This is a genomic window from Shewanella putrefaciens, from assembly GCF_016406325.1.
Lineage (GTDB): Bacteria > Pseudomonadota > Gammaproteobacteria > Enterobacterales > Shewanellaceae > Shewanella > Shewanella putrefaciens.
In genome coordinates this window covers 3,862,269-4,323,641 of record NZ_CP066370.1, presented here as the reverse complement: position 1 = coordinate 4,323,641, position 461,373 = coordinate 3,862,269, and the positions used below count along the sequence as shown (strand labels likewise).

Genomic DNA, 461,373 nt, shown 5'->3' with positions numbered 1-461,373 from the left:
CTCGACTGAGCTGGCATTTAAATAAAAGCTGCGGCGCACATCTTTGTTTAAACATTCGCCGTCGAGGTCGTTTATTGAGCCCGTACGAACTAAATCCGCCACCAATCCATTGGCACAGGATTGATAAGCGACACCGTGGGTGGCATAGGGAGCGATAAAGTGTTTGGCGTTAGTGAGTTTTTCCATGGCTAACTCGCCCCAACTAGGCGGTGTGGCGGGGTCGATTTCACCGGATAAAAGTAAGGTTGGAATATTGCTGCTAATGGGTTCGCTAAAGCTGTTATCTACCGCGGGGACTTTCCAGATTGCACAGGTTTTTTCCATTGAGTCCAACATGGTTTGACCAACATAAGAGCTTGCTGCTTTTTCTCGCATAGCAGGCGTGATGCGATGGATATCTTCACCGCAAACCACAGAGGTGTGCATGCCCATTGCTATGCCAGCGTTATCAACTGTGAGGGCATATAACCCCAGAAGTGGTTGAAAATGATTGTTTGCAGCTTGATGGATTGCGTGGGGCACAAGGGCGCGCACATTGGTTTGATACAGTGCCATACGGATGGCTCCGTAAAATTTTCCGCGTGTTATGATGAGTTGGTTTTTTTCCCCTGTGACGGGATCGAACACATTTTCTGTGATTGCTCCCTTCGCCAGAGTGTTTGCTACCTGTTCAAATTCGGCCTTAAGTTGTGGAAACTGCTGTTTGCAGGCGGTATTTTCTTGGCAATCTTTAAACAGTAATTCAAAACCACGATCAATTGCCGAGCCTATCTCTAACACGCTTTGCTGCATGGGCACTACACCATCTAAGGTGACTGTGGCTAGCTGCTCTGGATACAAACGCATATAAAGCTGCGCCATGCGAGTACCGTAGGAGATGCCGTAGATATGCAGTTTTTTATAACCTAAGTGCGCTCGCACAGCTTCAAAATCTTTGACTGCGTTAAGGCTGCCATACTGGCTAACATCGGCATCGATTTTATCTAAGCATTTTTGTGTTTCAGCACTAGGATCGATACTGTCATCATCTAAGGAGAGTGGATTAGCGCTTTCATCACAGGTCAATAGATTGGAACGGCCAGTTCCCCGTTGGTCTATCAGTAGAATATCCCGTTGTTGACGGACCTTACTCAGCATGGCATCAAAACCCGCTGCGTTATCTATGGCCGACTGTCCTGGGCCGCCAGCAATGGCTAGTAAGGCTTCTTCATGGTTGGCATTTTTCACCGCGGGCAATACCACGTAATGTACTTGGATCTGTTTGCCATCGGGTTTGTTAGGGTTTTCGGGTACGGTCACAAAGCCGCAATTTAAACGATCGGATACGCCTTCCACATAACAGGTATTGCTCTTGCTCGCCGCTTGTATATCTTGGTTTTTTACCTCATTCGCCCAAGTTGCTGTACTTGTTATTGCCAGTATGAGTGCGCTTATGCTTAAGCGCTTTTGGCTTAAGCTCCATGTGCTTAACATGGCGCTATAGCATGTAGCCTTGGTGCTATGCCATGGTCGCGTTGGCGAAAGGGGCTGAGCTGTTTTGCTTAACTTCCTGTGTGTCATGCTATCTATCATGAGCGCTTTCCTTTTTGCATTTCAGGACGAATGTGTTAATTTAAATACCAGTGTATCGGTGTATCAATGTATTAATACAGTGTGTAAAGGCTAATGTTAGAACTTTTAAATGTCAACCCCAGTAGTGGCGAACCCATCTATAAACAATTACACGAGCAAATCGTGCGCTTAATTGTGGGTGGTCAACTGCAAGTGGAAGACGTATTACCCTCTGTACGCCAAATTGCCGAGCATTTAGCCGTAAATCCCATGACCGTTTCCAGGGCGATTCAACAACTTGTCGATCAAGGTTGGCTCGAACGCCGCCGTGGTCAAGCGACAAAAGTCGCGTTGCGAACAGAAACAATGGCATCGGGTATCAGTCTGCTCGAACCCCAGCTCGATGCCTTGTTATCACAGGCAAAACAGTTAGGCGTCAGCTTGCCTGAGTTGCAGCAACTGCTGAACGAACGCTGGCAAGATTAGAAAGTAACGTATCGATAAATAGAATAAAAAGGATGAAATTCGATGGACCAAGAGCGCACGCCAATTCTTGAATTTAACCAAGTCAATAAAGTCTTTCGCGGTAAAAATGCGAGTGAAAAGTGGGCGCTTAAGGATTTATCATTAACCTTGTCAGCGGGAATGGTGGTGGGGTTACTAGGGCAAAATGGAGCGGGTAAATCGACTCTGATGCGCTGTGCATTGGGTATTTTAACGCCGGATGCTGGCAGCATTACGACCTTAGGTGAAGCACCAAACGATTTAAGCTCACAGGCAAAGGAGCGTATAGGTTATGTACCGCAGCAACCCTTTGGTTATGAAGGTTTTACCATTGAGCGAGCCCTCGACTTACACCGCAGTTTTTACCCTAATTGGGATATGCAATTAGAGCAAGATTGGTTGGTACGTTTCGAGTTAGATGTGACCCAACAGGTGCAGCGTTTATCGGTTGGGCAAAGGCAATCGCTAGCCTTGATTATGGCGATGGCCTATCGCCCCGAGTTGTTGATCCTCGATGAGCCCGTCGCCAGTCTCGACCCTATAGTTCGGCGCAAGTTTATGGTCGATTTGTTCGATCTCGCCCTCGAATCTGGTTCTGCCGTACTGTTTTCATCCCATATCACCTCAGATATAGAGCGAGTTGCTAGCCATGTGGCGCTGATTAAACAGGGCGAGTTAGTGCTGTTTAAGGAAATCGATGCTCTGCGAGAAGAAGTGCGTTTGTTAACACTCGCTCCTGAAACTATTTTGCCCGAGCCAATTACCGTGCTGAGCCGTGTAGGTGACTCTGTGCTGGTGGATTTAGGTGAGCACTGCGCGCCAATAGCGGGCGTGTTAAAGAATGAAGCCTTAAACCTTGAGCAACTATTTATGGAGCTACACAGATGAGTGCGGCGCACCATAAGCAGATACAAGTCGCGAAGGGCAAAAGAACGAGTCAGCGAATGCATCCTTTTATGGGTATATTGCGCCTTTGGTGCTTTGATATCGGCAGTATTAGTTTTTTGGGAACGGGTTTGCTGAGTCTTGTGTTGGGTGGTGTAGCGGGTTGGTTCGGTCAAAAGGACAGCTTGGAATTATTCCTATCGATGGGAGTTGTGTCAGTCTCCGCGGCAATTGCATGGCAATTTATCCGTTTAATGGCGAGTGAATGCTCACAACTGATACCAAATTACAGGCGGAATATTTTTATCCAAAGTGGGCTGATCCTAAGTAGTGTAATTGGCATCCTCTTGATTTTATGTGTTAGTTTTGGGTTTGTTGCAAGTCTGCCGATCTTAGTGTTGGCGCTGGTCATCAGTTTAGGGTTTATCGGGTTATGTTTATTGGCCGCGCAATGGTTTTATGCCGCATTTTTATTATTCATGTTAATGCCATTTATCTCCTTGATTGAACGTCATATTCCACTATGGCTAAGTTTGAGTGTATTGCTGATTATGGGCATTGTTATTATCTATCAATGTCGTACTTTACCTTGGCGTGGTAATGCGAGGGTCGTGTATCTTAATGGTCTTGAAATGGGCTGGTTTTGGCTACCCAATCTGCAATCCATGCGCATCTTGAGCCGTTTTGAGCGTTATCTGCATCCAACCAATTTTTTTATTGGCCCTATGCTCACCATTCTATTGTTATTATTGCCTATTTTTACCTTAGGGCTTGGGGCGTTATCACTGCAATTGCAGTGGGATTTTCCAATATTATTACTTTTGGCGCAGTTTAGTGTGATTAGTTGTTCGCTAGTACATTGGAGCCGCGTGCAACGCTCACGGGCAACAGAGACCCTGTTATTAATGCCGGGATTTAACGGTCGTCAAGGGCTTATCAATGCTTTTTACCATGGGCAGCAGCGGTTACTGAATGTGATTGCAGGTATGATCTTTGTCTGTAGCTTGTTGCTTGGGGGGATTAACGGCGATGTGAGTTTGCTATTGGTCGCTCACCTGACGTTGAGTACTTACTGCGCTTGCGCCTTGATACTCGGTTTTGGCTGTATGTGTCGGCGAGTTTTACATGTCACACTGACAATGATGATAGTGGCGGGGCATTCCCTGTGGGTGTCTATCAGTCTTGCCTCTTTACGGGGTGGTAGTAATCTAACTGATTGGTTGTTATGGGATATACTCTTATCGCTTGTGGCACAAGTGGTGCTGGTTTGGGGTAAGAAAACCCTCTGGAAAAGCGATATTATGGGAGCGAATTGACGTTTATAGATTAAATGTTGTTCGCTCTGATAAGCGAGTAAAACGAGGGGTGGCATACCGTAAAAGGCGATTTACAGCGTGATTTGGGCGACATTTGCATAACATTAGAGCAAAAACTCTTAGTTTTTGGCTTGCCTTCAGGTAGAATGCTGCAAAAGCGGTACACTTGTAAGCTAAAAAGGTGAGTCTCTTATGTCTCTCGAACAATATCATGTAATTCAACTTTTACGGCAGCAAAGCGCGTCCTTAAAGGATGCCATCGCGCTGGAAGGTTTTGAAATGGCTGCTCCTTGGCATCAGGTGAGCTGGCAAGCATTTGATCATACTAGTAGTAAAATTGCACAGGTGTTGATCGAGCTTGGCGTACAAGTGCAAGACCGTTGTGTCATCCTGTCGCAAAACTGCCCGCAGTGGACTTGTGCCGATATAGGTACACTTAAGAGTCGCGCCATTGTGGTGCCGATTTATCCTACCAGTACTATAGAGCAAGCGAGTTTTATCGTTAACGATGCCGCTGCCAAAGTAATTTTTGTCGACGACGCTAAGCAATACGCCATGGCGTGTGAGTTGCAGACAATTTGCCCAAGCCTTGAGCATGTGATTGTTTTCGATTCGAGCGTGACACTCGTTGCCGATAAAGACAATCAACACTGGCATTTAGATACGTTACTCGCTGGCGGCTATACGCAAGAAGCAGAGCTAAACCAGCGTTTAGAGGCTGCAAATCTCGATGATTTACTGACGTTAATTTATACCTCTGGCACCACGGGCGATCCTAAAGGCGTAATGCTGGATTACCGTAATATGGCGTCTACCATACGTCAGCATGATCAAAAACTGGCGTTTAGCTCTGGGGATGTGTCTTTGGCATTTTTGCCATTGAGCCATGTATTTGAGCGCAGTTGGAGCTTCTACGTGTTGTGTCGTGGTGGCCATAACGTGTATCTGCAAAACACGCAAAGAGTAAAAGAGGCAATCAGCGCCGTGCGCCCGCATACCTTATGTGTCGTGCCGCGTTTTCTCGAAAAAGTGTACAGTGCAGTGCAAGACAAAGTGGCTAAATCCCCCGAAAGCCGTAAAAAAATGTTTGCTTGGGCGATGCGTGTGGGTGAGCGTCAGTTCGAAGTCGGACAGCGCCGTGCGAAGGGAAGCTTATGGTTATCTCTGCAATGGCAACTGGCAAATAAGCTGGTTTACAGCAAGCTACAGGCTGTACTGGGTGGACGTTTGAAATTTATGCCCTGTGGTGGTGCCGCATTAGATCTCAATGTCGGCTCTTTCTTCCATGCTATTGGTATTCCTGTACTTTGTGGTTACGGCATGACAGAAACCAACGCGACTGTGACCTGTAATACCTTAGATAATCGTGTGCCAGGTTCTAATGGTCAACCACTGCTTGAAACCGAAATCAAGCTAGGTAAGGATGATGAGATTTTAGTTCGCGGTGCCACTGTGATGCGTGGTTATTACAATCGCCCCGAAGACACTGCCGCTGCATTTGAAGATGGTTGGTTAAAAACCGGTGATGCAGGGTGTTTTGATGCGAACGGTAATTTATTTATTACCGATCGTATTAAAGAATTGATGAAAACCTCTAACGGCAAATATATTGCGCCACAAAGAGTGGAAGGTACCGTTGGACGTTGTCCATTTATCGAACAAGTGGCGATTATTGCCGATGCTCGCAACTATGTGACGGCTTTGATTGTACCTGCGTTTGAGTCTTTGGAAGCTTGGGCGAAAGAAAAGGGACTGAAGTACGAATCATCCCTAGAATTGCTACGCCATAGCCATGTGGTTGAGCATTTTGAGCAGCGTCTTAAGCAATTGCAGCATGAATTGGCGGGGTTTGAGCAGATTAAAAAGTTCACTCTGTTGCCTGAAGCATTTTCAATGGAAGCAGGTTTAATCACCCCAACGCTCAAGCTGCGGCGCAAGATGATTTACCATAAATACGCCCATGAAATTAATGCTATGTATAGTAATTGATTGTTAAAACAATGATCTAATAAGGCCGCCTTCGCGGCCTTTTTTATCTCTGCTACTTCCTGAATAACGTATCTTAGCTTAAAATCCGCTCCGTTTACTGGTGCGCATGAGGCGCGAGGCGTCGGGATAAAAGGTGTAGTTAAATGGAACTTTCGATTCGTAGTTTATTCGCTGCAGTGAGTGCGGTGTTGTTATCTCTTTTGACTGTCATTCCTGTGGCTGACGCTGAGGATTACGACAAAATTGTCCATGGTCCAGTCGATTTACCTAACGGGCAATGGCTTAATTTCTATCAAAAAGATCATAAAGTATGGAGTGAAATGCTCTACGGTGATGCGCCCGGCGTGCGTGTTGATGATTATGGTGCTGCTGAAATCGTAGCGGTTTTTTATCTCGATTTTGATAAAGGCGGCACCAAAGAAGTGGTTGTCATGCTCAGGGATGCCGATGGTCAGCATTTACGGGGCTATGGTTTTGAAGGGGATGAGCTCACAAAACTCCCTCGCCTACAGATTGTGCTTGATGAAGTGGCACCAACCTTAACCTCGTTTACCGTGGGTAGCGTTCGTAAAGTGTTAAGCCAAATTCCTCCGCAACAATACCGTATGACCTATGATGTTGAGGCGGTTGAAGATCCCGCCATTAAAGCGATTGTCGATGGTTCTACTAAGCTCAAGCCGACCTTAGTGGGTTATCGTAATTCCGAAGGTTCACCCGTCGATGTGAAGACAGCCGTCGAATATAAATTACGTTATCCACTCACTCGTAAAGATAAAGATGCCCAAGGCAATGAGCGCCAATATAGCTTAGTGACCACCTTTGACCGCAGTGGATATAGTGAAGAAGACGCTAGCTTTGTATTAGTGAGCGTGGCCTTTGAGGCCGATGACTTTGATTGGCTTAAAAGTGGTGGTGCCGTGATCCCTAAAACAGGCCCATCCTACGATTTTATGAGCATGGGCATGGGTAGCACTTGGGCCGGGCTTGCCAGTGAAAGTCATTATGCCCAAGGTGTGCTCGATGGCCCGTATGCAGCCTACGATGGTCGCAATGGTAGCGTGGTTTACTCTGGTAACTACAAACAGGGCAAAAAAGTCGGTAAGTGGATGGAGACAGAGAACCAAGCCATTTATTGGGAAGGTGAATATCTTGACGGTAAAAAGCAAGGTAAATGGATTGCACAGTCGATGTTTGATGAGGCCGATAGCTTTGGTTTTGCCCATTACAATCAGGATGTGCTCGACGGCCCCTACGAAGTCTATGAACCCGATTATGACTCCAGTACGGAAGGCGATAAGCGATTAGTGGCAAAAGGTATTTATCTTAATGGCGTAAAAGATGGCGAGTGGCTTGAGGCTGATGGCAGCAAAGGCCAATATCAAAAGGGTGTCAAACAAGGTCCTTGGGTCGATAAAGTGACGAGCGGACATTTCCGTGATCAAGTAGGCGAAGGTGCCTATCTTGCAGGAAAACGTACTGGCCCTTGGGTATTTAAAGCCGAAGATGGGACTCGTACCGAAGTGAGCTATGTCAATGGCTTACGTCAAGGAGAGTCTAGATCATTCGACAAAAATAATCTGATGTTTAATGTCCGCCATTATGAACAAGGCCGCCTTAATGGTCAGAGTATTTGGTATTCAAGTCCGAATGTCGTGGTGGATATCGCTAACTACCGCCAAGGAGAGTTTGATGGTCAGCAAATGCGCTTTAATCCCCAGAACGGTGAACTGACTGAACTCACGAGTTATCAATTTAATGAAGCGGTGACGCTTAAGCCTTCGCACGATGAATGTATTATGCGTGAAAATCCCTACTCAGATGATTGTGAAGGGGTGATCAATGGCAAAAATGAAGCCTCTTCATCGATAAAACACGGTGAACAGCGTGAATATTATAGCAGCGGCACCTTGTATAAATTGGCTTATTACACCAATGGCGCTGTAGATAAAGAATATCAGTTTGATTCCAATGGCCGTTTATTAAATTTAAAAACGTACAAAGCGGGTAAGGAATACGGCCCAAGTATCAGTTATTCCACTGATGGTGGTTACTCACTCTCCCGATATGGTCACCAAGTGAATAACCGTGTCTCTGGCCCCCATTACAGTTTCTATCCCAATGGGCAATTAAGAAGCCTGTGGAACTACTGCCAGCAAGAAGGCGAAACCTGGAACGGTGAACCTTATTTCTGGGATAACGCCATTGCGCGCTGCGGTATACAGCGCGAGTACTTTGATAATGGTGCCGTGAGTTGTATTGAAGATCTCGATAGCAATTATGCCGTTGATAAAGTGTGTTACGACATGAATGGCAAGATAGCGAATGAAATGCTGCGTATCGATGAGCAGCATGTGATCCACAAGCGCTACATTAACGGTGTCATCTATTCCGAAGAGCCGGGTTTTGCCGATTACTCACATATCACTAAAGGCCGTAAGATTTATCACTTAGAGAACCCAAAAACTCATGGGGTGTATAAGTCTTATAAAAATGGCAAGTTAGAATACGAGAAAATATATGATATGGGTAAGGCTGGATGCCTTAAAAAGTACGATGCTAACGGCAAGCAAACCCCAGAAACGGCGAGTTGTCAGTTTTAAAATGCTAGGTTTGGGCTAGTGGCTAGAACCTGTTTGGCTTAGGATAATGGATGAGTTTGGTGGTTGGTTTCATTGCGATAATTACCACGCTCTTCCATTCATAAAATAATAAAAAGGAAGTTTGCATGTCAGCCACAGAATACAGTCTCGAAATCAATCCAAGATTTACTGAAACTGACGGCCTAGGTCATATCAACAACACTGTTATCCCCGTATGGTGCGAAGCGGCGCGCACGCCAATCTTTGAGATTTTTAATCCTGAGCTGGATTTACATCAGTGGAACTTAATCGTAGCGGGGTTTACCGTGACCTTTATCGCGCCGACTTACTATGGCAAGAGTGTCACAGTAAAAACCTATGTCAGCCGTATCGGTAATAGCAGCTTCGAGCTGACCCAAACCTGTTGGCAAGCGGGCAACAAGACCGCCGAAGTGAAAACCACACTCGTACATTACGATTACAGCAGTGAAAAAAGCCGCCCGATTCCTGAAGATATCCGCGAAATGCTCGCTAATCTGAGTGGTGAAAGCGCTTAGTCTGCTTACTCTTTCGGTCAGCGTAATTGCAATTGCGCTGCTGAAGGGTTAATTTGTCGACCCGCTAACTGTGATGCAGATCACTTATCTGTATTGCTTAATTTTTATCGGTTCGGATTAACCATGAGATTCTATTTTACCCGCATGCGATCGAAGGACATTTGTCCACCAAGACAGCCACTTAAAAAGATTGTGTGGTCATGGATTGGGGCTTTCTGTGGCATTTACTTGGTCGCGAGTCTCGCAAATTATATGAGTGAAAACCTCGTCGACACTATGTTTGTCATTGGCTCGTTTGGTGCGTCGGCTGTGCTGGTGTACGGTGCACCGCTGGCGGAGTTTTCTCAGCCGCGTAACTTGATTGGTGGCAGTGTGTTATCGGCCTTAATTGGGGTCGCAGTGTACCAAGTGTGTGGCGATTATGTGGTGCTGGCGAGCGCCTTAGCGGTATCCCTGTCTATCGCATTCATGTACCTGACTCGTACTCTTCATCCACCGGACGGTGCAACGACATTGATTGCCGTGATTGGCGGTGAAAACGTGCATCAACTCGGCTTTCTTTACGCGTTAATGCCAGTGTTCCTCGGCTCAGTATTGCTCTTACTGGTCGCGCTGGTGGTCAATAATCTCTCCACCGATCCCAAGCGCCATTACCCTGTTTATTGGATTTAGTTTTTCAAAAACTTCTGCACATACCAGCAACTGGCTTGGATAGCCAAATCTTGGCTTTTGGCCCACTTTAAGCCGTGGCGCACTAAGCGTTCGGCAAGGCCTTTACCGCGCAGCTCGTTGGGGACAAAGGTGCGGCTAAAATCGATATTCTTGCCAGATAATCGGTATTCCAAGACGGCTTCATAGCCGTCGACAGGGATAATAAAACGCTGTTTATCCTGTTGATGTTCAATGGCTATCTCGATATTTTCGTTATCTGACATACATGCTTCCCTCAAGGTATGGCCTAAAGTGTGCTGGCAATTTATCTATGGGCTCGGATAGCTTAAAGCTTAAGCGACTTCGTGCTGTTTGAGAATCGCCAGCAGTTCTGCCGGTAACTCGGCCTTTTTGCCCGTTTTAAAGTTAAACATTACGGCGACTGAAGTGCCTAACGTCGTTACTGCCTGCTGCTGTTTACTAAAAGCCTGATAATGCATGGTAAATCTATCGCTGTGAATATCGCTAATGCTGACACTTACCAATAAAGTATCGGGGAAAGTCACTGGGCGTTTATAGCGAGCCTGATTTTCACTGATTACGGGGCCAATGCCTGATTTATAAAGGCTATCTAGTGGGAAGAGGCGATTAAAAAAGTCGATACGTGCCGTTTCAAAATAGCGGAAATACACCACATTATTCACGTGTTGCAGGGCATCCATTTCGCCCCAAGCGACGGGGATTTCGGTGACTATAGGATGCTGTGCGAGAAACTTTTCCATTGCATTATCCATTGTAAAAACATTAGTTGAAACGCTCGTTTAAGAAGGCCAGACTAGCAGTATAAGGAGCGAGCGACAAGCCTAAAACTGTGGACATTCGAGCGATAACATAAGGAGTGGGGTGTGATTAAACAAGTGGGAAATACCCTTATTCAGCCAAAACACAGAGCGTCCTGCCATTGTGGTGCCGTGGTATTGGAGTTGTCATTACCTAATGGCATCGAAAATCCACGCCGTTGCGATTGTTCTATCTGCCGCCGTAAAGGTGCAATTGTTGGCTCAGTGCCGCTAGCGGGGATTAAGATCCTCAAGGGTGAGGATGCGCTGAAGCTCTATGAATTCAATACCAAAACCGCTAAGCATTACTTCTGCTCCAACTGCGGTATTTACACCCATCACCAACGGCGTTCTAATCCCCATGAATATGGCTATAACATAGGTTGCCTAGAAGGAGTAAACCCATTTGAATTGGAAAATGTGCCCACTAATGATGGTGTTAACCATCCTGCGGATCGTTAGATTATGAACATAGGTCGGTTTATGCTGGCTTTCCTGCTGCACTTAATGGCATGTTTGTCGCTAAAACCGTATTTTCCGAGCAGAAGTTAAGTGTCGTATAGTTAATCCTGAGTCAGGTTTATCGATTTGCAAAAGTGACCATAAGGCCGCTTTGATTTCCTCTCTCAAGTTCATTTTAATTGGATTTAAACTGGCGTTTGGGTGTTGCAGGGCTTTCATTCGACTCTAAACAGAACCTTCAACTTTGGCTAGCGATAGCCAAAGTTATCAATGTACCGAGATTGAGTGATGCCGTTGCCATCACAGTGGCAAATGTTGTCCGTCTTACTATTTCAATGGAATGTAAAATAATAATGAATTTAATTGGTTACATTGGGTCTACTCGCCAATACTTGCGAAAGCTCAGCTTACCATCACTGAGTGAAATCCGTTTAGGTTTGGGAAAGCTATGGCGTCATTTATCCCAAGGGTTGTCTAGGTTATCTTTTGCGCAAAAGTTGTATCTTATTGCTTTGATACTGGCTTTTAGTAGTGATGCAATGGGAGTGGTCGCTGTGATTGCCGTAATCGCTATGGCTATCGAGTTCTGGCCAGTGTTTGAGCGAGTTTGGCACAGCCTAGCGGGTAAGGCGGTTTTGTTGCTGTTTTATGCCATTATTGCCAACTTTGCTTTGGGCTGGTCTGGCGCGATAGTCAACGAAGTGGTCGGGGTATCGGCAAGCGACTTAGATTACACCCATAACTTAGCGATTTTACTCTATATGCCCGCTTGGTTTTTGATGGTGAGCGCTATTGTGCTGTTGGCATTGCAGTTAATTATACCTATCTACCTAGTCTTAATCTTTTTGCTTAAACCTTTAGGTGTCAAATCGTTACAGCTCACCTCGCATACCTCATTCCGTAAAACGACTTTTTTGATCCGTATCGTGTTGGCGTCTGTGGTGCTGTACCACTTGAGTCTGTTAATTGATTTAGAAACCCGTATTCAAACCTCATTTGGTGATTTGGTCACGACAACCCAACAGGCTTCTGAGCATGCACCCTCCGAGCCAAAATCGGTGAGGATTCCGGATGCGACCGATGTGCTGACGGTGCCGATTGCAGAGTTGACTCAAGCGGCCCTTGATACCCAAGACGATAAACAGACCAGCGAACAGATGGCAAGTAACGCCGAAGACCTTAAAGAAGAGGAGGAACGTAAGAAAGCCTATGCGTCGGTGCGCACTCAATATCAGCATTTAGTACGGCAATGGCTAGCGACATTCGCTTTTACACTTGAAGCCAATAGTCGCTCACGTTGTGAAAAGCCTGCCGGGTCGAATGTGATCGAATTAAATGATTACGAAATTTTGCAGATCACACCCGATAAAAGCGCCGACTATGGCTATCGTTTTGAAGTGAAACGGTGTATCTCAGCGGCGTTTCCGCTGGCAGGGAAGGATATTGGTTTAGGCGAATAAAAAGCGACCACAAGGTCGCTTTCATTTTATAGGCTAAATCAGCTTTGGTTGAATTAGTCGATTATTGTGTTATTAAAAATCGTGTTATTCAATCAGTAGTTCGTCGAAACTACTGATTTTATGGAACTCACCGGTGCGTTGTTTGCTGTCGCGAACCATTTGGCAGGTCATCATTCCCGCAGCGTCGGCAGCTTTTAATTCTTCAATCACATCAGAGACAAACAGTACTTGTTTAGGGCTTAAGCTGATGGTGTTGAGAATATTGCAGTAAGCTTGCTTATCTAGCTTATTGCCTGTACGGGTATCAAAATGACCGTTAAACATCTCGGTTAAATCACCGCCGTCACTGTGGCTAAATAACAACTTTTGGGCGTCGACAGAGCCTGATGAAAAGCTGTAAATACGCAGATTTTGTGCGCTAAAACGCTTCACCGCTTCAATAAAGTCAGGGAAGATATGGCCCTTAAATTCACCGTGGGCATAGCCTTGCTTCCAAATTAACCCTTGTAGGGTTTTAAGCGGTGTGGCTTTACGGTCTTCATTAACCCATTGTTGCAGGATTTCAGTTACACGCGCTAGGTCAGCCTCTGGCTCTAGGGCGATATCTTTAGTGTCACAAATACAGTTTTCAACCAATACATTGTGTTGGTTCTGTTCTAAAAAGTCTGGCAAGGCTTTGACAGAATAGGGGAATAGTACATCTTGGATAAAGTTTAGGTCTGTCGTGGTGCCTGCTGTGTCTACGACTATGGCTCTGATACCCATAATGTTTTGATACTCCACAATATGTTGGCTTGAAAATGCAACCCTGATCCTAAGCGTTATTGGTTAAGTTGGCTAGTCTATTTCGCCCAAATGGGTGGCTAGATTGTGGGTAGTATCACTAATTGATGTGTTGAGAATTTGATTAATCTAGTAATTTTAATTGCTTACTGGTTTACTTCGCTGAAAACACTAGCTTAATGCAGAGTTTGATCTTGTTTTTTCAAGCAAAGTTTGTTGTCAGCATAAGACTATGGTCTTAATAGCTAAGGGAAATTTAGACTGTTATTGTAGCTAGAGTCAGTTTTATCCCCATATCTTCTATGTTGTGATTTTTAGGGGATGTGAGAAGTGTATTTCCCTTGTAAGTAGAGAGATGTTAAATGAAATATTTACCCGCACTTGGCTTTGGCGCGCTATTGGCAGTATTGAGTTTTACGAGTTTTGCTTTAGTGGCCAGTGCTGGTTATATGCTCGATCTTCTTAAGGCGATACCCAATATTACTGATAATAATTTTGCCTACCTTTGGCTTGCGGCGCACGATGCTAGCTTATTGATTTTATTATCAGGTCTTGTGCTTTATTGTTATCATCGGTTTTTTCCTCGACTGCCTTACGATTGGTTTGCTGCCGTATTTATCCAAATGCCACTCGGCTTAGCTGTTTTAGTTTTGGATGGCATTTCCTTAAATCTACTTTCCTTTAAAGGGTTTGCGCTAACGCTGACCACCTTTACTGCCTCCTTTGGAGTATTGATCATTTTTTGGTTGCTTCAGCGTAGTGTTAAGCGCAAGCATACGAATAATGCTTAATTTAGAGAATATAGCGTAGGCGTAGTGCCGTTTGTTCTACAGGAGTGAGTGCTAACCACTGTTCCCGAATGTCCACCGCCTCCTTTGGATAATCGGTGATGAGTACATCCGCTCCCAACGCTAACATACGTAGCATTTGCCGTGGATTATTCACCGTCCAGACATGGATTTGCTTGCCGCCTTTATGTGCACGTGCAATAAATTTTTCATTAGCCATTGCCTGATTTACGGCTAAAAATTGTGTATTTGCCCTGCTAGGATCGCCGATTGATTGGGTGACAATAAGGCCCGTACGGATAGAGGGATCGAGCCGTTGCACTTCTTCTATTGCCCTCGCTTCGAGCGAAGTAATGACCACTTGCTGTGTCATTTGCTCTTGTTGTAACAGGCTAACCACAGCCTGAGCCAAGCTGGGATCCGCTTGGTTATATTTAAGCTCAATATTTAAACCAATTTTATTGCGTGCTTCATTAAGCATCTGCGCCAGTGTCGGAACGAATTCCCCCGCAAAGGCTACACTGTGCCAGCGACCGACATCTAACCTTTGCATCTCTGTTACCGTGAGGTTGGCAACTCGCCGAGGATCGCCCGCTATACGCATTAAATCAGCATCATGCAGTACCACTAATGTACCATCAGCCGCAGTTTGCACATCGATTTCAGCATAATCGGCCTTTTCTGCAATGGCTAAACGTAAAGCCGCGAGAGTATTTTCTGGCGCCCTAGCTGCGCCAGCACGGTGGGCCGTAATCAGGATTTCATCCCGTTGTGGCTCAGTGTTGAGAGCATATATCCCCAAGCCAAACATGATTAAAAAAGTGCCGACCAACACCCCGCTTATCGTATAAACCGACAGTTCGGACGTTCTTTTTACCGTTTGTCGCCCAAGGCGTTCTAACCCTGCGGGTTTTTCCCCTAGCTGGCGGTACAGCAGTAAAATGATAAAGGCTTCCCCAAACATGCCGAGTAAGGACCATGCCGCACTGAGCATTAGGATTAATGCGGAAACAAAGGCCAAAATGGCTAATTCAGCCGAAAGTGTTAATGAAACCTTGTCGAGTAAGATGTCGGCTCCCCATGAAATAAGCAATATTAAGGGATAAACTAAAGCGCCAATCCTTAGCCACCAACCCGCCGCATGCCACATAATTCTACGTTCATTTCCGGCACTTAATTGCCAACTACGCTTAAGTGCGTTGAGCACGCTAATCGTCTCACTCACAATAATGGTCAGCGAAAAAGCAGTTCTTGCCCATAAATACAGCGCAATAAGGGCATAAATTAATGCCAATACAAGGATACTTGTTAGCGCGAAATACCATTCTATCGGTTTGTAATAAAGGTAGTAGTTGATGTCATGCCCTTGTAAAAATAGGCTAAAAGCCAAATAACCACACCCGATAAAAGGTACACTCAGTAGCAGTAAACAAGCGGCGTAGGTACTCCCGAGACGGATAAAAATAGGTAAACGCCCAGCCGCAAAAATAAGCGCCCGCACAGGGCCGATGGGAATGTCGTATAAGCCTGATGCAGCAAGTATCGTGACGCCCGCCCGTTGAGTGAAAAATACCGAAAAGCTGCTAAAGAGCGTGATGACCATAAATAACAGGCCATAGGGCGACATGGCAAAAGCCATAAGGTCGTAATTGGTGATCGTAACATTGCCTGTTTGGGCGATAAGATGGCGCAATAACCAGCTAAAAGCAGGTACGATAAGCCCCGCCGAAACCAAGGTAAATAGCAGTTCAAATTCAATCAGTTTTCTACCGCGGAGCCGAATCACCGCAAGGGTGTCACGCCAGTAATTGTGCTCGGGATAAAGCATGCAGCTTCCTTATTTGCGCCAGAGAGGAGGGTAATTTAGCAGCGTTTCAGGTTTAAGGTTAGTCATCGAATTTATTACCTTGGGTAAGATGATGATTTATGCCTGTCTGTTGCTTTCGGTGGCGTGCTTTGTAAAACAGATAATTACACTCAATAGTGTATGCCATATAGGGGGGCGAACCTTTATAATCCTGATGGATGTATGGATAACAGGTTGATAGGGACAATGAGTAAGTTTTTTGGGGTACTGATGGCATTTTCATTACTGGCTGTGTTGATTGTGCTAAATTCTACGGGAGTGATAATCCATATCCCAACATCTCGAGTTTTGAATAATATTGCACATATTGTCTCCCCTTTGCTGCTGGTGATTTCTATTGTTGTTGCCAATATTGTGGGTATCGGGATCTTTATCTATTTCAAACATTGGGTATATGTGGTTGTGAGCACGCTGATGGTAATACCTTCTATTTTGTTTTTATGGTTGATTTTTAATATGTTTTAGCTAGTTGCTTTTAAAAATGTTGATAGGTAAGTCATCGATATTTGCAACCGATTGCTAAATCTCCCAAGATGAAACCGTTAATTCGGCGCGAAAAATGAGTGCTAGCTCAAAGGTTTGTGCATTCGTGGTGGATTGGGATGATATTTGCTGAACTTCGGTGGTACAGGATTATCAGAGGATTAAGCAAGCCTCTGATTTTTATGTTAGCCAAGGAGTTATTGATGAGAAATCCCGTACTTTCAAGCCTTGTTCTTGCCCTGTTTTTGGGGGCTCCACTGGCGAATGCCAATATAGAATCGATCGAAAATCTTCAGGGTATTCGTGCATTACAACAGCAAGCGCCGCAGTTATTAAGTTCAGGTTTACCAAATGAGCAGCAATTTTCACTGCTTAAACAAGCGGGTGTGGATGTGGTGATCAACTTGATGCCGGATAGCAGTAAAGATGCCCACCCTGATGAAGGTAAACTCGTGACTCAGGCCGGAATGGACTATGTGTATATTCCCGTGGATTGGCAAAATCCAAAGGTCGAAGATGTCGAAGCCTTCTTTGCTGCTATGGATCAGCATAAGGGGAAAGATGTGTTAGTGCATTGTCTCGCTAATTATCGAGCCTCAGCGTTTGCTTATTTATATCAGTTAAAACAAGGCCAAAATCCCAACATGGCACAGACCATGGCGCCATGGAATGATGAGTTAGCGATTTACCCTAAATGGCAAGCGTTACTTACGGAAGTGAGTGCTAAATACGGGCATTGATCCTTGGCTACACGCCCTATAATGTGATGGCGCTAATTCGAGGAAGAATGGAATAGCGCCAAAACATAATTTTTTGTCATCTAACAAGCATTGACATTTAAAGGAAAAATATCAGTGGATATAACACCATTTCTTGGTAGGCCTGAATCAGTAACGGGCTGGATAGATAAATGTATTTCTAATCGAGGTCTCGGATATTGGCTTGTTTATGAGGACACTTCACAGAATGATGATATTCAACTCACGACAACTTTATTACCGATAGTGGGTAATACCAATAACTTTTCGGATCAAGAATTTGATGAGTTTGAAAATAGCCTGTTTAAAAGTGGCTATTGTTACTTCTTGAATATGGATCAAATCGAAGATGTCATTGACAACTACACAATGCAAAAAGCGCAATGGACGGATAGCGAATTACTTGAAGCTATTCTTTTTTATTTTGAGCGAGATGCGTTTATTTGCCTCTAAAGCGTTAATGAGTGTATAGGTAAGGTGACGCATGAGCATTACGGAACGGAATAAAGCTCCGATTTATAATGTTGCATCGTCATAATCGTTTAACGCTAGTCGATATAGTTGACACAATCAACCAATCTCGGTATTGTTGACACTGTCAACTATGTCGAGAGTTCAATATGTCCTTATCACTCGGTGAAACTTTGCACAGGTTGGTGCATGCCTACAAAAAGCAATTACGGGCGGATATTAATGCACAAGAGATTAATTTACCTGTCACCCATATCCGTGCCTTAAAGGGCATTTGCCGTAATCCTGAATCGACGGCTCAATCTATTGCCCTACGTATGCAGCGGGATAAAGCACAAATTACCCGTGTTCTTAATGAGCTACAGCAGAGTGGGCTGATCACTAAAATCGATAATCCCAAGGATGGTCGTAGCCAGTTGCTTAGGCCAACGACAGAAGGGGAAAAGTTGATGACTCAAATAAATGCTGCAGAACGGCAAACTGTCGCACATATCACTCAAGCACTCAGCCCCGATGACATCAACACATTTATTCGGCTTGCCAACATCATTAGCGATAGTGTTGATAACCCTGAGTGTTGACCGTGCCTATGGTAGTACACAAAGCCAGAGCTACAGGGCTGAATAACAGGCGCTAGATTGGAAACTCAATTGGATAAAATGATGAATAAACCTGCACCACGTGAGCTAGAAGTGATCCGCTCGACTTATATCACTCCGCATATGTTACGCATCACCTTAGGCGGTGCGGGATTGGCTGGATTTCCTGCCGATCAAGAGAGTGCCTATATCAAGTTGTTATTCCCACAAGCGGGTGAGCGTCCATTAATGCGAACTTACACTATCCGTCAGCAACGCGATGATGAAATCGATGTGGATTTTGTGCTGCACGATACTGACGGTCCCGCATCGAGTTGGGCGAAAACGGCGCAGGTGGGCGAACTCATTCAAATTGGCGGACCCGGACTTAAAAAACTGATCAACTTTGAGGCGGATTGGTTTTTACTCGCAGGTGATATGACAGCCTTACCCGCCATTAGCGTGAATCTGGCAAAATTACCAAACAATGCAGTGGGTTACGCTGTGATTGAAGTGCTAAGTGAAGCAGATATTCAACCTTTAGTGCATCCTGAACATGTCGAGCTGCATTGGGTGATCAATCCTGAGGCCGATCCCGAAGGCCGTCCTTTGGTCGAGCGAATTGCCCAATTACCTTGGCTTGCTGGCGAGCCAGCCGTATGGATTGCCTGTGAATTTAATAGCATGCGCGCGTTAAGAAGGCACTTTAAGCAAGCGCATTCATTGCCTAAGAGTCATTTTTATACCTCGAGCTATTGGAAAATAGGCTGTAATGAGAGCGAGCATAAGCTAGTAAAACAAGAAGATGAACAGTTAGAAAATGGGGCCAGTGCTTAAATCTAGATAAGATCGCCAAGTTTGATTTAGCGACCTTATCTAACCTTTCGCTTATGCCGTTTTTGCTGCTGATGCACCTATTATTGATGCACTTATGCTACTGGTGAACTAGCTTGCCATTCTTCACTACATCTTTGCAGGGATTGACGCCATAGCTGTAGGCCAACTGCGCAGGCGTGGCGATATCCCACAGACAAAAATCGGCTTGTTTGCCAACGACTAAACTGCCGACGTTATCTTCAATTCCGAGTGCTTTGGCGGCATTTAAGGTGAGTCCTGTTAGGGCTTCTTCTGGCGTTAAACGGAACAAGGTGCAGCCCATATTCAGCATCAACAGGGTTGAGCAAATGGGGGATGAACCTGGGTTGAAATCGCTGGCGAGCACCATAGGTACGCCGTATTGGCGCAGTAAATCAATAGGCGGTTTTTGGGTTTCCCGCAAAAAGTAAAAGGCGCCCGGCAGCAGTACGGCGCAGGTGCCGCTTTCACTTAAGGCTTTTACGCCTGCCTCATCTAAATATTCGATATGATCCACAGACTTAGCACCAAGACGTGCGGCCAGTGCGCTGCCGCCCATATTGGTTAACTGCTCGGCATGGAGCTTAATCTCTAAGCCCGCCGCTTTGGCTGCGCTGAGTACCCGTTCGGTTTGCTCAAGGTTAAAGGCGATATTCTCGCAGAACACATCCACTGCATCGGCAAGATTTTCGGCGATCACTGCGGGTAGCATCTTATTGATAATTAAGTCGACATAGCCGTCGCTATTGTCTTTATATTCTGGCGGAATCGCATGGGCGCCAAGGAATGTGGTCTTTACATCTACATGGTGATGCTTGCCGAGCTCGCGGGAGACACGGAGGATTTTCAATTCAGTTTCAGTATCTAAGCCGTAACCCGATTTGATCTCAACCGTAGTCACCCCTTCTTTGGCTAGCGCGTTTAAACGCTGACGGCCGAGTTCAAATAATTCTGCTTCATCCGCTTCGCGGCAAGCTTTAACGGTTGAAATAATGCCGCCACCTGCACGAGCAATGTCTTCGTAACTGGCGCCCTGTAGGCGTAACTCAAATTCATTGGCGCGATTACCGGCAAAGATTAAGTGAGTGTGGGCGTCAATTAATCCTGGGGTGATCCAACCGCCTTTGCCCCTGTAAACGGGAATTGACAAAACATCGAAGGCGGGCAGTTCGCTGCGGGGGCCAAGCCAAGCAATTTTGCCATCTTTTACTGCGATGGCCGCGTTGGTGATCGCACCATAAGGTGCTGATACGGAAGGGTCCATTGTGGCTAAGTTAACGTCTATCCAAACCTGATCCCAAGACATGTATTCCCCTCGCTGTGCTGGCAGATGTTAACCAAGTGATTAACGGTTTATTAAATTTATGTGAGCTGGCTTGTATTTACTTGTATATACAAGCTAGGATTGTAGCCGCAATTTTGACCGTTTGAAAGTGGCATGACAGGCCAGTGCTTAGGTTGCCTTAGCAAGAGTCACTTTAACAAGAGTCGCTTTCACAATGGCCACTGTAACAAGAAGCTGAATTTAAGAGGAAATATTTTGGCTACTCCTAAGTTTGCAGAAATTAAGCAATACATTATCTCCTCTATCGAGTCGGGTGAGTGGGAAGAGCATGCTCGCGTGCCTTCTGAGAATCAGCTTGCCGATTTGTTTACCTGCAGCCGAATGACGGCGCGACGTGCGCTAACCGAGCTGACGGATAGCGGTGTGCTTGAGCGTTCTCAAGGGCTAGGCACCTTTGTCGCTGGGTGTAAATCCCAGTCGTCTATGTTGGCGATCCGCAATATTGCCGATGAGATAAAAGACCGCGGTCATGGCTATAGCGTGCAGCAATGGGTGTTAGAGCAAGTTGTGGCGAGTACGAGTATCGCTATTTCCCTTGGACTTGAGCACGGTGCGACGGTATTCCATTCGATCTTAGTGCATTGCGAGCAGGGCTTACCGTTGCAAGTCGAAGAGCGTTATGTGAATCCCGAGTTAGTGCCCGATTATTTATTGCAGGATTTTACCCTGCAGACACCCCACGAATATTTGTCCCAAGTGGCACCGCTGACCGAGGCGCATCACACGATTGAAGCGATTATCGCCAGTGAAGAATTACAGCAAAGGCTCGAAATCCCCGCCACTGAGCCCTGTTTACAGATTTTACGCCGCACTTGGTCACGCCAAGGCGTCGTGAGTTTCGCAAAATTAGTTCATCCAGGTAGCCGTTTTAAACTCGGCGGCCACTTAACCTTTAGCAAGTAACGCCAGTGGCGTTATTAACAGATGTAAATCAGTAATTTTAATAGCTGTACCCTTATAAGTTAAAAGATAAAAACGATAGTGCTAACCCATATTAGCGGCTTAGCGAATACGAGTTAGCACCACAGGTTGAAAGAGGAAAATTCAATGGATAAGCGCCACGACCCAAGCCGCCGTATTATTGCACCGCATGGCACACAATTAAGCTGTAAGAGTTGGCTCACAGAAGCGCCAATGCGCATGTTAATGAACAACTTACATCCCGATGTGGCCGAGCGCCCAGAAGACTTAGTCGTCTACGGCGGTATTGGCCGCGCCGCCCGCGATTGGGACTGTTACGACAAAATCATCGAAGTCCTACAGCGCCTCGAAGACGACGAAACCTTATTAGTGCAATCGGGCAAACCTGTGGGCGTATTTCGCACCCATGCGGATGCACCGCGCGTATTGATTGCTAACTCAAACCTAGTGCCACATTGGGCGAACTGGGAGCATTTCAACGAGTTAGATAAGCTCGGTTTGGCTATGTACGGCCAGATGACGGCCGGTTCTTGGATCTATATCGGCACTCAAGGCATAGTCCAAGGCACTTACGAGACCTTTGTGTCGGTCGCAAAACAGCACTTTGAGGGTATCTCTAAAGGCAAATGGATCCTCACCGGCGGGTTAGGCGGCATGGGCGGCGCACAAACGCTGGCAGGCACTATGGCTGGCTTCTCGGTGTTAGCCTGTGAAGTCGACGAAACCCGCATTGATTTCCGTTTGCGTACTCGCTATGTCGACAAAAAAGCCACTTCGCTCGATGAAGCATTAGCCATGATTGAAGCAGCGAACCAAGCTGGCAAGCCAGTATCAGTGGGCTTATTAGCTAACGCCGCCGATGTGTTTGCTGAATTAGTTAAACGTGGCGTTACTCCTGATGTGGTGACCGACCAAACTTCGGCCCATGATCCATTAAACGGTTATCTGCCGCAGGGCTGGACTATGGCTGAGGCTGCGGCCATGCGTAAAACCGACGAAGCTGCTGTGATTAAGGCGGCGAAAGCCTCGATGGCGGTGCAAGTACAAGCCATGCTCGACCTGCAAACCGCGGGTGCAGCCACGCTCGATTACGGTAACAACATTCGCCAAATGGCGTTTGAAATGGGCGTTGAAAATGCCTTCGATTTCCCTGGTTTTGTACCTGCTTATATTCGCCCACTGTTCTGTGAAGGCATTGGCCCGTTCCGCTGGGTGGCGTTATCTGGCGATCCCGAAGATATCTACAAAACCGACGCTAAAGTCAAAGAACTGATCCCAGATAATCCACACCTACACAATTGGTTAGACATGGCGCGCGAGCGTATCGCCTTCCAAGGTTTGCCAGCGCGTATTTGCTGGGTTGGCTTAAAAGATCGCGCTCGCTTGGCATTAGCCTTTAACGAAATGGTTAAAAACTGTGAGTTGTCGGCGCCCGTGGTAATTGGCCGTGATCACTTAGATTCTGGCTCAGTGGCCAGCCCGAACCGCGAAACCGAATCTATGCTGGACGGCTCAGATGCGGTATCCGATTGGCCATTATTGAATGCACTACTCAACACCGCCAGCGGCGCAACTTGGGTATCTTTACACCACGGCGGCGGCGTCGGTATGGGCTTTAGCCAACATTCGGGTGTGGTCATTGTGTGCGACGGCACAGATGCGGCGGCAAAACGGGTTGGCCGTGTGCTGTGGAACGACCCTGCGACAGGCGTGATGCGCCATGCCGATGCGGGCTACGAGATTGCGAAAAACTGCGCCAAGGAGCAGGGCCTCGATTTACCTATGCAAGACTAGCCGATGCTAACGACTCAATAACAATAATAACTAAAAGCTTGGAGCTAAAAATATGAAATCTGTGAACCACTTAGTGTTAACGCCGGGCAGCTTGAGCCTAGCGCAATTGCGCGAAATCAGCCGTCATAAGTTGACACTGGAACTCGCACCAGAGGCCATTACTGATATCAACACCAGTGCGCAAATCGTGCAAAAAGTGTTGGATGAAGGCCGCACCGTTTATGGCATCAACACGGGCTTTGGCTTGTTGGCCAATACCAAGATAGCGCCCGAAGATCTGCAATTGCTGCAACGTTCTATCGTGTTGTCACATGCCGCTGGCACGGGGCAATACATGCAAGATGCCACAGTGCGCTTGATGATGGTGTTAAAAATCAACTCATTAAGTCGTGGTTTTTCAGGCATTCGTTTAGAAGTGATTAACTTCTTAATCAGTTTAGTGAACGCCGAAGTGTATCCCTGCGTGCCAGAAAAAGGTTCAGTCGGCGCCTCGGGTGACTTAGCGCCACTGGCGCACATGTGTTTGCCTATGCTGGGCGAAGGCGAGATGAGCTATCGAGGAGAGTTAATTTCCGCTGCCGAAGGTTTAGAAATCGCCGGCCTTAAGCCAATCGATTTAGCGGCCAAAGAAGGGCTAGCTTTGCTTAACGGCACACAAGCCTCAACCGCGCTGGCGCTGGAAGGGTTATTCCACGCCGAAGACTTGTTCGCAGCAAGTTCAGTGATCGGTGCCATGAGCGTCGAAGCCGCTATGGGCAGCCGTAGCCCGTTCGATCCTCGCATCCATGCGGCGCGTGGTCAGAAAGGTCAAATCGATTCGGCCATGGTCTTCCGTCATCTACTGGGTGAAGAGTCTGAGATAAGCTTAAGTCATGTTAACTGTGAAAAGGTGCAAGATCCTTACTCACTGCGCTGTCAGCCACAGGTGTTGGGTGCTTGTTTGACCCAAATTCGTCACGCGGCCGAGGTGTTAGGCACAGAGGCCAATGGCGTAACCGATAATCCACTGGTGTTCCAAGACACGGGCGATATCATTTCGGGCGGTAACTTCCACGCCGAACCCGTGGCGATGGCGGCGGATAATCTGGCTATTGCGATTGCCGAACTGGGCTCCATTGCCGAGCGTCGTATTGCACTGCTAATCGATTCTAGCCTGTCGAAACTGCCGCCTTTCCTGGTGAAAAACGGTGGCGTTAACTCAGGCTTTATGATCGCCCAAGTGACGGCGGCGGCATTGGCGTCCGAGAACAAAACCTACGCTCATCCGGCATCAGTTGACAGTTTGCCAACATCGGCTAACCAAGAAGATCACGTCTCTATGGCGACCTTTGCGGCCCGCCGCTTGCGCGATATGAGCGAAAATACCCGTGGTGTACTGGCAATTGAATTGTTAGCGGCGGCTCAGGGTTTAGATTTCCGCGCTCCTTTAGCGCCAAGTACCGCAGTGGCTAAGGCTAAAGCCGAATTGCGTGAAGTCGTCGCTTATTACGATAAAGACAGATACTTCGCACCAGATATCGAAGCGGCAACGGACTTGTTGTATACCGCCAGCTTTAATGGCTATTTACCGGCTGGCACCTTACCGAGTTTATAGGATCTCTGAGCACGAGAACGAAAAGGCACAGGTTTATGACCTGTGCCTTTTTGCTGAACGCTGTATATAAAAATCAACAATAACAGCGCAATTGCGGTTGTTCGCTGAGTTTCTAAACTTGCAATTTAAGCTCTTATTTGACCCGTTCCAGAAACTAAGTATTTTTCAGCAGTTAAGGACTCGAGCCCCATAGGGCCATAGGCATGTAATTTAGTGGTAGCTATGCCGATTTCTGCGCCGAGGCCAAGTTCGCTTCCATCTGAGAAGCGGGATGAGGCATTTACCATCACCACTGATGCGTCGATTGAGCGTTGAAATTTGGCAGCGGTGACCTCATTGTTGGTACAAATCACTTCCGTATGGTGGCTACCAAATCGGGCGATATGCTTGGCGGCGGCATCAAAGTCTTCAACCTGCCTAATCGCAATTTCTAAATCCAAATACTCTTGACCAAAATCTTCCTCCGCCATAGCAGTGCATGCCTCAAAATAAGCTGCAGCTTTGGAGCAAGCATTGATTTTTACTTGATGCTCAGCCAGTGCCTTGGCTACTTTGGGTAGAAATTGTGGCGCAATATCTTGATGCACCAGCAAGGCTTCGAGTGCATTGCAAACACCAGTGCGCTGGGTTTTGCCATTGAGTAGCAAATCCAACGCCATAGTTTGATCGGCATCCTTATCGATATATAAGTGACACACGCCTTTAAAGTGTTGAATAACCGGAATACTGCTGTTTTCTGTCACATAGTTAATAAGGCCTTCACCACCGCGGGGGATGATCACATCAATAAATTCGCGCTGCTGCATAAGTTCTAGCATCAGTGCGCGATCGGGATCGGGCACCACGCTAATCAAGGCCTTGGGTAAACCGTATTGGGCTAACACATTTTGCAAAATCGTTGCGATAACCTTGCTAGTGTGCAGGGCTTCCTTTCCGCCACGCAGGATCACGGCATTGCCGGATTTAAAGCAAAGGGCACCCGCATCGGCGGTGACATTAGGGCGTGCCTCGTAAATCATGCAAACTACCCCTAATGGAACGCGCATTTTGCTGATGGATAAGCCATTGGGGCGTTGGCCTATATAACGCTCATTACCGATAGGGTCAGGCAATGCGGCAATGGTTTCAATACCTTGCGCCATAGCCTCGACTCGTGCTGGGTTGAGTGTTAAACGGTCTAGCATGGCAGGGCTGATATTGTCAGCCGTGGCTCTCTGTAGATCGATTAAATTAGCGCTTTGGATTTCATAGGATTTCTCTCGAATCGAGCGCGCCATATCCAGTAATACAGTATTTTTTAGGTGCTCATCGAGCAAGGCGAGTGTAAGTGCTGCCTTGGCGGCATCTTCAGATAAGTTTTTGATTAAAGTCATATTTACTCCAATTATGTTTACTCGGCTTATGTTTATTCGAGAATAGCGATGTTTTTCTCGGAAATGATCGGTCCAGTCTTTTGCTGAAATTCATTGGCAAACTGTCGATCTTCTTGCTCTGTAATAAAATTGAGTAGGCAACTGCTGTAATTGGATTTAGCTTTAGCCAGTTTAGTGCCATCGTCTTTGCGCACTAGAATGGTGTCACCTACTGAGAAATCCCCTTTTACTTCAACCACATCATCACTGGTAAACTGTTCGCTGTGCACATCGAGTGCGACATTAAAATGGTTTTCGACTATGACTTCACCTTGGGCTTGTGAAGTGTGTTTCATCCAATGTAAATGTTCTTGCATGGGTTTTTCGTCAGGGATGAACAAGGTGCCAGGGTTTTGGCCTTTAAGCAGTTGGCTGAAGGAATCCGCAACAAAGCCATTGATAATAAAGGTCTCAATTCCATGGGAAATGGCTTTTTCTGCCGCTTGGATTTTCGTTCGCATGCCACCAGTACCCACGTTACTGCTCGCACCACCCGCCATGGCATAGATGTCGGCATTAATCTCCGTGACCTGTTTAATCAACTCGGCATTGGGATTTTCATGGGGATTTTGAGTATACAGCCCGTTTACATCTGAACAAATAATCAGCGTATCAGCATCGGCCGCTGCGGCAACCATGGCCGAAAGATTGTCATTATCACCGACTTTGAGTTTGTCCGCGGTAACTGCATCATTTTCGTTAATAATTGGCATCAGCCCATGTTCAAGCAAACAGAAAATCGTTTCTTTAATGCTGATATAGCGCTCGCGATTACGAAGGTCGCCATGGGTGAGTAAGAGTTGTGCGGTGGGGAAGTCAAACAGTTTATTCCATGTGGCCATCATATCGGCTTGACCTGCTGCAGCCATGGCTTTTTTCACTGTGACACTCGGATTCGCTTCAACATTAAAGTGATGCCATCCCGCGGCGACTGAGCCCGAAGAGACCAAGACAACTTGGATCCCTTGGGCACGACAATAGGTAATGAATTGGGCTATACCGAGTAAGTAGTGGCTGCTACAACCTTGTTTGTGGGGCGCGATTAACGCGCTCCCCACTTTTACAACAATGCGTTTTCGAGGGGAGTTTGTCATCATGCTCCTTATCCTTCTTCGGCTAAAACACGGCCCGCCTTGTGGAACATCTTAGTGGTTTTTGCACTAGGTTCAGTATCAAGAAAGCTCACTAGCCAAATGACCGCGCTACTGACGATAAATCCGGGGATCATTTCATACACTATGCTAGTTAATGCTTTACCATCGGCAAGCACGGGGGCGTAAATCCAAAATAGTACTGTAAGTGCACCTGAAACGATTCCCGCAATGGCCGCTTTATGGGTTAGGTTCGCTTTATATAAGCTAAATAACACGAGTGGACCAAAGGCAGCGCCGAATCCTGCCCAAGCATTACTGACCAGCGAAAGAATACTGTTAGAGCGATCAAGCGCTAAAAGTGTTGCCACAATACCCACACCAGCCACGCCGTAACGGCCCATTTTCACCATGTCTTTTTCGCTTGACTCTTTTTTCGATACCACCTGATAAATATCTTCTGTCAGCGAACTCGATGACACCAATAACTGCGATGAAATCGTGCTCATAATCGCAGCAAGAATAGCCGCCAATAGGAAGCCACTGATCAGGGGATGGAATAATAATTCAGAGAACACAATAAAGATGGTTTCGGGATCGTTAAGTTTCATGCCAAATTTATTGGCATAAGCAATGCCGACCAGTCCCGTCGCCAGAGCACCAACAATGGTGACTGTCATCCAACTGATACCTATGCGTCTTGCCATTTTAATATCCGCCACTGAACGTATCGCCATAAAGCGCACGATAATATGTGGTTGGCCGAAATAACCTAACCCCCAGGATAGGCTTGATATAAGCCCTAGGAAGGTGACGTTTTGCATTGCATCGCTAAAATGCGGAATTGACTGATAGGCAAAGTTCATCATCCTATCGGCGCTGGTAAATTCTTGATAAGCAACTACAGGCACTAAGACTAAGGCAACAAACATAATGCAACCTTGCACAAAGTCGGTCAGGCTTACGGCTAAAAAGCCCCCAAGCAGAGTATAAGAAACCACTACGCTGAGTGTGACGACTAGGCCAATGTTATAATTTAGGCCGAAAGCTGATTCAAATAACTTACCTCCCGCAACTAATCCTGCGGAGGTGTATAAGGTAAAAAAGATCACTATGATCACTGCGGCGATAATACGGATACTACTGTTTGCATTACCAAAGCGTTTCGCAAAAAACTCAGGAATCGTAAGGGCATTATTTGCGACTTCAGTGTAAACCCGCAATTTAGGCGCCACCACCAAATAATTGATTAGAGCACCAATCAATAATCCGAGGGCGATGTAAATGGTTTCAAAACCCACTAGAAACATTGCACCCGGAAGACCCATAAGCATCCAGCCACTCATGTCCGATGCGCCAGCCGAGAGTGCAGTGACCTGCGGACTCACTTTACGGCCACCTAAAATATAGCCTGACACATCGCTGGTGGATTTACGGTAGGCAAATAAACCAATAGCGAGCATGGCAATAAAATAAATACCTAAGGACACGTAAGAGAGGGAATTCATCGATTATTTTCCTCCTAACGCTTTGTTATTTTGAATAAAGCTCGGTTTCAAAATGACAAAGAGATAGGTGCTTAAAATGGCGAATAAACACATAAACTGCATTAATTCCTTAAGGTGAGTGCGGGCCGAACCTATGGCCTGTGAGATGGGATTTTCATCCACTGTTTTTGTCGATGACATAATATTTCCTTGGTTTATTGGGATTAAAACAGATGGGGACAGCACTTTATTTTGTTAGTACTCTAACTATATTAAGGCATTTTGGGGTGAAAATTCAACTTAAAATGACTTTTTGCTGAGTATAGCGGTTGAGGGTTGCTTAATTTATGGTCTAAAAATAATTTGACCACTGATTAATTTTGGCTGATATTGAAATGTATAATTAAGCTTTGACCATCTGTACTCAGGTCAGGGGTATTGAAGCAAAAAACGGATTAGACTGAGTCTAATCCGTTGGTATGAAATCGATTACGTAAAGGCTCTTAAGTTTAAGGCACTAAGGTTTAAGGCTTAGCCGCGTTCCGAGTATTCCTTAGATTCCTTTGCCCTATGGCTTTTAGCGCATAGTACGGGCTTACTTACACGTGTTTGGTTAGGAAAAACTCTGCAAAGTCTTGCTACGTATGGGTGAGTGATGAAATTTAGACTTTTCCAGAAAAGTGGCAAAATACCGGCATTTTTGATGTCCTCCTTATAAATAGATAGAGTTTTTTCAGGACCTGAGAGGATTATCTTTGATGTGTAGTAAAAGATATTTATTCCCCAACTGTAACCTGTAGGAGAGTAATAAAGTCTCATACTAGACAAGCCTGTAACCCAGTTCTTACCGCTTCAGAGTTAACACTATCAGAAATAAAGATTCATACTGGCCGCAGCACTCCCCGATCCGAGCCACAACTGAGTATTAAAGCATCATACTAGCTGTAACTCAGATTGGTCGGATAGGCGACACCTGTTACCAAGTGCCGCCCTCCTAAGAACCGTACGTGCAACTTTCACTGCATACGGCTCAAGCCTCCACTAAGGCGTATTACGTTACCCAGCAATCTACATGGCAGTTAAAACAGGCTCAAACCATGAGTAACGACTTTCCTTTTTCAACCTCCTTTTCGCCAAGTAATCTTGGTATTGAGGATCAAATGGTGTCGCTTCGCTCCTGATTTTCACATGTCTTTTGATAGGCGTTTTAGCTATTTGAACCAAGTTGTAGTGGCAATCCATGTTGGCAATTTTCTGCCATCCATGAAACTGCCAACCACCAGTCCTGTTCATAAAGTATTTTCGCCTGACCCAGTCTTTTGATTTTGTCGGATGACGCCTGACTGACCATCGCCACAGCAACCAGAATATCTGGTGACTCAGATAACAAAAAGTACGCTTTGCCACGCAATGGCGATAATAATTCGCCCAGCCTTGCAGTTTGGGATTTAATAACTTTATAAGGTCATTAACTGGCAAAGTTGCATGCTGCTTAATGAGTTTGCGCAGATTGCCCACGAATGAAAGGACGTTGTCCTTGCTTGGTTTGATGAGCAGTTTTCCTTTATATTTCCTGAGATTAAAACCAAGGAAATGGAAACCATCATCAATGTGAGTGATCTGCGTTTTCTCTTCAGAAAGTGTCAATCCTCTTTCTTCCAAAAATTCAATAAGCCGTGGCTTTATTTCCTTAACGAGTACATCTTTCGATGTCGCAGTTATCACGAAGTCATCGGCATAACCAATGAAGTTGACTCTATCGCCTGTTTTGCTTGCGGATTCCTTAACAAGCTTTTCTAGGCCTGCAAGAGTAACCAGCATAAGCGTTGGAGATATGACTCCACCTTGTGGCGTACCTTCAGCTGTGCGGTAGAACACGCCCTTATCGATATAACCTGAGTTCAACCACTGCTTGAGCATTCGTTTATCTATCTGAATGTTTTGAATTAACCATTCATGCCCAATTTTGTCGAAGCACGCTTTAATATCGCCTTCCAAAACCCAGCACCCTGAGTGCTTAAAGCGCAAACATTTAAAGCATTGTGCAATCGCGTCAGCTGTGCTGCGATTAGGACGAAAACCGTAGCTGTTAGGATCTGCAACCGTTTCCGCAATCGGCGCCAAAGCAAGTAAATGTAACGCCTGTTGCGCCCTATCTACCATGCAGGGTATGCCGAGAGGCCTTAATTTACCGTTCTTTTTGGGGATATAAATGCGTCGAAGTGGTTTAGCTCGATAGCCTTTTCGACTCAGTTGTTCTACTGCGGTCATTCGACGAGCATCTGTGTTCCAGATAACACCATCGACACCAGGGGTTTTACTGCCTTTACTTAGATACACGCGCTTAACCGCAAGCAATTTGGCTGAGCGGGAGTGTGTTAGAATCCACTGTAACGCTTTGGCTTTACTGTGTTTTCCCTCTTTGACTGCTTTTGCAATGCGCATTTGAAGCTTTAAAACGTGCGCCTCAACGGACTTCCAATCTATGGATTGCCACTGGGTGCGGTTAGGAGAGGCACTAACTCCTAATGGAGTTATCATTTGCGTTTTCCCTTAATTAAGTTCTTCAAATCATCTTGCAACGGGAGACCAGCTGGAAGTGGGCTCACTTTCGTGCCAGACATAGTCTGTATCTGCATCATTACAATGCAGCCTTGGCTTTCTCCAGCCTCCTTTACCTGCATACCCATCGGTAATCTTCGCAGATTACTTTCCCCTGAGGGAGATATACAGGCTTCCCCTGTTCCGTATGTCGCGTAAAATATCAGGTTAGATGCCCACTCTAGTGCGGAGAGTACATCGATCACGAAAGAGCACTGTCCAACCTCTTTCCGACTCTCATTGCCGTTTTGGCCACAGCGTATTAACCACTTCCGCTGCTTCATCGTATAACGCACCTTACATGGATTCACATACGTTCATCATACTGATTCCCTAGCACTCACCCGATTTGTGGTTATCAGGAGGACCATCCTCTCACGATTCAGTTCCCGTCCAGCTTGATGCCAGAGCTTCGTTACATTGTCGGATTCGCTGCTTTATTCAGAATCCTAGGGTCATCTGGTGATACAGATGGTTCACTCTTGTCGTGGTGAACAACGCTTCATACGACCTCTGGTAGCACGGACATCTCCGAGTTAGATTTTTAGCTCGAATTAGTGAGTTTCGAATTAAAATTTCTATGGGTAACGCCTCTTTTGACTATAAACCAATCAACGCTCGATATAACTAGTCGCAATGGGCATAACAGGCGCATATATTGGAATGAATCAGTTCTCTGAAGATTTGATTCATCTTAAGGAAAAAACTGCCCCAGAATAGCCGCAAACGGGGCGCTAGGACGGGTTCTAGCGGTTGGCGTGAATCAGTGCTGACCTAGACTGATTCACGGGCACGATTTGTGGCTGAAAATAGCAATAAATGAGAGCATAACATTTCATATTTGGTGGCCAAATTCAGCGTGCCACAACACATTCACATTGAAAAATATGATATTTTTAGTCGTCTTTGTTTAAGGATTATTAATCCCATGGTTTGCTGATGTGAAGTAATATAAGCGCATCGTTACGTTGACCACCTAACGTCTGAATTAACCGACAGGCGCGGCTTTATTGCGCCAGTTCGTGTTGAATGATGGATTCGGTTACGAATTATTACTCATATTTCCGTACTCGAATTACCACGGTGTTGTTTTCTACCGTGGCCACGGAAATAACTCCATTTGCATGGAGTCGAATCCTTTCCGTGGCACCAATGCCTGGATAAGCCTCTGCACTTTGAAAATCACCAAACAAAGCCACCGATCTAACAAGAGGGTGTAGGGATTTTTCATTTTTATTTGCAAAGTCAAAAACAGCAGATGAATAAATGCAAATCGCCAATGATCCTGCGGCATGTCCGAAAAGTTTGGCTGATTCTTTTAAAGGGCGATGAAACGCGCCAATAATAAGACCAATAATGTATAAAATGAAAGTGAAAACACCGACGAGAATTGATACAACTATCGACCATGCAGGGATATAAAACAGAAAAGTAATGAAGCTAACCGACATTTCAAAATCTTGGGGTGGAAGACCTAATGCCGAGGCTACAACGTTTCTAGCAAGTATTGCAGAAAGCAAAATAACGAAAAGGTGAAGGATAACAATAAGCGTCCTGCCGACAGGGTGCTCCCAAACCTTTTTTACCGTTGGCCAGCACCAGATCGAAAAACCGATGGCAAATGCCAGCGACGTAAGGAATAGCAAACTCTGATGCATGCCTTTAAATGTAGGAAAGGCAATTACCACAAACATGAAGATAACGATAAAGATAAAGCCCACCAGATGAGCTTGATAGGCGGGTTGCATGTTGCTTATTCGTTGGAAAAAATTGCGCACGAGAGTTACCTAATATTTGTATGCAGCGCATGCGCACATATTTGGAAAACGCGCATGGATATTTAACATTAAGCCTTGCTAAATCAAAACTATTGATTGATAAATACTCTACCAAATTAGTGCTGTATAAACGAGCGCTAAGTCAGCGCACAGCACAATGGATGGAGTCTGCGCGTGAATCAGTCTAGCTAAGTCTGATTCACTGTAACGATGTTTGCAATCCCTCATGGTCAGGTCTTACTTTTGGGTACCCATTACTTTATGTATCTCAAATTATCAGATAACAAAGGGCTGATCTTCGAGCCGTGGCACACTTAGGGGCATAAACGTTTTAGAAAAGGCAGTGTATGAAGAGTCAATAAATAAAGACCAGAGAACGATGCTCTGGCCTATCAGTTTTTCTACAGTAAGAACGTGTGTAGGTGGGTTTTCTACATTAACCCCTCATAGTAACAAATTCCTCTGCCCCAGTTGGGTGGATAGCAACAACTGCATCAAAATCGGCTTTAGTTGCACCCATTTTGAGTGCTACACCGAAGCCTTGAAGAATTTCATCCATGCCAAAACCGATACCGTGAATACCGACGACTTTTTCATCCTTACCAGCGCAAACTAACTTCATTTTGCAGGCTTGGCGGTGGCTTGTAACTGCCGTATACATTGAGGTAAAGGTCGATGTATATACTTTGACGTTATCATCGCCGTATTGCGTACGCGCTTCGGGTTCAGTCAGGCCCATAGTACCGATTGGCGGGTGGCTGAAAACCACTGTTGGGATAAGACTGTAATCCATTTTGGCATCTGTCATACCGTTAAATAAACGCTCGGATAACAAACGCCCCGCTTTTACCGCAACAGGAGTCAACTCTACGCCGCCAGCCATAATATCGCCGACACAGTAAATTCCTTTGTGGGTGGTATTTTGCTGGGCGTCAGTGATGACGTAGCCTTTGGAATCTAATTGCACGTCGGTGTTTTCTAAGCCGATATTTGCAGTGGCTGGCGAGCGGCCAATCGCCCAAATGAGGCAATCTACTGTGATGCTTTCACCGTTTTCTAAACTTAATGTCAGGCTGTCATCGGCATTTTTAACGACGGCTTTTGGCACGCTATGGGTATGCAGTGTCGGACCGTCAGTTGCCATGGCATCGACGAGAGCATCGACCAATATAGGGTCAAAATTACGCAGCGGCGCATGTTTACGCACTAATAAGTGGGTTTCACTACCCAGAGCGTGTAAAACGCCAGCGACTTCAACAGCGATATAACCCGCACCAATTACGGCAACGCGTTTAGGTTGCTCACGTAGGGCAAAGAAACCATCGGAATCGATACCATATTCCGCGCCGGGAATATTTGGAATGGTCGGTGCGCCGCCAGTGGCGATAAGAATATGATCTGCAGTGTAATATTCACCGTTCACTTCAATGGTGTTGCCATCCACAAAGCGGCCATAGCCATTTAGTAAAGTGACTTTATTGTTCGCAAACCCACGGCCATAAGCATCGTGAATGCGACCGATATAAGCTTCGCGGTTATTAACGAGCGTGTTCCAGTCAAACTTGTTCACTGTAACGTCGAACCCGTAATCTTTAGCGTAGAGGTTCATCGCTTCTGCAATGTGGGCACCATACCACATGACTTTTTTAGGAACACAACCCACGTTGACACAAGTTCCGCCAACTTGCTTCGCTTCAATAAGTAGAACCTTTGCACCGCGCATTGCAGCACGATTTGCTGAGGCGATACCGCCACTACCTGCGCCGAGGCAAATATAGTCAAAATGTTGAGCCATGAGTTTCTCCGTCTTACTTCAAGGATGAGATGCTTTACAGCAGAAGATCATTGTAGGGTGGTTTGTGATTACAGACTAGTCTATTCACAAGGCTGAGGTATTTGCATAAAGCCCCTAAAGTGCATAAAAGTTAGCGTGTGATGGTTTCTCGGCGATATTGGCAACGTGAATAATCGTTTTGGTTAGGCCCTTCTGCTCCGCACTTGAGACACTGCCATTCCTTTTGGCGAGCGGATAGTTCATCAAGTTGATATTGTGCTGGTTTATTCTGTTTGCTACTGCTTAGTGCTTCGAGTTGTTGCATTCGCTTATCAAGCCAGCGACAGTTTGGATCATTAGCAACCTGTGCTCGGCTGGTGAGCTGTTGCTTGCGATTGAGCTTTTTACTTTTAGTTTTTTTTGACGGGGCGTTCGTTTGGCTTTTTTGCGTTTCAGCGAGCGAGACGGTTGGAGTTGAATACTCTAACGCACTTTGCCGTTGGTTCGGTATATGGATAGGTTGGCCATTATTATCGAGTAAGGTACCTAGCGGTAATTGTGGATTTTTGGGCGGTTGAGATAAAGTCTCTAAAGTTAGCTCTGGTTCACCTGTTTGGCGGGCTTGAACGGGATGGGTTACCACAAATAACATGGCTGAAGCTAAAAAAAATATTGAACGAATAATATCGAAATAATGCGCTAACATTCCCTGTTCCTCTGCTTCATCGTGATGATTGACACACGTCGCTCCGTCGACATGTTGAGTTTAGTTAGCAGATACTTTTTTGCCAAGGGATGGGCATCATATTGGGCGATATAGGTTGATAAGAACCTAAAATGTCATTGTCACATGGATACCAGCATAGGTTTGATCCTGTGAGCCAGTATCACCATTTTCCGCCATTTCTTGCTCAATATCGTTCTGGGCTATGCTGTGACTTATATGGCCACTTAGATTGATCTCGGATGTGATTTGATAGCTTGCTTCTAGGCCAAGTTGAAGATGGTTTCTTCCATTATGTTTTTCAGTTCTATATTTAAAATCAAAACCTTGAGTGATATATGGTGTGAGAGTGAATTGGTCAGTGATATTCCAATAACTGTGTAAACTCACTTCAACAAAAGAACCTTCAGCCTCCGTGGAGTAAACATAACTTACCGAAGGTATTAACCAAGGTGTCGCGGTATAGGCGAGTTCACCGAAAAGCTCATTATCTTGGCAAAGGTTGTCGCTAAACCCTTCAATTCGTTGATAACCCAAATTCGCTTCTAATTGCTCAACCACGTTGAGGGTATATTCAAAGCCAATATTCCACTCGGTATAGGTTTGGCTATCACCACGCCCCACTAAGGCGTAGGTCGTTAGATTATTATATTGGATTGAAGCATTTGCCCAATAAATGCCACCATGTTTTAAATTGTCACGCCCCTGTGAGATATATTTGCTATCCCACCCAAGGTCGAGTGTGAGCGCCAAAGGTGCAGCATCTTGATTGGGCTGTTGTTGACTTGAGATACTTTCCGTCTGGATTAGGCTTTCATTTGCCAATACCGTTTGGTTTAAGCAGAGCACCCCTAAAGTGCAAAGTATGTGAGAAAAGATCACCGTGGGTGTTGCCATATACCAGCCAGTTTAAGTTGTAGTTAGATGATAGGAGAGTTTTAACGCGTTTGAATTTGAGTGTTAATGAGAATGGATTAGGTTTGCGATCAAGTCGTCAAGTTCACTTAAGTAAATTAGATGTAAATATTAATTGAGAACTAGTTCACTTTTTTTATGTGTAATTACCGCTAGCGCCTTCGTCGAAGGAGGCAATCGATATTCTCGCCTTGATAAATAGGGTATTAGCCCTTATTTATACCCAAATAACCTCAAGATCCTGAAACTGGCATCTTGAAGATACCCTATACAGATTGTTGAGGAGTCAATATGAGCAACCCTTTGCTTAGCGGCGCAAAATTACCACTTTTTTCACAGATAAAACCGGAACATATTCAAGTCGCTGTTGAGCATGCTATTGCTCAGTGCCGCGCTAAGATTGATGAAGTGCTGCAGAATCAAGGTCCTTTTACGTGGGACAACTTGGTCGCACCATTAGAACAGGTTGACGATGAACTAAGCCAAATTTGGTCGCCCGTTTCTCATATGAATTCAGTGACTAGCACAGATGAGTGGCGTGCCGCCCATGATGCTTGTTTACCACTTTTATCGGAATACGGCACTTACGTTGGCCAACACCAAGGTTTGTATCAAGCCTATAAAGCACTGCGAGCCTCCAATGAATTTGCGCAATTGAGCCAAGCGCAGCAGATGGTGATAGAGCACAGCCTACGCGACTTTGAACTATCAGGCATTGGCTTAGATGACACGCAAAAGGTGCGTTACGGCGAAATTGTAAAACGTCTTTCTGAACTCACCAGTGGCTTTTCGAATCAATTACTGGATGCGACGCAAGCTTGGACTAAGTTGATCACAGATGAAGCCGAGCTTGCTGGTTTGCCTGAGTCTGCCAAAGCCGCCGCTAAAGCAATGGCGCAGGCACGTGAGCTAGAAGGTTGGTTATTCACCTTAGATTTCCCTTCTTATTTACCTGTCATGACTTACAGTGAAAATCGCAGTCTTCGGGAAGAATGCTATCGTGCGTTTGTCACTCGCGCTTCGGATCAAGGTCCCAATGCCGGCGAGTTTGATAACAGCCCGCTGATGGACGAAATTCTTGCTTTGCGCCACGAACTCGCATTGTTACTCGGTTTTGACAGTTTTGCTGACAAATCTCTGGCGACGAAAATGGCTGAAACGCCGGCGCAGGTGATGGCATTTTTAAATGAGTTAGCGCTGCGCTCAAAAGATCAAGCCAAGGCCGAATTAGCCGAGTTAAAAGCATTTGCCGAGGCCGAATATGGCGTGACTGAAATGGCCTCTTGGGACTTAAGCTTCTATGCCGAGAAGTTACAACAGCATAAGTATGAGATTTCACAGGAAATCCTGCGCCCATATTTCCCCGAGGATAAAGTGCTCTCGGGCTTGTTTTACACTGTATCGCGTTTGTTTGGCCTTAAGATTGTCGAGCAAAAAGATTTTGACCGTTGGCATAACGACGTGCGTTTCTTCGATATTTTCGACGAAACTGACGAACATAGAGGCAGTTTCTACCTCGATTTATATGCCCGCACGGGTAAGCGCGGCGGTGCTTGGATGGATGATTGCCGTGTGCGCCGTCAAACCGCCAATGGATTACAAAAGCCAGTGGCATATTTGACCTGTAACTTTAATGGTCCGGTCGATGGTAAACCTGCACTATTCACCCACGATGAAGTGACGACCCTGTTCCACGAATTTGGCCATGGTATCCACCATATGCTGACCAAAATCGATGTTGCAGGCGTGTCGGGTATCAATGGTGTGCCTTGGGATGCGGTCGAATTACCAAGTCAATTTATGGAGAACTGGTGCTGGCAGGAAGAAGCCCTAGCCGAAATTTCTGGTCACTTCGAAACGGGTGAACCATTACCTAAAGCCTTGTTAGATAAAATGCTCGCGGCGAAAAACTTCCAGTCTGGCATGATGATGCTGCGCCAACTCGAGTTCTCATTGTTCGATTTTAGAATGCACCACGAATACGACCCCGCTAAAGGCGCGCGTATTCAAGAAACCTTAGACGAAGTACGTCGTCAGGTGGCCGTATTAACACCACCGGACTTTAACCGTTTCCAACATGGTTTTGCCCATATTTTTGCGGGCGGTTATGCCGCAGGTTATTACAGCTATAAATGGGCTGAAGTATTATCAGCAGATGCGTTTTCCCGCTTCGAAGAGGAAGGTATTTTTAACCCTGAAACGGGTCGTCGCTTCCTGCACAATATCCTCGAAATGGGAGGTTCTGCCGAACCTATGGATTTGTTCAAACAGTTTATGGGGCGCGAACCGAATATCGATGCCCTGTTAAGACATTCAGGCATTGCTGCATAAGTAATTGTGAGTTTTGATAAATCAGCCCATTTTAATGGGATGATTATCTGAGGGTATTTAGCTTAATCGAACGATAAAAAGACGCCTTAGTGCGTCTTTTTTGTGATCTGATTCACGCTTGCCCTGTGGTATGACCTCTGTTAGCCTGTGGCTCTTATTTCAAGGGCGACTCGTTATGAATTTGTATTTTCGTTTGTTTTGGTTGTTATTTTGGCGTACGCGCCATTGTCGTAAGATCGATTTTCTAGGCACAAGTCGTATCACTTATCGTGCTTTACCGAGCGATTGTGACATCAATTTCCATCTGACTAACTCCCGCTATCCCGCATTTATGGATCTGGCGCGGACCTATATGCTCGCCGAGATGGGTCTACTGAAACGCTTCTTAAAGTTGAAGTGGATGCCGATAGTCAACGCCGCCGAATTTACCTATATTCGCGATATCAAGCCGCTAAAAACCTTTGAAATTGAAACCAAAGTTGTTGGTTGGGATGAAAAGTATTTTTATATCGAACAGCGCTTTGTGAGCGAACGTGGCCTGCATTGTATCGTGCATGTACGCGGCGTGTTTGTGTGCAAAGGTAAGCAGGTGCCGCTCGATGTATTAGTGAAAGAGGCGGGTTATACCGATCCTGCACCTGAGTTGCCGCCAGAAGTGGTGAAGTGGAAAGCGTTTTTGCAGTTAAAAAAAGAACGTAATATGTGATCCGATGGAGGCATGACTTATTTCACTAAGGTATGCCTCTGACTCCTGTTGTTTCCTCCATTTCTGCCTGTAACACTTCTTCCTGTACTAACATCCAAGCGCCGCGCAGTTGTGCCTGCTGCCAGTAGCGAACCACGTCATCTAAATCCAACAAGTTTAAATGTTGGAAGCTATAGCTTAAACAAGGAATTAGGGCGCAATCGGCTAAAGTAAAACTGTCGCCACAGACCCAATGATGTTGTGTGAGTTGCGCGTCTAAGCGTTGAAACTGTGTCAGTAGTTGCTTCTCTAATTGTTTGATTTCGAATTCATTACTGTCTTCTATATGCTTTAACTTTTCTAATTGAAATAATGGGTTGTTAATATCATTGTCTATGATGCGATCGAACAAACGTACCTGTAAGTTGCGTTGTGGTTCTGGTGGCAGAAGTTGGGTACTGTTATTAAAATGCCTATCTAAGTACTCGATAATAATGCTGGATTCAGGGATGAGTTGGCCATCTTGGGTTTTAAGCAATGGTAATTTTGCGGGTGGATAAAATTGATGAAATGCTTTGCGTGATAGTGGATCGCCTAAGTCGGTAATGCGCGGGTAAAAATTAGCTTGTTTTTCATAGAGTGCAATCAACACTTTCTGTGAATAACGAGATAAAGGATGATAAAAAAGCTCCATAGGTTTTCACCCCAACTCCAGTGTTCTACTGACGTTATGATTTAACTTTAGTCGCAATCGAGACTTTTGTTCATTAATTTCCATATAGGGCTAACGAGAAGCCATATCTTAAAACTGGAGCAAATGCTCTAAATGCAAGTGTGTTAACAATTATGGGTTACATTAACGCGTGAAAGTGAGATCAAGATGGAGTTTAAGTGTTTTAAATAGCCAATATGGCCTTGATTTATCTTGAGGTGTGTAAGCAATTGGGGGTTTTATAGAAGCATTATTTGTGGGAATCTGAGTTTCATTTAATGGAGTATAAATAATGATTTCAGATTTGCCCTGAATTAGGGTAAACACTAAAATGGCAGGTCCGAAGGTTGTTGTTTTAGTGAGAGTATCTATTTCTGCTGATCAAACCTCAGATGTTTTCTAATGTCACTGTTAAGCCGCTAGCGAATCTCTGGTTTTAACAGTGCCGTAATGTAGAACAAATTTGCAACATTCTAGATATAGAGTAGGCTGATTAAGTGTTATACCTTGTATATATCTAACAATCTTATCCATAGTTAGCATACATTTTAAATGGAATAACAACTAAGTGAATTTAGTATGGCCGCCAGTGTAAATATTTGCATTAGTTTACACTTTTGTTCGGTTATCTTCCTTGTTGATCCCTATAGGTTATGCGATAAGTAACAGCTTTTATTTTGGTTATAATTACGATCGTGTCAGCACAAATAAGTGTACTGGTGTGTAGGTCGTTAATATTTGAAGGAGTTCTCATGCGGCAGACAATTAAACTTGCCTCAGTTATAAGCGTGGCGTTATGGATGGCAGCTTGCAGCCCTCAAGAAGAGACAGCTCAAACAGGGGCTGGGCCGCAGAGCATGGAAGTGGGAATTCTCAATGTTGTCGCTAAGCCTCAGGTTATCCAAGTGGAGTTACCGGGTCGCAGTAAAGCGTTCCTCGAGGCCGAAGTTCGCCCGCAGGTAAATGGTATTATCACTAAGCGTAGCTTCGTAGAGGGCGGCAATGTGAAGCAGGGCGAGTCTTTATATCAAATAGACTCAGCGACATACAAAGCGGCACTCGTCAGTGCGAATGCAGATTTAGCCAGAGCGAATGCGAGTCTAGCATCGGCGAAAGCTAAAGCGGCTCGTTATCAGCAATTAGTGAAAACGAATGCGATCAGTAAGCAAGATTTCGACGAAGCCGAAGCTGCATACAAAGAGGCATTGGCCAGTGTCACTGTGGCTGAAGCCGCAATCAATACGGCTAAGATTAACCTGCAATATACAGAAGTATTAGCACCAATTTCTGGCCGTATCGGTAAGTCGAGTGTCACAGCAGGTGCGTTGGTGACAGCGAACCAAAGCCAAACCTTAGCAACGATTCAACAGCTTGATCCAATCAATGTGGATATCGCGCAATCGAGTGCACAACTATTGCGCCTTAAAGCTAAGCTAAAACAAGGTAAGTTACAGGCTGCGGATAATGCTGATGTACAGTTGGTATTGGAAGACGGTACAACCTATGGTCATTTAGGTAAGTTGCAATTTGCTGAAGTCAGTGTGGATGAGAACACTGGCTCCGTTATTCTGCGCGCCGAGTTTCCAAACCCTGATGGTATCTTGTTACCCGGTATGTATGTTCGCGCAGTGCTAAATGCTGGTACTGATCCTCAAGCTATTCTAGTTCCACAAAAAGCCATTAGCCGTAACTCTAAAGGTGAAGCTGTGGCTATGGTTGTGAATGATCAAGGTGTTGTTGAAGCAAAAACGGTGACAACAGCAGAGGCTATTGGTCACGAGTGGCGTATTACTGAAGGGCTTTCAGTCGGTGATAAGTTGATTGTGGAAGGCTTACAAAAAATTCGCCCCGGAGCGCCAGTCACTCCCAAAGTTATTTCTGAAACGCAAGCACAATAGGGCATAGCTATGGCACGTTTTTTTATTGATCGCCCCATCTTTGCGTGGGTGATCGCCTTAATTATTATGTTGGCGGGGATCCTATCAATCCGTTCTCTGCCAGTGTCTCAATATCCGAGCATTGCTCCTCCAACTGTGGTGATCAGTGCTAACTACCCCGGCGCTTCGGCTAAGATTGTTGAGGACTCAGTCACTCAGGTTATTGAGCAGCGGATGACGGGGATCGACCATCTGCGCTATATCACTTCAACCAGTGATAGTTTTGGTAACGCGTCTATTACCCTAACCTTTAACGCAGAAGCCGATGCCGACATTGCACAGGTTCAGGTTCAAAACAAGTTGCAAGGGGCGATGACGCTGCTGCCACAGGAAGTGCAATCACAGGGCGTTAATGTTAACAAATCCAGCTCTGGCTTCTTATTGGTTTTAGGCTTCGTGTCAACGGATGGTTCACTGGATAAGAGTGATATCGCTGACTATGTAGGTTCTAACGTACAAGATCCTATGAGCCGTGTTTCTGGTGTGGGTGAGATTCAGATATTCGGCGCTCAATACGCGATGCGTATATGGTTAGATCCGCTAAAACTAACCCAATACAATTTGACTAGCTTGGATGTTGTCGCGGCTATTCGCGCTCAAAACGCACAGGTTTCTGCGGGCCAACTGGGTGGTACGCCATCGGTTGCTGGTCAAGAGCTAAATGCGACAGTATCAGCCCAAAGCCGTTTACAAACACCAGAAGAATTCCGCAAGATTATTCTTAAATCTGATACTTCTGGCGCGAACGTTTTCTTGGGTGATGTTGCTAGAGTTGAGTTAGGTTCTGAAAGTTATTCCGTTGTGTCCCTATACAATGGTAAGCCTGCAACAGGTCTAGCGATTAAACTCGCGACGGGGGCAAATGCTCTCGATACTGCAGAAGCTGTCCGAGCTAAAATCGCTGAGATGAAACCTTTCTTCCCACAAGGGTTGGAAGTCGTTTATCCCTATGACACTACACCTTTTGTTGAAAAATCCATTGAAGGCGTTGTACACACATTGTTAGAAGCCGTTGTACTGGTGTTTCTCATCATGTACCTCTTCTTGCAAAATTTCCGTGCAACTTTGATCCCAACGATTGCTGTTCCTGTGGTATTGCTGGGTACCTTCGCTATATTGTCGGCAACGGGGTTCTCGATCAATACGCTCACTATGTTTGCTATGGTGCTGGCGATCGGTTTGCTGGTAGACGACGCGATTGTGGTGGTGGAGAACGTCGAGCGGGTGATGTCGGAGGAAGGACTCAGTCCGCTTGAGGCGACTCGTAAATCGATGGATCAAATCACCGGCGCCTTGGTTGGTATCGGTTTGACGCTATCTGCGGTATTTGTCCCTATGGCATTTATGTCTGGCTCAACAGGGGTGATTTATCGTCAGTTCTCAATCACTATCGTGTCGGCGATGGCGTTGTCTGTATTGGTGGCTTTGATTTTAACGCCAGCACTTTGTGCGACCATGCTCAAGCCACTCAAGAAGGGTCACGGCCATATTGAAACGGGATTCTTCGGTTGGTTTAACCGTGGTTTTGATCGATTAACCAACCGTTATGAGTCGAGTGTGGCGGGTATCATCAAGCGTGGCTTTAGGGTCATGATGATTTACGTTGCACTGGTTGTTGCCGTCGGTTGGATCTTCATGCGTATGCCAACCGCTTTCTTGCCAGATGAAGACCAAGGGATTTTGTTTACGCAGGCCATTTTACCGACAAACTCAACTCAAGAAAGTACCTTAAAAGTCTTAGAGAAAGTGTCTGATCACTTTATGGCTGAAGAGGGTGTGAGATCAGTATTTAGCGTGGCGGGCTTTAGTTTTGCGGGTCAAGGGCAAAATATGGGTATCGCTTTCGTGGGGCTGAAGGATTGGTCTGAGCGTACGGCTCCTGGTGCTGATGTTCAATCCATTGCGGGTCGTGCTATGGGCGTATTCAGTCAAATGAAGGACGCGTTTGTCTTCGCTTTCGTACCGCCTGCGGTGATTGAGTTAGGTACGGCTAACGGTTTTGATATGTTCTTACAGGATAAGAATGGTCAAGGCCATGAGAAATTAGTGGCTGCACGTAACCAGCTATTAGGTATGGCGGCACAGAATCCTAATCTAGTGGGCGTACGTCCTAATGGTCAGGAAGATGCGCCAATTTACCAATTGCATATAGATCACGCTAAGTTAAGCGCGCTCGGCATTGAAATCGCTAATGTTAACAGTGTGCTTGCAACGGCTTGGGGTGGTTCATATGTGAACGACTTTATTGACCGTGGCCGTGTTAAAAAGGTTTATGTACAAGGTGATGCTCAGTACCGTATGCAACCGGGTGATTTAGACACTTGGTATGTACGCAATAATAAAGGTGACATGGTGCCATTCTCTGCTTTCGCTATGGGTACGTGGGAGTATGGCTCTCCACGCCTAGAACGCTTTAATGGTTTGCCAGCGATGAATATTCAAGGTGCTACAGTTCCAGGATTTAGTACTGGTGCTGCCATGGATATTATGGAAGATCTGGTCAAGCAGTTGCCTCCTGGCTTTGGCATTGAGTGGAACGGTTTATCCTACGAAGAGCGTTTGTCGGGTAACCAAGCACCTGCGTTATATGCACTGTCAATCTTAGTGGTATTCCTCGTACTTGCTGCTCTTTATGAAAGCTGGTCGGTACCCTTTGCCGTTGTGCTGGTGGTGCCGTTGGGGATTATTGGTGCATTGTTAGCGATGAATGGTCGTGGTTTACCAAACGACGTATTCTTCCAAGTAGGTCTACTTACAACGGTTGGCTTAGCGACTAAGAACGCAATCTTGATTGTGGAGTTTGCTAAAGAGTACTACGAAAAAGGCGCTGGTTTAGTGGAGGCGACGCTTCATGCGGTTCGCGTTCGTCTGCGTCCGATTTTGATGACGTCCTTAGCCTTTGGTTTGGGTGTTGTGCCATTAGCGATCAGTACTGGCGTCGGTTCTGGTAGCCAAAACGCCATCGGTACTGGTGTTCTTGGTGGTATGATGAGCTCGACCTTCTTAGGTATCTTCTTCGTGCCCTTATTCTTCGTTATTGTTGAGCGTATCTTCAGTAAGCGAGAGAGAAAAGCGAAAGACGAAAAGCCGACATCGGCGGAGTAATCTAACGTCTTACTTAATCAAAGCCCTGTATTCGCAGGGCTTTTTTTGGGGATAAGAAAGGTTATCGTTGCAAAAATGGATAGCCGCCTTGAATTAATTTGGGCATATTGGACGAGTAAAGGAGCATGTGATGTCGGAAGTGGATAACGTAAAGCCGGATAAGTTAGCCAAATTAGAGGCTTCTCTCGCGAGGGGGAAGTGGTATTTCATCTTGGTGATTGGTGTGCTGTATTGGGGGAGTGTGACGTCACTTTTAGTGGCGGGGTTTCAATACTTCACCTCAGAGATTTCATTTTGGCAGACACTAAAAGTCGCGCTGTATATTTATCCCGTGAGTGGTGTGCTATTTGGCTGGACGCTATGGATGCAGTTAAATCACAGAAGAGATAAACTGCGCGGCAAATCTCGTCCATAATCAATGCACATCGTTGGTTTAGGAGTCAAATCGTGTCATCGGTTAGCAGCCTTATCACTAAGCAATTTGTCGTAGCCATCATTTGCCATGGTATCGCTATTGGTATTTTGGCCTATGGAGCATATGAGTTTTATCTTGAGCAGCTTGTCGTCCCCGAACTTACCCGTAGTCTCGCCGTGGCGGTATTTTTTATCGGCATGGGGCTCGAACCCAATGTGTTTTTTACTCCGTTAAGTCAGGTCATGATCCAAGTCGACGATAAATCGCCTAAGGCGAAATTACAGACGCTGGTGTTCAACCTTGGGGTTTTCTTGCTGATTTGTAGCTTTTTAATGGAATGGTTGTACGACTAATTCATTAAATCCGCCCATTAAAAGGGGCGTCGAGATCTGTTGCGACGCCCTAATAAACCTAGCGAAAGTTAAACCCGCGCTTAAGGCGTGTAGTAAGTTGCCGCGCCAGGTCCTACAGGCAGACCAAAACCAAATACCCACAGGAAGAAAAACGCCGTCCAGCCCACGAAAAACACTAAAGTGTAAGGCAGCATAGTGGCAATTAGCGTACCTATGCCTAAGTTCTTTTGATAACGACAGGCCACCGCAAGGATTAATCCAAAGTAACTCATCATAGGCGTGACTAAGTTTGTTACCGAATCGCCAATACGATATGCCGCTTGGATCGTTTCTGGCGCATAACCGACCAGCATTAACATAGGCACAAAAATTGGGGCGGTAATAGCCCACTGCGCCGAGGCGCTGCCAAGCATCAAGTTGATAAATCCACACAGCATAATAAAGAACAGGAATAGGATTGGGCCTGTTAGTCCAATGGATTGCAGTGCATCGGCACCTAATACTGCGAGTACAGCACCTAAATTACTCCAGTTAAAGAAGGCGACAAATTGCGCCGCAAAAAAGACAAGGACGATATAGAGGCCCATAGTGCTCATGCTGTGAGACATGGCATTGATCACATCCCGATCATTGTTAATGCTACCGACGACTTTACCGTAGACAAAACCCGGAATGGCAAAGCAGATAAAGATAAAGGCAACGATCCCCTTGAGAAAGGGTGAGCCTGAAACTAAACCCGTGTCAGGATGGCGCAGTGGCGCCCCTTCTGGCACAACTAAAAGTGCCAACATTATTGCCAATATCAGTACCGATAGTCCTGCCCATTTTAAGCCACGCTTCTCAATGGCACTCACCGATTCCATCGATTGCAGAACCGTTTCATCTGCATCATCATCTTGGTATTTTCCTAGCTTAGGCTCGACGATTTTTTCGGTGACGAAGGCGCCAAGGAAGGTAATCACAAACGTCGAAACAAACATAAAATACCAATTGACCTCGGGGCCAACGCTATAGTCTGGATCAATCATACGCGCTGCGGCTTCTGTTATACCTGATAGTAAAGGGTCAACGGTTCCGAGTAATAAATTAGCGCTGTAACCCCCAGAAACCCCCGCAAAGGCAGCGGCTAAACCTGCAAGGGGATGGCGCCCCAATGAATGAAAAATCATCGCGGCCATAGGGATGAGCACCACATAGCCAAGCTCGGCTGCCGTGTTAGACATAATTCCTGCAAATACGATAGTGACAGTCACCAGTCGCTTTGATGCCCCCATGACTAAGGCGCGCATTGCCGCGGATAATAAGCCCGAGCGTTCCGCAATCCCTACGCCCAGTAATGCGACAAGTACCGTGCCGAGCGGCGTAAAACCGGTGAAGTTTGTGACTAAATTCGACACTATCATACGCAAGCCTTCTGCATTCATTAGGCTTACTACATGGATCAGACCATCAGCACTGCGGCCATGGGATCCCACAGGTCTTGGGTCGGCAACCGTGAGTTCAAAGTAACCTGCAATCCCAGAAATAAGAATCACGGCAACACAGAAAAGGGCAAACAGGGTAATAGGATGGGGCAGTAAATTACCTAATCGCTCGACAATATTGAGGAAACGCACAAACCACCCGCTATGGCTAATGTCACTATTGGGTAGAGGGTTTTTGGGAGTCTTTGGGGTGAATTTATCGTCGGCGCTCAAACTATCGTCCTTCCTTTATATGAACCTTTGCCAATCGTATTCTCGTTAGCGCAAAAACAGGCCTTAAGCGCAGATAACTGAATGACATAGCTAAAATGAATATGATTGTGTATGAAAGCTAAGGCAAAAGTTAAAAAATGGTTGGGAAGTATGATTGTTAAGTTTTAATTGAAACTTAAATGGTGTAGCGAGGGTAACAGGGAAAACTCAGGATAAAAAAATGGACTCTCGAGGAGTCCAGTATTCACGAGCAAAATGGTTGCTCTAACGTTGTGCATTTTTACTATAGACCATTTTTGCTGTATTGGAGCTGAATCGTTAGTCTCTGGTGTTTATGGTTGATTTTGGGTCTTTTGAGGAAAAGTTGAACATTGAATTTGGCATATTACGATTTTTAAGACCTAACACTGTGCTTTAGATGAAATTCTTATTCATTTGTGATTAGCTGTACCCATTAGAATAAAAAAGACTAAGGATGGAAGATGGATAAATTTCTTTTAGGGTTATCGCTCGTTTTTATCGTGGCTTACCTTTGGTATGTTAGCCTAGTCAAAAAACGGAATACTGCACTTGAAGCTCTGTCGGGTATCGATGCACAGCTTATCAGCCGCAATGAATTTATATACAGGGTCCTTGAAATTGCGGGCCAACATAAACATGATGAGCTGTTATTTAAAGAAATTAATGAGTTACTGACAACCTCTGCTTCCGCTTATCGCATGTTTGATCCTCAAGAAGTGAAAGTACATTTTATTAATGCAGAGCAGTTGAATCATAAAATGGCTAAGTTAGTCGCCAATATTGATGATTATCCCGATCTGAAATCCGATAATACTATGCTGGAGGCGATACAAAACTATAGCGAAGCTGAGTCTGATATCGCGAATGCCAGCCGTTTTTACAACTTAGCAGTATCTGAATTGAATACAGCGGTTGAAATCTTCCCCGGTTCGATTATTGCCTCAATGGCGAGTATTAAGGTTATGCCTCTCTTTGAACTGATTGAGGTTCCCAAGGTTCCTATGGATGCTGTTGATTATCTATAAGGCTTTAAAGGGATGCTCAAATCGAAGCCATGTTTATACTAAAATTTGCAGTGTAAACCTTCAGAACCATAATGCTTTGCTATTATTGAGTAACTGATTCTTAAGAATGTATAGGCTCTTGATGCACCGTACTGATATACAGTTATCGGCATTGTTTAAATGGCCTAGTAACTTATGGTTGTTAGGAATATGCCTGTTGCTGCTTTCGAGTGCAGTGATGGCGAATAATGCACAGGATGCCTATTCAAAACCTCGAATCGTGGCACGTTATTCTGAGACGGGAATCCTCAGCCGCGAAGGGCAAGAGAAGTTTAAAGTATATCAATATCAACAAGCTAATGGTGTTACTGTATTTTCCGATAAGGCACCCAGTAATAACCAATACCAAATTTTATTGTACGAGTGTTTTGCCTGCCGCCCGGACTCGAACATTGATTGGAATGCCATTCGTTTATTTAGCGCAAATTATGATGCATTAATCGCTCAAGCCGCCCATAAACATCAGTTAGAACCTGCGTTAATTCGCGCCGTGATCCATGCTGAATCGGCTTTTAATTCCCGCGCTGTATCACGTAGTGGCGCTATGGGATTAATGCAATTAATGCCAGAAACAGCGAAAGAAATGGGCGTTATAAATGCATTTTTGCCTGAAGAAAATATTTTGGGTGGCAGTAAATATTTAGCACAAATGCTAAAGCAATTTAATGGCGATATTGCCTTAGCCTGTGCAGCCTATAATGCGGGACCAACAACTGTGACACAGTATAATGGCATTCCGCCCTATCCTGAGACTCAAGCCTATGTTGAGCGGGTACAAATTTTATTGAAGCGCTATCGTGAACAAAACCGAGCCTAGGAATATGACTGTGCATTTATACCAATCGTATTAAATATCTGTTCATTCAGCGGGAGTTCAACGCGCTTTAGACAAGGCGAAGGCTTGAAGGCATAGTGGTGCTCTGTCGAAAGCCTTGAACGCAGTATAAAGCGCGTTGCAACCCGCCCTTCGGGAGCCACACAGGCATCCCACTCCCGTGTTGCATTGACTTAAAAGGGAATGACCATTTCTGCGTCAATGCGCCTTGGATTGAGATGCCTGTGAGGCTCTGAACTGATTAGATATTTAATGTGATTGGTATTATTGCAGGCAGCGGACTAACGGCCATCGCTGCCATCGATTTTTACTCGCCCACTTCCCATTTTACGGTGACATTCCCGCCAGCTTGACCGAGTGTTTTACCTAAGTAATTCATTAATTCTGTTGCAATTTCATCTAATTGCCATGGTGGATTAATGATCCACAATCCTGCGGCTGTCATGCCAAACTCATTCGAATCGGGTTTAATTGCTTGCTCTATTCTCAGTTGGCGCTTAATGCCGCTGTTGGCGAGGCGCGATAACATACCTTCGGTTTGAGCACGATTCACAACTGGATACCACAGCATAAAAACTCCCGTAGCAAAGCGTTTGTGGGCTTTGATCAGCGTTTCAGCGACATCTTGGTAGTCGGTTTTCATCTCATAACTTGGGTCGATTAATACCAGTGCACGGCGCTCTAGGGGAGGAACAGCGGCAATAAGCCCTTTTAGTCCATCACCCTTAATGACTTTGACTTGCCTATCTTCACAGAAATAATCATCCAGTAAAACATAGTCCGTACTGTGTAACTCATGCAGTACCATGCGATCTTTTGGGCCAAGTGCCATATCGATAATGGCAGGGGAGCCGGGGTAAAAGTTGAGTTCTTCCGGGTTGTCTTCATTAAAGTGGCGTACAGCCTCAACATAATCTTGTAAGGCTTTAGGTAAATCGCTTTTATCCCAGAGTTTGGCTACGCCGTCGAGATACTCTCCGGTTTTCTGTGCAAACTCATCACTTAAAGCATAACCCCCCGCGCCTGCATGGGTATCGATATACACGAGTGGCTTGTCTTTCTTGTGCATCAACTGCAAGGTTTGCAGCAAGATAGCGTGCTTTAGCACATCGGCATAATTGCCTGCATGATAACCATGGCGGTAACTTAACATGGGGGGATCCTAGTAATTTGCAAATGTAGCAAAGAGAGGCAAACGGCAGTGACCAATTATACCTGCGATGATCATAACCTCAAGATTTTGATATTCTTATCTTGGTATTACTTGGCTCTAGAGAGAATTTAAGGCTTTAGTTGGCACTTTTTTTATCAGGGAACCAGTGCATGGGAGTTTGCATTTGAAAGGTTTTCAGCCAAAGATTGGCTGGGGCGGGTTTTCCAAATAAATAACCTTGAAATTGCTTACAGCCTAAAGCGGTGAGTTGCGACAGTTGGGCCTCAGTTTCAATCCCCTCGGCAATGACGTTCAATTTTAAACTCTTTGCTAATAGGATAGCCGCATTCACAATTTGGGTATGGCGCTCGCTAATCCCAAGTTGGCTGATAAAGTAGCGATCGATTTTAATCGTATCTGCGCTGATATCGATAAGTTGGCTCAATGACGCATGCCCAGTACCAAAATCATCAATTGCGATAGATACACCCATTCGTGCAAGGGTGTTAAGACGGCGCCCAGTTTCTTTATAGGTTGAAAACACAGATGTTTCGGTGATTTCAATTTCTAATAATGGGATAAGCTCAGGGTGATTCATATAGGTCTGTATCAGCACCTTAAAGAATCGATCCGACAGAATATCCTGTCCTGATAGGTTGAAAGCAATCTTCACCGGCGGCACATTTTTAGGCCAAGAACGGATCAACTGTAGTAATTGTCGGAACACTTTTATGGCAAAGATAGCCTGTAGTTGGGATGACTCAATAATGGGGATAAATGTATTGGGCATTATCATTGTGCCATCTTCGTCGAACATTCTGGCAAGAGCTTCAAAACTTATAATATGGCCGTTAGCCATCACCTGAGGTTGTAGCCACATTTCGAGGCGGTTGTATTTTAGGGCGTCTCGGATCCTTGCTTTTTGTGATGATGCTTCGAGTAAATTATTGATAAGGCCAATGTAATACACCATAACAGGGCTTGCTTGAGTCGTTTGTTTTATAGCAATTAAGCATTGTTCTGCAGCTTGCTGTGGTGAGGCTTTTGTGCCTGAACTGCAACCAACACGGCATTCGAGATGGTATTCAACTTGTTGTTCTTGTTTAAGTTGTAAGTTGGTCGGAATACGTTCACGCAATTGTTGAGCGAGATTTTCAGGGGAAATGAGCGGCAAACTGGTAAATTCAAGTGCGAAGGAGGCTCCCCTAAAGCGGTATATTTTTGCATGTTGGCCAAAACGATGTTTTAGCTCATTTGCAAAGGTTTTGAGCAGGGCATCTCCTATTTGAATGCCGAACGCGGCATTAATTTGGCTAAGGTTATCAATTTTGACAATCGCAACAGTCATTTTTTGATGGATAACACTCGGCGCAGGGTTATACCAATGATTTTCGTTTGGCAGACTGGTGACTAAGTCATAAAAATGTGTGCTGATATGGTGTTTTTTAAGTCGGCTTAATTCAATTGCATGATTTGCCTGTTCGGTAACATCATGGCAGTGAAACAGTAAAGTATCGTGATGCTGTAATGAGGCTTTTTGTAGTAAGTATTTGGCTTTAGGGTTGTTTTTTAAATGTGTAGGGAAAGATGCTGCAAACAAATTGATGGGAGTATCTTCCGCCAGTTCAAAAATATCAGATAGTCGAGTCTGGTTTACCCTGACATCGTTGGCGATATTTTTTGCTGCATCATTTAGGTTGAGAATCAGCCCATCTTCATTACAAAAGAAAGAGGCCGTGCCATTATTTTCAAATATTTCAGTGTATTGCTCTAGTGTGTGTTGCAGTGCCTCATGGTGCTTAATCATCTGCTGCGAATGAATTTTTTGAGTTTTTAATAGCCGCATTGCCGACAAAGGAATACAGATATTAAAAAACGTAAACAGCAAGCCATTTAGGTAGGCATGGGTTGCAGGCATACTGATATCAATATCGATAATCGTCGGGAGGTTACGATTTTGCAGTAGCAGTAAAAAGGGTAATACATTGAAAAACATCATTATGATGGCAGCTTTTGCCCCAAAGAGAAAAAGTGCCATCAGAGGTAGGGTATATAAAAAAATAATGCCTGCTTGCGACAAATTAAAATCAGGAACAAACAACAAGATGCATATGCAGGCTGCGACAACCATAGCCAACAGGCTGATTGAACTGAGCATCAAATATCGGCGGGTGAACCACAAAGCAGAGATCAGCACACTCAAAAAGCTGACGGTGATAATAATGACAAAGCTAAGATTTAGCTGATAGGCCATTAAAGAACTGTGCAGCACAATGCTGGTGGTTAAGATGGCACCACTGAGCAAAATAATCCGTAGTAAGCTGGTTTTTAATAATTCTCTATCAGGATTTAAGAAATCTTGCTCCCTGATAAATAAAAAACCTTTAAGCCATTGAAACAAAAAATATCCTTATCCCATACGGAAATCACACCAGCTAGTGGGACATAACATATAACATAAATCATGGTATTGTTATACAAATAGATTTATATCTTTGTAAATTAAAGTGTTACATATTAATGCTTGTTTGAGTTTGATGTTTTAACCCCTAACTTAAATCGCACATTGCGAGGAAGTGCCCTACTTGCCCAAGTGTTCATCAATCAAATTATTAGGCATAATGACGGCCATTTTATTGGTTAGAAGACAGCCTGTGACTCCGATTTTTTTTAATCAGCAATACCCAACACTGGTGGACATATGTGCGCGCTGGCAACTGATTTATGATGCCAATGCCCCTTTCGAATTGCGTTTTGAATCGGACAGCTTAACGCTACATAAGCGCGATGAGCCTAAACTCGATGGCATATTAGTCGATTTTGTCACTGGCGCCGTTGCTCATCGTCGCAAATTTGGTGGTGGCCGCGGACAATCTATCGCTAAGGCGGTTGGCTTAAAGCAAGGGGTAACACCAAGTGTGGTTGATGGTACAGCGGGTTTAGGGCGAGATGCATTTGTACTTGCCAGCTTAGGTTGTACTGTGACTATGGTCGAGCGTCATCCTGTCGTGGCTGCCTTGTTAGAGGACGGGTTACGGCGCGCCTATCAAGACGCTGAAATCGGCGATTGGATGCATGAGCGGATGCAGCTATTTCATGGTTCAAGCCTTGAAGCCTTATCAAAACTGGAACAAGAGGTGGATGTGGTTTACCTCGATCCTATGTATCCCCACCGTGATAAGTCGGCACTCGTTAAAAAGGAAATGCGGGTATTTCAATCTTTAGTGGGCGCCGATTTAGATGCCGATGGTTTGCTCGCTCCCGCTTTAGCATTAGCAACTAAACGTGTCGTCGTTAAGCGCCCTGATTATGCCGAAGATTTGGATGGGGTGAAGCCTAGTATGGTTATCGACACGAAAAAAAATCGCTTCGATGTTTATGTAAAAGCCGCAATGAAATAGATAAAAAGCTATTGCCCCAAAGTCGTGGGGCTTCATCCTCCACCCGACCAAGGAGGACTGTTTGTCCTATCAAAAACGTCCATGTTAAATAGCCAGTTCGATATCCTTATCTCGCGCTCAAAACGGCCGCAGGCCCTTCGCCCTTGGATGTTCCAAGACGCCCCTATGAAGTTGAAAGCTCCTTGTGCTCATTGACAAATTTTCTATCGCTTCCGAACTCACGCAATTTGTCTATTCGTCATTAAAAGTCTTTAAAAAGGTGCGTTCTATCCACCCATTTATCCTTCAACGTAATAGATACCAATCAAAACATAGGACTAAAATTCTGCAAATTAAGGTCAATAATCAGTCGAAAGTGAGCTTAAAAGAATGAGAAAGCTAAAACGATATCAAGTGATTACCCCTCAAACTGTATAAAAAACCGCTACCGCAAAAAAGCAAACTCCTATAGCATTATTTATACCCACTTACATGGATGTGGCAGCGGCCATATTTAAGATTGAGTCAACAAGCGATTTATGCCCTGCAAACAGCGCAGCGCATAAATACTAAGACGTTATGTTACTACGGAGTTTAATGCATGGATGTTGGTCAATTTAAGCTATCTAAGAAGTTTATGATGATTATGCTTTTCTCATTGGTAGCTTTTGGGCTTTACTCATCTCTAGATTTAGTCGTAAGGGTTGGAGACTTTAATTCTGTTATGGAGCTAAGTCGCCCACTAGATACAAGGCCAGAAAAACACACTGAAAATTTAGAAGTTCTAAAAGCGCGTATTCAGCTTCTTGAAACACAATTAGAAGCACAAAGCTCATATCAAACAATGACTCAAAAAATAGAGAGTCGAGTTTGGATTCTTTATGCCATATTTCAATTTATGTTTATCTTGCTCATTTATAATTTCTTTATATCAAAAGAAAAACTTAGTAATTCAAACGTAACCTAACAAGGATTTTAAAGTCTGACTCGTAATAGCTTGCTTGGTTCCACTTTGTTTCACATTTTAGCAAGCTATTAATCGTCGCTTAAAACGGCGTTATTTCATAGAAATTTTAATCCAATACTCACTAATTAGATCTAAAAGTCTAACTAAGAAATGTCCAATTATTTGCTACTAAATAGTCAATTAGAGAAAGCCAATGAAATTATCCGACTCGCAAGACGAACTTAAAAAAAGACTGGAACAGTCGATTGATATCATCACACCGCGCCGAGCGTTGGAGGTGATGTTGGCGTTTTATGGCGAACAGCGTTTTGATGATGTGGAGATTGATGAAGATGGTGACATGTTGTTGTACGAGTGGGGTATTTGCAACTCTCGTCAATTTTCGCTAAGTGTCACAAGACAATTTATCATCACCGATGAAGATGAGCCTTATCAGTTACACCTTAGACTGTACTTTCCCTTAACCGATGCACTGCGACAGCTTAACGGCGGTAATGAATGGTGCCATTCGCCAGATGAGTTGCCCGTATTCAGGCAATCGATTGAGTCTTCAGCCCCCTTCAGGGCACTTATCGATGATCAGCCGTTAAAGGTGGAATTGTACTTCGAGCAGTGTTGATCCTTGTGTTGTGAACATCACTCGAATGACCGTTTTTAGCCGGTTGAAAGGGCATATATATTTTAAGTATGTGCGTTTCAGTTGGTATAAAAGTGAGTGCATAATAAAAACTGATATGAGATCCATATATGCAACAAGCAGCGCTGTATTCAATGCTCAATGCGTCCGGTTTTTCGGTTCAGGTCTTTGAAGATTACCCATCGTTCTTCGGTAATTGGCGCATCATATTAAAGCGCGGGCAACACACCTATGAAGTGGTGAGTGATAACCGAGAAGGCTGGTTATCACTATGGCGATTATTAAGCGACCAAGGGCAAAAGTTGTTTGAAATTGAATCAACACGGCTTACGCAAGAGCAGCAGCTAACTCAGATTGCTCAATGGTTGGAAGCGGTTAACCATATAGATCTCAATATGTAATCGGAGGGAGATATTTCCTATCTTCTATATAGGTTTAGCAAGAGTTAGTCAGGATACCTATCCACTCCTTTTAGTAAGTCAGCTTTGTGGCGTTTCTTTGAGAGAAGATGAAAAATATTCCTCCTATTATCTCATTCCGCATTTAGAAAGTTACGTCAGAAAAGGAGCAGAATGAGATGCGGAATATTTACATTCAATAATCAACCATATTGTTTAAATTTGCTTATGGATAATAAAAGCGCTGCAATTGCAGCGCTTTTCAATCTTAACCTCGGCAATCTACTGGCAGATATTCATCGGGAATACCGTTACTGCTGCAGAGCCAAGTGATATTGTTTTGTTCATCGACTTGAGGTGAGAGGTATACCTCATAATCTTGGTAATCCCCGAGCGCTTCGCCCCCAACAAAACCCACTATGCCATCTGTGTATAGGTTAAATGTTTCCAGTTGTTCGTCCGTTAACCCAAGCACTTCTAATTCCGTTGGCCAAGCTTTATTGGTTTGATAATAGCGGGTTAAGGTGTCAGTGATGGGGATTAATGATTGATGTCTTTGCTCTATATGCGCCATTGCTAATGATGCATCGGGAACGGTGAGCATCAATGTTGGTGTATCGTTTGGCGTATCGTAGCTTATGCTCGCTCCCATTTTTTCTTGATAGTCTTTATAGGCCGGAACGGCAATCGCCGCCGCAACGCCAATAATCGCAGCCAAGATAATCAATCCACCACCCGTTGTACCTAAGCGTGGCATAAAGATGCTAAATACATAAGCCCATGCACTGCGAGAAGGCGCCACATAATCTTTGCCCTGCGCCTTGGCTTGGACTCTTGCCATACGTTTAGTTAACCAAGGATAGCTGCCATTAAGCTCGTGTAATGACATCCAAAAACCGCTCGATTCTTGGGTTTGGCGAATATATTGGTCTATATTCATACGCTTCCATTGCTCGACGCCTGCGGCTAATACAGCAACCGCATTGGTGGCAGAACGTAAGCTGTTGCAGCAACGTAACCCGTGGAGATCGCAGGTATATTCACAGGCGCGAGAATAAGCCGCACCCACTAAAGGTAACCAAGTGGCGAAGACTAAGAAGGGCGCTTTACCTATATGATTGCGGCGAATATGGCCTAGCTCGTGGCCGATATAGAAGTTGAGCGCATCTTTATCGGACTCAAGTGCATCTACAATCGATGAAAATAGCACTATATAGTTGCGGCCGAGAAAGCGAGTCGCCAGCGCATTGAGCATGCCGTCGGCGGCGAGTAGGTAGGCCCTTGGTGGTTCTTTTATTTCTAAGCGTTCGCAGCAGGCTAAATATTGTTTATGTAAATCAGGGAATTGCTCTGCGTTGATCTCAACAGCGGTGCCTTTTAAGTAGCTGATAAAGGCGGAATGGCTAAAGAGATAGATAATGAAAAACGCCAATACATAAAGCAGCGCGGCACCTAGAGTGCCTATGATCAATCCAGCCCAGACGAGTCCTGAAATAATGGCTAATATGGTGAACAGTGATTTTTCCTTCGAGTAAACAGTATCGGCCATTTGGATGGGATTATCGTTCCCTGTGGTCATAACGTGTTCCATGTTGATCCTTTTCCTAGTGAAGTGACAAGCGGCGTGAAAATAGTCAATTTCACTAGGAAATTCAACCACTATCGCGCGCAAAGCAAAAAATTAACCGTTTTGTCATTCAGTTTAATCAATCATGCATAAATTATAGTAGGTCAATTTCGTCAGGATTTTGTGGCTTTTTAGCGCTAAAGTGTCCGATTATGCAGGCGGACATCGGTTGGTAAGTGGCTCTTAGTCCTGGGCATTTTCCTCGCCGCGCACTAGAATTAGGTGTTTCCGCAACAGATCGGCTGTTGGGGTAGCTATGGCAAGCGTTGAAACAAGCCACAGAAATACAAAGGAATTGATATGGCCAAGTTAACAAATAAGATGATAAGTAATCGATTGGGTTTCAAATGGTACTGTGCCGCAGGCGTGATGGTTAGCGCGTTAAGTGCAGGAGCAATGGCGGCTAACGCGCCTTCTTTTGACTGCACGAAAGTGAATGCTGGCAGTATTGAAGACATGGTCTGTAAGGATGCGGGGCTGAACCAACTCGATAATCAGTTAGCTAAGGTTTATAGCCAAGCACTTGAAAAAGCAAAGAATGAACAGCCTCCTACTTTAAAAGCGATGCAACGTGGTTGGGTGAAAGGGCGTAATGAATGCTGGAAGAGCGACGATAAACACGCGTGTATTCAATCTAGCTATCAAACGCGCATTGCCGAGCTACAGGCACAATATCGTTTAGTTGAAATGACGGGACCTGTGTCTTATGCCTGTGACGGCAGTCCTGCTAATGAATTGGTCGTGACTTATTTTAAAACCGAGCCAGCTACCCTGATTGCCGAACGCGGCGATCAAACCTCGCTGATGTTTGTACAACCCAGTGGTAGTGGTGCTAAATATCAGGGCAGAAATGAGAGCTTATGGGAGCATCAAGGTGAGGCAAAAGTAGTTTGGGGCTACGACACGCCGGAAATGACCTGTAAACTGGTAACCAAATAGCGTTAATTGAAGGTTGGCATGAAACAAGCTCTAGTGCATATCGCCTTAGTCGTCAGAGATTACGATGAGGCAATTGATTTTTACGTGAATAAATTAAAATTTGAACTGGTGGAAGACAGTTATCAGGCCGAGCAGGATAAGCGCTGGGTGGTGGTAGCGCCGCCAGGCTCTAAGGGCGCATCTATCTTGCTCGCGCGAGCGTCTAAACCTGAGCAGTTCGATTTTATCGGTAACCAAGCGGGAGGTCGGGTATTTTTATTTTTAAATACCGATGATTTTTGGCGTGACTATCAACGTATGGTTGCCGATGGGATTCATTTTATCCGCGAGCCGCAGGAACAGGATTACGGTACGGTAGCTGTGTTTGAAGATCTCTACGGGAATCTTTGGGATTTGCTGCAACTTAATGTGCAGCATCCCATGGCGCAAAGACTCGCCTATCAGAGTTAACGTGAGTTGATTTCGGTTATTTTGAGATCGATTAACTGCTTTTGCCACAGGGCTTTATCTATACCCTTAACCCAGATAATACTGCTCTTACGCTGTTCACCTTTACGAAGATAGGTTTCTGGCATGCGGAAAATGGCTTCCCATACTTCGAGTTTATCGGTTTTGAGCAAAGTACCATTATCAGCAAAGAAACGAGCTTCGACCTCGACTAAAGTAACGTGTTCATTGCTAGTACTGGCCAGTTCGAAGGTGAGTCCAAGTTTATCACCTTTCCATTGGCTGTCAGTAAAGCTGACTTTAATACCGTCTTTAGCGGTTGTGCCTAGCAGTTCTGGTTTAGCCATTGCAGTCGCGGTCAGTGTTGTGACTGGCACGGATACCGCTGACGTTGTCGTTAGGCTCGTGGCGCTGTTAATGGTAGTCGATGCGTTGACAACGGTTTCAGTCGCCAAAACATTCGGTGCAGTTTGAGTTTCTGTGAGTACATATTCCCAAGTAAAATCATCTTTTAGTCTGACTTGAGCGCCATTTTCAAGGGTAACTCTTGCTACATCGGCCGCAATTACTGATGAGGAGAGCAGTAGCCATGAACTAAGGGCGCTAAAGCGAAGTAAAGTGTGCATTGGTTTCTGGTTCCGATATCCGTTTGAGTCAATATTGTGGACTAACATAGTTTATTTACCCCGCATCAGTCACTGACTAAGTTGTGTTTTGCTGAAGAAAATTGACTTTGCTAAGTGCTTAATGATGAAAAATCTAATGGCTTTTTAGTTTAGTCCGCCTGAACATTTTAAGTATTGATGAACTATTTTTACGATTCGCCGGTCTTATCTTCAGGTCATTGGCGAGTGATCTCAGCTTTTATTTTAATTATCAAATAATAAGGTGAAAACAATCCGGTTTTTTAAGTTATCGACTAGGCAAACAGGCAACCTATGGGGCGTGATGGTGTTTACCATTTTGACCTTGTTCTGTTTGACTCAAAACAGTGGAATACTTAATTTGCTGCTCAAGGAGTCGAGCGTGCAGGCGATGTCGGCTACGTCTTTTTCGAGTGTAGCTGCAAGCGCCAACTCAGCCGTTAACACTGGCTCAACTTCAAGCAGTATGGCTAGCAATGCTGACGCCCAATTGCTAGGTGCTGAGTTGGTCAAAAGTAAGCCTAAAAAATGTGAATTGTCTGAGAAATTGATCCGGATCTGTATCGATGCTCCAAGTACCATTCCATTACTTATCCTGTTGTTCCTACTTCCGTTACTTCCCCGCGCCTCCAGCGTGATAACTCTGCTACCTATACCCAGTTATCAAGCGAAGCCTAGGCGAATACATCTCACATTCTGCCGTTTTCAAGAATAGAAATAGCGTATTTATCCACTCTTGAATTAAGCCTGCTATCACGCTGATGTTTCTTAAGCCGTTACTCTATTTGTCACTAGAGCATGGTTAAGAAGCAAAGTAAGCCTTTACACGGCATAACAAACAGTTAATGCCTATTTTGGGAACAAAATGAGTATATTAAAATCCATATTTACCAAATTCTGGATACTCGCCTTGATAGTGACGAGTCCGTCGCTAATGGCCGCATCGACGGGCTGGTTGGTTAATGATAATCACCCGCCAGCCAAAGTACGTTTTATGCTGACGGGCGAAGTTGATCCCGCAACGAATACTTTGCCCGCTGTGCTTGAAGTACAACTTGAGGGTGATTGGAAAACCTATTGGCGCAGTCCTGGGGAAGGCGGTATCGCGCCGACGATAAAATGGGATGGCTCACACAATCTACAGCAAGTGGATTGGAGATGGCCAGCGCCAGAGGAATTCTCATTATTGGGGTTACAAACCTTTGGTTACAAAGGCAATACCACCTTTCCATTAACCCTAAAAGTCGATGATATCGCTGCCCCAACTCAGTTGCGTGGCAAAGTGACCTTGTCGACCTGTACCACTATCTGTGTTCTGACGGATTATCTGATTAGTCTTGATTTCACTCCCAATGCGCTGCAAGCAGATACCGATGCCATGTTGGCTTACAACAAGGCCGTGTCGCTTGTGCCACAAAAAGTGCTGACCCAAGAGGGCCAAAATCCTGCCATGACCATGGGTTGGGATGCCGCTAAAGGTCAACTTGAAGTCAGACTTAATGATGCCAATTGGCAGCAACCCACGGTGATTATCGATGGTGAGCCGGATACCACATTTAAGCTAGTGAGCTTAAAGCCAAGCGAAAGTGAAGCAAATGGCCAGCAGTTGATTGGTATTTTTACTGGTCAAAGCTGGTTGGGTGAGCCTGAAGTTTTGGGTAAATCGCTGAACATGACTGTCGCCGATAGCGAGCGGGCGTTGGAATACAGCGCCGAAGTTAAGCCTGTGGTGATTACCCAAGAAGGTACCTCGATATTTGGTATGATTTTGTTAGCACTTATCGGTGGTTTGATCTTAAACGTTATGCCCTGCGTGTTACCAGTACTCGGCATAAAGCTCAGCTCAGTGGTGGCCGCGCCTGATCTGAAGCGTAATCAAATTCGCCAACAGTTCATCGCATCGGCGTTGGGGATATTGGCCTCATTCTGGTTATTGGCTGGCTTTATCTTAATGCTTAAGCTCACGGGTCAAGCGATAGGCTGGGGAGTACAGTTCCAAAACCCTTGGTTTATCGGCTTTATGGCGCTGGTGACCACAGTGTTTGCCTTCAATATGTTAGGTGTATTTGAGATTAACTTACCCTCTAACGTGCAAACCAAGTTAGCGACAACGGGCGGTAATAATAACAGCGGTCATTTTTTACAGGGTATGTTTGCGACGCTGCTGGCGACACCGTGCAGTGCACCATTTTTGGGTACTGCGGTCGCCTTCGCTTTGGGCGCCGATGTACTGAGCTTGTTTGCCATCTTCACTGCGTTGGCCGTGGGTATGGCGTTCCCTTGGTTGATTGTGGCGGCATTTCCGCAGGTGGCGGGTTATTTCCCTAAACCCGGTCGCTGGATGAATACAGTCAAAGTGTTTTTCTCCGGCATGTTGCTCCTCACCAGTTTATGGCTCATTAGCTTGTTGGCTAGCTTTATCGATATGCTGTACCTGTGGCCATTAGCGGCTTTCATTACACTGATATTTATGGTGTTTATGGCTAAAAAATATGGTGCGATTGCCATTGTGAGCTGCTTAGGTATCGGTATTTTACTGTCGGCGGTTATTGCCTTTATGACGCTGAATCAGTGGGCTAAACCTTTACCTGCGGATCTTGCTTGGACGCCATTGGATCAAGCATTGATTAATCAGCAGGTCGCTCAGGGCAAGACAGTATTTGTCGATGTGACTGCCGATTGGTGTATCACTTGTAAGGCCAATAAAGTTGGTGTGATCTTGCAAGACCCTGTTTATAGCCTGTTGCAACAGCCGCATATTGTGCCGATGAAGGGCGATTGGACTACGCCTTCTGAGCCTATTACTCACTACCTGCAAAGCCATAATCGTTTCGGGGTGCCATTCAACGTGGTTTACGGCCCGGGTGCACCGCAGGGGATTGAGCTGCCGGAAATTCTATCGACTGACCTTGTGCTTGCTGCGATTGAGCAGGCATCAGCATCCCCTGAAAGTCATCCGTAGTGGCAGGGAAATAACGCTAACGACCAGCCTCACTCGGTAATCACTGGTGAGCTAGCCAAGTGAAACTTAACAAATACTCAGGTCAGGGATAACCCTGACCTAAAAATGGAAACGTATTATGAAACAGATGATTACAGTAAAAAAAGAAACGGAATCAATGCAGGGAAATCAAATTATTGGCACCACACTTATGTCGAAATTTAGCCTTTTATTCAAACATCGTCAGTTGCAGATGTTTGCCATATCGGGAGTGGCCATGGCAATGCTGGTGGTCTCTTTGCCTTCGCTGAGCACGGCTGCCCATGCCAAGGACAGCAGTTTATCGGCGGCGCAGCAGCAAGAAGTGCGAGCCATCATTAAAGATGCCTTGATTAATGATCCGGACCTAATGAGAGAAGCGATTCTTGCGTGGCAAGCTAGGGAGCAACAGGGCGCAGATGCCGCAATGCAGGCTAGCTTAGCGAGTCATCATCAAGCCATGTATGAAACCAAAAGTGACCCATGGAAGGGGGCTGCAACGCCTGAGATATCTATGGTGTATTTCACCGATCTTAACTGTCCATACTGTAAGAAAATCGAACCTTCGCTGAACAAGTTGATTGAGGAGTTTCCGCAGTTAAAGATCATAGTCAAAATGGTGCCGCTGCAGGGCGAAGGCTCCAAAATGGCGGTCGATTTTGCCCAAACGGTTTGGTTAAACGAGCCTGAAAAGTATCTCAAAGTGAAGGATATGTTGATGTCGAGTCCGCGTGGACTCGATGCCGCCGCCATCGCTAAGGTCGCTAAGCTGACGGACACCGAGCGTTGGGTGGGCAATATAGATGAACGCGTTGCTAAAATGGTCGATGACAATATTAATTTAATGAATGATTTAGGTATAGGTGGCACCCCAAGTATGATAGTGGCCGATACGCTTATTCCCGGATTAGTGCCTTACGAAGAGTTAAAAGCACAGCTTGAAGCCGCGATTGCCGCCAAAGATAAGACGCAGAAAATCCGTCAAGATGCAGCCAAAGGAAACTGAAAATATGAACGCCGAACAGGTTTCAATATCTTTACCTAAACGCATATTGGGCTGGATTAAACAGCTAGCACTTTGGCTGTTAATCGTCCTTGTATTGACCAGCGTGATGGACATCTGGCGCGGCAAAGATATCCCGCGGGATAATTTGCCGCCGTTACAAGGAATGACTTTGACCGGGGTTGAGGTTGATATCGCAAAACTTAGTCAAGATCAGGCAGTATTAGTGTACTTTTGGGGCACTTGGTGCCCTGTGTGTAATTATGTCAGCCCAGCGGTGAGTCAAATGTCGGCCTATTACCCTGTGGTCACGGTTGCCATGAGTTCGGGTGAGGATGATAAACTGAGAAAATATCTTCAACATCAGGGTTATGGCTTTGACACTATTAATGATAGTGACAGTAAGATTGCCCGTGATTGGTCATTACAGGCAACGCCAACCATTATGATCGTTAAAGAAGGTGAGTTAAAACACTACACGACAGGCTTTACTAGCCTGCCCGGTATGTGGTGGCGAATGCTCCTTGCTTAAACGGAACCAGCAAACATATCGCATTGAGTGAAAGGGGATTAAGTATGCAAATTAAGCCAGTGATTTTGGGATTAGTGACAGGTGTAGCATTCAGCTTACCAGTCTTTGCTGATGATGTACCCCAACGCGGCTGTGCCGCCAAGTTAGAGGCCATTAGCCAGCAAATTGAGCATGCTAAAACGGCGGGTAATACATATAAAGTAGCAGGGCTTGAAAAAGCCTATAAAGAAGTCATGACCCATTGTAATGACGATAAGCTATATGCTGAGCGATTGGCAAAAATACAGGCGTTGGAAGCGAAGTTAGTCGAACGTCAAAATGAACTGACTCAAACGGTAAAAGAAGGCCGGCCGATGGATAAAGTCAGTAAAAAACAGGCTAAGGTTGCTGAAGTTGAGGCTGAGCTTGCCAAGGCTAGGGAAGAATTGGAACGCTAAGTTTCTATCGCTGTGAGAGCGAAATTATTCTAAATAATGTGTTGTTAATTTTTTAAAGAGTAATGTGCTTTCACTAAGGTATTAATCGAACTGAGCTTGGAGATACCTTAGTAACGGCTATTGTGTTAACCCAGTTAGGAGTGAAACTGTGGATCAAGAAATAAGGCTCGAAATTTCTAAGTGGCTAGCGGGCTTTGGAATTGATAGCCAACCCTCTGATGGAATGTCTACCACCATCATCATTTTTGCTTGTTTACTCTTGGCGGGAATCGCCTATTTCATTGTTCGGCGTGTCGTTATTCGAGCCGTTAATATGGTGATCCAACGTTCTAAGGTGACTTGGGATGATGTTTTTATGCGTCATAAAGTGCTTGAAAAGCTGGCGATGGTAGTGCCTGCCATAGTGCTTAATTTATTGATCCCTATAGCCTTAACGGAACATCCATTATTAAGTGGTCTGGTTGACCGACTATTGAGTATTTGGTTAGTGGTACTGATGATCCGCGCCATTTATGCTGCTTTAGATGCGGTTGATGAAATATCAGATGTGAACCTAGTTGGACGACGTCTCCCTGTTAAAAGTTTTGTGCAGTTAACTAAGCTGTTTTTGTTCTTTGTTGGGATTATTGTTTCTATCTCAATCTTGGCTGATCAGTCACCTGTGTACTTCCTCAGCGGCTTAGGTGTGGCAACGGGTTTTGTGATGCTGGTGTTTCGCGACACTATTCTAGGTTTTGTGGCGGGTATTCAGTTGGCGGCAAACCGAATGGTGAGCAAGGGCGACTGGATCCAGATGGACAAGTACGGTGCCGATGGCGCAGTCGAAGAGGTCTCGTTAACCACTGTCAAAGTGCGCAACTGGGACAAAACCATCACTATGATCCCCGCATACGCGTTAGTCTCGGATGCGTTTCGTAACTGGCGTGGTATGTCTGAGTCGGGTGGCCGTAGGATTAAGCGTGCGGTAAATATCGATATCAATAGTATTAAGTTTTTGACTGAGGATGATCGGAATCGCCTCAGTAAAATCAACTGCTTGAAAGAATATTTTCCTGCAAAAATTAATGAAATCCGCGAGTCAAATGCTAAGGTTTCTGACCTTGATATGATAGTGAATGGACGGCATTTAACAAATGTCGGGACTTTCCGTGCTTATTTACAGGAATATTTGCAACGTCACGATAAAGTGCATAAGGATATGACCTTGATGGTGCGCCAGTTAGCGCCGACGACCGAGGGATTGCCTATTGAGATTTATATCTTTACTAACGATACCCGCTGGGCATTTTATGAGGCAATCCAAGCCGACATATTTGACCATATTTTTGCGGTATTGCCTGAGTTTGGTTTGCAGGCCTTCCAAGCGCCGACAGGCAATGATATCCGCAGTCTAAAATCGGTTAAGGTCGAGGGTTAGTCTCGACTGATCAGAATCACGGCGAGGGTTAAAAATACTCCGCCGCTGGTTCTGTCAAACCAATGGAGTTTGTTACTTGCCCTAAGCGTTGGTGCAAGTACGTTTGCCATACTGGCGTAAATCATCACAAATCCAAAATCCACTACGGCCCATGTAAGTGCTAATAGGGTCAGTTGTGGCACTTGCGGCGCGGAGATATCAATAAATTGCGGAAACAATGCGGCAAAAAACAGTAAATCTTTTGGATTGCTTATTCCCACAAGAAAAGCCTGTTTGTAGAGTTGTTTAGGTGTCCCTTTACCTTTTAATTGGCTGACTTCAATGGGGGCCGCATGGCTTTTCGTCAGTAGCAGTTTAATACCTAAAAATACTAAATAGGCAGCACCACACCATTTGAGTAAGGTAAAGCCATAGTCTGAAGCGCTGATAACGGCACCTAATCCTGCAGCAGAGGCCATCATCAAAATTAAAGCCGCACTCACACTGCCAAGACCTGTAGCTATACTGCGTATTTTGCCGAAATGGATCCCATGTGACATAGACAACATAGCGATAGGTCCGGGCGAAATGCCAATCAATACAATGGCAAAAAGATAGAGTAACCAAGTGTCGGGGTGCATATATGTCGCTCTAAATTGAATTAATGTTTATCGCTCGCCACAAAATCAGGGATCACCTTAGGATGGCGACCTTTAATGGTGCGGTAGAAGCTCAAAATATCCTGCATATCGGTTGTGATATCGCCACAGGGCTGCAATGGCGTCCGTATAATGACAGTGCGGCGACTAAAGTCTAGCCCTACAGGAGTAATAGGTACCCCAGCTTTGCTGGCAATATGGTAGAAACCGCACTTCCAACGCGTTACGGGGCTGCGGGTACCTTCGGGGGCGAGTGCCAGTTTGTAATCGGCTTTAGATTCAAAAAGTTGTACGGCAGTATCGACTAAATTATTATTTTTACGCCTATCTACTGGGCTGCCGCCTATGGCGCGAAAGAACCAGCCCCAAGGTGGGATAAAGAGTTGATGTTTACCGAGAAAGTGAATTCGAGTTCCTAAGGCGCCACGGGCTAAAACCCCTACTATAAAATCCCAGTTACTGGTGTGTGGCGCAACGATGACGATGTATTTAGCACAGTCAGGGAGTTGCCCTTCTATTTGCCAACCTGAAATGTTGAGTAGCCAGCGGCAAAGTATGGTAAACATAGTGAGATACTCAGAGTAGAAAAATTAATAATATCATCAGCATTTTAGCTTATGGTATGAGCGAGGCAAGATAGTCTAGACTAATTTGGCTATAGTACTTGATTGTGGGGGGACGATACGATGTTGAAAAAAGGGCGATTAAACATGCTTGTGTTGCAGCGTGTTTTGGCGACGCTTTTACTCTTAGTGACTTGCCATGTAAATGCGGTACCAACGGATGACATCACCCAAATGCTCAAAGGCCAAGAAGATGCGTGGAATCGTGGTGATCTTAACGCCTATATGCAAGGCTATTGGAAAAATGAGCAATTACGTTTTGTTTCAAATGGAAAATTTAGCTATGGCTGGGAGGCAACCCTTGCTGCTTATAAAAAGAATTATCCCAATAAAGAAGCGTTGGGCGAGCTTAAGTTCACCATCAAAGAAATCAAAATGTTAAGTAATTATGCCGCCATGGTTGTGGGACGTTGGGATCTACGCCGTGCAAAGGATGCCCCTTCAGGCGTATTTACCTTGTTGGTTGAAAAAATAGAGGATCGCTGGGTGATTACCATGGATCACAGCTCTGACTAAGTTCTGCTCTAACTGCCTGTATTCGTTGTGACGGGTAACATGAAGTGAAAATCCTGCTGCCCAAGTTGCCTACCTTTGCCATCGTATCTCACTTCGGTGAAATGCATGCTGCCTTGAACATCTTCTAGTAAAACGCTGGTGGAGCGAGTTCCATAATCGGGATGGCGAATATAAATTGCCGCTAAACGTCGCTCCCATTCGAGCCCAATTCCTGTGTTGGGTAATTCGTTATCCAATGGTTGGGAATCATCTTTCATCAGTTGGAGTAGAGCGGGTATCTCTATACTTTGCGATTGATTGATCAATGCCTCTAATGCCTGCTGTCCCTTTGCCATTTTGGGCCAAATATCATCGAGTGCTCCATTGCTAATGGCATGAAATCCATCGGATAGTTTTATAGTTTGCTTATTTAGGCTGTTAAAACAATACAGATGTACACCTTGCCCAAAAACCAAGTTGAAGGGCTGATAATTATCACTATGCTCGGCAAGCCAATTAGGACAAATCAGTGAACCAGAGCTGAGTGCCTTAGTAATCAGTTCTCCACGACTACGCATCGCTTCAGGACTCTTTTGTGGCACTCGTAAATTAGTGACTCCAGCAACTTGTCCTTGTTTATTGACGCCAAACCAAGTGCCGCCAGCCTGCATATCTTTACCTGCCAGAATATTATGGTCTGGTGACCAATAATGGGCGGGGGCCGTTGGCCTATGGTGAAACTCATCACGGTTAGCGCAGATGATGAGGGGGTACTGAGGATGGGCGTTGATAGCCACAAATAGTATGCACATAACAGGCTAAATTAATCTCAATGTTGGATTAACTTAGCCTGTCTACTCACAAATGAACAGTATTAGTGGTGGTGTGAGTCTTTATCCGCCTTGCTATGCCCATGTGAATGAGTATGAGATTGATTTTTTACTGGCGGGTGTCCATGGCTGTGCTCGTTATGTGCATGCCCATGTTGATGTGATTCTGCTTTACCCAACATAAGACGACGTAAAAACTGGCGAGGGCCTAAACGTAATAAACTCGCAGCAAAAAGCGCGGAGAGTATCAGCAGTGCCAATATGTTGATTATTTCCGGTAGCGTGACAAGCGAAAACCACACAGGTAAACGCATCGAGGCAATTAAGGCTATCGCAATAAGAGATAGCAATACGCCTCTTTGCTGCCAAGTCATCAATTTAAGCTGAGCAATATTAAGCACCGGCGCCGCAATGAGTGGCAGAATAATCGCCAGCGGACTCCAGCCACTGTAAGCAAGCGCTAAGGCTAATACGGCAGCACCTAAGTTACAGAAACGCATAGGTAAAAAAACCAATAACAGCACTATGAGTTGTAGTACAGGGTGGTTTAAGGGGACTGATGGATGACCGATAAGATTCACTAGCACTAAGCTCAGTAGGATCCATGGCGCGCTACGATCGACTAAGTGCGCAAAACCAAAATGCAGCGCACGATGGGGTAATTGAGAGTGTGGATCGGTTATTTGAACCTGAGCATAGCTTAAATACACGCTCAGAATCAAAGTGACAACTAATTGAAATAAAGCAAACCAAGGTCCGAGTAGTAGGAAAGTAATAACCAAGGCTTCAGGTCCCGCTAAGCGTTGGAACCAGCGTCGAGTTAAGCAGTTATCCTGAGGCGTTAGGCCAAATTTAAATCGAACTGCTGCCGCTGTATAACTCAGTAGAAGTATGGGGGCAAGTATTAGCAACCAAGGTATTAGCTGCTCTGTGCTGTGATCATGGTGGGCATGTTGATGGCCACCAGTATCCATCAACAGCAATGCCATTAATAAAGCTATCCCTAATAAGCTGCCAATACCTGCTTGGTATTCATATTTGCCTTGTTTATCGGTTTCATGCTGACCATGGGGTTGATGTAATACAACATGTAAAATTGAACCTGTTACAAATGCTTGTAAATAAACAGTTTTATCTATGCTTGTGTGTGATAAAAGCTGTTCGCTGGCAAAATAGCCTATGCCAGTGAATACCATAATGGCGGCAAAGATAACGAGCGTCCAACGGATACCAAGATGGGGTTTAAGTATCCACCAAACGGCAAACCCCACAGGGAGCCGATGGAGTATAACGCCCAACGCTAGCAGAATGGAGTTACCTTCCTGCTGTGCCAACACCATTGCACTACCATCAGTCATGGTATGTAGCAATAAGCCGCTAATACCAAGGAAAAGGGCGAAATTATGGGTGATTTCAGAGTAACGATGAAATAATCGTTCACTGGCTGTTGGCCCCCAAAGCCCGAGGATAACAAAGACGATCGCGAGAATGCCACCATGCTCAAGTAGTTCTGGCAAGATATGGATGAGCACCAACCCGCCCAAAGAGACAAATATAAAGCCATCGAGTCCCTTCTGTAGACCGCTACCCGATGAAAAATAGCGATAAAACAGTGGCCCGATTAAGAGTGCAAGACAACTAGCGAGAAGATAGAGCATGGAGTCCACAATATTTATTGAAAAAACGCCGTAGTATAGCAGTTGTTATGTAAATGAGCAGTGACTTGTTGGTAATTTACCAAACTGACGTACCAATGATATTTGTGTCAATGTCGTGGAGATTTTACTCGGTTTACCCATCTATAAATATCCAGGACTCTGCGGGAGTTTAAAGCGTTTTACCCTGTGGTTAAGCGCGGCGCCGGGACGGAGCATATAGCGCACCCCTTGCATCAACTCAAGAGGTGGCAGCATTCAGCCATTGATGTGTGCTGAATTGAAGTACCTAGGCGCGCTGAAACGCGTATCTTGGGATTGTTGGGTATAGGGCGTAAATTTTCATACCCGTGTCGAGAAAAGGTTATACAATATGGGCTTATGTTGGCTTGGGCATTGATAAAGTTAAATGGATATATTTTCTGCTGCGGTAATGTTATTTCTGATTATGGACCCTCTCGGGAATTTGCCGATTTTCGCCTCGATTCTACGTCATATCGAGCCTAAAAAACGTCGTAAAGTATTGATCCGCGAGCTACTCTTCGCTTTAGTTATCATGCTCGCCTTCCTCTATGCAGGCGAAGCTATCTTAAGTTTCCTCAATTTACGCTCCGAGTCCGTGAGTATTGCTGGCGGGATTATTTTGTTCCTGATTGCAATTAAAATGATTTTCCCTCAACCCGGTGGTGTTGTGGGGTTAGCTGCAGGTGAAGAGCCTTTTATTGTGCCAATGGCGATCCCCTTGATGGCGGGGCCATCTATCTTAGCCGCACTTATTTTACTCGCCCATACCGATGGCTCTCGTATGGGGGATTGGACGATTGCCTTAGTGTCGGCTTGGGCTGCAAGTGCGGTTATCTTGATGTTTTATAAGCTCTTCACCCGTATGTTGGGGGAGAAGGGTTTAACTGCCGTCGAGCGTCTTATGGGTATGGTGCTCGTGATGATATCGGTGCAAATGTTCCTCGATGGTGTTTCAAATTATATGAAAACGACGGGATAAATAGCATTCAAGTTATCTAAAATGAATAAAGCCGTATTAGCTTAAGGTTAATGCGGCTTTTTTCTTACCGAATATAGGCATTAGCTGAATATCTGCTGACAAAACAAAAAATGCTGCATACAGACAAATGTATCAAAGTTGTTACTCTTGCGGTGTCCTGATAATGTCAATCTTTCTGTATACAAACCATAACGCACCAGAATTTATACTAGATTATAAAGAAGGATGTATTTGCCATCGGATCGGTGTTTTTGTGTTAGCAAGCAGTGTGACAAGGGGCCGGTTTTTATGAGAGGTAAATTAAAAATGCGAAGCATAAAAGACATCACAGCATTTGTGCTGATGCTGGCATTGATGAGCGGCGCCAGTATTGCTGCACCAAATCATACCCCTGCTGATGCAGGGGTGATTAATAAGGAGCGAATCTTATATTGGCTAATTGAGCGCGGTGAGGTTTCTGTTGACGCGAGTAAAAGTGTCAAACAGGCTGCGGTTGAGGCTTATATTCATCGTGCTACCCTAGCTCAACCTAAGGCCCCTCGTATTGAGGTTGAAGCCGAGCATGCTCGTTTACAACAGTCCAAATCATCCAAGTTGATGCGTTCCCCTGCGCAGCGTTTAGTCGCCGATGCTGATGTCACAAAAACGGTGAAAGTATTAGCCGTTCTGATTGATTTTCCAAACCTAAAATATAATAACAATGGCTTAAAAACGGGTGATACAGAGATGTTCTACCCGAGTTATCCTGTCTCTCACTATAAGGATTTGCTCTTTTCTACCTCGGGATTTAAAGGTCCACAGGGGCAGGCTTTTGATTCGGGGTACCAGTATTATCAAGCGGTTTCAGGTAAAACCTTCTTCTTCACTGGCGATGTAAAAGGTTGGTATACCGCGAGTCAAAATGCGGAATATTATGGTGCTAATGATGCACAAACCGACAGTGATGCCAATGTAACTGACCTCATTAAGGAGGCTGTATCCCAAGCGGTTGCGGATATGTCGGCGGCTGAATTAGCCAGTTATGATGTTGAAGATCCTTACGATTTAAATAATAACGGCAACTTAGATGAACCTGATGGCATTATCGATCATGTGATGATTTTTCACTCCAGCATTGGTGAAGAAGCTGGCGGTGGAAAGCTGGGGGCCAATGCTATCTGGTCCCACCGATATTTTGTTGACCAAAGGACTCGCGGTTATGCCATTCCGAATTCAACGAAGAAATTGTTTGGCTACACTATTCAGCCAATTGATGCGGGAACTGGAGTGTGTACCCACGAGTTTGGCCATGATTTAGGTTTACCCGATGAATACGATACTTCGTCAAATACCAATAAAGATGGCTCGCCTGTAGGCTTATGGTCTTTGATGTCGGGTGGCAGTTGGGCTGGCAGTATTGCGGGTGCCCAACCGAGTGGTTTTAGCCCTTATGCTCGCTCTTACCTACAGGAAAAATACAAAGGAAAGTGGTTAAATGAGCGTGAAATAACCCTAGCGAGTATTCCTAAGTCTGGGATGGAGTTGACCTTAAATGAGGCGGTTAACCATCAAGCCGTGAATCAAATTTCTATTCCACTTCCTGCTGCGCCTATTCCTTTTAAGGCTCCCTATCAAGGCAGTTACCAGTATTATTCTGGCCAAGGAAATATGCTAAATAACAGTATGAGCTTTGCTGTTAATTTACCTACAGTAACAAGCGATAAACTCACTTTAACGATGAAAGCGAGTTGGAGCATGGAACCTGATTATGACTATATGCAGGTAAAAGTAAGAGGTACAGCAATTCCGGGTAATTATACAAAGTCGGTTAACGCGATGAATAGCGCTCGCCATATCATTACGGGCGAATCGTCAGCAATTCCTCAGGCGGAGGGTAACGATGCTTGGGTTACCTTAGAATATGATTTATCCGGCTTTTCTGGTACAGCAGTTCCTATTGAAATCAACTATGTGACCGATGAGTATGCCTCAGAGTCGGGGGTGACTATCGATAATATCAGCATTAAGCAGAACACCACTGAACTCTATGCTGATAACGCTGAAGTTGCGGGTAAAGTGACATTAAACGGTTATAGTCGTATCCAAGATGCGCGTCCTGGCGCACCATCGCGTTATCTTATGCAATTACGTAGCCATAATGGGGTCGATGCAGGCTTGAGAGTGGCGGGCTTTGATCCAGGCGTATTGTTATGGTTAGAGAACTTAAGCTATTACGACAATAATGTGTCTGCTCATCCTGGGTATAGTTTGATTGGTGTTATTGATGCCGACCAAAATATGATCGGTACTCGCTCTACCGATGAGCAAATCCGCGATGCAGCTTTTAGCACTGTGAGACAAACAGCGTTTGCGGGGGATAGCCATCTTAATGCCGTAAGCCTATTCGATGACAGTTTAGATTACAGTGCGCCCCTGCAACCTCAGTCAGGTATGGTGTTGCAGAAACTAGGCCTAACGATGGAGGTTTTATCCCAAGCCAGCAATAACAGTACTGCGGTTGTTCGCTTAGCCAATGCGAACTCCGCTGTGATAGTGCCATTAACGGTCAGTTTTACTAAAACAGTGAATCAGTTAGCCGTCAACTTTGTCAGTAATACTCAAGGTGCTGTAGGTGCAGTAACCTACGCTTGGGATTTTGGCGATGGCACCACAAGTACAGCGGCAGCGCCAACCCACACCTATACGGCGGCTGGGACTTACACAGTGACACTCACAGTAACAGATACACAAAATACAACAGCCAGTAGCAGTTCAACGGTAACAGTTACCGCGTCTGTCACGCCGCCAGTAACACCTCCGAGTAGTGAAGGTTCTGGTGGAGGTGGTGGTAGTTTAGGTTGGTTAAGTCTTGCTTTCCTTGGTTTATTTGCTTGGCGTCGTCAGTTACATGCTTACTAAGAACCAGATGAAAAATGCCTCTATTTAGAGGCATTTTTCTGCATTGTGATTAAGAATTAACGCAAGATAAAAGTGATCACTGGCAAATTGCTCGCTCGGCCGCAGGTAAAAATATTTCACTGACGATCATCTCATCCTGGCCGTGGTGAAAATAGCGACGGCGTCCCCACAGGAGATGTTCAACCCTTTGATCTAAACTTGCAGCTAAGTGTGCAAGACGACTACCTGTATCAAAGCTGGCGACTTCTATTCTGCCGGGGATAAAGTTATCTTGGCTAAAGAGTAATTCGCCAAGGGGACGAGAACCCAAACCGAGAAAATCCGCTTCTCGTTCAGACAGCAAAGAGAGTGGGATTAAGGTTCTGGCAAACACCCAAGGAACATTATCAAGGCATAGCAATACTTCACGAACCCAAACAGAGCCTTGCTGAGGATATTCATCTTTGAAGGGGGCGAGTTGGCCTTCACCGAGGACTTTGACTTCAAACTGATTGCAGCAGGTTTTGAGTTTTTTTGTCAGGCTGCCTGGGGCGAGTAACCACTCTTTTAGCGGTGACGGGGGAAGTTTATCGGTACGATCAGCACAAAACCATTGAATAGATTCACCATAGGGGAAGCTTAAGCTAGTCACATTCATTAAATACTCGTTACAATATAGGCAAACGTCGGCAGTCTACCATGTCGCGGCGCGAGCAGATAGATTGGGAAGTTTCTTCCATTGACCACACTTGTTAGGGAGCTATAAACCACGATGAAAAAATTACTAACAGCCTGCCTGATGGTGTTTGGTGTTGTTTTCAGTGTCTATGCCGCTGATGAGAAAGAAACGCCTCCCGCAACGCCGCCTGTGGCTAACTATGCTTACTATGGTTTTGATCCCGAGATTGTGACCAATTATATTTCCAATCGTAAAAAGCTCGGTTTTGTGAAGATCAGTGTTGAGTTAATGGTTAAAAATCCGGAAGACTTACTGATCCTTCAGCGCCATGATCCATTACTGCGCGCTGCGCTTGTCGAGATACTTGGAAATCAATCGGAAGAGAAAGTTAAATCCTTAATCGGTCGAGAAGAGATCCGCCGTGAGTGCTTTGATATGTTGAATAATCTCATTATTAAAGAATCGGGTAAGTCTATTATTTTAAACTTGTTATTTACTTCTTATCTCTACGATTAATCTCGTCATATTAGCGTAAGGGCCGAGTCAGTATCGGCCCTATGTATTGAGTTGTTATGCCAAAACCTCCTCGTTCTACTCAGATACTATCCTGTAATGCGCCTAACGGTAAGCCTAAAACTCAACATCCGAGTGCTCGAGCTAAGGTGAAAAGGACTCCCGTTAACACACGTTCAATCGCTGAGATAAAAAAAGCACTACATCCACGCAATGTCCATATTAATGGCTATGATTTTAACGCTCTGATCAAAGCATTTCCTCGACTTAATGCCTTTGTGCGACCAACATCATTTGGTGGATTATCCATAGATTTTGCGGATCCAGAGGCGGTTAAAACCCTGAATACTGCGCTACTTAAACATCATTATGGGATTGATTTTTGGGATATCCCTAAAGGCGCGCTATGTCCTCCTATTCCCGGTAGAGTGGATTATCTACACTATTTGGCAGATCTTTTAGCTGAAGGAGATCACCACTTAGTTATGGATCGTGTTTCTGTACTCGATATTGGTACTGGCGCGAATGGTATTTACCCTATTTTGGGCTGCCAAGTTTATGGTTGGCATTTTGTGGCATCGGATATCAATTCGATTTCTTTAGCGAATGTCCAAGGGATCATTGCACAAAATCCTGTATTACACGGCCGTTTAAATTTAAGATTGCAGGGCGATGAAAGCGCGATATTTAAGGGCGTTATTCAGCCTCAAGAACGCTTCGAGTTAACCCTCTGTAATCCACCTTTTCACGCTTCTTTAGCCGAAGCGGCAGAAGGAAGCCTGCGTAAAGTCCGTAATCTGCAACTTAATCGCGGTCGTACAGCCAAACCTGTGGCTAAACTGAATTTTGGGGGACAGGGGGCAGAACTCTGGTGCCAAGGCGGTGAGCCGCAGTTTTTAGCCACAATGATCGATGAGAGCCAAGCATTTGCCGATCAATGTTTGTGGTTTACGAGTCTGGTCTCTAAGAAGGAAAATTTGAAACCATGCTATCAAGCATTAGCGAAATTGGCCGTAGATACAGTCAAAACCATAGAAATGCAGCAAGGCAATAAAATGACGCGGATTTTAGCATGGAGCTTTCAGTCGGCAGCTAAACGTAAAATCTGGCGCAATGCGCATTTATCAGATTAATTGAATATAAAAGGTAGGTGTCATTGACGCCTACCTTGGTATTAAGCTATTGGTTTTCTTCTTTATGATCGCGGCGAAATAATGCCCATTCTTCAATAGTGTCACCGATAGGTAAGGTGCTTATTTACGACCTAATATGCGCAAAATTCGTAAGAATAGGTTGATGATATCCATATATAAAGCCGCGGCACTATCAATGGCATTATCTATGGTCTTGGGGATTTGATTCGCCCGTCCCCAGTCGTAACCGATATAACCGCAGAAAATAAGCACGACTATCCAATCTAAAATACCGTGGTGAGTATTAAAGATAAATATTTCAATCAGTTCAACCACGATAACGAGCAGTAGTGCTATGGTGAGTGCGCCAGCAATTTTTTGGAAAAAGGCGGGGAAAAGTGTACCTAAGCACATCATCGCTACGGTCACTAGCCCCGTTATTCTGATGGCTTCCGTGACTAACTCTGGATCATATTGACTCACTACCATATTGATAATTAAGCCAAAGGGGACGACTACAAAGTTATAGCCAATAAAGCTTACGACGGGGTTACTCGATTTTTGAAATAGATAAATCCCAAAGAAACAGGAGGCAAAATAGCCGATAAAGAAAATCCAAGGGTTAATACTTGCAATCGTGTTGGGATCAATATTAGTGACCATCCAATAGTTAACTGCAAATCCCCAAACGAGCGTTAGGCCTATCACTAGGTTATAAAGCCCCGCGCCTATGATAGTGTCGTTTGTCGTGCTACGGTCAAAAACGCTATTTTGTGAATCCATATGATCCTTTATATCCTTATAATTTATCGCTGTATAAAGCGAAGTTAATCTAAAACCACTACGGCTGTTATTGGCAAATCTTACAATGGGGTTGTTTGGGCAGTTTCATTTCGCGAAATTCCATGGTCATTGCATCGATCATTAAAATACGCCCTGCCAGTGTCTTACCCATTCCGGTTATGACTTTAATGGCTTCAACCGCTTGTAAGCAACCGATCATCCCCACTACAGGGGCGAGAATTCCTGATTCAACACAGCTTAATTGCTGCTCGCCAAATAGGGCGCTAAAACAATGATAACAAGGGGTTTCAACCTGATAATCAAACACAGTTACCATGCCTTCCATACGGATAGCCGCGGCAGAAATTAAGGGCACTTTATGCTTAAAACAACAGAGATTAAGCTGCTCACGCACGCTAACATTATCGGTACAATCGAGCACTATATTGTGGTCGGCGATAAGCGCATCAAATTCGTGGTCATCTAACACAGCATTGATAGTGTTGATTGCTACATGGGGATTTAACTGGCTTAGTGTTTGTTTTGCTGACGCCACTTTGGGCTGACCAATATTAGCGTCTTGATGTAACACTTGGCGTTGTAGGTTGGAGAGTTCAACCGTATCAAAATCCACAAGTGTGAGTTCGCCAATGCCCGCAACTGTCAGGTATTGGCTGGCGGCGCAGCCCAAGCCACCCGCGCCTATCATAAGTACTTTGGCCTGTTTTAAGCGTTCTTGACCGTCGATATCCATCGCTTTGATGGAGATCTGACGGCTATATCTTAAAAGTTCGCTGTCGCTGAGGATATCGACTTGATCATTCATATTACGCTAATCCTAGCAAAGCACTGTGTTAAAAGGTTCTACTGTTACTTTAGAACCTGCGGGAGTATCACCTTGGGATTGCTCTAATATTACAAAACAGTTCGCGAGGCTCATGGAGGTCAGCATGCCAGAACCTTGGCTGCCCGTAATGGCGACTTCAAGTTCTCCTTGGGTGTTACGGCTTAACACTCCCCGTTGATATTCAACTCGGCCAGGATGTTTACGCACTGGCGTTGTCAGTATTGCATCCAACATCAAAGGCGTTACAGGGGTTAATCCCTGCATCTTGTTCAGTATGGGCCACACTAACTTATAAAAAGTCACCATTGAAGAAACGGGATTACCCGGTAAACCACAGAATACGGCCTTACCTATACGCCCCATTGCAAAGGGTTTACCCGGTTTAATCGCGAGTTTCCAAAAGGTAATTTGGCCTTCTTCATCGAGAATTTGTTTAGTAAAGTCGGCTTCGCCCACGGATACGCCACCCGAGGTCAGTACCATATCGGCTTGGCTGGCTGCGGTACGAAACGCTTGGCGAATCGCTTCAGGATCATCGGCTATCACGCCTAAATCAATCCATTCCACATTTGCCCTGCTGAGCAAACCTTGAATAGAGTAACGGTTAGAGTCGTAAATTTGACCGGGAGCAAGCTCACTGCCGACGGGACGTAATTCATCTCCCGTTGAGAAAAAGGCAACCTTTAACTGGCGATAAACCCGCACTTGGCTCACGCCAATCGTGGCTAATACGCCTAACTCTGCCGCCCCAATTTGAGTTCCTGCGGTGAGTACTTTGGTGCCTTGGGTGAGTTCTTCACCTTTGCAGCGTACATTTGCCCCTTTGCCTTTGGGGTGATTAATGAGGATAAGTTCACCTTGAACTTCCGTTTCTTCCTGCATCTGTACTGTGTCATAACCCACAGGCACGGGCGCACCTGTCATAATACGCACACAAGTGTTTGCTTTGGCTTTACCTTCAAAACCATGGCCCGCAAACGCGCTACCTATGAGTCGCAATGAGGTGCGATTGGTTTGTGTATTTAAGTCGGCAAAACGAAAGGCATAACCGTCCATCGAGGAGTTATCGAAGGGGGGTAAGTCAATACAAGAGGCCAGATCTTCGGCCAATACTCTACCAAGTGCGTGGGGCAATGGTACGACTTCGGTGTCTGACACAGGACTCACTTGTTCGAGCAAAAGAGGAATGGCCTGATCGGGATGCATAAGGCTAGGTTGCGAACAAGGATCGGCTTTTACGGACATCGGGTCTTCCTTAAATGCAATGGTTGTCTAGGACAACGCGAAATGAGTTTTCACCTGAGTAGGGTTGTCTATTATGCCATGGTGATCTGCGATGGCTATGATCTGTATACCTGTTTCTGTGATAGGACTGTCAGTTTTTACTGCCGATTTAAAGGTAAATCGCAGCTTATTTGAATACCAAACCATAGGGCTGAACACGAGTCTATGAACAAATGAAAATCATTTTTATCAAAGAATCATTAACTTAGATAAGTATGAAAGGTAAATTTTGTTGCTTTTATTGGCCCCCTTAATGACAATGTGACCCTATGATTCAGTTCGAGCGCAAAAGAGGGTTTACTATGCTGTCAGCAGCCATGATCGACAAGTTGAATGAACAAATTAATATGGAGTTCTTTTCCTCAAACTTATACCTGCAAATGAGTGCATGGTGTGAGGATCAAGGGTTTGAAGGTGCAGCTAAGTTTATGCGTGAGCATGCCGATGAAGAAATGGGCCATATGCGTCGTCTGTTCACCTATGTGAGTGAAACCGGTGGTTTGCCTTTATTAGGGGCTATCGAAGCGCCACAGTCGCAATTTTCATCTTTGCTAGCCTTGTTCGAGTTGACCTATGAACATGAACAGTTGATCACTCGCCAAATCAATGCATTAGCCCATGCAGCATTTGCTAACCAAGATTACTCAACCTTTAATTTCCTACAATGGTATGTCGCTGAGCAGCACGAAGAAGAGAAACTGTTCAAGTCGATTGTCGATAAAATCCGTTTAGTAGGCGAAGATGGTAAAGCGTTGTTCTTTATTGATAAAGACTTAGCAAAGCTTGCCTCAAAGGGCGGTGAAAGCATTATGAATGGTCAGAGCCAACCACAGGCTTAACATTCTATGTAAAAAACAAAAAAGCAGCCTAGGCTGCTTTTTTGTTTTTAGGCGTTTTACGCTTAGAAATTACTGCATTCAGCTTCACCATCGGAATCGAGTCGTATCTGGTACTTTTGTTTGAGTAATGGTGTGACGTCATCGAAAGGCAGTGGCTTAGAAATTAAATAGCCTTGGGCGAAATCACAGCCTAAGTCTTTTAGGAAATTCCATTGTGCTGGGGTTTCTATCCCTTCGGCGACGAGTTTCATTTCAAGACTTTGGCCCATCATCACAATCGCTTTGACTAAGTTGGCATTTGAAGTGCTTTCGAGGGCATGTTCTACAAAACTGCGGTCAATTTTTATGACAGAAATAGGATATTTCTTCAAATAACTGAGGGATGAATAGCCTGTACCAAAATCATCGATATAAATCTGTGAGCCTAGCTGACGAATAGCATTGAGGGTACTGAGGCAGTGGCTGGCATCGCCCATCAGCATACTTTCAGTGATCTCAATATGAACATTTCTCGGATTAATATGGTGGCGATTGAAGCATTCTTGCAGCACCTGATCAAAGCTCATTCCGCGCGTATTGATGCATTGCCGGCCAGAAACATTGATAGCAACATTGATATTTAAGCCGCTTTTCTGCCATTGCCTAAGATCACTCATGGCTTGATTGAGCACCCATTCCCCCATAGGTTCAATGAGTCCTGTTTCTTCGGCAATCCCGATAAAATGATCTGGCGGTATTAATCCCAAATCGGGATCTTGCCAACGGATAAGTGCCTCAACACTGCAGACTTGGCCTGTTTTCATATCCACAATCGGTTGATAATGCAAGGCAAACTCATTTTGTGCCACTGCGCGGCGAAGGCGTTGTTCCAGTTCCATGCGGGCAAACATGGCTTGGTTCATTCCCGAGGTAAAATATTTAAAGTTATTTCGCCCTGCGTCTTTGGCTTGATACATTGCCATTTCGGTATTGCGGGTGAGGGAGCTCACATCAAGGCCATCCTCTGGGTAGACCCCAATACCAAAGCTGGCGGAGATTTGGATCTCTCGCTCGTTCAGACTAAAAGGCGTGGCTAAGGTTTCGATAATGCGCGTAGCCATATGCTCAATGGCAAGTTCATTAGTGAGGCGTGGCAGAATAAGCACAAACTCATCGCCGCCGATCCGCGCAATAAAATCGTTTTGGCCACCGATGCTTTCTAAGCGTTTGGCGACATCCTGAAGCAGCAAATCCCCCGTGGCATGACCCTGCACATCGTTGATGTATTTGAACTGATCTAAGTCAATTAGTAGGATGGCCAGTTTGCGTGAATCGTGTTGAGCCAGTTGGATTTCGTGCTGTAGTCGTTCGTTAAACAGTTTGCGATTGGGTAGGCCTGTTAAGCTATCAAAGTTGGCTTGATACCAGAGGTCCTGCTCATATTGCTTACGCTTGCTGATATCCATAAATAAACCAATATGCTGGATGATCTCTCCTTGTTCATTCTTGACAACTGTGATGGCAAGATACTCGGGATACACCTCTCCATCTTTACGCTTATTCCAGATTTCACCTTCCCATTTCCCTTCTTTTTGAAGCGATTGCCACATAGCGGTATAAAAATGTGGCTGATGGCGTTTAGCGCTTAGTATTGATGGGTTGTGGCCTTTAATTTCATTTAAGGTATAACCCGTTATCTGGGTGAAGGCGGGATTAATCAGTTCAATATGGTTTTCAGCATCTGTGACCACTATGCCTTCGGCGGAATAATTAAACACGGCTGCGGCTCGGCTTAGCGCATGGCTTGCCTTTTGACGTTCGCTAATCATGCGGTTCATGGCGCGGGCCATTCGGGCGAGTTCATCTGAACCTGAAATATTGATATTAATATTGAGTGTGGGATCCGCCGCCATTTGCTGCATCCCATTGGCAATTCTGGTTATTTTTTCCATAAAATTGCTAATAATTTTGCGGCCAAGCCAGAGCGTTATTGTCGCGGTTAAAAATGCCGAGAATAAATAGAGTCCGAGTAAGGTCAAGGCTTTCGTTTTTAAGTACTCACTCTGTAGCGCCATAGATTGAGTCATTTCTTTGCTGATGGCGTGTAATTTGTTGATGCGATCCGTTGTCAGTTTCCACCAGAGTTGACTTGTGACTGGATGAGGCGGCATTAACAGTTTACCCATTGCTTCGTTTAGCTGTGCCTTTTTGATATTCATAAGCCCGTTGATATCTTCAAGAGGGCGTTGCTGCTGTTTAAGCTCGTGCAACTTATCCATATAAAATGCGTATTGTTCTATCGTGTTTTCAACCACATTTACTGGGGTGGCTAATTCGGGTAGATGACGAATTTCATGATTCAATTCAGCTAAATTGAGTCGGATGATGGATAGCGCGGCATTAAATTTTTGTCGTGCAGCATCTGTACCTGTAAGTCGGTAATCTTGAAAGCTATCGATTAAACCACCATAACCTAAATGAGCATTGATCGTTTTGGCTAGGGTACTAATGCGTAGCTGTTGCTCAATCTGTTGGCTGATTTTTAAGATTTGCAGGCTTTCGGGAGAGGTTTGAACCTGATGAATAAGGGACTGTTTGGTTGATATGGATGCATTACTGGCGTGTAAAATTGCTTGGCCGTATTCATAGATAACAGTACTTATTGTACGGTAATCAGTGATATTGAGTTCTTTTGATAACAGCATTTGATTGATCACATTGCGCTCTTTTACTGCCAATTCCTGCACAGTGATCAGATTCAATAAATCAGTGTAAGCACGAGATTGATTAATATCGTTAGTTTGCAACTGTAACAGTTGGAGTAGTTGCAATAATTGCTTATTGAGTTGGAAATAGAGCTCAGTCAACGCTTGTGGTTGTTTATCTGATACACCTTGACGAGCCGATGCTAAGTTATGACTTGAAAGTGCAATAGCGTCTCGTTGTGCTTGTAATTGCTCTGATGCTGGTTGAGCACCCGTGAGTGCATCAATTAAGGTCGCGAATGATGTGCTAGTGAGAAGATGAGTTAAAGCCTTCTTGGTGTTAGTTTGCTGTTGCTGCAGTTCCGTTTCATCGGATGGTGTTGCCGCTTGGCTGCCATTGACGCTAAGACTATATTCGTTTTGCAATTGATATAGTAAATCAGTTACTTGTGCCGTTGTTTGTATTGCTAGATGACTATGATCCGCGGCGCGGTATTCTTTAGCCAGAACGTACATTCGGGTTAATACGAAAAAGCCCATCATCAATAGGGGAAGCAAAGAAAACAGAATCAGTTTTTGCTTCAAACTGAGATGATGTAGCGTTGATGGCATACAAGCTTACTCCTACCCATTTGCCTAGTTGGAGATATAAAAAATCAAGGCAATTGCCTTGATACTGAGTTAAATGGTGAAAAAAATGAGCCTAGGCACAGGGTGACGATTTTTAACATAGACCCGAACAGCCCGCGACCTTTAGTTTATGGATATCTAATCTAGGTCACGAAATTAAGCAAATTGTTATATATTGGTCTAAGCAATTATTTTTATTGACGTATTTCCCCTATCAAACAATTGGATTGTTTGTCTGTGATATTGAGCAGTATTTGAGCGTTAGCGATGTTAGCTGACTCACTAGGCGGTAAAGCCGAATATCAATTGCATACTTATCGTGGTGGTCCGTGACGATGTTGACCTTATGGGTAATGCTATCGAGCCCCAGTTTTGGGATATCTTATCTAGCGTATAGAAAGAAAAAGGACGCCCTTGAAAAAGGCGTCCTTAATATACGGTGACGACTGCTTAATGTGTTACTAAAACTTGATTTAGCCTACATTTGCGAGCAGCGATTTACGGTAAAGAACAATATCTTCAATCGTTAGCACAGGTATATCGTGCTGGGCACCAAAGGCAATAATTTCAGGTAAACGTGCCATTGTGCCGTCTGGATTAGTGACTTCACATAATACGCCAGCGGGCTTTAAACCCGCGAGTTGCATTAAATCAATCGTGCCTTCTGTGTGACCGCGGCGAGTCAACACACCACCGGGCTGGGCGCGCAGTGGATACACATGGCCAGGACGCGCCAAATCACTTGGCTTAGCGCCATCGGCAATCGCCGCTTTGATGGTGGTCACGCGGTCAGCAGCAGAAACGCCAGTCGTTACACCGACTTTTGCCTCAATGCTCACAGTAAACGCAGTACCATATTGGCTTGAGTTGTTTTCCACCATAGGCGGTAACTCAAGGGCTTTGACTTTTTCGTCCGGTAAACACAAACAAACGATGCCACTACATTCACGAATAAGCATGGCCATTTGAGCGTTAGTCAGCGTCTGGGCAGCGAAAATTAAGTCGCCTTCGTTTTCTCTATCTTCATCATCGACAACTAACACACCTTGGCCTTGACGCAGGGCATTAAGACCGGCTTCAACACGTTCGATAGCAGTACCAAAAGGAGCAAGTAAAGACTGATTCATGGTTAATATCCTTAAAAAATACGACATTGGAATATCCAGAATCAGGGCGTGCAGGAATACAACTTAACCAAACCTAATGGCTCAATTTTGCTGTAGCAATATCACTTCACTGGGTGAAGTTATTGCAAAACATGAGGCTAACACTGTGCGATACTGAGCATGTTTATACATGGGTGCCGCAAAGTGCCGTCTTACATTCTCTTCCATCCGGACTCAGCACTGTTGCCATTAAGGTCACAGTCCATTACCGTCGGCTCTGGAATATCAGATTTGCACTCGGCAAACACTGAGGCACCAGATCTGCTGACCCCGAAGTATTTCGGGCGCTCGCGGGCTTTGAGCCACACTAAGTCACCATCACTTAGCCGTTACTCATTTACCGCCGGTGGGGAGTTTCACCCCGCCCTGAGAATTTGCTTTTAAGCCGTTTAGGCTAAAAAACGCAGTTATGTTGCTCTTATTTAACCCGAATGGCAACTTCTGGCGTTCAATGTTTGCGCTAGTGCACACCTCACCACTATCATACTAATTTATTTGCCGTCGCACTCATCGACGGTCGTTATGGACGTCACAAGGACGTATAAATGCGATCTCTGCTACTCACTTTAGGTATTACCATGTTGCTATCTGGTTGTTCGACTCAAAAAGGGCAAATTCCTGCCCCGATTGCTGAAAAAATTCCCCATGTGATGACCTTGCATGGTGTCACGCGTACCGATGATTACTATTGGCTACGTGACGATGAACGCAAAGATCCTAAAGTGTTAGCCTATCTCAACGCTGAGAATCGCTATACCGCGGCTTATTTCAAACCCTTAAAGCCACTGCAAGATGGCCTTTATAAAGAGTTAACCGAGCGTTTAGTTGCCGATGAGTCGAGCGTGCCGTACCAATGGCACCAGCATAGCTATTACCGTCGATATCAAGAGGGCAGCGAATATCCGCTGATCAGCCGTAAGGGTGCCGATGGTGTAGAACAAGTGATGCTCGATGTTAACGAGCGAGCTAAGGGTCATGAGTTTTATGGTTTAGGTGGCGCGAGTGTCAGCCCAGATGAAACCATGCTGGCCTTTGGTGAAGATGTGCTCAGTCGCCGCGTGTACCACATTTATTTTAAAGACTTGGCCTCGGGCGATATGATCACCGATGTGCTTGAAAATACAGAAGGTCGAGTGGTTTGGGGTAACGATAATCGGCATGTGTTCTATATTGCGAAAGATCTTAAGACCTTACTCGGCTATCAAGTTTATCGCCATGAATTAGGCACGCCACAATCACGGGATATTTTGGTTTATGAAGAGCAAGACGATTCATATTACCTTTCTCTCGGTAAAACCTTAGATGAGTCGCAGATTGTACTGTTCCATGAAAATACCACTACCAGTGAAGTCTCTGTGCTGGATGCCAATGATCCTTTAGGGTTATTTAAGCCTGTACTACCAAGAGAAGAAGGCCATGAATATAGCGTGTCTAAGTTGGGGGATACCTATTACATTCTCACCAACTGGCAGGCGACTAACTTTCGTTTAATGAAAGTTGCCATCAAAGATGCGGCAGATAAATCCAAGTGGCAAGAAGTGGTAGCCCATAACCCTAATGCACGGATTGAAGATGACTTAGTGCTTAAGGATTACTTGATTATTCAAACCCGTGAAAATGGCCTAACACGCATCAAAGTGATGCCTTTCAATGGTCAAAAGCCCTTTGAACTGAGTTTTGATGAACCCGCCTATGTGCTTGGGTTAGATGTTAACGCTCAGCAAGATAGCGACAAGTTACGTGTTTTCTACTCCAGCCTTACCACGCCAGAGGCGATTTATGAGTACCATTTAACCAATCCCGATAGACGCGATCTGCTCAAGCAGGAACAAGTGCTTGGTGGTTTTGATGCCAGCCAATACCGCGCCGAGCGCTTGTTTGTGACCGTCCGTGATGGTGCCAAGGTGCCAGTGTCCTTGGTTTATCGTAAAGATAAGTTTAAGAAAGACGGTACTAACCCTCTGTATCAATATGGTTATGGATCTTATGGTTACACCGTTGAACCTGATTTTTCTTCATCGGTTATTAGTCTGCTCGACCGCGGCTTTGTGTATGCCATCGCCCATGTGCGTGGTAGCGAAATGTTAGGTCGCCCTTGGTACGATGCAGGTAAATTACTGAATAAAAAGAATACCTTTAATGATTTTATTGACGTAACAACGGCGTTAACCGAGCAAGGTTATGGCGATAAAAATAAAGTCGTTGCCTCTGGCGGCAGTGCGGGCGGGTTATTAATGGGCGCGATTGCCAATATGGCACCGGAAAAGTACTTTGCCATTGCAGCGCATGTGCCTTTTGTGGATGTGGTAACGACCATGCTCGATGAGTCGATTCCGCTCACCACTAATGAGTACGACGAGTGGGGTAATCCTAACGAGAAAACTTATTTTGATTACATGCTGAGTTACTCGCCCTATGACAACGTGGCCGACCATGAGTATCCCCATCTGCTAGTCACAACGGGTTTGCATGATTCACAAGTGCAATATTTTGAACCCGCTAAGTGGGTCGCTAAGCTGCGTGATGTGCAAAATAAATGGTACAAGTTTGACGATAAGGTGTTGTTATTGGATGTGAATATGGATGCTGGCCACGGTGGTAAGAGTGGCCGTTATCGCCAGTACCAAGACACAGCCCAAGAATATGCCTTCTTCTTAAACCTGCTGGGCATAATTAAGTAGGCGCCAACAGGTGACTGATTTAGCCATTGAGACAGCAAATCCAGATCACTTGGCTAGCTCTGAGCAAAGGGCTAGCCAAGCTCAAGCTGTTACTTCAGACCAAGGCGCTACGTCAGAGATAGTGCAAGTATCGATGTGGTATCTGTATCTGATCCGCTGCGCCAATGGACACTTGTACACCGGCATTACCACCGATGTCGCACGGCGCTTTAAGGAACATCAATCCAATGGCCCCAAGGCGGCAAAATACCTGCGCGGTAAAGGGCCATTAACCCTGATGTATCAAGAACAAGTCGGCACCCACAGCGATGCCCTAAAGCGTGAAATCGCGGTTAAAAAACTGAGTCGTACTCAGAAATTGGCGTTGATTGAAAGTGGGCGTGAAACTGCTTAACAGTCTGTTTTTTCGTCATTCCGGCAATAATGTTGAGCGGAAATCGAGATCTTATAAATGCCGATGAAATGATTAAGCAGTGCCATTCCAGTGACACGCAGCAAGTACGTCCTTGTATGCTCGACCGTTACATCCATGTCACGGACGGTCACTTCCATGCCAGTGCTTAATCCCATTAACTACAGAGTATTCTGTTAGCCTGCACATATCCCGATTCTGTCGTCAGGAGCAAAGTTTAACTGTGAGTATCTCAATAAACTAACAACCAAGCCAGTGCTACGAGGGGAACAAAGCTTAGCGCACGAACAAGTCGCGGCATTTCAAGGGCTGACACATTGGTGTTATCTATTAATAGCCAAATAGAGCAGCTAAAAGAAGAGTTGAAATAGCGTTGGATCGTTTAATGTCGTTTTTTATGATGGTGTATTTATTGAAATACTGATAAATTTGTTTTATTTCAAGTGATTAAATATGTGCACTTGTACTTGTTTAATGAGGTTAACGCGTATGCGCACTAAGACGTTATGTTTCCAAGGAAATTGTGCGCCATATATGCTTTTCAAAAAATGTGTATTTATAATTTCTCTTTCAATAATATCTGTCTCATGTGCGCCTGTAGTTCGTGATTACTACAAGCCAATATATAGCGAAGGAGTTACACACAGTAATGGCTGTGGAGGTTCTGGTCCTACGGATAACATATCAATACAGCTTAGTGGGGGAGTTGAGCTAGAAGTATCTAGCTCTAGTTCAGCAAAAAATGAGAGATTTAAGAGTTTTCATTTTGCAGCTTCAATTATTGCTCCATCTGGAACATACTTTCAATTTGAGAGCGATGAAATTGTAATTGCTGACAATACAACAAACAAAACATGGAATGTAAAGATAGCTGAATTAATTACACGGGCAGAGAACATTCCAAATGCTAATTCTGATGAGTCAACTAATAATGGGTATCTCAGTGTAATTCCTATATCAAAGATAACTGGTAATACCTTTTTTGGCTATAACACATTATTTGGTAAAAAGTATTTTAATTCTGGTGCATCAATAAGTATTTTTTCAAGCGATATTGAGTATAAATTGGAAGATTACTCTGTCCAGTTACCATCCATTATTATAAATGGTAAAAAATACATTATTGAACCTATAAGATTTTTACATGTGCGAAGCATAGGGATAGACCCGCTAAATTGTTAATGTTATATGTTTTACCAGCATCGAACCAAGTTTAAACGAGACACCCATTGTTAAATTTTCTTACAGGAATGGTAGATCTGGCAAAACTCTTGTGGGATTTACAGCCTGCACCGAGAATAAGAGCTGAGCCAACCAAAATTACAGTGTCAATTAAACAGAATAGTTGCATGATGAACCCCAGCTTCTTGGAGCAAGCCTTGGTTGCTGGATTTAAATCAAAGGCTAAATCCTAACCATTCATGCGGACTTCCTGATCTAAAAAGCAAGATAAACCTTAAGGTAATGAAGATGATAAACGCGATCCTACACCAGAAGAAAAAGAAATTATTAGGGACTTTGAAACGAGGGAGAATTGATGAAAATTAATGAATTATTTTTTGAAGGTGAAGAAGTGTTTATGTATGTTAATCATACATTTGATGCAAATGACTTGGATGATTATATGCGCGGATTTCATAACATATCGATATCTATGAGAGATGAAACTTTAAATGGTCAAGAAGTAGTAAAGGTTTGCTTTGGTGATCTCGTAGATGCTAATAAATTGAGATTGGCATTAGATGAATACTTTAGTAGCTGAAAAGAAAAGGTAGAGAAAAATAGAGGATTAAATGCAGCGGATGGCACTGTCTATCAAATCAGTCTGACCTGTGCAGGGGAGGAGTGAGAGCTTACGGAAGAGGGTAGAGTTTATTGAGATACCCATTGTTAAAGTACGTTACAGGAGTAGTCGAACAGGAAAAACTCATTTGAGATTAAAAGTTTGCACTGAGGAAACAGAAGTTCATCTCCTCCGCGAAGTTGATGAAGGGTGTCGAAAAAAATAGATTTGACTATGGGGCTACATAAACAACTATCCTAGATAGTTGCAGCACTATAAAATTTAACAAAGGATGTCTCGTTAAACTGTCGATAAACCCGTTTTAATTTAGAAAGATTTATTTGAGGAGCCACAATGAGACTAAGCCTTAAAGTTTCTTCTTGGGTGACTGTAATTATTGTGGTGCTGCCGCTAATAAGTTTTGCAATTTATGATCTTTTTTACTTTCAGCCTCACCGTGTAGAAATAACTCGACTCATCCAAGTTGCTACTCCGGAAGAATCAGTGCCTCCAGCCATAATCGTGCAGCTCGTTCGTATATCCACTGGCGAAAATCTTGATTGGCTTGCTACAAGGTTGATTATTGATAATTTAAATATCCGCCATAAAACCGAATCAATGACTTATTGGCATATTAAGTCATTTCTGTGGCTGCAGTTGGTCAGGATTCACCTTACAGAGCAAGAGCAATTAACTCTTTATTTGGCACAAGCGTATACTGGCAAAGATTCAAAAGGCTTTTCCTACGCATCCCATGCACTTTTCAATAAGCCTTTATCGGGATTAAATGTGGAAGAGGTGGCCACAATAGCTGCTCTTCCACATGCTCCTAGTATCTTTGCAAAACACCCAAATCTACTCACAAAACGCCGTGAATATCTGCTTTCTCAGTTGGATAAAAGCTTCTAGTCTGCTGTGCTGTTGAGTAGAAATATCAGTTTAAACGAGACACCCATTGTTAAATTTTATTACGGGAATGGTAGAGCTGGCAAAACTCTTGTGGGATTAACAGCCTACACAGAGTTTAACTAGACACCCACTGTTAAATTTTGTGAATGATGCAATAAAAGTCACACAAGCACAGGACTGCCACATCTTTTTGTTAGCTCGGTTTCACACAGTCTCCTTGTCCTTCGGTGCGAAGAATAACGCGCTGCATATTCGAAGTGTTATTCCAACAAATCTAAAAATTGAATCCGTATCGCTTCCGTACAATTTGCGCTGTGGTTGTTTAAGCTTTATACTCCAATTCATTACGGATCTTTTCCGTACGATAGGAGGTTTTATGGCGACTGCAAGACTTGATATCCGTTTGGATGAAGAAATCAAAGCTAAGGCTGAGAAAGCATCCGCTTTGCTCGGGTTAAAAAGCTTAACTGAATACGTTGTTCGCTTAATGGACGAAGATGCAACTCAGGTGATAGCTGAGCATGAAAGCGTTACGGTTAAAGCAGATGTATTCGACCAATTCATAATGGCTTGTGATGAGGCTAAGGTTCCGAATAAGGCATTGCGTGAAGCGGCTGCATTTACTAAAAATGGTGAGTTTAAGTGAGTTATTCCAAAATTTTCAAAGAATTGGATAAATCACTACACGATAGAGTATCATTTGACTGTGGCGAAGCAGAGTTAAACGATTTTATCCAAACTCAAGCAGCAAAACATATGCAAGCAGGTATTAGCCGTACAATGGTTTTACCTGCTGCTATGCCATTGCCCAATCAAAAATATCCAATTTGCTCATTTTATACTATCGCACCAAGTTCAATTTGCCGTGATACCTTGCCGCAAGCTATTGGCAAAAAGTTACCACGCTATCCCATTCCGGTCTTTCTGCTTGCTCAACTTGCGGTTCATAAAGAGTTTCATGGCAGTGGGTTAGGTAAAGCTAGCTTAATCAAAGCACTAGAATATCTGTGGGAAATTAACGCTCACATGAGAGCTTATGCCATTGTTGTCGATTGCTTAACTGACCAAGCTGAATCATTCTACGCAAAATATGGTTTCGAGGTTCTTTGTGAAATCAACGGTCGTGTCAGAATGTTTATTCCAATGAAAACAGTCGGTCAGTTATTCACTTAGCTACAAGCTCCCACCTTGCCTGTTGTGCAAAAGTTTAATAAGGCCCATTGTTAAATTTTGCTGCGCTAAGCTATTGATCGTGCCTAACTTGCTTAAAGAGATATACCTGCTGAGATAGTTAGCTCGGCATTGGCATTACACTTGGGCGTAGTTTCAGGCTAACAGAATACGGTTTAGCTCGCGGAATTAAGTACTACCATGGAAGTGATCGTTGGCGGCGAGTCACTGGAATGGCAGTGCTTAATAGCTTAACGATTAACTTTCACAATAAATCAAATAGTTAAGTTTTAGTCGTCACCGAAGACTGGTCTGCATTGGGGTTAGAGACGTAAGAATCGAGAGTTAAAAAATGCCACTTACACAGATCTTTTCGTGCTCTCGAACTACATGTCCGGTCTTTTTCTATGCTTAATTTACAATCCCTGGTAGAGCTTCTCTCAAAAGTTCCAACTCCTTTTTGTTTGCTTTAATCCAAATTTTTTTCAGGTTTGGCATCGAAGTCAAAATATCGATAGTTTCTTTAGTCTTAATGACATTTGTTTCAACTAGATATAACGCAAAAATATTTTTATTTCCACGCAATGCGTCAATACTGGATAACTGTGGATTCCCGCTAAGGTCTAAAATTTTTACGCTATCAAGCGTTGAAATTATAGAGAAAAAATCTAACTTTTGACATTTATTTAATGATAAGTAACTTAATCTATGGGTGTTTCCGGTAATTTCAGAGAGTTTGCTTGCATGGGACACACTTAATGATTCCACTGAATCTGAGCATAAATTAATTGACTCTAATGAACGAACTATGGAGCAGTTTAATGAAATTGCGACATCAACATTATCACTTAATTAAAATTGGGTTGTTGAATTCTGATGATTTATTCTGTCACGCTATCCCTTTACTCATGCTTATTTGAGCTGACTAAAGCTTTAAAGCGAAGGTCACTCTTGCTCAGCGGCGCGAGTGCTTCGGCTTTGGTGAGATAGTGTATTGTGATGTGGATAGCGTCTTGATGGTGACTAAACTCCCTAAAAATGCGTTTTGCAATCAGCAGATTCAATTGATGTGCAGCTAATGAAGCATGCTCATGCTTTATCTGTAAAATAACCTCTTCTAGGGAGATAGGGGGAATTTCTTCCAGGGTTATAAGAAAGGCTTTTGCGACAGTTCTGGCGTGTGAAAAATAGTCTGAGTGCGCATCTAAGGCGTAAATATGCTTGAAAATGTGTATGGCTAGGGCTTTATTGCCATTGTGATACAAAGATTCGCCATCAAAACAAATATCCCCAAGTCCTTCCATTATCTGTCGGGGATTATCCGATAGGGAAAGCAATTCAATTGCTTTTTGGTATTCCGAAAACTGATCCATATTCTCGACCTTATTGGCAATACTGTGTGGCTTTTCGACTGTAGAGGTGGAAAGGCTGACTATCTTAGCAAATCCGAGGGATTAAAGGCTAATCATCTCAAACTTCAGCTTAATTGCAGCATAAAAAAATGCCGCTACCAGGGAGTCGCGGCAAAATTGCATTAACTGCAAAGGGTGGGTAGAAGACTGACATCTTGGTTGGGAACCGTTGCAACATCAGCCTCTACGCCGGGAAGAGGGTAAAAGCTTTGGGAGTAGAAGGCTAAACTGCGCTCTATTTCATGCTTACTGGGCCATCGATTTTGTCGAAGTTAACATTGCCAGAGCCTGCGGCTAAGATAGTTAAGCCTTTAGTGTTAACGACATTAATATCACCTGAGCCATCAGTGATGGTCACCGCACCTAGCACATTTGCAACGGCTATGCTTCCTGAACCATCATCGATAACAATATTGCCTTGAATATCAGTAACCTTAATGGCGCCAGAACCATCGACAATAGCGAGATTGCCGCTAATTTGGCTGACGTCAATATCACCTGATCCATCATCAATACTGACATTGTGACCACCGTTGATAATGAGTTCGCCTGAACCGTCTTTCACATTAATATCGGCGGTCATTTTGCTGATCAATATGGCGCCTGAGCCGTCATCAATATCCAGTGTTAAATGTGCTGGCACTTGCAGTTTTATATCCATATAAGATGAGTTGTTAGTAAAACTGCTTTGCTCAAAAGTCGCTTTGAGCCTGGCTTTATTGGCCTTTTTCTCAAGGGTGAGAATGATTTTGCTGTCATCATTAGTATAAATATCGGCGATGAGTTTAATTTGGCTAAGGCCTTCTACACCGATGATCTCTAAGTTACCCGCGCCAGTTTCAGCAATCAGCCCTTGCAAGTCTTGGCTATCAAGCGTGAGTTCGCGTTGCTGGTGGTCTAAATCGGGCATGCCCGCGGCGTTGACATTAATAATGCAGCCAGTGAGTGATACACCTGCGGTAAAAACCAATATAAAGGCGAGGATGAATATAAATGGACGTAGCGGCATGTTAGCTTCCTTGTTTATCGGGCTCTCTATTTTCGGCGGAGAGTGACCTATCTTGTGATAGGCAACGCATTGCATAGCCTATGCCAATATTTATATTTACTTATAATCAATGGCTTGAGTGTAAAGTGTCCGATGTTCGCTGTGCGGACATGTCCGCCACATGAGCGAATTACTCATAGATTAGTGAAATTGCTCATTTATTAAGTTAGTTTGAGTGCTAACCTCATGCTGAGCAAAAATGCAAAAGAACATCGACATACGAGAAGGGATACAAATGGATTATTTAACGACAAATAAGACCGCTTGGGATGCGCGCACTCGGGTACATTTAACCTCTGATTTTTATGATGTTGAAGGCTTTTTGAACGGCAACACATCATTAAGGGAAATCGAGCTTAATGAGCTTGCGGTTGCAGGCAAAAGTTTGCTGCATCTGCAATGTCATTTTGGCTTAGATACCCTATCGTGGGCGCGAATGGGCGCTAAGGTTACAGGCGTTGATTTATCAGAGGTCGCGATTGTTGAAGCGCAAAAGTTGGCACAACGGACACAGTTGGCCGCCGAGTTTATTTGTAGCGATGTCTACAGTGTGGCGAGCAAGGTTGAGCCTCACGATATTGTGTTTACCTCCTATGGTGCGATTGTGTGGCTACCGGATTTAACGCTTTGGGCACAGACCATTGCACGCTGCTTAAAACCCGGCGGACAGTTTTATATGGCCGAGTTCCATCCTGCACAGCAGTTGTTTGATGGTTATAGCTATTTTAATCGGGGTGAGCCAGATATTGAGCAAGAAGGCACCTATACCGAAAATGCCGGTGACGATCAGCAAACCTTAATGTGCTGGTCACACAGTTTATCCGAAGTGATCAATGCCTTATTGCAGGCGGGCTTGGAGTTAGCGTTTTTCCACGAATTTGATTTTAGCCCCTATAACTGTTTCGCTGGATTAGAAGCACAAACCGATGGCCGTTATGTGTTAACACACCAAGGGCAGAATGTGCCCTTGGTGTATAGCATCAGTGCGCGTAAACCTGCTTAATCCTTAGCATTGTTGATGGCTAAGATTAACGGCTGCGGTAAACTGGATACTTAAGGTATTGGTTATCGTAGTAGGGGCTGCGCTCATAGAACCAACGCAGACGTGCGTCGGGATCGGCGGCAAACTCTGGATTGGTCAGTGCTTTGTCGAACTCTGCCTGCAACTTAGGATCTTCTTTCAGCATTTTTGCTGCCAATGGCTCTACCGCATAATCTTCAATATATTCAGTGCGGGTAAAGATAGGATTAAAAAAGCCCCATTGCAGTAATGAGTCAGGTGATTGAGGTTCAAGCAATAACACCGCTAAATCACCTAAAGGTTGATCTGTGCTAACTTTAATGGTGCCTTCGGGCAAAACCGTGGTGAGTTTAGTTAACTCCGACACCACTTTTACCGTTTGACGACCTTCAAAATCCTTAGCACTAAACACTGGATGACTCAGTTGGTATTGCTGTAATTTCAACTCAGTGGGCTTTTTGAGTGCCGTCATGCGAATGCCATGTAGGTTCAGTCGATCAATGACCTGTGTCCACTGGGCAGGGATATAGTAAGCACTCGGGCGGGTGACCTTAAGATCGGGCACGGTTTCTGCCATCACAGGTAAGTTAGGGTAGAGTTTAGGTTCACCCGTCCAGCGCACGACATCGGCGCCACTGATGGGGCTTTTTTCAAGCTTGTAGTCTATGCCTTTAAAATCCCAACCTTTTTCTAATGGTGCTGATTTCCATGTGAGGGTGATCAGCGGTGAAGCGCGATATTTATCTTCCTGAATCGCGCTTTTCAGTTTAGTCGCTTGTTCACCAACGGTTTTTAGGGTTTGTTCTAGCATCACATAAGTGCCTAACACCCGTTGCTTAAAGGGTTTTAGGCTATGGTTTTCAACCAGAATGGTGGGTAAATGGCGTGCATCACCATAACCATTTGAAAAGCGTGGGCTTGGATTCCACAGCGACATACCTTTAGTGATATCGGCATTATCCACAGCAAAAATTAGCTGCCCAGGAATATGCCCTTGCTCGGTTAATGCCGCTTCAATGGCTGGTCTGTAGCTGTTTTCGAGCCAGCGGTAGCTGGCGGGGCTTAAGCCTTGGGCAAGGTTATAACCAAAAGTGACATCGTACTGATAGTCGATGCCATCGGTAACATGCACGTCGATATACAAATCAGGCTGCCAGACATTGATTGCGCGCAGCATATGTTGCATTTCCAAGGTATCGGCCTTGGCATAATCGCGGTTAAGGTTGAGATTATTCGTCGTAGTTCGCCAGCCCATATTCACTGGGCCACGTTGATTTACGCGATTAAATTCACCGCTGCGCTCATGGGCATCAACACTAAATATTGGCACAAACAGCAGGTTGGCTTTTTCGAGCAGGTCGCTTTTGTTGCCTTTGACTATATCCCGCAGCAACATCATACCCGCATCTTTACCATCGATTTCTCCCGCATGAATACCGGCTTGTACGAGAATCGTTGGCTTAGTATTTTGCTTAAGGCTTGCTGATTCACTTATCCCTTCACTGCTGGCGATATACATCCAAATATCGCGCCCTTGAGGGCTTTTACCTAAGCTTACTTTTTGTAAACTAGTGGTTTCAGCCGCCAATCTGTCGAGCCAAAGGATAGTGTCATCGTAACTTGGGCTTTCAATACCATTGCTTTGTTCAAATGGGGTAGCCCATTCGTTATCAATGCTTAGCATCAGTGCTTCGCTGGCACCATGCCATGTGATACTCGGCGGCAAAATAGCATCATTGACAAAGGTCTTGGCGCGCTCAGGGATAGGTGCTGGCAGAGTTCCTTCGGTGGCTCCGGCAGTATTTGCGGCCACATTTTCCTGAGTTTCTATTGTTTGTGTATTCTCAATGGCCTTTAAAGGGACGACTTCTTGGGGAGCCGAAGTGACAATGGTTTCAGGAATGACAGTGTTAACCTCATTGGCAAAGCTGACATGATTGGCTGATAGGCAGGCAATGGCGATAACGGAGAGGGAAAATAAGCGCATGAAAAAGCCCATAAATCGAATTTTTATTAGGACGGTATCTTTTCATTAAACCCCCAGTGAATGCAAGGCCAACCAAGGGTTTATCTAAGGTTTAGCGCATTAGGAGAGTCATGCGCCAAGACCGATCCAATTTAGATTCTAATATTTAATTGTTAATTGCACAGGTTGACTCTAATTGCTTTTAGCGGGCGGCTTGTTGTAGGCGCTATCGATAATACTGATATCTTCATATAGCGCTTCTACCGCGATGGCGAGTTGGTAAATAAGCCAGCTATAACCTGTAAGTGCAAATCCTTGTGGCGCTTGGTGTGATAAAGGCGTGATATCGGGAGAAGCCATTCCACTTGCCATCGGCAATGTCAGTTGTAACCTCTGTTGTAGTTGCAACTCTAGGTGTTCAGGTAATGTGGGTAACTGCGGTGTGTTACCTGCAATAAACTCAGCTAATTGTTGTAGGTAGAGCGCGAGCTCTGCGGCAATGCTATTGATTTGGTGGTAAGCGTCTTTATCTTCTTCCTGCCAGCGGGTTAAGGGCAAGAGTTCAAGTAAAGTGATTAAACGCACTTGTTTGTTGGCTAATTGCGCCAATAACACCTTGTGTTTTTTGAGGGTTTTACTTTCCCATTCTAAGGAGAAAAATAACTTCTTTTGGGTGAGCACGGCTTTCATTGCGGCTTCGAGTTCGGTGCGAAAATCTAAGCTATGGTTGGCGGGTGCCTTTAAATGTTTGGTCAACACATTTGCCATATTTTCAATGGCATGAGTGAGTTGCGATCGCCAATCTTGCTTGGCTTGGATAGGGAAAATAAACAGAGAGACTAAAATAGCAATTACACAACCAGAGAGAATATTGGCGGTGCGCCATAGGGCTTCGGAAGTATCATGGTTGGCATCACCCACAACAATAATGATGGTAAATCCTGCCACTAAATAGGCATAGCTATAACGTCCTGCTGAGATAAAACAGATAAGACTCACCGCCAAGATAAGTAGACTCATCATTAGCCAATAGCTATCAACTGTTGCAACTAACATCACTCCATAAGCTGAGCCTAAACAGGTTCCAATGGCCCGCTGTAAGGATTTTTCTATTGCGCCGCCGACCTGCGGTAAGCTCATCATAATGATCACTATCGTGACCATGCTCCAAATAAAATGCGGTGGCGCCCAAATGGCATTAATGGTGACAGCAATCAGCAGTGCTAAGCCCAGTTTGAGGGCGTGGATAGAGCGAAAATGGCGATAGATAAAGTCGGCAAAGGGTGTGGCTGGGGCAAATACAGACATAATACAAAACTCCTTTGTCACTTTAATTTGAGCCTAGTATCGCAGAAAAGTATGGTCAACAGCGGTTATGTGGCGATAAGAAATGTAAATTGCGAGATTTAGCAGCTTGAGTTTAGTCGTGGTGATGTGAGGGATCACATTGAGGCTGAGATATTTGAATTAAGTCGTTTTGACTCGCGCCTGTTTAATCAGCATAAGAGCTTGAATAAGCACTGCTTATTCAAGCCCGTATTCTACGTTAGCTAAAGCACGTTAGCTAAAGCTGCGCCCGTTATCTGCTTCAACTTCGCCCTCAGTATATTTATCCATGACTAAGGCACATGCCGCGTCACCTGTGATATTGAGCGCGGTGCGGATCATGTCAAACACTCTGTCTAAGGCAAATAGCAAAGGTAAGCCATCGATAGGAATGCCGGCGGCTAATAGCACTGCCACCACTAAGAAGGATGGGCCCGGCACACCTGCTTGACCTATTGCGCCTAAAGTGGAGGTAAAAATAATCGCAGCATAGGCGGTTATCGACAGGTCGACGTTATACATTTGGGCGAAAAACATGGCCACTAAACCATAATAAATCGCATTACCGCTCATATTAATGGTGGCACCTAAGGGCAGTACAAAGGCTGTTGTTGCCTTAGAGACTTTAAGATCTACCTCGCAGGTTTCCATATTCACAGGCAGAGTTGCCATTGAGGAGGCGGTTGATAATGCCATTACCTGAGGTTTTTTCATGGCCGAAATAAACTGTAATGCAGACACTCTTGAGAAGAGTTGCACGACTAACGGGAAGAAGATAAAACCGTAGATCAAAATTGCTGCCACAAACACAGCGAATAACTTAAATACCACTTCTAGGGCATCGAAACCGAAGGTGCCTACAGAGTCAGCCATCAAACCAAATACACCAATAGGCGCAATGATCATCACGCAGTTAATCATCCATACAAAGGCATCAACAACGGTATTTAGCGCGGCCAAAATCGGTTTAGCTCCATCACCTTTAACCTTAGTGAGCGCAATACCGAAGAAGATACTAAAGACTAGGATTTGTAAGATGTTACCGCCGTTCAGCGACTCAAACACATTGGTTGGGATCATGCCGATAAAGGTATCCATTACCCCTGGTAATGCGCCTTGCTCCTTAGTGACTTCCATCAAACCTGTGCTGCTGTGGGCAGTAAAATCAACCCCAGCACCGGGCTTAAATAGATTACCCATCACGAGAGCGAGCACCACAGCAAAGCCTGAAGTCACAATAAAGAAACCGAATGTGCCAACGCCAATCTTACCCGCCGATGGGCTATCACCTAAACTGGCGGCGCCGCTAATGATAGAAACTAACACCAATGGGATGACGAGCATTTTGACTAAGTGGATAAAAATGGTACCCAGTGGTGCAAACACGCTCGCACTGTCGCCCATGATAAAACCCACTAGTGCGCCTAACATCATGGCAATAACCACTTGCACACCAATATTGCCCAATAAACTCTTGTTTTTCACTATGGCTAAACTCCGCTGTTGCCGTGATTTTTTGTGTCATACCCAGACGGTTGAACTTGATGATTCAACCTTAGCGATAAAGGCGCATTCTGTGTTAAAGGTTCGCTTTGTATTAAAGGCAAACCTCCCGACACTCTTTTTTTGTACGACTAAAGTACCATAACTGGAACGTTTCGGTTTGTGAAACATTACCTGTGTTGGTTTTAAAATAACCAACATTTACATCAAACCAGCCTTAAATAAATAATGTGCAATTTTTGGCGGTTAAAAATTGCAATAGTTTATTTTGAGCTAATATTTTAGCGGATGGATTACAGAATGCGAATTTTGCAGTGTTTTAAACTGCTACCTTTTAATCTTAATCAGAAACACCATAAATGGCTTCTTACTTGGTGAGCAACACTTGTTAGAGTGAAGGTCAATTGCATTAACTCACCTTAGCTTATTGAATATATTACTCTGCAAAACCAGCAATGATTTTCTTTCCTTTTTCCCCACCCCAATGATCCGCTAGAAGGTATTGGGGCGTTACGACATGAGTGGAGGGGATAAAGGTCAATTTATAAAATACCTCCTCCCCCTCACAAACTTCGTAATATACCGAATAGAGTTCATCATTAAGTGGTAAATAAATCTTAAATTTTTCAGCGGCTGATGCGACTTCCAGTTGATCTTTGTCAACGACATAAAAAGGGGCAAGGATGCAGCGTTGGCAAGCTGGGTCCATCTTGAACTCATGGCATATAGACAAAATAACATTTGCCCCAAATGCGCCCTCCACAATAGGATCAAATAATAAATAATCTCTATGCAGAAGTGCGCCTTGGGTAATATTGCCACGCCCCCATTGACTCAAATCTTCATTAAACTCCCTAGAGCGCACAATAATCTGACTATGTGAGATTAAGAGATCCACTGTCTGGGTACTATCCACTTGCATAATGAACCTCAAATTATGGTAAAGCAGGGAAAGTGAGTGAACTGCCGATACCTAACGGTAAGCCTAATGCCCAATATCCCAGCAAGAAACCGCTCCATAGCAATAGAAAACTGATTGAAAACGGTAACATGAGCGCCACTAGGGTACCTATGCCCGATTCCTTAACGTATTTTTGGCAGAACACCACAATCAATGGAAAGTAAGGCATTAGCGGTGTGATGATATTGGTTGATGAATCGCCCACTCGATAAGCGGCTTGAGTCAAATCGGGTGATACGCCTAGTTCCATTAACATTGGCACCATAATGGCACCAATAAGCGCCCATTTCGCCGATGCGGAGCCCACTAATAGATTGACTAACGCGGTGAGAAATACAATGCCGACTAGCGTAACCCCCATAGGAAGGGCTAACTCTTTTAACGCCAATGCGCCTTTAATCGCCATTAACGCCCCTAAATTGGATTGGCCGAAAGCATAAATAAATTGCGCACAGAAAAAGGCCATAACGATGTAATAACCCATGCCACTCATGGATTTGCTCATACCTTGAATAATGGCTCTGTGATTATTAGCCGTACCTGCGGCATAGCCATAAACTATGCCGGGGATGAGGAAGAACACAAAAATAATCGCCACAATTGACCGCATTAAAGGCGCTGAAGCACTGGTGAGTGCCCCGTCTTCACCACGCCAAGCGGAGTGATCTCCGTAGGCGGTTAATACTAGGGCTAAAGCACAAAACAACATGGAAGCCATGGCAAATCTCAGTCCGCGGCGCTCATGGGGCTGAAGTTCATCTAGAGTTGGGAGTGTCGCTGGATCGCCATTCACTGTAGTGTTTTTCAGGCGTGGTTCGATGATTTTATCGGTAATGAACCAGCCAACTAAGATAATTAAGAGGGCTGACGCTGAGGTAAAGAAGATGTTATTCAGTGGGTTAATGGTGAGATCTGCGGCAGCGGGATCGGCCGATAATCTTGCCGCCGCTTGCGTTAACCCCGCTAACATAGGATCAAGACTCGATGGCACACCAACCGTTGCCGAAAAACCACCTGATACGCCCGCAAACGCCGCGGCAATCCCCGCCAAGGGATGACGGCCTGCGGCATAAAAAATCACCGCACCGAGCGGGATAACGAGCACATAACCTGCATCCACTGCAACATGGCTCAGAATTCCCACGGCGATCAGTACCGGAGTCAGCAACATTTTTGGGGTAACAGATAAAATGGAACGCAGCCCAGCATTAATAAAGCCCGTATGCTCAGCAACACCAAGGCCGAGCATAGCAACCAGCACAACACCTAGCGGCGGGAAGGTCACAAAGGTCGACACCATCGTTGATGTAAAAGCGGTTAATGCCGCGCCATCTAACATATTGACAATTTGAATGGGGTTGCCACTACGGGGATCGATCTCATCAAAACTGACGCCAGATAACCACCAAGAGATCAGCCAGACCAAGCCTAAAAACATGGCAAATAATACGGCGGGATCTGGAAGTTTATTTCCTACAGTTTCTACCGTATTGAGAAATCGCTGAAATCCGGTGGCAGATTTATGATTAACCATATGGGCGCCTTATTGCTCTAAATAATGATGGTTGATATTCGTTCTAAATAAGAAACCGTGATTAGTTACTTTAGGTTTTAGGTTTCGTTAATAGTATTAATGCTTAAAGTTTAGAGTGTTACAGCATTAATGCTATTGCTAATTTAGTGCGGCTACATTATCACGATTGTATCTTCATGGTCTATGGTGGTTAGGATTGGCAATTAAGTAGGTAAATTATCTTAGAAGTTTATTTTATTGTTAGCGAATACGGCTGTCATTACCGTGTCATCCGTTCGACTTATATTCTGGCTTCGATTTGATGAATATAAAGAGGTTATTCGTGCGTAAAGTGATCAAGCTTAATATGGTTTTATTGTCTTCTCTAATGGTGTTATCTGGTTGTAATTCAGACTCAGAAGACACTCACCCGACACCTATTGAACCCACGGGGCGTTGGTTAAAGGGTGACTTGCATGTGCATACCGCTGTTTCGCAGGATGCCCGCGAAACCCAGTCTGATATTTTGAAGTGGGCGTTTGATGACTTCAATTTAGACTATGTCGCATTATCCAATCACATGCGCGATAACAGCCAAGATAATGATGATAATGATTTGGGTGGGTTACTTTTTTACGATGCACTTGTTCAGTATGAAAATCCTGGCCTTAAGGCCTCTATGTCTAAATACGCCGGCAAACTGGCCTACTCGAGTTTCGAGTGGGATATGCCTACCCATGAGCATTTTAATATCGGTATTCTCGGCGATGAGTCTGAAGTTCTTGCGGCGATTAAGACGTTCGAATATCGATTTAGTAGTAAAAATAGTATTGAAGACTTTAATGCTAAAGATGTTGCCGCTTGGGAGGCTGCGGGTGACACCCGTCAAAATCAGACTCACCAAGATGCCATCGCTGCCTTGACGTGGCTAGAGACTCACTATCCTGATAGTAGCTATGGCATGTTAAATCATCCTCGTCGCTATTTAACCAGCTATACCATTAAAGATGTCAGGGAGTTGAATGATGCAGCACCCAATGTGTTCTTTTTAGTTGAAGGTTTGGTTGGTGGACAATTTAGCGGTAATCGGGGTGATTATGCTGAGCGCAGTAGCGGTGTCTATGGCGGAGTCGATCCTGTGGTAGCGCAAGTCGGCGGTTGGTGGGATGCGTTGTTAGGTGAAGGTCGCCAGATATGGAATATGGGTAATTCTGATATCCACTTTAAAACGCGCCCACCTTATGCAAGCAGCTATTATCCCGGTGAATATGCTAAAAGTTATACTTGGGTCGATGGTAATGATACTAAAGCCCTCTTGGACGGTTTGCGTTCTGGGAATAGCTTTTCAGTATTTGGTGATCTGATCGATGCCTTGGATTTTAGGCTTGAAAGTAGTCATCATAGCGCCACTATGGGGCAAACTTTGGTGGCGAAAGCGGGAGATAAGTTAACTCTGACTATTCGCTTTAAAAGCCCCACAATGAATAATAAAGAATCAGATATCGGTAATGAAATTTATGCGGGAGTTAACCCTGGTGTGCATCATATCGACTTGATTGCGGGTAATGTGGGGCCGCGTGCTGAAGCGGGGACAACGGCATATGAAAAGGAAACTAACGATTCAACCTTAGTGGTTAAGACTTTTACCAGTGCTGATTGGCAAAAAGATGCCGATGGATACTACAGCATGAGTTACAGCTTTATTGCTGATAAGCATCAATATTTCCGTTTACGTGGTACTAATCTAGATTACAACCAAGCTAATCTCACGGAAAAAGGCAATCCCTTAAAGTCTGCTGTGATTAATAAAGAAGATGATGAATCTGTTCAGGCTTGGTATAACAAAATTAATGACCGTAACTATGATGACCTGTGGTTTTATTCCAATCCTGTGTTTGTCAATACGGGCAAATAAGCCTCTTTAACGGTGATTAAATCACCTGAGTGGGATCATAAAAATCCCCCCAAGCGATAATCACTTGGGGGATTTTTATTAGCGATATACCGTTATTAACTTATTGGTGCAGCTTCTTTCTTTAACTGACGAGAGTAAATTAATAGATAAAGTGCGGGCAGCACAAAGAGCGACAGGATTGGCGCTGTGACCATACCACCGACCATAGGTGCGGCGATTTTTTGCATCACATCGTTACCCGAACCCGCGCCCCACATAATGGGCAGTAGGCCAAAAAAGATAGTGGCGACTGTCATCGCTTTGGGGCGAATACGCATAACAGCACCTTCAATTAAAGCTTCTTTGAGATCGGTAACTGTATGGTAGTTATTCTTCTCTTGCCTGTGCTTAATCGCATTATTAAGGTAAATCAGCATGATTACCCCAAACTCCGCGGCAACGCCCGCCAACGCAATCATACCGACTGCGACGGCGACTGAGATGTTGTAATCCAGTAGATACAATAGCCAAGTGCTGCCGACCAGCGCGAATGGGAGGCTGAGCATGATAATACTCGCCTGCAAAGTAGAGCCAAATGTCATCATCAACAGGATGAATATCACACCTAAGGCCATAGGGATCACTTGCTTCAGTTTTGCATCTACCCGTTGCATATATTCATACTGGCCTGCGAAGGTATAGCTGTAGCGCGGGGGCACTTTAAGTTCGGCAGTTAATGCTTGCTTTGCGGTAGTAATGTATTCACCGATAGACGTGCCTTCAATATCGATAAACACCCAAGAGATTAAGCGACCATTTTCACTGGTGAGCATAGGGGCGCCATCGGTGATTTCGATATCCGCTAAATTTCGCAGTGGCAGGTAATTTCCCGATTTAGTGATCACCGGGAGTTCACGTAGCTTCTCGATATTATCGCGTAGCTCACGGGGATAACGTAGGTTGATGGGATAACGCTCAGCCCCTTGTACTGATTCACCAATATCCATACCGCCAATGGCGTAACGTACTACATCTTGAATATCCTGCAATGACATACCGTAACGTGCAGCCACATCGAGTTTTGGGGTGATATCGATATAACGCCCGCCGCCACTGCGTTCGGCATAGGCCGACTTAGTGTGTGGCACTCTACTGAGAATGGCCTCTATTTCTGCTCCTAGGCTTTGTAGTTCGTTCACATCGGCGCCGGTGATCTTAATGCCAACGGGGGTTTTTATCCCAGTCGAGAGCATATCGATACGGGTTTTGATGGGTTGAACCCAAGCATTCGTGATACCCGGCACTTTCACCGTTTGTTGCAGTTGAGCGATGATGCCATCTAAGGTCATACCCTCGCGCCATTCTTCATGGGGTTTAAGCATGATGGTGGTTTCGAGCATAGTTAACGGCGCGGGATCGGTCGCAGTCTCGGCGCGGCCCACCTTACCAAATACGCGGGCGACTTCGGGGACGGTTTTAATCAAACGATCGGTTTGCTGTAACACTTCGGCGGCTTTGCCCGCACTGAGTCCTGGTAACGCGGTTGGCATGTAGAGTAAATCGCCTTCTTCTAACTCGGGCATAAACTCACTGCCCATGCGCGTCATAGGATACCAAGCGCTGACTAAGGCAATCAACGCTAATGCTAAGGTGATTTTAGGGAACCTAAGTACCAGATTAAGCGATGGCTTATATAAAGCGATCAGCACGCGACTGATGGGATTTTTATGCTCACTCGGAATTTTTCCCCGAATAAAATAGCCCATTAAGACTGGCACTAATGTGATTGCTAATAATGCGGAAGCGGCCATTGCAAAGGATTTGGTATAGGCCAGAGGTGCAAATAAACGGCCTTCCTGTGCTTCGAGTGCAAACACAGGTACAAAACTTAAGGTGATAATAATTAAAGAGAAAAATAGTGCAGGGCCAACCTCAATCGAGGCTTCGGTGACGATCCGCCAGTGTTCTTTGGTATCGGGTTCTCGGTTGTGTTCTGTGTGAAACTGCTCCAAATGTTTGTGCAGGTTTTCAATCATCACAATTGCGCCGTCCACCACCGCGCCTATGGCAATCGCGATACCCCCAAGACTCATAATGTTGGCGTTAACCCCCATCTTATTCATTACGATAAAGGCAATCAGGATTGAAAGCGGCAGGGTGATGATGGCGACGAGAGTCGAGCGTGCATGCAGTAAAAACAGTAGGCAGACCAGCCCTACGACCAGCATCTCTTCGACAACTTTGCTGAACAGGTTATCAACGGAATTAAGGATTAATTGGGATCTGTCGTAGGTGGGGATGATTTCAACCCCATCGGGTAAACCAGCTTTCAGTTCTTCAAGCTTAGCTTTTACGGCATCAATCGTGGATAAAGCATTTTCGCCGTAGCGCATCACAATAATGCCGCCTACGACTTCACCTTCACCATCGAGTTCGGCTATACCGCGGCGTGAGGCCGGGCCTTTGCGCACGGTGGCGACATCCTTGAGTAATAGACCTGTGCCTGAAGGGCTGGTGATGCCTAATGGAATTTCGCGGAAATCCTCAAGGGTTTGACGATACCCTTTGGCGCGCACCATATACTCGGCTTCAGCCATTTCGATGACCGAGCCACCCGCTTCGCTATTAGATTTTTCTATCGCATCTTTAATGCTGGCGATATCCAGTTTATAGATCGCCATTTTGTCGGGTTCGAGCACAATCTGATAGGTCTGCTCCATGCCACCGACGGTTGCGACTTCAGACACGCCAGCCACGCTTTGTAGCTCTAATTTAAGATACCAGTCCTGCAGGCTTTTGAGCTGTGATAAATCTAAACTGCCGGAGCGATCGACCAACGCATATTCAAACACCCAACCCACACCTGAGGCATCGGGGCCAAGGGACGGTTGTACGCCTTGGGGTAAACGGCTACTGATCTGACTTAAGTATTCTAATACCCGTGAGCGCGCCCAGTAGATATCTGTGCCATCTTCGAAAATCACATAGACATAGGAGTCGCCGAACATGGAATAGCCACGTACCGTTTTGGCACCGGGTACAGCTAACATGGCCGTAGATAAAGGATAAGTGACTTGTTCTTCTACCAATTTAGGCGCTTGCCCAGGATAGGACGTTTTAATAATCACTTGCACATCCGACAGATCGGGCAAGGCATCGAGTGGCGTTTTACGCAACTCTTGTACGCCCCAGACAGTGATCATGATGGCAATGATCAACACCATAAGTCGTTGTCTGATGGAGGCTTCGATAATGTACTTTAACATGATGCGCTCCTAGTGCTGATGACCGCTGCTTAAACGCATTAAACTGCCCTTGAGGCTGGCTTCGGAGTCGAGTAAAAATTGCCCTGAGATCACCACGCGCTCGCCCTCGGTTAAGCCCGAGACAATCTCAGCTTTACCCTGACTCATCATGCCGACGGTCACGACTTTAGCGGCAAAACTATTGTCGTCTTGTTTGACTATCACGCGATTCTCTTTACCCGTTTGGATTAAGGCTTCCTGTGGGATTACTAGCGTGTCTTTATTGGGGCCGCCAAAAAGCGAGACCTTAGCGAGGGTTTTAGGTCTAAGGGAAACATGGGTGTTATTGAGCACAACACGCACTCGCAAGCTACGCGTGACAGGATCAAGTTCCGGATAGATATAATCTATAGTGCCTTTTATCCCGCTTAAGTTCATGGCGGGCACAGCCACTTCAGCCTGTTGGCCTTTGACTATCCAGCTTTGTTCATTTTCAAACACATCGGCTATGACCCATACCTTAGAGAGATCGACTAACGACATCACTTCGGTGGATGGCTCAATATACATACCATCGCGGATAGACAGTGTTTCGACTACACCATCCTGTTGTGCATAAAAGGGTACCCGATATTGGGTTTGGCGCGAGTCGGCTAATTGCTTGATTTGTTGCTCGGTAAATCCTAAAAATGACAGTCTTAAGCCTGCTCTACGAACAAGATCCTGATATCTCTGATTGCCTGCTGTTTTGGCGGTATCTAAGGCGAGTAAATAATCATCCTGAGCATTGACTAAATCGGGTGAATAGATTTCATAGAGTAGCTGCCCTTTTTTGACTGTGTCTCCCATGGACTTTACCATCAGTTTTTCAACCCAACCCGTTACTCGAGCATGGATATGCGTTATTTGGCTTTCATCGTAATCCACTTGTCCAACGGTTTCGACAAATTTCCACAGTGTGTCGCGTTCAACCTTGGCGACTTTGAGTGCCAGCGCTTGCTGCATACTGCCGGAAACATTGATATTGATTTCTTGGGTATTGCCGCCCGTTTCGACTTTTTCTAAATTCATACCGCAGATAGGGCACGTACCGGGCACATCGCTGATGATGTGGGCATGCATAGGGCAAATGTATTTAGTTGTTGTTTCTTCGCTGGTTTTTTTAACGAGATTGTTAGCCTTAGGGGTTGGTGTGTCGAACACTTGACTTGCCGCTTTCGTGGTCGAGGTGTGCGCATGGTCTGTCGCTAAGTGATCTGTATGTTGATGTTCAGCATGTGGATCTGCTGAATTGGTATCGGTGCCTTCCTTTTCAACTAAAAACATATTGCACTTAGGGCAGCGACCGGGTTCATGGCTGAGCACTTCCGGATGCATTGGACAAGTGTAAGTTTTTACTTGGTTTAGTTCGGTACTTTTCGGTGAATGATCTGTGGTCCCAGCTGTACCCGATGCGAAAACCTTTTCACTCGATAGTTGAGCATGGCTTAACGGTAATCCCAGCAGTAAGCTGCTTAGGATTAGTACGGCATTGGGTGCCTGCTTTTTTACGGTTTTAAATGGATTCATATGCCTCATCTCCAGCAAAGCTTAGTGGTGTTTGTGGGCGTTTTTCACCGCACCTTCAGCTGGTTTTGCTTCTGCTGCCTTTGGTTCTAAGTTCATACCACATTGAGGGCAAGTGTCCTCTTTGCCGCCTGTCACGTCAGGGTGCATAGGGCAAACATGGGTATGGGCTTGTTCCTGTGGATTGGCATTGCCGTGATGATGTTCGTGCGGCGTGGTCGTCGCAAATGAGTTTGTGCTCATTACCAATAATGCAATTAAGACAAGATTAGTTAATATTTTCATATAGTTCACTCCATCGGATTTACGGCCGAATATAAGCGCATCACATGATAATGAACGTCAGCATTCTTGGTGGTTAACATGCCAAGATTGATGATTGCTCAGTTATACAAGTTGCAGTGCTTGGATGCCTAGGTTGACGATAAGGCACCACAATAAACGGCGAAATTGGGTGTTAGCTGTGGGCTAACCGAATTCTCGTTTTAGCTTAACTTTTACTCAGGGCTGATCAGCCCATTTAGGGCAAAGTAGGGCTAGGCTATCGGTGGTTTAAAGGCCGAAGACAAAGAGATAGAGTGGAAATGAGGCATAGGAGTGGCCATTGCAGTATCGCTTATGCTCACACTTGGCCAGAGGTGTGGGCTGAATAGAGTGCCAGCAACTGAAATCGTCAAACAATGACCACAATCATTTGAGCATGATGTGGTGCCATCACAGCAATGCTGTTGTTCGCCGGGAAGCGTTTCATCGTTACAGCAATCCGCGTTGGCGATTGAATGGGCGTCAGAAGTGTTCTCTGTGTTCATTTGCATCATTGCAGCATGATCCATTCCGTGGCTTGGCATCTTATGGTTCATCGCACTCATATCCATAGTGTGTGGCACCATGGCGTGACCATTAGACACGACACTTTGCCCGACGAGTGCGAGTAAAGTGAAGATGACAAATAGATAACGACTAAGAGTTTGATGCATAAGTATTCCAAATAATGAACGGCTCGATTCTAGCACAGCGGGATTCTGCTGCAATGCGTTAACTCACATTTCAGGGAATGACAAGACCTCATATTTATCTCAATGAGATACCCATTGGCTATCAATGGAGAACAGTTTTGCCAACATTGATATTGGTTTATGTCGTATCAGGGTATCAACAAAGTGTGCCATCGATCACAATTTCACATTATGAAAATAACTTTGTAAAAAGGTAGGTTTGTTTTTGCAAATATTCGATAACTTGCGATTGTTTGATGATTGCATTAGCTTTAGTTGAAGTGCATAAATGCTCTGCTATAGGTCTGTTTTGACCAATTATTGTCCTGATAGTTAGAGCTAGGTCTCATTTTGCGCTTTTAAGTTTAATTTAATCGATAGATTTAGGCTTAGAATCAAATTTCTAATAAGTGAAATAGCATAAACTAGACTTATAAAAACTAATTTTGGCAATTTTGGAGATAGAGTAATGAACTGGCGTGCACTATTTAAACCTAGCGCAAAATATTCAATTCTGGCGCTGATGGTCGTCGGTATTGTTATCGGCGTAGTGGGTTATTTCGCAACCCAACAAACCTTACATGCGACAAGTACGGATCAGTTCTGTATGTCCTGTCACAGCAACCATTCACTTAAGGATGAAGTTCTTGCATCTGCCCATGGTGGTGGTCGTGCGGGTGTGACCGTTCAATGTCAAGACTGTCATTTACCACATGGTCCTGTAGATTATTTGATCAAAAAAATCATTGTATCTAAAGACTTATATGGTTTCTTAACGATTGATGGCTTTAACACTCAAGCTTGGTTAGATGAAAACCGTAAAGAGCAAGCCGATCTAGCACTTAAGTATTTCCGCAGTAATGACTCCGCTAACTGTCAACACTGCCATACTCGCATTTATGAAAACCAGCCAGAAACTATGAAGCCTATGGCTGTCAGAATGCACACTAATAACTTTAAGAAAGATCCAGAAGCCAGAAAAACCTGTGTTGACTGCCATAAAGGTGTAGCTCACCCATATCCAAAAGGATAATAGGTTTTTAGCGATTCATACTTGAACTAAAAAGCCCTCTTTTGAGGGCTTTTTGCTGTCTGGAGCTAATTGAGTTAACTCGCTTGAGCCATCACTCGCTGACGATAAACTAACAGGCTAAAAATCCCGAAGATAAAGACTTGCAGATAGTCTGTTTTACGAAGTGGCAGTAAGTTCTTAAACAGCATATGGAAGATGGCCACTTGAAAGCAGTGCATCATGCAGGTAATGCCAAAAATAATATTTAAAACAATGGCGACATTACCGTCAAATGGCATGATGAGGTTATAGAACATCATCAGCCAAGCCACTAATGTAATCGTTTTGCCTAAGTTAATCAGCAAGGACATGGTTTTCCTCTTTTATCTCTGCAGTGTCTGCTTGTTGGTATTGATATAAACGGTAGCTCACTTGCCCTGCATTCTTTTCTTTTAAGGCATGCCAGCGGGAAGGGATGGCGAGTTGCGTTAATTCAGACTCGATTTCGACATAAATCAAGGCACCATCATTGAGCCAACCTTGAGTATCTAGCAATTGAATCGTCTTTTCTGCCAATCCCTTACGAAAGGGGGGATCGATAAACACGACATCGAAACCTTGCGCACAGCCCTTTTGCAACACCACTAGAGTGTCAGCGTTGAGCACTTCGGCCTTATCGCATTTAAGGGTTTGGAGATTTTCTCTCAATTGTATGGCTGCGCCGCGTTGTAACTCGATAATTTTGGCAAAACTGGCATAGCGAGATAAGGCTTCAAGGGCTAAGGCGCCGCTGCCGCCGAAACAATCGAGTACACGTGCATTGACTATGTCATTGGCCAGCCAGTTAAAGAGTGTTTCGCGAACTCTGTCAGTCGTTGGGCGTAAACCTTCGAGATCTTGGATAGGTAGACGACGCGAGCGCCATTGGCCTGCAATGATCCGCACTTGTCCACTGCCGGGTTTATTTTTGGCGGTTTGACCCTTGGTCACATTATTTTTGACCGTTCGATGATTAACCAAAGTGCACCCGTGATTTTGCCTGAAGAAAGAAAGTGGTAGACTGTGCCACCTTAATAAAGGCCGCTATTTTATATCAAAGTCTCACTAAAAGGTGAGAAGGCTAAGTGAGCTTAGCTAATTGCCGACTTTTTGGGCGTAATTGCTAAGGCAATCTGGTATAACATCAGGGTCTTATTCAAAATTCAATATTGCAGTAGAGCGTTGGAATCACACATGGCAAAGAAAGGTTTTTTCTCTTGGTTTCGTAAAGATAAGTCACAAGATGAGGTCGTCGCAGAAACGCCAGTTGTTACTCCAACACAAGATGATGCAACAGAGCGTTTAGCACAGCAGGAACAAGCTGAAGTGCAACAGGCTATAGAGGTCGAAGCTCACGCTCATGCTGAAAAACAGGCTGCGGAACAATTAACTGCCGAACAAGCACAGGTAAAAGCCGAAGCAGAGCAGTTTGCCCTAGAGCACGCTCGAATTGAAGCGCTGGACTTCGCTAAACAGCAAGCCGAAGCAACACGTTTGGCCACAGAACAACTCAGGGCCGAAAAGCATGCAGCTGAGGCCTTAGCCGTCGCACAGTTAGCAGCAGAGCAACGCATCGTAGAACAATTGGCAGCACAGCAGTTAGCGGCCGAGAAAGCCGCTGCAGAGCAACTAGCTCAAGCTGAAACTGCACAAGCTGTTGAGCCCGCGGCCGAATTACAGCCAGAGCCGCAGGAAAGACCCGTTAAGGAAGGATTATTTGCTCGCCTGAAACGCGGCTTGATGCGTACCAGCGAGAATATTGGCAGTGGTTTTATCGGCCTATTTCGCGGCAAGAAAATTGACGATGATCTGTTTGAAGAACTCGAAGAACAATTATTAATCGCCGACGTTGGCGTCGAAACTACCACTCGATTAATCAATAAGTTGACTGAACATGCCTCACGTAAGCAGCTTAAAGATGCTGAGGCACTATATGATTTACTGCGTGATGAGTTGCAAAAAACACTCGATCCCGTCGCTATTCCGTTAGTGCCCAATAATGCCAATGGCCCATTTGTTATCTTAATGGTTGGCGTCAATGGTGTGGGTAAAACTACTACTATCGGTAAGTTGGCTAAACAATATCAAAGCCAAGGTAAGTCTGTGATGTTAGCCGCCGGTGATACCTTCCGCGCGGCAGCTGTTGAGCAATTACAGGTTTGGGGACAACGCAACGATATTACCGTCGTCGCCCAGCATACAGGAGCAGACAGTGCCTCTGTATTGTTCGATGCACTGCAAGCCGCTAAAGCGCGTAAAGTCGATGTGTTGATTGCCGACACAGCGGGTCGCTTACAAAATAAAGCCCATTTGATGGAAGAACTAAAGAAAGTGGTGCGGGTGATGAAGAAGCTCGATCCAGAAGCGCCGCACGAGGTCATGCTAACACTGGATGCGAGTACAGGCCAAAATGCGATAAGCCAAGCAAAGTTATTCCAAGAAGCCGTAGGTGTTACAGGGCTTACTATCAGTAAGTTAGATGGAACCGCAAAGGGTGGTGTGGTATTTGCGATTGCCGACAAGTTTAATATTCCGATCCGTTACATCGGTGTCGGTGAGCAAATTGATGATTTGCGGACTTTTAATTCAAAAGAATTTATCGATGCCTTGTTCACTCAAGAAAAAGCGGATAGCTAATTTATGATTGATTTTCAGCAGGTCAGTAAGATTTATCCTGGCGGCCAGATGGCGCTGGAAGATGTGAATTTTCATCTACAACAAGGTGAAATGGCATTTTTAACCGGCCATTCTGGTGCGGGTAAAAGTACGCTGTTGAAATTAATCACGGTTATCGAAAGGGCGACAACGGGGCGCGTAGCGATTAACGGCCATGATATTGCCAAAATTAGTGCGAAGCATGTGCCTTATTTACGTCGCAATATCGGGATGATTTTTCAAAGCCATCATCTGTTGATGGACCGTAGCGTGTTCGACAACGTGGCCTTACCGCTGGTGATAGAAGGTTTCTCCCATGGCGAAATTCGTAAGCGCGTTGCTGGAGCGCTCGACATGGTCGGTTTATATGGTAAAGAGCGGCATAACCCGATTATGTTGTCCGGCGGTGAACAGCAACGTGTAGGTATCGCCCGTGCGATTGTAAACAAGCCACCATTGCTACTTGCCGATGAACCTACAGGCAACTTAGATCCTAAATTATCGATGGATATTCTCCGTCTATTTGAAACCTTCAATGACGCGGGCACGAGCGTGTTAATCGCCACCCATGATCTGGGACTGATTGCACGAATGAAGTACCGCACTTTCACCCTAAAACAAGGTCGAATGTTAGGCTCACAGGAACTTCACCACAGCGTACATACTCGCAGTAAACCGACTGTTAAAGGTGATGGCCAATGAGCAATACAGCTAAATTAACGCGCAGTAAGTTACCGCTTTCTGGTCGGATAGTGATGTTTTTTATTCGCCATGTGCAGCAGGCAATGGCGAGTATGGGCGAACTGTGGCGTAATCCTGTATCTTCGGTAATGACCATGGCGGTGCTGGGTGTAAGCTTAAGTTTGCCCGCTGCGCTGCAGGTTTTAGTCAAGAATGCTGAAACGATTACAAGTTCATGGAACAGTGCCGCGGAGATATCATTATTTATTGATGAAAACCGCAGTGACCAAACGATTCAAAGTTTGCTGACACGTATTCGTCTTTATTCTGAGGTGGACAAAGTCCAGTACATCGATCGCAACCAAGCGTTAGAGGAGTTTCAGCGTCTATCAGGCTTTGGTGAAGCGCTGGCCTATCTTGATAAAAACCCTCTGCCAGCAGTGATAACGGTAACCCCCACACCGAGATACTCCACGCCTATAGGTGCACGTGAGCTATTAACTAAGTTAGAGCGCGAACCTGAAATTAGCTTTGGACGTTTAGATATTGAATGGCTTGAGCGTTTACAGGCGGTAGTGCGTTTGCTTGAGCGCACTGTGATGGCGATTGCGGCTTTACTGGTATTGGCTGTTGTGCTGGTCATAGGCAACACAATTCGTCTAGCGATTATGAACCGCCGTACCGAAATAGAAGTGATGAAATTAGTGGGGGCAACCGAGTCTTTTATCCAAAGACCCTTCCTTTATACTGGTATTTGGTATGGGGTGATTGGTGGAATATTAGCTTGGATTATCATTAATTTACTTGTTTTGTATCTTGACTCCGCCCTTGCTGAGTTATTGGGTTTGTACGGTAGTCAACTTGAAATGAAATCACTCACTTTATTAGAGTTACTACAATTGGTGGGGTTAGCATCCTTCCTAGGCTGGTTGGGTTCGTATTTATCCGTCAGACAACACCTACGGGCAATAGAACCCTCTTAGTTCATTAGCATTAAAGTGAATAGGTAAAACCTTTACGATGAACTTTTGTTCACTTGCAATGTCTATTCAACGGGGTTAAAAGTAACGCCTTAGATGAGCAGAAGTAACCCCCAAGACGAGCCAAGGTTGACATACTCTGTCAATTAGCCGATAGTTCGTCAGCCTATTCTTGAGGTGTTTTGCTATAATCCAAGATGGCAATCGACTTATATTTGATAAGTATTTGGTAAGAAAAGTAGGAGCGCGAATGACCTTTCAAACGCAATCAATGGCACTGACAGTCCCACAGGGCAGTAGTAGTCTAGAGGCTTATATCCATTCAGTGACTAGCATCAGTATGCTGGACGCTGAGGCTGAGTATGAGTTAGCCAAGCGTTTGCAGGAAACGGGTGATCTGCAAGCAGCGAAGCAACTGATTATGTCGCATTTACGCTTTGTTGTGCATGTTGCAAAAGGCTATTCAGGTTACGGTCTGCCACAGGCGGATTTGATCCAAGAAGGCAATATCGGTCTAATGAAAGCAGTAAAACGCTTCGACCCCGATGTTGGCGTACGTCTGGTGTCCTTTGCTGTGCACTGGATCAAAGCAGAAATTCATGAATATGTGCTGAAAAACTGGCGCATTGTTAAAGTCGCCACCACGAAAGCACAACGTAAGTTGTTCTTTAACATCCGTAAAGCGAAAAAACGCTTAGGTTGGTTTAGCGATGAAGAAGTCACTATGGTGGCTGAAAATTTAGGTGTATCTAAAGCTGATGTGACCGAAATGGAATCACGTATGGCAGCCCAAGATCCCGCGTTTGATTTGACCAGTGATAATGATGACGAACAGGATTTTGCCCCAGTTCATTATCTTGAAGATCATTCGTCAGATTTAGCCGAAAACATCGAAAACGACAACTGGGAATCCAATGCCCAAGGTCGTTTATTATCGGCCATCAAAACCTTAGACGAACGTAGCCAGCATATTCTGCGCGCCCGTTGGTTAGATGACGATAAAACCACCCTGCAAGAATTGGCAGAAACCTATCAAGTCTCGGCTGAGCGTATTCGCCAGTTAGAGAAAAACGCCATGAACAAGCTTAAGGCCTGTATGGAAGCCTAACTAGGTTGCGTTTTATTTCGATGTTAGAAACAAAAAACCTGCTTCGGCAGGTTTTTTTATGGGAAAAAGAATAGATTTAATCGCGCCATTTAAAGTGAATTTCGCTATAGCTATAAAGCTCAATTGTATTGAAACGTACGCGACTATGGCTGATTTCACCACGAGACATCGGATTTGTCCTACATTTAGAGCCGTTATAAATAGTTAATATATGGCTAACTTTTGAGCCTCAATTCGTAAAGTTATTTTCGATGTTTATTATCGAACGGTTTGTTCCTCCGCATTTTGAGTATTGCCTTAAGCAAGTTGATATAGACATTGAACATGGAAGGTTTGGCCGGGTGGCGATGGATTGTGTCTAAGGAAAGCTTCTAAGTTAGAAGGAATGCCTGCCAATTTACGATAGATACTCAATATGCGGCTTTTTATTGTTTAAAAAAGGTGGGAAGTTATGTTCTCAATGATCACTAAGTTAGCCCTATCATCAGAATCTGGTTGGGGTACTGCATTTCGTGTCAATGGGGGCGTCGAAGTATGTCAGCAGAGCTTGTTTTGGTTAGTTTGCAAGGGTATCGCTTTTGAACCCGAGGACTTAAAGCTTAGTTATGTATTGGGAACTGAGGTCATTCTATGCCAATTTGAGACGAGAGTTTTAATTGAGTTGCTTAAAAAAAATAACATTCATTATTTTCAAGACGATAGCCAAGTACGATGGTTGCTGCCCCGCAATGTCTCAACAATCTTCTATGCGCAGTGGAAGAATAGTATAGCGGTTGATCTTAACCAAACTTGTGCTGACTACTGTTTTGTTTAACGCTTATTCTTGCCATGACATTTTTATATGAATGAGTAGTGTTTTAAACTAGATAAGTGTGATTAGTTAGTTATAAATTTTTAATCTATCAATAAGTACATTTATTGCCAGTAAATATACTTCAGAACATCCATTCTTGGTCGATAGTTAGGAGGTGTCCTACAAATCGAAATGGGTGATGAGATGTTAAAGGTATCGTTATTCGGCGTAACTACAGTCATGTTGAGCGCGGTGATAAGCTGTAACGTAATAGCAAAAACTGAGTTTAGAACTCTTTCTTTTCAAGGTGAGATAGCAGAACCAAGTTGCTACTCCGATCTATCTACCATTTCTTGTTATGACCAAAATTTTAATCAATTTCTTACCCAAGTTATACAGCCTAAGATATTGCCGAACGCTATGTATAGTGGCGAAAAACGTGTTTTATCAACTCAGTTCAAACAAATTAATAATCTAGTATTTAGCCGAAAAAATGAGAATGAAGTTATTCTTGCTCTTCATTATAATTGAGGCACAATTTTGTTATAAATAATGGCGGTTTCATTTTTTGAAATCGCTTTTTCATTTTTATCTTTAGTATATTTATTGTCAGAAATTTCCTACAAGATCGCAAGCCTGGTCCTATATGTAATTCTTGGTGTTGTTGCTATTGTGTGCTCAGCTTTGATGAGCCATAACCTTAATATTTCTATATAGTGATAACAGTAGGATGTCTGATGAAAAAATTAACGCTATCTATTTTAGTTTTAGGTGCATTGTTTGGTACTAGTGTTCAAGCGAATAATACCATTACTTTTTTGGGTGAAGTATCGGACCAAACTTGTGAAGTGGCGATTAACGGAAATGCGGCTAATCCCAGTGTCTTGCTACCAACTGTTTCTACGGCTCAACTTGCCACTGCAGGCTCTGTTGCTGGTGAAACACCTTTTACCATTTCAGTCAGTGGTTGTACTGTCAATGCAACGCAAGCTTTACCTATTAAAACTGTATTTTTGGGTAACAATGTCACAACTGCAGGTAACTTAGGTAATACTGGTACAGCAACGAATGTAGCATTACAGCTTCTTGATTCAGTTGGTGGAACGGAAATCAATTTAACAGCAGGAAGTGCTGTTGATGGATTAAATGTTGCTGCAGGTGCAGACTCTGCCTCCCATGATTTTGCTGTGCAGTATATTTCTGAAACTGGCAGTGCAACAGCAGGTCGTGTGATTAGCTCTGTCCAATATGCAGTTTCTTATCTTTAATATACGATAAATTATGATTATTCGCTCACCCAGCCCATGGGTGAGCGCTGCTGCTTTTTGGGGCTTCTATGATTTTGTCTAGCTTACTTCTTCGTTTAATATTTTTGACTCTACTCATGATCGGTTTTTCAGTTAATGCGAGTGTGGTCATGACCAATACGCGAGTCATTTATCCTAGTGATGCTAAAGAGCGCAGTGTTCAGTTGACCAATAACGATGCTTTTCCAAATGTTGTTCAGGTCTGGACTGATATTAATAACCCTGAGTCGACACCTGAGTATGCTGACGGCCCATTTTTGGCCTTACCCGCTATTTTTAGAATAGAGCCTAAGCGAGGGCAGTTAATTCGCTTAATTTATAGCGGTGGTGAGCTGCCAAAAGACCGTGAGAGTGTATTTTATCTTAATTTTCTACAGATACCTCCATTATCGAAAGAAAATGCTGGTGAAAATCAGATGCTAGTGATGCTCAAAAATAGAGTGAAAATATTTTATCGGCCTGTAGAGATTGAATCTAATCCAGATGATGTGGCAAAAGAGATTGCCTTTGATGTTCAGTATGCTGATGCTGGAATTCACCTTGATGTGAAAAATAATGCGGCTTTTTTTGCCTCTTTTGTTGAGGCAAAAATTAAGTCTGGTAAACAAGAGTTAATCATCCCTATTACTATGCTTGAACCTAAGTCTAATCAATTGATAGACATTCAGAATCAGCAGTTTGTCATTACATATCCAATGACAATTGAATTCACTTTAGTAAATGATTACGGCGGATTTGTAAAAAGTGAATATGTCATTGCATCTGAACATCATTGATAAGATTGATTATGAAAAAATCCATGCGTTTGATGAGCCAAATTTACTCTTTGCTATTATTGATTGGTGTGATCTTTTGCATGTCTTCATCGTTGATGGCTGATGACTTACAGGATTTCACATTTGATGATAGCCTATTACTTGGTGGTGGTTATGGCGATAGTTATCTTTCTCGCTTTAACTCGACTGCGGAAACTATTCCAGGTCAATACCAAGTTGATATCTATATAAATGGTACTTACTTAAATAGGGAAATTATTAATTTTATTAAAGTTGACTCCCAAGGAGTTGTGCCTTGTCTCGACCTTAATTTCTGGAAGAAGTCGAATGTAACTGCAATATACATAAACGAAGATGCACTATTGCAGGCAGAATGTGCCGCCCCTGATACTGTGGTCAAGGGGGTATCGACGCAATTTGATGCCGAGAAATTAAGATTAGGTATTGCGATCCCACAAGCTTATTTACGGCAGATTCCGCGTGGCTATGTTGATCCTTCATCTTGGAGTGAGGGAGAAAATGCTGGATTTATCAGTTACAACAGTAACTACTATCAAACTAATAGCCGCAGTGCTGGCAGCGATATGCGTGCCATTTATACGGGCCTTAATTCAGGTGTCAATTTAGGATTATGGCGCCTGAGAAATCAATCGAGTTATCAGTACAACGATGTTGGCCAAAATACTCAAGAAAGTTTCAATTCTATTAGAACTTATATCACCAGAGCCTTGCCGGATATGCAGAGCGAACTCTTGCTTGGTGATGCCTACACTCGAGGAAATATTTTCGGTAATTTAGCTTTTACCGGCGTACAGTTGCTGACAGATAATCGCATGTTACCAGAATCGCAGCGTGGTTATGCACCTGTCGTCAGGGGACTCGCTAACTCAACCGCAAGCGTAGTGATTAAGCAAAATGGTGTGAGTATTTATCAAACCACAGTAGCGGCGGGGCCTTTTGTTATTAATGACTTATTTCCCACAAGTTATGAGGGGGATTTGTTAGTTGAAATTAGTGAAGCCGATGGAAAGGTCTCTAGTTTTACTGTGCCATTCAGTGCTGTGCCTGGCTCGTTGCGTGAAGGAAGTTTCCAGTACGGGTTATCATTTGGTGAAGTAGATCAAGCAGAGTCTGGTGGGTACTTTGTAGATTTAATTTCTGAATATGGTTTGAGTAATATGCTGACGCTAAATAGCGGTGGGCGTGTCGGAGATGATTATTTTGCTTTGAGTCTAGGGACTGTATTAGGTACAGAATGGGGGGCTCTGGGGTTAACCGCAGTACATTCTATGTCTCGTATTTCTCAGTCTTCAGCATTAAATGAGTGGAAAAATGGCTGGCGTGTTGGACTTAATTATAGCCATTCGTTCGATTCGGGGACATCAGTGGCACTTGCTGGATATCACTACTCTACAGAGTCATTTCGGGAGTTGAATGATGTTTTAGGTTTGAGGAGGGCATTGGAGGGTGGGAATATTTTTGAATCGGAGACCTACCGTCAGCGGTCTGAAATGAGTTTGAGTGTGAATCAGAGCTTAGATGACTTTGGCTTTGTGTATTTGAGTGGGTCTAAACGCCAATACCGTGATGGGCGCGATGATGACGATCAACTACAGTTCGGTTATACGGTGGGTATTGGTCGTGTGAATATAGGGCTCACTTTTTCACGTCAATATACCAGTCAAGTTCCGCTGCAGAATGGGTTTAGTGGTCAGCTATTAACTGAAATGAGCGGTTATTCCTCTGATAGGGTGAAGGAAGATCTTGTCAGTCTCACCGTGTCTATTCCATTTGGTCGTCGCCAGTCAAACATGCTTAGCAGTGGGTTTAGTCATTCATCTAGGGGCAATGAGCAGTATAATCTAGGACTCGCAGGCACTGTGGATGATGATAATACTTGGACATATGGCCTGAACGCTTCATTGCAGCGGCAGGATAGTTCGAGCGAAAGTGTCAGTGTCAATACGCAAAAGCGCTTTAGCCAAGCGACGTTATCGGGTAACTATTCTATTTCTGATACTTATCAGCAGGTTGGTGCTGGGTTGAGTGGTGCTGCAGTGGTGCATTCTGGCGGCATAACATTAAGCCAAAACCTCAGTGATACTTTTGCGATTGTTCAAGCAGAGGGAGCTTCTGGCGCAAAAGTGACCAATAATTGGGGCACTGAGATTGATGGCTTGGGATATGCGATTATCCCATCTTTGACGCCTTATCGTTCTAATAGTGTGACACTTGACAGTGGGTCTATGCTCAGCAGCATAGAGCTTATTGATACACAACAGCAAGTTGCGCCCTATGCTGGTTCTATCGTTAAGATAAAATTCGAGACTAGACACGGGATCGCCGTCGTCTTCATGACTCAGCAAGCCAACGGCGGCGTTATCCCTATTGGCGCCGAAGTACTGGACGAAGATGGGGTTGTATTGGGCATGGTCGGGCAGGCAGGTATGGCTTATGTCAGAGCTCCTAAACCGAGTGGTCAGTTGACCGTAAATTGGGGAAATAAGTCCGATCAACAATGTCACTTTAACTATGCTCTTGAAAACAGTCGTGATAATACTTTATTAAGAATGCCCGCGCTATGTGAGCGGGTTAATTGAGATAAAAACTATGATTGAGTTCAACCTAGGTCGGCTATTAGTCGTGTTTGTGTTTACCACTTTAGTCTGCGCTCAAGCGATGGGGACTTGTCATCGCATATCAACAGCCACAACAAATCCGGCAGATTTTTATTATGTCGCACCTGACTATGGCAAAACAGCGGTATGGCATGGTAGCTATGATGCTAATAGGGGCATGCTTAATCTACCTATTATCAATGTTACCGATGAAAGTTTTCAACCTAATGGCACCTTATTGGGATCGAGTGTTGTGCCCTTCAGTACCTATGGGCAGACTGGCGGGTATGATCCTGAACAGGTACTTTTTCGTTGTGACGCTGTGGATGAAAACCAATTGAATGAGATCTACTCAGTAAACGCTGATAATGCTTATGGTGGCATGTATGAAGATGGCACGGCTTATGGTATCGATAAGGGATATGCCACTTACCATCGAAATGTTGTGATCAGGGTTAAGAATAATTCGACTGGTCAGTATTTTTCACGTTTGTGGCAATATCGACCGCTGCGTGGATTAGACCGTGATGCACAGGGGCGGATCTTAGTGAAGGCGAAAAATTTTACAGATGTCACTATAGAGTTGTTCCAGATTGGAAAAGTGAGAGGTGTTGAGCAAACAACCGTCTATAGCTATAACCAACCAGCAGCTTATATTGCTTTTGGTGGGCCAGGCCTTGCCTATCCTACGGAAGGGGTTGACCATATTAGTCATTATCCAGGCTGGTATGCGAATTGGCCTGGGAATATCAGCTTATATCAACAGTTGTATACGCGAAGGGCTGGAGGTTGTGCGGTAATGAATGTCACGCCTTATGTGTTGTTCCCTACTGTGACTATCGCGGAATTAAACAGCGGCGTTACCCGAGAAGCTGACATTCAGATTAATTATCGTTGCCAACAGCATGCTGATATCAATGGCCCCGCAGTAAATGCGAACGCTATTGCTTTTAAAATTGAGAGTAATAATTATCAGATAGCGAGACAGTTGGGATTTGCTACTCAGGACGCCGTGACATATTTAGTCAGTAATGCCTATGGTACCAATACTGTTGCCAGTGGTGTGGGGGTAAAGCTACAACGCAATGATGGTGTGATTCAACCCTTTTTAAATTTTGATTATAGAACCAGCCTAGACTCACAATATAATGCATGGAAAGACGGTTGGCGGCCATTACAGGGCAATAGAACTGGTATTGTCGGTACGAGTTATCAATATATGGATAATTACAGAGTTGTTTTTGGCAAGTTGCCAGGAATGAGTCCAACTGCAGGAAAATTTTATGCAAAAGCGGAAGTGCTTATTCGGGTTCAGTAGTTTAGTTTTATGGCTCCTTATGTTGCAAACCGCGCTGGCTGGTGTAGTTGCCGATCGTAGTCGAATTATTTTTGCGGCTTCCGACCGGGAACAAGGGTTGTCACTGGTGAATATTAATGACTACCCAGTGATGGTGCAGCTGTGGGTGGATGACGGCGATCCAGACTCTGGCCCTGAAACGGCAAATGCGCCAATTTTGCCCTATCCTGGCTTGTTGCAAATTGCCCCAAAGGAGCGCAAGCACATAAATCTGCTTAATATTGCGGAGCAGAAACCTGAAAAACAAGAACAGTTATACTGGCTGAATGTATACGAAGTTCCACCCACCCCCGCCAAAAATATTGATGAAACTGAAGGGCAACTGTTGATTGTCGCTTTACGTACTCAAATGAAGGTTTTTGTGCGGCCCAATAAGCTAGCTATTGATGTTTTAGACTTAGCAAAGTGGCAGTCATTTATATTGAAAGACAATATGTTATCAATAGAGAATAAGTCACCTTACTATGTGACCTATCAGAACCTCAGTTTGAGTTTTAAAGGGAGGGATTATGCTATTTTTCAAGGAATGCTAGCCCCTTATTCCGCAGAAACTGTGACTATCACTGAGAGTGAGTTAATTGGTCAGCTTGGGCTGATCCTAAAGGCCGAGTACATAGACGATGAAGGAAACGCTCAGCCGCTTGCTTTGACAGTGAATTGAACATAAGGCTCTGTTTACAACAGGGCCTTATGTGTTTTATACAGCGTGACTTGAAGCTATTTATTTGAGGCTGTTTGGGTATAAGAGATCACTTCTGCCTCGAGTGAAGTAATAGCCTGAGATACGGCTTCAACATAAGCATTCAGCTGCTGATGGTTCGCATTTTCTAGCATTTCACAGGCAGACATGAGTTTCTGTGCATCGATAATTCTTGCTGCCCCCTTGATCTTATGAGCAAGATCTTTGATGGAACTGCAATCATTATTCTCTAGGGCTACAAACAGTGACTGCAAGTCACTTTGATTGCTTTTAAGGAGTTCTTTAAGCAATTTATCGACTAGCTCCGCATTATTACCAGTGAGTTTTTCTACTGCGTCAGCAGCAAAATGTGTCGCGGTTATGGTCGCTTTTTCAGGGGTAAACCGTTTAATCATACTCTCTAGCTCCATTAGGCTGATGGGTTTGAATAAACAGTCGTCCATCCCAGCAACTAAACAGGCATCCTTGGCTTCTTTTTGAGCGTTAGCGGTATAGCCAATGACGATAGCATGTGCGTGACGTTTGCGTTCGAATTGTCGAATTTTTTGGCAGAGTTCATAACCGTTCATTTCTGGCATATTACAGTCGGTGATCACCACTGGGTATTTTTTGCTTTTGAACATGTCTAAGGCCGTCAAACCATTTTCTGCCTCATCAACACTATGGCCTAAATATTTAAGCTGTTGGGCTAATAACAAGCGATTTGCAGGATGATCGTCAACAATTAAGATATCTATGGGGGTACACTCATGTGACTCTGTAAATAGTGGCGAAGAACTATTGACGATCTCGGTTTCTAGTTGGGTAAGTGTTAATTCCATTCTAACTTGAGTTCCTTGATACAATTTGCTTTTAAGGATCAAACTTCCACCCATCATTTCACACAGAGAGCGGCTAATCATGAGCCCAAGCCCCGTACCGCCATGGGTATTATGAGTGCCATGAGCTTGGCTGAAGGGGCTAAATAGCTTCTCTTGATCATCTTCCGAAATGCCAATACCTGTATCCGTGACAGTAAATAGAATGGTGTGCGTGGTATTGGTGACATTTTCTGATTGAATTTCTACTTTTACTCCGCCGCTATCAGTAAATTTAATAGCGTTGCCAATTAAATTTGACAGTATTTGCTTAATCCTCATAGGGTCAACGAGTACATCATTAGTAATAGTAGGATCAAAATCTAACTGCAAAGTGATTCCTTTTTGTCTAGCCAACCCATCAAAGACCCTCACAACAGAGGTTGTAATTGCCTTAAGATTGGTCCTAATCGGCGAAAGCGACAGTTGACCTGCTTCAATACGAGCTATATCTAAGATATCTCCAATAAGTTCAAGTAGATCATTGGCTGAATCATAGGCAACTTTGATTGAATTTAAATCAAACTGCTGTGAGTTTGTGCGTTGTAATACCAGTTCTAACATGCCGATGATGGCATTCATAGGTGTTCGAATTTCATGGCTCATAGTCGCTAAGAAAGTACTTTTGGCTTGACTTGCACTATCTGCAACTTCCTTTGCATGTTCTAATTCTTCAATAAGCTTGACTCTGTCACTCACATCTATCCAACCACCAATAATCCCTTCAACATTTCCTGCTTCATCACCATATGATTTGAACCAGTGATAAATATTATATTTATCCCCATTTATGTGAAGTTCTCTATCTTTGAAAACGGCAATACCATCTTCTAAGGCCTGTATATATTCTTTATCTACAATTGGGGCCTCTGGTGACCGACTGGCTCCTTCTATTGTGCTTTTATATAGCAAATCCTTACGTGATGCTTTAAAAGCATTAAGGTAGCTCTCGTTACACATAGTCAGTTCACGTTGCTTATTTCTTACATAAATAGGATGAGGTATGGCATCAACGATAGACTGCATGAATTGCAGTTGCTGGTTTAGTTCTTTTTTAGCCAGTAATCGTTTTCGATAATGAGTTCGGGTGTAAAAAGCCCAAATAATGGAGACTAAAATCATTATCGTTGAGGCAATTACAACAGTGTAAATTGTGTATTTATAATCTTTCCAACTTTGGCGTGCAGGTAGAGCATTACGGCGCCAGCGATTCTCTGCCATTTGCAATTCGTCAGGAGGAATAACTGCTAATGTTTTATTTAGTATGCTCTTAAGTAATGCGTTCGAGCCTGCCATTCCAAATGCTACAGACGCTCTTGGTATTTCATCTATGATCTTACTTACTTCTAACGTATCGCTGAAATAACTGTTTACATAAAAATCAGCTAAAACTAGAGGAGCAATAGTCGCTTTTGTAGCTCCAGTCGCTATATCATTCATGGCTTCAATATAATTGTCTGCAATTGTGATGTCGGCGTTAGTATTTATTTTTCTAAGTATATTGTTGTTAAATATACCATCTGGTACGACAATTGCGTTAATATCTGGAGTAAGTGTATATTTTTGTGTAACTAACACATAGGGAGAATTAGAAAACTCTTTCGTAAAAACAATATTTTTGTCAATATCTTCAGTGGGAGAGTATATTGTCATCATGGCTTTATGGTTGAGAACAGAACTAATTTGTTCTGAAAATCGATTATTAACAACATAATCAAACTTTAGTCCTGAATACATTTGTATAAGTTCTAGTACCTCAACACCAAATCCATTGGCATTATGTGTATCGTCAAGATATGTTAGTGGTGCTGCGTACTTATTAATTGCTACTGTTATGCTGGGGTTATTTTGTAACCAAGCTTTCTCTTCTGCGGTAAAAGAAGGGAGTTCCGAGGTAAAAGGAATAGTACTTCCTCCACCACTCCAGCGCTTTCTAATCAACTTTCTTTGTTCGAGTGAAATATTGTTAATAGATTTGTTAATTATATCTATTAATGCCTTATTCTGTTCTGTTGCAGCAAAAGCGCTACCATGGGAATTTAAAGATAGGTGAGTATCCAGTTTGAGTCTTCCAGGGAAGCTATTGTTTATTAGATAGTTAGCTGATACTTGATCAACTATCACGACATCAACCTGCTTAAGTGCTGCCGCAGCAACTGCAGCTTGTCTGGAGGAAAATTTGAGTAATTTTCTGTTGGGATAAATGTCTGTAATTGCCTCATCTGGTAGGTACTCATAGGCCATGGACATTGATTTAATCTGTTCATGCTCACCTAAGTTAGCATTTTTGAATATAGATGGTTTATCAATAGTATAGGGAGTACTTAAAATAAGCCCATGCATCTGCTCGAATTTATTGGCAGTAGTAATTAGATCAACCTCTCCATTGAGCGCTGCAGTAATTGCTTTCTCCCGAGAGATATAACGATGAATATTGATTTCAATATTAAGCATTTTAGCAATAATATATATATAGTCGGCACTAATTCCTTTGTAAATTTTTTGTTCACCATTAACAGTCATGTCAAATGGTGGATAATCGGGAGCAGATATTCCTATATTTAGGACTCTATATTTTTCGAGCGTACTTATCTCATCTGGTGAGAGGTTTATTAGTAGCAAAGGCTTTTCAGAATACCCAATTAGATCATAATTAGTAAATTTACTTTCATGTGCTGCTGAGTATGTTGAACTTAGGGTTAATATAAAAATGAACATAAATTTTTTCATATTAAGCTTTGCCTTTTTGCGATCTCAATTATATCAACTAAGTTTTTTTGCATTTAACTTATCAAGCAATCTGGTTTTATATGTACTAATGGTTTTGTTACTTAGCAGCATGCGTTCAGCTATCTCTTTATTGGATAAACCAATCGCTAAATGTTGCAATACCACCATTTCGCGAGTTGAAAGCTTTTTTACGAGTTCGGCCTCATCTTGATTCGATTTTGAAATCATATTGTTATTGCTTATTATCGGGAAGTAGGAATGACCAGTGATAATTGCTTTTAGAGCACCAGTAACCTCATTCATGTCTTTTTGTTTAGAGACAAATCCTGATGCTCCAGCTTGAATGCAACGAGAAATAAAATGTTCAGAAGGCTGTGCCGTTAGCACTAAAATTGGAGGACACTTAGATAGCTTTCTTGATCTTTCTATCACTTCCAAGCCATCTAATTGTGGAATGCCAATATCGAGAATCACTGCATCAGGTGAAAGAGCCTTCATAAGCTTCAAGGCATCAACACCATTATTGGTTTCAGCTATAACTTCAAAGCCACTTTGTTCTAGAATGATCTTTAGTGCCAAAACAACAACGGGATGATCATCGACTATTAATACTTTTCTTTTCATTCATGTAACTCCGTAACTATTGAGTACAGATTTTATCCTTTGTAAAGCATTCGTGTGAAATAAAACTAACTGATTAAGACTTTTCCTACATACTTTTCAGCAATTTCTTTTAAATAATAGTCGTAAAATAATGGAAGTTAGATGAATTTGAGCATAGTAATTCTCTTTTTTTTAAATTCATAAACATCTGTGTGTATTTGTATCATGGGTTCTGAACATTGAGTTGTTTAAATTATAGCGGACTATCAATATCTTGGTTTTACAGCTTTCTACCGCGAGAATATAAAAATCATTTATTTATTCAAACTTTTAATTTTAAAGGGTATTTAATGAGTAAGGTTAGAGTGATTGTCTTAGAAGACCACCCCTTTCAACGTGCAGTGCTTGAGCATAATCTTGCATCTCTTGCGAATATAGAGGTGTTTGCATTCGGTTCAGCCCAAGATGCACTAACTTGGCTTGATGTTCATAATAGTGCTGATATTGTTATATGTGACTTAATGATGGCAGGTACTGATGGCTTATCATTTTTGCGTAAAGCAAAAGCAAAATATGATATAGCTTCTGTTGCCTTATTTAGTTGTATTGATAAAGAGCTGCGACGAGCTGTATCACAAATGATAAAAATGCTTAATTTTGAGTATCTTGGCGATTTAAGCAAAAGTCCTTCTGTTGATAATCTACAAAGTATGCTGGATAAATTTGTCTATTCTCGAGCTCAAAAGAGAAAAGTGATATCGACTCCACGGGTTGAGATTAGGCCGAAAGATTTTACATTAGCTGATTTTCAGTTGGCACTTGATCAACATCAATTTGTCGGTTTTTATCAACCTAAATTCAATGTTGCTAACTTTAATTTGGCTGGTGTTGAAGTTTTAGCTCGGTGGATTCATCCAGAACTTGGTACTCTCAATCCTGCCGCGTTTATTGAGCCATTAATTACCTATGGCCTGCTCGACGAGTTGTTTTTACAATTATTTGAACAAGGTTGCCAATTACAACAAGAGTTATTGGAGCAAGAACAGCAAATCTCACTCGCTTATAATCTTGATATTTCACAACTTAATTCCACAAAATTAGTTTATCGTATTGTTGATATAGTGAAGAGGTTTAATATTCATCCAAGGTCTATCACGCTTGAGATAACTGAAACGGGCTTACTTTCGGCGCCAGCTGTTAACATGGAAAACCTAATCCGGCTCCGGATGCAAGGCTTTGAACTTGCTATAGATGATTTTGGTGCAGCCCATTCTTCTTTAGCGCGATTATGCGAATTGCCATTCTCTCAAATAAAGTTAGATAGCTGTTTTGTTAGAGAATTAGGTGTTGAGCCTAGGTGTCAAGCTGCGATTTCGAGTGTTATTGCTTTATCTCAAGCACTTAATATGGAATTAGTGATAGAAGGTATCGAAACAAACTCGCAATTAGTATTATTGCAACAGCTTGGTTGTACTATAGGGCAGGGGTTTTGTTTTTCTCGTCCCATTGATGAACAAACATTTATTCAACGTTTTTTCCCAGCAAGTTCACAGCAGAGGGAACCACAGTAGATCTATTTTGAGTTATTAGTGGTTAGATTGTTTTCCTATGCTATTAACTATAGATTTTCTATTCACCTTTAGCCCCATTTGTTCACTATCTTCAGGCCATGGGTAATAGTGGCGTGGGCGTTTGAAGCGGGCAATTTTGTCGGCGAGAAAGGGTTCGAGTTCAGTTGCGATTGTGGTCATATCTTCGGTGATTTTTCCGCGTACAATCGCAGCGGGGAGATGGCCAAATTGTGCGTCAGGCTCAGCAAAGACGATAGCATCGTCAATGAGAGGATGTTGTTTTAGTGCCGCTTCAATTTCTTCTGGCTGAATGTTCTCACCGCCACAGATAAACATATTATCGACGCGGCCAAGGATATGCAGATTACCATTGGCATCGCACTCGCCCCTGTCTTTGGTATAAAACCAACCCGCTTTATCAACGCACTTTTGTATTCCATCCGCAGTGAGATAGCCCATAAACAGGCATTCACCGCGCACCCAAATCACACCGTCTGCTATTTTAAGCTCACGTTTGGGGAGTAGTTTGCCACTGCTGCCGTCACTTAAGGCCGAGCCTGTGGTGATCTGCGAGCCCATTTCTGTCATGCCATAACTGGTAAAACTCGCAATATTGCGCAATTTAAGCTGGTTGAGTAAATCTGTCGAAATAGCGCCGCCGCCGAGTAGCAATGCTTTGATACTTTCAAGCTTCCCATTTTCGTCACTCAGTAGCTTGATAAGTTGTGCGGGCACTAAAGAAACATGGGTGAGTTTATCACGCGTTATCTGCTGATTTAGGCTGATAACGGGATCTGGCATGGCTACACTGGCACCAACTAAGGCACAGCGATTCAGGATGGCAAGGCCACCGATATGAAATAACGGTAGAGAGAGTAACCAAGCGTCTCCCTTTTCTAAAGGGATGACACAGCGCGCACCTTCGGCATTGGCAATATGATTGGCTAAGCAATGCACCGCCGCTTTAGGAAAACCACTTGAGCCAGAGGTTAAAATCACATTGCTTGGGCGCGTAAAATCTATTGATTTTGCGGACTGAGTACTCAGAAGATTAAACTGCAGTTCTAAGGGGCTACAATGTCGCAATGCGGAGTCAGGTGTTGGGCTCCAATAATAGTCCACTTGATGGGTATCAATGAGTGCTTGTACTTGCGTGGTGGGGAAGCGTGGCGAAATTGGGAAAAATATCGCACCAATATCGATACAGGCCCAATATAGGCAGATCATTTCAAGGTTATTAATAGAAATACAGGCAACGGGATTGCCTTCCTTTATACCCAATGCCGTTAATTGCTCGCCAAGGGCGATAACCTGTTGGCTTAGCGTCTGATAATTGATGCCTTGTCCAGCTAGCGTGATGGCTGTTTGTTGTGGAAAATCCCTTGCTGCTTGGTGTAAGGGGGATATGGCGGTAAGGGGAAATAACACGCTACTCCCCCTTCGCTTCTGCCAATTCATTATCGGTATTGGTTTTTGCGTGGGTAGTATGCTGCGCGATAAGTTCAAGCTGTGAGAGTGTTAGGCATTGGGTTTTACCCGATGACACGATTAAATCTTGGCTAAAGGCGTTTAAGGTATCCAGACCCGGGGTTTCATCGGGTGTGAGGATTGTCGCTAAATGTGCTAAATCACGGATACCTAAACTGCTTTCAAGGCTGGAGCTTAAAATGCAACGCACGCCATGGTTTTGTGCGATATCGATTAACTGAGATAGTTTTTCGAGGCTACCGAGTAACATTGGCTTAATAATGATTGCCGCGAGTCCCTTATACATCTCAAATTGATATTCAGGATCATTTAGCGATTCATCCAAGGCAAAGGGCAGCCCTATGGCTTGATAAAATGCAGGGTTATCCCGTGGGTTATGGCAAGGTTCTTCGATATATTCGATAGCCTCTAATGGCAAGCAGGCGGCAAATGTGATGGCTTGTTCCAAGCTAAAACCGCGGTTTGCATCCAAACGTAATTTGATGTCCGGCCGTGTACTTAAAATACCATAAATTAAACTTAGCTCATCTTCGATAGAGGTCTGTGCGACTTTGACTTTTACGGAGCGAACATCCTTGCCCAGATGGGCAATTTTTTTCGCAAGCAGAGCCTTACTCGCATCGGTTGGATGATAAATCAAAGGCACAGTGCTGTTTTGCGGCCTTACCGTCGCGAGTTTTCCCATTAATTTAGCATGCAGCAGACTTAAGCCGAATGCTAATGAGGGATAAGGCGTTTGCTCGGAAAAGTCGATAAGTTTATCGATGTGTTGCCCACAAAGCTGAGGTAATAACGCTGTTAATGCACTTCGTACTTGGGCGAGGTTTTCGCGGCTAAATCCTAAAATATCGTGCTGCTCAATATCAATACCTGAGAGCGGGGCAATGTCCACTTCAACCTGTGTATCTCTATCGTTAGCACTGGCAAAGGCTTGCAAGACTAACCCTGCTCTGTGATCGATTCGTTGCTTACCAACGGGGAGTAATACCTCAAGTGGTAGTCGATATTGATACAAGCTAAGCGAAGTTAAGATCATAGGTTTCCTACATTTTTATTCGGTAAATTACCCTAGCAAGGCCACGATTTTTGAGATTAATGCAGCGGGTGCCATTTGGTGTATGTTGTGTCCTGCGCCGTGAATGCTATGGAGGAGAATAGGCGCTTGCTGTTGCCATTTTTCGGCAATGGCCGAAAATTTACTATCTTCAGTGCCCGCAAAAAAATGGCATTCGCAGGTTAATTGTGAAGGGACATTCCACAGGGATGCTTGCTTGGCAAGTGAAGTCGCAAGATAGATCTGTTGTAGTTTTTGTTTGGGGTGTTGATCTAATGCTTTTGTGCGTAAATCAATCAGACTTTGGCGTTTGGTTGTGCTCATATCGGCGAAAACCGCCTGTTGGTACCACAAGGCCAGAAACTCTTTGCTACTTAACCTCATTAAACGATCTGCCCACAGTGCATCATTACTGGCTCTGGTGGTTTTTTCTTCCAGATCATCTAGCCCCGGATGACAGGATTCGAGGGTTAAGCTCAGTAACCTTTGTGGGTAAGTATTGGCAAGGTGAAGAGCAATACGGCCACCGAGAGAATAGCCATAAAGGTGGAATTGACCTATATGGAGCCCATCAAGGTGTGCGATCACATTTTCCACACATTGGCTAAATCCCTCCAACTCGGTTGGCGCTAACTCGTCTTGATTATCACCATGGCCTGGCAGATCCACACAAATGCAATGAAAGTGCTGACTTAGCACTGGCATTAACGGCAACCAGTCAGCCTTAGTACCTAAAAAACCGTGTAGTAATACTAAGACCGGTAGTGATGTTTCACCGTAACGGGCCATGGTTGGCATTAGCTTTGTTTCACCCACAGGTTGAGCTCAGCAATTTGGTCACTGGCTTGTGTTTGGCTGACATTGACTTCAATGATCGAAGCCCCTTGAAAATCTAGCGCTTCATTATAGCTATCTTGAAAATCAGCTAAATTATCTACTTGATTATAGGGCAGATTAAACATGGCTGCGGCGTAACCAAATTCTAAGCCGTGGCTGAGTCGATAGTAGTCATTGCGCACTTGTTCATTAGGAACAGGCAGCAGATTGAAGATATTGCCGCCATCATTATTGAGGATCACGATCACTAATGGGCTAGCTAAGCTTTTGGCAATAGCCAGCGAGTTAAGGTCATGCAATTGGGATAAATCGCCAATGATCAAACTTGTAGGTTTACCTTCATGGGCTGCAAGGCCACAAGCCGTTGCCAGTAAACCGTCAATGCCCGAGGCGCCGCGGTTAGTATAAGTGGTGGCAGTGCAGCAACTGACTGGGGCATACATGTCGTATAAGCGAACGGGCAGACTATTGCCGATAAACAGTTGTTGTTCTAGTGGACGAGTATTTGCAATAGCGCGTACAACCTGCGCCTCGCCAAATTCCCCGTGATCGATATTGCGAACAAATAAGTTATGTAGTTCATCATTATAGGTAATGAGGGTATTGGCCCAGTTCGCGGAGGAAGACCGATACCAATTTAATGCTGTAAATTGTGCGGCATTGGCATGCCAAACATGCTTGGCATTATGGCTAGGGTCGAGTCGGTTTTGCTCTGGCAACACTTGCCAGTAACTGTGCCAGTGCTGCTCTGCTAAATAACTTATTAAGCGTTTTGATAATAAACGGCCACCAAATACGAGTACACGATCCGCTTCTTGTAATAGATTACGCGCCTTTGGATGTTGTAATAGTTGGTCAATATTTCCGATGGCAGCGGGGTGCTGGCGCAATTGTGATTGGGCATCCGTGAGTAGAGGCCAACCAATTTTTTGCGATAGGGCAATGAGCTGTTGTGGATCTTGTTCAGGGGTTAATGTGCCAGCAACAATGACCCCCTTTCCATGGACGAAACGCATTATTGCATCGTCACTAGGGTTGCTTACCTGCTTATATTTACCGTATTGAGTATAAGGCCGCGACAATTGCAGCCAAGTTTGCAAGGGTTTGAGGTAGGGCGATTCGGTATCGAGAATAGGGGCGCCTAGCTCACTTGGGTACAAAGGTTCACGGTACATGCAGTTGATATGCACAGGACGAGTCTGATTTGCCACCGCTTCATCAATGGTGGTGAGTAATGCCTGTGGTGCAATGTGTGCATCGGGTGTTGGCAAGTTAATTTGCTTGGCGTAATGAGCAAAAATACCGGGCTGAACTATGGCTTGGTTTGCGCCACAGTCGAGCAATTCTGGCGGGCGATCACCACTCAAGACGATTAAAGGTACATGGGTGAGCCAAGCTTCAACGATTGCAGGATATAAGTTGGCGACAGCAGTACCTGAGGTGGTGATAATAGCGACGGGAGCTCGGCTTGCTTTAGCAAGACCTAAGGCCATAAAACCTAATCCACGTTCATCAAAATGCAGGTGGCGTTTCAGCTTTGTTTGTTGGGCAGCAGCAAGGGTTAAAGGAGTTGAACGTGAGCCCGGCGCCATACACACATGTTGCACCCCAATGCGTGCAAGTTCCTCAAGAATAAGTGCGCCCCAAATAAGATTGAGTGTGGCTGTATTTTCGGTCCGCATAACTGAATCTATTAGGATAAAGATGGGCTTAGTGTAACGCGTTTACGCCGCAAGATGTATGCTTGGTTTAACAAATCTTGGGCGCATAAATGGTGGAAGTGTGCGAAAAGCTTAGGCATAGGTAACCCTATCACCTCTGATGTCGGTGGTTTACCAATTGACAGTGTTTCATTATCGCTAGGCTAAATAATACGATCGACGATTTTTTGAATTTCTCCACTTAACCATTTTAGATCCTCATTGATGGCATTGGGCTGATTTTTTTGTACTAAAAAAATCGTTGGTGCTTCGGTATCTGCATAGAGACGTTCAGCTTCGTATTGCGATAGTTGGCAAGTATGCAGTTCAGGAATATCGCTCACCATTTCGTAGACTATCCGATAGGGCAATAAAGATACGGCATTACTTTCACCTAGATACTCAAACAAACTTGAAATACTCGTTATGGTAATTTCAGTATTGAGTTTTATACCATTAGTGATGCAAAACTCTTGGTATGGACTCAATTTGGTGCTGGGATTGCCAAGATCGGTATTGACATAGGGATATTCAGCAATGGTTTCTAAGGTGATTTCCCGTTTAAAAATAGGATGATGCCTGCTAGCAATTAGGTAGAGTTTATCCATGCGGTGCAATTCAGTCGTTAGCAGTTTATCGCCGAAGGCAGCGACATCGGCAGCGCTTTTATTACAACAAATACCTAACGTGATATCACCATTAATAATGTCCTGAGTGGTATGCATAGACCAAGGGTTAATATTAATGTGCATAGGTTTTTGCTCTTCTTTAATCGCCTGCATTAAGGCTTTAGGAAAGGCATAGGCAATTAATCCTGGCGCAGCAATTTCAACATGCGTTTTTACTTGGCGAGTATTTGCCATTCTGGCTTTTTGAAACTTATCGGTACACTCAATAGCTTCTTTTGCAATTGGATATAAATGAGTAGCAAACTCATTTGGAAATAAGCCGTATTTACGCCGAATAAAGAGTTCGTCACCAAAAATTTCCCGTAGATTTTTAAGGCTACGACTGATTTTAGGCGCTGGAATATCAAGAGCCTTCGATACATAGGTTGCTGACTTGTTCTCATATAACGAAACAAGTATTTTTAAACTCAGAATATCGAGGCCATCCATGTTACTAATATGCATTTTTTATATTCCTTAATATTGAGTAAATACTTAAAGTGCAGACTAATTATGCTGTTAATTAATAAATTTAATGTGAAACTAATCCCAAGTTTAGGATCTAGAGTTTATCTATGTGTATCAAAGGCTTTTTATTTTGTTTTTTATATTTAAAAGGCGATTTTTAATAAAATTTGAAATTTCAAAAAATGATATTCACGCAATCAAAATCTAATAATTGAATTATCAAATATCAATATCTGCATTTAAGATTTGCATAATTTTGCAATGTGATCGGTTGTGTAAATCATTGTTTATATTTAAATTGTTATTTGCAAGTGTGATACTGGTCAATAAAAGTTAAGTGTTTTCAAATAATACTGAAGTTGCTTTAAATGAGATAACAAAAATATAAATTAGTTTTTGGAGGCGTGTATGAATACTTCAGTCATTCTCAGCTATGCGTTTATGTACTTCGTACTATTCGTAGCAGTACCATTCGTGTTTGTGATGTTTGTCATGACTTGCATTAAGTTTTTTAGAGCAGATCCTGATGAAGCCGCACACCATGAAATGAAACTTAAACCAGTGCTGTTTGATAAACAAAGCTTCAATTTTTTTAAATCATTAAAAACTGTTGTTGAAGGTAAATACGATGTTTGTTGTAACGTACCATTAGACACAGTATTTGAGATGGATCACCATGATGCGGAATTAAATCATGAATGCCGACTCGATTATGTATTAATTGACCATGATTCATCTGAAGTGAAAATGGTGATCAGTGATTTTGGTAAAGAGACCAACTCACCACTGAAAAAATTGTTTAGCAAGTTCAATATCAATTTCATTGAAATGAACCCGCATAAACAGTGGGATACTCAGAGTCTTAAGCAAGCCTTAGCTGTGTGATCTTGACCGTCGGGTTCGGACCTATCCGAACCCTGACTCCTTCTTTACCTTCCTACGGATAAATGTGAGGACTTCCTATGTCCAAAAGACAATGGCTGTGGTCGTTACGCTTAGGTGCTGCGACATTGCTTTTAAGCTTTTCTGCAATGAGTGCTGAGCCAGCCAATCAAATTAACAGTGATGCTTGCATGAAGTGTCACAAGCGTAACGGTCAAATGTTAGGGCATCATGGCCAAGATGCGATGAAAATGACCTGTTCTTCCTGCCACGGCGAAAAGGGCGACCACCCTAAAAAACCAAATGATTTGGTGGTCTTCGGTATGCAAGACGCGTCGGATATGACGGTTCAACTTGGTGCGTGTCAGAAGTGCCATACCAAGAAAAAGCTCGGTGAAGCAGATTGGACACATAACGTGCACGCGAAAAAAGTGCCTTGTGCTGCCTGCCATAAATTACATAGTCCAACGGATCCAATGGCGCAGATGACGCTAAAGGTTCGCAGTGAGCTATGTAGCAGTTGCCACACTGGCAAGCAGGAGTAAAGTTATGGAAAATTCAAAAAGAAGATTTCTTAAAGGTACCTGTGCTTTATTAGCGGGTGCATCTGGCGCCTCACTTCTCGCCACTGTGAATGCATCAGGCAGTGTTAAAGCTGAAGCTGATGTGAAATATGCACTTATCCATGATGAAACTAAGTGCATTGGCTGCCAAGCATGTGAAGTGGCCTGCCGTGAAGTGAATAATGTGCCTGAAGGTGTTTCTAGGATTGAAATAAAAAGAGAAGGTCCTTTTGGCGAATACCCTAATCAGTTTTATCACTTTAGCCGCAAGTCTTGTCAACATTGTGAAGATGCACCCTGTGTGAATGTTTGCCCAACGGGAGCAGCGTTTATTGATAAAGAAACGGGCATTGTTTCTGTTGATGCTTGGAAGTGCGTAGGTTGCCAATATTGTATTGCGGCTTGTCCTTATCAAGTGCGTTTTATCCATCCTGTCACCCGTGCTGCGGATAAGTGTGATTTCTGCCGTGAAACGAACTTGGCTCAAGGTAAACAGCCTGCTTGTGTTGCTGCTTGTCCAACAAAAGCACTCGTGTTCGGTAATTTAAAAGATCCGACGTCAGAGGTTGTTCAAGTGCTGCGGTCTAATCCAACCCAACGCGCTAAGGTTGATCTCGGAACGCGACCTAAACTGTTCCGTATCGTTGCAAAATCAGGGGAGGTGACATTATGAGCGCACTGCATTTTGATACCTTAGTCTGGCATTGGCCGATTGCGATTTACTTGTTTTTAGCCGGTGTTTCAGCGGGTGCTATGTTCTTCGCTGTACTGTTAAAACATTTTGTACTTAAACATAACGCCTATCAGTCAGGTTTTGTGCAAGCTGCCTGTATTGTGGCTCCCGTTGCTGTCATGGCCGGGTTAGGTATTTTGGTCATTGATTTAACTAAACCGCTCGATTTTTGGAAGATTTTAGTGTTTTACAACCCTAAATCTGTCATGTCGATGGGTGTGCTTATTCTACTGATTTACCAAGTGTTTATGTTTATGTGGATAGGTATTACCTTCCGTAAGCCAGTGGATGCTTGGTGTGAAAAGCGTTTCCCGATAGTGCTTAAGTTGACGGCACTCTTAGCACGCTATGAGGCGACAATTACTGGCTTGTTAGTGATTTTCTCCTTGGCACTCGGGGCTTATACAGGATTTTTACTATCGGCCTTGCCTGGTTATCCAATGCTTAAAAATCCAGTGTTACCTTTGCTGTTTTTGGCATCGGGACTGTCTTCTGGTGCCGCATCTTCTTTACTGGGTGGTGTATTGCTCAATGGTAGTCCTAATGGTAAGGAAGTGCATTTTATCCATAAAGTTGAAATTCCACTGATTTTAGTCGAAATCGTGCTGATTTTTACCTTCTTTATGGGCTTAGTGTTAACGGGTGGACAGAGTAAAATTGCGGCCTTTAACGCCATTGGTTATGGCTTCTGGGGATGGATTTTCTGGCTCGGTATCATTGGTCTTGGTTTATCTGGCCCATTAGCAATGAATCTGTTTATGACGGCAACCTCTAAGCGCAAGTGGGCTTATGTGGCGGGTACAGCATGTATTAGTTTGATAGGTGTGCTGTTACTGCGAAACTTTATCCTTTACACCGGGCAAATGACCATTGCCTAACAGGGCAGAATACGTTGTTAGCAAGTATATCAATATCAGTGTTAAGGGATTCGACGGATTGCGAAAAACAGTGTCTAAGGAAAACACTGTGAGGTAACACCTCCAATAGCTATGACTGAACTATTGGGGATTGGTATCTCGCGCAATCCGTTGTCACAGGGAGGTTGCTGGGAAAGGAATCCATATTTTGTACTTAGGTATTTTGCCCTGCCTCCACAAGGGCTTCGCCACCTTTATTCCTTAGGGGTGGCGCTTCTTGCTAGGGGGCAAAACTCAATTTACTCGCCTAAATTATTGATCCATTCACTCATCACTATATGGGTTTTAATCTTGGTTATATCGGAATGAGCATCAATATATTCACGGATCTCATGTAAACGGCGCATTGATGGCGTTTGGACATAAACCAGTAAATCCATATCCCCAGAAATACCACGGCATGTAATGACTTCAGGGATGGCTTGAAAGATATGCACGACGTCTGCGCAGCGTGAGCATTTGTGTTGGATCTCAAAATAGGCCGACACACCTTCTTTTTGCGATTCGCTCAAAAGGACTTGATAACCGCGGATCACTCCAGATTGTTCTAATTTCTTAATTCGCTCTGCAATGGCGCTGCGGGAAAGGCTTACTTGTTCAGCAATATGTGACACGCTCTGGCGTGCATTTTGACGTAAACAGTTAATGATTGCAGTATCGAACTTATCCAAATTGGGCTCCAGTGCAAATAGTGATATTGAATCAGTGCGCTATTTTCCATTGGTTTTAGTCACAATGGAATGGGCAGAGTATTAGGCGCACTATTTTACCGAATATTAAGTCGGCCGTCATTTTGATGGGAATAATCCCATTTTCCGTGATTTTGCTTGTGTAGGGCGTGGATAACACAGAAATTCACGGCAGATTGTGGCGTAAAATCTCATTATACTGTCGACTCAAAAATCATTGAATATTAACTGATGAATGCACATAGCGGAACAATAGGTCGTTGGCAAGGGGCTGGCTTAATGGCGACCACTTTACTGGGTACTGGGGTATTTATTTTGCCACAGATCACCATCGAAAAAGCCCATTCTGGCGCACTTGTGGCTTGGTTGTTATTGACCTTAGCCATTATTCCCGTTGCTTTAGTGTTTGGCCGTTTGGCGAGTGTATTTCCCCATGCTGCAGGTCCTGCCTATTTTGTTGAAAAAGCCTTTGGTCGTACAACGGGACGTACTATTGGTCTGATTTTTTTGCTGGTGGTTCCCATTGGTGCCCCCGCCGCGATCTTGATGACTTTTCAATTTGTGAATGCACTTATTCCATTAGAGGGTTGGCCTAAGGTTGGTTGCGAAATTTTGGTGATATTGGGACTATTTTTACTCAATTTACGGGGCATTCAAGTGTCGGCCAAACTGCAATTTGGTTTAACCCTATGCATAGTTGCTGTGGTGGTGATGTTATTTGGTGCAAGTAGCTTACAGCCTGGGCAGCTGACTTCACTTGCTAGCCACGGAATGCCGCAAATGTCAGCCGTAATGGTTGCTGCGGGTATCGCTTTTTGGAGCTTTTTAGGTATTGAAGCTATGACTCATCTTGCCGATGATTTTCGTCGGCCACAGCAGGATATGATCCCGGCGATGATGATGGGGACTATGCTGGTGGGCGTTATTTATGTTGCTTGTACATTTTTACTGCTGCTCGTGCCTACGGATGAAAGTGTTGCCATGATAGGTGTCTTTGATCAATTGCTTGGTGGGTATGGCGCTCAAGTTATCGGGGTTTTAGGCATTGCCAGTGGCCTTGCAACGGTAAATGTTTATGCGGCGAGTGCGGCTCGTTTGATCTGGAGTTTTAGTTGCGATGGCATTTTACCGCGTTTTTTTGCGGTCAAAAATAATCACGGTGTTCCTATTCGCGCATTGGCGGCATTACTCTCGGTTATGGCAAGCGTGATGGTGTTAACCTATTTGACTGGGCAGGAATTAGAGCATCTGATTGCGTGGAGCAATGGCGTTTTTGTGGTGATTTATCTGATGGCGATGTTAGCTGCGGCTAAATTATTACCAAAGCAAAACTTGCCCTTAGTCATATTAGGGTGTGTTTTCTGTTTGGCGTTAGGAATTGCGCTGGGTGCTAGTATGGCCTATGTGTTGGTATTGGTCATAGTCGTTGCGCCTTTTCTTTGGTGGCAAAAGACGCATATAAGCCGCAAACAAAGCTTAGTTATCCCTGACTGACTTCATCGCAAGGTTGCGCATCTGGATAAGTTCACTGTGCTTGAGATACAACAAGTCAGCGGTACGGCGAATAATTTGGTCTTCGTATTGGGATAATTGTCCATCGGCATAAGCGAGTTGCCACATTGCCAATAACAGTTGTTGCTTTTGCTCTAGGCTAAATTCGGCATTGATAGCGCTCGTAAATTCAAAGAGTGATGTTGCATTACCTTGTACTTGTTTAGCATCATTGATAAGAGCGTTGGCATCGTCATCTGTCATCGACAGGGTATCGGTAAGGAGCTTAGGCAACAGTGCCATTTCTTCAGCGGCCAATGTTTCATCGGCAAAAACGACTTCTAATAACATGCTGGCTGCGGCTAATTTAAGCTGATGCGCCTTATCTTCAGGGGACACGGCTTGGGTGTGTGATTGAATAAATCGCTTTAGTTTCGCAATCATAGAAAGGCTTTTCTCATGCTAAAGAGGATATTAGGTAGAGTGATTTAAGGTGTAAAAGTTCACCCTAAACAACTGTGGTTTAGGGTGGCTACGGCCATTAGAGTAAGGAATTTAGGCCTTTCATCAGTAGATCCGATGTGCCCTCTGTGCCATTGGTTTCAAGGTATGACTTCGCAATATTGATCATTGGCATAGCGAGTTCTTGTGAGATCCCCAGTTTTTCGAAAGCATCTAATACCATAGCACCACCTTGGAGCGATGAACCGAGATTGCCAGCTTTAGATAACAAGCCTGATACGCCTGAGTTTGCATCAAGTTTAGGGGCTGCGGCCAACAGACTCTCGGCATTAGGAATGCTGGCAGCCAATGTTGAATAATCGCTCGAACCAAGGCTAGATTGTGCAAGCCCTAATAAACTGCCTAATCCACCTTCTGCTTGGGTTTGGTTTAAGCCCAGTTGAGACATCACATTACCCACCAGTTCATTGGATTGGGTTGCATTAACAGTTGCGACTGTCTGTTCGGTTTTGGCTTGAGTACCCGCTAGATTATCTAACCAACCAGCATGAACGGGTGTGGCCATAATAGAGGTGCCAAGGAGAAGAGATAGCGTGATGACGTGTTTCATATGAGGTGTCCTTTAAGGTGTTGCGCGCAATTAAAGGAGACAGTTTAGCGGCTTTGATGTCGTTGTTGCAGTAGTTTTCTGTGATTTCCTGTTCACACTGGTGATTTCTGCTGTGCATTGGTCCGGGATTTTCGGTATCCTAGCGGCAATTCTCTGTGTTAATTTATTTCAATTATTTTGGAAAGTCGCATGTCACTATCCGCAATTTTAACCGAAGCCTATAACTTTTTCCGTAATCATCTCGTGCAACTTGCCATGTTGACAGTGCCATTGCTGTTAATTCAAGTGGGTATTCAGCTATGGCTTGGGGCTGAGATGAGTAAAGCCGATCTTGAAAATCCTCAGTTTGGCGCGCCACATATGCTTGCGATGATGCTGTTACTCCTTACTTTCTCGGTATTGATCGCAGCCTTAACATTGTTTTTAGAACTCCGTTCTCAGGGGCATCATCCTTCTGCTGGTATGGTGTTGAAAGCCAGCTTACCTTTTGTGCCGCCGTTATTACTCGCAGGGGTATTCTCTGGTCTAGCGATTTTGGCGCCAGTGATGTTATTTGCTGCTTTTGGCCCAATGTGGTTGATAGGACTCGTGATCAGTTTTTATCTCTTTGCCCGTTTAGCCTATGTGAACTTTATGGTGGTGGTCGAACGCTTAACGCCACTGGAAGCCATAAAAGGAAGCTTCAGTTTTAGTGGCCCAATCGTATTAAAAACAATCGCATTATTAATGCTTTATTTGCCATTGGCAGTGATCAGTAGTCAGTTAGCGAGTATTGCAGCTATGGGCGGTTTACCTTTGCAAATGCTGGTAGATACTTTTATGTCCTTTATTGGTTTATTCGTTAATTTGGCCCTATTTCGTTTGTATATGGTATCTAAAAAACCGACAGTCGAATAAGGTAAGCGAGTACTCCCTATAGAGGTAAGCATCGATGGCGACTAAGGTTGTGATAAAGGATAGTGATTTTATCCAAGGTTTTTCCGCCAATCTTGTCGATGATTACCTCTGTGCAAAAAATTATGTTAAGGACGTACCGACTCAGTCATTACTGCATATTCGCAGTTTTACACATAAGCTGACCGAGTTGTTGGGGCAAGATAAGCGGATTGAGTTCTCAAGCCCCAATTTGTATGACCGTATCGAGCAGTTAAACCAAAAACGCCTGATTGATGTTAAAACAACCCGTGCCTTACACCGCTTACGTGCCGACGGTAACCGTGGCGCCCATCCAGAAAAATATCATCTTACCCAAGAGCAATTACTCGCTTTAGCCCAAAAAACGATTAAAGATGTACTGACATTAGTTGAGCACTTATATCCTAAGGTGGCAGGATGTGTTGCTCCTAGGTATCAATACAAAGCGAGTGATTCAGTAACGGTTAAAGACCTCTGCTATCGCGCTGTGATGGAAGATGATCCTAATGCTCAATATTTGGTAGGTATTTCGCTAAAAACAAAGGCTTTTATGCTTAAGGATCAAGCGCTTTCTTGGGCTGATCAAGCTGATGATGTTTTGGCCACGCATGCGGAGTTAACTAATAATGTGAGTGCCCAAGCGGCGGATACTTTTGCGAAGGCGGCTTATTGGTTTTCCCTTGCGGCACCCAAAAATATGGACGCTTTGTACGAACATGGCGTTGCACTGATCCACGGTTATCAAGGCGTGCCAGATATTGCTAAGGGAGAACAAGCTATTGCTGTTGCGGCAGAGGCCGGTGTTGTTAATGCGATGGCACTTTTAGGGTATTTTTATCTAGTGGGCAGTGAGTCATTGGCTCAGGATTTAGAGCTAGCGCAGCAATATTTACAGCGTGCAGCCGATGGTGAACAAGCGGAGGCCATGGCAAACCTTGGCGTATTACATTATCAGCGTGAAGATTTGACTCAAGCCTATCACTTTATTCATAAAGCGGCGCAGGCTGGCTATCCCCATGCCCAGTATCATCTGGCATTAATGCTCGCTAATGGCGAGGGTTGTTCTCGAGATCCTATCGCTAGCGAATATTGGATGGCTGAAGCCGCAGAGCAAGGACAGTTAGATGCCATGTTTATGCGGGCACAACATATGCTCAACGATGACAATGCATTCGGTAGCGATTTAACCCAAGCTGAGCATTATTTGCGTGAAGTGATCAAATATGGTCATAGCGTTCCTGCAATGATAGAGCTGAGTATGGCATTAGCCGATGGGATGTTGGGCAGAATTGATGTGGTTGGTGCAGCGGCATTACTGAATTTAGCTCGGCGTTATGCCAATGAAAAGGAGGCTGAGATTATCGAACCTCTTTGGCTTTCATTGGCATTACAAGTAGATAAGGTACTCGAAATGACAGTCGATCCCGCAGAGATCCACAGCCTTAAGCGCGCGCAGACTTTACTTGCCTAAATCCGTCAATTAACGCTCATCCTCTTGATGCTCAAAAGTGCGTCCTTGATGATGAGTCGCGTGTGGCTCACGAACAATATGGGGAGATGAATAACCCGTTGACTCAGTAGTATGAGTTGTCTGCGTGTGCGCTCGATTAAATTTTGCCAATTGGCGCGCGACATAAATACGGCTAAATAATACTAAGCACCCTAGTGTAATTGCGCCGAATAACAGCACAAAAGGAAGTAAAAACAGTGATAAGCAGATAAGGCTTACACTGAGCGCCATGGCTAACCAAGCCCGTGGGCCAGAAATTCGGGTCTGCATTGGGCTCTGTTGGAACTGTTGATAAATCATAAGAACTCCTAAATAGGCAGTGGACGTTTAGTGTGCAATAAAAAAAAGCGAGGGGTCACGTTAAACTTGGTTAATTTACGTTCTTTTACGTCCACAGAGATCCTGTTGTTGTTACTTTTTATGAAATGTAACTATTGAGCATGGAATGTGTGTTTATTTTGATTTCATTGGTTGATTTCATGTTTTATATGAATGGTAGATCATGATACTAAAAGTGATTTCTTTGTTTGTTATACAAAATATGCGAAAATTCTGGTCAATTTCTGATAGGTTTTCTGCCACCTATGTAACTTTATTACCATGGTTCAGCGATACCGATTAGTTTGCCCAGCTATCCCTTGTCACTAATAATAGACGCCAATATGAACTCATACTCGCTCAAACAGAAAATCCTCATTTCGGTGGTAATCGCCCTTTCGCTCGTGATTGGTTTATTGTCATGGCAAAGCTATTCCAGTCAAAAATCCCTACTGTTACAGAACAGCCTCGAGCAGGTTCAGCGGCTAGGCGATCAACAGGCTGAGCGTATTCAAGAATGGCTATCTGGGCGTCAAGATATTGTTGGAGCACTTGCAAGCAAGGTTGAAGGTGACACTTTAAACACATTGCAACAAGCTCAAGCATCGGGTCGGTTTCAGTTGACCTATTTTGGTGCTCAAACAGGGCAAATGTTGGATTCTGATCCCAGTATTGATCGTACAGGTTATGACCCTCGTAGCCGCGCTTGGTATCAGCAAGCGGTTAAAGAGCGTGGCCTTATTCTGACTAAACCCTATATGGATGTCGCCTATAACATCTTGGTTGTGACGATGGCGCAGGCAATTCCTACTGGTGTTGTTGGTGGGGATTTATCGATTGCCAGTCTGGTGGACAGTGTGAATCGGATGAAATTACCCGCAAATGGTTATGCCATCATGATACATAAGGATGGGACTGTTATTGCTTATAAAGATCCCACCAAGGCGATGCAACCCATCAGCAATATTGACAGTAACCTAAACCATAATCTGCCTGAACAAAGCCGTAAAGTTGGCGAGCTGCTCTCTATGCACTTTGAGCATGAAGGCAGAGATAAGTTAGTTTGGGCTGTCGATATCCCTAATACTGATTGGGAGCTAGTATTAGTGCTTGATAAGGAGACCTTAGAAGCACCGCTCACTCGTTTGCTATTGGTGCAGCTTGGATTATCGGCATTAGTTTTGTTATTGAGTGTATTAGCGATTTCGTGGCTTGTTAATGTGCTTTTAGGTCCTTTGAGTCGAGTATCTCAAGCCCTAGCTCGCATCGCCGATGGTAATGGTGATTTAACCCAGCGTATCGAAGTCGACACTCAAGATGAAGTGGGTGTACTTGCTGACAGCTTTAATCGTTTTGTGGGGAGTCAACATCAGCTTATCAGCCATATTCGCCACTTAGCTAACGAATTAGATGCGGATGCTGAACGTAGTCTAACCACTACGCAAACTTCCGTTTCTGAGTTACAACGTCAGCAGCAGGAGGTCGCTATGGTTGCCACAGCGGTGACTGAAATGGCAAGTGCCACTAATGAGATTGCAGCTAATGCTGAGAATACTGCGACTGCGGCGCAGCAATCGGCAGCGAGTAGTTTACAGGGTAAGGACTTAGTGCATAAAACCCGTAACTCGATTAACTCACTTGCTAATGAGGTTTCTCAAGCAACCGATGTGATTGGTGATTTGAGCCGTCACGCTCAGTCTATTTCGAGCATTCTGGGCACAATTCAAGGGATTGCAGAGCAAACTAACTTACTGGCGCTTAATGCCGCAATTGAAGCGGCTCGTGCGGGTGAGCAGGGACGAGGTTTTGCCGTTGTTGCGGATGAAGTGCGAGTCTTATCGCGCCGCACGCAAGATTCGACCCAAGAAGTGCATACCACCATTGAAACACTGCAACGCACTACTGCTAGGGCTGTCACTCTGATGGAAAGTAGTCAAGCCCTTGCGGGTAACAGTGTCGAGGATGCTAACGCAGCGGCGAAAGCTTTGGAAGAAATTACCCAAGCTGTGAATGTGATTTCAGATATGGCTGGGCAGATTGCCACCGCTGCGGAAGAGCAAACTCAAGTCACGGGTGAAATTACTCAAAATACCGTAGCGATTAAGGATGTAACCGATGAGATCACGGCCTCTGCTATGGCTGACTTAGCTCAGGCTAAGGCACTTAAAGCGCGCGCAAATGATCTGAATGCCCAAGTTGCAACGTTTATCCTTTAAACACGATGATTAATTGTTAGCTTGATATTAAGCCCGATAATGCTTTTGCTTTATCGGGCTTAGTTTTTGTCACCTTGAAATAACAGGAGATAATTGAAGTTGTTAGGTGATATCAAGCGGATTGAATAATGTAGCAACACTCTGACAAATCGTTTCTCTAATCCATTTATGCCCTTGATCTTCATCATTTCTTTGATGCCATAACAGCACATAGGCCATAGGCATAAATTCAAAGGGGAGGGGAATTTGTTTTAACGGATAAAGTTGGCAAGCATGGCGAGCAAAACTTGAGGGTAGCGTAAAGATTAAATCACTGTGGGCGCAGACGCTGGCTGCACCATAAAAATCTGGCACAGTAGTGCTGATTTTTCGCCTATGTCCGAGATCTGCAAGAAAGTAATCCAATGCCCACCAATCGCTCCCTTCGCAGCGTACTTGTACATGGGCCATATCGAGATAAAGTGATAAATTCCATTGCGCTGACATAAGGGCAGCCATTGATGGATGATCTTCTTGAATAAGACACACTTGCTCATCGGTAAACAATGTTTGGCAGGCAATGCCTTCGGGTAACCGGTCTATTTGTGGATCGGAAAGCGGGTGTAAGTCGCGACCAGAAATCCCAAAATCAATTTGCCCTTGCTGTAGATCATGCATGGATTTTTCAGTCCAGACATAGGAGTCTAGCTTTATATTGGGTGCAGTATTCAGCAAAGGGCCGATAAAATAAGGAATTAAGGTTTCGTAGGCACTTTCGACCATGGCGAAGGAAAATTGTCTGTTGCTGCTTGCTGGATTAAAAGTCGGTGGTTGAGTTAGTTGATACAAGTCCTGCAAAATATTCGGGAGTTTTTGCCCAAGATTCAGGGCGTGCGCCGTCGGTTTTAGGCCGTGTGCGGTACGTTGGAATAGCGGATCGTCTAAGGTTTCTCGCAGTCTATTCAAACTCTTACTTAGAGCCGATTGACTGATATGTAGTCGGCTAGCAGCTCTTGTCACACTCTGTTCCTCGAGGAGAACTTTGAGTATGACCAACAGATTAAGATCGATTCTGGCTAAGTTATCTAAGTTCATAGATATTCCTAAAAGGAAATTCACTTTGGAAATTATACCATTTCTGTTCATACCTTGATTTATTTAAAATAGCGCCCACTGAAATACCTTTACCTGATCAACTGAGATTATTTATGCGGCGCAATCTATTACCTATCCTTATGTCTATGGTGCTGCTTAGCCCATTGGCCATTGATATTTATCTACCTTCAATGCCAACTATGGCAGCAGAATTCGCCGTATCCGCCAGTGAAGTTCAATCGACTCTGGTATTGTTTTTATTTGCCATGGGTTTAGGGCAAGTGCTTATTGGCCCATTGGCGGACCGCTATGGTCGTCGGCCTGTGGCATTATTTGGTGTGTTACTTTACGGCGCAAGCAGCCTTTTAGCCGCAGCGGCTATCGAGTTTCATTGGTTGCAAATTGCTCGCGTATTACAGGGATTGGCCGCCTGTTCGACGTCAATTGTGGTGTTTAGTGCGGTCCGTGATTGTTACACGCAAAAAGAAGGCGCTAAGATTTACAGTTATTTAAATGGCGCAATTTGTGTGATTCCAGCACTCGCTCCGACATTAGGTGGACTGTTAGCGATGCAATTTGGCTGGCGTTCGACCTTCGTATTTATGACCTTATATGCGATGTTGATGATGCTCGTGGTGGGTTATCGTTTGCCCGAAACTCGCCCCGCTAATACAGTCACCACAGGGCCTTTATACCGTTGGGGTCGATATAAACCAGTATTAAGCAATACCCACTTTTTGTTTTATGCCTTTGCCTGTATGTCGGCTATGGCTGCCATTTTGAGCTATGTCTCTTATTCGCCAGTATGGTTAATAGGCCACTTAGGCGTATCTGAACTGGCTTTTAGTGGTCTGTTTGGTCTCAATGCGTTAGTTAATATCGTGGCTTGTTTTGCGGCGCCAGTCGTTATTCGTAAATTAGGTAACCGCCCAACGGTGATCTTAGCCCTATCGTTACTTGTTCTATCCGCAATCTTTATTCTTGGGGCTCAGCAATTTGGTCCAAGCGCGGGAATGGCTGGTGCCTTTGCTTTTATGCTACCTATGATGCTGTTATGTATCGGTTTTGCGCTATTGCTCGGTCCTGCTACTAGCATGGCTTTATCTGCCTTTGGCGAGCGGGCTGGTACTGCTGCTGCCATGCTTGGATTTATCCAGATGAGCGGTGCATCAGTATTAACAGGACTCGTTCAACAAACAAATTTAACGGCGCCTTACGCAGTTGCTCTAGTGATGGGCGTATTTTCTATTGGCTTATTATTGATGATGGCGTTGAGTCGCTTCGACCATTGGCATCAGGAGCAGTTACACCACTCACATTAAATACCTGAACACCCTTTGCCCGCAGCAAGTTTGACCATAAGCTGCGGGCATTTTTTATTGTGCCTGCTGATTTATCATCCTTTGATATACTCCTGCGATACACGGTTTAGTAGAGAATAAGATTTGACCCGTCACTATTGTGTTGCTTGTCGCTATCCATTAAATGCCTGCCTTTGTGGGAGTATTCAACCTATTTATCCTTCGACGCGATTGGTCGTTTTACAGCATCCCAGTGAGGTTGAGCATAAGAAAAATAGTGTACGGGTGTTAAGCCTTGCGGTACCAGAGACTCAAATCTATGTGGGTGAAGATGAACATGATTTTAGTGAGTTGCGTAATGACTTAACTAAGCATGATCAGCCCATTTATCTTGTCTATCCTTCGGATAATAGTGTGAGCGTTGAAGCGCAAGATATTAGCCCTAATTGCGTATTGTTGTTACTTGATGGTACCTGGCGTAAAGCCTTTAAAATGCTACAGCTTAATCCTTGGCTAAACGAATATCCTGCGGTGCATTTAGCTGAGGGCTATGAGTCAAGATACAAGATCCGCAAATCAAGCCGTAGCGATAGTTTATCGACCTTAGAAGCCAGTGCTTATATGCTAAGCGCACTTGACCCTTTGCTCAATGTTGCGCCTGTCATCACGGCTTTTGATGCCATGGTGGAGATGCGTATAAAGGCTATGCCACCTGAGATTCAGGTTCGCTATCGTGAATTTAGTGAATAAATCCAACGATATGAACTGGCTTGTTAGAATATTTAGATATAGATAAGTGCTTTTAAGTTATCGATTTTTTGAGCTATCGTACGAATAAAATTAGCAAAAGTCTTATTCAGATCACGCTAACTTAATGCAAAACGCGGTTTAATAGGCACGATTCATTTGCACTGCAAATGATGAGATAGCTTTGCCAGCCAATTGCTTTGCAGGGGAGTGATTCCATTTTTTTGATGGTGTGCTGGCAGGGCTATCGAGCCTACCCTAAGTGTTTTACCGCAAGCATAAATAATCCCGTTGTTTCCGATAGCCAAATAACAAGCCGTGAACTTTTTTGGGGCTGTAAGGGCGACCAACACGTTTGGGGCTGTAAGGGCGACCAACACGCCAAGTTTGATGCTAGGCGATGTGTTTTTCGACTAAAAAGGTTTGGGTGAAGTGTTCGACAGCACTGGGGTAACCGAATAAAAATCCCTGAGCAAATCCTTGTCCCATGTCGGTCATGATGTCTTTTTGTTGTTGTGTTTCAATTCCTTCTGCCACAAAATGAATATCTAGCGCCTGTGCCAATTGCACGATGGCATAGCAGAGCTTTTGCCCTGAGATATCGTTTAAACGTAGGGCAAATTCTGCATCTATTTTTACGCTATCAATCGGTAAGGTACCCAAGCGGCTAAGTGAAGATAGTCCTGTCCCAAAGTCATCAATGGCAATACTAACACCTAGTGATTTGATGCGATTAAGCGTTAATCTCGCTTGTTCAGGTTGACGCAGCAGTGCTGATTCGGTGATCTCTAAAATCAATGCATCAGCGGGTAGCGCAGCCATTTCTAAGGCATTTATCACTTGTTCAACAAAATCGACATGCTCTAGCTGTAGTGGTGAGACATTGACCGAAATTTTAAAATCAGATTGATACTGTGATCGCCAAAGTGTTGCTTGTTGGCAGGCTTGTTCGAGTACCCATTGGCCGATGTTAACAATTAACCCTGTTTCTTCGAGTAGTGGGACAAATTCTGAAGCCTCATAGTGCTCAGTGGGAGATTTTTGCCAGCGCAGTAAAGCCTCCGCCGCGATGGTTTGGTTTGTGTGTAAGTCTACGATAGCCTGATAAACTAATTTGAACTGTTTTAGGCTATGCGCATGTCTTAAACTATTAATCAGTTTCAGCTTTATTTCAGCCGCTTGACTCATTGATTTGTCATAAAACACTAAATGTGGCGGGCTCTTTTTAGCGCAGTACATGGCGGTATCTGCCAAGCTTATTAATTGCGTTGCCTGATCACTATGGGTAGGGAAAAGAGCAATACCAATACTTGTGCCAAGGAAGAATTTTTGCCCTTCGATTTCAAAAGGGCTGTCAAATAGACTCAGAATTTGTTCAGCAAAGAGTTGAATTTCTTCTTTACAGCTACAGTCTTGAAGTATAAGGGTAAATTCATCTCCTCCCATGCGGGCAATATCGGCTTTTTCGATACAACCGGCTTCTAGCCTTGCTGCAACCAATTGTAAAACCCTATCACCCATTGAGTGGCCAAAGCTGTCGTTGATATTTTTAAAACCATTGAGATCTAAAAACATCAAAGCGCCTAAGAGATTTGGGTCAGTTTGTAATTTTTCTAGCGCGCTATTAAGTAATTGTTTTAAGTGAAAACGGTTGGGTAAGCCTGTCAGCGTATCATACATGGCCCGAGTGGTGAGTTGGGTCTCCAACTGCTTTTGGGTACTGATATCACTAAAAATATTAACGTGGTAAGGGGTTTCCCCATCAACCACAATTCGGCGGCTACTTTGCCATGCAGGAAAAGTGCTGCCATTTGAACGCTTTTTAAGTGTTTCACCTTGCCAAGAACCACGTTGTTTTATCGCCAGTTGACAGTCGGTTTCTTCACCTTGGCTAAGATTGCGAGATTCTAACATTGCAGGCGTATGGCTAATCAGTTGCTCTGCGCTATACCCACAAATACGGCACATGGCTTTGTTAACGGCAAGGATGCGGTTATCGTCATCTGTGATATAAACGGCTTCGGCACTTTCCTCTAAGGTTGTTGATAGTATTTCTTTGGGAATGTGAGCAAAACCATCTGTAATGGCCTCTCGCACGTGATTGCGACGGTTAAGAGCTTGTAGTTCGACTAGTACCACGGGTTGTTGCTGGAGATAGCATCGATATAAATTAATGCGTGTTGGTAGCTCGCGACCTTGTTGGTTTAAATGTAACCAATTAAATTCGACATGATTACCCGCGATAGCTTCGAGTATCATTTCTCTAGCAAATTCAACACTATTACGCCCAGATGATTGGATTCTCGGTGAGAAATCATAGGGTGTTGCATTCACAAACGCATCGTAATGAGTGCCAAAATAATTTAACGTTGCGCGGTTGGCGCTGATAAAGCTAAAACCTTGGATAAGTGCTAGCGGTGTTTGATCGGGATGGGTTTGCCAAAGAGACAGCTTTTCTCGCAATACGGGATCGTCCGTACTGAGTTTATTGAGTAAGTGTTGCCATCTAATCATTCAGGATACTCCCTGGTAACTCTCACGAGTCACATCCCATTCCATAGGTATTTCGTTTATAAAGAAATTGCCTAAATAGTACATTATTTAAGTGGGGTTAAAAATAAACCTAATTAGTGTTTCACTCAAATAGAAAAATAAAAAACTGTAGTTTAACACTTATCTTTACCCTGATTATGGGGTAAACCATGCTGAATAACCTAATATTCATAAAATATTATGCTATGTTGGACGCTGGGTATCGAGTGCGGTGAGCGTGATAATAAAGGTCATAGGTTGGCATTTTCAATAAATGAGGTAGGGATAATGGCATTATTGAAATCACTTATTTGGTTCGTATTGAGTTTGGCTCTTTTTCTACCCACTGCAAATGCAGATGAGCAAAAACCTCAATTAATCCTAGAGCAAAAGGCGGATAAAGCACGAATCGACTTTTTGCAAGTAGAACAACTTCAATTAGATAAAGCTCGAAAAGCAGCGAAAGAAACCGTTGAGCGGGAAGAAAAAGTTAGTGGAACACTCCAAACCAATGAGTGGGAAGAGCAGCAAAAAATAAAGGCAAAGAAGCAATTTGATGAAAGGGAGAGCCGTGAGCAAAAATATTTACGTGAAGCTAAAGATGCGGTCGCAAAAGAGCGTAAAATAATCCCTAAGCCTTGATAGTTATCTCTGCCGTTATAGAAATGCCGATTAACTTGAATCGACCATCTACAATCTGTAGGAATTATTTTTGAATATCTGTCCCTTATGCCATAGCACTGAATTAGTTGCTTACCATCAAGATAAAAAACGCTGTTACGATCAATGCCAAATTTGTCAACTCGTTATTGTACCGCCTGAGTTCTATCTTTCAGCCGAGGCAGAAAAAGCGGAGTATGATAAACACGAAAACTCTCCCTATGACGTCGGCTATCAGCGTTTTTTAAACCGAACACTCGACCCATTACTCGCCCGTTTTGAACCTTCCTCCAAAGGTCTCGACTTTGGCTGCGGTGAGGGAATGGCACTTAGTTTGATGGCGAAGGACCGTGGTTATCAGGTTGCAAATTTTGATATTTATTACGCCAATGATCCTACAACATTAACTCTTCAATATGATTTTATTAGCTTAACTGAAGTTATTGAGCATGTCAGTGATGCTGCAGGCTTGCTCAATCAGCTTGACAAGCTATTAAAACCTAAAGGTATTTTGGCTGTGATGACTAAGCGGGTGTACAATCCTAGCGCTTTTTCTACATGGCATTATAAAAATGATCCTACCCATATCAATTTTTATTCCGAAGCGACCTTCAACTGGATTGCCCGCAAATATGATTGGCGGTTGGAGCTTGTCGATAAAGATGTTGTGTTCTTTCACAAGCTCTGTTGATTCTGTTATATCGCTTTTGCCTTTATATCCCCAAGTTATCTGAAGATATGAATTTAAGATAAGTTGAACACTGATTTAATGTTTTTATTTATCAGATGATTAACATTTGATAAGTCGTGGTACTCATCTATTGCCAATGACATCTCGCATACCGCTTCCCGTAACGCTAAATCTAGCGACTCAGTCGTATTCTGAATTTGATATCAATCACACCTTTTGATGACAATATAAATGATAATCCTTCTCAGTTAGTTTTAAGGTTATTTTCATTTAAACGGTTGTTATCTTAGTTAACAGCTTTCTATCACTTACAGTCATTTGAGGATTTTCATGGAACACCGGGCATTTAAGAAAAATATTATCGCCGCTATTATTTCGAGTTTGGGAGTCTCTTCTACTTATGCAGCAGTTGAAGCAGAATCAACGGAACCCATTGAAAAAATTACCGTATATGGTGAAAAAATTGAGCGTAGCTTGAAAGACACCACCTCATCTGTTTCTGTTATCGACAAGGATTCACTGGATAGCGGTCAGTATCAATCTGTGTCAGATGCATTATCTGAAATCCCTAACGTCGTCGTGCTGACTGGCTCTGTGCCTGATATTCGCGGTGTTTCCGGGAATGGCTCCGCCTCTGGATTTAACTCTTTTACTGGTGGTGCTAGGGCGCGGGTTTCTACACTTGTCGACGGTGTTGCTGAACCTTTTGTTGCCGACCTTACTGGTGATACAGGTTTATGGGATATACAGCAAGTTGAAGTATTTCGAGGTCCTCAGTCGACGATCAATGGCCGTAATAGTATTGGGGGCACTGTATTTATCAAAACAGAGGATCCGACATTTGATTGGCGTGGCGCTGCACGTTTAGGCTACCGAGATCAGAATAACTATGTCGACAGTGCTGTAATGGTATCCGGTCCTATTTTAGACGATGAGTTAGCGTTTCGGCTAAGTGGCCAAAACGTGACAGGAGAGACCTATAATAAGGGATTGGTATATGAAACCAACCCTGCCCCGTTTGATCTAAATGAGTTAATTACAAACCGTTGGCGTGGCAAATTTTTATGGCAGCCAAGCGCTATCGAGGAGCTCAAAGTTCTTTATAGCTTTTCCTATAACGACGAAAAAGGTGATTCGGGTCGTAACTATTTTTCAGGTGATGATCCATGGGCATATCGACCGATTCTCCAACGTTATATTGAAACAGAATCGACAACGCATTCAGTCAAAGTTGACTATGACTTAGGTTCGGGTAGAGCGTTAGACTTGGTTGTGGCTTATATGGACTATGACTGGGGTTCTAAGTCCTATGAGGCTTTAGTAACAGCACAGCAATATGTTGATATGAAAGACGAGAGCTATACCGTTGATGGTAAATATAGTTTTGGCTTAAATGACCGTGATTTTAACGGATTTATCGGGCTTGCGTATTATGAACGTAGCCAAGATTTTGGTAGTACAGGAAGTTCTGTTTATACGGGTGATGACAGCAGTTCCTCTTTATCCATTTATGGTGAGTTAACCTATGGTTTAGCCGAGTCGCTTTGGCTTACTGTAGGCGGTCGCGTGATGCGCGATGAGCAAAAACGGAATTTTTCGATGTTGTATCGTGGTACTCAGCTTGAGGAAAAACTCGATAATGACAGCACCATTACCTTGCCTAAGTTGGTATTGCAATACGCCATCACGGACAATACCACCTTAGCTGCCAGTGCTCGCCGTGGTTATAACTCTGGGGGTGGAGCCTTATCCTTAGCTGAAAGCGAATATTATTACTACGATGAGGAATTTGTTGATACCTATGAACTCAGTGCGCGAAGCATGTTTTTAGGTGGCAATGTTAATTTGAGCGCTAACTTATTCTATAACGATTTCGATGGTTATCAGGCATCCAATCAAGCCCGTAAAATTACTAATGTTGATAAAGCAGTAACTTACGGGATTGAAACTGAGTTAAGTGCAATGCTAACCGCTAACTGGCAGGTGATTACAGGTGTTGGTTTGCTCGACAGTGAAATCAAAAAAGTTGATTCCAGTTATGGTGATATTGTTGGCAATCAACTTAATTCCGCTCCCCATGTGACGGCGAACCTTGGGGTCAAATATTGGCTAAATGATGCCTTCTCCGTTGGCGTATCGGGTAACTATGTGGGGGAATATTTTGCAGATATTGATAATACAGAATCAAGGATTGCAGGTGATTATGTGGTTGCTCGTTTAAGTGTCGATTATCAGAAAGATAACTGGAGAATCAGTGGGTTTATCAACAATATGTTTGATGAGCAAGCAATGACAGTGAATGAGCCACCTAGTGCTAATTATGTTAATGGTTATGCCGCTATTATTGATCCACGCAATCTTGGGGTATCGGTTATGTATAGCTTTTAGGTTATCGGTGAAATAAAGGATTAAGTCTTTTCGAATAAAAACCCTCTGTGATCACTCACAGAGGGTTTCTTTTTATCGTAGAGCTAACAAGCATCACTCTTTATATTTTAACGTGCCGTTAGCTTTAATTTCGTCATACCACAGGTTGTGGTGTTGGGTTGCCCAGTTCTCATCACAGTAGCCAGACACCATACATTCCATACCGCCTTCTGACATCACTGTTGCCATAAAGATGTGCACGATAGAGAAAGCACAGATCACGATAGCACTCACTGAGTGCAGTACCAGGGCGATTAAGCTTAATGTACGGCTAGGTTCGAACAGGTTAGGGAAGAGTAACAGCATACCTGATGCAGAGATAATCAACCCGAACAGGGCAAATGCCCAGAACCACATTTTTTCACCTGCGTTAGCAAAGCCTGCGTCAGGGTGCTTACCTTTGAATGGTCCGAAGTTGATGTAACCACCAACCACCATAAACCACTTCACATCGTACATTTTAGGTAGCTGGTTTTTCGCCCATAGTGTGGTCATCAATGCCCAACCTATCATGAAGGGAATCGCCATCACATCATGGATTTGCTTAGCACCGTAGACAATGGCTTCCCAGATCCCAGCACTTAACCAAGGTTGGAAGAAGAAACGACCTGCCAGTAAGGTTAAGCCAGTTAAAATCAACAGTAAGCACGGAATCGCGCCTAACCAGTGGATTGAAACATCAAACTTAGACCAGCGATGCACTAACTTGCCTGAAAAACCATGGTGTAGCTTAGAAATGCCATTCACCTTGATAAATAAGACAAAGATAATAATCATACCGAATAGTGCTGCCATTAAGGCGGGTGCTAACCAGTCGCTACGTAACTCCAATACTCGTAAATCATAGGTATTGATTGGCTGGGCATGAAACTCACTTTGTGAGGTAGTGTATCCCGTGGCGCCATCCTTCAGTTGCGCCCAAATTTGGGCATCAGACTGTTGAACTTGAGTCGCCAGTTCATCACCACCATTGGCTATACACACAGCACTAAATAGCAGTGCTATGGCTAAGCCTATGTGTTTGAACCATTTGTTCATCATACATCCTCTCTCACTTAGTCGCGCCCACCTAAGTAGGCGCTAAGCTAAGTCTATGGACAGATCCTGTTGACCTGAATTAATTCCAAGCCGCGTTTTTAGCACCACGGTAAGCCATACGCTCACGGAAGATGCTTGAAACCACTTCAGCATCACCCGCTAACAGGGCTTTAGTGGCACACAGTTCTGCACACATAGGTAGCTTGCCTTCGGCAATACGGTTTGCACCGTATTTTTGGCGTTCAGCATCTGAGTGGTTTTCTTCTGGGCCACCGGCACAGAATGTACATTTATCCATCTTACCGCGACTACCAAAGGCACCTTTTTTCGGGAACTGTGGTGCGCCAAATGGACAAGCGTACAAGCAATAACCGCAACCAATACAAGCATCTTTATTATGTAGCACTATGCCGTCATCGGTTCTGTAGAAACAGTTTGCTGGACAAACTGCCATACAGGGTGCGTCTGAGCAATGCATACAAGCGACAGAGATGGATGCTTCACCACGTTGACCGTCATTGATTGTGACTACGCGGCGGCGTTGGATCCCCCACTCGAGAGCGGAGTCGTTTTCGTTTTTACAGGCTGTGACACAACCGTTACATTCGATGCAGCGCTTGGTATCACACAAAAATTTCATAGTAGCCATAATGGCAATTCTCCTAGCTTAAGCTGCACTTACGCTTTAACGATCTGACAGAGTGACGCTTTGGTTTCCTGCATTTGTGTCACAGGATCGTATCCATAGGTCAGCGCAGTGTTACAAGACTCACCGATAACATAAGGTACAGTGCCTTCTGGATAGTTCGGCGCTAAACTCTCACCGTGCATCACACCCGCAAAGTGGTACGGCATAAAGGTCACGCCTGGCTTAACGCGAGGCGTTACCATAGCTTGCACCTTAATACGGCCACCTTCGGCACCTTCTAACCAGACATTTTCTCCGTTACGAATACCGCGATCGGCAGCGTCGGCAGGGTTAATTTCAACAAACATTTCCTGCTGAAGTTCAGCTAGCCATGGGTTAGAACGAGATTCCTCACCACCACCTTCGTATTCAACCAAGCGACCAGAGGTCAGTACCAGTGGGTACTTACCGCTTAAATCCTTTTCTTGGATTGACTTATACAATGTGGGTAGACGGTGTACTTGCATATCGTCATAGGTTGGGTATTTCGCCACTAAGTCACGACGTGCTGTGTATAACGGTTCACGGTGTACAGGCACTTGGTCAGGGAAAGTCCAAACAATACAACGGGCTTTAGCATTACCAAAGGGGATACAGCCGTGTTTGATTGCCACGCGCACAATACCGCCTGACAGGTCAGTCTTCCAGTTTTTACCATCGGCTTCGGCTTTTTCCTCGGCGGTCAGATCATCCCACCAACCCAATTGCTTGAGCATATCGGCAGTAAATTCAGGATAACCGTCTTTGATTTCCGCACCCTTAGAGTAAGTGCCGTCGGCTAAAATGCTTTGGCCGTTGTATTCAACACCATAACGAGCACGGAAGTTACCACCGCCGTCTTTCACGTGTTTGGCTTGGTTATACAGAATTTGAGTACCCGGGTGTTTCGCTTCTGGTGTACCCCAACATGGCCAAGGTAGACCGTAGGTTTCGCCCTTCGCTGGGCCGCCTGCGGCTTCGAGCGTTTTGTTGCTGAAGGTGCCCCAGTTTTGGGTGTGCAACTTGATACGCTCAGGGCTTTGACCTGTCATACCGATAGTCCACATACCGCGGTTGATTTCGCGGGTAATGTCTTCGATCACGGGTAAGCCGTTTTCTTTGGCTATGCGTTTAGTGTACTGCTCGTCAATGCCGAGTTTTTGCGCTAAACGGTACATGATTTCGATGTCGGTTTTTGACTCGAATAACGGTTGGATAACCTGCTCACGCCATTGGATTGAACGGCCTGAGTTAGACACTGAACCTTGAGTCTCAAACTGAGTTGCTGCAGGCAGCAGATATACACCATTCTTACGACGGTGCATAACGCCCGCCATTGTTGGGAATGGGTCGACAACCACTACTGTGTCCATCTTGTCTAGGGCATCACGCACTTCACGCTGACGGGTTTCGGTGTTGACCGATTGTCCCCAGAAAAACGCCATACGGATATTGTCTTTCTGCGCTAACTTGCTCTTATCTTCTAACACGCCATCGTGCCAACGAGAACAAGGAATACCCGGTGTCGTCATTGGATCTTTGCCAAGGTAGGCGGTTTGATCGAATCGACCTTTCACCCATTCCATGTCCAGATCCCACACATGGGTCCAGTGACTCCATGCTGCAGAGGTTAAACCGTAGTAACCGGGTAAGTTATCAAATAACAAACCTAAGTCAGTGGCGCCTTGTACGTTATCGTGACCACGGAAAATGTTAGTACCGCCGCCTGACACGCCCATATTGCCCAGTGCTAATTGCAGAATACAATAAGCACGGGTGTTCGCGTTACCGACGTGATGCTGAGTACCACCCATACACCAAATTACCGTGCCAGGACGGTTATCAGCCATTAATTTAGCGGCTTGATAGACATCGGCTTCGCTCACGCCAGTGATGTTTTCGACTTCTTTAGGTGGGAACTTCTTCACTTCAGCACGGATACTTTCCATCTCGAATACGCGGTGCTTGATAAAGGTTTTATCTTCCCAACCATTTTCAAAAATGTGCCATAACATACCGTAGATAAACGGAATATCAGTGCCTGGGCGAATTGCACAATGCAAGTCTGAATGCGCAGCAGTGCGAGAGAAACGTGGGTCAACGACGATGATTTTCGCGTTGTTTCTTTCTTTCGCGATCAGAATATGTTGCATAGAAACCGGATGTGCTTCCGCAGGGTTTGCCCCGATCAGGAAGATGGCATTGGCGTTCTGGATATCGTTGAAAGAGTTAGTTTGCGCACCGTAGCCCCAAGTGTTAGCAACACCAGCTACCGTGGTAGAGTGACAAATACGAGCAGAGTGGTCGATATTGTTTGTGCCCCACATCGCCGCTAACTTGCGGTACATGTAGCAACCTTCGTTAGAAAACTTAGCGCTCCCCATGAAGTACACTGAGTCTGGGCCTGACTCTTTACGAATATTGAGCATTTGATCGCCCACTTCGTTAATGGCATCTTCCCAAGAGATTTTTTTCCACTTGCCATCAACCAATTTCATTGGGTATTTCAGGCGTTTTTCACCGTGACCATGCTCACGCAGTGCCGCACCTTTAGCGCAGTGGCCGCCGGCATTGAATGGGTGATCGAATGCGGGTTCTTGACCTGTCCAAACACCGTTTTGTACTTCGGCATACAAACCACAACCTACTGCGCAGGCACTACAAATAGTACGTTTTACTTCGATTGGCGCATCATGTGGTACTTCTTTGGCTTCGACGCGGCGCATCATGCCAGTACCCATTAGTGAGGCTGCAGCAATACCACCAGTAGCAATACCAGCTTGCTTCATAAATTGACGACGGCTAATGCCGAGTGTCGGTTTGTCTGCCACTGGGGCGATATTGGACTTGCGAGTTAACTTCATCGCTGACTTCTCCTAGATTAGCTGCGCAGGCTATCGTAATAGCTAGTGATATGCGCAGTTTCGTGGTAACCATTTGATTTCTTTTCGGTTACCGTGCTGCTTTCGTTGGCTTGTGCCACGCTTATGCCCGTTGCGGCAATAGCGGCACCCGCTACACTTCCAACGGTGAGCGCTTTAAGCAAAGAGCGGCGAGATAAATCGCTGGGTTGCTGCTTCATGCTGACTCCTGAAATTAGGGTTTATGTTTATTGGAATTGCGCGACTTTTCGTTGTCATAAAATTTGTTAGCAAAAAGTGAAGATTAGAAGTGAAAATGATAATGAAATCATCCTGTTCGCTGGTAATCATCGCGCGTGGCGGCAATATAGTGGGAACGATTGTGCGGGGAATTGATCTAGAACAGTTTGCGGACTTGAAATAGCACATGGTTATCTAAAAGCGTTAACTTGCTCATAGTTTGGAGTGTAAAGTTCACTCAAATCATAAATGAATGCTGTGTGTTACTATTATGTAAATTGTTGATTTTTTGTGGTGTATTTTGAGCGGGATAAAAAAACACCCCGTAAAAAGGGGTGTTTTTAGTGGTAAAAAAAGCTGCGTTTTACCTAGTCTTTATATTTTAAGCTGCCGTTAGCTTTGATCTCGTCATACCAGAGGTTGTGGTGCTGGATTGCCCAGTTTTCATCACAGTAACCTGACACCATACACTCCATACCGCCTTCACTGAGTACCGTCGCCATCCAAATATGCACTATGGTAAAGGCAATTAGGATGACTGCACTGATAGCGTGGATCAGTAGTGCTGCCATTGAGGCTTCACGGGGTAAGTCTAAGCCGGGTAAGACTAACATGATGCCGGAAACACTGATAAATAGACCGAATAAGGTCAGTGTCCAGAACCACATTTTTTCACCAGCGTTGGCAAAACCACTGTCAGGATGTTTACCTTTGAATGGGCCAAAGTTGATATAACCACCGACGACTAAAAACCATTTTAGATCATACATCTTAAAGGTTTGAAGCGGCATCCATTTCACCACGCAGAACGCCCAAGCCACGATAAAGACGGGACCCGCCCAATCGTGAATCGTTTTACTGCCGTAGATCAATGGCGCCCATAGGTCGGGCCCAAGCAGAGGTTGTATTACATGCCGTCCCAACATAATGGTTAAGCCTGTAAACATCAGTGCTAAGCAGCTTGTTGCCATTATCCAGTGGATCCATAGATCCGCTTTAGACCAACGAGCTACTAACTTACCCGAAAAGCCATGGCTAAGTTTTGAAGGACCATTCACCAAATAAAACACTAAGAAAGCACCAAATACTCCAGTCACAGCTAGCGCCATCACGGGAGTTAAGTATTCATTCCTCAGTTCTTTTCCTTGGTTACCGGCAACGTTAATCAACACCCCAGTTTCGACACCTTTTGCAGTGGTATAGCCGGCATCGCCCGCTTTTACCGCACGCCAAAGGTCGGCATCGCTGGTTTGCGCTTTCGCCTGTTGTTGACTCGATTGCTGATCACTTGCTTGAACTGGACTTGAGCTCATTACTGAACCCAATCCCAATCCCATGACTAGCACTAACAGAGCAAACAGACTACGCAGTGATTTGTTTAACTGTTTGTTTAACATTGTCACTCCTTGCCAGAGGTTAGGGATGACTCCCTAACCCTCGCTCTGCTTAGTTTATCTCACCGGTTTTTGGGTTATAGCCCCAAATCACGTTAGGATTGCCACGGGAGGCCATACGTTCACGGTAGATGTTAGATACCACTCCCGCATCACCAGCAAGCAGTGCTTTGGTTGCGCAAAGCTCCGCACACATAGGTAATTTGCCTTCAGCAATACGGTTTGCACCGTATTTTTTACGCTCGGCTTCGGAGAAGGTTTCTTCTGGGCCACCGGCACAGAAAGTACACTTATCCATTTTGCCGCGGCTACCAAAAGCAGTCTTTTTCGGGAATTGCGGTGCACCAAATGGGCAAGCATAGAAGCAGTAACCACAACCGATACAGGTATCTTTGTTGTGCAGTACTATGCCGTCATCGGTTCTGTAGAAGCAATCTGCTGGACACACGGCCATACATGGCGCATCGGTACAGTGCATACATGCCACTGAAATCGATGCTTCACCGGGTTGACCATCGTTAATTGTCACCACGCGGCGACGTTGAATACCCCACTCGAGAGCGGAATCGTTTTCGTTCTTACATGCAGTGACGCAACCGTTACACTCGATGCAGCGTTTGGTGTCACATAGAAATTTCATGACTGCCATAATGGCTTATCTCCTCATCAAGTAGGTTAGGCTTTGCTAATTTGGCAGAGGCTGGACTTAGTTTCTTGCATCTGAGTCACAACATCGTAGCCATAAGTTAAAATGGTGTTTGCGGATTCGCCTATCACATAAGGCACTGTGCCTTCTGGATAGTTTTTCGCGAGACTTTCACCTTCAAACACCCCTGCAAAGTGGTATGGCATAAAACATTCACCAGCAATTACGCGTGGTGTTACCATTGCCTTAACCGTGATTTTGGCGCCTTCTGGACCATGAACAAAAACATTATCACCGTCACGAATACCGCGATCCGCTGCATCAGCAGGGTTCATTTCGATGAACATTTCTTGTTGTAGTTCAGCTAACCAAGGGTTAGAACGGGATTCTTCACCACCACCTTCGTATTCCACTAGACGGCCTGATGTGAGTGCCAGTGGGAAGTCTTTAGCAAAATCCTTGTCTTGAATTGACTTATACAGCGTCGGTAGACGCGCAACCATACGGTCTTCGTAGGTTGGGTATTTAGCAACTAAGTCACGACGAGGCGTGTAAAGTGGTTCGCGGTGGCGTGGAATATCGTCAGGGAATGTCCAGACAATACAACGAGCTTTAGCGTTACCGTAAGGGATACAGCCGTGTTTGATAGCAACACGTTGGATACCGCCAGAAATATCCGTTTTCCAGTTTTTGCCTTCGGCGTGTTTTTTCTCGTCTGCTGTTAGGTCATCCCACCAACCTAATTGCTTAAGCATATCGGCGGTAAATTCAGGATAACCATCTTGGATCTCACTGCCTTTAGAGTAAGTCCCTTCAGCAAGAATATTATTGCCTTCATGCTCAACACCATAACGAGCGCGGAAGTTACCGCCGCCGTCTTTAACATGCTTGGCTTCGTTATACAGAATTTGGGTTCCAGGATGTTTCATCTCTGGTGTCCCCCAACAAGGCCAAGGTAAACCATAGGTCTCACCTTTGGCTGGACCGCCTGGAGCTTCTAAGCTGTCAGCATCAAAAGTGCCCCAGTTTTCTTGGTGCATTTTTAAACGTTCTGGGCTTTGTCCGGTGTAACCGATAGTCCACATACCTTTGTTAAATTCACGGGTAATATCTTCAATCAAAGGCTCATCACCATTGACTTTGATTTGTTTGAACAACTCTTTATCAATACCCACTTTCTTAGCGAGTTTGCACATGATCACATGATCTGGCAGTGATTCGAACAGCGGCTCTATTACCTTAGAGCGCCACTGAACTGAGCGGTTGGTTGCAGAGATAGAACCATAGGTTTCAAACTGGGTTGCAGCAGGCAGCAGATAAACACCATCTTGACGTTGGTGCATTACACCTGCCATCGTTGGGAATGGATCGACAACAACGACGGTATCCATTTTGTTCAGTGCTTCACGCACTTCGCGGCCACGGGTTTCAGTGTTGACAGATTGTCCCCAGAAGAACGCCAGACGAATATTGTCTTTCTGCGCTATCTTGGTTTTATCTTCTAACACGCCATCGTGCCAACGAGAGCATGGGATACCTGTTGAAGTTTGTGGTGTTTGACCTAAGTATTCACCTTGGTCGAAACGGCTTGAGACCCATTTAGGATCGAGATCCCATACATTGGCCCAGTGATCCCATGCGGCGGTAGTTAAACCGTAATAACCGGGTAAGTTATCAAATAACAAACCAAAGTCGGTTGCACCTTGTACGTTATCGTGGCCACGGAAAATGTTAGTACCGCCGCCAGGAACACCCATGTTACCTAAAGCGAGTTGTAACATGCAGTATGAACGGGTGTTCGAGTTACCGACGTGATGCTGCGTACCACCCATACACCAAACAATGGTGCCAGGTTTAGTTTCAGCCATCATCTTGGCAACACGATACATTTGGGCTTTAGGTACGCCCACCACATTTTCAACTTCTTCTGGGGTGTACTTTTTCACTTCTTCGCGGATGCGATCCATACCGTAAACGCGGTGCTTGATAAACTCTTTATCTTCCCAGCCGTTTTCGAATATGTGCCATAACAGACCATAAATGAAGGGAATATCTGTACCAGGACGGATATGCACGTACTCGTCAGACTTAGCTGCAGTACGGGTGAAACGTGGATCAACTACGATGATTTTGGCACCACGTTCTTTACCAATCAAAATATGCTGCATGGCAACTGGGTGTGCTTCACTGGGGTTTGCCCCAATAAACATAATGCACTTAGAGTTACGAATATCGTTGATTGAGTTGGTTTGCGCACCGTAGCCCCAAGTGTTAGCAACACCAGCTACCGTGGTAGAGTGACAAATACGGGCTGAATGGTCGACGTTGTTCGTTCCCCACAGTGCCGCAAATTTGCGATATAAATAAGCTTGTTCGTTTGAGAACTTGGCACTACCCATGAAGTAGATAGAGTCTGGGCCAGATTCTTGACGAATAGAGGCCATTTTATCGCCTACTTCATTAATGGCTTGATCCCAAGAGATCTTTTTCCATTTTCCGCCTTCTAACTTCATTGGGTATTTCAGGCGTTTTTCACCATGACCATGCTCACGCAGTGCTGCACCTTTAGCACAGTGGCCGCCGGCGTTGAATGGGTGATCGAATGCGGGTTCTTGACCTGTCCACACACCGTTTTGTACTTCAGCATAGATACCACAGCCCACAGCACAGTGAGAACAAATGGTACGTTTAACTTCGGTTGGAACGTTGTGAGGGATATCTTTGGCTTCTGCTTTACGCATCATGCCTGTACCCAGCATTGAAGCTGCGGCGATACCACCAGTGGCAAGACCTGCCGATTTTAAGAATTGGCGACGATTGAGACCCAGGGTCGATGCTTTAGGCTCGACAACCTGATCTGTTTTGCGGGTTAATCGCATCACACACTCTCCTCTATTTTAGTTTTTAAGCGACGCATAGTAATGACGAATATGGTCGGTTTCACGGTAGTTCTCGCTCTTTGGCTCGATAGGTTCAACCGTTGGCGCTGCGGCTAATGCCTGACCGCTAACAGTGGCTACCGCACCTGCCGCACTGCCGAGTGCCAATGCTTTAAGCAATTGACGACGGCCCATGTCGGAAGCTTGCTTCTTCATAGTGTCTCCTTGTGTTACTGAATAAAGTGGCATAAAAGACAACCACCTCGGTTATTGTAGAAGCCTCGGCTTCATCTATTGTGGCGAAGGTGAATCAGATTCTCCTTCGCTTACAGAACTCATCAATGCCTATTCCACTATTGTGTAGGCACCTTGATCTTAATTTACTAATTCCACTTGCTTTTCTGCATCATTGGTGGCCGGTTGTAAGTCGGCACTGCCTGGGCAATTCACTGGAATATCTAGGCTCAATTGCTCAAATGCATTGGCTTCCATTTCGAAAAAGGCTTTTGCCAGTTGTGCAACCGTGGCGTAAAACGCCGCACTTGGGGCCTTAGTTAAATTGTCGCAGAACCGACCAATCCAGCTGCCAATATGGCGTTGGTAGAACGCAAGTTGACGATAACCTGGGGCCTCAAGGATCAATGTGCCCATGACTTCACATAGCGCAGCCACGTGATCTTCAGGCTCCTTGACGTTTTCTTCCCGCTCAAAACCGAGCTGCATTAAATCTTGGCGCAACAGTGCTAATGGTTTATCCATTAATGAGCCGGTCATAAACCAACTGCCATAGGGCAGGATCTCACCACAACCCACGCCGAGGAATAAGGCAAAATACTCATCTTCTAGCTGTTCACTGCGGAACTGCTGCGCCGCGAGCTGCAGTGACAGCCAAGCTTTGGTCATTGCATTATCTTCATTGGCATCGATTTCAAGATTGGCCAAAAAGTGCAGTAATTCAGGGCTAGGATGGCGGCGTAATAGCGCTGCCAGCAGTTGATAAATATCGGCTCTCAACTGATCGTTTTCTGATACTTGTCTTACGGATTCGGTCATAACGGATCTCTTATCGCAGTTGCTTTTCAGGATCTTGAAGAATGTCTTCAAACATGTCTTTTACCCGGCAGTCGCCACACATTTTCAGGCGTTCAATATTGGCTGAAAATGCGCTATGCGCGCCGACCATATCCAGCATCCGATGCACCATAGATTGGGTCGCAAAAGGAGAGCCGCAACGAATACATTCGAAGGGGGCTTCTTCTTTCAGGGTGTGTTGTTGCTGACGTGCAGCTTTATCAAAATTGATTTGTGGGGTGAGGCTAATCACTTTTTCAGGGCAAGCCGCTTCACATAAACCACATTGCACACAGTTTTGTTCAATGAAGTGTAGCGCAGGTTTGTCACCACCATCCTGTAATGACATCGTTGGGCAAATTGCTACGCAGGACATGCATAAGGTGCATTTCTCTACATTGACGCTCACTTTGCCGTAGGGAATGTTATTCATGCTCAGACAAGTATCAATTTCACCCGCTTGGCTATTGAGGTGGTCTATTGCCTCAAACAGGGTATCGCGCTTAGTTGTCGATACAAATGCCGCCGGTACTATGATTGGCCAATCTAAGCTGATATCAAGCATCGATTCTAAATGAGTTACCATGCTTGGATCGATAAGGCTAATACGTTGTGGCTGACCCATTTCATCTAAAATGCTATTGGCTAGTGTAAGTTCACCTTTGAGCATTTGCGTGAGTGTTGGCGCAGTCGCTTCTGTGTTGAGAATAAGCGCTTGGCGCGCGCCCCAAGCGAGTGCAGAAAGCCAGTGATCGAGGCTTGCAACTGTAATTTCTTCAAGGGCAACGGGAAGAATATCTCCAGCCAAATCCTCCGATATGAAGTCGGCACCAGTCGCATTATCATGGAATAAAATCACAGGAGCTGTTTGGGCTTGTTCACGAAAACGGCTAATGATTTTATTTAAATAAGACGATAAGGCTTGGGGTGTCGGTAAGTCGTAGCTGATAGCACCTGTTGGGCAGGCACTGGTACAGCTACCCGCACCGTGGCACAGGTAAGGATCGATTTCAATTTTCTTAGCGACGCTGCTAATCGCGTCAGCAGGGCAGAAGTTGAGACACCGATTACAACCATTGATGTCATTACGGTTGTGAGCGCATAGATCCGGATTAATTTTTACGTAACGAGGCTTGTCGAATTGGCCGACCAGTTCTGGAATTTGTGTTAATGCATCTTCGAGTTTGGCGGTATCCTGACCGACATAGAAGTAGCCAGGAGGAAGCATCTCTAAATTTAAACAAGGTGTGCTGCTTAAATCGAGCACTAAATCAAAATGAGGTTTTCTGATGGATACTAAACTAAGTTCAGCAGCGCCATTTTGATGCTCAACGCTGACTTGGAATTGGCCTAAAAAACCTTTAATTCCAATCAGTTTATTGTAGTAACTTTCAACATTAGTCGCCGCAGCCATAACACGCTCTAGGTGCGCTTCGTCTTGGCTGGTAATGGCTTCATTGGCCAAAATCACTCGATTTGCCATAGTGGACAATTTGTCCGCAGCGAGGCGAGCGAGATCCTCTGGGCCGATAATTAGCACTGTGCCTTCGGTGGTATAGCTTACCGTTGGCGGGATCAGATTCTGCAAAATCTGAGTCTGCGCTAATACATTTTGCCGCGCTTGTTTTAGCGCATGCTGGGTTTGATTGGTCATCAAATAAGTGCTCACATTGCGTTCCTGAACAGTACTTGGGCTGTTCTATTTTTTGCTGTATTGGAGCAGATTTAGGCGGTTGGTAGTAAGTAAGTCATTGCCTTTTCTGCTTTTATCTAAGCTTTTACTGCGCTATACAGCAATTCACATACCAAGGTTGTGGACATTAAAATTAGCTAAACTGACGTTAAACAACTCGGGGATGAACTTGAGCTGAAAGCTCTGGTGCATTTTGGGGTAGGTCATCAATCTCCCCATCCAAATTGTCCGTTAACGGTTTTGCTGCCAATTCGGTTTCGATCTCGTTGTCTGATCCCATCGCTGTTTCTGGTATAGCATTCAGCTCGTTTTTCACTAAGGTAGCTTCTTCGTCTGAATCTTCGTTGTCCTTAGTCATATAGCGGAACACCTTTTTAGCGAGTTCGGCTGAGACTTCAGGAGTGAGTTTAGTTTGATTGCTATAGTCGAGTGCATACTCCAAAAGACCATCAATCTCATTGAAATGCGGTTGCTTCCACAGTGCGCGAAGGGCTGCGGTTTTAACGGCTGGGTCGACATTGGCAGCCATGAAACTGGCAAAACTTCCTCCAATTTCAATTTCTTCAGGGTTAGGTAAATCCTCCGCAGTTAATATGCGGTTAGGGTCTTCCTGTGATTGATGTTCAATTTCAGGTGAAGGGGATGCTGTGGTTGCGTTAGTCGAGGCAACTTCGGTGTCGCTAGGTACATCCTCGATAACATCCTGTATCTTTTTGGTTTCTAATGCTTCCTCAGCAGCCACTTGCTCACGGCGTTGAGTCCAGCGACTAAAAAGTCCACTTATTTTTTGAGTATTATCAGCCATTAGTTCCTCCGTAATGGATCGCTACTAGGGCCTTGATTGTTACGCCCATCGACATGTCGACGGCGATGGGCCGAAATTTCGACTTCACCGTATTGGGTGATGAAGGCTTCAATCCAACAGGCGATGGCTTCTGGCATTAATATATTAAGTACAGGTGTATTTCCTTCAAGACAACCTGCTGCAACATTTTGGTCTGCCGAGAGTAAAGCGGGTACCCATGTACCATCTGCCATTTCATCACAGACGAGGAACAACATCGCATTGTCCATGTCTAGATTGATGCGATAGCTAGCTCGTTCGTCTTTGTGCAACTTAAGTAAGACTAATGTTGCACCATCGGGGGCTTCATGGGTCGCGGGAAGTAAATGATCTATTTCCCATTTAACTGAGGTCCAGCGGCCTACCTGTGTCTCTACTTTTTTGAGTGAAACGTACATAGGCCAAACACTTGTTGTATGTTGCATTGTCTCTCCGTTTCAACTGTGTTGGTGGGCGATTCGTTGTTTTGCGGATCGGATCGATGTTACCAACAAATTGCGATAAAAGGTCACTGCAATATTAATGCCAGTAAACATGGGGAATAAGTTTGAAGTAGATCATCAAAATGAGTGTTGTTGTTGGACATTTTGTCCAGTTTGTTATTTTGCATGGGACATTAACGCCCAAATAGAAAATTCGAATTGCGATAGATCACGCATTTTAGCCCTTCTTTCATGCCTAGGTATAAATATTGCTATGCTCTGGTTATCACTCGTTAAGCGGTAAGATTATGATTTCTGATAACAGTACGATTACAGCGAAAAGTTCGATAGCAACTAATACAAATTTACAGATTAAACATCCGTTTACTTTTGTGAAAACTCAAGCAGAAGTTCCTCTCACTATAGCAGTTAAGGCGGTTAATGAAGCTGGGGAAGTGCTAGATAAGTTTGTAGCCTGTGAGCGGCCATTAACTGTGTATTTAAATTGGCGCCCGATAGTCACTTTGATGACTCTTGGTGCAAAACCTGAGTCATTGGCGCTAGGTTATCTTAAAAACCAAGGTTTTATTTCTGATGTAAGTTTGCTGGACTCCGTAATAGTCGATTGGGATGTGAATTCTGCTGCAGTGATTACCCGTGAACAAATTGCGGATCTTGATGACAAACTCTCTGAAAAAACCGTTACCTCAGGCTGTGGGCAAGGGACTGTTTACGGAAGTTTTATGCAAGATCTTGAAGGCATTACATTACCGACACCGAGTCTCAAACAAAGCACTCTTTATAGCCTACTAAAAAACATCAATGAATATAATGAAACCTATAAGAATGCGGGTGCCGTACATGGCTGTGGTTTGTGTGAGGATGACCAAATTATGGCCTTTGTCGAAGATGTTGGTCGCCATAATGCGGTAGACACACTTGCTGGTGATATGTGGCTAGGCCAAAACCCTGGCGACAACAAGATTTTTTATACAACTGGTCGGCTTACCTCTGAGATGGTTATCAAGGTAGCCAAGATGGGAATTCCTGTATTGTTGTCGCGCAGTGGCGTGACTCAAATGGGACTAGAACTCGCTCAACAATTAGGGATCACTATTATAGCCCGTGCGAAGGGACGTCATTTCTTGGTATATCACGGCAGTGAAAATTTACAATTTGATGTGAATTCTGACCCTGTAACCTGAGTTAGAGCCTCACAAATACAGTATTTCAGCGAAGAACGGATATTGAGAGACAAGGATATAAGATGACATCTGCTAGTGAATTGGTCTACATGAGCGCTAAGCAAGTAGCCGAGTACTTAGATCTTAACGAGAAGAAAGTCTACGCCATGGCGAATGACCGAATTTTACCGGCTACGAAAATTACAGGTAAATGGCTATTCCCTAAAGTATTGATTGACCGTTGGGTGATGGATTCATGCCATAGCGGTATGCTCACTGATAGATTGCTTATTACGGGCAGTGATGATCCACTATTATCTATGCTTGTGGCACGTTTAATGTCGCAGGTTGGTAGCCGTGAGTTGATTAGCTATAGCGCAACAGGATCACGTCTAGGCTTAGAGTTGCTCGCTAAGGGGTATGCTGATGTGTGCACATTGCATTGGGGAAGTATGGAAGATAGAAATATCCGTCACCCAGCGCTATTAAAAGGCTATAACAATCATCAGCAGTGGATAATGGTGCATGGTTATTCTCGTCAGCAAGGGCTAATCATGCGTGCAGATATGCACCACAGATGCCAAGAAGAAGATAAAGTGGTGAGCTTACCGTGGCGATGGGTGAGTCGTCAGGGTGGAGCTGGAAGTCAACAGCATTTAGAGCACTGGTTGTTAAAACAAGGTGCACGATTAGATCAGCTCAATGTTCTACTAACAGCTTATAGTGAGCGTGAACTTGCAGGGTATATTGCCCGAGGTGACGCTGACATTGGTTTTGGTTGCCAGTCAGTAGCTTTGGAGAGTGGTTTAAGCTTTGTCCCTTTAGTGAAGGAGTCCTTTGATTTTGTTATGCCACAAAGTATTTATTTCCGTCGACAGCTGCAACAACTCTTTACTATGTTGAGCAGCGGCCATACAAGGCAAATGGCTGCCCTTTTAGGTGGATATGATCTTACCGATTGCGGACAACTACTCTGGAACGCCAGCTAAGTACAAATTCAGCTAAGAACGTCTAAGTGAATCGCGTATAGTCGCGTTATGCTACTTTATACCTTATATAGGTATAAAGTAGCGGCTAACTTCAATTGTTTCCTCTATATCTTTATTACCGAATTCGTCGCTTATAGCTTCTTTTCTCCCTTAGCACTCAATCTTTATCGAAATTAAGCCATTTCCCTTGTTCTTTAGATGACTTGTTTTGCGTATAAATTCAACGCATGTGGATAACTTTGGGTATAACAAGTGCATAGGTTGTGCTTAGTCTGGGAGTAAGAATCTATGTGAAAAATAATCATAAAAATCTGAAAAAAGCACTTGCAGAAAAAGTTTCGCTGCCTATAATGCGCATCCACTGACACGGCAGACGGCGTTAAGCTGCTTGATGTGACAGTTCATTGATGAGTTTACTGATTGATGAGCGAAAAGAAAGTTTGCAAAAACTCCTTGACGCGAAACGGGAAATGCGTAGAATACGCAGCCCTAGCCAACTGGAAGCGTTCGACGCTCAGTGTGGTACTCACCTTCTCTTACGAGGTTGAGTTGCTCTTTAACAAGATAAAACAAGAAATCTGTGTGGACACTCACAGGTGTTGAGTTAATCGAAACTGCTTAGCCTTAGGGTTGGCAGTCAAAGAATTAATCAATGTAACAATGAGTGTTCATAGCAATATGTACAGTTTGTTTCAGTGCTTCTTTTATAAGGAGTGCGAGAAACAAAAAATCAGAATTCATTGAGCCGCTGAAGTCGCAAGACGGAAGCAACAAAACTTTAATTGAAGAGTTTGATCATGGCTCAGATTGAACGCTGGCGGCAGGCCTAACACATGCAAGTCGAGCGGCAGCACAAGGGAGTTTACTCCTGAGGTGGCGAGCGGCGGACGGGTGAGTAATGCCTAGGGATCTGCCCAGTCGAGGGGGATAACAGTTGGAAACGACTGCTAATACCGCATACGCCCTACGGGGGAAAGGAGGGGACCTTCGGGCCTTCCGCGATTGGATGAACCTAGGTGGGATTAGCTAGTTGGTGAGGTAATGGCTCACCAAGGCGACGATCCCTAGCTGTTCTGAGAGGATGATCAGCCACACTGGGACTGAGACACGGCCCAGACTCCTACGGGAGGCAGCAGTGGGGAATATTGCACAATGGGGGAAACCCTGATGCAGCCATGCCGCGTGTGTGAAGAAGGCCTTCGGGTTGTAAAGCACTTTCAGTAGGGAGGAAAGGGTGTAGTTTAATACGCTATATCTGTGACGTTACCTACAGAAGAAGGACCGGCTAACTCCGTGCCAGCAGCCGCGGTAATACGGAGGGTCCGAGCGTTAATCGGAATTACTGGGCGTAAAGCGTGCGCAGGCGGTTTGTTAAGCGAGATGTGAAAGCCCTGGGCTCAACCTAGGAATAGCATTTCGAACTGGCGAACTAGAGTCTTGTAGAGGGGGGTAGAATTCCAGGTGTAGCGGTGAAATGCGTAGAGATCTGGAGGAATACCGGTGGCGAAGGCGGCCCCCTGGACAAAGACTGACGCTCATGCACGAAAGCGTGGGGAGCAAACAGGATTAGATACCCTGGTAGTCCACGCCGTAAACGATGTCTACTCGGAGTTTGGTGTCTTGAACACTGGGCTCTCAAGCTAACGCATTAAGTAGACCGCCTGGGGAGTACGGCCGCAAGGTTAAAACTCAAATGAATTGACGGGGGCCCGCACAAGCGGTGGAGCATGTGGTTTAATTCGATGCAACGCGAAGAACCTTACCTACTCTTGACATCCACAGAACTTTCCAGAGATGGATTGGTGCCTTCGGGAACTGTGAGACAGGTGCTGCATGGCTGTCGTCAGCTCGTGTTGTGAAATGTTGGGTTAAGTCCCGCAACGAGCGCAACCCCTATCCTTATTTGCCAGCACGTAATGGTGGGAACTCTAGGGAGACTGCCGGTGATAAACCGGAGGAAGGTGGGGACGACGTCAAGTCATCATGGCCCTTACGAGTAGGGCTACACACGTGCTACAATGGCGAGTACAGAGGGTTGCAAAGCCGCGAGGTGGAGCTAATCTCACAAAGCTCGTCGTAGTCCGGATTGGAGTCTGCAACTCGACTCCATGAAGTCGGAATCGCTAGTAATCGTGGATCAGAATGCCACGGTGAATACGTTCCCGGGCCTTGTACACACCGCCCGTCACACCATGGGAGTGGGCTGCAAAAGAAGTGGGTAGCTTAACCTTCGGGGGGGCGCTCACCACTTTGTGGTTCATGACTGGGGTGAAGTCGTAACAAGGTAGCCCTAGGGGAACCTGGGGCTGGATCACCTCCTTACCTATACGACTAGCTCGATGCTTGGTCGAAAAATGCTCCTGCATTTTCGACATTCGGTACATCCGTGTACCTTTTGAGTGTTCACACAGATTGCTTGTTTATCCTGTCTTAGGACGGGTAGAGCGAAACATCCCTCTAGCAGGTCGATGTAGTTCTTTAACAATTTGGAAAGCTGATAGTAATTAATGGCATGAGTCTGTCATGTGATTAATTACAAAAAGTTTAATGCGAAAGCATTGAACATTGAGTTCTCAAACACTTTATTAAGTGTCTTGAATATTCAAGTCTAAGGCGCGTCCACTTCTTTGGTCAGAAGTGAGACAAGTAAAACCAGCTGGTCGCAACAATTCAAGTGAAACTCATTTGGGTTGTATGGTTAAGCGACTAAGCGTATACGGTGGATGCCTTGGCAGTCAGAGGCGATGAAGGACGTAGTAACTTGCGAAAAGCGTTGGCGAGCTAGTAACAAGCATTTGAGCTAACGATGTCCGAATGGGGGAACCCGGCCGCATAAGCGGTCATCATGTAGTGAATACATAGCTACATGAGGCGAACGAGGGGAACTGAAACATCTAAGTACCCTTAGGAAAAGAAATCAACCGAGATTCCCCTAGTAGCGGCGAGCGAACGGGGATTAGCCCTTAAGTCTATGGGGTGTTAGTGGAATGGTCTGGAAAGTCCAGCGGCACAGGGTGATAGCCCCGTACACGAAAACTAACCGTAGATGAAAACGAGTAAGGCGGGACACGTGACATCCTGTTTGAATATGGGGGGACCATCCTCCAAGGCTAAATACTCCTGACTGACCGATAGTGAACCAGTACCGTGAGGGAAAGGCGAAAAGAACCCCTGTGAGGGGAGTGAAATAGAACCTGAAACCGTATACGTACAAGCAGTGGGAGCGGTTCTTGAGACCGTGACTGCGTACCTTTTGTATAATGGGTCAGCGACTTACATTTTGTAGCGAGGTTAAGCGAATAGCGGAGCCGTAGGGAAACCGAGTGTTAACTGCGCGTTTAGTTGCAAGGTGTAGACCCGAAACCCGGTGATCTAGCCATGGGCAGGTTGAAGGTTGAGTAACATCAACTGGAGGACCGAACCGACTAATGTTGAAAAATTAGCGGATGACTTGTGGCTGGGGGTGAAAGGCCAATCAAACCGGGAGATATCTGGTTCTCCTCGAAAGCTATTTAGGTAGCGCCTCGAGCGAATACCATTGGGGGTAGAGCACTGTTAAGGCTAGGGGGTCATCCCGACTTACCAACCCTTTGCAAACTCCGAATACCAATGAGTACTACTCGGGAGACAGACGGCGGGTGCTAACGTCCGTCGTCAAAAGGGAAACAACCCAGACCGTCAGCTAAGGTCCCAAAGTGTATGTTAAGTGGGAAACGATGTGGGAAGGCTTAGACAGCTAGGATGTTGGCTTAGAAGCAGCCATCATTTAAAGAAAGCGTAATAGCTCACTAGTCGAGTCGGCCTGCGCGGAAGATGTAACGGGGCTAAACATACCACCGAAGCTACGGGTGCAGCCCATTAGGGTTGCGCGGTAGAGGAGCGTTCTGTAAGCCGTTGAAGGTGAAGGGGTAACCCACGCTGGAGGTATCAGAAGTGCGAATGCTGACATGAGTAACGATAAAGGGGGTGAAAAACCCCCTCGCCGAAAGACCAAGGGTTCCTGTCCAACGTTAATCGGGGCAGGGTGAGTCGACCCCTAAGGTGAGGCCGAAAGGCGTAATCGATGGGAAACAGATTAATATTTCTGTACTTCCGCTAACTGCGATGGAGAGACGGAGAAGGCTAGGCTAGCGCGGCGTTGGTAGTCCGCGTTTAAGGTGGTAGGTGGGTGACTTAGGCAAATCCGGGTTGCTATACACTGAGAGCTGATGACGAGGTCCTAAGGGACTGAAGTAGTTGATGCCATGCTTCCAGGAAAATCTTCTAAGCTTCAGGTTAGTGGGAATCGTACCCCAAACCGACACAGGTGGTCGGGTAGAGAATACCAAGGCGCTTGAGAGAACTCGGCTGAAGGAACTAGGCAAAATGGTACCGTAACTTCGGGAGAAGGTACGCTCCTGTTGGTGATGAGACTTGCTCTCTAAGCTGACGGGAGTCGCAGATACCAGGTGGCTGCAACTGTTTATCAAAAACACAGCACTGTGCAAACTCGCAAGAGGAAGTATACGGTGTGACGCCTGCCCGGTGCCGGAAGGTTAATTGATTGGGTTATCGCAAGAGAAGCTCATGATCGAAGCCCCGGTAAACGGCGGCCGTAACTATAACGGTCCTAAGGTAGCGAAATTCCTTGTCGGGTAAGTTCCGACCTGCACGAATGGCGTAATGATGGCCACGCTGTCTCCAGCCGAGACTCAGTGAAGTTGAAATTGCGGTGAAGATGCCGTATACCCGCGGCTAGACGGAAAGACCCCGTGAACCTTTACTATAGCTTGGCACTGAACATTGAACCTACATGTGTAGGATAGGTGGGAGACTATGAAGTTGGGACGCTAGTCCTGATGGAGTCGTCCTTGAAATACCACCCTTGTAGTTTTGATGTTCTAACCTAGACCCCTAATCGGGGTTAGGGACAGTGCCTGGTGGGTAGTTTGACTGGGGCGGTCTCCTCCCAAAGAGTAACGGAGGAGCACGAAGGTTGGCTAAGTACGGTCGGACATCGTACGGTTAGTGCAATGGCATAAGCCAGCTTAACTGCGAGACATACACGTCGAGCAGGTACGAAAGTAGGTCATAGTGATCCGGTGGTTCTGAATGGAAGGGCCATCGCTCAACGGATAAAAGGTACTCCGGGGATAACAGGCTGATACCGCCCAAGAGTTCATATCGACGGCGGTGTTTGGCACCTCGATGTCGGCTCATCACATCCTGGGGCTGAAGTCGGTCCCAAGGGTATGGCTGTTCGCCATTTAAAGTGGTACGCGAGCTGGGTTCAGAACGTCGTGAGACAGTTCGGTCCCTATCTGCCGTGGGCGTTGGATGATTGAGGGGAGTTGCTCCTAGTACGAGAGGACCGGAGTGAACGAACCGCTGGTGTTCGGGTTGTCATGCCAATGGCATTGCCCGGTAGCTACGTTCGGAATCGATAACCGCTGAAAGCATCTAAGCGGGAAGCGAGCCCCAAGATGAGTCATCCCTTGGACTATAAGTCCACTAAAGAGCCGTTCGAGACTAGGACGTTGATAGGCATGGTGTGTAAGCGTTGTGAGGCGTTGAGCTAACATGTACTAATGACTCGAGAGGCTTAACCATACAACCCAGATGGGTTTTACTGCAAAGTGAGCTTAGACAGAATATAAACACTTAATGAAGTGTGGACTCAAAAAACAATCAGTTTTCCGAATTATTAAATAAGATAAGAGCAGGTTTTAGTTCCTAGAATCTAGCAGCACGCAGTGCGCTCTCGAGTCTTGTTTAAAACCAAATATGCTTGGTGACAATAGCATTGTGGAACCACCTGATCCCATCCCGAACTCAGAAGTGAAACGCAATCGCGCCGATGGTAGTGTGGGGTCTCCCCATGTGAGAGTAGGTCATCGCCAAGCGCCTAATTATCTTGTAAAGATGTAACAAAGCCAGCTGAATAAGCTGGCTTTTTTGCATCTGTGATTTGTTAGATTGCGTCTAGTTTGCTCTCTATTCGTGTGTTGTCCGTAACCCAGCGATCTACGCCTCTCGGTTGGTATAGCACTAATTTCTCAATAGGTTAATTGCTATATCGGGCTATAGATTTGATTTTGTGCTCTCTTTAAAATTGGCCCAATAACTTGCCAGAATAGCGCCTGACAGGTTATGCCATATAGAAAAAATAGCGCTGGGGATGGCTGAGATTGGGCTAAAGAATTTAATACATAAAGCAGTGGCGAGACCGGAGTTTTGTAGGCCAACTTCGATAGAGATAGTTTTACAGACTGTGTGGTTAAAGCCTAATAAACGGCAACAGAAATAGCCTAAGGCGAGACCAAGGCCATTATGTAAGAACACGGCAAGCAGAATAATCGGGCCAACTTTATCAAACTGATTGGCATTTAACGCCACGATAATCGTAATCGCCATCACAATTGCCAAGATAGAAATCAGTGGCAATGCAGGAGCGACTTTAGCCACCAGCGATTTAAAAAAATGATTGATAATCACGCCAACGCTGACAGGGATCAGCACCATTTTCACTAAACTCAGCAGCATATCTGCGAAGGGTATATCGATCATTTCGCCAACCAACAGCTTAATAATCAGTGGTGTTAACACCACGCCCGCTAAGGTTGACAATGCCGTCATGGTTATCGATAAAGCCACATCCCCTTTTGCTAAGTAACAGACCACATTAGAGGCGGTGCCACCTGCAACGCTACCTACTAACACCATGCCTATGGTGAGATCTCTATCTAATCCTAATAAAAAACTGATCAGTAGTGCACTTAGTGGCATCACAGAGAATTGTAATATAAGCCCCGTGACTACGGCACGTTTCTGTTTGAATGCATTAGTAAAATCCTGCAGATTTAGAGTAAGCCCCATAGATAACATAATCATCATCAATAGGGGCACGATGGAGGATTTAAGATCAGTAAACCAATGTGGCATCAGATATGCCACGAATGCCCCTAATAGTGCAAGTAGTGGGAAGAATCTGTTCATATTAGATAGCATAGTAAGCCTTTAAAAATAATAAGTTATTTTTATTGTGCTGGATAATGACAGTCCACTTACCGATAGACAAGGGCAAATCAGATACGGATATATGGTTGAATAAATTATTTTCAGTATTTCGACTGACGTCTGGTTTTAACTATTCAAAACTTCTACCAATTTTGTGAAAGCGGCTTTGCGATAAATGTATTTAAGATTACTAAAACATGATCTGCTTAACAAAAAGCCCGTGATTTCCTTGTTAGGAAACCGTAACTTATAACCAGTTCACGTTTTAACAATTACATACGAGGTAGTCTTATTGCGCTAGGTGGTCGTGAATTACCTAAAGCAATTTCGGTGTTTACGGTTAGCACTCTCAGATAGGAATCGTTATGTCATCAGTTATTCAAACGCTCAACGGCGCTATCGCAACGCCTTATCAAGCGAATATTACCGTCCCTAACTGGATGCTCGGCTCGATGGAACGGGTCATGCAGTACTATGTCGATAAGAATCTTCGCCTCGATACGCTTTCCGCAGAAATGATGCCAGCACCGGTTGAAGGCAAAAAATATATGCTATACGCACATATTCCCTTCTGCCATACCCTGTGCTCTTACTGTACCTTCCACCGTTTTATGTTTAAGGAAGACAAGGCGCGTGCCTACTTCATCTCATTACGTAAAGAGATGGAAATGGTCAAGGCCCTCGGCTATGACTTTGAATCTATGTATATTGGTGGTGGTACCACCACGGTATTAGAAGACGAATTAGCCCGCACCATAGAACACGCTAAAACCCTATTTCCTAGCATTAAAGAAGTCTCCTGCGAGTCCGATCCGCAGCATTTAGACAGCCCAGGCTTTAAACAGCTCAAAGGCTTAGTGGATCGCATGTCTATCGGCGTACAAAGCTTTAATGACGATATTTTAAAAATGACCGACCGACTCGATAAATTCGGCACGGGTCAGCAAACCTTCGACAAGATCATGGGTGCCAAAGAGTTGTTCCCTATTATCAACGTCGACCTGATTTTTGGTTTCCGCGGCCAAACCGATGAAGTGATCCAGCACGATTTAGATATGGCATCGCGCTTAGACCCAAGACAAATTACCACCTATCCGCTGATGATCACTCATCAAACCCGTAAGAGCGTTAAAGGCAAATTAGCGGCGCCGCAAGCGGATATGGCAAACCAATATCGCCAAATATTAAACAGTCTTAATGGTCAATATAATCAATTATCTGCATGGGCATTTGGTAAAACCGATGACGAAGGGTTTGACGAATACGTTATTGATTACGACGAATACTTAGGGGTAGGTTCGGGCTCATTTAGTTTCTTAAATGACACGCTTTATGTGAACACTTTCTCGCTACGTAAGTACCAAGAACGCATCGCAGCGGGTCAAATGGGTGTCGAGCAACAAAAGAACTACAGCAAAAAAGACGTGATGCAATATCGCTTTTTGCTGGGCATGTTCTCCGGCCGTTTATCGCGTAAATATTTCCGCGAAACCTTTGGCGTCAATTTAGATACCGCCTTATTTAAAGAAATGACCTCGATGAAACTGATTGGCGCCATCAAAAACGACCCAACAGATCCCGACAATCTGATCGTCACCGATAACGGCAAGATGATGGGTCTATTGATGATGAAAGAGTTTTACTCAGGCATGGATAACGTGCGCGCCCAGTTGCGTAAACCGCTCAAACCCTGCGATATGTAACACTTATTGATGATTGTTGATTCATAAAGACTATACAGGCCCTTCGAGGGCCTTTTTGTTAACTCGGTTTAAAGGTAATCTTGCCCAGTACTATTAATTGAGCACAATCCCAACAATAAAGGAGTATTCGTTATGGGTTTTAATGAACAAGAAAAACAAGCCTTATTAGCACTCAAAGGCGTTGGGCCGACGGTAATTAAACGGTTCGAAGAAATTGGTATCAGTTCACTGCAACAACTTGCCCAACACGAAGTGGATGATATTGCTAACTTAGTCGCCAGTATGCTGCGAACCACTTGCTGGAAAAATAGCCCACAAGCGCGAAATGCGATAAGTGCGGCCATCGACCTCGCCCGCGCGCAATAATCGTTCCCCATTGATACTAAAACATCCAACTAGAGTTAAGAAGTTTATGTCAGCACACTTAGCCATAGCCCTTTTTGCTATAGTTTTACTCGTCTACGGAGAAACAGCCTCTGCCAACGACAGCAGTTTTGGCGATGCTAATGGCTCTATTACCTTGAAATATCAGCCTAATATCAGTATGGATAAAGAGTCTCTCTTTATCAGCGAGACCGAAGTCAGGGTCGATTATATGTTTACCAACACCAGTTCGCAGGATCTTATCGTCCCCATCGCCTTCCCCATGCCACCGATGTTTTTTGGCTCCGCCGATCACAGCAGCATTGATAACTTCACCCTTAAAGTGAATGGCAAAACCCAGCCAACTCAGCACAGGCTTGTTGCCCAACTTGCCGATAAAACCGATATTTCAACCGAGTTGAAACAGCTTGGCTGGGGTGTAGATGAAGTCGCTTACTTTGCCGAATATGCCGAAGTCCCCAAGGGTAAATCCGCGCTCCCCAAGCAATGGTTGGATGAGAACCAACAAATCGCCTTTACCCTAAGTGATTACTTTGTGTGGGAACAAACTTTTCCCGCGGGTAAATCTGTCGCTATCAGCCATAGCTACACGCCAAGCCTCTCAACAGGTATCCCCGATACTGCCAGTAGTATTATTGATACTTACACTGAACTGGCCTGTTTAGATGAAAGTGCAAAGCAAGGCATTAGGAAGCGCAACCTTATCGTTAAACAAGACGGTGAAGATCAGGAGATTGGCGTGGAATGGAGCCACCTTAGCTATATTTTGGTCACGGCTAATAACTGGCAAGGGCCGATTAAGGACTTCAAACTCATCCTAAAAAAATCCCAGCCCACAGATCTCATTAGCTTGTGTTTTGATGGCGAGCTCAAAAAAACCGATCCACTCACCTTTGAATTCCAGCAAAAACAGTTCACGCCAAAGCAAGATCTTAGCATCCTGTTTATTCGTAAACCGAATTTTGAATAATCAAAAAAGAAGCCAGCATGTAGCTGGCTTCTTTATAACTCACTATTTTCAATTTAAAAACTATAGGTCATACCTAACCAATAACGGCGGCCATCTTCAATATAACCGTATTCTTCTTGGGTAATTTCCTTATCGAAGGCGTTATAGATACCCGCGCTAAATTTCAGGCTATCGTTCAACTGATAGTTAGCCCCCAAATCCAGCAGAGTGTAAGAAGGTGCGATTAAACTGCTCGATGAGGGGCCTGTCGTCGGTTGGCTCTCTTCGCCACGGTAGTTCACTCTCAGCCAAGTGCTTAAATTATCAATAGGTTCGTAGTTGAAAGACGCTTGGATCAAATGCTTAGGCAATTGATTCAATGGGCTACCTTTATAAGCACCTGTCTTTTGCTCTGAGTCCGTATAGGTATAGTTCCCCGTCAAACTCAAGTTTGAGCGAATGCGATAGTCGATACTCAGTTCAATCCCTTGGGTCACTGCTTCGTCAATATTCACATAGGTTGTAGGATCGGAACCAAATTGATTTGGGCCTTCAGTGCATTGAGTCGCAGGGCAGGCTACGCGGGTTATTTTGTCCTTAAACTCGTTATAGAATACACCTGCACTGGCGGTAATGCTTTCGGTCAGATCTGAATATAAACCAAGCTCATAGTTGACGGAGGTCTCTGGTTCAAGATCCGGATTACCGTACATATTGCCGCCACGGCTGACTTGTCCCCAGTCGGGTACTGTCTGGCGCAAACTCGGCGCCCTAAAGCCCGTTGACACACCGCCCTTTAAGGTGGTGCTGTCGGTTAATCCCCACACCCCATAAACGCGCGGACTGACATGATTACCAAAGTTTTCATCGTCATCCAAACGCAGACCCATGGTCAGAGCAAAGTTATCGACAATGCGCCATTCATCCTCAGAAAATACCGACCACTGTTTGCGACTAATATCGGTTAAGTCACTCACTTGGTTACCTGTTTCGTCAGTGAGATCTTGATGATTGAATGCTGCGCCAAAGGTCGCTGTATGACTTTGGCCTAATGTAGTGATTAGGCTAGATTGCGCATCCGTGTTAGTGATTTTCATCTTACGGGATTTATTGTCATATTCCTCATGCTTTATATAAGTATCGGAAGTACCAAAGTCCCAACGACCAGTATGGGAAAGTGAGAAAGTGCTATTTTCATATTCAGTGGTAGAGGAGGCTGGGCAACCATTACGGCCACAGCTTGCACCTGGTGCTAAAGGTGCAACGGTTTTGCCTAAGCTACTGTCGAGTTCTTGGTTAGAGGTACCAACTTCGAACATGATATCGTGATTTTCATTGGGCGTGAGCGCAAATCTCGCGGTCAAGTTAGTCGCATCGCGGCCACGATAACCTCCGTAAATATTATCTTCTTCACGCTGAGTATATTGACCATAAAGTTGCATCCCTAGCAGATCTTTGATCAAGCCACCGTTAACAAAAAAGTTACCTTGATACACATTTCCCGAGTCTGATTTTTCCTGCAGAGTTGTGTCGAGTCGCAGTTCACCTTGCCACTCGTTCGGCACTTTGCGGGTGATAATGTTGATCACACCACCAATGGCATCCGAACCATAAAGTGATGACATAGGGCCGCGGACAATTTCAATTCTATCAATAGCAGCCAATGGTGGTGTCCAAGCGCCTTCGACACCAGGACCATCGCTGTTAGTCCGTGTCTCGCGCGAGGATTGACGTTTACCATCCACTAAAATTAACGTGTATTGACTACCCATGCCCCGCAGACTGATATCCTGACGATCCGCACCGCCCGTAATTACCACGCCAGGCACTTCTAACATGGCATCGGTTAAGTCGCGGTAGAAGCGGTTATCCAGATCCTCACGGGTGATCACGCTGATAGAAGCTGGCGCATCACGAATTTGCTGTTCAAATCCCGAGGCGGTCACCACGATTCTTTCCATCATCTTTTCTTTATCAGGCGCGGTATCCGCAAGGGCATTTGTCACAGGTATTGTGGGTAACAAACATAAAACACTAATTACTTGGGCGAGATACTTCTTACGACTCAACAACATAACCAACAAGTCTCCATAGAGAACATTTTGCAAATGAGAACAATTTTCAATACGGAAATGTATTCCTATGTTACAATTGACTCAAGTTAGAATTTGGGTAATCACTTTTAAGAGTTACTTAAGAATGAATAAAAACATGATCAAGGGGATGATCGTTTTTGCGACTATTGCGGAAAAGGGATCGATGAGTGCCGCTGCGCAGCAATTAAATCTCAGCTCGTCTGCGGTAAGTCAGCAAGTGACCAAGCTCGAAATGGATATGGGGATAAGTCTATTTCACCGAAATACCCGCAACCTCACGCTCACCGAGGCAGGCAGTTTGTTCTATGAGAATTGCCGCAAAGTGATCAGTATCGTTGATAGCACTGAGCAAAAACTTAATAACTTAAAAGGTATTCCTTCTGGGGAATTGAAGATTGCGGCGCCTGTAGGATTTGGTGGTGGTTTATTAAGTGAACCTTTTCAGTATTTACTTGCAACTCATCCACAAATAAGTTTGAACCTCGTTATGCAGGATGGGCCCATAGATATAGTCAACGACGGTATCGATCTGGCGATTTGCATTGGTCCACTCTCAGACTCAAACTTAATTGCCCGTCACTTAGCCGATTGGCGGATGTTGCTCTGTACCTCACCTGATTACTTGCCTATGCATCATAATATCAAGCATCCATCTGAATTAGCGGCATTTAATCGAATCAATCACAATTACACTAAAGGCGAACTTTTAACCCATCATCCTAGTCTTGAGTGTTTTGAGCTCACGGGGCAGCGGATCAGCGTTAACAATATGCAGACCTTAATCCAGCTTACGCTTGATGGGTTAGGATATGCCGCCTTACCCGAACCTGAAGTGCTTGATTATCTTGATAAAGGTGTATTAGTCCCCTTGTTACCCGAATGGTCATTCAATACTTACAGTGTTTACAGTGTGACATCTGCACGGGATAGGCAGCCTGCTAAAGTCAAAGAAGCCTTAAACGCGCTCAGCCAATATTTTAGTCAAACTGATTTTAACCATGCCGATCAATTGAAAGGTGGGAGTTATCAAACAGAGCATATTAAAAGTGGTAAAGAGCACAGGTTAGGCGCTTAGCCTATTCGTTATGATGAGAGTGTAAGTTTTGTCACTATGTTGCCAGCGAAGGTGTAGAGTTTGCACATTCATTTCTTACTCAAGCTGGGGTATTCTGCTGATATGAATCAATAAAAAGATGTACCCAATAGATGAAAGATGTGGCCTTAGTATTAGAAGGTGGCGGCCTCAGAGCCATTTATACCGCAGGTGTATTAGACGCGTTTCTACAGCAGTCACTCAACTTTAGTTATGTGATTGGTGTGTCGGCGGGGGCGATTTATCCTGCATCCTATGTGTCACGTCAATTTGGCCGTAATCTCCAAATCCAGCAGCAATATCTTAATGACAAACGCTATATGGGCGTTCGTCATTGGCTGGCGACAGGCAACTATGTCAACACTGACTTTACCTACCGTCGTATGGCTTATGAGTTGCTGCCATTTGATTTTGAGACATTTTTAAAGAGTGACACTGAATTTAAAGTAGGGGCTTTTAACTGCAACACAGGCAAAACGGATTACTTTAGCAGAGTAGATTTTAGCTGCCATGATAAATTATTGGATGTACTTATTGCCTCCTCTAGCCTGCCTTTTATGTCTAAACCCTGCGTAATCAACCACAATCCTTACCTTGATGGTGGGATTGCTGAACCTATACCTGTGCTGCAGGCTCAAAAAGACGGTTATTCTCGCCAAGTAGTGATCTTGACTCAAGATCAGCACTACCAAAAATCACCCATGAAAATGAATTGGTTAGCGCACAAAACCTATAAACGCTATCCCGCAGTTGCCCATGCATTAAGCGAGCGCCATCGAGTTTACAACCGCGCGTTACTCGATATCGACCAAGCCGTTATCGCAGGTAAAGCCTTTGTGATCCGTCCCGACAAGCCACTTAATTTATCAAGACTTGATCGTAATATTGATAAAGTGACCGCTGTTTATCAGCAAGGGCTTACCGATGGGAATGCTATTCTGCCCACCTTGCTCACTTGGCTAGTGAAGCCTGAAGGTGGCTAAGTTTGAGGCGAGTGTGATTGATGCACTCGATTGATAATCAACTCTCGCAGCCATTTATGGCTTAAGTCGTGTTCGAAGTGTTTGTGCCACATCAATAAATACGCACCGGGGATCAGCTTGATGGGTGATGGTAAAGACTGAAGCTCAAAAGACTTCATCACAGCCAAGGCATACCGCGAAGGTGCACAGAGGATCAAATCGCTCTGTTCACACAGGGTGAGAGCACTCTGAAAGTCGGTCATATTCACGGCAATATCCCGTTTACGGCCCTCGAGTTGTAACACATCATCCAGCAACCAATGCTCTAAACCACCAAAAGCCACTTGCAGATGGCGATAACTCAAGAAGGTATCTAAATTCCACTCTTGTGTTAACGCCGGATGATCACGGCGCATCAAACACACTGGATAATCCTGCACTAACTCAACATGGCATAAGTCATCGGGAATATTATTCACATGCATGGGCGAACGCTCATCCCACTCGCGACAACCTATGGCTAAGTCGATGTCGCAGCGCAGTAATTTGTCCATAGTATCGAGTCGCCATGTTTGGCAATTGAGACTCACACCGGGCGCTTGGGTAAGCAACATGGGCATAAAATGGGGAAAGGTCAGCGAATAGGTGGTTTCAACCAAATGCATTCTAAATTGACGTTGGCTCAAGGCCGGTTCAAAGGTGTTGGGGCGAGTAAATTGCGCCAGCTGCTGTAAGCATTGGCGCAACTCAGGCGCGAGTGACAAGGCCTTGGGCGTCGGTTTTAGGCCATAGGCGGTACGCTCAAATAAAGGATCGTCAAACACTTCTCTCAAACGTGTGAGCTGTTTACTCACCGCCGACTGGCTCAAATGCAACCGCGCCGCAGCGGCGGTCACGCTTTGTTCCTCAAGTAGGATTTCGAGTACGGGCAGTAAATTCAGATCCAAACGTTTTAGCATCTATGCCTCATTCGTACCAAAATAATGACTAGGGTTGCACTTTTTTAAATGGATTTAACCTTAAATTCTGCGGCAACTTCATCAATAACAGTGACAATAAAATCACCGCTATTCCCATCCATTGACGCATATCTAAATTTTCCCCCACAATTAATACGCCTAATGATACGGCAACTACGGGATTGACTAAAGCCATCATGCCCATGATTTCTGGACCTAAGTTTCGCATCGACCACAGCCAAGCCCAATAGGCAACGGCGGTGTTAGCAATCACTAACCATATCAGCGACGGCACCAAAGTCATACTCGGTAGCTGCGGTGGCCCTGCCATAAACCAAGCCAGTGGGATCAGCATCAAGCCGCCCAATAATAGCTGCCACGCGGTCAGTACTAAAAAGTCACCCACATCCCACTTTTGCATCCAGCGAGAAGAAAAAGCGATTAAAGTGGTGGCACTCAGCATGCAAAGTACACCGATAGGATCGAGATCCGCCGACGGGTTAAGCAGTAAAATGACCCCACCGAGCCCCATCAAACCTAATAGTAACCACTTTATTCCTGGCCTTTTTTTATCAATGAGCCAAGCCAGTATTAAGAAGATGAGTGGCAGCGTCGCCCCTAAGGTTCCCGCCACTGCGCCCGGCAAACGGTAAGCTCCGATAAATAGCAAAGCGAAGAAAGCGCCGATATTACAAAAAGCGAGCAAACCAAGCTTTGACCACACCAGCGTTGGCAAACGAGGACGCAGCATTAACATTAATATCCCCGCTGGCAAGGCGCGCCACACGGCCACCCAGTAGGGCGACATATCATGTAAGTAGAGACTCACTAACGCATAGGTAGTCCCCCAAAATACAGGAGCGAGTAACGCAATCACAAAGGGCATAATGGCTTCTTAAAAAGTATCTTGATGTTGAGATATGTTACTTTGAGATAATAAAGCAGGCAAGCCTTGAGATAACAATTCCACCTATTTACAACCTCTGTTGTATGACCTGAGCCAAATCCACTCACAACAGACACTGCGCTTGTGCGCCGTTTGCCGTATAATCGGGCGTCATTTTTTACAGGCGGGTCAGTATGTTCCATATCGCACTCTATGAGCCAGAAATCGCACCTAACACAGGTAATATCATTCGCCTTTGCGCAAACAATGGCTGCCAGCTGCATTTAATTGAGCCATTAGGTTTTGATCTAGAAGAGAAAAAGCTACGCCGCGCGGGTTTGGACTATGCAGACTTAACCAATGTGACTCGCCATAAAGATTTCGATGCCTTTCTTGAAGCGATGACAGGCAAGCGCATTATGGCCTGCACTACTAAGGGGAGTCGCCCGCATACTGAGCTGAGTTTTGCCAAGGATGATGTGCTGTTATTTGGCCCTGAGACCCGTGGTTTGCCGATGGCGATTATCGAGTCGATTCCGCCCGAGCAAAGATTGCGTATTCCAATGGCGGCAACGAGTCGTAGTTTGAACCTTTCTAATGCAGTGGCCATTATCAGCTACGAAGCGTGGCGCCAACTCGGTTTTGAAGGTGCAATTTAATGCTTAGGGATACTTATTTGGATTAATCTAGAGTTAACCTGTCAATATTCAAATCACGATGCGATTAGATCCGACAGGTTACTTTAATTCCATTCTACCCCAAAGTAAGACAGCTGAATCGTATCTTGTGTTATGTGCATTGCCACTGTTTCCCCAGTGACACGCCGCCCTTTTATTTTACAAGAAGTATCCCTATAGGCTCGGCGGCGGCATCTGCTGCATATGGAAGTGCGAATGTCGCGATCACATGGCCGATGATGTTCCCGACATCATAGTGGCATTTCCCATATCCCTATGGGTCAGATGTGAAAGAGCGGCCATGCCGCCAACGGTCACTGTTGCAACAGTGGCAATCTTAACTACCCCCTCACACTGTTCGTTTAGCTAAAAAGGTATTGCCCATTCCTTGTTAGCAAAGTGGCATCTAGCTCACTTCAACATCAGTATGTTGACTCAATTTTAGTAATGCTACAGGGCTCTGGTCTAATCAGTATTATCCAACCGCAATTACATTAGCAGATGAGAAAATGTGGTATGAGTGTTAGCCTGAATACGAGGCCAAAATGCTGTCAATCAAGGTAAATAATGAGTCAGACGTGAGCGTAAAAGAATGAGAAAGCTAAAACAATATCAAGTGATTAACCATGAAACAGTATAAAAAACCGCTACCGCAAAAATGCAAATTCCTATAGCATCATTTGTACCAATTGACCTGTATGTGGCAGTTGCCAAGTCCAACAAGCGATTTATGCCCTGCAAACAGCGCATAATTACTAAGATGTTACGCATCATGAGCAAATATCGAGATAAATTCGAATATCCGGAAAATCCAGCAAGTACTGAAGAAATTCAGGCTCTTGAGAAATGGTTAGGAACAGATCTTCCTAGTGAGTATAAGAAGTTCTTGCTTGAAACTAATGGGGCCGAAACTCCGATTGGCGTGCAAGAACCAGATGACTCAGTTGTGCTCTGGAGCGCTAAAGAGATTTCCGAATTAACAGAAGCCTATTGCTACGAGCAATACTTGCCTGGGTTGGTTGCTATTGGTTCAGATGGTGGGGGAGAGTCAATTGTCTTCGATACCACACATAATATAAGCTCAGAAGACTGGCCAGTTTATAGGGTACCTTTCGGCGATTTAACTAAAGAGTCTATGGTATTGTTGGCGGCAAATTTCAATGAGTGGGTTTCCAGTGGTTATTCACTCAAGTTCTAAAATGTTTAACAAGGCCAGTCAATCTGACCTCCGTAAACTGCCTTTTTTGCAAAAAGACGTAAAAAAGTTTTTAATTCACTCCGGCAGTTGCTGGCAGCGTTAGGACAAACCAAGAATCGACTCAGGCGTAACTGCTAATGAACATCGAAGCATTGATTGAACAAATAGAGAATACTGGCTAAGCCAAGCTGAGCACATCTTAGCGATTTCTCAATTACAAATTGAATGGGATTGGTTGCCGAGCAGCAGAGATCAATCCGATCCTTTCGAAGGAACATATCCAACTAAACCAGACGAACAGCTCTACGACAAAGAGGCTGAGAAAGTGGTTTATAAAGCTGCGTTGAAATCGTTGCGAAGCGTTGGGAAGACTCATCCTAAACTTGTCGATGGCCCTCATAACTACACAGAGGCAATGAAAGGTAGCGCGCTGTTCGCTTGTAGACATGCAGCCAAAGAGGTCCTTTCTAATCAGCCAGGAAAGTGGGTAGCAATCTTAGCATTATATCATACCGGTGTGTGGCCATGTGGTATAACCCAAACTGGGGAATTGGTTATCCTATAAAAGCAATGAAGACAATAAAATATAAGTTAAGACAGAAATAACTCGATGATCAATAGCTATACCAAATCAAGCATTGTTGCACCAGTGACCTTCTAAAACGCATGCGGAAACATTACTCATTACTCTTTTTGAGTTGCCGTCACGAATCAAATCTATGAAAGCTACTAACTAGTGGTTCAAATAGCTCGCGTTGCTCACAGGAATGGGCTAGAGCGTAGGTTAAGACATAGAAATTCTTATCCGAAAACCTCAAATTAGGACTAACAATCTAGCTCATTTATGTCCACAAACGAGTCACATATCTACTTTAAAGCAAACAGGTTACACCGATATTAAATAGGTGAGCCATGGTGATTGGCGAGACGACCGTCCGCACCATGGCCGCTCTTTGGCGTCCATGCCATCGCGGCATTTGTGAATCCTTTCACATCAGATGGGGCGGCCCTGCATCCACGGATGATGGGATGGACACCTTTTGTGAAGTACTTGCTGCATGTCGGTGAGTGAACACCATGGCAAGTTTGCGTTAGTAGATATCAGTCAACGAATACACGGGGTCAGTGTAAACGAATCTGGTCGCCATAACTTACCTAATGCTATTACCCACCTTTAGTGCATAAAATCTAACGCTTTTTGTCCCGAAGTGAGTTGTGTGGTGTCAAGTAGAGATTGTACGATTAAGTCGTACTACATAATCAAAACTGCCAGTTCGTGTATGAGTGAGTACACTTATTGAGATGGCGTCACAGGCGTCATCTCTATCCCACGAAAAAGCTGATAGCGATCAACATCATCATCTAGATATTGAATATTCTGTGTCCATTGCCAAGCATTATGTTGGCTAGAGGAGGGCTGGGTTTGAAAGTACAACTGGATCAATGCAGAACGGGCATTTACTTCGCCTTCCCCCAGTAAGGAATAATCCCCATTTTTACGATATAAACTAAAAACTTGCTGCTTTTCCTGTGATATACCATCGTAGTATGTCAGAAGTACTTGTTCGCCTTGCTCTCTAAACCACCACGTTTCACTGTAAGGGGCCCTTGTTCCGACACTGACGGATAGGATCAACTGCCGCTGATCGTGGGAGCATAAACCTGTCGTGGTGACTTTTCGTGGTATTTCACCCACTTTAGCCGCATCGCCAGTCCACTGACCAACAAATTGAGCGCAAAATTCATTAAAGCTGATTTTAGTCGCTACGGCCGAAAAAGGCGTTAATACGCTGAGCGTAATGCCCCACAGACAATACCGTTTTAATAGGTTTATTTTATTCTGCATATTTTCACCTATCTGCAATGTCGGATTAGATTAGCGTTAAATTTAATCACAAACAAATACTTAGCCGTCTTTATGTTGATTGATGCTGAAGTGCTACTCGCGGACAAATTATCACAATGGCAGTCGAGGTTGACGAGCAAAATTTACAGATGGTTACACAAAGCACGTTTATTGCTCATCATTACTCAGTTTGCTTTCATGCTGAGTTTCTATACTCTCGGGTTTGTACAACCAAATATAATCATTATAACGATATTTATACCCAAACAATCTGAAGATGCTGGCATGCGTCCCTCCAGATAGCGTAGGTATATATTAAGGAGACTCACAGTGAAGAAGGCAGGAATTTTATTGCTCTGTCTGTTGATGCCATTTGGCTCAGCATTGGCGGAGCAGGGCAAGCCACTCTCGGTGGAGTTGCTTTGGCAACTTAAGCGTATTGGTAGCCCTGTGGTATCCCCCTCTGGTGAACATATTATTGCGCCAGTGACAGAATATGATTTAAAAGAAGATAAAGGTTCGACCCAGTTGTGGCGTTTTGATGGCGAAGGGAAAAATAATCGTGCCATCACAGCGAAGGGGCTAAAGGTTCGTGAGCCAGTGTTTTCACCTGATGGTAAGACATTAGCCTTTGTCAGTGAGCGAAATGAAGACGATGCAGGCCAAATTTACCTGTTGCCTATGGATGGTCCGGGTGAAGCGCAACGTTTAACCGATATTCCTACTGGCGTTAATGGTATTAAATGGATTGGCAAGCATCTGTATTTCATCAGCAATATCTTCCCAAATCAAAAATGGGATGAGATGAAAACCCAACTAAAAACCGACAAGGACAATAAGGTATCCGCGCGCCAGTGGAATGCGTTGCCCTATGCTCAGTTTGATCATTGGCTGGATGAACGTCGTCAGGCCCATGTCTTTAGGATCCCCGCTTTGGGCGGTGAAGTTGAAGCCGTCACTCAACCGCTTGGATATGAGTTACCGCGTTCGAGCCAAAGCAGTTCAAGTTATGATATTTCGCCTAATGAACGCTTGATTGCCTTCAGTGCTTATGGCTCAGACAATCGTGTTGATCCTAAACTGGATATTTTTCTCGCCACAATTGGTAGCGGTAAAGCAGAAAATATTACGCCAGAAAATCAAGCCGCAGATGTTAATCCAAACTTTAGTCCTAATGGCAAAACGCTGGCCTTTACCCGTCAAAAAATCCCCGGATTTTATGCCGATACCGCAAGGTTGATGCTACTGGATATTGATAGCCGCAAACTCAATACGCTAACGCCTGAGTGGGATCGTTCAGTCGGCCAATTTAATTGGACACCCGATAGCAAAGGTTTTTATGCCGCTATTGATGATGCTGCGACGAGTCGCATTTATCATATCGATGCCAAAAACGGTAAAGTCAAAGCCATTACAGAAGCGACTGACTTTGGTCAACCTGCCATAGGCAAAGATGGTGAATTGATTGCCACCAACGAGAGTTTCTTGCACCCAGCGCGCTTGGTCAGCATTAATCCCCGCAATGGCAAGACGGTACGCCTAGAGAACTTTAATGACGATATTCTTAAAGACGTTGATTTAGGCACTTATGAGTCAGTGACTTACAAGGGATATCAAAATCAAGATATTCAAATGTGGGTACATTATCCACCAGGGTTCGATCGCAGTAAAAAATACCCCCTCTTTATGTTGGTTCACGGCGGGCCACATAACGCCATCTCCGATGGTTTCCATTACCGTTGGAACGCGCAAACCTTCGCCTCTTGGGGATATGTTACTGCGTGGCCAAACTTCCATGGTTCTAGCGGCTTTGGACAAGACTTTGCCGATGCGATTAACCCAGATTGGAAGAATAAATCCCTCGAAGATGTGCTCAAAGCTGCTGAATGGTTTAAACAGCAAAGCTGGATTGATAGCGATCGTATGGTCGCGGGTGGCGCAAGTTACGGTGGATATCTGACCTCGATTATTTTAGGTCAACCACATCCCTTTAAAGCCCTACTGATCCACGCCGCGGTTTATGACATGTATTCACAAATGGCGGCCGACTTTGCGGTGCACAGCACGCGCTTTGGTAATTACTGGGATAATCCTGAGTTATATAAAGCGATTTCGCCACATTATTTTGCGGCTAACTTTAACACTCCAACGTTGGTTAGCCACGGTCAGCTCGACTACCGTGTACCAGTTGGGCAAGGGTTTGAGCTGTTCCGCACTCTGCAAACTCGCAATGTGGAATCGCGGATGATTTACTTCCCCGATGAAAACCATTGGGTGATGAAGCCTAATAACTCTATCTATTGGTATAACCAAGTCAAAGATTGGATGACCCACTACGCCAAGCCGGGTGGACAATAGAATCTAGAACCTAGCACAGAAAAGCAAAAGGTCTGCACTATGCAGACCTTTTCTTTATTGAATCAAACCGAGCAACGATAACTTATTGACCAAATCCTGTGGCGTTAATCTCGACAGTTTGCACTTTGCCGTATTTAGCTGCAACAGGCGCAATCTTGCTCGCGTTACCAATTAGTACAAATTGTAAGTCCTTCTGTGGGAAGTAAGCTTTCACGAGTCTTTGGGTTTCTTCTAAGGTTAAACCGTCCACCTTAGCTTGGAACTCATTGATAAACTTGTCATCGAAGCCGTACAAATACATGCCAGACAATAACCCAGCCAACTGGCCTGAGGTTTCAAACTTAGGTGGGAACTGCCCCTTCACATAGGCTTTTGCTGAATCTAACGTCGCCTGATCTATACCTTTTTCCCATAAACGTGCATAGGTTTTTAAGGCTAAATCTATCGCTTCTTGAGTCGTCTCTGTCTTAGTGAAAGTGCTGATAGTAAACACGCCTGAGTCGGTATACGGTGTAAAACCTGAGCGTGCACCATAGGTTAAGCCTGCGTTTACCCTTAGCTCATCATTCAGCCAAGAGGTAAAGCGGCCGCCTAAAATCGTGTTTACTACCGTTAAACCCACATAGTCAGGGTTATTACGGCTAATGCCTAAACCGCCGATCAAAAAGGTGGTTTCGATTGCATCGGGTTTATCCACCAACAAAACTTTGGCCTCGGTTAACTGAGGCAAACCTTGGTTTAAATCAGGCTGTACCAGTTTTTCGCTGTCTTTCCATTGACCGAATGTTTGTGTCAGTTTGGCTTTCATAGCAGTCACATCAAAGTCACCCACAACGGTTATCGCGGTATTGGCAGGCTGATAGTAACTCTTATGGAAAGCGCGTAGCTGCGATACAGTGATTTGCTCTAGCGAATCACTGTTACCCGAAGCCGCATTACCATAGGGATGATCGCCAAATACGAGTTTATCGAAGTAGCGACCAATCACCGCCCGTGGGCTTTCTTTATCTTGCTGCAGCCCGGCAATGGCGCGTTGTTTGAGTTTATCAAATTCGGCCGCATCAAAATCAGGGGTTAATATGGCGGCGCTAAATAGGCCCAGCATGAGGTCAATATCCTTCGCCATAAAGTCAGCACTCAGATAACTGCCTTCTTTATCTGCATCAGCGCCTAAACTGGCACCAAGAAAATCCACTTGCTGCTCGATATCGGCCTTAGATTTGCCCGCTGCACCTAACAATAAACCTTCTGCCGTCATTTGTGCCACGCCTGCGGTGGTGTCATTAACGGCACCTGCGCGCACCACGGCATTTAAGGTAATTAAGGGCACTTCGCGCTGGGGCATTAAATACACAGTAAGGCCATTATCTAACACAAACTTATCGTAACTTGGCATGGCAAAACTGCCAGTATCAACGAGTTTTGGGGCTGATGTCGCCGCACAGCCTGCTAAGGCCAAACTTGTTCCTAAAGCTAAAGCCGCCATTAACGTAGAGGGTTTTCCAAATGATTTCATTGATCAGACTCCTCGGATGCTGCCAGCACAGCCACAGTGCGATTCGATTTACGTAAATAGGTTTGGGCAACACGCTGAATATCTGCTGGTGTCACCTTGTTATAGGCTTCTGGCGCATTAAATAGCTTGTCGTAACTACCAAAATACATCTCATAGGTGCCTATGGTATTGGCCTTGCCATTAATGGTTTCCATTGAGCGATAAAAATCCATCAACTTGATATTTTTAACTTTATCCAATTCTTGCTGGGTAACACCTTGGCTCGCAATGCTATTGATTTGCTCGATCAGCGCGCGCTCTAAGGTTGAGGCATTCACTTCAGGTGTCGCCACGCCCATTACATAGAAGAGGTTAGGATCGACCGACATCGGCATGTAGGTTTGCGCTTCTAAGGCCAGTTGTTTATCAACCAATGATTGATATAAACGCGAACTATTACCCTGGCTTAGAATCGAGCTTAATAAGTCCAGCGCATAAAAATCCGCATGGGTTGCCGCCGGAATATGGTACGCCAGCATTACGTTGGGTGTGCTGACCGACGCCTTTTGCACAAAGGTGCGACGCTCGCCCTTTTGCTCAGGCTCTACGGTGCGAATCGCTTTCGGTGGCGTTTGTGCCGGAATAGGTGCAAAGTATTTGTCTGCCAAGGCTTTTACTTGGGCAAGCTTTACATCACCGGCAATCACGACCACGGCATTGTTCGGCGCGTAATAGGTTTTATGGTACTGAACTAAATCTTCCAACGACCAAGCGGCGATATCCGACTCGTGACCGATCACCGACCAAGAATAAGGGTGGGCTAAAAATGCCACGCCTTTGATTTCGCCTTCAAGGGCATTCCAGTTAGAGTTTTCTAAGCCAGTAGAACGCTCTGACTGCACTACACCACGCTCGCTTTCTACCATTTCGGGATTGATATCTAAGTTAGCGATACGGTCGGCTTCGAGATCGAACATAGTTTCGAGTGCATTGGCGGGGAACCAATCGGTATAAACCGTCATATCTTCAGTGGTATACGCATTGTTCGCGCCACCGGCAGCTTCCATAGTGCGGTCGAACATTTTTGGGCCGTACTTTTTCGAACCGTTGAACATCATGTGTTCGAAAAAGTGCGAAATACCGGTAATGCCGGGCACTTCGTTACGTGAACCGACCTTCCAAAACAAATACATGTTGGCATTGGGAATTGAGGCATCTTCTAGCACCATGATTTTCATGCCGTTATCTAGCGTGAAACTCTTAATGTCTTCTGCCGTGGTGGCCTGTGCTTGGCTTAGGGGATTCAAAAGTCCCATAGCCAACACCAGAGCCGATAGCGTGCGCTTCATCTTGTTCGCTCCTTGCTGTAAAAAATCACATATGAAGGTAAATTGTTTAACAAATCAAGCGCAGCAAGCGTATCCCGCGCCGGTTTTTTGTAAGCTCAAGTTATACCGCAGTGCTTACGGAATAATACGTTAGCCACTTATTGGGCTTTGAGCGCCGTTAACGCCACTTTGGTCATGGCTTCAACACCCACTTTTAGCGCACTTTCATCCACATAAAATGCCGGTGAATGATTGCTGGCCGCCGTTTCAGGGTCCGTTCCCTTTGGCGTCACCCCGAGGAAGAAAAACATCCCCGGCGTTTCTAAGGCGTAGTAAGCAAAGTCTTCGGCACCTGTGATTAACCCGGGTTCAATCAGCATCTTATCGCCCACCACGCTCGCCAGCACGGGCCGCATACTGGCGACTAATTCGGGATTGTTGACCACCACAGGATAACCTTGGTGGATCTCAGTGGTCGCAGTCGCCCCTAAGGTTTTCGCCGACAGCTCGGCCATTTGCGCTAAACGCAGTTTAATATCGGCGCGCATAGGTTGGTCGAAGGTACGAATAGTGCCAATCAGCTCGACTTCATCGGGAATAATGTTAGAGCGAATACCGCCATTAACCGCGCCAAAACTCACCACTGCCGGCGCTTTAGTGATATCCACCTGACGGCTTACTATGGTTTGCACGTTAGTGATAATTTGCGCCGCGGCGACAATAGGATCAACCCCATTCCAAGGACGCGAACCATGGGTTTGGCTGCCTTTCACTTTGATGGTAAAAGAGTCTTCACTCGCCATCGCTGGGCCACTACGCAGGCCAATCATGCCACTTGGCATGCTCGATGTGACATGCATACCAAATACTTGCTCGGGTTTGCGCTGAGCAAATAGCCCTTCTTTGAGCATCAATTCCGCGCCGCCCTCTTCACCCTCTGGCGCACCTTCTTCGGCGGGTTGGAAGATAAACATCACATCCCCCGCTAGGCTGTTTTTCACGTTAACCAAGTTTTCGGCCACGCCCATTAACATGGCCACATGTGTATCGTGACCACAGGCATGCATCACCCCCACTTTTTGATCGCGATAAGTGTCAGTCGCCTTAGAGGCAAAAGGTACATCGACCACTTCAGTCACAGGCAGTGCATCCATATCCGCCCGAATCGCAATCAGCGGCCCAGGCTTGCCGCCCTTCAACTTTCCACCCTTTAAGATTGCCACCACGCCCGTATGCGCCACACCCGTTTGCACTTCTAAACCTAGTGACTTCAGATGCTTTTCAATAATCTTGCTGGTGCGAAATTCACGATTAGACAATTCAGGGTGTTGATGCAAATCACGGCGCCAGTTGATCACCTTTTGCTCCACACCCGCTGCCAACTTAGCCGCATCCGGCATCGCATGGGTCGCCGCTTGCACCGAATTAAAACCCGTGCCCATAAAACTCAAGGCTAAGGCTGAAGCGAGTAAGGTCTTAGAAAAACGGGATTTATTTGCAGAGAAGTTAAAAGCAAGTGGTTTTGAGGTTGCGGATGTTGAAACCGACTTTGATACTGAGAGTGATAAAGCGGGTGATATAGAGGATGCAGTCATAGCGATAGCCTATTGTTGTTTTTATAAGCTATCTAAACTACACGGACACTGAGGAATTGTTAATAGATTTAATGATAAAGGTAAATAACACAGCTAAAGAGCCAAATCCTAATGATGTTTCATTAGATGTCATATTAAGCCGTCATTCCCGCAATGCTTGTGAGCAGGAGTCCAGCTTTTAGGTAACTGAAGTTTAGTTATTTAGAGAATTGCATAATTTTAAATGGTTAATTTTGTTTGGATTAATCGCAGTTAACTTTGTGTGTCTGTTAATGAATGGATTAGCGTCAGCGTATTTGGGTCAATTGGCAGATCATTTAACTTTTGCTCAGCTAAGGGATTGAAAGATATATTAATGGACTCGTGACCCGTGGTAAAAAACGCGTGTAATTCATTCTGCCATGGTAGGGGGAAATCAAGGGGAGGTAATGGCGCATTGGTTGTATGGAACCGCCATAAATTGACTAAACCATGGGCATTAACACAGTAACATTTTTCCAGTGGCGAATATTCTTGCTGCGAGCGATTAGACTTGACCATAATGGCGATATTGTCGATAAACGAGCCCATGTCCTGATTGATGATGGCCGCGAGGCTATGCAGCATCGCCATACTGTATTTCGAATCTTTTAGGCTTGTGAGTTTATGTCGTAAATTATCTGTAACGGGTGTGGCACCTAAAATGGCATATACCGCATTGCAGGCCAAGACTGTCACCTTATGACCCGTTAAAAAGGGTGGCACAAATTGCTTTTTATAGGCGGCGATAGTGGGTAAATCATGAATGGCGAGTGCCGCCAGCAGCGGCCAAATATGTAGGCTGTCAGTCCCCGAGTAATCCCCACCCCGCACCAATCTCGTGAAACAACCAAAGCGCCCTGCTAACGTCAGGCTGTTTATAAACTCGGCGAAGTTGTTAAAGGCCACCCGCTGGATTATGGCGAATTGGGTTAATTCATTTTCTATATAGCTGATGCGATGAATTAAGTCATTAGCGGTGAGATCATCACTCTCTTTTAAACCCTGCGCTAGGATAGCGAGTTTGACTGCTTGAGGCTCGGTTAACTGCTCGTCATTTTCTGCCAGTCTCTGCAATACACTGAATGCTTGGTCTCTGTCTTTTTTAGGGTAGTTTTTCATCTTGTATCTCACTTATCGTTGCCACCGTTAAGGTCACTCCTCATTTCGCGATCACGAGCTTGCCAGAGCGAACAAAATTTAATCTCGAAACGTCAACACGCCCTAATCAAGTCCATTGGAGAAAGGTTGTTTTAAAACTTCCAACAGCAGGCATAGTTTTGATTTTATGCAATAAGAAAATTAAGATCTTCATTTTGTAGGCATAAATCGCTATCAATTGAGGAGAGTAACACACCATAGGTATAACCGCAGTTGCCCACAAAAATCACTTGATTACCATTGAGTATCAACACTTCTACGCCATGATCGGTTTCCCAGTTGCAGGTGTAATGATAACGAATTGCCCGAGTCTCCATTGTGCTGGTGTCATCCAATATAATGTACAAAGGCTGGGTATTTGCGGCTATTTCATTGATGGTATTTAAAGAAATCTCTAAGTCACCGCAATAATCTTCAAAGTACTTATGCATTTTGAGCATAGCATTTAGGATTTTATGCTTCGTCTCTTGTGTCATCAAAGAAACGTCTTCGAGCATTTTTATGCGTAACTTATCGTTGCCCTGAAGCTCACCTTCAATAATCAGTTCACTAGGTTTGTTGAATAATGGGTCGTTCATTTTCGTTATCCTTAATCCTCAATTAATTCATCTGGATATAGCGTGATTTGCGCCAAGGATTGCTCAAAAAATTGGTTTAGGTTTGGGCTGATAAAGTCCATCATATCGGGGTCATGGGTGTATGCGATAACTTGGCCGATTTTACCTAATGCCGAGGGCGAATGATCTGCAATCAAGAGTAATGTGCCCCCTCCAAATTGGGCAAAGGGCAACCAACCTCCTTGATACCACCCCGATTGAATTTTGGGATCCCGCACTTCTGGCTCTTGGTAATTAGTGTAGTGCTGGGCCCGTTTTTTCATTCGGTCACGATATGTAAGTGATGAGGCTAATGACAAAAAATCATACCGACAAAAGTAATCTTTTCGGGCAAATACCGTGCTCCACTCATTGCCACCATTGGCATATCCCCAAAGCTCCCTTAGCTGAGGAACAAGTTTAAAACCTAATTGTTTTTCGGCTTCATCTAAGGCCGAGTTTGATAAGCCATCATGCAGTTCTAATGTTTGATTTAGGCTGGCGTAGAGAGCACTCAATGCTTGTAGATATGTCTTAACGTCCATTGTATATATTCCTCCATCTTGGAATCTGGCCGCAGTGTATATCCGTTTTCTTTATACCGCTAGCATATGCACTTAGGGAACTTATTTAATCGAATTAATCACATAAATGCCATGGTTTGCGTCAGCCCTATAAAAATGGCACCGATCAATACTGAGTCAGTGCCATTTTTTTACAGGCTTTAAATTAAATGCTTAGGCGTTTATGCTTTTGGGCCTGCGTGTCGGATTGCGTCTGACACTTGATACTTAGCGAAGTTTTTAGTGAAAGCTTCGGCCAGCTTCTGGGCATATTCGGCATATAGCGCTTTATCGCCCCAAGTGTTGATTGGGTTGAGTAAATTGCTGTCTACGCCTGTCACTGCAACAGGAACGGCGAGGTTCAAGGTGTCTAAGTGGATGGTTTCAACATCTTTCAATTCACCGCTGACAATTGCATCGACGATGGCGCGAGTGGTGGGGATGTCAAAACGCTTACCCACACCATGTGGACCGCCAGTCCAGCCAGTGTTGACTAAGTAGACTTGGCTACCGAATGACTCAATGCGTTTCATTAACAGTTCAGCGTACACGCCAGCAGGGCGTGGGAAGAAAGGTGCGCCGAAGCACGTTGAGAAAGTCGATTGAATCGCTGAGGTTGAGCCGATTTCAGTCGAACCCACTTTGGCGGTATAGCCAGATAAGAAGTGGTATGCCGCTTGTTCTTTAGTCAGGATAGAAACCGGTGGTAATACGCCAGATACGTCGCAGGTTAAGAACACAACGGCATGTGGCTCTGCGCCGCAGTTGTCTTCTTTACGTTGGGCGATGTGCTCCAGCGGATAGGCTGCGCGGGTGTTCTCCGTCAGGCTGCTGTCTTTGTAGTTAGGGACGCGGTGTTCGTCCATAACGACGTTTTCAAGCACAGTGCCGAAACGAATCGCATCCCAAATCACAGGCTCATTCTTCTGGCTTAAATCGATACATTTGGCGTAGCAACCACCTTCGATATTGAATACGCCGCCCGGTGCCCAGCCGTGTTCATCGTCACCGATCAGGAAGCGTTTGGGATCGGCAGATAGCGTGGTTTTTCCCGTGCCAGACAGACCGAAAAATAACGTAGTGTCGCCATCTTTACCTACGTTGGCTGAGCAGTGCATAGGTAGCACGCCTTGGGCTGGCAGTAGGAAGTTCTGCACTGAGAACATAGATTTTTTCATTTCGCCAGCGTATTTCAAGCCCGCGAGCAGCACTTTACGTTCGGCGAAGTTTAAAATCACGGCTGCATCTGAGTTAGTGCCATCACGCGCGGGATCGCAAACAAAGTCTGGGGCATTGATGATCTGCCATACTGGTTTGTCTTTACGATTAAATTCTTCAGGAATGATGAATAGATTGCGGGCGAACAGTTGGTGCCAAGCGTATTGCGTAGTAACGCGTACGGGTTGGTAATGTTCTGTATCGGCACCGACTTCGAGATCAGATACAAACAGTTCTTTATCGGCAAGGTATGCCTCAACCCGTGCCCATAAACCTTCAAAAGCACCGGGTTCGAAAGCTTGGTTGACAGGGCCCCATTCAATATCGGCCTCTGAACTGGGCTCTTTGACGATAAAACGATCACCGGGTGAGCGACCGCTGCGAGCGCCAGTTTTCGCAACTAACGCGCCATTGGCTGTCAATTCACCTTCGCCGCGTAGCAGGGCAAATTCGACAAGTTGTGCTGTTGAGGGGTTGTAATGAACGCGGTGTAATCCATCCGCCATAGCGAGGTCTCCATTTATTGTATTTGTAAGGTTATTTTTATGATCGATCGTCTGCCGATTTATTTGCTATTTATCGCCTAGGCCGTGCTAGGGACAAAGTGATGCCGATTGTAGCCTAAGCAGAGTACAAAGTGTGAACTGGATCATGGTGGAATAAAAAATGGGCACCTGACTGTGCCCATTTTTTTAATTAATTTATTGATTATTGAGGTATATTCGAGTTCTGACCATTGGCAAATATTGTTGTGATATCTATGCCATCAAACACGTAATTGGCATTGCAATACTCGCAGCCCATTTCAATCTTACCTTCTTCGGCCAGAATGGCTTCAACTTCAGCCTGCTCTAGAGTCTTAATCGCTGCAGCACTTCGCTCACGTGAACAGGTGCATTTAAAGCTAACTTCAATAGGATCGAATAGGCGGACTTCTTCCTGATGATATAAGCGGTGTAATACGTTTTCAGCATCTAAAGTGAATAATTCTTCGGCCTTAATGGTTGAGGTTAACTGGCTTAAATGCTCGAAGTCTTGATGGTGATCTTCTTGGCTTGGCAGAATTTGCAGGAACATACCTGCAGCCTGTTGTCCATTAGCAAATAACCATAATGCTGTTGGTAACTGTTCAGATTGATTGAAGTATTCCTCAACACAGGCGGCCAGCGTGGGCTTGTCTAATGCCACGACACCTTGGTAGCGTTCACCCTCATCCGGTGTTAGGGTGATCACCATATAACCTTGACCAAATAAGTCAGCAAGGCTGGCGTTATCGGTTAATTCGCCATTCCAACGCGCAACACCGCGCAGTTGTTGCAGGTTATTGCCGTTAATCACCGCCAGTGATACGGGGCCATTACCCTGTAACTGCACGCTGATATCACCGCTGAACTTTAAGGTTGCCGTTAACAGTGAGGTCGCCGCCATTAACTCACCGAGTAAAATTTGTAATACAGGCGGGTACGCTTGGGCGTCGAGCACTTGTTGGTAGCTCTCTTGTAATTGCACCAACTCACCACGCACATCGGCATTGTCAAACAGGTAACGGTGTAAAATATCTTGGTTCATTATTGAGTCTCACTATTAGAATTCTTTAAAGCGAATGAGCTGACGTCGTTGCTTTTTATCTGGTTTATGGTCTGGCGCAGGATTATTGAGTATGTTCAATCGCCTGGCTTCTGCGTTTACTGCGCGTTTTGCCACACTGTTAGCTGTTTCTTCGTACAATTCTTGTGCGATTGATGCACTTTGGCGCAATTCGGATAATTTTTTTATCACGATCTCTTTATCGTCATATCCCTGACGTATCTTAAGGACGGCACCTATCTCTGCATTCTTACTAGATTTGGTGCGCGCACCGTTGTAATGTACTTTGCCGCCATTGATCATTTCCTTGGCGATGGCGCGGGTTTTAAAGAAACGTGCGGCCCACAGCCATTTGTCGAGCCGAACGCTGGTATTGTCGCCAAAACTTTGCGTCATAGTGTCTCCAAGGCAAAAGATCGATGAGTTCACATGTTGAACAATAAAATGCGAGAGCTGCATTTCTATTATGTTAAAGGGTGGCGCGCTTCACACCCTTTTTAGGCGGGCAAAGTTAGCATAAATGGGCGATTTTCGCCAATGACAATACTGTTATGGGGTTGTTGCCAAATGCGGCCTAGGTTAGCATGTGGCTGGCATCATCAATTTATATAATCAGAACAGAGACCTGTATCGAGGGTCCACATAAATATGGATTTATTAGATAAAGTTATCGCAAAAGCTGCCAGCATTCCTCATAAGCCCTTAAGTCAGGTTACGTTCTGGTTTGGGTTTATTGTCAGTTTGTTATTAGCGGCACAAATTACTTGGAAGCTCGTACCTACTCGCTCATCACCCAGTGCGTGGTCACCGACGGCCACCACGGTAGGCAGTGGTGCGGGCCAAATCGACCTTACGGGTTTACAGCAACTTGGACTGTTTGGTAAAGCTGACGCTCAGTCCGAAAGACCTAAGGTTGAAGTGGTAGAAGCCATCACCGATGCCCCTAAAACAAGCCTATCTATCCTATTGACGGGGGTGGTTGCTTCAACGGCAGATCAAAAAGGGCTCGCGATTATTGAGTCCAGTGGCATTCAAGAAACCTACAGCCTTGGGGACAAGATTAAAGGCACTTCTGCTTCACTCAAGGAAGTGTATGCCGACCGTATCATCATCACTAACGCGGGGCGTTACGAAACATTAATGCTTGACGGGCTAGTGTATACAAGCCAAAGCGCAGTTAATCAGCAGTTACAGCAAGCCAAAACAAGCAAAGTAGAGCAAACTGTCAGCCGTGTTGATCAACGCCAAAATGCTGAAATCTCCCAAGAACTGGCCGAGTCGCGTAATGAGTTATTAGCCGACCCCAGCAAAATCACCGATTACATTGCCATCTCACCCGTAAGACAAGGGGACGCGGTTGTGGGTTATCGTCTAAATCCCGGTAAAGATGTCAATTTGTTTAGGCAGGCAGGGTTTAAAGCGAATGACTTAGCGAAATCGATAAATGGGTACGACCTGACTGTGATGACTCAGGCGTTAGAAATGATGAGCCAATTACCTGAATTAACTGAAGTTTCCATTATGGTTGAGCGGGAAGGGCAGTTGGTTGAAATCATGTTTAGTTTGCCGCAATAACACGCGTTAGAGGAAAGTAAAATAATGAATAATAAAAGGATTCGACGCAAACTGATTGCTGGAGTTGTGGCGGGCGCTGCCATGTTTACCTCCCAATTTGTTTGGTCAGAACAGTATGCGGCCAACTTCAAGGGCACTGATATTCAAGAGTTTATCAACATTGTTGGTAAAAATTTGAATAAGACCATCATTGTTGACCCAACGATCCGTGGCAAAATTAACGTACGCAGTTATGACCTGCTGAATGACGAACAGTATTACCAGTTCTTCCTTAACGTGTTGCAAGTTTATGGTTATGCTATTGTCGAGATGGAAAATGGCGTGATTAAGGTTGTTAAAGACAAAAGCGCCCAGACGGGGGCAATCCGTGTCGCGAACGATAATGATCCCGGCATTGGCGATGAAATGGTTACCCGTATTGTGGCCTTGTATAACACTGAGGCTAAGCAACTCGCTCCCCTGTTACGCCAGCTAAATGATAACGCTGGTGGTGGCAACGTCGTCAACTACGATCCTTCCAACGTACTTATGCTGACGGGCCGAGCCTCTGTGGTTAACAAGCTGGTGGAAATTATCCGCCGTGTTGATAAACAAGGGGATACATCGGTACAAGTGGTGCCGCTAGAGTACGCATCAGCGGGTGAAATGGTGCGAATTATCGATACCCTTTACCGTGCAAGCGCAAACCAAGCGCAGTTACCCGGTCAAGCACCCAAAGTGGTGGCCGATGAGCGTATTAACGCTGTCATCGTTAGTGGTGATGAAAAGAGCCGTCAGCGGGTGGTTGAGCTCATTCATCGTCTCGATGCGGAGCAAGCCAGCACAGGAAACACTAAGGTACGTTATTTACGCTACGCCAAAGCGGAAGATTTGGTTGAAGTGTTAACGGGTTTTGCCCAAAAACTGGAAAGTGAAAAAGATCCAAGTGCGCAGGCGGGTGCGAAACGTCGTAATGAAATCAACATTATGGCTCACACAGATACAAACGCTTTAGTGATCAGCGCCGAGCCGGATCAAATGCGTACTATTGAGAGCGTGATTAACCAGCTCGATATTCGCCGTGCTCAAGTATTGGTCGAAGCCATTATCGTCGAAGTTGCTGAGGGCGATAATGTCGGTTTTGGCGTGCAATGGGCTGCTAAAGCAGGTGGTGGTACTCAGTTTAATAACTTAGGCCCAACCATAGGTGAGATTGGCGCAGGGATTTGGCAAGCACAGGATAAAGAAGGTACTTATATTACGAACCCCAGCACGGGTGAGGTTATAGGTAAAAACCCTGACACTCAAGGTGATGTCACCTTACTTGCCCAAGCTTTAGGTAAGGTCAATGGTATGGCTTGGGGTGTGGCCATGGGGGACTTTGGTGCCTTAATTCAAGCCGTGTCGAGTGATACTAATTCTAACGTATTGGCAACACCTTCGATTACCACCTTAGATAACCAAGAAGCCTCATTCATCGTGGGTGATGAAGTGCCTATTTTGACAGGGTCTACCGCCAGTTCAAATAACAGCAACCCATTCCAAACCGTTGAACGTAAAGAGGTTGGGGTTAAGTTGAAAGTGGTGCCACAAATCAACGAGGGCAATGCGGTTAAGCTGGCGATTGAACAAGAAGTGTCAGGCGTTAACGGTAACACGGGGGTGGATATTTCCTTTGCGACTCGCCGTCTAACCACCACTGTTATGGCTGACTCTGGGCAAATTGTGGTACTCGGGGGGTTGATTAACGAAGAAGTGCAGGAAAGTGTGCAAAAAGTACCTTTCCTTGGTGATATACCCGTGCTTGGGCATTTATTCAAATCTTCCTCCAGTAAAAAGACGAAGAAAAACCTGATGATCTTTATCAAGCCAACCATTATTCGTGATGGTATGACAATGGAAGGGATTGCTGGGCGTAAATACAACTATTTCAGAGCGTTACAACTTGAGCAACAAAAGCGTGGCGTTAACTTAATGCCGGATACTCAAGTCCCTGTATTGGATGAATGGAATCAATCTGAGTATCTACCGCCGGAAGTGAACGATATTTTAGAGCGTTACAAAGATGGCAGAGGCCTAGACACCCAGATGCGTAAAACGGATTCAACGCTCAAAACGCTGGATGAAAACAAAAATAAAGATAAAACCAATGAGTGAAATTCAATTATCCCAAGTCGATGACTTAAGCCTAGCGTCTAATGAACTAGGCTTAGATACCGAAGGTGATGAGGTCTTTCGCTCCAATAGCAAAGAGCGTTTACCCTTTGCCTTTGCCCACCGTCACGAGGTGATTTTGGCCTATGGTGATACAGACGAATTAAGTCTGTTCCATACCGCTAAAACACCACTTGCCGCCATGCTTGAAGCACGGCGTTATTCGGGAGTTGATTTGCCCTTAGTGCAACTTGAGGCGGGTAGATTTGAGGCCAAATTGACTCAGGTCTATCAGGCTAATTCCTCCGAGGCGCAGCAACTGATGGAAGATATTGGCAACGAGATGGATTTATTCACTCTTGCTGAAGAGTTACCTCAGACCGAAGATTTGCTTGAAGGTGATGATGACGCGCCTATCATCAAACTAATTAATGCTTTGTTATCCGAAGCGATTAAAGAAGAAGCCTCAGATATTCATATCGAAACCTATGAGAAGCAGTTAATCGTACGTTTTCGTGTTGATGGTGTGCTTAAAGAAGTGCTTAAACCCAACCGTAAACTGTCGTCACTGTTAGTGTCGCGGATTAAGGTGATGGCGCGCCTCGATATTGCTGAAAAGCGTGTACCACAAGATGGCCGTATCTCATTGCGTATTGCGGGACGTGCCGTTGATGTACGGGTGTCGACCATGCCATCGAGCCATGGTGAGCGTGTCGTGCTGCGTTTACTTGATAAAAATGCGGGTAATCTTGATTTAAAACAACTGGGGATGACAGACGGTATTCGCGTTAAATTTGAAGAACTTATCCGTCGTCCACACGGTATTATCTTAGTGACGGGTCCTACTGGTTCAGGTAAAAGTACCACGCTGTACGCAGGTTTAACTGAGATTAACTCCAAAGACACCAACATTCTCACTGTTGAAGATCCTATCGAATATGAGTTAGAAGGCATAGGCCAGACCCAAGTTAACACTAAGGCTGATATGACTTTTGCCCGTGGTCTAAGGGCGATTTTACGTCAAGATCCAGACGTGGTGATGATTGGTGAGATCCGCGATCTCGAAACCGCCCAAATTGCGGTACAGGCGTCACTCACGGGTCATATGGTGATTTCAACCCTGCATACTAACACCGCCTCTGGCGCTATTACCCGTTTGCAAGATATGGGTGTCGAGCCTTTCCTCGTCTCATCGAGTTTACTTGGTGTGTTAGCTCAGCGTTTGATCCGAACTCTGTGCCCTAAATGTAAGATTGAGCATGTTCCCGATGAACGTGAACATGAATTACTGGGCATTGCCGCAGATGATAACCGACACATCTTCCGTGCCAATGGCTGTAAGGCTTGTGGCGAAAGCGGTTATCGCGGTCGTACGGGGATCCACGAACTACTGCTGGTGGATGATAATGTGCGCGAGCTTATCCATGGTGGTCGAGGTGAGTTGGCGATTGAAAAATACATTCGCCAGTTCGTACCCAGTATTCGCCATGATGGCATGAGTAAGGTGCTCATGGGCATCACTACACTTGAAGAAGTGCTAAGGGTGACCCGCGAGGAGTAAGCAATGCCAGCATTTGAATATAAAGCACTGGATGCCAAGGGTAAGCAGCTTAAAGGCGTGATAGAGGCCGATACCGCCAGACATGCCCGTAGCCAACTGCGGGAACAGCGTATGATGCCGCTGGAAATTCTTCCCGTTACCGAAAAAGAAGCCAAAGCCAAAAGCAGTGGGTTTTCTGTTTTCAAACGTGGGATTTCAGTCGCTGAACTTGCCCTTATTACTCGCCAAATCGCGACGTTAGTGGCGGCGGGGTTACCTATTGAAGAATCCCTTAAAGCCGTCGGTCAACAATGCGAGAAGGATCGTCTCGCGAGTATGATTATGGCGGTGCGTTCACGGGTCGTCGAAGGTTATAGCTTTGCCGACTCCCTTGCTGAGTTTCCGCATATTTTCGATGACTTATACCGCGCTATGGTGGCCTCGGGGGAAAAGTCAGGGCACCTAGAAGTGGTCTTAAATCGTCTTGCCGATTACACCGAGCGCCGCCAACAGCTTAAGTCAAAACTGCAACAGGCAATGATTTATCCGATAGTGCTGACTGTGGTCGCGATTGGTGTGATTTCAGTATTGCTCGCGGCTGTGGTACCTAAGGTTGTTGGTCAATTTGAACATATGGGCGCAGAGTTACCCGCTACCACTCGTTTTTTGATCTCAGCGTCTGATTTTGTCCAAAACTACGGCCTCTTTGTGGTGTTGGCGATAGTATTGTTGGCAGTCGTGTTTCAACGGATGCTTAAGTCGCCAGCATTTAGAATGAAGTACGATAGTTTTTTACTGAAAATGCCCGTGATTGGTCGTGTCAGTAAAGGCCTTAATACGGCGCGTTTTGCGCGTACCTTAAGTATTCTTTCTGCCAGTTCTGTCCCCTTGCTTGATGGTATGCGTATTGCGAGCGAAGTACTGCAAAATATGCGAGTACGTGCCGCCGTTGATGATGCAACAGCACGTGTGCGAGAGGGAACCAGCCTTGGTGCTGCGTTGACTAACACTAAGCTGTTTCCGGCAATGATGTTATATATGATTGCCTCGGGCGAGAAAAGTGGTCAGCTCGAACAGATGCTAGAACGGGCTGCGGATAACCAAGATAGGGAGTTTGAAGGTAACGTCAATATTGCCCTTGGCGTATTTGAACCTATGTTGGTGGTGAGTATGGCGGGTATTGTGCTCTTTATCGTTATGGCGATTTTGCAGCCGATATTAGCATTGAACAACTTGATTAGTAGCTGATTGTTGAATTTATGGATTTATAGCCAAGCCAATTGGCGTAGGTTTTTTTAGGAGAAGTAGTTGATGCAAATAAACAACAGACAAAAAGGTTTTACCTTACTCGAAGTGATGGTAGTGATTGTTATTCTTGGTATTTTGGCCTCTATGGTCGTGCCTAACTTAATGGGTAACAAAGATAAAGCCGACCAACAAAAAGCCGTATCAGACATAGTGGCGCTCGAGAATGCGCTAGACATGTATAAGCTAGATAATGGCGTTTATCCAACGACTGAACAGGGTTTAGAAGCCTTAGTGCAAAAGCCAACCATTTCACCAGAGCCGCGCAATTATCGTGAAGAAGGCTATGTCAAACGCTTACCGCAGGATCCATGGCGTAATAATTACTTACTGTTAAGCCCAGGCGAAAACAGCAAGCTCGATATTTTCAGCGCAGGCCCAGATGGTCAACCAGGTACCGAAGATGATATCGGTAACTGGAATTTACAGAATTTCCAATAAAATGCTAAAGCTGCGCCAAACTGGTTTCACCTTAATGGAGGTGATGCTGGTGATTTTGCTGATGGGACTCACCGCTGCTGCTGTGACTATGTCTATTGGTAACTCGGGGCCACAGCAGGCCCTTGAAAGAACGGCGCAGCAGTTTATGGCCGCGACAGAATTAGTGCTCGATGAAACGGTTTTAAGCGGTCAATTTATTGGTATTGTGATTGAAAAAACCAGTTATCAGTTTGTTTTTTATAAAGATGGTAAATGGAATCCTCTGGAAAAAGACAGAATGCTGTCTGAAAAACAGATGGAGACTGGGGTGTCGTTAAACTTGGTGCTCGATGGTTTACCTTTAGTACAAGAAGATGAAGAGGAAAAATCTTGGTTTGATGAGCCATTTATTGAAGCTAAAACCGAGGATAAAAAGAAACATCCAGAGCCTCAGATCATGTTATTCCCCAGTGGTGAAATGAGTGCTTTTGAACTGAGTTTTATCGCAAAAACCGATAAGGGACAGATTGATGTACTGGTGGTGGGTGATGCGCTTGGGCGTTTAACTCTAGGACGGCCAGATGAAATACGTTAAGGGCATGACCTTGCTTGAAGTGATTGTTGCGCTGGCGGTATTTTCTGTTGCGGCGGTTTCAATTACCAAAAGTTTGGGTGAACAAATGGCAAATATGCCCATTCTGGAGTCGCGTACTCTGGCGCAATGGGTTGCTGACAATCAGATGGTCGATGTCAGGCTTGAACCTCAGTTTCCTGAATTAGGTAAAAAAGAAGGCCGAGTTGAACTGGCAGGAAAGGACTGGTATTGGCGCCGAGAAGTTGTAAAAACGACGGATGATAATTTTAGAATGATCCGCATCAGCGTCAGTGAAGATGAGCGTTATCAGCGTATTGCAGCACAAGTGAGCAGTTATGTCCTTAAAACTAACTAAAGCTCACACAGGCTTTACGTTGCTTGAAATGTTAATCGCTATTGCGATTTTTGCCATGATAGGTGTAGCGGCCAATGCTGTGTTAAGTACGGTATTGACCAACGATGAAGTGACTAAAAACTTTTCGACTCGCCTAAAGGCATTGCAGCAAGGCTTTGGTGCGATTGAGCGTGATTTAAACCAAATGGTCGCGAGAACACCAAGGTTACTCGAGGGTGGACGTGGTACTACGGTATTCCAAACGGGTAATGAGCTTTTAGACTCAGAATCTGAGGCACTCGTCTTTTACCGTTTGGGTTGGTTAAATCCCGATGGCTTATTACCAAGAGGCAGCTTGCAGTCCGTCGCCTATGTGGTGCAAGAAGGGCGATTGGAACGCTGGTATTTTCCCTACCCAGAGCCTGAGTTTGGTGCTGAGCCGATTAAGACTGTGATCATCGATAACGTGTTGTCGGTAGAATATTCCTTTTTTATGGAAGATAAATGGGAGCGAAAAGTCGAAGCGACTAAGCTGCCTAAAGCCATCGCGATGGAAGTGGATATTGAAGGTTTAGGTAAAATTCAGCGTAAGTTCTTGTTGCCATTAGGGGCCTTGGCACCTGAAAAGTCTAATGACGATGACAACAAAGATAAGGATGATCCAAAAGACGACAATAAAGAGAATGAAGATACTGGTAGCGGTGATGGCTCTGGCGAAGTGGATCCTAATGACGATCCCGAAGACGAGGGTCGAGAATGAAAAACCGTATTCAGCTTCACTCTAAACAGCGCGGTGTCGCATTGATTGTTGTGCTTTTGATTGTGGCACTGGTGGTGATTATTGCCACGAATATTACCAGTCGTAATCAGTTATCAATGCGCCGAACATTGAACTTAGCCCAGTACGACCAAGCCTATTGGTATACGATTTCGGCAGAAGAGTTGGCGAAAAAAATTCTAAAACAAGATTTAGAGGATTCCGAAGGAAAGGTGCATCGGCAGCAGTATTGGGCCATGAGTGATGTAGTATTCCCGGCGGAATATGGTGAAATTGCTGGCAAGATCACCGATATGCGTTCCTGCTTTAATTTAAATGCTTTGTCTGCCACAACGAAAGAAGTCGAAAATGGGCAACCTAAGTTACCCTTGGCGGCAAGACAATATAAAGCGTTGTTAGTGAGTTTGGGGATGGATGATTTTTCGGCGGATCGTCTGACACAAACCCTAAAAGATTATATCGATGAAGATACAACAACCAGCCCCTTTGGCGCCGAAGATGCAGAGTATGAAGCGCGAAATGTGTCGTATCGTGCCGCAAATACCCTGATGAATCACCGTAGTGAATTGCGGGCAGTAATGGGATATACCCAAGATATTTATTTGAAATTATTACCCTATATTTGTGTTATTCCGGGAAATGATAGGCAATTGCTCAATGTAAACACCTTAGAGGTGGAGCAAGCTGCATTGCTTGCGGCCATGGTTGAGGGGCAAATTTCAGTTGGTGAGGCAGAGAGTGTCATTAATCAACGCCCTAGCGATGGTTTTGCCAAAATAGATGATTTTTATGAAACCTCTTCCATGCGGTCGATCAAATGGGAGGATGCAATGAAGTCGAGTTTTGTTATCGACAGTCAGTATTTCCTTCTCGCCTCCGGCGCTAAGGTCGACAATGCCATCTTTAGGATGGAGAGTGTGCTCAGAAAAGGCAGCGGTAACAAAATGGAAGTGCTCACCCGTCAGTTTGGTGGACAAAAATAATAGCAATCAAGCTCAATTCTTTTTTAGGTTGAAGCTGGTGGAGAAAAACTGTGAGTGAACGGCTATTTATTCGCTTAGGCAGAAACACGGAGCAGGCTTGCTCTTGGTTGGTATGGTCTGAGCAAGAACAAGAAATTATCGCCTCTGGCGAACTTGCAAATGCTCAAGGTTTAGCGACCCTAACTGAACGTGCGGGTAATCGTCCTATTGATGTGCTTGTGCCCGCATCAGCAATGACCCTAACCAGTGTTAATTTGCCTGAAAAAGGCCAACGTCAAGCCTTGAAAGCACTGCCTTTTATGTTAGAGGAAATGCTAGCAGATGATGTTGACGCTATGCATTTTACCGTTGGACCACGTAATGGTGATGCCTTAAGTGTGGTCGCCGTTGCCCATGAACAAATGCAAACTTGGCTGAATTGTTTAACAGAGGCAGGGTTAAAAGTTAAACGTATCGTTCCCGACTGTTTGGCTTTGCCATTGCAGGAATGCCAATGGGCAGCGATGCGTTTTGGCAACGAATTACTGCTAAGAACAGGCTCTGGTACAGGCCAAAGTTTGCCACTTTCTTGGCTGCCACTTGCGATGAAACAACTGGTCACTAAGGATGAAGATATTTCAGTAGCCAGTTATACCGATTTCGAGCTTGAAGGTGTTGAGCTTAAACAGCAACCTTTAGATTTACCAATGTTGGTGCTTGCCCGTGGTATTTTAAATGCGCCTGTTAACTTACTCAGTGGTGTTTATACGCCTAAGCGCGAATACAGTAAGTACTTAATGTTATGGAAAAATGCCCTCATTATACTCGGGGTCGCCTGTGTGCTTGCCCTTGTGAATAAGGGGCTGACGATCCATCAAGTCAATAGTCAGATTGCCGATCTGAAAGCGCAGAGCGAGTCGATTTACCAACAGGTTGTGCCGGGTAATACTCGGATTGTGAATCTACGTTCGCAAATGGAAAGTCAGTTACGAGCCTTGCAGGGGCAGGGGAGTGGCGCCGAGTTTTTTGCAATGTTGGCTGGTTTACAGGATGCCTTTAAGCAAGTCCCTGAGCTTAAACCCAATACGTTAAGATTTGAAAGTGCTCGTAACGAGATCCGTATGCAAGTTACCGCTAAAAATTACGCACAGATTGAGAAATTTAAAGAAATTGTTGGACGTCGTTTCCAACTCGATGGTGGCACGATGAATAGCGCTGAAGATCAAGTGACTAGCACCTTAACCTTGAGGAGCAAATAAGATGAATAATTTGCGAACTTGGTGGCAGGGGCTGGCGTTACGCGAGCAACAGTTAGTGGGTTTTTGTGCCGTATTCTTGGTGATAGGAGTGTTCTATTGGGGTATTTGGACACCGATTGCGAATGCTGAAGCCGATGCATTACGTAACCTCACTGCCCAGCAACAAACTTTGAACTATGTAAAGCAAACGGCAAATAAAATTGCTGGACTGAAGCAAAGCGGTGCTAAACCTGCAATGTCTGACAGTTTAAGCTCAGTGGTTAACCAAACAGCGGGTAGCTATGGCTTAGTGATCACGCGCATGCAACCCCAAGGTGATAAGATCCAAGTGTGGATGGACGATGTGCCTTTTGATGCTTTATTAGGTTATTTGAGTGAGTTGGTTCAGAAAAAAGGTTTATCCCTCGAAAGTGTTGATTTGGCTGAGGCTGGTACGCCAGGCTATGTCAAAGTAAGACGTATCCAATTAGCGCAATAGAGGTGTCGTTGTGAGCTTGATAAAAAAAGTCATCATAGGTGTACTGATTTATTTAGTATTTTTAGTCGTTCTATTTCCCGCTAAGATTGCGATAGCATTAGCGCCATTACCTGCGAACATCAGTATTTCGGGGGTGAATGGCAGTATTTGGTCTGGCAGTATTGAAACCTTAAGTGTGCCGCAACGCCAACTTGAGCAAATACGCTGGGAGCTGAGTCCTTGGGCGTTATTTTTAGGAAAAGTTAAGGTTGATTTTCAGATAGGTAGTCGCGCGACGCCAGTCAATTCTAAAGGGCTGGTCACTTGGTCTTTAGGTGGCTTAAGTGCCAAAGGATTACGTTTTGAGGCGCCAGACAGTTTTCTTATTGGTAATGCTAAGTTGCCGTTTAGAACTGAAATAACGGGTGAAGTCAGCCTATTAGTCGAAACGCTTGAGCAGGGTAAGCCTTGGTGTGAGCAGTTATCAGGCAAACTGTTTCTAAATCAAACCCATGTGAAAAACCAGTTTGGTGAATATCCATTAGGCAATATTGAGCTAGGGTTAAGCTGCGTTGATGGTAAAGCTCAGTTAATGACCGATGAAACTAAAAATCAGTTGGGCATTGTGGGCGCTTTGCAATTAGTGGAGGACAACATGGTGAGTGTTACCGCTAAAATTAAAGAAACCGCTGAGCAGCCTAAGGATATGCGTGAATCATTGGGAATACTGGGTAAACGTGGTACTGACGGTTATTTCCCTGTGGTGTATCAGGGGCGTATTCCGGGGCTGTAGTTACAGTATTCGGCTTAAAGAGGATAAAGGCACCTTAGGTGCCTTTGTTTTTATTATCTTTTTGTTGTTTTAAATCATCAAGTAATAAGTGATAGTCAGTAATAGCTGGGAAGTCGTGAAAGATTTTTAGCGGTTTTTGGCTATCGGGATTGGCTATCCCCAGTTGATGACCCACGCCTGCTAACCTTGCTGCATTGAGTATCGGCTCACTGTCATCGATAAAGAGGCAACGGCTCGGGTCGAGAACAAATTTTTCAAACAAGGTTTGCCAAAATTGTGGATGTTCCTTGGGATAACCTGTTTCGTGGCTTGAAATCATCCCATCTAGCCCTGAGCCAAGTTCTGTATGCTCAAGCTTTAAAGCAAGACTCTTGGGGTGCGCATTGGTAACAAGAATACGTTTTTTACCCGCAGAGGCTAAGGCATCTAAAAAGGGCATACTATCTTGGCGTAGTTGAATGCGATCCACCAAAGTACGATGCAAGCCCATAATGTCGAGCTGAAGTGTTGCTTGCCAATAATCGAGGCAATACCAATCGAGTGTTCCTGCCACTTTTCCATAGGCACTCACGACTAATTGTTGCGCGTCATCCGTGCTAATACCTCGCTGCTGACTCAATTCCTGTGGTACTAAACTCAGCCAGAAATGATTATCAAAGTGTAAATCTAATAATGTGCCATCCATGTCGAGTAGCACTGTGTCTATAGTGTTCCAGTTAAGCATGGGATATTCCATTTGTTTCAAATCATGGGTTAAAGTGTTGCTGACTTGTATGATTGTGACGTTGTGCTAGGCTTGGTTGATTGACCTAAAAACACAGCCGTTAGATATGGATATCGACTCTTTTGCTTTGCTTGCTCATATTTCAAATACCCACCAGATACTAGTAGAACTTAATGCATTGTTGCAACAAGACTGGTTGCCCCATGTTAATCAACGTGATTATCAGGGCGGTTGGGATGTTCTTGTCCTGCGCTGTGCCGCTGAGTATCAAGGGGCCCATCCTATCTTGCAAGCCTTCTCTATATCATCGGCCGAAGATTGGCGTAATTTGCCTTGTCTTGAGTCTAGTCCTGCGCTCTTAAGCTTTATTCAGTCCTTAGGTTCTCCTGTTAAATCAGTACGTTTGATGCGTTTGCATGCTGGGGCTGAAATTAAACCCCATAGCGATAAAGGGCTTTCTCTTGAGTATGGCGAGGCGAGATTGCACTTGCCGCTGCAAACGAATGCACAGTTAAATTTTTATGTGGATGATAAGCGCGTTCCAATGCAGGCGGGAGAGCTTTGGTATATCAATGCCGATCAAGTTCATTGGGTTGAAAATAAAGGGCAGGAAGCACGCATCAATTTAGTGATTGATTGCGAAGTGAATACTTGGCTAAAGGATTTAGTGAATGCAGCAGAAATTAGAGTGTGAAGCAGGATCATCTTTAAGTGTGGAAGCGTTAGCCACATTTGCTAACACCCTGTTGCAGAAATCCGTTTTAGTCTCGAGTGAGGATTTAGGAGGCGGTGGTATTTATCATTTACTGCGCCTATGGCAAAAAGTGCAGTTACAGAAAGGCGGCGAGTCTCTCCCTCAACTTGCCCATGAATGGCTTTTGGATAAAGCCTTGCTGGATCTCAGTGGTATTGGTCTAGAGCCGGGGCTAAAGGCCCTATACCAGAATGACGATCTACAGACATTTATCAAGCTGATACTGCAGACCACTAAGCTCACGGCGGAAGATATTGGCGTTATAAATCAACGCCTGCGAGATCTATCTTTAGGTATTGCGCGAACGGTTACGCCTGGGGTCTTACCCCCTAATATAGTGTTAAGCGATGCCCAACTCGACTTTTGGCTCCGCGAAGGTTACTTAGTGATCCCGCAAGTGTTATCGGTAGAGCAATGCGCTGCGACTCGCGCCTTAATTTGGCAGCAGTTAGGGGCAAATGAAAAAGAACCCCAAACTTGGTATCAATCCCATGCATTGATGCAAAAAATTATGCTGCAACTGTTTCGCCATCCGCAACTGGACGCGAATCGACAAGCACCCAAAATCCGTCAAGTGTTTGAACAGCTTTGGCAGCGAACCGATCTGGTGATGACAACCGATAGAGTCAGCTTCAATCCTCCAGAAACACCAACATGGCATTTCCCAGGGCCTGATATGCACTGGGATATGCCGCTGCAATTACCCATAGTGTTTGCAACTCAAGGATTAATTTATTTAACCGATACCAGTGCGGAGCAAGGTGCGTTCTGTTGTGTCCCTGGATTTCATCTCAAAATAGAAAACTGGCTCCTTGAGCAGAACAAAACGGATATAGAGCTTCAGCAGCAGGATTGGCATGAATGGCCAGTTAAATCGATAGCAGCCAAAGCGGGCGATCTCATCATTTGGCACCATGCTTTGCCCCACGGAGCGAGTCCTAATCGGGGTAAATTACCCCGTATGGTGCAATACATTAACTTTTACCCTGTGGCTTCCTGATGGTTAATGATATGCAAGAGAGACAAAACCGTTATTGGCAGTTATTACATCAGCCTGACCGACTTTTGTTACTGCATCAAGCAAGCAGTGTTGAGCAATTTGTCACCTTAATGGGAGATTGGCTGGCTTGGCCTGAGCTTACTTTAGATCAAATGCTGGATTTTGTTCATATGCAGCGGTGGGAGGATTTTACACCAAAATTAGCACTATTTAGCCAAGCGTGGCTTCCCTATCGCTATTGCTCCCAAAGCAAAGAGGTGTATTGGATCCCTGCATTTAATCAATTATCTAAGCCCTTTCTTGAGGATGATATTAGCGATATTCGTCTTGGTTTATTGGCGATTTTTATCCAACCTAAAACATTACTCAAATCTCTTTTAACACAGTGTGACTCTGTGCCCGAGCTCCATCCTTGCCTCATGATCTTCCATTGGTCGCGTTGTGGTTCAACTTTAGTTTCAAGTAGTTTTTCTAAACTAAATGATTGCCTTGTAATTTCTGAATCTATGCTATGCAGCGATATTATGCGCGATGACTTTTGGTCACAGGAAGTAAAGGTAAAGCTGGTTGATTTATGTTTAAGGCTGCAAGGGCGATTTAGGCATGGTGAGCGGCATTTAGTGGTGAAATGGAATGCTTGGGATTTGGCTTACTGGCCGATGCTTTTAGCACTTTACCCGCAGAGCCGCGTGCTATGCCTGATACGTAATCCTAAGGATATTTTGGCTTCTCACCAACGTCTTGCGGGTCGTCATATGGTTGAAGGGCAAGGTTTACTTTCAACTGAGTGGCATATACAGCAGATAGAAACTGTGAGTACAACCTTTAGCTTAAATAAATTTCGTATCAGTGTATTACAGCATCTAGCGCAATTAACCCATGCCTTACTGAACTCAAATCGAGCGATTTTGTTAGATTATCAACAAGTAAAGGATTTTCATCCCACAACATTCTCTACCATCTTAGGCAGGCCATTATCTATGGATGAAATAGAGTGCTGGCAAGATCATTGGTGTTTTGATGCAAAACAGCAGGGGCAAGTATTTACGCCTGCTGTATCAAATGAACCAGTCCCTCTTCGTGAATTGCAAAGCCCATCGTGGCAGCAATTATTTATGACTTATAACCAACTGTTGCAGCGTTTATATTGGGATAAAAAGCATGATGCTAGATGAGTTCAATTCACTAATTGGCTTAAGTGCTAAAGCCGCTAATGCAAACGACAACCCATTTATGGCACAGCTTTTTTACTCTACAAAACCTTTTTTTTATGAACTGGGTTTACCCCGTGAAGTGGTTGACACTATGTTGGCGCAGCAATATCAACTGCAGCAAGCCTCTTATCGGGAACAATATCCAAATGCGAACACTTATATCTTGTTTTATCACCAGCAAGCCGTCGGGAAAGTGATGCTCGATACCAGTGAGCATAGAGTCCATATTATTGATTTGATTGTGATAAATAGCATGAGGGGACAGGGTTTTGGCTCGGCCATTTTAGCGTTCATTAAGCAAGAGGCGGCAATACGTAATTTACCCGTTGGTTTATCCGTGGAGAAGGAAAATGCGCGAGCTAAAAAGCTTTATCTACAACATGGATTTAAGCTTGAAAGTTGTTCTGACACCCACGAGTTGATGTTATGGGGTGAAGTGACGTGAAAGCATTTACCTTGATTTTTTGGGGGCTCGATTGTGTTTATCAATTTTTAATGTATGTTTAATTGTAATAATTTTGTTTTATTTTTGTTTTCATATTGTCTAGATAGTCTCTCATCGCGTGATGTGGATGATGTTGCAATCAGCTAAAGGAACTCGCTGTCGATTAAATGTCGAGAGTAATTAAATCGTTAACTAGACAAAATCGTTATTTTAAGGAGAAAAACAATGTCAGATCCATTTATTGGTGAAATCACTATGTTTGCAGGTAATTTTGCTCCCCGTGGCTGGGCTTTTTGTAATGGACAATTACTGTCTATCTCGCAACATACCGCACTTTTTTCAATTCTAGGCACCACCTATGGTGGCAATGGCCAAACGACTTTTGCACTGCCTAACCTACAAGGGCGTGTGCCTGTGCATCAAGGCCAAAGCCCTGGCACCAGTCAATATACCCTGGGACAAATGGGTGGAACTGAAAATGTGACCTTGACAGCCAATGAATTACCCGCGCACGTTCATTCCGTAGCACTAAATGGAACAGGAAATACGAGCGTTGCATTGGGAGCTTCCTCCGCGAATGGTAATACCGCTACTCCAGGGCCAACCACGGTGCCCGCCAAAGTGGTGAGTGGCTTAGCTGCTCTTAATGCGTTTAGCACTACTGCACCAGACACCACACTATCGCCTGTGACTGCCACCACAACTGTTAACGTAAATGGAAATACAGGTATTTCTGGTAACAATATGCCTGTTTCTGTCGTTCAACCTTATCAAGTTGTTAATTTTATTATTGCTCTTGAAGGCATTTTCCCTTCACGTAATTGATGCTCTGCCGCTGACGCCAGGGACGAGCACTACTTAAAATAAGCCTTTAACGGAGAAGTAAAATGTTGCGAGCCACTCACAATATAATTTACGCACTAAAAAATCTTGTTACAGAGTATTGGTGTCTATCTTGGTGCAGGTTATTTTTAGGTGGCTTTTTGGCTCTGGCATCTTTTGGTGCAATGGCGGTAACTCCCTCGGACCAAAACTTTAATTCTGAACAGGAGCGGTTTCTGAATCCCAATGGTGAAACTATTGCCGGAGCAACCTACAGGTTAGTTTCACCTGCAGGTGTTTTGGGGTTAACTCAAGTGCCTTCCAGCATAAGTATTACACCAGACTCCAGCGACTTAGCAGTCATGTTTAATTTTGAAGGAGTCAACATTACTGCGGGTGCTCTGGATGCAAGAATTTCCTCAGCGGATGGCACGCAGTTTCGTATAGTCTCTATTGAAGTAGACACTGGGGCGGGTTTGGGGACTAGCCCTAACTTGACTGTGACGGGTTATCGAAATGGTGTTTCAGTTGCGTCAGACTCTGTAAATACTGGTATCTCAGATTCGTCAGGATCTGTTACTTATGCAAAAAATGGAGTAGGTGAAGGTTTTGGCGGTACCTTAACTTTCAATTCTGACTGGCAATATATCGATGAAATCCGTTTTACAGGAACTGACACTATTGTTGTAGTAGATGATCTGGATTTTGAAGACGGAATACCTCCATTTCCAACCATCACCTCTGCCACCTATAATGCATCCACAGGCGTGTTAGTCGTTACTGGCACCAATTTCACCGCAACGGTTGGTGCGACCAATGATGTGGTCGCCAATAAATTTACTTTCACGGCCGAGGGCGGCAGTACCTACACTCTGACCGACAGCGCTAATGTGGAAATTACCAGTGCCACCAGTTTTACCCTGACACTCAGCGCGACCGATCGCGCGGCAGTGAATTTAATTGCCAACAAAAACGGCACCAGCTCTACCGGCGGGACTACTTACAACCTTGCCGGTGCGGCAGGTTTTATTGCTGCTGAGCCAGCAACAGCCGACCTTACGGGCAACGGTATTACTGTTTCCAATACGACAGCACCAACGGTGACCTCTGCAACCTACGATGCCAATACCGGTATTTTAGTGGTAACGGGCACCAACCTTAAATCAGCCAGTGGTGCCAGCAACGATATAGTCGCCAATCGTTTTACGCTGAGCGGCGAAGGTGGCAGTACCTGGACTTTAACGGATACAGCAAATGTGGAAGTGACGTCCGGCACCAGTTTTACAATGGTACTGAGTGCGACGGATAGGGCGGGCGTTAACCTGATCCTGAATAAAAATGGCACCAACTCTACCGGGGCAACCACCTACAACCTGGCCGCTGCTGAAGATTGGAATGCCGGTGCTGATGCAGCAGTCAATATTGCCGATTTGACGGGTAATGGCATTACCGTTAGCAATGTGGCCGTCCCTGCCATCACCAGTGCCACCTACAACGCTAGCACTGGTGCGCTGGTGGTTACAGGAACCGGCTTTCTGAGTCGTGCAGGTGCAACCAACGATATAGTTGCTAACAGGTTCACCTTCACAGGTGAAGGCGGTAGCACCTATACACTGACCGACACAGCCAATGTAGAAATCACCTCCGGCACCTTCTTCACCCTAACGCTCAGCGCCACTGATCGGAACACGGTCAACTTGCTGTTGAATAAAAATGGTACCAGCTCGGTGGATGCAACTACTTATAATCTGGCTGCTGCTGAAGATTGGGCAGCAGGTGCAGATGCGGCTGTATCAGTAGCTGATTTAACAGGCAATGGCATTACGGTGAGCAATGCTATTTCAGTACCAGATGCACCAACAATAGGTTTGGCGATAGCGGGTGAAGGTCAGGTTTCTGTAGCTTTCACTCCACCCGGGAACAACGGTGGCTCAGCTATTACCGGCTATACCGTAACATCCAACCCCGGCGGCATTACCGGCACCGGTGCAGGATCTCCTATTACTGTTACAGGCTTAACCAACGGTATAGCCTATACCTTTACCGTAATTGCAACTAATGCCGCAGGTAACAGTATTGCTTCAGCGGCCTCTAACGCTGTGATCCCTAAAGGTAATCAAACCATTACTTTTAACAACCCGGGCGCACTGAACTTCGGTACCACGCCAACACTAACGGCAACATCATCTGCCGGAGCAGGTTACGCCGTAAGTTTCAGCTCTGCCACTGCCGGTGTTTGTACCATTACTACTGGTGGCACCCTGACCTTTGTTACATCAGGAAGCTGTACTATCGACGCTGATCAGCCGGGTGATGCAGCCGTGAATGCTGCGACAACGGTGTCGCAAACCTTTATGGTAAATGCGGTAGTGCCGGGTGCGCCAACTATTGGCACTGCCACTGCGGGTAATACTCAGGCAACGGTGGCCTTTACAGCACCAACTAATACCGGCGGTACGACGATTACCGGTTATACAGTAACATCTAACCCCGGAGGCTTAACCAGCAGCGGTGCTGGTGCGCCCATTACTGTCAATGGCTTAACCAATGGTGTTTCTTATACCTTTACGGTCACGGCCACTAACTCGGCGGCGTTAACGGGAGCTGCGTCTACAGCATCCAACTCCATTACTCCGGCAGCACCACAAACCATTACCTTTGCCAACCCCGGAGCCCAGACTTACGGTACGTCGCCGACACTGACAGCGACATCCGATTCCGGTTTGACGCCGACATTTAGCTCATCAACTACCGGAGTTTGTACAATTACCAGTGGCGGTGTGTTGACCTTTGTGACGGCAGGTACCTGTACTATCAATGCCGACCAGGCAGGCGACTTATCCTACTTGCCAGCTGGCCAAGTGAGTCAGTCTTTCACCGTTAATGCTGCAGTGCCCGGTGCGCCAACCATAGGGACTGCAATTGCCGGTGATACTCAAGCGAGTGTGACATTTACTGCGCCAGTCAACACCGGTGGTACAAGCATTACTGGCTATACAGTGACAACCAATCCGGCACATGTGCCTCCGGTAAACGGAGCCGCATCACCTATAGTGATAACGGGTTTAACCAATGGGCAGGGCTATACCTTTACTATCACTGCCGAAAACGTGGCGGGCTCAGGCCCTGCGTCGGTTGCATCCAATTCCGTTACACCTAAAACAATCCAGACAATTACCTTCAACCAGCCAGGTGCGCAGAACTTTGGTACTACACCAACGCTCATCGCCACTACCGATGCAATTGGTCTGATACCCACCTTTACCTCATCTACGCCCGGTGTCTGTACCATTACTTCTGGTGGCCTGTTGACCTTTGTGGCGGCGGGTAGCTGCACGATTAATGCGGATCAGGCAGGCAACGCCGGCTACCTTGCTGCAACTCAGGTGAGCCGAACATTTACGGTCAATCCAGTGGTTCCAGGTGTGCCCACCATAGGTACTGCGACCGCTGGTATTGCTCAGGCAACCATAGCGTTCACCGCACCCGCCTTCAGCGGTGGCTCAATGATTACCGGTTATAGCGTCACTGCCAACCCTGGCGGTGCAACGGCAACGGGTGCAGGCTCCCCCATTACTCTTTCTGGCTTAACCAATGGCGTGAGCTATACCTTTACCGTCAGCGCAACCAATATTGTAGGTACAGGAGCCTCCTCGTCGGTGTCCAATGCGGTCGTGCCGAATGGCGCACCCACCATTAGTGGTACGCCTGTGCTGAGTATCAATCAGGACACACCTTATAGTTTTATCCCAACGGCAACGGACACGGCTGGCGATACATTAACCTTCAGTATTACCAACAAACCGACATGGGCCACGTTTGAGCCAGCAACTGGCGCGTTAACGGGCACGCCAACCAATGCGGATATTGGGATAACGAATGGTATTGTTATCAGTGTCAGTGACGGTACTTTGAGTACGAGTCTACCCGCGTTTAGCATAACGGTGGTTAACGTCAATGATGCACCGAGTATCAGCTCTGTTGCTATCACGACAGCCACTCAGGATGTGGCCTACAGTTACACCTTCGTTGCTAGCGACGCAGACACGGGTGATGTCATTAGCTTGAGCGCGGTGACGAAACCCAGCTGGTTAACCTTCAATGCGGCCTCTGGTGTGTTAAGTGGCACACCGAGCAATGCTGATGTGGGTATGCACCCGGTGATGTTACGGGTTACGGACACCGATGGGTTAACGGCAGAGCAAAGTTTTACCATCACAGTGACGAATGTGAATGATGCACCGAGTATCAGCTCTGTTGCTATCACGACAGCCACTCAGGATGTGGCCTACAGTTACACCTTCGTTGCTAGCGACGCAGACACGGGTGATGTCATTACCCTGAGCGCGGTGACGAAACCCAGCTGGTTAACCTTCAATGCTGCCTCTGGTGTGTTAAGTGGCACACCGAGCAATGCTGATGTGGGTATGCACCCGGTGATGTTACGGGTTACGGACACCGATGGGTTAACGGCAGAGCAAAGTTTTACCATCACAGTGACGAATGTGAATGATGCACCGAGTATCAGCTCTGTTGCTATCACGACAGCCACTCAGGATGTGGCCTACAGTTACACCTTCGTTGCTAGCGACGCAGACACGGGTGATGTCATTACCCTGAGCGCGGTGACGAAACCCAGCTGGTTAACCTTCAATGCTGCCTCTGGTGTGTTAAGTGGCACACCGAGCAATGCTGATGTGGGTATGCACCCGGTGATGTTACGGGTTACGGACACCGATGGGTTAACGGCAGAGCAAAGTTTTACCATCACAGTGACGAATGTGAATGATGCACCGGTTGCGATAAGTTCAACCGTGACGCTGGAGGAAGATAGCTCAGTGATGATCAGCCTCATGGGTGAGGATGTGGATAATGATCCCCTGACCTATGAAGTTGTCAGTCAGCCTGAGTCGGGTACATTGGCGCAACATGGAACAGTATGGTTATACACACCGGAGAAAGATTTCAACGGCGCAGATCAGCTCAGTTTTATTGCAAAAGATGCTGAGTTAAGCTCAGAGCCTGCGATTATCACGATTAATGTCACCCCCGTGAATGATGATCCACAAGCCGTCGATGATGCTTACACGCTGACACGTTCAATCAACGATATCTATACTCTGGCGGTGCTTGAGAACGATACCGATGTGGATGGCGATACCTTAACGATTGATGGCGCCGCAGCAGATATCGGTAGTGTGCAAATCACTCCCGATGGGCTGACCTTTACCGCGCCAGAGGCATACGTCGGCCCAGTGGCGCTGCGCTATACCATCAGTGATGGCAACAAGGGACGCTCCACAGCCAAAGTCAATGTGCTTATTGATGGCGCCGAGTCAGATAATCAGCCTGTTATCACCTTACCCGATGATGTTGAGGTCAATGCAACAGGCTTATTTACCCGCGTCAAACTCGGGTTTGCTAAAGCGGTCGATCGCAATGGTAAGGCATTGCCGGTTTCCTTAGTCAATCAGAGTTTATTTTTTGCGCCGGGTAACTATTTGGCCTACTGGCAAGCCGTCGATAGCGAGGGTAACAAAGCGATTAAGGCCCAGAAAGTCAAAGTGCATCCCTTAATCTCGTTAAGTAAAGATCAGATTGTGGGTGAAGGAAATGAGGTCATTGTCACTGTGCACCTGAACGGTGTCGCCCCAGATTATCCTCTATCCATACCCTATACCGTTTCAGGCTCTGCTAGCAGCAGTGATCATGACTTAGTGAGCGGTGTGGTGGAGGTGACTTCCGGTCAGGAGGCTCAGATCACCTTTAGAACAGTAGAAGATGGTGAGGTTGAAGGGAACGAAGATGTGCTGATTAGCCTAGATCCTAGCTTGAATCTGGGCAGTAAAAATCAAACACAAGTCCTGATCACTGAAGCGAATATTGCACCTAAAGTGAGTTTAGAGGTCACCCAAGCGGGTGAGCGTCAACTGATTGTTGCGCAGAACGGCGGTGACGTACGTATTGATGCGCACATTAGTGATGCCAATATGCAGGACAGTTTAACCTCGGTATGGGAAAGTGGGGCATTGGACTTGCAATCTGATAACCAGGGCATGTTCTTCTCACCAGCTGCGGTATTACCAGGGATTTACCCTGTGAGTTTGACGGTCACAGATGATGGCTCCCCCGCACTCTCTACAACGGAAAAAGTCTATCTTGTGGTCCGGCCAACCTTGCCTGTTCTCACGGGGGCTGACACTGATGGGGACTTAATTCCTGACGACCAAGAAGGCTTTGGTGACGCAGATCGTGATGGTATCCCTGATTATTTAGACGCCATTAGCGATTGTAATGTGATCCCTGAATCTGAATTACAACCCGTGTATTTCTTGGCAGAAGGGCAAGCAGGCGTGTGTTTACGCTTAGGGAATACAGCCCTTATCGAAGGGCTAAGTGGTGTACAACTGCAACCTAATCAAGTGGCTACAGACAGTATTGCGGCCAATGTAGGTGGTATTTTCGACTTTATCGTCACAGGATTGCCACAACAAGGGCAGAGTTACAGCCTAGTGTTACCACAGCGCTCACCTATACCCGCTAATGCGGTATACCGTAAGTATCAAGCACAACATGGCTGGAAGGATTTTGTGATGGATGCGCGTAACAGTATCGCCAGTAGTGAAGGTGAGCGAGGTTTCTGCCCGCCTCCTGGTGATAGTCGTTGGACTCCGGGCTTAACTGAAGGCCATTGGTGTGTGCAGTTAACCATAGAGGATGGTGGGCCGAACGATGATGATGGTGTGGCTAATCGCACGATTGTCGATCCAGGTGGGGTGGCGGTCGTGCTTAATGGCAACCATTTACCCGTTGCAAATCCTGACTCCGTCTCACTGTCTTGGAATCAGAGTATTGATGTCGATGTGCTTGCAAACGATACCGATAGTGATGGCGATACGTTAACCGTTACACAGGTCGTCAGTGAGTTTGGTACCGTGGCAATCTTAGCCAATCAGCATGTGAGTTATACCGCTGCGACTGATTTTGTCGGTACTGATGTGCTTATCTATAGCATCACTGATGGTAAGGGCGGCACCGCAAGCAGTGAGTTAACGGTGATAGTGAGTGGTAATGTGGCACCGATTGCCGTCAATGACAGTGCCACTACAGATGACCGAACAAGCTTATTAATCGATGTATTAAGTAACGATAGCGATCCCGATGGTAATAGCCTGACCTTAATCAGTGCGACAGCACAGCAAGGCGTGGTTTCGGTCGAATCGAACAAGCTACGTTATATACCTAAAACAGGGTTTGATGGAGTAGATACTGTGAGTTATCGGATTAGTGATGGTTTTGGGGGCGAAGCAACAGGGCAAGTATTCGTCACCGTTAAGGCCTATCAAGATGTGGTTATTGACAATAAATCGGGTGGAGGGAGTGTGTCTCTAGGGGCATTAATATTGCTTCTTGCAGGTGGTTTGATACGCCGCAGGGCATGGCATCTGTTGGGTGTGGTGTTGCTGCTTGTTGGTATGGTGAATCCGGTGAATGCAGCGAATGAGGGATATTGGTACGCAGAAGGATTTATCGGGCAAGCTCAGGTGGATAACGGCAAGCGAGTGTTACAACCCCAAGCAGGAGCGGGCGCGGTGACTTCCGTTGATACCACAGATACGGCGATTGGTGTCAGTGTGGGTTATCAATGGACGCCATTGGTGGCCGTGGAGTTAGGTTATGCCGACTTTGGTAATGGCAGCGCGCGGATTGAAGGCGCAAGTCTCACCCCTGAGCAATATCATGAGCAGGTCAAAGGGGTGACGCCCGTACTGGCCGACGGTGTTACGCTGGGATTACGTTTCACTTTACTCCAACATGAAGCGTGGCGATTTGAAGTCCCCATAGGCTTGTTTAGGTGGCAAGCCGATATCAGCAGCACTATGGGTAATAGCCGTTTAACGACAGCGCTTGATGGTACAGATTGGTATGCGGGTGTGCGTTTTAGCTATCAATTTACTGAGTCATGGTCTGTAGGCTTGGGGTATCAATATGTAGATATCGAGCCTAATGACTTCCTTAGTTACCAACTTAATCTACGATATCAATTTTAAGTTTCAACAACATTGAAAAGGGGCTTAGCCCTTTTTTGTTATTCACAATTCGCGATGTATTGAATGTTTTTTTGAAGGAGTTCACTAGAGGGTATAAGTCATTCGTGATGTGGATGGCAAAAAATGACGACTTGTCTTTTGGCATTGTTATAAATTCAGGTTGTAGATTAAAGATAGGATAGTAAGATTGTCACTTACCTTGATTTGTTTATCGCTATCTTTATCCAGAGGCAGTTATGTCGCAGCGGCAGAAAAAGCCGGAAATATTACATACCGAAGTTGTCGCCAGAAGTCGATTATTTCAAATTGAACAAGTGCATCTGAAATTCTCTAATGGTGTTGAGCGCCAATATGAGCGGATGAAGGGCGGCAATCGTGGCGCTGTGATGATAGTGCCTATTCATCAAGGGAAAATGCTATTGGCACGTGAATATGCTGCCGGGACAGATAATTACGAGTTAGGTTTTCCTAAAGGTTTGATAGATCCCGGTGAATCAGCCATAGAAGCCGCTAACCGTGAATTACAAGAAGAAATTGGTTATGGTGCAAATAAGCTCACGTTATTGAAAGAACTCAGCCTCGCACCGGGTTATTTCTCCAGTAAAATGCAAATTTTTCTTGCAGAAGATCTGTATGAGAGTCGCCTTGAAGGTGATGAGCCTGAGCCAATTGATGTTATACCTTGGACGCTTACAGATTGGGAAACCTTGCTCGATGATGTGAATTTCTCCGAATCCCGTAGCGTAAGCGCGTTGTTTTTAGTGCAGAAACATCTACAACTTAAATAATCTTTTTCCTTTTAAGCGCTCAGAATGTGATCGCTTGCAAAACATTCGCGAGGTTTGCGATTGGAGTTGTTATGAAGCCAGAAGAGTTGATCGACGAAGTTATTGCGATTGCGACCGATGCAGGGATAACTATCCGTGACATTTATCTCAAAGGTAATTTTGAGCGAGAAATGAAGTCTGACAATACCCCTGTCACTTCCGCAGATTTAGCGGCGAACAAGATCATTTGTGACCGATTAACCGCCTTAACGCCTGATATTCCTGTGTTATCTGAAGAGGCGGCCGATATTGCGTTGAGTGTGCGTGAGTCTTGGAAGCGCTATTGGTTAGTTGATCCACTCGATGGTACGGGGGAGTTTATCGCCGGCAGTGGTGATTTTTCGGTAATTATTGCATTGGTGGAACACAATCGTCCCGTGATGGGTGTGGTTTATGTACCTATGACGCAAGTCTGTTATTACGCCATTGCAGGTTTAGGGGCTTATAAACGTACTGATAAACAGGAAGTTCGCATAAGTAGCCGCCAAATCGAGCACCGTGAAAAGGTATCCTTACGATTGGCGGTGAGCCGCCGTCAGGATCCGCAGTCAGTACTGACACTGTTCAATCACCCTAAATATTGTGAACTCGTGGTGATGGGGGGCGCTGCGCTAAAGAGTTGTCTCGTTGCCGAAGGTCGAGCCGATTGTTATGTACGCGTCGGACCTACGGGAGAGTGGGACACGGGCGCGGCGCAAATTATTGTCGAGGAAGCGGGCGGTCAGCTGATGGATACCGAGTTGCAACCATTAACCTACAATGAGCGTGAGACGCTTGAAAATCCAAACTTTATTGTGGTTGGCGCACCCAACTTAGAGTGGGATAAAATTTTAATTGGTGAATAATTTTTAAATGCAGTCTATACGTCCGGTATTAAAGTCAGAGTTATTTGCGGTTTATCAGCTCGAACAGGCCATTTTTGGCGAGCACAGCTATCCCGATTTTTTCTTCCGTCAGGGATTTGATTGTTGGCCAGAGCAATTTTTAGTGGCCGTGGATGCAGATAATCAGCTACAAGGCTATTTGCTCTGTGCCCAGAGTAGCGATCCTAACTGTGTGTGGATCTTATCTGTCGCAGTGAGTGAAAATGCTCGCGGGAAGGGATTCGGCAAACGTTTGATGCAACAATGTTTAGCCGAGTTGCCAGTGTCAGTTGAGCGGGTGTGTTTAACCGTTGATCCGAGTAACCCTGCCCATGGCTTATATCAGCATTTAGGTTTCATTGATTCAACTTTTGAGGCCGATTATTTTGGTGATGGCGCAGATAGAGTGGTGATGACTTATCGCAGGCCTTAAATTGCGCGCTTATCTTTGAACCAAAGATGATCCTCAAATAAAAATCACCTTTGAATTAAGAGTGATTTTTAAATCAAAATAATGGACGGTATGCTGACAGAGCGCGCCGTTTTTTTATGCTCTTTTAGACGATGTAATCCCACGGATCCCGTTCGGCTTGCTGAGGGAATCTAATTCGAGTACCTATCTTTATCTATCATCCTCAATAATATCCTTCATTATTTACCCTCTCCTGTACGTAAAATAAACTTATTTTGAACATTGTTTTTTATTTTGACTGCTGTTAGTCTCTTGCTATTCAACAGGGGATGAGACCTATGGCCAGACGAAAAGAACACAGCCATGATGAAATTCGCGCTATGGCAATACAAGCGGCAACTGAGTTACTGATAGATCAAGGTGTTGCGGGGCTTAGCTTGCGCAAAGTGGCCAGCCAAATTGGTTATGTCCCTAGTACCTTGATCAATATTTTCGGCAGCTACAACTATTTATTACTGGCCGTTTCAGAGGCAACTCTGCGGGCATTACACCTTCGATTAGCGGAGGTTTGCGCTGCCGATAGTTTAGGTAAAATCATTGCAATGGCGTGGGAGTATAGTCAATTTGCCCATGAGCAGCGTCAGGCTTTCAAATTAGTTTTTGAATTGCAATTACTCGATTCTGAACCCTTGCCTGAATCGCAAGGGCAATTGATTGCGGGACTATTTACTCTGATTGAATATGAATTGGCGCAACTATTTCCCGAGGTTACGCAGGCGCAGCATCTCAGTATGAGCCGGGTATTATGGGGGGGAATTCATGGGCTGACCTCTCTGTCCCTCGATAATAAGCTCTTCGCTGAGTCCTTATCACTGCGGGATTTACTTGAGAGTCACGTACAAGCTTATTTACAAGGAATGGGTTACAAGAGGGAACTATCATGCTGCTAACAAAACGTTTTTTACCCTATTTTGTGACTCAATGCTTAGGTGCATTGAATGACAACATCTATAAAAATGTATTGCTACTATTAGTGACTTTCGGCCAAGTTAAAGACTTGCCTATCAGTGTCGATATGTTTGTGAACTTGGCGGCAGGGGTGTTTATTCTGCCGTTTTTCCTCTTTTCGGCCCATGCGGGTGTGGTCGCCGATAATATGGATAAGGCCAAACTCATTCGCCGATTGAAGTTACTCGAAGTCATCATCATGTTTAGCGCCGCGATTGCGATTCTGAGCGAGAGCTATATGATGATGTTATTACTGTTATTTTTAACGGGTAGCCAGTCTGCTTACTTTGGCCCAGTTAAATATTCCTTATTACCTCAAGCCTTAAAAGAAGATGAGTTAGTCACAGGTAATGCTTGGGTTGAAATGGGCACTTTTCTCGCGATTCTGGTGGGCACTTTGAGTGCAGGGCTCTTGGTTTCTGAGGAAAACGGTACGCTTTGGTCGGCGATTACTGTTGCTGTATTAGCCTTTGCAGGGTATTTATCGAGCCGAGCGATTCCAGCATTACCGCCGCAGGGCGTCATCGAGAAAATACGTTTCAGGCCGCTATCGGGCACTTGGCGTAGCATCAAGAAAGCCCGTCAAACGCCCTCAATCTGGATGGCTATCCTCGCTATCAGTTGGTTTTGGTTTTTAGGCGCGACCTATCTGACTCAATTTCCAAACTTTGCCAAATTATATTTGCACTCGGGCGCGACGGTTGTTTCGCTATTATTGGGAATGTTTTCCATCGGTATTGCTGTTGGTTCCTTTATCTGTGAGCGCTTTTCCTTTGGTCATATTGAGTTGGGTTTACTGCCATTTGGGGTTTTGGGACTGACAGTATTTGGTGTGGACTTGCTTTGGGCAATTCCTCCTGCACCGATTGATGTAAGTGTTGTTTATGGATTTAAAACCTTTATCGCTCAGTCGCAACATTATCGGGTGATGCTAGATTTCTTTATGATTGGCGTTAGCGGTGGCTTGTTTATCGTCCCTCTGTATGCGTTTATTCAATCTCGGTCAGCTAAGGGTGAATGTGCTCAGGCGATTGCCGCCAATAACATTATGAATTCATTGTTTATGGTAGTTTCGGCACTGTTGTCTATGCTATTGCTGGGCGTTGCAGGTTGGACTATTCCACAGTTATTCCTGCTACTCGCTGTGATGAATGCTGTGGTCGCACTCTATGTTTATTCACAAGTACCAGAATTTACACAACGATTTATCAGTTACTTACTCAGTCATGTGATGTATCGAGTGACAGTGACAGGTCGCGATAAAATTCCGAAGGAAGGGGCTGGCATCATAGTCTGTAACCATGTGAGTTATGTGGATGCATTAATTATTATGGGGGCATCGACACGGCCTATTCGCTTTGTAATGGATAAATCGATCAGTGAAATCCCTCTGTTGAAGTATTTGTTCCGCCACGCTGGAGTGATCCCTATCTGTTCCCCTAGACAGAGTGAAACCACCTATAACCAAGCATTTGAATCGATCCATGCTGCATTAGCCAATGGCGAGTTAGTGTGTATTTTTCCCGAAGGTCGGTTAACGCCAAATGGGGAATTAGGGGAGTTCCGTCCCGGAATCGATAAGATACTCGCTCGCGATCCCGTGCCAGTTATCCCTATGGCACTGCACGGATTATGGGGTTCTTACTTTAGCCACAAGGACGGGCATGCATTAACGACCATGCCAAAGCGTTTTTGGTCAAGGGTGTCGGTAAGCTTAACGGATGTGGTCGATGGACAAGATGCGAATCGACACGCTTTAAGGGATGCTGTCGCCAATTTGCTCAACAAATCTTAATTTGCAGATTGAGATAAAGAAAACCGTGGCAACAGGTACACGGTTTTCTTGTTTTTATTGTGTTGATTTGAAGTTATTCAACCATTCGTGCATCGCTTGATGTGAGCCTTTAAAAAGAACACGTTCGGACTTTTTCTGTAATTGGTATTGATACATAGGATCGTAATACTTGTGCAATAACAAGTGTATCCAGACTAAGTGCAGCGAAGTGTCATTCTGGCTGATTTGTCGATTGAGGGCTTGTTGCATCAAATCTTGCAGTTCTTGATGTTGTTTTCCGCCTAAACGTTTGCGAATACTCATTAAACTCTGTAATAGATATTCGCTGAAAGCCGCAAAACCTGCTTCCAGCCCTAAACGTTCACAGAAGCCACCATACATTTTATGCACATATTCATTGCGTAAGCGTTTGAGTCTCGTATCGTCGGGTTCCTCTAATACCAAAATATCGGCGGTTTGCATGGCACTGTAAAATGATTGCGGTAGTGCCGAACGCCCAATCAGAAAGCTTTCATCCTCAAGCAATAAGCAGGAATGATTATCTTGCTGATGGCGGAGTAGTGCAATGGCGAGTTGATTTTCAAAGTTAATCTGCGTCGGCTGTGGGTCGATATTCTTGCCAAAGCTAGAGCCTCTGTGATTGGCGATCCCTTCAAGATCAATCGCTTCTTTACGCCGTGATAGAAAATCGGTTTTACCGCAGCCCGTCATCCCGCTCAAACTCAATAACGGCTGTTGAGTCGGCGCAGCTTCAATCACACCAATAAGATATTGACGCATGGCCTTATAGCCACCCTGAATATAGGTGACTTCGATACCTGCTTCTTTAAGCCATTGTTGCGTGAGTTGCGAGCGCAATCCACCACGAAAGCAATAAAGGTAAGCATTGGGATTGGTTTTAACATAGCTCGCCCAAGCTTCAATTCTCTGTTGCTTGATGGGGCCATTCACCAGTGAATGGCCTAGTGCAATCGCGGCTTGCTGACCAAATTGTTTATAACAAGTACCGACTTTTTCCCTTTCACTGTCGAGCATCAAGGGTAAATTGGTCGAGTTGGGAAAAGCGCCTCGAGTGAACTCTATGGGGGCGCGCACATCCATCATCGGATGTTGATTGAGAAAGATCTCCCTATATTGCTCTGCGGCTACAATAGCGCTTGGCATCAGCACAACACCACATTCGCTTGAGTGGTCGGAGTTTCCAGTGACCCAATGCAGATTGGGGTTATGTGGTTTGCATCGAGTAGGACAATTAATTCGGCTTCGGCTGCGGCTGAGACGGCAACTAACAGGCCACCACTGGTTTGCGGATCGCACAGTATCGCTTTTTGATGCTCACTGAGTTCAGGGAGATACTCGCCATAACTGTCGTAATTACGGTGAGTTCCGCCAGGAACACAACCTAAGGCCAAATAATCTAAGGCATGTGGTAACAAGGGCACTGCATCAAATTTAAGCTTCGCAGTGAGGTTGGCGCCTTGGCACATTTCGAGTAAGTGTCCCGCCAGTCCAAAACCTGTGACATCGGTTAGTGCATTCACGCCATTAATTTTTGCAATCTTGGTGCCTATGCGATTGAGTTGGCACATGGCATTGACCGCAATGAGACTATCTTCATCGTGGAGTTTTTTCTGTTTTTGCGCTGTGGTTAAAATACCAATGCCGATAGGTTTAGTGAGATATAAACGATCGCCCGCTTTAGCCGTATCATTCTGTTTTAAATCACTTAAGGCAATTTGCCCAGTAACCGCGAGACCAAAAATAGGTTCGGGTGCATCTATGCTATGACCTCCGGCTAGCATGATCCCTGCTTCCATGCAGGCTTGTCTGCCGCCATCGACTACTTGTTGTGCGATTTCGGCGGGTAGTTTATTGATTGGCCAACCTAAAATCGCAATCGCCATGATAGGCGTGCCGCCCATAGCATAAATATCACTGATCGCATTGGTCGCTGCGATACGACCGAAGGTGAATGGATCGTCAACAATTGGCATAAAAAAATCTGTGGTACTGATAATGCCAATCTCATCATTGAGTTTGTATACCGCGGCATCATCGCGGCTTTGGTTGCCGACCAGCAGATTTGGATCGGTAAATACGGGGAGCTGTGAGGCTAAGATAGTGCTTAATACTTTAGGGGAAATTTTACAGCCGCAACCAGCACCATGACTATATTCTGTTAGCTTGATTGATTCAGGGAGTGTAACTGGGGAATCTGACATGATCTCAACAGCCTATTTAAGTGATTAAGGCAACATCATAATCAGATACGGCCACCATGCAAGGTGGCCGTATGACTTTAAGGCAGAATTGTGGCTTAGCTATAAGTTGCGGTCAGGCTGCGCCAATGTTTTTGTTGGACTAAGAAACGTGCCTTTAGCTCTTCAACTTGTTGTAATAGTTGTTGATCGACAAGTTGCTTACGTTTTGCCTCAAGCAAGGTTTTTTGTGCTTGATAGTAATCCATTAAGTGCAGCTTTAATAACTCATACTCCGCTTGGATTTTTTCAATAATTTCATCGGCATTTGGCAGATGGGTTACTTTATTTTTGGTCTGTAGCAGTTGCATCTGCAAACGCGCACTCTCGATACGTTCTTGTGGGCTAGTGCGTAAATCTTTCGCTAATCCAAACCAAGACAATGATCTAATCAACCATTTGGTTGGATCGTAGTGCCACCATTTAATGCCATTACGATAGTCATTTTCAAAGATATGATGGAAATTATGGTAACCCTCGCCGTAGGTCAACATAGCCAGAAAGCCATTATCTCGTGCGGTATTTTTATCCGTATAGGGCTGGCTGCCCCATACATGGGCCAAAGAGTTGATAAAGAAAGTGCAGTGATGCACCACCACTAAACGCAGCAAACCAGCCATTAATAGCATTGAGATAACATCTCCATTGAGCCAACCTAAAAATGCAGGTAGACCAATGTTCATTAACAGTACAAGTGCCAAATAGTGTTTGTGTTGCCACATAACGATACGGTCATTCTGCAAATCGCGCACATTTTGATAATCGTGATAACGCTGCGCTTGGTATTCACGCAGCATCCAACCGATATGGCTGTACCAGAATCCCATTTTCGCGGAATAGGGGTCTTTATCGTTATCATCAACATGCTTATGGTGAACTCGGTGATCCGATGCCCAATGTAATGCACTGTTTTGTAAAGCTAAGGCGCCGCCAAGTGCATAAATAAAGCGCACCGCAGGATGTGCTTTATAGGCTTTATGGGACCATAGTCTGTGATACCCCGCCGTAATTGACAGCCCGCTTGCAAAGGCGAGAACAATAAAAGCGATCCATTCACTGGCACCATAGCCGTGAACTATGCCTCGCCATGGAACAAGAATGACCGCGCAGAGAAAGGTCACAGCAAACAAACTAACATTAAGCCAGATAATAGGGGGTTTTTTCATTATGGGTTTCCAAAATTCGCATTTGAGCGTACATCTGTAAGCTAATTTAACGTAGCGATATTGTTTGGTCAAGGTCGATAGGGCTGTGTTTAATGTCTAAAAGCGGTATTATCGCGTTATTACATTCAGTTAGCGGATTTAAGAATGGGTATTCGAGCGCAACAAAAAGAGAAAACTCGTCGAGCCTTAGTCGATGCGGCCTTTAATCAGCTAAGTGCCGAGCGCAGTTTCTCGAGCTTGAGTTTACGGGAAGTGGCACGCGAGGCTAATATCGCCCCGACATCTTTCTATCGTCATTTTAAGGATATGAACGAACTCGGCCTCACTATGGTGGACGAGGGCGGGTTAACGTTAAGACAAATGATGCGTAAAGGACGTCAGCGCGCAGAAGCGGGTGGCAGCGTTATTCGTATTTCTGTCGATACTTTTATGGAAGTGCTTGATTCTAATCCAAACGTATTCCGCATTCTGCTGCATGAACGCTCTGGTACGTCAGCGGCTTTTCGGGCTGCGGTTGCCCGTGAAATTGAACATTTTATTTCAGAACTAGCACATTACACCGAGGCTACTGCAGGTCGGACTCCGATATTGGCTAGAGCGCAAGCCGAAGCTTTAGTCACCTTAGTATTTAATGCAGGTGCATCGGCACTCGATATGAAACGTGCAGACCGTAAAATACTCGCTGACCAACTTGTGATGCAATTGCGCATGGTTGCCAAAGGGGCTGAAGCATTACAACACAAGGTAGAGCATCGTTAGTTTGATATTTGTGAAAAGCAAAAGGAGCCTCGGGCTCCTTTTGCTTTTATCGGTTCGAGGTTAGTGGTTAACGACGTTCCAGCAAGACACCTGTCTCCATATGATCGGTGTAGGGGAACTGATCAAATAGGGCAAATCGTGTGACTCTATGGGTTTTGTACAGTTGTTCCAGATTGTCTTTTAAGGTGTCAGGATTACAGGAAATATATAAAATCCGCTCGTAACCTTGCACTAAGGCCAAAGTATCAGGATCGATTCCAGCGCGTGGTGGGTCGACAAAAATAGTATTACAAACATAGCTATCAAGATCGATCCCTTCTAAACGCCTAAAACTGCGTTTTTTTGCCATAGCATCACTAAAGTCTTCAGCCGACATACGGATAATCTGCAGATTTTTAATGCCATTAGCCTCAATATTGTATTGCGCGGCCTCTACCGAGGGTTTCGCAAGTTCAGTCGCAAGTACGCGATTAAAGTTTTGGGCCAATGCAATTGAAAAGTTACCATTGCCACAGTAAAGCTCAAGCAAATCGCCTTGGCTATCTTGAGTGACATCGATTGCCCACTCCAACATTTTGACTGCTACTTTAGCGTTCGGTTGGGTAAAGCTATTCTCGATTTGCTTATATAAGAAGGTTTTATCATTTACTTGTAATGACTCAACCACAAAGTCTTTATCTAAATCGATTTTTTGCTTACGGGCACGGCCGATGATGTTGACGTTAAACTGGCTACTTAACTTGGCTTTCAGTGCAGCCGCATTGGTGCGCCATTGGTCATCAAGCTGCCTGTGATAAAGCAAAGACACTAAGATCTCGCCGCTTAAAGTCGACAAAAAATCCACTTGGAACAGTTTGTGCCTTAGACTCGGATTCGGTTTCAGCTCGGCGATTAAGGCCGACATCATTTGATTGATGAGCACGCTAGCTGGTAAGTATTGATCGCAACGTACTTTCTCATTCAATACTTTATCGAACATGTAATAGTATAAGTCGTCACCATCATGCCACATGCGGAATTCCGCGCGCATACGGTAGTTAGCTGGCTCTGAGGCAAAAACTTCAACACTCGGTGTTTCAAATTGGGCAAAGGCTTGTTCTAGCTTGATACGCTTGTGTTCTAACTGCGCATCATAAGTCTGAGGGTCCATTGCTGCTAAGTTCATTGTTTGATTCACCGTTGCTGTAAATTGGGGCGCAAATATTATACTAGGTGACACGAATGTCCAGTATCTTGCTTTTGCGGTTTGGACAAAGCTGTGGGAAAATCCGCTCCGCTAGTGAGATGTTTTACCATGCATTGAGTTTGTCATTGCGATTGAATACACGGATTGGATCACTAAGCTCACATTTCACTCTCTTTTTGTAGTCTATTCATAGTAACCAGGACTGGAGACTCAATTGTCGCGACCTATATTAGTGTTTGATTCTGGGATTGGTGGTCTATCTGTACTAGCGGAAATTCGTAAACTTCTTCCCCAAAAAGAGTACTGTTATCTTTTCGATAATGCGAGATTACCCTATGGTGAGCTTGAGGAGCAGGTATTAATTTCTGGCTGTGTAACATTAATTGAAGAACTCGCGATTCGTATTGATGCTGCAATTGTCGTCGTTGCCTGTAATACTGCAAGTACCCTTGTATTGCCCGCATTACGCGAAAAACTCTCAATACCAATAGTGGGCGTTGTTCCCGCTATTAAACCTGCGGCCCTAATGTCTAAGAGTAAACGTATTGGTCTCTTGGCTACACCAGGTACCGTGAGGCGGCACTACACCCATAAACTGATCAGCCAGTTTGCAGATGGGTGCCATGTTGAACTTTTTGGTTGCTCAGAATTAGTTATGATGGCAGAGCAAAAAGTTGCAACTGGCATTCTAAATATAGAAAGGCTAGCACGCATATTAGCACCAGTTGTTGCAGCCGATCTTGATGTACTTGTTTTGGGCTGTACACATTTCCCCATGATCCGTAATGAATTACAACTTGTGCTTGGTGCTGGTGTCACCTTATTAGATTCTGGTGAAGCGATTGCAAAGCGAGTAGTAGCGCTCTTAGCACAGGAAAGTGAGGTGCTGGATAATAAAACGATGGGAGGTAAAGCAAGTATGTCGGCGTATTATACTAAAGCGGAAATAAGCGAAGGATTATCATCAACATTAGCCGATTGTGGTTTTTCAGCTATTGAGCGAATAGCCACAATCAACTAAGTTCAATTTACATATCTAGGACTACTCGTCGGTACCAGTTCGCTCTGTACCTTCGGAATCCTGTGTTTTAGCTTCTCTTACCTTCAAGGTTCTTTCTTGGAAATTATAGTCGTTCAATTTGACCATGGCCTTTTGTGCGCCAGACTCTGACATCTCCACAAAACCAAAACCTTTACGACGACCTGTCTTACGATCTCTGACTAAACGTACAGAGTTAACTGGACCAAATTCGCCAAATAATACTTTTACTTCACCCTCATGAACACGATAAGGCAGGTTACCTACATATAAGGTCATAGTAGGGCCAACATATTGTTCTTCTGAAGCATGAGATGATGAAGTCTCTGGAACAAATTTAAAAACAAGACTTGCAATGATAGCGCCAGCGACAAAAGCAATAGCTGATAATGGCGTTGCGAACTGAGATAGTGCTACTGCGCCAATAATGGCGACAATCAAGACAATAAGAAATGACTTTTGCATAAGAATGCTCTCTGATGAATGGGAAATTGATAAATAACTGTTAACAGCAAGTATATGGTAATGAATTATTTACTTTTACACTAGAGTTCTGCCGAAAAATTGAGCGTGATTTATCATTTATTAGATAAATAGCGATTTTAAAATTTTATGAATAATCATTAATAGTCAAAAATTAAACATGATGTCTAAAATATCGACGTACAGTTCAGCTGGCATGAAAAAGCCCTTGCACAAAAAGTTTCGCTGCCTATAATGCGCATCCACTGACAGGGCAGACAGCGAAACGCAAGTTAAGCAAAGAAAGCCATGCAGTTCATCGGTTAGCGAGCTAAACGATGAGTGTTGAGAAAGTTGAAAAAACTACTTGACGCACTAACGGGAATGCGTAGAATACGCAGCCCTGACCCGCTGAAAACACTGAAGTGTGTAAGCGAATGGTCAACGCTCTTTAACAATATATCAAGCAAATCTGTGTGGACACTCACAGGTGTTGAGTTAATCGAAACTGCTTAGCCTTCGGGTTGGCAGTCAAAGAATTAAATCAACCAATTCTTTCACGAGAGTGAAGAGTGTCCATAGCAATATGTACAAAGAGTTAATCGCAAGATTAATTCGAACAGAATTCGTTGAGCCGAAACCTTCGGGTTTCACCAAAACTTTAATTGAAGAGTTTGATCATGGCTCAGATTGAACGCTGGCGGCAGGCCTAACACATGCAAGTCGAGCGGCAGCACAAGGGAGTTTACTTCTGAGGTGGCGAGCGGCGGACGGGTGAGTAATGCCTAGGGATCTGCCCAGTCGAGGGGGATAACAGTTGGAAACGACTGCTAATACCGCATACGCCCTACGGGGGAAAGGAGGGGACCTTCGGGCCTTCCGCGATTGGATGAACCTAGGTGGGATTAGCTAGTTGGTGAGGTAATGGCTCACCAAGGCGACGATCCCTAGCTGTTCTGAGAGGATGATCAGCCACACTGGGACTGAGACACGGCCCAGACTCCTACGGGAGGCAGCAGTGGGGAATATTGCACAATGGGGGAAACCCTGATGCAGCCATGCCGCGTGTGTGAAGAAGGCCTTCGGGTTGTAAAGCACTTTCAGTAGGGAGGAAAGGGTGTAGTTTAATACGCTATATCTGTGACGTTACCTACAGAAGAAGGACCGGCTAACTCCGTGCCAGCAGCCGCGGTAATACGGAGGGTCCGAGCGTTAATCGGAATTACTGGGCGTAAAGCGTGCGCAGGCGGTTTGTTAAGCGAGATGTGAAAGCCCTGGGCTCAACCTAGGAATAGCATTTCGAACTGGCGAACTAGAGTCTTGTAGAGGGGGGTAGAATTCCAGGTGTAGCGGTGAAATGCGTAGAGATCTGGAGGAATACCGGTGGCGAAGGCGGCCCCCTGGACAAAGACTGACGCTCATGCACGAAAGCGTGGGGAGCAAACAGGATTAGATACCCTGGTAGTCCACGCCGTAAACGATGTCTACTCGGAGTTTGGTGTCTTGAACACTGGGCTCTCAAGCTAACGCATTAAGTAGACCGCCTGGGGAGTACGGCCGCAAGGTTAAAACTCAAATGAATTGACGGGGGCCCGCACAAGCGGTGGAGCATGTGGTTTAATTCGATGCAACGCGAAGAACCTTACCTACTCTTGACATCCACAGAACTTTCCAGAGATGGATTGGTGCCTTCGGGAACTGTGAGACAGGTGCTGCATGGCTGTCGTCAGCTCGTGTTGTGAAATGTTGGGTTAAGTCCCGCAACGAGCGCAACCCCTATCCTTATTTGCCAGCACGTAATGGTGGGAACTCTAGGGAGACTGCCGGTGATAAACCGGAGGAAGGTGGGGACGACGTCAAGTCATCATGGCCCTTACGAGTAGGGCTACACACGTGCTACAATGGCGAGTACAGAGGGTTGCAAAGCCGCGAGGTGGAGCTAATCTCACAAAGCTCGTCGTAGTCCGGATTGGAGTCTGCAACTCGACTCCATGAAGTCGGAATCGCTAGTAATCGTGGATCAGAATGCCACGGTGAATACGTTCCCGGGCCTTGTACACACCGCCCGTCACACCATGGGAGTGGGCTGCAAAAGAAGTGGGTAGCTTAACCTTCGGGGGGGCGCTCACCACTTTGTGGTTCATGACTGGGGTGAAGTCGTAACAAGGTAGCCCTAGGGGAACCTGGGGCTGGATCACCTCCTTACCTATACGACTAACTCGATGCTTGGTCGAAAAATGCTCCTGCATTTTCGACATTCGGTACATCCGTGTACCTTTTGAGTGTTCACACAGATTTGCTTGATAGAAGAAAGAGTAAAAGATGGGTCTGTAGCTTAACTGGTTAGCACCCCAATCCCCTCATAAAGAGTAGGGTGAGGTCGGTGGTTCTGGATGGTTGTAGATTTATCAATAAGATGGGTCTGTAGCTCAGCTGGTTAGAGCGCACCCCTGATAAGGGTGAGGTCGGTGGTTCAAGTCCACTCTGACCCACCAATCCTTCCTTCTCAGCGTTGGAAAGTGACTCGTTTAGTGAACTAAACGTCGCCACTGTCCGCCTTGATAAGAAATGATTGGCAAACCAATCCTTTAAGAGGTTTGGAACATCTTATTTACTCGCACTGCATGTAAATGGGGCTATAGCTCAGCTGGGAGAGCGCCTGCCTTGCACGCAGGAGGTCTGCGGTTCGATCCCGCATAGCTCCACCATTTACTGCATTATGGTTAGAGATGCCAAAGATAAACTGAAAAATTATCTTTGGCTTTTTTAAGCCCGCTCTTTAACAATTTGGAAAGCTGATAGTATTAAACACAATGATGTCTGTCGTTGTGTTGATACGAAAAAAGTTTAATGCGAAAGCATTGAACATTGAGTTCTCAAACACTTTATTAAGTGTCTTGAATATTCAAGTCTAAGGCGCGTCCACTTCTTTGGTCAGAAGTGAGACAAGTAAAACCAAGCTGGTCGCAATACAATTCGATATGTGTTTTTTCTTATTTCGATAAGATAAGCGCAGCCAATCGCTTGTTAGGCAAGGCCGTAAGTTGAATGACGAATGAGTGTAGCAGCGCTACATGATTGAGGAATGAGACTTGCAACGCCGCATAACAAGAGGAGTGGCAAGCGAAAAAGAAACCTATCTGGGTTGTATGGTTAAGCGACTAAGCGTATACGGTGGATGCCTTGGCAGTCAGAGGCGATGAAGGACGTAGTAACTTGCGAAAAGCGTTGGCGAGCTAGTAACAAGCATTTGAGCTAACGATGTCCGAATGGGGGAACCCGGCCGCATAAGCGGTCATCATGTAGTGAATACATAGCTACATGAGGCGAACGAGGGGAACTGAAACATCTAAGTACCCTTAGGAAAAGAAATCAACCGAGATTCCCCTAGTAGCGGCGAGCGAACGGGGATTAGCCCTTAAGTCTATGGGGTGTTAGTGGAATGGTCTGGAAAGTCCAGCGGCACAGGGTGATAGCCCCGTACACGAAAACTAACCGTAGATGAAAACGAGTAAGGCGGGACACGTGACATCCTGTTTGAATATGGGGGGACCATCCTCCAAGGCTAAATACTCCTGACTGACCGATAGTGAACCAGTACCGTGAGGGAAAGGCGAAAAGAACCCCTGTGAGGGGAGTGAAATAGAACCTGAAACCGTATACGTACAAGCAGTGGGAGCGGTTCTTGAGACCGTGACTGCGTACCTTTTGTATAATGGGTCAGCGACTTACATTTTGTAGCGAGGTTAAGCGAATAGCGGAGCCGTAGGGAAACCGAGTGTTAACTGCGCGTTTAGTTGCAAGGTGTAGACCCGAAACCCGGTGATCTAGCCATGGGCAGGTTGAAGGTTGAGTAACATCAACTGGAGGACCGAACCGACTAATGTTGAAAAATTAGCGGATGACTTGTGGCTGGGGGTGAAAGGCCAATCAAACCGGGAGATATCTGGTTCTCCTCGAAAGCTATTTAGGTAGCGCCTCGAGCGAATACCATTGGGGGTAGAGCACTGTTAAGGCTAGGGGGTCATCCCGACTTACCAACCCTTTGCAAACTCCGAATACCAATGAGTACTACTCGGGAGACAGACGGCGGGTGCTAACGTCCGTCGTCAAAAGGGAAACAACCCAGACCGTCAGCTAAGGTCCCAAAGTGTATGTTAAGTGGGAAACGATGTGGGAAGGCTTAGACAGCTAGGATGTTGGCTTAGAAGCAGCCATCATTTAAAGAAAGCGTAATAGCTCACTAGTCGAGTCGGCCTGCGCGGAAGATGTAACGGGGCTAAACATACCACCGAAGCTACGGGTGCAGCCCATTAGGGTTGCGCGGTAGAGGAGCGTTCTGTAAGCCGTTGAAGGTGAAGGGGTAACCCACGCTGGAGGTATCAGAAGTGCGAATGCTGACATGAGTAACGATAAAGGGGGTGAAAAACCCCCTCGCCGAAAGACCAAGGGTTCCTGTCCAACGTTAATCGGGGCAGGGTGAGTCGACCCCTAAGGTGAGGCCGAAAGGCGTAATCGATGGGAAACAGATTAATATTTCTGTACTTCCGCTAACTGCGATGGAGAGACGGAGAAGGCTAGGCTAGCGCGGCGTTGGTAGTCCGCGTTTAAGGTGGTAGGTGGGTGACTTAGGCAAATCCGGGTTGCTATACACTGAGAGCTGATGACGAGGTCCTAAGGGACTGAAGTAGTTGATGCCATGCTTCCAGGAAAATCTTCTAAGCTTCAGGTTAGCGGGAATCGTACCCCAAACCGACACAGGTGGTCGGGTAGAGAATACCAAGGCGCTTGAGAGAACTCGGCTGAAGGAACTAGGCAAAATGGTACCGTAACTTCGGGAGAAGGTACGCTCCTGTTGGTGATGAGACTTGCTCTCTAAGCTGACGGGAGTCGCAGATACCAGGTGGCTGCAACTGTTTATCAAAAACACAGCACTGTGCAAACTCGCAAGAGGAAGTATACGGTGTGACGCCTGCCCGGTGCCGGAAGGTTAATTGATTGGGTTATCGCAAGAGAAGCTCATGATCGAAGCCCCGGTAAACGGCGGCCGTAACTATAACGGTCCTAAGGTAGCGAAATTCCTTGTCGGGTAAGTTCCGACCTGCACGAATGGCGTAATGATGGCCACGCTGTCTCCAGCCGAGACTCAGTGAAGTTGAAATTGCGGTGAAGATGCCGTATACCCGCGGCTAGACGGAAAGACCCCGTGAACCTTTACTATAGCTTGGCACTGAACATTGAACCTACATGTGTAGGATAGGTGGGAGACTATGAAGTTGGGACGCTAGTCCTGATGGAGTCGTCCTTGAAATACCACCCTTGTAGTTTTGATGTTCTAACCTAGACCCCTAATCGGGGTTAGGGACAGTGCCTGGTGGGTAGTTTGACTGGGGCGGTCTCCTCCCAAAGAGTAACGGAGGAGCACGAAGGTTGGCTAAGTACGGTCGGACATCGTACGGTTAGTGCAATGGCATAAGCCAGCTTAACTGCGAGACATACACGTCGAGCAGGTACGAAAGTAGGTCATAGTGATCCGGTGGTTCTGAATGGAAGGGCCATCGCTCAACGGATAAAAGGTACTCCGGGGATAACAGGCTGATACCGCCCAAGAGTTCATATCGACGGCGGTGTTTGGCACCTCGATGTCGGCTCATCACATCCTGGGGCTGAAGTCGGTCCCAAGGGTATGGCTGTTCGCCATTTAAAGTGGTACGCGAGCTGGGTTCAGAACGTCGTGAGACAGTTCGGTCCCTATCTGCCGTGGGCGTTGGATGATTGAGGGGAGTTGCTCCTAGTACGAGAGGACCGGAGTGAACGAACCGCTGGTGTTCGGGTTGTCATGCCAATGGCATTGCCCGGTAGCTACGTTCGGAATCGATAACCGCTGAAAGCATCTAAGCGGGAAGCGAGCCCCAAGATGAGTCATCCCTTGGACTATAAGTCCACTAAAGAGCCGTTCGAGACTAGGACGTTGATAGGCATGGTGTGTAAGCGTTGTGAGGCGTTGAGCTAACATGTACTAATGACTCGAGAGGCTTAACCATACAACCCAGATGGGTTTTACTGCAAAGTGAGCTTAGACAGAATATAAACACTTAATGAAGTGTGGACTCAAAAAACAATCAGTTTTCCGAATTATTAAATAAGATAAGAGCAGGTTTTAGTTCCTAGAATCTAGCAGCACGCAGTGCGCTCTCGAGTCTTGTTTAAAACCAAATATGCTTGGTGACAATAGCATTGTGGAACCACCTGATCCCATCCCGAACTCAGAAGTGAAACGCAATCGCGCCGATGGTAGTGTGGGGTCTCCCCATGTGAGAGTAGGTCATCGCCAAGCGCCTAATTATCTTGTAAAGATGTAATAAGCCAGCTGAATAAGCTGGCTTTTTTGCATCTGTCATTTATCAAATTTTATTCAGTTTGCCCATCATTATCCTGATAGTGCTCAGATTTTTCTACACCTATCTTAACGCTGGTTTTACCCTAGGTATTGCTATTAGTTAAGCGGTTACTTACCTTATGTTTTAATTTGTTGGGGTAGATAAGGATTTGAGATGAAGTTAGAGATGATTTGTACTGGGGAAGAGGTGCTATCGGGTCAGATTGTTGATACCAATGCGGCCTGGTTTGCCAGCACTATGATGGAGCATGGCATTGAGATCCAAAGACGAGTTACTGTGGGCGATCGCCTTGAGGACTTAATTGCGGTTTTCCAAGAGCGCAGCTTGCATGCCGATGTGATCCTAGTCAATGGTGGCTTAGGGCCGACAAGCGATGATATGTCCGCTGAGGCGATGGCCAAGGCTAAGGGAGAGTCCTTAGTTGAGAATCTCGAGTGGCGCCAACAGTTAGAAGATTGGTTTACCCGCAATAATCGTGAGATGCCCGTCAGTAATTTAAAGCAGGCGATGCTGCCTGAATCTGCTGTTATGGTGGATAACCCCGTTGGGACGGCCTGTGGATTTAGGGTTAAGTTAAATCGCGCTTGGTTGTTCTTTACGCCAGGCGTGCCATTTGAACTTAAGCATATGGTTAAAGAGCAGTTTATTCCCTTTATTCGTGAAGAGTTTAATCTCGATGCTAAGGTGGCGCTTAAAAAACTGCTGACAATTGGCCAAGGTGAATCTGCCCTTGCCGATAAAATTAAGCCATTGGAGTTACCCGAGGGGATTACGATTGGTTATCGCTCCTCTATGCCGCATATTGAAATTAAGATCTTTGCCCGCGGCGAGAAGGCGATTGCGTTGCTGCCACGAGTAACAGGGCATGTCAAAATGGTACTGGGTACTGCGGTTGTAGCCGAAGATAAAGCGACGCTTGCTGAAGAAATCCATTCTAGGCTGCTGAATTCTGGATTGACGCTCAGTGTCGCCGAGTCTTGCACTGGCGGGATGATTACCAGTCAATTAGTGGACTTTGCGGGCAGTTCATCCTATTTACATCACGGTTTAGTGACTTACAGTAACGAGTCCAAGGTGCGAGTCTTAGGCGTTAATCCGGCGACTTTAGACGATCACGGTGCCGTGTCGATTCCAACGGTTGAGGAAATGGCGAAGGGTGCACGTGCTATTTTAGATAGTGATTTTGCTTTAGCAACCAGTGGGATCGCAGGGCCTGATGGTGGTACGGAAGATAAACCTGTCGGTACAGTTGCCATTGCACTAGCAACCCGTAATGGAGTTTATAGTCAGATGATTAAACTACCGAGACGTTCGCGGGATCTCGTGCGCAGTTTAAGTGCTGCAGTGGCCTACGATATGTTAAGACGTGAGCTTTTAGCTGAAGCGGTAATTGTCGATTATCAGTCGATTGGACGCTTCAGCAAGTAACTTTTTACAGACTTAAGTCAATCTAAATGTATTAACAAAAATGCTCCCGAGGGAGCATTTTCTATGGTGGATGGTCCACAAAACAATCGACTATTTCGTGAACTTAAGCACTAATTTGCCAGGGGCAACTTGAATGCTTTCGGTCATTTTTGCCATTAGCGCTTGGTTACTATCATTAGTATCAAGCACATAGACTGGCTGGCTTTCTAAGAATTGCCTTAGATAACTCATCACCTGAGGTGTGGCACTGCTAATCGCTTTTTCAATATCCTTGGGCGTTGATTCCACTTTGACTAATTCGAGTTGGCGCAGATAGACACTGTGCGTTGCGCTGTCATACCAAGGCTTGGCTTCGAAAGTTGTTGTGAGTTTGGCACTTAATGGAAAGATCGGATTCTTAATTGATACTTGAGTCGCGGCACTTACGCTCATAGTGTCAGGTTTTGCTCCTAGCTTGACACTGATGTCGTTAATGCGCACTTCTGCGCCAACGAATTGATTGCCTTGTTTAATCTCAAAATGGATCTCTTTACTGAGGTACTTCTCCATTTCGTGCTCGCTGATACTGTACTGCGAGACGCAGCCGCCAAGCAGTACAGTCAGTCCCAAGCAAATCGTGCGGGAAAGTTTTTTCATTAACCAGTGTTTCTCATTCCCGCTGCCACACCTGCAATAGTCAGCATTAGCGCTAGCTGCACATGTTCAGACGCGGGAGTTTCTGTTGTTTCCTTACGTGTCCGCGCTAATAGCTCGGTTTGTAAGAAGTTTAATGGATCGATATACGGATTTCGCAGTTTTACTGACTCGCGATTCCATGGAGTATGCGCCATTAAGCTATCTGATTTTGTCAGTTCAAGCACGACTTTAATGCCCAGATCTAAGCGTTGGCGCAAGGTTTCGCCTAAATGATGCAAGTCTTTCGGTACTAAACAGGTTTCATAGTAGCGGGCTAAATTAGGTTCCGCCTTGGCGTAGACCATTTCTAGCATTGAAATGCGAGTGCTGAAGAAGGGCCATTCCCGCTCCATATCTTGCAGTAAACCCATTTCACCGCGTTCACTGGCGGCTTGAAGTGCTTCACCGGCGCCAAGCCATGCAGGTAACATCAAGCGGTTTTGCGACCAAGCAAAAATCCACGGAATGGCCCGTAGGCTTTCAATCCCACCATCGACACGACGTTTAGCTGGGCGGCTGCCAAGTGGCAGTTTTCCTAATTCCACTTCTGGCGTTGCCGCGCGGAAATAAGCCACGAAATCCGGTTCATCTCGCACTATACCACGGTATGCACCCACGGATTCTTCAGCGATGCGTTGCATGCAATTGCGCCATTCTTGTTTAGGCTCTGGCGGTGGTAGCAGGGTTGCTTCCAATACGGCAGAGGTATACAAGGCTAAGCTTTGAACCGCGAGTTTTGGCAAGCCAAACTTGAAGCGGATCATTTCGCCCTGCTCAGTGACACGAATACGGCCATCTACCGACCCCGGAGGTTGGGATAGAATCGCTTTGTGTGCTGGACCGCCCCCGCGACCAATGCTGCCGCCACGGCCATGGAATAGTGTGAGCTTGACGCCCGCTTGTTTACAAACCGCGACCAATTGTTCTTGGGCACGATACTGAGCCCAAGCTGCCGCCATGACGCCAGCATCTTTGGCTGAGTCAGAGTAACCAATCATGACCTCTTGCATGCCTTTTGTGTAACCACGATACCAGTCGATATCGAGCAAATCAGTAATACATGCCGCAGCATTGTTTAAGTCGCTCAAGGTTTCAAATAGCGGCACCACGCGCATTGGGTGCGAACAGCCCGTTTCTTTGAGTAACAGTAAAACCGTTAATACATCCGATGGCTTACCCGCCATCGAAATCACATAGGATCCGAGTGCTTTGGCCGGATGTTTAGCAATCAAACGACAGGTATTAAGCACTTCGGCCACATCGGCCGAGGGTTGCCAGTTACTTGGGATCAGTGGACGACGGTTGCTGAGTTCGCGTAATAGGAAGGCTTGTTTCTCGGTTTCATCCCAATGATTGAAATCACCCATGCCGAGGTAACGAGTTAACTCGGCGAGCACATCGCTATGACGGCTAGCATCTTGGCGAATGTCGAGTCTGAGCATATGAATGCCAAAACAGGCGAGGCGGCGGAGAATATCGAGCAATAAACCGTTGGCGATTAAGCGCATGCCACAGTCGGTTAAACTCTTATAAAGCATTTCTAACGGTACTTTGAGATCGCTTTCTTGCCAGATCAGGCTCGACTTATCGACTTCAGGATTGTGGCCTTCGATGCGTGCATTTAAATAATCTATGGTATCGCGCAGCCTTTGACGAAGTGAGCGTAATACATGGCGATAGGGCTCGCAGTTATTGTTGGTATAAGCCTTTAACTCATCATTGGCTTCTTCCATCGACAGTTCACCGACCAGCAGCACGATATCTTTTAAGAATAGTCTGGCGGCGGCATGGCGGTTACGATCGAGCACCTCTTGGGTGACTTTTGCGGTAACAAACGGGTTGCCGTCGCGATCGCCGCCCATCCAGCTTGAAAAGCGCACTGGTGCGATATCAATCGGTAATTGCTGCCCTGTACGTTGCTGCACTTGGTCGTTAAGTTGTCTTAAGAAGTCAGGCACCGCATGCCAGAGGGATTCTTCAATGGTGGATAATCCCCAGCGGGCTTCATCCACAGGGGTGGGGCGCTCGCGGCGAATTTCATTGGTGTGCCATATTTGCGCGATTAATTGGCGCAGGCGCAGATTGATTTGCTGACGTTCTCTATCCGACAGTTGGTCATTTTCTTGCTCTGTTAAGCAGTCGACGATGGCGGCGTATTTTTGGATCAGGGTGCGACGGGATATTTCAGTGGGGTGCGCTGTTAGCACTAGATCGATATCCAGTGTTTTTAGACAGTCGAGCATCTTTGTTTGATCAATCCGACCATTGAGCATACGACCTAGGAGTTGTTCTACTGGATCTGGAACGCAAACAAGCTCGTCACAATTGCGACTAATAGTATGAAATTGTTCAGATAAATTGGCTAAGTTAAGGAACTGATTGAATGCCTTTGCAAAAGGGACTAATTCTTCGTCTGGCAGTGCCGTGAGTAACTCGAGCATTTGCTCTCTGGCGGCTTGATCGCCTCTGCGTGAGTCTTTGGCAAGCTTACGGATCTGTTCAACTTTCTCAAGAAAAGAGTCCCCAAGATGGGTTCGCATAGTATCGCCAAGGATTTGGCCTAACATACTCACGTTCGATCTTAATGACGCATACATATCTGTCATATTGTCTGCCGCGTTTACTGACATAGTTACTCCGAATAGAAAAACATAAAAATCCGCTGTGCATTTAGCTCGTTAGCACAATACCTATCACTTGGGGCTATGGTCAACAGCAGAACTTATAACTTATACGACTGGCTTATCTGATATACAACCGATCACGATATTCGATGAAGAATATTCAATAGAAATGCGAAGTCACGCAATATTTTGTGATGATTAGCGTAAGTGAATATGAAGTGCATCATTTTGTGCTTTGCAAGCATGTATCTTAGCTGTTAATAAAAAGGACTGGTTTCGGTGCAAATTAGACCTAGATAACTGAGTTATTAACGAGTTAGCTGAATGAGGAACTTACCGATGAAATCCACTGCAGAGTAAGGAATATGAAAATAAATTAAAAATATATATTCACATATATTGCATAAGTAGATCTTTGTGGTAGTCTAGCCATCAGTTGAGATGAGTCACCCCCTGTGACCTGTAGAGTGAATATCATGATGCACAGTATTAGCCTGACAGTGAATAAAATAACAATCTATTACGATTTCCTGCGACGATAGTCTTGTCATCATAGATATACGCGGTTGCGTGTACGCTATTCATCTATTCTTTAAGTTTCTTTGATTCGGTTAATAAGACAAAACACATGAAAAATATCGCCATTATTGGTGCCAGTGGTTACACAGGCGCGCAACTGACCGCTTTAATCCATGCAGAAGCAGAGCTGACGATTCAGGGGTTGTATGTTTCTGAAAACAGTTTAGATAAAGGTAAACCTTTAGCCGATTTGTACCCTAGCTATAGCCATATTGCATTAACGCTGTCGCCATTGTCCGATGAAGCTAAGGCAAAAATCGTTGCCGAAGCAGATGCCGTGGTCTTAGCGACTGAGCATTCAGTAAGCTTGCATTTAGCGGCTTGGTTTTATGCACAAGGTTTGGCGGTATTCGATTTAAGCGGTGCTTATCGTTTCAGCGATGTGGCGCAATACCCTAAGTGGTATGGCTTTGAGCATGAATATCCTGAAGTTTTAGCCAAAGCCGTATACGGCCTTGCCGAATGGAATGCCAAAGAAATCGCTGCGACTAAGATGATTGCCGTACCAGGTTGTTACCCGACTGCATCGTTGACAGCGTTAAAACCATTGGCGAGTTTACTGACATCGGCTTATCCGGTGATCAATGCGGTGAGTGGCGTAACAGGTGCGGGCCGTAAAGCGCAGTTACACACCAGTTTTTGTGAAGTGAGCCTGACACCTTACGGCGTATTAGGCCACAGACATCAACCCGAGATCGCCACTCAGCTTGGGCAAGAAGTGATATTTACACCGCACCTTGGTAACTTTAAGCGTGGCATTTTAGCGACCATTACCGTACAGCTAAAACCGGGCACAACGACTGCCGATGTGGCCGCGGCCTATAGCGTGTATGACAAGGCGCCATTGGTCACCGTGAAGCACAATCAGTTCCCGAAAGTAGACGATGTGGTGCTGACACCTAACTGCCACTTAGGTTGGAAGTTTGATGAGAATAGCGGTTACTTAGTGGTAGCCAGTGCAATCGATAATTTGATGAAAGGTGCTGCCAGCCAAGCGCTGCAATGCATAAAGATTCATTTTAACCTTTAATTGTTCATCCTTATTTAAGAGAGTCGTCAAGATGTCTATAAACAACTCAGTATTAGTGCTTAAAGTGGGCGGCGCGCTGCTGCAATGTGAAATGGGGATGGCGCGATTGATGGATACGGCTGCGGCTATGTTAGCCAATGGTCAGCAAGTGTTGATGGTACATGGCGGCGGCTGTCTGGTGGATGAGCAGTTAGCAGCAAACGGTATGGAGACCGTCAAGTTAGAAGGTTTACGGGTGACTCCGCCCGAGCAAATGCCGATTATTGCCGGCGCACTTGCGGGCACTTCGAACAAAATCCTTCAAGGCGCAGCGACTAAGGCTGGCATTGTGAGTGTGGGCATGAGCCTTGCCGATGGCAATACTGTTTCGGCTAAGATTAAAGATGAGCGTTTAGGCCTTGTTGGCGAAGTCACGCCAAAGGATGGCACTTATCTTAAGTTTATCCTTGAGCAAGGTTGGATGCCGATTTGTAGCTCTATCGCCATGATGGACGATGGTCAAATGCTTAACGTCAATGCTGACCAAGCGGCGACGGCATTAGCCAAGTTAGTAGGAGGCAAGTTAGTGCTACTGTCGGATGTTTCTGGGGTGCTCGATGGTAAAGGCCAGCTCATCCACAGTTTAAATGGCAAGCAGATAGCAGACCTTGTTAAGCAAGGTGTGATCGAAAAAGGAATGAAGGTCAAAGTTGAAGCTGCGCTCGAAGTCGCGCAGTGGATGGGGCAGGCGGTACAAGTTGCCTCGTGGCGTGATGCAAGCCAATTAATCGCATTAGCAAAAGGTGAAGCCGTAGGAACACAAATCCAACCATAAGTGGAGTAGGTTATGAAGCATTTACTATCGATAAAAGACTTAACCCAGCAGCAGTTACAGGATCTCATTGCCTTGGCAAAAACGATCAAAGCCAATCCGGCAGAGTATCGTCATGCGCTGGATGGCAAGAGTGTGGTGATGTTATTTGAAAAGCCCTCGCTCAGAACCCGCGTTAGCTTTGATATCGGTATTAATAAGCTCGGTGGCCACTGTTTATACCTAGATCAGCAAAATGGTGAGCTGGGGAAACGGGAATCGGTTGCTGACTTTGCTGCTAACCTGTCCTGTTGGGCCGACGCAATTGTGGCGAGAACCTATTCACACACCACTATCGAACAATTAGCCGAGTTCGGCTCAGTGCCTGTGATCAATGCGCTGTCAGATCTTTATCATCCTTGCCAAGCCTTAGCTGACTTTTTAACTCTGGCAGAGCAGTTTGAGGATGTCAGCAAAGCTAAATTAGCTTATGTTGGTGATGGTAATAATGTCACTCACTCGCTGATGTATTGTGCGGCTATTCTCGGTGCCACCATGACAGTGATCTGCCCTGCGGGTCACTTTCCTGATGGCTACGTAGTGGCAGAAGTGCAAGAGATCGCCAACCGATATGGCGGCAAAATTGTGCTGACCTCAGATATTGATGCGATTGAAGGCCACGATGCTATTTATACTGATACTTGGATTTCAATGGGCGATTCAACTCCATTAGCGGAGATTAAGGATAAGTTTGCACCTTATCAAGTCAACAAAGCCTTGATGGCGAAAGCGGGTGCTAACTTCTTTATGCATTGTTTGCCCGCCCACCGTGGTGTAGAAGTAACAGATGAAGTGATGGACGGTGCAGGATCCTTAATTCTGCAACAAGCCGAAAATCGGATGCATGCCCAAAATGCAGTACTGGTAACCTTATTTAGTTAAATTAACCCTGTTTAGCAGCCTGTTTTCTCCTTGAGAGAAACGAGTCATAGGAATTTAAGATGTCTATCGAGAACAAAAATACTGGCGTGAAAAAAGTGGTTTTAGCCTATTCAGGTGGTCTAGATACCTCGGCCATTATTCCTTGGTTAAAAGAAAACTACGATAACTGTGAAATCATCGCATTCTGCGCCGACGTTGGCCAAGGTGAAGAAGAGCTCGTTGGCTTGACTGAAAAAGCCTTAGCCTCTGGCGCATCAGAATGCCATATCGTCGATCTGAAAGAAGAATTTGTTAAAGACTATATCTACCCAACTATGGCAACGGGTGCGATTTACGAAGGCACTTATTTACTCGGTACGTCAATGGCGCGTCCAATCATCGCTAAGGCGCAGGTTGAAGTGGCCCGTAAAGTGGGCGCCGATGCCCTGTGCCACGGTTGTACCGGTAAGGGTAACGACCAAGTGCGTTTCGAAGGTTGCTTTGCCGCATTAGCACCTGATTTAAAAGTGATTGCCCCATGGCGTGAATGGACTATGCAGAGCCGTGAGGATCTGTTGGACTATTTAGCCGAGCGCAATATCAAGACGTCAGCATCAGCGACTAAAATCTATAGCCGTGATGCTAACGCCTTCCATATTTCCCATGAAGGCGGTGAGTTAGAAGATCCATGGAACGAGCCAAGTAAAGGTGTGTGGACACTGACTGCCGATCCAGAAGATGCGCCGAACCAACCAGAATACGTGTCACTCGAAGTCGAAAATGGTCGTGTGACTAAAGTAAACGGCGAAGCATTAACGCCGTACGCTGTGCTGATGAAACTGAATGCCATTGCAGCACCCCACGGCGTGGGTCGTATCGATATTACCGAAAACCGTTTAGTGGGTATGAAGTCTCGTGGTTGTTACGAAACACCAGGCGGCACAGTAATGTTCGCGGCGCTGCGCGCGATTGAAGAGTTAGTACTGGATAAAACCAGCCGTACTTGGCGTGAGCAGGTTGGCGCACAAATGGCGCATCTAGTGTATGACGGACGTTGGTTCACGCCGCTGTGTAAGTCTCTGCTGGCAGCATCTGAGTCATTAGCCGAGTCTGTTAACGGTGAAGTCGTGGTTAAACTCTACAAAGGTCATGCGATTGCCGTTAAGAAGCGCTCGCCAAACAGTCTGTACTCTGAAGCGTTTGCGACCTTCGGTGAAGACCAAGTGTACGATCAAAAACACGCAGAAGGCTTTATCCGCCTGTACTCACTAGCGAGCCGCATCCGCGCGCTCAACGCTAAGTAATAGGCAGACAGAAAGGGCGCCTAGCGCCCTTTTTTATATCTTAAGTTTTAATGGCTTTAACGTATTAAAAGCAGTGACCGAGGGGATTGAGCATGGCTTTATGGGGTGGAAGATTTCAAGGCGAAACTAGCGCGCTATTTAAATTATTCAACGATTCACTGCCAGTGGATTACCGTTTGTTTGAGCAAGATGTGGTCGGCTCTATTGCTTGGGCGGATGCGATTGCCAGCGTGGGTATTATCACCGCAACTGAATGCAGTGACTTGAAAAAAGCACTCAATGACTTGCTGGTGGAAGTGCAGGGCGATCCAGCGATTATTCTCGCCTCGGGCGCCGAAGATATTCACAGTTTCGTCGAGTCAGCTTTGATTGCTAAAGTGGGCGATCTCGGTAAAAAACTGCACACTGGCCGTAGCCGTAACGATCAAGTTGCCACCGATTTAAAGCTTTGGTGTCAATCCGAAGGCAAAGCATTACTCGCGCGCCTTCAAGGCTTACATGCTGAATTACTGGCGTTGGCTGAGCGTGAATTTGATGCGGTAATGCCCGGTTACACTCACTTGCAGCGCGCGCAACCTGTGACATTTGGTCACTGGTGTTTGGCCTATGTGGAAATGACTGAGCGGGATATCAGCCGTTTAGCCGATGCGTTAACTCGCGCGAATACTTGCCCATTAGGTTCGGGTGCCCTTGCTGGCACAGCCTACAAAATGGATCGACATGCACTGGCTGCAGCGTTGAACTTTTCTTCGCCAACGCTGAATAGCTTAGATAGCGTATCAGACAGAGATCACGTGGTAGAGCTTTGTTCAACCGCCTCAATCAGCATGATGCACTTAAGCCGTATGGCTGAAGATTTGATTTTCTTTAACTCAGGTGAAGCGAACTTTATTTCCCTGAGTGATGAAGTGACCTCGGGTTCATCCCTGATGCCACAGAAGAAAAATCCAGACGCATTAGAGCTTATCCGTGGTAAAACCGGCCGGGTTTATGGCAGCTTAGTGGGCATTCTCACTACGATGAAAGCGCTGCCTTTGGCGTACAATAAAGATATGCAGGAAGATAAAGAAGGCCTGTTTGATGTGGTCGATAGCTGGGCAATTTGCCTCGATATGGCGGTGTTAGTGTTATCTGGCTTGAAGGTTAATCGTCCTAATGCGCTGTTAGCCGCGCAGCAAGGTTATGCCAACTCTACTGAATTGGCCGATTATCTAGTATCTAAAGGTATGCCTTTTAGAGAGGCGCATCACGTAGTGGGTGAAGTCGTCGTAGCAGCGATAGCGAAGCAAATTCCGCTCGAGGATTTCTCCTTGGCCGAATTAAAAACTTTTGCCGCTATCATTGAGGAGGATGTCTATCCCAACCTGACTATTGAAGCCTGTTTGGCGAAACGCGATGTACTCGGCGGTACTGCTTTGCCACAAATTCAACAGGCTATTGCTGCCAAGAAAGCACGCTAAGGCATACTTAAGACAATAAAAAACGCGACCCTAAGTCGCGTTTTTTATTGGTTATTCATTGTTATCACAAAAAAGATGAAGCCTATTGGAATAAATCATCCGTTGGTGATTCGATAAAGAGGCTATTTTCATCTTGCGTTTCACTGATGTATTCCTTCGGTTCGGTACCCGAAATGAAGTACTCGAACGCACTGGTATAGTCAGTTTTTCGGGTGAGTTTACCTGTCGCTAAATCGATTCGTACTGAGACAATACCTTCAGGTGGGATCAAAGTTGCTTCAGGTGTACCTTTTAAGACACCGTTCATAAACTCGTTCCAGCCTGGCCCTGCGGTTTTTGCTCCAGCTTCTGCTCCCGTGATTTGATCTTTTTCGCCATTGGCATTCCAAGCGGTTCTACCTAATTGTCTACCATGATCATCAAATCCAACCCAGAAAGTGCTGGTAAGTGCAGGGCTAAAACCACTGAACCAAGTATCACGTGATTCGTTAGTTGTACCTGTTTTACCTGCAATATCGTGTCGTTTAATCAACTGCGCAGCACGCCAAGCCGTACCTTGCCAGCCAGTGCCTTTACTCCAATCGCCGCCACCCCAGATAACACTCTTCAGGGCTTCAGTAATAAGAAATGCAACCTGTTCAGAAATAATTTGTGGTGCATAACGGCCTGTTTGTCCAAAGCAATATGCAATAGGTTCGTCTGTTGCTAAATCTGCATTGCCAAAATTCATCGGGTCATTTGACTGCGGTGCCGCTGTGTTGCTTGGTTTGCAAGCTAAGGTTGGATTCGCTTTCTCGATGACATTGCCAAAAGAGTCTTCTACACGGTCAATATAGAAAGGTTCAACTAAGTAGCCTCCATTGGCAAATACGTTAAACGCAGTAGAAACTTGTAGTGGAGTTACCGAAGGAGAACCTAAGGCCAAAGATTCGTTGCGGGGTAGATCGTTTGGATTAAAACCAAATTTTACCAGTTCAGCTATCGCAGCATCTAAACCAATATGGCGCATCGCACGAACTGACATTACGTTGATCGACTGTGCTAAACCCACACGTAAACGAGTTGGGCCGCCATAGATATCAGGCGAGTTTTTAGGCCGCCATGCGGTGCCTTGGCTGATATCGGGTTTATTAATTGGCGCATTGTTGATTAAGGTTGCTAAGGTAAAGCCTTTCTCTAACGCAGCAGCATAAATGAAAGGTTTGATGTTTGAGCCTAATTGACGTTTTGCTTGGGTCACTCGGTTATATTGACTTTGGCTAAAGCTATAGCCACCAACCAAGGTACGAATAGCGCCATTTTGTGGATCGAGTGATACAGTGGCACTCGCAACCTCTGGTACTTGGGACAACTGTAAATATTGACCGTTATCGCGGATCCAAATACGTTCACCCACATTTAGCACATCAGCAGCCGTTTTAGGAACGCTACCCTGACGTTTATCGGTAATGAATTTGCGCGCCCACTTTAATCCATCCCAGTTGATGACTTTGGTTTCACCTTTGGCGGTTAATACGCTTGCTTGCTGACCATTAAGACCTAACACCGCAGCAGGGTGTAATTCCTGTACAGGCGTGATCTTAGCAAGTTCAGCTTGAATTTGGGTGTTATCTGGCCTGGTTCCTGTCCACAGCACTGCTGCGGCACCTCTATAACCATGGCGTTCATCGTAGGCGTATACATTATTACGTAAAGCTTGTTGTGCGAGTAACTGCAGATCCGATGAAATCGTGGTGTAGACGTTATACCCATTGGTATAGGCTTCTTCTTCACCATATTTTTGTACCATATAATCCCGCGCCATTTCCGAAATATACGGCGCATAGAGATCAATTTCAGCGCCATGGTATTTAGCGACTAAAGGTTCTTGCAGAGCCAGTTGGTACTCAGTTTGATTGATGTAACCGACTTCATTCATTCGCATTAGCACCACATTGCGGCGAGCCAATGCGCGTGAATGTGACGTAATAGGGTTAAGTGTTGAGGGAGCCTTAGGCAAACCCGCAATCATACTCATTTCGGATAGGCTGAGATCTTGTACGTTTTTACCAAAATACACTTGAGCTGCAGCGCCAACACCATAGGCTCTTTGACCTAAATAAATGCGGTTAACATAGAGTTCGAGGATTTCATCTTTGGTTAGCAGTTGCTCAATGTGATAGGAAATAAAAATCTCCTTCACTTTACGAATAATGGTTTTGTCACGGGTTAAGAAGAAGTTACGCGCCACCTGCATAGTGATCGTACTTGCACCTTGTTTCTTTTCGCCTGTAGTTAACATGACGACCGCAGCACGAATAACACCAACAGGATCGATTCCGCCGTGTTCATAGAAACGTGCATCCTCTGTTGCAAGGAAGGCTTGCAACAGAGGCTTAGGGACTTCTTCCAACTTTAATGGAATACGACGCTTTTCACCAAACTGAGAAATGAGCTTGCCGTCGCTGCTATAAATGCGCAAAGGTGTTTGTAATTGCACATTTTTTAGTGTCGAAACATCCGGCAAATCCGGCAAAACATAAAAGTATGCTGCAACAATGGCGCCTACACCCAGAAGGGCTAGACTAAATAGAGCTATAACAATACGTTTTAACCACTTCACCTAAATTGTTCCTAATGTTCAGTTAAGTGCGACAGTATATAAGGCGCGCACGTCTTGGTGAAGTAAAAACGTGATGTTCATAAAATAGCCCGTGTAAAATATTGAAACATTTTATCCAAATAAGTATAACAAATTGATTTTGTGCTAATCTCTTTAACGGAATGATAACTAAAAAGTGACAACGGACTATGCTTTCAAATTTATGGAAGCGTCAGGCTCCGCAGATGGTGGGAATCGACATTGGTTCACATGAAGTTAAGGCCATTTTGCTGGGTAAGACTGCTGATGGATACAAAATACTCAGTCATGCAGCGGTCCCTGTAAAAAAGGGGGCCATCAACGATCATGATATTCGTGATGTTGATGCCGTTGTTGAATGTTTAAGGCAAGTGAAGCGTATCTTACCTAAATCGGTGAAATATGCGGCTGTTGCTGTATCTGGTTCAGCAGTGATGACAAAAGTTATCTATATGGATGCTTCGCTGAGCGAGGAAGAAATGGAAGCCCAGATAGAAATAGAAGCCGATAACTTAATTCCCTATTCCCTGGATGAAGTGAGCATTGATTTTGAAACCCTCAATGTAAATAGTACCGATCCTTCTAAGGTTGATGTGCTATTGAGCGCCTGTCGTACCGATAATATAGATGTCAGAGTCGATGCATTAGATACGGTTGAACTTGAGACGAAAGTTGTTGATGTTGAGGGATATGCACTTGGGCGCTCTGCAGAGTTAATCCTAGGTCAGTTACCAGAAGGAGCGAGGCAAAAAGCCGTTGCACTGGTTGATATTGGCGCCAATATGACGACTTTTTCTGTAGTAGAGTCTGGTGAAACAACCTTTATTCGTGAACAAGCCTTTGGTGGTGAGTTGTTTACTCAGTCAATACTGTCCTTTTATGGTATGTCCTATGAACAAGCGGAAAAAGCCAAGATAGAAGGTGACTTACCACGTAATTATATGTTTGAAGTGTTATCACCTTTTCAAACTCAGCTACTACAACAAATAAAACGTACGCTGCAAATCTATTGTACATCCAGCGGTAGAGATAAAGTCGATTATCTGGTTTTATGTGGTGGGACCTCTAAGTTGGAAGGAATGGCTAATTTATTAATTAATGAATTAGGTGTTCATACTATCATCGCCGATCCTTTTCAAGGATGTTTACACGCAGACGAATCAATCAAACATATCCTGCAACCTAACATCAGTAAATATATGGTTGCCTGCGGCTTAGCACTGAGGAGTTACGGTCAATGGCGAACATAAACCTACTCCCTTGGCGTGAAGAGGCAAGAGAAAAGCACAAACGTGACTATATCGGTATCTTGGCTCTGGTTTTTTTAGGCGCAGCTATTCTAGTGTATATCGCCTTGTCTTTGCTTGAAATGATGACCGATGAGCAGCGTGGGCGAAATGCTTACCTACAATCAGAAATTCAATTACTTGAAACTCAAATCGCTGAAATTAAAAAGATCACCGAGCGGAAAAAAGACATAGAGCGTCGTACCGAGATTATTCTTAACCTCCAACAATCTCGTAATTTACCAACCCATGTTTTAGATGAGTTGGTGCGTGTAGTACCCGCTGGAATATACCTTTCAAGTATTGAGAAAAAGGGCAGTCTATTACTCATTGAAGGTCGGAGTGAATCCAACAATAACGTAGCGAATATGATGCGTAAAGTTAAAGCATCAGAATGGTTAACCGATCCGAATATGCAATCTATCGTGACCCAAGATGATGAATTAAGACAATTACAGCGGTTTAATTTACGAGTGAGTGTCAAAAGTGCGATTGCTGATGACCCTGTAAAAGTGGCGCAAGGAGCGAGTAAATGAAACTCGATCTTAGTCAGTTTAATGACATCGATTTTGAGAATATTGGTGGTTGGCCTAATCAAGTAAAAACTTTTTTTGCAATATTATTAGCGCTTTGTGTTTTTGCTGCGGGTTATTTTCTTGTGATAGCAGATGCTGTTGATTTGTATAGCGCGGAGCAAAATAAAGAGGTGCAGTTACGGGATGACTTTAAAAATAAATATCAACTTGCGGCAAATTTGAAACTCTATCGCGAACAGTTAGCTATCATGGAAGTGCAATTTGCTGAATTGCTTAAAATGTTACCGTCTGAAAATGAAATGCCAGGTTTGCTCGATGATCTGACTTTTGTTGCAACGGATGCAGGATTAAGAATTAAGAGTTTAAACTGGGAACCCGAAATTCAGCGTGATTTTTATATTGAGTTTCCTATTAAAATGTCTGTTACTGGGGATTATCACCAGCTGGGCAATATGGTCAGTGGTGTCGCAAAATTACCACGAATTGTTAGTCTTCACGATTTTACGATTAAACGGGATGACTTAGGTCATTTAGCGATGGATATTTTAGCAAAAACCTATCGCTTTAAGGAAGGAGCTGAATTACCACCCGAAAAGACATCGGATAATAAGGGTAAAAAATGATGAAATTATTTCCCTTACTCGTGTTAAGCCTTTTTTTGATGGGTTGTATTGGTGATCGTAGTGATTTAGAGCTATTTGTTACTACGACTAAGGCACAGCATGTTGCTCATATACCGGCGCTAAAAGAACCTCCAAAGTTTGAACATTTTGCTTATCAAGCTGAGTTGCTGCGAAGCCCTTTTGTTCCACCTTCTCGTGAGTTAACGGAAGAAGTGGTTGATACTAGCAAGAACTGCTTACAACCAGATTTAAAACGTCGTAAAAGTCGCTTAGAGACCTATGCCATTGATAATTTAAAAATGCGCGGCACCTTAAGCGAGGCAGATATGACTTGGGCACTTATCGAAACAAATGACGCCAGTGTATATCGTATCGGTGTCGGTGAGTACTTAGGATTGTTTAATGGGCGTGTAACCAAGGTGACTTCACAAGCTGTTGAAGTAATAGAATTAATTCCTGATGGTTCTGGTTGTTGGTCTGAACGACTCAATAAATTAGAACTTTCCGGAGAATAACGAGCGAAGGATGAAGGAATAATGAAATCTTCTGCTGCGATCAAAATGCCATTAATTCTCTCAGGTTTAATTAAGCCTGTTATTGGGATCGTATTCGTATTTGGCATATTGCCATCGAGTTTTGCTGCCAATCGATTATTAGATGTTAAATATCATGCTTTAGTTGATCGTCAGTTAGAGGTTGAGTTAGTTTTTGAAGATGCAGTAATGCCACCAGTCATTGATTCTAATGCATCGCCAGCCGAGTTGGTTTTAATATTCGATAATAGTATTTCGGGTTTATCTAAAGACCGCTTGCCCATTAATCAAGTGGGTGTAAATGAAATAAGAACAGAACAACAGGATTCTCAACTAAAAGTTGCCTTAGGCTTATCTAAAGTGAAGCCGTATCAAGGTGCTGTGATAGGTAACTCTTACCGTTTAACGATCAATGATGAAGTCGCTAGTGCAAAGCCATTTAGTGAAAATCCTTTTGTTAATAGCATTAAAAATATCGATTTTCGCCGTAATGCAAATGGTGGTGGCGAATTACTAGTCTATTTAAATAATCGCTCAGTCGCTGCCAATGTTGAACAAATTGGCGCTAAGCTTGAGATAAAGTTATTTAATACCGACATTAATAATGATCTGCTTTATGTGATGGATGTGCAGGATTTTTCAACACCAGTAAAAAGTTTTGAAACCTTCAAGGAAGATTTAACTACGCGAATATTAGTTGATATTTCAGGTAACTACGATTTCAATTATAAACAGGAAGATAATATATTTAGACTCTCAATAAATAAAGTTGAGCGGGTTGCAGCAACAAAAGAAGTAAAAAAATACAACGGAAGAACCTTATCCCTTAATTTCCAAAATATTTCTGTTCGAACAGTACTACAGATTATTGCTGATTATAATAATTTCAATCTCGTGACCAGTGATACTGTTGAGGGCAATATTACCCTTAGACTTGATGATGTACCTTGGGATCAAGCATTAGATTTAATATTACAAACTAAGGGACTAGATAAGCGTATTGAAGGTAACATTTTAATGGTGGCTCCAAGTGAGGAACTGGCCATCCGAGAGAGTCAAAACCTTAAGAATAAACAAGAGGTTAAAGAGTTAGCTCCTCTCTATTCTGAATATTTACAGATCAATTATGCCAAAGCGATTGATATAGCTGAATTACTTAAGAGTGCGGATTCGAGTCTGCTATCCCCACGGGGTTCAGTGGCCGTAGATGAACGGACAAATACTGTACTTGTAAAAGATACCGCTGAAATCATAGAAAATATTCATCGTTTAGTGGAGGTGCTGGATATTCCGATCCGCCAAGTGTTGATTGAGTCACGTATGGTGACAGTTAAAGATAATGTGTCAGAAGATTTAGGTATACGCTGGGGCATAACCGATCAGCAAGGCAATAAAGGTTCATCAGGTTCCTTAGAAGGCGCTCAAGATATCGCCAATGGTATTGTTCCTAGTATTGGTGATCGACTAAACGTCAATTTACCTGCACAAGTTGATAGTGCAGCGAGCATTGCATTCCATGTTGCCAAATTAGCCGACGGTACTATTTTAGATCTCGAGCTGAGTGCGCTTGAGCAAGAAAATAAAGGCGAAATTATTGCTAGTCCACGCATTACGACTTCTAATCAAAAAGCGGCATACATTGAGCAGGGGATTGAAATCCCGTATGTGCAATCAACCTCAAGTGGTGCCACATCCGTCACCTTTAAAAAAGCCGTGTTATCATTGCGTGTGACACCGCAAATCACTCCTGATAATCGAGTGATTTTAGATTTAGAAATCACGCAAGATTCTGAAGGAAAAACGGTTCCTACATCCACAGGGCCTGCGGTTGCGATTGATACTCAGCGTATCGGTACACAAGTGTTGGTTAATAATGGTGAAACCATCGTGCTCGGTGGTATTTACCAACAGAATCTTATCAGTCGCGTTAGCAAAGTGCCTGTTTTAGGCGATATTCCCCTAGTAGGTTTTTTGTTTAGAAACACAACAGATAAAAATGAGCGTCAAGAGCTACTGATTTTTGTGACACCTAAAATTGTGGATGAAAAGCTCTAACTCGCTGTTGTACTTTGAATAAAGCCAGCAACACTTGCTGGCTTTACCGTATCTGAAATACAATTCTTAGTATAAATAGCGCACATGACTTGCCATAGTAGACCTTAAACTGAGATAATCCGCGGTCAAGTCTCATAAGAGCAAGGTAACATATAGGTCGGCTTGATCATGAGTCGATATCGGCATACTTTTCAATAAGATTCAGACGTACAAGAAATGGCTGAAAAACGTAATATTTTTCTGGTAGGCCCTATGGGCGCAGGTAAAAGCACAATTGGTCGCCATCTGGCGCAAATGCTGCATTTAGAATTCCACGATTCAGATCAAGAGATTGAGCAACGCACAGGCGCTGATATTGCTTGGGTGTTTGACGTCGAAGGCGAAGAAGGTTTCCGCCGCCGTGAAGCTCAGGTTATTGCTGATTTGTCTGAAAAACAAGGTATTGTCCTTGCCACCGGTGGTGGTTCAGTACAAAGCAAAGATATCCGTAATCATCTATCTGCCCGTGGGATTGTTGTTTATCTGGAAACCACTATCGACAAACAGGTCGCTCGTACTCAAAGAGACAAGCGACGCCCGTTATTGCAAGTAGATGATCCTCGAGAAGTGTTGGAGAGTCTTGCAGAGATCCGTAACCCGTTATACGAAGAAATTGCCGATGTGATCGTTAAAACCGATGATCAAAGTGCAAAAATCGTTGCAAATCAGATCATTGAGAAATTAGGTTTCTAGGCAGAATGATGAAGCAAATTCAGGTTGATTTAGGTGAACGTAGTTACCCCATTTATATTGGCCAGAATTTGATGAATGATAGCGAGGCACTGTCTCGCTACCTGCTTAAAAAACGTATCCTTATCGTTACCAATGAAACCGTCGCGCCCTTATATCTTAATCAGATACAAGAAGTGATGGTTTCTTTTGGTGAGGTTGAGAGCGTCATTCTTCCTGATGGCGAGCAATTCAAAGACTTAGCACATTTAGACGCTATTTTTACTGCATTATTGCAGCGGAATTATGGTCGAGATTCTGTGCTGGTGGCTTTGGGTGGCGGCGTGATTGGTGATATGACAGGATTTGCTGCTGCGTGTTATCAACGTGGTATCGATTTTATCCAAATCCCAACGACATTATTATCGCAAGTCGATTCTTCTGTTGGCGGTAAAACTGCCGTAAATCATCCATTAGGTAAAAACATGATTGGGGCTTTTTATCAGCCACAGTTGGTGTTGATCGATACTCAATGTCTTCACACATTACCTGCACGTGAGTTTGCGGCAGGGATGGCGGAGGTTATTAAGTATGGCATTATGTGGGATGGCGAATTTTTTCAATGGCTTGAAAATAATGTGCAGGCATTAAAGAGATTAGAAACAGAAGCGTTAGTGTACGCTATTTCTCGTTGCTGTGAGATAAAGGCCGACGTTGTCAGCCAAGATGAAACTGAGCAGGGTGTTCGTGCTTTGTTAAATCTTGGACACACTTTTGGTCACGCTATTGAAGCTGAAATGGGGTATGGCAACTGGCTTCATGGTGAGGCTGTTGCTGCTGGCACAGTCCTTGCTGCACAAACGGCTAGGTCACTGGGACTGATTGATGAGTCAATAGTTTGTCGTATTGTGCAGTTACTCCAAGCTTTCGATCTTCCAGTGAGTGCGCCGGAATCTATGGATTTCGACAGTTTCATTCAACATATGCGACGCGATAAGAAAGTGTTAGGTGGTCAGATTCGACTGGTGCTTCCGACCGGAATTGGTCAAGCGGATGTATTTAGTCAGGTCACTGAATCTACCCTTGAACAGGTTATTTGCTGCGCATAAACATTGTGTGGTGAGTGAGTGACATTTCAGGGGCTAGTCTTGCTTCCTTCTCAGGAAGCGCTTATACAACGATTGCATCATATTGCCAGTTATAGCGACCAGCTACTGGTGCTCTCTGGTGCTCAAGGTTCAGGTAAAACCACGCTTGTTACTGCGCTGGCAACGGATTTTGATGAGTCAAATGCCGCGTTAGTCATTTGCCCAATGCATGCAGATAATGCTGAAATTCGCCGGAAAATATTGGTGCAATTAATTTCATCGCCGATATTTGATGATGATATCCCGCTTGGGGAAACGCTATTACGTGTTGCGCCCACACAAACTAAACCCTTACATATCATTATTGATGACGCTCATTTGCTTTCTAAAGAGTTATGGGCTGAATGTATTATTCTGAATCAAATCCAATGTGCGGGTAAGCGGATAGCGGTTACTCTCACTGTGCCCTCTTCATTTTTAGCGGATTTATTGCCGCAGTTACCTGAGCAATTAAGGCGGCAAGTTTTACCTGTCAGCATTGAGCCATTAACACTACCTGAGCGTGAAGCCTTGTACCAAACATTGCTTAGATATAGTGGCCAAAACCCGTTTACACCAAGGGATATAGTGCGTGCTAAACTCGAAACACAAACGGGTACTCCACAGGAAGTGGTTAATTTACTTGAGCTTGCTCTCCATGGTAAGCCTAAGCCAAACTTTTCTTGGAAAAAATATAAAGCACTATCCATCAGCTTTGTTAGTGTGTTGCTTGTGTTAGCGGCTTGGGGAGTGGTAACTCAGCTTCCTCACTCTGGGCTCACCTCAGAACCTATAACCTATCCAGCGATGGACTCACCAGAATTCCTTGCCCATGGTCAACACCGGCTAGCGCCTTATTTTAGCCAACGTGCCGAGCAGCTTAGGCTTTCACAGATTGAAGCAGAAGAGATTGTACCACCAGATCCTTTAGCGAGTTTTCATGGCGAGACTCCACAAATGGAGTCCGATATACCAATTCAATCTCCTATTGATGAGGCGAGTAGCAAGGGAGCGACAGTGGCGTCGAGCAGTGCGACATCAGCATCTGTTAAACCCAAAACCGCCGAAGTGAAGATAACGCAAAATGCCACATTAATGACGCTCCATAAACCAACTAAGGGTTATACCATCCAACTGGCCAGTGTTTCGCAGTTGCGTTCACTACGTTCGACTTTAAAAATGATTGAAGGAGTCGAAGGAGTAAGGGTTGCAAAGTATAAACAACGCTGGGTGGTATTCGTTGGTCACTATAGCAATCATCAATTAGCACAGAGCGCTGCCGCGCAATTAGCTAAGCAGTATCGCCTCGAACAGCCTTGGGTCAGAAAATGGGTGGAACTGCGCGAATATCAGCTACAAGAAAGTCTCCCAAATCGTGAAATCTCAGAATAAACAGAGTACAATCGTGACCTTTATTTATGTCGGTATTCATCAAATTAAATGATTAAAAAACATAGAGCCTTCCTAAAATGGGCTGGCGGAAAATTTAAGTTGGTGGATGAGTTAACGAACTATTTACCTGCGGGAGACCGTTTAGTTGAGCCATTTGTAGGCGCTGGTTCGGTGTTTTTAAATACGGATTATCCAAGCTATTTACTCTGTGACATAAATCAGGATCTGATCGAACTCTATAAAATTGTAAAAGAAAAACCTGCCGAATATATTTCCGCTGCGAGAAAGATGTTTGTCGATGAGATGAACCAGAAGGATGCTTACTACAGGGTGCGTACAGAGTTTAATAAAACCCGTGACCCCTTCATACGTTCAGTTTATTTTCTTTACCTCAATCGTCATGGGTTTAATGGATTATGCCGTTATAATCGCAAGGGTGGGTTTAATGTGCCCTTTGGTTCTTACAAAAAACCTTATTTTCCTGAAAAGGAGATTTGGGCTTTTTCTGAAAAGGCTCAACGTGCTGAGTTTAAATGCATTGGTTATGAAAAGGCATTTGAACAAATTCGTACTGGTGATGTGATTTATTGTGACCCACCCTATGCACCTTTATCAACCACTGCCAGTTTTACTACTTACGTTGGAGCGGGTTTTAGCCTAGATGATCAGGCTTTACTCGCTCGACATTCACGGCACACAGCGCTTGAACGTGGTATTCCTGTGCTAATCAGCAACCATGACATTCCTTTAACGCGGGAGCTATATCGTGGTGCTCACCTCGCAAAGCTTCAAGTACAGCGCAACATTAGCCAAAACGGCAGTAGCCGTAATAAAGTGGACGAATTGATGGCGCTATACGATGAAAACTATGATCTACAGGATGAGTAATATTAGCGGTAATTGCATTAGCTAAGCACTTGACTTACAAGTAATATAAGGCTCCCCACTAAAATTATAGCTAACACTATACCCATCACAATATAAGGTAGTGGTGAATGAGTTTGAAAGTCTTTTGTGCGGTTTTTATCCGACTGCACTCCGAAAAAGGCTGCCAAGGTACTCTGAAATATTTGCCAAATGCGGTTGATCATTAGTATGAGAGTTGTGAATTGGTGGGTTTCATATCATCGATAGGCTTATCTTTATGCCCATATAATAATTCAAGCAGATCAACGAAGTGAAACTGACTTGAACGATTTTTACCCGTAAGCCACGTTGTCCAACTTAAAGGTTGCGCTTGATTAGCACAGCGGTTGTTGGGATGGCTGCTTGGCAAAGAGTTGTTATAGCGAGTGTCACTGCTGCAAGCGCAGGCGGTGGTTTCAGTATTGTCAGTGAGTTTTTGTGCACCAAATGCTAAGGAGGCAACAACGACAGCCGTGAATGCTAACATCATTGATGACTTAAATGTGACTAAACCTAGTAAGTTTGAGAAATGATTTAACCGTCCTTTCATAATACTTCCTTTAACATAACCCAGCGCAGCGCATCGAGTATAACAAACTCGCTTAGTTTATGAACAATAATTTATCAATCACTACAGAAATGTTTGAATATCTCGTTTCTTAACCATATTTTTTGCAAAGCGTGTGTATTATTCGTGTGGCATTCCTCTGACGCCATAATCCATTCAATTACCATAAATGTGGCTTTAGCTATAGAGGCTTAGCCTAGCTAAGGGTAAAATGAAGCACTTTTTGTTCAATTACAGCGAGTGTTTTATGCGTCCATTCTTAATTGCTCCATCGATTTTATCCGCCGATTTTGCCCGTTTAGGGGATGATGTTAAAGCCGTATTAGATGCGGGCGCTGACGTAGTGCATTTTGATGTGATGGATAATCACTATGTGCCTAATCTGACGATTGGCCCTATGGTGTGTAAAGCCCTACGTGATTATGGCATTACCGCCGATATCGATGTGCATCTTATGGTGAAACCCGTTGACCGTATCGTGCCTGATTTTGCTAAGGCTGGCGCTTCTATCATTACTTTCCATCCAGAAGCCTCTGAGCATGTCGACCGTACACTGCAATTAATCAAAGAGTCAGGTTGTAAGGCGGGCTTAGTATTTAACCCTGCGACGCCATTGCATTACCTCGACCATGTGATGGATAAACTCGATGTGATCCTATTGATGTCGGTGAATCCTGGTTTTGGTGGTCAATCCTTTATTCCATCAACCTTAGATAAGCTGCGCCAAGTGCGTGCGCGTATTGATGCCAGTGGTTTTGATATTCGTTTAGAAGTCGATGGTGGTGTGAAGGTCGACAATATCGCCGAAATCGCTGCGGCGGGTGCGGACATGTTTGTGGCTGGCTCGGCTATTTTCGGCAAGCCCGATTATAAGGCCGTTGTTGATGAGATGCGTGCCGAACTGGCTAAAGTTGGGGCATAGTCGCATGTGGGAACAAATTAAGGCAATCGCGTTTGATCTTGATGGAACATTAATTGATAGTGTTCCTGACCTTGCAGTAGCGACCCAAGAGGCTTTAGCTGAACTTGGTTTAGCAACGTGTTCTGAGGCACAAGTGCGTACTTGGGTTGGTAATGGCGCTGAAATGTTAATGCGCCGCGCCATGACTAATGCACTCGGTACCGACGTAGAGCAGGCTGCACTCGATGCGGCGATGCCAATTTTTATGCATCACTACCAAGAGAACCTTGAGAAGCACAGTGCGCTCTATGCGGATGTGCACCAAGTGCTGCAAACCCTGTTAGATGCAGGTTTTAAGCTAGCGGTTGTCACTAATAAACCCTACCGCTTTACGTTACCTTTGCTTGAAGCCTTCAATATAAACAGCTTTTTTAGCTTGGTATTAGGCGGTGATTCGCTGTCAAAGATGAAGCCTGATCCTTTACCGCTGCAGCACCTACTGAAGGAATGGCAGTTAGATAAAGCCGAGTTATTGATGGTTGGCGACTCTAAAAATGACATTTTAGCGGCGAAAGCGGCAGGTGTTGCATCAATCGGCTTGACCTACGGCTATAACTACGGTGAAGATATTGGGCTCGCAGGCCCAGATGCTGTCTGCGAGCAATTTAGTGATATTTTGAACTGGATAAATCCAACAACGCGTTAATTTAATCGATTCTTTTTATTTATAGATAGTGGAGCAATGACGTAATGACCAAACCCATAGTACTCAGCGGTGCACAGCCGTCCGGCGAATTAACCATAGGTAACTACATGGGTGCATTGCGTCAATGGGTGGCGATGCAAGATAGCCACGACTGCTTGTATTGTGTGGTCGACTTGCATGCCATTACCGTGCGCCAAGATCCTAAAACCCTGCGCGAAGCCTGTTTAGATACCTTGGCCCTGTATTTGGCCTGTGGTGTGGATCCTAAAAAAAGCACAGTGTTTATCCAATCTCAGGTACCACAGCACACCCAATTGGGCTGGGCATTAAACTGCTATACCCAAATGGGTGAGTTGAGCCGCATGACGCAGTTTAAGGATAAGTCACAAAAGCATGCTAACAACATCAACGTGGGTTTGTTTGGCTACCCGGTTCTGATGGCGGCGGATATTTTGATTTATCAAGCGAACGAAATTCCCGTTGGCCAAGATCAGAAACAACACCTAGAGTTAACACGCGATATCGCGACTCGCTTTAATAATGCCTACGGTGACACTTTTACCATTCCTGAGCCATTTATCCCTGAACATGGTGCTAAGGTGATGTCGCTGCAGGAGCCGCTGAAGAAGATGTCTAAGTCGGACGAAAACCGTAATAACGTTATCGGCCTGCTAGAAGATCCAAAATCAGTGCTGAAAAAGCTGAAAAAAGCCATGACGGATAGCGATGAGCCGCCAGTCGTACGTTTCGATTTGGATAATAAACCGGGCGTTTCTAACCTACTGAGTTTAATGTCGGGCGTGACGGGGCAAAGTATTGCCAGCCTAGAAGCCGAGTTTGAAGGCAAAATGTATGGACACTTAAAAGTAGCAGCAGGTGAAGCGGTTGTGGGGATGTTAGAGCCACTGCAGGAGCGTTACCGCGCAATTCGAGCCGATCGCGCTTACTTAGATCAAGTGATGAAAGCGGGCGCCGAGAATGCACAGGCGCGCGCCGAAGTGACGCTGAAAAAAGTCTATGAGAAAATTGGTTTATTAGTGTAACTAAACTTACCTCAACCCATTGAATTTAAAGCCGACATAAGTCGGCTTTTTTGTCTTTGTAAATCGGTATTAGGCTTGTGATTTAAGCCAAGATGAGAAAGCTGCAATTGCAGGTTCAGATAAGCGGCGTTGTTTACAAAAAAAAGTAAATTCAAAACCCGTATGCACATCGGGTAAATTCACCGCGACTAAACGCCCTGTGGCAATATCACCCGCTACCATAAAATCCGGTGCAAGGGCTAAACCTTGACCGGCAATGGCGGCTTCAATCGCCATGACGATATGGCTAAATACATGCTGTTGTTCGTTATTAAGCGGGATTTGATGTGCTGATGACCATTTATGCCAATCAAGTCCGAGCGGCCCTTCATCCACGACTAATAGAGCTTGCTGCTGAAAATTATTGAGGTGGATTTCACGCCATTTGGGGTAAAAGCTTGGGCTACACACAGTGATCAGGCGTTCCTTATGTAGTAACTGCTGCCAATACCCTCGCTGGTTGAGTTTTCCGGCGATAAAAATATCCGCTGTGCTGGTGCTGAGATCAGGATCTTGGGTGATCATCTCAAGGCGGATCTTCACACTCGGGTACTGGCGGCGAAAATCCGCAAGCCGAGGGATCAACCATTTCACTGCGAAGGAGCTATAAACCGCTAAGCATAATTGCTTATTGGGTGTGTCCTTCACCTTAAGATTAAGGTCACTTAGCTCATTGAAAATGCGCTCTAACTCGATGAATAATCCTTGGCCTTTGGGTGTTAATTGCAACTTACGGCCTTGGCGATCAAATAATTGCTCACCAAAATATTCTTCCAATACTCGCACTTGATGTGAAACTGCACTTTGGGTAATGCATAGCTCATCGGCCGCTTTTGAAAAATGCTGCTGTCTGGCAGCGGTTTCAAATACCTGCAATGCACGTAATGGTGGAAGCTTTCTCATTATTTTCAATATGTAAAAAATTTAGTATGAATCTAATTCATCTAGCATGAGAAAGCATCATTTCAGCTTAAGTTTTGTGGGGATTATCATGCTGCCATCGAGATTTGTGGAAGTTAAAAATGCAACGCCCTGTTGTTATCGGTTTGATTTTATTGATAGTGGGTAATCTATTCAGTGCCTTTTACGATGTATCTATCAAATGGTTACCCGATGATGCTAACGCTGCAACTTTTCTCCTTGTCAGGCAAATCACTTCTGTCTTTATGCTGCTGCCCGTATGGTTATATGCACAGCGGCCCATGACGACACATATTTCAGTTCACCTTTGGCGTGCCAACATAGGCTCAGTTGGCGCGCTTTTTTTAATTATTGGTTTAATGGCGTTGCCACTTGCGACCGTGAGCTCGCTGTTTTACTCGGCACCGCTGATGATCATCCTTATGGGATATTGGTTTCTTAAGGAGCGCATTACCACAGGGCAGGTATTCTGTACCCTGTTAGGGTTTGTGGGCATTGTGATTATTCTGCGCCCGAGTGAAATGAATTGGTTCGGTCTTGCCGTACTCTTTTCTGCGTTTACTTTTGCAGTGAATCAACTCACGCTAAAAAAAGTACCCAATACGGAACATCCTGTACTCACTTTAATGCTTTATAACCTCTTAGGTATACCAGCCACTTTGTTGATAACCGCTTTCCAAGGTTTGCAGGGATTCAGTTGGGCGTTGTTAGGGGTCGCCTTATTGAGTAATGCTTTTTTACTGATTTATCATTGGTTTTGTGTGTTGGCTTATCGTAAGGCACAGGCGAGTGATATTGCGATTGCCGAATATACAGGGCTGTTATTTATCGTGTTTTTAGGTTGGTTATTGTTCGATGAGTGGTTAGATAGTTTAAGCTGGTTTGGGGCGGCATTGATTGTGCTGCCATCCTTGTTTTTACCTTGGATAGGTATGTTAATGAATAAGCCTGGGCGCCGCAGTGTTGATGCTTTGCTGGTGGAGCCTTTGCGACTTGAAAGTGTTGAGGGCGAGCCTAAGCGATAAGTCACCTAGGCGCGATAATGTTATTCAATATATTCAAATACTTTAACCACTTTACGTACGCCTGCGGTATTACGGGCTATCTCTACAGCTAAATCTGCCTGCGAACGATGGATGACTCCAAGTAAGAAGACTTCGCCATTTTCGGTAATGACCTTAATGCGAGTCACGTCTAACCCTTTTTCATTGAGCATGCGCCCCTTCACTTTGGTGGTGACCCAAGTATCGTTGCTGCGTGTGGTGAAAGAAGTTGGATTACCAATACGGATCTGATTGTGAATTTTGCCACCTAGCTTTAGATCTTGCACAACCTTAATTGCTTTGTCTCGGAGCATTGAGTTTGGTGCTTGACCTATCATAAGCACATTGCCATTTACCGATACACCAGTGATATTAGTCTGTTTTTTAAGATCTTCTTGCTCTAGCAGTGCGCTCGTTATTTTAAAGTCAGTATTGGTATCATCAAGCTGAGTCTTTACCGTTCGTTCATCATTAGCGACCATGGCGCCACTGACTGCACCCACCATAACGGCACCGGCACAGCCTTGTAGCAGCAAGCAAACCATTAACAGTGGGGCAGCGTGTCTCATTGTTGCTCGTCCTGCGGGAAGAGTGTGCGGTCAATATTGTCACACAGGCAATGGATCACCAGTAAATGTACTTCCTGAATACGCGCGGTAACATTAGATGGAACACGAATTTCTACGTCGCCAACACTCAATAGGCCTGCCATCGCACCGCCGTCCTTACCTGTTAGGGCCACAATGGTCATATCGCGGCTAAGTGCTGCTTCCATTGCTTTAATCACATTACCTGAGTTTCCACTGGTAGAAATCGCCAGCAGGATGTCACCTGGTTGACCTAAGGCTAAGATTTGTTTTGAGAAAATCTCGTCATAGCTATAGTCGTTTGCGATAGCTGTGATGGTTGAAGTATCGGTAGACAGGGCGATAGCCGGTAAGGGTGGACGCTCAATCTCATAGCGGTTTAACAGTTCGGCCGAAAAATGCTGTGCATCGCCAGCACTGCCACCATTCCCGCAGGCGAGGATTTTATTGCCACCCAAAAGACAGTGCACCATCATCTCGGCCGCTTTAGCGATAGATTCAGGCAGCGCTTCGGCTGCATCGATTTTGGTCTGGATTGACTCAGTAAAACTGTCTTTAATGCGTTCTAACATGGATAAATCCTTTCAGGATAAAGTGTTACTATCATGCCATAATTTCTCGGGCGAGTTGAGGCATAAGCGTTAAAAATAATTCATGCCGATGTTTAAAAGGCATCGACTAGCCAATGGATTTGATGGCCTTCAATTGCCACAACATCGAAACGACAGGGCACATCGAGCCGATGAATTTGTAAATAATGGCTAGCAGCCAGACGTATACGGCCTATTTGCGCCTTACTTACAGCTTGTAGTGCGCCCCCATACTGGGTTGCAGAGCGATATTTCACCTCAACAAATACCCAATGGTTTTTATGGCGCATCACCAAATCGATTTCGCCAAATGGATAGCGGACATTACGTTCGACAAAAGTGAGCCCTTGTTGTTCAAGGTGACTTTGGGCGAGCGTTTCTGCCGCTTGTCCGAGTATCATAGCTGACGAAAACTGCCTCTTTGGTATCGTCCCCAGCTTAACTGGCGGTTAATCACTCCGTCTGGGTTGACTGATAAAACACCGCTGCGGCCGTTAAATTGATATCCTGGGAATGAGCGCATTTGGGCTAATTTGCTAATTAAATCCATCGCGTCATAACCCATGATAAACAAACGCTTCTGGCCATTGTTCCAACCCGTCCACAGGGTATTGACCATCAGGTTTTCTTCACCATTTTGCATTAGCCAAGGGGCATCGCTCATGGTGAGATTATTTAAATCCTGCGCGGTTTGGCTCGATTCATTATCGATACGACTACGACTCGATGTGTACAAAGGCACTGGCTGAGTAAAAACGCTAAAGTTAACATCAATAAAGGCTTTGAGCAGTGTTAGCTCCTGCGGCGTTGATATCATATAAATCGCATCGATATCTTGGCGTGACCGAAAATCGGCTTGTACTGAGTTGCCAAGGAGTTCCTTGATACGGGCAATGCGTTCTTGGCTATCGCGAACCCCGAGGGCATCTTGTACGGTTGTACGCATTTTATCTCCACTATCGTAGTAATAAACTTCGATGGGAGTGTCACTCTTTTTCTTCCACGCTTGGATAAAACTCTCGGCCATGCGCTTACCAATGGCATCATTGCTGGCAAGCAATAACGGCATAGTTACGCCATCTTGATACATACGTGCTGCGGCGTCAGCGGCTTCTTGTGCGGGTGAGAGGGCGAAGTAGAATTTGTTGGCCTCAGGTACTAACTTGTCAGTCTGATTTAAAAATAACTGCGGAATAGATGTGCTTGTTGACACCGCTCCTGTGGCTGTTGGCATTGCCTGTAACTGATCGATTTCGTTCGGCAATAGTGGGCCAATAATAAACTCCGCCCCAGCGGCAACCGCTTGCTGGTAAGCGGATACTGCATCATTGGCGGTATCGTAAAAATTGACGGCAACTTGTTCGTTAGGTTTGGCCATGTAACTGGCTAATATGCCTTGGCGAATTGCATTGGCGGCATTGGCTCTTGAGCCTGTGAGTGGTAATAGCACCGCTATATTCTTGGGTGAAAAAGGCTTAGCATTAAGTGCTCTATCTAAGTCTGCTGGCAATTTGGCGGCAGCAGGATGATAAGGGTTCTGTTTCTGCCATTCACCTAAGTAGCGCACTAATTGGGTCGGATCGACGGCATAATGCTTCGCGATATAGGCTAGTTGTAACCAGCCTGCAAAGATCGGGCTCTTAGTATCACTGGTAAAATTTTGCAGCGTTTGTTCATGCATAGGCTGTAGCACTTGCCAAATTTTATTATTGACTTCGTTCGCCTCTGCAGAGGGTAAATAGGTCGTGAGTAAACTTAGCTCACGTACTTGTTCAATGGGCTGCTTATTGAGTTGATATAAGTGAGCTTTAAACTGGTGATATGCCACCATCTGCCATTTCGGCAGGCTCCAAGTGCTAGGATAATTTAATATATTGAGCGCATCAGTATAGGTCGAGGTATGCTCAAGCACTCGAGCGGTGAGATATTTGTGCTCTGCTAATAGCGTTGGAGTCTGCGTTAAGCTAGGTTGCATCGACTTCAGCAGTTTTTGCGCGGTGGCATAATCGTTAGCATTGATATACGCATGCGCTGCAAGTAGCAGATTGGTATCTCGTTGCTGTGCGTCCTGACTATTGGCTGCCTGTGCTAAATATACATTGGGCGCCAAAGGAGCAGAGGCTAAAGAGGTGACCGCTGTGGAGGCTGTACCAGTCGAGGTTGTGGGCGTAGAAGTGCCACAACCCGCTAGAATTGCCGATAAAATGGCCACGGAAACGAACTTAGTTGTATTCAGGCTTTTTAACACTGGGCTTCACTCTGGTAAGATGCTGGCTCTAGTTTAACCTTCTCTTGCGCTTGACGAAAGTCTTGGCACTGTCATTACAGAGGTATATATGGACCAAAGCGTCGCACTCTACATAGTTCCCACTCCCATCGGCAATTTGGGCGACATGAGTTCACGGGCTATAGAGGTGCTGAATCAGGTTTCATTGATCGCCTGTGAAGACACCCGTCATAGCGGCAAGTTATTGAGTCATTTTGGAATTACGACTAAAACAATTGCGTTGCATGATCATAACGAACGTGCTCGCGCCCAGTGGATTGTGGATCAATTAGCTGCGGGTCAATCGATCGCCTTAATTTCAGATGCAGGTACGCCGTTAATTTCCGATCCGGGTTACCATTTGGTCTCCCATGTGCGTCAGTCGGGTTTTAATGTGATCCCCTTGCCCGGCCCTTGCGCGGCGATTACCGCCTTGAGCGCCTCGGGTTTGCCATCGGACCGTTTTTCTTTCGAAGGTTTTTTGCCATCAAAAGAAAAGGCGCGTGCCGATAAGCTATTGGCATTAAAAGAAGATCCTCGCACGTTAATTTTTTACGAATCACCACACCGCATCGAGCACAGCTTAACCACTATGGTCGAAGTGCTTGGTGGCGAACGCCATGTCGTTATGGCGCGTGAAGTGACCAAAACCTTTGAAACTTTTTTATCGGGCCCAGTTTCTGAAGTACTTGCCACTGTAAGCACCGATCCCAATCAGCAGAAGGGAGAAATCGTGCTGATGGTGCATGGTTATCATCTCAATGATGATGAAGCGATTCCCACAGTCGCCATTAATACGCTAAAACTCCTGTGCGAAGAATTACCGCTAAAAAAAGCGGCCGCCATTGCCGCACAAATCCATGGCCTTAAAAAGAACGCTCTGTATAAATACGGCCTAGAGTCTGATTTATAAGCACTGCTACGCATCCCTAGGATTAACTGTGGTACATAAAGATGGCATAGGCTATAATCCGCGCCGAGTTGGCCAGACAGTCGCCGCGTTCGCAAGAACGGGGAGGAAAGTCCGGGCTCCAAAGAGCGGGGTGCCAGGTAACGCCTGGGCGGTGCGAACCGACGACAAGTGCAACAGAGAGTAGACCGCCTGCCTGATTTATCAGGTCGGTAAGGGTGAAAGGGTGCGGTAAGAGCGCACCGTGCGGCTAGCAATAGTTCGTAGCAAGGTAAACTCCACCCGGAGCAAGACCAAATAGGGTTCCGTATGGCGTGGCTCGCGTTGGAACCGGGTAGGTCGCTTGAGCCTGTGAGCGATTGCAGGCCTAGATGAATGACTGTCCAAGACAGGACCCGGCTTATCGGCCAACTCACCTCATTCAACAAAAAGCCCGTTTGTCGTAATGACAAACGGGCTTTTTGTTTTTTAATTTATACGGTAATGATCAATTTTATTTGATTAACTCATTAAAAAATCAGAGTTAGCTCGTTCTCCTGTACATCCCGTCTATCGCTTATTTAGCCTTCAGTTTAGCCGCCATTACAGCCATTTCCAGTCTTTCTTCGTCGCAGGTAAAAATTACTCAATGCAGGTAACATCTACCGTTAACTGGGAGGGTTAATAGAAATGGTATAGTTATAACCTTTTGTTTTTATGAGATTATATTGTTTGGTATAGCCATTGCATTGGTTTGTACGCAAAGTGCAGCATCTTGTTGCATTGCACAGTGTTCACCAAGGAGGCTTTCTATGGCCAGTTCAAAAAGCGTAGCAGAACAAACTAACAGTAAAGATAGCAGTGCTTTAAATTCACCCACAACAGCGAAAGCAACTGAAGTGACGCACCATGCCGTTGACGCAGTGGCAGAGAAAGCCGCTGTTGCAGAAGACACTTTGCGTAAAACGGCGGCTAGCTCACAGGAAACTCTGGCGCTCAAGCAGGAGGAAATCAAATTACAACTGCAAAGTTCTTATAGCAAAACCCGTGAGTTGGCAGCGCAAAATCCATTGGCCACTGCTGGGATTGCGTTTGCCGCCGGGGTGGTATTAACGGCCTTGCTGCGCCGTCGCTAAGGTGGATTTATGCAAAACCGTGCAAGGTCAGAGGCGCCAGAACAAAGGCCCGTCCAGCATAGTGCGCAAACCGCTAAAACTGGGCAGACAGCATCAGCTGCTGCCCAGCATAACGTTATTGATCAGGCAATTGAGCAACTGGCTGAAATAGCTGTTCTTAGCAGTTCAGTGAAGCAAGCCTATCTCGAGCAGTTGCAGATGGCCGGGAAAGTAGCAACGGCAGAATGGCGGTTAACAGGGCGTAGCCTGATTATCGCTGCGGCTTTAGTCGTCTGTTTTGGTACTGGCATTACGTTATTCTGGGGCAGTATTTTATTGCTGTTGGGCTATATGCTGTTTCAATTGAGTGGTTCGTTATTAGCCACTGTGAGCGCTTTGGTGGTGCTACAGTTTGTTTTATTGCTTTGGTGTTGGCGTAGTCTTGGCTATGTGTTGTCACAAACGGGCTTTTCGAAGACTTGGCAGCAATTACAGCTTTTGTTCTCGACTCGAGAGTCGGGACATCAAAAATAGGGGGCGCGAGTATGCTAATTCAACAGTTACTTAAAAAACAGCAGTTGCAGCTGACAGTGCTGACGGAACAAGGCCAGTTGCAGCATGATTTGTTACTGATGAGGAAACGACAATTAGCGCAAAGCAGTCGTGATTTTATTGGGTCGACACCAGGTTTAATCGTCAGTTTTAGCCTTGGCTGTCTGTTTCAGCTGCGCCACAACAGTACTGTAAAACTACTGCGCAGCACCTTTGGCCTGCGTTGGATTACCAAGCTAATTGTTTGATCATTATTTAAACGCCGTAACTTTTACCATGATTACTTTCATTGGTTTAGATATGCGTTTCTTTTCGTTAACGCCGCTAAAATGATACCCCGCGTAAGCAGATGTAAGTACTTGGCTTGTTGTGTAGGACAGGGATGAGGGCTGGCAATAAGTTGTTGAATTTGGCTTAAATAAAGAGCGGCTATGCTGTGGGCCAACGTGTGGCTTGGGATAATAAATTCGTCAGTGTTGAAGGTGTTGACCAATTTATTTTCGATATGTTGCACAAGTTTAGTTTGTAATTGTTTCGTTGCGGCATCGAGATCGCTACCAAGTCTAAATGACATGGAACGGCGAAACATGCTGTTTCGGCTAAAAGTAATAAGCAGTTTTTCCAATGAGGGTGGCGTGTTAGTTGAAAGCCAGTCTTCGGCTGACTGAAGATCTGCGAAGATATCTTCAAAAATATTTTGATGGAGTGCAATAAGGATATCCAGCTTACGCTTGAAGTAGCGATAAAACGTCGTGCGGCCTACATCGGCTTTGTAGGCAATATCAGCCACTGCAATATCACGATAATCTTGCTGTTTCAGCATTTCCTTAAAAGCGTTGAGAACCTTGAGCACAGCCCGCGGGCTTTTCGCTATGTGCATGCAGTGCTTTGTGTGCATATTGGATCCCGCTTTAAATTCAACTCAGTTTAAGCGTGTGATTATACCTTAGCCTCAATGGCTCTTGTGTTGTGATTTTTGCTTAAGTGGAACAGATAGGCTCAGGTGTACCATTTGAAACATGCGGGCGAGTTTGTGCCTGATGGTTAAGAATAATGGGCTTTATAGTGACGGTCATAGGGTTAACTGCAATGACAGTGTTACCTGAAATATGAAATTGTCACTACCGATGGAGAATCTGTGATGAGTGAAAATATTGAAGCGGCTCAACGTGATAAAACAAATCATCCAATCAAACACAAATTAAGAGTAGGTATTTTTCTTTATCCCGGCATGACGATGCTCGATGCCTATGGGCCACTACAGTTTTTAGCCTTTGTGCCATCTTTTGAAACCTTCACTTTTGCGAAAACCAGCATGCTATTACCCTGTGATGCGGGCGTTAACTTACAACCTAATTACGATTTTGACCATTGCCCACCAATAGATATCCTGTTAGTGCCTGGGAGTGCAAATCCTTTGGCGCAAATACAGGATGAGCAAGTTATTTCCTTCTTAAAACATAAGGGGGAGCAAGCACAATACATTACATCTGTATGCACTGGTGCCTTGATTCTTGCGGCAACAGGTTTACTTAATGGTTATCGCACGACCACTCACTGGGCTTATGCTTCAGTGTTGGCACAATATCCTCAAATTACCTTTGAAAATAAACGTATTGTGATTGACCGTAATAGGATCAGCGGTGGCGGTATTACTGCAGGACTCGATTTTGCATTGACTCTTATTGCCAATATAGAGGGAGAAGAACAGGCGAAAACTCTGCAGTTATTGTTTGAATATGACCCTAAACCGCCCTTTAATTGCGGTTCTCCCATATTGGCAGACGCTTCTCTGGTACAGAGGGTTGAGCAGGAGGTTAGGCAGATAGCCTCAGGTTTATTCGAGACCACCACAGATTAATGGTGTTGAGCAATCATGGTGTACCTTAGGTTTAAAAACTCTGTTTAACTAAGAGCCGCCATTCCCAACTATTGGCAGATTCGCCACCTGTATACGGCAGAGAAAAATCGATATGGGCGACATTGCCGTAGCTGGAACGGGAGGAATAAATTCGTGCTCCTATACCGATAGTGCCCAAAGGGCCGCTGACTTCGTTATTGCTAGCCAGTGGCCCTCCCGATGCTTGTCCCAGATCGGTAAACAGTGCCCAGCCAAGTTCTGCCAGTTGATAGAGATTGATATTGGGATAATGACGCAGTTCTGCAGTCATGAGCCATTGATTGTCACCTTGTTGGTACTCATTGGGGTAACCCCGTACACCCGTTTCATCCCCAAGTCCTCGGGTGAGATCAAGGTAAGTATTGTTTGATACGCTTGCCCAAGCTTTACCGTAGGCAGTCCATTTAGGGTTGATCCGATAAAAGTATTCGGCTTGGGCTTCGACTGTATAGGTATCTTTTTGCGTTGTGCCAAGGGTGCTACTCCCTGCCATTTCTAAAAGCCAGAGTTGATTATCGAATCGGTAACCGCCGCTGCTTTGCCACTTAAAGTGGTAGCCTAGTGGGTTACCATCGTCTATGTCTTTGGTTTCTAATCCTAACTGGACATAGTGGTGCCAGCCTAAGTTAAAGTCTTCGTTATTGGTGATCAGGTGAATATTATTCAATACGTGAAAATCGTCTTCGATAAATTCGTAGGCAACCCAAGGATACATAAAGTCCCTGTCTTGCGGTAGCATCGATGTGGGATAGGTGTCTACGTTTGCAAACTCATGTTTATTCTGGGTAATACCTGTAATAAAGCGGGAAATATTGTCGTTATTCTGACTTATTAGCCAGCCGTACTTGAGGTTAAGGTAGTCAGACTTGTGTTCAAATTCATTCACCTCATTACCGTTTTGTCGCAATATATCGGTACGACTATCGTCAAGATATTCTAGGGAGTACATGCTATTCGTCTTGAGCGAATAAAAAGGTTTACTGATGTACATATGTTTAGCTTGGCCGTCACTATTATCATAAAACTCTGCGGCGATGATGCCGTGTTCGATAATGCTAAGGGGGGCTTCAAAGGCAAATTTATAACCACTACGAGATTCATTTGACTGGTAATTCATTCGAGTTCGTATGCCTGTACCCAATAAATTGTCCTCCTTTACGCCAAAAGAATAACGAGTATCCCCTCCTGAGCTGCTAAAGCTCCCCGTAGGAAGTAATGACCAGTTATCCCACGTTTCAATAACAACCGATTCGACGTTAGGATCGGTGTCGGATTGGGGATCTTTGTCAGCGATATAGATTTTTGCATCGCGAATATAGGGTTCGGCCCGTAAGAGACGTTGTGATTCATTGAGATCTTTTAGGTCGACAGTATCATTTTCACTAAAGGTGAGTTTATCGCGCACGACATAATCTTTGGTGTTGATATGCAGCTGATTTGCCCAGCGATGAATAAAAAAAGCGTTTGGATCTGATTCATCAAAAATTGGATTATTCACGACAATAATTTTGCCAATTTTTTTAGGAGTCTGCTCTTGTTGAACGATTGGGGGGCTTGTTAGTGGCTTATCGACGTTGGCCACACTCATCTGGCTGCTGATGCAACAAGGTAGGATGCATGCATACTGGATAAATTTCTGCATATAGACCACTCCCATGGAATTGACGGCTGCAGCGATATCAAACTCACTCTGCAATTCACAATTTAATAACACATGGAAAGTGGTAATTAGTCAAGGAAGTATTTAAATAACATTTTGATTTTATTTAAGGTTGCACTAAGAATACCGTGCACCTTGATGCCGCCATACTGAGTATGGCTAGAGAGTACGGCGAGGCGGTACAGCAACATTGGCGAAGATAAGCCCTGCGATCAGCGACATAAAGATTAAAAAAATCTGTGAACCTATATGGGATTGATTAAGCATAGTCTCGCCAGAAATTAACGCATTAAGTCCAATATAGGTTTTGCTGCCGGGCACTAAGATCACTATACCTTGTAAAAGAGCGATGGAAGCAGGCGCTTTCATCCAGCGAGCAAAAAGATTGGAGTAGATGCCAACGGCTAAAGCGCCAAAGAAGATCCCCACTGAATCACCAAAAAAATGTCCGCCAAGCATGGCCGAGAAAAACGCCACTATCCCAGCGAGTACGCCCCAAGGTGAATCTTGCATTCGTGCTTTAAAAATAAAGACTAACGCCATGGATAAAATCGGTACCGCCGACCATATTGCCCAGCGGGGCAGTCTTTCGGGTTCAATATAGATGGTCTCGCCAAAGAAAGCCTTACCGATAGCCATGCCGAGCACTGCACCAAAGTACAATTTAAACAGCAACATACAGGCATCCATAATCCTAGCCGTACCTGAAATCAAATCACGCGCCGCCAGCTCAGCTAAGCCTAAGGTTAAGGCTAAACCCGGGATAAAGATAATGATCGCGGAGAGGATAACCACGGGAATATTAATATTGGGATCAATACGCGCAATGGCACAGGCAACTATGGCGCAGATAATGGTCGCAAAGGGTTCAAGGACTTCAGCCATGCGTGCTGAGCGTTCAGCACGATACACAAAGCCATAAATGAGTAGACCGAGTAATCCAGACCAAAATACATCATTCCAGCCTGTGCCCATCAGCATGGCGAAAGCGGCGGCAGAGGTCCCAAAGGAAAAACAAGTTAATACCGGGCCGTAAGGATTGGGTTTATTGGCAATTTCTTCTAAACGCTCTAGCGCCTCGGTTAACGTACGTTTACCTGAGGTTAATTCATCGACTAACTCATCGGTTCGGGCAAGTGAGCCTAGATCAAGCTCTCCTGGTTTCACTCTCGCGACATGGTTATATTCTTGATCCGTATCGTGTTGTAAAACGAAAGTCATCGAGGTGGGTGAAATAAGAAAATAACCTTCGAGGCCTAAGGTGCGTGCAACGGTTTGTAAGTGAGTTTCAAGGCGATAAGCGGGTGTGCCAAATTTATGCAAAGCTTTACCTAGCTTAATGATAAATTTGCGTTTTTCGATAAACTCTTCGTTATCCAATCGGGGTCTTCACTGTATAAAAAAGTTGTTGGGAATGACGCGCGCATATTAACCTATCTTGTCGCTAAAAGGTTAATGGCTTTTAAACTTAATACAAATAAATTGCTGATTTTTTGCGGCTCGGGCTATAGTCATTTTTTTCATAAAGGGAAATTAATATGTCTTTGATGGTAACAGGCCTTTACGCCAGCCTTACAGGGTTATTAGTCGTCACTTTGGCCTATCGTGTGGTTAAACTTAGGCGAAGTCAGAGAATTGGTCTCGGTGATGGCGGTAATAGTGCTTTAACCTTGGCGGGACGGGTGCATGCTAATTTAATAGAGAATGCACCCATCGTATTGATTTTAATGGCCGTAGCCGAATTAGGTGGCTTGCCTGCATTTTATTTGCATTGTTTTGGTACCCTGTGGGTTGTGGCTCGACTACTCCATGCCATTGGACTCACCCAAGGCCAAGGTGGTTATCATTTGGGACGTTTTTGGGGAGTGTTACTCACTTGGATTGTGATTATTAGCTTAGCCTTTGTGAATTTAGTGTATTTTGTCCAAGGGCTAGGTAAGGGGTTGTAGCCGCTCAACTCGTGTCTATGTCATATCCATAGCCGATTTAGGGGTATTCTAGCCGCAGGCCAAATACCCCACAAAAGGTTGTGGTTGGTGTTTTTTTAATCGCACTTGCCAGTGATTGCCTGCTATACTCCGCGTCCCTAAATCGGCGCAGCTCCTTTTTGCTTCGCCTTTGTTTGACATTACGCTTTTGGGTCAATATCGATGCAAGTTGAATCCACACTTTTTAGTTATCCCAAATACTGGGCCGAGTGCTATGGCACGGCACCTTTCTTACCTATGTCCCGTAAGGAGATGGATAAGCTCGGCTGGGATAGCTGTGACATTATTATTGTCACAGGTGATGCTTATGTGGACCACCCAAGCTTTGGTATGGCCGTTATTGGCCGTATGTTAGAAGCCCAAGGTTATCGCGTGGGGATTATTTCTCAGCCCGATTGGTCGAGCAAAGACGCTTTTATGCAGCTTGGACGCCCGAATCTGTTTTTTGGTGTCACCGCGGGTAACATGGATTCCATGATTAATCGCTACACCGCTGACCGTCGTATCCGCACCGATGATGCTTATACTCCAGATGATATCGGTGGCAAGCGCCCCGACCGCGCCGTGACGGTTTATACCCAGCGTTGTAAAGAAGCCTTTAAAGATGTGCCAGTCATTATTGGCGGAATTGAGGCAAGCCTTCGCCGGATCGCCCATTACGATTATTGGTCCGATAAAGTGCGTCGCAGTGTGATTTTCGATGCTAAGGCCGACATTTTAATGTATGGCAATGCCGAGCGTCCGCTGGCTGAAGTGGCGCGCCGCTTAGCGGCGGGGGAGTCGATTAATGACTTGCACGATGTGCGTGGCACTGCGGTAATTCGTAAAGAACCTTTGCCTGAATGGCGTGGTATGGATTCACGCAAAATCGACCAATTGCATAAGATTGATCCTATCCCTAATCCCTATGGTGCCGATGATGTGGGTTGCGCTAATTTATCTGGCCCTTCGGATGCAAAGATTTTTGATAACGATGCGCCAAAAGCTATCAGCGTGCAACCGCCACGCCCTAAGCCATGGGATAAAACCTATGTGCTGCTGCCAGCTTTTGAAAAGGTATCTGAGGACAAATATTTATACGCCCATGCCTCACGGATTTTGCACCAAGAGCAAAACCCGGGCTGCGCACGGGCGCTGTTCCAGCCCCACGGTGACCGTGGTGTGTGGGTTAATCCGCCCGCTTGGCCGCTCAATACCGACGAGATGGATGCGGTGTTCGACTTACCCTATAAAAGGGTGCCGCATCCTGCCTATGGCAAGGCGAAAATCCCCGCCTATGACATGATCAAAACTTCGATCAACATCATGCGCGGTTGCTTTGGTGGCTGTTCTTTCTGCTCGATTACCGAACACGAAGGACGAATTATCCAGAGCCGTTCGCAAGAGTCGATTATCAAAGAAATCAAAGATATTCAGGATAAAGTGCCTGGCTTTACTGGGGTGATTTCCGACCTTGGCGGCCCCACTGCCAACATGTATCGCCTCGGCTGTACCAGCGAAAAAGCCGAGAAAACCTGCCGCCGTTTGTCCTGCGTGTTCCCCTCGATTTGCGGCCATTTAGGCACAGATCATAAGCACACTATCGACTTGTACCGCGCCGCCCGCGCCGTGCCCGGCATTAAGAAGATTTTGATTGCCTCCGGTGTGCGTTACGATTTGGCGATCGAAGATCCTGCCTATGTTAAAGAGTTAGTGCAGCATCATGTGGGCGGCTACTTAAAAATCGCCCCTGAGCATACCGAGGAAGGGCCGCTCAGCAAGATGATGAAACCCGGCATGGGCGCCTACGATAAATTTAAAGAACTGTTCGACAAGTATTCGAAGGAAGCGGGTAAAGAACAGTTCCTGATCCCTTATTTTATATCGGCGCATCCTGGCACGACCGACGAAGACATGGTGAATTTAGCGCTGTGGCTGAAGGAGCGTAAGTTTAAGCTCGACCAAGTGCAAAACTTCTATCCCTCACCGATGGCGAATGCGACGACGATTTATCATACCGAATTGAACTCGCTTAAAAACGTCAAACACACCAGTGAAGTGGTGCCAGTGCCGAAGAAGGGGCGTCAACGCCGCTTGCATAAAGCGTTGCTGCGTTACCATGACCCAGCAGGTTGGCCTATTATCCGTGAAGGCTTGATTGCCATGGGGCGTGAAGATTTGATCGGCAATAGTCCAAACCAATTAGTGCCACCAGAAGGGCGCAATGAGCGCGGGCCTAAATGGATGAAGGATGCCAACCAAGGCCAAAAAGCCTTTACACGTTTCTCGGGTAATCAGTTCGATGATCGTAAGGGGGCGACTAAATCTAAAGGGGCGATGAAAGGCGGTGTTAATGCGGGTGCAGAGTCAAAACCTGCCGGGAAAGGCGGAAAACCTGCATTGAATGCGTCCAAGCCTAACGTACCTAAGCCTAATGTGCCTAAGTCGAATCGTCCGGGAGCTAAAGCGCCTTTTGGACAATCGAGTGCTAAAGCATCAGGGGCTCAATCTAAGGGTGGCGGTAAACCGTCCCATAATCGTCAGCAAGCTAAGTAACTCGGTTTCTACTGAAAAAAAAGCCACTTCATAAACTCAATTTGAAGTGGCGTAGAGACGATGGTAAACCGGCGGAACCATCTAATGAGTCTACGGCGAGCGTTTGTAGACGGAACGTGCGCCGCTCCTCAGCCTCAAAAAGGCTCACGTATATGAGCGATGACGTGAGCCATGAGTTCTTTGGTTACAATGCGGAGCGAGTGCAATGGTAGGTTGGACTCGCGCGAGTGTTTTTGAAAAATGGCTAGAAGAAGTAGTTAATCCCCACCGCAAAGCCGTTGTCTTCCAGCGCTTCGAGTGCAGCGTCATCCATTTTGCTAAAATCCAGTTTCATCTCGGCAAACATCACAGTGTCGTTACTGTAGCGATAATGCAGTCCTAACATGGCAAATTGGCGGGTCCATTTACCTTGGATAGGTGTGGTTGCATCTGTATCTAAATCTAAATAACTGAGCACCAACATAGGTACAAAGCCATTATCAAATTGATAGGCCGTCATTAGCTCGACGCCAGTCGCATCGTAAAGTTCGCCATCCACTAGTTCATTGTTTTTACTTTGATGGGCGTTAAAGCCGACATAGAGGCCACTTGCTTCGCGATTTTCGGCATAGTGATAATAATCACCGTACATAGCACCAATACCGACAATCTTATTTGTTTCATCAACTTGGGTATTACCTAGGTGACCGTCAAAATCACCGCGGTTAAAGCCCGCCAGCAGCTTAAATTTGTCCGTTACCGAATAGGTCAGGCTGGCACCGTAGCTGCTGTCGAAATTGAGTTCAGAGTCTGCCATTTCGCTGCCATCGGCATTTTTAAGGACGATATCCCCATTGGTTTTGGCGGCGTATTGCAGGGCAATGTGCACTGGGCCGAGCGTATTGCGGTAGATAAATGCAGAGTCAGCTCGGCCTGTTCCTGTTAATCCACCATCACTAAAGGCATAGGCGCCAACACTGTATCCTGCAAAGACGTTGGGTAGATCTGTGGTGCCTGCGATGTCGTAATATACGCCCCATTGCTTACCAAAACTTAGGCTCCCCCACTCATCGTGGGACATACCGACATAACCTAAACGGTTATAGAGGAAATCTTCGTTTTTTTCTGCAGCGAGTTTACCGCCTTGCATCACTAGGCTGTCATCGCTAGACACCATATTGATACCCCATTCGGTCGTCGCAAAAGCCGTCCAACCATGTTTTTCATTGCGTTCGAAGCTAAATCGTACACGGGATAAATCGTCAATAACGGAAGTATCATGGCTATCATTTAATGCGGCAAATCCAAGCCAGCCACTCAAATCTAATGAATTTTTTGAGTCTTTATATAGTTCAATTGCTTGGCTGCTGGTGGCTGTCAACAGCACAGGAAGCACTAAGGCGATGCAAGTCTTATTCATAATTTCACCGAAAATAAGCAAGGGTTAGTTAGGGGACCATAGGATTTATAGCCTATGGTCCCTGAGTATTGATGTTAAGGGCGCTATTCGTTAGGGGGTGAACATAGACAATATCGTCGGGTGTTCACACTGGGCGCGCCTCAGCGACTGGGGTTTTATTTGAAATAACACCGTAGATAGTCCAACCGAAGAAGGTCGCTATTGCACCAAGCATTACTGCTGTTTCACCGGAGCTATAAAGGGCGTAGAAGCTATATAGGGCACCAATCACGGCAATGACGTTGGCAACACGGGCCTTATTCGCAGGCACTTTAAGCTGTCTTTGCATAATACCTAGGGCGGCCATCGATAAAATGTAGGGCACAATATTGGTGACGACAGCAAGATTGACAAGGGCTTCAAACTGTTTGCTCAGTGAGGGACTAATGGTCATTAATGACAACATAGTTTGAATTGAAACGATAATTGTCATACCCCAAATAGGCGCATCGGCTTTGCTGACCTTAGAGAATATTTTTGGAAAGAATCCTTCATCGGCTGAGGCTTTAAACACTTGGGCAATAGTGAACTGCCAGCCTAATAGCGATCCAGTACAGGAGATAATGGCACAGGCCATCACGATTTTTCCGACCACAGGATTAAACATTTGCGCGAAGGCTAAACCGAATGGCGCATTCGACATAGCAAGCTCAGCGTTTGGTACAATACCAGCAATAACGTTGGTGGAAACGATGTAGATTATCGCCGCACCTAATGTCCCCCCCATAACGGCGATGGGTACATTTTTTTCTGGATTATCAACAGCTTCAGAGTTTGCGCAGGCTGATTCTAAACCAAGGAAAGCCCATAATGTCATTGCGATAGAGCCGCCTAGTGCTTTAAAGAATGGCATATCATGCGGGTTCCAAGCGCCTTTATAGAGGTCAATATCAAACCAGTACCAGCCAATTAAAGACACACCAATCACAGGTATGATAATTCCCCAAACTGTTACGCTACTCACGCGGCCTGTAATGCGGGCACCACCAAAGTTTGCAATTGTCGCTAACCAAAGCACGCCAATCGTCGCAAGGCAAATGGCGATAGGACTTAGGTTAACCTCAAGCAATACCGCGGCGTAACCTACGGCCGAAATAGCAATCGCGACATTGGCAATTAATAGTGAAACCGCATAGGTATAGTTGGCCATAAAGTTACCTGAACGACCAAAGGCATACTCGGCATAACCGCCCATACCACCGGATTTTTTACTGAACATACCGCACTTAGCAAAGGCAAAGGCCAGCGCCGTAGAGCCCGCGGCCGTGACGAGCCAAGATAAAATTGAAATGGTTCCCACTTGGGCTAATTGGGTTGGCAACATAATAATGCCTGAACCCATCATATTGACTATGGTGATAATCGTTAATTGGACAACACCAATTTTATTCTCTGATTTACTCATAATAATGACCTAATTATATAATTCATTTTAGAGAGATGAGATTGACTGCAGAGCGGGGTTAATTAACTCTGCAGTCAAAAACTGTTATTTAGCTAATACATAACCTAATGCTTGGATTTTGCCTTCGGCGGTGTTTTCGAGATAAACACCTTGCAACTCTGGCGAGAATCCGGGTAATAAGTTGATACCTTCTTCAAGGGCTAAGAAATAACGCTGTACAGCACCTCCCCATATTTCACCTGGAACCATACATAGCACTCCTGGTGGATATGGCAGCGCACCTTCGGCAGCGATACGACCTTCAATTTGAGAGAGTGGGACTAGTTCTACTTTACCGCGAATAAATTCAAGATTAGCTTCTTGAGGGTCCATTACCTTAGTTGGGAAATGTGCTTTTCTGAACATTTCTTTTTGCAATTGTTTTACATCATGGCTGACATAAAGATTATGCATTTCTTGGCAGAGTTGGCGGATAGTATAATCTTTGTAACGGGCTTTATTGGCGTTATAAACATTAGGTAAGACTTCGGATAATGGTGCATCTTCATCAACTAATTTTTCGAAGCGGGATATTTGCGACACTAAGTGTTGCATTTTTGCCATATCTTCTGCGGGTGTCATCAGGAATAAAATCGAATTTAAGTCGCACTTCTCTGGAATAATATTATTTTCCCGTAAAAAGTTAGCCAAAATAGTCGCGGGAATTCCAAACTCAGTATATTTACCCGTTTCGGCATCAATACCCGGAGTTGTTAACAGGAATTTACAAGGATCAACGAAATATTGGCCTTTTTCATAACCTTCGAAGGAGTGCCATTTTTGACCGGGTTCGAATTCAAAGAAGCGTAAATCGTCGGCCATTTGCTCGGTTTCATATTCTTGCCATAGGCGACCGTCGATCATGGTTGGCACGAAGGGTTTGATATATTTACACTTTTTGAGCAATAGCTTACGTGCTTCGATACCCGCTTTTACCGCTTCGCGCCACAGATAACGACCGCTTGCTCCTTCATGCATTTTTGCGTTCACATCCAGCGCCGCAAACAGAGGATAGAAGGGGCTGGTTGAGGCATGCATCATAAAGGCGTTATTGAAACGCTTATGGTTACAGTATCGCGTTTGGCCTTTGATATGCTTATCTTTTTTATGAATTTGTGAGGTCTGTGAGAAGCCTGCTTGTTGTTTGTGTACAGACTGCGTCACGATAATACCAGGATCTTCTGGCGTCAGTTCGAGCAGTAGTGGTGAACAGTCATTCATCATGGGAATAAACTGTTCATAGCCCACCCAAGCTGAGTCAAACAGAATGTAATCACATAGATGACCAATACGATCAACCACTTGGCGAGCATTATAGATAGTACCGTCGTAGGTACCCAATTGGATAATCGCTAACCGGAATGGGCGTTTTTCATCGGCGCGTTCTGGGGCAACTTCACGAATTTGTTCTCTTAAATAAGATTCTTGGAAACAGTGGGCATCTATACCACCAATAAAACCGAAGGGGTTACGTGCTGTTTCTAAATAAATCGGTGTTGCACCCGCTTGAATTAGCGCGCCATGGTGGTTCGATTTATGGTTATTGCGATCAAAGAGTACTAAATCCCCTTTTGCTAATAACGCATTAGTGGCCACTTTATTGGAAGAAGAAGTCCCATTGAGTACGAAATAAGTTTTATCGGCATTAAACACTTTAGCCGCATATTTTTGTGCATCAAGCGGCGCACCTTCATGGATGAGTAGGTCGCCTAATTTAACGTCGGCATTACACATATCAGCACGGAAAATAGTTTCGCCAAAAAAGTCGAAGAACTGACGGCCTACAGGGTGTTTACGGAAGAATTGTCCACCTTGATGGCCAGGGCAAGCAAAGGTGGAGTTGCCCATTTCGACGTATTTTTTGAGTGTCCCAAAGAAAGGGGGTAATAAAGCTTGCTCATATTTATTAACCGCAGTTTCCACCTGTTTTCCGTAGAAGTCAGTGTTATCTCCGCAGAGTTCAAATACCCCAGTAATTGATGAGCATACATCATCTGGGAAGGTTTCTTCACAGCAAACTGAAACGAAAATCGGTAGTTTTAATCCGGTATTTTTAATCTTTTCAACAATACCATTTCTAACATCATCAACAGAGACAACAGCCGCACCTACATCGCAAAAATCAGTGGTTAATACGTTGACGACTTCTCTGTCTATATCGAAACAAGATCTGACAGATAAGCTAGCGGCTACTTTTAATGATTTCATAGTTAATTTCCTTTTTGCTACTAAATAATTTGGATACAACAGTGCCTATACCTAATTAAAAATATTAATGGCATAAAAATTAGATATAGCTATTCCATGCGCAGCTTAGATGTGGCTATACGTAATACGCTAAATAAAATATAATTTGAAATATATTTATTGGATGCGTGAATAGAGTAGCCGCAGAAAATCTGCACTAATAAAAGAATGCTTTGATAAGGGTGCGAGATAACAAACTAAGTTAATACAGTATGATAGGTGCCTACGTAAGTTGACACAATACCACTTTAGACCTGTTACTTAGTTTACTACCTGCGCTAGGATCAGCGGAGAAAGATAAATGAATGGTCGAAATAATCACGTTGACTAGGCATCATGATATGTCGTGTGCGCCGGATATGCGCCATAATTTTAGATTTCCTCTTCATATACAACTCCATTATGACTTAGAGAAAATGATAGAAACGTTTTATTACGGTATAGAGTTTATCTGTGTGTTATAAATAAAAATATGATCAGTGTCTTGTTTTTAATTAAGTGTAATTATTTATTTCATCTATTTTTGTATTTGTTAAAAGCAGTCAATCGTCCTTAAGTACCATTATCTAAATTACAAATGTAAATATCCTTAATGCATTATAGTATTAAATATTGCATAAAACATTTAATGATATTTTTCTAATTATAATTAAATGACTACTACAATGGTGAACATCATTTATAGCGCATGCCATATTTGAATTATTATGCATAAATATTCTTTATAAAATCATCTTTACCTATTAAAAGTGATAATGTTCTTAGATTTATTCTTAGATTTGAGGGGAAAGATCTGAAATTTGTCATTTGTGCCTAATATCGTGATTAGCTTGACGTAAATGGTGCTCGTTGACTTAGAGGCAGCAGTATACTGATTTCAATCGTTTTTTATGTTGTAAGTGTTTGACTGGTATTTAGGTTACTATTTTGCACTGTTCCCAGTGCTAAATCGTCGTACACTGTGAGAGCTATATTATTGGAGAGAATATCATGGCGGATGAGCAATTTACTGAAACGGGATTTTGGAGCAAAATCAAACTCTTTAGCCGTCAGGCGGGCAAGGATGTCATTGAGCGCGCTCTATGGCTCTATTATGCCGCGCAAAGGCCGAATACACCTAAGTGGGCTAAGTCGGTGATTTTTGGGGCCTTGGCTTACTTTATCTCGCCTTTGGATGCGATCCCTGACTTGACACCTTTAGTTGGCTTTACCGACGATTTAGGCGCTCTCGCTGCTGCTTTGACTATGGTAGCTCTATATATTGATGATGAAGTGAAATCCCTCGCAGCAGATAAACTGGCACTTTGGTTTGGGGATGAGTCACCTAATGCTAAAAGTTAAGTCTTCTGCGATGACTTGTAACACGAATATTTTACGGTAAAAATATGATTTTATTAGCAGTTACTGATTCGGTGTGAATTTTAGCGTGTTAAAGGGGAATTATTTTTTTGCAAATGTTTCACTATTGCTTAATTGCGCTATATGCTAACGCTGTTTTGTGAACTCATTGTGTGTGTTTAGGCCAAGAAATGAAAAATATGATGGTGGTGCTCCTATGGTTTTTAGGTGCCGCCGCTGCAATCCCCGCGTTTGCTGATAAGGCATCTCCAGAACAACTTGCCCGTCTATACCTCGATTATATGACTCAAAGTAGTCGCCAGAGTGAAGTACTGTGGCCGGGATTTAAGCTTGAGGATAAAGTCCATCTGTTTAGCTATGGTGGCAATGTGTGGTTACGCCAACCAGGAGGCGAGATCATCCAAGATAACAGCGTGTTAGAATCTGTTAACTTGCATTCTGGATTATCAGTCAACTTTGGATTTCCACAATATCAGGGGCTACCAGGTGTTTTAATTCAGTTTGAAGCGCCGACAATTCAATTTGCTGCTGACACAAAAATCACCGATTTATCCTTTTTAGTTTGGGCGGGTAATAGCTTACACGAAGCATTTCATTTTTATGCTCAGTCGGAATGGCGAATATTAGAAGAAGGACGCCGTTATGAAGGTGAGGTTTTTCCGCTCAATCTTGACGCTCGCTATTACCGCTTACAGTTATTTAATGCCTTGATGGTGGCGTTAATGCAACCCGAGCAACAGTCTGTACAACTGGGTTATGCCGCCTATTGGCTGCAGCTATGGCGTCAAATTGCACCTAACGAGGATAGGGTAGGGTATTTAAATGATCTCGTGGAAGGCAGCGCTAAGTATATCGAGTTAGTGGCAGGCGCACGCTTGTTAAGTCAAAATCAATCCTACTTGGGTTACCAAAAGCTGTTGTTGCAGTATGTTCATAATTATTATCAACAACAAAAGATGCTGGGTGGATGGGCTGCTGAGGCGGAAAATATCGGCGCTATTGCGGGCATATTATTAGATATCAATCAAGATCCCTATGTGTGGAAAGAATCGGTTATGTCAGGCATGTTAGCCGTAGATCTGTTGCTTAATCGTGTGAAGCCGATAGTGCCACCCGTTGAAAAACAGAGTGCGCAGAAAAAAAATTTACAGAATATGTTGGCCTATTATCCAGCAACTGATCAGAAATTAGCACAGTTGCTTAAGGATATTCAGGACCCTAAAGTGCCTTTACTCGTGATGCCAAGCGTGAGTGATAGCAGTAGTTTTATCGATGTGGGGGATGTGCGCTCAGGCTTTTACGTGGTGCCCTATCAAGGGGAGATGACACAAGCTTATTTAGGGATGAGTTCACAATTCAGCAACTTAAATGTTAATGGTAGTCCACTATTGGATGTCCCTCTACAGAATTATTGTGAGGGCATTGAAGCCGCAACTCTGTTACCTTTAGCATTTCCCTTCCAGCGCGAGGGGCAGTATTTAGTATTCAATGAACTGGAAATCCATGGAACAATCAGGGTTTCTGCAAGTGTTGTTGAGGGGCGAACTCTCTACTGTGCGATGAATTAATAATGAGAAAAAACCAACTCGAATTTACCTATATGCGTGGCATCGCGATTATCTTAATCGTACTTGGTCACAGTGTTTATAACTCTGGACAAGGGTTTCCACTGCTATTAGAAAACTTACTCAGGGGAGGCACTGCACTGTTTGTGTTTATCTCTGGCTATTTTTTTCATCGTATTTTCTACAAAGATTTTGATTATAGTAAGTTTATGAAAAATAAAGTACATAATGTACTTTATCCCTTTTTAATCGTGTCCTTTGTCGGCCTATTTTTCTTATGCTTGCGCTGGATATTCATGGAGCAACAACCGCTCGATAACGTGCTATTGAGTATCTTTTATACCGTGAGGAATGGTTATATCCTCTATCCCCACTGGTATATCCCCTTCATTATGGCGGTTTTTCTATTCTCGCCCGTATTTTTATGGTTTATCCGGTGTTCACAGTCGATGCGCTGGACACTCTTTATACTGAGTTGTGTGGTGGCTATTTATCTGCATCGCCCCATAGGTAACGTCAATTTTATTCATTCTATGGTGTATTTTATGCCCTTCTATTTGATAGGCATTCTATATTCACAAGATGAACATCTTGTGACACGCTTTGGAGGAATAATCACTGGATTAGCGATCATTTTCTTAGTCGTGAGTTTGGTTGAGCAGAGCTATATAGTGGGGCATATTGGTAACTATCATAAAGCGCCATTTGAATATAATGGTGTCGATTGGCAATTTATCCAAAAGTTATGTTTGTGTGTATTAGCACTGAATTTCTGTGAGTGGCTTTCGGGGCGCAGCCGTTTACCTTGGCTGATAGAGATAGCGGAGATGAGTTTTGCCATTTTCTTTATCCATCCTCTTTTCGATATGCTGATTGGTGTGGTCACTAAACTATTACGTTACCGTTTACCACCTGGGTCTTGGGTGACTAGCGTGCTGTTTTCTGCGGGGATTTTCATATTCCTCATGGTGGGCAGTATTATTACGGCACGGTTTATTAAAAAGCGCCTCGGCAATCGTTCTCGTACTTACATTGGTTGGTAATCCACACCACGAGCACAAGGGAAATTCAGTTTAAATTTATTCCCTTGTGCTAAGTTGTTTTTCATCAAAAATGGAGAACAATATGAAAAACAGCATTATCCTTCAGAGCCTTGGGCTCACAACGCTATCATTACTGGTCATGCCCTCACTCGCTAACACTGTTAAGCCACAGGATGCGTTTTTTGCGCAAATAGCGAGCCACTGTGGGCAAGCCTTTGCGGGCAAAGTGGTATCAGGTGATAGCGCCGATTCGGCATTTAGTGGTAAGCCGTTAGTGATGCATGTGCGTGAATGCACTGATATTGAGCTAAAAATTCCTTTTCATGTGGGTGATGACCACTCACGTACTTGGGTGCTGACAAAGACATCCCAAGGGCTTAGGCTAAAACACGATCATCGACATCAAGATGGCAGCGAAGATGCTGTGACCATGTATGGCGGTGATACTGTAGATGAAGGGACAAATCAAAAACAGTCATTTCCGATTGATAAAGAATCGATTGATAACTTTATGAAAAATGGTCTGACTCAGTCTGTGACGAATGTGTGGCATATGGCGATAACGCCAACGATGTTTAGCTATCAACTCACCCGTGAAAACCGCGATTTTAAAGTGGATTTTGATCTAACTCAGCCACAGCCTTTGCCACCCGCTCCGTGGGGACATAAGTAATTGTCAGTGATAGTGAAATGGTATTTATTAAATGATAAATACCATTTCCTATTAAATCAGGTGACTAAAATATTAACACTTACCACAAGTGAACAGCATGTGTTATTGCGCTATTCCTAAACTAAATAAAAACCCAGTTTTAGAGAGATACCGGGGTTTTATTGATTACCTCATGTCTATTATCTTAGTGGGTTGCCAGATAGTTTGATTGTGGTGGGAGACCAAAATTAGCGTGCATTTTTGTTCGCAAATCATCTCAGCAACGCGCTTTTCTGTCTCTTCATCTAATGCCGAGGTGGCCTCATCCATTATCAGAATTGGCGCATTTTTGATAAGCGCACGTGCTAAGGCAAGCCTTTGGCGTTCCCCTCCCGATAACCCTGCACCTTGTAAGCCGACTTCTTGGTAAATGCCCAGTTCTGATCTGTCTAATACTTCATCTAGCGCCACTTGGCGTGCTGCTTTATCTACGGCTTGATCGTCGGCATCAGGGTTACCAATGCGAATATTACTGGCAATGGTGCCTGTAAAGATGAGTGGATCCTGCGGCACATAGGCGAAAAAGCGGGCAAGTTCAGCAGTGGGGACTGACGTGAGTGGCACCTTACCCAAAGTGATCAGGCCTAGGGTGGGATCATCAAAGCGCATCAATAACTTAAGTAAGCTGGTTTTACCTGAACCGCTCGGGCCGCCAATCAGCACGCGTTCACCTGGCTCGATAGTGGCATTGATATTTTGCACCGCAGGAGGAAATGTTACGTTATTCAGTTCGATTGTATGACTGTTCGGTGTCTTTTGTTGTGCTTGGCTTGGCTCTTTGAGCGTTGGCGCATGAGTCGCTTGTCGATAGTGTTTAATAGCCGCTAGCTGATCATTAATGCCTATTCCCGCCACGGCGAGAGTCTCAAGTGGCGCCGCCGCGCGCATGGTCAACATCAAGACAGCGAGCAGCATTGTCGTATTGTTTATACCGGATAGCACCAGATAGAGTGCCATGCCTGCAATAGGTAAAAAGCTGGCGATAGCCGACAGTAATGTTGCTATAGCAGCGGCGCGATTAGTTCGTTCCAGTGCGATTTCTTGTGTTTGCCAGTTTTGCTCCAACCGTGTTGTTGCGCCGCTATATCCTGCTGCAGTGCGCAGTAACTCTAGGTGGTCGATCAGTTCAAGGGTTGACTGCTCTGCTGCTAATTCAGTGTTGTTTCGGTCCATATCTGCGCGGGCAAGTGCTCGTTGCGCCAAACTCTGAATCACAAATGACACCAGCAACAAGCTAGCCAACATCAGTACCAGTGGCATGCCACCGATCAATCCTATGCCAAAGGTAATGCAGAGTGGAATAAGCGGTGCATGAATAAATACCTGAAATTGATGTGCCGGAATACTCATAAAGCCAGGAATGCTCCGAGAGACAGTTTCTATGAGTAGTGTCCTGACACTCGGTGTAAACCAAGAGAGTTTAGCTTGTTGCATGGTCGTGCCTAAGGCACTGTAGAGCGCATTGGCCAGCCTTGCGCCAGCCCAAAAACCTGAACGCGAAGCCAGTATTGTGGTGAGTATGGTTATTGCGGCAATCGATAGCAGTTTTTGCGGTGATTGCTGCTCAATAATGGCTAAAGCCAGTTGAATGTAGCATGCCGCTTCCAATATGGCCGTCACAGCCCAACCGCAGGCAACAGGTATTAAGTGCTTTATGGCTGCGTAATCTTGGGGACGATTTATCATTGGCCTTCTCCTTCCCTGTGGTGCTTTAGTGCGAGCTTGTCATCCGCCAGCTCGGCAAGCGTTAAGTCATGGGTGACCATCACAATCGTTTTGTGGTTTGTTTTTGCGTGATGGCGTAGTGCTGTGAACACGTTAAACGCCGTTTCGCTGTCTAGGGCCGATGTGGGTTCATCAAGCAATATCACCCTAGCGGGTGAAAGAAACACACGGGCAAGGTTGACGCGCTGTATTTCACCGCCAGACAGTGTGCTTGCATGAGTATTTAAGGGTTTATCCAATTGCGCACAGTGTAATGCTGCTAAGTAATCGTCATCCGTGGCATCAGGTGCGGAGAGCGCGAGATTGTCGGCGATGGAGGTTGCTAGTAGTCCCGTACTTTGCGGTAATAGCATGATCGCGCGATTAATTGAGGCTTCATCCATCTCATTGAGTGCAATACCAGCGAGTCGAATATCTCCGGCATGTAGCGGCTCCATGCCAGCTAATAAGCGCAGTAATGTGGATTTGCCAACACCACTGATCCCTGTAACTGCCGTCACTCTGCCAGATCTAAATTGATAGTTAATGGGCACAGATTGATTGCTTGTAGACAGTGAAGGCACAACATTCGTGAGGGTGAGCTGCATATTTGCATTAAGCTCAATATTGCCGTTACCAACAGGAACTCTCGACTGCTCAAGAAAATCCGTTAGCCGCTGAGCGGCAGCGCGGCCCGTGGCAAGATAATCAAGCCCATGCCCGAGCTTTAGGGCTGGTGTGACAATGGCCAGACTGAAGAACAAGGCTGCAGCAAGCTTTTCTGGGGGCCATTCATACCCGATGGAATAGACAATGGCAAAAGTAGAGACAGCCTGCAGTAGTGATGTGGCCACTGCGACTGAAGTGGATACCTTGTTTACCCGCTCAATGATCTCCTCAATAAAATGCTTAGTTGCCTTTTGGTAGTCGACCATAGCACCCGTTTGTGCGCCATAAATGCGAAATACAGGTGCACCACGGGCGTAGTCATCTACTGCTGCAGTGATATTTCCCATCACATTGACTCGTGCTTCCCCCTGTTTTGCAGCAAGCCTTGGGATCACCATCAAATAGAAAAGCGCTGCGACTAGACCTGGGATAAGGGCAAGTAATGCCACTAAGCCAGCGCTTAAGATCAGCAAACCGATAGTGATGGCAGGGACAATGATAAAGGTCGCTAACTCAGAGGGTAAATGCGCGATCATATGATGCAATGACGCTATGTCATCGACCATTAATCGCTTTAACTTTTCGCCCTTATATTTTGCCAAAGTACTTGGTGGCAGCCTGACAAGATGCGCTGCAACATGACGCCTTAATCTTCCAGAAAATTGCGCCTCAGCATTGTGGTTAACCCAAGATGCGCCAGCTGATAGCAACGCTGACACGACCCCAAATATGAGCGCCCCCGCTAACCATAGCGAATGATGGCCAGCAATAAGTTGAATCATGCACCAGAGTGCACCTAGTGTCGTCACGCCAGCACCTGCCGCTAGCAGCATTCCGAAAGTGAGTGCGGGAATCGCCGGACGTAGGGCGAAGGCTAATGTTGAAGTGGGACTGAAAAGTCGCTGCATTTTAATGTTCACCTAAAAAATCGAAGTGGAACAGGCTGGGCTTCGGTCTGGAAAGTGTGATTAACACAAGGCCAATGAAGCGATGAAGTCTTGATATTGCAGAGTAAAAAATAGTCTGAGTGCCAGAGTTTATGGGCAAATGAACATCCACGAGCCAAATTCCTTGTTTCATAAAAATTGAACCGCCATGAGATGGCGACCATATTAAGCGGTCATTTTTATTTATCAACATAGTGTTGATAAATGTTTTGAACGGCGATAATATAATTGATAACCATTCTCATTGGCAACAAATCTTTCGTATAAGGAGTTATTACACATGCCCCGATTTGGTAAGTTTTACCCACAATCAAAGTGGGTTATCGGTTCTCTTGCGCTGGGGCTTAGCGCTATTTCAGGCTCAACTATTGCTGATAGTGGAACTGCTCCGGATAAGCAATCCAAGCAACAAGATGCAGCGGGAAATATTGAAGTCATCACAGTTTACGGTCAGAAAATCGAGCGCACGCTGAAGGAAACGGCGAGCTCAGTGACAGTGATCACTGAAGAACAGTTGAGGAAAAATGCGGACCAATCAACGATTTCTGAAATTCTCGGCGGTACGCCAAACTTAATTTATGCCGGAAATACCGATGCGCCCATTATCCGCGGTACGGATACCAAAGGGCCTGTTGCAGCGGGTAATGCCTATTTATCTAAGCCTGTACCCGGGGCAACTATCAGTGTTGATGGTAAATATCTGAGCCCCGCAGAACTGGATTTAGGCGCCGCAGGCGTGTGGGATGTGTCGTCTATTGAAGTCTACCGTGGTCCGCAAACGACCAGTCAAGGAGCCAACAGTATTGCTGGCGCCGTCGTGATCCATACCCATAACCCCACTTATACGCCAGAGTTTGCAGCGCAAGCACTTTATGGTAGTCGGAATAAGCAGCGTTTTTCGGTTATGGCATCTGGTGCGCTCAGTAATGACTTTGCCGCAAGAATTAGCGCAGATTACAGCGCTAGAGATACCTTTGTTGATTACGTTAACCCCGATTTTACTGCCCATGATTTAGATTTTGAGTTTAAAAACCAAAATCTACGGGCGAAGTTGCTATGGGAACCCGAAAAATACAGCAACTTTTCCGCCATGCTGACTTATTCCTCCACTGAGGCTAAACGTCCCAGAAACGAGGTGGTATCAGAACCCTATGATGACTTAGAAAATCGTTCAATTTTTCAGGATAATCAAGAAGCCAGCAATCATGTCGGAATTTTGGATCTTGAATATGTGTTCGACAATGGGATGAAGTTGCATAACCAACTGCAGTATTCAGAAGGGCAGTTTGATTATCGATTTGCAGCACCTTATCAAGGGATCGCAAAACGAGATAATGAAAACTTTTCGAATGATATAAGGCTGAACTTTGGTGACAAGAGTTCAGAGTTTAGTGGGGTTGCCGGTGTCTTCTACTGGGATGATAAAACCAACAACAAGCTGAACAACGTATTTGGTAATGCCGACGCCGACCTGAGACATACCAGTTTTGCCCCCTACGGTGAAGTCATATGGCGCTTCTCACCCAAGTGGGCATTCACCAGCGCACTCCGTTATCAGTCTGATGAAATTAGCCACGATGGTATTGCCAGCTACATCCCAAACGTGCGTCATCAATATGAAGAGACGTTTACGGCTTTATTACCTAAGGTTGCCCTGTCCTATGATCTGACAGATAACGTCTTGGTCGGCGCTATGATCAGTGAAGGTAACATTCCTGGGGGCACAGGCATTAATTTCCGCGGCGGCGAATATTATACATTCGATGCCGAATCGGCATGGAACTATGAACTTTTTACCCGTATCGATCTGCTTGAACAGCGCTTAATCATAAATAGCAATCTCTTTTACACCCGCTTTAAAGATTCACAACGTTCTGTTACTGACTACCTCGATGGACGACCCTTTGGTTCTGTCATTATTAATGCTGATGAAGCGCAAAGCTATGGGATTGAATTAGATTGGAACTTTAAAGTGGCGGATAGTTTTAGCCTATATGGTGGGCTGGGTTTACTTGAAACTGAGATAAGTGAATTTAATGACTACCGTGGTGAGGAGTTTGTCGGCAACGAGTTTAGTAAAGCACCAGGATATATGTTCAATATAGGGTTTGACTATTCAATCACAGACACTATCAAAGTGAGCGGTGATGTGCGTCATACGGATGGATACTTTTCAACGGATACCAATGAGCCAGAGTTAAGAGTGGGATCTTACACTACGGTAAACCTGAATTCTTCCTATCAAATCAACCAATATTTTGAAGCCTTTGTTTATGCACGCAATTTGCTGGATGAACGTGCACCCGTGGCAAAAATGGCTGACAGAAGTACCGGAGGCGTGGATGCATATTTACTTGAACCTCGAGAAATAGGTGTAGGCGTTAGGGCGAAGTTTTAGCGGCTAGCTTCTACCCGCTGTATTGGGTATTGCCATGCAGCGGGTAGCAAGAGCGGTTAGAATGGCATTTTTGCCTTGGAAACCTTATCGATATGACACAAGTACCGGATCAACCCACTCAAAAACGCCAGCGTGGCAGACCTAGCCGTATTTCCCGTGAGGCTATCGCCAGAGCTGCGTTGGTGATTGGGGTTGATCAAGCGACCATCCCTGCTATAGCCGCGCATTTAAAGGTCGATCATTCTTCCCTCTACCATCACGTAGCAGGTCGAAATGATGTTATCTCCATTGCTGCTGAGCTTGCTATCAATGAGCTTGACTGGCGAGCGCCAGCGGCCACCGATTGGCGGAGCGAATTGATCATATTGACCGATGCCATTTGGGCACTGTATGAGCGTCATCCTGGCCTCGCTGAATCTATTCATCAGGCCAGTGTTACCCCGTCATCGGGTATACGTTCTTTTGCTGAATCGGTCGAAAAGCTGCAACGCAAAGGCTTCTCCCTCGATGAGGCAGTGCTTGCCGTTGATATCTTAGTTGACATGGTGGGGGAGTGCTTTTTGGGATGGTGGTCAACCACTAAACCAGAAGCAGATGGCCGGACACGTAAAGAGCGAATTATCGCAATTTGGGAAGATGAAGCCACCAAGCTCCCTGATAAAGCTGAGCAGATAAATGCGATGGTAGACATCATGAAGGTGGGCGCCCGCAAATGGTGGGAGCGAAAACGTGACTTAGTGTTAGCGGGGATTGCCGTTACCCATGCCCAAAAGGCTGGGGGATCCGATAAGGCTCAAACATAGCGCGTCGATATGAAAACTTCATAGCGGCTGCAGATTAGTACAAGATTTATTACGTATAGGAAGTATCAGTTTGTGAAGGTGGTTTATGCACTGACGTGCTTTTTTGTGCTTTGTTTTGCCTCATTGCTGCTAGGCGCAAAGTATGCCTCTGTGACGCAGATGCTGACGTTATCGGATGATGTCTGGTTGGTGTTATCTGCGAGTCGTCTGCCGCGGCTCTTTGCCTTGATTTGCTCAGGTGTAGGGCTCGCTGTCTGTGGCGTGATATTGCAGCAGATTGTGCAAAACAAGTTTGTTGAACCTGCTACTTGTGGCGGGCTTGATGCCGCCAAACTAGGCATATTAATTTCAATCATTCATGCCCCGAGTATGGGTGTCACCGCCAGAATGTTGGGGGCTTTGGTTTTTTGCTTGCTTTTGAGCTTAGCCTTTATTCTGATTATTCGTGGTATTCGGTATAAGAGTCCGGTGCTCATTCCAATTATTGGGATTATGTTTGGCAGTGTACTCAGTGCGATAGCGGAACTTTATGCTTATCAAAACAATATGATGCAGAGTATGCAGGGATGGATGCTGGGTGATTTTTCAAAAATCGTGCAGGGTAACTACGAAATCATCTATCTGATCCTTCCCGTAGTCATACTGACCTACCTTTATGCACAGCGCTTTACCATAGTGGGAATGGGCGAAGGCTTAGCTACCACACTAGGCCTGAGTTATTTCAACCTAGTTATCTTAGGGTTAGTGCTGGTTTCCCTGACCATAGCGACCACAGTTATCACAGTCGGGAGCATTCCATTTATTGGTTTGATTATTCCTAATCTTGTCGCTATGCGTTACGGCGATAATTTAAAACGTACCTTGCCTATTATCGCCTTTGCTGGCGCAACACTACTGATTATCTGTGACTTGCTTGGTCGACTTGTTTTGTATCCCTTTGAAATTCCTATAGGTCTAACGGCAAGCTGTTTAGGTGGACTCATATTTTTAGTTATCGTTTGGAAAATCAAATGAAAGACAGTGCATGGCGTTTTTTGAGCTGGGGGCTGCCTATTATGTTGGCAGTCACATTTTTATTGATGGGCTCAGGCTTTGATTTTGACTATGTCATACCGAATCGATTGGTGCGTTTGGGCACTATTTGCCTTGGTGGTGTCTGTATTGCGTTTTCTTCGATATTGTTTCAGACCTTAGCCGGAAATCGCATTTTAACGCCATCTATCATGGGGTATGAAGGGGTGTACTTGATTTTGCAGGCATTGTTGATCCTTATCTTAGGGACGGGCAGCAGTATTCTGATCACCGCTAACAGCAATTTCTTTGTCTCAGTTGTGGTGATGTTGCTTTACTCAATGGCGATTCACCGCTGGCTATTTAGTGGAGATCGACATGATGTGTTCTTCCTACTGCTTGTGGGCTTAGTGCTCACTGTGGTGTTAGGCAGTTTTACTCAGTTAATCCAATATTCTATCAGTCCCGGTGAATTTTCAATTTTCCAGAGCTATAGCCTAGCGTCGTTCAACCGCGCTCAACCAGAGCAATTGCTTATCTCTTTAGTGCTTGTCAGTGCTGTGTGTATTGCCGCTTGGAGAGTGCGTGCTGTACTTGATGTATTACTGATGGGGCGGGAGCAAGCTATCTCTCTTGGTATTGATTATCAAAAAGTGGTGCGCCTGCTATTGGGTCTTATCGCGGTATTGGTCGCAATATCAACCAGTTTAGTGGGGCCGACTGCTTTTATGGGGATATTTGTCGCGAATATGGCCTATGCACTGGCAAGGCATCCGTCGCACTCATTTACCTTGATAACAGGATGCGCCGTTGCTATCTCGGTTTTTCTGATCGCGCAAATGCTTGTTGAGCATCTGTTTAATTATCAAACCAGTGTTGGGCTGTTAATTAATCTATTTTGTGGCGCCTATTTCTTTGTCTTAATTCTTAAACCTCGGAGCGCAGTGTGATAACCGTCAATAACTTATATCAGTCTTATGGCGCGAAACCTGTGCTAAAAAATGTCACTGCACAATTTCCCGAACATCAGATGACTTCTCTCATCGGCCCCAACGGTGCCGGCAAAAGTACCTTACTGATGTCGATTGGTCGGTTACTGAATATCCAGCAGGGCGAGGTATTACTCAAAGGTACTGCTATCCACAATATTCCCTTGAAGGATTATGCCAAGCAAGTGGCAACCATGCGTCAGTTTAACAGCCTCAATTTACGCCTGACGGTCAGGGAGTTAGTGGCATTTGGTCGTTTTCCCTATAGCCAAGGGGCACTCACAAAGGAAGATCATCGCGCCATTGATGAAGCGCTGTCGTTTTTAGCTTTACAGTCATTAGCCAATGTATTTATTGATGAACTTAGCGGCGGACAACGCCAAATGGCTTTTCTGGCAATGGCGATTGCGCAGCAAACGGATTATTTATTGTTAGATGAACCGCTCAACAATCTGGATATGAAACATGCCGTTAGCATCATGCGGGCACTTCGCCATCTGTGTGACGATTACAAACGAACGGTAGTGTTAGTGGTTCACGATATCAATTTTGCAGCTAACTACTCCGACTATATTGTCGGTATGAAGCAAGGCGTTGTGCACTGCGCTGGACCCGTTGAAGAGGTCGTCACAGCACAAAGGTTAAAAGCCCTGTACGAACTGGATCTTGAGGTGCTGAAAACGAACCAAGGAACAGTATGTAACTATTTCAACTTCAACTTACAAGGAGAATACAAGTGACGTCGAAATGTAGAAGTGGGACTAAAGTGATAGCGATTCTGTTATTTAGCTCGGCTTTTTTGCTGGCCTGCGACAATAAAACCGAGTCATTACAGCCTGCATCATCGGATACGAGTGCTTCAACGGTTGAGTTGGAGTTTGCCCCGATAGAGGTAGAGCATAAGCTGGGCACTACTGTTATTACAAAACGGCCAGTACGTGTTGCGGCCCTAGATATGAATGAAGTCGACTATCTCGAACAGTTGGGTATTCCTATTGTCGGTATGCCAAAGGATTTTGTTCCTTACTACCTGAAAGACTACAGCAACAATAGTGATATCGTTGATTTAGGTGCTATCGTTCAACCCAATATGGAACGTATTTATGCACTTAAACCCGATTTGGTGCTAATGTCATCCGTTCAAGCTAGTCATTATCAAGCGCTTTCCAATTTGGCACCAACCATTCATTTGGATATTGATTACCAAGACAGCAACAGCGATTACTTTGATATAGTCACAAAACACTTATTGATGCTGGGGAAATTATTCGATAAGCAAACCTTGGCAAAACATAAAGTGGATGAACTGGAAACTAAGATCCAAGCCGCCAGAATGGTGATTAAGGACAGGCCAGAAAAAGCCTTGGTGGTGCTACATAATAATGGCGCTTTTCGATTTTTAGGTATTCGTTCTCGGTATGGGTTTATTTACAGTGCGCTAGGGGTGAAACCTGCCAGCTTATCAGAGCAGATGGGACTGCACGGCCAACCTGTATCAAGCGAGTTTATTCTTGAAAACAATCCCGACATCATTTACGTGGTTGACAGAACCGCAGTGATGGAGCGAAGCCCTGTATTGGATAAACAATCTATCGATAACCCTCTCTTGCGTGAAACTAACGCTTGGAAGACGGGGAACATTATTTTTGTGGATCCCGAGGCTTGGTATATAACTGGGGCGGGCATAACATCCCTTAATATTATGATTGATGATGTGTTAAAGGGTTACGTAAAGTAGCTGACGACCCATAGCACGGTTTATCTTGAAGATAAAATAACGGCGAGTGATATCACTCGCCGTTTACATTGGAGGGAAAAGATTTAGCTTAAATGCTAAGGTCGTTTTAGTTAGCTCTAGGCTCAAAAGTGAAAGATTGTCCCGCTAACGCCGCTTCAAACATTAAGCCACCTTTTGCTGCGGTAAATACTGCCATACCATTGATATAGGCCCCAGTCGCGGATTGGTTTCCACCGGATTGGCCTGCAGCTGCAGAATTACCCTTAGTTCCCGCTTGTGCATTTGCCCCCATATTTATCGCAACAGCAGAAGCTTGGGCGTCGAACTCGAAACTACCGCTTGTAAAGGCATCGTAGGATTTTGCATCTTTAAAGAAGATGATTTCGCTGTAGGCTTGTCCTCCTAACTGAAAGCCTATGGATAGCTGAGTCATACTAGAATCACCAGTATAGACACCAGCTTGATAGACTCGTCCTTTTCCGTAGGCAGCACCTATGCCAATACCGCCTTTCCCGATTGTTGGGAATAGGGCATAACCATAGGCAGTATCGAAAAATTTACGGGTTTCTTTTGCTTGATGGAAATTCGCTAAGGCTTTGTTATAGCTGTCATCTGCTCGTGTAGCGGGGGCGGTAAAGAGGCTCACAATAAGGCATGTTGATACAGCAATTGCAGTTAAAAAAGATTTCATATGGATTCTCCTCAAGTACTCAGTTCCATCAGAGTACCCTTAATAGTGAATAATGACAGCTAATTACTGTGTTCATGTCAGCCGAGGTTCAGTTTGCTAGAGAAACGGCGAGGTTGATGCAGTATTGGATATTGAATCATGCTTTTAGTTCTAAGCGTTGTGTTTAGATTCTGCGGATTTGTCACTGACTTCATTCGATTCTTGTTGAAGGTGTTGCAGAAAGTCAAACTCCTCTGGAGTAAGTAGTTCTTCTGTTTGGGCTGTGGTTGTCGGTGTTGTAGGCGCAGCAAGATGCCCTTTTAAATAGGCGATACGGGTAATTTGTTTTAGGCCATAGGCTGCGAGTAAATAGATGCTCAGTAATAAGGTTAGTCGGGGTAAAGCGTGGGAGAATATGGAGAGTGAGTCACCAAGATAAAAGGGGATAACAACGACAAATACGCGGATAAGCCAGTTAAGTAACATGGCTAAGGTTAGGCTAAAAAGCCAACGAAAACGGATTAAACGTAGGCTTGCCTGTGGTGCGTTGGGGGACTCTTGTTTGGGTACTTTGTAGCGTCTAAATAAAATCCACAGAGCAATAAAATATCCGCAGGTTTGTATCGAAAGTAACAGAGGTAACAGGATCCCCCAGTGGCTGATATCAATATTGATTTGATGCAGGATAATTTCAGCTTGAAACCAAATCGGATTTTTTTCTAAATCTATCCTGAGGAAGATATCGATTACTGCGATAAAAAGAGTAAAAATGGATGGCCAGTAATGTTTTGAAAAGCCAATAGGTTCAAAGCGTTGCTCTAAACTGCGTTTGCAATAAAGATAGAGCAAAGGCATAAGTAGGAAATATATTGGATTGATAAGATTAAATAAAATATGAATAGGGATCGGCGTATTATCGCGATTAAGCATGCCTGTGAGAAAGTAAAGTGCAATAAGACTGAGAAAGCTTGCCAGAAGTTTTTGATTACCGTCTGCGTGGTAAAAATAGCGAATATAAATAGCGAGTGCGAGGCAATGCAAGCCTCCAAGTAATGATAACCACCAATAAGCTTGAGCGAAAAAAGTATTAAATTCGTTCATGTGCGACACCTCGAGCCTTGTTATAACAGGGAAATGGGTGTCGCAAAAGTGTTACTAGGGGTTTTTCTTTGAATTGGCTATGCGTTGATGTCGATTGGATGCGGCCTCTGGCACTGTATCCGGAACAGGGACCCGTTCGGCGAGTAGGTGTTTAATAGCGCGTATCGGATGAGGTAACAGCATACGAGGTCCTGAGTAAATCATAATTTCTTTCACGATTTGTTTCTGGACGGGCTTGTAACAATGCACGGGGCATTTATTGCAGGTCGGCTTGTTTTGGCCGTAAGGACAGCGATCTAAACGAGTTGCGGCATAATCTAATAATTCAAGACAATCAGAACACAGACCATTTTCATCTTGTCCTTGGTGGTGTGCCTTGCAATAAATTTTCGCCATGGCAGCTATGGTTTGGTGTTCGTATAGAAGCTTGCCTGTGAGTAGTTCCGCTGCGTCCATTTGAATACCTTAGTCAGTTACTCGGATATCCTATCATAAGCAGTGAGATTGGCGCTGACAAAAGAGATGCGCCAATTTATGAAGGTGCGCACAAAATAAGGCTTTAAATTGATCAAGAAAATAATCTTAAGGTGCATCTTAAATATGGATGACTTTATCTGCGGCTAAGGTCCAACGAGTTAAATCCTGTAGTGTGCCAATGTCAGCGCCTTCAATAATCATCTCTGCATTCACACCACGTGCCTGTGCGCAGGTTTTACAGAGTAAAATAGGGACCTGTTGTGCGCTGAGGATTTCAAACATTTGTTGTAAGTTGTAGCTTAAATCCGGTGTTGTTTGGTTTTTGAGGGCACCAAAAATGGCATCTGACATTAAAAAGATCTTTAGACCTATCTGTTGTTCCTCTTGATCTTGCAATGCCATGGCAATCCGTAAGGTATTAAATAATTTTTCTGTGCCGTATGGGCTTGCATGGGCGACGATCAGTATTTGTTGCATAGCATTCCTTTTTTAGTGTTGCAAAATGTTGACTTATCGCTAAGTGGGGAGATAAAGCTTAAGTTTAATGCAATTTATTATAACGATTTGAGTGTAAGATCGTATAAAAAGGCATAATTACTTGATTTACACTGATAGTATGGACTTTAATAGCGGTTAATCTCTGCTCAATTTTTAGATAAACCCCGTTGCCAGCCACCTCAAGGGATATGGCTTGGTAAGCCAATTGACACAGCTTCTGACGAGAAGCGGCCATCAAAGGTGAACAAGAATGAAGATCATTGTCGTAATAATACTGATTGCAATCGGTGTATTCCTATTTCGTCGCGCGCAGCGCTTGGCGAAAGAGGAGCAAGAAGCAATAACACCTAAAAAGACGACTGAAAACTCTACGGTTTATACTGAGCATCCTGAGCAGGTTGAAACAACCACCGCCGTTAATGAGGTAAAGGCCGTCGTTTTGCCAGAATCTGAAGTTGTTACCGCAAAAGAAGTTGAAGCAGAGCTAATGCCCCGCGAACCTCAAGCTCAGACGGCGTCTCAAACACACACTCTTCATATTGCTCCTGATGTTAACGAGGCAGATGCGCCAGCAGCCCATAACGAAGAAGCGGTTATTATTTTAGGCTCGCCACCAAATGAAATGGGTGATCCAGTTGAAACCACACCTAAATTCGAGCCAATATCAGAGCTGGCTGCGCAATCCACATTAAATATGGACTCAGCTTCCTCGACGTCAGAGATCAGTTTTGCCGCGCCAGATACGTGGGCAAATATCACATTACAACGCGCCTTTGAAGAATATCAACAGGCGGGCTCTGCCCTTGAACGATACACCGCGCTACAAAATATGATTGGTGAGTGTTACAAGCAGCGTAAATCTGCGGATTATCTTAACTATGGCGCTCAGCTAACACAGCCTTATCTTGCACTTTTCCACGCCGTTTCTGCAGAGAAAGACAAAGTGTCTGAGCTAAAAACCTCCGGTTTTTTACAACTCGCTACATTACTCAGTGATACTCAGGCATTTGATGCCGCTATTGCACTGTGCCAAGAGGCATTACTGCTAGGCTTAAGTGATGGCACTGTGACGGGCTTTGAGGGGCGAATTAGTCGTATCGAAAAAGCTCAGGCAAAAGTAGCAAAGGTTTAACGTAAATGAGTGGATTAATCCCTTAGGTGAAAAGCGGTTATTTCCCTCGCTTAGGCAGTGTAGAATCCAGCTTAACTGAATGCGCAAAAGCGAACTAAGGTTCGCTTTTTTTATGGGGTAGAGAAGATGAAGTTACGTTATACCTTGCCCAGTGTCCTGTTGGGATTATGGCTACTGAGTGGATGTACTAAAGCGCCTGAATGGACTCTTTTCTATTATCCTAATACCGATATAGTGCCTGCAGAGTCTTTGCAAGTTGATGATATTAATGGTTATTACGATACGTTAGAGCAGTGTCAGCGTAAGGCGCTTGGGATGCAGCGTTTAAGTCAGTCTAGCACTGCTGGAGTGTATCAATGTGGGCATCTGTGTGAGATTGATGCTAACTCTGTGCTTGTTTGTAAGACTTTGAGTCAATAGGCGGGTAAGTATGCAGTTTAAGCAGGATTTTTTTACTCAATTACCTGAGTTTTATTCTCAAGTATATCCGCAGGGACTCAGTCATCCACAGTGGTTAGCGTGGAGTCATGATGCTGCCCAATTGATAGGCTTAACTCAACCTACGGACGAGTTACTGTTGGGGTTATCGGGTAATGCCGCCATCGATGGCGCCACTTATTATGCTCAAGTGTATAGCGGCCACCAATTTGGCGGGTATACACCGCGTTTAGGCGATGGCCGCTCAATTATTTTAGGTGAAGCGATAGGGCCGAATGGCGCATGGGATGTGGCACTTAAGGGCGGTGGTCCAACTCCATACTCACGTCATGGTGATGGCCGCGCCGTGATGCGCTCAGCTGTGAGGGAGTTCTTAGTCTCGGAAGCCTTATATCATTTACATGTACCTACGACTCGCGCCTTAGCCGTAATCGGTTCGGATATGCCTGTCTGGCGTGAGAGCCAAGAAACTGCGGCGATTACCGTGCGTTTAGCTCGTAGCCATATTCGTTTCGGCCATTTCGAATTTTTCTGCCACAGTGAACGCGGACGTGCCGATAAGCTGCTCCAATTACTCAACTTCACTATTACTCAGCATTATCCTCATTTGAGTTGCGATCCATCGGGTTATAAAGCGTGGTTTTTACAGGTCGTCCAAGATACCGCTAAGATGATTGCCCATTGGCAGGCGGTGGGTTTTGCCCATGGGGTGATGAACACCGACAATATGTCGATTTTAGGGGATAGTTTTGATTTCGGCCCCTTTGCCTTTCTTGATACTTTTCAAGAAGATTTTATTTGCAATCATTCCGACCCTGAAGGCCGTTATGCCTTTGGTCAGCAACCTGGGGTCGGTTTATGGAATTTGCAGCGTTTAGCGCAGGCGCTCACGCCTGTGATCCCATCCGATGATTTAATTGCCATTCTTAATCAATACCAAGAGGCGCTAGTACAGACCTATTTGCTGTTAATGCGCGCCAAATTGGGGCTGACAACATTGGATAAATCAACGGCCGAGCAGGATAAGCAAGATCTTGAACTTATAGGTCAATTCACTGTGTTGATGGAAAAAAACCAACTGGATTACGCTCAAACATGGCGTCAATTTGGTCAGTTAGATCCAAGGAGTCAACATAGCTCTCTACGGGATGATTTTATCGATACTCATCAGTTCGACACTTGGTATAAAGCTTATCAGCTTAGATTAGGGGACGTTACGGATATTGCGGCTTGGCAAACTGAGCGTAATAGTGTCAATCCTAAATATATTTTGCGCAATTATTTAGCTCAAGAGGCGATAATTGCCGTAGAAGAAGGTAACCTTGCGCCACTGCAGCGTTTGCAACAAGTGTTGAGTCAGCCATTTGCAGAACAAGTTGAACATGATGAGTTAGCTAAGCGTCCACCCGATTGGGGCCAAGGGTTAATTATGTCATGTAGTAGTTGATTGGATAAAAAGCATGAAATTACCGAGCTCTCACATAAAAGCCATTAGCATAGATGCCATTAGCTTAGATAAAAACGCATTAAGTCTATCGATCAGTGCTGATATCGATTTTGACCGCTTCGCCGATTTTGCCGAGCCGCTGGTGGCCGCATTAGATTGCACGGTACGCGAACGCCAATGGGGTGCAGATAGGCACCAATGGTTATTGGAGTTTGAGGGGACTCAACTCTGGCTAAACTATGAGTTTTACGGCAACATTTGCTGGCTTTCGGCTGAACGGGAAGCTGATTTTGACGTGTTAGAATATTTAGCGACTTTGCTGAAATCTCACCTATAAGTGAATCCATATGAGCCCAGAACAGCTTAATCAAAGCAATATGCCATCAGCAAACCAAAGCAGCGGCGCTGAGTTTCATTTTCAAGCTTTAACACCTGACTTGATCTTAGATGCGATAGAGAGTCTCGGCATTTATCCCGAAACTGGCTTACTTGCGCTTAATAGTTACGAGAATCGTGTATATCAATTCCGCAGCGACGAAGGGGCGCGTTTTGTGGTCAAGTTTTATCGCCCAGATCGTTGGAGTAATGCTCAAATTCAAGAAGAGCATGATTATGCTCTGGCCCTCGCTGCTGAAGATATACCTATGGCGGTGCCAGTGATCTTGAATGGAAACACATTGCATGAGTATCGAGGTTATCGATTTACTCTATTCCCCTCCTTGGGCGGCCGCGCTTTTGAGGTCGATAATTTAGAACAGCTGGAATTAGTTGGCCGATTTATCGGTCGCATCCATCAATATGCCGCGCAGGAAGTCTTTTCTGAGCGAGAACCATTGAACCCACAGATCCTAGGTGAAGAACCTCTGGCATGGTTAAAGCAGTCTGATCTGGTCCCTACGAGTTTACGGCTGCCATTCTTCACTGTCGTGGAACAAGTGCTCGCGAAGGCAAATGCCATTTGGAAACGACAAGCTTTTACCTCCATTCGTCTGCATGGCGATCTGCACCCTGGCAACATCCTATGGACGCCTAACGGCCCAGGTTTTGTGGATTTAGACGATGCGCGTATGGGGCCGGCAATTCAAGATCTGTGGATGATGTTAACGGGTGACAGGCAACAGCAATTGATGCAGCTTGAGATTTTACTCGAAGCCTATGAAGAGTTTTGTGAGTTTGATACAAGACAATTGGTATTGATTGAACCTCTGCGTGCACTACGTATGGTGCACTATAATGCTTGGATTGGCAGACGTTGGCAGGATCCTGCTTTTCCAATGAACTTCCCGTGGTTTGGGGATGAAAAATATTGGGAGCAGCAGATTTTAGCCTTCAAAGAGCAATTATTTGCCTTGGATGAACCACCGTTAAGTTTAATACCTTATTAAAAGGCTGATTGCTGACTTCTTCTGTGACATTAGATTGAACTCTTAGGCTTGAGTTACACTCAAAAATGGGAATATGTTAGTCTTCGGTACAAAACTATTTATAAAATTGATTTAAGGAATTTTAATGAAAAAAGCATTACTCATGGCAGCGGCTCTATTACTGGCTCCAATGGCAGCATTGGCTGCGCAATACCAAGAGGGTGTACATTACACTGTCATCAACGACGGCCCTGCAACGGCAAAGCCTGAGATCACTGAATTTTTCTCATTCTATTGCCCGCATTGTTACACGTTTTCTAAAACTGTCGTGCCTAAAATCTTGGCAGAAAAGCCTGAAGGCATCGCTTTTAACCAAGCACATGTTGATTTTATTGGTAAAGAAATGGGCGTAGAAATGTCACGTGCCTTTGCCGTTGCGCACCAATTAAAGGTCGCTGATAAGGTGGAACCCGCATTATTCTCCGCTATTCATGATAAAAAACAGCATTTTACAAGCCGAAATGATATCCGTGCGATTTTTGTTGCTAATGGTGTTGATGGTAAAAATTTCGATGCAGCAGCAGAATCTTTTATGGTTAACGCACAAATGTCAAAGATGAAGCGTGATACTGAAAACGCTAAGCTAACGGGTGTGCCTGCGATAGTGGTTAATGGAAAGTATCGCGTTGAAACGGGAGCGATTAAGTCATACGACGAACTGTTAGAGATTGCGTATTTCCTTGCGAGAAAATAAGGCAAATTGCATTAGCACACCTGTGACATGATCGCGGACTTTTGCCAAAAGCATAAATATCAGAGGAGCCTAAGGGCTCTTTTGATATTTATCGCCCGATATAATGATTTTGACACCGTTAGAATAATGCGAAATGGGGGGATCTCAACCACTATTACATTTACCTATAAATGGGCAAAAAAAAACCGTACCTCCTATTGGAGAGCACGGACTTGAGCCATATGACCCATTTTTACCCTGAGTAACGCGTTTAATCTATCAGAGTGTCAAAAAAATGGCAAGCGTCATTATTATGACGTTCATGTTGATGTTGTTAGATACGCTAATATCTATATTCACACTAAATCAGTGGATTAGCTTTCTGTCGTTATAAAATATGAAAAAAATACCAGAAAAATGAAACTCAAACGGTAAAAGCTGTGTCAAACCACTGTATTCAATAACAACAAGAATGCTTGTAGGTGGTTATATGAGAGTTTTCCCTGTTTACGCACCTAAGCTTATCGTTAAGCACGCGCGTATTTTCCTTACTGGTGTTATTTGGGTTAAAGATTTAGGGCGATTAGAATTTGAGAAAGGTCGGTTTTTGTTGCCAAGAAAAAGCCTGCCAAAGGTAAAGCAGGCTATTTTAGAACTCAATGAATTGATTGAAGCTCAAAATCATCAAACAAAAACAGCTTAGATTTCGCTGTTGAGCAGACCAACCAGTCCAGTGACTTTTTCGTTCCAAGAAGCGAGTTCTTGCTGCAGTTGTTGGTTTTGCTCGTTCAGTTGTTGATTGTGCTCACTCAAAGTTGAAGATTTTTGCTTCTCTTCTTCAAGCTCCATTTTAAGAAGCTCGATAGTTTCGAGTGTAGCCTGGATTTTGGTTTCCAGTTTGGACAGTAATTCAAGGCTCATCTGGAGAGTCCTATAGTTTCTGGATGGGACTGTGATTCTAGCAGTGCCAAGAACATAAGGAATAGTGATTCTTGCCGTTTGGCGAAAAAATACCCGATAACAGTGTTCTAAACTAAGTTTTTTTGCATTTGTTATTAACTCGTTAGTATTCTTGGTTTTATTTATTGTCGGAATGGCTCATGTTGCCGAATCTGCTTGCCGTGCTTCCCCTGTTATTGACCCTTACTTTAGCCTTATTATTACGTCGAACTTTGCTTGCGCTCGGGGTTGGTATCGTTTCAGGTGCTTTGGTGTTTGTCCATTTCGATGTGTTACAAGCTGTGTATTATTTATTGGAGACAGGCATTAAGCAGTTTTATGACCAAGGCGCTTGGCTAGGGTGGCACATTAATGTGCTATTGGCCATGTTACTGCTAGGTAGCATGACGCAACTCTTGGCTCGTGGTGGCGCAGTTGGCCAGTTTGGCGATTGGTTATATAGCCGTATTCGTTCTGAGCGACAGGCTCGGCTTGGAGTGGTTTTTCTCGGTTGGTTTGTTTTCATCGATGGTATTTTCAGTTGTCTTGCCGTTGGTCACGTATGTCAGCCGCTGAGTCAGCGTTATGGTATTCGCCATGAGCAACTCGCCTATCTAGTGGATTCCAATGCTTCGCCTTTATGCGCGCTATTGCCTTTCTCCAGTTGGGGGCCCTACGTAATGGCGCTTATCGCTGGGCTCAGTTTTTTACCTGTATCGCCGCTGGAAGCCTTTATCGAGATAGCCTTATTTAACTTTTATGCGATTGTCACTTTAGGTCTATCTGTGCTGGTCGCTTGGTATGGCGTAGGTTTTCATTCGTTAATGGTGAAGGAGCGATTCTTGGTTGAGGAGCCGTTGCAGCAGGACACCGCCACCTCACAACTGCAGAGCAAACAAAATGGTAGCCCTTGGTTATTGGCGATCCCTATGTTAACGCTGTTGTCCGCTTCTGTGGGATTAACCCTTTGGTCAGGGGCACAGCAAGTTTCTTCTTGGAATATATCACTCTGGTTAGCTAAGGCCGATATTGGTGCCTCTATGCGCGATGCTTGTTTATTGGCAACCTTAGTGACTTTAGTCATGTTACGTCTCTCTGGTCGACGTATAGGGGCCTTATCCAAAGATTTGAGCCATGGTATCCGCATTATCGCCTTTGCAATCGCTATTTTGCTTTGTACATGGATGATTGGCGCTGTGATCCAAGATTTGGGTGTGGCAACATTGTTAGCCTCGTGGGCAAAGCTGTATCTATCGCCACAGCTGCTGGTGGCAGGCATGTTTTTGCTCTGCGCTGTTATGGCATTTGCAACGGGATCGAGTTGGGGGACTTTTGCCATTATGATCCCCATTGGTGGTGAAATAGCCCATAACCTAGAGGCTAATTTATTATTACCAACCCTAAGTGCTGTGATGGCGGGATCCGTATTTGGCGATCATTGTTCTCCTATTTCAGATACTAGCGTACTTAGTGCGACCAGTTCGGGTTGCGCGCCCCATGATCATGTCGTAAGTCAGTTGCCCTTTGCGTTAATCGCGGCATGTTCAGCTTTGGTTGGATTTCAGCTAATCAATTTTGCCGTAGCGACACCACTTGTGTGGTTAAGTGTGATTAGCACAGGTCTTGGGTTATTGGCTTTGATGTCACGCTTTTATCCGTTTTGGCCTAAAGTTGTATCGCAAACTTCTTAAGTATTTGCTGTTAAAATACCTGATTCAATAAACGTTTAACCATCTGATGTAAGAGATTATCCATATGAGCATTACCCGTTTAGATGTTGGTACCCGAATGAGTAGCATAGTGATCCATCAAGGTACTGTGTATCTGTGTGGTCAAGTGGCGAAGGACAAGTATCAAAATATCACCGAACAAACCGTTACTATGCTTGAGGAGGTCGATACCTTGTTAGCGCAGGCGGGGAGTTCCCGTGAGCATTTGCTATCAGCGACAATTTATCTGAAAGATATGGGCGATTATGATGCAATGAATGCCGTTTGGGATGCTTGGGTGCCTAAGGGTCATGCGCCTGCCCGTGCCTGTGTACAGGCAGCGATTGCCGAGCCGGAATATTTGGTCGAAGTCTCTGTGATTGCAGCGGTTGCGGTTTAAGCGGGAAACAACTTTTTCACCCAATTTATAAACGGCTTCGATCCTTATTTAGCATCCTGTCACCGAGTGTAATGACTCGGTGAATCTTAATCCTCTATACACTCTTTATCTAAGCTTACATTTTGTTAGCCCAATAAGTACTCCATTAAATGAGCAGGGACAAGGGGTGGATGATCCGCATATCGCATTGAGAGTGCGGCGGCGATCGCATCAATATTCTGTTGTGCTAAATTCTGTTCGATAATGGCAAACGCCCAAGGAGCCTCGGTTTTGAGTTTGAGGTAATAAGGCGTTTCGACAAATTGTGCGAGTGAGTAAGCCGCGCCACCTAAGCCATGTCCCCAACCTTCGCTGACATGAAAGGGTCTATTTAGGTGCGCCATAGTAAACTCAATGAGATGGGGATATTGACCGTTATGCCCACCAGTCCAGTGACCAATATCAACTGCTAAAATCATTTTTGCCATGTCATCCTCTTAGTTAAGGTTGTTTAGTCGCAATCAATACCCTGCCAAATTCAGCATTAGGATCAAGGGGCGTGATGGCGGTTATCTGGTCGAGTCTAACGGATTGTCTCGTTTGTTGCTCTTGGATGATAAGCCACTCAGTTTTGTCTGCCCTTGTCTGCGTGGTGATGGCTTGGCCTTGGCATTGCGTGCCATCAATCAACTCTATCTTAAGTTGATAGCCGCGCAGGCAGGCGAGTTCGAGGTAATCATAGTGCTCACAGGGGATCATCTTATAATCTGACATTGGCTTATCTCATCTGACTGAAGCTCGCCCCTATTGTGGCAAAAATACTTGTCATTGGCTTTAGCCCCCTTGACTTTATTCCTATCGCTCCCTAGTCTGCTTGTTCAGTAATCAAGGTGGTATGCGATGGAAATAACTTACAATTTAAAACCTGCGTCCGAGCGCCGTACTGAGCAATTCAAGCCCGAGGGGAATGTGGGCTTCGGTAGCCTCAGAACCGATCATATGTTTTTAATGGATTACCGCGATGGTGAATGGCGTGATCCGCGAATTGTGCCCTATGGTCCATTTGAAATGGCGCCGGGTGCAATGGCATTACACTATGGTCAGTCAATCTTCGAAGGCGCGAAGGCCTTTATGCATGAAGATGGCGAGATTTATACTTTCCGTATCAATAAAAACGCCGAGCGGATGAATCGCTCCGCCGATATCGTCTGTATCCCTAATATTGAAGAGCAGATGCAAATTGATGCGATCAATGCGTTGATCGATGTGGATCGTCTCTGGTTCCCGATGCAAGAAGGTGCCTGTTTATACATTCGCCCCTTTATTTTTGCGACCGAAGATCGTTTGTCTGTTAGCCCGAGTTCTCGTTATACCTTCTGTGTGGTATTAAGCCCTAGCGGTGCTTACTATGCTGCTGGCGTGAATAAAGGTATTCGTTTGCTGATCAGCAAGACCTATCACCGTGCGGTATCGGGTGGAACTGGCGCATCGAAGGCGGCGGGTAACTATGCTGCCTCTTTGCGAGCGGGTAAAGCGGCGGCGCAGTTTGGTGCATCACAAGTGTTATATCTTGACTCGACCAATCAACAGATTGAAGAAGCGGGCGCGATGAACCACTTCCATATCCTCAAAGATGGCACTGTGATTATTCCGACCTTCACCGATACCATCTTAAAATCCATTACCTCGCAATCGATTATGGAATTAGGTGGGATGCTCGGTTGTGAAGTGCGCCAAGAAACGGTAATGCTGGATAAATTTATCGCTGATATTGAATCTGGTGAAATTATCGAGGCGGGTGGTTTTGGGACGGCGGCTGTGGTTTCTGCTGTGGGCTCCTACATTTTTGAAGATGGTCGTGTTGTCACTGTCGGTAATGGCGAAGTGGGTGAGCATATTCAGCGTATCTACAAACTCTATACCGATATCCAAAAAGGCCATATCAAAGGGCCTGAAGGTTGGGTAAAGCGTGTAGAGCGAATCGCACCTTAAATTTATATTGATATAAAACAGGCTCCTATAACGGAGCCTTTTTATTGTGCGACTCGGTTTATTGCATCAGTTGTTTAGATTGATTACCTAATAGGGTTAAGCAGTCTTTAGCACTGAGAGGTTTACTGAGGAGGAAACCTTGTACCTCATCGCAACCCTGTAGCCCTAAAAAGTTTAGCTGTGCTTGGGTTTCTACGCCTTCGGCAACCACATTAAGTTCTAGACTGTGTGCTAAGGCAATGATGGCACTGGTGATCGCTGCATCGTCGGGATCGTTGATGATATCTCTGACAAATTCTCGATCAATTTTTAACGTGTCTATCGGGAAGCGTTTTAGATAGCTTAGGCTTGAATATCCAGTCCCAAAATCATCAATCGCGATAGTTAATCCCAGCGCCTTGAGTTTAGATAAAATACTGACAGAATCTTGGGGGTTACCCATGATCATCGATTCGGTCAATTCAAGCTCTAGTGATTGAGCGGGAAGTCCAGAGACGGCGAGGGCGACTTCAATGGTGGAGATGATATCGGCTTTGAGTTGTCGAGCCGATAAATTAACCGCCATGCTAATGTTATTGAAACCTAATGCATTCCACTCAGCCAGTTGTTGGCAGGCATGGTTAATCACCCAATGTCCAATTTGATTAATAATCCCTGTTTCTTCCGCTAGCGGGATAAATTCTACGGGTGAAATCGGGCCCAGTTCAGTATGGTGCCAACGTAATAGGGCTTCTAGCCCTGTGAGTGAGCCATCCCGTAAACTGAACTTAGGTTGGTAGACTAAACTTAGCTCATTGCGATGAATGGCTTGTTTTAATCCAGCTTCCAATAGCACATGGCGAGTCGCGATTTCATTAAGTTTATGGGTGTAAAACTGAAAATTATTTCGACCTAAAGACTTAGCATGATACATGGCCGTATCGGCAAATTTAATTAATGAGTCTGCATTGTCGGCATCATTGGGATAGAGACTAATTCCTATCGAGGTTGAGATAGTTAAGGACTTATCCTCTAATAAAAACGGTGTTTGGAAGGCGCGTAGCACTTTTTCCGAAATCAGTGTCGCGGCTTTGGTTTTGGCTACACCTTCCAAAATAATAGTGAATTCATCGCCACCCAGACGGGCAACCGTATCGCCTTCTCGCACGGCATTTTGCAGGCGCTTAGCCGCGGCTTTGAGCAATAAATCCCCCACATGATGGCCCATAGAATCGTTAATATGCTTAAAACGATCGAGATCGAGGAACAGCAGTGCAACGATATTATTTGCCCTATGTGCTTGGGTGATTGCGTGATTGAGCCTGTCTTGGAAGAGGGTTCTGTTTGGCAATCCTGTCAAAGTATCAAAACTGGCAAGGAAGCGCAGATCCTGCTCGGCTTTCTTTCGCTCTGTAATGTCGGTAAATACCGCAACAAAGTGGCTAGTTTCACCTTTTATATCGATAACTTGGTTGATCTCAAGCCAAACCAATATGGCTTTGCGTTGTTTATTGCGGATCCAAATTTCGCCTACCCAATGTTTATGGCGAAGTAACTGTTGCTCGATGCTATTGAAGAGTTCGCGTTGTTGTTTATAGGCCAGATGAACTAAATATTTATCGGTGATTTGACGTTCAGAATATCCTGTAATAGCACTAAATGCTGGATTCACCGAGCGGATTTTATAATCTAACCCAGCCACGACAACGGCTTCATTCATGCTGTTAAGCACTTGGGATGAAAGTACCAGTTCATTTTCAATCAGCTTACGGGAGGTTATATTGCGGTTAGTCCCCGTCATACGCATGGGTTGCATATGTGCGTCAGTTTCAACGACTTTACCTCGGTCCAAAATCCAAATCCATTTACCAAAAGCACCTTCAATCCGATACTCGATTTCGAAGAAAGGGGTTCGGCCCTGTAGGTGTTCGGCCAATTCATACTTAAATTTTTCCCTATCTTCAGGGTGCATATTCTCGTGCAGCAGATTGTGGCTACTCCAATGTGAGACAGATGCATCCATATTGGTTCGGTATACTTTATTTTCTTTAATATTCCAGTCCCACATCCCATCGCCTGATGCCCATAGCGCGAGCTTTAGCCTTTCTTCAGAGGCTCGGATACTGGTTTCAAACTCCCGTTGTTGTTGGCGTTTTTGTTTACGCCAATGAAGTCCCCATATCAATAATCCTATAGCGAGTAAGCAATAAAGGGTGTAGGCGAATGGGGTTCTATAGAAGGGAGCTTGTACCTTTAGATTCACTAAAAGGGTTTGTGAGCCTTCACGGTTATATTGTAATGAGTGGCGTACATGAAGCACATATTGACCGGGATTAATATTGGTAAATGTAATCTCATTACCCGCGGGTAATTGATGCCACTGGTGATCAAAGCCTTCAAGGAAATAGCTAAAACGGTTTTTCCCCGTATAACTAAAATCTAATGAGGTCACTTCAAAACTCACTAATTGTTCGCCGTAATTCATCACAATCGGCGGTGGGCGACTTAAATCTAAAATAGTGTGATGCTTCCCCGCAATCTTGTAGCCTGTTAATGCAACTTTGGCTTCACCTCTTTGCTCGGGTATAGTTTGAGGGTTAAAACGATTAATACCATTAATGCCACCAAACCAAAGGTCACCATCGCTATCTTTAAGTTTTACTGCGCCATTAAACTCTAGCGACTGCAATCCCTCCTGTTCATTGAAGCTAATAATGCGGTGAGTTACAGGGTTTAATTTACCAATGCCTGCATTACTGCTAAACCAAATGTGATGGTTTTGATCTTCGAGCAGCGCATAAATAGTGTTACTGGGTAAGCCCTGTTCGCGGGTGTAATGGCTAAAACCGACATCTGCATTGGTAGAAGACCATTTACTTATACCACCATGGGTTGCAAACCAAATATCCCCATTGGATGCGACTAAAATATCCCGAATACGGTTATTAATAATACTGTTTTTATGATTAGGTTGGTGGTAAAAAACCTGACCTAATTCAGTTTTCATATCTAGCTTGATAAGTCCATTGAGCGAGCCTATCCAAAGATCATATTTATCGGCTTTAAGGGTTAATAATAAGTTTTGTGTGGGATAAAAATTCTCGATATTCGCTAGGGATACGGGGATGAATTCATCCTTATCTAGCGCTTTGCGGTAAAGTGCGTGGCTAGTGGCAATCCAAAGTCTATCTTGGTGATCAATTTCTAAACTGCGGATATAGTTTGGTTCCGAGTGCTCTTGATTTTGAGTCACTTTAAGCAGCGAAAACTCACCACTGGGTGTTAAACGTCCGAGTCCATAGTTACTGGCAATCCAAAGGACGTCTTGATTATCTTGGGCAATATCTCGAATAACTAGATTTAAGTGGCGCTGGCTGGAACCGAGCGCTTTAGCAAAATATGACGAATAATAATCATATTGGTTACTGCCTTGGGGTAAGCGTTTTAGTCCTGCACCGTCTGTTCCTATCCATAATGCACCGTCTTTGCTGCGTAGCAGTGAGCGAATATTGTTGCTTTGCTGTGGCAGTTCGATAGTCGACTCATAGAGATGCTGAAAAAACTGACGGCGAGTGTTGATTTTATTTAGTCCTGAGTAACTGGTGCCGAGCCAGAGGTTGCCGAAAGGATCTTGCAGTAGGCTTAAAATATTATTTTCACTGATGCTGTTTGTACGCTTAGTATCGTATTTATGATATGTCGCGATAAGCTGCCCGGCCTCCCGATCTAATTGGATCAGCCCGGCTTCTGGCCCTACAGCCCAAATAACCCCAAGTGGTGTTTGAATAAAATCTTTAATGTAAGGAATATCAGGATCGACTTGCCATAAAACTTCACCCTGCTGGGAGATAAGATCATAACGCCAAAGTTGGTTACCAAGGGCGAGATCAATTGAGCGTTTAGAATTGGCTTTTATTTGATAGGCAGTCACATTCTGCGGCACATTTAAACGGGTGATGGTGTTGGCACTTACAGCAAAGGTCCCGCTATTTTGTGTACCAGCTAATAAGTAGGTGTTGTCAACATTGGCAAGGCTAGTGATATAGGGTTCAACACTGTTACCTAAGTTGACTTGATTTATACGTTGAGTCTTTGTTGATAAGGAAAATAAGCCTGATTGAGTGCCAATCCATAGGGTATTGCCAACAATATTAAGCTTAGTGACTCTCGGTTCTGTCAGTCCTTGTTCTAACCCAAAATGCTCGAATTTCCCTGTGCTGAGGTCGAGACGATTAACACCTTGGCTAAAGGTGCCCACCCAAATATATCCTTCAGGATCTTGGATAATATCGGACACATAACTTTCGGAAATGCTGGTAGGATCATTCGGTGAGTGAATAAAAAGATTAAAACTATGGCCATTGTAGCTGTGTAAACCATCTTGAGTACCAATCCAGAGCATGCCAGCACTGTCCATAAATAGACTCGTGATAGTATTTTGGTTTAGCCCTTCTTCACTGCGAATATGTTCAAATTTAAGTTGAGTATTCGCCGCACTTAATGGCTGTGCCCATCCATTTTGTGGGATCCACAATAAACTCAAAATATAAAGAGTGCATATAACAAGTTTGTAGGTGAATGGACGCAAATTTACCCCTATAAAAACCTTTATCATCCCGTTTGAAATGAGTGCTGATCTTAGCTTCGTTATCTACTCATTTTTGGGCTATATCACAGTTGTCATTATTGTTTTTACCTAGCCCAAGAATCTTAGCATTGTTTACGGTATGCCAACATATTAGCTGACGAACAAATTATTGCTGTGCTGTTACTTGGGATATTGGAAAAGAAAAGACCTTGCCGGAAGGGGGAGAAGCAAGGTCTTTGGTTAAACTGTTTTATTAAGATATAAAGGATATATAAAGCTACGTAGCGGGTACTCGTACAAAACCTTCCATCAGCACCCGAGCACTGCGGCTCATAATGGCTTTGACGACTGTCCATTCGCCATTTTCTTGAATGGCCTGCGCACCCACGCGCAGCGTGCCTGAAGGATGCCCAAAGCGTACCGCTTCCTTTTCGCCACCGCCTGCGGCGAGGTTTACTAAAGTGCCGGGAATTGCCGCCGCCGTACCAATAGCAACGGCAGCCGTGCCCATCATAGCGTGGTGCAGTTTGCCCATAGACAAGGCGCGCACCAGTAGATCGATTTCATCGGCATTGACGGTTTTGCCGCTCGATGACACATAGGCTTTAGGTTTAGCGACAAAGGCGATCTTAGGCGTGTGTTGGCGTGCAACTGCTTCATCAATATGCGAAATCAAGCTCATACGCACGGCGCCATAGGCGCGAATGGTTTCAAATTTGGCAAGGGCAGCATTGTCGCTATTAATATCATCCTGTAGCTCAGTGCCCGTGTAGCCTAAGTCCTGCGCGTTGATAAAAATGGTGGGAATGCCCGCGTTGATCATAGTAGCGTTAAAGCTGCCAATGCCCGGCACTTCTAGCACATCGACAAGATTGCCCGTAGGGAACATGTTGCCACCGCCACTGCTGGCATCCTCATCTGCAGCAGGGTTTATAAATTCGATTTGCACTTCGGCGGCAGGAAAGGTCACACCATCGAGCTCAAAATCACCGGTTTCTTGCACTTCACCGTTGGTGATTGGCACATGGGCGATAATGGTTTTGCTTATGTTGGCTTGCCAAATTCGCACGGTACAAATGCCATTTTTTGGAATACGTGCAGCATCAATCAAACCATTGCTGATGGCAAAGGCTCCGACGGCTGCGGTCAAGTTGCCACAGTTACCGCTCCAATCGACAAAAGGTTTGTCGATAGACACTTGGCCAAAGAGATAATCGACATCGTGGTCGGCTTGACTGCTTTTTGACAGAATAACCGTCTTGCTGGTGCTGGAGGTGGCACCACCCATACCATCGATTTGCTTACCGTAAGGGTCGGGACTGCCTATCACTCGCAGTAACAAGGCATCACGGGCAGGGCCAGCAACTTGTGCGGCCTGAGGTAAATCCTGCAGACGGAAAAACACCCCTTTACTGGTGCCGCCGCGCATATAGGTCGCGGCGACTTTTATTTGGGGCGGAAAAAGATTGTTACTCATGCTATTAACTCCATAGGGAATAGCGATACAGGTTAGCGTCGGTATCAAAGGCGGCGATTCTAAATGGGTATCGCCGCCTTTTTAGCGCGAGTGTTATTTCAGATTCGATTCTAAAAAGTCCTGAGCAAAACGCTGCAATACGCCGCCCGCTTCGTAGATAGACACTTCTTCGGCGGTATCGAGACGACACGTCACCGGCACTTCGATGCGCTCACCGTTTTTACGGGTGATAACGACGGTTAAGTTCGCTCTTGGCGCTGGCGTGCCGAGGACATCGAACACTTCTGTGCCGTCTATACCATAGGTGGCACGGTTGTCACCGGCTTTAAATTCCAGTGGCAACACGCCCATACCGACTAAGTTAGTGCGATGAATACGCTCGAAACCTTCGGCAACAATGGCCTCCACCCCCGCTAAACGCACGCCTTTGGCAGCCCAGTCGCGGGACGAACCTTGGCCGTAATCTGCGCCCGCAATGATGATCAGCGGTTGCTTACGTTCCATATAGGTTTCAATCGCTTCCCACATACGAGTCACTTGGCCTTCGGGTTCGATACGCGTCAGTGAACCTTGTTGCACTTTGCCATCAACCAGCGCCATTTCGTTTTTAAGCTTAGGGTTGGCAAAGGTTGCGCGCTGGGCGGTTAAGTGATCCCCCCTGTGGGTGGCGTAGGAGTTAAAGTCTTCCTCCGGCAAGCCCATTTTGTGCAGGTATTCGCCTGCGGCGCTGTCCATCATAATGGCGTTCGACGGCGATAAATGGTCTGTGGTGATGTTGTCACCCAGCACCGCCAGTGGTCGCATACCTTTGAGTGCGCGCTCTCCGGCCAATGCGCCTTCCCAGTAAGGAGGGCGACGAATATAAGTAGATTGCGGGCGCCAATCGTACAACGGGCTGATTTTTTCGCCATAATCGACGGCTAAATCGAACATGGGTTCGTACACTTTACGGAACTGCTCAGGTTTAACACTTGTCGCAATCACGGCATCGATTTCTTCATCCGATGGCCAAATATCGATAAGTTTGACGGGGTTGCCGTCTTTATCTAATCCCAACACATCCTTTTCGATATCGAAACGTATGGTGCCAGCTATCGCGTAGGCGACGACCAATGGCGGTGAGGCCAAAAAGGCTTGTTTGGCATAGGGATGAATACGGCCATCGAAGTTACGGTTACCCGATAACACAGCGGTGGCGTACAAGTCGCGGTCGATCACTTCTTTTTGAATCACAGGATCCAGCGCGCCGCTCATACCGTTACACGTCGTGCAGGCAAAACCAACAATGCCAAAACCGAGTTGTTCAAGCTCAGGTAATAGCTTGGCTTCTTCTAAATATAATTGCACCGCTTTAGAGCCGGGTGCCAGTGAGGTTTTGACCCAAGGTTTGCGGCTTAAGCCTTTAGCGTTGGCGTTGCGGGCAATGAGACCTGCGGCAATTACGTTGCGTGGGTTACTGGTGTTAGTACAGCTAGTAATCGCCGCGATAATCACAGCACCATCGGGCATTAAGCCTGGCTCGTTTTCGACTACGCCGCTAATTCCGCGCTCAGCCAATTCTGACGTTGGCACCCGTGCATGTGGGTTTGATGGCCCTGCAATGGTGCGCACCACCGAAGATAAATCAAAATGCAGTACGCGTGGATAGTGCACTTCGGTCAAGCTGTCGGCCCACAAACCTGCGGTTTTGGCATAGGTTTCAACCAGTTTAACTTGCTCGGCTTCGCGGCCAGTTAAGGTCAAATAATCTAAGGTTTGCTGGTCGATGTAGAACATGGCCGCAGTAGCGCCAAACTCAGGTGTCATATTCGAAATCGTGGCGCGATCGCCTAATGTCAGCGCCGCTGCTCCTTCGCCGAAGAACTCTAAGTAAGATGACACGACTTTTTGTGCGCGTAAAAATTCGGTCAAGGCTAATACGATATCGGTAGCCGTAATGCCAGGCTGCGGTTTGCCCGTGAGCTCAACACCGATAATGTCCGGTAGACGCATATAGGATGCGCGCCCTAGCATCACGCTTTCGGCTTCTAAGCCGCCGACACCTATGGCGATAACGCCCAGTGCATCAACGTGTGGTGTGTGGCTGTCGGTGCCAACTAAGGTATCAGGGAAGGCCACGCCATTGCGTGAATGCACCACAGGCGACATACGTTCTAAGTTAATTTGGTGCATGATGCCGTTACCCTGAGGGATAACATCGATGTTTTTAAAGGCTTTTTGCGTCCAATCAATAAAGTGGAATCTGTCTTCGTTGCGTCTGTCTTCGATGGCGCGGTTTTTGGCGAAGGCGTCTTTATCAAAACCACCAAATTCGACAGCGAGTGAGTGATCCACAATTAATTGTGTTGGTACAACTGGGTTCACTTTGGCCGGATCGCCACCCTTAGCGGCAATAGCGTCACGCAGACCTGCAAGGTCAACTAAAGCGGTTTGCCCCAAAATGTCGTGGCACACCACGCGGGCAGGAAACCAAGGGAAATCCAGTTCTTGCTTAGATTCGATAATCTGTTTTAGCGAGTCGGTCAAAACGGCCGGATCGCAGCGACGGACTAAGTTTTCAGCTAAAACGCGCGAGGTATAAGGCAGCTTGGCATACGCGCCAGCTTGAATGGCTTCTACGGCTTCGCGGGTATCGAAGTAATCGAGTTGAGTGCCGGGTAAGGGCTTGCGATATTGGGTATTCATAGCAGTGCTCATAACATCATCCATTTCGGAAAATGAAGTTGGCGCGAGACTTACATTGAGTGAAATCTCGCGCCAAGTGTGGTCAATTTTGCTTAACGGTTGGCAATCGGTACCACTTTGCGCGGTGCAACGCCCACATAATCGGCACTCGGGCGGATGATGCGGTTGTTAGAGCGTTGCTCCATCACGTGCGCCGCCCAGCCTGTGACGCGTGAACACACGAAGATTGGCGTAAACAACTTAGTCGGAATATCCATGTAGTGGTAAGCACTGGCGTGGAAAAAATCTGCATTACAGAAGAGTTTTTTCTGTTCCCACATCAGGGCTTCGCAGGCAACTGATACGCGGTATAGGCGGTCGTCACCGTTGGCAGCCGCCAGTTTTTCTGACCATTCTTTGATGATGGCGTTACGTGGATCGCTGTCGCGGTAAATCGCGTGACCGAAGCCCATGATCTTATCTTTACGCTCGAGTTTGCCCATTAAGATGTCGCGCGCATCGGCTTCATCTTTCATGTCTTGAATAAGTTCCATCGCCGCTTCGTTAGCGCCGCCATGCAGCGGACCGCGCAGTGAACCAATCGCCCCAGTGACGCATGAATGCATATCTGACAGGGTGGAAGCACATACGCGAGCGGTAAAGGTTGATGCGTTAAATTCATGTTCTGCATAAAGAATTAACGATACGTCCATCACTTTAGCATGCAGTGCCGACGGCGCTTTACCATGTAACAAGTGCAGGAAGTGTGCGCCAATTTGGTCGTCATCGGTTTCAGTGTCGATACGCACGCCATCGTGGCTAAAGCGATACCAGTAACAGATGATTGATGGGAACGCGGCGAGTAAACGGTCGGTAATTTCACTCTGTTCGGCAAAGCTGTGCTCGGCTTCTAAGTTGCCTAGCATAGAGCAGCCAGTACGCATTACATCCATAGGATGAGTGTCGGCTGGAATACGCTCCAATACTTCTTTTAATGCTTGCGGCAGACCGCGAAGGCCTTTGAGTTTGGTTTTGTAGGCATCAAGTTGGGCTTGAGTGGGCAGCTCGCCATAAAGAATAAGGTAGGCGACTTCTTCGAAGGTGGCATTTTCACCGAGATCTTTCACATCATAACCGCGGTATGTGAGGCCCGAGCCTGATACGCCCACTGTGCTTAATGCGGTTTCGCCTGCGCTCTGGCCACGTAATCCTGCACCGCTTAGTTTTTTAGCTTCTGACATAATCCTTCCCTTCCGTTAACTCTGTATGATTATTGCTGGTGGATGAATACGCTTATTTCAGAGCACTCATTCGCCGACATTTATTGGTTAAGGCTGCACTTTTTTAACTTGTTTAACGCTAAATCTGCTTTAACGCCAAACCCTGTAGGGTTGCAGCTTTTCGGTTATTTATCTTGGCTGAACAGTTGATCTAACTTGTCTTCAAAGGCGTGGTAGCCCAAGTATTTATACAAGTCTTTACGGGTCTGCATAGTGCCTAGCACATTGCGTTGATGACCGTCATTCATCAGCGCTTGCATGACGTTCAGTGCGGCTTGGTTGGCTGCACGGAAAGTACCGAGTGGGTAGAGCACCATGTCGGCACCCGCCTCGGCGAGTTCTTCTTTATTGAACAATTGGGTTTGACCAAATTCAGTCATGTTGGCCAAAATCGGTGCTTTAACTTGAGCCTTGAAGTGGCGATATTGGTCTAGCTCAGTTAAGGCTTCGGCGAAGATCATGTCGGCGCCGGCGGCAATATACGCTTGCGCACGTTCAATACCCGCTTCTAAACCTTCCACGGCGACTGCATCGGTACGCGCCATGATCACAAAGTTAGGATCGGTACGGGCATCGACGGCCGCTTTAATGCGATCGACCATTTCTTCAATGCTCACAACTGCTTTGTTGGGTCTGTGGCCGCAACGCTTTTGCGACACTTGGTCTTCCATGTGCACTGCAGCGACGCCGATTTTTTCGAATTCTTTGATGGTACGAGCAATATTGAATGCGCCGCCCCAGCCAGTATCGATATCGACCAATAAAGGCACCTGCGTGGCAGAGGTGATGCGGCCGGCATCAATCAGCACATCGTTCATTGAGGTCATGCCCAAGTCAGGCAAACCGTAGGAAGCATTGGCAACGCCAGCGCCCGAAAGATACAAGGCTTGGAAGCCTGTTTGTTCTGCCATTAAGGCAAAATAGGCATTGGTGGTGCCAACGATTTGTAACGGTTTGGCCTTAGCAAGAGCTTGGCGAAAACGTAATCCTGCGCTTTGGGTCATGGTGTTATCCTTTTCCATTTTATGGGAAGTGGGCATATTGAGCCGTAAGAACTTAGCTAATGTTGGCTAAGGTTTCTTTTGCGGCTGCATTGGCTTGCAATTCAATTAAGCGTAATTCGGTATTTTTACGCCCCTGTTCGATATGGCGGCGCATCAGCAAACTGGCCAACTCACCATCGCGCTGGGCAATGGCTTCGACTATGCGTCTGTGTTCGGCAATCGCTTTCACGGGGCGATTTTTATTAGTGCACTGGTAGCGATACATACGCAGCAAGTGATACAGGCCGCCGACTAAGGTTTCCTGCAGATGCTTGTTACCGCTGGCTTGAATAATTTGGTAGTGGAAGTCGACATCGCCTTCCTCTTGGAAGTAAGTATCGCCCTTGGCGAGCGCCGCTTCTTGCGTTGCGAGCAGATCTTCTAATTTGGCTAATTGTTCTGGGGTAATACGGCTGGCGGCGAGTTCACAGGCCATGCCTTCAAGCACGCTACGTAGTTGATATAAATCGTTAAGTTCACTCACTGTTAGCTGGGCGACGCGGGCACCAACATGGGGCGCCCGCACTACTAAACGTTGTCTTTCTAAGGTTTGCAGGGCTTCGCGTGTCGGGCCGCGGCTGATGCCGTATTTTTCGGCCAGTGCTTGCTCGTTAATCTTGCTGCCCGCAGGCAGTTCGCCCTTGATGATGCTGGTTTGGATCTGCACCAAAATTTGATCGGCTAATGTGGTCGACGTCTTATCTGCCGAGGTCGATTTGACCTTATGCAGGTGGGAAACATGTGTGTCATCAGAAACGAACGTCGTGTCTTGCTTCAACATAGAGCGCATCACTATTAATAGGATTGTCGACAATGGGTAAAAAATAGCCCTCCCTTGGTGGATTGTCAACAATGTGTTTACTTAGACGTAAGTCTATATTCCAATGGCTTTCTATTTTTGTTATTGATTTTTATCATTTTATTTTTATTATCTCGTTATTAATATTTTATGTTATGAATATTTAAATATTAAATTGTCAACAATAGCGTGGTTTTAACCTTCCAACCTCGTTGCGGATGTTGATGGTTTTGGGGTAAATCGTCCAAATGCATTTGGCATGTTTATCCTTCGCGTTATGCTATGGGCGGAATGAGACATTTGGGGATGACAGTGGAAAAAGTGTTAGTGAGCAGTTGTTTACTCGGACAAGCGGTGCGCTACGACGGTGGCCATAACTTGATGGAGAGCGAGCTGGTGCAAACGTGGCTCGAGCAAGGGCGGATTGTGGCAATTTGTCCCGAATGTGCAGGCGGTTTGCCAACACCTAGACCGCCAGCGGAGCGGATTGGACAGCGCATCTTAACTGCCCAAGGTGAGGATGTGACCCACGCTTTTAGTCTGGGAGCCGATCTCGCGCTTAAACTGGCGCAGCAACACGGGATTAAAGTGGCGATTTTAAAAGCCCGCAGTCCATCCTGTGGTAATAGGCAGATTTACGATGGTCAATTTGTAAAACAGTTAATTGCGGGACAAGGATTAACGGCTGAAAAACTCAGCGCCGCAGGGATAACGGTATTCAATGAATTTGAGTTATCTGATGCGGCGGCATTCGTTACAGAGCTAGAAGCTAGCAGTGTAAGACGTTAGCTAGCTTGAGTATGATTTTGGCGGGTGGCACTATCTGCCACATTTTGGTTGGTGTGGAGCAAAGCGTGAATTTGTTGATCTTTTTCCGCCCAAACTTGGTTTAACCAGCGTTGGAATTCGACGCGGTACTCAGACTCAGAGAAATAGCGTGTTGCATCAACCTGAGGTACTGGAAGGGCATTAATCCGTAAAATTATTTTGTTCACTTTGCCGTTCATCACCCCAAATAGAATATCTTCAGGTGCATCTGGGTAAACGATGGTCATGTCTAGTAGATTAGTAAATTGCTCGCCCATAGCCGAGAGAGTAAAAGCGATACCGCCTGCTTTAGGGCGCAGTAAATATTGATAAGGAGAATTCTGACGCTGGCGCTTATCTTGGGTAAAACGGCTACCTTCAACATAGTTGATAATTGAGGTAGGCATATTTCTAAACTTTTCACAGGCTCTGCGTGTGGTTGCTAAATCTTTGCCCTTAAGCTTTGGATTTTTTTTAAGTTTTGCGGGGCTAGTTCTGTTCATAAATGGCATATCCAGCGCCCAACATCCCAGCCCCATAATGGGTACATAAATGAGTTCTTTTTTAAGGAAGAACTTAAGCATCGGGATATGGTTACGTAACACGTAAGTTTGCGCGGCGATATCGAATCCACTGAGGTGGTTGCTGATCAGTAAATACCAGCTATTTTTATCGAGTCCTTCGAGCCCTTGCACATCCCACTCAATTTTAGCGATGAGATACAAAATGCCGCCGTTACAGCAGGCCCAAGCCCACATAAAACGATTCATGACGGTGGTCACGGCATTACGTGCCCTTTGCACTGGCATTACAATTTTCATCAATCCGCCAAGGCTAATAAGTGAACCCCAAACGGCAGTGTTGATTATCAGCAAACTCAGGCTGAGTATAAACAGCACTGGACCGGGGAGAAAATTCAACATATTGGTGTAACCCTTATTCTTTATCGACTTGGCCTGCGAGTTGGCTTATCACTTGATCCTTGGTGAGCCAGAGTTGATTCAACTGTTCCTGGAAGCTAATTTTAAAATCACGGTCATTCATATAATCGCCGCGCATGGCAGGATCAATATCAGACACGTTAATGTGTACTTTAACCTTTGGCACTTTGCCTGTCAGGTAGTCCCAGTAACTTGGAACATGGTCTGGGTAGTAGATTGCCACATCCACTAACTTGTGGATCTGTTCTCCCATGGCCGATAGCGCGAAGGCCATGCCGCCCGCTTTGGGTTTTAATAAATGTTGGAACTGTGAGTTTTGCTTTTTATGTTTGGCTTTGCTGAAGCGCGTGCCTTCGACAAAGTTCATCACACTGACAGGTTTTGCTTTGAATTTAGCGCAAGCTTTACGTGTGATTTCAATATCTTTACCCTTTAACTTCGGATTTTTTTTAAGCTGCGCAGTGCTATAACGGCGCATAAACGGAAAGTCCAGTGCCCACCAAGCAAGCCCAAGCACAGGCACAAAAATCAGCTCCTGCTTTAGGAAAAATTTAAGAAAGGGGATTTTGCGATTAAATATCCGCTGCAGGATCAGGATATCGACCCAAGACTGGTGGTTGGCAATCACCATATACCACTCTTTAGTGGAAAAGTCGGTGTCACCACTCAGTTCTATTTTAACGGGATGCAAGCAACGCTCAATCACGCCATTGACGCTAATCCAAGCGCTGGCACAGAAGTCGAGCACATAGCTAGTGGCTGTTCTGGTTGGGCCAAAAGGAATAATCTTGATAAAGCTAATCAAGACAATTGGAATAGCCCAAAAAAGCGTATTAATGACGTAGCCTAAGAATGCTATGCAGCCTTTTAACTGTGAAAACACCGTTCCCATCCGAGCCCCCTGACAAAAATTGGAGGCCTATGTTACTCGGTGTCAGCCTTTGGCTCAATCTTAGCCAGTGCTGGTCGGTGCATTTGTTAACATTTATTCGTTCAATATTGCTGAGATAAACGCGCAAGCAGCCTATCCATAGCGCGATATCCTAATGCTTGAGCCAAGTGACGTCTTTCAGTATTGGGTGACTGCTCTAGATCGGCAATCGTGCGGGCGACTCGTTGAATACGATGAAAGCTACGCACAGAAAGTCCAAGTTTGACGACGCTCTGCTCTAAAAAGATAAGGTCTGCATCAGTTAGACCGCTGAAAAGTTTAAGCTGTTTACCCGTAAGTTCACTGTTGAGCACTCCTGAGCGAGCCAGTTGAATATCCCTTGCGCGCCTAACTCGTTTCGCGACATCTTGGCTAGTTTCGCTCGGCGCCATGGCTTGGGTGAGTGTGCCTGCGGGTAGTTTTGGCACTTCAATCGTGAGATCAAATCTATCGAGAAATGGGCCCGACAATCTTGCAAGATACCGCTGTACTTGATCTGGAGTGGCGCGGTTATTTGCATCAATATCACCGCTAGGGCTAGGATTCATGGCGGCGATTAATTGAAAACGGCTTAAAAAAGTGAGTTTAGCGGCGGCGCGGGAAATGACTACTTCGCCTGTTTCCATAGGCTCACGTAGGCAGTCGAGCACTTTACGTGGAAATTCAGCAACTTCATCTAAAAATAAGACGCCACGGTGTGCGAGGGAGATTTCACCGGGTTTTGGAATACTTCCGCCACCCACGAGGGATATTGATGAACTTGTGTGGTGTGGTGCTCTAAAGGGGCGTTTTAAAAAATCTTGTGGCTTGATGTCGAGTCCTGCAACGGAGTGAATAGCGGCAACTTCTAATGCTTCTTCATAACTTAAGGCAGGGAGTAGCGCCATCATGCGGCTGGCCAGCATGGTTTTTCCAGTTCCGGGCGGGCCCAGCATCAAAAGGTTATGATTACCTGCCGCCGCAATTTCCAGTGCTTGTTTGGCTTGATATTGTCCTATCACATCGCTTAAGCATTGGCTTGAATCATAGGATTGTTCTTCGCTTACCCATTCAAGATGAGTATCAAGTTCCGGTAGTGGTGCTTGACCTTGTAAAAATGCCGCGAGACTTTGTAAGTGCGATCCAAAAAATACCTTTTGATAGCCAACTAACTCGGCATCGTGACGATTTTCCAATGGCAAAATTAAAGTATTGTCTTGGCGTTTTGCTGCAATAATTGCAGGTAGCAGCCCTTGGCAATAACGAATCTGTCCAGAAAGCGCCAGTTCACCCACAAATTCTAAATTTTTTAAACTGTTAGCTGGGATTTGTTCGGATGCCGCGAGTATGCCCACAGCGATAGGTAAATCGTAGCGCCCCCCTTGTTTCGGCAAATCTGCCGGCGCGAGATTGACAGTAATTCTGCGCATTGGGAATTCAAAACCTGCGTTGATCAGTGCGCTACGTACTCGTTCACGGGCTTCCTTTACCGAGGCTTCAGGTAATCCCACTAGATTAAATGCAGGTAACCCATTACTAAGATGTACTTCAACCGTGACTTTTGGGGCTTCAACCCCGCAACTGGCTCGAGTGTTAACGCAGGCAATTGCCATAAACAAGTCCTTTTGTTGATCTTTTTACGCAGAATTTGAGTGTAGCAGTAAATGGTAAGATGGCTTGTTATCAGTTCTGTATACAGAGGTCATTAAGCGATTACATCTTTTAGCACTAGGCCAAAAACCAACACATTATGGTTTTTGGCCCATGAATACTTACTTGATAACACCACAAGCCATACGTGCACCACCGCCGCCAAGAGGTGCTGGATGATCAGAATGATTATCTCCACCAACATGGACCATCAAAGATTTACCTTTAACATCATTGACCTTCAGGCGAGGAGCTAGTACAGCAGTTGTGGCCTTGCCATGTTCATCGACGTATAAAGGCGGTAAATCGCCCTTATGATTATCGGTTGACCATGGCGTTCCATGTTTACCCGTATTGTCTGGATCATAATGTCCACCCGCACCTCCGCCTAAGACTGTTTTTCCATCCTTAGTTACTGGCTCGCAATTGCCAGTTTGGTGTACATGAAAACCATGTACACCTGGCGTTAAAGATGACAGGTTTGGGGTGAGAACAAGACCAAATTCGGAGTCATTTAGGCTAATAGTGCCAATTGGAGTATTACCCTCTGCATTCAACAACTCCATGGTTACTTGGGACTCTTGTGCAAACGCGGTACCACTCAGTAACAAGATTGAGAGCGAGGCTAAGTGTAATTTGTTCATTTTATCGTGCTCCTTTTAATAAAATTAGCCTTAACCATACAGAATGGCTGCTTATTTTTCAACCAAGGCGGTGTTGATTGGGTTAGTGTGCTGCAGCAATTAGCGGAAGGAGTTTCCTATCGTCTTAGTTTTTGTTCGTCTTATCAGCAAAACGCTACTCCAGCTTTGCAGAACCTATGACAGCCTTGCAATTTATTATATTTGATGATGGCAAATAGTTGATAGAAATGATAAAAAGCAAACATTGGAGTCGTGAGGTAAATATGGATATGTTGTTAGCAGAAAATTCCCCCATTCGTCGGCAGTTGTTAGAGCAAAAGCTGGCGCAGTTTAAAGACCCGCATCTTGCCCATACGCTCTCGGCGTTTATTCGCAGTAGTGTCGATCTCTATCCCTGTGCAATCGAACACTATGCCAAGTTAGGTAACAGCCGGCTGGGTGGATTACCGGATTTGCCTGTCGGCATGGATTATCCGGTGACTTTGGTTGGACGGGAGGAGATGCTGGATGCTTACGCTGAGGAATTCGACCATACTCGCGAGTATATCGAGGAGCATTGGCGGGAAGATTGGGCTGAAGAGAATTACCATTGGGACGAGGCTGCGCAAGCCTTTCACGTTCCCATGCAATTTATCGCGCAGCTTAATTGTAGTGAACTGAAAGCGTTACAACCCTACTTGCCCAGAGAGGGCCGATTGTTGTTCTTTTTGGAGCGTTGGCGTTTCTCGGAAATGCTTCGCGGTCACGTCTATTATGTCGCTGAGGATCAGCAACTTTACTCTGGAAAATGTATTGCCGATCTTAAGTTCGACGATTCTGTATGTGGAAACTATGAGTATGAGACAGCTTATCAACTCCACGGGATTGCCAGCATTAAGATGATTGCCCCTGACATGATTAATAGTGACAACCCGCATTTATTAAAGTTAGCCAAGGCACGTTTACAAGCGCTACCTGAACAGCAGCAAGCTATGGTGCTACAAACCCTTGAGGTTGTGGATGACGAATTGGCATCTGAGTGGCAAGATCAGCTCAAGGGCTATGAGCTGATGCAAATGAATATGCAGGGGTTAATCCCCGGTCAGATTCTCACTCAACCGCAATGGGCTGCATTGCCCGGGTGGCGGTCATCCAACTTGCAGGCATTGCTCGTCCCCGAGCAGCCGCTGCCGTATTACGATGGTATCGCCAGCATTAATGGCCATGGAGATAGCCGCTATAAAGCCCCGGAACTCCACGCCGCGGCTGAGTTAGGCGGCAATGCCGAAGATTATCTGGTGCTGCTCAAAGTTGTCTATAGTGAGCATTCTATGCGGTTGAATTTTATTATCCACCGGGACGATCTCGCGTTGGGTCAATTTGAGCGCATTTACTGCATATATGATTAGGGCGTGTTGACGTTTCAGGGGTATTTTTGCAGCGAGTTGGCTGGCTTTTATGCAAGGTAAAGCCCGTGCGGTGTAGTTATTCTACATAAACGGGCGATAACGAAGCAAAAACGCCAGCCAAACGCTGCCCGAAGGGTTCGTCTGGCAAGCTCTTGCTCTTTGTCACTCGTCATTTGAGTAGAATAACTACACGTCACTCCTCGTTTCGCGATCACGAGCTTGCCAGAGCGAACAAAATTTAATCTCGAAACGTCAACACGCCCTATGAGTTCACGATAAAAAAGAGTTACCCTCTTATTAAGCGTAACTCTTTTTTGTTCAGTCACTTATGATTGAATAATGGCTAATTCAACGATTCAATTAGAAGCGTACATTCATACTAACCCAGAGATTACGGGCTTTATCTTTGTTGTTATAGTCATCAACGTAGGATGCTGTGTACCCGTTTTGGCCATTATCGTCAGAAACACAAGTTGCGCTAGTATCGCTACATTCGGTAAAGACAATATCGTATGTTGTAAAATCTTTATCAAACAAGTTGTTGATTCGCATATTAAAGGTGACAAACTCACTTGCCTGATAAGAACCGCCGAGGTGGAATACGTTGTAGCCTTTGTAATAGAGTGGGGCATCATTAATCGTATCCCAAGAACGATAGCGTTTGGCGCGATATTCTGAGGTCAAAAATACATTAACTGAATCGGTTATCTCCCATTTTAAGGTCGCATTTGCCATATGCTTAGCGCTGTTGCCAAGTGGCCGACCTTGCTCTGCTCCGCTTTTTTGCTCGCTATCAGTGTAGGTATAGTTAGCATTAAAGGTTAAGGCATCAAGGATTTCCCAACGTCCGGCTAGCTCAGCCCCTTGAATAGTCACCTTGTCAATATTCACTGTCTTGGTGCTAACCGCATAGCCCAAATCAGCATATTCACCCGCATCGGAACATTCGATACTTGTACCTGTACCACAAGGTTGTGAAGCAATCTTATCGTCAAAATCGTTTTTAAAGACGGTTACGTTGAAGTTATGGCCATCAGGATGTGACCAGTATAAAGCCACTTCACTAGAGACACTGGTTTCCGCTTCCAGATCTGGGTTACCAAACTGTGGTGAGGTTCCTTGGCCACCAAAACCAACGACACCATCATATAATTGCGTGGTTTTAGGTGTTTTAAAACCAGTGCTCACTCCACCTTTTACAGTCCACTCATTATTAATGGTGTAAACGCCATATAGACGTGGACTGAGTTGGTTGCCAAATATTTCATGGTCATCATGGCGTAAACCCGCAGTAACAGATAAATCAGAGGTCATGCTCCAGGTATCTTCAGCAAAAACAGACCACATATTGTGTTCTTGTACTGCGCCTGGCGTACCTTCTTCCATACCAAATACACCGTCTTTTAATTCTCCTCGTATCACCTGCGCACCTGTTACCGCGACATGATTGCCAGCAGCTTCAAATGGAATGTCGAGTTTCATATCCAGTGTATATTGGTTGCTTGCCATTTCACGTTTAGGTCTAGGCAGGAAGGTCGATGAGACAATTGCTTTACGCTCTGCTTCTGTCATACCTGTGTAGGCCCCTTTACCATCAATCATTTGCAGTAACAATGTCCGTTCAGCAGTGGTAAATGGGAGTGTACGGCCATGGTTTTGCGTGTCGACATATGACAGTGAAACGAAACTTGTTCCAAAATCCCAAGCTCCTTCGTGGGTTAATGCCCAAGCATCACGGGTAAATTTTTGAGTTTCGCTATAACCAACTCTTGGATTAGAACGTCTTGCCCATTCTCCACCACTGGCAAGGCAGGCGGCCTCACGGGAACCTACACCACCTTTACAGAAATTACTTGCTACCCAAAGGCTTTCTAGATTATCAACTGTGCCAAGAGGATACTCGCGTACACCGTCCGCATTGATTAATGGCGTGTTGTCGTATTCCTGTGAGGATGAATCTAAGTCAAACCAAATTTTATGATGTTCATTGGGTGTCCAACTTAGGCTCCCACCGAGCATATGGTTTTCATTATCAACAGTCTTGCCTCCGCCTCCAAAACCGAGTGAGCGGGTACGCACTTCTCCATTCGGATAATTGACGGGAGCATACTCAGGTGTTGACCCCATACGATCATAAATACTGCCATGGACAGAGAGTCCAAGGACGCCTTTAATGAGCGGCCCCATTACGCTGAAATCGGTAGTGATATCTTCGCCATAGGCATCATTTGTTTGATTAGTGCGACTGTGAGTGACCGAGCCTGACCATTCGTCCCCCACTTTTTTCGTGATGATATTCACCACGCCCCCTAGCGCATCGGCGCCGTATAGTGTTGATGCAGGTCCACGAATAACTTCAATTCGGTCAATTGCATCGAGTGGTGGCACATGGCCAAATTGGTTGCCGCCAAAACTGTTTGGATAAATATCACCATGGTTGTTCTGACGCTTACCATCGACGAGGATCAGGGTATAGTCAGATCCCATACCGCGTAGGCTGATGGTTCCTTGTCCTGTTTTATCACGGGTTTCACCAATATCAACCCCTTCCAAGTCACGTACTGCATCTAGGAGAGTGGTATAAGGTTTTATCATCAAATCTTCTTGGGTGATAACAGAAATACTGGCTGGTGCATCAACTAATTTCTGTTCATATCCAGAGGCGGTAACAACGATAACTTCCATTTTTCTGTCTGGGGCCTCTTCAGCTTGGACGAAATTACCAGCAAAAACAGCGGTAATGGCAGCGGCCAAGCAAGTTTGACGAAATAACATAAACCTCTCCTGTTTAGTAAACTTAATTCACAAATGTAACTTACAAATAATTTTGCGAATGATAATGATTAACATTAGCAAGATCAATCAAAAGTTGAATTCCACAGAAATAACATTTATGTTTTTTGAAATTGCTCCTGATCTACTGGGAAGTATCGCTAGAGATGAACGGCTGACTACAAAGGGATACAGTTAGCGCAGATGGCTAACCTACACAGGTTAAGAATGAGTATTAGAATGTATTACGAAGAGATAAATACGTTAGGTAACAAGCTAATATAAAGTACAGATAGCAAAACACCGGAGTGGCTCCGGTGTTTTTAGTTAACACAATTTATGGCTTAGACTAAAGATTGCATACTTGCTTGGTTTACTAAGTAACCCATATAACCTAGATAGCTCAGCAACAAAACTGCGCCTTCTCTACGGCCGATGCGTAAACCTGTCCAAGCGAAGGGCAGTATTACTACGGCTAAAGCTAACATTACGGTAAAGTCGAAGGATTGAAAACCCAGAGCCGATACTGGGTGAACTATGGCGGTGACACCTAAAATACCTAAGATATTAAAAAGGTTAGAGCCTACGACATTACCAATAGCAATATCACTTTCACCTTTTAGTGCTGCTAAAACAGAGGTAACTAATTCCGGCATACTGGTGCCAATCGCGACAATCGTTAAGCCGATAATCACTTCACTCACGCCGAAGGTTTTAGCCAGATCAACGGCGCCATTCACAAATAAAATTCCACCACCGACTAACATACTGATGCCCACTAAAATAAATAAAATTGATAACAGTGGGTTTTTAGGGCCTTCTTCAATGGCCTCGGCATCGGCATCCTTAGTGTTTTTTGAACTGATGTAACTAAACACTAAATAGCCTACCAACAGTGAAAGTAGCACTACACCGTCAATGAGGTTGAGTTCACCGTCTAGTAATAATCCCCAAAACAACATAGAGGCTAAGATCATCAGGGGAATATCCCGTTTTACAATTTGGGATTGTACTTGGATGGGGCGGATCAGCGCGGTGATCGCTAAAATCAAACCAATGTTGGCAATGTTTGATCCTATGACATTACCTAGGGCTATGCCGCTGTTACCTGCTAATGCGGATTTAACACTGACCGCTAACTCTGGCGCACTTGTACCAAAAGCAACGATAGTTAAGCCAATAATTAACGGCGTAATACCTAAACGCAGGGCAATTGAACTTGCACCGCGAACTAGGGCTTCTGCGCCTAAGGTTAAAATAATAAAACCACCAATAATTGAAAGTGCAATGAGCATTTTTAGACTCTGTTTGATCTTGATTAAGTGAATTAATTGAGGTGTGGACACCTTAACCGACAGCCATACATGATACGTGGTTTTAACACTGTTTGACAGAATATGTCATAAAAAAGCACGCTCCATCGCGTGCTTTGATTTAGTGATAAAAAAAGTTTTCTATATCACTGTTTTGGAAAGTTATTTAATAGAAATCTCATCTTCCCAACATATTTTAGCGCCTCTAATGCCATCGACTCGTTCGCTAAAGGCTTTTTCAAGCACATGACGTTTGATTTTGAGGGTAGGGGTGAGTACATCATTCTCAATTGTCCAAGGATCACTGACCACGATAATTGCATCGACATGTTCATGGGACTCTAAGTGTGGGTTAACACTGTCGAGTGTTGCTTTCAGTGAGGCTCTCACTTCTTCACGGGCTTGTAGGCTTGCCCCTTCTGATAGTTGTACCAGTGCGACAGGATGTGGCAAACCAGAGCCAATAACGCAAATCAGTTCTACATAGGGATCCTGAGCTAATTTACGTTCAATAGGAACTGGCGCGACATATTTACCTTTGGCGGTTTTAAAATTGTCTTTAACACGACCAGTAATAGTCACGCAGCCATCGGCATCGATGGCACATAAATCGCCAGTATGGAAAAAACCATCGGCATCGAAGGCTGCCGCAGTCGCTTCGGGTTGTAAATAATAGGCGGTCATTAAACCGGGGCTTTTGATCAGTAACTCGCCATCGTCCCCTTGGCGTATTAAGCAATCCTGTATTGGACGTCCAACAGTACCAATTTTACGGGCATCAAAGGGATAGTTGATAATCGAATAGGCGCAGTTTTCCGTCATTCCCCAAGCCTCACAAATATTGAGGCCAATATTGTGATACCAGTGGATCAATGATGGTGGAATAGGCGCAGATCCTGAGCCGAGCAGGCGACAATGGTTTAAACCTAATCCCTTGTGAATTTTGTATTTTACAAAACTGCTAAGTAGCGGAATTTTAAGTAATAGATTGAGTTTGCTTAGGCCAATTTTATCGATGATATTTTTCTGGAATAAGCTCCATAAACGAGGTACGGAGAAAAAGACTGTAGGTTTAGCCCGTTGCACATCGGCGACAAAGGAGTCGAGGCTTTCGACAAAAGCAACGGAGCTACCCGAATAAAAGGATGAGCCTTCAATCGCAACGCGTTCAGTGATATGGGCTAATGGCAGATAGGATAAGAGTCTATCATCACCATCGGTGCGTAAGTCACGTACAACGGCTTTACAGGTCCAGCCGTAGCTAGCAAAGGTCTGAATGGCACCTTTAGGCTGCCCTGTCGAACCTGAGGTGTAGATCAATGTCATCACTTGATCTAGCTTAGGTAGGGGAGCTTCAATTAAAGGATGACCTAGATTTAGCAATTGTTCCCATTGATATTGGGCGGGCATAGTGTCGTAGGGCATTGCTAGGCGTAATAATTCTCCGCCAACCCCAGCTTCTTGATCGGCCCAATGATCGAGCTTACCGACAAAAATGGCTTTAGCTCCACTGTGTTGTAGTACATAACGTATGGTATCAGGGTTGGCGGTCGGGTAAATTGGCACGCTGATATAGCCGCCGTGCATCAAGGCGAGATCGGTGATAAACCACTCTGCACAGTTTTTAGATAAGACGGCAATTTTATCGCCAGACTCAAATCCTAAGTGACGTAGCGCACCCGCTAATTGCTGCACTTTCTCTTGCACTTCACCCCACGTAAAATCAAGGTATTGTCCCTTGATTGGTTGGCGCAAATAGACTTCATCCCCACGAGCTTTAGCCCAGTGTGCCAGCATTTCGATTGGTGTCTTAATCGCAGTATCCATAGGCAATTCCCTGTTCTTTATTGTTATTTTTACCCCATCACTTTAAGTATCAGTATGGCGAGTTTTGTGATGCTGCGCAAATAGTTTACAAGATTGCAAATTTTTTAAATGTAGGATGAAATCTATAAGTGAAGTATGAAATAAAGATGAAGTTAGGGAGAGGTCGGAGCTGATGATGTGGGTCAAAAGAGCAACAAAAAAGCGCAGTAGCGCTTTTGTTTAGTAAGACAGGCTCGGGCTTACAGCTCCATCACGCCGTCCATTTCAACCTGTGAATCCTTAGGCAGCTGCTTTACACCAATTGCGGCGCGAGCAGGATAAGGTTGGCTGAAGTAGCGACTCATGATTTCATTCACTTTAGCGAAGTGGCTTAAATCAGTCAGGAAGATATTGAGCTTAACGATATCGTTAATTGACCCACCTGCTGCGTTGCAGACGGCCGTTAAGTTTTCAAATACTTGTACAACCTGGGCCTCAAAATCATCACTGACAATTTGCATTGTGCTTGGCACGAGTGGGATCTGGCCTGATAAATACACTGTACTACCGACTTTAACGGCCTGCGAATAGGTGCCGATGGCCGCAGGGGCATTGTCGGTCGCTATAATGATTTTTTCTGCCATGACGTTCTCTCTAATATTGAATGAATTAACGATTACGGGATGTACGTAACACTTCAGGAAGTACTCGGATACGGCGCATCACGTTGGCTAAATGGATCCTGTCCTTCACCGAAATACGCAGGTTAATCAGATACACGCGGCCATCACGTTCTTCAGTGCTGAGGTTATGAATGTTAGAACCTTCGGCGGCAATGATCGAGGTGATTTTTGCCAATGCGCCTTGGTGATTGACGATCTCAACTCGCAGATTTGCTTGATATTCAACGCCTTCAACATTATCCCATTGTACAGGAATGTATTTATCAGGCTCACCTTGGTAACCTCGAATGTTGGCGCAGTTTTCCATATGCACCACTAAGCCTTTACCTGGACTCACGTGGGCGATAACGGCATCGCCAGGAATGGGGCGACAGCAGTTTGCAAAGGTGACTAGCATACCTTCGGCGCCACGGATTGGCATCAAGTGCGCATCGCGGCTCTCTTGATTTTCAAGGTTATCGCCAATTAGACGTTGGGCGATAACGATGCTCATCGCATTACCAAGACCGATATCGGCGAGTAAGGCGTTAAGGTTAGCGTGCTTAGTATCACGCACCACTTTTTCAATTTGCTCTGGTGGAATACTGTCGAGCTTAGTTTTGCCCAGCGCATGGTTTAGCAAACGGCGACCCAGTGCGATCGCATCGTCACCTTTAAGGCTTTTAAGCACTTGGCGAATTTTGGCTCGGGCTTTACCTGTAACTACAAAGTTAAGCCAAGCCGCATTCGGACGAGCACCTTTAGCCGTAATAATTTCAACGGTTTGACCTGAAATTAATGGCTGACTGAGCGGGTAAGCTTGGCGATTCACGCGGGCACCTACGCAAGTATTACCGACATCAGTGTGGACTTCGTAGGCAAAATCGACCGCGGTGGCATTGACGGGTAATTCCAAAATGCGACCTTCGGGGGTGAACACATAAATCTCTTCGGGGAAGAGTTCTGTTTTCACGTTCTCAACGAATTCGAATGAGGTACTGGCACTTTGTTGTAATTCCAACAAACTTTGCATCCACTTGCGGGCGCGTACTTGGGTGGTTGTACCTTGACCTGCTTCAGCACCACCTTTGTAGGCCCAGTGTGCAGCGACCCCTTTGTCTGCCATTTGATCCATATCTTCGGTACGAATTTGAATTTCAACGGGGACGCCGTGTGGGCCAAACAAGGAGGTATGGAGTGACTGATAACCGTTGGCTTTAGGGATAGCGATATAATCTTTGAAACGACCGGGACGAGGCTTGTAAAGGCCATGCATGGCGCCGAGTACGCGGTAGCAAGTGTCGATGGAATCGACTATCACCCTGAAGGCGTAGATATCCATGACTTCTTGGAATTGCAGCTCTTTACTCTGCATCTTGTTATAGATGGAATAAAGATTTTTTTCTCGACCTTTCACTTTGCCCGGAATACCTGCATCGTTTAAGCGGGTATATACAGCGGCTTCAATGCCCTGAATTAATTCTTTACGATTGCCACGGGCGGCTTTAACCACTTCTTTAAGCACCCGATATCGCATTGGATAATAAGCTTGAAAACCTAAGTCTTCTAACTCGGTTTTGATATTGTGGATACCAAGACGATTGGCGATGGGCGCGTAGATTTCTAAGGTTTCGCGGGCGATACGGCGACGTTTGTCTGGACGTAGTGCGCCTAAGGTACGCATATTGTGGGTGCGATCGGCAAGCTTGATGAGGATAACGCGGATATCCTGCGTCATCGCCATCATCATTTTACGAAAGTTTTCGGCTTGCGCTTCTTTCTTATCGCGAAATTTAAGTTTATCGAGTTTTGACACACCTTCGACCAGCTCTGCCACAGACTCACCAAAGCGCTCTGCCAAGTCTTCTTTGGTGACATGCGTATCTTCGATAGTGTCGTGGAGCAGAGCCGCCATCAGCGTCTCGTGGTCGAGACGCATTTCGGCAAGGATGCGAGCAACCGCAACCGGGTGAGTAATATAAGGTTCGCCGCTAGTGCGCATTTGCCCTTCATGGGCATCACGCGCAATCTGGTACGCCTGCTTGAGTAATTCTACCTGTTCAGGTTCTAAGTAACCGGAAGCAGACTCCTTTAGACCTTCAAACAGATACAAGTGGCAGCTCTCCTTTTACCTACACAGGTGTTTACGCAATAATGCTTATAATGAACGGCCTTCAGCAATGGCTGCAACCGCTGCAATTTCAGCAGCTTCACGTTCACGCACCGTTTGACGCTCATCAGCATCTAGGGTGTGAGCGTTAACTAAGCCTAATTCGATTTCACGCAGGGCGATAACCGTTGGCTTATCGTTCATCTCTTCAACCATAGGGTCTTTACCCTGCACGGCGATTTGGCGAGCACGACGCGCCGCAACCAGGATCATATCAAAACGGTTGCCGATTTGTTCTACGGCGTCTTCTACAGTTACGCGAGCCATGTGTTGAAACTCCAGTTTATCTAGGGAAAAAATGACGCAAAATTGTACACTATGACAGCTATCCTGCCAACAGATCGTGAAGCATATCATTTTGTGCGTGGATCTGACTAGCACCTGTTAAGCGTTGGCTGCGAATGATGGCACGCAGATCGGCCAGTGCTGTATCAAAATCATCATTGATGATAATAAAATCATATTCTTTATAGTGGGACATTTCCGATACCGCTTGTGCCATTCGGCTGGCAATCACTTCCTGACTGTCTTGTCCTCGACCAGTCAGGCGTCGCTCTAGTTCAGCTTTCGAGGGCGGTAAAATAAATACCCCTACGGCTTCAGGCATAACCGCTTTAACTTGTTCGGCACCTTGCCAGTCGATATCGAGGAACACATCGATACCTTGGGTGAGCGTATGTTCGATCACATGGCGTGATGTGCCATAGTAATTACCGAATACTTCAGCCCATTCGAAAAAGGCATTTTCAGCTATTAATGTTTTAAATTGTTCAACATTAACGAAGTGGTAGTGTTGACCATCAACTTCACCTGGGCGCGGCGCGCGGGTAGTATGTGATACTGAAACCTGCATATCGGCAGGTTTGTCTTTTAACAATGCCGAAATTAGCGAGGATTTACCCGCACCACTTGGCGCTGACACAATAAATAAATTTCCGCGTGCGGTCATGAGCTAAATATCCAGTTGGTAAACGCAAGAAGGGCCCAGAAAGCCGTGCATTATACCGATTTTGACCACATAAAGGCTAGGGGCTGTTTGCCTTGAATTTAAGCCTATTTTAGTTTTATAAGGATATTATGGGCATTTTTATCCGACTAGAGTCTTAAGCACTGACAACAGCAACTAAATTCGGTACGCTCATGTTCAGATAATAGTGATAGTCGTGTTTGCGCTTGAATTATTCAACAATAAAGGAAGGGCCGTGCTGTTAAAATCTCTTTTTTGCCTTCGCGGGCGTGATTCTCGTCCCCGTTTTGTCGCTATTAGTGTATGCGTGTATACGTGTATTTCACTTGCTGCCGCAGTGTTTGGGCCTCACTTTTTAATGTATTTATTTGCGCTGGTAGGCTTACCTTTACTCGCGTTTGCGAGTTTGCGCCGTGTAGCCGATGCGAATAAACCTAAAGTATTGGCAGGCTTGTTGCTCTTACCATTACCCGTTTATCTCGCGTTATTGATTGTGGGTGCTCCGCCTTTTATTGCCGTATTGGGTTTAGTGCTGGCGGGGGGCGCGACCTTTTGGGGTGGAAACTTAGCATCCCCAACAATAGTGGATTATCGATTTGGCTACTATGGCCCAGCAATGGATGCGCCTATATCACAGGCTATGCCACGTCGTCGTGTTGAGCCTATGTTAACGCCTAAACCAGATATTGCACCGCCCGTTTTCGCGAGTACAAACCCACTCGAGACCGATGTGCCTCACCATTCGCCCAATGCCGCTTCAACTCTGCAAGCAAGTCGGGGCAATGTACATTCAGAGCCTGTTATTACACCAAAAATTCCCGATATCGATTTAGATGTGCTTCGTCAAGATGAACTGCGTTTTGATGCATTAACTCGGATGACGCAAAATCCTGCTGATTTTGTCGTACAGGATGTGATGATTGATAAAAAATCAGATTTTCGGTCTGCCGATTCTAGCCGTATCGGACAGGCCAATATCGCGTTTTCCGAGGTCGATATTGAGCGGGGTGATCTACAGCATACGAATTCTAATGCGGCATCTGTCTATACAAGGGATCAGAATGATGAGCCTGTATGGCGTTTTGACGCGGAAGATGAACACGAGGGTTTTAACAGTATTGAATATGCTGAAGAGGTGCGTCGCCGCCGTGCTGAGGATAAAGAATCAGGCTCTATGACGGAATTATTCCGTGGCGTGCTTGAGTTTATTTCACCTTATCGCCGCTACTTGGTGTTGCCTAAAATTCCGATGCCAGACCGTCGTTATTGGCGTCCTATGGGTATTGGTTGTGGGGCGATTTTATTCGTTGTACTGGTTTGGGGCTTGTGGCCCACTGGCGGCGATGAGCTAGATAGTGATACGCAGGTTGCCAATAATAATGGTAGCGCAGCTTTGGCTGCTGAGCGGATTATGCTTGATTTACCCGATGGTTTTTCAGTCGCTTTAGAAGGCGATGTGTTGATATTGCGCTGGTTAGGTGAAAAAGGTGCTGCTCAAAATATCTGGTCATTAGCAACGGCTAAGGGAGATAGAAGCTGCGGCGCTTTAGTTTTTAATAATGGAACAGAATATCGGCCAGTGACTGTTGATTTGAAAGCTGACTCAGCGACAGAGGCACGTTTTTCGCCCTTGGATACGGCGGCTATTATTGTTGATCTCGCTCGTCGCGGTAATATTGGTCTATGTGGATATAAGTTTAGCCTAAAGGGCAGCCAGGCTGTCTTGGAACAAAACCGCACATTTGGGCAGTATTTAGCCCGTTAATGACATCGTAGGGCATGTTGACATGTTGAAGTTATGTTTTTGTTCGCTGCAAAAATAACCCTGAAACCTCAACATGCCCTAGCCACAATCAGAGGGGTAGATTACACTTTTGCTCTTCTTTTTCTCTAACGCCATTTTAAGTCTATTAGCGTATTGCGCCGTGGTTTAGAGAGATCCCTTTAATACGAATAGAAATCCAACATGAATACAGCATTGACCTTAGTCATTATGGCGGCTGGGTTAGGTAGTCGTTTCGGCGGAGACAAACAATTGGCGGCCCTAGGGCCAGCGGGTGAGCCGATGTTGGTTCTGTCGATTATGTCTGCCATTCGAAGCGGATTTAATCGCGCGGTCTTAGTGATCCGTCCTGAGTTAGCGCTTGAATTAACTGAGATATTGACGCGGTTTTTACCTGCCAATTTCGAGTATCATTTTTGCTATCAAGCTTTAACAGACCTGCCAGAAGAGGCGCTGCTAACGGATACAAGTCATCGGCTTAAACCTTGGGGGACAGCGCATGCGCTTTGGTGCGCCCGTCATTTAGTTAAAGGGCCAATGGCGGTCATCAATGCCGATGATTTTTATGGCGACAGTGCATTTGCTGCATTAGCAAAAGGCCTAAGCGTAAAACCTACGCAATGGATGATGGTGGCTTACCCCATAGCACTCACGTTGTCGGAACATGGCGGTGTTAACCGTGGTCTATGTCAAGTTGAGCGTGGGCAGCTTAAGTCCGTTGTCGAATGGCTGAATATCAAGGCTTGTGAAGGGGTATTGATGGGCGATGGGCCACAGGGATTGACGATATTACCTGACCAGCCCTTAGTTTCAATGACATGTTGGGGCTTTTCACCCAGCATTTTTGATGTTATTAAGCATGAATTAAGTCAATTTATTGCGCTGGAAGGCCAGCAACCTAAGTCTGAATGTTATCTACCAGCCGTGGTACAAGCTGGGATTGAGCAAGGTGTCGCTGTTTGTGTTGATATTGCCTCAGAGCCTTGGCTCTGTGTCACCTATCCGCAGGATACTGTCTGGGTAAAGCAAAAATTAGTGGAGTTACTGAGTGATTAAACTCATCAGGCAGTTTGTATTGCCTCATTTTGGCATTGATGCAACGGAAGCAAAAATCTCAGCTTTGGGTAATGGGCATATTAACGAAACCCTATTAGTGCGTTGGCCGACAGGTGAGCTAGTGCTGCAGCGCATTAATACACAAGTATTTAAAATGCCACAGGCTTTAGTGAGTAATGCGGATAAAATCAGCCATCATTTATGCGCTAAGGCATTGCAACAACAGTATGGCTTAAAAGTCGTGAGTCCTTGCTTGACCAAAGAAGGTGAATTAGCACTCGATTTAGGTGAGCAAGGATTCTGGCGTGCAATTAGTTATTTGCCCCATAGCCATAGCATTGAAGTTGTTAAATCGGAAAAAGAAGCGGAAATGGCCGCCAAGGCCTTTGGACATTTTGCCTCGGCGTTAAGTGATTTTGATGCGACTCAGCTTGAAGATGTAATCCCTCAATTTCACCATTTACCAGGACGCATGGCCTTGCTAAAACAAGCGGTTGAACTCGATAGCCAACATCGCTTAGCATTCTGCCGCCATTGGGTCGATTATGCTTTGTCCCAACAGGCCTTATTGGATGAATTAGCTGAAATATCCCCAAAACTACCGCTACGAATTTGCCATAACGACACAAAAATCAACAATATGCTATTTGATAAACGCGATATGTCCAGTATGGCAATTATCGACTTAGACACCTGCATGAAGGGTCATCTAATGTATGACTTTGGCGATATGGTGCGTACCTTTTGTTCGCCCGAGGCAGAGGATTCCACCGCCCTTGAAAATGTTAAAGTGCGCCAGTCGATCTTCGCCGCGATTTGTCGTGGGTATTTAAGTGAACTTGGCGATGTATTGACCGAAGTTGAAAAACGCAGTCTATGGTTGGGTGCCAGAGTGATTTGTTTGATGATAGGTGTGCGTTTTTTAACGGATTATCTTAACGGTGATGTGTATTTCCATATCCATCGTGAAGGCCATAATCTCGATCGCGCTGCCAACCAGTTTACCTTATATCAAAGTCTACTCGACCAAGATGTGGCACTTAAAGCGTGTTTTGAGCTTAATCCCTTATCTGCGGTTGAGCATTCCTAGACTCTAGCTGCAAAAATCTAGACCTTGTAATCAAAGTATTTACGCTTTTCAGGCCCCGCTGCATTAGCACTGATCTTATTGGGATGTTTATATTCATCCCAACTGGCCACATTGCGGCCGACATTGAGCTTAGGAAAACTCAGATTGTGATTTTCGGCGCTGGTTAATTCCATAAACGCCAATAGCTGACCGAGTGCACCTTGCTGGCTGACATCGATACTTAGCAAGTCCTGTCTGCCCGCAAAGTAGTTAAACACCTCTGTTTTATGGTGTTGATAACAATCGATAAGATGTTGTTCATCCTGCGGGTTTTCGACTACACCTACGCCAAAGGTATGGCGAAAACTGCGCTTCATTATTGGGTGGAAACGTCCGATTTTTGCATCTAAATGTGGCAGCATTCGACTGAGTAACATCTGCATTGACGGCACCCAAGAATCTAACTCGCGGTCAAGATAGACAAACTTGGCTTTGGGGAATAACTCATCTAACTGCTTGAAATCACTAAAACAAGGTGCATCTGAAATCGCATCTGCCTGCATAAAGGCTTCTTTGGTAAAAGCCATATGCGCCACTTTAAGCCCTTGCTCCAATAGCGCCACGCTTACGCTCGTTGTCCCAGTTCTAGGCAAGCCGATAAAAATAACCTTCTGTTTTTGTTCGGCAACCACTGACTCATGCTTAAGTGCATTTTGCTTGGTTGCACTTGGTTCGATTGCACTTGGCTCAAGTAAATTTGGCCCGATTTCATTTAGCTTAATCGAATCGCACTGTGGCTGAGCAGGCTTGTCATCATAGCTACTGCCATGCGCCTGAGTATGAGAGGCGGCTATGTTTGCGTTATCAGGCATGGAATGGGCTCAGCATATTCTAGTTAGCGTGGTTGTCGCGATTAATGTGCAAAATTGGTTTTAATATGAGTGTTTATCAACGCCAGCAGTATATCGCAGCCCACAGGTTTTAGCAGTGCAAAGCTGTTGTCTGTGTGTCTGCACCATCCTGCGGGAGCATATCAACAGCACAAATCCTTTTACTCTATAAGCATTTGGGCTAGATGAGGCGATTATTTGTGTTATTCGACTCATAAAGTGAGGCGAATAAGTTTGTTAATCGCCTCATTATGTGAGTAGAATAGACTTATTATTCGACTCACGGGGTAAGATATGTGGATTTGGCAGCAAGCCGATTGGCCTAAATTTCATTGGAAGACCAGCAGCATTGATGTCTTACTGCGTCAGGTTTATTTCAATCAGGGCCAACTGCTTGGCAAGCAAATGCTAAGTCACGACGACAGCCTGTTAACTTCAGATGCTGCACTCGACACCTTACTCGCTAACATTATCCATTCCAGTGCCATCGAAGGTGAAAAGCTCAATGCGGCCTCGGTGCGCTCATCCTTGGCTAAAAAACTCGGCGTGTCCGAAGACAAACCGTATCCGACCACAGCACAAACCGATGGTTTGGCTGACATTATGCTCGATGCCTTAAAAAATTTAGATACAGAGTTAACCCTCGAGCGGATATTAGGTTGGCATAAACAGTTATTTCCCCAGGGTTATACGCTGTTTAACCCCGTTATTGGTGGAGCACTACGTGGCGATATACCTATGCAAGTTGTCTCAGGCCGGATCGATAAACCGATGGTGCATTTTGAGGCACCCTCTCGATCCACTTTGGACGCTGAACTATCGCAGTTTATTGAATGGTTTAATGCTTCACGGCAAGAGCCGGGCTTAGATCCGCTTATCCGTGCGGCGATAACTCACCTTTGGTTTGTGACTCTGCATCCGCTTGATGACGGTAATGGGCGCATTACGCGTTTATTGACCGATTTGGCTTTGGCGCAAGCGGAAAAACGCTCAATTCGTTTTTACGCTATGTCGGTCAGTATTCTTGCTCGTCGCCAAGCTTACTATGACATTTTAGAGTCTACCCAAAGGGGCAGTGTCGATATTACTCCTTGGTTAGTATGGTTTTTTGAAACCCTCAATGATTGCTTACTCAATGCGATGGCAGATGTGAGCAGAACGCTGTCGAAAACGCAGTATTGGCAAAGTGTCGACCCATCTTTATTGAGTCAAGAGCAAGCCAAAATACTCAATCGGATGTTAGACGGCGATTTTGAACTAGGGATTAATAGTAGCCAATATCAAAAGGTCACTAAGGTGAGTCGCGCCACCGCCACCCGTCATTTTGCGCAAATGGTCGAGCAAGGCTTTTTAGTAAAAGCCGACGCTGGTGGCCGAAGTACGAGGTACTTATTGCCGAGTGGGAAGTAGAGGCAAGTTTACCTTTGTGGTGGTGCTCAATGATCACCTGCAGAACATCTTTTCCGCGTGGAATGACGGCCTATGTCGTAAGTAATCGATTAGTTTAAAGCCAAGCAGTATTAACTCCCTATCGAAAAAGACAAAACCATTCTACAAATCGCAATTTGAATCAAATTGTTATGTGATATATTCGCTACAACTTTGATTGTTAGTCTTGGGGCATATCTGGCTATGGAACAGGTCGGGATTTACGAAAAGCTTATTACTCAACTCGTTGAGCAGCGCTTAGATAAGGACATATTTTTTATTGGAGAAAGGAAGCTAGAAGTTGCTGAGGCAAGTGTTTGGCTCTCACGTTTTCTTACTAAAATAATTGAATATGTTATTAATTCTGTTCCCGCAGATGAAAACCAAGTTATCAATCAAATCAGTTTGGCTAATCGGTTAGTGATGTGGCTCAAAGAACACATTAACGATGATGATTTTATTGATGAAAATCTCATTGATAGCCAAGGTAGGATACTTACGGCTCTCTTTAACAAGCAAAATCCTATTGCAACTGATTTACCTAAATATACGGCCGCCATATTTCCATTAACGGGGCTCACTCAGAGTGAGCTTTTTTGTGGTAGTAATGCTGGATTATCGCTTGAGAGTGAGCTTAAACGTGAGATCCGCTCATCAGATAAAATCTATTGGCTGGTGTCATTTATCAAGTGGGCGGGGATTCGCATCTTCAAGCATGAACTTGAGGAGTTTACACGCAGTGGTAAAGAGTTACGCATCATCACTACATCTTATATGGGGGCAACGGATGCTAAAGCCGTCGAGTTTCTAGCCAATTTACCCAATACCCAAGTCAAATTAAGTTACAACACTAAACGCGAAAGGCTGCATGCAAAGTCCTATTTATTTTTACGGAATACGGGTTTTCATACCGGTTATATCGGTTCTTCAAATTTATCGCATTCAGCATTGACCAGCGGGCTTGAGTGGAATCTTAAGATCACCACCCAAGAAATTCCCCATATCATTGAGAAATCACTCAGTACATTTGAAACTTACTGGCAATCGAACGAATTTGAGCTTTTTAGCGGTGATGCGAACAGTAAAGAAAAGTTAAACAATGCGCTCAAAGAAGCGAAAGGCAGTGGCACTGAATTGAGCTCATTTCATTTTGACATTAAGCCGTTTGCGCATCAGCGAGAAATCCTCGAACAGCTTGCAGTAGAGCGAAGCGTTCATGGCCGTTTTAAAAATCTCATCGTCGCTGCAACAGGCACGGGTAAGACGATTATTTCTGCGTTCGATTTCGCGCGGTTTTATAAGCTGCATCCAGAAGCCAATTTTCTATTCGTTGCTCATAGGCAAGAAATTTTACAGCAAGCTCTCAGTGCTTATCGCGGTGTGTTAAAGAATAATCAATTTGGCGAGCTATGGGTGGCAGAGCATAAACCTAATAGTTACAAACATTTATTCGCATCTATCCAAAGCTTGAATCTGCAACTTGATAACTTACCATTAGCTGCTGATTTTTATGATTATATTGTTATTGATGAAGTCCATCACGTTGCTGCGAATAGTTACCGTGGGCTATTAGCTCATTTTGAGCCGACGATTTTACTTGGGCTCACGGCAACCCCTGAACGGTATGATGGTGTCGATATTTTGGCTGACTTCTGCGGTGTCATTGCCGCTGAAATACGTTTACCAGAAGCCATTAATCAACGGCATTTATGTCCATTTCAATATTTTGCGATCGATGATAACACCGACCTTAGCAAGTTAAGTTGGAGCAGTGGTCGTTATGACGTCGCTGAGCTGAGCAATTTATACACTCACAATGAACAACGCGTGACGCGCATTATTCGCAGCCTAGCTGAAACCGTAACTGATATAGACAATATTAAAGCGTTAGCCTTTTGTGTAACCAAGGAACACGCCGAGTATATGGCGAAGAAGTTCAATTTGGCGGGGATCAGCGCCGATGTGCTGACCAGTGATAATAGCTCTGAACGGCAACAAAAGCGGCAGAGCTTGGTCAGTGGCAAATTATCCATTTTGTGTGTGGTGGATATTTTTAACGAAGGTGTCGACATTCCAGAAGTGGACACCTTGTTGTTTTTACGGCCAACGGAAAGCTTGACCATATTCCTGCAGCAACTTGGGCGTGGCTTGCGTCTCACCGATGATAAGCAGTGCTGCACAATATTAGATTTTGTCGGAAATTCACGCGATGAATATGATTTTTCACAGAAATTTAGAGCGTTAGTCGGTAAAACCAATCAGTCGATTAAAGATGAAATTCTGAATGACTTTCCGCATCTCCCGCTAGGGTGTCGAATTGAACTTGAGGAAAAAGCGCAGTCGATGATTTTGCGCAATATTAGCCGCGCAACACTCAATGCCAATCGATTAACCAGTCTAATGGCAAACTTTAAACATCAGACTAACTTGCCGCTCACGCTAGGCAATTTTTTACGCCTTAACCCGCAAGTGACCTTGGAAGATGTTTATCGAATAAAGATTAATGGCCAATGTGGATGGACTTTATTAGTCGAGGCCGTTCAGGGGAATAAGATTGCAGAACCTGCAGTTCAGCCCGATTTAGCCAAGGCTTATTATCGCGCGATTAACTTCCACTTACTCAGTTGCACATCATTATCCTATTTAAAATTTATCAAACAGTTATGCGAAAATGATTTTGTCTTTACTGGGGTGGATCCTATTCAAAATCAGTTTGCTTTGATGTGTCATTACAACTTTTGGGATAAGTCAGGTACGGCTTTAAATGTGAACAGTTTAGCTGCTAGCTTGCTGATGTTACGCAATAAACCGTTGCAGGAAGAGTTGTTATCTGTGTTGGCGATACTGATTAATCGGATACACCATCAAGAAATGGATTTGGAATTACCGCAGCCCAGCGCATTGAAAGTACATTCTCGTTATACTCGCGAGCAGATTTTAGCGGCGATGGGTGCAAGCACGTTTGCTGCTAAATCTCCTTCAAGAGAAGGTGTGCTTGCGATTAATGAGCAAAACCTTGAGTGTTTATTTGTTACGTTAAATAAATCAGAGAAGCAGTTTTCACCGACAACCATGTATCACGACTATGCTATTAGTGAACATCTATTCCACTGGCAATCGCAAAATAGCGCACGGCCAGAACGAGGTAGAGGCCTGAGTTATATTGAGCAACAAAAGCAGGGGAAAACCGTGTTGTTGTTTGTTCGAGAGCAGTCAAAAGATGAAAATGGCCGCACGATGGGATTTATGAATTTTGGTAAAGTACATTATGTCAGCCATAACGGTTCACAACCCATGAATGTTACATGGCGATTAGAACAGCCAATCCCTGATGTAATGTGGCATGACGCGGCTAAACTGGCTGTGGGCTAAGTACTACTTCCCTAATTTCTCCATCAAAAACGCTATCAATACGCTCACTTTTGTCGGCAAATATTTCCGCTGCGGATAAACCGCATAAATACCGTGTTCTGGTAGCGGATAGTCAGTGAGTAACGCTTGTAAACGTCCGGTTTGTAGATCGGGCTCTACAATAAATCGCGGTAGGTTGGCGATACCTAAGCCATCGAGGCAGGCTTGATGGATGGCGTCACTATTGTTGACCTGATAGTTGCCTTTGGGCTGAACGCGTTGCACGCCATTGGGACTTTGGAAGCTCCATTCCACACCATCTTGAAAATAAGAGTAAAACAAGCAGTTGTGCTGTGTTAATGCCGCAGGTGTGCTGGGTAAGCCATGTTGTGCGAGGTAATCTTTGGCGGCGCAAATGACGCTTAAACAAGGTGCGAGTTTACGGGCGATAAGGCTTGAGTCTGGTAATTCGCCGATACGAATGGCTAAATCAAAGCCGCCAGTAATTAAGTCTGTGGTCTTGTCATCCATGTGCATTTGTAGCTGGATATCGGGGTATCGTCTTAAAAATTCAGCTATTAATGGCGCAATATACACGCGACCAAACACCATAGGCACCGAAATTCGTAGATGACCTTGGGGTGCTTGTTGCAATTCGGATATCGCATCCAATCCTTCTTGGGCGAGCTGAACGGCGGGGCAAACATAGTTGTAATAGCGGGCGCCCGCTTCGGTAAGACTTAAGCTGCGAGTAGTACGGTGTAGGAGTTGAATACCCAGACTTTGTTCTAATAGGGTAATACGTTTACTCACTGCCGATTTACTCAACCCAAGCTTTTGCCCTGCAGCGGAAAAACTACCGCATTCCACTACAGTGACAAAAATAGGTAATGCCGAAAAGTGCTCCATGGTGTCCTTAGATTATCTCGCCCCCTGCCATTATTGTTGATAATACCTCAACAGTCAGTTTTTATTATCGTGGTTATCATTGCCCTTGATGCAAGGTAGACTAATGCACTTGCTGATTGCGGGTGTTGACTGTGAAGCCTCGTTATTTTTGGATTCATCACTCATTGTTTATCACTTATCTTGATTACTGTTCGGCAACTCGCCGCAGCAGTGCCGCAATTGCCGATGTACCATTCTCTGATGCCTCTGAACGGCATAGGAATGGATCTTAGCTTAGCTATTTTGTTAGAAAGAGAGTTCCTATGTCATTGCCATACCAATGGATTCTGTTCGATGCCGACGAAACCCTATTTTATTTCGATGCCTTAAAAGGGCTTAAGTTGATGTTTGGTGAGTTTGGGGTCGATTTTACTCAAGCGGATTTTGATGAGTATCAGTTAGTTAATAAACCGCTATGGGTTGACTATCAAGACGGTAAAATCACTGCTGCCGAATTGCAAACCACACGTTTCGAGCCTTGGGCTGCCAAACTTGCGGTAGCGCCGCAAGCGCTCAATAGTGCCTTTTTATCTGCTATGGCTGAAATTTGTGCTCCGCTACCTGGTGCGCGCGAGTTGTTAGCCGCGCTGCAAGGTAAGGCTAAATTAGGCATCATCACCAACGGTTTTACTGAGCTACAAACCGTGCGATTAGAGCGCACAGGCTTACAGCATCATTTTGATATTTTAGTGATTTCAGAAAAAGTCGGCATGGCAAAACCCGATGTGGGTATCTTCGAACATGCCTTTGAATTGATGGGGCATCCTGAGCGTGAAACTGTGCTTATGGTCGGCGATAACCCGCATTCCGATATTCAAGGCGGTATCAATGCAGGGATTCATACTTGTTGGTATAACGTCCATGGCCACGATGTGCCCGCAGGGATTACTCCGCACTATCAAGTGCGCTCCCATCAAGAACTGCATAGTCTGTTGCTCGGGGTGTAAACGGCATAATTTTCAAATAGCTGCTTAATCAACCCGTTAGCGCTTCACGGATCTTTCGGGCTTTTTCCTTACCTATGCCTTCGACTCGGATTAATGCCTCTTCCGGAGCGGTAAAAACGGCCTCGATATTTTTGAAGTGGTACAGCAGTCGGCTAGCGAGCTTGGGGCCTACTTCTGGTAGGCTTTGCAAGATAAACAATTGCTGATTCTTCTTGCGTTTGGGCTTACGTCCCGTGAGGGTTAATTCATTTTCTCTACGGTTTAACTGAGTGGCGCAAAAATACAGTATTTTGGCCGTTTCCGTTTGCGATAAACTGTGGAGTATTGGGATATGGAAATTGATTGAAATGGAGCACAGCGCGCCGATAAGTGCCTCTCTGCGGATCTGGTAACCTGCGATATCTTGAGTGCAGCCTTCGAGGAGTAGGGCTGTGTGGCTTGGGCTCGCGGCTAGTCTGGCAATTTGAGAAAATAGTCGGCCATCGCATAAGGATTGCACTAGATCGGGCAAGGTTTTACGTTCAATCAGCCAATCATTGAGTTGATAATCACCCAATTTTAGGCGTTTTTTGATGAGCGAAAGATCTTCGTGCAGTGACAATTCATAGAGGATTGTTTCTGCATGTTCTCTATCGTCATAAAAAAGGGGGATTATATCTGCAGCCAATGTTAGTGAGCTCTGCCGAGTGACACATTCAGGATTGCTTATGAGTGTAGTCAGGCCGAGTCACAAGTACCAAAGTTGCCTTCAGCTTTGTTAATCATCAGCTTAATTTGTTAATCATCAGCTTAAAATGAAGTGAGATGTATATGGCGTTTTTGCCTGCTATAATGCCCGCCCTTTATTTCCAACCTTTAGGTATCAAGGTGTCAAAACGTGGCAAAAGCATAGTAAGCGCCGTTTCGATTTTTAATATCGATGATTTGTCCACGTGGCAAAAATATCGTAAAGGTCTGTGCGATACTTGCCATGCCACTTGTTGTACTCTGCCAGTAGAAGTTAGGGTGAGCGATTTAGTGCGGATGGCGCTAGTGGATGAATTTGAGGCCGAAGGCGATCTCAAAAGCATTGCTAAGCGTCTGCAAAAAGCCCGTTTAATCGATCATTTTAACCATAAGACTGCAATTTTTACTTTGGCGCGTATGGCGAATGATGATTGCCTATATTTAGATAGTCACACGCGTCGTTGCACTATTTATCATCAGCGGCCAGAGACTTGCCGCAATCATCCTCAAATTGGTCCTAAGCCTAATTTTTGCCCCTATCGCCCTCGCTAGTCCTTCGTCTACTTGCTTTCAGTTGTAGTCTTTTATGGCGGCAATCTTGTTTGGGATTGGCCTCGCTATCCATAGATTTTTATTTTCAAAAACGCTGACAACATATTGATATAAAAAGCATGAAATGCACTATCTGTTTGTGCTGACTAATAAAAATAGCTTGGGATGAGATCATAATAAGCAGCAAATAGGATATAATCTGTTACCCGTTGTAATTTAACGTAGCACTCATCGCTGTATCTGTGGTGCCATTCTGGGCTTCTTTCAAACAATATAGCTAAGTCGAAGCTTGCATATAATTGGCTCTCTGCGAGAGCAGAGTCACGCCCCGTTGGACGATAAGTCGATATAATCTTGGCTTGTATCTAGCGCAATTTAGATACCCATTTAAATGAGTCTTGCCATGTGTTTACAACGAGTTAGTCCAGTGAGTGGTTACATTTGTATGGTATAGCAGTGCCAATAATTTAACTGACACGCGAGCAATAAAGGTGCGGGTCAGTCCTAGTGAGTCCAGTGTTAAAAGAAAGGTGTTACATGAGTATCTTTGATAACGTGATGATTATATTGTGCTTAATTGGAGCAAGTTGCTTTTTCTCTATGTCAGAGATTGCACTCGCCGCATCGCGAAAAATCCGTTTACGCCAGTTAGCCGATGAAGGTGATGGGCGTGCTGAAAAAGTACTGCAATTGCAAGCTCATCCAGGAAGCTTTTTTACCGTAGTGCAGATAGGCCTAAATGGTGTTGCCATCATGGGGGGGATCGTGGGCGAGTCGGCATTTCGTCCTTATTTCTATGAATTACTCAGCCCTTGGTTAACAGGAACTTGGCTCAGCCAAGTGAGCTTTGTGCTTTCCTTCGTTTTAGTGACCAGTGCATTTATTTTAGTGGCAGATCTTATGCCTAAGCGTATTGCGATGGCGATGCCTGAGCCTGTTGCTTTGGCAGTTGTGGGGCCAATGAGCTTCTGTATTGCGCTTCTTCGTCCGCTGGTGTGGTTTTTTAATGGTCTGGCAACGGCGATTTTTAAGTTGTTGCAAATTCCGACTGTACGCAATGATGAAATCACATCCGATGATATTTACGCAGTTATGAATGCGGGTGCCGAAGCTGGCGTATTGGATCGTGGTGATCAACAGATGATGGAGAATGTGTTTGAAATGCAAACCGTTTCCGTTACTTCAGCTATGACTGCCCGCGAAAGTTTAGTGTACTTTTTACTGCAAGATAGCGAAGAGGATATTAAACGTAAGATCTCCGAAGATCCTCATACTAAGTTCCTCGTCTGTGATGGGCAGTTGGATATGGTGAAAGGCTTTGTGGATGCTAAAGAGCTACTGATACGTGTCATTAATGGTGAAGATATTACATTAAAAGACAGTAGCTTAGTGCATACCTCCCTAATTATTCCCGATACATTGAGCCTGTCTGAGGCGATGGAATATTTTAAAAATAGTCGCGCCGATTTTGCCGTGGTGATGAACGAATATGCCTTAGTGGTGGGGATTGTGACTACCAACGATTTACAACGCGCGGTAATGGGGGCTTGGTCTTTGCACGAAAGCGAGGAGCAGATTATCGCCCGCGATGGTAACTCTTGGCTAGTCGATGGGGTCACGCCTATCACAGATGTGATGCGCGCCTTTGATATTGAGGAGTTCCCGCATAATCAGAACTACGAAACCATCGCCGGTTTTATGATGTATATGCTACGTAAAATCCCTAAGCGTACTGACTTTGTGAATTATGCGGGTTACAAGTTTGAGGTTGTGGATATCGATGCCTACAAGGTTGATCAATTGTTGGTGACGCGAATTGATTCTAGCGATAAACAGATATCACCCGATACCTAAATCACTTCTAAGAAAGCGCTCAGTATCGGGTCATCCAGCCGTTTTACCTTGCAGCAGCAACCGAGTTCAAATGGCGGTATTGTAACGGGTGAGGTGAGTAACTGGATGCGATCCCGCACTGGGCTGTTATTGATCACCACTTCTGGGCTGATGCTCACGCCGCAGCCTAACGCTACCATAGAGGCGATCGCTTCTTGACCCGACACTTGGGCGTAAATATTAGGGCTGATGCCCATTTGTTTGAACCAGTTATCGGCGCGGCGCCGTCCTGGGCCGTGATCTGGGATGATAAAGGGCACGCTCGACCAATCGATGGGCGTTTGGCTAACTTGTTGCTGTACTGTACAGCGGATCGTCGGTGCGATAATCGACAGTGGCACATCGTCGATTTTGGCAAAGTGTAAGCTGCTGGGGAAGGGATCGGGCAGGGCGGCGATGGCAATATCGGCTCGATTCTGTTGCACTTCTGCCAGCGCATTGGCCGCATCTCCCGTTGTCAAGGCGATTTCCACAAAGGGATGCTCTTGGCGGAATAAATCCAATAAATGCGGTAAATGGCTGTAGGCGGCAGTGACCGAGCAATACAGATTCAACCGACCGCGCAGCACATCTTGCTTAAGGTCGATACTGTGCCTGAGCGTGCTCCAATGGTGCAAGGTCTGCTCGGCGAACAGCTTAAATTCGCGCCCTGCATGGGTTAAGGTCACGCTGCGATTATCCCGCTCTAATAGCTTAGCGTTCACTTCTTCTTCTAATCTTTGCAGTGTTCGGCTTAAGGTCGATGGACTCACATGCATCTGCTCCGCCGTCTTGGCGAAGTGCAAACTGTCACATAAGTGCAGGTACAATTTGAGGGTACGAATATCCATGTGCTTATCCTGTTTAGCCTGAACTTGAGTGCTGCATATTGTCGCCGATGTAGCTGCCAATGTTACTGAGCGTTATTGCGGTTGACGTTGCGAATAATGCAATATGAAGTTTCGAATATATCATTTTAAGCAACGATAAGCATGGGGTATAGTGATTTCAATCACAACCATTCCTTAACATAGCGTTTAGTTTGGTTGAGTCCCCCATTCCTGACTTAAAGGTGGTATCTCAGATGGCTAACTATTTTAACTCTCTGAATTTACGTCAACAATTAGCACAGCTTGGCCAATGTCGTTTTATGGATCGCTCTGAATTTACCGACGGCTGCAATTACATTAAAGATTGGAATATTGTTATTTTAGGTTGTGGCGCCCAGGGTCTTAACCAAGGTTTGAATATGCGTGACTCAGGGCTGAATATTTCCTATGCCCTGCGCCCTGAAGCGATTGAACAAAAACGAGCTTCGTGGCAGAAGGCGACCGATAACGGTTTCCGTGTTGGTACCTTTGAAGAATTAATTCCCACGGCGGATCTAGTGCTTAACTTGACGCCAGACAAACAGCATTCCAACGTGGTTAACGCGGTTATGCCACTGATGAAGCAAGGTGCAACCTTGTCTTATTCCCACGGCTTCAACATCGTTGAAGAGGGCATGCAAGTCCGTCCTGATATTACGGTTATTATGGTTGCGCCTAAGTGCCCGGGTACTGAAGTACGTGAAGAATACAAACGTGGTTTTGGTGTCCCTACTCTGATTGCAGTACATCCTGAAAACGATCCAAAGGGTGACGGCTTAGAGATTGCTAAAGCCTATGCTAGCGCAACCGGTGGTGACAGAGCGGGTGTTTTACTGTCGTCTTTCATCGCCGAAGTGAAGTCGGATTTGATGGGCGAGCAAACCATTCTGTGCGGTATGTTGCAGACGGGTGCCATCCTAGGTTATGAGAAAATGGTTGCCGATGGCGTTGAGCCTGGTTACGCGGCCAAGCTTATCCAGCAAGGTTGGGAAACGGTCACTGAAGCGCTGAAACATGGCGGCATCACTAACATGATGGACCGTTTGTCTAATCCAGCCAAGATTAAAGCCTTTGAAATTGCAGAAGATTTAAAAGAAATCCTCCAGCCATTATTTGAAAAACACATGGATGACATCATCAGCGGTGAATTCTCTCGCACTATGATGGAAGATTGGGCGAACGATGATGCGAACTTGCTGCGTTGGAGAGCAGAAACTGGCGAAACCGGTTTCGAAAATGCGCCCGTATCGAGCGAGCATATCGACGAACAAACCTATTTCGACAAAGGTATTTTCCTTGTTGCTATGATCAAAGCGGGTGTGGAACTGGCGTTCGATACCATGGTGTCTGCGGGTATCGTGGAAGAGTCGGCCTATTATGAGTCACTGCACGAAACCCCACTGATCGCCAACACTATTGCTCGTAAGCGTTTGTACGAAATGAACGTGGTAATTTCAGACACCGCCGAATACGGTTGCTACCTGTTCAATCACGCCGCAGTACCTATGCTGCGCGACTATGTGAATGCCATGTCGCCAGAGTATTTAGGTGCGGGCCTGAAAGACAGTTCTAACAGCGTTGATAACCTGCAATTAATCGCGATTAACGATGCGATTCGTCACACCGCTGTGGAATATGTTGGCGCCGAGCTTCGCGGTTATATGACGGATATGAAAAGTATTGTTGGGGCGTAACGATTAAGTTACCTCTTTAAATAACGGGCTGAGACTCGACGGATGCGAGTCTTAGCTTAATACAAAATCTTTACCTGCTTCGTGGGTTGTCGAGCGGGCAAAAACGACATGGGTTAGTAAGCGGTGCCGCTAGCTAACACTCGTTTATTAACGTTTTACGTTGTTGTTTTGCATTGTCTCGGCAGGGAAGCTGAATTTTTTTTGACAAAAGATATTTTTTATTGTGTTTGGCCGTCGCTTTATGGTAAAGCTAATAGCTCGCGCTAGGGCAAAGCCCAAAGCGATACTAACTTTCAAGTCATTCTCGTTATTAAGAGAACAATTTTAGAAGCACCGATTAGGGATCCATATTGATGTTTAACCAAGCTGCCAAGCTCATTCTCGTGATTATTACCGTCGTGATTATTAAATCACAGCGGGGGCGGCGCATGGCGAACTGATAGACCTAAAAGGTTAAAAGTTTCGAAAGAACCCCCCGCTCCGAAAGGACCGGGGGGTTCTTTGTTTCAGGGCCTAGAGCAAGGTTCTAAGTTTCGAAAGAGTAACAGTTTCGAAAGCGTAAAAATCGAGTCGATTTTCGGCAATTCAGGACTAACGTAGCGAGAGAGAATATGGAACCAGGGCAGATGATCAGAGGCGCAGACGCGGTAATCAAAGTGTTAGCAGCACATGGAGTGACCACAGTGTTTGGTTATCCCGGTGGTGCCATTATGCCAATATACGATGCCCTCTATGGAAGCCCTGTTGAACATCTCTTAAGCCGTCACGAACAAGGCGCGGCCTTTGCTGCCGTAGGATACGCAAGAGCCAGCGGTAAAACCGGCGTGTGCTTTGCGACATCAGGCCCTGGCGCGACTAACCTTATCACCTCACTTGCCGATGCGTTGTTAGATTCAGTGCCTATCGTGGCTATCACAGGCCAAGTCTCTACCGCCGTTATCGGCACTGATGCGTTTCAAGAAATCGATGTACTGGGCATGTCACTGAGCTGCACTAAGCACAGCTTTATGGTGACAGACGTCAACGACCTGATCCCAACCTTGTATCAAGCTTTTGAGATCGCCGCATCCGGCCGCCCTGGCCCTGTGTTGGTCGATATCCCGAAGGATATCCAACTTGCTCACCTCGAATACCGTACACCTTTGCTGGCCGTCATGAACGAACCACAAGCCGAGATGAGTGATATCGAGGCCGCCCGTGCGCTGTTGGCAGAAGCGAAACAACCTATGTTGTATGTCGGCGGCGGTGTGGGCATGGCGGGCGCGGTCGATCAACTGCGTGAGTTTATCAAAGTAACGGGTATACCTTCGGTCGCAACCTTGAAAGGGCTTGGCAGTATCGCCCACGGCACGCCCGGTTACTTAGGCATGTTAGGCATGCATGGTGGCAAAGCGGCTAACTTAGCGGTACAGGATTGTGATCTGCTGATCGTGGTGGGTGCCCGTTTCGATGACAGAGTCACCGGCCGTTTAGCGAGCTTTGCCGACAAGGCCAAAGTGATCCATTTAGACATAGACGCCGCTGAGCTGGGCAAGTTACGTATGCCAGAGGTGGCGATAGCCGGTGACTTACGCCAAATCCTCCCCGCCTTAGCCATGTCGATGAACATCACGCCTTGGCAGGCCGAGGTGGAGCATTTATCCCGTAAACACCAATGGGATTATCAACACCCCGGCAGTTTGATTTATGCGCCTGCGCTGCTGCGCCGTTTAGCCAATAAGTTACCCGAGGACAATGTTGTTTGTTGCGATGTGGGCCAGCACCAAATGTGGGTGGCCCAGCATATGTGGTTCCGCCGCCCTGAGGATCACCTGTCCAGCGCGGGCTTAGGCACTATGGGCTTTGGCTTGCCCGCCGCGATTGGTGCGCAAGTGGCCCGTCCCGATGCGACTGTGGTCACTGTGTCTGGCGATGGTTCTTTTATGATGAATGTGCAGGAACTGACCACCATCAAACGCCGCAAGCTACCAGTGAAAATCGTGCTGGTTGATAACCAAAAGCTTGGCATGGTGAAGCAGTGGCAACAGCTATTTTTTGAAGAGCGCTACAGTGAAACGGATTTATCCGATAACCCTGATTTTGTCTTATTGGCCTCCGCTTTTGATATCCCTGGCCGCACGATTTTTTCTTCCGACGAAGTGGAAGAAGCCTTAACCGAGATGTTAGCGGCTAAGGGCCCGTACTTGTTACACGTTGCAATCGACGATGCTTTTAACGTTTGGCCACTGGTGCCCCCCGGCGCATCAAACAGCGATATGATGGACGAAATGGAGAAACAAACATGATCCACTCTCTGGAATTAACGGTTCAACAACGCCCCGAAGTGCTTGAGCGTGTTTTGCGCGTGACTCGCCATCGTGGCTTTAGGATTACCCAAATGCAGATGCGCATGAACGACGATGCGAGCCTGTCGCTGGATATGGAGGTCGATAGCGAACGTGCGATCGAGCTGTTAAGTAATCAGTTGAATAAACTGATTGATGTGACCCAGTGTAAAGTATTGTTACCTATGAGCTTGCAACAAACGGCAAATGCTTAAGCATTCGCCATGTGAATTAAGAATACGATTTTCGATTTGAGATAAAGGATACAGTCAATGCCAAAGTTACGATCAGCTACCAGTACCGAAGGCCGCAATATGGCGGGTGCACGTGCGCTATGGCGCGCCACAGGGGTGAAAGACAATGATTTTGGTAAGCCAATTATCGCTATTGCTAACTCCTTTACTCAGTTTGTACCGGGCCACGTGCACTTAAAAGACATGGGCTCACTCGTCGCGAGCGCCATCGAGGAAGCGGGCGGTATCGCAAAGGAATTCAATACGATCGCCGTCGATGACGGTATCGCCATGGGACACGGTGGCATGCTGTACAGTCTGCCATCGCGTGAGCTTATCGCCGACAGTGTGGAATACATGGTTAATGCCCACTGCGCCGATGCTTTAGTCTGTATTTCTAACTGCGACAAGATCACCCCTGGCATGTTGATGGCGGCGCTGCGCCTCAATATTCCCGTGGTGTTTGTGTCTGGCGGGCCGATGGAAGCGGGCAAAACTAAGTTGTCGGATAAGCTCATCAAACTCGACTTAGTCGATGCTATGGTGGCGGGCGCCGACTCGAACGTGAGCGATGAAGACAGTGCCAAAATTGAGCGTAGCGCATGCCCAACCTGTGGCTCTTGCTCTGGCATGTTTACCGCCAACTCAATGAACTGTTTAACCGAAGCACTAGGGTTATCGCTGCCGGGTAACGGCTCTATGCTGGCAACCCACGCGGATCGCCGCGAGCTGTTTTTAGAAGCGGGTCGCCGCGTGATGGCGCTGGCAAAACGTTATTATCATCAAGATGATGAATCGGCATTGCCACGCAATATCGCCAACTTCAAAGCCTTTGAAAATGCCATGACATTAGATATCGCCATGGGCGGTTCATCTAATACCGTATTGCATTTATTGGCCGCCGCGCAGGAAGCCGATGTTGATTTTACCATGGCGGATATTGACCGTATGTCGCGCTTGGTGCCGCACCTTTGTAAGGTTGCGCCATCGACGCCTAAGTACCATATGGAAGACGTGCACCGTGCGGGCGGCGTGATGGGGATTTTAGGCGAGCTAGACAGAGCCGGATTGCTGCATACCGATGTGTTCCATGTGGCGGCCGATGAAGGTGGCAATTTGAAGTCTGTATTGGCGAAATACGATGTGATGCAGACGCAAGATGAAAAAGTAAAACACTTCTTTATGGCGGGACCTGCGGGGATTCCGACCACTAAAGCCTTTAGCCAAGATTGTCGCTGGCCGTCATTGGATAATGACAGACAAGAAGGTTGTATCCGTAGCCGCGAGTTTGCCTTCAGCCAAGAGGGCGGTCTTGCCGTATTGTCGGGTAATGTGGCCGAGAACGGCTGTATCGTTAAAACGGCGGGTGTGGATGAATCGAACCTGACCTTCGTTGGTTCGGCGCGCGTCTATGAAAGCCAAGATGACGCAGTGGCGGGCATTTTAGGCGGCGAAGTGGTGGCGGGTGATGTGGTAGTTATCCGTTACGAAGGCCCGAAAGGCGGCCCGGGTATGCAAGAAATGTTGTACCCAACCAGTTACTTAAAATCACGTGGCTTAGGCAAAGCCTGTGCGCTGATCACCGACGGTCGTTTCTCCGGTGGCACTTCAGGTTTATCTATCGGCCACGTTTCACCCGAAGCGGCAGCGGGCGGCACGATCGCCTTGATTGAAAATGGCGATCGCATCGAGATTGATATTCCCAAGCGCAGTATCAAGCTGGCGATAAGCGATGTTGAACTCAATGCTCGCCGCGAAAAAATGCACAGTCTTGGCCCAATGGCGTGGAAACCTATTGGTCGCCAGCGTTATGTATCACTCGCGCTTAAGGCCTACGCCATGCTCGCCACCAGTGCCGACAAGGGCGCGGTGCGCGATCGCAGTAAACTGGAGGACTAATATGTTGCCACTTGCCTCTATGTCTACAGCATCGCAAGCTAGGACCGATTTAGCCCATTTTCAGTTGGCACAAAGCTATCTGCAAAAAATCCTGTTGTCATCCGTGTATGACATAGCGAAGGTGACGCCGCTTTCCAGCATGAACAAGTTATCGGCGCGTTTAGGTTGTCAGGTATTTTTGAAGCGCGAAGATATGCAGCCAGTGCATTCCTTCAAGTTACGCGGTGCCTATAACCGTATCGCCCAACTGACGAAAGAAGAATGCCAGCGCGGCGTGGTGTGTGCTTCGGCAGGCAATCATGCTCAGGGTGTGGCGATGTCGGCGGCGAGTCGCGGTGTGGATGCTGTGATTGTGATGCCCGAGACGACGCCCGATATTAAAGTCGATGCGGTGCGCCGTTTAGGTGGCAACGTGGTATTGCACGGCCAAGCCTTCGATCAAGCCAATGGCTTTGCGATGGCGATGGCCAAAGAAGAGGGCCGAGTCTATATCGCGCCCTTCGATGATGAAGCCGTGATCGCAGGCCAAGGCACTATCGCCCAAGAGATGTTGCAGCAGCAGCGCGATCTCGAAGTGGTATTTGTGCCCGTGGGCGGTGGCGGGCTCATCGCGGGGATCGCTGCCTATTACAAGGCGGTGATGCCGCAGGTGAAAATTGTCGGCGTCGAGCCAGAAGACGCGGCCTGTTTGAAAGCGGCGATGGAAGCGGGCGAGCCCGTGACACTGGCGCAAGTCGGTTTATTTGCCGATGGCGTGGCGGTTAAACGTATCGGCACTGAGCCGTTTCGAGTCGCGAAACTCTATGTCGATGAAGTGGTGACTGTCACCTCGGATGAAATCTGCGCCGCGGTGAAAGATATCTTCGAAGACACCCGTGCGATCGCCGAACCCGCAGGGGCCTTGTCCTTGGCTGGGCTTAAAAAATACGTCAGCACCAATGCCAGTGGAGATTGCGGCAATGGTGAAAAAGTCGCCGCGATTCTCAGTGGCGCGAATGTGAATTTCCACAGTCTGCGTTATGTGTCGGAACGCTGCGAACTCGGTGAGCAAAAAGAAGCGGTACTGGCGGTGAAAGTCCCTGAGCGTCCGGGAAGTTTCTTAACATTCTGTGAGTTGCTCGATAAGCGGGTGATGACAGAGTTTAACTATCGTTTCAGCAGTCGCGATCTTGCCGTGGTGTTTGCCGGCATTCGCTTAAGCCGAGGCCAAGGTGAGCTAGAACAAATCATTGCTACCTTAGAGGCCAATGGCTTCGAAGTGCAGGATTTATCCGGTGATGAAACCGCGAAATTGCATGTGCGTTATATGGTCGGCGGTCATCCACCAGAGCCTTTAGAAGAGCGTTTGTTTAGCTTCGAGTTCCCCGAACATCCCGGTGCGCTGCTGAAGTTTTTAACCACATTGCAGAGTAAATGGAACATTAGCTTGTTCCATTATCGCAACCACGGCGCGGCTTTTGGCCGAGTGCTGGCGGGGTTTGAAGTGCCCGCGAGTGATGCCTTGCCGTTCCAACAGTTTTTAACTGAATTGGGTTTTGTCTATCAAGAGGAAACCCAAAGTCCTGCCTATCAGCTGTTTTTAAATGCGGGTAACGGTAACAAGGCGTTATAACCTTAGCGCACCATGCGCGTGATAGTTATGACTAACACAACTAAGGCTAAAGGAGGAGCGCACAGGCGCTCCTTTTTGTGGTAGTTTTGTAGACTTAATACTCTAGCCGCCGATTAGCGCGCCACTGTTAAGTCGCTGACTTAATCCGCTGATGGTTAACTCGCGGGTTTTTAAAGCAGAATGGCTAATGAATAACGAATTAATATCTAGACCTCGACCTACACGCATTAAGGAGACATGATGTTACCAGCACCGCGTTTTACCGCTTTTAATCCTCCTCGCCGTATTTTAATGGGCCCAGGCCCATCGGATGTTTATCCCGAAGTGCTTGCGGCGCAGTCCAGACCGACGGTCGGTCATTTAGATCCGCTGTTTGTGGGCATGATGGATGAGCTTAAGAGCCTGATCCAATACGCCTTCCAAACTAAAAACGAAATGACCATGGCGGTATCAGCGCCGGGCAGTGCGGGCATGGAAACCTGTTTCGTTAATTTAGTCGAGCCGGGTGAGAAGGTGATTGTCTGCCGTAACGGTGTGTTTGGTGAGCGTATGCGCCAAAACGTCGAGCGTATGGGCGCGATTGCCGTGCTGGTGGACAATGAGTGGGGCACTCCTGTCGATCCAGCCGCAGTAGAAGCGGCACTGAAAGCCAATCCCGATGCCAAATTTTTAGCCTTTGTGCACGCCGAAACTTCTACTGGCGCCTTGTCCGATGCCAAAACCTTGTGCGCATTAGCCAAAACCTATGGTTGCTTGAGCATAGTTGATGCGGTCACTTCCCTTGGTGGCGTCGAGTTAAGAGTCGATGAATGGGGCATAGATGCCATTTATTCCGGCAGTCAAAAATGCCTCTCCTGTGTACCGGGTTTATCGCCAGTGTCTTTCTCGCCTGCAGCCGTCGAAAAACTCAAGAATCGCAAGACCCCAGTGCAAAGTTGGTTCCTCGATCAAAGCTTAGTGATGGCCTATTGGACCAGCGCGGGCGGCAAACGTAGTTACCATCACACTGCGCCAGTGAATGCGCTTTATGCACTGCATGAATCCCTGCGTATGTTAGCGGCCGAAGGTTTAGAAAATGCGTGGCAACGCCATCATGACATGCACTTAGTGCTACGTGCTGGGCTGGAAAAATTAGGGCTAAACTTTGTGGTTGCCGAAGATTCGCGTCTGCCACAACTTAACGCAGTCTATATCCCCGCTGGCGTCGATGATGCCGCGGTGCGCACTCGTTTGCTGAAGGATTACAACCTCGAAATCGGCGCAGGCCTTGGCGCCCTTGCGGGTAAAGCATGGCGCATCGGCCTTATGGGCTTCGGTGCTCGCCGCGAAAATGTCGCCTTATGCCTCAAGGCATTAGAAGAGGTCTTGAGCTAAGCGACTGAACCATCATCCCCGCAGTGCTTTTGAGCGGGGATCCAGCTTTTGGGTAACTGAAGTTTGATTAAGCATCGTCATCCCCGCACTGCATTTGAGCGGGGATCCAGCTTTTTGGCAATCTAAGTTTGTGCTAATGCTTTCTCAGGGACATTAAAATTTTAACCTATTACAGGGTAGTTATTATGAGTATAAATCCACAGGCATTTTTTATTGTGCAATCAGATCCTGATGGTAAGGGAATACCGTATTTTATGGATAAAAATTGGACTCCTGAGTTACCTGACTATGAGATTTATGACTCACCACCGTGTGAGGATGATTTTTTAACTGCTTATTCTCTTAAAGCAAAAGCATATCAACTGAATGGTGATTATTTGGTTGATGAAAATTTAGTTTCTAATGAAATGTTATGCTTGTGTGAAAAATTAAATGTTAAGTGTATTCGTATTCCTGTCGATATTAACCTGTATCGAGGAGTTAGGCCGCAGAAAAAGTATTTTTTATTTTTTCCATTAAGTTATTTATCTATCTTAGATAAGGATGAGTCCATTTATACTATCTCGATTGATTTAGATTCTGGAAAATTGAACACGCAAGAGGAACGTGGGTTAAAGAAGACATATTATGAGTCTATCGATAAATTTAAAATAAAGAATAATATTTGTGAACATTTATTCTTTTGTAACGAGATAGCGGCTTCTGTATGTTCTATTCAGTTTAAAAATGAGTACGAAGCTCTTGGTTTAACGGGTGTGAGTTTTAAGGAGATAAATGAATATTATCATTATTCTGCATGGGACTGAGTGCCTCATAAAATGAAAATATTGAAGCTAAGTGCAAGGAGTTATTAATGGACTGGATTGAGTTAGAAGAAAAATGCTTTGAAACTACATACGATACAATCAAGATGTTATTGTTAGAAAACAAAGATGAGACATTCTATGCGGTATCTCTTTACACTGACAGTAGTGCTATGTCGGTATCATTAAGTGCTAGCTCTGAGGAGAAGCTTAAAAGTATTCTCGCTGATGAAGAAGAGCAGAGCATAGAGTGTGAAAATTACTATAGATGGGCAGTATCTGAGTGGTTTTACGATGGATATAATGCGGGAGCCTTCTCCAAAATAAGTAAGATGCTTCGAGAGGACTCATCTCGAGAAATAAACTTTGCAAAGTTTAAGAGTGAACTCATTCAGACATTATCAAATGTACTGGTCAGAATAAAAAGAGAACTGCCTATTGAGTTAAATTCGACAGTGTGTTTTGTTTCAGTTACTGACGACAATGAGTCTGAAGAAATAGAAAACTCTTCTGCAAAATTAATAAACGATGCACCACTTTCAATGGCATTTATTTTAAGATTTGACTAATTAATCGTACAGATTTATCTATAAGAATAGAAACATAATCATCTTTTCTTCATGGCGATTATTCTAAATCTTGATTCAAAGATATGACTGCTGAGATGGTTGCCTATGTCAGGGTATTGGACTTCGGTTAGGGGAGTTCTGGCTATCAGGATACACGATAGTTAACGGGATTAAGCACTGGCATCTAAGTGACCGTTGGCGGCATGGCCGCTCTTTCACATCCATGTGATCGCGGCATTCGCAGTTCCGTGTGCTGCTGGTGTCACGGTCGAACCCTCAGGGATGATTTATTTTCAAACCAAAGTTGGCGTGTCACTGGAATGACTGTGCTTAATCTAAACCACTAAATATGCACAGGACTGCCAGCCTCCTCTTTTGCTAATTGACATATAATGTCATCCCGCTATTATGGCGGCACCTCAGATTACACGAACAAGATCCTATAAATGAAAAAGTTATTTATTATGCTGGCGATGATTTTTGCGGTTAGTTTAGTTACTAGCCCTGTCGTTGAAGCGAAAAAATTCGGCGGTAGTAAGTCTATCGGCAAAAACCATCAAACCGCTCCGGCTCAACCGGCGGCGACTAATACACCCACGACTGCGCCTGCGGGAGCGCCGGGCAAAAAAGGTATGATGGGTGGCATGTTAGGCGGTTTATTAGCAGGTGGCTTATTGGCTGCGCTATTTATGGGTGAAGGTTTTGAAAATATTCAATTTATGGATATTTTGATTATCGGTTTGCTGGCATTCGTACTATTCAAAATCGTTCGTACTGTGATGGCCTCAAAAGCGGGTGCGCAGCCAAGACCAGCCTATGCGGGGGCTGGCCAGCCAAATCCAAATTTTCAGCGCCAACAAGCAGAGCAAACAGGTTTTGCCAGCAATGCGACAAATAATGCCAACAGTGGCAGTAATGGTTTTGCCCAGGCGGCAAGCGATGTGCCCTTTAATTTACCCGCGGGTTTTGATTTACCCGGCTTTTTGGAAGGCGCTCGCAGTCATTACAAAACCCTACAATTGGCTTGGAATGAAAACGATCTAAGCAAAATCCAAGAGTATGTTTCCATTGAACTATTCAATGAACTCAGCAACCAACGCCGCGAATTAGTGGGCGACCAACACACAGAAGTGATGTTTTTGGATGCTGAACTGGTACGCGCCACGCACACTGCCAATCTTGCGGAAGTGAGTGTTAAATTTAGCGGCCGCTACCGCGATACCGTTGAAGGTGTAGAAGAGGACATTAAGGAAGTATGGCATTTGGAGCGTAACGTAGCGCACGCCAACTCACCTTGGTTAATCGTGGGTATCGAACAGTAATCAGCCCAGTGTTCAAAGCAGCCTTAATCTCTTAAGGCTGCTGTTTATATCCCTTGAGTATCAGTCCTACCTTATCGCAACAGTTCAATTGTGTTGATAGATTAAAAATCCAGCTGTTATTGCATTAACTCTTGGCTGTGGCAACTCTTTGATCATTCTTTGCCAAAAACCCTTCACCATGCTCTAGGCTTAGCTATTTGTGCGCATCTTTAATTACGTAGCTTGATAGAGGCCGTAATTTATCAACCAATAGTACACTGACCCAACTGATCACTGCCGCTAACAGGGTAGAAAAGAGCACATCTTGCGGCCAGTGCATACCGAGCAACATCCGGCTTAATCCCATTAATAATCCCCAACCTAATAGCAGGATTGCAAACATGGGTAAGCCAGCACACAGCAAATAGTAACTGGCGGTAAGTACCAGTGTTGCAGCAAAGATAGTGTGTCCAGAAGGAAAAGAGTAACCGACTTCATCTTCCCAATGTTGATGGATACGCGAGTCGAGTTTCATCGTGGGGTCTGTGGCGATTAAGCCATCGAGTGCATTAGCGATTGTTTTAGATCGCGTCTGTTTATCCAATTGATAGAAGGCATCAAGTGAAAGCTGTTCATCTATAGGTAGTGCTTGCTCAGTGAGAAAAACCACATTAGGCCGAGGTTCTTTAAAAAAAGATTTGAGTGTATGGCTGAGGCTCAAGCTTATGACTTGGCTAATACTAATCGCTAAAAATAGACTGATAAAAAGTGGTTTAGGCATAAGACGATAGGCTATCGCCAGTACAAACAAGACCGTCGCCACGCCATAGGGGGCGGTGCCCGTGGTGGTAATCCAATATAACATTCTGGCAAATGTAGAATGCAGATCGATCAGCGGAAACAGTTGGTTTTGCGTCAGTAATAATAAGCTAGGAATCGTTGCCAGCAATAACCAAGCAAGGCCTAAACGGCAGAAAAGATTGGCGCGATGAGTCAAAATAAAAGCCTCTTTATAAAACACCATAGGCTACAAGGTGAGCATGGCTTTGCCAATAAAAAAATCCCGACAGCAAAAGGTGGCGCTGTCGGGAGTCTTCAAGGGTGGATCTGTGATGCGTTATTGCGCCGTATTTTTAGCTTGATGTCTGGTCACGAACATTAAAATGAGCAGAACGACTAACAGCAAACCTGTACCCATCAATAGGGCGTAATCTTCTAATTGCAGTATCGAATAGAGCACGGCGTACAAACTCACTAGCATTAAGCCAACGATAGAACCGCGCTTCATGCTCGCAGTAGCGCTGCCCACATAGGCGGATACCGATAGCACAGGAATACAGGCGGCAATGAGATAAGCATGTAAGAAGGCTAAATGTTCAGATAACGATAGCAATAACAAGTAGAACAAGGCCATGGCACTGCCGACTAAAACATATTGAATCGTACTTAGGCTAGTTTTTTGACCGAGTTCGAAAATAAACAACATGATAAAAGTCAGCACGATAAACAGTAGGCCATATTTTACTGAGCGTTCTATCTTGCCGTAATGAGTCACAGGTTCAAATAACATGGCATTGGCCACGACTTCCGTGAGCGTCGATTGACTGCTCTTAATAAACTCTTGTGGATAGTTACGGGTTAAGTGGCTGATATTCCAACTAGCAGTAAATCCGTTGGCGCTGATCTTGCGCTCTGCAGGGAGCAAGCCTTTAAAACTCGGGTGTGGCCAATCCGCTTGGATATTGATCAGGGTTTGTTCACCTAATGGTAGGGCGCTAATCGATTGTGAGCCGCGCAGTGTCATCGCAAAGTTCACACTAAAATCACTTGCTTCACCGACTTGAAGCCTTTGATTAAAGCCTTTTTCTAAGCCCCCTGTGGTTAAGCCTGTACCCGACATCAGTGAGCCAGAGAGTAAAGTGGAGTCGCCTGTAATTTCTATTTTCTCCACTTTATCAATTGCTTGGTTAGATGATACTCCAAAAACTAAACGGGCATTTTTATTATCGAAGGCGATAAGGTTAGGAATGTCATAACGGTTAAGGCTGAAGTCGGCCTGACCTCGTAGTGCTGCGTTATATACAAGGGATTGGTAAATGCCGCGGGTACGGAAATCATGTTTTAGGTCTAAATCGAGGGTGAGCTTTTTCGGTAGGATCACTAACTCATCTTGATAGGTACGCTTCACTTCATGGCGAGTTTTGCCGTCGTTACTGACTTCTTCTTGCAGCACAAAATAGCTGTAAGGGATCACCAGCACAGGACCAGAGAGAGTTTGCTGCTCACCCCATGAGCGGCCAATTTCATCGACCACGCTATGGTATAGGGCTTGGCGATCTGAGGTCATATCCATAATGATCCCTAATGGGATCAAGGCAATAATTGATAATATGCCAATGGTTAAGGCTTTGAGTAGCGTGGTATTTTTAGCCAGTGGATGCAATGTTGGTTTGTTATTGGGTAACTGAGCCTGTGGCGATTCCATGTTTGCTCCTTGCTCCTGATTGAATTTTTTAAGCAGTGCTCGTACAACTAAGTATCCGGCTGTGCCAAATAACACCAGCGTGAATAGAGTTAATACGCCTGCAATAATGTTGAACATGTAATTTCATTCCCTATGAAATGCGGTCGTTAGGTTGAATTGTGCTAGCGGCTGATATTAAAACAGATTTGCCCCCAGAAGTTGCGGGCAAGTTGCTGATCAATAGTGGCAAAATCATGGCAATGACCACTAACACTATCTCTACTGTTTAAATGATTAGGCCGAAAAAGAGGAGGCTTTGCCGACATTTGGGATGGTTGTCCTCGTCGTCATCTTCTTTTCTAATGTGAGTAGCAGTATTTTGAAAATTTACTTAAAGGTGACTGGCTCTTGAATAGATAACCGAGTGAGTAGATTGGTGTGGATATTTTAGCGGTTCATCTGCAAAGTTAAAATCTGTAATCCCTCAAGTGACACTTGAGGGATTACCATTTTACCGACTTGCCAATATCCATTTCGCTTTAAGTGTCTTCCATGATGCGAAAGAATGACTAATTGACTTTATTACAGTTTAATAACCGTATTTGGCAACAGGATGCCAGTTTTTATTGACTTCATCTTCAATAAATTTTTGTTTTTCTTTAATTAAATCAGCTTCAACCAATCCAATTGCTTGTTGAGCTTTCTCTTTGGTGCTGATATCTGGATAGCTGACTTGTGTCACTTTGAAGTGTTTTAAAACACTCGCGAGTTGATTACGTGCATCGTTGGCTTGTTCAATCGCTTTATCCAATAGCTGCTTACCTTCCTCTGGATTATGGGCATAGAGGCCATGTGAAGACATGGCAAAATCCCAGCGCCATTGACTGTGCCGTATCGCCATTATGGGTTCATTCATTTGTTCCCATTTAGCGCCTGCATCCCATGCTGCTTTGGCTTCGTAGTGAGCCTTGACGAGTAAAGATTCCACTTCGCGGGCTTTGGTTTCAATGGTTAACTTATTCGCCGCGAGTTTAGTTTCGATTTTGGTTTTACTGCTATGGCAGCCGCTGCAGCTACTATCAAAATGCGGTAAGGCTTTATCAACTTTATGGCTCGTAAATTCAACACCTTTTGCATCCTGCTGGGTTGGCATATGGCAAGTAATGCAAGTGACACCGACTTCGGCGTGTTTACTACGACTCCAGTGCTCAAACTCAGGATGACGTGCTTTGAGTATGGGCGTTTTTGAAATGGGGTGGATCCATTCAAAAAAGCGGCGAGTGTCGTAATATTTTTCAATATCATCGGCGGTACTACCAAAAATCCAAGGAATATTAACGACATTACTTTTTTCTGGACGGAAATAATAAGTCACATGACACTGACCGCACACCTGTGCGCCTTGCATATTTTTATCTTGTTTATCGAATGGCAAGTGAACTTTGGCCATTGCATCTTGAGCATGTGGGCGAGGTAAGGCTAATTTCTGTGTACCAGACTCATGGCAATCGCTGCAATAGACGACACTTTGGATCTCTTTGCCCAAATCGGTAAAGTTTTTGGCAGAGTACCCTTCAAATCCCAATTGTTCTATCAATCTGGGTGCATCAGGTGTTTTACAGGTCCAGCAACTGGCGGATAAGCCCTTCTCTCCCGCTTTAGGGGGCACTCCTGTACGTAAAGTCTGTGTCACATCGGCAACGGCGAAATGGTGTCCCCGTGGGCTATGGTACTCTTTTGCATAGGAAGATCCTGCCCAGAGTATGATACTGGCAGGATAATTTGCGAGCATATCCTCGCGCTCAACTTGTTCAGATGTGGCTTGCCAAGATTGATATTGATTAGGATATTTTTGTTGATTGCTGGTATCAGAAGCCGCTACAGATGTGCATGTAGCAATAACGAGAAAGCCAATCAGCTTGAGTAATATGACTGTTTTTAAATAAATTTTCACTTTGTATCCTTTTGTCAGAACATCAATATTAACCTGGGCGCCCATCAATACGGGGGCGGGTGAGAATAGGCAGGTAATGCCATACAAATAGTGCAAATGCGATAAACCAGCAACTGGCGGCCAACCATAACCAGACTTGGGTGTGAGCCGGAAACCAAATTGGCATTAGCGCCCTAAGCAGTGCCGCTAACGGTAGGCAGATAAATGCCAAAATCATTTTCGGGCCTTCATAAATATTTCGGCTCGTGTGTCCGAGTGACACTCTAGAAATCATTGAAAGACACAAGGTCGCCATACAACCAATGGCAAATAGGTGAAGCAAACTGCGATAGGCATATTCATTATCAAGATACCAACTCATGGCCAACAGGCTGATTGGTAGCATGAGGTAAGCAATATGTAAGGACCACAGCATGGGTTCTTTCAGTGTTTTATGGGGCAGCCAGCGTGCAAACCGAACAAGCTGCAGTAGTCCAGCGATGAGTAGCAAGCTTCGTTCAATTTCTTGTGGTATTAGATGAGTTAGTGCCTGAATAACCAGCAAGATCATCGCGAGGAGCAGGGGATATTCAATCCAAGGCAAGGGGTTTGCTTTAGTTGCTTTGATGCGCATCGCGGTAAAGAAGGGAATAACGCGTCCGGCCACTATGGTAATGAGTAAGGCTAACCACCACAACATCGCCTGCCAGATCTGATTAGCAAGAATAAAGTCTCGTTCAAACAGCGCATAGTAGCTGACATTATTAATCACGAGTGCTGCAAATAACATGATCGGAAAGCCAATATTACGCCATTGCTTCACCTTATAGATACAGCGCCAGAGGGTGAAACTTGCCATGCCAAGGAACAAAGAATCAAACAAGGCTGGCAAGATTAACGGAATTTGCATTGGGAGTAAGAGTAACAATCGCGCCAGTAACCAGCAGCTAAAGGTTAGCGCCAGTGGCCATCCCTTTAATGTGGGTTGATTGGTCCAGTTTTGGACGGCGGTCAGTAAAAAACCACACACAATTGCCATAGCAAAACCGAACAACATTTCATGTGGATGCCACCATAGTGGCAATATATTGGCCCAAAAGGAGGGGGCAAAAAAGCTATATTGGGGAGTAAACCAAGTCAACAGCCATAGTGGAATGTATAGCGCAGCAATGATAGCGCCTCCAAGAAAAAAAGGTCTAAAGCCTAAGCGCCACAGTGCATGAGTACGTTCGGTTTGTTTAGGATCATCAATATTTAGCATAGTCATTAACCTAGTGGCGGGGCTGCTCAATGGCAATACACTTAAGGTGTATTTGATATGCTTTTTATATTAGGCTGAAATTGTGTGTAATTCAAACCGTATCTTAGGTTTTGGAACCAAGGTCTCATCGCGGACATTCAGCAAAGGGGCGAAGTGAAATCATCAAGGTTTTAATGGGGCATTCATATAGCGGAAGCAAACTGCGAGTAGTACAAGGTAGGCAACAGGTAAAGCTGCATAGATAAGTGTTTGGTTTGACTGTAATTGAATCGCTATCTTATAGAGGGGAATATAGATAGCAGGATAGATGAAGCTCCCCCAAATAAAGCCTTGGTTCATGAGCCGATTAAATAGCGGTGGTTTATATGTGCTTTTATGGCCAGCGAGTAGCATCAGGTTTGCAAATACGACAAATGGGTAGATAAGTAAGGGAAGACCGCCCAGCAGTAGCAATACCCAACTCGCTATATTTTCCCATGTACTCATATCATATGTTGTCATTTCCATTGAGAGTACCATCTTCCTTGTATTGAGGATTTAGCCCAAGTGATTTAGAACTCATCCGTTAAATTGTGCTGCAATTCAGTTACCTTGAATAGCAAGGATATAATTGGCAAGTTGCTGCATTAATCCCCCAACATGACCGAGCAGACTCAGCATTAAACTAAAAAGCACAGTCGCATTTGGCTATCTGTGCTTTTTTAATAAATGTTATAACGGTTGTTAATCAGTGGCGTTGAGTTTTTTTTCTAACTCATTCACTTGCGCTTGCAGGGCTTCTAACTTTTCACGGGTCTTTAATAGCACATGCTGCTGTACATCAAATTCTTCGCGGGACACCATATCCAACTTGAGCAGTTGATTTTGCAGTACTTGCTTGCTGCGTTCTTCAAATTCACCAGCAAATTGCTTTAGACCACTGGGTAAACTGTCACTCAGCTGTTTCGCCATTTCTTCGATTTTCTTTGGATTGATCATCATCTTGTCCGCCTTTTCACTGAATGGCTCGATTGTAACTCAGTATGTTAGGTTTCAAAAGTAAAGTAGACACGTGGGCACTTTAGCTGGTCGATGTTGGGATATAGATTAGGTCTGCCTTAGTCCAAGACGGGGATTTGTTAGCCTTAAAACGGCTGATTCTGCTATGATCCCATCCCTTTAAGTAGACTTGTTTGGATGTTGCGCAAAGATGAAACTCAATCCTGCCCAAAATGATGCTGTTCATTATGTTTCTGGCCCGTGCCTTGTGTTGGCGGGTGCGGGCAGTGGTAAAACGCGCGTAATTATCAATAAAATCGCTTATTTGGTCGAAAAGTGTGGTTATAAGGCGCGCAATATTGCGGCGGTGACCTTCACCAATAAAGCCGCACGCGAGATGAAAGAGCGAATTGCTCAGTCGATGGGGCGTAAGGAAGCGAGAGGATTATGGATTTCGACGTTTCATACCCTTGGACTTGAGATCATTAAGCGTGAGCATAAGGTATTGGGTTTAAAGCCCGGATTTTCGTTGTTTGATGATCAAGATACCTTGGCCTTACTCAAAGAGTTAACCCAAGACGAGTTAGATGAAGATAAAGATTTACTTAAGTCGCTTGCGAGTACCATTTCAAACTGGAAGGGCGGCTTAATTATCCCGGAGCAGGCGCGCAAAATCGCTCAAGATGAGCAGCAGCATTTATTTGCCATGCTTTACCAGCGCTATGCTCAACATATGAAAGCTTATAATGCTTTGGATTTCGATGATTTAATTCTATTGCCTACCCTGTTATTGAGGCACAACGAAGAGGTTCGGACTCGTTGGCAAACTAAGATCCAATACTTGCTGGTGGATGAATACCAAGATACCAACACTAGCCAATATGAGATGGTGAAACTACTTGTAGGCGAGCGTGCTCGTTTTACTGTAGTGGGGGATGATGATCAATCTATCTACTCATGGCGTGGCGCTAAACCACAAAACCTTGTATTGTTAGGTACTGATTTTCCTAAACTTAAGTTAATTAAGTTAGAACAAAATTACCGTTCTAGTCAGCGGATTTTACGGGCTGCCAACATTCTGATTGCGAATAATCCCCACGTTTATGATAAAGCGCTATTTAGCGAACTTGCCTATGGCGAGCCGCTACGAGTGTTATTTGCTGCTAATGAAGAGCAGGAGGCTGAACGTGTCGTTGCAGAAATAGTGCGACATAAGTTTGTTGGCCGTACTCAGTTTGGCGATTATGCGATTTTGTATCGAGGCAATCATCAGTCACGCTTGCTTGAGCGAGCACTGATGACGAACCGTATTCCTTATAAATTGAGTGGTGGTACTTCATTTTTCGCTCGCGCTGAAATTAAGGACATCATGGGCTATCTAAAGCTAGTGGTGAATCCTGACGACGATAATGCTTTCCTGCGTATTGTTAACTTACCCAAACGTGGCATAGGTCCGTCGACATTAGAGCGTCTAGGTCATTTTGCGAATGAAAAGCATATATCTATGTTTGCGGCGATTTTTGAGCCTGAACTCAATCACCATCTTCCGCCAGCGGCTATGTCATCTTTGTATCAGTTTGGGCGTTTTATCGTGGAAACAGGCGATCAAGCACAGCGCGGTGAGCCTGTAGAGGCGGTGAAGCAATTAATTCGTAAAATCAATTACGAAGATTATCTATATGAAACTAGCACCAGTGCTAAGGCCGCTGAAATGCGGATGAAAAATATCTCAGAGTTGTATCGTTGGGTCACAGAGATGCTTGCTGGCGATGAGCTTGATGAACCTATGACCTTACCCGATGTGGTTAATCGACTAACGCTTAGGGATATGATGGAGCGTAATAGTGAGGATGAGGGGGGTGATCAGGTTCAGTTGATGACTTTGCATGCTTCAAAGGGCTTAGAGTTTCCCTATGTATTTATGGTTGGCGTAGAGGAGCGGATCTTGCCCCATCAAACCAGCATAGATGAAGACAATATCGATGAGGAGCGTCGTTTGGCGTATGTGGGTATCACCCGAGCTCAACGTGAGCTTTGGTTTACGCTTTGCCGTGAAAGGCGCCAGTTTGGTGAAACTATGCGTTGCGAGCCGAGTCGCTTCTTGTTGGAATTACCACAAGATGACCTTGTGTGGGAAAATCGTAAACCACAGCAAACAGAGCAAGAGCGCATACAAACGGGGCGAAGCCACATTGCTAATCTAAGGGATATGTTTAAAAAGTGAGCGCACGCTATATCGATTTGTTGTTATCGTACATGTTTAAGCACAATCTTGTTGCTGATTATCCGCTAGCGAAAAGGTTTCAGCTAAGGCTATTCCTTGGCCAAACTGATAACCCAATGAGCTAAATATGCGGATTTGTTCTTGGCTTTTAATCCCATCTACAAAGGTTTGTAATCCTAATGTTGACGCCGCTTTTTGATAGGCAGATATCAACTTAATGTGTTGTTCATCCACTAGCTGTTGGGTGATATTGGCATCGAGTTTTAACCCTTTTATGGGTAAAAATAGCAGGTTGTTTAGTGCGCTATGACCACTGCCATAGTGGCTTATTCCAAGATTAACGCCAAGTTTATCAAGTAGTTCAAAACCATTAATATGGTTTTCAGTTTCCTGAACTAATGCCTTTTCACTAAAGAATAACCATAAACGACTTAGATTAAGTTGAGTTTGCTTGAGAACATTTTTTAGACTACGAAGTACATGCTTATGCTTTATATGTTGGCTAGATAGCATCACATGCAGATTAAGTTTATCTCCATAGCTTCTAAGTAATTGTGGATAGGTTCTATTCACGGCTGCTAAGGTGTATTTATCTAGCTCTACAATAAGATTCGTTTGCTCAGCAAGGGCATTAAGCTGCTCCTGTTGTACCGTACCTCGTAGGGGATGCTCCCAAAATAGGCAGCTTTCTAATGCATAAACTTCTTGAGTATTTAAGTCCACAATAGGGAGATAATTCAGTTGTAGCTCAGATTGCTGCAATGCTCGTCTAAAGTCATTTTCAAATGCCGCATCTTGCATAGCTTGTTGTGACGAACTATCGTCAAAAATAACATAGCAACCTTTGCCATTTGCCTTTGCTTGATACATAGCCATATCTGCATTGCGCAACATAGATTCACTGGTATCGAATTTATGATTACCACTGACAGTTATGCCAATACTGGCACCAGAGTTAAATTCTACTGAGCCTAGTTTGTAAGATTGAGAAATGGTTTGGATGACTCGTTCGGATATATCTTTGGCATCATTAATACTGTTAATGCTATCGAGTAGAATAACAAACTCGTCACCACCGAGTCTGGCTAAGGTATCGTTATCGCGAATACAGGATCTCAGGCGACTTGCTGTTTCGATTAAGAATCGGTCGCCTTCAAGATGGCCCAGAGTGTCGTTTATCTGTTTAAAGCGGTCGAGATCGATAAACAATAAGGCAAATTGTTCGAGGCTGTGGCGCCTAACATGCTTGATTGCTTGATTTAAGCGTTCCATAAACATGGCACGATTAGGGAGGCCCGTAAGCGCATCGTGCTTTGCATCGTGAACTAATTTTGCTTCCATACTACGACGTTGGAGGATCTCTTTCTCAAGGTCTTTATTCAGCTCGGCTAAATCTTTTGTTCTGGCGATGACTTTTTCTTCAAGTTCTTCATAACTGCGACGGAGTGATTCTGCTGAAAGCTTTTTCTCAATCGCCGCACCAATATGTTGTGAGACGAAAGTTAATAGCTCTAAATCCTTAATTTGATAATTCTGCGTCATGCTAAAGCTATAAATGGTTAGCGCGCCACGGACTTGATCATGGATAAAGAGTGGAATACCTATCCATTGATGCATCGTCTGTGTGTGGTTTAACGAGGGTGCTTGGGTATAGATCTCGCCACTGGTAATCAGGGTATTAATATCATTTTGGTCTAGTAATAGTGGGCGTTTATGTTTGAGCACATATTCAGTGAGTCCATCTTGTAGTGGACGAGTTCCTGGATGCTTATTACCTAGTTGTGATACATAAAAAGGGAAGGTGAGATGGGTTTCTTCTTCATTGAGTAAGGCAATATAGCAGTTATTCGCGGGTATTAAATGGCGAATAACATTATGTAGTTGAGAGTAAAAGTCAGGGGTGTCCGTGCCAGAACTGGCAAGTTCTGCTATTTCAAACAACGATTTTTGTAGACGTTCAGCTCTGCGCCTTTCATATACTTCTTGCTTGAGTTTATCGTAGGCTTGGCTAAGTTCTTTGGTGCGCTGTTGTATAGCCTGCTCTAACTGTTCTTGATGTTTAAGCCTTTCCATTACGCCGGCAATATGGTGGCAAATAAACGTCATTAATTCGACTTCAATATCACCATAATTTACATTTGTATCATAGGTTTGTACGACTAATACACCAGTCATTATACCATCGTGTTTAATGGGCACTCCGAGCCATAGGTGGCAGGGTGAACCTAGGTTCACTATCTCACCTGCCGCGATGAGTTCATCAACTTTATCATTGTCACACAGGAGTGCTCTACCCGTTCTGAATACGTACCCTGTTAATCCCTGCTGCAATAAAGTAGAGAGTGATTCCTCTGGATAAAGTTGTGCGGGATGAGCATCTTTTTCATCGGCAAAAAAAGGAACAGCGATTGTGCCTGAAGCGACATCGAGAGTAGCGATAAAAAAGTTGTCAGCGGAGATCAGTTGTTTTAAGTGTTGATGTACACCTACATAGAATTCTTCTAATGAGGAAACTTGAGTCGCGATATTCGATAACTCAAGTAGGGCATTCTGGATGATTTCGGCACGCTTATACTTATGCGCTAAATATTTTAAGCGGATAATTCTTTTTTTTAAGCGTTCAACCCTAAGAGTCGACGATTGCGTAGTTTCATCTTCATCCTTAAACATGATACTCACTTGTTAAATGTTTGTGTTTTTGCCAAACGCTATAATTAGCATGAAATACCGTAACATCCAAGTCATATTTATGAAGAGCGTCAGATGGAAAAGCGCACTAATGTATCAAAACTTGAGCAGTCAGTAAAAAAAGTGCGAAACAGCTATAGACTCAAAGGCTATTTGTCCATACTATATGCGGCGCTAACCAAGGCGAGCGCCCATAGCTCAGCTGGATAGAGCGCACCCCTCCGGAGGGTGAGGCCGAAGGTTCGAATCCTTTTGGGCGCACCACTTCCGTACAGCGTTGTGAGCTTTTAGGTTAGCATGATAAGTGAAATCAGTGGTGATTGTAGCTCAGTTGGTAGAGTCCCGGATTGTGATTCCGGTTGTCGTGGGTTCGAGCCCCATCAGTCACCCCATTTTATCTACAGATTCATTTTACGGTGATTAGCGCAGTCCGGTAGCGCATCCTGATAGTTAGGATGAAAGTGGACCAGAGGAAACCCTCTGAGCTGATTACAAAAGTAATACAGATTGACGGTGATTAGCGCAGTCCGGTAGCGCATCCTGATATTTAGGATGAAAGCGGACCAGAGGAAACCCTCTGAGCTGATTACAAAGGTAATACAGATTGACGGTGATTAGCGCAGTCCGGTAGCGCATCTGGTTTGGGACCAGAGGGTCAGAGGTTCGAATCCTCTATCACCGACCAAATTCTTCGCATAACTAGCGAGCTTAATCTAGATTAAGCAAATAGTTTACAATTTACGGTGATTAGCGCAGTCCGGTAGCGCATCCTGATGTTTAGGATGAAAGTGGACCAGAGGAACCCTCTGAGCTGATTGCAAAGGTAATACAGATTGACGGTGATTAGCGTAGTCCGGTAGCGCATCCTGATGTTTAGGATGAAAGTGGACCAGAGGAACCCTCTGAGCTGATTACAAAGGTAATACAGATTGACGGTGATTAGCGCAGTCCGGTAGCGCATCTGGTTTGGGACCAGAGGGTCAGAGGTTCGAATCCTCTATCACCGACCAAATATAAAAAGGCCTCAGTATCCAATACTGAGGCCTTTTTATATTTTCTCTCTTATCTTACTTGAGCAGTTAACAAGCCTTCTTATTGAGGATAAGGGCATGAAAGCGTGCGCTCAGTTATATAGATAGGGTGGAGAGTCGTAAAGCTCCCGAAGGAGCTTCACGACTGATTTATTCTAGATTTTCTGGTGGCGCAATAAATCCTTGATAGGCATCCGTTCTTAGTTCATTAAAGCGTTCAAGTTGTGCTTTTTCTTGAATGCCAGTCACTATCACTTGAATATCTAATCCTTTAGCGACATTAATAATAGCGCGGCAAAGCTCACTGTTATGCTGTGCTTCATCGTAATAAGAGAAAGACTGATCGAGCTTAACGTAACTCGGTCTAAGCTCTTGCAAATAGGACATAGAGCCAAATTGACGTCCAAAGTGGTCAATACCAAATTTAGCACCATTATCGCGAATAATTTCACACAAGTGTAAACATGACGCTAAATCGCTATATACACCAGCTTCTGGTATTTCAAAGCAAATGCGTTCAACATGTTGGGCATTGCGAAGGAAATGATTAAGCCACTCATGAAATTGGGGATCGCTAATACTTTGGTGTGTTAAGTTAATTGCCACTGGCTCATAGCTACGCTCGAGGAGTTTTTGTTCATATACAGTTTCAATTAAACACTTATCGAGTAGCGCACCAAGCGATAATAATTCAATGTAAGGCATAAATTGCCCTGCATGCGCTAATTTATCGCCAAGTTCTAATTGGCAATATAATTCCCGTTGTGCAATACCATCTCCATTACAAAATTGAATAGGTTGCCATCTAAACTTAAACTTTTTATTACTGATAGCATGACTGAGATTATCTCGCCATTGTTCACGGGTAAAAAGCTGTTGTTCAGTTGTTTCAAACCAGTGGAAGGTTTTATTTTCTTTGAGTGCTTTTTGTAATGCGTTATCTGCTTGTGCCAAAATATCCGATACTTTCATTTGCCCTATTCGCTCAGCAACGCCTATTGCAAAGTTTTCATTAGGTTTACAGCCTGCTTTGGACATTTCTTGGTTAATTGTACGGATCAATGTTTGCAGATATTTGCTGATTTGATCGTGTTCAACATCTGTGACTAAAAACGCAAATTCAAAAGCCGCAATGCGTGCGATAACCGAAGGGGTAATTTCATTCAATTCCTTCTGAAATCTCTCCGCGAGAATACGTATGGTTTCATCTCTTACTTGATAACCATATTTGCTATGTACTTCTTCAAGCCAATCTAGTTTTGCTAGGAAGAGTGCGCCACTGCTAGGCTCACTTAACCAGCCGTTGAGTCGGTTTACCACATATTGCCTATTGGGTAAGCCTGATGCTGGATCCATAAGATTTTTCTTACGAAGTGCGCCGACTTCTTCATCTAAAGATTGGAATACTTGCTTTAGTTGCGTCGACATACTGTTAAAGGCGGTTACAAGATCCTTCAGTTCAGTGGTTCTAGGCAATGGCATATCTGGGCCAAATTGGCGAGCTGCGATACGCTTAGCGTGTTCTGATAGTGCATGTAGGGGCTTTAGGATCCAAGTTAGTCCTAATCTTGCGGTAATTATGGCAACCAAAAACAATAGGGAGAAAGCGATGATGGTATTTGACATGATCCGCCACAACTCATGATAACCAAACCCAGGATGAGCGGTAATTTCAAGTTGTGCAAGTTGTAACCAGCCTGATGTGATCGTGCTTTCTTTGCGTATAGTCTTAAAGAGATTGAGATTGATAAACCACTGAGGGACGCCTTCAATTTTTAGTGGATTTGTCCATTCCTGTTGTTTGCCATCTACCATCCATGTCAATTTCACTTTTTGGTAGTAACCACCTTCAAAAATAACATTGACTAACGTTTCTGCCGCGACTGTATCACCAGCCTCGAGTGCAGGGGTGAGCATTAAGCCGAGAGAGTTGCTGACGTTGTTTAGATCGGACTCCATTTGCTTAGTTAAAAAGCTTTGGGTCTCAGTAAATTGCACATAACCTAAGCTTGCGACTACTAACAAAAAGAGGCTAAACAGCAGCGAATAAATCTGTCTAAACAGTGTCATTTTGGGGGGCTACTCCAGTTTTAATTTAGGTTGCCTGAGACGGTCAACACCTAATCTGTGGTTGAGGTCATTCCATTTTTCGAGTCGCGTAGAGGAACCCGCTAACACACCTCGTCCTTGTTCTTTGTTAAGCCATAGTTGTTTACCGTTAAAGCTATAAACGGGTAATAAATCTTTCCGTTTTGTCGCTGGTTTTATCTCATGGTCGAGATTATCGAGTACTAAGGGTACGGCTGAGGGCGTTTCATAGTAAGCCAATACCATATGGTATTGATTGACACTGGTTGCTTTTACCATAGTAATTCGCATCTTATCTTCTGGTACGCCTAACTGGAGTAAAGTGAAGTATTTTGCAATTGAGAAATCCTCACAATCCCCCCCCATTGACACCAATAAATTCCATTGGGGTCGCCCAATAATTCGACTCTCCCCACAGTTTTATATCATCAACAAAACGAAATAAATTAAAAAAGTTATTCACTTTTAACAGTTTTTCTTTTTCATCTAACGTACTTGCTTCAGATAAAACCTTAAACCACGCTTTGGCACGCATGCCTGCACGTTCGCCATAATGTTTAACCAGAGTTGAGGTTATTTTAGTTTCATCAAGGGTTTGTGTTGGCGCAGCATAGAGACAACAGATCCCTAGGGCTGACGCTATTAGACTAAAGCGGCAGACTCGCAATAATGAATCTTTATAATCAAGTCTGCCGTTCATCACTTAATGTTTTAGTCCTTAATTTGGATTGTCATCGACAGAGTAAATTGTCCATTTCATATCCGTTGTTGTGTCATCACCAGTTACTTCGGCGACAACACGGCGGTTGCGCATTTCAGCTTCTGGAGTTTGTTCTAATACTATTGGGCGACTAGAGCCATATCCGATGGCGGTGAGTCGGCTTCGATCTATGTTAAAACGGTCTGCTAGCGCTGCAGTGACGGCATCAGCCCGCTCTTGTGATAACACCGCATTGCGTTCATCAGTGCCAGTGCGACTTGTGTGGCCTTCGATAGTCACTTTAGTCGTTGGATATTGGCGTAAAAAAGCCGCGATATCTTCAATCTGAGAATAGTACTCAGGTGCGATAAAGGCAGAGTCGTTTGGAAATAAAATATTTATCTCCTTTCGTTCATTAATCGCTTTAATTCTGCCACAGCCATAGTTATCCGTACTTGCACCCAGCATAGTGTCGTTGCAACGTTCACGGGCCTCGACAACACCATCCCGGTCTTTATCTGATAGATCATAGGCTTGAGTCGTTGTCATTTTCTCAATATTAACCGTATCTCGCATGGAACAGCCAGCTAAAAGTATGATACTGAGGAATAGGATTACGGTTTTCATTTGTTAGTTCCTCCTTCATAGTTACGTTCGCCACGCCATGCTTCAGGGCGAGTCACTTTGAGTGAGTCTAATAAACGACCAGTAGCGTTGAGTACACGATATTTTGCGATGATTTCATCATATTCGGTCTGTAAATAATCTTTACGAGCCTCAAATAGTTCATTCTCAGTATCGAGTAAATCGAGTAAGCTGCGCTGACCGAGGTTGAATTGTTGCGCATAGGCAGATTGAGTATCTTTTGCTGCAACGACGTGATCGCGAATATATTCTTTCTGTGGTGCTAACATTTCATAGGCGTTCCAAGCTAGATTCACGCCTTCAACCACTTCTCGTTGTGCACGTTGGCGAATTTCTTTTGCTTCACCGAGCTTATAGGCAGTTTCTTTTTCCCGAGCAAGATCTCTTCCTCCAGCGAAAAGGTTGTATTTCACTCGAACCATAGCAAGGAGATCGTTGTTATGTCCGCCCACATTTTGGCTCGCCAGATTACTTACGCCATCTTCACCGCCAATATCATTATTCCAATTACCACTGAGCTCTAATGAAACCTGTGGATAATAATTGGATTGAACGGATGAGCGCTCATTTTCAGCCGCACGAATATCATTAGCCGCGGATTTTAAAATAGGATGATTCTGCTGGGCATCATTTAAACTTGAACTAAGATCTTTTGGTAACATGTCAGCATCTGGTACGGGCTGAATTAAATCAACTGGTTCAGATTCAACGACTTTGACGTATTGTGCTTTCGCATCAAGTAAATTATTGCGCGCTGACATTACATTGGCATTTGCACGAGCAAGACGGCCAGATATTTGGGATAAGTCAGCGGTTGAACCTAAACCAGAATCGGTGCGTTGTTTAATTTGGTCATAAATCTCTTTATGGCTATCGAGATTTTTTTCTGCCAGTTTTAGGACTTCAAGAGTACGCAGATAGTTGAGGTAGACTTTACTGACCTCTAGTGCCATATCTTCTGCCGCGGCGAGTAAGGCCCACTGATCTGCACTGGCTTCAAAGCTATAGCGATTGACTTCGCTGCTGGTATAAAAGCCATCGAATAGCATTTGTTTTAAGCTAACACCGAATTCTCCACGGTTTAGCTCCGCCACTCCTTTACTATCAACATCACCCACATTTTTACGTCTGCGAGTTGATACACTGTCGGTTTGCTCATAACCATAACCGCCAGTGATATCAATGGTTGGCATATAACCAGCCATTGCTTGGTTAACTTGCTCTTCCCGCGCTTTAAAGCGATTAAAGGCGACACGCAGATCTGGATTGGTATCGATCGTGTGCGCAACCGCCTGCTCTAAAGTCTGACTTTGAGCCGATAATGGTAATAGTATTAATGATAATACCATGGCTATTTTTGAACATTGAAATGGTCGTTTTACTAAAGTATTCATTGCAAACCTCCCGGTTTATAACAGGCTTAACGCTCTCTAAGCGCAGTGTCCTTAGCCCTTAAAATTGGATTTAAAATGTACTCAAGAATGGATCTTTGTCCCGTGATGACATCAACCGTAGTTAACATCCCCGGAATTATTGGCATCTGCGTGCCATCGTCTTTAACTAAACTCGATTCTTCTGTCCTCACCCTAATAAGATAGAAGCTATTGCCCTCTTCATCCTGCGATGTATCTGCACTGATATGTTCGACAGTACCTTTAAGGCCGCCATAACGAGTGAAATCATAGGCGGTGACTTTAACTATCGCAGGTAATCCTGGATGTAAAAAAGCAATGTCTTTTGGTAGTACTTTGGTTTCTATCAATAATTGGTCCTCGGAAGGAACAATTTCAATAATGTTTACACCAGGTTGTACAACGCCACCTAATGTATTGATATGTGTTGTTTTAATGGTGCCGTTAACAGGTGAGGTGATAATGGCTTTACTGACTTTATCTTGTGCGCCAACCTGAGCTTCATTCATACGAGATAAGCGAGTTTGGGTCTCGTTAAGCTGCGCCCGCAAATCGGCGGCATACACAAATACAGCTTCCCGACGTTTTAAAATGGCTTCGTCTAGGGCTGATTTCAATTTTGGTCTAAGTAATCGTAGTGAGTTGAGTTCACCTTGAGCATCGTTAACCGCACGCTCTAACTTGAGCAATTCGACTTCTGGCACAATCCCCTTTTTAGCGAGAGGTCGAGTCAGTTCTAGTTCTCTGGAGATTAACTGCATACTTGTGGTGAGCGTTGTCGTTTTTGAGGCAAGCTCATCGATTTCCTGCTGCCTTTGTTGAATTTGGCGCACTAATATCTCAAGTTGATTACTGAGATTATCTAAACGACCGTTGTATTCCTCTTGTTGCCTATGCACGAGTGCAGGCTCCGCTGCCACTATACTATCAGGGAAAACTAAGGCTTTTTTGGTGATTAAAACCTGTTCACGCCAATCAGAGGTCATATCTGAGATTAATATGCTATCTAGCTCGGCTCGCATACGAATAGCGTTAGTTTTTAAACCAAAAACTTCCTGCTCTTGTTGAGCGAAATCTGAGCGGAAACGAGTGTCATCAATTCGTACTAAGGGTTGCCCTTTGGTGACCAGTTCACCTTCCCGTACGTAGAGCTCTTGCATTATTCCGCCATCCAAGCTTTGAATAACCTGAACCTGTGAGGAGGGGATCACTTTGCCTGAGCCTGTGGTGACTTTGTCTAATTTGGCAAAAGCTGCCCACAACAAGAAACAGACAATCATTGCCGCCATTGCCCAAATAATTAATCTGTGGCCTGTGGGCGCATCGGTCATCATGGCACCATAGACATCATCTACCATGTCCAGATCATTAGCCGTTAAGTGTTTACTCATTTTTTACTGCCCCCATTGAACAGACCAAAATTGAGTTTTTCTAACACTTCAGCTTTAGGGCCATCAGCGACGACATGACCGCGTTCAAGCACGATAATGCGATCAACTAATTGTAATAAGTGCATTTTGTGCGTAATTAACAATAGGGTTCTGTCTTTGCTCACATTTTGCATTGAGCGAATAAACTGTTGCTCAGCCCGCGCATCTAAGCTTGCTGTGGGCTCATCCATTAAGAGCACTGGCGGATCATTGAGCGTTGCTCTTGCAAGCGCCACTGTTTGCCTTTGTCCACGACTAAGCGACATACCGCCTTCACCAACCTGCTGATCTAAACCTTCAGCTTCAAGATTCGTAAATTGGCTTACGCCTGAGAGTTGTACCGCCCGTATCAGTTGGTGTTCAGTCACTTGGCGAGTACCAAAGAGAATATTATCCCTAATCGTCCCGTGAAATAGCGTGACATCTTGAGGCAAATAGCCGAAGTTACGGCGTAGATCGCTAGGATGAATTTGTGCAGAATCAATACCGTCGTAACGTAGACTGCCAGTGGTCGGCTGGAAAAGACCGACTAAAAGTTTGGCGAGTGTACTTTTACCTGAACCATTGCGCCCAATAATTGCGATGCGCTCACCGGGATTAATGGTCAGAGACATGGGATATAACACGGGTTTTTCTGACCCTGGATAACTAAAACCGACATTATCGACATTAATCTTACCGAGCAATCTCTGTTTACTGACTAAATGACCTTTATTTTGAAACTCATCTTCTTGCACCATTAAGTCATTCAGTTGACGCAATGCACTTGCTGTATGGTTTGCTCTTGTCATCAGGCCTGCGAGTTGTGCCATCGGGGCTATGGCACGGCTAGATAACATGACCGCAGCAATGATTCCTCCCATTGAAATGACATTATCAGCAACCCGATAAACCCCCAAAATAACCACACTTACAACGGTAAACTGGACAATAAAGTTGGCAATATTTGACACTGAATTAGATAGGTTTTTAGATCTCAATTGCCAGTTTGCGCTATGGCCTATCATTTGCTGCCAGCTTCTTTGCACTATACCTTCGGCACCGTTTGCTTTTATTGACTCAAGCGCAGAGAGGCTTTCAATTAAATGTCCATGTTTAAGGCTTGAAAACTTATTACCTTCTTCAATCGCAGCTTTTAATTTGGGTTGTGTGTAAAGCGTAAAACCTATAATGATAACGCCCCCGATAACGGGAATAATGGCAAGATCACCAGCAACGATGAAGATAATAATTAAGAAAAATAACGCAAAGGGTAAGTCAACTAATGTGGTTATTGTTGCAGAGGTTAATATCTCGCGAATATTATCAAATTCACCGAGTTGTTTTGCCATACCGCCGATACTGGGGGAGCGTTTCTCAAGCGGAATACCAATGGCTTTAGCAAAAAGTTGTGATGAGACAATGATATCTACCTTTTTACCTGCAACATCAATTAAATAGCTTCGTAATTGTCGCATCACAAGATCAAAAAGATAAGCAATAGAAGCACCAATTGCGAGAACCCAAAGAGATTCAAAAGCGAGATTGGGAACCACTTTGTCATACACATTCATGATGAAGAGTGGTGAAACGAGCGCAAATAAATTTACTAAAACAGACGCAATAAGTGCATCTCGATAAATAGGTGCGGAATCTTTTAGGGTTTGGAGCAACCAATGGGTTTTATTATCGTGAAGATAAACATCAAAGCCCATGTCACCACGGTATTCTTGTTTTACTAAAAATAAATAACCTACATATAAGGCTTCTAGTGACTCAATATTGAGTGTCTCTTCACCACCCGTTTCAGGTAATTGAATAACAGCTTTATCTGACTCTAAATTGAGCTCGCGTAATATACAGGCTTTCTGATCTTTTAATAATAAAATACAGGGGAGCAGTATTGGTGAGACTTCATTTAATCCCTTTCGAGACAATTTTGCAGCTAAACCCGCGCGCGATGCTGCTTGTGGAAGTAAATCTGGTGTTAAAAGAGCACCAGACAGGGGTAAACCTGCCGCAAGCGAATCGCTTGAGCATGGGTTTCCAAAATGTTCAGTGAGGAGCACTAAACAATCTAGCAATGGATCAACTATAACTCGCTGCGAAGCAGAAATAGTCCACTGCTCAATTCTTTCAGACGCTGTGACAGGCACCTAATTATCTATCCTTTGATTTTTATATGGTTATCCAAAGTATCGTCCATGATGGCCTATATTTCTATAGGCCATCAAAACGATTTTATTTAAGGGATCATAGTGCCATTGTTATGAGGATCATTAAGTGGTGTTACTCCCTGTGGTGTCTCTGGAGTGATAGGCTGAGTATCGATAATTAATGGACCATTACCATTGGTACCCAGTAGACCATTAATCACTCCGGCATCATTTGTTGCGCCATAAGTGGTGAATAAATTCACGCCATCAAGAATGATGTGCTGTTCATATACACCATCAAGATTGGCATCAATATCGATGACGGTAGAGCCAGTGCTGTCTAAGCTAAAGTTTAAGTAACTGTCCAAATTATTTGCCGATTCGCCTTGGAGTAAGTCACTCAGGTCTAACTTATCTTCTGTGACTTTAAAGTCCATAATGTGGTCAGTGCCAAACTCCGCATATCGCCAGACGAAGGTATCAGCGCCGCTATCACCACGAAGGACATCATCACCAAGGCCACCGATGAGAGTATCGTTGCCCTCTCCACCACGGAGTGCATCGTTGTGGCTACCACCATCAATATAATCATTACCTGTATGACCATAGAGAATGTCAGAACCAGATTGACCATAAATTCGGTCATCACCGCTGCCACCATTTACAATATCCGCTTTATGCGAAGCGACATCATTAGCCAATAATAGGCCGTTACTATCAACCATTCTGTTAGCGCCAGTTAATTCACCCGTCATAATATGGTGATTTAGGAGCGTATTGACTGATAGCTCAAGTGCATCATCGGAACTATATCCAGTCGAGCCTGTTCTACCCGCATAGATAACATCGTTGCCTTTGCCTGTTTCAATATGATCATTACCATCGCCGCCATTAACGAATTGGGCATCCGTAGTGCTATAGCTCTTATTGTTAGCTCCTGAAGCAACAACCTCTTTTCCGTTACTGTTTGTGATGATACCGCTTTGGCCACCACCAAAACTGACGTTCAATATTTTTTGATTTGGGTTATTAGCACTTTCACCATTAACCACGACCATAGTGTCATTCAGGCTAGAACCTTGAGTGGTAATAAGGTTGGCGTCCGCAATATTAATACCATCGCTATTGACGGGATTAACGTTGATTTTCAAGGTTGCACTGGATACATCGCCATCACTATCACGGATGGTATAAGTAAAGGTTTCTATTGCTCCTGTTGTAGGCAATTGGCTTGCATTTGCTGTAAGTTGGTATTTATAGGTTCCATCGGCGTTTAGTATCAGAGTGCCATATAGGCCAGTTATGGTTGACCCTACTTGCCCAGATACACCGCCGGTATTAGTAAAATCGCCCTTAGCTACACCAATAATGGTCAATGGACCATCAGCTCCAACGACATCATTTGTCAACACATTGCCTTCAGTGTTTGGTAAGGAATATCCATTACCAGCAACCATACGAACTACTAGTTCATAACTGGTCGCAGCATCCTCATTAGTGTAGATAGATGTGACAACATTACCATTATTGTCTTTAAATCCAATTACTTGCATTGTGTACATTTGGCCTTCATAGTTGAAGGTGACACTGGTTTGGCCTACGGTGACAATGTCGCGAGAAGCTATTGGGTCGTTTGTATTAGGTGTTTCGTTATGGTTAAAGTTGAGAGTTAACGTTACAGGTGTGGTTACTCCATATGCATCTGTGACGTTAAAGGTCACTTTCATTGTGGCGGCAGTAATAGATGTACCTGACGTAATTGAATAATTGTAGTGGGTAAATGTACCCAAAACGATATCTTGGTTAAGTGACAATGCTCCATTAAGTCCTGCATCGTTGTCCATAAAACCATAACCTGATTGGTTTCCATACCAACTAGATGGATCTCCCCACCGAATTTGATCTAAACCTGTATCGTTATCTGGACCATCATATTTAGTGATATTTGTACCACCAATAGTACTTTGCCAATTAGCAACTACTCCAGAAAACTTAAATGAGTCGACAACAACATCGAGTTGCGCTGTATCATTTTTAGCGATATCAACATCATCGGCAACGGTAACCGTGACAGTTGACTGGGCTGTATTACCAGCACCATCAATAGCCACGACTTTAATGCCATTTATCGTAAGGCTATCCACATTAACGCTATGGGGTAAATTAGTCAGTAATTCGGCAGTAACCGTCACATCACCTTGTTCTCCCGCATTAATTCGATCCCAGTCTAAGGTTAAGCGAAGAGCTTCACGGCCAAACACGGTACCTATTAATTGGCCCGCAGTATTAACGGCCCAATGAATGTGCGCATTAATACCTGTGACGGAAATATTACTAAAATCACCAAATTGGAAGCTACCAATCGAGTTACTACCAGATTTAAAGCTAAGTGTTTGTACACTCATATCGGGAGCGCCAGCCTGCAAGTCTGCTTCATTAAGGCTTGCAATGGCGTTAGTAGTGAGCGCAACAGGTGCTATTGGCGTTGTATTTGGTGCCTCAAGATGGATGTTAAATCCGCCTGTATTCGTATCACCATCACTATCGGTAACCGTTACATCAAAATGTAAGTCGACATTTTGAGTGGAGCTCACAATGGTTTGTGCCGTAGTGCCAGTAAATTGGAAACTGGTACCTGCTAAGGCAGATAATTCAACATAGGCTATAGAACCTAAATTTTGAATAACTTGACCACTTGTTATATTTCCTTCACCGATTAAATTACCTTGCTCATCATAGGCTTTAAAATAGATGGACGTCGCGCCAGTAAAGTTAAAGCTTGCTGTTGCTGCATCTTCTAAATAATCAATGATGAGAATTTCTTTACCACTAACATGTGGGTTGTCCACTCCGAAGCCGTTGTTGGTACCATTGACGCGGCCTACACTGCCATTTTCAGCGCGTGCGGTTAATGTGAAAGCAATATCCTCACCAGCAGGAATTTTAGTTATATCATTGTAGATACCATAGCCCGCTGGGGAATTATTAGTTGTAACATATACCGCGTTACCAATGCCGCCTTGACCTCCAACTAAACCTGCAATTTGGATAGTTGAAAGTTGATCAATGCTTTGATTGATATCGAAAGTGTATTGGTCGCTATGCGGATCGGTTGTCAACGTGAAGATTAATGCTTGGTTCGCCGCGCCAGTATAGGCTGAGGGGGTAGCATTGGTATCCGTATATGCAATAAGCACATTGGGATGAGCAGGGTCTACGTAGTAAAATATGGTTAGCCCTTCTGAGGTTATACCTGAGTTAGCAAACGTAGTGGTTGTTCCATTCCACCCTGTGATATTCGCTGTCAGACTTATGCTGTAATCATCATTAAGATCATGATCATTACCATCGGCTCCTAAAATATTAAGAGCACCTATGATATTGGCAGCGCTAGAGCTATTTACGCCAGAGCCACTGACAGGATCGATAGAGATCAGATCATCATTAATGACGATGCTTAAATTACCGGTCAAAACGCTACCATCGGCGCCAATAGCTTCAATGACAATGCCATCGATCAGTGAATTTAGATTTGTGCCATCTAGAGCATTCACGTGCTTGATATTATCAAGCAATTCAACATTCACAGTAATATTCGCAGTTGTACCTGCGGCAATCACTCCACCTGTTAAAGTGAGCTTGATGACATCAACCCCATCAATGGAACCTATTAGTGCTCCATTTGCGGCTATCGCCCAAACGATGCTCACTCCTGCTGCGAGATTTGTCGCAGCATTAATGGCTGACTCATTAAAGCGGAACTGCGTCAGTGCTTGGTTACCTGCGGTGAAACTAATTGTACTTGAGACAACATTAGGAATATTGTCACGAAGATCGCTTTCATTAACAATGATTTGGCGATTATCAGGCAGATAAACAGTTGCACTGTCAGAGCCGGAAGGAGAAGTATTTCCGGCAAAGTTTGTTTGGGTGGCGGTTACTGTAATGTTTTGGCCTGCCGCAGGTGTGCTTTCTGTCCAACTGATGACACCATTACTATAACTAAAACCTGTTGCTGGAGAACCATCTGCAAGTTGCAGTTCACCGTTGACCAGTTTGAGTTCGACATTGGTTGTTACACCACTGTTTGTAATAGTGAGATTGACATAGCCTCCAGCAGCAAAATCAGCAGCATCAATTTCGACTTGTATTTGAACGTCGTCATTTCCTACTTCAGTAGGACTTAAATACGAGTCATTATTAGTGTCATCGATAATGGTAACTTCTGGTGCAGAAGGTGGCGCTATGTATAACTGCGGAATAACCGAGAAAGAACCGTCGGTATAGTCACCATCACGATCTGTTGCTCTTACTGTGAAATCAATATTGCCATCAGAAGGTTGGAGCATTTCTTTGTATTGGAAAAACTCCCAAGTGCCTGTTCCAGGTGTAAATTCTAATCTAAATACTAATTCACCATTTTCATCTATACCAGTAAGCGTATTTGCATTTTGAGTAATGGTAATTGTGCTGCCTGATGCTGTAAGCAGATTGTTTTCTGTACTGCCAGTCAACGTTAATGAGCCTTTACCATCAGCCCCCCCACTCTGGGGTGATTACTCCCGTAGCAAAAGCGATTGCTGGAGGGGTTGGTGAACCAGTAAATTCAATTGCCGTTATTGTAAAATCACTATTATCGTTGCTGTGAGGCCCTTGGCCATTATCTAGCGCCTTGATAACCATGGTATCAAATCCGCCTTGTAAGACTTGGAAATTAGCAGCATAGTCACCACTATTAGCGTCAGAGCTAAATGTTTGAGTGGCAATAAGCTGACCATCACGCCAGAACTCAACTATTCCGACTTCTAGCTCGCCGCCAAACATATGGGAAAACTGAATATTTACACCATAGGCAACAGTTCCTGGATCCAGAGTGATGATGATTTCTTCTGATGCAGAACTTCCATCTGCAAATTTACGGAAATCTACTTCATTAGCAAGATTATGATAAGGCGCCCCTACACTGCTAACTCCTATCCCGTTACTACTTCCATAGATTGCGGCATCAATTAAGTTAGAGTTTGTTGAAGAGGTAAATCCTTTGGCTGTGATCGTAAAACCATCAAAATCAAGAAGATTGTTGCTGCCACTATAGCCAGTTAGAGAGAATAGACCGACTAAAGTATCAGGAATATCTATATTCGTTACTTCGACAGGACTAATAGATGCGATTTCAGGTGCGTCATCTTCAACCGTAACACTAAAGCTACCTGTAGAGGTGCCACCATGATTATCATTAACAGTAATACCTATATCGAATGTAATAGTATCTTCCGATGTAGTGTCTGGATGATCAAGTGGTGCCTTTAAAGTCACATCATAGGTCCAATTGGAATCACCAGAAGTTGGAGCGGTTAGAACTACAGCCATTACTTCAACATAGGAAGATTCGCCAATAACACCTGTGTAGCCTACTAGTGTTTGTGTATCCGCATCCCAGAGCCAATTTACAGATTGTCCGCCTGACATTAATTCTGTTGGGCCAGAAAGTGAAACGGTTAAAGAGTCTCCATCAACATCACTAATATTTATTGTGCCGCTAGCAGAAACATTATCTGTAGTATCAGAATTACCAATAACATCAGCTATACCGTTGGGTAGCCCTTCTTCAGATACCGTAGCATTTGATACGGAATTTATTACGGGACAGTCGTTGGTGCCGGTAATGGTGATGGTGACGGTGTGCTCAGTGCCATCGGCACTGAGCACCACAAAGGTTTCCACCTTGGTTTCGCCTTCGGCGAGGTATTGCACATCGGCGTTGTTAACGTTGTAGGTCCAGTTGCCATTGACATCAATGGTCAGACTGCCGAGGGCGCCGACACTTGGGACGCCGCTGCCAGCTTGGAATACCGCTTGGCCGCTGTCCGCATCGGTGATGGTCAGGGTACCCGTGTCAGTTAACACTGGATCGCTGGCATCTTCGGTGACCGCGCCGCTGTCGTCACCGGCAATCACTGGCACATCGTTGGTGCCGGTAATGGTGATGGTGACGGTGTGCTCAGTGCCATCGGCACTGAGCACCACAAAGGTTTCTACCTTGGTTTCGCCTTCGGCGAGGTATTGCACATCGGCGTTGTTAACGTTGTAGGTCCAGTTGCCATTGACATCAATGGTCAGACTGCCGAGGGCGCCGACGCTTGGGACGCCGCTGCCAGCTTGGAATACCGCTTGGCCGCTGTCCGCATCGGTGATGGTCAGGGTGCCCGTGTCAGTTAACACTGGATCGCTGGCATCTTCGGTGACCGCGCCGCTGTCGTCACCGGCAATCACTGGCACATCGTTGGTGCCGGTAATGGTGATGGTGACGGTGTGCTCAGTGCCATCGGCACTGAGCACCACAAAGGTTTCTACCTTGGTTTCGCCTTCGGCGAGGTATTGCACATCGGCGTTGTTAACGTTGTAGGTCCAGTTGCCATTGACATCAATGGTCAGACTGCCGAGGGCGCCGACGCTTGGGACGCCGCTGCCAGCTTGGAATACTGCTTGGCCGCTGTCCGCATCGGTGATGGTCAGGGTGCCCGTGTCAGTTAACACTGGATCGCTGGCATCTTCGGTGACCGCGCCGCTGTCGTCACCGGCGATCACTGGCACATCGTTGGTGCCGGTAATGGTGATGGTGACGGTGTGCTCAGTGCCATCGGCACTGAGCACCACAAAGGTTTCCACCTTGGTTTCGCCTTCGGCGAGGTATTGCACATCGGCGTTGTTAACGTTGTAGGTCCAGTTGCCATTGACATCAATGGTCAGACTGCCGAGGGCGCCGACACTTGGGACGCCGCTGCCAGCTTGGAATACCGCTTGGCCGCTGTCCGCATCGGTGATGGTCAGGGTGCCCGTGTCAGTTAACACTGGATCGCTGGCATCTTCGGTGACCGCGCCGCTGTCGTCACCGGCAATCACTGGCACATCGTTGGTGCCGGTAATGGTGATGGTGACGGTGTGCTCAGTGCCATCGGCACTGAGCACCACAAAGGTTTCCACCTTGGTTTCGCCTTCGGCGAGGTATTGCACATCGGCGTTGTTAACGTTGTAGGTCCAGTTGCCATTGACATCAATGGTCAGACTGCCGAGGGCGCCGACGCTTGGGACGCCGCTGCCAGCTTGGAATACCGCTTGGCCGCTGTCCGCATCGGTGATGGTCAGGGTGCCCGTGTCAGTTAACACTGGATCGCTGGCATCTTCGGTGACCGCGCCGCTGTCGTCACCGGCAATCACTGGCACATCGTTGGTGCCGGTAATGGTGATGGTGACGGTGTGCTCAGTGCCATCGGCACTGAGCACCACAAAGGTTTCCACCTTGGTTTCGCCTTCGGCGAGGTATTGCACATCGGCGTTGTTAACGTTGTAGGTCCAGTTGCCATTGACATCAATGGTCAGACTGCCGAGGGCGCCGACGCTTGGGACGCCGCTGCCAGCTTGGAATACTGCTTGGCCGCTGTCCGCATCGGTGATGGTCAGGGTGCCCGTGTCAGTTAACACTGGATCGCTGGCATCTTCGGTGACCGCGCCGCTGTCGTCACCGGCGATCACTGGCACATCGTTGGTGCCGGTAATGGTGATGGTGACGGTGTGCTCAGTGCCATCGGCACTGAGCACCACAAAGGTTTCTACCTTGGTTTCGCCTTCGGCGAGGTATTGCACATCGGCGTTGTTAACGTTGTAGGTCCAGTTGCCATTGACATCAATGGTCAGACTGCCGAGGGCGCCGACGCTTGGGACGCCGCTGCCAGCTTGGAATACTGCTTGGCCGCTGTCCGCATCGGTGATGGTCAGGGTGCCCGTGTCAGTTAACACTGGATCGCTGGCATCTTCGGTGACCGCGCCGCTGTCGTCACCGGCGATCACTGGCACATCGTTGGTGCCGGTAATGGTGATGGTGACGGTGTGCTCAGTGCCATCGGCACTGAGCACCACAAAGGTTTCTACCTTGGTTTCGCCTTCGGCGAGGTATTGCACATCGGCGTTGTTAACGTTGTAGGTCCAGTTGCCATTGACATCAATGGTCAGACTGCCGAGGGCGCCGACGCTTGGGACGCCGCTGCCAGCTTGGAATACTGCTTGGCCGCTGTCCGCATCGGTGATGGTCAGGGTGCCCGTGTCAGTTAACACTGGATCGCTGGCATCTTCGGTGACCGCGCCGCTGTCGTCACCGGCGATCACTGGCACATCGTTGGTGCCGGTAATGGTGATGGTGACGGTGTGCTCAGTGCCATCGGCACTGAGCACCACAAAGGTTTCTACCTTGGTTTCGCCTTCGGCGAGGTATTGCACATCGGCGTTGTTAACGTTGTAGGTCCAGTTGCCATTGACATCAATGGTCAGACTGCCGAGGGCGCCGACGCTTGGGACGCCGCTGCCAGCTTGGAATACTGCTTGGCCGCTGTCCGCATCGGTGATGGTCAGGGTGCCCGTGTCAGTTAACACTGGATCGCTGGCATCTTCGGTGACCGCGCCGCTGTCGTCACCGGCGATCACTGGCACATCGTTGGTGCCGGTAATGGTGATGGTGACGGTGTGCTCAGTGCCATCGGCACTGAGCACCACAAAGGTTTCTACCTTGGTTTCGCCTTCGGCGAGGTATTGCACATCGGCGTTGTTAACGTTGTAGGTCCAGTTGCCATTGACATCAATGGTCAGACTGCCGAGGGCGCCGACGCTTGGGACGCCGCTGCCAGCTTGGAATACCGCTTGGCCGCTGTCCGCATCGGTGATGGTCAGGGTGCCCGTGTCAGTTAACACTGGATCGCTGGCATCTTCGGTGACCGCGCCGCTGTCGTCACCGGCAATCACTGGCACATCGTTGGTGCCGGTAATGGTGATGGTGACGGTGTGCTCAGTGCCATCGGCACTGAGCACCACAAAGGTTTCTACCTTGGTTTCGCCTTCGGCGAGGTATTGCACATCGGCGTTGTTAACGTTGTAGGTCCAGTTGCCATTGACATCAATGGTCAGACTGCCGAGGGCGCCGACGCTTGGGACGCCGCTGCCAGCTTGGAATACCGCTTGGCCGCTGTCCGCATCGGTGATGGTCAGGGTACCCGTGTCAGTTAACACTGGATCGCTGGCATCTTCGGTGACCGCGCCGCTGTCGTCACCGGCGATCACTGGCACATCGTCAACAGGAGTGACATTTAGAGTCAGTGTTGCACTTGCGCCTGTATTGGTGGTGTAGGTAATAACTGGAACTTGGCCATTCCAGTTTTCACTGGGTGTAAAAGTATAAGAGCCATCAGCGTTGATGATTAATACACCGCTTTCAAGAGTCACTTCAGTTCCTGCGGCATAACTTGTGCCTTCAACCTCAAAGCTGGCTACCGTTAATTCAGAATCTGCATCGCTGTCATTGTCGAGTACATTGCCTGTGGCAATTGTATCTTCATCAATAGTATTAGTGTCATTCGCGAGTATGGATGGCGAGTCAGTGGCAATGGTTTGGCTTAACTCATTGGGTGCGATGGTTGTTGGCGCTTGACCTGTTGTTGAGTAGCCTGAGGACGCAAGGGTTTCACTGCCGCTACGGGCTAATGTTACATAACCTGAGTTACCATCACTACCAGGGGTATTACCTGCTGCGGTTTCTGGCAGGCTTTGAGTTGGATCTTCTCCAGAAGCGATGAGATCTTGTAGTGCTTGGATTTCATCTAGCGTCGCTTCACTGGCGGTACTTGGCGGTGTCGCTGTAGCGGTATTCGGTACGTCTTCGTTCGATAATTTAGTGCCATCATCGAAGGTGATTTCATATGTTGCATTTTCGCCAATATGGAGGACTGCACCTTTCGGGAGTTGCTCGCCATCCTTAGCGGGTTGATTTGTACCATCAACTTCGATATTGATTTGCCCTTTAACTAACTTTAGCAAACCTTTTTTTGATGTAATGACCGATCCCATAATTAGCTCCCAACACCCAAGTGTTAATCCAAACAAAGGCCCACAAATCCAACAAATGTATGGAAGTGTGATACAAGTGGTGGAATTTTAGCTAATGAGCGAATGGAAGTCAATTTTTTGACGCGCCTCTATCGCTTGGTATTAAGGCTTTTTCTTGCGCATTACCTGTAAAATTGACGCTGGTTTTGTATAAAACTAGATGTTGTATGTTTATTTGTAAAAACAACTGCATTTAGTGTGTTTGTTTTATAAATGTAAGCTTTTATATAGCGAATAGATCTTTAACTGAGGATTAAATTTTTATGAATGCAAAATACTTGGGGCTTTAACTACGGATATGAGGAAGGATAAGGAGCTAGGGAACGCCATAATTTGGGTATTATGGCGTTATCGATGTCGTTATTGGTATTACAGATTGGCAGCTTGACGATAGCTTTGGTTGGCGTAACCCTGTTCACCTAATTGCTCTTGAATGCGTGCAAGTGCTAACCAAGCATCTTTCGTTGGCTCAAGTCGACAGACGTTTTGCCAGCAGGTTTTCGCTTCTTTCATTTCGCGCGTTTGCTGATACAGCTTGGCTAAGCAAATTTGATAATCAGCATTATTCTCGTGGGTCACTTCGTATTTTAGGAGTTGTTTACGGATATCCATATCTTGGGCAGTGGTTATATCAGGTATTACCTTTAATAGTGCGGTGTCTGGTGCTGAGCGGAGTTTTTTCAGCAACAACTTCATCGCTTCATCTTTACGATTTAAGCGGCATAGGGCAATCGCGTAGATAGCGAGGTATTCAGACTGATTTCGCTCACTGCGTGATAACCACTGCCAGCATTCTTCTAATGCTGCTTCACTTTTTGTCGCCGCTGCTTTAAGTAAAGCGCAATGGGTAACTATATTGAGTTCATTAAACTTTTCATCATCAATGAGTTGACGTTTCTTCAATATAGGCAATAACAGCTTTAACGCATCCCAATCTTGTTGTGCTTGATAGAGATCAAGGGCCAGCTTTAGTACTGGTGCTTTGCTCTTACTCGTGGGCGATAACTTATCGAGCTCAACGCGTGCTAAAGCTAATTCCCCTTGCTTTAATAAATAACGGGCACGAGTGGTTGTTACCGCATTGGCGGCTAGAGGTTGTGTTGCTGCGCGGTCAAGATATTGATCACGCTCGGCTATTTTTTGTTGGTACTGAGCAGCCCTTGCCGCGGCAAGTAAATTTAGTGCGGGGAGTTCGCCGTTGTCAGCGCCTTTTATCATCGCGCGTTCAGCCGCTGGCCAATCTTCTTCTGCAAGTGCAAGCGCGCCCATTAATGTATGTTTTTTTGCGGATCGGCGGCGCCAATGGTAGGGGATAAAACGGCTACGTAGGATTAGATTAATAGCGGTAATCACCAACCATTCAAGTACTTGGAATACAGCATAAAATACAATTAAGGCGATAACCCCAAAGACCAAGCTGGTTTCAATTTGGTAATCACCGGCCGTAATGTATACATAACCTGTATTTCCGACTAGCCAAGGGCTAATACAGAGTCCTATTAGTACAATCCCTAGTAAAATTAATATCTTTATCATAGTGACGTATCCTCTGATGAGGTGAGTTCACCATAACTTGTGAGTTGTAATAGTAGAGGTTTAGCTGTAAAGGATTTCAGGGTGATAGGATCGAGTTCCAATGTGGCTAATTTATCGATTTCGGCAATGGCTTCGACAGTTTTATGATCTTGGGGATCAAAGTAAGTTTGGATCCACTTGCGTGCCATCATTAATGATTGATGATATGCAGCTCTATCATAGCGATATAAAGCAAGTTGGCATTGCAGCAATTTATGACGGATATTTTCAACCAGATACCACTGCTGATCTGGCGCTAATAGCGCTGGAGCGTTGGCTGTTCTGTGACGAATAGTAATAAAATCTTGGGTTAAGGCTTTCCATGTCTTACTTAGATTTGTTTGCCAATCACTCAGATTGTCAGTGATAGCAGTATCTTCAGCGGGATTTACTTCTGCATCGTGGCGATTTAGTGATAGCTTGCTCAGTTGCTCAATTAAGGCATCAAGCGCTAATACATTCCCTTCAGTATCTGTCACTTTTATGCTGGCCGTTGCGGCGATATCTTTGGCGAGTGCTTTGCGGATTGGCAGCAGTGCAGGGTTGTTCATCGCAGCAATGGTTTCATCCGCGGATTTTAATAAGTCGGTAGCAGTACGAGGATCTTTCTCTAACCAGAGTTTACGTCCTGCCATATTGACGAGGTATTCTGCCTCTGATGCCATCCAATGTGTGGGACTACGTTCGGCAAGTTTATTCACTCTATCTTGGAGCTGGCTTTGGTTTTCAACGAGTTTTGATAATTCTTGATAGGTTTTTGCGTCGTTAAGTTGTTGCTGTTCTAGTTGTTCTATTCGTTGATTAGGCTGTAATAGCGCCTGTGCTAATTGGCTTTGCAGGGCATTGTTTTTTTCATCTTGTGCCAACTGTTGCTGCTGAATTTGTTGCTGGAGTTGCTGATACAGCACATAGCCACCGCCTATGGCACCAAGGGTTAATCCTAAAGCGAATAAAATACTAAAGCGAATTGCCCAAGAACTCTTGGTTAACGCAGGAGTGTTAATGGTTGTGTTTGTGGGTTTTACTGCGTCGGCTTTCGCTTGAGTTTCAGAGAATGACGTTGGCGGTAACGATGTTTCATCGGTTGTGACCGATGGTGCAATAATAGAGGTAGCCTCGGATTCTGGGCTCTTTGCGTCGTGCTTGTTGTTATCCATTTAACAGTCCTTGAAAACATGCTACTGCCGACATTCGAGTAAAATCGGGCTAAATAGCGCTTAAAGTTTAAGGGCGTTTAGCACGGCTTTGCTGTTGGCGGCACAGGCATTGGTGACGTGGTTTATACCAAAGGCGTGAGCTTGAGCTTCTACTCGGTTACTTGGGACTATGATATGACATGAGCGCAGCCACGCAAATAACTCTTTTGGCACTAGTTTAATCAGGTTATTGAGAACTTCGCCACTGGTGACCACAATGGTATCAATACCAAAGTGTTGCCATTGTTGTGTAATAGCATATCCGTCTAACGGTGGACACACTCGCTGATATACTTCCCAATAGCGTACATTTGCGCCACGGCGGGTTAATTGCTCAGCGAGAGCTTCGCGACCACCAACACCACGTATAATCGTTACTTTTTTAGTTGGAATATTTTGTAGAGAAGCAAGGGTAAGTAAGCCTTCCGTTTGTTGGCAATCATCGGGGGCTTCAACTGCGCAAATGCCTAACTGATCTAATGCCTCCCATGTTGCATGGCCTACAGCAAAATATTGAACTTTAGGCCATGTTGCTATTTGTGCATTAATTTTGTTTAAGGCTTTATTCGCAAAAATAACAGCGTTAGCACTGATACAGATAATAATATCTGTCCCTGCCAATGGATGCGAAGCATCCGTTGTGATGTCGTTAGTTGGTTCAACACCCAATAATGGCGTGACATAGTGGGCAATGCCTCGTGCATTCAAGGCATCGACCATAGACTGATTGCGCCCCTCAGGGCGCGTCAGTAACACTTTCATTGACTTAGGCTTTAGCGTAAACGGCGTCAAGGATACTTTTTGCGCCTTTGCTTAAGAGTTCTTCGGCAAGAGCCACACCTAATTGTGTCGCTTCGGTTTTTGGACCTGTGATGATGCCTTCGATAATTTCGCTGCCGTCAGGATTGCCGACTAGACCACGTAAGGTCATCTCATCGCCATTAATTTCAGCAAATGCACCAATAGGCACTTGGCATCCACCTTCTAAGCGAGTGTTCATTGCTCGCTCAGCGATAACACGGTAACGGGTTTCTAAATGCTCTAATGGTGCAAGAAGTGCTTTAACTCGCTCATCGTTGGTTCTGCATTCAATGCCCACAGCCCCTTGACCGTTAGCCGGTAAGGACTGTTCGGCAGAAATAAAGCTGGCAATGCGTCCTGATAATTTAAGGCGAATTAAACCAGCAGCAGCAAGAATGATGGCATCGTATTCACCGTTATCCAGCTTAGCAAGGCGAGTACCGACGTTGCCGCGTAAATCTTTAATAATCAGATCAGGGCGTGATGCGCGCAGTTGACATTGACGGCGCAAGCTTGAAGTACCAACGGTTGCACCAAGTGGTAATTCGCTGATCGTTTTATAGATATTTGATACAAATGCATCACGGGGATCTTCACGTTCGCAAATGACTTCAAGTCCGAGTCCTTCAGGAAAATCTACTGGCACGTCTTTCATTGAGTGCACAGCAATATCTGCTTGGTCTTCTAGTATCGCCACTTCAAGTTCTTTGACGAACAGACCTTTACCACCTACTTTTGCTAATGGCGTGTCTAATATCACGTCGCCCTTGGTGCTCATTGGTAGCAATTCCACCACAATACCTGGGTGAATGCGTTCTAATTCGGCTTTAACAAATTCAGCTTGCCACATGGCTAGCGGACTCTTGCGGGTTGCGATACGTATGCGGTTTTCAGACATGCCTAGTTTCCAGTCAAAGATCTTAGTTGCGCCAATGCTAACATTGGCAATACGTTAATGTAAGGAAGCCGTATCGATTCTTTGAAGTCGGCAGCGTTCTAAATAGTACAAAAATGTGACGCAGATCTCATTTGGTTGCTCATGTTGTCAAAAGTGTTAACATAAGCACACTTCCCATAAGTGTTAGGTGTTTTGTTTTAGGATGGATCAGCAAGACCTATTTCCTGATATTGCAGAAAGACTTAATGAAGTGCGTATTGCGCGTGCTTTAGCTTTGCTATCTCCTTTGCAAAAACACTTATTCCATTTGATCCCTTTCTTAATCCACCAGAACAGCGTTCAGTATCCCGGCTATCACCATCCCAATACTCCCAGTGGTATTAGTGATTATAAAGAGGGAAAAAATGCGTCACTGGCATGTGATGTATTTAAGCTTCCCTTTATACCTCAAGAGATAGATACCTATGCTTTTGAAGGTGTTTATGCCATGGGCAGCACTGCAAGCTTTGGCCAAAATGCTAAGAGTGATGTTGATGTTTGGTTAGTTCATCATCCGCAGTTGTGCGATGAAGATTTGGCATTAATTCGTACCAAAGCGAATAGATTAACGGCATGGTTTGCAGATTATCATTTTGAAGTTAATTTTTACTTAGTGCATCCGCAGCAATTCAGTGGCGGCCAAAAAGGGCGTTCAGCATGTCAAGCATCTATGGCGCACGAGCACAGTGGTAGTACCCAACATTGGTTATTACTAGAAGAGTTTTATCGAAGTCAAATTCGCTTGGCGGGTAAAACCATTGCTTGGTGGCCAAATGCTAAGTTAAATCCTGACTTATTATACCTTGGTGATGTCCATGAGTTACCCGCGAGTGAGTATTTTGGTGCCTCCTTATGGCAACTCTACAAAGGTTTAAATAAGCCGCATAAAGCTTTGATAAAGGTTCTTCTGCTAGAAGCTTACGCTAGCGAATATCCTCATTCACATTTGCTGTGTGATCGTTTATGGCAGAAAACGCTTGAGGGAGATTTTTCAGCATCAAACGATGCGTATTACGCTATATATGAAGCGATTGAAATCTATTTATTGAAGCAAAATGATACACGACGACTTGAGATTGTTCGTCGCTGTTTTTACTTAAAATGTGGTGTGTATTTGAGTCGTGCCAAGCAAGGAAAAGATTGGCGCTACCCTAAAATGCAGCAACTGGTTCAGGATTGGCAATGGCCAGAGAGTTTAATCAATACACTCGACGATTGTGAGCATTGGCACAGTGGCCAGCTCAATTGGTTTAATGAACAACTCAATGAATTACTATTGGCGAGCTATCAAACGTTACTGCGATTTGCATCTACCCATGAGTTGAATGAAGGCTTACGGATAGAAGAGTTAGGGATGTTGACCCGTAAGTTGCACACCTATTTTACCCAAGATGAAGATCAAATTGCGAAGCTGAATTTATTATGGAGTAGCTCGGTTGCCGAATCTGAAGTGACTATGGTCTCCAGTTCTCGCGAAAGCCAATATTATCTTTATCGGCAAGGTCCTCAGCCGAAGAATCTATTGGGTGAATCTGCAATTTGCAAAGGTAAAACACCATCAGCATTAATGATTTGGGCCTGTTTAAATGGTGTGTCAACGCCTGATACAAAATGGTATGAATTTGGGCAGAGTAAGCTTAAGTCTAAGCGGCTTACCGATGCGGCAAAGCGTTTACTGCATTTTATCGATCATGACTGGCGGGTGTCTAAACGGGACTTATGTCAGCCGTGGCATTTCCGTAAACTCATTTTTGTGCTCAATTTAGACTGCGATCCCACCATTAACTGGCGTGGGCAAGAAATGATGGTTGATTTTATGAATGCCAACGTGTTCTCTCTCGGGCGTAAAAAAGAGAATATGCTCGGCGCCTTAGATGCGATTTGTCTTAACAGTTGGGGGGGAATGGCAATGTCATCGTTTTGAAGGTGATACCGCAGTACTGCAGGCATTGGCGTTTGTCACGCCAGGGTTAAGGCGAGCAAGTTTACCTGTTGATATGGATGTGATCAGTTGCTCCCAAAAATTACGGCCACAACTTAAGCTCGCGGTGAAGAATTTACTCAAGCAAACAGCGCGACTATGCCAGCAGGTACAGCAATCCAGCATACTCGTACAACCCCTGCAAATAAGCCATATTCGCTATGGTATTTTTTTTAATCCATTGGGTATGGCCTATGAAGATTTGAGTGATGCTAAATCTTTTTATCAGCAACTTTCTCGTAGTCATCTCGTTCGATTGCCACGCCCAGCATTGGGAGATGATCCGTTTTCTAGTATGCCCAATATTATTCAAAACTTTGCGGCTAAGGGGGCGATTCAGTATTTCTTACGTCAAAGGGGTGATAATTTGGATGTATTTATTCTCGATGAAGAAAACCAACTCAGTCATTATGTTCAACATGGCTCTAATATGAGTGAGCTTGTCAATAAAGTGAGTCATCACTATGTGTTTGATGAGCATTATGCGGCGCGGGCGAGATTTAATATTCCGCAGTTTTTTCATTTGGTTAGAGTTGCAGGTGACCTGACAGTCGCCCCATTTGGAATTGATGTTACCGACCAAGATGCTGAGTTTTAATCGTACTAATTTGCACCATGGGAGCCTAAGCTCCTATGGTTATGTTGTCGTGTCTTAGAAGCTAAGTTTTATACCGCCTTGGCGCAGTATAGAGTCTTGAACGAATGGCATAAATTCACCGCCATTACGGCCATCTAGCCATTTACCCTCTACAAAGCCAAAGTGATAGCCGCCAAACCGCGTTGCAACCCAAATCTCATGCAAAGGTTCTTGCTTGTTGATCACAATCTTAGAGCCATCTACAAATTCCAATTGCAATACGTTGCCGCTGGCATCGATATCGACATCGGCATCTTGCTCATCAATTGCCGTTTCAATCGCGCTCTCTATGGCTTGGAACATGTCATCGGCGAGCTGGTGAAATTCTGTATCTGTCATAGCCATGCATTTCTATCCTTTGCTTTCGTCAAGATGGGTGCGATTATAAGGCTATTAGCCACCAGATGCACAGATGTTGAGAAAAATGAGACTGTTTTTATTGTTATTGCTTGGTAGCCTATTCATTACGGCATGCGGTCAGAAAGGCCCTTTATATAAAACGCCAGCGCCCCAAGTGAGCCCGCCTAAAAAAGTCGTGGCACCCAAGCCAATGCTAACGCCTGAAGAGCAGGCTGAAGCCACAACAGAAACGCGAGTTAAAACTGAACAGATACGCTAATTAGCCTAACTAACATTATTCTCGCAGCTAAGCACAGTAAGGAATCGGATATTGGATCACTTTCTCTACCATAATAATGCCCTGCACGCCGAAGGCTGTCAGGTTGCTGATTTAGCCAAAACCTATGGCACACCACTATATATATATTCCCGTGCGACACTTGAGCGCCATTGGCATGCTTTTAATAATGCCGTTATGGATCATCCACACCTCATTTGTTATGCGGTCAAAGCCAACGCTAACTTGGCCGTACTGAATGTGCTGGCACGTTTAGGCAGTGGTTTTGATATTGTGTCTGGCGGTGAGTTGGCAAGGGTTATCGAAGCAGGAGGCTCCCCCGCTAAAGTGGTGTTTTCTGGTGTGGGAAAAACCGTTGCCGAGATGGAGCAAGCGCTTAATCTGGGTATTTACTGTTTTAACGTCGAATCAAGCGCCGAGCTTGAGCAGTTAAATCTGGTTGCGGGTCGTTTAGGTAAAGTAGCACCCGTTTCATTGCGGATTAATCCCGATGTGGATGCAGGAACCCATCCCTATATTTCGACCGGCCTTAAGGAAAACAAATTTGGCATTGCTATGGATGAGGCTGAAATTGTTTTCGCCCGTGCCCATGCGTTACCACATCTAAAAGTGAAAGGTGTCGATTGTCATATCGGGTCACAACTCACTGAGATCCAACCATTTCTTGATGCAATGGATCGTATGCTGGCGCTCATAGATCGTCTGGCTGAGCAAGGAATTGTTATCGAACATTTCGATGTAGGCGGTGGTTTAGGAGTGACCTATGATGATGAAACGCCACCACATCCCGATGTATATGCGGCTGCGTTACTCAAGCGTTTAGGCAACCGTAAACTTAAACTGATTTTCGAGCCTGGCCGTGCGATTGCAGCTAATGCGGGGATTTTTGTCACTCAGGTGCTTTATCTGAAAGAAAACAGCGACAAGCGTTTTGCGATTGTCGATGGCGCGATGAATGACCTAATTCGCCCCGCACTTTATAGTGCATGGCAAAATATTATCCCAGTAGCGCCAAGAGACTCTGAGGCCTATGAATTTGATATTGTAGGCCCTGTGTGTGAAACAGGCGATTTTCTAGGTAAAGAACGCAAGCTGGCTTTAGCTGCTGGCGATCTACTTGCGGTGCGTTCAAGTGGTGCCTATGGTTTTGCTATGGCATCCAATTACAATACTCGTCCCCGTGCGGCTGAAGTGATGGTCGATGGCGAGCACGCTTTCTTAGTGCGTGAGCGAGAAAAAATATCTCAACTCTGGCAAGGTGAGCAACTCCTGCCGTAAACTAGAAAAATTATATTGATTCAGGCGCTTGGTTTATTATTGAATAAACAGCGCCTCGGCTTAAAGGATAAGTATCTTGATCCAATTCACTAAGATGCACGGACTGGGCAACGATTTTATGGTGGTCGATGGTGTCACGCAGAACGTGTTCTTTTCGCCTGAGCAGATCCGCCGTTTAGCCGACCGTAACTTTGGTATAGGTTTTGACCAACTACTCTTGGTCGAGCCGCCCTATGATCCGGATTTAGATTTTCACTATCGCATCTTTAATGCCGATGGCAGTGAAGTTGAGCAGTGTGGTAATGGTGCTCGCTGTTTTGCCCGTTTTGTGCGCAATAAAGGACTAACAAATAAGAACAAAATTCGTGTTAGTACTTCATCTGGCAAAATGACATTGCGTTTGGAGCGCGATGGAACTGTGACGGTGAATATGGGTGTTCCGATACTTGAACCAAGCCTTATTCCCTTTAAAGCTAAAAAGCCTGAAAAAACATATTTACTGCAAACTGCGCAGCAAACTTTTTTATGTGGCGCCGCTTCTATGGGCAATCCCCATTGCGTGCTTGATGTGGAAGATGTGGCCAGTGCCGCCGTTGCCGAGATTGGTGCTTTGCTGACAAAACATGAACGCTTTCCGCGTGGGGTGAATGTCGGATTTATGCAGGTGATAAACTCTGGCCATATTAAACTGCGTGTTTATGAGCGCGGAGCTGCTGAAACCTTAGCTTGTGGCACAGGTGCCTGCGCTGCAGTGGTTGTGGGTCAAATACAAGGTAAACTTGATCAGCAAGTCCGTGTGGATTTACCGGGAGGCACGTTAACCATCAACTGGGAAGGCGAGGGTAAACCCCTGTGGATGACGGGGCCAGCACAACATGTTTATGATGGACAAATTCAGCTATGACAGAGCCTTTGATGCCACAGACGAATGTGCCCTTTGATGAGTTGATTATTCGCGAGTATCTGCTGGATAATCCTGATTTTTTCAATCGTTATCCTGAGCTATTGCTGGCAATGCGTTTGCCCCATACAGAACGTGGTGCGATTTCATTAGTAGAGCGACGCCAAGAAATGCTGCGTCAACGAGTCACCTTGCTTGAGGAAGAAATTACGAGCTTGCTGACCATGGCAGCGCGTAATGAAAAAATTTACCTTTTCAATACTGAGTTATCTTTCAAGTTATTGAATTGCGCTGATTTAATCTCCCTTAAGGAAGTGCTCGCTGATAATTTAAAGCAGCAGTTTAATTTTAGCCATGTACGTTTAATCAATGTTCTCGATGTGGATATCGAGATGAAGGCGATTTGGGAACAACGTCTACGCAAGGGACATTATTTTGGCCGTTTAACCCAGCAAGAAGCCAAGCGACTTTTTGGTGCTGAAGTGGGCTCTGTTGCTTTAGTGAAGCTAGCCGAAGATATTCCCGTTATTTTTGCTATCGCTAGCCAAGATGCGACTCATTTTCACCCTGATATGGATAATATGCTGCTTGAGCAGTTACGTCGTTTATTGGCGTATATGTTAGCTAAATTATGATTTTTAGACTGTTACTTAAACTTATGTTTAGGAATAACGTCTATCTGATAGAGACGGATAAGGAACCGATAGGAGTACGCGAATGGGCGATATGTCGGACCTCGAAGTGACATGCCTGCAGGACTATGAGCGTTATTTACATTCAGAGCGGCAGTTGTCGGCTCACACTGTGCATAACTATCTCTATGAACTAAATCGTGTTAGTACGCTATTACCTAAAGACGTTACCTTACTTAATGTGGGTCGAGAGCATTGGCAACAAGTGCTCGCAAAATTACACCGCAAAGGCTTGAGCCCTCGCTCGCTTTCCTTGTGTTTATCTGCGATCAAACAGTGGGGTGAGTTTTTACTGCGGGAAGGGATGATAGCGGTTAATCCAGCCAAAGGACTCAGTGCACCTAAACAAGCCAAGCCACTGCCTAAAAATATGGATGTCGATTCCCTTACTCATTTACTTGAAATTGAAGGTACAGATCCCTTAACGCTGCGAGATAAAGCCATGATGGAATTGTTTTATTCCAGCGGATTACGTCTTGCCGAGTTAGCAGCACTCAATTTATCAAGTGTACAGTACGATCTGCGTGAAGTTAGAGTATTAGGTAAAGGCAATAAAGAGCGTATTGTGCCAGTAGGCAGTTATGCCATTAAGGCATTAGAGGCATGGCTTGTATGTCGTCAGCAAATTCCTTGCGAAGATTGTGCATTGTTTGTAACGGGAAAAGGTAGACGATTATCTCATCGGAGTATCCAGTCGCGGATGGCAAAGTGGGGGCAGGAACAAGCGTTATCAGTGCGAGTCCATCCCCATAAATTACGTCATTCTTTTGCGACTCATATGTTGGAGTCGAGTGCCGATCTGCGTGCTGTGCAGGAATTATTAGGCCATGCAAACCTCTCAACGACACAAATTTATACCAGTCTAGATTTCCAACATCTTGCGAAGGTGTATGATAGCGCCCATCCTAGAGCGAAAAAACAGCAGGATAAATAATGCGTTGTTATCTTAGACCTCAAAATATTCAAGCGATCAGTTTCGATCTCGATGATACCCTGTACGACAATCAACCTTATATTTTAAATGCCGAAGCCGAGTTAACTCAGTTTTTGCATCGGGCTTTTCCACTCACCAAGGCATGGCAAGCCTTCGACTGGCGAAGGTTGAAATTACAACTTCTGCAGCAAATTCCCGAGTTAGCACATGATACGTCTGCAGCAAGAGTTGCCACCCTTCGCCAAGGGTTATTACAACTGGGTTATTGTGAAAGCGAAGCCGAACGGGGCGCGAAAGAAGGTTTAGATTGCTTTTATTTCCACCGTAGTCATTTTAAGGTTTCTGACGCTGTGCTCTCACTGCTCGAACAGCTATCAGGACATTTTAAATTGGTAGGGATCACCAATGGCAATGTGGATCCTGAACGTATTGGGCTTGGAGATGCTTTTGAGTTTGTTTTGCGTCCAGGCCAAGGTGTGCATATGAAGCCTGCGAAGGATATGTTTTACCTTGCCTGTACTCGCTTAGATATTGGACCGCAACACCTTTTGCATGTGGGCGATAGTATGAATGCCGATGTGCGTGGTGCACGCTTAGCGGGGTGTCAGTCAGTTTGGCTTAACCCTAGTTTTGGACAAGTTGCATCCTTGCCAATTGCCGCGCTTTTGCCCCACCTAGAGGTGGCTTCTTTAGATTCATTAGTTGAAATACTCGTGCCATAGTGTGGCTTTAGTCTGGGCAACTAAGCCTCGATTTTTGCCCATCTAGGGTGATTAGGATCAAAGTTTATATTCCTTTTTTACAGTAGAGTTTTGGTTATCATTTAACCTTATTAAAACAAAAACTTATTCACCAAGGATGCTGATATGGCACGTTTATGCTTATTAACCCTATTTACTCTATTGTTTATTGCTCCAGCATCCGCCCATGAAATTCATTCTGGTGGTGGTTTTATGTCTGGATTTAATCATCCAGTGTTGGGGTTTGATCATCTGCTGGCGATGTTAAGTGTGGGGATGCTCAGTACTCAACTGGGTGGTCGTGCGATTTGGACGGTCCCCTTAGCTTTTGTCACCTTTATGTTAGTCGGTGGTATTTTAGGGTTATACGCGATTCCTGTGCCTTTCGTGGAAATCGGCATTGCTCTATCGGTATTATTACTCGGCCTGGCTATTGCTTTTGACCGTCAGCTGCCTCTGTTATTTGCCATGGCTTTTGTTGGGGTCTTTGCCATATTCCATGGGCATGCCCATGGTGCAGAAATGCCAGAATTAGCCAGCCCAGTACTCTATGCCCTTGGTTTTTTATGTGGCACCGCGGTAATTCATTTAGGCGGTGTGATGATAGGACTCGGTATGCAACGTGTTACAGGTCAGCGTAAATTGATGCGCTTTTCTGGCGCGGCAATAGCTGCTATGGGTGGATATTTACTCGCCGGGTTTTAGCGTTGGATTAACGTGCCTTGATCTGTTTATTGCACAGATGGGCACGTCTTAATAATTGGTTTACCTGTCGGCGGCTGGCGTGCATGTCGGCATCTCCTATTCGAAAATACGTACCTGTGTAAGCGTTACCGCCAATATAGATGGGCTTTAAGTGTTCAGAGGCGAGAGGTACTCGGATCCGGATAAGTTTTTTATTCATAATTTCAATGAGCTGAACATCTGAAATCTCAAGAATATTGTGGCTTGTGCGCTGTGGATCATCGAGGATTTCCCAAAACTCTTGTAATACTGGCAGAGGATTAGGAATACCTTCAATGGTGAACTGACCGCGTTCTTCTCGTACGCCGAGGATGATCTCACCACCTAAGGTGTTGGCAAAAGAACTATAAGTTGCCCAAATATCCTCGGGCAGTTGGCCTTGGCCGTCACGGCCACCCGCGAGTTTAAATTCCACCTGAGCCGATTCTTGTAAGTTGGCAATATCGTCGAGCGCAAAGGATTGAAATGTCATGGCTGCTTGTCCATCAGCGGCACTTAAGTTTGTTGTAACATGCCTATGACTCAAAGGCCAGATCTGGGTCTAGCCTTTGGGACAGGATCGGACTAATGACTTAAGAGGATCGCGTCGTTAGTTATTGGGCTAAGTCCAAGCTCTTAGGAAATAATATATTGTTTTCTAAATGGATATGTTGGTGTAAATCGGCTTCAAATTCAGCGAGTGTGGCATAGCATACTCGCCATGTTGTGCAGGCATGTTCTGGTGGAGTGAAGTCATTGGTTAATTCGTGTAATTTCTGCAAAATTGCCCCTGCTTCTTCGTGCTCATGCTGCATAGCATTGATAGGATTACCAATATGACCAAAGCAACCCTCAACATGTTCACCCTGACTGAGAGCGCGAATGGCAGGAAAGAGTATTTTTTCTTCTTTCATTAAATGCGGCATTAAATCTTCAATTAGGGCACGAACCCAGCCTGCAAAGGGGATTATTTCCGCATAATGTTCGCCATGAGCCCGTACCATCTTTTCTGAATACTCTATGAGTAAAGGGGCTTTTTCGCGCACGTATTGATGATGAGTTGATTCTATATATTCGATAAGTTGATCTAAGGGTAATTGATTTAATTGATCTTCTTTGCAACCGGTAAGTGTTGCGGCATTCAGCGCAGCAACCACTTTTGCGGGCTCTACATTTGCACGCTCACAGGCGACCGCCAGTGATTTACCGCCGCCACAACAAAAATCGATACCAAATTGACTAAATACATGTGCGCGGCGAAAGTCTTCTGCCACTAGTTCACCTATTTTTCGTTCTAGCCAATGATTGTGTTGAGAAGTAAACCCATGGGGTGGGAGTTGTGCATCTTTTGAGACAGAAGTAGCAGACATGAGTAGCTCCAGAGCAGCAATAAAGTTACATTCATATTATTTGCAGCTTTAGTTTGTGGCAACTAATCCTGACTAAAATAGTCAGGTTTTGCAGTGCCAGTCACATAAATGGAGTCAAATAGAAGGAAGGCTATCTGATTGTTCTGAGCTACAAGCAACAGGAAGCCCAGATATCTAGCCCGTTATTTTGGCCTTGTAACCTTATCAAGTTGGCGTTGAATCAATTCTCTGGAGATTTGATTCATCTTAAGGGGGAAAAACCGCCCTCAAAGAGCCAAAAACGAGGCGCGATGGCGGGTTTTAGGGGGGCGTGAATCAGTCTGGTGTAGAGTGATTCACTAGCTCATTTTTGGACATAAGTGAGTTAGATTTTTTACTCAAATCCATTAGTTTCGGATTAAAATTTCTATGGAGATAACGCTGCACTCTGCGGAAATTTGCGAGCGCTAGCGAGTAAATTTTCCGTAGCAGTGCTTTGTTATGTGCCACTCTAATAGTCTTCACTGTAATCTGGCTCGATAGTACCGAAGTTAATTGATGATGTTGCTGGTCAAAGTAGTAGCTGGGCTAATACAATATTAGATGATGCTCTTTCTATCTTGAGAGGTAATGGTTTATGAAAATAAAATATAGAGAAGGTGACATTTTTGTTATCCCCCTAAGCAATAGTAACCATGCCATTTGTCAGGTTGTTTTTTCACCAAAAAAGAAGTTTAAAAATATAATTTCTTTTTGCGTGCTTTCTATTCAAAATGATAATTCATTTGTCAATGATGATCTTTTATCTCCCATCTGTGTTGAAAAATTCGGCAAAAAAACACAAGTTTTATTTACTGGAAACCAAAATATTAGTAACGGGATGTGGAAAATAATTGACCATGTTAATTTAACTGAAGAAAAAGAAAGGTTGAAAATATTTAATTATGCAGGCGGTTTGTATAAAGGTGAGGAAGAGATTAGGCGTATTCCTGTTTCTGAGTACCCCAATTACTTAACAATGGATGTATCAGGTTTTGAATTGGTGGATAACATATTGACCGCCACTAGTTCGACTATGACGGGCGGGGCCTGCTGATACGCGAGCGCTGTGATGAGGGCACAACCCACTATCACTACGACGCCGCGGTACTGACAACTTAACTTGGCCGCTAACGACAGGGCATAAAACGTGTTAGCCCAAAGCTAAGGCAAAATGACGGTGTTCAGGGCGTGAATCAGATTAGGCAAGTCTGATTTATTTATTATCAAAATCTAACACTTTTTAGCTCCACCCGCTCGGATAATGGCTCTCCATATTTAGGATTGGATTTATCGCCCTTAACGATAAATGCGCTGATTGATACAGTGTGTCGATGGCAAAGCTGATGCAAATTGGGTGGTTTTCCTGTCAATCCCCTGCATAACCCTATGCTTGATGCAGCATTCTTTTGATCTACTCCGCAATAAAAGTTACTAGCGCCTTAGGGTCGATAATATGCAGCTGCTGATCGCGTTTTTCGACAAGGCCGAGTTCAATTAGAGAGTTGAGTGCGCGGCGGTAGACGCGACTGCTGGTGCCAAAGCGTTCGGCTTCTTGCTCGACTTTGTTAAAGGCTCCGAGGGCGATATTGTTTTGACTGCGTTGTAGCAAATCGAGGGCGATATTGACGGCGATGGGGTGCAATAGGCGGTTGGTGTAGATTGCCATTGAGTCTTGATAATCCCATGCCAGAGCGGAGGCAAAAAAGAGCGCTAATTGCGGTTGAGTGACAATGTATTGTTGCAGTTTGGCCGCACAAATTACCTCGGCTTCCATTTGATCTTCGGCCATCACTGTCCACTGGCAGGGCAGTTTGGTAAAAAACTCAATTTCGCCAAAAATATGCTGATCACAATTTAGCTCACCTAACTGAAAGCGCCGACCATTGTGGGCGCTGGTATACATGGCGACTTTCCCCACTGATACCACGTAAAGCTCACGCACATTTTGCCCCTGTTGCAACATGATATCACCGGGGGCAAATTGGCGGCTGGCCGTTTGGCACTGAAATAAGGCCTGCTTAAAGAGTTCGCGCTGCTCGCTTAATGTGACGCCAAAGCGGCTAGAGAGTTCAGGATGTAACTGCATGTTGATGATAGTTGCAGATTATTAATGCGATTAAGGTACGCATTTCGCCGCAGGATTGATACTTATTCGATCATAAAATCCGAAAATCCGTGCATGCGGGCACTTTGGTAGTGGCGGTTGATGATAGAGCACAATGCGCGTCGCCGCTGTTGTGGCGCTGCAAACTCTGTTGGACGGATTGGTGTGAGCGTGAATGTAAGCGTGAGTTGAATGGGATGATGGCGCATTGGCTGCGCCATTAAGAGGATGACTTGGTCGTTATCTGGATGCATTTATCGGCAATGCTTACTGATAATTAACCTCATTAAGCCCTAATCACACAGTGCGTTGAGCGCGGCTAAAATGGCATGTCGCTCGCCTTGGGCGCTTGCCTTGGACGATGCAACATAGTCATTAACGCCTACTTTAACATCCTGATCAAATAGCACTACGTTGGTGAGTATTGCCGCCACTTCAAGCTGGCGCAGTCGGCCGACGGTGAATAACGCAGCGGTTTCCATATCGGCCCCGAGCACGCCTTGGCGATGCCAATAGTGGCAGAGCTCCTGTTCTTGATCGGTATAAAAACTGTCGTGGGAGCGCACTACGCCGCTATGGGCACATATATGATGCTGCGCGCAGTATGCTTGCAGTTTGCCGACCAAACGATGATTGGCGCAGGCCGGAAAGCTGAGCTTTACATAGCTGGCAGAGCCGCCATCATCACGTACGGCGGCCTCGGCAATAATTACATCGCCTATGGCTATTTGCGGTTGTAGCGCACCAGCGGAGCCGATGCGGATAAGTTGTTTAACACCGCATTGATACAGTTCTTCAAGGGCAATGATCGCCGAGGGTGCACCAATGCCTGTGCTGCAAACGGTGATTATAGTGTCGCCATAATGGCCACGTATCAGCCGAAACTCGCGGTTATCCGCCAAGGATTCGACATCCGTTAGATGCGCCGCGATTCGGTTGACTCGATTGGGTTCGCCGCAGACGACGGCTTTTTCACTGACTTGATGGGGCGCGACGAGAATATGGGGTTGAATACTCATTGTTGACCTTTATCAATTACTTAGCTTGGCGGTAGCCCCGAATTCTATCGGGCTACCGCGAAGGGAAACCTTAGATGAACAATCCGACAATCGCGGCATTCATCAAGTTTGCTAACGTCGCCGCTAGCAGGACTTTCATCCCGAGCTGACCAATCAGCCCTGCGCGTTGTGGGATCATTTTACTCAGGGCGCCACACACCATGGCCACTGAGCCGATATTGGCAAAGCCGCAAAGGGCAATGGTCATAATGGCATTGCTGCGTGCAGACAGCTCCACATTGCCCATATTGGCGAAGGCAACAAACTCATTCATGGCGATTTTTTTGCCAAGGAAGGCGCCTGCAGTGCTTGCTTCGGCCCAAGGAATACCAATCAACCATGCTACTGGCGCAAACAAGGTGCCGAGGATCATATCTACGGTTAAGGTTGGCATGCCAAACAGTTCACCAATCGCACCCAATCCGCCGTTCAACAAGGCCATAAGGCCAATACAGGCAATAATAACTGCGCCGACGATGGCAGCGATTCCCATACCAGCAATGGCACCTTTGGCAATGGCATCAATAAAGCTGCTGGGTTTTTCATCATCGGGTAATTCTGGCACTTCGTTAACGGTTGGCTCGGTTTCTGGGATGAGTAACTTAGCGAACATCAACCCCGCAGGCGCTGACATAAAGCAAGCCATGATCAGATAGTTAAGCGCAACGCCCATGCCCGCGAGGCCCGCTAAAATGGATCCAGCAATCGAAGACAATCCGCCGACCATCACCGCAAAAATTTGCGCGCGGGTGAGAACGCGGTGGTAGGGCTTGATCAGTAACGGTGCTTCGGTTTGGCCGAGAATTATATTGCCTGCCGCATTCATTGACTCCGCCCGTGACGTGCCTAGTACCTTTTGCAAGCTGCCGCCAATGATTAACACAAACCACTGCATAATGCCTAAGTAGTACAACAAAGAAGTGAGTGCGGCAGTAAAGATGATTTGCGGTAATACCTGTAATGCCCAGACAAAACCAATGCCTTCAACGCTGAAATTGACTAAGCTGCCAAAGGCAAATTTAATCCCTTCAGTACCATAACCAAAGACTTTACCTACGGTATTCGATACGGCCAGCAGGACATCGGCACCGATCTCGGTTGCCAGCACAAAAAAAGCGAGCGCGATGATAATGCCAAACGCACCGATAACGGCGCGCCAGCTGATCAAACGGCGGTTATCAGAAAACAGCAAACCTACGCCTAAGAGTACAAAAATACCAAGTATGGACTGGATCATACTGAGTGGTCCTTATATGAATTAACGGTTGCAATCACACGTTCAGCGTGGGCCTTTGCAAGGGAAAGGGTGTTGGACTTGTTGCCACCTTCGGCTGTAGTAGAGTTCATCTCGAAGCTAATAATGGTATCGATAATCTCGACAGCGGCTGCGCGAAATGGGTGTTCGTAAGCTTGCTGATATGCGTTAAAGGGTAAAAAGTTAAAGCCTGTCTCGCTGTAAGATTCTTCAGTCGCCCCTGCAGTAATAGAAAACAGGACCGGTTTACCTTGGAGCTGGCTACCATTGGGGCCAAAGGCAAAACCATAGGTAAATACCTCATCAATCCAATGTTTGAGCACGGCGGGGTAGGTGCTCCAATAGAGCGGGAATTGCACCACAATCACATCGGCATCGAGCAACTGTTGCTGCTCCGTGGCGGTATCTCCATCAAACTGAGCCACTGAATTGATATGCCAGCCCAGTTGCTCAGCCTCAAGGGCAAGTATGCTGGCATTGGCCACAGACAGGGTTAAGTTGGGGTGCCCGTTTAGCACGAGTATGTTCATTAGCTAGCTCCTGAGAGGAAACGGTGCCGCCGTGTAGTTAAAACCAGAGGCCAAGCACCGAGTTACGAAGTCATGGCGTGGATTATAGGAAGATAAGAGGGAATGCCAGAGGACATTTGTCTCCTAGCACCTGATGCAGCTCATACTATTGTGAAAGTTTGATTAAAACGTCGATATAAAAATGAATGAAGTGATAAGCGCAATGTCGGGTCATACCGGAATGCTAACGTTTATTCAGCGCTCAGCATTCAACTTTTTAATCCTGAGTGCTAAATCGTGCTCAGTGCATATGGCATCAATGTTGAACGCTAGTTAGCTTAGCGTTCTGCCATTGATGCTTGTTGTACGATAAAAATTTGATAACGCGAGAGGGATCTATGTCTCTAATTACCCAAGTTGTCCTGCAATCATCAGCTCTTTTGTTTCAGGGACTTCATTGTAGGATAAAACATGCAACCCTCTTGCGAATGCTAATGCGTAACGGGCGAGGAAGGGCCTAAGTTGTGGTGATACAAGTAGAATGGGGTTGTAGCCTTTCTCTTTTGTATCAGCGAGTAATTGCGGCATTTTTTGTTGCAGCTGTGCAAGTAGGTTCGGTTCTATTGGGAAGCTATCAAGCGATACACGCCCTTGCTGTTGTGATTGATTTAATGCGGTCATTAATGTTTGTTCTAACTCAGCGGTAAGTGTGAGTACATTTAACTGCGCACTGCTGCCAGCAATTTGGTGCAATATGCTATTGCGTAAGGCGCAGCGCACATCCGCTGCAAGTAATACCGGATCTTTAGTTTGTTCGCTACATTCCAGCAAGGTTGTCGCTATGGTGCGTATATCTTTAAGCGGCACTTGTTCTTTGAGTAACAAGCGAAAAACTTTGAGTAACTGAATGGGGGTTAAGCTCGTACTGAGTGATTCAGCGAGTTTTGGTGCTTGCTTACTGAGTCTGTCAGTTAATTGCATAATATCATCATGTTGCAATAACTCAGGCAGTGACTCACGCAATAATTTACTCACATGAGTGGCAATAATGGTTGCGTTATCGACCACTGAGTAACCCAAGTTGAGTGCTTTAGCCTTTAAATCTGGTTGGATCCAGATGGCATCCATTTGATAGGCGGGTTCTTTGGTTAAGATCCCATCAATCTTGCCATAGACGGGGCCACTTTTTATGGCTAACAGCAAATCGGGTTCGAGTTCTGCAATGGCCACCTGTGTTCCCATAAAGTTGATTTGATACGCATGTGGCGCTAAGGCTAAGTTATCACGCACTCTGACTTCTGAGAGTAAAAATCCGATTTGTTCTGATAGCGTGCGTCTGATCCCTGTAAGGCGCTTCTGTAACTCTGCACCTTTCGTTTTTTCAACTAAATGGACCAGTCTATAGCCTAATCGCACTTCGATAATATCGATAAAGGGAAGTGATTCCCAGCTAGGCGCTGAAGGTTCTGTTAGGCTCGTTTCTATCAGTTCTTCGGTTTTTTCTTCGGTAAAAGCAGCCCTATTTTGGTTTTGCTTCCATGCGGCGAAACCAAGCAATATCGCAAAAGATAGGAAGACTAATGCTGGCATTCCCGGAGTTATCCCAAGAATTCCCATCACAATGGCCGCGGTAGCTAAGGTTTTTGGATTGGCTAATAATTGTCGACTTAACTGAGTCGGCATTTCTTCCGCATCGGAAACACGTGTGACAATAATGGCGGCAGCGGTGGCGAGCAGTAACGATGGAATTTGTGCGACAAGGCCGTCACCAATGGTTAATAAGGCATAGGTTTTAAAGGCTTCAGCGGCGCTGAGATCATGCATAAAGATACCTATGCAGATCCCGCCAATAATGTTGATGGCTAAGATTAATAGCCCCGCAATGGCATCACCTCTAACAAATTTTGATGCCCCATCCATGGAACCGTAAAAGTCGGCTTCCCTAGCAACATCTTGACGACGTACGCGTGCTTGTTCGTGGGTTAGCGTGCCAGCATTGAGATCGGCATCGATAGCCATCTGTTTACCGGGTAAGGCATCTAACGTAAACCGTGCCGAGACCTCGGAGATCCGTTCGCCACCTTTAGTGATAACAACAAAGTTAATTATCATTAAAATGAGGAAGATAACGGCACCGACAACATAGTTTCCACCAATAACGACTTCACCGAAGGCTTGAATGACCTTACCCGCCGAATCGCCACCTTCGTGGCCCTCAATCAGCACCACGCGCGTTGATGCGACGTTTAAGGTTAAACGCATTAAGGTGGCAAGTAGTAACAAGGTGGGAAATACGGAAAACTCGAGCGGCCGCCTGATAGACACACTCACCAGTAGCACCATCACGGCAAGAACGATGTTAAACGTAAATAAAATGTCTAGTAGCCATGCCGGTAGCGGCAGAATCACCATAGCGAGAATAGCGAGCAGCATAACTGGAATACCAATATAGCTGTAATTTCCTGAAAAGGTGCGTCGTAGCCAATTCATAGGTTAAGCAATCCTTCAATCGTGACGTAAATGGGGTGGAATAAAAAAGTGTGGCAAAGGTTCAGGTTTTTGTTGTAAACCCTTACGAGAGGCTTTTATTTGCATGACATAACTTAATACGTGCGCGATGGCGATAAACAATGCACTGGGGATCTGTTGATCGACTTGTGTTGAATGGTAGATAGCCCGAGTGAGAGGTGGGATATCAATAATTTCGACACCATGTTTTTTGGCCAGTTCTCGCATATAGAGAGCCAGTTCTTCGGTACCTTTTGTTAATACATAAGGTGCATCGGCTAAGTCAGGATTGTATTTTAATGCTACGGCATAGTGAGTCGGATTGACTAAAAGGACATCTGCTTTCGGTATAGTCGTATCAGCACGGGATCTAGCCATGCGTTGTTGTAACTGACGGATCTTCGCCTTGATCTCAGGTTTACCTTCTTGCTGGGTATGCTCGTCTTTTACCTCTTGGCGCGACATTCGCAATTGTTTTTTGTGATGCCAGTATTGGTATGGCACATCGATAAAAGCGATGACGAGTAGTCCTACTCCGAGGTAAAGCATTCCTTGGGATAAAAGATTTATGCCATCACGGACGGCTTCGTCAATTGGGCGATGACTATAACTGAGTAAACTCTGTAAGTGACCATTCAAAAAAACCAGCATGATACTGATCAGAAGCACGATTTTTAAACAGGATTTAAGCAACTCAACAAGGGATTGAGTGGAAAATATTCTTCCTACTCCTGCGATAGGATCAATTCGGCTGTATTTAAAATTAGCGTTTCCAACATTAAATATAGGGCCACCAGGCAATGCCCCTGCAATGGCGGCGAGCAGTGCGACCATAATAAAAAGTGGGCTCAAGATAGTTAACATTTCAACTAGGCTAGTACCAAGGTGACGTACCATCATGTCAGGTTGATCTAACTCAGCACGCGTGAGCAACATATTGTATTTGGTTAATCCACTGACTTTTGTCGCGAACCAGTTCGCATTACTGGTGAGCATAACGGAGCAGCCAAGGACAAGAGCGGCTGAGGCAAGATCTTTAGAGCGGGGTACTTGCCCCTCTTTTCTTGCTTTGCGTAGCTTTTGCGGTGTGGCTTCTTCTGTTTTGTCTTGTTGCTGCGTTTGGCTCATGTGATCCCACCTATAAATTGATACATGGCGGTCAAGGCATCTAAACAGAGATCGCTGTAACGACTAGGTATGCCACTCAGTGACAGAAAAACACAGAGCAACCCCATTAACATCGTCATGGGAAATCCGAGTGAGAAGATATTTAATGAGGGCGCAGAGCGACTTAGCACTCCGAAAGTAATATTGACCATTAGCATGGCAAGTACTGCTGGTATGGCGAGCATAAGTGATGCCGCAAACAGCCAAGCCAATCGGCTCACTAACCCCATGAGTGGTAATTCAAAAATGCCATGACCAATCGGCCATAAACGGAAACTATCCACAATGATATTGATGGCAACTAAGTGGCCATTGAGTGCAAGAAAAATCAAAGTGCCAAAAATTTGAAACCATTCGCTGATGATCGGGCTTGAGTCACCATTGGCAGGATCGTTCATAACTGCCATGGCGAGTCCCATCTGCATGGACATAATATTGCCAAGCATGGTCATTACATGGATTAGCAGCGTTAAAAATAATGCGAGCATAAACCCAATGAGTAGCTGTTCAATGGCTAAAAAAAGTGACGCGAGTGAGATTGCGTCGACAGGTGGAACGGGTGGGAGCATAGGTGCGAGCAATGCAGCGATACTGAGCGCAAGAAAAATTCTTACCATCACGGGTACATAAGCATTACCCAAGAGTGGCATTATCATAAAAGCACCCATGATCCGGCAAAATGGCCACCAAAAGCCGCCGATGAGCATACTGATTTCTGTTGAGGTCAGTGACAGCATATCAACCGATAATATGGGGGATATTCATAAACAACCTGTCAAATAAATCACTTAGCTGTTGTATGAGCCAATGGCCTGAAAATAGCACCATCAGCAAGGTAATGATAAGTCTCGGCAAAAAACTGAGGGTTTGCTCATTGACTTGCGTTGCGGCTTGAAATACCGCCACAATTAAGCCCAGGATCAGCCCTGGCGTGACCAGTGCCGAAACCATCATAATGACAAGAAACATGGAATCTGCAAAAAGAGCAGTCAGTTCATTGATGTCCATTTAGCTATCCAAAACTGGCAGTTAAGGTGCTGACTGTCATAGCCCAACCATCGACCAATACAAAAATCATTAACTTAAATGGGAGTGAGATAATTAAGGGCGATAGCATCATCATCCCCATCGACATAAGCACACTTGCGACCACTAAATCGATAACCAAGAAAGGCAAGAAGATTAAGAAACCAATTTGAAAGGCGGTTTTGAGTTCACTCAATACAAACGCAGGCATCAGAACAAAAAATGGCACTTCCTCTGCCGTTTTCATATGTGTAGGTTCATTGGCGATTTTTAGCATTTGTTCGAGATCTGTCTCTCTCGTCTGTGCCAACATAAACCGAGTTAAGGGGACCTTTGCAATCGAAATGGCTTCCATTAACTCGATCTTACCCTGATCATAGGGCAGGTAAGCCTCTTTATAAATCTTGTCTCCCACGGGACGCATAATAAAGATAGTGAGTATTAGCGCTATTCCTACCAGCACCCTATTGGGCGGGCTTTGTTGTAATCCTAGAGCCTGCCTTAGGATGGCTAATACAATGATAATTCGAGTAAAACTGGTAAGCATCATTAACATGACAGGCAAAAAGCTAATGGCTGTCATGAGTGCTAAAATTTCGAGTTTAATGTTAACTGCTTGACTACTTTCTCCACTGTCCAATGTAAATAAGGTCAGCCCTTCCGATGCTATAGCGTGGGGAACGAACAAAAAAGTAGAGAGTAAAAGCAGCCGAACTATCATTCGTTAATTGTCCCATCCAGCGCGATACTTTCTATTTCTAACAGACGTACACCGTATCGACCTGCGACTTCTACGACTTCACCTCGACCGAGTAGTGCGCCATTGACTCTGATATCCAGAGGCTCACCTACCATACGATCGAGTGCGATAACATCACCTTCTCCCATACGGTTTAGCTCACCTAATGACATTTCTGCACTGGCAAGTTCGAGAGTAACTTGTACCGGAAGCTGTTGAAAAAAATTGTTATTCTTCAATTTTCGGCTTTGGGTGTCCTGTTTTGACAGGCTTTTTTCGGAGAAAATATCGTCATCTAATAGAAAATCATCATCCGATAAAATAGGTTGTTCAGCCAATGTCGTTCTCCTCATACTGGTAAACATCTTGAGTCAATTTCGCTACCATCAGCCCTTCATGACTATGCACAGTTGCATGAAATAGAGGGGTACTTCCGATGGATAACAAGGTTTTTGGATATAAATTAATGGGTAAAATATCACCAGTGTTTAACTGACCAAGGGAGTGTACTGGGATGTTATGTTGCCCAAGTGTCACTTGAATTTTTACTGGAAGATTCTTTAGCCAAATGGCTAATTTTGCAGGTAAATCTGCACTTACTTCTGATTTTTTAGGTTGTTCTGCTAAATGTCCAAGTAAATGTTCGGTTAAGCAAAAAAGCATCGGTGGTGTTTGTGACTCTTGGCTAAAATTGAACGACCATACCGCCGACACAGCAAGCTCCATTTGACCTTTAATCAATTCAACTTCAAGAGCACTGGTATCTATTGTGTTATTTGGCAGCTTATCAACCACTGACAGCAATAACTTTCTGGCCAATCTAAATTCAGACTGGCTAGGATCCCTTAAGGGGGAGTTTAATGGCGTTGACATACTGCCATAGTAATTACTTGCTAATTGATCGAGCGTACAACGATCTATCCTCCAATAACCCAGAATATTCTGCTGGTGCTTCAATATGAACCAAGCGTAGTAATGCTCAGGGATAATGGGTTTTCTAGGTTCAGTTAAATGAGAACTAGAGACAGCCGAATGCCCCTGTCTTAGAAGGGGAGATAAAATGTTATTGATGGCATCAATAAGTGGGCGATGCAACTGAACCAGTTGTTGTAATAAACGGGTTCTAGCGAGTTTCTCTTGGACTAACATAATAGGCCGGATCATCTCATCCGAACTCGCTTTAATAAGCCGAGCTTTTGCGGTTATCTTCATTTTACTTCCTATTAAATGCAGTTTCAGTACCGCGAGAATTTAGTCTGTAACTTACAATGCTCATTTCTGTATAAAAAGCGTACTTAAATCGAGTGCTAAAGGTTTTTACTTATCTCAGTCAATCATCTATAGATATTCAATAGGGTCAAACGGAGTGTGGAATAGATATGCAGGAAGCGTTCCGTTTTAAACGAGGCTGATAATAAGGTAATCCGGCTAAGGTATTCAATAATAATTATTGATAAAATAGAAATAAATGTGAATGAAATGATATTTAAAGTGATTTGTAAAGAGAATGTGCTACGGATAACTGTACAATCTTTTATTTAGATTAAATGACTTCTTTATTTGTTGTGTCAATAAATTGTCGTGAAAACTTTATTTTGGCAATGGTGTTTTTTTTGACGTTTTAATGATTTTTTGTCATTTCATACTGTAAACATAACTTCGGTCCATCTTAGTTATTGTTTTATATTGGTTTTACTTTTTACCGCAGTTTATAATGTTTTGCTGATGTAAATTTAATCAGTTAAGTTGAGTTTACTATTTTATTGCAATGATAATATTTTTATCATTCTGATATATTAATTTACAAGTATATTTGGTATAAGTCAGTCTTAAGTTATATGTATCAGGATGTCACGATTAATTGTGGTATCTGGTGTAGTGATTCAGAGGTTCATAGCGTCTATTTTTATCTGTACTTTTATATTTTTACTTCAGTTGTTATAGATATCTAAAGAACTGGTTAATTTTGAAGTGGATCACACTTTTGTTCGTGGTGGATGTTTTTTGATCTTTATGCTTTTTGTTTGGTAATAGTTTTGATGCAGTGAATAAGCATATGGTTATCACTATACAAGGGAAGCAATGCTTCCTCTTTTGATTTATGCTGAATGGGAAGTTTTATTTCCGCATTGAGTGTTTATTTTTCAATATGCCAGCCAGTATAAATGGTTAATATATTATCTATTTGGTTAGTTGTAATAAATTTTATTTAAACTCAATTACACAAAAAATTAGTCCATTAACTAAGGTGTTATTTCATGTGCGGTAAACAAGAGGGTGTTGGCGAGTGAGAAGCCTAAGTATACGGATTGAAGGGCTAAATCTATCGGCGGATCTTATATGCAAAATAATGCATGAAAATTTTTGCCTTTGGAATGATAAAATGGACTTGCCTTGGCTCACAATCGTCAATCTTTCTGATTGTAGTCCTAGTGACGTAAAGGATTATCTCGCTCGTTTCCCTAGTCGTAACCAGCTTGCTTTGTTGGCGCCAGAACAAGGTGAGTTAGCCGCCGCAGCGATGCGTGCTGGCGTTCAAGACTATTTATTAATTCCCGTAGAAAGTGAGCAATTGCTCGCGTCTATTCATCGATTACGACGGTTAGAGTTACCTGACTCTAGTTTGGTGGTATCGGCATCTGTCAGTCGGCAGTTGTTGATGCTCGCCCATCGCGCAGCAACCACTGAAGCCAGCGTTCTATTACTGGGCGAAAGTGGTACAGGCAAAGAACCTCTCGCTCGTTATATTCACCGTCATTCTTCGCGTTCACATAAACCTTTTATTGCGATTAATTGTGCTGCAATTCCAGAAAGTATCCTTGAGTCCGTATTGTTTGGGCACGTAAAAGGCGCCTTTACAGGTGCAATTTGTGATAAGGCCGGGAAATTTGAGCAAGCCAATGGCGGTACGTTATTGCTCGATGAAATTGGTGAAATGCCTTTGACGTTGCAGGCGAAATTACTGCGAGTTTTGCAGGAAAGAGAAGTGGAAAGGCTGGGTGGGCAGCATGCAATAGCGTTAGATATCAGGATAATTGCGTCTACTAATCGTGACTTAAGGCAGGCAGTAGAGCTCGGCCATTTCAGAGAAGACTTATTTTATCGTTTAGATGTTTTACCGTTGAAAATTTCTCCTTTAAGAGATCGAAAGGCAGATATTTTGCCTCTTGCTGAGCACTTCTTGGACTTATATCACCAGCCAGATACCACCAGTACTTGTTATTTTAGTGAGCACGCAAAGCAAGCCCTTGTGTCCTATGATTGGCCCGGAAACGTAAGGGAATTAGAAAATTGTATCCAGCGGGCATTGGTGATGCGTCGTGGGCTTGCAATACAAGCTGCCGATCTTGGCTTAAACATTCAGCTAGAAGTGCAGGCGGTTGAGCATCCAGAAGTGACTGATGGACTTAGGGCTTCAAAGCAGCAGGCGGAGTTCCAATATATTATCGACGTACTTAAGCGTTTCAATGGGCAACGTACCTTAAGTGCACAGGCGTTAGGGATGACGACGAGAGCGTTAAGATATCGACTCGTACAAATGCGGGAAGCAGGGATTGATATTGAAATGTTATTAGAACAAGCGGGCCGCGCTGCTTAGCGTGATACAAAGTAATAGGAAAAAATATGTCTTCTGGAGCGATAGTTAGCTCGAATATGCTAATGGACACCTTAAGTATTCATCGGGAAGTGGCTAAAGGAGCGATCAATATCTCCCCTAACCCCGCCGATAATGGTCAGGCTTATGGCTCATTTACGGACTTGATAAAGAGTAAGGTGGCTGCCGTTAACCAAGATCAGAATCAATCCTCTATGGCGATGACTGCGGTTGATAGTGGAAAGAGTGATGATCTTGTCGGTGCTATGGTGGCTTCGCAAAAAGCCAGTTTGTCCTTTGCGACTATGCTTCAAATTCGTAATCGTCTTGTGCAAGCATTTGACGATGTAATGAAGATGCCTATTTAAGGAATTGTGTGAATGTCTACCACTTTTGTTCAATCAGGTCAGGATATTACGGGAACTGAGCGTTCGTCAGGCCTCATTGCTGATATGACCCAGAAATGGCATAAGTTTAACCGTGGAGATCGTCAGGTCATTGCCTTAGCGCTACTCGCTGTGGTTGTTGCCAGCGTAATAGTGTTAATGCTCTGGACGGCAACGGCGGGGTATCGACCTTTATACGGTAGCCAAGAAAATGTCGATACCTCTCAAGTGCTTAATGTATTAGAAGCTGAAGGGATTCATTACCGTCTTGAGGCAAATACAGGGGCAGTGCTGGTGGCTGAGGAGCAAGTCGGTAATGCACGTATGCTCTTGGCGGCGAAAGGCGTGAAAGCGAAAGTACCTTCAGGTATGGAGGCGCTCGATAATAATGCGCTTGGTACGAGCCAATTTATGGAGCAAGCCAAATATCGCCATAGTTTAGAAGGTGAGTTAGCCCGCACTATTATGTCATTAAAGTTAGTGAGAGCGGCCAGAGTTCATTTAGCCATACCTAAACAGAGTCTATTTATTCGTCAGGAGCCGGAATTACCCACGGCCTCTGTGATGTTGCAGCTTGACCCCAATACACGTTTATCTGAATCACAGGTTGAGGCCATTGTTAACTTAGTGGCTGGCAGTGTAACTGGACTCACCGCAAGTAATATTAAAGTCGTTGATCAAGATGGTCGGTATTTAAGTGAAAACATTTCGGGTAATCAAGATCTTAGCCAGTCTAGGAATAAGCAATTACAATACACTCGTGAGTTGGAACATAGTTTAGTCGCCAATGCTGCCTCTATGCTGGAGCCTGTGCTTGGACACGATAATTTCCAAGTACGAGTGACGGCAAAAGTTAACTTCAATCAGGTTGAAGAAACCAAGGAGTCACTCGATCCACAAAATGTCGTAACCCAAGAGCGCACCAGTATTGATGACTCGAGTAATAGTATTGCGGCAGGGATCCCTGGTGCTTTAAGCAATAAGCCTCCTCAGGTCGGGACCGCGGCAACGGATGACAAAACACGTAATCTGAAGCAAGAGGAAAGTCGTCAATATGATGTTGGACGTTCTGTGCGTCATGTGCGTTACCAACAAATGCAGCTTGAAAACCTCTCTGTCTCAGTACTCATCAATAGCGCGGCGGGTCAAGGGGTATTTAATAATGAGGCTCAGCTTGTTAAGTTTGGCAACATGGTGAAAGATGCCATTGGTTTTTCAGCGGCAAGAGGTGACAGTTTTACCATCAATGCTTTTGAATTTACGCCGACAGTGGTGGCTGAAATACCGACTTCTCCTTGGTGGCAATCCGAAAATTATCAATCCTATTTACGCTATATCATAGGTGGGATCCTCGGTTTTGGGCTTATTTTGTTTGTCTTACGTCCTTTGGTTAAACACTTAACTCGTACGGCACAAATCACTGCCCCTAGTATAGAACCAGCAGCATTAAGTGCGGCATCAGCCAATGCCCTTGATGGGCCAACGGTTGATTATGCACCTAATCAAGCCCATCAATTACCGAGTGCTGATTGGCTAGGCAGCCAAGGTTTGCCTGAACCAGGATCACCTTTAACGGTGAAGATGGAACATTTAGCATTATTGGCAAATAAAGAACCCGCACGTGTTGCAGAAGTGATAGCTCATTGGATAGGCGATAAAGACGGTGAATAACTCAATCGAAATTAAGATGGATAATTACGCCCAAGCAGCCATGTTATTGCTGAGTATGGGAGAAGAAGGTGCAGCTAGGGTGATGGCGCATTTAGACCGTAACGACGTACAGCACTTAAGCCACAAAATGGCGCGGTTATCCAGTATTACTCAGCAAGAAGCAGAAGCTGTTCTTAGTCGTTTTTTCCAGCGTTACAAAGAGCAATCGGGTATTGCAAGAGCCTCACGCTCCTATTTACAGAAGACACTCGACATTGCGCTCGGGGATAGACTGTCAAAAAGTTTAATTGACAGCATTTACGGTGATGAAATCAAAGTGCTAGTGAAGCGGCTTGAGTGGGTTGATCCTCAATTACTTGCACGGGAAATCACCCATGAACATTGTCAATTACAAGCGGTATTGTTAGGGCTTTTGCCCGCAGAGAGTGCAGCTAAGATATTGAAAATGTTACCGAGCGATAGCCAAGATGAGGTGCTTGTCCGTATTGCACAACTGGGTGAGTTGGATCGTAATGTTGTCGATGAATTACGTGAGCTTGTCGAGCGTTGTATGTTGATGGCAATGGAAAAAAGTCATACACAAGTGGCGGGTGTAAAACAGGTTGCAGATATACTCAATCGCTTTGAGGGCGATCGTGAACAGTTGATGGAAATGATTAAACTCCATGATAAACAAATGGCGATTGACGTCACCGATAACATGTTTGACTTCATTATTTTAGGTCGTCAAAAACAAGAGACATTACAAACCTTGCTAGGGCAAGTCCCCTCAGAAACTTTATCACTCGCATTAAAGGGTATTGATTTTGAATTAAAAGATGCCTTGCTCAATGCGCTACCTAAGCGGATGTCATCGGCGATTGAAACCCAAATAGAAGCATTAGGGGGTGTACCTGTTAGCCGAGCGAGCGGTGCACGAAAAGAGATCATGGAGCTTGCTAAACAATTGATGCAAGAGGGTGAAATTGAATTGCAGCTATTTGAAGAGCAGGTCGTTGTCTAATGGAAAACAAGCATTCACGTTGGCGTCTAAATCCGAATCTTGCACGTCGCTATCGTTTCCCAGCGTTGCATGATGCTGTTGATTCCTCAGATACAGGTAGTGATTTTCAAAGCTATCAGCAGGCATTTGATGAGGGGTATGAGGAAGGCGTGCTCCAAGGCAAGAATGCGGGCTATGAGGCGGGGATAGAAGAGGGGCGCATTGCAGGACATGCGGCAGGTTTTCATCAAGGTAAACTGGAAGGTGTTGCCGCAGGTAAAACCTCTATTAATGAACAGCTTAATAGTCTGCTTGTGCCGCTTGGTGCCTTGCGGGAATTACTTGAAGATGGGCATGCTAAACAGGTACGTGAGCAACAAAACTTGATCCTTGATTTGGTCCGTCGGGTTTCACAGCAAGTGATACGCTGTGAGCTAACCCTTCAGCCACAACAGATCCTCAAACTCGTGGAAGAAACGCTGAGTGCCTTGCCCGATGATCAATCGGACATGAAGATCCATTTAGAGCCTAATGCTGTGATTAAATTAAAAGAACTGGCTGAGGATAAAATCCGCGGCTGGAATCTGATTGCAGATAGCAATATTTCGGCGGGCAGTTGTCGTATTGTCAGTAATAAATCCGATGCAGATGCCTCGGTTGAAACAAGACTTGATACCTGCATGAAGTTAGTTGAAGCCAAGTTACATGAGGCCGATATTGGAGGCTGATTTTTTCCAAGACGATTGGCCACGGGTACCGGTTGCTCGAGTTTATGGACGTCTTATCCGAGTCAATGGTTTATTGCTGGAAGCCGTTGGTTGTCAGCTTGGCATGGGCGATCGTTGTCAGATAGAAGGACGTCATGGTCGTTTAATTGAGGCTGAGGTCGTTGGTTTTCACCGAGATGTACTTTGCCTTATGCCTATCGAACCTACTCAGGGGTTGATGCCGGGGGCGAGAGTATTGCCTATTACCCATGAGCAAACGATTGCGATTGGTGATGGATTACTCGGCAGGGTGCTTGATGGGCTCGGCCAGCCACTCGATTTGTTCGGCGATCTCACCGATGTTTCACAGGTTCAGCAATCACATACCAGCTATAACCCATTATTACGACAACCTATCAGGCAACCGCTTGACGTTGGGATCCGTGCCATCAATAGCTTACTGCCTATAGGTAGAGGGCAACGACTGGGGTTATTTGCGGGCTCTGGTGTAGGTAAAAGTGTATTACTCGGCATGATGACGCGTTTTACCGATGCGGATGTTGTGGTGGTGGGTTTAATTGGTGAGCGTGGCCGTGAGGTGCGTGAGTTTATTGAGGAAACGCTCGGCGAAGAGGGTCGTAAGCGCGCGGTGATTATTGCAGCACCTGCAGATACTACCCCACTCATGCGCTTGCGTGCTATGCGCTTATCCCATTCTATTGCCTGTGCCTTTCGGGATCAGGGCAAGCAAGTGTTGTTATTGGTTGATTCATTGACGCGTTATGCACAGGCACAGCGTGAAATCGCCCTGAGTTTAGGCGAGCCGCCAGCAACAAAAGGTTATCCTCCATCGGCGTTTGCACAGTTACCCAGATTAGTTGAAATGGCGGGAAATGGTGAGCATCCAACGGGCACTCTGACGGCTTTTTATACCGTTCTAGTGGAAGGGGATGATCAGCAGGATCCGGTTGCTGATGCTGCACGGGCTATTTTAGATGGTCATATCGTACTGAGCCGTAAACTTGCAGAACAAGGGCATTTTCCTGCCATTGATATTAATGCCTCGGTTAGCCGTCTTGCGATGCAGATAGCTACGGCGAGCAGTATCGAGCAGAGTCAGATATTTAGGCATATTCTAAGCCGTTATAATGAAGTGAGAGATTTATTGCCTTTAGGAGGGTATCAAGCGGGCCAAGATCCTGAAATGGATCTGGCAGTACGTGTATACCCAGAGATGGCAAAATTTTTACGTCAAACCACGCAAACTAAAATCAATCTCGCCGAGAGTTTAGTGCAGTTAGAGCAATTGATGGGAGTCATGGGATATGAGCCAGCGTCATCTCTCTAAGTTATGTATACAAGCTGAAAAAAAGTTAGCCCAGCTTGGTCAAAAGCGCGAAGATTCCAGCCAGAATGTCCAACTGAACCAACAACAGCATCAAGCCCTGTCGCAGATGATTTTTACTTACCGTGGTGCTAAAGAAGGCGGCAATGTTTTACTTTGGCAAAATTCGGCAAGTATGGCGCAAGCCCTTGAACCCATGCGGGTAAAGTTAGTTCAAAAAGACATGTTTCTTCAACAGGAGCAACAACGTATTGATCGGCTTTGGCGTAAACAGTTAGGGCGTCAACAAAGTTTAAAGTGGCTTGAAAAACAAACACATCTTCAGGAAAAGGCGCGAGTGGCTCGCAATGAGCAGGCCATAGTTGATGATATGGCAGGTATCTATTATAAGAAGAAAAGTTAATCAGTTCAGGGAGTCACCACAATACCACTCTTGCCTATGATAGAGTGCTTTGGACACTCCCGCTCATAGAGTTTACTTAGCGTTTGGCGCCGTAATCAATTTCTTGGTGTTGGCCATCGCGATTCAAAATTCGGTTAATGGTTTCTTGTTGCATCACAAGTAACCGTCCGTTGGTTTCATTGGCAGTTTGGCTATCTTTGACTAACAGTTGTAAGTTGTCCCATGACATTTTAATTTGTGGTCTTAAGTGATCGGGTAGGGCGGTAATTAAACGCTTCATACCCGTGTTGTCACCATTAAAACCGAGAATTGCGAGATTTTCACTACGTTGTTTAGCTCTTAACGCGAGTTTATTGCAAAGTGCCGTTTGACGCTCGTTGTGGGCAAGGAGTGCATCATTATCTCTGCGCTGCATTAATTCACGTTGATGCTTAAGCATCGCTTTTAGTTGGCTATATCCATCAAGATCTTGACGAATGTCCCGTATTAAGCTTTGAACGAGTTCACGCTTATTTACTTGGCTATTTTCCATGTTGTATCAGTATCTTTTCTGCAATTTTATCTAAGCTCAGTTCAAAGCTACCGTTACTTAATGCTTGACGAATGGCTGCGACTTTATCCGTATCAACATCAGAGATAGTGTGTAACTCTTTATGGGTTTGTTCCAGTAATTGCCAGTCATCACTAATATCTTGCTTCGCAGATGCTGGTAAATTTTCTGATGCAACAGGCTTTTTTGGCGTATTAACGCTTTTACTTGTGTTGAAATCAGTGCTTAACGCACTGTTAATTTTATTAATTTCCATAGATGTTCATCGTCATAAATGGTCTGATACTAGATATAGGCGACCCTAATGGTGTTTTTCTAAAATAAAATTTTGATTTATTTAGATCCGGTCTACAGCCTAAAAGCGGGTTTGCACTCTGCCTTTTGCAACTGGGTAAGCGGTAATGATTTTGCCTGAACTTGTATTTCTCACTCGAATGGCATCTCCCTGCTTACCTGCATCCATCGCGACCCCTAGCATATTGGCATAAAAGGTGGCACTGGCTGCCTCGATAATCACTTCCTCTCCGATGCTCACAAGCCATGGCGCGCTTAGGTTATTCGTTCTTATTGGTTTGTTTTTCCTTATTTTTCTAGCTACAGCCTGACCTAAAATATGCTTTTCATCGGTAATGATATCTTGATCTGATGCCGTTAATTGCAGCATTTTCCATTGTAAATTTTCTGCTGTGACAACCTCATCCCGTTCGAGGGTTTTACTCGTGACAGGAATGTAAGCACTGAGATCAACCTTAGCGCGAACATACAGTGACCAACCTTCAGAACTGCAACTGACTTTGCGCTGGAGCCGACCAAAAGGGAGTCCTTTGGCAGCTTCAATATTCAGCGCTGTACTACACGTTTTTAATTTTGCCGTACTCGATGGAATGTGTAGTGAGATTTTTTTACTGATCTTTTTGATCTCCTGCGACTCTTGCCAGCGTGCAATTTCGGCTGACACGGCATTTGTCATTTGCTGAGATATTTGCTCAGTTGCAGAAAGCTTCCCTTTCGCCTGCACATTGAGCGGAAGTAGTAATAGGCTCAATAACAAAATGAGGGAAAAAGACTTTCCGTCTATTCGTAACGCGTTCATGTAACCAACTGTTTTATATTGATAAGTATATTGGCATGCTAATTGTAAGCTGCTTGGCCATCGATATTAATTTAGGCATACAGTACTAGGAGTTTAGATGGCTATCAACCTTGATAAAGCATTAGGAATACATCCTCAGACACTCGATTTTAGAGTGGAGAGAAGCAAGGTATTAGCGAGCAATTTAATCAATGCCGAAACTCCAGGGTATAAAGCAAGAGATTTAGATTTCAAGGCAGCCATGAAGCAGGTTGAAGCTGGCATGCAAATGAATCAACAGTACAGTCTTGCTTATCGCATGCCTTATCAAAACTCCGCCGATGATAATACCGTGGAACTCGGTAAAGAACAGGCGAGATATTCACAGAATGCGATGGATTATCAAACGAGTTTGACTTTTTTGAACATGAAAATAGCAGGTCTAAAATCTGCCATTGAAGGTCGTTAGGAGCCTATATGTCATTTGGTGATATTTATCAGATAGCGGGTGCTGGCATGAATGCCCAGACCATACGTCTAAATACGGTGGCGAGTAACCTCGCTAATGCGGGGGCCGCTGCAGAAACTCCTGAGTCAGCCTATCGTGCCTTAAAGCCGGTATTTGCCACTATTTACGATTCAACTCAACAAGGGGCTATCGGAGCGTCGATTGAGGTGAGCGATATAGTGCAGGCGGATGCGCCATTAGATATGCGTTATGAGCCGAATCATCCCTTTGCCGATGAACAAGGTTATGTCGCTTATTCTAACGTAAACACCATTGAAGAAATGGCTGACATGATGGCAGCGAGCCGTTCATTTGAGACCAGTGTAGAAGTGATGAATCGTGCTCGCTCTATGCAGCAGGGCTTATTGCAACTAGGAAATAAATAGCATGGAAGTGGCTAGCGCAACAAATAACCCAGTCCAGAATCCTGCTGGCGCATTGGCGGCACCGGGGAATGATGCAGCATCATTAAAAAATGAATTTATGACATTAATGATTGCGCAGATTAAAAACCAAGACCCGACCAAACCGCTTAACAGTGCTGAATATATCTCTCAGCTAGCGCAGTTTTCGCAGGTCGAAAGTTTAGAAGGGATGCGGAAGAATCAATCCAACCAAATGATCATGATGGAAAATTTAGGCATTGTGCAATCGGCGTCTTTGATCGGCAAGAATGCCATGGTGCCTGTGTCTGAATTTAAGCTCGATGGTGAAACGGTTGAGGGAAAAGTGTATTTGGAGAATGCGGTTGAAGCACTCGATATCGAGATTGTGAATTCCGAAGGGCAAGTTGTCCATACTATGCAATTAGGTGCGCAAGCTGTCGGTGATATTCGTTTTGCTATCGATCCAGATGAGCTGGGATTAGAAAAAGGCCAATATGAAATCAAAGCGAAGGCGACACTGGGTGAAAATAGTTTAGTCGCGCCTACGTATATAAAAGCACCGATAGAGCGAATCCATTTTTCCAGTGCATCGGGCATGATGATGGCTGAAATGGGCCATGGTGTCGGTGTGATTTCAGTTCTCAATATTTCTGAAGTTTCGTAACTCATTTTATAGGAAATTAAGATGTCATTTAACATAGCTTTAAGTGGATTACAGGCGACGACCCAAGACCTCAATACCATCAGTAATAACATCGCCAACGCATCAACCAATGGTTTCCGTGGTGGACGCAGCGAGTTTGCATCTATCTATAACGGTGGCCAAGCGGGTGGTGTTAGTGTGATGTCCACGACGCAGAACTTCTCTAAGGGTGGCAGCTTAACGTACACAGGCCGTCAACTTGATATGGGCATTCAAGGAGAAGGCTTCTTTGTGCTTAAGGGCACCGATGGCGGCGCTATGTATGCTAGAGCGGGGATGTTCCATAAGGATAGCCAAGGCTTCATTACCGACCCCGTAGGCAGTCGTTTGCAGGGATATTCTGTGAATGCCACTGGAAAAATCCAGCAAGGTAATGTGGGTGATTTACAGGTACAAACCGCATCACTTGCAGCAAAAGCGACAACTCAAGTTGGCCTTGTTTCCAATTTAGATGCCAGAGTAGACCCTATAGCCGTTGCTTTTGATCCTAAAGATATCAATAGCTATCACTCAATTGGAACGACTAGCGTTTATGATTCCTTGGGTGCAGAGCATGTTGTGACTCAGTATTATGTCAAAACTGCACCGAATGAATGGACTGTTAATTATACTCTGGATGGCGTTCAACTCACCGAACAAACGACATTAACATTTGATGCTAAAGGTGTTTTAGACCCAGCAACGACCAAACAAGCCTTCGATCTTACCTTACCTAACGGCGCATCCAACCTCCAGTTTGAAATTAATTTCGATAAAAGCACTCAGTATGCCGCCAAATACAACAACTCCAGCTTATCTCAAGACGGTTATACCTCGGGTGAATTGAAAGGGGTGCGCTTAGATGATAACGGTATGCTGTATGGCACTTATACCAACGGCCAAGAGCAGTTACAGGGACAAGTCATCCTTGCTAACTTCAGCAATCCAAATGGTTTGTCCGCAGTGAGTAACAATGCTTGGGTCGCGACTAATACGGCGGGACAAGCGATTACTGGCGCGCCATCAACGGGCACTATGGGAACCGTAACTGGCGGGTATTTAGAGGGCTCGAATGTCGATACGACTGCTGAAATGGTTAACCTTATGTCGGCACAGCGTAATTATCAGTCCAACGCTAAAGTGCTTGATGTTAACTCGACAATGCAGCAAGCGTTACTTAATGCCATTTAATACGAGACGCTAACATGGAGAAGATGCTTTATACCGCGGCGAGCGGTGCAGTTCGTATTCTTGAAGCGCAAAGTATTCGTGCGAATAACTTGGCTAACGCTGAAACCGCAGGGTTTAAAGCCGATCTAGAGCGGGTGAATGCGGTTGCTTTGGCTGCTCAAGGTAATAGCTTAAATACGCGGGTAATGGCGCAGACCGAAAACAGTGGTTTTAGCCACCAAAGTGGGGTGATCAACCCTACAGGTCGAACCTTGGATTTGGCGATTCGGGACCGTGGATTATTTACGGTTGCCGTCGAGGGGGGCGAGGCTTATACCCGTTCAGGGGCTTTGATTGCTAATGCCGAGGGAGAGTTAACCATTGATGGCCGGCCAGTATTAGGAAACGATGGCCCTATCGTACTCCCTGAGCATAAAGATCTGTTCATCGGTGAAGATGGTACCGTCAGTGTGTTGCCTTCAGAAGGTGGGATCATTGAAGAAGTTGGTCGATTAAAACTAGTCAATCCCGATTTAGCTTTAATGCAAAAAGGCCAAGATGGTTTGCTTTACGGCCGAGATGGTCAGTTGATGGCGCAGGATGATGGCGTACTGGTCGATAGTGGATTCCTTGAATCGAGTAACGTGCAGGCCGTGTCGGAGCTTATTGCGTCGATGGATCTGAGCCGTCAGTTTGAAATTCAGGTTAAGTTAATGAAAAGTGCCGAAAAACTAGCTGAGGCTGGTAATCGTTTGCTGGGTAATGTTTAAGGATTAGTGGTATGCAATCAGCGTTATGGGTAAGTAAAACTGGCCTAACAGCACAAGATACGAAAATGACCGCCATTGCCAACAACTTGGCAAACGTGAATACCACAGGCTTTAAGCGTGATCGTGTCGCCTTTAATGATCTTTTTTATCAAGTCCAGCGTCAGCCGGGCGGTCAGGTCGATGCATTAAATAACCTCCCCTCTGGATTACAACTCGGAGCTGGTACAAGGGTCGTGGGTACCCAAAAGATATTCACGACAGGGGATATGCAAAATACCAGTCAGCAACTGGATTTGGCGATTCAAGGCCATGGTTTTTTTCAAGTTGAAGAACCTAATGGCGATCTTGCTTATACCCGTGATGGTCAGTTTTATCGCAGCAGTGAAGGCATGATGGTCACGTCGCAAGGGCTACCCTTAGTGCCTAATATTGTGATCCCTGAAGATGCGTTAACTGTCACGATTGCCAGTGATGGTGTTGTTACTGCACAAATGGCTGGCGAAGCTGAGCCACAAGATTTAGGTCAAATCACACTGGTTAATTTTACCAATCCAGCAGGATTAGAGGCACGTGGTGACAACCTTTACCGTGAAACTGCTGCATCGGGTGTGGCTGTTGAAGGTGTCGCTGGTGATCAAGCTTTAGGTGCTTTAAGACAGGGCGCACTAGAGGGCGCAAACGTCAATGTAGTGGAAGAAATGGTTGAAATGATTTCTACCCAAAGAGCATATGAGATGAATGCCAAGGTCGTTTCAGCCTCAGACGATATGCTCAAATTCCTCAATCAATCGGTTTAGGGAGGCGGTAATGCACTGGTTATGGCTTTTATGTTTTGCACTGCTGTCGGGTTGTATGTCACATATTCCAGATCAGGAAACCAAACCTGGAACCAAAGAGTGGGCTCCACCAGAAATTGACTACAGCTTGCCAGATGCAAAAGATGGCAGTCTTTATCGTCCCGGCTACATGTTGACGCTATTTAAGGATAAACGTGCTTTCCGTGAGGGCGATATTTTAACTGTTGCGTTAGATGAAAAAACTTATTCGAGTAAAAAAGCGGATACCAAAACGAATAAAGAACAAGATATTGGCATGGGACTTAAGGGAAATGTCGGCGAAAAAACCGCCGATGCGGATGGTAAAACCTCCTTTTCTCGAGGGTTTAATGGCGCAGGTTCCAGTACACAGCAAAACCAATTATCAGGTTCGATTACCGTTACCGTCTCTAAGGTTTTGCCTAATGGCACCTTGTTGATCCGTGGTGAAAAATGGCTGCGATTAAATCAAGGCGATGAATATTTACGCCTGCTTGGCATCATACGTACCGATGATATTGGCAATAACAACACCATATCATCGCAGCGTATTGCCGATGCCAGAATTATTTATGGTGGTCAAGGCGCTATTGCCGACAGTAATGCTATGGGGTGGGCTTCTCGCTACTTTAATAGCCCATGGTTCCCGCTTTAACCAAGGATTTTTGTAATGCTACGTTGTTTATTATTGCTACTTTTGGTTAGTGGAACATTACAGGCTCAAGAGCAAAGTCAAAGTCGTTATTTGATGGATATTGTTGATGTACAAGGGCTACGTGATAACCAACTGGTAGGCTACGGTTTAGTTGTTGGCTTAAGTGGCACGGGTGATCGCTCTCAAGTCAAATTTACCAGTCAATCTGTTGTTAATATGCTTAAACAATTTGGCGTACAAATTGATGATAAAACCGATCCTAAATTAAAGAACGTTGCCGCTGTTGCTGTGCATGCCACTATTACCTCCCTAGCGAGCCCTGGTCAGTCCTTGGATGTGACCGTTTCATCCCTTGGTGATGCGAAGAGCCTCCAAGGGGGGACTTTATTAATGACGCCACTACGTGCTGTCGATGGCGAAATTTATGCGGTGGCACAGGGGAACCTCGTTGTCGGTGGTATTTCTGCCGCGGGTCGTAATGGGTCATCTGTGACTGTCAATGTCCCAACGGTTGGCACCATTCCCAATGGCGCCTTACTTGAGGCGCCCATCAAAAGTAACTTTAGTGATAATGAAGACATTATTTTAAATCTGAAAGATCCCAATTTTAAAACGGCTCGAAATATTGAGCGCGCAGTGAATGAACTCTTTGGTCCCGATGTGGCGCGTGCACAAGATCATGCCAAGGTATTGATACATGCACCTAAATCGAATCGAGAGCGTGTGACATTTATGTCCATGCTTGAAGAACTTAAGATTGACCAAGGCCGACGTTCACCCCGGATCGTGTTTAACAGTCGTACTGGTACTGTGGTGATGGGGGGCGATGTAGTTGCAAGAAAAGCCGCCGTAAGCCATGGCAATTTAACAGTGACGATTGTCGAGCGCCAAAATGTCAGCCAACCTAATGGCGCTTATCTTGGCAATGCAGCGGGAGAAACCGTCGTCACTAACGATAGCCAAGTGCTGGTTGAGCAAGGTAATAAACGGATGTTTGTGTGGCCAGAGGGCACGTCAATCGAGGAGATTGTGAGAGCAGTTAATAGTTTAGGTGCTACTCCAATGGATTTGATGGCTATCCTGGAAGCCTTATCCGAAGCGGGTTCCTTAGAAGCTGATTTGGTGGTGATCTAATGAAAGTTGAAAATCCAAACGGTTACTTAAGTAAGCTCAATGCCGATGAGCTGATAAAGGCTAATGGTGAGCAGGGCGCGCTAAAGATGGTTAGCCAGCAATTTGAAGCCCAGTTCCTGCAAACAGTGCTTAAACAGATGCGTTCCGCCACCGACGCGATGGCCGATGAAGATAATCCTTTAACGGCCAAAAGTAATAATGGCCTTTATCAAGACTTACATGATGCGGAGTTGGCAAATCGCTTGAGCCAAGTCAATGGTATGGGATTAGCAGAAGTGATGACTAAGCAGCTATCACGTTCATTTCAGTCCGAGAAAGATCCGGTCGCCTTTGATCCTCAACAGATGACAACTACAGCAATGCAGCCTGCGCTTATAATGCGGCCCATTGTGAAGGATTTTAAATGAGCATGTTGAATATTGGTAAGTCTGGCTTACTGGCAAGTATGGCGGCATTGAATGCGACGTCAAATAACGTCGCTAATGCTATGGTTGCAGGTTATTCACGTCAGCAAGTCATGCTAAGTTCAGTTGGTGGCGGCGCATATGGCTCTGGCGCGGGTGTGTTTGTGGATGGTGTTCGGCGGATCTCAGATCAGTACGAGGTCGCCCAATTGTGGCAAACCACGAGTGCCGTTGGCTTTTCTAAAGTGCAAAGCAGCTATTTGCGTCAGGCTGAACAAGTATTTGGTGCAGATGGAAATAATATTTCAAAAGGTCTTGACCAATTATTTGCAGCATTAAACTCCTCTATGGAGCAGCCTAATTTAATCGCTTACCGACAAAGTGTGCTCAATGAGGCTAAGGCCGTCGCTCAAAGAGTGGATGCGATTAACGATAATATTGACTCGCAGCGTAATCAGATCAATGGGCAACTGGGGACATCGGTCAAAGAGATAAACGCACAACTTGCGATTATTGCTAATTTCAATCGAGATATTCAGGCTGCCAGTGTGACAGGTACAATTCCACCTGCACTGCAGGATGGCCGCGATGCGGCGATTGATGACTTAGCCGCTATTATCGATATTCGTGTCGTTGAAGATAGCCAAGGTATGCTCAATATCTCGCTGGCCCGAGGTGAGCCGTTATTGACTGGAAATACCGCGGCTAAACTGACCAGCGCACCTGATCCTGCTAACCCTAAAAATAATCTAGTATCGATTCAATTTGGGGCGAGCCAGTTTAACGTCGATGAGACTGCGGGCGGCAGTTTAGGGGCATTACTTAACTATCGTGATACTCAACTTGCTGACTCTCAAGCCTATATTGATGAATTAGCGGTGATGTTGGCAACCGAGTTCAATTCAATTCTCGCTTCTGGTACTGATTTAAATGGTGCAACACCATCACAGGATCTCTTTACGTATCAAGCCAATAATCCTGGTGGGAGTTTATCGCTAACTGCTGGTTTTACACCTGATAAACTTGCCTTTGGTCAGGATGGCACCCAAGGAGATAACACAAACTTGAAAGCCTTAGTGCAGTTGGCCAATAAGGAACTGAGTTTTACTAGCCTTGGTAGTAGTACCAGCTTAGCGGAATCCTTTTCCAGCAAAGTCGGCCAATTGGGTTCTGCTTCCCGCCAGGCTATTTCATTTGCCAAAACCAGTGTGGATTTGCAAAAAGATGCACAAGTCCAGTGGGCGAGTACCAGCGGTGTTAATCCCGATGAAGAAGGGATTAATCTGATCATTTATCAGCAGTCTTATATGGCCAATGCCAAGGTGATTTCCACTGCGGATCAGCTGTTTCAAACTATGCTAAGTAGCTTTTAAGGACATTATCCATGCGTGTAACAATGCAAAATCTCTACACTAATAATTTAAACAGTTTGCAGAACACAACGTATGATGTCGCACGTTTGAATCAAATGCTTTCTAAAGGCGTTTCGATATTAGCGCCTTCTGACGATCCTATCGGCGTTGTTAGGGTAATGGATAACCAGCGCGATTTAGCGTTAGTGCAGCAATACATTAAAAATATCGACTCGTTAAGTACCAGTATGAGCCGCTCTGAAACCTATTTATCCAGTATGGTTGAGACGCAGCAACGGATGAAAGAGATCAGTATTGCCACCAATAGCTCAAACCTTTCGGCAGAAGATAGAGCTTCCTATGCTTCTGAAATGGAAGAACTCTTAAAAGGCTTAGTGGATAATATTAATGCTACAGATGAGTCAGGTAATTATCTTTTTTCAGGTAATGTGATTGATAAAATCCCCGTTGTTAAAGATGCTACTGGTCGATATGTGTATCAAGGTGATGCCAATCAGAGAACCGTGCAAACCTCAAATTCTTCATGGACAACGGCTAATGTCACCGCTGAGCAGTTATTATTTTCTAATGCAGGGCAAGATATTCTAAACCAAACAATGGATTATATTAGTGTGTTGAAGGATCCGAGTTTGTCGCCAAGCGATCCCGCCTTTAGTGCCGCCGCTAATGGAATACAAACCGCCTTAAGTGAAACCTTAGATAGCATAGGCGCGGCTATTACAGATTTTGGTGGCAAGCAGAATAATCTCGCGTTAGTGAAAAGCTCCCATGAAGAGATGGTGTTATTTAGCAAGCAAGTGATCGGTGAAACGCAGGAGCTTGATTATGCTGCCGCTACCGCGGAGTTCAATGTGAAGCTAACCGCATTAAAAATCACTCAACAAACGTTTGTGCAGATTAGTCAATTGTCCCTTTTCAATCATATGTAGGTAATGAGTTAAATGATCAAAGGGATCGGTGAGTCGCTTACTCAATTACACCAAAGTCAGACGGTAACGTCTCAATATGTTGCACCAATATCGGCTTCACCGCGCAGCATCCCTAAGGCGCGGCCTATCCCTAAACATAGGTTAGAAGCCTATGGTCGTTGGGCTAAAGTGACTCAAGAGCAGCATAATATCAGTGCTTCGCAAGTTGTATTACAGAGTTTAATCTTAGCTAAGCAGTTAATGGGGCAGCTTAATAAGCAGTTACAAACCTGCCTGTTTAATAAGAATACGATTATTGAGGATACCTTAAACAGAGCTGAAGAAGTGAGGCGTCAACTTATTGAAATAAAACCTCACTACCAAGGCAAGCGTTTACTCGATCATCATCTCAATTTGATTTCAGTATCCCAGCCTGCCGCTTTGCATCTTTTTAAGTTTAGGCGGGTGGATCTCACCTCGCCTAAGAGCCGTGATGAACGCATAACGCTATTTACTGAAAAGCAAACATTGCATTTGCTTTTACCAGCAAATAAAAATCGCCTAGCGCTACAAGAGATAATAGGGCCCGTATTAGCTTCGATCGGGATTGGTATTGATCGTTCATCCCCCCATGACACTGTATTTATGGCGCAGGATGACACTTGGACAAAGCTTTGCGGTGGGATTTTAATGGTCGGTGAGGGCCAAAGACTCCCTGCTGGTGAGCCAAGAAATATTCCACTTGAAGAGATATTTAGTTGGCAAGATCCCCGTGAATGGCATTTTGATAATACTGAAAAGTTAAAAATCACCTTAGCTAAAATCGCTAAGGTTGAGAAAAAAGTGACATTACAAATAGAGGAGATTAACGCTTCCCATCGCTTATTACTCGCAAAGGTTAAGCAATTGACCGCATCCAGTCAGCCTAAGGTTGAACTCCAGCATTTGCATAAATTTATGCAACCCTATCCTTTTTCCTATCAAGTGACATCTTTAATGGCGCAGGGAAATACCAACCGTGAGCAAGTTAGCGCATTGCTACTCTAATTTTTGAGTTGAATCCCAAGTTAGCGCATTTAATTTTTGAAAATACGATTTTGGGTTTTAGTGTTGAGGGATTTGTGTCGCCTTATTGAGTTATGCCTGAATTCAGGTTTAACCAAGATAGCCGTTATTTTCTGGAGAATTAATATGTTAGGTGTTCACACTAATTACGCTTCAATCGTTGCACAGGGCGCTGTAAACAAAAGCAATAACCTACTGACTAACGCGATGGAGCGTTTATCAACAGGTTTACGTATCAACAGTGCATCAGATGATGCAGCGGGTCTGCAAATTGCTAACCGTATGAATGCAAACGTGAAAGGTATGGAAACTGCCTCACGTAATATTTCAGATGCGACCTCTATGCTGCAAACTGCTGATGGTGCGTTAGAAGAGTTAACGACCATTGCCAATCGTCAAAAAGAATTGGCGACCCAAGCGGCTAACGGTGTGAACTCAGCAGATGATTTAACTGCATTGGATGCTGAGTTTAAAGAGCTAAACAAAGAAATTTCCCGTATTCTCGATAATACAACTTATGCTGGTAATAACCTGTTCACTAAGTTGGAAGCGGGTGTGACTTTCCAAATTGGCGCAGGAACGGCTGAAACATTGGCCGTTACAACAACAGCTATCGATGACGCTGCATTAGCAGCAGGTGATCTAACAACAGGTGCTAACGCAGCGATTACGCTCGTGGATACATTCCTTGCTGCTGTTGGTACTGAGCGTTCAACTTTAGGTGCCAATATTAACCGTCTTGGCCATACTGCGGCTAACTTAGCCAGCGTGACTGAAAACACTAAAGCCGCAGCAGGCCGTATTATGGATGCCGATTTTGCGGTTGAATCAGCCAATATGACGCGTAACCAACTGCTTGTTCAAGCAGGTACTACAGTACTGTCTTCTGCTAACCAAAATACGGGTTTAGTGATGGGCTTACTGCGCTAATTAGGCTGAATTAAAGCCGTTTTAGTCTTGAGTGCCAGTGAGCTTAGCTTGCTGGCATTTTTTATGCCCTAACATCTTTATCGTGATGAGCACATAGTATCTCACCCTGATCTTTTTACTGTTATACACGATATTTTTTGAATATTGGTTTTAGTTATCTGCAGTCGCTGTCGCCTTACTGAGTTATACCTGAATTCAGGTCTAAACAAGACAACTGTTATTTTCTGGAGAATTAATATGTTAGGTGTTCACACTAATTACGCTTCAATCGTTGCACAGGGCGCTGTAAACAAAAGCAATAACTTACTGACTAACGCGATGGAGCGTTTATCAACAGGTTTACGTATCAACAGTGCATCAGATGATGCTGCAGGTCTGCAAATTGCTAACCGTATGAATGCAAACGTGAAAGGTATGGAAACTGCCTCACGTAATATTTCAGATGCGACCTCTATGCTGCAAACTGCTGATGGTGCGTTAGAAGAGTTAACGACCATTGCCAATCGTCAAAAAGAATTGGCGACTCAAGCAGCTAACGGTGTGAACTCAGCCGCCGATTTAACAGCGCTAAATGATGAATTTACTCAATTAAACGCTGAAATTACACGTATCGTGGAAAATACAACCTATGCGGGTAATAAATTATTTGATACAGGTGTGTTAACTACTGGTACTGGCGTGAAGTTCCAAATTGGAGCTGGAACCGCAGAAACACTGGATGTGAAGTTAGGCGCCATTCCTAAAACGGTTGCAGGTACCTTAACTGGCGGTACTGCTAATGCTGCTATTGCACTTGTTGATACCTTTCTTGAAACCGTGGGTACTGAGCGTTCAACTTTAGGTGCCAATATTAACCGTCTTGGCCATACAGCGGCTAACTTAGCCAGCGTCACTGAAAACACCAAAGCGGCTGCTGGCCGTATTATGGATGCCGATTTTGCGGTTGAATCTGCCAATATGACGCGTAACCAACTGCTGGTTCAAGCAGGTACTACAGTACTGTCTTCTGCTAACCAAAATACTGGCTTAGTGATGGGTCTACTGCGTTAATCTAGCTCAATCTACGTTAGCCTTATTTTACTTGGCTTAACCTAAGGTTGCAGATTTAGCGTTAATGCCAGTGAGCTAAGCTGACTGGCATTTTTATTATTTAAGCCATCCAAATATGCCAATGCAATGGTGTCGCAATCGCTGTTTCAGATTCAGTAGTGGAAGTAGGCTTTCCGTTTGACACTGAGCTACGGAAGTGAGTTGTTATTTTTAGCGATAAAATCTATTTAATCTGCTTAAAAAACAAAGCGTTTACCTTGGCATGTGTTTTGCTTTTCAATTTGTTGGAGGTAGTTATGATTTCAGGTATGAATGCGGCACAATTTGCTCAACAACTGATAGGTGCAGATCGCGCCGGTAAAGATACGCTTTACAAAGGCAAACTAACAGCAAGCAAAACACAGTTAGATGCCTATACGCTGCTCGAAAATAATATGAAGAAAATGGCCACCAAGCTAAGTGAACTGGGTGGCGATGCGGCGAAAAGTAAAATTGCCACTGTGACGGGCGAAAATGCGACTGCAACAGTTAAATCCGATGCGCCAAAGGGTAACTATGACCTGAGTGTACATAAACTTGCACAAGCCCATCAGTTGACTAAAGCCTATTCCTCAGAAAACGAGTTGTTACCAACATCGGGCGTGATCAGTATTCAAGTCGGTAGCGATCCGACTAAGCGTATGGAAATTGATTTAGCAACGGTTAATGGCGGTGCGGCTATTTCTGTGTCCCAGTTACGGGATCAGATCAATAAACAAGCGGGCAATCCTGGTGTGCAAGCGTCACTGGTGCGCACGGGTAATCAAATCGAGTTTATGCTGTCTTCAAAGGAATCGGGCGTCGCGAATCAAATGAAGGTCGAGTTTAATGGCGCCGACTGGGGCATGACAGAACGTCGCGTGGCACAAGATGCTGAACTCACATTAAATGGTATCAATATTACCAGTAGCAGTAACTACTTAGAAAATGTGGTTGATGGCGTTAGCCTCGAATTAGTTAAGGTACATGCGGCTGGTGAAAGCAGCATGATTAAAGTTACAGACGATTTTGAAGCGAATAAGAAAGCGGTTAAGGATTTTGTCGATTCATTTAATTCCTTAATGACGCAAATTAATCAATTAACCCGTTCTATGGGCGTTAAAACTTCTGATTTAGGTACTTCCGATAAAGATAAGGAAGATAAAACCACCGCAGTGAGTGAAGCACAAATTGGTGTGTTGAAAGGGGATACCTCTATCCGCTTACTCCAGTCTCGATTACGTGATTCGGTTTTTGCAACGGCTGCTAATGGGATGCGTTTGTCTGATATCGGGATCGAGATAGGTCGTGATGGAAAACTGAAAATTGACGATGCTAAGCTGACCGATAGTTTTAAAAGTGATCCTGAAAAAGTACAAGCCATGTTTACGGGCCCAGACAGCTATGTCAAAAGTATCGAAAAGACCCTAAAACCTTTTACCCAGTTTAATGGCTATATCGATCAAAAGCAGGAAGCACTAAATAAACAGATCAAAAGCGTGAATGACAGCATGGCGCGCCATGATTATCAAATGAATCAAAAATACCAAATTTATTTGGCTCAGTTTACGGCGATGGAATCTACCATTAACCAATTTAATTCTGCTAGTCAGTTGTTTTCATAGGAAGTTGTTATAAATGTTAAATGAGTACGATCCATTTAATGCCTACAAGCAAACCGCTTTAGATGCACAAGTTGCTGCTGCAACGCCCCATGATATGGTGCGTATGTTGCTTGATGGGTTATTGGAAGAGCTAGAGCGTGCTGCAGGCCATATGGAATATCAACGGTTTGAAGCTAAAGGCATGAGTATTCATAAATGCCTCAATATCGTTCATGGATTGGACTCAATGCTCGATCTTGAGAACGGTGGTGAGGTTGCTATCAGCCTACACCGCCTCTATGACTTTTGTAGCCGTCAGCTTGTCAGTGCCAGTGTTGAAAACAGTGCTGAAGCCTTGGTTCCTATTACTCAGGTGATTACGAATGTCAGAGAAGGGTGGACAAATCTCAATTAAGCAGTGGGCGCGTTTTGGGCATGCTTTACGTCAATATGCCGATGCTCAGGATTGGACTAACGTCCAAAAAGTGAATATCGCTTTGATTAAAGCACTGCAACAAGCGGGTGAGGCCCGTGATACCGAGCAGAAGTTAGCCCGTGAGGCGCTAAAACGTGTACATGCCCAAGTACTACAGGAGCTGATTTTGGCGCGTGATGAATTAGCCGTTGAGATGAGCCGTTTTAGGGAACAACAATCGGGCTTAGCCGCCTATCAATTAACGCAAGTGAGTGGAGCTTTAGATGATCTCTGATCTTCTTTCAACTCGTCATATGGGAACAAATCCTAATGTGACGACTAAAGTGACAAGTGCAGTGGATCAAGATAAAGCGGAATCCTTTACGTTGTTGGCATTACCAGTAGAACCCTCTGCTGAATCTATGCCACAGGAGCGTTCGTTGGATATCACCACTGAACAATCGCAAGAAAGTGGTTATAACCCCTTTTTGAATCAACATATTAATAATTTAGTTGAATCAGCACCTTTTACTGGTGTGGATGCTGTTACTCAGGGGGCAATGTTCAATAGCGAGGCTGAGATTAACTCAACGTCTATTCGCCTCGATGATGTTGCATTCGCGTCTCTGAACAGTCTTACCACTCCAACGGTTGTTGCTCCGCTTGTTCCTGTAACTTTGCCGATTGAAGCATCTAAAACGGAATCTGTAGGTCAAACCTCCGCATCTTTAGTTGGGCTATCAGTTGCCTCACAAAGAGGCGCGCTATTTAGCAGGGGTATGGCGTCATCTATGGCGCTTGTCGGAAGCGCTTCTCAACCTGCCAGTATGAGTACCGAGATTTCCCCAATAAGTAGTGCATTGGCAAAGGATGCAATGACGACTCCTTTCTCAGACTCTAGTCGTTTTGACCATTTGAAGGCCGATACCTCTGTGTTCCAACGTGTGTTGGCAGAACTCAGGGGCCATGAAGCGAAAGATATTAATGCCATTGGTACTCAGCCGATTGTGAGTACACAGGCTGCAAGTGCAACACAATGGGGGCCAGTATCGTTAACACCGACAGCTTCATTGGCGCAGCAAGCACAGGAGATCCTGACTCCCCTAAGAGAACATCTTCGGTTCCAAGTTGACCAACACATTAAAAAAGCGGAGTTAAGGTTAGATCCGCCAGAGCTTGGAAAGATTGACCTTAATATTCGCTTAGAAGGCGATCGTTTACAGGTGCATATGCATGCGGTCAATCCCGCCATTCGTGATGCCTTACTCAATGGATTAGAGCGCCTAAGAATGGATTTAGCCATGGATCATGGTGGTCAAATTGATGTGGATGTTGGCCAAGGCGGATCTCAACAACAGCAGCAGGAAACTGCATTATTTGCTTCATCGATAGCACCTGAAACCGCAATGGAAAATGGCGCCGATGTGATGACCAGAGAGAAATCTCAATTAGATTTATTGGCTTAATGCCGGAGTTGTTTAATGGCAATTGTAAAATCGCGTGTAATAAAAATTACCCTAGCATTTTTTGTACTCATTAGCTGGACTGCTGGGGCGTTATGGATTGGGATAAATGGTGCCGATTGGAAGTTAACAGAGCTTTTTGCCTCTGAACCTGAAGTCGAACCTGTGCCTGTGGCAAAGTTTTACCCATTAGAAAAGTTTGTGATATCGATACCAGGGGATAAATATCCCCATTACATGCTGCTTGAAATGTCATTGAAAAGTTACAATCCCGATATGAAAACAGTGTTAGTTGAGGCCGATCCCCTCATTCGTAACGCCATGATGAAAATGTTTTCACGTAAAACATTTGAACAGTTAAATCATTTGGATCAGCTCGATGGTTTGCAGGCTGAAGCCCTTATTTTGATGGTGAAAGTGCTATCTGATAACAAATTGCCATCAGATATTGATGAAGTACTTTTTACCCGTATGGTGATCCAGTAAGGGGCCGATATGACGACAGATGGCCAACTTGCATATCAACAAACCTGTGATTATCCAATCGAAGAACGGCAATCTGAACAACAGGTTATTCGGCAATATTTACCACTGATTAAACGTATCGTGTCGCAGATGCGTAGCCACTGTGGCGTCATGTTATCGCTTGAGGATATGGAACAAATAGGGATGATGGCCTTGCTTGAGTCATCGCGTCGCTATCCTGGAGAGCTCGATAACGGATTTATTTCTTTCGCGGGACAACGTATCCGCGGCGCAATATTGGATGAGTTAAGAAGGCAAGATTGGCGTCCTCGCCCTGTTAGGCAACAAGCCCATGAACTGAATGATGTTGTTAGACGCTTGAGCCGTGAAATGGGACGGGAACCTAGCGATCTCGAGGTTGCCAGTGCATTAGGTCTTAGTGCTGAAGATTACCGAGAACGCTTATATTCCACACAAGCGGAGTCGATGAAAAGCTTAGATGAATTGTTGTTGGTGGGCGAACATCCGGTCGATAGAGGCAATGATGTTGAACAATTGATGCTAAAGCAGACCTTGATCAAAGTTATTTCAAAATTAAATGAAAGAGAACAGTTAATCCTGTCGCTTTACTATCATCATGAGCTGAATTTAAAAGAAATTGCCATGGCATTAGGGTTAACAGAAACACGTATTTGTCAGTTACATAAATCAGCAATTTCACAGTTAAAAACAATATTGCAGCGCTAAAGTTAGAAGTGAGAAGATCGTAATGAGTAAACTAGTTGGGCTGTTAATTATTTTAGCTTCAGTATTTGGTGGATATGCTTGGGCTGGTGGTGCGTTGGCTG

385 protein-coding genes, 6 tRNA genes, 6 rRNA genes, 1 other RNA gene, 4 pseudogenes and 1 riboswitch (2 of these 403 running past the window's edge) are annotated in these 461,373 nt (G+C 45.0%); of the genes and pseudogenes, 227 read left to right on the top strand and 175 right to left on the bottom strand.

What is annotated here, in order from left to right:
- Nucleotides 1-1,572 carry the 5' portion of an alpha/beta hydrolase gene (locus JEZ96_RS19165; RefSeq protein WP_025007938.1) on the bottom strand. It extends 69 nt beyond the left edge of the window, so the window shows 1,572 of its 1,641 coding nt (coding positions 1-1,572); it begins with the start codon at nucleotides 1,570-1,572; its stop codon lies off the left edge, out of view.
- A gap of 93 nt (nucleotides 1,573-1,665) precedes the next feature.
- On the opposite strand from JEZ96_RS19165, the gene JEZ96_RS19160 reads away from it, so the two are divergent.
- The 7 genes from JEZ96_RS19160 (at nucleotide 1,666) to JEZ96_RS19130 (ending at nucleotide 10,053) form a co-directional block, all read left to right on the top strand.
- On the top strand, nucleotides 1,666-2,037 hold the full coding sequence (locus tag JEZ96_RS19160) for a GntR family transcriptional regulator (RefSeq protein WP_011791244.1): 372 nt from the start codon (nucleotides 1,666-1,668) through the stop codon (nucleotides 2,035-2,037).
- 42 nt (nucleotides 2,038-2,079) lie between these two features.
- The gene (locus JEZ96_RS19155; protein ID WP_011791243.1) at nucleotides 2,080-2,943 is read left to right on the top strand and encodes an ABC transporter ATP-binding protein; all 864 of its coding nucleotides are present in this window, start codon (nucleotides 2,080-2,082) and stop codon (nucleotides 2,941-2,943) included.
- Nucleotides 2,940-4,256: a hypothetical protein gene (locus tag JEZ96_RS19150; protein WP_025007939.1), complete on the top strand. Its 1,317-nt coding sequence runs from the start codon at nucleotides 2,940-2,942 to the stop codon at nucleotides 4,254-4,256. Before JEZ96_RS19155 ends, JEZ96_RS19150 begins: the two co-directional genes overlap by 4 nt.
- A 192-nt stretch (nucleotides 4,257-4,448) precedes the next feature.
- Complete coding sequence (locus tag JEZ96_RS19145) at nucleotides 4,449-6,245, top strand: AMP-dependent synthetase/ligase (RefSeq protein WP_128090211.1); 1,797 nt, start codon at nucleotides 4,449-4,451, stop codon at nucleotides 6,243-6,245.
- Nucleotides 6,246-6,388: 143 nt separating this feature from the next.
- Nucleotides 6,389-8,845 carry a toxin-antitoxin system YwqK family antitoxin gene (locus JEZ96_RS19140; RefSeq protein WP_025007941.1) on the top strand — a complete coding sequence of 819 codons (2,457 nt, stop codon included), beginning with the start codon at nucleotides 6,389-6,391 and terminating at the stop codon, nucleotides 8,843-8,845.
- 125 nt (nucleotides 8,846-8,970) lie between these two features.
- Nucleotides 8,971-9,381, top strand: coding sequence for an acyl-CoA thioesterase (locus JEZ96_RS19135; RefSeq protein WP_014611825.1), 411 nt, complete (start codon nucleotides 8,971-8,973; stop codon nucleotides 9,379-9,381).
- Between the two features lie 123 nt (nucleotides 9,382-9,504).
- Complete coding sequence (locus JEZ96_RS19130; protein ID WP_025007942.1) at nucleotides 9,505-10,053, top strand: HPP family protein; 549 nt, start codon at nucleotides 9,505-9,507, stop codon at nucleotides 10,051-10,053.
- Here JEZ96_RS19130 and JEZ96_RS19125 read toward each other — a convergent pair.
- On the bottom strand, nucleotides 10,050-10,316 hold the full coding sequence (locus JEZ96_RS19125) for a GNAT family N-acetyltransferase (RefSeq protein ID WP_025007943.1): 267 nt from the start codon (nucleotides 10,314-10,316) through the stop codon (nucleotides 10,050-10,052). The genes JEZ96_RS19130 and JEZ96_RS19125 overlap by 4 nt on opposite strands.
- Nucleotides 10,317-10,385: 69 nt before the next feature.
- On the bottom strand, nucleotides 10,386-10,814 hold the full coding sequence (locus JEZ96_RS19120; RefSeq protein WP_014611823.1) for an acyl-CoA thioesterase: 429 nt from the start codon (nucleotides 10,812-10,814) through the stop codon (nucleotides 10,386-10,388).
- A 123-nt stretch (nucleotides 10,815-10,937) separates the two neighbouring features.
- Between JEZ96_RS19120 and JEZ96_RS19115 the strand changes: the two genes are divergently transcribed.
- Both JEZ96_RS19115 and JEZ96_RS19110 read left to right on the top strand, forming a co-directional pair.
- A complete protein-coding gene (locus JEZ96_RS19115) occupies nucleotides 10,938-11,333 on the top strand; it encodes a GFA family protein (RefSeq protein ID WP_011918286.1) in 396 nt (131 codons plus the stop codon).
- 353 nt (nucleotides 11,334-11,686) lie between these two features.
- On the top strand, nucleotides 11,687-12,793 hold the full coding sequence (locus tag JEZ96_RS19110; protein WP_025007944.1) for a hypothetical protein: 1,107 nt from the start codon (nucleotides 11,687-11,689) through the stop codon (nucleotides 12,791-12,793).
- 84 nt (nucleotides 12,794-12,877) lie between these two features.
- Here JEZ96_RS19110 and mtnC read toward each other — a convergent pair whose 3' ends face one another.
- On the bottom strand, nucleotides 12,878-13,558 hold the full coding sequence (gene mtnC, locus JEZ96_RS19105; RefSeq protein ID WP_011791234.1) for an acireductone synthase: 681 nt from the start codon (nucleotides 13,556-13,558) through the stop codon (nucleotides 12,878-12,880).
- 380 nt (nucleotides 13,559-13,938) lie between these two features.
- On the opposite strand from mtnC, the gene JEZ96_RS19100 reads away from it, so the two are divergent.
- Nucleotides 13,939-14,367, top strand: a complete 429-nt coding sequence (locus JEZ96_RS19100; RefSeq protein WP_011791233.1) for a hypothetical protein — start codon at nucleotides 13,939-13,941, stop codon at nucleotides 14,365-14,367.
- Nucleotide 14,368: 1 nt separating this feature from the next.
- On the opposite strand, the gene JEZ96_RS19095 is transcribed toward JEZ96_RS19100, so the two are convergent.
- The gene (locus JEZ96_RS19095; protein ID WP_061783321.1) at nucleotides 14,369-16,192 is read right to left on the bottom strand and encodes a glycerophosphodiester phosphodiesterase; all 1,824 of its coding nucleotides are present in this window, start codon (nucleotides 16,190-16,192) and stop codon (nucleotides 14,369-14,371) included.
- A 225-nt stretch (nucleotides 16,193-16,417) separates the two neighbouring features.
- Here JEZ96_RS19095 and JEZ96_RS19090 point away from each other — a divergent pair, with 225 nt between their 5' ends.
- The 5 genes from JEZ96_RS19090 (at nucleotide 16,418) to JEZ96_RS19070 (ending at nucleotide 19,358) form a co-directional block, all read left to right on the top strand.
- On the top strand, nucleotides 16,418-16,696 hold the full coding sequence (locus JEZ96_RS19090; protein WP_227498127.1) for a hypothetical protein: 279 nt from the start codon (nucleotides 16,418-16,420) through the stop codon (nucleotides 16,694-16,696).
- Between the two features lie 221 nt (nucleotides 16,697-16,917).
- A complete protein-coding gene (locus JEZ96_RS19085; protein ID WP_025007945.1) occupies nucleotides 16,918-17,454 on the top strand; it encodes a protein tyrosine phosphatase family protein in 537 nt (178 codons plus the stop codon).
- A gap of 114 nt (nucleotides 17,455-17,568) precedes the next feature.
- Nucleotides 17,569-17,925 (top strand): DUF7716 domain-containing protein, encoded by a 357-nt coding sequence (locus JEZ96_RS19080; RefSeq protein ID WP_025007946.1) that lies wholly within the window; start codon nucleotides 17,569-17,571, stop codon nucleotides 17,923-17,925.
- Between the two features lie 167 nt (nucleotides 17,926-18,092).
- A complete protein-coding gene (locus JEZ96_RS19075; protein ID WP_011791228.1) occupies nucleotides 18,093-18,524 on the top strand; it encodes a MarR family winged helix-turn-helix transcriptional regulator in 432 nt (143 codons plus the stop codon).
- A gap of 81 nt (nucleotides 18,525-18,605) precedes the next feature.
- Entirely contained in the window at nucleotides 18,606-19,358 is a 753-nt protein-coding gene (locus tag JEZ96_RS19070; RefSeq protein ID WP_025007947.1) for a siderophore-interacting protein, read from the top strand.
- Between the two features lie 97 nt (nucleotides 19,359-19,455).
- Here the strand turns inward: JEZ96_RS19070 and hutI are convergent, their stop codons facing one another.
- Nucleotides 19,456-20,682 (bottom strand): imidazolonepropionase, encoded by a 1,227-nt coding sequence (hutI, locus tag JEZ96_RS19065; protein WP_025007948.1) that lies wholly within the window; start codon nucleotides 20,680-20,682, stop codon nucleotides 19,456-19,458.
- Nucleotides 20,683-20,916: 234 nt separating this feature from the next.
- On the opposite strand from hutI, the gene hutC reads away from it, so the two are divergent.
- From hutC to hutH, 3 genes are all read left to right on the top strand, one after another.
- Nucleotides 20,917-21,624 carry a histidine utilization repressor gene (gene hutC / locus JEZ96_RS19060; RefSeq protein ID WP_025007949.1) on the top strand — a complete coding sequence of 236 codons (708 nt, stop codon included), beginning with the start codon at nucleotides 20,917-20,919 and terminating at the stop codon, nucleotides 21,622-21,624.
- A 144-nt stretch (nucleotides 21,625-21,768) separates the two neighbouring features.
- Nucleotides 21,769-23,436 (top strand): urocanate hydratase, encoded by a 1,668-nt coding sequence (gene hutU, locus JEZ96_RS19055; protein ID WP_061783322.1) that lies wholly within the window; start codon nucleotides 21,769-21,771, stop codon nucleotides 23,434-23,436.
- 52 nt (nucleotides 23,437-23,488) lie between these two features.
- Complete coding sequence (gene hutH / locus JEZ96_RS19050) at nucleotides 23,489-25,030, top strand: histidine ammonia-lyase (RefSeq protein ID WP_025007950.1); 1,542 nt, start codon at nucleotides 23,489-23,491, stop codon at nucleotides 25,028-25,030.
- Nucleotides 25,031-25,155: 125 nt separating this feature from the next.
- On the opposite strand, the gene JEZ96_RS19045 is transcribed toward hutH, so the two are convergent.
- The 9 genes from JEZ96_RS19045 to JEZ96_RS19005 form a co-directional block, all read right to left on the bottom strand.
- Entirely contained in the window at nucleotides 25,156-26,403 is a 1,248-nt protein-coding gene (locus JEZ96_RS19045) for a glutamate-5-semialdehyde dehydrogenase (RefSeq protein WP_061783323.1), read from the bottom strand.
- A 32-nt stretch (nucleotides 26,404-26,435) separates the two neighbouring features.
- Nucleotides 26,436-27,536 carry a glutamate 5-kinase gene (gene proB, locus JEZ96_RS19040; protein WP_025007952.1) on the bottom strand — a complete coding sequence of 367 codons (1,101 nt, stop codon included), beginning with the start codon at nucleotides 27,534-27,536 and terminating at the stop codon, nucleotides 26,436-26,438.
- Between the two features lie 8 nt (nucleotides 27,537-27,544).
- The gene (gene putP, locus JEZ96_RS19035; RefSeq protein WP_011791220.1) at nucleotides 27,545-29,041 is read right to left on the bottom strand and encodes a sodium/proline symporter PutP; all 1,497 of its coding nucleotides are present in this window, start codon (nucleotides 29,039-29,041) and stop codon (nucleotides 27,545-27,547) included.
- 3 nt (nucleotides 29,042-29,044) lie between these two features.
- On the bottom strand, nucleotides 29,045-29,221 hold the full coding sequence (locus tag JEZ96_RS19030) for a hypothetical protein (RefSeq protein WP_164838003.1): 177 nt from the start codon (nucleotides 29,219-29,221) through the stop codon (nucleotides 29,045-29,047).
- Nucleotides 29,222-30,088: 867 nt separating this feature from the next.
- Nucleotides 30,089-31,561: a group II intron reverse transcriptase/maturase gene (gene ltrA, locus JEZ96_RS19025; RefSeq protein WP_128090213.1), complete on the bottom strand. Its 1,473-nt coding sequence runs from the start codon at nucleotides 31,559-31,561 to the stop codon at nucleotides 30,089-30,091.
- A gap of 1,112 nt (nucleotides 31,562-32,673) precedes the next feature.
- Nucleotides 32,674-33,369, bottom strand: a complete 696-nt coding sequence (locus JEZ96_RS19020) for a hypothetical protein (RefSeq protein WP_128090214.1) — start codon at nucleotides 33,367-33,369, stop codon at nucleotides 32,674-32,676.
- A 466-nt stretch (nucleotides 33,370-33,835) separates the two neighbouring features.
- A complete protein-coding gene (gorA, locus tag JEZ96_RS19015) occupies nucleotides 33,836-35,194 on the bottom strand; it encodes a glutathione-disulfide reductase (RefSeq protein ID WP_011791207.1) in 1,359 nt (452 codons plus the stop codon).
- 130 nt (nucleotides 35,195-35,324) lie between these two features.
- Nucleotides 35,325-35,879, bottom strand: coding sequence for a hypothetical protein (locus JEZ96_RS19010; RefSeq protein WP_014611801.1), 555 nt, complete (start codon nucleotides 35,877-35,879; stop codon nucleotides 35,325-35,327).
- Nucleotides 35,880-36,005: 126 nt separating this feature from the next.
- On the bottom strand, nucleotides 36,006-36,794 hold the full coding sequence (locus JEZ96_RS19005; protein WP_128090216.1) for a hypothetical protein: 789 nt from the start codon (nucleotides 36,792-36,794) through the stop codon (nucleotides 36,006-36,008).
- 309 nt (nucleotides 36,795-37,103) lie between these two features.
- Here JEZ96_RS19005 and prlC point away from each other — a divergent pair, with 309 nt between their 5' ends.
- Together prlC and JEZ96_RS18995 are read left to right on the top strand one after the other, a co-directional pair.
- Nucleotides 37,104-39,143: an oligopeptidase A gene (gene prlC / locus JEZ96_RS19000; protein ID WP_025007957.1), complete on the top strand. Its 2,040-nt coding sequence runs from the start codon at nucleotides 37,104-37,106 to the stop codon at nucleotides 39,141-39,143.
- A gap of 175 nt (nucleotides 39,144-39,318) precedes the next feature.
- Nucleotides 39,319-39,849, top strand: a complete 531-nt coding sequence (locus JEZ96_RS18995) for a thioesterase family protein (protein ID WP_011791203.1) — start codon at nucleotides 39,319-39,321, stop codon at nucleotides 39,847-39,849.
- A gap of 25 nt (nucleotides 39,850-39,874) precedes the next feature.
- Here the strand turns inward: JEZ96_RS18995 and JEZ96_RS18990 are convergent, their stop codons facing one another.
- Nucleotides 39,875-40,522 carry a glutathione S-transferase family protein gene (locus JEZ96_RS18990; RefSeq protein WP_011918304.1) on the bottom strand — a complete coding sequence of 216 codons (648 nt, stop codon included), beginning with the start codon at nucleotides 40,520-40,522 and terminating at the stop codon, nucleotides 39,875-39,877.
- 770 nt (nucleotides 40,523-41,292) lie between these two features.
- On the opposite strand from JEZ96_RS18990, the gene JEZ96_RS18985 reads away from it, so the two are divergent.
- The 4 genes from JEZ96_RS18985 (at nucleotide 41,293) to JEZ96_RS18970 (ending at nucleotide 46,350) form a co-directional block, all read left to right on the top strand.
- Nucleotides 41,293-42,438 (top strand): efflux RND transporter periplasmic adaptor subunit, encoded by a 1,146-nt coding sequence (locus JEZ96_RS18985; protein ID WP_011791201.1) that lies wholly within the window; start codon nucleotides 41,293-41,295, stop codon nucleotides 42,436-42,438.
- Nucleotides 42,439-42,447: 9 nt separating this feature from the next.
- Nucleotides 42,448-45,582: an efflux RND transporter permease subunit gene (locus tag JEZ96_RS18980; RefSeq protein WP_061783326.1), complete on the top strand. Its 3,135-nt coding sequence runs from the start codon at nucleotides 42,448-42,450 to the stop codon at nucleotides 45,580-45,582.
- A 130-nt stretch (nucleotides 45,583-45,712) separates the two neighbouring features.
- Nucleotides 45,713-45,997 carry a hypothetical protein gene (locus tag JEZ96_RS18975; RefSeq protein ID WP_014611798.1) on the top strand — a complete coding sequence of 95 codons (285 nt, stop codon included), beginning with the start codon at nucleotides 45,713-45,715 and terminating at the stop codon, nucleotides 45,995-45,997.
- Nucleotides 45,998-46,029: 32 nt separating this feature from the next.
- The gene (locus JEZ96_RS18970) at nucleotides 46,030-46,350 is read left to right on the top strand and encodes a hypothetical protein (protein ID WP_014611797.1); all 321 of its coding nucleotides are present in this window, start codon (nucleotides 46,030-46,032) and stop codon (nucleotides 46,348-46,350) included.
- An 80-nt stretch (nucleotides 46,351-46,430) separates the two neighbouring features.
- Here the strand turns inward: JEZ96_RS18970 and JEZ96_RS18965 are convergent, their stop codons facing one another.
- On the bottom strand, nucleotides 46,431-47,987 hold the full coding sequence (locus JEZ96_RS18965; RefSeq protein ID WP_049789572.1) for an AbgT family transporter: 1,557 nt from the start codon (nucleotides 47,985-47,987) through the stop codon (nucleotides 46,431-46,433).
- 542 nt (nucleotides 47,988-48,529) lie between these two features.
- Between JEZ96_RS18965 and JEZ96_RS18960 the strand changes: the two genes are divergently transcribed.
- On the top strand, nucleotides 48,530-49,093 hold the full coding sequence (locus JEZ96_RS18960) for a LemA family protein (RefSeq protein WP_025007960.1): 564 nt from the start codon (nucleotides 48,530-48,532) through the stop codon (nucleotides 49,091-49,093).
- Between the two features lie 106 nt (nucleotides 49,094-49,199).
- A complete protein-coding gene (locus tag JEZ96_RS18955) occupies nucleotides 49,200-49,949 on the top strand; it encodes a lytic transglycosylase domain-containing protein (protein WP_025007961.1) in 750 nt (249 codons plus the stop codon).
- Nucleotides 49,950-50,274: 325 nt separating this feature from the next.
- Here JEZ96_RS18955 and JEZ96_RS18950 read toward each other — a convergent pair whose 3' ends face one another.
- Both JEZ96_RS18950 and JEZ96_RS18945 read right to left on the bottom strand, forming a co-directional pair.
- Nucleotides 50,275-51,120, bottom strand: coding sequence for a 23S rRNA (adenine(2030)-N(6))-methyltransferase RlmJ (locus JEZ96_RS18950; protein ID WP_011791194.1), 846 nt, complete (start codon nucleotides 51,118-51,120; stop codon nucleotides 50,275-50,277).
- A 136-nt stretch (nucleotides 51,121-51,256) separates the two neighbouring features.
- A complete protein-coding gene (locus tag JEZ96_RS18945; protein ID WP_025007962.1) occupies nucleotides 51,257-53,521 on the bottom strand; it encodes a bifunctional diguanylate cyclase/phosphodiesterase in 2,265 nt (754 codons plus the stop codon).
- A gap of 220 nt (nucleotides 53,522-53,741) precedes the next feature.
- On the opposite strand from JEZ96_RS18945, the gene JEZ96_RS18940 reads away from it, so the two are divergent.
- The 4 genes from JEZ96_RS18940 (at nucleotide 53,742) to JEZ96_RS18925 (ending at nucleotide 56,505) form a co-directional block, all read left to right on the top strand.
- Nucleotides 53,742-54,521: a class I SAM-dependent methyltransferase gene (locus tag JEZ96_RS18940; protein ID WP_011791192.1), complete on the top strand. Its 780-nt coding sequence runs from the start codon at nucleotides 53,742-53,744 to the stop codon at nucleotides 54,519-54,521.
- Nucleotides 54,522-55,101: 580 nt separating this feature from the next.
- Nucleotides 55,102-55,467, top strand: a complete 366-nt coding sequence (locus JEZ96_RS18935; RefSeq protein WP_011918310.1) for a hypothetical protein — start codon at nucleotides 55,102-55,104, stop codon at nucleotides 55,465-55,467.
- Between the two features lie 193 nt (nucleotides 55,468-55,660).
- The gene (locus tag JEZ96_RS18930; protein ID WP_061783233.1) at nucleotides 55,661-56,086 is read left to right on the top strand and encodes a hypothetical protein; all 426 of its coding nucleotides are present in this window, start codon (nucleotides 55,661-55,663) and stop codon (nucleotides 56,084-56,086) included.
- Nucleotides 56,087-56,214: 128 nt separating this feature from the next.
- Entirely contained in the window at nucleotides 56,215-56,505 is a 291-nt protein-coding gene (locus JEZ96_RS18925; RefSeq protein WP_011918312.1) for a hypothetical protein, read from the top strand.
- Nucleotides 56,506-56,770: 265 nt separating this feature from the next.
- On the opposite strand, the gene JEZ96_RS18920 is transcribed toward JEZ96_RS18925, so the two are convergent.
- Nucleotides 56,771-58,093 carry a M48 family metallopeptidase gene (locus tag JEZ96_RS18920; RefSeq protein ID WP_025007964.1) on the bottom strand — a complete coding sequence of 441 codons (1,323 nt, stop codon included), beginning with the start codon at nucleotides 58,091-58,093 and terminating at the stop codon, nucleotides 56,771-56,773.
- 336 nt (nucleotides 58,094-58,429) lie between these two features.
- On the opposite strand from JEZ96_RS18920, the gene JEZ96_RS18915 reads away from it, so the two are divergent.
- Nucleotides 58,430-59,068: an MliC family protein gene (locus JEZ96_RS18915; RefSeq protein ID WP_025007965.1), complete on the top strand. Its 639-nt coding sequence runs from the start codon at nucleotides 58,430-58,432 to the stop codon at nucleotides 59,066-59,068.
- Nucleotides 59,069-59,086: 18 nt separating this feature from the next.
- On the top strand, nucleotides 59,087-59,518 hold the full coding sequence (locus JEZ96_RS18910; protein ID WP_011918318.1) for a VOC family protein: 432 nt from the start codon (nucleotides 59,087-59,089) through the stop codon (nucleotides 59,516-59,518).
- Here the strand turns inward: JEZ96_RS18910 and JEZ96_RS18905 are convergent.
- Nucleotides 59,515-60,141, bottom strand: a complete 627-nt coding sequence (locus JEZ96_RS18905; protein WP_025007966.1) for a DUF3157 family protein — start codon at nucleotides 60,139-60,141, stop codon at nucleotides 59,515-59,517. The two genes, JEZ96_RS18910 and JEZ96_RS18905, sit on opposite strands and share 4 nt — an antisense overlap.
- Nucleotides 60,142-60,498: 357 nt before the next feature.
- Nucleotides 60,499-60,672 (bottom strand): hypothetical protein, encoded by a 174-nt coding sequence (locus JEZ96_RS18900; RefSeq protein WP_174520880.1) that lies wholly within the window; start codon nucleotides 60,670-60,672, stop codon nucleotides 60,499-60,501.
- Between the two features lie 352 nt (nucleotides 60,673-61,024).
- Between JEZ96_RS18900 and JEZ96_RS18895 the strand changes: the two are divergent.
- The 5 genes and pseudogenes from JEZ96_RS18895 (at nucleotide 61,025) to JEZ96_RS18875 (ending at nucleotide 66,528) form a co-directional block, all read left to right on the top strand.
- Nucleotides 61,025-63,135, top strand: a pseudogene (locus tag JEZ96_RS18895) (protein-disulfide reductase DsbD family protein).
- A 176-nt stretch (nucleotides 63,136-63,311) separates the two neighbouring features.
- A complete protein-coding gene (locus tag JEZ96_RS18890; protein ID WP_375154871.1) occupies nucleotides 63,312-64,145 on the top strand; it encodes a thioredoxin domain-containing protein in 834 nt (277 codons plus the stop codon).
- 4 nt (nucleotides 64,146-64,149) lie between these two features.
- The gene (locus JEZ96_RS18885; RefSeq protein WP_011791182.1) at nucleotides 64,150-64,674 is read left to right on the top strand and encodes a protein disulfide oxidoreductase; all 525 of its coding nucleotides are present in this window, start codon (nucleotides 64,150-64,152) and stop codon (nucleotides 64,672-64,674) included.
- A gap of 44 nt (nucleotides 64,675-64,718) precedes the next feature.
- Nucleotides 64,719-65,111 carry a DUF1090 domain-containing protein gene (locus JEZ96_RS18880; protein WP_011791181.1) on the top strand — a complete coding sequence of 131 codons (393 nt, stop codon included), beginning with the start codon at nucleotides 64,719-64,721 and terminating at the stop codon, nucleotides 65,109-65,111.
- Between the two features lie 148 nt (nucleotides 65,112-65,259).
- The gene (locus JEZ96_RS18875) at nucleotides 65,260-66,528 is read left to right on the top strand and encodes a mechanosensitive ion channel family protein (protein WP_011791180.1); all 1,269 of its coding nucleotides are present in this window, start codon (nucleotides 65,260-65,262) and stop codon (nucleotides 66,526-66,528) included.
- Here the strand turns inward: JEZ96_RS18875 and JEZ96_RS18870 are convergent.
- The gene (locus tag JEZ96_RS18870) at nucleotides 66,525-67,148 is read right to left on the bottom strand and encodes a LysE family translocator (RefSeq protein WP_011918325.1); all 624 of its coding nucleotides are present in this window, start codon (nucleotides 67,146-67,148) and stop codon (nucleotides 66,525-66,527) included. The two genes, JEZ96_RS18875 and JEZ96_RS18870, sit on opposite strands and share 4 nt — an antisense overlap.
- A gap of 20 nt (nucleotides 67,149-67,168) precedes the next feature.
- On the bottom strand, nucleotides 67,169-67,732 hold the full coding sequence (locus tag JEZ96_RS18865; RefSeq protein ID WP_014611785.1) for a lysophospholipid acyltransferase family protein: 564 nt from the start codon (nucleotides 67,730-67,732) through the stop codon (nucleotides 67,169-67,171).
- Between the two features lie 120 nt (nucleotides 67,733-67,852).
- Here JEZ96_RS18865 and JEZ96_RS18860 point away from each other — a divergent pair, with 120 nt between their 5' ends.
- Nucleotides 67,853-68,305, top strand: coding sequence for a YybH family protein (locus tag JEZ96_RS18860; RefSeq protein WP_014611784.1), 453 nt, complete (start codon nucleotides 67,853-67,855; stop codon nucleotides 68,303-68,305).
- 8 nt (nucleotides 68,306-68,313) lie between these two features.
- Here the strand turns inward: JEZ96_RS18860 and JEZ96_RS18855 are convergent, their stop codons facing one another.
- A complete protein-coding gene (locus JEZ96_RS18855) occupies nucleotides 68,314-69,096 on the bottom strand; it encodes an NRDE family protein (protein ID WP_061783231.1) in 783 nt (260 codons plus the stop codon).
- 62 nt (nucleotides 69,097-69,158) lie between these two features.
- Nucleotides 69,159-70,772, bottom strand: coding sequence for a ZIP family metal transporter (locus JEZ96_RS18850; RefSeq protein WP_025007970.1), 1,614 nt, complete (start codon nucleotides 70,770-70,772; stop codon nucleotides 69,159-69,161).
- A gap of 406 nt (nucleotides 70,773-71,178) precedes the next feature.
- Here JEZ96_RS18850 and JEZ96_RS18845 point away from each other — a divergent pair, with 406 nt between their 5' ends.
- Nucleotides 71,179-71,772 carry a YhgN family NAAT transporter gene (locus tag JEZ96_RS18845; protein ID WP_011791174.1) on the top strand — a complete coding sequence of 198 codons (594 nt, stop codon included), beginning with the start codon at nucleotides 71,179-71,181 and terminating at the stop codon, nucleotides 71,770-71,772.
- Nucleotides 71,773-72,078: 306 nt separating this feature from the next.
- The gene (locus JEZ96_RS18840) at nucleotides 72,079-74,670 is read left to right on the top strand and encodes an immune inhibitor A domain-containing protein (RefSeq protein ID WP_025007971.1); all 2,592 of its coding nucleotides are present in this window, start codon (nucleotides 72,079-72,081) and stop codon (nucleotides 74,668-74,670) included.
- A gap of 76 nt (nucleotides 74,671-74,746) precedes the next feature.
- Here the strand turns inward: JEZ96_RS18840 and JEZ96_RS18835 are convergent, their stop codons facing one another.
- Entirely contained in the window at nucleotides 74,747-75,307 is a 561-nt protein-coding gene (locus JEZ96_RS18835) for a chorismate--pyruvate lyase family protein (protein WP_011791172.1), read from the bottom strand.
- A 114-nt stretch (nucleotides 75,308-75,421) separates the two neighbouring features.
- Between JEZ96_RS18835 and JEZ96_RS18830 the strand changes: the two genes are divergently transcribed.
- Both JEZ96_RS18830 and rlmF read left to right on the top strand, forming a co-directional pair.
- Nucleotides 75,422-75,844: a flagellar basal body-associated protein FliL gene (locus JEZ96_RS18830; RefSeq protein ID WP_011791171.1), complete on the top strand. Its 423-nt coding sequence runs from the start codon at nucleotides 75,422-75,424 to the stop codon at nucleotides 75,842-75,844.
- A 56-nt stretch (nucleotides 75,845-75,900) separates the two neighbouring features.
- Entirely contained in the window at nucleotides 75,901-76,974 is a 1,074-nt protein-coding gene (rlmF, locus tag JEZ96_RS18825) for a 23S rRNA (adenine(1618)-N(6))-methyltransferase RlmF (protein ID WP_025007972.1), read from the top strand.
- A 120-nt stretch (nucleotides 76,975-77,094) separates the two neighbouring features.
- Here rlmF and JEZ96_RS18820 read toward each other — a convergent pair whose 3' ends face one another.
- The 3 genes from JEZ96_RS18820 to moeA all read right to left on the bottom strand — a co-directional run bounded on the left by JEZ96_RS18820 (nucleotide 77,095) and on the right by moeA (nucleotide 79,849).
- Complete coding sequence (locus JEZ96_RS18820) at nucleotides 77,095-77,757, bottom strand: Bax inhibitor-1 family protein (protein ID WP_011791169.1); 663 nt, start codon at nucleotides 77,755-77,757, stop codon at nucleotides 77,095-77,097.
- Between the two features lie 67 nt (nucleotides 77,758-77,824).
- A complete protein-coding gene (gene moeB / locus JEZ96_RS18815; RefSeq protein WP_011791168.1) occupies nucleotides 77,825-78,583 on the bottom strand; it encodes a molybdopterin-synthase adenylyltransferase MoeB in 759 nt (252 codons plus the stop codon).
- A 12-nt stretch (nucleotides 78,584-78,595) separates the two neighbouring features.
- On the bottom strand, nucleotides 78,596-79,849 hold the full coding sequence (gene moeA, locus JEZ96_RS18810) for a molybdopterin molybdotransferase MoeA (RefSeq protein ID WP_011791167.1): 1,254 nt from the start codon (nucleotides 79,847-79,849) through the stop codon (nucleotides 78,596-78,598).
- Nucleotides 79,850-80,190: 341 nt separating this feature from the next.
- On the opposite strand from moeA, the gene ftnA reads away from it, so the two are divergent.
- Entirely contained in the window at nucleotides 80,191-80,727 is a 537-nt protein-coding gene (ftnA, locus tag JEZ96_RS18805; RefSeq protein ID WP_011791166.1) for a non-heme ferritin, read from the top strand.
- Nucleotides 80,728-80,789: 62 nt separating this feature from the next.
- Here ftnA and JEZ96_RS18800 read toward each other — a convergent pair whose 3' ends face one another.
- Both JEZ96_RS18800 and ribB read right to left on the bottom strand, forming a co-directional pair.
- A complete protein-coding gene (locus tag JEZ96_RS18800; protein WP_011791165.1) occupies nucleotides 80,790-84,023 on the bottom strand; it encodes a bifunctional diguanylate cyclase/phosphodiesterase in 3,234 nt (1,077 codons plus the stop codon).
- 491 nt (nucleotides 84,024-84,514) lie between these two features.
- A complete protein-coding gene (gene ribB, locus JEZ96_RS18795; RefSeq protein ID WP_025007974.1) occupies nucleotides 84,515-85,168 on the bottom strand; it encodes a 3,4-dihydroxy-2-butanone-4-phosphate synthase in 654 nt (217 codons plus the stop codon).
- Between the two features lie 191 nt (nucleotides 85,169-85,359).
- Nucleotides 85,360-85,585: riboswitch (FMN riboswitch) on the bottom strand.
- A 167-nt stretch (nucleotides 85,586-85,752) separates the two neighbouring features.
- Here ribB and JEZ96_RS18790 point away from each other — a divergent pair.
- The 7 genes from JEZ96_RS18790 to JEZ96_RS18760 all read left to right on the top strand — a co-directional run bounded on the left by JEZ96_RS18790 (nucleotide 85,753) and on the right by JEZ96_RS18760 (nucleotide 92,165).
- Entirely contained in the window at nucleotides 85,753-87,888 is a 2,136-nt protein-coding gene (locus JEZ96_RS18790) for a S9 family peptidase (RefSeq protein WP_025007975.1), read from the top strand.
- Between the two features lie 10 nt (nucleotides 87,889-87,898).
- Nucleotides 87,899-88,282 carry a GIY-YIG nuclease family protein gene (locus JEZ96_RS18785; protein ID WP_011791162.1) on the top strand — a complete coding sequence of 128 codons (384 nt, stop codon included), beginning with the start codon at nucleotides 87,899-87,901 and terminating at the stop codon, nucleotides 88,280-88,282.
- Nucleotides 88,283-88,789: 507 nt separating this feature from the next.
- Nucleotides 88,790-89,482, top strand: a complete 693-nt coding sequence (locus JEZ96_RS18780; protein ID WP_025007976.1) for a hypothetical protein — start codon at nucleotides 88,790-88,792, stop codon at nucleotides 89,480-89,482.
- A 355-nt stretch (nucleotides 89,483-89,837) separates the two neighbouring features.
- On the top strand, nucleotides 89,838-90,062 hold the full coding sequence (locus tag JEZ96_RS18775) for a hypothetical protein (protein ID WP_025007977.1): 225 nt from the start codon (nucleotides 89,838-89,840) through the stop codon (nucleotides 90,060-90,062).
- A gap of 375 nt (nucleotides 90,063-90,437) precedes the next feature.
- Nucleotides 90,438-90,992 (top strand): transglycosylase domain-containing protein, encoded by a 555-nt coding sequence (locus JEZ96_RS18770; RefSeq protein WP_025007978.1) that lies wholly within the window; start codon nucleotides 90,438-90,440, stop codon nucleotides 90,990-90,992.
- Nucleotides 90,993-91,368: 376 nt separating this feature from the next.
- Entirely contained in the window at nucleotides 91,369-91,638 is a 270-nt protein-coding gene (locus JEZ96_RS18765; protein WP_011791159.1) for a type II toxin-antitoxin system TacA family antitoxin, read from the top strand.
- Complete coding sequence (locus tag JEZ96_RS18760) at nucleotides 91,635-92,165, top strand: GNAT family N-acetyltransferase (RefSeq protein ID WP_011791158.1); 531 nt, start codon at nucleotides 91,635-91,637, stop codon at nucleotides 92,163-92,165. Before JEZ96_RS18765 ends, JEZ96_RS18760 begins: the two co-directional genes overlap by 4 nt.
- 408 nt (nucleotides 92,166-92,573) lie before the next feature.
- Here JEZ96_RS18760 and JEZ96_RS18755 read toward each other — a convergent pair whose 3' ends face one another.
- From JEZ96_RS18755 to JEZ96_RS18745, 3 genes are all read right to left on the bottom strand, one after another.
- Nucleotides 92,574-92,915 (bottom strand): leucine-rich repeat domain-containing protein, encoded by a 342-nt coding sequence (locus tag JEZ96_RS18755; RefSeq protein WP_229781437.1) that lies wholly within the window; start codon nucleotides 92,913-92,915, stop codon nucleotides 92,574-92,576.
- Between the two features lie 149 nt (nucleotides 92,916-93,064).
- Entirely contained in the window at nucleotides 93,065-93,535 is a 471-nt protein-coding gene (locus tag JEZ96_RS18750) for a hypothetical protein (RefSeq protein ID WP_011791156.1), read from the bottom strand.
- 274 nt (nucleotides 93,536-93,809) lie between these two features.
- A complete protein-coding gene (locus tag JEZ96_RS18745; protein ID WP_011791155.1) occupies nucleotides 93,810-94,583 on the bottom strand; it encodes a DUF4097 family beta strand repeat-containing protein in 774 nt (257 codons plus the stop codon).
- Nucleotides 94,584-94,857: 274 nt separating this feature from the next.
- Between JEZ96_RS18745 and JEZ96_RS18740 the strand changes: the two genes are divergently transcribed.
- Entirely contained in the window at nucleotides 94,858-95,625 is a 768-nt protein-coding gene (locus JEZ96_RS18740) for a class I SAM-dependent methyltransferase (RefSeq protein ID WP_011791154.1), read from the top strand.
- 25 nt (nucleotides 95,626-95,650) lie between these two features.
- Here the strand turns inward: JEZ96_RS18740 and JEZ96_RS18735 are convergent, their stop codons facing one another.
- From JEZ96_RS18735 to JEZ96_RS18715, 5 genes are all read right to left on the bottom strand, one after another.
- Nucleotides 95,651-97,630 (bottom strand): M14 family metallopeptidase, encoded by a 1,980-nt coding sequence (locus JEZ96_RS18735; RefSeq protein WP_041408483.1) that lies wholly within the window; start codon nucleotides 97,628-97,630, stop codon nucleotides 95,651-95,653.
- Between the two features lie 171 nt (nucleotides 97,631-97,801).
- The gene (locus tag JEZ96_RS18730) at nucleotides 97,802-98,917 is read right to left on the bottom strand and encodes an FUSC family protein (protein ID WP_011791152.1); all 1,116 of its coding nucleotides are present in this window, start codon (nucleotides 98,915-98,917) and stop codon (nucleotides 97,802-97,804) included.
- A 252-nt stretch (nucleotides 98,918-99,169) separates the two neighbouring features.
- On the bottom strand, nucleotides 99,170-100,420 hold the full coding sequence (locus JEZ96_RS18725; protein WP_011791151.1) for a dicarboxylate/amino acid:cation symporter: 1,251 nt from the start codon (nucleotides 100,418-100,420) through the stop codon (nucleotides 99,170-99,172).
- Between the two features lie 454 nt (nucleotides 100,421-100,874).
- Nucleotides 100,875-101,360 (bottom strand): competence protein ComJ, encoded by a 486-nt coding sequence (gene comJ / locus JEZ96_RS18720; protein WP_011791150.1) that lies wholly within the window; start codon nucleotides 101,358-101,360, stop codon nucleotides 100,875-100,877.
- A 13-nt stretch (nucleotides 101,361-101,373) separates the two neighbouring features.
- The gene (locus tag JEZ96_RS18715) at nucleotides 101,374-102,933 is read right to left on the bottom strand and encodes an AbgT family transporter (protein ID WP_011791149.1); all 1,560 of its coding nucleotides are present in this window, start codon (nucleotides 102,931-102,933) and stop codon (nucleotides 101,374-101,376) included.
- A gap of 322 nt (nucleotides 102,934-103,255) precedes the next feature.
- Here JEZ96_RS18715 and JEZ96_RS18710 point away from each other — a divergent pair, with 322 nt between their 5' ends.
- Nucleotides 103,256-104,827 (top strand): CehA/McbA family metallohydrolase domain-containing protein, encoded by a 1,572-nt coding sequence (locus JEZ96_RS18710; protein ID WP_011791148.1) that lies wholly within the window; start codon nucleotides 103,256-103,258, stop codon nucleotides 104,825-104,827.
- A 95-nt stretch (nucleotides 104,828-104,922) separates the two neighbouring features.
- On the opposite strand, the gene JEZ96_RS18705 is transcribed toward JEZ96_RS18710, so the two are convergent.
- The 4 genes from JEZ96_RS18705 to JEZ96_RS18690 all read right to left on the bottom strand — a co-directional run bounded on the left by JEZ96_RS18705 (nucleotide 104,923) and on the right by JEZ96_RS18690 (nucleotide 110,594).
- A complete protein-coding gene (locus JEZ96_RS18705) occupies nucleotides 104,923-108,072 on the bottom strand; it encodes an efflux RND transporter permease subunit (protein WP_011791147.1) in 3,150 nt (1,049 codons plus the stop codon).
- Between the two features lie 9 nt (nucleotides 108,073-108,081).
- Nucleotides 108,082-109,620, bottom strand: coding sequence for an efflux RND transporter periplasmic adaptor subunit (locus JEZ96_RS18700; protein WP_011791146.1), 1,539 nt, complete (start codon nucleotides 109,618-109,620; stop codon nucleotides 108,082-108,084).
- Between the two features lie 21 nt (nucleotides 109,621-109,641).
- Nucleotides 109,642-109,902, bottom strand: a complete 261-nt coding sequence (locus JEZ96_RS18695; RefSeq protein ID WP_011791145.1) for a heavy metal-binding domain-containing protein — start codon at nucleotides 109,900-109,902, stop codon at nucleotides 109,642-109,644.
- A gap of 251 nt (nucleotides 109,903-110,153) precedes the next feature.
- On the bottom strand, nucleotides 110,154-110,594 hold the full coding sequence (locus JEZ96_RS18690) for a hypothetical protein (protein WP_011791144.1): 441 nt from the start codon (nucleotides 110,592-110,594) through the stop codon (nucleotides 110,154-110,156).
- Nucleotides 110,595-111,081: 487 nt separating this feature from the next.
- On the opposite strand from JEZ96_RS18690, the gene cymA reads away from it, so the two are divergent.
- The gene (cymA, locus tag JEZ96_RS18685) at nucleotides 111,082-111,645 is read left to right on the top strand and encodes a NapC/NirT family cytochrome c CymA (protein ID WP_011791143.1); all 564 of its coding nucleotides are present in this window, start codon (nucleotides 111,082-111,084) and stop codon (nucleotides 111,643-111,645) included.
- Nucleotides 111,646-111,719: 74 nt separating this feature from the next.
- On the opposite strand, the gene JEZ96_RS18680 is transcribed toward cymA, so the two are convergent.
- On the bottom strand, nucleotides 111,720-111,995 hold the full coding sequence (locus JEZ96_RS18680) for a DUF1145 domain-containing protein (RefSeq protein WP_011791142.1): 276 nt from the start codon (nucleotides 111,993-111,995) through the stop codon (nucleotides 111,720-111,722).
- Nucleotides 111,979-112,644 (bottom strand): 16S rRNA (guanine(966)-N(2))-methyltransferase RsmD, encoded by a 666-nt coding sequence (gene rsmD, locus JEZ96_RS18675; protein ID WP_011791141.1) that lies wholly within the window; start codon nucleotides 112,642-112,644, stop codon nucleotides 111,979-111,981. The genes JEZ96_RS18680 and rsmD overlap by 17 nt, the downstream gene beginning before the upstream one ends.
- A gap of 213 nt (nucleotides 112,645-112,857) precedes the next feature.
- Here rsmD and ftsY point away from each other — a divergent pair, with 213 nt between their 5' ends.
- From ftsY to JEZ96_RS18630, 9 genes are all read left to right on the top strand, one after another.
- Nucleotides 112,858-114,300, top strand: a complete 1,443-nt coding sequence (gene ftsY / locus JEZ96_RS18670) for a signal recognition particle-docking protein FtsY (protein WP_011791140.1) — start codon at nucleotides 112,858-112,860, stop codon at nucleotides 114,298-114,300.
- Between the two features lie 3 nt (nucleotides 114,301-114,303).
- Nucleotides 114,304-115,020 carry a cell division ATP-binding protein FtsE gene (gene ftsE / locus JEZ96_RS18665; protein WP_011791139.1) on the top strand — a complete coding sequence of 239 codons (717 nt, stop codon included), beginning with the start codon at nucleotides 114,304-114,306 and terminating at the stop codon, nucleotides 115,018-115,020.
- Nucleotides 115,017-115,982, top strand: coding sequence for a permease-like cell division protein FtsX (gene ftsX / locus JEZ96_RS18660; RefSeq protein WP_011791138.1), 966 nt, complete (start codon nucleotides 115,017-115,019; stop codon nucleotides 115,980-115,982). The genes ftsE and ftsX overlap by 4 nt, the downstream gene beginning before the upstream one ends.
- 247 nt (nucleotides 115,983-116,229) lie before the next feature.
- The gene (gene rpoH, locus JEZ96_RS18655) at nucleotides 116,230-117,087 is read left to right on the top strand and encodes an RNA polymerase sigma factor RpoH (RefSeq protein ID WP_011791137.1); all 858 of its coding nucleotides are present in this window, start codon (nucleotides 116,230-116,232) and stop codon (nucleotides 117,085-117,087) included.
- 1,530 nt (nucleotides 117,088-118,617) lie between these two features.
- The gene (locus JEZ96_RS18650) at nucleotides 118,618-119,148 is read left to right on the top strand and encodes a fimbrial protein (RefSeq protein WP_025007982.1); all 531 of its coding nucleotides are present in this window, start codon (nucleotides 118,618-118,620) and stop codon (nucleotides 119,146-119,148) included.
- Nucleotides 119,149-119,216: 68 nt separating this feature from the next.
- Nucleotides 119,217-119,963 (top strand): fimbrial biogenesis chaperone, encoded by a 747-nt coding sequence (locus tag JEZ96_RS18645; RefSeq protein ID WP_011791135.1) that lies wholly within the window; start codon nucleotides 119,217-119,219, stop codon nucleotides 119,961-119,963.
- A gap of 11 nt (nucleotides 119,964-119,974) precedes the next feature.
- Nucleotides 119,975-122,563: a fimbria/pilus outer membrane usher protein gene (locus JEZ96_RS18640; protein WP_025007984.1), complete on the top strand. Its 2,589-nt coding sequence runs from the start codon at nucleotides 119,975-119,977 to the stop codon at nucleotides 122,561-122,563.
- A gap of 10 nt (nucleotides 122,564-122,573) precedes the next feature.
- Complete coding sequence (locus JEZ96_RS18635) at nucleotides 122,574-123,899, top strand: fimbrial protein (protein ID WP_061783367.1); 1,326 nt, start codon at nucleotides 122,574-122,576, stop codon at nucleotides 123,897-123,899.
- Between the two features lie 19 nt (nucleotides 123,900-123,918).
- Nucleotides 123,919-124,599: a fimbrial biogenesis chaperone gene (locus JEZ96_RS18630; protein WP_011791132.1), complete on the top strand. Its 681-nt coding sequence runs from the start codon at nucleotides 123,919-123,921 to the stop codon at nucleotides 124,597-124,599.
- A 56-nt stretch (nucleotides 124,600-124,655) separates the two neighbouring features.
- On the opposite strand, the gene JEZ96_RS18625 is transcribed toward JEZ96_RS18630, so the two are convergent.
- A complete protein-coding gene (locus tag JEZ96_RS18625; protein WP_198779830.1) occupies nucleotides 124,656-128,225 on the bottom strand; it encodes a response regulator in 3,570 nt (1,189 codons plus the stop codon).
- Between the two features lie 33 nt (nucleotides 128,226-128,258).
- A complete protein-coding gene (locus tag JEZ96_RS18620; protein ID WP_233058901.1) occupies nucleotides 128,259-128,849 on the bottom strand; it encodes a response regulator transcription factor in 591 nt (196 codons plus the stop codon).
- A gap of 329 nt (nucleotides 128,850-129,178) precedes the next feature.
- Here JEZ96_RS18620 and JEZ96_RS18615 point away from each other — a divergent pair, with 329 nt between their 5' ends.
- Nucleotides 129,179-130,399, top strand: coding sequence for an EAL domain-containing response regulator (locus tag JEZ96_RS18615; RefSeq protein WP_011791129.1), 1,221 nt, complete (start codon nucleotides 129,179-129,181; stop codon nucleotides 130,397-130,399).
- 15 nt (nucleotides 130,400-130,414) lie between these two features.
- Here the strand turns inward: JEZ96_RS18615 and menE are convergent, their stop codons facing one another.
- The 5 genes from menE to JEZ96_RS18590 form a co-directional block, all read right to left on the bottom strand.
- The gene (gene menE, locus JEZ96_RS18610) at nucleotides 130,415-131,857 is read right to left on the bottom strand and encodes an o-succinylbenzoate--CoA ligase (RefSeq protein WP_061783366.1); all 1,443 of its coding nucleotides are present in this window, start codon (nucleotides 131,855-131,857) and stop codon (nucleotides 130,415-130,417) included.
- The gene (gene menC, locus JEZ96_RS18605) at nucleotides 131,829-132,923 is read right to left on the bottom strand and encodes an o-succinylbenzoate synthase (RefSeq protein WP_061783365.1); all 1,095 of its coding nucleotides are present in this window, start codon (nucleotides 132,921-132,923) and stop codon (nucleotides 131,829-131,831) included. The genes menE and menC overlap by 29 nt, the downstream gene beginning before the upstream one ends.
- Nucleotides 132,924-132,950: 27 nt before the next feature.
- Entirely contained in the window at nucleotides 132,951-133,739 is a 789-nt protein-coding gene (gene menH, locus JEZ96_RS18600; RefSeq protein ID WP_011791126.1) for a 2-succinyl-6-hydroxy-2,4-cyclohexadiene-1-carboxylate synthase, read from the bottom strand.
- A complete protein-coding gene (menD, locus tag JEZ96_RS18595; protein WP_128090218.1) occupies nucleotides 133,739-135,460 on the bottom strand; it encodes a 2-succinyl-5-enolpyruvyl-6-hydroxy-3-cyclohexene-1-carboxylic-acid synthase in 1,722 nt (573 codons plus the stop codon). Before menD ends, menH begins: the two co-directional genes overlap by 1 nt.
- Before the next feature lie 182 nt (nucleotides 135,461-135,642).
- On the bottom strand, nucleotides 135,643-136,611 hold the full coding sequence (locus tag JEZ96_RS18590; RefSeq protein WP_011791124.1) for a LysR family transcriptional regulator: 969 nt from the start codon (nucleotides 136,609-136,611) through the stop codon (nucleotides 135,643-135,645).
- A 411-nt stretch (nucleotides 136,612-137,022) separates the two neighbouring features.
- Here JEZ96_RS18590 and JEZ96_RS18585 point away from each other — a divergent pair, with 411 nt between their 5' ends.
- The 4 genes from JEZ96_RS18585 (at nucleotide 137,023) to nrfD (ending at nucleotide 139,670) form a co-directional block, all read left to right on the top strand.
- Nucleotides 137,023-137,499: a hypothetical protein gene (locus JEZ96_RS18585; protein ID WP_011791123.1), complete on the top strand. Its 477-nt coding sequence runs from the start codon at nucleotides 137,023-137,025 to the stop codon at nucleotides 137,497-137,499.
- Between the two features lie 77 nt (nucleotides 137,500-137,576).
- On the top strand, nucleotides 137,577-138,041 hold the full coding sequence (locus JEZ96_RS18580; protein ID WP_011791122.1) for a nitrite reductase: 465 nt from the start codon (nucleotides 137,577-137,579) through the stop codon (nucleotides 138,039-138,041).
- Between the two features lie 4 nt (nucleotides 138,042-138,045).
- Nucleotides 138,046-138,732, top strand: a complete 687-nt coding sequence (locus tag JEZ96_RS18575; protein ID WP_011791121.1) for a 4Fe-4S dicluster domain-containing protein — start codon at nucleotides 138,046-138,048, stop codon at nucleotides 138,730-138,732.
- Nucleotides 138,729-139,670 (top strand): cytochrome c nitrite reductase subunit NrfD, encoded by a 942-nt coding sequence (nrfD, locus tag JEZ96_RS18570; RefSeq protein ID WP_011791120.1) that lies wholly within the window; start codon nucleotides 138,729-138,731, stop codon nucleotides 139,668-139,670. Before JEZ96_RS18575 ends, nrfD begins: the two co-directional genes overlap by 4 nt.
- 278 nt (nucleotides 139,671-139,948) lie before the next feature.
- Here nrfD and JEZ96_RS18565 read toward each other — a convergent pair whose 3' ends face one another.
- Complete coding sequence (locus tag JEZ96_RS18565) at nucleotides 139,949-140,380, bottom strand: Lrp/AsnC family transcriptional regulator (RefSeq protein WP_128090219.1); 432 nt, start codon at nucleotides 140,378-140,380, stop codon at nucleotides 139,949-139,951.
- Between the two features lie 249 nt (nucleotides 140,381-140,629).
- Here JEZ96_RS18565 and yjeH point away from each other — a divergent pair, with 249 nt between their 5' ends.
- Nucleotides 140,630-141,892, top strand: coding sequence for an L-methionine/branched-chain amino acid transporter (gene yjeH, locus JEZ96_RS18560; RefSeq protein WP_011918453.1), 1,263 nt, complete (start codon nucleotides 140,630-140,632; stop codon nucleotides 141,890-141,892).
- Here yjeH and JEZ96_RS18555 read toward each other — a convergent pair.
- Together JEZ96_RS18555 and JEZ96_RS18550 are read right to left on the bottom strand one after the other, a co-directional pair.
- Nucleotides 141,875-142,333, bottom strand: a complete 459-nt coding sequence (locus JEZ96_RS18555; RefSeq protein ID WP_025007992.1) for a tellurite resistance TerB family protein — start codon at nucleotides 142,331-142,333, stop codon at nucleotides 141,875-141,877. The two genes, yjeH and JEZ96_RS18555, sit on opposite strands and share 18 nt — an antisense overlap.
- Before the next feature lie 97 nt (nucleotides 142,334-142,430).
- A complete protein-coding gene (locus JEZ96_RS18550) occupies nucleotides 142,431-142,961 on the bottom strand; it encodes a DUF2780 domain-containing protein (protein WP_011791116.1) in 531 nt (176 codons plus the stop codon).
- A 189-nt stretch (nucleotides 142,962-143,150) separates the two neighbouring features.
- On the opposite strand from JEZ96_RS18550, the gene JEZ96_RS18545 reads away from it, so the two are divergent.
- Both JEZ96_RS18545 and JEZ96_RS18540 read left to right on the top strand, forming a co-directional pair.
- Nucleotides 143,151-143,858: a hypothetical protein gene (locus tag JEZ96_RS18545; RefSeq protein WP_011791115.1), complete on the top strand. Its 708-nt coding sequence runs from the start codon at nucleotides 143,151-143,153 to the stop codon at nucleotides 143,856-143,858.
- Nucleotides 143,859-143,892: 34 nt separating this feature from the next.
- Nucleotides 143,893-145,347, top strand: coding sequence for a DUF4145 domain-containing protein (locus JEZ96_RS18540; RefSeq protein WP_011791114.1), 1,455 nt, complete (start codon nucleotides 143,893-143,895; stop codon nucleotides 145,345-145,347).
- A gap of 9 nt (nucleotides 145,348-145,356) precedes the next feature.
- Here the strand turns inward: JEZ96_RS18540 and JEZ96_RS18535 are convergent, their stop codons facing one another.
- Complete coding sequence (locus tag JEZ96_RS18535; protein WP_011791113.1) at nucleotides 145,357-145,686, bottom strand: hypothetical protein; 330 nt, start codon at nucleotides 145,684-145,686, stop codon at nucleotides 145,357-145,359.
- Nucleotides 145,687-146,048: 362 nt separating this feature from the next.
- On the opposite strand from JEZ96_RS18535, the gene JEZ96_RS18530 reads away from it, so the two are divergent.
- A complete protein-coding gene (locus JEZ96_RS18530; protein ID WP_014611743.1) occupies nucleotides 146,049-147,920 on the top strand; it encodes a methyl-accepting chemotaxis protein in 1,872 nt (623 codons plus the stop codon).
- A 102-nt stretch (nucleotides 147,921-148,022) separates the two neighbouring features.
- Here JEZ96_RS18530 and JEZ96_RS18525 read toward each other — a convergent pair whose 3' ends face one another.
- The gene (locus JEZ96_RS18525; protein WP_025007993.1) at nucleotides 148,023-148,994 is read right to left on the bottom strand and encodes a LysR family transcriptional regulator; all 972 of its coding nucleotides are present in this window, start codon (nucleotides 148,992-148,994) and stop codon (nucleotides 148,023-148,025) included.
- Nucleotides 148,995-149,107: 113 nt separating this feature from the next.
- Between JEZ96_RS18525 and JEZ96_RS18520 the strand changes: the two genes are divergently transcribed.
- Nucleotides 149,108-150,316 carry a multidrug effflux MFS transporter gene (locus JEZ96_RS18520; RefSeq protein WP_061783363.1) on the top strand — a complete coding sequence of 403 codons (1,209 nt, stop codon included), beginning with the start codon at nucleotides 149,108-149,110 and terminating at the stop codon, nucleotides 150,314-150,316.
- 123 nt (nucleotides 150,317-150,439) lie between these two features.
- Nucleotides 150,440-151,045, top strand: a complete 606-nt coding sequence (locus JEZ96_RS18515; protein ID WP_014611742.1) for a tRNA-uridine aminocarboxypropyltransferase — start codon at nucleotides 150,440-150,442, stop codon at nucleotides 151,043-151,045.
- A gap of 390 nt (nucleotides 151,046-151,435) precedes the next feature.
- Here JEZ96_RS18515 and JEZ96_RS18510 read toward each other — a convergent pair whose 3' ends face one another.
- Entirely contained in the window at nucleotides 151,436-153,556 is a 2,121-nt protein-coding gene (locus JEZ96_RS18510) for a putative bifunctional diguanylate cyclase/phosphodiesterase (RefSeq protein ID WP_011791108.1), read from the bottom strand.
- A 306-nt stretch (nucleotides 153,557-153,862) separates the two neighbouring features.
- On the opposite strand from JEZ96_RS18510, the gene JEZ96_RS18505 reads away from it, so the two are divergent.
- From JEZ96_RS18505 to JEZ96_RS18495, 3 genes are all read left to right on the top strand, one after another.
- Nucleotides 153,863-154,216: a hypothetical protein gene (locus JEZ96_RS18505; protein WP_025007994.1), complete on the top strand. Its 354-nt coding sequence runs from the start codon at nucleotides 153,863-153,865 to the stop codon at nucleotides 154,214-154,216.
- Between the two features lie 70 nt (nucleotides 154,217-154,286).
- Nucleotides 154,287-154,925, top strand: coding sequence for a class I SAM-dependent methyltransferase (locus tag JEZ96_RS18500; RefSeq protein WP_025007995.1), 639 nt, complete (start codon nucleotides 154,287-154,289; stop codon nucleotides 154,923-154,925).
- Between the two features lie 330 nt (nucleotides 154,926-155,255).
- A complete protein-coding gene (locus tag JEZ96_RS18495; RefSeq protein WP_025007996.1) occupies nucleotides 155,256-157,313 on the top strand; it encodes a TonB-dependent receptor in 2,058 nt (685 codons plus the stop codon).
- Nucleotides 157,314-157,406: 93 nt separating this feature from the next.
- On the opposite strand, the gene JEZ96_RS18490 is transcribed toward JEZ96_RS18495, so the two are convergent.
- The 12 genes from JEZ96_RS18490 to JEZ96_RS18435 all read right to left on the bottom strand — a co-directional run bounded on the left by JEZ96_RS18490 (nucleotide 157,407) and on the right by JEZ96_RS18435 (nucleotide 171,110).
- Nucleotides 157,407-158,390: a formate dehydrogenase subunit gamma gene (locus tag JEZ96_RS18490; protein WP_011791104.1), complete on the bottom strand. Its 984-nt coding sequence runs from the start codon at nucleotides 158,388-158,390 to the stop codon at nucleotides 157,407-157,409.
- A 79-nt stretch (nucleotides 158,391-158,469) separates the two neighbouring features.
- Nucleotides 158,470-159,039 carry a formate dehydrogenase FDH3 subunit beta gene (gene fdh3B, locus JEZ96_RS18485; protein WP_011791103.1) on the bottom strand — a complete coding sequence of 190 codons (570 nt, stop codon included), beginning with the start codon at nucleotides 159,037-159,039 and terminating at the stop codon, nucleotides 158,470-158,472.
- Nucleotides 159,040-159,068: 29 nt separating this feature from the next.
- Nucleotides 159,069-161,921, bottom strand: a complete 2,853-nt coding sequence (locus tag JEZ96_RS18480) for a molybdopterin-dependent oxidoreductase (protein ID WP_025007997.1) — start codon at nucleotides 161,919-161,921, stop codon at nucleotides 159,069-159,071.
- 17 nt (nucleotides 161,922-161,938) lie between these two features.
- Complete coding sequence (locus tag JEZ96_RS18475) at nucleotides 161,939-162,139, bottom strand: twin-arginine translocation signal domain-containing protein (RefSeq protein WP_025007998.1); 201 nt, start codon at nucleotides 162,137-162,139, stop codon at nucleotides 161,939-161,941.
- 387 nt (nucleotides 162,140-162,526) lie between these two features.
- On the bottom strand, nucleotides 162,527-163,555 hold the full coding sequence (locus JEZ96_RS18470) for a formate dehydrogenase subunit gamma (protein ID WP_011791100.1): 1,029 nt from the start codon (nucleotides 163,553-163,555) through the stop codon (nucleotides 162,527-162,529).
- A gap of 49 nt (nucleotides 163,556-163,604) precedes the next feature.
- Nucleotides 163,605-164,201 carry a formate dehydrogenase FDH3 subunit beta gene (fdh3B, locus tag JEZ96_RS18465; protein WP_011791099.1) on the bottom strand — a complete coding sequence of 199 codons (597 nt, stop codon included), beginning with the start codon at nucleotides 164,199-164,201 and terminating at the stop codon, nucleotides 163,605-163,607.
- 26 nt (nucleotides 164,202-164,227) lie between these two features.
- Complete coding sequence (locus JEZ96_RS18460) at nucleotides 164,228-167,077, bottom strand: molybdopterin-dependent oxidoreductase (RefSeq protein WP_011791098.1); 2,850 nt, start codon at nucleotides 167,075-167,077, stop codon at nucleotides 164,228-164,230.
- Between the two features lie 18 nt (nucleotides 167,078-167,095).
- Nucleotides 167,096-167,293: a twin-arginine translocation signal domain-containing protein gene (locus JEZ96_RS18455; protein WP_014611737.1), complete on the bottom strand. Its 198-nt coding sequence runs from the start codon at nucleotides 167,291-167,293 to the stop codon at nucleotides 167,096-167,098.
- Between the two features lie 159 nt (nucleotides 167,294-167,452).
- Nucleotides 167,453-168,130 (bottom strand): TorD/DmsD family molecular chaperone, encoded by a 678-nt coding sequence (locus tag JEZ96_RS18450; protein ID WP_011791096.1) that lies wholly within the window; start codon nucleotides 168,128-168,130, stop codon nucleotides 167,453-167,455.
- 10 nt (nucleotides 168,131-168,140) lie between these two features.
- Complete coding sequence (locus tag JEZ96_RS18445) at nucleotides 168,141-169,802, bottom strand: 4Fe-4S binding protein (RefSeq protein WP_025007999.1); 1,662 nt, start codon at nucleotides 169,800-169,802, stop codon at nucleotides 168,141-168,143.
- Nucleotides 169,803-169,989: 187 nt separating this feature from the next.
- On the bottom strand, nucleotides 169,990-170,646 hold the full coding sequence (locus tag JEZ96_RS18440) for a DUF3306 domain-containing protein (protein ID WP_011918463.1): 657 nt from the start codon (nucleotides 170,644-170,646) through the stop codon (nucleotides 169,990-169,992).
- Nucleotides 170,646-171,110, bottom strand: a complete 465-nt coding sequence (locus JEZ96_RS18435) for a DUF3305 domain-containing protein (RefSeq protein ID WP_198779829.1) — start codon at nucleotides 171,108-171,110, stop codon at nucleotides 170,646-170,648. The genes JEZ96_RS18440 and JEZ96_RS18435 overlap by 1 nt, the downstream gene beginning before the upstream one ends.
- Before the next feature lie 305 nt (nucleotides 171,111-171,415).
- Here JEZ96_RS18435 and JEZ96_RS18430 point away from each other — a divergent pair, with 305 nt between their 5' ends.
- The 5 genes from JEZ96_RS18430 to rrf (JEZ96_RS18410) all read left to right on the top strand — a co-directional run bounded on the left by JEZ96_RS18430 (nucleotide 171,416) and on the right by rrf (JEZ96_RS18410) (nucleotide 179,162).
- Complete coding sequence (locus JEZ96_RS18430; protein WP_061783468.1) at nucleotides 171,416-172,312, top strand: formate dehydrogenase accessory sulfurtransferase FdhD; 897 nt, start codon at nucleotides 171,416-171,418, stop codon at nucleotides 172,310-172,312.
- A 62-nt stretch (nucleotides 172,313-172,374) separates the two neighbouring features.
- Nucleotides 172,375-173,280, top strand: coding sequence for a helix-turn-helix transcriptional regulator (locus JEZ96_RS18425; protein WP_025008001.1), 906 nt, complete (start codon nucleotides 172,375-172,377; stop codon nucleotides 173,278-173,280).
- 779 nt (nucleotides 173,281-174,059) lie between these two features.
- A 16S ribosomal RNA gene (locus JEZ96_RS18420) occupies nucleotides 174,060-175,602 on the top strand.
- Nucleotides 175,603-175,976: 374 nt separating this feature from the next.
- A 23S ribosomal RNA gene (locus JEZ96_RS18415) occupies nucleotides 175,977-178,869 on the top strand.
- Between the two features lie 177 nt (nucleotides 178,870-179,046).
- Nucleotides 179,047-179,162: ribosomal RNA gene (rrf, locus tag JEZ96_RS18410) — 5S ribosomal RNA — on the top strand.
- Together the 16S, 23S and 5S rRNA genes form the textbook arrangement of a ribosomal RNA operon.
- A gap of 178 nt (nucleotides 179,163-179,340) precedes the next feature.
- Here rrf (JEZ96_RS18410) and JEZ96_RS18405 read toward each other — a convergent pair.
- Complete coding sequence (locus JEZ96_RS18405) at nucleotides 179,341-180,267, bottom strand: bile acid:sodium symporter family protein (protein WP_061783260.1); 927 nt, start codon at nucleotides 180,265-180,267, stop codon at nucleotides 179,341-179,343.
- 374 nt (nucleotides 180,268-180,641) lie between these two features.
- Here JEZ96_RS18405 and JEZ96_RS18400 point away from each other — a divergent pair, with 374 nt between their 5' ends.
- The 3 genes from JEZ96_RS18400 (at nucleotide 180,642) to JEZ96_RS18390 (ending at nucleotide 183,333) form a co-directional block, all read left to right on the top strand.
- Nucleotides 180,642-181,979 carry a coproporphyrinogen III oxidase family protein gene (locus tag JEZ96_RS18400; protein ID WP_025008660.1) on the top strand — a complete coding sequence of 446 codons (1,338 nt, stop codon included), beginning with the start codon at nucleotides 180,642-180,644 and terminating at the stop codon, nucleotides 181,977-181,979.
- Nucleotides 181,980-182,111: 132 nt separating this feature from the next.
- Nucleotides 182,112-182,345 carry a hypothetical protein gene (locus JEZ96_RS18395; RefSeq protein ID WP_011787794.1) on the top strand — a complete coding sequence of 78 codons (234 nt, stop codon included), beginning with the start codon at nucleotides 182,112-182,114 and terminating at the stop codon, nucleotides 182,343-182,345.
- A gap of 46 nt (nucleotides 182,346-182,391) precedes the next feature.
- The gene (locus tag JEZ96_RS18390; RefSeq protein ID WP_025008659.1) at nucleotides 182,392-183,333 is read left to right on the top strand and encodes a DUF4424 domain-containing protein; all 942 of its coding nucleotides are present in this window, start codon (nucleotides 182,392-182,394) and stop codon (nucleotides 183,331-183,333) included.
- A gap of 53 nt (nucleotides 183,334-183,386) precedes the next feature.
- Here the strand turns inward: JEZ96_RS18390 and JEZ96_RS18385 are convergent, their stop codons facing one another.
- Entirely contained in the window at nucleotides 183,387-185,387 is a 2,001-nt protein-coding gene (locus tag JEZ96_RS18385; RefSeq protein WP_014609697.1) for a ligand-gated channel protein, read from the bottom strand.
- 124 nt (nucleotides 185,388-185,511) lie between these two features.
- Here JEZ96_RS18385 and JEZ96_RS18380 point away from each other — a divergent pair, with 124 nt between their 5' ends.
- Both JEZ96_RS18380 and JEZ96_RS18375 read left to right on the top strand, forming a co-directional pair.
- Nucleotides 185,512-186,483, top strand: a complete 972-nt coding sequence (locus JEZ96_RS18380; RefSeq protein ID WP_061783259.1) for a LysR family transcriptional regulator — start codon at nucleotides 185,512-185,514, stop codon at nucleotides 186,481-186,483.
- Nucleotides 186,484-186,614: 131 nt separating this feature from the next.
- Entirely contained in the window at nucleotides 186,615-187,484 is an 870-nt protein-coding gene (locus JEZ96_RS18375; RefSeq protein WP_025008657.1) for a patatin-like phospholipase family protein, read from the top strand.
- Here the strand turns inward: JEZ96_RS18375 and JEZ96_RS18370 are convergent.
- Complete coding sequence (locus JEZ96_RS18370; RefSeq protein WP_014609699.1) at nucleotides 187,481-188,422, bottom strand: LysR family transcriptional regulator; 942 nt, start codon at nucleotides 188,420-188,422, stop codon at nucleotides 187,481-187,483. The two genes, JEZ96_RS18375 and JEZ96_RS18370, sit on opposite strands and share 4 nt — an antisense overlap.
- A gap of 28 nt (nucleotides 188,423-188,450) precedes the next feature.
- Nucleotides 188,451-189,308 carry a DMT family transporter gene (locus tag JEZ96_RS18365; RefSeq protein WP_025008656.1) on the bottom strand — a complete coding sequence of 286 codons (858 nt, stop codon included), beginning with the start codon at nucleotides 189,306-189,308 and terminating at the stop codon, nucleotides 188,451-188,453.
- A 194-nt stretch (nucleotides 189,309-189,502) separates the two neighbouring features.
- Between JEZ96_RS18365 and trmL the strand changes: the two genes are divergently transcribed.
- Both trmL and JEZ96_RS18355 read left to right on the top strand, forming a co-directional pair.
- On the top strand, nucleotides 189,503-189,967 hold the full coding sequence (gene trmL / locus JEZ96_RS18360) for a tRNA (uridine(34)/cytosine(34)/5-carboxymethylaminomethyluridine(34)-2'-O)-methyltransferase TrmL (RefSeq protein ID WP_025008655.1): 465 nt from the start codon (nucleotides 189,503-189,505) through the stop codon (nucleotides 189,965-189,967).
- Between the two features lie 718 nt (nucleotides 189,968-190,685).
- Nucleotides 190,686-191,183 carry an SMI1/KNR4 family protein gene (locus tag JEZ96_RS18355; protein ID WP_229781456.1) on the top strand — a complete coding sequence of 166 codons (498 nt, stop codon included), beginning with the start codon at nucleotides 190,686-190,688 and terminating at the stop codon, nucleotides 191,181-191,183.
- Between the two features lie 1,294 nt (nucleotides 191,184-192,477).
- Here JEZ96_RS18355 and JEZ96_RS18350 read toward each other — a convergent pair.
- Entirely contained in the window at nucleotides 192,478-193,029 is a 552-nt protein-coding gene (locus tag JEZ96_RS18350; RefSeq protein WP_025008653.1) for a hypothetical protein, read from the bottom strand.
- A 330-nt stretch (nucleotides 193,030-193,359) separates the two neighbouring features.
- On the opposite strand from JEZ96_RS18350, the gene JEZ96_RS18345 reads away from it, so the two are divergent.
- Entirely contained in the window at nucleotides 193,360-195,387 is a 2,028-nt protein-coding gene (locus tag JEZ96_RS18345; RefSeq protein WP_128090222.1) for a S9 family peptidase, read from the top strand.
- A gap of 82 nt (nucleotides 195,388-195,469) precedes the next feature.
- Here JEZ96_RS18345 and JEZ96_RS18340 read toward each other — a convergent pair whose 3' ends face one another.
- The 9 genes from JEZ96_RS18340 to hslR all read right to left on the bottom strand — a co-directional run bounded on the left by JEZ96_RS18340 (nucleotide 195,470) and on the right by hslR (nucleotide 205,344).
- Nucleotides 195,470-196,903 carry a M16 family metallopeptidase gene (locus JEZ96_RS18340; protein ID WP_025008651.1) on the bottom strand — a complete coding sequence of 478 codons (1,434 nt, stop codon included), beginning with the start codon at nucleotides 196,901-196,903 and terminating at the stop codon, nucleotides 195,470-195,472.
- Entirely contained in the window at nucleotides 196,900-198,231 is a 1,332-nt protein-coding gene (locus JEZ96_RS18335; RefSeq protein WP_025008650.1) for a M16 family metallopeptidase, read from the bottom strand. The genes JEZ96_RS18340 and JEZ96_RS18335 overlap by 4 nt, the downstream gene beginning before the upstream one ends.
- 137 nt (nucleotides 198,232-198,368) lie before the next feature.
- Complete coding sequence (locus JEZ96_RS18330; protein WP_061783257.1) at nucleotides 198,369-199,805, bottom strand: amidohydrolase; 1,437 nt, start codon at nucleotides 199,803-199,805, stop codon at nucleotides 198,369-198,371.
- A 252-nt stretch (nucleotides 199,806-200,057) separates the two neighbouring features.
- Nucleotides 200,058-200,945, bottom strand: coding sequence for a hypothetical protein (locus tag JEZ96_RS18325; protein WP_025008648.1), 888 nt, complete (start codon nucleotides 200,943-200,945; stop codon nucleotides 200,058-200,060).
- A 164-nt stretch (nucleotides 200,946-201,109) separates the two neighbouring features.
- Entirely contained in the window at nucleotides 201,110-201,562 is a 453-nt protein-coding gene (locus tag JEZ96_RS18320) for a DUF6985 domain-containing protein (protein WP_025008647.1), read from the bottom strand.
- Nucleotides 201,563-201,573: 11 nt separating this feature from the next.
- Complete coding sequence (locus JEZ96_RS18315; protein ID WP_061783256.1) at nucleotides 201,574-202,125, bottom strand: SMI1/KNR4 family protein; 552 nt, start codon at nucleotides 202,123-202,125, stop codon at nucleotides 201,574-201,576.
- Between the two features lie 200 nt (nucleotides 202,126-202,325).
- Entirely contained in the window at nucleotides 202,326-203,885 is a 1,560-nt protein-coding gene (locus JEZ96_RS18310; RefSeq protein WP_255211617.1) for a phosphoenolpyruvate carboxykinase, read from the bottom strand.
- A 184-nt stretch (nucleotides 203,886-204,069) separates the two neighbouring features.
- Nucleotides 204,070-204,930 (bottom strand): Hsp33 family molecular chaperone HslO, encoded by an 861-nt coding sequence (gene hslO, locus JEZ96_RS18305; RefSeq protein ID WP_011790947.1) that lies wholly within the window; start codon nucleotides 204,928-204,930, stop codon nucleotides 204,070-204,072.
- A 15-nt stretch (nucleotides 204,931-204,945) separates the two neighbouring features.
- Nucleotides 204,946-205,344 (bottom strand): ribosome-associated heat shock protein Hsp15, encoded by a 399-nt coding sequence (gene hslR, locus JEZ96_RS18300; protein WP_011790946.1) that lies wholly within the window; start codon nucleotides 205,342-205,344, stop codon nucleotides 204,946-204,948.
- A 252-nt stretch (nucleotides 205,345-205,596) separates the two neighbouring features.
- Between hslR and gspC the strand changes: the two genes are divergently transcribed.
- The 12 genes from gspC to JEZ96_RS18240 all read left to right on the top strand — a co-directional run bounded on the left by gspC (nucleotide 205,597) and on the right by JEZ96_RS18240 (nucleotide 217,099).
- Complete coding sequence (gene gspC / locus JEZ96_RS18295) at nucleotides 205,597-206,523, top strand: type II secretion system protein GspC (protein WP_011920112.1); 927 nt, start codon at nucleotides 205,597-205,599, stop codon at nucleotides 206,521-206,523.
- Between the two features lie 24 nt (nucleotides 206,524-206,547).
- A complete protein-coding gene (gene gspD / locus JEZ96_RS18290) occupies nucleotides 206,548-208,659 on the top strand; it encodes a type II secretion system secretin GspD (RefSeq protein ID WP_025008645.1) in 2,112 nt (703 codons plus the stop codon).
- Entirely contained in the window at nucleotides 208,652-210,217 is a 1,566-nt protein-coding gene (gene gspE, locus JEZ96_RS18285; RefSeq protein ID WP_061783254.1) for a type II secretion system ATPase GspE, read from the top strand. Before gspD ends, gspE begins: the two co-directional genes overlap by 8 nt.
- Nucleotides 210,218-210,220: 3 nt before the next feature.
- Entirely contained in the window at nucleotides 210,221-211,444 is a 1,224-nt protein-coding gene (gene gspF, locus JEZ96_RS18280) for a type II secretion system inner membrane protein GspF (protein WP_011790942.1), read from the top strand.
- A 63-nt stretch (nucleotides 211,445-211,507) separates the two neighbouring features.
- Complete coding sequence (gspG, locus tag JEZ96_RS18275; RefSeq protein WP_011790941.1) at nucleotides 211,508-211,942, top strand: type II secretion system major pseudopilin GspG; 435 nt, start codon at nucleotides 211,508-211,510, stop codon at nucleotides 211,940-211,942.
- Nucleotide 211,943: 1 nt separating this feature from the next.
- Entirely contained in the window at nucleotides 211,944-212,516 is a 573-nt protein-coding gene (gspH, locus tag JEZ96_RS18270) for a type II secretion system minor pseudopilin GspH (protein ID WP_011920109.1), read from the top strand.
- Entirely contained in the window at nucleotides 212,503-212,871 is a 369-nt protein-coding gene (gspI, locus tag JEZ96_RS18265; RefSeq protein ID WP_011790939.1) for a type II secretion system minor pseudopilin GspI, read from the top strand. The genes gspH and gspI overlap by 14 nt, the downstream gene beginning before the upstream one ends.
- Nucleotides 212,852-213,610: a type II secretion system minor pseudopilin GspJ gene (gspJ, locus tag JEZ96_RS18260; protein WP_025008642.1), complete on the top strand. Its 759-nt coding sequence runs from the start codon at nucleotides 212,852-212,854 to the stop codon at nucleotides 213,608-213,610. Before gspI ends, gspJ begins: the two co-directional genes overlap by 20 nt.
- Nucleotides 213,607-214,611, top strand: coding sequence for a type II secretion system minor pseudopilin GspK (gene gspK, locus JEZ96_RS18255; RefSeq protein WP_025008641.1), 1,005 nt, complete (start codon nucleotides 213,607-213,609; stop codon nucleotides 214,609-214,611). The genes gspJ and gspK overlap by 4 nt, the downstream gene beginning before the upstream one ends.
- Nucleotides 214,612-214,661: 50 nt before the next feature.
- Nucleotides 214,662-215,849, top strand: a complete 1,188-nt coding sequence (gene gspL / locus JEZ96_RS18250) for a type II secretion system protein GspL (protein WP_011920107.1) — start codon at nucleotides 214,662-214,664, stop codon at nucleotides 215,847-215,849.
- Between the two features lies 1 nt (nucleotide 215,850).
- Entirely contained in the window at nucleotides 215,851-216,327 is a 477-nt protein-coding gene (locus tag JEZ96_RS18245) for a type II secretion system protein M (RefSeq protein WP_011920106.1), read from the top strand.
- A 10-nt stretch (nucleotides 216,328-216,337) separates the two neighbouring features.
- On the top strand, nucleotides 216,338-217,099 hold the full coding sequence (locus JEZ96_RS18240) for a type II secretion system protein N (protein WP_128090223.1): 762 nt from the start codon (nucleotides 216,338-216,340) through the stop codon (nucleotides 217,097-217,099).
- A 34-nt stretch (nucleotides 217,100-217,133) separates the two neighbouring features.
- Here JEZ96_RS18240 and yrfG read toward each other — a convergent pair whose 3' ends face one another.
- Nucleotides 217,134-217,823, bottom strand: a complete 690-nt coding sequence (gene yrfG / locus JEZ96_RS18235) for a GMP/IMP nucleotidase (RefSeq protein ID WP_014609711.1) — start codon at nucleotides 217,821-217,823, stop codon at nucleotides 217,134-217,136.
- A gap of 106 nt (nucleotides 217,824-217,929) precedes the next feature.
- Between yrfG and JEZ96_RS18230 the strand changes: the two genes are divergently transcribed.
- The 11 genes and pseudogenes from JEZ96_RS18230 to JEZ96_RS18180 all read left to right on the top strand — a co-directional run bounded on the left by JEZ96_RS18230 (nucleotide 217,930) and on the right by JEZ96_RS18180 (nucleotide 235,014).
- Nucleotides 217,930-218,517: an aspartyl/asparaginyl beta-hydroxylase domain-containing protein gene (locus JEZ96_RS18230; protein ID WP_025008639.1), complete on the top strand. Its 588-nt coding sequence runs from the start codon at nucleotides 217,930-217,932 to the stop codon at nucleotides 218,515-218,517.
- Nucleotides 218,518-218,572: 55 nt separating this feature from the next.
- Nucleotides 218,573-219,577 (top strand): annotated as a pseudogene (locus JEZ96_RS18225) (phytanoyl-CoA dioxygenase family protein); the annotation flags it as partial.
- Nucleotides 219,578-219,588: 11 nt separating this feature from the next.
- Nucleotides 219,589-220,752 (top strand): hypothetical protein, encoded by a 1,164-nt coding sequence (locus JEZ96_RS18220; RefSeq protein WP_229781459.1) that lies wholly within the window; start codon nucleotides 219,589-219,591, stop codon nucleotides 220,750-220,752.
- Nucleotides 220,739-221,236: a GNAT family N-acetyltransferase gene (locus JEZ96_RS18215; RefSeq protein WP_025008636.1), complete on the top strand. Its 498-nt coding sequence runs from the start codon at nucleotides 220,739-220,741 to the stop codon at nucleotides 221,234-221,236. The genes JEZ96_RS18220 and JEZ96_RS18215 overlap by 14 nt, the downstream gene beginning before the upstream one ends.
- A 225-nt stretch (nucleotides 221,237-221,461) precedes the next feature.
- A complete protein-coding gene (locus JEZ96_RS18210; RefSeq protein ID WP_061783252.1) occupies nucleotides 221,462-222,061 on the top strand; it encodes a phage tail protein in 600 nt (199 codons plus the stop codon).
- A 62-nt stretch (nucleotides 222,062-222,123) separates the two neighbouring features.
- On the top strand, nucleotides 222,124-230,109 hold the full coding sequence (locus tag JEZ96_RS18205; protein WP_198779828.1) for an Ig-like domain-containing protein: 7,986 nt from the start codon (nucleotides 222,124-222,126) through the stop codon (nucleotides 230,107-230,109).
- A gap of 236 nt (nucleotides 230,110-230,345) precedes the next feature.
- Nucleotides 230,346-230,897, top strand: a complete 552-nt coding sequence (gene nudE / locus JEZ96_RS18200) for an ADP compounds hydrolase NudE (protein ID WP_011790926.1) — start codon at nucleotides 230,346-230,348, stop codon at nucleotides 230,895-230,897.
- Nucleotides 230,898-230,968: 71 nt separating this feature from the next.
- Nucleotides 230,969-231,781: a 3'(2'),5'-bisphosphate nucleotidase CysQ gene (gene cysQ, locus JEZ96_RS18195; RefSeq protein ID WP_011920097.1), complete on the top strand. Its 813-nt coding sequence runs from the start codon at nucleotides 230,969-230,971 to the stop codon at nucleotides 231,779-231,781.
- Between the two features lie 7 nt (nucleotides 231,782-231,788).
- Nucleotides 231,789-232,232 carry a GNAT family N-acetyltransferase gene (locus JEZ96_RS18190; RefSeq protein WP_011790924.1) on the top strand — a complete coding sequence of 148 codons (444 nt, stop codon included), beginning with the start codon at nucleotides 231,789-231,791 and terminating at the stop codon, nucleotides 232,230-232,232.
- Nucleotides 232,233-232,549: 317 nt separating this feature from the next.
- Nucleotides 232,550-233,161 carry a TetR/AcrR family transcriptional regulator gene (locus JEZ96_RS18185; RefSeq protein ID WP_025008634.1) on the top strand — a complete coding sequence of 204 codons (612 nt, stop codon included), beginning with the start codon at nucleotides 232,550-232,552 and terminating at the stop codon, nucleotides 233,159-233,161.
- On the top strand, nucleotides 233,152-235,014 hold the full coding sequence (locus tag JEZ96_RS18180) for an MFS transporter (RefSeq protein ID WP_128090224.1): 1,863 nt from the start codon (nucleotides 233,152-233,154) through the stop codon (nucleotides 235,012-235,014). The genes JEZ96_RS18185 and JEZ96_RS18180 overlap by 10 nt, the downstream gene beginning before the upstream one ends.
- A gap of 54 nt (nucleotides 235,015-235,068) precedes the next feature.
- Here the strand turns inward: JEZ96_RS18180 and mnmH are convergent, their stop codons facing one another.
- From mnmH to JEZ96_RS18165, 3 genes are all read right to left on the bottom strand, one after another.
- Entirely contained in the window at nucleotides 235,069-236,178 is a 1,110-nt protein-coding gene (mnmH, locus tag JEZ96_RS18175) for a tRNA 2-selenouridine(34) synthase MnmH (protein ID WP_025008632.1), read from the bottom strand.
- Nucleotides 236,178-237,236: a selenide, water dikinase SelD gene (gene selD, locus JEZ96_RS18170; RefSeq protein WP_061783247.1), complete on the bottom strand. Its 1,059-nt coding sequence runs from the start codon at nucleotides 237,234-237,236 to the stop codon at nucleotides 236,178-236,180. The genes mnmH and selD overlap by 1 nt, the downstream gene beginning before the upstream one ends.
- Before the next feature lie 95 nt (nucleotides 237,237-237,331).
- Nucleotides 237,332-238,438: an acyl-CoA desaturase gene (locus JEZ96_RS18165; RefSeq protein WP_011790919.1), complete on the bottom strand. Its 1,107-nt coding sequence runs from the start codon at nucleotides 238,436-238,438 to the stop codon at nucleotides 237,332-237,334.
- 144 nt (nucleotides 238,439-238,582) lie between these two features.
- On the opposite strand from JEZ96_RS18165, the gene fabR reads away from it, so the two are divergent.
- Complete coding sequence (fabR, locus tag JEZ96_RS18160; RefSeq protein WP_011790918.1) at nucleotides 238,583-239,197, top strand: HTH-type transcriptional repressor FabR; 615 nt, start codon at nucleotides 238,583-238,585, stop codon at nucleotides 239,195-239,197.
- A 67-nt stretch (nucleotides 239,198-239,264) separates the two neighbouring features.
- Here the strand turns inward: fabR and trmA are convergent, their stop codons facing one another.
- Entirely contained in the window at nucleotides 239,265-240,362 is a 1,098-nt protein-coding gene (gene trmA / locus JEZ96_RS18155) for a tRNA (uridine(54)-C5)-methyltransferase TrmA (RefSeq protein ID WP_025008630.1), read from the bottom strand.
- A 235-nt stretch (nucleotides 240,363-240,597) separates the two neighbouring features.
- Here trmA and murI point away from each other — a divergent pair, with 235 nt between their 5' ends.
- On the top strand, nucleotides 240,598-241,404 hold the full coding sequence (gene murI / locus JEZ96_RS18150) for a glutamate racemase (RefSeq protein ID WP_025008629.1): 807 nt from the start codon (nucleotides 240,598-240,600) through the stop codon (nucleotides 241,402-241,404).
- Nucleotides 241,405-241,425: 21 nt separating this feature from the next.
- Here murI and JEZ96_RS18145 read toward each other — a convergent pair whose 3' ends face one another.
- Nucleotides 241,426-241,887: an RNA-binding protein gene (locus JEZ96_RS18145; protein WP_011790915.1), complete on the bottom strand. Its 462-nt coding sequence runs from the start codon at nucleotides 241,885-241,887 to the stop codon at nucleotides 241,426-241,428.
- A gap of 659 nt (nucleotides 241,888-242,546) precedes the next feature.
- On the opposite strand from JEZ96_RS18145, the gene JEZ96_RS18140 reads away from it, so the two are divergent.
- From JEZ96_RS18140 to JEZ96_RS18115, 6 genes are all read left to right on the top strand, one after another.
- Nucleotides 242,547-244,089, top strand: a 16S ribosomal RNA gene (locus JEZ96_RS18140).
- A 213-nt stretch (nucleotides 244,090-244,302) separates the two neighbouring features.
- Nucleotides 244,303-244,379 (top strand) — tRNA-Ile (locus tag JEZ96_RS18135).
- 137 nt (nucleotides 244,380-244,516) lie between these two features.
- Nucleotides 244,517-244,592: transfer RNA gene (locus JEZ96_RS18130), tRNA-Ala, on the top strand.
- Nucleotides 244,593-245,035: 443 nt separating this feature from the next.
- A 23S ribosomal RNA gene (locus JEZ96_RS18125) occupies nucleotides 245,036-247,928 on the top strand.
- Between the two features lie 177 nt (nucleotides 247,929-248,105).
- Nucleotides 248,106-248,221 (top strand): 5S ribosomal RNA (gene rrf / locus JEZ96_RS18120).
- A gap of 217 nt (nucleotides 248,222-248,438) precedes the next feature.
- Nucleotides 248,439-249,713 (top strand): CinA family nicotinamide mononucleotide deamidase-related protein, encoded by a 1,275-nt coding sequence (locus JEZ96_RS18115; protein ID WP_025008226.1) that lies wholly within the window; start codon nucleotides 248,439-248,441, stop codon nucleotides 249,711-249,713.
- A 90-nt stretch (nucleotides 249,714-249,803) separates the two neighbouring features.
- On the opposite strand, the gene JEZ96_RS18110 is transcribed toward JEZ96_RS18115, so the two are convergent.
- On the bottom strand, nucleotides 249,804-250,349 hold the full coding sequence (locus tag JEZ96_RS18110; protein ID WP_025008225.1) for a DUF1439 domain-containing protein: 546 nt from the start codon (nucleotides 250,347-250,349) through the stop codon (nucleotides 249,804-249,806).
- Nucleotides 250,349-253,018 carry a phosphoenolpyruvate carboxylase gene (gene ppc / locus JEZ96_RS18105; RefSeq protein WP_011920204.1) on the bottom strand — a complete coding sequence of 890 codons (2,670 nt, stop codon included), beginning with the start codon at nucleotides 253,016-253,018 and terminating at the stop codon, nucleotides 250,349-250,351. Before ppc ends, JEZ96_RS18110 begins: the two co-directional genes overlap by 1 nt.
- Nucleotides 253,019-253,640: 622 nt before the next feature.
- Between ppc and argC the strand changes: the two genes are divergently transcribed.
- The 5 genes from argC (at nucleotide 253,641) to argH (ending at nucleotide 259,096) form a co-directional block, all read left to right on the top strand.
- Entirely contained in the window at nucleotides 253,641-254,621 is a 981-nt protein-coding gene (argC, locus tag JEZ96_RS18100) for an N-acetyl-gamma-glutamyl-phosphate reductase (RefSeq protein ID WP_025008223.1), read from the top strand.
- Between the two features lie 31 nt (nucleotides 254,622-254,652).
- Nucleotides 254,653-255,435: an acetylglutamate kinase gene (gene argB / locus JEZ96_RS18095; RefSeq protein WP_025008222.1), complete on the top strand. Its 783-nt coding sequence runs from the start codon at nucleotides 254,653-254,655 to the stop codon at nucleotides 255,433-255,435.
- A 12-nt stretch (nucleotides 255,436-255,447) separates the two neighbouring features.
- On the top strand, nucleotides 255,448-256,353 hold the full coding sequence (locus tag JEZ96_RS18090; protein WP_025008221.1) for an ornithine carbamoyltransferase: 906 nt from the start codon (nucleotides 255,448-255,450) through the stop codon (nucleotides 256,351-256,353).
- A 59-nt stretch (nucleotides 256,354-256,412) separates the two neighbouring features.
- Nucleotides 256,413-257,636: an argininosuccinate synthase gene (locus JEZ96_RS18085; protein WP_025008220.1), complete on the top strand. Its 1,224-nt coding sequence runs from the start codon at nucleotides 256,413-256,415 to the stop codon at nucleotides 257,634-257,636.
- 92 nt (nucleotides 257,637-257,728) lie between these two features.
- Complete coding sequence (gene argH, locus JEZ96_RS18080) at nucleotides 257,729-259,096, top strand: argininosuccinate lyase (protein ID WP_025008219.1); 1,368 nt, start codon at nucleotides 257,729-257,731, stop codon at nucleotides 259,094-259,096.
- Nucleotides 259,097-259,178: 82 nt separating this feature from the next.
- Here argH and JEZ96_RS18075 read toward each other — a convergent pair whose 3' ends face one another.
- Nucleotides 259,179-261,698, bottom strand: coding sequence for a penicillin-binding protein 1A (locus JEZ96_RS18075; RefSeq protein ID WP_011920198.1), 2,520 nt, complete (start codon nucleotides 261,696-261,698; stop codon nucleotides 259,179-259,181).
- Between the two features lie 188 nt (nucleotides 261,699-261,886).
- Between JEZ96_RS18075 and JEZ96_RS18070 the strand changes: the two genes are divergently transcribed.
- The 9 genes from JEZ96_RS18070 to JEZ96_RS18030 all read left to right on the top strand — a co-directional run bounded on the left by JEZ96_RS18070 (nucleotide 261,887) and on the right by JEZ96_RS18030 (nucleotide 270,864).
- Nucleotides 261,887-262,966 (top strand): pilus assembly protein PilM, encoded by a 1,080-nt coding sequence (locus JEZ96_RS18070; protein WP_025008218.1) that lies wholly within the window; start codon nucleotides 261,887-261,889, stop codon nucleotides 262,964-262,966.
- Entirely contained in the window at nucleotides 262,954-263,538 is a 585-nt protein-coding gene (locus tag JEZ96_RS18065; protein WP_011920197.1) for a PilN domain-containing protein, read from the top strand. The genes JEZ96_RS18070 and JEZ96_RS18065 overlap by 13 nt, the downstream gene beginning before the upstream one ends.
- Nucleotides 263,535-264,161 carry a type IV pilus inner membrane component PilO gene (locus JEZ96_RS18060; RefSeq protein ID WP_025008217.1) on the top strand — a complete coding sequence of 209 codons (627 nt, stop codon included), beginning with the start codon at nucleotides 263,535-263,537 and terminating at the stop codon, nucleotides 264,159-264,161. The genes JEZ96_RS18065 and JEZ96_RS18060 overlap by 4 nt, the downstream gene beginning before the upstream one ends.
- On the top strand, nucleotides 264,161-264,676 hold the full coding sequence (locus tag JEZ96_RS18055; RefSeq protein ID WP_025008216.1) for a pilus assembly protein PilP: 516 nt from the start codon (nucleotides 264,161-264,163) through the stop codon (nucleotides 264,674-264,676). Before JEZ96_RS18060 ends, JEZ96_RS18055 begins: the two co-directional genes overlap by 1 nt.
- A gap of 21 nt (nucleotides 264,677-264,697) precedes the next feature.
- Nucleotides 264,698-266,749, top strand: a complete 2,052-nt coding sequence (locus JEZ96_RS18050; RefSeq protein WP_011791078.1) for a type IV pilus secretin PilQ — start codon at nucleotides 264,698-264,700, stop codon at nucleotides 266,747-266,749.
- 216 nt (nucleotides 266,750-266,965) lie between these two features.
- Nucleotides 266,966-267,481 (top strand): shikimate kinase AroK, encoded by a 516-nt coding sequence (gene aroK / locus JEZ96_RS18045; RefSeq protein WP_011791077.1) that lies wholly within the window; start codon nucleotides 266,966-266,968, stop codon nucleotides 267,479-267,481.
- A gap of 5 nt (nucleotides 267,482-267,486) precedes the next feature.
- Nucleotides 267,487-268,566, top strand: coding sequence for a 3-dehydroquinate synthase (gene aroB, locus JEZ96_RS18040; protein ID WP_025008215.1), 1,080 nt, complete (start codon nucleotides 267,487-267,489; stop codon nucleotides 268,564-268,566).
- A gap of 18 nt (nucleotides 268,567-268,584) precedes the next feature.
- Nucleotides 268,585-269,976 carry an AAA family ATPase gene (locus tag JEZ96_RS18035; RefSeq protein ID WP_198779827.1) on the top strand — a complete coding sequence of 464 codons (1,392 nt, stop codon included), beginning with the start codon at nucleotides 268,585-268,587 and terminating at the stop codon, nucleotides 269,974-269,976.
- A 48-nt stretch (nucleotides 269,977-270,024) separates the two neighbouring features.
- On the top strand, nucleotides 270,025-270,864 hold the full coding sequence (locus JEZ96_RS18030; protein WP_011791074.1) for a Dam family site-specific DNA-(adenine-N6)-methyltransferase: 840 nt from the start codon (nucleotides 270,025-270,027) through the stop codon (nucleotides 270,862-270,864).
- 17 nt (nucleotides 270,865-270,881) lie between these two features.
- Here the strand turns inward: JEZ96_RS18030 and JEZ96_RS18025 are convergent, their stop codons facing one another.
- Complete coding sequence (locus tag JEZ96_RS18025; protein WP_011920194.1) at nucleotides 270,882-271,067, bottom strand: DUF2970 domain-containing protein; 186 nt, start codon at nucleotides 271,065-271,067, stop codon at nucleotides 270,882-270,884.
- On the bottom strand, nucleotides 271,067-271,432 hold the full coding sequence (locus JEZ96_RS18020; RefSeq protein WP_011791073.1) for a hypothetical protein: 366 nt from the start codon (nucleotides 271,430-271,432) through the stop codon (nucleotides 271,067-271,069). The genes JEZ96_RS18025 and JEZ96_RS18020 overlap by 1 nt, the downstream gene beginning before the upstream one ends.
- A gap of 265 nt (nucleotides 271,433-271,697) precedes the next feature.
- On the opposite strand from JEZ96_RS18020, the gene rpe reads away from it, so the two are divergent.
- From rpe to trpS, 3 genes are read left to right on the top strand one after another with little or no spacing between them, the layout of a single operon-like run.
- Nucleotides 271,698-272,372, top strand: a complete 675-nt coding sequence (gene rpe / locus JEZ96_RS18015; RefSeq protein ID WP_014611722.1) for a ribulose-phosphate 3-epimerase — start codon at nucleotides 271,698-271,700, stop codon at nucleotides 272,370-272,372.
- A 4-nt stretch (nucleotides 272,373-272,376) separates the two neighbouring features.
- Nucleotides 272,377-273,057, top strand: a complete 681-nt coding sequence (locus JEZ96_RS18010) for a phosphoglycolate phosphatase (RefSeq protein ID WP_011791071.1) — start codon at nucleotides 272,377-272,379, stop codon at nucleotides 273,055-273,057.
- A gap of 44 nt (nucleotides 273,058-273,101) precedes the next feature.
- Nucleotides 273,102-274,100 carry a tryptophan--tRNA ligase gene (gene trpS / locus JEZ96_RS18005; protein ID WP_011920192.1) on the top strand — a complete coding sequence of 333 codons (999 nt, stop codon included), beginning with the start codon at nucleotides 273,102-273,104 and terminating at the stop codon, nucleotides 274,098-274,100.
- A gap of 69 nt (nucleotides 274,101-274,169) precedes the next feature.
- Here trpS and JEZ96_RS18000 read toward each other — a convergent pair whose 3' ends face one another.
- On the bottom strand, nucleotides 274,170-275,042 hold the full coding sequence (locus tag JEZ96_RS18000) for a LysR substrate-binding domain-containing protein (RefSeq protein WP_025008213.1): 873 nt from the start codon (nucleotides 275,040-275,042) through the stop codon (nucleotides 274,170-274,172).
- 119 nt (nucleotides 275,043-275,161) lie between these two features.
- Between JEZ96_RS18000 and JEZ96_RS17995 the strand changes: the two genes are divergently transcribed.
- Complete coding sequence (locus JEZ96_RS17995; RefSeq protein WP_025008212.1) at nucleotides 275,162-276,085, top strand: DMT family transporter; 924 nt, start codon at nucleotides 275,162-275,164, stop codon at nucleotides 276,083-276,085.
- 20 nt (nucleotides 276,086-276,105) lie between these two features.
- On the opposite strand, the gene dolP is transcribed toward JEZ96_RS17995, so the two are convergent.
- The 4 genes from dolP to JEZ96_RS17975 all read right to left on the bottom strand — a co-directional run bounded on the left by dolP (nucleotide 276,106) and on the right by JEZ96_RS17975 (nucleotide 279,528).
- Nucleotides 276,106-276,672 carry a division/outer membrane stress-associated lipid-binding lipoprotein gene (gene dolP / locus JEZ96_RS17990; protein ID WP_011791067.1) on the bottom strand — a complete coding sequence of 189 codons (567 nt, stop codon included), beginning with the start codon at nucleotides 276,670-276,672 and terminating at the stop codon, nucleotides 276,106-276,108.
- Nucleotides 276,669-277,262, bottom strand: a complete 594-nt coding sequence (locus JEZ96_RS17985) for a phosphoheptose isomerase (protein ID WP_011791066.1) — start codon at nucleotides 277,260-277,262, stop codon at nucleotides 276,669-276,671. Before JEZ96_RS17985 ends, dolP begins: the two co-directional genes overlap by 4 nt.
- A 92-nt stretch (nucleotides 277,263-277,354) precedes the next feature.
- A complete protein-coding gene (locus tag JEZ96_RS17980) occupies nucleotides 277,355-277,681 on the bottom strand; it encodes a YraN family protein (protein WP_011791065.1) in 327 nt (108 codons plus the stop codon).
- The gene (locus tag JEZ96_RS17975) at nucleotides 277,678-279,528 is read right to left on the bottom strand and encodes a penicillin-binding protein activator (RefSeq protein ID WP_025008211.1); all 1,851 of its coding nucleotides are present in this window, start codon (nucleotides 279,526-279,528) and stop codon (nucleotides 277,678-277,680) included. Before JEZ96_RS17975 ends, JEZ96_RS17980 begins: the two co-directional genes overlap by 4 nt.
- Nucleotides 279,529-279,616: 88 nt before the next feature.
- On the opposite strand from JEZ96_RS17975, the gene rsmI reads away from it, so the two are divergent.
- The 5 genes from rsmI (at nucleotide 279,617) to JEZ96_RS17950 (ending at nucleotide 282,350) form a co-directional block, all read left to right on the top strand.
- The gene (gene rsmI / locus JEZ96_RS17970; protein ID WP_025008210.1) at nucleotides 279,617-280,459 is read left to right on the top strand and encodes a 16S rRNA (cytidine(1402)-2'-O)-methyltransferase; all 843 of its coding nucleotides are present in this window, start codon (nucleotides 279,617-279,619) and stop codon (nucleotides 280,457-280,459) included.
- A 64-nt stretch (nucleotides 280,460-280,523) separates the two neighbouring features.
- An RNA gene (rnpB, locus tag JEZ96_RS17965) (RNase P RNA component class A) lies at nucleotides 280,524-280,875 on the top strand.
- A gap of 372 nt (nucleotides 280,876-281,247) precedes the next feature.
- A complete protein-coding gene (locus JEZ96_RS17960; protein WP_011920188.1) occupies nucleotides 281,248-281,571 on the top strand; it encodes a DUF883 C-terminal domain-containing protein in 324 nt (107 codons plus the stop codon).
- Nucleotides 281,572-281,580: 9 nt separating this feature from the next.
- A complete protein-coding gene (locus JEZ96_RS17955; RefSeq protein ID WP_025008209.1) occupies nucleotides 281,581-282,084 on the top strand; it encodes a hypothetical protein in 504 nt (167 codons plus the stop codon).
- Nucleotides 282,085-282,095: 11 nt separating this feature from the next.
- Nucleotides 282,096-282,350, top strand: a complete 255-nt coding sequence (locus JEZ96_RS17950) for a hypothetical protein (RefSeq protein ID WP_011791060.1) — start codon at nucleotides 282,096-282,098, stop codon at nucleotides 282,348-282,350.
- A 38-nt stretch (nucleotides 282,351-282,388) separates the two neighbouring features.
- On the opposite strand, the gene JEZ96_RS17945 is transcribed toward JEZ96_RS17950, so the two are convergent.
- Nucleotides 282,389-283,000: a TetR/AcrR family transcriptional regulator gene (locus tag JEZ96_RS17945; protein ID WP_025008208.1), complete on the bottom strand. Its 612-nt coding sequence runs from the start codon at nucleotides 282,998-283,000 to the stop codon at nucleotides 282,389-282,391.
- Between the two features lie 243 nt (nucleotides 283,001-283,243).
- Here JEZ96_RS17945 and JEZ96_RS17940 point away from each other — a divergent pair, with 243 nt between their 5' ends.
- On the top strand, nucleotides 283,244-283,963 hold the full coding sequence (locus tag JEZ96_RS17940) for a DJ-1/PfpI family protein (RefSeq protein ID WP_025008207.1): 720 nt from the start codon (nucleotides 283,244-283,246) through the stop codon (nucleotides 283,961-283,963).
- A 31-nt stretch (nucleotides 283,964-283,994) separates the two neighbouring features.
- On the opposite strand, the gene JEZ96_RS17935 is transcribed toward JEZ96_RS17940, so the two are convergent.
- Complete coding sequence (locus JEZ96_RS17935) at nucleotides 283,995-285,644, bottom strand: BamA/TamA family outer membrane protein (protein WP_025008206.1); 1,650 nt, start codon at nucleotides 285,642-285,644, stop codon at nucleotides 283,995-283,997.
- A gap of 177 nt (nucleotides 285,645-285,821) precedes the next feature.
- A complete protein-coding gene (locus JEZ96_RS17930) occupies nucleotides 285,822-287,042 on the bottom strand; it encodes a threonine/serine exporter family protein (RefSeq protein WP_061783006.1) in 1,221 nt (406 codons plus the stop codon).
- Between the two features lie 158 nt (nucleotides 287,043-287,200).
- Between JEZ96_RS17930 and JEZ96_RS17925 the strand changes: the two genes are divergently transcribed.
- Nucleotides 287,201-287,611: an MAPEG family protein gene (locus JEZ96_RS17925; protein ID WP_011791055.1), complete on the top strand. Its 411-nt coding sequence runs from the start codon at nucleotides 287,201-287,203 to the stop codon at nucleotides 287,609-287,611.
- A 201-nt stretch (nucleotides 287,612-287,812) separates the two neighbouring features.
- Nucleotides 287,813-290,185, top strand: coding sequence for a YgiQ family radical SAM protein (locus JEZ96_RS17920; RefSeq protein ID WP_011791054.1), 2,373 nt, complete (start codon nucleotides 287,813-287,815; stop codon nucleotides 290,183-290,185).
- 244 nt (nucleotides 290,186-290,429) lie between these two features.
- Here the strand turns inward: JEZ96_RS17920 and JEZ96_RS17915 are convergent, their stop codons facing one another.
- From JEZ96_RS17915 to speFL, 4 genes are all read right to left on the bottom strand, one after another.
- Nucleotides 290,430-291,584: a porin gene (locus JEZ96_RS17915; protein ID WP_011920183.1), complete on the bottom strand. Its 1,155-nt coding sequence runs from the start codon at nucleotides 291,582-291,584 to the stop codon at nucleotides 290,430-290,432.
- Nucleotides 291,585-291,708: 124 nt separating this feature from the next.
- Complete coding sequence (potE, locus tag JEZ96_RS17910) at nucleotides 291,709-293,028, bottom strand: putrescine-ornithine antiporter (protein WP_011791052.1); 1,320 nt, start codon at nucleotides 293,026-293,028, stop codon at nucleotides 291,709-291,711.
- Nucleotides 293,029-293,112: 84 nt separating this feature from the next.
- Nucleotides 293,113-295,275 carry an ornithine decarboxylase SpeF gene (gene speF / locus JEZ96_RS17905; RefSeq protein ID WP_025008203.1) on the bottom strand — a complete coding sequence of 721 codons (2,163 nt, stop codon included), beginning with the start codon at nucleotides 295,273-295,275 and terminating at the stop codon, nucleotides 293,113-293,115.
- Between the two features lie 323 nt (nucleotides 295,276-295,598).
- Entirely contained in the window at nucleotides 295,599-295,682 is an 84-nt protein-coding gene (gene speFL / locus JEZ96_RS19685; RefSeq protein WP_224022194.1) for a leader peptide SpeFL, read from the bottom strand.
- 622 nt (nucleotides 295,683-296,304) lie between these two features.
- Here speFL and JEZ96_RS17895 point away from each other — a divergent pair.
- From JEZ96_RS17895 to JEZ96_RS17880, 4 genes are all read left to right on the top strand, one after another.
- On the top strand, nucleotides 296,305-296,655 hold the full coding sequence (locus JEZ96_RS17895) for a YkvA family protein (protein ID WP_011791050.1): 351 nt from the start codon (nucleotides 296,305-296,307) through the stop codon (nucleotides 296,653-296,655).
- 188 nt (nucleotides 296,656-296,843) lie between these two features.
- A complete protein-coding gene (locus JEZ96_RS17890) occupies nucleotides 296,844-298,241 on the top strand; it encodes a hypothetical protein (protein WP_061783004.1) in 1,398 nt (465 codons plus the stop codon).
- Nucleotides 298,242-298,243: 2 nt separating this feature from the next.
- Nucleotides 298,244-299,281 (top strand): acyltransferase family protein, encoded by a 1,038-nt coding sequence (locus JEZ96_RS17885; protein WP_025008202.1) that lies wholly within the window; start codon nucleotides 298,244-298,246, stop codon nucleotides 299,279-299,281.
- 82 nt (nucleotides 299,282-299,363) lie between these two features.
- Entirely contained in the window at nucleotides 299,364-299,954 is a 591-nt protein-coding gene (locus JEZ96_RS17880; protein ID WP_025008201.1) for a hypothetical protein, read from the top strand.
- 165 nt (nucleotides 299,955-300,119) lie between these two features.
- On the opposite strand, the gene JEZ96_RS17875 is transcribed toward JEZ96_RS17880, so the two are convergent.
- Entirely contained in the window at nucleotides 300,120-301,679 is a 1,560-nt protein-coding gene (locus JEZ96_RS17875) for an ATP-binding cassette domain-containing protein (RefSeq protein ID WP_025008200.1), read from the bottom strand.
- Nucleotides 301,676-303,274: an ATP-binding cassette domain-containing protein gene (locus JEZ96_RS17870; RefSeq protein WP_061783003.1), complete on the bottom strand. Its 1,599-nt coding sequence runs from the start codon at nucleotides 303,272-303,274 to the stop codon at nucleotides 301,676-301,678. Before JEZ96_RS17870 ends, JEZ96_RS17875 begins: the two co-directional genes overlap by 4 nt.
- 319 nt (nucleotides 303,275-303,593) lie before the next feature.
- On the opposite strand from JEZ96_RS17870, the gene JEZ96_RS17865 reads away from it, so the two are divergent.
- The 6 genes from JEZ96_RS17865 to JEZ96_RS17840 all read left to right on the top strand — a co-directional run bounded on the left by JEZ96_RS17865 (nucleotide 303,594) and on the right by JEZ96_RS17840 (nucleotide 310,252).
- The gene (locus JEZ96_RS17865) at nucleotides 303,594-305,711 is read left to right on the top strand and encodes a TonB-dependent receptor (protein WP_061783002.1); all 2,118 of its coding nucleotides are present in this window, start codon (nucleotides 303,594-303,596) and stop codon (nucleotides 305,709-305,711) included.
- Between the two features lie 92 nt (nucleotides 305,712-305,803).
- Complete coding sequence (locus JEZ96_RS17860; protein WP_061783001.1) at nucleotides 305,804-306,514, top strand: TetR/AcrR family transcriptional regulator; 711 nt, start codon at nucleotides 305,804-305,806, stop codon at nucleotides 306,512-306,514.
- A gap of 72 nt (nucleotides 306,515-306,586) precedes the next feature.
- Nucleotides 306,587-307,528 (top strand): ABC transporter permease, encoded by a 942-nt coding sequence (locus JEZ96_RS17855; RefSeq protein WP_025008197.1) that lies wholly within the window; start codon nucleotides 306,587-306,589, stop codon nucleotides 307,526-307,528.
- A complete protein-coding gene (locus tag JEZ96_RS17850) occupies nucleotides 307,525-308,475 on the top strand; it encodes an iron chelate uptake ABC transporter family permease subunit (RefSeq protein WP_014611500.1) in 951 nt (316 codons plus the stop codon). Before JEZ96_RS17855 ends, JEZ96_RS17850 begins: the two co-directional genes overlap by 4 nt.
- Nucleotides 308,472-309,254, top strand: coding sequence for an iron ABC transporter ATP-binding protein (locus JEZ96_RS17845; protein ID WP_014611499.1), 783 nt, complete (start codon nucleotides 308,472-308,474; stop codon nucleotides 309,252-309,254). The genes JEZ96_RS17850 and JEZ96_RS17845 overlap by 4 nt, the downstream gene beginning before the upstream one ends.
- Nucleotides 309,251-310,252: a siderophore ABC transporter substrate-binding protein gene (locus tag JEZ96_RS17840; protein ID WP_014611498.1), complete on the top strand. Its 1,002-nt coding sequence runs from the start codon at nucleotides 309,251-309,253 to the stop codon at nucleotides 310,250-310,252. The genes JEZ96_RS17845 and JEZ96_RS17840 overlap by 4 nt, the downstream gene beginning before the upstream one ends.
- 106 nt (nucleotides 310,253-310,358) lie before the next feature.
- Here JEZ96_RS17840 and JEZ96_RS17835 read toward each other — a convergent pair whose 3' ends face one another.
- From JEZ96_RS17835 to JEZ96_RS17820, 4 genes are all read right to left on the bottom strand, one after another.
- A complete protein-coding gene (locus tag JEZ96_RS17835) occupies nucleotides 310,359-310,943 on the bottom strand; it encodes a YSC84-related protein (protein WP_011791038.1) in 585 nt (194 codons plus the stop codon).
- 150 nt (nucleotides 310,944-311,093) lie between these two features.
- Nucleotides 311,094-312,023 carry a hypothetical protein gene (locus tag JEZ96_RS17830; RefSeq protein ID WP_115016899.1) on the bottom strand — a complete coding sequence of 310 codons (930 nt, stop codon included), beginning with the start codon at nucleotides 312,021-312,023 and terminating at the stop codon, nucleotides 311,094-311,096.
- Nucleotides 312,024-312,077: 54 nt separating this feature from the next.
- A complete protein-coding gene (locus JEZ96_RS17825) occupies nucleotides 312,078-312,479 on the bottom strand; it encodes a nitrous oxide-stimulated promoter family protein (protein WP_011791036.1) in 402 nt (133 codons plus the stop codon).
- Between the two features lie 138 nt (nucleotides 312,480-312,617).
- A complete protein-coding gene (locus tag JEZ96_RS17820; RefSeq protein ID WP_011791035.1) occupies nucleotides 312,618-312,977 on the bottom strand; it encodes a DsrE/DsrF/TusD sulfur relay family protein in 360 nt (119 codons plus the stop codon).
- Between the two features lie 271 nt (nucleotides 312,978-313,248).
- On the opposite strand from JEZ96_RS17820, the gene JEZ96_RS17815 reads away from it, so the two are divergent.
- The 7 genes from JEZ96_RS17815 (at nucleotide 313,249) to JEZ96_RS17785 (ending at nucleotide 318,815) form a co-directional block, all read left to right on the top strand.
- A complete protein-coding gene (locus tag JEZ96_RS17815) occupies nucleotides 313,249-314,130 on the top strand; it encodes a hypothetical protein (protein ID WP_025008194.1) in 882 nt (293 codons plus the stop codon).
- A gap of 126 nt (nucleotides 314,131-314,256) precedes the next feature.
- Complete coding sequence (locus tag JEZ96_RS17810; RefSeq protein ID WP_011791033.1) at nucleotides 314,257-314,550, top strand: SadB/YajI family lipoprotein; 294 nt, start codon at nucleotides 314,257-314,259, stop codon at nucleotides 314,548-314,550.
- Nucleotides 314,551-314,560: 10 nt separating this feature from the next.
- Nucleotides 314,561-316,015, top strand: a complete 1,455-nt coding sequence (locus JEZ96_RS17805; protein WP_011920168.1) for a protein adenylyltransferase SelO — start codon at nucleotides 314,561-314,563, stop codon at nucleotides 316,013-316,015.
- Nucleotides 316,016-316,028: 13 nt separating this feature from the next.
- A complete protein-coding gene (locus JEZ96_RS17800) occupies nucleotides 316,029-316,352 on the top strand; it encodes a DUF3630 family protein (RefSeq protein ID WP_011791031.1) in 324 nt (107 codons plus the stop codon).
- A 10-nt stretch (nucleotides 316,353-316,362) separates the two neighbouring features.
- Nucleotides 316,363-317,400 (top strand): serine/threonine protein kinase, encoded by a 1,038-nt coding sequence (locus tag JEZ96_RS17795; RefSeq protein ID WP_025008193.1) that lies wholly within the window; start codon nucleotides 316,363-316,365, stop codon nucleotides 317,398-317,400.
- A 124-nt stretch (nucleotides 317,401-317,524) separates the two neighbouring features.
- Nucleotides 317,525-318,133 (top strand): thiol:disulfide interchange protein DsbA/DsbL, encoded by a 609-nt coding sequence (locus JEZ96_RS17790; RefSeq protein ID WP_011791029.1) that lies wholly within the window; start codon nucleotides 317,525-317,527, stop codon nucleotides 318,131-318,133.
- A 469-nt stretch (nucleotides 318,134-318,602) separates the two neighbouring features.
- Nucleotides 318,603-318,815, top strand: a complete 213-nt coding sequence (locus JEZ96_RS17785) for a DUF1107 domain-containing protein (protein WP_011070699.1) — start codon at nucleotides 318,603-318,605, stop codon at nucleotides 318,813-318,815.
- Here JEZ96_RS17785 and JEZ96_RS17780 read toward each other — a convergent pair.
- Nucleotides 318,812-319,033 (bottom strand): cell division protein ZapB, encoded by a 222-nt coding sequence (locus JEZ96_RS17780; RefSeq protein ID WP_011791028.1) that lies wholly within the window; start codon nucleotides 319,031-319,033, stop codon nucleotides 318,812-318,814. The two genes, JEZ96_RS17785 and JEZ96_RS17780, sit on opposite strands and share 4 nt — an antisense overlap.
- Nucleotides 319,034-319,212: 179 nt before the next feature.
- On the opposite strand from JEZ96_RS17780, the gene JEZ96_RS17775 reads away from it, so the two are divergent.
- Together JEZ96_RS17775 and JEZ96_RS17770 are read left to right on the top strand one after the other, a co-directional pair.
- Complete coding sequence (locus JEZ96_RS17775; RefSeq protein WP_025008191.1) at nucleotides 319,213-320,742, top strand: Na+/H+ antiporter NhaC family protein; 1,530 nt, start codon at nucleotides 319,213-319,215, stop codon at nucleotides 320,740-320,742.
- Nucleotides 320,743-320,806: 64 nt separating this feature from the next.
- A complete protein-coding gene (locus JEZ96_RS17770; RefSeq protein ID WP_011791026.1) occupies nucleotides 320,807-321,160 on the top strand; it encodes a RidA family protein in 354 nt (117 codons plus the stop codon).
- 125 nt (nucleotides 321,161-321,285) lie between these two features.
- Here JEZ96_RS17770 and JEZ96_RS17765 read toward each other — a convergent pair whose 3' ends face one another.
- Both JEZ96_RS17765 and JEZ96_RS17760 read right to left on the bottom strand, forming a co-directional pair.
- Nucleotides 321,286-321,627: a hypothetical protein gene (locus JEZ96_RS17765; RefSeq protein WP_011920165.1), complete on the bottom strand. Its 342-nt coding sequence runs from the start codon at nucleotides 321,625-321,627 to the stop codon at nucleotides 321,286-321,288.
- A 13-nt stretch (nucleotides 321,628-321,640) separates the two neighbouring features.
- A complete protein-coding gene (locus JEZ96_RS17760) occupies nucleotides 321,641-321,913 on the bottom strand; it encodes a Rho-binding antiterminator (RefSeq protein ID WP_011791024.1) in 273 nt (90 codons plus the stop codon).
- Between the two features lie 126 nt (nucleotides 321,914-322,039).
- On the opposite strand from JEZ96_RS17760, the gene JEZ96_RS17755 reads away from it, so the two are divergent.
- Entirely contained in the window at nucleotides 322,040-323,131 is a 1,092-nt protein-coding gene (locus tag JEZ96_RS17755; protein ID WP_025008190.1) for a branched-chain amino acid aminotransferase, read from the top strand.
- Between the two features lie 58 nt (nucleotides 323,132-323,189).
- Here JEZ96_RS17755 and JEZ96_RS17750 read toward each other — a convergent pair whose 3' ends face one another.
- From JEZ96_RS17750 to JEZ96_RS17725, 6 genes are all read right to left on the bottom strand, one after another.
- Nucleotides 323,190-327,725 (bottom strand): EAL domain-containing protein, encoded by a 4,536-nt coding sequence (locus JEZ96_RS17750; RefSeq protein ID WP_188959949.1) that lies wholly within the window; start codon nucleotides 327,723-327,725, stop codon nucleotides 323,190-323,192.
- Between the two features lie 250 nt (nucleotides 327,726-327,975).
- Nucleotides 327,976-329,175, bottom strand: a complete 1,200-nt coding sequence (prpF, locus tag JEZ96_RS17745) for a 2-methylaconitate cis-trans isomerase PrpF (protein ID WP_025008189.1) — start codon at nucleotides 329,173-329,175, stop codon at nucleotides 327,976-327,978.
- Nucleotides 329,176-329,268: 93 nt separating this feature from the next.
- The gene (gene acnD, locus JEZ96_RS17740; RefSeq protein ID WP_025008188.1) at nucleotides 329,269-331,872 is read right to left on the bottom strand and encodes a Fe/S-dependent 2-methylisocitrate dehydratase AcnD; all 2,604 of its coding nucleotides are present in this window, start codon (nucleotides 331,870-331,872) and stop codon (nucleotides 329,269-329,271) included.
- Between the two features lie 80 nt (nucleotides 331,873-331,952).
- Nucleotides 331,953-333,080, bottom strand: coding sequence for a bifunctional 2-methylcitrate synthase/citrate synthase (prpC, locus tag JEZ96_RS17735; protein WP_011791018.1), 1,128 nt, complete (start codon nucleotides 333,078-333,080; stop codon nucleotides 331,953-331,955).
- 164 nt (nucleotides 333,081-333,244) lie between these two features.
- Nucleotides 333,245-334,123: a methylisocitrate lyase gene (gene prpB, locus JEZ96_RS17730; protein WP_025008187.1), complete on the bottom strand. Its 879-nt coding sequence runs from the start codon at nucleotides 334,121-334,123 to the stop codon at nucleotides 333,245-333,247.
- 52 nt (nucleotides 334,124-334,175) lie between these two features.
- On the bottom strand, nucleotides 334,176-334,943 hold the full coding sequence (locus JEZ96_RS17725) for a GntR family transcriptional regulator (protein WP_011791017.1): 768 nt from the start codon (nucleotides 334,941-334,943) through the stop codon (nucleotides 334,176-334,178).
- A 330-nt stretch (nucleotides 334,944-335,273) separates the two neighbouring features.
- Here JEZ96_RS17725 and JEZ96_RS17720 point away from each other — a divergent pair, with 330 nt between their 5' ends.
- A complete protein-coding gene (locus JEZ96_RS17720) occupies nucleotides 335,274-335,750 on the top strand; it encodes a DUF523 domain-containing protein (RefSeq protein WP_025008186.1) in 477 nt (158 codons plus the stop codon).
- On the opposite strand, the gene JEZ96_RS17715 is transcribed toward JEZ96_RS17720, so the two are convergent.
- From JEZ96_RS17715 to sodC, 4 genes are all read right to left on the bottom strand, one after another.
- Nucleotides 335,747-336,691, bottom strand: a complete 945-nt coding sequence (locus tag JEZ96_RS17715; RefSeq protein ID WP_061782994.1) for an acyltransferase — start codon at nucleotides 336,689-336,691, stop codon at nucleotides 335,747-335,749. The genes JEZ96_RS17720 and JEZ96_RS17715 overlap by 4 nt on opposite strands.
- A 13-nt stretch (nucleotides 336,692-336,704) precedes the next feature.
- Nucleotides 336,705-337,601: an acyltransferase gene (locus JEZ96_RS17710; protein ID WP_011791014.1), complete on the bottom strand. Its 897-nt coding sequence runs from the start codon at nucleotides 337,599-337,601 to the stop codon at nucleotides 336,705-336,707.
- A 101-nt stretch (nucleotides 337,602-337,702) separates the two neighbouring features.
- On the bottom strand, nucleotides 337,703-339,232 hold the full coding sequence (locus tag JEZ96_RS17705) for a YifB family Mg chelatase-like AAA ATPase (protein ID WP_011920159.1): 1,530 nt from the start codon (nucleotides 339,230-339,232) through the stop codon (nucleotides 337,703-337,705).
- Nucleotides 339,233-339,391: 159 nt separating this feature from the next.
- Nucleotides 339,392-339,913: a superoxide dismutase family protein gene (gene sodC / locus JEZ96_RS17700; protein ID WP_011920158.1), complete on the bottom strand. Its 522-nt coding sequence runs from the start codon at nucleotides 339,911-339,913 to the stop codon at nucleotides 339,392-339,394.
- A gap of 263 nt (nucleotides 339,914-340,176) precedes the next feature.
- Here sodC and JEZ96_RS17695 point away from each other — a divergent pair, with 263 nt between their 5' ends.
- A complete protein-coding gene (locus JEZ96_RS17695; protein ID WP_011920157.1) occupies nucleotides 340,177-341,301 on the top strand; it encodes a DUF1963 domain-containing protein in 1,125 nt (374 codons plus the stop codon).
- A 360-nt stretch (nucleotides 341,302-341,661) separates the two neighbouring features.
- Here JEZ96_RS17695 and JEZ96_RS17690 read toward each other — a convergent pair whose 3' ends face one another.
- The 7 genes from JEZ96_RS17690 to gmk all read right to left on the bottom strand — a co-directional run bounded on the left by JEZ96_RS17690 (nucleotide 341,662) and on the right by gmk (nucleotide 350,973).
- Nucleotides 341,662-344,076, bottom strand: a complete 2,415-nt coding sequence (locus tag JEZ96_RS17690) for a TonB-dependent receptor domain-containing protein (RefSeq protein ID WP_011791010.1) — start codon at nucleotides 344,074-344,076, stop codon at nucleotides 341,662-341,664.
- Between the two features lie 341 nt (nucleotides 344,077-344,417).
- The gene (locus JEZ96_RS17685; RefSeq protein ID WP_025008185.1) at nucleotides 344,418-345,368 is read right to left on the bottom strand and encodes a calcium/sodium antiporter; all 951 of its coding nucleotides are present in this window, start codon (nucleotides 345,366-345,368) and stop codon (nucleotides 344,418-344,420) included.
- Between the two features lie 180 nt (nucleotides 345,369-345,548).
- Nucleotides 345,549-347,213 (bottom strand): AMP-binding protein, encoded by a 1,665-nt coding sequence (locus JEZ96_RS17680; RefSeq protein ID WP_011791008.1) that lies wholly within the window; start codon nucleotides 347,211-347,213, stop codon nucleotides 345,549-345,551.
- A 239-nt stretch (nucleotides 347,214-347,452) separates the two neighbouring features.
- Nucleotides 347,453-347,836, bottom strand: a complete 384-nt coding sequence (locus tag JEZ96_RS17675; protein ID WP_011791007.1) for a RidA family protein — start codon at nucleotides 347,834-347,836, stop codon at nucleotides 347,453-347,455.
- 25 nt (nucleotides 347,837-347,861) lie between these two features.
- Complete coding sequence (gene spoT / locus JEZ96_RS17670; protein WP_011791006.1) at nucleotides 347,862-349,967, bottom strand: bifunctional GTP diphosphokinase/guanosine-3',5'-bis pyrophosphate 3'-pyrophosphohydrolase; 2,106 nt, start codon at nucleotides 349,965-349,967, stop codon at nucleotides 347,862-347,864.
- Nucleotides 349,968-350,012: 45 nt separating this feature from the next.
- The gene (rpoZ, locus tag JEZ96_RS17665; protein WP_007651394.1) at nucleotides 350,013-350,291 is read right to left on the bottom strand and encodes a DNA-directed RNA polymerase subunit omega; all 279 of its coding nucleotides are present in this window, start codon (nucleotides 350,289-350,291) and stop codon (nucleotides 350,013-350,015) included.
- A 58-nt stretch (nucleotides 350,292-350,349) separates the two neighbouring features.
- Nucleotides 350,350-350,973 carry a guanylate kinase gene (gene gmk, locus JEZ96_RS17660; RefSeq protein ID WP_011791005.1) on the bottom strand — a complete coding sequence of 208 codons (624 nt, stop codon included), beginning with the start codon at nucleotides 350,971-350,973 and terminating at the stop codon, nucleotides 350,350-350,352.
- A 253-nt stretch (nucleotides 350,974-351,226) separates the two neighbouring features.
- On the opposite strand from gmk, the gene JEZ96_RS17655 reads away from it, so the two are divergent.
- The 3 genes from JEZ96_RS17655 (at nucleotide 351,227) to JEZ96_RS17645 (ending at nucleotide 354,920) form a co-directional block, all read left to right on the top strand.
- The gene (locus tag JEZ96_RS17655; protein ID WP_025008183.1) at nucleotides 351,227-352,756 is read left to right on the top strand and encodes a hypothetical protein; all 1,530 of its coding nucleotides are present in this window, start codon (nucleotides 351,227-351,229) and stop codon (nucleotides 352,754-352,756) included.
- A gap of 201 nt (nucleotides 352,757-352,957) precedes the next feature.
- Entirely contained in the window at nucleotides 352,958-353,830 is an 873-nt protein-coding gene (locus tag JEZ96_RS17650) for a nucleotidyltransferase family protein (protein ID WP_198779826.1), read from the top strand.
- The gene (locus tag JEZ96_RS17645) at nucleotides 353,823-354,920 is read left to right on the top strand and encodes a phosphotransferase enzyme family protein (protein ID WP_025008181.1); all 1,098 of its coding nucleotides are present in this window, start codon (nucleotides 353,823-353,825) and stop codon (nucleotides 354,918-354,920) included. The genes JEZ96_RS17650 and JEZ96_RS17645 overlap by 8 nt, the downstream gene beginning before the upstream one ends.
- Nucleotides 354,921-354,937: 17 nt before the next feature.
- On the opposite strand, the gene JEZ96_RS17640 is transcribed toward JEZ96_RS17645, so the two are convergent.
- On the bottom strand, nucleotides 354,938-355,771 hold the full coding sequence (locus JEZ96_RS17640) for a sulfotransferase family protein (RefSeq protein ID WP_061782993.1): 834 nt from the start codon (nucleotides 355,769-355,771) through the stop codon (nucleotides 354,938-354,940).
- Between the two features lie 312 nt (nucleotides 355,772-356,083).
- Between JEZ96_RS17640 and JEZ96_RS17635 the strand changes: the two genes are divergently transcribed.
- Nucleotides 356,084-357,199, top strand: a complete 1,116-nt coding sequence (locus tag JEZ96_RS17635) for a Fic family protein (protein ID WP_025008180.1) — start codon at nucleotides 356,084-356,086, stop codon at nucleotides 357,197-357,199.
- A 222-nt stretch (nucleotides 357,200-357,421) separates the two neighbouring features.
- On the top strand, nucleotides 357,422-360,589 hold the full coding sequence (locus JEZ96_RS17630; RefSeq protein WP_025008179.1) for a DUF3427 domain-containing protein: 3,168 nt from the start codon (nucleotides 357,422-357,424) through the stop codon (nucleotides 360,587-360,589).
- Nucleotides 360,590-360,592: 3 nt separating this feature from the next.
- On the opposite strand, the gene JEZ96_RS17625 is transcribed toward JEZ96_RS17630, so the two are convergent.
- The gene (locus JEZ96_RS17625) at nucleotides 360,593-361,477 is read right to left on the bottom strand and encodes a LysR family transcriptional regulator (protein WP_025008178.1); all 885 of its coding nucleotides are present in this window, start codon (nucleotides 361,475-361,477) and stop codon (nucleotides 360,593-360,595) included.
- 302 nt (nucleotides 361,478-361,779) lie between these two features.
- On the opposite strand from JEZ96_RS17625, the gene yjjG reads away from it, so the two are divergent.
- Nucleotides 361,780-362,463 carry a pyrimidine 5'-nucleotidase gene (gene yjjG, locus JEZ96_RS17620; protein ID WP_011920146.1) on the top strand — a complete coding sequence of 228 codons (684 nt, stop codon included), beginning with the start codon at nucleotides 361,780-361,782 and terminating at the stop codon, nucleotides 362,461-362,463.
- A 28-nt stretch (nucleotides 362,464-362,491) separates the two neighbouring features.
- On the opposite strand, the gene JEZ96_RS17615 is transcribed toward yjjG, so the two are convergent.
- Nucleotides 362,492-363,130, bottom strand: a complete 639-nt coding sequence (locus tag JEZ96_RS17615) for an ERCC4 domain-containing protein (RefSeq protein ID WP_025008176.1) — start codon at nucleotides 363,128-363,130, stop codon at nucleotides 362,492-362,494.
- A gap of 200 nt (nucleotides 363,131-363,330) precedes the next feature.
- On the opposite strand from JEZ96_RS17615, the gene JEZ96_RS17610 reads away from it, so the two are divergent.
- Together JEZ96_RS17610 and JEZ96_RS17605 are read left to right on the top strand one after the other, a co-directional pair.
- A complete protein-coding gene (locus tag JEZ96_RS17610; protein WP_025008175.1) occupies nucleotides 363,331-363,741 on the top strand; it encodes a YkgJ family cysteine cluster protein in 411 nt (136 codons plus the stop codon).
- A gap of 537 nt (nucleotides 363,742-364,278) precedes the next feature.
- Nucleotides 364,279-365,595, top strand: a complete 1,317-nt coding sequence (locus JEZ96_RS17605; RefSeq protein WP_011790992.1) for a hemolysin family protein — start codon at nucleotides 364,279-364,281, stop codon at nucleotides 365,593-365,595.
- Here JEZ96_RS17605 and ilvY read toward each other — a convergent pair.
- Entirely contained in the window at nucleotides 365,592-366,464 is an 873-nt protein-coding gene (gene ilvY, locus JEZ96_RS17600) for an HTH-type transcriptional activator IlvY (RefSeq protein WP_198779825.1), read from the bottom strand. The two genes, JEZ96_RS17605 and ilvY, sit on opposite strands and share 4 nt — an antisense overlap.
- 233 nt (nucleotides 366,465-366,697) lie before the next feature.
- Between ilvY and ilvC the strand changes: the two genes are divergently transcribed.
- The 9 genes from ilvC to JEZ96_RS17555 all read left to right on the top strand — a co-directional run bounded on the left by ilvC (nucleotide 366,698) and on the right by JEZ96_RS17555 (nucleotide 378,312).
- A complete protein-coding gene (gene ilvC, locus JEZ96_RS17595) occupies nucleotides 366,698-368,176 on the top strand; it encodes a ketol-acid reductoisomerase (RefSeq protein WP_011920142.1) in 1,479 nt (492 codons plus the stop codon).
- Nucleotides 368,177-368,787: 611 nt separating this feature from the next.
- Nucleotides 368,788-370,461 carry an acetolactate synthase 2 catalytic subunit gene (gene ilvG, locus JEZ96_RS17590; protein ID WP_011790989.1) on the top strand — a complete coding sequence of 558 codons (1,674 nt, stop codon included), beginning with the start codon at nucleotides 368,788-368,790 and terminating at the stop codon, nucleotides 370,459-370,461.
- On the top strand, nucleotides 370,458-370,715 hold the full coding sequence (gene ilvM, locus JEZ96_RS17585) for an acetolactate synthase 2 small subunit (RefSeq protein ID WP_014611474.1): 258 nt from the start codon (nucleotides 370,458-370,460) through the stop codon (nucleotides 370,713-370,715). The genes ilvG and ilvM overlap by 4 nt, the downstream gene beginning before the upstream one ends.
- Nucleotides 370,716-370,772: 57 nt before the next feature.
- A complete protein-coding gene (gene ilvD, locus JEZ96_RS17580; protein ID WP_025008173.1) occupies nucleotides 370,773-372,632 on the top strand; it encodes a dihydroxy-acid dehydratase in 1,860 nt (619 codons plus the stop codon).
- Between the two features lies 1 nt (nucleotide 372,633).
- Entirely contained in the window at nucleotides 372,634-374,244 is a 1,611-nt protein-coding gene (gene ilvA, locus JEZ96_RS17575; protein WP_061782990.1) for a threonine ammonia-lyase, biosynthetic, read from the top strand.
- 240 nt (nucleotides 374,245-374,484) lie between these two features.
- Nucleotides 374,485-375,618, top strand: coding sequence for a pyridoxal-phosphate-dependent aminotransferase family protein (locus JEZ96_RS17570; protein ID WP_128090227.1), 1,134 nt, complete (start codon nucleotides 374,485-374,487; stop codon nucleotides 375,616-375,618).
- 185 nt (nucleotides 375,619-375,803) lie between these two features.
- Entirely contained in the window at nucleotides 375,804-376,424 is a 621-nt protein-coding gene (locus JEZ96_RS17565) for a hypothetical protein (protein WP_025008172.1), read from the top strand.
- Between the two features lie 47 nt (nucleotides 376,425-376,471).
- Complete coding sequence (locus tag JEZ96_RS17560) at nucleotides 376,472-376,990, top strand: DUF4303 domain-containing protein (RefSeq protein WP_025008171.1); 519 nt, start codon at nucleotides 376,472-376,474, stop codon at nucleotides 376,988-376,990.
- A gap of 446 nt (nucleotides 376,991-377,436) precedes the next feature.
- Complete coding sequence (locus JEZ96_RS17555; RefSeq protein ID WP_025008170.1) at nucleotides 377,437-378,312, top strand: Tim44 domain-containing protein; 876 nt, start codon at nucleotides 377,437-377,439, stop codon at nucleotides 378,310-378,312.
- A gap of 193 nt (nucleotides 378,313-378,505) precedes the next feature.
- On the opposite strand, the gene JEZ96_RS17550 is transcribed toward JEZ96_RS17555, so the two are convergent.
- From JEZ96_RS17550 to ubiK, 6 genes are all read right to left on the bottom strand, one after another.
- On the bottom strand, nucleotides 378,506-379,315 hold the full coding sequence (locus JEZ96_RS17550; protein WP_061782988.1) for a phosphatase PAP2 family protein: 810 nt from the start codon (nucleotides 379,313-379,315) through the stop codon (nucleotides 378,506-378,508).
- A gap of 93 nt (nucleotides 379,316-379,408) precedes the next feature.
- Nucleotides 379,409-380,893: a cell envelope integrity protein CreD gene (gene creD, locus JEZ96_RS17545; RefSeq protein ID WP_025008168.1), complete on the bottom strand. Its 1,485-nt coding sequence runs from the start codon at nucleotides 380,891-380,893 to the stop codon at nucleotides 379,409-379,411.
- Between the two features lie 451 nt (nucleotides 380,894-381,344).
- Nucleotides 381,345-382,754, bottom strand: a complete 1,410-nt coding sequence (locus JEZ96_RS17540; RefSeq protein WP_011920132.1) for an ammonia-forming cytochrome c nitrite reductase subunit c552 — start codon at nucleotides 382,752-382,754, stop codon at nucleotides 381,345-381,347.
- On the bottom strand, nucleotides 382,738-383,949 hold the full coding sequence (locus JEZ96_RS17535; protein WP_011790978.1) for an NnrS family protein: 1,212 nt from the start codon (nucleotides 383,947-383,949) through the stop codon (nucleotides 382,738-382,740). Before JEZ96_RS17535 ends, JEZ96_RS17540 begins: the two co-directional genes overlap by 17 nt.
- 162 nt (nucleotides 383,950-384,111) lie before the next feature.
- Nucleotides 384,112-384,468 carry a hypothetical protein gene (locus JEZ96_RS17530; protein ID WP_082785947.1) on the bottom strand — a complete coding sequence of 119 codons (357 nt, stop codon included), beginning with the start codon at nucleotides 384,466-384,468 and terminating at the stop codon, nucleotides 384,112-384,114.
- A 204-nt stretch (nucleotides 384,469-384,672) separates the two neighbouring features.
- Nucleotides 384,673-384,927, bottom strand: a complete 255-nt coding sequence (gene ubiK / locus JEZ96_RS17525) for a ubiquinone biosynthesis accessory factor UbiK (RefSeq protein WP_014611466.1) — start codon at nucleotides 384,925-384,927, stop codon at nucleotides 384,673-384,675.
- A gap of 211 nt (nucleotides 384,928-385,138) precedes the next feature.
- Here ubiK and rep point away from each other — a divergent pair, with 211 nt between their 5' ends.
- A complete protein-coding gene (rep, locus tag JEZ96_RS17520; protein ID WP_014611465.1) occupies nucleotides 385,139-387,151 on the top strand; it encodes a DNA helicase Rep in 2,013 nt (670 codons plus the stop codon).
- Between the two features lie 36 nt (nucleotides 387,152-387,187).
- On the opposite strand, the gene JEZ96_RS17515 is transcribed toward rep, so the two are convergent.
- On the bottom strand, nucleotides 387,188-389,821 hold the full coding sequence (locus tag JEZ96_RS17515; RefSeq protein ID WP_061782986.1) for a sensor domain-containing phosphodiesterase: 2,634 nt from the start codon (nucleotides 389,819-389,821) through the stop codon (nucleotides 387,188-387,190).
- Between the two features lie 205 nt (nucleotides 389,822-390,026).
- Here JEZ96_RS17515 and JEZ96_RS17510 point away from each other — a divergent pair.
- The 4 genes from JEZ96_RS17510 to JEZ96_RS17495 all read left to right on the top strand — a co-directional run bounded on the left by JEZ96_RS17510 (nucleotide 390,027) and on the right by JEZ96_RS17495 (nucleotide 390,849).
- A tRNA-Arg gene (locus JEZ96_RS17510) sits at nucleotides 390,027-390,103 on the top strand.
- Nucleotides 390,104-390,155: 52 nt separating this feature from the next.
- Nucleotides 390,156-390,231 (top strand) — tRNA-His (locus JEZ96_RS17505).
- Nucleotides 390,232-390,447: 216 nt separating this feature from the next.
- A tRNA-Pro gene (locus JEZ96_RS17500) sits at nucleotides 390,448-390,524 on the top strand.
- 248 nt (nucleotides 390,525-390,772) lie between these two features.
- Nucleotides 390,773-390,849: transfer RNA gene (locus tag JEZ96_RS17495), tRNA-Pro, on the top strand.
- Between the two features lie 171 nt (nucleotides 390,850-391,020).
- Here the strand turns inward: JEZ96_RS17495 and JEZ96_RS17490 are convergent.
- The 12 genes and pseudogenes from JEZ96_RS17490 to hemC form a co-directional block, all read right to left on the bottom strand.
- A complete protein-coding gene (locus tag JEZ96_RS17490; RefSeq protein ID WP_011790973.1) occupies nucleotides 391,021-392,940 on the bottom strand; it encodes a bifunctional diguanylate cyclase/phosphodiesterase in 1,920 nt (639 codons plus the stop codon).
- 9 nt (nucleotides 392,941-392,949) lie between these two features.
- Nucleotides 392,950-393,658, bottom strand: a pseudogene (locus tag JEZ96_RS17485) (transglutaminase-like cysteine peptidase).
- Nucleotides 393,659-393,676: 18 nt separating this feature from the next.
- On the bottom strand, nucleotides 393,677-394,285 hold the full coding sequence (locus JEZ96_RS17480; protein ID WP_025008854.1) for an OmpA family protein: 609 nt from the start codon (nucleotides 394,283-394,285) through the stop codon (nucleotides 393,677-393,679).
- On the bottom strand, nucleotides 394,282-395,697 hold the full coding sequence (locus tag JEZ96_RS17475) for a TolC family outer membrane protein (protein WP_011920126.1): 1,416 nt from the start codon (nucleotides 395,695-395,697) through the stop codon (nucleotides 394,282-394,284). The genes JEZ96_RS17480 and JEZ96_RS17475 overlap by 4 nt, the downstream gene beginning before the upstream one ends.
- Before the next feature lie 26 nt (nucleotides 395,698-395,723).
- On the bottom strand, nucleotides 395,724-397,106 hold the full coding sequence (locus tag JEZ96_RS17470) for an HlyD family type I secretion periplasmic adaptor subunit (protein WP_011920125.1): 1,383 nt from the start codon (nucleotides 397,104-397,106) through the stop codon (nucleotides 395,724-395,726).
- Entirely contained in the window at nucleotides 397,103-399,280 is a 2,178-nt protein-coding gene (locus tag JEZ96_RS17465; RefSeq protein ID WP_014611461.1) for a type I secretion system permease/ATPase, read from the bottom strand. The genes JEZ96_RS17470 and JEZ96_RS17465 overlap by 4 nt, the downstream gene beginning before the upstream one ends.
- Nucleotides 399,281-399,369: 89 nt before the next feature.
- Nucleotides 399,370-403,794: a choice-of-anchor K domain-containing protein gene (locus JEZ96_RS17460; RefSeq protein ID WP_233058897.1), complete on the bottom strand. Its 4,425-nt coding sequence runs from the start codon at nucleotides 403,792-403,794 to the stop codon at nucleotides 399,370-399,372.
- Nucleotides 403,795-403,813: 19 nt separating this feature from the next.
- Entirely contained in the window at nucleotides 403,814-409,171 is a 5,358-nt protein-coding gene (locus tag JEZ96_RS17455; protein ID WP_164841987.1) for a beta strand repeat-containing protein, read from the bottom strand.
- 408 nt (nucleotides 409,172-409,579) lie between these two features.
- Entirely contained in the window at nucleotides 409,580-410,746 is a 1,167-nt protein-coding gene (locus JEZ96_RS17450) for a heme biosynthesis HemY N-terminal domain-containing protein (protein ID WP_014611459.1), read from the bottom strand.
- Nucleotides 410,743-411,942 carry a uroporphyrinogen-III C-methyltransferase gene (locus JEZ96_RS17445; protein ID WP_025008795.1) on the bottom strand — a complete coding sequence of 400 codons (1,200 nt, stop codon included), beginning with the start codon at nucleotides 411,940-411,942 and terminating at the stop codon, nucleotides 410,743-410,745. Before JEZ96_RS17445 ends, JEZ96_RS17450 begins: the two co-directional genes overlap by 4 nt.
- Before the next feature lie 60 nt (nucleotides 411,943-412,002).
- Entirely contained in the window at nucleotides 412,003-412,743 is a 741-nt protein-coding gene (locus JEZ96_RS17440) for a uroporphyrinogen-III synthase (protein WP_061783402.1), read from the bottom strand.
- Nucleotides 412,744-412,747: 4 nt separating this feature from the next.
- Nucleotides 412,748-413,680, bottom strand: a complete 933-nt coding sequence (gene hemC, locus JEZ96_RS17435; protein ID WP_011790963.1) for a hydroxymethylbilane synthase — start codon at nucleotides 413,678-413,680, stop codon at nucleotides 412,748-412,750.
- 202 nt (nucleotides 413,681-413,882) lie between these two features.
- Between hemC and JEZ96_RS17430 the strand changes: the two are divergent.
- Nucleotides 413,883-416,298: pseudogene (locus tag JEZ96_RS17430) on the top strand (class I adenylate cyclase).
- A gap of 54 nt (nucleotides 416,299-416,352) precedes the next feature.
- Here the strand turns inward: JEZ96_RS17430 and cyaY are convergent.
- Complete coding sequence (cyaY, locus tag JEZ96_RS17425; protein WP_011790961.1) at nucleotides 416,353-416,682, bottom strand: iron donor protein CyaY; 330 nt, start codon at nucleotides 416,680-416,682, stop codon at nucleotides 416,353-416,355.
- A gap of 67 nt (nucleotides 416,683-416,749) precedes the next feature.
- Between cyaY and lptM the strand changes: the two genes are divergently transcribed.
- The 7 genes from lptM (at nucleotide 416,750) to JEZ96_RS17390 (ending at nucleotide 422,224) form a co-directional block, all read left to right on the top strand.
- On the top strand, nucleotides 416,750-416,956 hold the full coding sequence (gene lptM / locus JEZ96_RS17420) for an LPS translocon maturation chaperone LptM (protein ID WP_011790960.1): 207 nt from the start codon (nucleotides 416,750-416,752) through the stop codon (nucleotides 416,954-416,956).
- A gap of 51 nt (nucleotides 416,957-417,007) precedes the next feature.
- Nucleotides 417,008-418,252 carry a diaminopimelate decarboxylase gene (gene lysA, locus JEZ96_RS17415; protein WP_011920119.1) on the top strand — a complete coding sequence of 415 codons (1,245 nt, stop codon included), beginning with the start codon at nucleotides 417,008-417,010 and terminating at the stop codon, nucleotides 418,250-418,252.
- Between the two features lie 76 nt (nucleotides 418,253-418,328).
- Nucleotides 418,329-419,156, top strand: a complete 828-nt coding sequence (gene dapF / locus JEZ96_RS17410; RefSeq protein WP_011790958.1) for a diaminopimelate epimerase — start codon at nucleotides 418,329-418,331, stop codon at nucleotides 419,154-419,156.
- Nucleotides 419,153-419,788, top strand: a complete 636-nt coding sequence (locus tag JEZ96_RS17405; RefSeq protein ID WP_011920118.1) for a DUF484 family protein — start codon at nucleotides 419,153-419,155, stop codon at nucleotides 419,786-419,788. Before dapF ends, JEZ96_RS17405 begins: the two co-directional genes overlap by 4 nt.
- An 82-nt stretch (nucleotides 419,789-419,870) precedes the next feature.
- Complete coding sequence (gene xerC, locus JEZ96_RS17400; protein WP_011790956.1) at nucleotides 419,871-420,779, top strand: tyrosine recombinase XerC; 909 nt, start codon at nucleotides 419,871-419,873, stop codon at nucleotides 420,777-420,779.
- A complete protein-coding gene (locus tag JEZ96_RS17395; RefSeq protein ID WP_025008799.1) occupies nucleotides 420,779-421,501 on the top strand; it encodes an HAD-IA family hydrolase in 723 nt (240 codons plus the stop codon). The genes xerC and JEZ96_RS17395 overlap by 1 nt, the downstream gene beginning before the upstream one ends.
- A 144-nt stretch (nucleotides 421,502-421,645) precedes the next feature.
- Nucleotides 421,646-422,224, top strand: coding sequence for a HupE/UreJ family protein (locus JEZ96_RS17390; protein WP_011790954.1), 579 nt, complete (start codon nucleotides 421,646-421,648; stop codon nucleotides 422,222-422,224).
- Between the two features lie 7 nt (nucleotides 422,225-422,231).
- Here the strand turns inward: JEZ96_RS17390 and JEZ96_RS17385 are convergent, their stop codons facing one another.
- Complete coding sequence (locus JEZ96_RS17385) at nucleotides 422,232-422,735, bottom strand: AlbA family DNA-binding domain-containing protein (protein WP_011790953.1); 504 nt, start codon at nucleotides 422,733-422,735, stop codon at nucleotides 422,232-422,234.
- Between the two features lie 121 nt (nucleotides 422,736-422,856).
- A complete protein-coding gene (ric, locus tag JEZ96_RS17380) occupies nucleotides 422,857-423,612 on the bottom strand; it encodes an iron-sulfur cluster repair di-iron protein (RefSeq protein ID WP_025008800.1) in 756 nt (251 codons plus the stop codon).
- 616 nt (nucleotides 423,613-424,228) lie between these two features.
- Between ric and JEZ96_RS17375 the strand changes: the two genes are divergently transcribed.
- Entirely contained in the window at nucleotides 424,229-424,687 is a 459-nt protein-coding gene (locus JEZ96_RS17375; RefSeq protein ID WP_025008801.1) for an Imm26 family immunity protein, read from the top strand.
- Between the two features lie 357 nt (nucleotides 424,688-425,044).
- Here the strand turns inward: JEZ96_RS17375 and JEZ96_RS17370 are convergent, their stop codons facing one another.
- The 12 genes from JEZ96_RS17370 to JEZ96_RS17315 form a co-directional block, all read right to left on the bottom strand.
- Nucleotides 425,045-425,719: a Crp/Fnr family transcriptional regulator gene (locus JEZ96_RS17370; RefSeq protein ID WP_025008802.1), complete on the bottom strand. Its 675-nt coding sequence runs from the start codon at nucleotides 425,717-425,719 to the stop codon at nucleotides 425,045-425,047.
- A 62-nt stretch (nucleotides 425,720-425,781) separates the two neighbouring features.
- Nucleotides 425,782-425,991 (bottom strand): hypothetical protein, encoded by a 210-nt coding sequence (locus JEZ96_RS17365; protein ID WP_061783405.1) that lies wholly within the window; start codon nucleotides 425,989-425,991, stop codon nucleotides 425,782-425,784.
- A gap of 39 nt (nucleotides 425,992-426,030) precedes the next feature.
- Nucleotides 426,031-426,756, bottom strand: a complete 726-nt coding sequence (locus tag JEZ96_RS17360) for a nucleoside phosphorylase (RefSeq protein WP_025008803.1) — start codon at nucleotides 426,754-426,756, stop codon at nucleotides 426,031-426,033.
- Between the two features lie 70 nt (nucleotides 426,757-426,826).
- The gene (locus tag JEZ96_RS17355) at nucleotides 426,827-428,032 is read right to left on the bottom strand and encodes a NupC/NupG family nucleoside CNT transporter (RefSeq protein WP_025008804.1); all 1,206 of its coding nucleotides are present in this window, start codon (nucleotides 428,030-428,032) and stop codon (nucleotides 426,827-426,829) included.
- Nucleotides 428,029-428,580, bottom strand: a complete 552-nt coding sequence (locus JEZ96_RS17350; protein ID WP_061783406.1) for an NAD(P)H-dependent oxidoreductase — start codon at nucleotides 428,578-428,580, stop codon at nucleotides 428,029-428,031. Before JEZ96_RS17350 ends, JEZ96_RS17355 begins: the two co-directional genes overlap by 4 nt.
- A gap of 387 nt (nucleotides 428,581-428,967) precedes the next feature.
- Complete coding sequence (flhA, locus tag JEZ96_RS17345; RefSeq protein ID WP_011787842.1) at nucleotides 428,968-431,049, bottom strand: flagellar biosynthesis protein FlhA; 2,082 nt, start codon at nucleotides 431,047-431,049, stop codon at nucleotides 428,968-428,970.
- 15 nt (nucleotides 431,050-431,064) lie between these two features.
- Nucleotides 431,065-432,195 carry a flagellar biosynthesis protein FlhB gene (gene flhB / locus JEZ96_RS17340; protein ID WP_011787843.1) on the bottom strand — a complete coding sequence of 377 codons (1,131 nt, stop codon included), beginning with the start codon at nucleotides 432,193-432,195 and terminating at the stop codon, nucleotides 431,065-431,067.
- A complete protein-coding gene (gene fliR, locus JEZ96_RS17335; protein ID WP_011920057.1) occupies nucleotides 432,192-432,971 on the bottom strand; it encodes a flagellar biosynthetic protein FliR in 780 nt (259 codons plus the stop codon). Before fliR ends, flhB begins: the two co-directional genes overlap by 4 nt.
- A gap of 1 nt (nucleotide 432,972) precedes the next feature.
- Nucleotides 432,973-433,242 carry a flagellar biosynthetic protein FliQ gene (locus JEZ96_RS17330; RefSeq protein WP_011787845.1) on the bottom strand — a complete coding sequence of 90 codons (270 nt, stop codon included), beginning with the start codon at nucleotides 433,240-433,242 and terminating at the stop codon, nucleotides 432,973-432,975.
- Between the two features lie 4 nt (nucleotides 433,243-433,246).
- On the bottom strand, nucleotides 433,247-433,981 hold the full coding sequence (fliP, locus tag JEZ96_RS17325; protein WP_011787846.1) for a flagellar type III secretion system pore protein FliP: 735 nt from the start codon (nucleotides 433,979-433,981) through the stop codon (nucleotides 433,247-433,249).
- Entirely contained in the window at nucleotides 433,978-434,337 is a 360-nt protein-coding gene (locus tag JEZ96_RS17320; RefSeq protein WP_025008807.1) for a FliM/FliN family flagellar motor switch protein, read from the bottom strand. The genes fliP and JEZ96_RS17320 overlap by 4 nt, the downstream gene beginning before the upstream one ends.
- Nucleotides 434,330-435,211, bottom strand: a complete 882-nt coding sequence (locus JEZ96_RS17315; protein WP_011787848.1) for a FliM/FliN family flagellar motor switch protein — start codon at nucleotides 435,209-435,211, stop codon at nucleotides 434,330-434,332. The genes JEZ96_RS17320 and JEZ96_RS17315 overlap by 8 nt, the downstream gene beginning before the upstream one ends.
- A 1,075-nt stretch (nucleotides 435,212-436,286) precedes the next feature.
- On the opposite strand from JEZ96_RS17315, the gene JEZ96_RS17310 reads away from it, so the two are divergent.
- The 7 genes from JEZ96_RS17310 to JEZ96_RS17280 are packed head-to-tail and all read left to right on the top strand — an operon-like array spanning nucleotide 436,287 to nucleotide 443,088.
- The gene (locus JEZ96_RS17310; protein ID WP_011787849.1) at nucleotides 436,287-437,597 is read left to right on the top strand and encodes a sigma-54 dependent transcriptional regulator; all 1,311 of its coding nucleotides are present in this window, start codon (nucleotides 436,287-436,289) and stop codon (nucleotides 437,595-437,597) included.
- A 26-nt stretch (nucleotides 437,598-437,623) separates the two neighbouring features.
- Complete coding sequence (gene fliE / locus JEZ96_RS17305) at nucleotides 437,624-437,962, top strand: flagellar hook-basal body complex protein FliE (protein WP_011787850.1); 339 nt, start codon at nucleotides 437,624-437,626, stop codon at nucleotides 437,960-437,962.
- 12 nt (nucleotides 437,963-437,974) lie between these two features.
- Entirely contained in the window at nucleotides 437,975-439,651 is a 1,677-nt protein-coding gene (gene fliF / locus JEZ96_RS17300; protein WP_011787851.1) for a flagellar basal-body MS-ring/collar protein FliF, read from the top strand.
- Nucleotides 439,652-439,667: 16 nt separating this feature from the next.
- The gene (locus JEZ96_RS17295) at nucleotides 439,668-440,654 is read left to right on the top strand and encodes a flagellar motor switch protein FliG (protein WP_011787852.1); all 987 of its coding nucleotides are present in this window, start codon (nucleotides 439,668-439,670) and stop codon (nucleotides 440,652-440,654) included.
- Nucleotides 440,654-441,361 carry a flagellar assembly protein FliH gene (gene fliH / locus JEZ96_RS17290; RefSeq protein ID WP_011787853.1) on the top strand — a complete coding sequence of 236 codons (708 nt, stop codon included), beginning with the start codon at nucleotides 440,654-440,656 and terminating at the stop codon, nucleotides 441,359-441,361. The genes JEZ96_RS17295 and fliH overlap by 1 nt, the downstream gene beginning before the upstream one ends.
- Entirely contained in the window at nucleotides 441,339-442,688 is a 1,350-nt protein-coding gene (locus JEZ96_RS17285) for a FliI/YscN family ATPase (protein ID WP_011787854.1), read from the top strand. The genes fliH and JEZ96_RS17285 overlap by 23 nt, the downstream gene beginning before the upstream one ends.
- Nucleotides 442,666-443,088, top strand: coding sequence for a hypothetical protein (locus JEZ96_RS17280; protein ID WP_011787855.1), 423 nt, complete (start codon nucleotides 442,666-442,668; stop codon nucleotides 443,086-443,088). The genes JEZ96_RS17285 and JEZ96_RS17280 overlap by 23 nt, the downstream gene beginning before the upstream one ends.
- 76 nt (nucleotides 443,089-443,164) lie before the next feature.
- On the opposite strand, the gene JEZ96_RS17275 is transcribed toward JEZ96_RS17280, so the two are convergent.
- From JEZ96_RS17275 to flgA, 3 genes are all read right to left on the bottom strand, one after another.
- On the bottom strand, nucleotides 443,165-443,620 hold the full coding sequence (locus JEZ96_RS17275) for a flagellar protein FlgN (protein WP_011787856.1): 456 nt from the start codon (nucleotides 443,618-443,620) through the stop codon (nucleotides 443,165-443,167).
- The gene (flgM, locus tag JEZ96_RS17270) at nucleotides 443,610-443,894 is read right to left on the bottom strand and encodes a flagellar biosynthesis anti-sigma factor FlgM (protein ID WP_011787857.1); all 285 of its coding nucleotides are present in this window, start codon (nucleotides 443,892-443,894) and stop codon (nucleotides 443,610-443,612) included. The genes JEZ96_RS17275 and flgM overlap by 11 nt, the downstream gene beginning before the upstream one ends.
- 99 nt (nucleotides 443,895-443,993) lie before the next feature.
- A complete protein-coding gene (flgA, locus tag JEZ96_RS17265) occupies nucleotides 443,994-444,731 on the bottom strand; it encodes a flagellar basal body P-ring formation chaperone FlgA (RefSeq protein ID WP_025008121.1) in 738 nt (245 codons plus the stop codon).
- Nucleotides 444,732-444,828: 97 nt separating this feature from the next.
- Between flgA and flgB the strand changes: the two genes are divergently transcribed.
- The 21 genes from flgB to motA all read left to right on the top strand — a co-directional run.
- On the top strand, nucleotides 444,829-445,179 hold the full coding sequence (gene flgB / locus JEZ96_RS17260; RefSeq protein ID WP_011787859.1) for a flagellar basal body rod protein FlgB: 351 nt from the start codon (nucleotides 444,829-444,831) through the stop codon (nucleotides 445,177-445,179).
- A gap of 8 nt (nucleotides 445,180-445,187) precedes the next feature.
- Entirely contained in the window at nucleotides 445,188-445,604 is a 417-nt protein-coding gene (gene flgC / locus JEZ96_RS17255; protein ID WP_025008122.1) for a flagellar basal body rod protein FlgC, read from the top strand.
- A gap of 1 nt (nucleotide 445,605) precedes the next feature.
- Complete coding sequence (locus JEZ96_RS17250) at nucleotides 445,606-446,268, top strand: flagellar hook assembly protein FlgD (RefSeq protein ID WP_011787861.1); 663 nt, start codon at nucleotides 445,606-445,608, stop codon at nucleotides 446,266-446,268.
- A 21-nt stretch (nucleotides 446,269-446,289) separates the two neighbouring features.
- Nucleotides 446,290-447,477, top strand: a complete 1,188-nt coding sequence (flgE, locus tag JEZ96_RS17245) for a flagellar hook protein FlgE (protein WP_025008123.1) — start codon at nucleotides 446,290-446,292, stop codon at nucleotides 447,475-447,477.
- Nucleotides 447,478-447,491: 14 nt separating this feature from the next.
- Complete coding sequence (locus JEZ96_RS17240; protein WP_011787863.1) at nucleotides 447,492-448,226, top strand: flagellar basal body rod protein FlgF; 735 nt, start codon at nucleotides 447,492-447,494, stop codon at nucleotides 448,224-448,226.
- A gap of 11 nt (nucleotides 448,227-448,237) precedes the next feature.
- Complete coding sequence (gene flgG, locus JEZ96_RS17235; RefSeq protein ID WP_011787864.1) at nucleotides 448,238-449,023, top strand: flagellar basal-body rod protein FlgG; 786 nt, start codon at nucleotides 448,238-448,240, stop codon at nucleotides 449,021-449,023.
- A 10-nt stretch (nucleotides 449,024-449,033) separates the two neighbouring features.
- Nucleotides 449,034-449,696, top strand: a complete 663-nt coding sequence (flgH, locus tag JEZ96_RS17230) for a flagellar basal body L-ring protein FlgH (protein ID WP_011920053.1) — start codon at nucleotides 449,034-449,036, stop codon at nucleotides 449,694-449,696.
- A gap of 15 nt (nucleotides 449,697-449,711) precedes the next feature.
- Nucleotides 449,712-450,830 (top strand): flagellar basal body P-ring protein FlgI, encoded by a 1,119-nt coding sequence (locus JEZ96_RS17225; protein ID WP_011787866.1) that lies wholly within the window; start codon nucleotides 449,712-449,714, stop codon nucleotides 450,828-450,830.
- Nucleotides 450,830-451,237 (top strand): rod-binding protein, encoded by a 408-nt coding sequence (locus tag JEZ96_RS17220; protein ID WP_011787867.1) that lies wholly within the window; start codon nucleotides 450,830-450,832, stop codon nucleotides 451,235-451,237. Before JEZ96_RS17225 ends, JEZ96_RS17220 begins: the two co-directional genes overlap by 1 nt.
- The gene (gene flgK, locus JEZ96_RS17215; RefSeq protein ID WP_128090229.1) at nucleotides 451,234-452,607 is read left to right on the top strand and encodes a flagellar hook-associated protein FlgK; all 1,374 of its coding nucleotides are present in this window, start codon (nucleotides 451,234-451,236) and stop codon (nucleotides 452,605-452,607) included. Before JEZ96_RS17220 ends, flgK begins: the two co-directional genes overlap by 4 nt.
- Before the next feature lie 11 nt (nucleotides 452,608-452,618).
- On the top strand, nucleotides 452,619-453,536 hold the full coding sequence (gene flgL, locus JEZ96_RS17210) for a flagellar hook-associated protein FlgL (protein ID WP_011920049.1): 918 nt from the start codon (nucleotides 452,619-452,621) through the stop codon (nucleotides 453,534-453,536).
- Between the two features lie 12 nt (nucleotides 453,537-453,548).
- A complete protein-coding gene (locus tag JEZ96_RS17205) occupies nucleotides 453,549-454,562 on the top strand; it encodes a hypothetical protein (protein ID WP_025008125.1) in 1,014 nt (337 codons plus the stop codon).
- A 144-nt stretch (nucleotides 454,563-454,706) separates the two neighbouring features.
- Nucleotides 454,707-455,510, top strand: coding sequence for a flagellin N-terminal helical domain-containing protein (locus tag JEZ96_RS17200; protein WP_011787871.1), 804 nt, complete (start codon nucleotides 454,707-454,709; stop codon nucleotides 455,508-455,510).
- Between the two features lie 237 nt (nucleotides 455,511-455,747).
- Nucleotides 455,748-456,560 carry a flagellin N-terminal helical domain-containing protein gene (locus tag JEZ96_RS17195; protein WP_011787872.1) on the top strand — a complete coding sequence of 271 codons (813 nt, stop codon included), beginning with the start codon at nucleotides 455,748-455,750 and terminating at the stop codon, nucleotides 456,558-456,560.
- 296 nt (nucleotides 456,561-456,856) lie between these two features.
- On the top strand, nucleotides 456,857-458,203 hold the full coding sequence (gene fliD / locus JEZ96_RS17190; protein ID WP_128090230.1) for a flagellar filament capping protein FliD: 1,347 nt from the start codon (nucleotides 456,857-456,859) through the stop codon (nucleotides 458,201-458,203).
- Nucleotides 458,204-458,216: 13 nt separating this feature from the next.
- A complete protein-coding gene (gene fliS, locus JEZ96_RS17185) occupies nucleotides 458,217-458,597 on the top strand; it encodes a flagellar export chaperone FliS (RefSeq protein WP_011787874.1) in 381 nt (126 codons plus the stop codon).
- Entirely contained in the window at nucleotides 458,566-458,892 is a 327-nt protein-coding gene (locus tag JEZ96_RS17180) for a hypothetical protein (RefSeq protein ID WP_011787875.1), read from the top strand. Before fliS ends, JEZ96_RS17180 begins: the two co-directional genes overlap by 32 nt.
- Entirely contained in the window at nucleotides 458,882-460,063 is a 1,182-nt protein-coding gene (locus tag JEZ96_RS17175; RefSeq protein WP_128090231.1) for a flagellar hook-length control protein FliK, read from the top strand. Before JEZ96_RS17180 ends, JEZ96_RS17175 begins: the two co-directional genes overlap by 11 nt.
- A 15-nt stretch (nucleotides 460,064-460,078) precedes the next feature.
- The gene (locus JEZ96_RS17170) at nucleotides 460,079-460,546 is read left to right on the top strand and encodes a flagellar basal body-associated FliL family protein (protein WP_011787877.1); all 468 of its coding nucleotides are present in this window, start codon (nucleotides 460,079-460,081) and stop codon (nucleotides 460,544-460,546) included.
- A gap of 9 nt (nucleotides 460,547-460,555) precedes the next feature.
- A complete protein-coding gene (locus JEZ96_RS17165) occupies nucleotides 460,556-461,272 on the top strand; it encodes an RNA polymerase sigma factor FliA (protein WP_011787878.1) in 717 nt (238 codons plus the stop codon).
- A 22-nt stretch (nucleotides 461,273-461,294) separates the two neighbouring features.
- Nucleotides 461,295-461,373 carry the 5' portion of a flagellar motor stator protein MotA gene (gene motA, locus JEZ96_RS17160; RefSeq protein WP_011787879.1) on the top strand. 779 nt of this gene lie beyond the right edge of the window, so 79 of the gene's 858 nt are visible here — the first part of the coding sequence; the start codon lies at nucleotides 461,295-461,297; its stop codon lies beyond the right edge, outside the window.

Bases quoted from the DNA above. Each gene is read 5' to 3' on its own strand.
- JEZ96_RS19160 (WP_011791244.1), top strand. From the start codon at position 1,666: ATGTTAGAACTTTTAAATGTCAACCCCAGTAGTGGCGAACCCATCTAT.
- JEZ96_RS19155 (WP_011791243.1), top strand. From the start codon at position 2,080: ATGGACCAAGAGCGCACGCCAATTCTTGAATTTAACCAAGTCAATAAA.
- JEZ96_RS19150 (WP_025007939.1), top strand. From the start codon at position 2,940: ATGAGTGCGGCGCACCATAAGCAGATACAAGTCGCGAAGGGCAAAAGA.
- JEZ96_RS19145 (WP_128090211.1), top strand. From the start codon at position 4,449: ATGTCTCTCGAACAATATCATGTAATTCAACTTTTACGGCAGCAAAGC.
- JEZ96_RS19140 (WP_025007941.1), top strand. From the start codon at position 6,389: ATGGAACTTTCGATTCGTAGTTTATTCGCTGCAGTGAGTGCGGTGTTG.
- JEZ96_RS19135 (WP_014611825.1), top strand. From the start codon at position 8,971: ATGTCAGCCACAGAATACAGTCTCGAAATCAATCCAAGATTTACTGAA.
- JEZ96_RS19130 (WP_025007942.1), top strand. From the start codon at position 9,505: ATGAGATTCTATTTTACCCGCATGCGATCGAAGGACATTTGTCCACCA.
- JEZ96_RS19125 (WP_025007943.1), bottom strand. From the start codon at position 10,316: ATGTCAGATAACGAAAATATCGAGATAGCCATTGAACATCAACAGGAT.
- JEZ96_RS19120 (WP_014611823.1), bottom strand. From the start codon at position 10,814: ATGGAAAAGTTTCTCGCACAGCATCCTATAGTCACCGAAATCCCCGTC.
- JEZ96_RS19110 (WP_025007944.1), top strand. From the start codon at position 11,687: ATGAATTTAATTGGTTACATTGGGTCTACTCGCCAATACTTGCGAAAG.
- mtnC (WP_011791234.1), bottom strand. From the start codon at position 13,558: ATGGGTATCAGAGCCATAGTCGTAGACACAGCAGGCACCACGACAGAC.
- JEZ96_RS19100 (WP_011791233.1), top strand. From the start codon at position 13,939: ATGAAATATTTACCCGCACTTGGCTTTGGCGCGCTATTGGCAGTATTG.
- JEZ96_RS19095 (WP_061783321.1), bottom strand. From the start codon at position 16,192: ATGCTTTATCCCGAGCACAATTACTGGCGTGACACCCTTGCGGTGATT.
- JEZ96_RS19090 (WP_227498127.1), top strand. From the start codon at position 16,418: ATGAGTAAGTTTTTTGGGGTACTGATGGCATTTTCATTACTGGCTGTG.
- JEZ96_RS19085 (WP_025007945.1), top strand. From the start codon at position 16,918: ATGAGAAATCCCGTACTTTCAAGCCTTGTTCTTGCCCTGTTTTTGGGG.
- JEZ96_RS19075 (WP_011791228.1), top strand. From the start codon at position 18,093: ATGTCCTTATCACTCGGTGAAACTTTGCACAGGTTGGTGCATGCCTAC.
- JEZ96_RS19070 (WP_025007947.1), top strand. From the start codon at position 18,606: ATGAATAAACCTGCACCACGTGAGCTAGAAGTGATCCGCTCGACTTAT.
- hutI (WP_025007948.1), bottom strand. From the start codon at position 20,682: ATGTCTTGGGATCAGGTTTGGATAGACGTTAACTTAGCCACAATGGAC.
- hutU (WP_061783322.1), top strand. From the start codon at position 21,769: ATGGATAAGCGCCACGACCCAAGCCGCCGTATTATTGCACCGCATGGC.
- hutH (WP_025007950.1), top strand. From the start codon at position 23,489: ATGAAATCTGTGAACCACTTAGTGTTAACGCCGGGCAGCTTGAGCCTA.
- JEZ96_RS19045 (WP_061783323.1), bottom strand. From the start codon at position 26,403: ATGACTTTAATCAAAAACTTATCTGAAGATGCCGCCAAGGCAGCACTT.
- proB (WP_025007952.1), bottom strand. From the start codon at position 27,536: ATGACAAACTCCCCTCGAAAACGCATTGTTGTAAAAGTGGGGAGCGCG.
- putP (WP_011791220.1), bottom strand. From the start codon at position 29,041: ATGAATTCCCTCTCTTACGTGTCCTTAGGTATTTATTTTATTGCCATG.
- JEZ96_RS19030 (WP_164838003.1), bottom strand. From the start codon at position 29,221: ATGTCATCGACAAAAACAGTGGATGAAAATCCCATCTCACAGGCCATA.
- ltrA (WP_128090213.1), bottom strand. From the start codon at position 31,561: ATGATAACTCCATTAGGAGTTAGTGCCTCTCCTAACCGCACCCAGTGG.
- JEZ96_RS19020 (WP_128090214.1), bottom strand. From the start codon at position 33,369: ATGCAACCCGCCTATCAAGCTCATCTGGTGGGCTTTATCTTTATCGTT.
- gorA (WP_011791207.1), bottom strand. From the start codon at position 35,194: ATGGCTCAACATTTTGACTATATTTGCCTCGGCGCAGGTAGTGGCGGT.
- JEZ96_RS19010 (WP_014611801.1), bottom strand. From the start codon at position 35,879: ATGTTAGCGCATTATTTCGATATTATTCGTTCAATATTTTTTTTAGCT.
- JEZ96_RS19005 (WP_128090216.1), bottom strand. From the start codon at position 36,794: ATGGCAACACCCACGGTGATCTTTTCTCACATACTTTGCACTTTAGGG.
- prlC (WP_025007957.1), top strand. From the start codon at position 37,104: ATGAGCAACCCTTTGCTTAGCGGCGCAAAATTACCACTTTTTTCACAG.
- JEZ96_RS18995 (WP_011791203.1), top strand. From the start codon at position 39,319: ATGAATTTGTATTTTCGTTTGTTTTGGTTGTTATTTTGGCGTACGCGC.
- JEZ96_RS18990 (WP_011918304.1), bottom strand. From the start codon at position 40,522: ATGGAGCTTTTTTATCATCCTTTATCTCGTTATTCACAGAAAGTGTTG.
- JEZ96_RS18985 (WP_011791201.1), top strand. From the start codon at position 41,293: ATGCGGCAGACAATTAAACTTGCCTCAGTTATAAGCGTGGCGTTATGG.
- JEZ96_RS18980 (WP_061783326.1), top strand. From the start codon at position 42,448: ATGGCACGTTTTTTTATTGATCGCCCCATCTTTGCGTGGGTGATCGCC.
- JEZ96_RS18975 (WP_014611798.1), top strand. From the start codon at position 45,713: ATGTCGGAAGTGGATAACGTAAAGCCGGATAAGTTAGCCAAATTAGAG.
- JEZ96_RS18960 (WP_025007960.1), top strand. From the start codon at position 48,530: ATGGATAAATTTCTTTTAGGGTTATCGCTCGTTTTTATCGTGGCTTAC.
- JEZ96_RS18955 (WP_025007961.1), top strand. From the start codon at position 49,200: ATGTATAGGCTCTTGATGCACCGTACTGATATACAGTTATCGGCATTG.
- JEZ96_RS18950 (WP_011791194.1), bottom strand. From the start codon at position 51,120: ATGTTAAGTTACCGCCATGGTTATCATGCAGGCAATTATGCCGATGTG.
- JEZ96_RS18940 (WP_011791192.1), top strand. From the start codon at position 53,742: ATGACGGCCATTTTATTGGTTAGAAGACAGCCTGTGACTCCGATTTTT.
- JEZ96_RS18935 (WP_011918310.1), top strand. From the start codon at position 55,102: ATGGATGTTGGTCAATTTAAGCTATCTAAGAAGTTTATGATGATTATG.
- JEZ96_RS18930 (WP_061783233.1), top strand. From the start codon at position 55,661: ATGAAATTATCCGACTCGCAAGACGAACTTAAAAAAAGACTGGAACAG.
- JEZ96_RS18925 (WP_011918312.1), top strand. From the start codon at position 56,215: ATGCAACAAGCAGCGCTGTATTCAATGCTCAATGCGTCCGGTTTTTCG.
- JEZ96_RS18920 (WP_025007964.1), bottom strand. From the start codon at position 58,093: ATGGAACACGTTATGACCACAGGGAACGATAATCCCATCCAAATGGCC.
- JEZ96_RS18915 (WP_025007965.1), top strand. From the start codon at position 58,430: ATGGCCAAGTTAACAAATAAGATGATAAGTAATCGATTGGGTTTCAAA.
- JEZ96_RS18910 (WP_011918318.1), top strand. From the start codon at position 59,087: ATGAAACAAGCTCTAGTGCATATCGCCTTAGTCGTCAGAGATTACGAT.
- JEZ96_RS18905 (WP_025007966.1), bottom strand. From the start codon at position 60,141: ATGCACACTTTACTTCGCTTTAGCGCCCTTAGTTCATGGCTACTGCTC.
- JEZ96_RS18890 (WP_375154871.1), top strand. From the start codon at position 63,312: ATGTCGAAATTTAGCCTTTTATTCAAACATCGTCAGTTGCAGATGTTT.
- JEZ96_RS18885 (WP_011791182.1), top strand. From the start codon at position 64,150: ATGAACGCCGAACAGGTTTCAATATCTTTACCTAAACGCATATTGGGC.
- JEZ96_RS18880 (WP_011791181.1), top strand. From the start codon at position 64,719: ATGCAAATTAAGCCAGTGATTTTGGGATTAGTGACAGGTGTAGCATTC.
- JEZ96_RS18870 (WP_011918325.1), bottom strand. From the start codon at position 67,148: ATGCACCCCGACACTTGGTTACTCTATCTTTTTGCCATTGTATTGATT.
- JEZ96_RS18865 (WP_014611785.1), bottom strand. From the start codon at position 67,732: ATGTTTACCATACTTTGCCGCTGGCTACTCAACATTTCAGGTTGGCAA.
- JEZ96_RS18860 (WP_014611784.1), top strand. From the start codon at position 67,853: ATGTTGAAAAAAGGGCGATTAAACATGCTTGTGTTGCAGCGTGTTTTG.
- JEZ96_RS18855 (WP_061783231.1), bottom strand. From the start codon at position 69,096: ATGTGCATACTATTTGTGGCTATCAACGCCCATCCTCAGTACCCCCTC.
- JEZ96_RS18850 (WP_025007970.1), bottom strand. From the start codon at position 70,772: ATGCTCTATCTTCTCGCTAGTTGTCTTGCACTCTTAATCGGGCCACTG.
- JEZ96_RS18845 (WP_011791174.1), top strand. From the start codon at position 71,179: ATGGATATATTTTCTGCTGCGGTAATGTTATTTCTGATTATGGACCCT.
- JEZ96_RS18840 (WP_025007971.1), top strand. From the start codon at position 72,079: ATGCGAAGCATAAAAGACATCACAGCATTTGTGCTGATGCTGGCATTG.
- JEZ96_RS18835 (WP_011791172.1), bottom strand. From the start codon at position 75,307: ATGAATGTGACTAGCTTAAGCTTCCCCTATGGTGAATCTATTCAATGG.
- JEZ96_RS18830 (WP_011791171.1), top strand. From the start codon at position 75,422: ATGAAAAAATTACTAACAGCCTGCCTGATGGTGTTTGGTGTTGTTTTC.
- rlmF (WP_025007972.1), top strand. From the start codon at position 75,901: ATGCCAAAACCTCCTCGTTCTACTCAGATACTATCCTGTAATGCGCCT.
- JEZ96_RS18820 (WP_011791169.1), bottom strand. From the start codon at position 77,757: ATGGATTCACAAAATAGCGTTTTTGACCGTAGCACGACAAACGACACT.
- moeB (WP_011791168.1), bottom strand. From the start codon at position 78,583: ATGAATGATCAAGTCGATATCCTCAGCGACAGCGAACTTTTAAGATAT.
- moeA (WP_011791167.1), bottom strand. From the start codon at position 79,849: ATGTCCGTAAAAGCCGATCCTTGTTCGCAACCTAGCCTTATGCATCCC.
- ftnA (WP_011791166.1), top strand. From the start codon at position 80,191: ATGCTGTCAGCAGCCATGATCGACAAGTTGAATGAACAAATTAATATG.
- JEZ96_RS18800 (WP_011791165.1), bottom strand. From the start codon at position 84,023: ATGCCATCAACGCTACATCATCTCAGTTTGAAGCAAAAACTGATTCTG.
- ribB (WP_025007974.1), bottom strand. From the start codon at position 85,168: ATGAATCAGTCTTTACTTGCTCCTTTTGGTACTGCTATCGAACGTGTT.
- JEZ96_RS18790 (WP_025007975.1), top strand. From the start codon at position 85,753: ATGCGATCTCTGCTACTCACTTTAGGTATTACCATGTTGCTATCTGGT.
- JEZ96_RS18780 (WP_025007976.1), top strand. From the start codon at position 88,790: ATGCGCACTAAGACGTTATGTTTCCAAGGAAATTGTGCGCCATATATG.
- JEZ96_RS18775 (WP_025007977.1), top strand. From the start codon at position 89,838: ATGAAAATTAATGAATTATTTTTTGAAGGTGAAGAAGTGTTTATGTAT.
- JEZ96_RS18770 (WP_025007978.1), top strand. From the start codon at position 90,438: ATGAGACTAAGCCTTAAAGTTTCTTCTTGGGTGACTGTAATTATTGTG.
- JEZ96_RS18765 (WP_011791159.1), top strand. From the start codon at position 91,369: ATGGCGACTGCAAGACTTGATATCCGTTTGGATGAAGAAATCAAAGCT.
- JEZ96_RS18750 (WP_011791156.1), bottom strand. From the start codon at position 93,535: ATGGATCAGTTTTCGGAATACCAAAAAGCAATTGAATTGCTTTCCCTA.
- JEZ96_RS18745 (WP_011791155.1), bottom strand. From the start codon at position 94,583: ATGCCGCTACGTCCATTTATATTCATCCTCGCCTTTATATTGGTTTTT.
- JEZ96_RS18740 (WP_011791154.1), top strand. From the start codon at position 94,858: ATGGATTATTTAACGACAAATAAGACCGCTTGGGATGCGCGCACTCGG.
- JEZ96_RS18735 (WP_041408483.1), bottom strand. From the start codon at position 97,630: ATGCGCTTATTTTCCCTCTCCGTTATCGCCATTGCCTGCCTATCAGCC.
- JEZ96_RS18730 (WP_011791152.1), bottom strand. From the start codon at position 98,917: ATGTCTGTATTTGCCCCAGCCACACCCTTTGCCGACTTTATCTATCGC.
- comJ (WP_011791150.1), bottom strand. From the start codon at position 101,360: ATGCAAGTGGATAGTACCCAGACAGTGGATCTCTTAATCTCACATAGT.
- JEZ96_RS18715 (WP_011791149.1), bottom strand. From the start codon at position 102,933: ATGGTTAATCATAAATCTGCCACCGGATTTCAGCGATTTCTCAATACG.
- JEZ96_RS18705 (WP_011791147.1), bottom strand. From the start codon at position 108,072: ATGTTAAAGTACATTATCGAAGCCTCCATCAGACAACGACTTATGGTG.
- JEZ96_RS18700 (WP_011791146.1), bottom strand. From the start codon at position 109,620: ATGAATCCATTTAAAACCGTAAAAAAGCAGGCACCCAATGCCGTACTA.
- JEZ96_RS18695 (WP_011791145.1), bottom strand. From the start codon at position 109,902: ATGAAAATATTAACTAATCTTGTCTTAATTGCATTATTGGTAATGAGC.
- JEZ96_RS18690 (WP_011791144.1), bottom strand. From the start codon at position 110,594: ATGCATCAAACTCTTAGTCGTTATCTATTTGTCATCTTCACTTTACTC.
- cymA (WP_011791143.1), top strand. From the start codon at position 111,082: ATGAACTGGCGTGCACTATTTAAACCTAGCGCAAAATATTCAATTCTG.
- JEZ96_RS18680 (WP_011791142.1), bottom strand. From the start codon at position 111,995: ATGTCCTTGCTGATTAACTTAGGCAAAACGATTACATTAGTGGCTTGG.
- ftsY (WP_011791140.1), top strand. From the start codon at position 112,858: ATGGCAAAGAAAGGTTTTTTCTCTTGGTTTCGTAAAGATAAGTCACAA.
- ftsE (WP_011791139.1), top strand. From the start codon at position 114,304: ATGATTGATTTTCAGCAGGTCAGTAAGATTTATCCTGGCGGCCAGATG.
- ftsX (WP_011791138.1), top strand. From the start codon at position 115,017: ATGAGCAATACAGCTAAATTAACGCGCAGTAAGTTACCGCTTTCTGGT.
- rpoH (WP_011791137.1), top strand. From the start codon at position 116,230: ATGACCTTTCAAACGCAATCAATGGCACTGACAGTCCCACAGGGCAGT.
- JEZ96_RS18650 (WP_025007982.1), top strand. From the start codon at position 118,618: ATGAAAAAATTAACGCTATCTATTTTAGTTTTAGGTGCATTGTTTGGT.
- JEZ96_RS18645 (WP_011791135.1), top strand. From the start codon at position 119,217: ATGATTTTGTCTAGCTTACTTCTTCGTTTAATATTTTTGACTCTACTC.
- JEZ96_RS18640 (WP_025007984.1), top strand. From the start codon at position 119,975: ATGAAAAAATCCATGCGTTTGATGAGCCAAATTTACTCTTTGCTATTA.
- JEZ96_RS18635 (WP_061783367.1), top strand. From the start codon at position 122,574: ATGATTGAGTTCAACCTAGGTCGGCTATTAGTCGTGTTTGTGTTTACC.
- JEZ96_RS18630 (WP_011791132.1), top strand. From the start codon at position 123,919: ATGTTGCAAACCGCGCTGGCTGGTGTAGTTGCCGATCGTAGTCGAATT.
- JEZ96_RS18625 (WP_198779830.1), bottom strand. From the start codon at position 128,225: ATGAAAAAATTTATGTTCATTTTTATATTAACCCTAAGTTCAACATAC.
- JEZ96_RS18620 (WP_233058901.1), bottom strand. From the start codon at position 128,849: ATGAAAAGAAAAGTATTAATAGTCGATGATCATCCCGTTGTTGTTTTG.
- JEZ96_RS18615 (WP_011791129.1), top strand. From the start codon at position 129,179: ATGAGTAAGGTTAGAGTGATTGTCTTAGAAGACCACCCCTTTCAACGT.
- menE (WP_061783366.1), bottom strand. From the start codon at position 131,857: ATGAATTGGCAGAAGCGAAGGGGGAGTAGCGTGTTATTTCCCCTTACC.
- menC (WP_061783365.1), bottom strand. From the start codon at position 132,923: ATGATCTTAACTTCGCTTAGCTTGTATCAATATCGACTACCACTTGAG.
- menH (WP_011791126.1), bottom strand. From the start codon at position 133,739: ATGCCAACCATGGCCCGTTACGGTGAAACATCACTACCGGTCTTAGTA.
- menD (WP_128090218.1), bottom strand. From the start codon at position 135,460: ATGCGGACCGAAAATACAGCCACACTCAATCTTATTTGGGGCGCACTT.
- JEZ96_RS18590 (WP_011791124.1), bottom strand. From the start codon at position 136,611: ATGCATATTAGTAACATGGATGGCCTCGATATTCTGAGTTTAAAAATA.
- JEZ96_RS18585 (WP_011791123.1), top strand. From the start codon at position 137,023: ATGAATACTTCAGTCATTCTCAGCTATGCGTTTATGTACTTCGTACTA.
- JEZ96_RS18580 (WP_011791122.1), top strand. From the start codon at position 137,577: ATGTCCAAAAGACAATGGCTGTGGTCGTTACGCTTAGGTGCTGCGACA.
- JEZ96_RS18575 (WP_011791121.1), top strand. From the start codon at position 138,046: ATGGAAAATTCAAAAAGAAGATTTCTTAAAGGTACCTGTGCTTTATTA.
- nrfD (WP_011791120.1), top strand. From the start codon at position 138,729: ATGAGCGCACTGCATTTTGATACCTTAGTCTGGCATTGGCCGATTGCG.
- yjeH (WP_011918453.1), top strand. From the start codon at position 140,630: ATGAATGCACATAGCGGAACAATAGGTCGTTGGCAAGGGGCTGGCTTA.
- JEZ96_RS18555 (WP_025007992.1), bottom strand. From the start codon at position 142,333: ATGATTGCGAAACTAAAGCGATTTATTCAATCACACACCCAAGCCGTG.
- JEZ96_RS18550 (WP_011791116.1), bottom strand. From the start codon at position 142,961: ATGAAACACGTCATCACGCTATCTCTTCTCCTTGGCACCTCTATTATG.
- JEZ96_RS18545 (WP_011791115.1), top strand. From the start codon at position 143,151: ATGTCACTATCCGCAATTTTAACCGAAGCCTATAACTTTTTCCGTAAT.
- JEZ96_RS18540 (WP_011791114.1), top strand. From the start codon at position 143,893: ATGGCGACTAAGGTTGTGATAAAGGATAGTGATTTTATCCAAGGTTTT.
- JEZ96_RS18535 (WP_011791113.1), bottom strand. From the start codon at position 145,686: ATGATTTATCAACAGTTCCAACAGAGCCCAATGCAGACCCGAATTTCT.
- JEZ96_RS18530 (WP_014611743.1), top strand. From the start codon at position 146,049: ATGAACTCATACTCGCTCAAACAGAAAATCCTCATTTCGGTGGTAATC.
- JEZ96_RS18525 (WP_025007993.1), bottom strand. From the start codon at position 148,994: ATGAACTTAGATAACTTAGCCAGAATCGATCTTAATCTGTTGGTCATA.
- JEZ96_RS18520 (WP_061783363.1), top strand. From the start codon at position 149,108: ATGCGGCGCAATCTATTACCTATCCTTATGTCTATGGTGCTGCTTAGC.
- JEZ96_RS18510 (WP_011791108.1), bottom strand. From the start codon at position 153,556: ATGATTAGATGGCAACACTTACTCAATAAACTCAGTACGGACGATCCC.
- JEZ96_RS18505 (WP_025007994.1), top strand. From the start codon at position 153,863: ATGGCATTATTGAAATCACTTATTTGGTTCGTATTGAGTTTGGCTCTT.
- JEZ96_RS18495 (WP_025007996.1), top strand. From the start codon at position 155,256: ATGGAACACCGGGCATTTAAGAAAAATATTATCGCCGCTATTATTTCG.
- JEZ96_RS18490 (WP_011791104.1), bottom strand. From the start codon at position 158,390: ATGAACAAATGGTTCAAACACATAGGCTTAGCCATAGCACTGCTATTT.
- fdh3B (WP_011791103.1), bottom strand. From the start codon at position 159,039: ATGGCTACTATGAAATTTTTGTGTGATACCAAGCGCTGCATCGAATGT.
- JEZ96_RS18480 (WP_025007997.1), bottom strand. From the start codon at position 161,921: ATGAAGTTAACTCGCAAGTCCAATATCGCCCCAGTGGCAGACAAACCG.
- JEZ96_RS18475 (WP_025007998.1), bottom strand. From the start codon at position 162,139: ATGAAGCAGCAACCCAGCGATTTATCTCGCCGCTCTTTGCTTAAAGCG.
- JEZ96_RS18470 (WP_011791100.1), bottom strand. From the start codon at position 163,555: ATGTTAAACAAACAGTTAAACAAATCACTGCGTAGTCTGTTTGCTCTG.
- fdh3B (WP_011791099.1), bottom strand. From the start codon at position 164,201: ATGGCAGTCATGAAATTTCTATGTGACACCAAACGCTGCATCGAGTGT.
- JEZ96_RS18460 (WP_011791098.1), bottom strand. From the start codon at position 167,077: ATGCGATTAACCCGCAAAACAGATCAGGTTGTCGAGCCTAAAGCATCG.
- JEZ96_RS18455 (WP_014611737.1), bottom strand. From the start codon at position 167,293: ATGAAGAAGCAAGCTTCCGACATGGGCCGTCGTCAATTGCTTAAAGCA.
- JEZ96_RS18450 (WP_011791096.1), bottom strand. From the start codon at position 168,130: ATGACCGAATCCGTAAGACAAGTATCAGAAAACGATCAGTTGAGAGCC.
- JEZ96_RS18445 (WP_025007999.1), bottom strand. From the start codon at position 169,802: ATGACCAATCAAACCCAGCATGCGCTAAAACAAGCGCGGCAAAATGTA.
- JEZ96_RS18440 (WP_011918463.1), bottom strand. From the start codon at position 170,646: ATGGCTGATAATACTCAAAAAATAAGTGGACTTTTTAGTCGCTGGACT.
- JEZ96_RS18435 (WP_198779829.1), bottom strand. From the start codon at position 171,110: ATGCAACATACAACAAGTGTTTGGCCTATGTACGTTTCACTCAAAAAA.
- JEZ96_RS18430 (WP_061783468.1), top strand. From the start codon at position 171,416: ATGATTTCTGATAACAGTACGATTACAGCGAAAAGTTCGATAGCAACT.
- JEZ96_RS18425 (WP_025008001.1), top strand. From the start codon at position 172,375: ATGACATCTGCTAGTGAATTGGTCTACATGAGCGCTAAGCAAGTAGCC.
- JEZ96_RS18405 (WP_061783260.1), bottom strand. From the start codon at position 180,267: ATGCTATCTAATATGAACAGATTCTTCCCACTACTTGCACTATTAGGG.
- JEZ96_RS18400 (WP_025008660.1), top strand. From the start codon at position 180,642: ATGTCATCAGTTATTCAAACGCTCAACGGCGCTATCGCAACGCCTTAT.
- JEZ96_RS18395 (WP_011787794.1), top strand. From the start codon at position 182,112: ATGGGTTTTAATGAACAAGAAAAACAAGCCTTATTAGCACTCAAAGGC.
- JEZ96_RS18390 (WP_025008659.1), top strand. From the start codon at position 182,392: ATGTCAGCACACTTAGCCATAGCCCTTTTTGCTATAGTTTTACTCGTC.
- JEZ96_RS18385 (WP_014609697.1), bottom strand. From the start codon at position 185,387: ATGTTGTTGAGTCGTAAGAAGTATCTCGCCCAAGTAATTAGTGTTTTA.
- JEZ96_RS18380 (WP_061783259.1), top strand. From the start codon at position 185,512: ATGAATAAAAACATGATCAAGGGGATGATCGTTTTTGCGACTATTGCG.
- JEZ96_RS18375 (WP_025008657.1), top strand. From the start codon at position 186,615: ATGAAAGATGTGGCCTTAGTATTAGAAGGTGGCGGCCTCAGAGCCATT.
- JEZ96_RS18370 (WP_014609699.1), bottom strand. From the start codon at position 188,422: ATGCTAAAACGTTTGGATCTGAATTTACTGCCCGTACTCGAAATCCTA.
- JEZ96_RS18365 (WP_025008656.1), bottom strand. From the start codon at position 189,308: ATGCCCTTTGTGATTGCGTTACTCGCTCCTGTATTTTGGGGGACTACC.
- trmL (WP_025008655.1), top strand. From the start codon at position 189,503: ATGTTCCATATCGCACTCTATGAGCCAGAAATCGCACCTAACACAGGT.
- JEZ96_RS18350 (WP_025008653.1), bottom strand. From the start codon at position 193,029: ATGCAGAATAAAATAAACCTATTAAAACGGTATTGTCTGTGGGGCATT.
- JEZ96_RS18340 (WP_025008651.1), bottom strand. From the start codon at position 196,903: ATGAAATCATTTGGAAAACCCTCTACGTTAATGGCGGCTTTAGCTTTA.
- JEZ96_RS18335 (WP_025008650.1), bottom strand. From the start codon at position 198,231: ATGAAGCGCACGCTATCGGCTCTGGTGTTGGCTATGGGACTTTTGAAT.
- JEZ96_RS18330 (WP_061783257.1), bottom strand. From the start codon at position 199,805: ATGACTGCATCCTCTATATCACCCGCTTTATCACTCTCAGTATCAAAG.
- JEZ96_RS18325 (WP_025008648.1), bottom strand. From the start codon at position 200,945: ATGAAAAACTACCCTAAAAAAGACAGAGACCAAGCATTCAGTGTATTG.
- JEZ96_RS18320 (WP_025008647.1), bottom strand. From the start codon at position 201,562: ATGAACGACCCATTATTCAACAAACCTAGTGAACTGATTATTGAAGGT.
- JEZ96_RS18315 (WP_061783256.1), bottom strand. From the start codon at position 202,125: ATGGACGTTAAGACATATCTACAAGCATTGAGTGCTCTCTACGCCAGC.
- hslO (WP_011790947.1), bottom strand. From the start codon at position 204,930: ATGAACCAAGATATTTTACACCGTTACCTGTTTGACAATGCCGATGTG.
- hslR (WP_011790946.1), bottom strand. From the start codon at position 205,344: ATGACGCAAAGTTTTGGCGACAATACCAGCGTTCGGCTCGACAAATGG.
- gspC (WP_011920112.1), top strand. From the start codon at position 205,597: ATGGATTTATTAGATAAAGTTATCGCAAAAGCTGCCAGCATTCCTCAT.
- gspD (WP_025008645.1), top strand. From the start codon at position 206,548: ATGAATAATAAAAGGATTCGACGCAAACTGATTGCTGGAGTTGTGGCG.
- gspE (WP_061783254.1), top strand. From the start codon at position 208,652: ATGAGTGAAATTCAATTATCCCAAGTCGATGACTTAAGCCTAGCGTCT.
- gspF (WP_011790942.1), top strand. From the start codon at position 210,221: ATGCCAGCATTTGAATATAAAGCACTGGATGCCAAGGGTAAGCAGCTT.
- gspG (WP_011790941.1), top strand. From the start codon at position 211,508: ATGCAAATAAACAACAGACAAAAAGGTTTTACCTTACTCGAAGTGATG.
- gspH (WP_011920109.1), top strand. From the start codon at position 211,944: ATGCTAAAGCTGCGCCAAACTGGTTTCACCTTAATGGAGGTGATGCTG.
- gspI (WP_011790939.1), top strand. From the start codon at position 212,503: ATGAAATACGTTAAGGGCATGACCTTGCTTGAAGTGATTGTTGCGCTG.
- gspJ (WP_025008642.1), top strand. From the start codon at position 212,852: ATGTCCTTAAAACTAACTAAAGCTCACACAGGCTTTACGTTGCTTGAA.
- gspK (WP_025008641.1), top strand. From the start codon at position 213,607: ATGAAAAACCGTATTCAGCTTCACTCTAAACAGCGCGGTGTCGCATTG.
- JEZ96_RS18245 (WP_011920106.1), top strand. From the start codon at position 215,851: ATGAATAATTTGCGAACTTGGTGGCAGGGGCTGGCGTTACGCGAGCAA.
- yrfG (WP_014609711.1), bottom strand. From the start codon at position 217,823: ATGCTTAACTGGAACACTATAGACACAGTGCTACTCGACATGGATGGC.
- JEZ96_RS18230 (WP_025008639.1), top strand. From the start codon at position 217,930: ATGGATATCGACTCTTTTGCTTTGCTTGCTCATATTTCAAATACCCAC.
- JEZ96_RS18220 (WP_229781459.1), top strand. From the start codon at position 219,589: ATGCAAGAGAGACAAAACCGTTATTGGCAGTTATTACATCAGCCTGAC.
- JEZ96_RS18215 (WP_025008636.1), top strand. From the start codon at position 220,739: ATGATGCTAGATGAGTTCAATTCACTAATTGGCTTAAGTGCTAAAGCC.
- JEZ96_RS18210 (WP_061783252.1), top strand. From the start codon at position 221,462: ATGTCAGATCCATTTATTGGTGAAATCACTATGTTTGCAGGTAATTTT.
- JEZ96_RS18205 (WP_198779828.1), top strand. From the start codon at position 222,124: ATGTTGCGAGCCACTCACAATATAATTTACGCACTAAAAAATCTTGTT.
- nudE (WP_011790926.1), top strand. From the start codon at position 230,346: ATGTCGCAGCGGCAGAAAAAGCCGGAAATATTACATACCGAAGTTGTC.
- cysQ (WP_011920097.1), top strand. From the start codon at position 230,969: ATGAAGCCAGAAGAGTTGATCGACGAAGTTATTGCGATTGCGACCGAT.
- JEZ96_RS18190 (WP_011790924.1), top strand. From the start codon at position 231,789: ATGCAGTCTATACGTCCGGTATTAAAGTCAGAGTTATTTGCGGTTTAT.
- JEZ96_RS18185 (WP_025008634.1), top strand. From the start codon at position 232,550: ATGGCCAGACGAAAAGAACACAGCCATGATGAAATTCGCGCTATGGCA.
- JEZ96_RS18180 (WP_128090224.1), top strand. From the start codon at position 233,152: ATGCTGCTAACAAAACGTTTTTTACCCTATTTTGTGACTCAATGCTTA.
- mnmH (WP_025008632.1), bottom strand. From the start codon at position 236,178: ATGCCAAGCGCTATTGTAGCCGCAGAGCAATATAGGGAGATCTTTCTC.
- selD (WP_061783247.1), bottom strand. From the start codon at position 237,236: ATGTCAGATTCCCCAGTTACACTCCCTGAATCAATCAAGCTAACAGAA.
- JEZ96_RS18165 (WP_011790919.1), bottom strand. From the start codon at position 238,438: ATGAAAAAACCCCCTATTATCTGGCTTAATGTTAGTTTGTTTGCTGTG.
- fabR (WP_011790918.1), top strand. From the start codon at position 238,583: ATGGGTATTCGAGCGCAACAAAAAGAGAAAACTCGTCGAGCCTTAGTC.
- trmA (WP_025008630.1), bottom strand. From the start codon at position 240,362: ATGAACTTAGCAGCAATGGACCCTCAGACTTATGATGCGCAGTTAGAA.
- JEZ96_RS18145 (WP_011790915.1), bottom strand. From the start codon at position 241,887: ATGCAAAAGTCATTTCTTATTGTCTTGATTGTCGCCATTATTGGCGCA.
- JEZ96_RS18115 (WP_025008226.1), top strand. From the start codon at position 248,439: ATGAAGTTAGAGATGATTTGTACTGGGGAAGAGGTGCTATCGGGTCAG.
- JEZ96_RS18110 (WP_025008225.1), bottom strand. From the start codon at position 250,349: ATGAAAAAACTTTCCCGCACGATTTGCTTGGGACTGACTGTACTGCTT.
- ppc (WP_011920204.1), bottom strand. From the start codon at position 253,018: ATGTCAGTAAACGCGGCAGACAATATGACAGATATGTATGCGTCATTA.
- argC (WP_025008223.1), top strand. From the start codon at position 253,641: ATGAAAAATATCGCCATTATTGGTGCCAGTGGTTACACAGGCGCGCAA.
- argB (WP_025008222.1), top strand. From the start codon at position 254,653: ATGTCTATAAACAACTCAGTATTAGTGCTTAAAGTGGGCGGCGCGCTG.
- JEZ96_RS18090 (WP_025008221.1), top strand. From the start codon at position 255,448: ATGAAGCATTTACTATCGATAAAAGACTTAACCCAGCAGCAGTTACAG.
- JEZ96_RS18085 (WP_025008220.1), top strand. From the start codon at position 256,413: ATGTCTATCGAGAACAAAAATACTGGCGTGAAAAAAGTGGTTTTAGCC.
- argH (WP_025008219.1), top strand. From the start codon at position 257,729: ATGGCTTTATGGGGTGGAAGATTTCAAGGCGAAACTAGCGCGCTATTT.
- JEZ96_RS18070 (WP_025008218.1), top strand. From the start codon at position 261,887: ATGCTTTCAAATTTATGGAAGCGTCAGGCTCCGCAGATGGTGGGAATC.
- JEZ96_RS18065 (WP_011920197.1), top strand. From the start codon at position 262,954: ATGGCGAACATAAACCTACTCCCTTGGCGTGAAGAGGCAAGAGAAAAG.
- JEZ96_RS18060 (WP_025008217.1), top strand. From the start codon at position 263,535: ATGAAACTCGATCTTAGTCAGTTTAATGACATCGATTTTGAGAATATT.
- JEZ96_RS18055 (WP_025008216.1), top strand. From the start codon at position 264,161: ATGAAATTATTTCCCTTACTCGTGTTAAGCCTTTTTTTGATGGGTTGT.
- JEZ96_RS18050 (WP_011791078.1), top strand. From the start codon at position 264,698: ATGAAATCTTCTGCTGCGATCAAAATGCCATTAATTCTCTCAGGTTTA.
- aroK (WP_011791077.1), top strand. From the start codon at position 266,966: ATGGCTGAAAAACGTAATATTTTTCTGGTAGGCCCTATGGGCGCAGGT.
- aroB (WP_025008215.1), top strand. From the start codon at position 267,487: ATGATGAAGCAAATTCAGGTTGATTTAGGTGAACGTAGTTACCCCATT.
- JEZ96_RS18030 (WP_011791074.1), top strand. From the start codon at position 270,025: ATGATTAAAAAACATAGAGCCTTCCTAAAATGGGCTGGCGGAAAATTT.
- JEZ96_RS18025 (WP_011920194.1), bottom strand. From the start codon at position 271,067: ATGATCAACCGCATTTGGCAAATATTTCAGAGTACCTTGGCAGCCTTT.
- JEZ96_RS18020 (WP_011791073.1), bottom strand. From the start codon at position 271,432: ATGAAAGGACGGTTAAATCATTTCTCAAACTTACTAGGTTTAGTCACA.
- rpe (WP_014611722.1), top strand. From the start codon at position 271,698: ATGCGTCCATTCTTAATTGCTCCATCGATTTTATCCGCCGATTTTGCC.
- JEZ96_RS18010 (WP_011791071.1), top strand. From the start codon at position 272,377: ATGTGGGAACAAATTAAGGCAATCGCGTTTGATCTTGATGGAACATTA.
- trpS (WP_011920192.1), top strand. From the start codon at position 273,102: ATGACCAAACCCATAGTACTCAGCGGTGCACAGCCGTCCGGCGAATTA.
- JEZ96_RS18000 (WP_025008213.1), bottom strand. From the start codon at position 275,042: ATGAGAAAGCTTCCACCATTACGTGCATTGCAGGTATTTGAAACCGCT.
- JEZ96_RS17995 (WP_025008212.1), top strand. From the start codon at position 275,162: ATGCAACGCCCTGTTGTTATCGGTTTGATTTTATTGATAGTGGGTAAT.
- dolP (WP_011791067.1), bottom strand. From the start codon at position 276,672: ATGAGACACGCTGCCCCACTGTTAATGGTTTGCTTGCTGCTACAAGGC.
- JEZ96_RS17985 (WP_011791066.1), bottom strand. From the start codon at position 277,262: ATGTTAGAACGCATTAAAGACAGTTTTACTGAGTCAATCCAGACCAAA.
- JEZ96_RS17980 (WP_011791065.1), bottom strand. From the start codon at position 277,681: ATGATACTCGGACAAGCGGCAGAAACGCTCGCCCAAAGTCACCTTGAA.
- rsmI (WP_025008210.1), top strand. From the start codon at position 279,617: ATGGACCAAAGCGTCGCACTCTACATAGTTCCCACTCCCATCGGCAAT.
- JEZ96_RS17960 (WP_011920188.1), top strand. From the start codon at position 281,248: ATGGCCAGTTCAAAAAGCGTAGCAGAACAAACTAACAGTAAAGATAGC.
- JEZ96_RS17955 (WP_025008209.1), top strand. From the start codon at position 281,581: ATGCAAAACCGTGCAAGGTCAGAGGCGCCAGAACAAAGGCCCGTCCAG.
- JEZ96_RS17950 (WP_011791060.1), top strand. From the start codon at position 282,096: ATGCTAATTCAACAGTTACTTAAAAAACAGCAGTTGCAGCTGACAGTG.
- JEZ96_RS17945 (WP_025008208.1), bottom strand. From the start codon at position 283,000: ATGCACACAAAGCACTGCATGCACATAGCGAAAAGCCCGCGGGCTGTG.
- JEZ96_RS17940 (WP_025008207.1), top strand. From the start codon at position 283,244: ATGAGTGAAAATATTGAAGCGGCTCAACGTGATAAAACAAATCATCCA.
- JEZ96_RS17935 (WP_025008206.1), bottom strand. From the start codon at position 285,644: ATGCAGAAATTTATCCAGTATGCATGCATCCTACCTTGTTGCATCAGC.
- JEZ96_RS17925 (WP_011791055.1), top strand. From the start codon at position 287,201: ATGTCTTTGATGGTAACAGGCCTTTACGCCAGCCTTACAGGGTTATTA.
- JEZ96_RS17920 (WP_011791054.1), top strand. From the start codon at position 287,813: ATGCAAGTTGAATCCACACTTTTTAGTTATCCCAAATACTGGGCCGAG.
- JEZ96_RS17915 (WP_011920183.1), bottom strand. From the start codon at position 291,584: ATGAATAAGACTTGCATCGCCTTAGTGCTTCCTGTGCTGTTGACAGCC.
- potE (WP_011791052.1), bottom strand. From the start codon at position 293,028: ATGAGTAAATCAGAGAATAAAATTGGTGTTGTCCAATTAACGATTATC.
- speF (WP_025008203.1), bottom strand. From the start codon at position 295,275: ATGAAATCATTAAAAGTAGCCGCTAGCTTATCTGTCAGATCTTGTTTC.
- speFL (WP_224022194.1), bottom strand. From the start codon at position 295,682: ATGGCGCATATCCGGCGCACACGACATATCATGATGCCTAGTCAACGT.
- JEZ96_RS17895 (WP_011791050.1), top strand. From the start codon at position 296,305: ATGGCGGATGAGCAATTTACTGAAACGGGATTTTGGAGCAAAATCAAA.
- JEZ96_RS17890 (WP_061783004.1), top strand. From the start codon at position 296,844: ATGAAAAATATGATGGTGGTGCTCCTATGGTTTTTAGGTGCCGCCGCT.
- JEZ96_RS17885 (WP_025008202.1), top strand. From the start codon at position 298,244: ATGAGAAAAAACCAACTCGAATTTACCTATATGCGTGGCATCGCGATT.
- JEZ96_RS17880 (WP_025008201.1), top strand. From the start codon at position 299,364: ATGAAAAACAGCATTATCCTTCAGAGCCTTGGGCTCACAACGCTATCA.
- JEZ96_RS17875 (WP_025008200.1), bottom strand. From the start codon at position 301,679: ATGATAAATCGTCCCCAAGATTACGCAGCCATAAAGCACTTAATACCT.
- JEZ96_RS17870 (WP_061783003.1), bottom strand. From the start codon at position 303,274: ATGCAGCGACTTTTCAGTCCCACTTCAACATTAGCCTTCGCCCTACGT.
- JEZ96_RS17865 (WP_061783002.1), top strand. From the start codon at position 303,594: ATGCCCCGATTTGGTAAGTTTTACCCACAATCAAAGTGGGTTATCGGT.
- JEZ96_RS17860 (WP_061783001.1), top strand. From the start codon at position 305,804: ATGACACAAGTACCGGATCAACCCACTCAAAAACGCCAGCGTGGCAGA.
- JEZ96_RS17850 (WP_014611500.1), top strand. From the start codon at position 307,525: ATGAAAGACAGTGCATGGCGTTTTTTGAGCTGGGGGCTGCCTATTATG.
- JEZ96_RS17835 (WP_011791038.1), bottom strand. From the start codon at position 310,943: ATGAAATCTTTTTTAACTGCAATTGCTGTATCAACATGCCTTATTGTG.
- JEZ96_RS17830 (WP_115016899.1), bottom strand. From the start codon at position 312,023: ATGAACGAATTTAATACTTTTTTCGCTCAAGCTTATTGGTGGTTATCA.
- JEZ96_RS17825 (WP_011791036.1), bottom strand. From the start codon at position 312,479: ATGGACGCAGCGGAACTACTCACAGGCAAGCTTCTATACGAACACCAA.
- JEZ96_RS17820 (WP_011791035.1), bottom strand. From the start codon at position 312,977: ATGCAACAAATACTGATCGTCGCCCATGCAAGCCCATACGGCACAGAA.
- JEZ96_RS17815 (WP_025008194.1), top strand. From the start codon at position 313,249: ATGAAGATCATTGTCGTAATAATACTGATTGCAATCGGTGTATTCCTA.
- JEZ96_RS17810 (WP_011791033.1), top strand. From the start codon at position 314,257: ATGAAGTTACGTTATACCTTGCCCAGTGTCCTGTTGGGATTATGGCTA.
- JEZ96_RS17805 (WP_011920168.1), top strand. From the start codon at position 314,561: ATGCAGTTTAAGCAGGATTTTTTTACTCAATTACCTGAGTTTTATTCT.
- JEZ96_RS17800 (WP_011791031.1), top strand. From the start codon at position 316,029: ATGAAATTACCGAGCTCTCACATAAAAGCCATTAGCATAGATGCCATT.
- JEZ96_RS17795 (WP_025008193.1), top strand. From the start codon at position 316,363: ATGAGCCCAGAACAGCTTAATCAAAGCAATATGCCATCAGCAAACCAA.
- JEZ96_RS17790 (WP_011791029.1), top strand. From the start codon at position 317,525: ATGAAAAAAGCATTACTCATGGCAGCGGCTCTATTACTGGCTCCAATG.
- JEZ96_RS17785 (WP_011070699.1), top strand. From the start codon at position 318,603: ATGAGAGTTTTCCCTGTTTACGCACCTAAGCTTATCGTTAAGCACGCG.
- JEZ96_RS17780 (WP_011791028.1), bottom strand. From the start codon at position 319,033: ATGAGCCTTGAATTACTGTCCAAACTGGAAACCAAAATCCAGGCTACA.
- JEZ96_RS17775 (WP_025008191.1), top strand. From the start codon at position 319,213: ATGTTGCCGAATCTGCTTGCCGTGCTTCCCCTGTTATTGACCCTTACT.
- JEZ96_RS17770 (WP_011791026.1), top strand. From the start codon at position 320,807: ATGAGCATTACCCGTTTAGATGTTGGTACCCGAATGAGTAGCATAGTG.
- JEZ96_RS17765 (WP_011920165.1), bottom strand. From the start codon at position 321,627: ATGGCAAAAATGATTTTAGCAGTTGATATTGGTCACTGGACTGGTGGG.
- JEZ96_RS17760 (WP_011791024.1), bottom strand. From the start codon at position 321,913: ATGTCAGATTATAAGATGATCCCCTGTGAGCACTATGATTACCTCGAA.
- JEZ96_RS17755 (WP_025008190.1), top strand. From the start codon at position 322,040: ATGGAAATAACTTACAATTTAAAACCTGCGTCCGAGCGCCGTACTGAG.
- JEZ96_RS17750 (WP_188959949.1), bottom strand. From the start codon at position 327,725: ATGATAAAGGTTTTTATAGGGGTAAATTTGCGTCCATTCACCTACAAA.
- prpF (WP_025008189.1), bottom strand. From the start codon at position 329,175: ATGAGTAACAATCTTTTTCCGCCCCAAATAAAAGTCGCCGCGACCTAT.
- acnD (WP_025008188.1), bottom strand. From the start codon at position 331,872: ATGAGCACTGCTATGAATACCCAATATCGCAAGCCCTTACCCGGCACT.
- prpC (WP_011791018.1), bottom strand. From the start codon at position 333,080: ATGTCAGAAGCTAAAAAACTAAGCGGTGCAGGATTACGTGGCCAGAGC.
- prpB (WP_025008187.1), bottom strand. From the start codon at position 334,123: ATGACCCAAAGCGCAGGATTACGTTTTCGCCAAGCTCTTGCTAAGGCC.
- JEZ96_RS17725 (WP_011791017.1), bottom strand. From the start codon at position 334,943: ATGTTGAAGCAAGACACGACGTTCGTTTCTGATGACACACATGTTTCC.
- JEZ96_RS17715 (WP_061782994.1), bottom strand. From the start codon at position 336,691: ATGTTGAATTTTCTCCCCGGTCCAGTGCTGTTTATACTCAGCCTGAGT.
- JEZ96_RS17710 (WP_011791014.1), bottom strand. From the start codon at position 337,601: ATGGGAACGGTGTTTTCACAGTTAAAAGGCTGCATAGCATTCTTAGGC.
- JEZ96_RS17705 (WP_011920159.1), bottom strand. From the start codon at position 339,232: ATGGCAATTGCCTGCGTTAACACTCGAGCCAGTTGCGGGGTTGAAGCC.
- sodC (WP_011920158.1), bottom strand. From the start codon at position 339,913: ATGAACAAATTACACTTAGCCTCGCTCTCAATCTTGTTACTGAGTGGT.
- JEZ96_RS17695 (WP_011920157.1), top strand. From the start codon at position 340,177: ATGGATATGTTGTTAGCAGAAAATTCCCCCATTCGTCGGCAGTTGTTA.
- JEZ96_RS17690 (WP_011791010.1), bottom strand. From the start codon at position 344,076: ATGTTATTTCGTCAAACTTGCTTGGCCGCTGCCATTACCGCTGTTTTT.
- JEZ96_RS17685 (WP_025008185.1), bottom strand. From the start codon at position 345,368: ATGCTCATTGCACTTTCAATTATTGGTGGTTTTATTATTTTAACCTTA.
- JEZ96_RS17680 (WP_011791008.1), bottom strand. From the start codon at position 347,213: ATGGATACTGCGATTAAGACACCAATCGAAATGCTGGCACACTGGGCT.
- JEZ96_RS17675 (WP_011791007.1), bottom strand. From the start codon at position 347,836: ATGGCAGAAAAAATCATTATAGCGACCGACAATGCCCCTGCGGCCATC.
- rpoZ (WP_007651394.1), bottom strand. From the start codon at position 350,291: ATGGCTCGCGTAACTGTAGAAGACGCCGTAGAACAAATCGGCAACCGT.
- gmk (WP_011791005.1), bottom strand. From the start codon at position 350,973: ATGACCGCACGCGGAAATTTATTTATTGTGTCAGCGCCAAGTGGTGCG.
- JEZ96_RS17650 (WP_198779826.1), top strand. From the start codon at position 352,958: ATGAATACAGCATTGACCTTAGTCATTATGGCGGCTGGGTTAGGTAGT.
- JEZ96_RS17640 (WP_061782993.1), bottom strand. From the start codon at position 355,771: ATGCCTGATAACGCAAACATAGCCGCCTCTCATACTCAGGCGCATGGC.
- JEZ96_RS17635 (WP_025008180.1), top strand. From the start codon at position 356,084: ATGTGGATTTGGCAGCAAGCCGATTGGCCTAAATTTCATTGGAAGACC.
- JEZ96_RS17630 (WP_025008179.1), top strand. From the start codon at position 357,422: ATGGAACAGGTCGGGATTTACGAAAAGCTTATTACTCAACTCGTTGAG.
- JEZ96_RS17625 (WP_025008178.1), bottom strand. From the start codon at position 361,477: ATGGAGCACTTTTCGGCATTACCTATTTTTGTCACTGTAGTGGAATGC.
- yjjG (WP_011920146.1), top strand. From the start codon at position 361,780: ATGTCATTGCCATACCAATGGATTCTGTTCGATGCCGACGAAACCCTA.
- JEZ96_RS17605 (WP_011790992.1), top strand. From the start codon at position 364,279: ATGAGTATCTTTGATAACGTGATGATTATATTGTGCTTAATTGGAGCA.
- ilvY (WP_198779825.1), bottom strand. From the start codon at position 366,464: ATGGATATTCGTACCCTCAAATTGTACCTGCACTTATGTGACAGTTTG.
- ilvC (WP_011920142.1), top strand. From the start codon at position 366,698: ATGGCTAACTATTTTAACTCTCTGAATTTACGTCAACAATTAGCACAG.
- ilvG (WP_011790989.1), top strand. From the start codon at position 368,788: ATGGAACCAGGGCAGATGATCAGAGGCGCAGACGCGGTAATCAAAGTG.
- ilvM (WP_014611474.1), top strand. From the start codon at position 370,458: ATGATCCACTCTCTGGAATTAACGGTTCAACAACGCCCCGAAGTGCTT.
- ilvD (WP_025008173.1), top strand. From the start codon at position 370,773: ATGCCAAAGTTACGATCAGCTACCAGTACCGAAGGCCGCAATATGGCG.
- ilvA (WP_061782990.1), top strand. From the start codon at position 372,634: ATGTTGCCACTTGCCTCTATGTCTACAGCATCGCAAGCTAGGACCGAT.
- JEZ96_RS17570 (WP_128090227.1), top strand. From the start codon at position 374,485: ATGTTACCAGCACCGCGTTTTACCGCTTTTAATCCTCCTCGCCGTATT.
- JEZ96_RS17565 (WP_025008172.1), top strand. From the start codon at position 375,804: ATGAGTATAAATCCACAGGCATTTTTTATTGTGCAATCAGATCCTGAT.
- JEZ96_RS17560 (WP_025008171.1), top strand. From the start codon at position 376,472: ATGGACTGGATTGAGTTAGAAGAAAAATGCTTTGAAACTACATACGAT.
- JEZ96_RS17555 (WP_025008170.1), top strand. From the start codon at position 377,437: ATGAAAAAGTTATTTATTATGCTGGCGATGATTTTTGCGGTTAGTTTA.
- JEZ96_RS17550 (WP_061782988.1), bottom strand. From the start codon at position 379,315: ATGGTGTTTTATAAAGAGGCTTTTATTTTGACTCATCGCGCCAATCTT.
- creD (WP_025008168.1), bottom strand. From the start codon at position 380,893: ATGTTCAACATTATTGCAGGCGTATTAACTCTATTCACGCTGGTGTTA.
- JEZ96_RS17540 (WP_011920132.1), bottom strand. From the start codon at position 382,754: ATGGGCGCCCAGGTTAATATTGATGTTCTGACAAAAGGATACAAAGTG.
- JEZ96_RS17535 (WP_011790978.1), bottom strand. From the start codon at position 383,949: ATGCTAAATATTGATGATCCTAAACAAACCGAACGTACTCATGCACTG.
- JEZ96_RS17530 (WP_082785947.1), bottom strand. From the start codon at position 384,468: ATGGTACTCTCAATGGAAATGACAACATATGATATGAGTACATGGGAA.
- ubiK (WP_014611466.1), bottom strand. From the start codon at position 384,927: ATGATCAATCCAAAGAAAATCGAAGAAATGGCGAAACAGCTGAGTGAC.
- rep (WP_014611465.1), top strand. From the start codon at position 385,139: ATGAAACTCAATCCTGCCCAAAATGATGCTGTTCATTATGTTTCTGGC.
- JEZ96_RS17515 (WP_061782986.1), bottom strand. From the start codon at position 389,821: ATGTTTAAGGATGAAGATGAAACTACGCAATCGTCGACTCTTAGGGTT.
- JEZ96_RS17490 (WP_011790973.1), bottom strand. From the start codon at position 392,940: ATGACACTGTTTAGACAGATTTATTCGCTGCTGTTTAGCCTCTTTTTG.
- JEZ96_RS17480 (WP_025008854.1), bottom strand. From the start codon at position 394,285: ATGAAAACCGTAATCCTATTCCTCAGTATCATACTTTTAGCTGGCTGT.
- JEZ96_RS17475 (WP_011920126.1), bottom strand. From the start codon at position 395,697: ATGAATACTTTAGTAAAACGACCATTTCAATGTTCAAAAATAGCCATG.
- JEZ96_RS17470 (WP_011920125.1), bottom strand. From the start codon at position 397,106: ATGAGTAAACACTTAACGGCTAATGATCTGGACATGGTAGATGATGTC.
- JEZ96_RS17455 (WP_164841987.1), bottom strand. From the start codon at position 409,171: ATGGGATCGGTCATTACATCAAAAAAAGGTTTGCTAAAGTTAGTTAAA.
- JEZ96_RS17450 (WP_014611459.1), bottom strand. From the start codon at position 410,746: ATGATAAAGATATTAATTTTACTAGGGATTGTACTAATAGGACTCTGT.
- JEZ96_RS17445 (WP_025008795.1), bottom strand. From the start codon at position 411,942: ATGGATAACAACAAGCACGACGCAAAGAGCCCAGAATCCGAGGCTACC.
- JEZ96_RS17440 (WP_061783402.1), bottom strand. From the start codon at position 412,743: ATGAAAGTGTTACTGACGCGCCCTGAGGGGCGCAATCAGTCTATGGTC.
- hemC (WP_011790963.1), bottom strand. From the start codon at position 413,680: ATGTCTGAAAACCGCATACGTATCGCAACCCGCAAGAGTCCGCTAGCC.
- cyaY (WP_011790961.1), bottom strand. From the start codon at position 416,682: ATGGCTATGACAGATACAGAATTTCACCAGCTCGCCGATGACATGTTC.
- lptM (WP_011790960.1), top strand. From the start codon at position 416,750: ATGTTGAGAAAAATGAGACTGTTTTTATTGTTATTGCTTGGTAGCCTA.
- JEZ96_RS17405 (WP_011920118.1), top strand. From the start codon at position 419,153: ATGACAGAGCCTTTGATGCCACAGACGAATGTGCCCTTTGATGAGTTG.
- xerC (WP_011790956.1), top strand. From the start codon at position 419,871: ATGGGCGATATGTCGGACCTCGAAGTGACATGCCTGCAGGACTATGAG.
- JEZ96_RS17395 (WP_025008799.1), top strand. From the start codon at position 420,779: ATGCGTTGTTATCTTAGACCTCAAAATATTCAAGCGATCAGTTTCGAT.
- JEZ96_RS17390 (WP_011790954.1), top strand. From the start codon at position 421,646: ATGGCACGTTTATGCTTATTAACCCTATTTACTCTATTGTTTATTGCT.
- JEZ96_RS17385 (WP_011790953.1), bottom strand. From the start codon at position 422,735: ATGACATTTCAATCCTTTGCGCTCGACGATATTGCCAACTTACAAGAA.
- ric (WP_025008800.1), bottom strand. From the start codon at position 423,612: ATGTCTGCTACTTCTGTCTCAAAAGATGCACAACTCCCACCCCATGGG.
- JEZ96_RS17375 (WP_025008801.1), top strand. From the start codon at position 424,229: ATGAAAATAAAATATAGAGAAGGTGACATTTTTGTTATCCCCCTAAGC.
- JEZ96_RS17370 (WP_025008802.1), bottom strand. From the start codon at position 425,719: ATGCAGTTACATCCTGAACTCTCTAGCCGCTTTGGCGTCACATTAAGC.
- JEZ96_RS17365 (WP_061783405.1), bottom strand. From the start codon at position 425,991: ATGCATCCAGATAACGACCAAGTCATCCTCTTAATGGCGCAGCCAATG.
- JEZ96_RS17360 (WP_025008803.1), bottom strand. From the start codon at position 426,756: ATGAGTATTCAACCCCATATTCTCGTCGCGCCCCATCAAGTCAGTGAA.
- JEZ96_RS17355 (WP_025008804.1), bottom strand. From the start codon at position 428,032: ATGATCCAGTCCATACTTGGTATTTTTGTACTCTTAGGCGTAGGTTTG.
- JEZ96_RS17350 (WP_061783406.1), bottom strand. From the start codon at position 428,580: ATGAACATACTCGTGCTAAACGGGCACCCCAACTTAACCCTGTCTGTG.
- flhA (WP_011787842.1), bottom strand. From the start codon at position 431,049: ATGAATTGGCTACGACGCACCTTTTCAGGAAATTACAGCTATATTGGT.
- flhB (WP_011787843.1), bottom strand. From the start codon at position 432,195: ATGAGCCAAACGCAGCAACAAGACAAAACAGAAGAAGCCACACCGCAA.
- fliR (WP_011920057.1), bottom strand. From the start codon at position 432,971: ATGCTGTCACTGACCTCAACAGAAATCAGTATGCTCATCGGCGGCTTT.
- JEZ96_RS17330 (WP_011787845.1), bottom strand. From the start codon at position 433,242: ATGGACATCAATGAACTGACTGCTCTTTTTGCAGATTCCATGTTTCTT.
- fliP (WP_011787846.1), bottom strand. From the start codon at position 433,981: ATGATAGTTCGGCTGCTTTTACTCTCTACTTTTTTGTTCGTTCCCCAC.
- JEZ96_RS17315 (WP_011787848.1), bottom strand. From the start codon at position 435,211: ATGAAGATAACCGCAAAAGCTCGGCTTATTAAAGCGAGTTCGGATGAG.
- fliE (WP_011787850.1), top strand. From the start codon at position 437,624: ATGTCTTCTGGAGCGATAGTTAGCTCGAATATGCTAATGGACACCTTA.
- fliF (WP_011787851.1), top strand. From the start codon at position 437,975: ATGTCTACCACTTTTGTTCAATCAGGTCAGGATATTACGGGAACTGAG.
- JEZ96_RS17295 (WP_011787852.1), top strand. From the start codon at position 439,668: ATGGATAATTACGCCCAAGCAGCCATGTTATTGCTGAGTATGGGAGAA.
- fliH (WP_011787853.1), top strand. From the start codon at position 440,654: ATGGAAAACAAGCATTCACGTTGGCGTCTAAATCCGAATCTTGCACGT.
- JEZ96_RS17285 (WP_011787854.1), top strand. From the start codon at position 441,339: ATGAGGCCGATATTGGAGGCTGATTTTTTCCAAGACGATTGGCCACGG.
- JEZ96_RS17280 (WP_011787855.1), top strand. From the start codon at position 442,666: ATGAGCCAGCGTCATCTCTCTAAGTTATGTATACAAGCTGAAAAAAAG.
- JEZ96_RS17275 (WP_011787856.1), bottom strand. From the start codon at position 443,620: ATGGAAAATAGCCAAGTAAATAAGCGTGAACTCGTTCAAAGCTTAATA.
- flgM (WP_011787857.1), bottom strand. From the start codon at position 443,894: ATGGAAATTAATAAAATTAACAGTGCGTTAAGCACTGATTTCAACACA.
- flgA (WP_025008121.1), bottom strand. From the start codon at position 444,731: ATGAACGCGTTACGAATAGACGGAAAGTCTTTTTCCCTCATTTTGTTA.
- flgB (WP_011787859.1), top strand. From the start codon at position 444,829: ATGGCTATCAACCTTGATAAAGCATTAGGAATACATCCTCAGACACTC.
- flgC (WP_025008122.1), top strand. From the start codon at position 445,188: ATGTCATTTGGTGATATTTATCAGATAGCGGGTGCTGGCATGAATGCC.
- JEZ96_RS17250 (WP_011787861.1), top strand. From the start codon at position 445,606: ATGGAAGTGGCTAGCGCAACAAATAACCCAGTCCAGAATCCTGCTGGC.
- flgE (WP_025008123.1), top strand. From the start codon at position 446,290: ATGTCATTTAACATAGCTTTAAGTGGATTACAGGCGACGACCCAAGAC.
- JEZ96_RS17240 (WP_011787863.1), top strand. From the start codon at position 447,492: ATGGAGAAGATGCTTTATACCGCGGCGAGCGGTGCAGTTCGTATTCTT.
- flgG (WP_011787864.1), top strand. From the start codon at position 448,238: ATGCAATCAGCGTTATGGGTAAGTAAAACTGGCCTAACAGCACAAGAT.
- flgH (WP_011920053.1), top strand. From the start codon at position 449,034: ATGCACTGGTTATGGCTTTTATGTTTTGCACTGCTGTCGGGTTGTATG.
- JEZ96_RS17225 (WP_011787866.1), top strand. From the start codon at position 449,712: ATGCTACGTTGTTTATTATTGCTACTTTTGGTTAGTGGAACATTACAG.
- JEZ96_RS17220 (WP_011787867.1), top strand. From the start codon at position 450,830: ATGAAAGTTGAAAATCCAAACGGTTACTTAAGTAAGCTCAATGCCGAT.
- flgK (WP_128090229.1), top strand. From the start codon at position 451,234: ATGAGCATGTTGAATATTGGTAAGTCTGGCTTACTGGCAAGTATGGCG.
- flgL (WP_011920049.1), top strand. From the start codon at position 452,619: ATGCGTGTAACAATGCAAAATCTCTACACTAATAATTTAAACAGTTTG.
- JEZ96_RS17205 (WP_025008125.1), top strand. From the start codon at position 453,549: ATGATCAAAGGGATCGGTGAGTCGCTTACTCAATTACACCAAAGTCAG.
- JEZ96_RS17200 (WP_011787871.1), top strand. From the start codon at position 454,707: ATGTTAGGTGTTCACACTAATTACGCTTCAATCGTTGCACAGGGCGCT.
- JEZ96_RS17195 (WP_011787872.1), top strand. From the start codon at position 455,748: ATGTTAGGTGTTCACACTAATTACGCTTCAATCGTTGCACAGGGCGCT.
- fliD (WP_128090230.1), top strand. From the start codon at position 456,857: ATGATTTCAGGTATGAATGCGGCACAATTTGCTCAACAACTGATAGGT.
- fliS (WP_011787874.1), top strand. From the start codon at position 458,217: ATGTTAAATGAGTACGATCCATTTAATGCCTACAAGCAAACCGCTTTA.
- JEZ96_RS17180 (WP_011787875.1), top strand. From the start codon at position 458,566: ATGTCAGAGAAGGGTGGACAAATCTCAATTAAGCAGTGGGCGCGTTTT.
- JEZ96_RS17175 (WP_128090231.1), top strand. From the start codon at position 458,882: ATGATCTCTGATCTTCTTTCAACTCGTCATATGGGAACAAATCCTAAT.
- JEZ96_RS17170 (WP_011787877.1), top strand. From the start codon at position 460,079: ATGGCAATTGTAAAATCGCGTGTAATAAAAATTACCCTAGCATTTTTT.
- JEZ96_RS17165 (WP_011787878.1), top strand. From the start codon at position 460,556: ATGACGACAGATGGCCAACTTGCATATCAACAAACCTGTGATTATCCA.